This is a genomic window from Pseudomonas sp. 9AZ (genome assembly GCF_902506525.1).
GTDB classification, from domain to species: domain Bacteria; phylum Pseudomonadota; class Gammaproteobacteria; order Pseudomonadales; family Pseudomonadaceae; genus Aquipseudomonas; species Aquipseudomonas peli.
Genome location: NZ_LR733840.1, coordinates 2376645 through 2827263, shown reverse-complemented (window position 1 = coordinate 2827263; position 450619 = coordinate 2376645). Strand labels below are relative to the sequence as shown.

The following is a 450619-nucleotide window of genomic DNA, read 5'->3' as shown; positions in this document are numbered from 1 at the left end:
GCCAAAGCCGCACTGCAGCAGAAGCTGCGAATCAGCGAGCAAACTCGCGGTAAGCCCTGGGAACAATAAGCCCACACAGTTCAAGGCGCTGACTGTATCTGTCGGCGTCGCGTATGCCTCTCTACACTGCAGCCTTTAGTCAGGGGCTTGGGTATGCAAGAGCGGGAAAGGGGCATCGCGATCATCTGCCTGGTGATCGCCATGGCGCTGTGGGGCAGTTCTTTTATTGCGCTCAAGTTGGCCTTTGCCGAGCTGCCGCCTCTGTGGGTGATCTTCGGCCGTATGGCTTTGGGCAGTCTGGTGTTTCTGCTGGCCTGGCGCTGGCGTGGGCAGATGCACTACCGCGCCGGTGACTGGAAGTACCTGCTCGGCCTGGCGGCCTGCGAACCCTGCCTGTATTTCCTCTTTGAAGCCCTGGCGCTGCAGCACACCAGCGCCGCGCAAGCGGGCATGGTCACGGCTTTGCTGCCGCTGCTGGTGGCGGTGGGGGCGTTTGTCTTCCTGCGTGAACGGATCAGTCGCATCACCCTGTCGGGGTTTCTGATCGCCCTGGTCGGCGCCGTATGGCTGAGCCTGGCCGGCAGTGCCGACGAGCACGCCAGTAACCCAATCCTCGGCAACTTCTACGAGCTGCTCGCGATGCTCTGCGCCATGGGTTACACCCTGCTGCTCAAGCACTTGTCATCGCGCTATTCGCCCTTTCTGCTTACTGCCATGGTGGCCTTTGTCGGCACTGTTTTCTTTCTGCCTTTGGCCTGGTTCAGCGCGCCGTTGCCGAGCAGCGTCAGCCCCATGGGCCTGGGCGCGGTGGCCTATCTGGGCATTCTGGTCACCGTGGGCGCTTATGGGCTCTACAACTTCGGCGTCAGCCGCTTGCCGGCCAGCCAGGCCTCAGGTTTTACCAACCTGATCCCGGTGTTCACCTTGCTGTTCGCCATACTGTTATTGGACGAAAGCCTGAATGGCATGCAGATGCTGGCAGCCGCCTTGGTGTTTGCCGGTGTGTTGTTGAGTCAGTGGCGAGGCGCGCGCGTAGTGCCCGCTGGTGTTCTGGATTAGGGGATAAGGTATGAGCGATTCAAGAAGCTGGGCGCGCGAAGCGATCCGCATCATTGAGGCGGATTTTCAGCGCAGCGCCGACACCCACCTGATACCCCTGTCGCTGCCGGGATTGCCCGGCGTCGAGCTGTATTTCAAGGACGAATCCAGCCACCCCACCGGCAGCCTCAAACACCGGCTGGCGCGATCGTTGTTTCTTTATGCGCTGTGTAACGGCTGGCTCAAACCCGGCGCACCGGTGATCGAGGCGTCCAGTGGTTCCACGGCAATTTCCGAGGCCTATTTCGCCCGCTTACTGGGGCTGCCGTTTATCGCGGTGATGCCGGCCAGCACCTCGAAGGAGAAGATCGCGCAGATCGCCTTCTACGGCGGCCAGAGCCATCTGGTGACGGATCCGACGCAAATCTACGCTGAGTCTGAGCGCCTGGCGCGTGAGAGCGGCGGGCATTTTATGGATCAGTTCACCTACGCCGAGCGCGCCACCGACTGGCGCGCCAACAACAACATCGCCGAGTCGATCTTCCAGCAGCTGCGCAGTGAACGTTTCCCTGAGCCGAGTTGGCTGGTGTCCAGTCCCGGCACTGGCGGCACCTTGGCGACCCTAGGGCGTTATGTGCGTTATCGCCGCCACAACACCCGGGTTTTTTGCGCCGATGCTGAGCGTTCGGTGTTTTTCGATTACTACCGCACCGGTGATGCCAGCCTGTGCCTGAACCACGGTTCGCGTATCGAAGGTATTGGCCGGCCACGGGTCGAGGCGTCCTTTCTGCCGACGGTGATCGACGCCATGTGCAAGGTGCCGGATGCGCTTTCCCTGGCCGCCATGCATTACCTGGCGCAGCGCCTGGGCCGGAATGTGGGTGGCTCCAGCGGCACTAACCTGATTGGCGCGTTGCTGGTGGCTCAGCGTATGGTCGCGTCGGGTGAGTCCGGTTCGGTGGTGGCGATTCTCTGCGATGGCGGCGAGCGCTATGCCGACAGCTACTACGACTTCGCCTGGCTCAGTGCTCAGGGGTTCGATTTGGCCGCGTTAATAACTGCTGTGGCGGACTGTGCCGAGCGTGGCATTCCTTTGCCTGCTGACCTGCCCACCGCCGGTCTGTAACTTAAACCGGCGGGCGGTCTGAATTGCGCCATGGGCTGATCAGTAACCAGCAGCGGCTTGTCAGGCTTCTGCAATCCCGAGCATGTCGCGAATCAGCGCTTCTGCCACACGAATGCCATCCACCCCGGCAGAGAGAATGCCGCCGGCGTAACCCGCGCCTTCCCCGGCCGGGTATAGGCCGCGAACGTTGAGGCTCTGCATATCCGCGCCACGGGTGATGCGCAGCGGCGAGGAGGTGCGTGTCTCGATGCCGGTCAGTACCGCGTCATGCAGGTCGAAGCCTTTGATCTGTTTGCCGAAGGCCGGCAGCGCTTCGCGGATCGCTTCGATGGCGAAGTCCGGCAGCGCCAGGGCTAAGTCACCGAGCTTGATTCCCGGTTTATACGATGGTTCGACGCTGCCCAGGTCAGTGGTCGGCTTGCCGGCAATAAAGTCGCCGACCAGTTGCCCCGGCGCTTCGTAGGTACTGCCGCCGAGCAGATAGGCCTGGGATTCAAGACGTTCCTGCAATTCCACCCCGGCCAGTGGGCCGCCTGGGTAATCCTGCTCTGGAGTGATGCCGACGACGATGCCGGCGTTGGCGTTGCGTTCGTTACGTGAGTACTGGCTCATGCCGTTGGTCACCACGCGGTTCGGCTCCGAGGTGGCCGCCACCACGGTGCCGCCAGGGCACATGCAGAAGCTGTAGACCGAGCGGCCGTTCTTGGCGTGGTGCACCAGTTTGTAATCCGCAGCACCGAGCTTTGGGTGGCCGGCGTATTTGCCAAGACGCGCGCGGTCGATCAGACCTTGCGGGTGCTCGATACGAAAACCCACCGAGAACGGCTTGGCTTCCATAAATACTTCACGTTTGTGCAGCATGCGGAAAGTGTCACGCGAGCTGTGGCCCAGGGCCAGGATCACCTGGCGGCTGAGAATCTGCTCGCCGCTGTCGAGCACCACACCTTTGAGCTGGCCATCCTCGATCAGCACATCGCTGACGCGCTGCTGAAAACGCACTTCGCCGCCCAGCGCTTTGATCTCTTCGCGCATGGTGGCGACCACGCCGGTGAGGCGGAAGGTGCCGATATGTGGCTTGCTGACGTAGAGAATTTCCTCTGGCGCGCCGGCTTTGACGAACTCCTGCAGCACCTTGCGCCCGTAATGTTTGGGGTCTTTGATCTGGCTGTACAGCTTGCCGTCGGAGAAGGTGCCGGCACCGCCTTCGCCGAATTGCACGTTGGACTCGGGGTTGAGCACGTTCTTGCGCCACAGGCCCCAGGTGTCCTTGGTGCGCTGGCGCACTTCGGTGCCGCGTTCCAGCACGATGGGTTTGAGTCCGGCCTGGGCGAGAATCAGCGCGGCGAAAATCCCGCACGGGCCGAAACCGACGACCAGCGGACGCTCTGCGAGGTTCTCGGGCGCCATGCCGACTGGTTTGTAGGCGGTATCCGGTGTGATGCTGATATGCCGGTCATCGCTGAACGTGGCCAGCAGCGCCGCTTCATCGCGCAGCTCGCAGTCGATGGTGTAGATGAAGTGCATTTCAGTGGATTTCTTGCGCGCGTCGTAGCTGCGCTTGAACAAGGTGAAGTCGAGCAGCTCGCTGTCGGCAATCCCGAGTCGCTGGACGATGGCCGGGCGCAGGGCCTCGTCGGGATGGTCGAGGGGCAGCTTGAGTTCGGTGATACGAAGCATGAGGGACGATCCACTTTCAGGGCCGGAGGCAACCCGGCAGCTTTTAAAAGGCGGCGATTATACGCCTGATCAGTGGTTAAAGGCCGCTGCCGATAAACGGCAGCGGCCCGTAATGAGGCGCCCTCAACCCATAGTGCTAGCGCGCCTCAGGCTTTACCCAAGCCAGCATCACGTCGAGCATGCGGTTGGCGAAGGCCCACTCGTTGTCATACCAGGCCAAGACCTTGACCAGATCGCCCTGCACGCGGGTGTGGCTGAGGTCGACCACGCAGGACACCGGGTAGCCGTTGAAGTCGCTGGACACCAGTGCCAGCTCGTTGCACTCCATCACCCCAGGCGGCAACTGCGCCGCGCCGGCCTGCAGCGCGGCGTTGATCGCTTCACGGCTGGTCGGGCGTTCGCTGGTAAAGGTCAGATCGACCAGCGACACGTTGGGCGTCGGTACGCGTATCGACAGCCCATCCAAGCGGCCGATCAGCTCCGGCATGACCAGGCCGATGGCTTTGGCCGCACCGGTGCTGGTGGGGATCATCGACAGCGCGGCGGCGCGGGCGCGGTAGAGGTCGCTGTGGGTCTTGTCCAGCAGGTTCTGGTCATTGGTGTAAGAGTGGATGGTGTTGACCAGCCCCTGACGAATGCCCACGGCTTCGTGCAGCACCTTGGCCATCGGCGCCAGGCAATTGGTGGTGCAGGAAGCGTTGGATACGATCTTTTGATCGCCCAGCAGTTGATGGTTAACGCCGTAGACCACGGTCAGGTCGGCGCTGTCCAGTGGGTGTGAGAGCAGCACGCGCGGGCTGCCGGCGCTGATGTGCTGTTCGACCTGTTCGCGCTTTTTCAGTTTGCCGGTGCATTCGAGCACCAGATCCACCGCATGCTCATGCCAGGGCAGATTAGTCACTTCGCGCTCACGCAGCAGCTGGATCGGGTGGCCGTTTACCCGCAAGGTGTCGCCGTCCAGGCTGATATCGCCAGGAAAGCGGCCGAAGGTGGAGTCGAAGCGGGTGAGGTGGGCGAGGGTGCTTTGCTCACCCAGGTCATTGATCGCGGTGAGGTGGATCTGCTGCTCCAGTTTGCGCTCGAACAACGCGCGCACCAGGCAGCGACCGATCCGTCCATATCCATTGATAGCAATGCGCAGCATAACGATATCCCTTTGGCTGTCTTCACTTGCAGCTTAGGCCAATCGTCTGCCGCTCGGCTGATCTATCTCAGCTATCTGATTGCTAATCGTTGCGCGCGCCGCCGAGGTAGGCGCAGCCCCGCAGGACTTGCCCATTAAGACGCAACTCGGCGCTCAGGTGTTGCACCGCGCCACTCATGCCGTCGACGCAGCGCTGGCGGGCAACCCACAAATCAAGGCGTTGGCCGTTGGCTTCGCTGCTCAGGTTGAGGCGGCCTTCGGGCAATTGCTCTTCCAGATACGGCAGCGCCTGTGGCTCCTGGCCGGGGCGGTTGAGGATCAGGCCCTGATTGCTTACCGCGATATTCCAGTCCGGCTCGTGGCCGCTGGCACGCAGGAGGGTGCGGGCAAAGTTGATGTCTGTGCAGCCATGGCCTTCAGCCTGTACCCGGTACATCTGGCTCGGCACGAACTGGCCATCGACACCTTTCTGCGCATTGGCCTGCAGCTGGCCGCGCATATCGACATACAGCGTGGCGTGGCCGTCAGCGAACAGCGTGCTGGCATCGCTGCTCAGCTCGGCGGCGCTGTCTTCCTTGAGGATAAATTGACGTTGTTCCTGGCAGGGGCGAAACAGCAACTGGCCCGCGTTCAGGCTGAGCTCGCCCTGCATGCGCGTCTGCTCGATCACTGGCTCGGCGGGTTTATCGGTAAACACCTGGCAACTGGCGAGCAGTGGCAACAAAGCAAAGCAAAAAGGGCGGCTGAAACGCATCGTGACACTCCTGAAAAGTGCGCTCACGTTACCTAGGCCCCTGGCGTATCACAAGGGCATGCCGCCGCTGGTGACGGCATATTCAACCGCGTCGGGCATGTCTGTCAGGGCTATGAAGCCTGCTGGCTGGCATGCGCGGAGAGTTAGTCAGTCTTGATGGTGGTCGTGGGGCCATTGGTCTTGACCGACTCAATACCGCCCTCACGGCTAGCCGCCGCCTTGTACATCTGGCTAGTACCAATCACCTGATGGTTGGCCGCCTTGAGGTTGAAGTAAAAGCGTCCATCACTGGCATCCTTGCGCTCGTAACGCTCATCGGCGGGTGCATTCTTCTGCACCGAAGCAATGCCGCCTTCGGCAGCAGCGCGGGTCTCGTACTGCTCACTGCGCAAAATCACCTCGGCATTACCTGCCTTCAACACGAAAAAGAACTGGCCTTTATCGTTCTTCGAAAGTTCATACCAACCAGCCATGGCGGCCTCCATCAAATAAAAGGGAAGGGGTAGAACAGCGATCAACCCAACCATACATGCGTGATCGACGGGCAAAAGCATAGCAAGGGCGCATACCGATGCGAGTGGTGCACGCAGTGCGACATTGGCCGGGAGAAAATCTGAGCTAAGCGCCGCTAATATCCGACTCTGCTCTATCAACGAATGCGGGTGTTCAAAGGGCTTCGCTGCGTGCCATGTGCCCACAGGAGTCGTATAGAAAGAGGTCATGGTGTTGGCCAGTAGAAACCAGCGCTGCACGGCTAAACAAGGCCACACCTGCGCCGCAGGGGAAGCGCGTACAAACGACCGGTGCCGGGCGTATTTTCTGTTCTGACAAGTGATGCAGGTGGGGAGTGAGGTGGGGCGAGGCAACCGACTGGTACTCAGCCAACTAGCGTCACCGTGCAGCATATGCGGAGGGGGTGAACCGATTGATGGCTTATGGTTCAGGCGTGCCAGTGTCCTGATTACCGCGCACAAGATCCATCCGTGCTGTAGCTGCCAGTGCACGGTACTTGAGGCGAAATTCATCGAGACTGGATTCTTCTATGTCTTCTAGATCGAGCAGTGCGTTATGCGCCCCTTGGGTGGCACGAATAAGCTCATCAAGCTTGATCTGAATAGCTTCTGTGTCACGGTTTTGAGTGTTCTGAATCAGAAAGACCATCAGAAAAGTGATGGTCGTCGTGCTGGTATTGATCACCAACTGCCATGTATCGCTGAATTCAAACAGCGGTCCGGTAATCAGCCAGATAACAATCAACGCCACCGCAAACGTAAAGACGCGCGGGCGCCCGCAGAAATGAGCGGATCCCTTGGCAAAGCGGGAGTACCAGGATGTGCTGGCCATACGAGGGAGTGCTCCAGAAATGACCTGACGTTTGGTATATGGGGTGGGTGTTAGCCGGTCCCAGTGAGCGAAGCAAACGATTGGACTCTGTTGTTAAGCATTAGAACTTGCGGTGGTTGCTAAACGAAGTGATTTGCCCATGAACACGCTAAGCGGATGCTCGCAATATGAGCCGAATGTACCTCGTCGTACATAGCCTTCGTTGGTGTAGAAATTCAGTGCCTCCGGTTGATATGGCCCAGTTTCAAGCATGAGTTCACTGCAACCTGACTCGTATGCACTTGCCTCAAGGGCTGCGATGAGCTTTTTTGCAATACCTTTTCCCCTGGCTTCAGGTCGCACATACATGCGCTTGACCTCGCCGTAAGATTCATTCAACACGACCGCGCCACAGCCAAGGGCGACGCTTTGTTCATCTCGTGCAACGATAAAAATAACATTGGGTTTGGAGAGCGACGCGAGATCAAGCGCATAACGCGCCTCAGCCGGATACAGAGAATCTTGATACGCATCGAGATCTGCGATGAGCGCTATGACATCTGGTTGATTAGGGGGCTCTTGTTCCACACGCATACTGGATCCTGATGCCTAGCGTTTGGTTAAGGGGCGGGCTTTAGCCCGTCCCAGTGTGCGAAGCGAACGGTTTGAACCACTTGTTAGCCATGGGAGCGACTCAGCTAAGAAACTAGACTGTCCCAATGCTTGTGAACAATTTCTGTTGCTGAAATTCTCGAGGTTAAGCACTCTCTTACCATTGCCTCAAGTACGTAAGTATTAAATTCTTTGAGATGTCCGTGAATTAGGTCATTTGTAATTTCAAGAGCGTAGCCAAGATTTTCAATTTTAAATTTTTCGTGTTTAAAACGCTCAAACATGAATGTGACGATTCTCTGTGCGTAACGGTACCCCAAGTCTTGTTCTAGTGAGGTTTCGGGATTTTCCTGTAAGCGCTCAGTAACTATTTAAACAAGAGCTAAGATTGAATCAAGTTTTAATTGGATTTCAGGTATTTCTTTATTCAGGAATGCCTTGATAAAAATAGATGTACCTTGATTTATCTGGATCTCTAATGCTAATTCTTCATGCTTGTGCTTGATTAACCATTCAATAAAGCTTTGAGCGTCTTCAGCTTTTTGGCTGTTCCTGCTCGCTGAGAATGCAGATAGCAACCCCACTATAGATGCGTATTCGGATGCAAACTCTACGGGCATGTGGTGGGTTACCTTAAGTGGCTAACGTTTGGTTAAGGGGCGGGCTTTAGCCCGTCCCAGTGAGCGAAGCGAACGATTTGAACCACTAGTTAGGCGTGCAGTGACTAATATTGCGTGCCACCTAAAAAGCCAGTAAAAATATTATTGATTGCGGGTAATAAATATTTTTGTGTATTCATGAATAAGGCGGTTAGATATATAAAGGTAGCAATTGCTAAGAAGCACGTGAAGATTTTACCTGGTATGGATAGTGGCTTATTTGGTGGGCCATATTTGTTGGCTACGCTCTTACCCGGGAGAATGGACAAAAGCAGCATTACTAAAGTGCCTAAGAAAGGAAGCATTGCTATTAGTCCCCATGCAGGGCTCCAGCCCAGATCACGCGAACGGCGCATTAATAGCGAAATCGAGAGCAGGCCGGAAAAAATTAGAACAGTGGCGCTCGCTGCAAGTAAGACAATGAGTTGATGTTGTAATCCTATTATGAAAAATACTAGCAAGGTTGTTGGTATTACTACAACAAGTAGTGCGTGAAGTAGCCAGTAGCGCGATAAAGAAATGCGTCCTGAAAAATCAAAGATTTTTGGCTTTGAAAATAATGTGGCGAAATTATCAATTAATTCAGCATCACCCGACTGATAAGGGTTCTCTGTTTCAATATTTACGCTACCAAAAACTGGCTCTATCCTTGACATTGTTAAATAGTTCCTTGTGATGGATTATTTTGGAGAAGTGGGCTGATTCTGTTGCCTAACGTTTGGTTAAGGGGCGGGCTTTAGCCCGTCCCGAGTGAGCGAAGCGAGCGGTTTGAACCTGTTGTTAGGGCGATTAGTAGATGAAGCTGTGTTTTTATGAAGGTAATTAATTGTTTTTGCGCAGCATGCAAGTAGTCGTTCTACAGTTGTTGTCAGCGTTAATTATACTCAAATAAAAATTTAAGGTCGTGGTGACTCACGATGTAAGTTGCTTTGTCTCCGTTAATTTTAATGAATGTGTAAGATGTGTAGTTTCCGGGCATGGCGTGCTCGACAATCTTAACTACCGTTGCAGTTTGTGGCGCCTCTATTTTTCCGATAATAGTATGACCAAAGCTGGCATAGGTCCTATTAGTTAAGCATTTATCGTTTTTGTAATCTCCAGAACTGAGCCAGGCTGTTATTGTTAGTTCTTTAACGTTACATTTGACAATGAATGCAGTGTTTTTTAGTGAGAGAGTGTCTCCTAAAATAATTCCTGTCTTTTCAGATTCTTTTTTTACATGCACACATGCGCTCGTCAAAAAAATAAGCACTAAGGTAATGATATTTCTGAGCATGATGTAGACCTAACGTTTGGTTAAGGGGCAGGCTTTAGCCCGTCCCAGTGAGCGAAGCGAACGATTTGAACCACTTGTTAGGCATGTGCTGGCGGCTAGCGCTGAGCCCAGCTTGGCACTTGCTGACAACCACCATGTAGGACAACAGCGGGCACTCGATCCGAGTCAAAGACCGCGCCAGCGACAAAGTTGGTGAGATGATAGGCCGTATGGGTGAGATAGCTTGTTACCAACTGATGGTAGCGCTTCAATCTCTCGGTATGGGGTGGGAACTCAGCCATGTGCTCGAGTGCTCTTGCTACGAAGATCGGGATTGGATCAAAGCTCTCGCTAAGAAAGAGTCCCGTGATGTTGTTGACGTAGCAAACCAAAGGATAAGCAGTGCTGTTGCGCCTAAAGGCATGCTCAGGAACAGCAGAAGCACTATTTAGCACGGTATGGAAAGCCCGGACAACTTCCATGCTTGATTCGAATTTCCCGGATGCAGCTGTCATTGCGAACTTTCCCAAATGCCTAACGTTTGGTTAAGGGGCCGGCTTTAGCCCGTCCCAGTGAGCGAAGCGAACGGTTTGAACCACTAGTTAGGTTTCTACGCCGTGCCCGGAAGGATAGCAATCAACGTAATTGACATTTGCAGGCTCGCATTCTGGGTAAACCCAAAGCGACCAGTTTTTCTTTAGCCAGTCTACTGATATCCCGCCGGACTCATGCTTTGCTTCTGCTGGAAATACTAGCTCTGTTTGACCAGCGTGATAGCCAGAAGAACATATGATTTTATAAAAAGTTGGTGAGTCATGTTCTTCAATAATCATGAAGTCGACGAATTTCTCGAATGGTTTTTTTGCCGGGAAGCGAAATACTACACCTCTCCCAAATGAGTCTTTCCCACAGGTTGTAAGTGGACGCCAATTCATCATGGCACCTAACGTTTGGTTAAGGGGCGGGCTTTAGGCCGTCCCAGTGAGCGCAGCGAACGGTTTGAACCAGTTGTTAAATCGTTACCCACTGTAGTAAACGACAGACCAAAAATTAAACTCATTGCCTTTGGATGCGCACCAATCTGGAAACGGTTCATTTGCTCCAAGGTTTGAGTACTCCTCCCAGCAGCTTAAAAGTTTAGCGTAATACTCTAACTCACTTTGCATTGTTTTTTTCAGGTCTTGCGCGCTCAGTGTTGTGATAAGGCGACCAGCTTTTTCTAGAGAATACTTGGCGTCGTTGATACAGCCTAAAAGTATAGATTCAGATAAATGATGAGTTTGATAGTCTATTTTTTCTAAATTGGCACGAATGACCTGGCTGATGCAGATATCATCTTTTGGGTTTAGTGAAAGTGCTCGCTCATAGGCCGACGTATCTCCAGCCACATAACCAAACCATTTATGCGGGGTTGGATTGTTTGGTTCATCTGCTGCCCAGCATTGAAGTACTTCTTTCAAAAACTCCACTAGTGGGTGGGCTAAGAGTTGATGAGCCTCGCCATGCCAAAAAGCTAGCGAGGAGAGTTCATCCGCAATCGTCCGCTGCTCTTTCAGTGGTTGTTTTTTTGAGTACTCAACAAAATCCTTGATGGAAGAGACCGCTAGCTTTTTAAGGCCTTGCTCTTTCTGAAGACAATACTTACCAAAAAGCTCATAGCCTTCTATAGAAGAGTATTTCTCCCCAATGGATTTCATGCCTTCAAAGTTGTCTCGGTTCCAGTAGTTCATGTCTGAGATTTAACGTTTGGTTAAGGGGCGGGCTTTAGCCCGTCCCAGTGAGCGCAGCGAACGGTTTGAACTAATTGTTATGAGCCGTCACCACGTGGCTTGCTCACAAGCTGTTTATAGAAGAAATATAGGGAAAGAGCGAGGGCTGAAAAAGCTAGAGCAATTATAACCTCGCCTCGATCAACCGTTGAACGCAATGATGCAGTGGCTTGTGGTCTCATACTTGAGAAATAAACCTTATCGTGTGTATCAGCTTCAAACTCAAGCCTGACAAGTTTTGACCGGCCGTAATATTTTATTCCCTCGTAAGTAAACATGAATTTATAATTTGTACATATGCGTTTTGTAGAGCTGAAGGCGTTATTTTTCGCTCTGCAGCTTGTTCTATCAATTATTTCTGAGGCTGCGGAAGCCTCTGTAGTGATAATAAATTTTGCATAAGCTAGCATTGAAAAAGATATAAATAAAAGAAGTGCGCCGACTTTAAAGTAAGGTTTATATTTTGTTTGCTTTGTCATGATTTCTAAAGAGGCTTATAACGTTTGGTTAAAGGGCGGGCTTTAGCCCGTCCCAGTGAGCGAAGCGAACGGTTTGAACCACTTGTTAGGCTACACAGTTATAGTTGAGTGTTAACTTTTTTGTATTCAAGTTCAACGCCGTCTTCTGAATCGTTGTGCCAATGAATAAACACTGGTGGCGTGTGCTGCGTTTGGAAAAAATTTAGAGCATGTTCAATCATATCAACAGGGTAAGCCCAAGATGCGGGGTACTCGTCGTGCTGGCCATTACCAAGCCGATATTCAATAGTTGATTCAGCCGGCCCTTTGTACTTGAAATTACGTGAGCTAAAGCCAGCGTCCCCGTTATACCTTAGGTATGTCAACCATCCCCACTCACCATTGATAAGTGCACACATGGACTGACCGCCTGGAGTCTCGATCCATACTTCGCGATATGGTGATTTTTCCATTATGAATGCCTAACGTTTGGTTAAGGGGCGGGCTTTAGCCCGTCCCAGTGAGCGCAGCGAGCGATTTGAACCAATTGTTAGACGCTCGGATGTACGCATAATTTGAAGCACCGCATTCCTGCTTGTAACGCGTTACACAAAATTATTGGGGAAACGCGATAAATCCAATGTTTCGATGTTGCTGGCGAACCGCAATTTCAATGTGCCCCGATGGTGGCGGCGATGGTTCAGTAAACATAAATTTTGAAACTGTGTGAAGCCTAAAGCAGTGGAGCGGGGCAGCGGTTTGACGCGGTACAAAAAACAAACTTTCAAAGTGAATTGTCTAACGTTTGGTTAAGGGGCGGGCTTTAGCCCGTCCCAGTGAGCGCAGCGAACGGTTTCAACCATTTGTTAGGGCTTCTCATCAGTAGAGGAAAACTCTGGGTAAGCGTGATCCACGCAAATGGCCATGTTTTGCAATGCGGGCTGATTGCACCTTGCCCACGTACATTTTTTGCTGCCGACGCCACCATGAAATTGGATGAAGAACTCTCTTCTATATGGACGATCATCAAATAATGGCCAAATTTCTGGCTGCGACACTTTTATAGCAAAGTCAGATCTATCATCTACATCGAGCTGCCAGTATGTTTTGCACTTGCTGCATTGATATAGACGCAACCATGGGCGCTCCGAAATCAGGTTAAAACTACTACAAAAGTCTTTTTCTGACTCTCCATAGCTAACGCAGCTGGATAAATTGGCGCAGTCGCACGGCATGGTTTGCCCTAACGTTTGGTTAAGGGGCGGGCTTTAGCCCGTCCCAGTGAGCGAAGCGAACGGTTTGAACCACTTGTTAGGGCTGCCCAACGATGCCGCCCCAGTTGGCATATAGGGTTTCGTTGGATAGCACCCAATCCTTGAAATATTTAATTGCCTCAGAGTGCGAAGTGAAAGATTCTAAATAAAACTTGGCTCCACGCTCAGAGTAGAAGCATTCTGTTTCATTACCATAATTTAGAATGCAAAAGCAGCAGTCTTGCGGCGTTTCGTTAATGCGAACTTGCTCCATGCGGATTCCTGCAGATTCAAGTTCGTGGGCGAGGTTAGCGAATAGCTGCATGGGAAGCCCTAACGTTTGGTTAAGGGGCGGGCTTTAGCCCGTCCCAGTGAGCGAAGCGAACGGTTTGAACCAATTGTTATGCATTTACACACGGTTTATGCCTTTGTTTTTGGTCATGTAAGTGATTGTGCAAATGGCAGCTGCTAGGAATAAATAAGGTTCTATTAGTGACGAGAAGTTTAGAATTTGCTGGTTGAATTCTGTTGGATTGCACTGGCCATTAGGGCATTGCATTGGAATGAACGCCATTATTGAGAATTTTGTGAGCTTTATAATGGCGCAGAGCATGAATAGCGCGAATGATAAAAAGGCAATAGCTGAGCGTTGCCTGATTGCAAATATCAACGATGCAATGCCAAGCAGAGAAAATCCTGCTGCAAGGATTAACAGCTCAGGTGCAAGCATTGTCATTGTGGTGGTGTATTCATTCATATGCATAACGTTTGGTTAAGGGGCGGGCTTTAGCCCGTCCCAGTGAGCGAAGCGAACGACTTGAAGCACTAGTTAGGGCCTTTTGCGAGATGCTTTTGTAGTGCGCGATGCGCTTTGAATAGCGCAATAGTCAGTAAGCCACAGAATGCAATGTACAGTGCAGATAAAAATGCAAACTGCACAGGTTCATTTTCTATTGACGCTATAAATGCAGTGCTTGCTCCTCTTGGTTTGAAATATATTTCGCCTGAAATAATTTGGCTGAATAGGTGGTGTATGGCTACAGCGACGATTAGTGCGCCACTGGCCAGGAGTATGTAATTTCTGTAGTACCCCGTCGGTCTTTTTGTTTGCGTAAGCTTAATTACAATAACTACTAGCAGGAACGGTATTAGTAGTGCAGTTGCCACAAAGACAATGAATATTATTGCGCTACCCATGATTGGCCCTAACGTTTGGTTAAGGGGCGGGCTTTAGGCCGTCCCAGTGAGCGCAGCGAACGGTTTGAACCACTTGTTAGGCGCGACGCAGAGCTTCAGTGAACTCATGTTCGCCTTCGGCGCCCCACCACGGAGCGACAAGCGTACCACCTAGCCCGCATAGCTCTTTCAACAGTATGAGCAGAGCGTTGACCTCGGATGCTCCCCATGCACTGCCCATTCGGTAGTCGATGTTCAAACTAGAGGGCGTAACGAGAACTCCTAAATCGGGAAGCGTGCAGTTAGCAATGGTTATGCCTGCTAGCACTACATGGAATGGTTCTGCTGATTCACAAAAAACTAATGCCGCATCACCGCTACCGGTGAATGGTTTCTCTTTTTGCGAAGGTTTTATCCAAAGGTAGCCTCCGCCGGCTGTTACATTCCGGGCATTATTTGCGAGGAGAAATTCGAAAGCTTTGGATACTTTATCTGGATTTGAATATCGCACTTCCAACTCTGGAAGAGAGCCGTCATCGGTATCAAAGTATCGGAGCAGTTTCATACAACGCCTAACGATTAAGCTAAGGGGCCGGCTTCGCCGGTCCCAGCGAACGGAGTGAGCGCCTTGTTAGGGGATTCTACGCGCTAAATCACGAGAGACCCAAGATCCAAAGAGATAAGAAGAGCGATTTGCCAAAAACTCAGGGCTCCAGCCAGGGGACGCCTCATAGAATGGATTTGCGCCAGAGTTTATTAAAACCCGGTACATCCTTTTGGTGCGTTTTAAGTTTTTATATGAAACAGGTAATTCCATAAGCCACATTAAGGGCGTCCATCCTTTACTGTCTTGTGCGTTAGGGTCTTCGCCTTGCTTTAGGTAGTACTTAATTCCACCAAGATCTCTGGTGTAAGAGCAATCATGGAGCTTGGTAAATTTACCCTTACCTACTTCCGGTTGTACGAGCTCAGGTTTGTTTGGCGCGGATGTCACTTGAATACCCTAACGATTAAGCTAAGGGGCGGGCTTTAGCCCGTCCCAGCGAACGAAGTGAGCGATTTGAGCGCATTGTTATGTTCCAAGCTCACTGATACGTTTTTCTATTGCCTCATAATTTATATGGGGTTGGATTGCGGGCCATTGTTTTCTGGAAACGTCGCAGAGAGAAATTATCCCCATAACAATTCCGGTTATCCAAAAGCAGGCATACATAATTAGTTCTTGTGTAGTGGGTTTTCCGAATGTTTTTATATATAAATATGTACCAAAAACGATGCCCAGCCAGATTGCTAAATTTATTAAAAATCTAAGGCTGACGGGCATAGGCTTTTTATCTCTTGCCTTGAGTAAGGAAATTAGAATCTTACGTTCCTTGTGTGCGTTCACTTGTATCTCCACTTGGTACATAACGTTTGGTTAAGGGGCCGGCTTTAGCCGGTCCCAGTGAGCGAAGCGAACGATTTGAACCAATTGTTATGTTCCTCACGGCACGAGGCTATTCAAGGAAATCAACAGGGACAGTTTTCATATATTCTTTCGCTTTGCTGATAAGCGCTGCCCATTCTGCTTGGGGTTTTTCAGTGACGCCGTTTTCAGCTAATGAGTTTTCAAGCAAGTCCGCTAAACCCCAAATGGCTCTTCTTTCTTCTTCTGAAAGACTGTCGTGTGACTGCAAGTCTGAGAACTTATCAGACAAGACTTCCCAAGCAAGCAGCAGGTGGCCGAGGGTTATTTTAATGGATGTTTCTTTGTAGAAATCTTCAGCTTCCATTTTGGAGATTCCTTGATGAGGAACATAACGTTTGGTTAAGGGGCGGGCTTTAGCCCGTCCCGAGTGAGCGAAGCGAACGACTTGAACCATTAGTTATGAGCCCACCACCGCTCGGCCTGCCCCTTTAAGAAGTCTGCTGCAGTTCTCGCGATAGATTCATAGTGTACAGATGGGTAATTTTGCTGCTTTTCGTAATTTGGAGTGCCGAACTCGAACCAATGGTCATTTATCCCTTCTTCAGGGTTGGAACCCAAGCGTAACCTGGGCCATACATGTAAAACCTTAACCTTTTCTGGTGGCGTTAAGATACCTGAAGCATTTCTGAAACCTTCAGCAGGGCACTGCCCAATTTCGATGATAAAGCTACCGCCTGAGCTGTAGAACTGGAAGGTAAGAAGATCGATTGAGTTTTGCGTGATGCGCTTAAAGTGAGGGAAGGAACCTTTGAAGCCTTGTGCCTTAAGCTCGGGAACAAAGAGTTCTTTCAGCGCCTTTTCCATATTTTTTCGGTTATCTGTACTCACAATTTGTGGGCTCATAACGTTTGGTTAAGGGGCGGGCTTTAGCCCGTCCCAGCGAGCACAGCGAGCGATTTGAACCAATTGTTAGACGTTCAGATGTACGCATAATTTAAAGTATAGCTTTAGAAATCGCTTGGTTCTTGTGACGCGAGATATGTGCCGATTGAGTCAGCGCAAGGAGCAAGCCACTTTTGAATCTTCGGGCTACTCTCCGAAACCCACAAGTCAAGATTAACAAACCCGTTGGTTCCTATGTTTGCGTGGCGAATAAATTTGATAGAGAGGGCTTTCTCGATTTGCTCGACTAAAAGCGGGAAATCAAACAAAGAGTTCAATACTGGCCACTTTATAAGTTTTTTATATTTTAGTTGCGATGATTCGACTCGAAAATCACCGTTTGGTCTCCACTGAATGAGAAATAAATTGTCGTGCCTGCGAAGCTCAGCTAACCATAGGCCATAACTAGGGACGGTAAGTTCAAGCTTCATATCTTCTGGTCTTAGCGCTTTTCGCTTATAGAACCAGTTCTCCATCGGTACTGTGGATAAGCTAAACCCTACCGACCATGCTTCAGCCTCAGAGGTAACACCGAGTCGAGAACACCAAGTTTCGATCACGTCTGGACTTTCTCGATTCATGGAATTATTTCCAACTTGTCTAACGTTTGGTTAAGGGGCGGGCTTTAGCCCGTCCCAGTGAGCGAAGCGAACGGTTTGAACCAGTTGTTAGAGGTAAGTGACACGCAAACCTCCAGCTCTTATTTCGATAGTGTCTCCGCTTTGCATTTCGATGTTATATAGCTCTGAGGTTTGCGTGGCAGAGTTTACAGATACAGAACTGCCCCAAGGATTCTTATGAGGAATTACCGTTTCTTTAAGGTCGGTGAATTCTATAACTCTTATGGCTGATTCAGGCGCATTGGTTGGTGCGACACGAATGTATAAGCGGCAAATTGATTCCGCCCAGCTCACTTCGATTTTTATTAGGCTTGAATCATGCGGAATTAAACCCTCAATTTCCTTGGGCTGCGCCATGCTTTCCATGCCTTACCTCTAACGTTTGGTTAAGGGGCGGGCTTTAGCCCGTCCCAGTGAGCGAAGCGAACGATTTGAACCATTTGTTAGGGCTTTAACTTGCGAAACACAGAATAGAATACACCACTAACGAATGTGCCCAACAGGCCAAATGCTATTGCTGGGATCATATAGTCATGCCAGTCAGTTGTTGTTCTTACGCCGTTTATTACTAACCACTCAGTTCCGGCTTGGTAGGAACACCCTGAACATGGCTCGTTATTGGTGAATGATAGGGCTAAGCCGAAAATGATGCCAATGAAAAAGCCTGCGCACAGTATTGAATGCCAGTTCAGTGAATTGATTTTTTGTAATAAAAATACGCAAGGAATGCCTATTAAAATAATATGTAAAAGTGAGGCTATAAAAGTTATGAGCATGGCTAGTAGTGCCAAGCTATTGTTTTGGCCAAGAAAATGAAAAATACTACCGAAGACAATTGTAGGCACGATTGAGGCGATTATTGTCGCGAAAAATAGCGAGCGTTTCACTAGTGTGCCCTAACGTTTGGTTAAGGGGCGGGCTTTAGCCCGTCCCGAGTGAGCGAAGCGAGCGACTTGAACCACTTGTTATGCGCTGCACATTATGATTGGACTAAGTTAATGCTCTTTTTGCTTATGAGGATGTGAGCGAGAACGTAAGATATAGAGGCGATTGCTCCACCTAATAACAGCGTAGGCCAGATATAGTCGAATGCAGCTATAAAGTCTACTTCCATGCTCTGCATTATGTATGGGATTGAACCAACACTACTCCCTGTAATGGCTGCTGCGATAATTGTAATAACATAAGATGCTGATATTGTTGCTTGGATTTTTGCGCTTTTTATATTGGTGTTTATTAGTCTAATTGCGTAAGCGACAGATGTTATTGAAATGGCTAAAAGGGAAAGCAAGCTAGTAGCCCAGTATGCAATGCCTCTTGGTTCTGCTAAGAAAAGAAACACGCCAAGGCAAGCAGTGATTACTGCGATACAGAGCATTAAGGTGATGTTGAATTTACGCATGTTACTTCCTTATGCATAACGTTTGGTTAAGGGGCGGGCTTTAGCCCGTCCCAGTGAGCGTAGCGAACGATTTGAACCACTTGTTAGACCTTACACTTCTACTTGGATGAACGGGAAAGATGTTCGAAACTCAGTAAGAATTTCATGGTTTTTATGTAGTGAATTCAAAGCTCGGTCCTTACTCGGGCCGTCAAATACTTTACGATTACGGAGATATGCAATCCCAAAAATTGCCTCATCTTCCTGCTCTGTAAAGCTACGGCCAGGGCAGAAGCCTATTGATTTGATGATATGGAAGCGAGGTGCGTCAAAGTTTAATAGTTCCGCTATGTAGTCTGGATATAACTCTGCTGACTCCATAACCATGAAAGCCCACTGCTGCAATTCTTTAGTGTCAATTGCATCAATAAAATAACAATTTACGACAAAGGCGATAGTCGATGAATTTTCGCGTGTAAGTCCATTCATGATCTAGGTCTAACGATCAAGCTAAGGGGCGGGCTTTAGCCCGTCCCAGCGAACGAAGTGAGCGATTTGAGCGCATTGTTATAGGCTGAACTGGCCAAGAACGGCCATTAGCAAAAGGGCAAATACGAAAACTCCAACGCAGCATACATAAGCCTCATTTCTGGAGCCGCTTAACCACTCATTATTTGGGTGTTTCCCTAGAGTGGCCACTTTTACAAATGGCCATCCTATGGCATAGAAAAATGTTCCAATTATTATATCCGTTACTAAGTAGCCAAAAAATCGAACTACTAGGCTGAGCAGTTCTTCCATGTGTCACCAGCGTATAACGTTGGGTTAAGGGGCGGGCTTTAGCCCGTCCCAGTGAGCGGAGCGAACGTTTTGAACCATTTGTTAGGCGCGGACTTGAGCCGGGCGTTGCAAGTGGTTGCGCCGCGATAGCCAACAGTGCTTTTGCTTTAAATGGCTTCTGCATGCTGTTGTGCTGTTTCATGTGCTTTTCTGCTCCGCAATTTTGGAGCGCCTCTGCGCCGGCACGATGTAATGACTGACGTACAAGGCAATTGCGGAACCAAAATTTTTGCGCCGCCCGCGATTTCAAATACGCCAAATTCCTTTGATGGGAAACACACGGTTTTGAACTATTGATTCCGCGATTTCCCATGCGGCCGCATTCCTTTGCTTTGTTTGCCTAACGTTTAGTTAAGGGGCGGGCTTTAGCCCGTCCCAGTGAGCGAAGCGAACGGTTTGAACCAATTGTTAGAGGCCTTTGTAAATATCGTGAAGAAATACTTGGGTCGGGCTAATTATTGACTTCGTGCCGTCTGTTTCAGCCACCAGATGAAAATTTGATTTTTCCCCAGAGCACTCAATGGTACGAACTCCGTCTAGGACGCATAGCACGCCAAATAGAGTTGCATCGGCTGCGTCTGCCATTGCCCGCATGACCATTTCACGGTCACTTGCTGCGAGCGAATTGAACCACTGAGATATTTCAAGGAGCTTTGTATCAGGACGGCGGCCGGGGGGATTCTTATAGTCCTCCACGCAACCACTTACTGCTGAGTCGCGACACTCAGACTTGAGTGCATCGACAAACTGCGCTGTGTCCATAGGGCCTCTAACGTTTGGTTAAGGGGCGGGCTTTAGCCCGTCCCAGCGAGCACAGCGAGCGATTTGAACCAATTGTTAGACGCTCGGATGTACGCATAATTTGAAGTACCACATTCCTGCTTGTAACGCGTTACGCGATAAACCTGACGACACGCGATAAATCCAATGTTTCGATGTTGCTGGCGAACCGCAGTTTATACGTGCCCCGATGGTGGCGGCGATGGTTCAGTAAACACAGAATTTGAAACCCTGTGAAGCCTAAAGCAGTGGAGCGGGGCAACGGTTCTACGCGGTTTAAAAAGCAATTTTCAAACTGGATTGTCTAACGTTTGGTTAAGGGGCGGGCTTTAGCCCGTCCCAGTGAGCGAAGCGAACGGTTTGAACCAGTTGTTAGAGGCTCTGCACGTTGCGCCTGCGAGCAGCAATGTAGGTGCCTAAGAAGCCTAGCAGTGCATGGGCTAAAAACTGAGTAAAGTCAAGCCACCAGTAAATAGGTTCAGAAAGCGTATAGGCTGTGATGGCGAATAATAATGTAGCCCCTATGCCATGGTAATAAGGTAGCTGCTTGGCCTTTAGTGATGCTATGTATCCGACTGACATAGGAATTATTAAGAAATACACTGCATACAATAACATTGAGCCAAGGATATAGAGGTTTGTGTTGCCAGATGACGAAAGAGCCCAAAGTGTCAGCTGCACCAAAATCAACGGAATCAAGAGCCCGATAGCAAAAGCGAGAGCCAAGGTTTTGATATCGATTAGCTTGAAAGCGTGCGCGGTCTTCAAGTTTGAAAGTGCCTCTAACGTTTGGTTAAGGGGCGGGCTTTAGCCCGTCCCAGTGAGCGAAGCGAGCGATTTGAACCATTTGTTAGAAGCGGCTAAATGACCCACAGAATATCTTGCCCCTCAATAGAAATTTGCATGCATTCATACCCGCCGTTATCTGCCATGAGCTGCATTTCCATTCCGTTTTCTAAACGCAAAATAATACTATTTTCTTGGAGCTGCCAGTCGACCATAGCAACATTAAAAACTTCATAGAAGGTCGCGTCAGGCCATGTACCTTCTTCCCACTGTGCAATAGTTTCGCCATGAGATTTGAGAGTTACTTGCGACTGGATATTAAAATTAACCTTACCGAAGCTGAATTGGATGTCAAATGGCCCAATGCGTAGCTGCGTTGTGCATTGGCCTATTGCATCCGACAAGTCTAGTTTTTTGGGTATTTGATACATAGCTTCTAACGTTTGGTTAAGGGGCGGGCTTTAGCCCGTCCCAGTGAGCGAAGCGAACGATTTGAACCACTAGTTAGGTGACAACTCACTGCCTGCTAACCGTGAATATGCTTCCCATTCTGGATCACTAAAAGATGAGATTTTTATAGGGAATGCTGGAAAGCACGACAAAGACTCATTGAGAATATTCATAAAATCATCATGGCTTGTTGAATAATACTGCCATTCTCGTGAATCTGGGCCAGTTACGATGGCTGTTAAATATGCTTTATTTTGCTTTTCAACGGCATCTGTAAGTGTGTCTTCTAGGTTGCTCATAGCCTCTTGAGTTGTTGGCGATAGAGACTCAAACCCCCAGCTAATAGCAACCACATTAGGGAAGTGAGCTTTACCTAATTGCTCAGGCGCATTAACGCGAAACCTAATTATTAAAGACTCCTCGCCTAGAGTCGCGGTTGTTACTGACCATGACTCTTGAGGTAGAATTTTTTCTTCGCGCTTTGTGCTGAGTAAGCGAGAAATCAGGTTTCGGAGCATGTTGTTACCTAACGTTTGGTTAAGGGGCGGGCTTTAGCCCGTCCCAGTGAGCGAAGCGAACGGTTTGAACCACTAGTTAGGCTCGCTGCAGAGTTTATTTTTGACCACTAAGTTTTAGCTCTTCCGGATACATTGCTGCGAGCCAAATAGTGCGCCCATTACTACCAGAGCACTCAACCTCAAATGCCGGCTCTGGATTTGAGTACACCTCAATAATTGTTCCAACGTCCCCGATGCAAGGGTTGCGTTCGTAATCTGCACTCGACTTTGAAAAGCGCTCGTCTCGAAGTGCAATAACTTGGACAACATCGTATTGCTTCATTTCGGGGCCTAACGTTTGGTTAAAGGGCGGGCTTTAGCCCGTCCCAGAGAGCGCAGCGAACGATTTGAACCAGTTGTTAGGCTGTATGCTACGCGGTGGTGGTACATGAAGCACTGAAGGTTAACGGCAATGAAGATGTCCTGTAAATCAACTGCGCGTAATGATTTGCGGAGTTGTACACGGCTTAAGTTTAAATGCCGTTTTTTGATTTACTCAAGAATTCAACGTCGTTATCAGGTAGAGCGAAGACCCAACGCTCCATGCCGCCTGCCTCACCTGCAGCAAATGACTTAATTTTTCCATGGATATCGGCTTCCCATATCCGGAGGATAAGGTCGCGATTGTCACCATCCGGCCAGTAATCACTGATAATTGCTACTTGTTCAGTCCCGATCCACTTTTTTTGCCAGATATTTTCGAGTTCGAAAAATTTGGTAAGTACGCTATCTCCGACTATGTTCCACATTTGATTATGCCTAACGATTAAGCTAAGGGGCCGGCTTCGCCGGTCCCAGCGAGTGAAACGAGCGATTTGAGCGCATTGTTATACGCCGGTTTGGCGCTGAGCTTTCTCATTGGTTTCTAGCCGCTTTCCGCCTTTGTATGAAGCATATGAGCCGTAGAAGAACGCAAGGCCCAAAACTGCAAAAATAGTGACGCCATAATTGCTGCCGGTGATGACTGGTGCAATACCAATGATGAAAAACACTAGGCCGCAGATGAAATTAAAAATCGCGCCATTTTTGTATGTATTGCTTATTTTCTTAATGCTTTGTTTTGATAGGGATAGATATTCTTCAAAATCAGTGACCGCTTGCTCGCATGAATTTTTACATGCGCAGATTCCGTTCACTAGGGAAAGGCAATCACGGCATATTGCCTTGTAGCAGTTTTTGCAAGTTGCTACGGCCTGAATTTCATGGTTGTGGCACTGCATGATTGTTCCTTGCGTATAACGTTTGGTTAAGGGGCGGGCTTTAGCCCGTCCCAGTGAGCGAAGCGAGCGATTTGAACCAGTTGTTAGGGGGCTCCCCACTCAACATGTAGTGCTGAATTGACTTTCGTGCTGTTGATGTCTGCACATTCGTGAATGTTGCCAAAGCATAAGAATCTGTTTTTTCCGGTTAAATAATAAAGATAATCAGCTTCTGTCGCGTATTGAGCAGGTGGGATTTTTTGTTTTACCTGATCGGAGCTGAGGTTTGCTTGCTGCATGATCTTTGCCGCGTCTTCGAAGCTTATAAGCTGCGGATCACTGGGTGTTCCATACGACCAGCCACAGAAGCCATTGTGTACGAAGTAGGCAGCCATTTGAGTACCCTAACGATTAAGCTAAGGGGCGGGCTTTAGCCCGTCCCAGTGAGCGAAGCGAACGATTTGAGCGCATTGTTAGAGAATACCTAACTCTTCGGGCCATGTTTCGTCGCCTAATGCTTTTGCAGCTTGGATTAAGCACTGCTTTTCTGCCTCCGATGCTGCGCCAAGTTCGGAAGCAATTGTTTCTAGCAATGCGACGTCTTCATCGCTGTCCGAGTTGCTTCGATCATTGATGTATTTACAGGCAATGATCAGTGCGCGAGCGAGGACTTCCATAGTGTTCTCTAACGTTTGGTTAAGGGGCGGGCTTTAGCCCGTCCCGAGTGAGCGAAGCGAGCGACTTGAACCGCTTGTTAGGCTGACTCACGAACGCACCTCGTAACTAAGCTTAAGCCCTTGGACTTGGGAGAAAATTGTGTTGGCGAATTCCAGGCAATGCGGCATTAAATTTTGAATATTCTCACTAAGGAAAAGTATTTGCTTCTGTGAACCGTTATGAATACCGCCTAGGTCCTCTAGCTTGTAGCAGAACATAACTAAGGGGTCGTCTAGGTTTTCACCCATACAGTAAGATGTTGCCCATTTTATAAATAAATTTGTTGATTCCATAGAGGATATGTCAAGTACGGATGCACGCAAACAAAACTCTTCAGAAAAGCTAAGTGCTGCTGGCCGTGCTAGAAAGTCATAGCTTGGACGTTTTAGGCAGATATCCGGGCTATTTAGCGAAAGCTCAACCAGTTCCTGCTCCGGATTAGTAGATGAAAAAATTATATTGTCTACCCATGCAATAAGATTATCGGAGCTAGTCAGTCCGATTTTCCATAGGAACAATGCAATATTCAAAGTGTCCATGTGAGCCTAACGTTTGGTTAAGGGGCGGGCTTTAGCCCGTCCCAGTGAGCGAAGCGAGCGGTTTGAACCAGTTGTTAGGTTTCAAGCACCTTGATAACTCTGCTTATAAGCGCTGCTTGCTGTGAATAAAGTGTGGATGCAGTGCTACCTTTTTCGTGAGTTTCAGATTTTATCGAAACTCGCCTTTGTGTTTCGGTGAGTATTTTCAATGCTTCATGGATTCGCGACTGTAGTAGCCTAGAGTGTTCGTTTTCAGATAGATACCATGAGTAAGTGCGCTCCATGATTTCTTTCAGCTCTGCTGTATCAAGCGAACGCTCAGATGATTTTATGGAGCTGAATTCTACTTCAAGATATTCGCCGTGCTCGGTTTCTAGTACTAACCTGTTTTCTTTTTGATAGATATACAAATAGTCATTTTTTATCTTGCAGTCTTCTACAAAGCGTATTAGTTCAGCCGTGTTTTTGGGAGTTGATAAGAAAATAGAGTGCGCGGTTGGTTCTGCACCAGGGTGATAGTCTGTTATCAAGCGCAGCTCAAGATCATTCCCATCTGTTTTCACGCAGGATATGTAGATCTCTTGCTCTGGGATATTCATCGATATTGCCCTTGATACCTAACGTTTGGTTAAGGGGCGGGCTTTAGCCCGTCCCAGTGAGCGCAGCGAGCGATTTGAACCATTTGTTAGGCGTCCCCCGCATTTCCGGGAAGCACGTGCTGACAGTAGCGCCACTCATGAACTGGCTGATCATCTAGGTACAGATCTGGCTTGGGCAGAAAGGCAAGGAAGCAGTCCTCTATGCCCAGCTCGACCGCTGACGCGCGAGCGTACTCTGCACCGCCGGAACTCCACAGATATAGGGCGTCACCCTGCTTGTGGAGCGCTCGAACTCGCGCCACAACGGGAGGCATGGGAATTCGCTTGGTTCCAACGGAACGGATAAGTGTGTCATCCACATCTACGAATATGACGCGTTGTTTCATATGGTGCCTAACGTTTGGTTAAGGGGCGGGCTTTAGCCCGTCCCAGTGAGCGAAGCGAACGATTTGAACCACTAGTTAGAGGTTACCACCCGTAACTGTCGGTAGTGCTTTGAAGCTGCTCTGCAATTTTTACCCTGCACTCGGATTCGTGGACGGAAGTCCATTGTCCACCGTATGTACTGCTTACGGAATTACAAAATAGAGTTCTAAATTCTTCCCATTTTTCTTTTGCTTCTTTAAGCTGTTTGATTGCTTCTTTATTTTCTTCTGCACCGGCTTCTAATAAGAGACGCTGGTAGCTTTTTTCCGTTAGCTCGTTCTGTTGTTGCCATGAGTTATTTGAGGCTTCCGAGTACTCTGCCTGTGACTCAGCCAATGCGTGATTATTTATTAAAAATATGCAGGTGGCGAAGGCAATTGTTGAGGCTTTGCGATCAGACATTGTTTGCCTCTAACGTTTGGTTAAGGGGCCGGCTTTAGCCGGTCCCGAGTGAGCGAAGCGAGCGACTTGAACCAGTTGTTAGGCTCTTGGGCGCTGAGTGAATAGTATTATTCGATGTCAATGTATTTTGTATTTGCCTGTATGCCGCAAGGACAGCATTCCTTCGGCCACCACATTACAACGATGTAAGGTTTTCCGGGTTTGTTTTTGTCTATTTTAAATTCTGCGCTGGCTGATTTTTTGGTATAGCTGGATTTGAGCGTTTCGTACGGTTCGTAAACTGGAATACCTTTAGTGCCGTGCTCGGAGTATGCGAGCATTATCTCAGCATCTTTTAAATCTTCCAGTTGTCGAGGAACAGTTGCTCTGTAAGTATTTCCAGAAATTTTCTCTAGCTTTATTAAATTGTCATATTCCTCGCCGCCTCTTGGCGAATAGCACGCTAAAGAGGCTTGCGAATAGATTATGGATATTACGATTATGAGTAAACGCATGATTGCCTAACGTTTGGTTAAGGGGCCGGCTTTAGCCGGTCCCAAGTGAGCGAAGCGAACGACTTGAACCACTAGTTAGGTGGGTAGCTCGATGCAGCCTGCTAGCTCATTCCAGGTATTTGCAATTTTTTGTGCGTAACGAGCTTCCATGCCTATGAGCGGCAGCATGAATACCTCTCCCTGTGAGTTGAAAGCCAGTATTTCTCCGCCTCCGTTACCTGCAAAAGCAAGATAGCCGGGAGCAAGCTCTTTAATCTGTATGTCCTCGTTATTTGTAGCAATATCCTCTGGAAGCCAGAGCTCAACGTAGCCAGGTTTGCCTTCTGTAAAGGACTCTATGGCACCGTGCAGGGCAATAAATTCTAGATACTCGGGCGGAATGCGAATTTCCATATTCACCTAACTATAAATAGACACCAATTGGTGTAATAACGTTTTATGGGGTGTGGTGGATAACATTCTTGTCTGTCTTAGAGGTGGCGTCTAGGCTGAGGGGGGGGCGACAGGATTTGGCTAAAAAGGGAGTTATGCACCATGGATGGGAAGCCACGTTTGCTTGAGCAGGTTCGCGAACAGATTCGCCTGAAACACTACTCGATTCGTACAGAACACGTCTATTGCGAATGGGTAAAGCGCTTTATTCGGTTTCACAGTTATCGACACCCAAAGGAGATGGGGGCGGCTGAGGTCGAGGCTTTTCTATCGGATTTGGCGTTGCGTAAGAGTGTTTCGGCTTCAACACAGAATCAGGCGCTTGCTGCGTTGCTGTTTCTCTATAAGCAGGTGCTAAAGCTGGATTTGCCTTGGTTGGGCGAGGTGGTGAGGGCAAAGAAGCCCAGTCGTCTGCCTGTGGTACTCAGTGTGGCTGAAGTTCAACAGTTGCTGGGGCGGTTAGACGGAGAGGTCGGGTTAGTGACGCATTTGTTATATGGCTCTGGTATGCGCCTGATGGAGGTTATACGCTTGCGGGTCAAGGATGTTGATTTTCCCCGTGGTGAGATTCTAGTTCGCGATGGAAAGGGGATGAAAGATCGGGTCACGGTACTCCCACGCCGTTTGGTGGAGCCGCTTAAACAGCATTTGGCGCTGGTTCGGGCGCAGCATAACGCCGAATTGAAGGTGGGCCGTGGCGATGTGTATTTACCTTTCGCGCTTGAGCGTAAGTACCCGAATGGTCCGTGGGAGTGGGGCTGGCAGTATGTATTTCCTGCCTCAGGTCTTTCGGTCGATCCGCGCAGTGGCAAGGTGCGCCGGCACCATTTTGATGAAAAGCGTGTGCAGCGCGCATTCAAGGCTGCATTGAAACTGACAGATATTGTGAAACTGGCTACGCCGCATACGTTGCGGCATTCCTTTGCCACGCATTTGTTGGAAAGCGGTCAGGACATTCGCACCGTTCAAGAGCTGCTAGGTCACTCCGATGTGAAGACGACGATGATCTATACCCACGTGCTGAATCGTGGCGGGCTAGCCGTGTTAAGTCCGCTCGATAGGGCCTGAGTGGCGCGAGCTAAAACCCCGCAGCATGGGGGGCTGCATGTGTTGTCTTCGATTTAATCTGCGCGTTATAAATTTGGCGCTATTAATGTGACGCCCTGGCATGTCTCGTCGTCATGCTGTGCACTCCGGGTAATGCCTGGCGTGTGGTTTCAGCGTGATACTTGCTGATTCCTTTCTAGCTACAGTTCGCCGAGTCCTCGGCAATCCCGTCCAGACGCGCTGCCACAACAATAACTCCAGCTGCTGATTTGGCTTTTGATACGTACGTTGGAGAGAGGCCGTTTTATGAATACCTGGTTTGCCAATATCAGCGTCACCCGCAAGTTGCTGATAGGTTTTGGCGTTGTGCTGGCGATGACAGTGTTGATGGCCTGGACGGGCTGGAGTGGGCTGGGCAGTGTGATTCAGCGCGCTAACTGGATGAGCGACATTACCTACCTCAACAGCAGCCTCACCAATCTGCGCATTGCGCGGTTGCAGTACATGATCGCTAACGGTGATTTGCCCACCGCTGAACGCCTACAGTCGACCTTAAGCACTTACATTGCCAAGCAAGAGGCGCTGCAGGCTTCGTTCAAGAATCCGGTCAATGTGGCGCTACTCAAGAAGCAGGGGGCGATCAACGATGAGTACCAAGTGTCTTTGAATGCCATGAAGGCCGCTTATAAAGAAGCCAATGCAGCTAATGAGGTGTTGGCCCTGAGGGCGGCCGAGGCCGTTGAGCAAGTTCGCCAGATCATGGCAGTTGTCGTGCAATTACCCGAATTTGATCCACAGCGCTTTGCTCAGTATCAGGCGATTACTGACAGCAGGGCCGAGTTGCTGCAGGTGCAACACCTGGTCAGTGTGTTCCGTAACAATGCCAGCCCCGCAAATGAGTCGGCGATGATTCAGGGGGTTGAGGCGATCATGGCAGGGCTGGCGGATGTGAGTCGTGCATTCGTCGGGTCACAGCAAGCCGCTGTATTGCAGGTTGAGCGTAGCTTGGCGCAGTACCGGGATGCGGTGTTGGCGCTGCGTGATGCCACTCAGGCCATTGCGCGCGCGCGTCAGGAGATGACCGTGCAAGGCGCTGAGATTGTCAAAATCAGCGACGAGCTTTACAGCTTCCAGCTTGACCGTCTGGCGGTCGAAAGTGCGGCGGCGCGTTACCTGCAGGTGACGGCTACAGCGCTGGCTTTGCTGCTTGGGCTGCTTGCTGCATGGCTGATTACACGGCAGATCATTCGTCCACTGCGTGCCACGCTGTTGGACGTTGAGCGCATTGCCAGTGGTGATCTGACACCCAGTGCCGCAGTGGTGCGTCAGGATGAGTTGGGTGTGTTGCAGCAAGGCGTGCAGCGTATGGCCAGCACCTTGCGTGAGTTGATTGGCGGAATTCGTGATGGCGTGAGCCAGATCAGCAGTGCTGCCGAGGAGCTGTCTGCCGTAACCGCGCAGACCAGTGCTGGGGCCAATAACCAGAAGAGTGAAACCGATCAAGTGGCCACTGCCATGCACGAGATGTCTGCCACGGTGCAGGAGGTTGCGCGCAATGCCGAGCAGGCGTCTTACGCTGCGACGGACGCTGACAGTGAGGCGCGTAAAGGTGACAAAGTGGTAGCCCAGGCCATTGCCCAAATTGAGCGTCTGGCTGAAGAAGTGGGGCGCTCCACTGGCGCCATGACGGCTTTGCAGCAAGAAAGCCAGAAGATTGGCAGTGTGATGGATGTCATCAAGGCTGTGGCGGAGCAGACGAACCTGCTTGCACTCAACGCGGCTATTGAGGCTGCGCGCGCCGGTGAGGCGGGTCGAGGTTTCGCGGTGGTCGCGGATGAGGTGCGTGGTTTGGCTCAACGCACGCAGAAGTCTACTGAGGAGATCGAGGGTTTGGTTGCGGGGCTGCAGAATGGCACGCAGCAGGTGGCCAGCATCATGTTGAGCAGCCGCACTTTGACTGACAGCAGTGTTGAGTTGACTCGTCGCGCGGGTGATTCGCTGGAAAGCATTACCCGTACAGTGTCGAATATTCAGTCGATGAATCAGCAGATTGCAGCGGCGGCTGAGCAGCAAAGTGCGGTGGCTGAAGAGATCAGTCGCAGCATCATCAGCGTGCGGGATGTGTCCGAACAGACAGCCTCTGCCAGTGATGAAACGGCTCGGGCCAGTGTTGAACTGGCGCGTCTGGGTAATCAGCTGCAGATGATGGTGAGTCGTTTCCGGGTCTAGCTGCCGCGCTGACAGTTGAACGCAAACGCCCCGCAATGCGGGGCGTTTTTGTGTGGCGGGCAACTATCCGTTGGGTCAGATCAGCTCGGCCCACATGTCGTATTCATCGGCATCGACGATGCGCACGCGGACCTTGTCGCCTGGATTGACGTTGGTGCTGGCGATAAACACGCTGCCATCGATTTCTGGAGCATCAGCGTAGCAGCGGGCAACGGCGCCTTGGTCGTCGACTTCATCGATCAGCACGTCCATCTCCTTGCCGACCTTGAGTTGCAGGCGAGCGGTGCTGATGGCTTGCTGGTGGGCCATGAAACGGTCCCAGCGATCCTGTTTGACGTCATCGGGTACCGGGTTGTCGAGCAGGTTGGCCGGCGCGCCTTCTACGGGGGAATACTGGAAGCAACCGACGCGATCGAGCTGCGCTTCGGTCAACCAGTCGAGCAGGTACTGGAAGTCTTCTTCAGTTTCGCCGGGGAAGCCGACGATAAAGGTCGAGCGGATGGTCAGCTCCGGGCAGATCTCGCGCCAGGCTTTGATGCGTGCCAGGGTCTTGTCTTCGAAGGCGGGGCGCTTCATCAGCTTGAGCACTTTCGGGCTGGCGTGCTGGAAGGGGATATCCAGGTACGGCAGGATCTTGCCGGCGGCCATCAGCGGGATCAGCTCGTCGACGTGCGGGTAGGGGTAGACGTAGTGCAGGCGCACCCATACGCCCAGGCTGGAGAGCGCTTCACACAGTTCGGTCATGCGGGTTTTCACCGGCTGGCCGTTCCAGAAGTCGGTCTTGTATTTCATGTCCACGCCATAGGCGCTGGTGTCCTGGGAAATCACCAGCAGCTCTTTGACGCCGGCTTTGACCAGGCGCTCAGCTTCGCTGAGTACTTCACCCACCGGGCGGCTGACCAGTTTGCCGCGCATCGACGGGATGATGCAGAAGCTGCAGCTGTGGTTACAGCCTTCGGAAATCTTCAGGTAGGCATAGTGACGCGGGGTGAGTTTGATGCCCTGCGGCGGCACCAGGTCGATCAGCGGGTTGTGATCCTGGCGCGGCGGCACGACTTCATGCACGGCGTTGACCACTTGCTCGTACTGCTGCGGGCCTGTCACCGAGAGCACGCTGGGGTGCACGTCGCGGATGCTGCCTTCTTCCACGCCCATGCAGCCGGTGACGATCACTTTGCCGTTTTCTTTGATCGCTTCGCCGATCACTTCCAGGGATTCGGCTTTAGCACTGTCGATAAAGCCGCAGGTGTTGACCACCACCACATCGGCGTCCTGATAGGTCGACACCACTTCATAACCTTCCATGCGCAGCTGAGTCAGGATGCGCTCAGAGTCCACCAGCGCCTTGGGGCAACCGAGTGATACAAAGCCGACTTTCGGCGTGGCGGGGGTGGACATGGCGTTAACCTCAGGCGTGTACGGATGGATGCTGGGCGCTGGGCGCGCCTCTGATCAAAAAGTGCGCAATTCTAGCGGCGACGCTGGCAATTGACCAGCACTGAGCGTCACCTGTGTATCAGGACTGAATGCTTGGCGGCGTCAGGGCTGCTTACTTGGCAAGATGCGGGTCAGGGTGTTGTCGCGCACAACAAAGTGGTGGAACAGCCCGGCCGCAGCATGCAGGCCAATCAACCAGTATCCGGCGCTACCGGCCAGTTCATGCCATTCCTTTATCGTGCCAGCCAAATCCGGGTTTTTGCTGACCAGAGGTGGCAACTCCAGGCCAAAAAATGGGATGGGTTTGCCGGCGGCGCTGAGGATCAACCAGCCGGCCAGTGGGGCGCCGATCATCAGGCCGTAGAGTGCTAGATGCATCAGTTTTGCCGGGATGGCTTGCCAGGTAGGCAGGGTAGGTTGGATGACCGGCGTGGGTGCAATCAAGCGTGCCAGCAAGCGCAGCCACACGAGCGTGAAGACGGCGAGGCCCAGCATAAAGTGCCATTGCTTGAGTAGTTCACGAGTGTCGCTGCCTTTGGGAAAGTTCCCTTTGAGCTCGATGCAGGCGTAGACGCCGGCAATAAGAATCAGCATCAGCCAGTGCAGCGCTATATTCAGGCTGCCATAGCGCGCTTCCGTATTTTTCCAGGGCATGGTGTTTTGCCTCCTAGGCTGTCAGTGATCATCGGCTTCAGTGTAGGCAGGCAACTTCCAGCTCTCATTGAGCGTGATCAGCTAAATCGCGCACAAACAAAAAGGCCACTCGATTGAGTGGCCTTTTTGAGTATCTGGTTGCGGGAGCCGGATTTGAACCGACGACCTTCGGGTTATGAGCCCGACGAGCTACCAGACTGCTCCATCCCGCGCCGGCAATTCTATATAGAAATCGTCGTGTGTCAACAAAATAGTGTTTTTAATCAAATGCTTAGAATGCGTGTGCGAGAGAAACAAAAAAGGCCACTCGATTGAGTGGCCTTTTTTGAGTATCTGGTTGCGGGAGCCGGATTTGAACCGACGACCTTCGGGTTATGAGCCCGACGAGCTACCAGACTGCTCCATCCCGCGCCGGCCATTCTATACAGGAACGGTGCTTTGTCAATTGATTAGTGGTTTTTAATCAATAACTTAAATCGGTCGGGCGGAAATGCAAAAAGGCCACTCGATTGAGTGGCCTTTTTGAGTATCTGGTTGCGGGAGCCGGATTTGAACCGACGACCTTCGGGTTATGAGCCCGACGAGCTACCAGACTGCTCCATCCCGCGGCGCCAATTCTAGCGTTTAAATGCTGCTTGTCAACCTAAAGGTGGCCAGAAGTTGTTTTTATTCAGATGCTTAGCCGTACGTTGATTGATTTTGCGCTGCAGAGCCCTGTGCTAGAGCCTGATTGAGCGGACAGCTTTGCTTTCGGCATAGCCCGCAACCGGGCTGTTGGGCTAGAGTCCGTGCCCACATAAATTGGAGAAATGTTATGAGCGTTGAATGCAAAGCCTGTGGTGCTCAGGTGCCAGCCGATGCCAAGATCTGTCCGGGTTGCGGCGCTGCCGTGGCGGCGAAGACCAAGCTGGTGCCATTGGCTGCGTTTATGCTGATCGTCATCCTGATTATCCAGTCTTATATGAGTAAGTCTGAGGATGCGGCGAGCGAGGCGAAACCGGCAGCGCCTGTTAGCTCAGCCGAGCAGTAGCAGCAGGGCTGGTGGCTAGGCGATGAACAGCCGCAAGATCATCCACGTGGACTGTGATTGCTTTTACGCCGCAATCGAGATGCGAGATGACCCGAGCCTGGCCAGAAAGCCCTTGGCGGTCGGTGGCTCGGCAGATCGGCGCGGGGTGATTGCCACCTGCAACTACGAAGCGCGCAGTTATGGCGTGCGATCAGCGATGGCGTCTGGGCAAGCGCTCAAGTTGTGTCCGGATTTGGTCATCGTTAAACCGCGAATGGACGCCTACAAGGCCGTATCGCGGGAGATTCAGGCGATCTTTCGTGATTACACCGAGCTGATCGAGCCCTTGTCGCTGGATGAGGCCTACCTGGATGTAACCGACAGCCCGCACTTTGCTGGCAGCGCCACGCGCATCGCTCAGGATATTCGCCGGCGGGTCTCGCAGGAGCTGCATATCACCGTTTCGGCAGGTGTGGCGCCCAACAAGTTTCTGGCCAAGATCGCCAGCGACTGGAAGAAACCTAACGGCCTGTTTGTGATTACCCCAGATCAGATTGAGGACTTTGTCGCCGCCTTACCGGTGAGCAACCTGCATGGTGTAGGCAAGGTCACGGCCGACAAGCTTGGGCGCCTGGGCATTCGTACCTGCAGCGATCTGCGCGAGTGGAACAAGCTGGCGTTGGTCAAGGAGTTCGGCAGCTTCGGCGAGCGCTTGTGGGGCCTGGCGCGCGGGATTGATGAGCGAGTTGTGCATAACGACAGCCGGCGTCAGTCGGTCAGCGTGGAAAATACCTTTGATAAGGATTTGCCGGATTTAGCCGCCTGTCTTGAGCAGTTGCCGGCGCTGCTGGAGCAGTTGGCCACGCGGATGGCGCGGTTGGATGCGAGTTACCGGCCGGATAAACCCTTCGTCAAAATCAAGTTTCACGATTTCAGCCAAACCACCTTGGAGCAGGGCGGAGCGCGGCGGGATCTGGAGAGTTATTCGCGGTTGATGAGCACGGCCTTTGCGCGGGGCAATAAAGCGGTGCGCCTGCTCGGCGTGGGTGTTCGCTTACATGACCTGCGCGGTAAGCAGGAGCAGCTTGAGTTATTTGCGCCCTGACTCCTGATAGGCCGATCTGTGCCCATGAAAAAGGCGAAGCCGCAGGGCTTCGCCTTTTTAGTTAGGGCGGATCAATGCTTGCGAGGGACTGGCTTGAGCAGCTCGTCGGGCGGCATTTCGCAGGCGATCTTGCGGCCCAGTAGGGCTTCGATGGCAGGCAAGGCGTAGGCATCGTCTTCACCGGCAAAGCTGATTGAGGTGCCGCTGGTGCCGGCGCGTCCGGTACGACCGATGCGGTGCACGTAATCGTCCGGGGTTTCTGGCAGGGTAAAGTTGATCACGTGGCTGATTGCGTCGACGTGGATGCCGCGACCGGCCACGTCGGTGGCGACCATCACGCGGATCTTGCCTTCGCGGAAGCCTTCCAAGGCGCGGATGCGTTTGTGCTGCGGTACGTCGCCGGACATCTGTACGGCGCTGATGCCGTCGCGGGTCAGGCGTTCTTCGATACGCCGCACTTCATCCTTGCGGTTGGCGAAGACCATTACGCGAATCCAGTCATTCTGGGTGATCAGGTTGTACAGCAGCTTGTACTTGTCGCTGCCAGCCACGGCATAAACGTGCTGTTCAACGGTATCGCTGGCGACGTTTTCCGGCTCGATCTCGACGATCGCCGGCTCGGTGGTCCATTGCTTGGCCAGGTTCATCACGTCTTCGGTGAAGGTCGCGGAGAACAGCAGGGTCTGGCGTTCGCCCTTCATCGGGGTCTGGCGGATGATCTGGCGGACCTGGGGGATAAAGCCCATGTCGAGCATGCGGTCGGCTTCGTCGAGCACCATCACTTCGACCATGTCCAGGTGCACTTCGCCGCGCTGGTTGAAGTCGAGCAAACGGCCTGGGGTGGCTACCAGAATGTCGCAGAAGCGCGATTCAAGCAGCTTGAGTTGTTTGTCGAAGTCCATGCCGCCGACAAAGCTCATCACGTTTAGGCCGGTGTATTTGGTCAGGTCGGCCGCATCCTTGGCGATCTGCACCACCAGCTCGCGGGTCGGAGCAATGATCAGCGCGCGTGGCTCGCCCATATAACGCTCTTTCGGCGGTGGGGTTTGCAGCAGCTGGGTGATGATCGAGATCAGGAAGGCAGCAGTTTTGCCTGTGCCGGTCTGGGCGCGACCGATAGCGTCACGGCCGCTGAGGGTGTAACCCAGCACCTGCGCTTGGATCGGTGTGCAGTAGGGGAAGCCAAGATCATGAATCGCATGCATCAGCTCGGGGGAGAGCTTGAAGTCATGAAAACGGGTTTTGCCCTCAGCCGGTGCGACGGTGAAGTCTTCCAGTTTCCAGGTGTCGACGGATTTGGCCGGACGCTCGCGGCGCTGTTTTGCCGGTTTTTCCTTGCTCTGTAACGGCTTTTCAGCGGCTTCAGGGGAGCGCGGTGAAGCGCTGCGGCTGGATTTGTCAGCGTTGGCGTCAGGCTGGACGCGCGGTGCGCTGGGCGTTACAGGTGACGGAGTTGCTGGGCTGGGCTGCTCGCCCTCGGCTTTGCCGAATATTTTCTTGAGTGCTTTGAGCACGGTCATCTCATCAATTGGTTAAGGAGTGAACGGCCGCCAGTGTAAAGCAAGAAGCCGGCGCGGCGAAGTGCCGCGCCGGATGGCGACGATTGGTTGGTTTTTACTCAATTTTCGGGAAGGCTGGCAAGCAGCATGCGCTGAACATTGCCGCCCATGATGGCGGCAATGTCCGCGTGGCTGAAACCCGCCTTGAGCAGGCCTTCGGTCAGTTGCGGCAGGCCGGTGACATCAAATGGAGCATGGATGGTGCCATTGAAGTCTGAACCCAGGGCCACATGCTGCACGCCAATCAAGCCGGCGGTGTAGCGCATTGCCTTGACGATGGCCTCGACCGACGTGGCGCAGACGGCGGCATCCCAGTAACCGATACCGATGACCCCACCCGTGGCAGCGATGGCTTTCAGGTGTTTGTCGCTGAGGTTGCGCGTGCCTTTGCAGGTGCCTTCCACGCCTGTGTGGGAGACCAGTACCGGGCGTGTGCTGATGGCCAGTACATCATCGATCAGCGGACGCGAGGCGTGGGCCAGGTCGATCAGCATGGCTTTTTCTTCCAGGCGCTTGATCACTTGGCGGCCCAGCGGGGTCAGGCCACCTTTTTCCAGGCCGTGGGCCGATCCGCCGATTTCGTTATCAAAGAAGTGGGTTAGGCCGGTGATGCGAAAGCCTGCGTCATACAGTGCGTCGACGTTCTCCAGCTTGCCTTCAATTGGTTGCAGGCCTTCGGTGGCGAGAATGCCTGCGACACGCTGCGGGTCTTTTTGCCAGGCGCTGATAAAGTTGACGAGGTCGCTGCGGGTTTTGATCAGTACCAGGCGGCCGTCGCTGTTGGCGCTGGCCTCATCGAGCTTGTGCGCTTGGTAGAGCGCGCGTTGCAGCAGGCTGCTCCAGGTTGCCTTGGGCCAGCGCTGAGCCATGGCCAGGAGGGTGATGTTGTCAGTGTCACCGCTGTTACGCTCATAGTTGATGCCGCGCGGTGTCTTGGTCACGGTGGAAAACACCTGCAGGCCAACGCGGCCTTCGAGCATGCGCGGCAGGTCGGAGTGGCCAAAATCGTAGCGCTTGAGTAGGTCGCGCTCCCACAGCAGCACGTCGTCATGCAGGTCGGCGATAAACAGTTGTTGATGCAGCTGGTTGGCAGGCTCGCTGGCGGGATAGGGGGCGGGGTACTCGACGCTGTTCATCTTGCGGTCAAGCAAGGAGGGCAGGGCAAACACGCTGCCCGCTGCGATCAACAGGATTATCAGCAGGGTGATCAGAATTTTGCGCATATAAGGTGCCATCCGGGCGTTGTTGTTATGCGCAGCACTCTAGCAAGAGTGGGTCAGAAATGTGATGGGTGGCTAGTGGGCCGTTTGGGGGGCGTAAACGCGCAGCAGATCGCAAAGGGCTAACCGCAGAGGCAGTCGCGACCTTGCTGTTTGGCCTGATACAGCGCGCTGTCAGCGCGGGCGATCACGCCTTGCAGGCTGTCTTTGGGCTGCATCTGCGCCAGGCCAATGGATACGGTCACCCCCGGCAGTACGCCAATCGGGGAGTGAAATGAGCTGACGGCTCGCAGCGCCTGGCGCAGACGCTCACCGATGCTGCGGGCTTCATCGGCACTGATTTCTGGCAGCAGGATGACGAACTCCTCACCGCCGTAGCGGGTCAGGCTGTCCTTAGGGCGCAGCTGGTTGCGCAGGGTGTGCGCAACCAGGCATAGGGCGTAGTCGCCCGCGAGGTGGCCATGCTGGTCGTTGTAGGCTTTGAAGTGATCGACATCGAGCATCAGCATGCACAGTGGTTTGCCATTGAAGGCGCTGCGGGTGCTTTCGCGTTCGAAGATATGTTCCAGCCAGCGACGGTTATAGGCGCCGGTCAGGGCATCAATATTGGCGGTCTGTTCGCTGTCGAGGATGAGCCGGTTGCCTTTGCGCACACGGTCGCAGAGCAGTTCGAGCAAGTTCTGCATCAATGCTGGTGATTGTTGGAACAGGTTGTACAAGGATTCGCGGTGCAGGCGCAGCACGCAGCAGGGCTCCGTCGCCACCACATAGGCGGAGGGGTGTTCGTTATCGATAAAGCTGATTTCGCCTGCACAGTCACCGGCTTTGAGGGTGCTGACGGCCTGGCTATCAAGCGAGCCAAGGTAGACCTTGAGTTGGCCCTTGAGCAGCAGGTACAGGTACTGGTTGCGGTTGAAGGGGGATAACAAAACTTCCCCTGCATCCAGGTCGCAGGCGCGGAATTCTTTAAGCAGCTGATTAATGCCGCTGGCGGCGACGTTATTGAACAGTCGCAAGTGGCGAATTTGCTGCAGATCAGCCTGCCATTTGGCGTTTTTCATTGGGGCGGCAGGTGTGGCTGTAGGCTATGAATAGTGGGCATCGCTAACGCTCCCTGCATTAAGGGCGAACACCATGCCTGAACATATTCCGCTGCCTGTGGCCTGACAATCCTTGTCAGACGCACGGGCGACCAGCGGTATTGAAGTTGAATGGTTTATCACAATTCTGGCGTGTTCCTTGCGCCAGTGATTGTTTACTCGGTGAGGTGCAGTTCTATCGCAACGGCAAAACCCGCCAGTCGTTGGCTCACTGCATCGGCCAGTGCGGCCTGGCCGGCGGGTATATAGATGTGGGCAATCTGGCCGCGTTTGTCGTCACTCAAGACCTCCACGCGCAGACGGGCATCTATTTCTGCCAGTGCCGACTGATAAACGCGGTTAATCGCATCGAAGCGCAGCGCCGGTTTGAAGGTTTTACCCACCGCGGTCAGCGGTATGGTGTCAATGATCCAGGCATCCTTGGGGATCGCCGCGCGTTCGTGAATGTGTTCGGCTGCATGGGCCAACAGTTCGGCTTCGCTGACCTCAGCGCCGGGTTTGAGTTGCACGTAGACCACCGGCAGTTCGCCGGCCTTTTCGTCAGGCTTACCGACCGCTGCAGCCATGGCCACGGCGGGGTGTTTGTGCAGCGCTTCTTCAATCATCTGTGGGTCGATATTGTGGCCGCCACGGATGATCAGATCCTTGCTGCGTCCGGTCAGCCAGATGTAACCATCAGCATCCACACGGCCGAGGTCGCCGGTGTTGAACCAGTCGCCGTCGACCCAGATGCCGGCGTTCTTACTGCTTTGCAGGTAACCCTTGAATACTGTGGCGCCACGGATGCACAGGTTGCCAATTTCATTGCGGTTGGCCTCCCTTAAATAGTTGCCCTGTTCGTCGAGCACCTTGATGCTCACTTCGCAGTAAGGCATTGGCAGGCCGATGGAGCCGGGGCGACGCTCGCCAGCAGGTGGGTTGGCGCAGCTACCGCAGGTGCCTTCGGTGAGACCATAGCCTTCGATCAGGGTTAGCCCAGTTTTGCTTTCGAACTGGCGAATCAGCTCAACGGGCATCGGTGCTGCGCCGCACAGGGCGTATTTCAGCGAGCTGAGGTCATGGCCTTCGCTCGGCACCTGCAGCAGGCCGGCGTAGATGGTTGGTACGCCGCTAAAGAAGCTGACGTTATGGCGTTCGATGATCGTCCAGAAATTGCTGATCAGGTTGGCGTTGCGGTACCCCTGCGGCGTAGCCAGCAGTACTTCGGCGCCGCCGATGAAAGCAGTCAGACCTGTAACAATCACTCCGTTGACGTGAAACAGCGGCAGGCCGCAAAGGGTGACATCGCCCGGCTCGAAGCGGGTAACCAAGTTCATGCTGAACGCCATGGCCACTTCGTTGCCATGGCTATGCGGTGCGAGCTTCGGCGTACCAGTGGTGCCGCCGGTGTGGAAGTAGCTGGCAATGTCGTCTGGCGCGATTACGCGGCCGCTTTCCAGGTGGTCGTCTGGGCAGGCCGCGATCAGCTCATCAAAGTCCAGTACGCCGTCTGGCAGCGGCCCGCGCTGCGCTTTGATCGCACTGCGCTGCGGCTCCGGCAGCAGATTGGCCATGTCCACGCAGATAATTGCCTTGAGCGCAGGCAGTTGCTCGCGCAGACCTTCGACCTTGGCCCACAGATCGGTGCCGGGGAAGGGTGCCAGAGTGACCAGCAGCTCGGAGTCCGAGGCCTGGATCAGCTCGGCGATATGTTCCGGGTCAAGCAGCGGGTTGATCGCATTGACGATCCCTGCCGCTTCGCCGCCCCAAATGGTGAAGTGGGTGTGCGGCAGGTTTGGCAACAGAAACGACACCGCCTTGCCCGGACGTAAGCCCAGGCGGTGGAAGGCGTTGGCGGTCTGGGTAATCTTGCCCAGCAGCTGCCTGTAGCTGAGGCGGTAAGCCGCCTCGTTTGCCGTGCCCTGGAGGATGAACGAGAGCGCCGATGCATCTGCTTGCTGCGCTGCACTGCGGCAGATCAGCTCATACGTGCTGGCCGGCAGGTCGCGTTCGGCCAGTGGTGTTTGCTCGATCAGCTGGATATCACGCAGGGTCTTGATCGCAGGTATGGCAGGCATAGATGGTCTCGCTCGCAGGCAGTCAACTGGTAAACCGTTGCTCCAGCCAGTCGGCGATGTCGCGGATTTCCTCATTCACCACTTCGTGGCCCATCGGGTAATCACGCCATTGCACGCTGACGCCGGATGCAATTAGGTAGTCATGGGCTGCACGGCCCATGGCCGGCAGTACGATGTCGTCGAATGTGCCATGCAAACACAGGACCGGCAGTTGTCTTTTTGTATCTGCCAGGACCACCTCGTCGCTGAATGTAGGGGCGTAGGTTGACAGTGCAATTACGCCACCGAGCGCAAACTGCCAGCGTAGGAAGGCAGTGTGCAGCACCACCGCGCCGCCCTGGGAGAAGCCGGCGAGGACGATGCGGGCCGGGTCGATGCCGCTGTCACGCTGCGCTTCGATTAGTTCGATCACCTGTTGCGCCGAGGCTTCCAGCTGTTCGCGGTTAATCGCGCGGGCCGGGCTCATGGCCAGGATGTCGTACCAGCTGGGCATGGCGTAGCCGCCGTTGATGGTTACCGCCTGAGTCGGCGCTTGCGGCAACACGAAGCGGGTGCTGTGCAGGCGCTTCTGCAGCATCTCGGCAACCGGCATAAAGTCATAACGGTCGGCCCCCAGGCCGTGCAACCAAATGACGCACGCATCGGCGGCAAGTGTGGGCTGAAGAATCAAGGGTTCACTCATTTGAGGCTCCGCTGTGGTGCATGCGCGCTGATTTAGTGCGCGGGAAAATTTAGGGGGTGGCGATTCTAGAAAGAAGTTGTCGCCAGGGTGCAAGTTTTGCTCTTGACCTGTCCGTATGGTGCTCAAAGCGCGGCGCTGGTACGGGCCTTGCTATACACCATAGGGACTGATGACGTGGCCGGGCCGTGGTAACACTGCCACCAAACCGGGCACGGAGCAGACTGAAATGCCGTTAACGGCGCTTCACAGGTTCGCCAGGTGCTGCATGCTGTGCGACAAGTCACTTGCTATCTGTCTCTAGCCCATTCAAATAATGGGCGGGTGAGAGTTTATGGCCGCTGGAGCAATCGGCAACTAAACTCGCGCTAAGGTTTGATCCCCGGTTGAGTGTGTTGCTGCCGACACAGTCAACGAGCCCCATAAGGGTACGGTGGTAGAACCGAGACTCCAAACACAACAAAAGCAACTGGAGGTTTTAATGAAGATGGTGAAATCCACATTGGCAGTACTGACCACCGCCGCTGTTCTCGGTGTCAGCAGTTTTGCTCAAGCAGGCGCTACTCTGGACGCGATCCAGAAGAAAGGTTTCGTACAGTGCGGTATCAGCGATGGTCTGCCTGGCTTCTCCTACGCCGATGAGAAGGGTAACTACCTGGGTCTCGACGTTGACGTATGCCGCGCAGTTGCTGCCGCGGTATTTGGTGACGCGACTAAGGTCAAGTACAGCCCGCTGACCGCCAAAGAGCGCTTCACCGCGCTGCAGTCCGGCGAAGTCGACATCCTCTCGCGTAACACCACCTGGACCAGCTCGCGTGATTCGGGCCTGGGTCTTAACTTTGCCGGCGTTAACTACTACGACGGTCAAGGCTTCCTGGTTAACAAGAAACTTGGTGTTTCCAGCGCTAAAGAACTCGATGGCGCAACTGTCTGCATCCAGGCAGGTACCACCACCGAGCTGAACCTCTCCGACTACTTCCGTGCCAATGGCCTGAAGTACACCCCGATCACTTACGACACCTCCGACGAGAGCGCCAAATCGGTTGAAGCTGGCCGTTGCGATGTGCTGACCTCCGACCAGTCGCAGCTGTACGCACAGCGCATCAAGCTGGCTGACCCGGATTCCTACGTGGTACTGCCGGAAGTGATCTCGAAAGAGCCACTGGGCCCGGTCGTACGCCAGGGTGACGAAGAGTGGTTCGACATCGTGCGCTGGTCGCTCTACGCGATGGTCAACGCTGAAGAGCTGGGTGTGACTTCGGCTAACGTTGAAGAGCAAGCCAAATCCACCAAGAACCCCGACGTAGCACGTCTGCTCGGCGCTGAAGGTGAGTTCGGTAAAGATCTGAAGCTGCCGAAAGACTGGGCTGTACAGATCGTCAAGCAAGTGGGCAACTACGGCGAAAGCTTCGAGCGCAACGTCGGTACCGGCAGCGAGCTGAAGATCGAACGTGGCCTCAACGCCCTGTGGAACAAAGGTGGTCTGCAGTACGCACCGCCGGTGCGCTGACCGTCCGCTGCCAGTCACTCGTCCTGAGTGGCTGGCATTGTTCTGATTGATGTGAACCTCATGCCCGCTAATGCGGGCATGAGGGTTCCAAGAGGGCTCCTATGCAAACCACTGCAAATGTCCCGCGCCCCGGTGGATCGGTTTGGACCGACCCCAAGGCGCGTGCTTGGCTATTTCAAATTCTTGCCGTTATCGCCGTTGTGGCGCTCGGCTGGTTTCTGTTTGACAACACCCAGACCAACCTGGAAAAACGCGGGATTACGTCCGGGTTTTCCTTTCTCAATAACAGCGCCGGTTTCGGTATTGCCCAGCACCTGATCGACTACGACGAAAGCAACTCCTATGGGCGTGTTTTCGTGGTGGGCCTGCTCAACACCCTGTTGGTGTCGGTGATTGGTATTGTTCTGGCGACGCTGTTGGGTTTTTTGCTGGGTGTGGCACGTCTGTCGCCAAACTGGTTGATCAGCAAGCTGGCCACGGTATACATCGAGACGTTCCGTAATATCCCGCCGTTGCTGCAAATCTTCTTCTGGTACTTCGCTGTCATGCTCTCCCTGCCAGGACCGCGGCAGAGCATGGGCGTTGGTGAAGCGTTCTTCCTCAACAGCCGCGGCCTGTATATGCCGGCGCCAAGCCCGACCGACAGCTTTGGCTTGTTTGCCGGTGCGGTGATTGTGGCGATCATTGGTGTGGTGCTGCTGGCGCGCTGGTCGAAGGCGCGTTTTGAGGCTACTGGCCAGCTGTTTCCGGTGTCCCTGGGGGCAATACCGCTGCTGATCGGCCTGCCGGGTCTGGCGATTTTGCTGGGCGGCAACCCGTTGCAGTGGAGTGTGCCGGAGCTGACGGGCTTCAACTTCCGGGGTGGCTGGGTACTCATCCCTGAGCTGATGGCCTTGACCCTGGCGTTGACCATCTACACCGCTGCCTTTATCGCCGAGAACGTACGTTCCGGGATCATGGCCGTCAACCACGGGCAGACCGAAGCGGCTCGCTCTCTGGGCCTGCCAGCGGGCAAGACCCTGCGCTTGGTAATTATTCCGCAGGCGCTGCGGGTGATCATTCCGCCGTTGACCAGCCAATACCTCAACTTGGCGAAAAACTCCTCACTGGCAGCCGGTATCGGTTATCCGGACATGGTCTCGCTGTTCGCCGGCACGGTACTCAACCAGACTGGGCAAGCGATCGAGGTGATCGCCATCACCATGAGTGTGTACCTGGCAATCAGTATCAGCATTTCCATGTTGATGAACTGGTACAACAAGCGCATTGCGCTGATCGAGCGGTAAGGAGCAGCCATGCAAACGCATACGTTCAAACCTGATCTACCGCCACCCGCGCTGAGCGTTGGTGTGCTGGGTTGGCTGCGCGCCAACCTGTTCTCCAGCTGGTTCAACACCCTGCTGACATTGTTTGCAGCCTATTTGGTCTGGCTGATGCTGCCACCGCTGATTCAGTGGGCGTTTATTGATGCGGACTGGACCGGTACCACCCGTGCCGACTGCACCAGTGGCGGCGCGTGCTGGGTGTTTGTGCAGCAGCGTTTCGGCCAGTTTATGTACGGTTTCTACCCGAGTGAACTGCGCTGGCGCGTTGACCTGACCCTGTGGTTAGCGGTCATCGGTGCTGCACCGCTGTTCGTGCCGCAAATGCCGCGCAAGGCCATGTATGGCCTGGCTTTCCTGGTGGTTTATCCGCTGCTGGCCTTCTGGTTGCTGCACGGTGGTTTCTTCGGTCTGTCGACTGTGTCCACTAGCCAGTGGGGCGGTCTGATGCTCACGTTGGTGATTGCCGCAGTGGGTATTGCCGGCGCTTTGCCGCTGGGCATTCTGCTGGCGCTGGGACGGCGTTCGGACATGCCGGCGATCCGCGTGATCTGCGTGACGTTCATCGAGTTCTGGCGTGGGGTGCCGTTGATCACCGTGCTGTTTATGTCTTCGGTGATGCTGCCGCTGTTCCTGCCTGAGGGCCTCTCCTTCGACAAGCTGATGCGTGCGTTGATCGGGGTGATCCTGTTCCAGTCGGCCTATATCGCCGAAGTGGTGCGCGGTGGCCTGCAAGCGATTCCAAAAGGTCAGTACGAGGCCGCTGCGGCCATGGGCCTGGGCTATTGGCGGATGATGGGGCTGGTGATTCTGCCGCAAGCCCTGAAGCTGGTTATTCCCGGCATCGTCAACACCTTTATTGCGCTGTTCAAGGACACCAGCCTGGTGATCATCATCGGCCTGTTCGACCTGCTCAACAGCATCAAGCAAGCCACCACCGATCCGGCTTGGCTGGGCATGGCCACTGAAGGCTATGTGTTCGCCGCGCTGATTTTCTGGATTTTCTGTTTTGGTATGTCCCGCTACTCCCAGCATCTGGAGCGCAAGCTGGACACCGGCCACAAGCGTTAGGAGTGAGTTATGAGTGAAGCCAACAAGCAACCCAGCGCCGAGCCGATGATCCTGCTGCAGGGTGTGAACAAGTGGTACGGCCAGTTCCATGTGCTCAAGGACATCAACCTGAGCGTGCAGCCGGGCGAGCGTATCGTGTTATGCGGGCCTTCGGGCTCAGGCAAATCGACCACCATCCGCTGCATCAATCGGCTGGAAGAACACCAGCAAGGTCGCATCGTGGTTGATGGCACCGAGCTGACCCACGACCTCAAGCACATCGAAGCGGTGCGCCGCGAAGTCGGCATGGTGTTCCAGCACTTCAACCTGTTCCCGCACCTGACCGTGCTGCAGAACTGCACCCTGGCGCCGATGTGGGTGCGCAAGATGCCCAAGCGTCAGGCGGAAGAGATTGCCATGCACTTTCTTGAGCGCGTGCGCATTCCGGAGCAGGCCCATAAGTACCCAGGCCAGCTCTCCGGCGGCCAGCAGCAGCGTGTGGCGATTGCCCGTGCGCTGTGCATGAAGCCCAAGATCATGCTGTTCGACGAGCCGACCTCGGCCCTCGATCCGGAAATGGTCAAGGAAGTGCTGGATACCATGATTGGCCTAGCCGAAGACGGTATGACCATGCTCTGCGTAACCCACGAAATGGGCTTCGCCCGCACCGTGGCGAACCGGGTGATCTTTATGGACAAGGGTGAGATCGTGGAACAGAACGAGCCCAACGCCTTCTTCACCAATCCGCAGAACGAACGCACCAAACTGTTCCTCAGCCAGATCATTCACTGAGTTTCAGCTGCAACAAAAAAAGGGCGCCTTCGGGCTCCCTTTTTTTGTTGCGCATGGCTTGTGCGCGTAAAGTCTGTTTCGGATCTCGCGAGCTAGAGCAAAACAAGGCGCTAGGTTAGTAACAGCCTTTAGCTGTTACTGCGTTGCAACCCAGCTTGGCCTGCGCGCAGCTGATCCGAGACGGGCTCTTATTTGCTCTCAGGCCATAGGCGCAATGGCTTGCCTTCGGCGGGCCACAGTCGCAGCTGCTCGGTGGCGGAGAAATCCCAGCGCTCTACCGTGCTCAGGCTAGCGAGAAAGCGCGCTTCCTGCTCCATCAAGGCCGGGGCGCACATCTTGCGGGTGCTGCCGGGGGTGCTGAAGCTCAGCTTGTCGCCCTCCAGGGTGTAGCTGGCAAACCAGTGGTTGCAGCCGGCGTTGCCATACGCGCGGCCGTCGTCACCGAGGGTGATGGTCAGGTGGCTGCGGTCGATCAGTGGGCGTTCGCCGATCCATTCCACCTGGTAGCTGTGCTCGGTTTCCAGCTGCGGTGCGGATGTGGCGCAGCCAATTAGGCCGGCAGCCAGCAGGCTGATAGTCAGTACGCGTTTCATATCGCCTCCTTGTTGATGCATTTCGGGCACAGGTGCTTGGCATTTTTCGACTGCCAGCCCAGTTCCTTGATGCGCGCTTCGGCGGCAGGTGCCTGGGCCTTTTTGCCGAGGGCGGCGTCGACGGCGAACTCGAAGTCCAGCTGAGCATTGCAGCTGTCGCAGTTGGCCTGCCAATTGAAGATCGCCAACTCCTTGAAGGCCGGGCCGGTGGCCACCGCCACCCACTGGCCACGCGGGTTGATCAGATGACGAACCTTGTCGGCCTGCAGGCGCATCGATAATTCGCGGCTACCTTTGAGGGTCACCAGCAAGGTGTCGCCGCTCTGGATCGAGCCGCCATTACCGGTGACCTGGTAACGGCCCGGTGCCAAAGCACGGCATTCAATCAGGGTGTGTTCGGGGTTGAGCAGGTTGTAGCGAAAATCGTGTTCAGCCATGGAGCCTCCAAATAGGCGCAAATGCTAACACGCAGCTGCTATTGGCTGCGTTGGCCTGCTGCTTCAGGCGTTGACTTCAGCTTCGCGGGCCAGCCGGTCGATGGCGGCATCCAGCTCATCCAGGGCGTGCTGGGCGGCCGGATCATTTTGTTTCAGCAGGGTTTCGCTGCGCTGGCAGGCGGCACGTAGCTGCGGTACGCCGCAGTAACGGGTAGCGCCGTGCAGACGGTGCACGCGTTCAATCAGACTGTTGCGCTCGCCACTTTCGCGGGCCTGGCGAATGGCCTGGCGGTCGCCGGGCAGGCCGGCGAGCAGCATGCTCAGCATATCGGCGGCCAGGTCCGGCTTGCCGGCAGCCAGGCGCAGACCTTCGTCGGCATCCAGTACGCTGAGGTCGTTATGCGTGGTGCTGATGCCAGTGTGCTCATTGCTCTGATTGCGCAGGGCCAGGCCGGTCCATTTGAGTACCACCTGGGCCAGTTGACGCTCGCTGATCGGCTTGGTCAGGTAGTCGTCCAGGCCGCTTTGCAGCAGGGCGCGTTTCTCGTTGGCGAGGGCGTGGGCGGTCAGCGCAACAATCGGCACCGGACTCCGGCCGCCTTGGCTTTCCTGTTGGCGTATGGCCTCGGTGGCCTGGCGGCCGTCCATGCCGGGCATCTGCACGTCCATAAATATCAGGTCGAATGGCTGCTCGGCTGCTCTCTCCACGGCTTCATAGCCGCTGTTGGCGATGCTGACTTGCGCGCCCATGTCGTCCAGCAGCGTTTGTACCAGCAGCAGGTTGGCTGGGTTGTCGTCGACGCAGAGAATCAACGGCGGGCGACTCGGGGCTCTCTGCTTGTTTTCTGCACGGTTCTGCCGTGGGCTCACCAGCTCAGCCAGGCCGCGCTGCAGCTTGCGCGTGCAGGCCGGTTTGGCCTGCAGTTGGCTGTACGCATCCGGCAACAGGCTGTGATAGAGCGATTGTTCGGTGGTGGGGCACAGCAGCAGAGTCTTGCAGGCCAGGCGTTCGAGCTCCCAGATGCGCTGGTCGAGGTGCTCCGGTGGCAAGGTCTGGGTACTGACGCCGAGTACCGCCAGCTCGATTGGCTGGGCGCTATGTCGCGCCTCGGCCACGGCGCTGAGCAGGCTGTCGAGGTTATCGAAACCGCTGACTTGCAGGCCGCAGTCTTCTAGTTGATGTTGCAGGGCCTGACGCGCTAGGTCGTGGTGTTCCAGGGCGGCCGCGCGGCGGCCGAGCAGCGGTGGCCGCGGCAGGTCTTCGGCATCGTCACGGGCCTTGGGCAAGCTCAGGGTGATCCAGAATTCCGAGCCTTCTTCGGGCGTGCTGTCGACGCCGATTTCGCCGCCCATCTGTTCGATCAGGCGTTTGGATATCACCAGGCCCAGGCCGGTGCCGCCGGCCTGGCGGCTGAGCGAATTGTCGGCCTGGCTAAAGGCCTGGAAAAGTTCGCGCAGGTCGTCATCAGACAGGCCAATGCCGGTGTCCTGCACGCTGATGCGCAGCTGCGCGCGGTCGGCGCTCTCATCTTCAAGCATGGCGCGAATCACGATGGTACCCGCACGGGTGAACTTGATCGCGTTGCTCACCAGGTTGGTCAGCACCTGCTTGAGCCGCAACGGGTCGCCGATCAGCGACAGCGGTGTGTCGCGGTAGACCAGGCTGAGCAGTTCGAGCTGCTTGGCGTGGGCGGCCGGGGCGAGGATGGTCAAGGTGTCCTGCAGCAGGTCGCGCAGGTTGAACGGGATGTTTTCCAGTACCAGCTTGCCGGCTTCGATCTTCGAGAAATCGAGAATCTCGTTGATGATCGCCAGCAGGCTGTCGGCGGATTTTTCGATGGTGCCCAAGTAATCCTGCTGACGCGGGGTGAGTTCGCTTTTCTGCAGCAGGTTGGTGAAACCGAGGATGCCGTTGAGCGGAGTACGGATCTCGTGGCTCATATTGGCGAGGAATTCGGACTTGATTCGACTGGCCTCCAGGGCTTCTTTGCGCGCCAGGTCGAGTTCGATGTTCTGGATTTCGATCGTTTCCAGGTTCTGCCGCACGTCTTCGGTGGCCTGGTCGACGCTGTGTTGCAATTCTTCCTGGGCGTTCTGCAGCGACTCGGCCATGCGGTTTATGCCAGAGGCCAGTTCGTCCAGCTCATGGCTGCCGAGTGGCGGCAGGCGGGTTTCCAGGTGGCCGTCCTTGAGCTGGGCGACGCTCTGTTTGATCTGCCGCAGCGGGTCGTTGATCGTGCGGCTCATGCGTACGGCGAGCAGTGCGGTGACCATCAGCCCGGTGGCGATCAGCAGCAGGCTGGCCAGCAAGCTGCGGTAACCGCTGAGCAGGGTGCTGTGGTGGGACAGCTCCAGCTCGACCCAGCCGAGCAGCCGGGTGTCAGGCTCCCCTGTGGTTTTGCCGGTGATGCTCAGGTGCTGCTGATACACCGGCAACAGAAAGCGCGTGGCGTTCTGATTGCTGTTCTGCGCGGGTTGCGGCTCGCCAGCTGCCGGCGAGGGATTAAGCATGCTCGGCCCAGCATGGGCCAGGATGTTGCGCTCGGCGGCGAGAAAACTCACGGCACGCACATCCGGTTGTTCGAGTGCCTGGTTGGCAATGCGCTGCAGCACCTCGCTGTCGCCGGCATGCAGCGCGGGTGCGGCCAATGGCGCGAGCTGCTCGATGATCATCTGCCCGCGCTGCAGCAGTTGTCCCTGCAGGCCGGACAATTGCACCCAGGTGAAATAGCCGCCCAACACCAGCGCCAATAGGCTGGTGGGCAACAGGGTGAGCATGAGCACACGACCTTTAATGCCTAAATCCTTTAACACGCGCTGCCTCCTTGGGTGATGTTTTGGCAGTGTAGCGATTCAGCCGGCGAGAATCTGTAGGTGAGTGCGGCGTGGTTAGTAGGTAGAATTATTCTCATTTGAGTCGGTGGATTATTCGTGCTCACTTGTACCCGTCCAGCCGCGCGGATTCTTGCGGTTGAAGATGACCCGCTACTGGCCAGCCATTTGCAGCAGCATCTGCAGGACAGCGGTTACGGCGTCACCCTCAGTCGCGATGGCAGTGAAGGGCTGCGACTGGCAGTCGAGGGTGACTTCGATTTGGTCTTGATGGACATCCTGCTGCCTGGCATCAGCGGCTTGCAGGTATTGCAGAACCTGCGTGAGCAGCGCGGCGTGCCGGTCATTCTGATGTCTGCATTGGGTGGCGAACAAGACCGGATTGCCGGTTTCAGCCAGGGAGCGGATGACTATCTACCTAAACCCTTCAGCATGGATGAACTGAAAGTGCGCATCGAGGCGGTGCTGCGTCGGGTGGCGTATGAGCGGCGTGAATTTACTGCGCCGGGGGTGGATCCGCAGTTGCAGTTTGATGATTCCCGCACGGATGTGTGCCTGCGCGGGCAATGGGCTGATCTAACCCAGACTGAGTTTCGCCTGCTTGAGCTGTTTGTGCGCCATCCGGAAGGCTTGATGACCAAGGCCTTTCTCTACCAGCAGGTGCTGCGCCGCGCCTATTCACGGCACGACCGCAGCCTAGACATGCATATCAGCCATATCCGGCGCAAGTTGCAGGCCCTTGGCTACAGCGCCGGGCGCCTGGAAACCGTGTGGGGCAAAGGTTATCTGTTTACCCGCGAGGGCGTTTGAGCCATGCCGGGACGTCACTCGTTGTTCTGGCGGCTGGCTTTGCTGGTCATGGCTTTCTGCCTCCTGATCATCTGGGTTAGCTGGTCCTGGGGCGGGCGTATCGAGTTTCGCGGCTATCTGCTCAGTGAAGCGGCGCAGCAGCAACTGCTTGGCTATGCCGCTGAGGCTGAGCAGGTCTGGCGCAGTGCTGGTGCCGGAGGCGTCGAGCGCTGGCAGACGCAGATGCAGCAGCGCGAGTCAGTCTGGCTGGCGGTGCTTGGTCGCGATTTGCGCGCTCTCGGCACGCGAACCTTGAGCCTTGCAGAAACCGAGCGGCTTACGGCCATGCGCCATATCGACTGGCCTATGAGTAAGCGCGCCAGTGGCCTGCCGGTCATTGCCTTGCCGTTTCCGCAGCAGCCACAGGATGGCCAATTGGTGATCGAGTTGCCGGAGCGTTTTCTGCCGCAGGGTTTTACCTGGCACGCCCAGTTGCTGGTGCACGGCCTGCTGCCCTGCGGGCTGGCGCTGCTGCTCTGTGCCTTGCTGTATCGCCTACTGATTACCCCGTTACAGCACCTGCGTGAGCAGGCCAACGCCCTGCGTGATGAGCAACTGACTGTGCGCACGGCCAGTCAGATCAGTACCCGTCAGGATGAACTGGGCGAGCTGGGCCGCGCCTTCGACCATATGGCCGAGCGCCTGCAGGGCATGCTCAGCCTGCAACGTCAGTTGCTGCGCGATCTTTCTCATGAGCTGCGTACACCCTTGAGCCGCTTGCGGGTGGCCTGTGAGAGTGGCCTGGATGCCGAGCAACTGCGCCAGCGTCTGGAGCGAGAGGTCAACGGCATGCAGTGCCTGGTGGATGACACCTTGGAGTTAATCTGGCTTGGTACGGAACGTCCGCAGCCTGAGTTGGAGCCGATCAGCCTGCCCTCGCTGTGGGCCTTGCTGGCCGATGATGCCTGTTTTGAAAGTGGCTGGCCGCAGGCCCAGCTGCGTTGCCTGTTACCTGAGCACTGCTGCGTGCGCGGGCACCTCAATGGCCTGGCGCAGGCGCTGGAAAACGGTTTGCGCAATGCCATTCGGCATTCCCCTCCTGGCGCAATGATCAGCCTGGATGGGCGCTTGGAGCAGGGCGATTGGCTGTTCTGGCTGGAGGATCAGGGTGGTGGCGTGGCGGCTACGCAGCTGGAGCAGATGTTCCTGCCGTTTATTCGTTTGTCAGCGGCTCGCCCCGGCGGTGATGGTTTTGGCCTGGGCCTGGCGATTGCCCGCAGCGCCATGCAGATGCAGGGCGGGGCGATGTGGGCCGAAAACACGGGTGAAGGTTTGCGCCTGAATTTCCGGCTGAAAAGTGTATAGATTGTAAATGAGCTTTACTAACAAATAAGAATGAGTAGCATCTGCGCCGTTCCCGCGTACCGGTCGGGCTGGCGTAGCGTGTGACTGCCTGCCCTTGAGCCTGGACGCGGACCATTCGCCACAGGAGAGGGTGTTCATGCAGTCGCGATTCAAGCTCAGTCATCTGTCATTGGCCATCGTTGCGGCCAGTCTTTCCCCCTGCACGCTGTTTGCCGCCGAAGTGGTGGATGCCGAGGTCGATGCCCTGAGTGCAGCCGCCGAACCCACCGATGCGATCAAGCTCAAGGATGCTGTGGTCACCGCCAAGCAGGAGCTCAAACAGGCGCCGGGTGTGTCGATCATTACCGCTGAAGACATCAAGAAGCGTCCGCCGGCCAATGACCTCTCCGATGTGATCCGCCGCGAGCCGGGGGTCAATCTGACCGGTAACAGCACCAGTGGCAGCCGTGGCAACAATCGCCAGATCGACCTGCGCGGCATGGGCCCGGAAAACACCCTGATTCTTATCGATGGCCGTCCCTCCAGCTCGCGTAACGCTGTGCGTTACGGTTGGACCGGTGACCGTGACACCCGTGGCGAAACCAACTGGGTGCCGGCTGAAGAAGTCGAGCGCATCGAAATCCTCCGCGGCCCGGCCGCCGCACGCTATGGCTCTGGGGCCATGGGCGGGGTGGTGAATATCATCACTAAGCGGCCAACTGAAGAGTTGCGTGGTTCGGTCACCCTGTACGCGATCCAGCCGGAAGACGATGCCGAAGGGACCGGCCAGCGTGCCAACTTCAACCTCAGCGGTGCGCTGAACGACAGCCTGGCCTTCCGCCTGTATGGCGGTGCCAATAAGACCAATGCCGATGATGCTGATATCAACGGTGAACACCAGGTGGGTGCCGATACGCTGGTGGCGGGTCGTGAAGGCGTACGCAACAAGGACATCAGTGGCCTGCTCAGCTGGCAGCTGAACCCCGACCACAGCCTGGATCTTGAAGCCACCTACAGCCGTCAGGGCAACATCTACGCCGGCGACACCATGCTTAACGGTGGTGGCGCATTCGTGAACCAGCTGTATGGCAAGGAAACCAACATCATCCAGCGCAGCAGCTACGCGCTGACCCATAACGGCAGTTACGACTGGGGCAGCTCCACCGCCTCGCTGGCTTATGACTACACCCGTAACGAGCGCCTCAATGAAGGCCTAGCAGGTGGCGGTGAAGGCGCGCCGGCGGAAGGTGCCGGAGTGTTCATGTCGCGCCTACGCAACACCCGCGCCAATGCCGAAGTCAATTTGCCGCTGGAAGTCGGTGCGCCGCAGGTGCTGACCTTGGGCGGCGAATACCTCTATGAAAGTCTGAATGACCCAGGCTCCATGCGCGCGCAAACCTGGGACCCGGGTGTCGGCGGTGTGCCGGCGGTTCCTGGTTTTGACCGCAGCCAGACCAAGACCACCGCGCACAGCTTTGCCCTGTTTGCCGAGGACAATATCGAGGTGGGTGATCGCACCATCGTTACCCCAGGGTTGCGCTATGACGACCATGAAGAGTTTGGCGGCAACTGGAGTCCGAGCCTGAATGCCTCCCATGAACTGACCGATGAGCTGACCCTCAAAGGCGGTATCGCCCGGGCCTACAAGACCCCCAACCTGTATCAGTCCAACCCCAACTACCTGCTCTACAGCATGGGTTTTGGCTGTAACGCGGCAGAAGCCAACGCTGGCGGCTGCTACCTGATCGGTAACCCGGACCTGAAGCCGGAAACCAGCATCAACAAGGAAATCGGTCTGGCCCTGGATAAGGGTACCTGGCGCACCAGTGCGACCTACTTCCGCAACGACTACAAGAACAAGATCGTGTCCAGCAACACCGCGGAGTTCCGCCTGGCGAACGGTCGTCGCGTGCAGAACTGGGAAAACTCCGGTAAAGCCGTCGTCGAAGGGGTTGAGGGCAACCTGTTCGTCACCCTTAGCCCGACGCTGGAGTGGAACACCAACTTCACCTACATGATCGAGTCCAAGGACAAGGACAGCGGCGAGCCGCTGAGCATCATCCCCGAGTACACCGTCAACACCAGTCTGGACTGGGCTGCCACCGAGAAGCTGTCGCTGCAGGTCAGCGGCACCTACTACGGCACCCAGGAGTCCCCGAGCTACAACGCTCGGCGCAACGTGGCGATCGACAGCCAGGCACAGAAGGACATCGATCCTTACGGCCTGATGGGCGTCAGCGCCGGCTATGCCTTCAATGAGCAGTACAGCGTGCATATGGGGATCAACAACCTGTTCGACAAACGCATCTACCGCGAAGGCAACGCCACCGAAGCCGGGGCCAACACCTACAACGAAGCCGGACGTGCCTACTTCGCCTCGGTCACCGCATCCTTCTAGGTCATCGTGCTCCTTACCCGTTGCTACGGCGGGTTTCGGCTCCGTCAGGCGTGTCCTGGCGGAGCCTTTTCAGTGCAGGAAAACGCTTAATGCAAGTGTGGAATCAGGGGTATCTGGCCGAGTTACCCTATCCCCATCATGTGCAGCCGCAGTTGGCACCCAGCTGGCTGGTGGCGCTACAGACGGCCCTCGGGCAACGCGCAAGCAGCCTGTTGTCGGGGTTTCGCTATTGCGAACTGGGTTGTGGGCAAGGCCTGAACAGCCTGTTGCTGGCCGCCAGCAACCCCGAGGGGCAGTTTGTGGCGGTGGATTTCAACCCCCAACATATCGCCCATGGCCGTCGACTGGCCGCAGCTGCGCAGTTGAGCAACATCGAGTTTGTGCAAGCCGATTTCACCGAGCTGCTCGCGCATTCGGGCGAGGGCTACGACTTTATCGTGGCCCATGGCGTGTACAGCTGGGTGGCACCCGCGCAGCGTGCGGTCATCCGTGGCTTTGTCGAGCAGCGCCTCAACGCCAATGGGCTACTGTGCCTGGGTTATATGTGCCAGCCCGGCATGGCGCCGCTGGCGGCGGCTCAGCGGTTTATCTGGCAGCACGCGCAATACAGCAAAGGTTCACCGCCGCAGCGTGTGCAGGCGGCTCTGGACGCATTGCAGGCCTTGCAACAAGGCGGCGCCGGCTATTTTGTCGAGCAGCCTGAGATGGCCCGGCTGCTGGCGCGCAGTGCCGAGCAGGGGCTGGATTATCTGGCTCATGAGCTGCTGTGCGAGCACTGGCAGCCGTTGCCGGTGGCAGACGTCATGGCAGAGTTTGCCAGCCTTGGCTGTCAACTGATCGGCAGCGCTATTCCACTTGAAAACATCGATGCAGTGTCGTTGCCCGGTAACTGCCTGGCCGCGATTCAGGGGCTGACTGACCCGCTGCTGCGGGAAACCGCCAAGGACCTGGCACGCAACCAGGCCCAGCGCAGTGACCTGTACCAACGCGGCGATCAGGCCCTGTCGACCATGGCGCATCGGCACGCCTTGTTGGACAGCTGCTGGGCACTGTTGCCCGCAGCGCCGGCACCGGGGGCGGTGGAATTTTCAACGCGCATCGGTCCGTTGCAGGGCGCTGCCGAGTTGTATCAGCCGCTGCTGCAGGCCCTTGGCGAGGGGCCGCAAAGTTTTGCCGAGCTGGCGCGGCGGCCCGCCCTGGCGGCGCAGGTTGGCCAGCTCAGTGGCGCCCTGCAGCTGCTGATGTGGGCGGGTTATGCCCATCCGTTGCTGCACTCGCCGGTGGATGTCAGCCGCTGCCAAGCGCTCAACCGTCTGCTGGCTGAGGGAGCGTTGCAGGGCGTCGGTTACGCACACCTGGCCGCACCGAGCCTGGGCGCGAGCGTGCCGGCAGACAAGCTGGAAATGGCTGCCGCTCGTGTGTTGCTGGAGCACCCACAGTTACGTGGCGTCTTACTGAGCGAAACCATTCAGGCCCTGCTACGCCGCCACGGTGTAACGGTGGAGCAGGCCGCCGAGCGCGTGCAGCAGTTCGAGCAGCGCACCTTGCCCGGCTGGCAAGTGCTGGGGGTAGTGCCATGAAGCGCTGCTGGTTGTGGTTGTCCTGTCTGTTCTGGCTGAGCGTGGTGAACGCTGCGGATTATCCCGGTTACCAACGGCTTGAGCCGTTTCAGGTGCAGTCGGCAGATGCCCAGCGCAGCTATCAAGTGCAGCTGCTGGTACCGGCGCGTGCGGCGCCGGCTAGCGGTTTCCCAGTGCTTTATCTGCTTGATGGCCATGCCGCGCTGGCGGCGCTGAAGGCGCAATGGCTGGCCGAGCTGAAGGCGGGGACGCCGCCGCTGCTGGTGTTTATCGGGCATGCCGGTGAGCGGCCCTTCAATGTGCCGGCACGCACCCTCGATTACACCCCGGCACGTCGCGATGGTCAGCCGATGCAGGCCTTCAATGGGATGCAGGGTGGCGGTGCTGCGGCCTTTCTGGCGTTGCTGGAGCAGCGCATAAAGCCGCAGGTTGCCGCGCTGCAGCCGGTTGATGCGGCGCAACAGGCGCTCTGGGGGCATTCGTTCGGCGGGCTGTTCGTGCTCAATACCCTGCTCACTCAGCCAGCCAGCTTTAGCCGCTACATCGCCGCCAGCCCGTCGCTGTGGTGGCAATCCGGGCTGGTGCTGGAGACCGAACGCGGCTTTGCCGGGACCACTGCTCAGCTGTTGATCCTGCGCGGCAGTGACGAAGGTTTGCCCGGTAACGCTCGACCCGGTGTCGACCCGGCGCAGCTGGAGCAGCGGCGCAAGGCCATGGCCGCGGTTCCGGCCGATGCCGCGCGTCAGATGGCTGAACGCCTGGGGCGCTGGCCGGATATGCAGGTGACATATCAGGAATTTTCCGGCTTGGGCCATGGGCCGATGTTGGCCGCGTCCCTGCGGCCAGCACTGCGGATGGCGGCTGGTTTGGCGCAGGAGGGAAGCGATGAGTAAGGCCGGAGAAACAACCCAGGCATGGCCGATCTGTTCACGAGTGTTGGCCGGGTTGCTGGGCGGCTATGTGTTCACCTACGCATTGACCGCCGCCCTGGCGCAGCTGTTGCCGCTGGACCGGGTGGATGCGCTGCTGATCGCCAGCTTGCTGTCATTCATCGTCTACACCCTGGCGATTCTCTGGGCGTTTGCCGCACGCAGCGCCTGGTGCGCTTGGGTGGTGGTACCGGCCGCTGCGCCGCTGGCGCTGATCGGCTTCTGGCCACACCTGCTGGAGCGTCTGGCATGAAACAGACCCTGACCCAATCCATGGCCTGGCTGCACACCTGGGGTGGCCTGCTGTTCGGCTGGCTGCTGTTTGCCATCTTTCTCACCGGCAGCCTGGCGGTGTTCGACCAGGAGATCGATCACTGGATGCAGCCGGAGATCCAGCAGACGTCGGTCAGCAACGCTCAGGCTGTCGAGCACGCCGTGGCTTATCTGCAACGCCAGCATGCCAATGCCCGCGCCTGGAACATCAGCCTACCCAGCGCGCGCATGCCTGCCTTGCGGGTGACGGTGGGTGACCGACGCTCAGGCATCAGCACCTACTTGGACCCACGCACCGGTGAACCCTTGGTGGTGCGCGACACGGCCGGCGGTACATTTTTCTTTCGTTTTCACTACAGCCTGAGCATGCCACGCAACCCGGGTATCTGGATTGTCGGGTTGGCGGGGATGGCCATGCTGGTGGCGCTGATCAGCGGCATCATCATTCACAAGAAATTCTTCAAGGAGTTTTTTACCTTCCGGCCCAACAAGGGCCAGCGCTCCTGGCTCGATGCACACAATGCCAGTGCAGTGCTGCTGTTGCCGTTTCACCTGATGATCACCTACACCGGCTTGTTGATCTTTGCCCTGATCTACATGCCGGCGGCGCTGGACAGCCTCTACAAAGGGGATTTTGCGGCGTTCTACCGCGAACACATCGACGTCATGGAAGAGCCGCATCAGGCGCCGACTCACCCGGCGCCGCTGACGGCGCTGGCTCCACTATTGGCCGAGGCCGAAGCACGCATGGGGCCGCTGAGTGGTGTGGTGATCGAGCACCCCGGTCGCAGTGATGCGCATATCGAAATGCGCCGGGTGCTGGGTAACCGCATTGCCCTGACCAAGGGCCACAACATGGTCTTTGACGGGGTGACCGGTGAGCTGCTGGCCGGACCGCCAGAACTGCGCCCCAGTGTGCTGGTGCAACGGGTGATGTTTGGCCTGCACTTTGCGCAGTTCGGTGGCTACCCGATGCGCTGGCTGTACTTTGTTTGCGGCGTGCTCAGCAGTGCCATGATCGCCTCCGGGCTGGTGTTGTTTACCGTCAAGCGGCGGCGTAAATACGCCAGTGAAAGCCCCCGGGGGCAACAGCTCTATCGCCTGGTGGAAAGCCTTAACGTGGCGACAATTGCCGGCCTGGCCGTGGCCTGTATCGGCCTGTTGTGGCTCAACCGCCTGCTGCCGGTTGAGCTGGCCCAGCGTGGCGGTTGGGAGGTGCGCGGTTTCTTTGCAATCTGGCTGCTGAGCCTGCTGCACGCCTGGCTGCGCCCGCGCTTGCAGGCCTGGCGTGAACAACTGAGCCTGGCGGCGTTGCTGTGCTTGGGGTTGCCGCTGCTCAGTGCACTCAGCGATGGCCAGGCCTGGGCCGACAGCATGCGCCTGTGGCTGGAGGTAACGGTGGTGGCACTGGGGCTGCTGCTGGCTTGGAGTGTCTGGCGCTTGCGTCAGCCGCAGGTGCAACACAGCGAGCGGCGGGTGCGGCCCGCACAGGCGCAGGTGAATTGAGATGATGACGGCATTCTTGGGCAGTCTGTTGCTGGCCTACAGCAGCATGCTGGCGCTGTGTCAGGGCCTTGAACGGCACTACAAACAGGTTTGGGGCAGGGCGCCGACGTTGCTGCAACGCCGCGTTCTGCGCGGCAGTGGTTGGTTGCTGCTGGTGGCCAGCCTGTGGGGTTGCGCGCAAGCCTGGGGCTGGGCGATGGGCCCGGTGGGCTGGTTGGGTATGCTGTCGCTGAGCGGCTTTGCCCTGGCCCTGCTGTTGCCCTATGCACCGCGCCTGGCGGTGTACGGACCGTTGCTGGGGCTGCCGTGCTGGCTGTTGCTGTTCGCCCTGGCGGGGTAATTTTGCTGCTGTGTAGTGGTGTTCGCTGATATGGCCGAGCGCAGTTTGCCGTTATCATGGCGGCCTTCTTTGCTTCTGGATCCTCTCGTTCGCCATGAGCCCGCATTACCCAACCATCGCCGATTGCGTCGGCAACACCCCTCTGGTGCGCCTGCAGCGCCTGCCGGGCAACACCAGCAACACCTTGCTGCTGAAGCTGGAAGGCAACAATCCGGCCGGTTCGGTGAAGGATCGTCCGGCGTTGTCGATGATCACCCGCGCCGAGCAGCGCGGCGACATCCAGCCCGGTGATGTGTTGATCGAGGCCACCAGCGGCAATACCGGCATCGCCCTGGCCATGGCCGCGGCGATCAAGGGTTACCGCATGGTGCTGATCATGCCGGACAACTCCACCGCCGAACGCAAGGCGGCGATGACTGCCTACGGCGCGCAGCTGATTCTGGTCGGCGGTATGGAAGAGGCCCGCGACCTGGCCCTGCAGATGCAGGCGGATGGCAAGGGCAAGGTGCTCGATCAGTTCGCCAACGGCGACAACCCGATTGCCCACTACACCAGCACCGGCCCGGAAATCTGGCAGCAGACGGGCGGGCAGATCACTCATTTCATCAGCTCGATGGGCACCACCGGGACCATTATGGGCGTCTCGCGTTTCCTGAAAGAGCAGAAGCCGGACGTGGAGATCGTCGGTCTGCAGCCGATGGAAGGCGCGGCGATTCCCGGCATTCGCCGTTGGCCGCAAGAGTACCTGCCGAAGATCTATCAGGCCGAGCGGGTTGATCGCATCATCGACATGGGCCAGCAAGAAGCCGAAGACGTGATGCGTCGTCTGGCGCGTGAAGAAGGCATCTTCTGTGGCGTGTCGTCCGGTGGTTCGGTGGCGGCGATGCTGCGTCTGTCCCAGGAAGTCGAGAACGCGGTGATGGTGGCGATCATCTGTGACCGTGGCGACCGTTACCTGTCCAGTGGCGTTTACGACGCACCGAGCAACTGATGGCCAAGAAAGACGGCGGTCTGCGCTTTCAACCCAGCGGTGGTTCCCGGGCGCCCCAGGTGCCGGTGGGCAAGAAGCAGAAGCTCACCATCGAGCGCCTGGCCAACGATGGTCGTGGCATCGCTTTCAGCGAAGGGCGTACCTGGTTTGTCAGCGGTGGATTGGCCAGCGAGCAGATCGAAGCGCGGGTGCTGGGTGCCCACGGCAAGGTAGTCGAGGCGCGGGTTGAGCGCATTCTCACCGCCAGTGCTGAGCGGCGTAGCGAGGCTTGCGTGCATGCCAAGGCCTGTGGCGGCTGCAGCTTGCAGCATATGCCCCATGCCGATCAGCTTGCCCTGAAACAGCGCATGCTCGCCGAGCAACTCAGCCGCTTGGCCAATCTTGAGCCGCAAGAGTGGGCTGCGCCATTGGTCGGCCCTGAGCTGGGCTATCGCCGCCGCGCACGGATTGCCGTGCGCTGGGACAACAAGGCCAAACGCTTGGATGTGGGTTTTCGCGCAGCCGCGAGCCAGGACATTATCGCCATCAGCGATTGCCCGGTGCTGGTACAACCTTTGCAGCCGATCCTGCGCGCGTTACCCCAGGTGCTGCGTGAGTTGGATAAACCTCAGGCCATTGGTCATGTCGAGTTGTTCAGCGGCAGCTCCAGTGCTGTGCTGATAAGGCATACCGCTGTATTGAGCGAAGCGGACCTGGCCCGTTTGCAGGCGTTCTGCATGGCGCAGAATGCGCAGCTCTGGTTGCACGGTACGGACGAGCCGCAGCCGTTTGATCCAGCGCAGCAGCTGAGTTATCGCTTGGATGCGTTTGCTCTCGACCTGGCGTATCGGCCCGGTGACTTTGTGCAGGTCAACCAGCCGGTGAATGACGCCATGGTCGCGCAGGCGCTGGATTGGTTGGCGCCGCAGGCCGATGAGCGGGTGCTGGATCTGTTCTGCGGTCTGGGCAATTTCGCCTTGCCATTGGCTCAGCGAGTGCGTGAACTGGTGGCGGTGGAGGGCGTGCAAGCGATGGTCGAGCGCGCCGCCGAGAATGCCGTGAGCAATGGTCTGGGCAATGCGCACTTTTTCCAGGCCGACCTGTCCAACCCGCTGGTCGATGCGAGCTGGGCTCAGGGCGGTTTCGCCGCTGTGCTATTGGACCCGCCGCGGGATGGCGCGTTGCAGGCGGTCAAGCAAATGACAGCGTTGGGCGTCAAACGGGTGCTGTATGTGTCGTGCAACCCGACGACCCTGGCCCGTGACAGCGCCGAGTTACTGGCGCAAGGCTATCGGCTGGAACGTGCCGGTATCCTCGATATGTTTCCGCAAACCGCGCACGTCGAGGCGATGGCGCTGTTTGTCAGGCAGTAGATAGAAGCGCCGTATCCCGGCGCTGCAGGGGCGCGCAGGGAGTGCGCCTTAAGTAGTTAAACCGACCGGCTCATAGAAGGCGGCGACTGTTCGGTGTGCATGCCGCGCACCGTAGGGAAGGTAAGCAAGATGGTTCAGGTCAGAGCGCATCAGCCGATCAACGATGACGGCAGCATCAACCTTGAAGCCTGGCTCGGGCATGTGCTGAGCGTCGATCCGGCACTGGATCGCGAAGCCCTGCGCGAGGCCTGCGAGTTCGCCCGCGAGGCTGAGCAACAGGCCAATGCCGCGAAGAATCTGTGGACTGAGGGCGCGTCGAGTTTTCGCTCCGGTCTGGAAATCGCCGAAATTCTCGCCGACCTCAAGCTCGATCAGGACTCCCTGGTCGCAGCCGTAATCTATCGCTGCGTGCGCGAAGGCAAGGTGCCGTTGGCGCTGGTGCATCAGCGCTTCGGTCCGGTGGTGGCCAAGCTGGTCGAAGGCGTGCTGCGCATGGCGGCAATCAGCGCATCCTTGAACCCGCGTGATTCCCTGGTGCTCGGCTCCCAAGCGCAGGTGGAAAACCTGCGCAAGATGCTTGTGGCGATGGTCGATGACGTGCGCGTGGCGTTGATCAAACTGGCCGAGCGCACCTGCGCGATCCGCGCGGTGAAAGAGGCCGATGACGAGAAGCGTCAGCGCGTGGCCCGCGAGGTGTTCGACATCTACGCCCCGTTGGCTCATCGCCTGGGCATTGGCCATATCAAGTGGGAGCTGGAAGACCTGTCCTTCCGCTACCTGGAGCCTGAGCAGTACAAGCAGATCGCCAAGCTGCTGCATGAGCGCCGTCTGGATCGCGAGCACTACATCAATGAAGTGATGGGGCAGTTGCGCGTCGAACTGGAGGCCACCGGGGTCAAAGCCGACATCAGCGGGCGGGCCAAACACATCTATTCGATCTGGCGCAAAATGCAGCGCAAGGGCCTGCAGTTCAGCCAGATTTACGACGTGCGCGCGGTGCGCGTGCTGGTGCCGGAAGTGCGCGATTGCTACACCGCCCTCGGTATCGTGCACACCCTGTGGCGGCACATTCCCAAGGAGTTTGACGACTACATCGCCAACCCCAAGGAAAATGGCTACCGCTCGCTGCACACCGCCGTGCTCGGCCCGGAAGGCAAGGTGCTGGAAGTGCAGATCCGCACCCAGGCCATGCATGAGGAGGCCGAACTGGGCGTTTGTGCGCACTGGCGTTACAAAGGCACCGACGTTAAAGCCAGCTCCAATCATTACGAAGAGAAGATTTCCTGGCTGCGTCAGGTGCTCGAATGGCACGAAGAGCTGGGCGATATCGGCGGTCTGGCCGAACAGCTGCGCGTGGATATTGAGCCGGACCGGGTCTATGTGTTCACCCCGGACGGTCACGCCATCGACCTCCCGAAGGGCGCGACGCCGCTGGATTTTGCCTACCGCGTGCACACCGAGATCGGCCACAACTGCCGTGGTGCGAAGATCAACGGCCGGATCGTGCCGCTAAACTACAGCCTGCAGACCGGCGAGCAGGTGGAGATCATCACCAGCAAGCACGGCACGCCCAGCCGCGACTGGCTGAACTCCAACCTCGGTTACGTCACCACCAGCCGGGCGCGGGCGAAGATCGTCCACTGGTTCAAGCTGCAGGACCGCGACCAGAACGTGGCCGCCGGTAAGGTCCAGCTGGAGCGCGAGCTGCAGCGTCTGGCACTGCCGCATGTGGACTTCGAAAAACTGGCCGAGAAGGCCAATATGAAGACCAGCGAGGACTTGTTCGCCTCCCTCGGTGCCGGCGACCTGCGCCTGGCGCAGCTGGTCAACCTGGCGCAGCAACTGGTCGAGCCGGATCGAGTCAACGAGCAGCTGGAGCTGATCCCGCGCAAGGCGTTGGGCTTCAAACCAGGCAAGCGCGGCGATATCCAGATTCAGGGCGTCGGCAACCTGCTGACGCAGATGGCTGGTTGCTGCCAGCCGCTGCCGGGCGATCCGATTGTCGGTTACATCACTCAGGGTCGTGGCGTGAGCATCCACCGTCAGGACTGCGCCTCGGTGTTGCAACTGGCCGGTCGCGAGCCGGAGCGGATTATTCAGGTTAACTGGGGCCCGGTGCCAGTGCAGACCTACCCGGTGGAAATCATCATCAAGGCCTACGACCGTTCCGGCCTGCTGCGTGACGTGACTCAGGTGCTGCTCAACGAGAAGCTCAATGTGCTGGCGGTGAATACCCGTTCGAACAAAGACGACAACACCGCGTCCATGTCGATCACCGTGGAGATTCCGGGGCTTGATGCGCTTGGGCGCTTGTTGGGGCGTATTTCGCAGCTGCCGAATATCATCGAAGCCCGTCGCCATCGGGTTTCCTGAGGCGATTACGATCTAACTGGATTTGCCATGTACCAACTCGACGACCTGCTGCACCTGATGGCCCGCCTGCGTGACCCGCAGCATGGTTGCCCGTGGGATATCAAGCAGAACTACGCGACGATTGTGCCGCATACGATCGAAGAGGCTTACGAGGTGGCCGATGCCATCGAGCGCGGCGACTTCGATCATCTGCCGGGTGAGCTGGGCGACCTGCTGTTTCAGGTGGTGTATTACAGCCAGCTGGCGCGCGAAGAAGGGCGCTTCGAGTTTGCCCAGGTGGTTGATGCCATCACCACCAAGCTGATTCGCCGTCATCCCCATGTGTTCCCCGATGGCGATCTGTATGGCGCTGTGGACGTGGCCAAGCTGGAAGAGGCCGCGGTCAAGCAGCGTTGGGAAGAGATCAAGGCCGAGGAACGCGCCGAGAAGGCCGCAGCACCGGAGCAACTTTCGTTGCTCGACGATGTGCCTGCGGCGCTGCCGTCGCTAAGCCGTGCAATCAAGCTGCAGAAGCGCGCTGCCCAGGTCGGTTTCGATTGGCCCGAGGCCTTGCCGGTGGTCGACAAGGTGCGCGAAGAATTGGATGAAGTGCTCGAAGCCATGAGCGAGAACGACCCTGAGGCGATTAGCGAGGAGATCGGCGATCTGCTGTTTGTGGTCAGCAACCTGGCGCGGCACCTGAAGGTCGATCCGGAAACCGCCCTGCGTGCAGCCAACGCCAAATTCGAGCGGCGTTTTCGTTTTATCGAGCAGGCATTGCGCGAAGCGGGGCGCAACATGGAAGATTGCGCCCTGGATGAATTGGACGCGCTCTGGGGCGAAGCCAAAAAGCTGGAAAAGCAGACCCCGAGTTGTTGATTGTGCGAGTGCGGTCTGCCCGCTGATGGTGGGCACGCCCGCTTTAAATTGATGGTTGGAAAGGTAGGTTATGGCTCTCTCACTACGCGATCAGCTGCTCAAAGCCGGGCTGGTCAATGAAAAGCAGGCCAAACAGGCCGGCAAGCAGCAGCAGAAACAACAGCGCCTGGTGCATAAAGGTCAGGCCGAGAAGGACGAATCGCAAAAGCTCGCCGCCCAGCAGGCAATGGCCGAAAAGGCCGCGCGTGACCAGGAGCTGAACCGTCAGCAGCAGGAAAAAATCGAGCAGAAGGCCCGTGCCGCGCAGATCAAGCAACTGATTGAAGTCTCGCGTCTTCCCAAGCTGACCACCGAGGATTACTACAACTTCGTCGATGACAAGAAGGTCAAACGGCTGTCGGTGAACACCCTAGTGCGCAACAAACTCAGCAGTGGCTCGCTGGCCATTGTCCGTCACGGCGGCGGCTATGAAGTGATCCCGCGTGAAGCCGCACTGAAGATTCAGGAGCGCGATCCTCAACGTGTGGTGCTGCTCAACACCCCAACCGAAGCGCCTGATGCCGATGATCCGTACGCGGCCTATCAGGTGCCAGATGATCTGATGTGGTGATAGCACCGAGCATTACCTACAGACACCCACCCACAAAAAAGCCGAGCACTTAGCTCGGCTTTTTTCATCGGACTAACTCAGTCCTGGCGGCCTTCAACGGCTTTGCCGTCGACGGTGCCTTCCTTGAGCATGATCTGGTATTCCTTGCCGTCTTTCTCAACCTGATGCAGGCGTACCAGCAGGAACTCCCAGTCCTTGGCAAACCAGAGGATGGTCTTGCGGCTGCTTTGTGTCGGGTCACGCACGCGTTCTACCTTGATGGCGTCGATCAGGCCAGCTTTGGTACGCACGGTTTCTTCACCCAGCACGCGGAAATCGTAGGTTTCCACTTCGTCGCCATCGACCACCTGGTAGCTCATGCTCTTGGTGCCGGCGGCCACGTCATATTGCAGGGCCAGTTGGTAGGTCGACTTGTCCAGCAGGCCGCGGTTCAGTGGCAGGCGCACCGGGGTGTCGCGATCACTGCCGATGACCTGTTTGGCGCTCCAGTCGAAGTCGTGCTCGATCTTCTTGCCCTTGCCCAGGCCGTTGCGTTCATACAGGTAAGTCTGCGGCAGGAAGACTTCTTTATCCACGCGCAGGGTGCTTTGTTCGGTCAGGCTGGCGACCAGCATGGAAGCTTCGAAGTTCAGCTTCCATACGCCGTTATCCAGCGCTTCAAGGCTGCGTTCGGCGCTGCCGCTGACGGGCAGTTGCTTCCAGTCGGCGGTGTAGCTGGCGGAGAAGGGTTTCAGCTCGACGGCCAGTGCCGGCAGGCTCAAAAGTGTCAGTGCGAACAGTAAGGCGCGACCCATGGTGTCTCCTTGATTACGTTCGAATTAGCTGTCCAGTGCTCGGTAACAGTTGCTCGTCCAACATCGCCCCCTGCGCGGCCAGCTGCAAACGGCCTTCGGCAAACCAGCGCACGGCCAGCGGGTAAATCACATGTTCCTGCTCGTGCACACGCTGCGCCAGGCTGGTGGGCGAGTCATCCGACTGTACCGGTACCACTGCCTGTACGACCAGTGGTCCGCCATCGAGTTCCTCGCTGACGAAGTGCACGCTGCAGCCATGCTCGCTGTCACCTGCGTCCAGCGCCCGCTGGTGGGTGTGCAGGCCTTTGTATTTCGGCAGCAGCGAAGGGTGGATATTCAGCAGGCGACCCGCGTAGTGACGAACGAAGCCGGGCGTCAGGATGCGCATAAAACCGGCTAACACCACCAGCTGCGGATCAAAGGCATCAATGGCCTCGACCAGCGCGGCATCGAAGGCTTCGCGGCCGTCGAATTGCTTGTGGTCGAGTACGGCAGTGGCAATGCCAGCCTGTTTTGCGCGTTCCAGGCCGTAGGCATCGGCGCGGTTGGAAATCACCGCGGCGATGCGCGCCGGATTGCCGTCATGGGCGATGCTGTCGATCAGCGCTTGCAGGTTGCTGCCGGAGCCGGAGATCAGCACCACCACATTACAGTCTGTTGGCATCGGTGCCGACATCAGTGCTGTTTCAGGTTGTTCAATACGACCTGGGCGGCACCTTCGGCGGCTTCACCGATCTGGCCGATCACCCAAGGCTGCTCGCCAGCAGCGGTAAGGGTTTGCAGGGTGATGTCGATTTGATCCTGCGCCACGCAGATAACCATGCCGACGCCGCAGTTGAGTACGCGATGCATCTCGTGCTCATCGACGTTGCCTTTTTCCTGTAGCCAGTCGAATACCGCCGGGCGAGTCCAGCTGGCGACGTCGACCACGGCTTGTGCGCCTTTCGGCAGCACGCGCGGGATGTTGTCGAGCAGACCACCACCGGTGATATGGGCCATGGCTTTGACTGCGCCAGTGTCCTTGATCAGTTTGAGCAGCGGTTTGACATAGATGCGGGTCGGCGCCATCAGCAGGTCGGTCAGCGGCTTGCCGTCGACTTGGGTGGTTTCGATTTCAGTGCCCGATACTTCGATGATCTTGCGGATCAGCGAGTAGCCGTTGGAATGCGGGCCGGAGGACGGCAGGGCGATCAGTGCGTCACCAGCGGCGACTTTCGAGCCGTCGATGATTTCGGCTTTTTCCACCACGCCGACGCAGAAACCGGCCAGGTCGTAGTCTTCGCCTTCGTACATGCCCGGCATTTCAGCGGTTTCACCGCCAACCAGCGAACAACCGGCCAACTCGCAGCCTGCGCCAATGCCGGTGACCACGGTGGCTGCGACATCGACATTGAGCTTGCCGGTGGCGTAGTAGTCGAGGAAGAACAGCGGCTCGGCGCCACATACCACCAGGTCGTTCACGCACATGGCGACCAGGTCCTGGCCGATGCTGTCGTGCTTGTTCAGGTTCAGCGCCAGGCGCAGCTTGGTGCCGACGCCGTCAGTGCCGGAAACCAGCACCGGTTGCTTGTAGCCCGCCGGGATCTCGCACAGGGCGCCGAAGCCACCCAGTCCACCCATGACTTCCGGACGCGCGGTGCGCTTGGCAACGCCTTTGATGCGTTCGACCAGGGCTTCGCCTGCGTCGATATCTACACCTGCGTCCTTGTAGCTGATGGAGGGTTGCTTGCTCATAGATCCAGGCCTTTAGGGGAAATTCGGATTGGCACCACCGCTTATGGCGGCGGTCTGCGAAGGCGCGCGATTTTATCAGGCTTACCCGGCAGCGGCCACCCGCTAAGGTTGCGGCTGTTGGGGCGGCTGTTTAAGCTCGAAATCTGGCTGTTGTTGGCTATCTGCGGCTGAAAAGGGCTTTGGAATGCGCCTTAACAGCACCTAAACTCGCACTCTTGAGCCACCGCGGCCTTCCTTATGTGGCGTGGGTTGGTCACAACTGTTGTTAAACCTGGCCTGCGCGCCACTTTCCGTCTGTCGAGAATTCATCCATGCGTTTGACCGCTCGCCTGCTTCTAGTCTGTTTGTCGCTGTCTGGCCTGCCGGCGTTTGCCGCGCCGGTAAGTGATCTGTACCAAGTCCGCGAAGCGGTCAGCAGTCAGCAACCGGAAGAGCGTGCTGCCGCACTGAGCCGCGCGCTGGATACCCTCGTGGTGCGCCTGACCGGCAAAGCCGATGCGGCGCAGAACCCGGCGCTGGCGGCGCTGCGCAAGGATCCGCAACAGATCGTCAGTCAATACGGCTATGAAGGCGACAAACTGTTGGTCGATTTTGACCCACTGAGCACCGACCGCAGCCTGCGTCAGGCGGGCCTGGCGCTGTGGGGCGCCAATCGTCCGAGCATTCTGCTGTGGTGGTTGAGCGATGCCAGTGATGGCAGTCGCCTGCTCGGTGATGGCCAAGCTGCTGCCGCATCACTTAATCAGGCCGCACAGCACCGTGGTCTACCGCTGCGCTTGCCGTTGGCTGACTTGGCCGAACAACTGGTGGCGGTGCCAGAAAACCTCACGGCCAATGATCCGGCTGCCCTACGTGAAGCCTCCGAACGCTACGCCACCGATGCTTTGCTGGCCGTTGTGGCACGCGAAGCAAACGGCACATGGCAGGCTGAGTGGCGCCTGTGGCTGGGCGATGAGCGGGAGCAGGGCACTGTGCAGGGTGCCGATCAAGCCGTGTTGGCCGATGCCATTCTGTTGGCGGTCAACCAACGTCTGGCACCACGCTTTATCGTCGCCGCCGGCGCGGCCAGTGGTCTGACCGTGGAAGTGCAGGGCGTTGACCTGGCGCGTTATGCCGAGCTGCAGCGCATTCTTGAGCCGTTCGCGGCGCAACTTCGCAAGGTGCAGGGCGATACACTGACCTTTGCCGTCAATGCCAATCCCGAGCAGTTGCGTGCGCAACTGGGCCTGGCGCGCTTGCAGGAAGTGCCGGCAGAAGCACCAGTGGTTGACGCCAGCCAGTCAATTACGCCGCCGGCTACTGCGGCTGAGCCCGCTTCCGCAGTGGTAGCGCCTGAGAATGTACTGAGGTTTCGCTGGTAGACTGCGGCAATTACCCTGTCCCTGATTTGAAAACCGCAGCTATCGAGCTGCGGTTTTCTTATGTAACGGGCCTTGCGGTTTGAGTATTTCTGGATAAAACGTTGGCATATGGAGCGCTGGGCATGATCGATTCGCACCGTTGGATATGGATAGTCGGGGCGCTGCTGCTGTGCGGCCTGTTGTACCTGCTGGCGCCGATTCTCTCGCCGTTTCTGATCGGCGTCCTGCTGGCCTATATGGGCGACCCGCTGGTCGACCGCCTGGAGCGCTGGAAACTCTCGCGGACTTGGGGCGTGGTGGTGGTCTTTGCGTTGATCACCCTGATCATGGCCATCCTGCTGCTGGTATTGGTGCCCATGCTGGGCAAGCAGCTGGTGCGCTTGTACGAGTTGATCCCGGAGATGCTCGACTGGGCACAGAATCAGGCCCTGCCATGGGTTCAACTCAAGTTGGGGCTGAGTGAAGGCTTCTGGCGTTTTGATCAACTGAAAACCGCGTTGTCCGGGCAGTTGGGTAAAACCACCGATATCGTCGGCATGCTGCTGTCCACGGCCACCTCTTCAGGCCTGGCGCTGCTGGCTTGGCTGGCCAATCTCGTGCTGATTCCGGTAGTGAGCTTCTACCTGATGCGCGATTGGGACCTGATGGTCGCCAAGCTGCGCAGCTTGCTGCCGCGCGGTCGTGAAGGCCTGGTTGTGCAGCTGTTCGGCGAATGCCACGAAGTGCTCGGCGCTTTCCTGCGCGGTCAATTGCTGGTGATGCTGGCGCTGGGTGTGATGTATGCCACCGGACTGATGGTGATTGGCCTGGAACTCGGACTACTGATCGGCGTACTGGCAGGCCTTGCCAGCATCGTGCCGTATTTGGGCGTGGTGGTCGGCATCGGTGCGGCATTGACGGCCGGCCTGTTTCAGTTCGGCATGGACCCTTACCCACTGGTGGCCATCGCTGCAGTCTTTATCGTCGGGCAAATGCTCGAAGGCATGCTACTGACACCGATGCTGGTGGGTGATCGTATCGGTTTGCACCCGGTTGCCGTGATCTTCGCGATCATGGCTGGCGGCCAACTGTTCGGCTTTACCGGCATCCTTCTGGCTTTGCCTGTGGCTGCGGTGATCATGGTGTTAGTGCGTCATCTGCATGATTTCTATAAACTTTCCGATCTTTACGGTGAGCCAGCCAACGGTTCCGACGAGCCGCCCAACCCAGCATGACACCCATACAACTGCCTTTAGGTGTGCGTCTACGTGATGATGCCACTTTCGCCAATTACTACCCTGGAGCCAATGCTGCGGCGTTGGGCTATGTCGAGCGTTTGTGTGAAGCGGATGCTGGCTGGACGGAAAGCCTGATTTATCTTTGGGGCGGCGAGGGTGTAGGGCGTAGCCACTTGTTGCAGGCGGCGTGTTTGCGCTTTGAACAGCGCGGCGAGCCGGCGGTTTATCTGCCGCTGGCTGAGGTGGTCGAGTACGGCCCGGCGCTACTGGACAATCTGGAGCAGTGCGAACTGGTCTGTCTGGATGATCTGGATGCGGTGGCCGGGCGCAGCGACTGGGAAGAAGCGCTGTTTCACCTGTTCAATCGTCTACGCGACAGCGGTCGGCGTCTGTTGCTGGGCGCCAGCACTTCACCGCGCGAGTTACCGGTGCAGCTGGCTGACCTCCAATCACGCCTGACCCTGGCGCTGGTGTTTCAGTTGCAGTCCTTGTCCGACGAGGACAAGCTGCGCGCCTTGCAACTGCGCGCGTCGCGTCGTGGGCTGCACCTCAGTGATGAGGTCGGGCGTTTTATCCTGACCCGCGGTGAGCGCAGCATGAGTGCTTTGTTCGATTTGCTTGAACGTCTGGATCAAGCGTCTTTGCAGGCCCAGCGCAAGCTAACCATCCCTTTTCTGAAAGAAACCCTCGGCTGGTAACTCGCTCGCTATTGCAGGCTGAGCCTGCGTGCAGCAAGGCTCAGCATTGTCCTCCCTAATTTTCCCCAGCCAACTTGCGCTCGTACTGAAAACGCCAGCGGGTAAACATCAGCGCGGCGCAAAACAGGCTGAAGCTCAGCCCTGTCAGTAACCAGCCGTAAACCGCCTTGCTGGGATCGAAGGCCGCGAGAACGCCTTGAATAAAATACAGATTCACCACAAAGCACGCCCAGGCGTGGGCGCGGGCGTTGCCGAGGATCAGGCCAGGGGCAAGTAACAGCAGCGGGGCGAGCTGTACGCCAAGGATCACCCAGAGAAGTTTTCCAGGAACATTGGCGAACCATAGGTTCCATACCAGTAACGCGGCCGCCAGGCCGAAAAAGCTTAGTAAGCTGGCGATGCGGCTGATGTTCAGGCGCGGCTCTAGCCACTCCAGGGGCGGCAGCGGTTTTGCGGTTTTAGCCACGGGCACTCTCCAGTTTTGCAGCAGTTTGCGCCAGGCGCTGGCCGAGAGCGCGGCACAGGGCAGTTTCATGTTCATCGAGGGCCCGTTTGCCATCGGCGCCGGCGTGGTGGCTGGCGCCATAGGGCGTGCCGCCGCCACGGGTTTCCAGTAGTGCAGATTCGCTGTACGGCAGGCCCGTAATCAGCATGCCGTGGTGCAGCAGCGGCAGCAGCATCGACAGCAGGGTGGTTTCCTGGCCGCCGTGCAGGCTGGCGGTGGAGGTGAATACGCCGGCGGGTTTGCCGACTAGGCCGCCGGTCAGCCACAGGCCGCTGGTGCCATCGAGGAAGTACTTGAGCGGCGCGGCCATATTGCCGAAACGGGTCGGGCTGCCGAGTGCCAAGCCGGCGCAGTTCTTTAGGTCATCCAGGCTGGCGTACAAGGCGCCTTCTGCCGGGATATCCGCGGCCACTGCTTCGCATTCGCTGGAGACTGCAGGCACGGTGCGTAGACGCGCTTCGAGGCCACCCATTTCTACGCCGCGTGCAATCTGGCGGGCCATTTCAGCAGTGGCGCCATGGCGGCTGTAGTACAGCACCAGGATATAGGGTGTGCTCACGGTAGAATCTCCAGAACATTTTCAGGTGGGCGACCGATGACGGCTTTGTCTCCGACGACCAGAATGGGGCGTTCAATAAGTTTGGGCTGGCTGGCCATGGCCGCGATCAGCTGTGTGTCAGTCAGTTGCGGGTCGCTCAGGCCGAGAGCCTTGTACTCATCTTCACCCGTGCGCAGCAGCTGCCGTGCGCGGATGCCGAGCTTATTCAACAGTGCCTGCAGCTGGTCGGCGCTCAGCGGTGTTTCCAGGTAGCGCACGATGGTTGGGCTGAGCCCGCGGTCTTCCAGTAATTGCAATGCACTGCGCGATTTCGAGCAGCGCGGGTTATGGTAGAGCGTCATAGCGGTCATGTTCGGGTCGCCGATTACCTTCGATGGCGGCTATTCTAACCGCTTACAGCATTCCCGCCTGCGCTTGTGAGTCAGGTTGTCGGGATGCAAATGGCTAAGGAGAGGGCATGCTGCAGCGTGTTAACAACCTGTTGGAGTTCTGGCGTTTTCTGTTGCAGCGCTTTATCGCCGACCAAGGCACCAGCAATGCGGCGGCCTTGACCTACACCACCCTGTTTGCGGTGGTGCCGATGATGACGGTGACCTTTTCCATGCTCTCGGCTATTCCGGCGTTTCAGGATACCGGCGAGCAGATTCAGAGCTTTATCTTCCAAAATTTTGTGCCCTCAGCTGGCGAGACCCTGCAGCAATACCTGCGTGACTTCACTACCCAGGCGCGCCAGTTGACCTGGATTGGTGTAGCAGTATTGGCTGCGACGGCGTTCTGGATGCTGGTGACGATCGAGAAAACCTTCAACACCATCTGGCGTGTGCGTCAGCCGCGCCGGGGTGTGTCGAGCTTTTTGCTGTACTGGGCGATCCTCAGCCTGGGCCCGCTGCTGTTGGGCGGTGGCTTTGCCATCAGCACCTACTTCACGTCACTGTCGCTGATCTCGGGTCCGGATGCTTTGCTTGGGGCGCAGGCCCTGCTGAAATTCATGCCGCTGGTATTCAGTGTGGCCGCATTCACCTTGCTCTATGCGACGGTGCCGAATGCACAGGTACCAGTTCGCCATGCGTTGCTGGGGGGCTTGTTTGCAGCGGTGTTGTTCGAAGTGGCGAAGATGCTATTCGGCCTGTATGTGCGCCTGTTTCCCGGTTATCAGCTGATCTACGGGGCATTTGCCACGGTGCCGCTGTTTCTGTTGTGGATCTATCTGTCCTGGTTGATTGTGCTGTTTGGCGCTGAATTAGTCTGCAACCTGGGGTTCTCCCAGCAATGGCGCAAGCGCGCAATACCACGCTTGTTGATGGCGCTTGGAGTCTTGCGGGTGTTCTATGAGCGTCAGCAGTCGGGTTTGAAAGTGCGCTTGCTGGACGTGCAGCGTCAGGGCTGGTCGTTGGCGGAACATGAATGGGAAGAGATTTTGGTGTTTCTCGAGCAGCAGAAACTGATTGCCCCGACCGGTTCCGGTTCCTGGGTATTGAGCCGCGATCTTGGCCACTATTCGCTGCAACAACTGCTCAGCCACAGTCCTTGGCCGTTGCCTAGGGTTGAGAATCTACCCGAACAGCTTGATGAAGCCTGGTATCCAGCGCTGCGCAATGGCTTGATGAAGTTGCAGGAAGAGCAAACGGCGCTATTTGGTGAGGACCTGGCGACGTGGTTGCAGGTTGAGGCTGATGCTGCAACATGACGTAAAACGTCAGTTTGCGGCGCTGAACTGGTGGCGCATGATGGCTCTGGTGACCATGAAGGTCGCCAAACGCGGTTAAAGGGAAGCTGGCACGCTTCTGGCTATCTGTCCTGCAGATAGCTATCAGGTTGCCAGCAGGGCAGGGATTGGCGGAGTGTGAAGGCGTTATGACAGCCACTAACGGCAAAGTGATTCATCTGTATCAGCGTGACCCGCAAGAGGCCCTTGAGCGCCTCAATCGCATTACTGGCCTGCGCTTCAGCAGCTGGCCGCAGTCGTTGGTCAATTCCAGCCCACCTGAGCCTTCAATCGTCTTGAGCTCACCTGAAACCCCAGTCCAGACAGATTCCGATGCCACTTGCGGGTCGGCAGGAATGCTCTCGCGCTAAATGCAAAACCCCGCGTCGGTGCGCGGGGTTTGTGTATCGCTGAGTGCGATCAGGCGAGTGCTTGGCGGCTATCGGTTTGGGGCAATTCGACGGCTTGTACAAACAACTCCTCAACCACCAGGCTGGTCGCTGGTACGGCAGAGCGCAGGCGCACCTGCATCTCTTCAATCTTCTGCTTCACAGGCAGGCGAGCCACGCTGGATAGCAGAATTTTGCTGTGCTGGTTGACGTTGCCATGGTCGACCATCACTTCGCGGCGAGTGGTGCCATCGCGGTAGCTGATCAACAGGGATACGGGCAGGTTGGCCAGCCCTGGCAGGTGCAGCCAGGCGGCTACGTTGAACTCAGCGACGCGCCCTTCGTATGGAGTGACCTGTAAGCGTGCGAGGTTGACGATGGCAGATGGCACGGGGCCGACCAACTTATCGAGGGCTTGGGTCATGGTGTGTTCCAGGCTAATAACGGATCGCAGCAAGCGTAAGTGCGAGCAAGTATAAGCGCGGGCCATCCGATGAAACTGTGCGCTCTGCCGACGTTCGGCGTGACCTTTCTCGCACTTTTAGCGTGTTGGTACCAGTGTCTATGCCAGCTGCATTGGGTAGCGGGTGACTGATGCGGTAACCAGATTGGCGGGCGGCAATGGCAGGATCGCCTGGTTGTGGGCGCTGGCCAGTTGCAGCCAGACATTTTCCCCTTCAACAAACTGTCCATTAGGCAGCCATAACCCATGGTGCCAGCCGTTGCCTGGTGCTGGTGTGCTCTGTAGGACGCCGGGGTGGGTCTGGGCACTGGGTGCGCGGCGTAACCAGACCGAGCGCGGCAAGCCTTTAAGGTAGCGCAGGCCTAGGTGCAGTCCTTCGCTGTTGAGATGGCGCCATCGCACCAGGGCCAGGGTGGGCGTATCACTGCCGGTGATCAGCAGCACCAGTTGGCCAACCGACAGCTGCGCGGCCTGATCGGCATTGCACAGCAAACGTGCGCCGCCCGCGCTGGCATCAAGCATTTGTGCGCTGGTGCGCAAAGGCCGTTGTTCAAGTAGCTGCGCATGAATAGCCGGTAAACCAACCACCAGGCTGCATTCAGAGCTATGGTCGGCACGGGTATGCCGACGTTGCTGGCGCCCGAACCAATGCTGTTGCACACGCTCGAGCAGTTGGCGTTCCGCTTTGCTTTGCAATGGCGCTGGCTCATGCAGCGCCACTAACAAGGCGCCCAGTTCGAAGCGACGTAGATAGTCGACACTGCCTTCTGGCGTTTGTGCATAACTCAGGCAGGGCTGCGCCTCGGTCAGATCGATGGTCGGCCCTTCGATCTCATCGTCCTCATCCCAGGGCAGCAAGCGCGCGAGTTCGGCCAGCGGCGATAGGGCGCCGAACAGCAGCGCACATTCGCCATCGGCAAGGTGAAACGGGTTGCTCAGAGCGAGCAGCAGCATCTGCTGGTAAATGCCACGCATGGTGTTTGCCGGTTGCGGTGTAAACGCTGCCGCCACTGGCTCATCCAGGCAATTTTGATGTTCGCCGATCCAGTACAGCAGGTGGCTGTCGCGCCATAGGCTGGGCGGTGGCTCCTGATACAGCTGGTAGTGGCGCAGCAGGCTTTGTGCGAGAAAGTGCTGGGCCATATACAAGCACCAGGCCAGGTGCGGACGTGAGGGCTGGCGGCCTTGCAGGATTTGTAGGAGCAGGCGTTTGAAACCGATGGCCAATTCACTGCACAGGTGTACGAATAATGCCGTGGGGGGATTCTCGCCTTGATAGGCCTTGCTGTAATGCCGGTACTGGTCGCTGAAGCTTTGCAGTGCGCGCTGCCTTTCGAGTAAGGTCATGGCGCTGCGGTTGAGCTTGAAGAGCAGGCTTAGTGCCTGCTGCAAGGCCAGTTCTGCGGGTTGTAAGCGAGCCTGAGCCAGTTGCTCGTTGAGATCGGCCAGTGGCGCGACCTCGGTTTCGAGGATGTCTGGCACTTCCAGGCGCAAGGCATCTAACGTCATATCAACCTTATTGAATCAGGGAGCGAATGCATGGCAATGCATTTCCAGGCGATCATTCGTGCTGTTGCGGTTCTAGGCATAGGTCTGATTCTGGCCGGCTGCGCTGAAGACATTGGCGTCGATCAATATGGACGAAAGGTAGCGGTTGAGCGCCTGGAAGGCCAGTGGTTAGTGATTAATTACTGGGCGCAGTGGTGTGCGCCTTGCCGTACCGAGATTCCTGAACTCAATGCCTTGGAAAAACAACTCAAGGAACAGTCTGTGCAAGTGCTTGGGGTGAATTTCGACGCGTTGCAGGGCGAGAAACTCAGTAAGGCCGCGCAAGACATGGGCATTACGTTTACGGTGTTGGCGCAGGACCCGGCCGAGCGCTATCAGTTGCCGCGTGCAGAAGTGCTGCCGGTGACGTACATCGTTGACGATCAGGGGCGCATGCGTGAGCGCTTACTGGGTGAACAGACGGCGATTGGTTTAACGGCTCGCTTGGCTGCACTCAAGGCGGAGGGCTAAGTCGTGGCGCGCATTTGCAAGCATGGTTACGTCAGCGGTGGCGTACAGGGTGTCGGTTTTCGTCACGCGACTGCAAAACACGCTGAGCGTCTGGGTCTGGACGGCTGGGTACGTAACGTGGTCGATGGTCGGGTCGAAGTACTGTTTGAAGGCGATGAGGCTGCTGTGGCTGAGCTGGCAAGTTGGTTAGAGCGGGGGCCCGAGGCTGCCGACGTAACCCAGTTGGAACTGCAGAACCATGCGTTACAGGGGGTCGCCGGATTTATCGTACGCCGCTAAATAAGCTCAGGGTTTGACGTACCAGAAGTCGTGCCAGAAACCGACCACCTTGGCGGAGTAGGTGTGCTTGCCCAGGCTGCCGTTGTAGCGTGCCAGCGCCCGGTTCAGATCGCCGTTTTCCTTGCGCAGATAGAAGCTGAGGATGGTGCAGCCATAGCGCAGGTTAGTGGCCGTGTCAGTGAGGTTATCTTGCGGCCGGCCCAGTTCGGCTTTCCAAAAAGGCATCACTTGCATCATGCCTTGAGCACCAACGGATGAGATGGCGAAACGGTCGAAATGGCTTTCGGCATGAATCAGTGCAATCACTAAATCAGGACGTAAGCCCGCCTTGCTGGCTTCACGATGCACGAGCCGCAGCAGGCTCAGGCGCTCCTCAGCATCCGGAATATAGCGGCGCAGGCGTGTGGACATATCCAGCAGCCAGACTTCGGCCTCGAAACGATCCTGAAAGCTGTCCGCCTGGGCCACGGTCTGTTGCAGCAGCGCGCGCAGTTCTGGCTCAGGCGCCTGACGCACGTCGGCATACGCTGCACCGCAGAGCAGCAGGGTAAGTACGGCGCAGATCAGGCGCTGCCGCATGAATGTGTCAGTCGTTGCCAGGGTCGGCAACCAGGCGGCCGGCGTCTTTGGTTAGGGCCTGCAGGAAGATTTTCTGCAGTTCCGGATCGTTGCGCGTCAGCTCGATCAGGCTCTGCTCCAGTTCACTGGCTTCTTCCTCAAGCCCCAGCTCGGAAAGACGTTTAACCCGGTGTACCCACTGAGCCACATCGTCGCCTTCAAGATCGTTGTAAATCAGCTCGTGGGCTTCTTGAAGCTTGCCGCGCAAGGTGCGGCTGACTAACAGGGAGGCATCAGCACGCGCTGAGCCCTGATCATCTTCAACCGTCAGCAGCAGAGTGCTGACACGCGTTACATCCTCTTCGGCAAACGGGCTGTCGAGCAGGTTCAGGCGCAGGATGCCGTTACGGTCGGTGAGCAGTTCATGGATCTGTTCGCCGGCTTTAATGCGCACAGGGCGCTCGGCCCATGGCAGGCTGGAATACTCCAGGCGTGCATCTTGACGGTGCTCTTCAAGGCTGGCGAGGTTCTGCTGCGAGCGACCGTTGGATTCAACGTTCATTGCCGGATTGAGCCCGGCAAAGCCATAGCTGATCCAATCCTTGGTGACGGTATCCGGCAGGCTGCCGAGCAATACCACATTGAGCGCATTGGCACCGATGCCGCCAACGACCGCCAGTGCTCCCAATGGCACTTCATACAGCTCACGCCAGGGCTGATAGGGGGTGTAGCGGTCATAGCGACGTGTCACGTCAAACGCTGTGACCTCAAAGGTTTTCTGCTCATGCACGCGTACTCGGCGCTGTGGCAGCTCCAATACACGTGGTTCACCGACATCAATCTGCAGGCTGTGATCGAGCAATTTGCGCTCGACGCGCTCCTCATGCTCGCTACGTTGCGGCAACTGGTTGGCGCAACCGCTGAGTAGCAGACAGCCACCCACAAGGGTGGCGATGAGGCTGAGGGTGTTTCGCTTGAACATGACGACTCTTGCTAAAGGGGCTGAGATCAGTGGCTGATGCGGGCCTGGATAAAGCTCAGGATATCGGCGACAGGCACCGCCTGGGCTTCGGTTTCCTTACGGCTCTTGTACTCCAAGTTGCCTTCGGCCAGGCCGCGATCGCTGACTACGATGCGATGCGGGATACCGATCAGTTCCATATCTGCGAATTTGATGCCCGGGCTGGTCTTTTTGTCACGGTCATCAAGCAGTACCTCGAAACCGGCAGCTGTAAGCTCGGCATACAGCTTGTCGGTGGCTTCGCGCACGGCATCAGTTTCGTAACGCAGCGGCACTAGGGCGATATGGAAAGGCGCGAGGGCGTCATTCCAGAGAATGCCGCGGTCATCATTGTTTTGCTCGATAGCGGCCGCCACTACGCGGGAAACGCCGATGCCATAGCAGCCCATGGTCAGCGTGACCGGCTTGCCGTTTTCGCCGAGCACCTGGCAATTCAGCGCTTCGCTGTACTTGGTGCCTAACTGGAAGATATGCCCGACTTCGATGCCGCGCTTGATTTCCAGGGTGCCTTTGCCATCCGGACTCGGGTCTCCGACCAGCACGTTACGCAGGTCAGCAACCTCTGGCAGCGGCAGGTCGCGCTCCCAGTTGACGCCGAAATAGTGTTTGTCATCGATGTTAGCGCCAGAAGCGAAGTCGCTCATCAGGGCAACCGAGCGGTCGATGATGCACGGGATTGGTAGGTTGACCGGGCCTAGCGAGCCAGGGCCGGCGCCGATGGCTGCGCGAATTTCGGCTTCGTTGGCGAAAACCAATGGGCTGGCAACCAGCTCCAGGTTGGCGGCCTTGATTTCGTTGAGTTCGTGGTCGCCGCGCACGATCAAGGCAACAAGGGTGCCTTTCTTTGCTCCGTGCACCATCAGGGTCTTGATGGTTTTCTCGATGGCCAGGCCAAAGCCTTGTACCAGTGCGTCAATGGTCTTGGTGTCCGGTGTTTCAACCATGCGCATGGTTTCAGATGCCGCACCGCGACTGCTCTCGCGCGGAACCGCTTCGGCCTTCTCGATGTTGGCGGCGTAGTCGGAGCTGTCGCTGAAGGCGATATCATCTTCGCCGGAGTCGGCCAGTACGTGGAACTCGTGGGAGCCAGTACCACCGATCGAGCCGGTATCAGCCTGCACGGGGCGGAAGTTCAGGCCCAGGCGGGTAAATACATTGCAGTAGGCCTGGTGCATGCGGTCATAGGTTTCCTGCAGCGAAGCCTGGTCAACGTGGAAGGAGTAGGCATCCTTCATGATGAATTCGCGACCACGCATCAAGCCGAAGCGCGGACGGATTTCGTCGCGGAACTTGGTCTGGATCTGATACAGATTGATCGGCAACTGCTTGTAGCTGTTCAGCTCGTTGCGCGCCAGATCGGTGATCACTTCTTCATGGGTCGGGCCGGCGCAGAAATCGCGGCCGTGACGATCTTTCATACGCAGCAGTTCTGGGCCGTACTGCTCCCAGCGACCGGATTCCTGCCACAGCTCTGCAGGCTGAATGCCGGGCATCAGCACTTCCAGGGCGCCAGCGGCATTCATTTCTTCGCGGACAACTTTCTCAACCTTGCGCAGCACGCGCAGGCCCATGGGCAACCAGGTGTACAGGCCGGAAGCCAACTTGCGGATCATGCCGGCACGCAGCATCAGCTGATGGCTGATCACCACGGCATCGGATGGGGTTTCTTTCAGGGTCGAGAGCAGGAACTGGCTGGTACGCATATTTGGCTGTTCTGTCGGTTGCAAGAGATTTTGAATGGCCCGCATTGTACGGTGCCTATACAGATGCGTACAGGATGCTGGTGTGTGCTTATAAAAGGAGGGGAGTGTGTCGATTTTGACGGCGGAACAGGTGCAGGCGCTGATTCGGGCGGGGTTGCCGATGGCGGAAGACATCAACTTGTGTATTGATCGGCTGGACGGCGATGGGGCGCTCGCCCGAGTGCCATTTCACAGCAAGCTGATTCGCCCCGGTGGCACCTTGTCCGGGCCGACCATCATGGCCCTGGCAGATGCGGCGATGTATGCAGTGGTGCTGGGCAGTCTCGGTCGGGTGGAAATGGCGGTGACCTCGAATTTGAATATCAACTTTCTGGTTAAGCCCAAGCCAGTTGATCTATTGGCGGAGGCGCGGATATTGAGATTGAGCCGTCGCCAGGCTGTTTGCGAAGTGTCTGTGTATTCGCTGGGTAATGAAGATGAGCTGGTGGCGCATGTGACGGGGACTTACGCGTTGCCACTGTAAGTTTTTAGCAGGCAAGAAAAAGCCCGACCTGGGTCGGGCTTTCTTTACCTGCTAAACGGTCTGAGTTACAGAACGCTCAGTGGGTATTCAACGATCAGGCGAACATCGTTAAGGTCGGAGCTATAGTTTTCATTCTGCGCGGTGTTGGCGCGATAGATCGCACTGCGCAAACGGAAGGAAAGGTCTTTTGCAGCACCTTCCTGAATCACGTATTTGCTTTCGAAGTTGAACTCGTTTTCTTCGCCTTCTTCAACGCCAACACCGTGGTCGATGTTATCACCAGTAACGTAGCGGGCCATAAAGCTCAGGCCAGGTACGCCGTAGGTAGCCATGTCCAGATCGTAACGAGCCTGCCAGGAGCGCTCGTCCTTGCGGTCAAAGTCAGAAATCTGAATGGAGTTAGCCAGCCAGATGGTGCCACCGCCGTCGATGCCATATTGATAGGCAGTGTCGCCGGAAGAGCGCTGGTGGGCCAGGGTGAATTTGTGAGCACCCAAGGAGTAGGCTGCTGCCAGACTCCAGATTTTGTTGTCAATTTCGTCCGGGTTGCTGCCAGTATCTTGTGTGCGATAAGCATTGAAGTCAAAGTTCAGTGCTTGGGATTCCGCCAGCGGAAGATTGTAGTTCAAGTTGACATATTGTTTCTTGAATTCATCTTCGATATCGGAGGCATGAATGGCGCCACTGAAGTTTTCAGTGAAGCTGTAGCTTGCGCCAATTATGTTTGCTTCGCTCAGCTCGCGACCATCACGGCCGGTTGCAGTCTGGCGGCTAATCGCGGTGAAGCGACCAGCGCTCAGTTCTAGACCTTCGATCTCATTGCTTACCAAGTAGGTGCCAGTAGCAACTTCAGGCAGGATACGAGCATCATCAGTGGAAAATACTGGGCTGGCTACGATCTGATTGCCGTATTTCAAAACGGTATCGGATACGCGGAATTTGATTGCACCACCAACTTCGCTCTGAGTGTCTTCGCCACGGCCATCGCTATCGTTAGCAAACTGGCCAGTGCCAGTACGACCGCGACCGCTATCGAGTTTGATGCTACTCAGGGAGTGGGCATCAAAACCAACACCGACGGTGCCTTGGGTGAAACCAGACTCATACATCAGGCGGATGCCCAGGCCGGTTTCTTCGATATAACCGTTTTCTTTGGCGTTGTAATCGTCAGTGCTGCTGTCTGCGCCGTTCTTGAAATCACGGTTCAGATAGAGCATACGATTGAAGATATTGAATGTGCTGTCTTCAATAAAGCCCTTGGATTCGGACTGGCTGGAAGCCACTGCCATTTGGGTGGTGCCCGCTGCTACTGCGAGGGCGATTACGCTCCACTTCATCACTTGCATCGTGATTGCTCCTTTGGTTTAGAAAAGTTGCGCCGTCCGGCTGGTTGTTATATGGACGACTCTTTCTTTTTGTGTCGGCGGTAACTTATAGCACGCTGCCAATGTTGGCGATAGTTGCAATCTATTCATTACGATTTCTTCACGGCTGTGTCGCAAAAGCTTATGAGTCATGTCGCATTTTTGTAGATGAACTTGGCGTGATCACAGTCAACGCTGACGGATTTTTACGCCTGCCTGTTGGTCGCGTGGGCTGCCAAACGGTGCAGGTCGATTCGTCACAGTTTGCTTAGCAATAGTCGTGCACAAAACCCTAAAATCTGAATTTTTATCACCGATTCGATCTTTCACATCAAGGTTTTCGGTGGTTCCATCGGTTTACGTGAGGTTTTTTAGCGGTTCCGTCTGTTTTTTATGTGGCTTGTAGGCGTTTTTATGGGTTGCTTCTGTTCTGTTTTCAATTGCTTGCTGTCTTGCGCTTGTGGTGCGGCAGGAGGCTGTTCTGTGAGGATTACCGAAGGGAACAGTTTTGGTGCGCTTGCTGGGGGTGGTATTGGGGTGTGCTGTCTATTGGTGCGCCGGGGTAGCCTGTTCGCGGGTGCCACGTTTCCAGCTTCGGCGTATCCTGCTCGGCCCATACTTACTGCCTGGGCGGCAGTTAGGTGGCTGACCAAGTATCGCTGTGTACTGGATTCGAATGCGTTCAATACTGAGTCAGTGGGTTTTCTAATAGGTGGATGGTTATGTTCGTTCTGGATTCACGTTTGCAGCAAGATACAGTCTGGGTCGGGGATTACCCGTTATGCAGCCTGCTGCTGATGAATGATGCGCAGTACCCCTGGTTTATCCTGGTGCCACGTCGTGAAGACGTCAGTGAGTTGTTCCAGCTGGATGGCGCTGACCAGCTGCAGCTATGGCAGGAAACCAACGGCCTTGCCGAAGTACTCAAGGATTGTTTTGCGGCGGACAAAATGAATGTCGCGACCTTGGGCAATGTGGTGAGTCAGCTGCATATGCATGTCATCGTTCGGCGTCGCGAGGATGCTGCTTGGCCAGCGCCTGTTTGGGGTAAGCATCAAGCGCAGCCATACACGCCTGAGCAATTGGCCGTATTGAAAGCCCGTTTACGCCTGGTTTTGACCGGGAATTTTTGTTTTGCTGAGAGCTGACTGGTGGACATAGACGAACGCATTAACGACTTGCAAAGCCGGTTGGCCTTTCAGGACGACACTATTCAGGCGCTCAATGATGCGCTGGTGGCGCAACAGCGGCTTCTGGAGCGCTTGCAGCTGCAGGTGGCTGCGTTGATCAAGCGTCAGGATGAAGTGAGTTCGCAGTTCGGGATGACTGAGGATGATGCGCCGCCGCCCCATTATTGATTGTCCATAAACGCAAAAGGCCCGCAATGAGCGGGCCTTTTGCGTTGTGGCATTTAGCGCCGTGCGGGCAGTGCGGCGATGACATCTTCGGCTTGTAAGCCTTTGTCACGTTGCATTACGGCAAACTCAACTCGCTGGCCTTCGACCAGTACACGGTGGCCTTCACCGCGGATGGCCCGAAAGTGCACGAAAATGTCGTCGCCCGAGTCACGCGAGATAAAGCCGAAACCCTTCGAGGTGTTGAACCACTTAACGGTACCTGTTTCGCGGTCGCCCAGATCTTGCGAGCTTGAGGTGTTGCGCGATTTAAGGCGCAAGTTGGCCGCCAGGTGAACGGCTACGGCGGCAGCGATAATAAGTAGGCTAAACAGGCTGGCCGGTTGGTTGGCAATGACTGGCAGTGGGGCGAGCAGAATCAAGGCTTGCAGCAGCGTGCCGAGTACCAGCAATGCGGAAACCAGGTTTTGCGCTTGGTGGCGCAGACCGGCATGCCAGATAGGCAGTTGTGGGGCAAGCAGAAGGTTCAGCAAGCCAAACAGAGCAAGGCACAGTGCGCTGGGTTGTTCCAGGAGTGGTTGGGGCGTGTCGCCAAAGTGGGGAGCAAAAGAAAGCAGCAGGGCGAGGGCGCCCGTCAGAAGGTGGACAATTTTCAACATGTTCAATGGGCTCGCTTAATTCAAAGAGTCAGCAGAAATGGCTGGCTGCGCGTATTGGGCATTGCAAGGGGAGTAGTAAAAGCGCGTGGTACCAGCCTATGTGCTGACCTATGGATGCAGGTCAGCAGCACGGCACGTATTTAACAGCAAAGAGGTGGGGTTCTCAATCAAGCACTAAGCGCTGTTTCACTCGGTATGGGGCTTATCTGGTTGCGGCCATCACGCTTGGCTTGATAAAGCGCGTCATCGGCACGTGTGAGCAAGGTTTCCAATGTGTCACCGCGTTCGGCAAGGGCGAAGCCGAAAGACGCGGTAATGCTGTCGAGTACTTCATCTGTGCGGCGCACTTTGATGCGTAAAGACTGGATCTTCAGGCGTAATTGTTCGGCAAAGGCATAGGCCGTGGCGTTATCAAAACAATCGCGAAGGATGATGCAGAATTCTTCGCCGCCGTAACGTGCTGCGATGGCACGAGCGGGAAGCAGATCGCGCAACAACTGCCCAACGTGCTGAAGGACGCGATCACCCAGGGGGTGACCGTATTGGTCGTTGAACTGCTTGAAGTGATCGATATCGAGCATAACCAGTGCGACACCGTCGTGTTCTGTACTCAGTGTCTGTTCCAGCAGTTTACTAAAGGCGTTGCGGTTGAAAACCTGAGTCAGGCTGTCCAGTGTCGCGGCGATATGCGCGCGTTCAAGCTGGCTGCGCAGGCTCTTGATCTCTTGCTGAGCGGCATTTAGGCGGTAGAGGAATTTGTCTTGCTGGTCCTGCATTAACTGCGTGCTCTGCTGCAGTTCATTCAAAACATTCGGCAGGTCATCAATGACTGGCTCATGCAGGGCGGCTAGGCCGTGCTCGAGACTGATTTGATAATTGCGGCTGCCGATGATGCTGCGCGATACATTCCCTTCGATGTCGTCGACCAGTTCGATGACCTGCTGTTGGCCGGCACGCGCCTCTTCGAGCTCACCATTGATGATGTAGTCGCGGAACAGCTTGGCTGCGGTTTCAGGCGGGAAACTGTCAAAGTCGGCGACGGTTTTTTCCAGGCGACGATTGAGCTCAGGTTCCAGGCCTTTGCTGTAGGTGTACCAGAGGGCGTAATGCACGGGGTTGGGAGGGATGTCATGGCGCATCATGAGCGGTACCGCCTTCTTCAGAAGCGCCGCAGCATCGCGGGTTTCCTCGGGGTACAGTTCCAGAATGCTGGGAGCTTTAGCGGGTTTGTTCATGCACGTCACTGTGGCCAAGTTGCAATTGACCAAAGCATAGAACAGCTGCTGGGTAAGCGCCTAGCAAAAGGCCCGCAGATACGGGCCTTTTGCATGATTTACCTACGCGGCTAGAAGGCTGCGCAGCATCCAAGCGGTTTTTTCATGCACCTGCATGCGCTGGGTCAACAGGTCCGCAGTGGGCTCGTCGCTGACTTTGTCCAGCAGTGGGAAGATGCCACGGGCTGTACGTACTACAGCTTCCTGACCCTGAACGAGCTGCTTGATCATATCTTGTGCGCTTGGTACGCCTTCCTCTTCTTTGATCGAGGAGAGTCGGGCGTAAGCAGCGTAGGTACCGGGCGCTGGGAACCCCAGGGCACGAATACGTTCGGCAATCTGGTCGACGGCCAGCGACAGTTCGGTGTACTGGCCCTCAAACATTAAGTGCAGAGTGTTGAACATCGGGCCTGTGACGTTCCAATGAAAATTGTGGGTTTTCAGGTACAGGGTGTAGGTGTCTGCGAGTAAGCGCGACAGGCCTTCGGCGATGGCTGCGCGGTCCTGTTCGGCAATTCCAATATTGATTTCCATACCATTTCTCCTCTCAGGTGGCTCGGGGTTTGGCTGCCCGCATAATGGGCAGAGACTACCATGGGTTTTACCGAGCTTTATCGTGGTTTATATCAATGCGAGTGATGATTGGAGGCTATTAAGGGGTGTGGGTTCAATTTTTCTTGGGTTAACGATGTGCCAGTTCTGGGTGCTGTTGCAGGGTCTGGTTGAATAGCTCGACCCAGTGCGCGCTGAACTGCCGCCCGGCGAGGTTGTTGATTTCCAAAATGGCGCGCAGGAGTGGGCGTTTATTCAGAGTCTGGTGCGCGCGCTCATGGGTGCGGGCTTCAAAGGTGTCGACGATATTGATTATCAGGGCGCCGGGGCTGGTTTCGATCTCTTTCAGGCCTTTAGGGTAACCGCTGCCGTCGGCGTGCTCCTGATGCTGCACCGTTATTTCAGCCGCAGCATCCCAGCGTGGCATCCGCTTGAGCAGGTAGTAGGCGAGCCGCGGATGGGATTGCATTTGCCGGCGCTCTTCGCGGTTAAAGTGGGCTTCCTTGTGCAGCATCTCCAGTGGCAGAAAAGCCATGCCCAGGTCGTGCAGGCAAATGGCTGCGGCCAGTTGCTCCGGTTGTTCTGGGTTGCCGCCCATTTGGTTGATCGCCAGGGCCAGGTCAAGCTGGCGCAGGCCGCGACCTTGCCAGAAGTGTGAGCGGCGTTCGCTGGCTTGCATCAGGTCGACAAAGAACAGCAGGTCAGCGTCGGGTTCGATGCCGTAGCGCCTGAGTAGATCAGCGGCAGCTGGGTTGTCTGCAGCAACAACCTCAGGAGGTTTGGAGCTGGGATCAAGCTCTTGAAGCAGTGCGCTGCGGATGCCGATTTGTTGGCTTGTTGGCGCGATAGCCAGTGCGCTGAGAGAACGGCTGAGTGCCTTGCTTTGAGCTGGACTAAGCTGTGGCGCTTGGCCCCCAAGGGCATGGCGGATCTGTTCTTTCAGGTGGTCGAGGGTCAGTAGCAGGATATCGCCGAGTAGGCTGTCGAAGTGCAACTGGCCTTCGCGCAGGCACGACAGCACATCTTCCATAGCCTGCGGCACACTCATCAGCGAATCCAGGCCTATATAGCCCAGGTTGCCCTTGAGGGTGTGTACCAGGCGAAATAGTTCACGCAGGCGCTCGCGGTCATCGGGCGCGTGCTCAAGCTCGATCAGTAATTGCTCGCAACGCTGGAATTGTTCGCTGGATTCCAGGCGAAAGTCAGCCAGCAAATCGCTGGGTATTTCAGCCAGGTTCGGTGTGGCCATAAGCCTCTCCACTTATCGACAGTTAAAGAGCTGCATGCCTGAGTATAGGAAGGGCTGACAAAAGCGCGTGGGGCGGCGGCTGCAAGTGGCGGCTTAACCATATATAATCCCGCGCTTTGCCGCTTTTGTCGGGCGAACAGTGGGCTGCGTATGCGCCGCTGATCGTTTCGCGCCCCTTAAAGGCAGCACAATTGCGGAAAATGGCGCCTGCGCCAGCCGGTTGACCGGCCCACGAGCGTCGCATTCATTGCGGCCCAACGAATTCAAGACTCAAGAGAAGCGACCACCACCATGATGCGCAGCCATTATTGCGGCCAACTGAACGAGAGCCTGGACGGCCAGGAAGTCACCCTTTGCGGTTGGGTACATCGCCGTCGTGACCATGGCGGGGTGATTTTCCTCGACATTCGTGACCGTGAAGGTCTGGCCCAGGTGGTATTCGACCCGGATCGCGCGGCGACCTTCGCAACCGCCGACAAGGTGCGCAGCGAATACGTGGTCAAGATCACCGGTAAGGTGCGTCTGCGTCCGGCCGGTGCCGGCAACGCCAACATGGCCTCCGGCGCTATCGAAGTGCTGGGTTATGAGTTGGAAGTGCTCAACGAAGCGGAAACCCCGCCGTTCCCGCTCAATGAATACACCGATGTGGGCGAAGAAACTCGTCTGCGCTACCGCTTTATCGACCTGCGTCGTCCGGAAATGGCGGCCAAGTTGAAGCTGCGTTCGAGCATCACCAGCAGCATCCGTCGCTACCTGGATGACAACGGCTTCCTCGATGTGGAAACGCCGATCCTCACCCGCGCCACCCCGGAAGGCGCACGTGACTACCTGGTGCCGAGCCGCACCCACGCCGGCAGCTTCTTCGCTCTGCCGCAATCGCCGCAGCTGTTCAAGCAACTGCTGATGGTCGCAGGCTTCGACCGTTACTACCAAATCGCCAAGTGCTTCCGCGACGAAGACCTGCGTGCCGACCGCCAGCCGGAATTCACCCAGATCGACATCGAAACCAGCTTCCTCGATGAAGCCGACATCATGGCCATCACCGAGAAGATGATTCGTCAGCTGTTCAAGGAAGTGCTGGACGTCGAGTTCGGCGAGCTGCCGCATATGACCCTGGCCGAAGCCATGCGTCGTTTCGGTTCCGACAAGCCGGACCTGCGCAACCCGCTGGAACTGGTGGATGTGGCTGACCAGCTGAAAGATGTCGACTTTAAAGTCTTCGCCGGCCCGGCCAACGATCCCAAGTGCCGCGTTACCGCGCTACGCGTACCAGGCGGGGCGAGCATGCCGCGCAGCAAGATCGACGAATACACCAAGTTCGTTGGCATTTACGGCGCCAAAGGTCTGGCCTACATCAAGGTCAATGAGCGCGCCGCTGGCGTCGAAGGCCTGCAGTCGCCGATCGTCAAGAACATCCCCCTGGATAACATCAATGTGATCCTCGATCGCGTCGGCGCCGTGGATGGCGACATCGTGTTCTTCGGCGCCGACAAGGCGAAGATCGTCAGCGAAGCCCTGGGCGCGCTGCGCATCAAGCTCGGTCATGACCTGAGCCTGCTGACCTGCGAATGGGCGCCGCTGTGGGTGGTCGACTTCCCGATGTTCGAAGAGAACGACGACGGCAGCCTGACCGCCATGCACCACCCGTTCACTGCGCCCAAGTGCACGCCTGAAGAGCTGGCGGCCAACCCGTCCGCGGCGCTGTCGCGTGCCTATGACATGGTGCTTAACGGCACTGAGCTGGGTGGCGGTTCGATCCGTATCCACGATAAGGCCATGCAACAGACTGTGTTCCGTGTGCTGGGCATCAGCGAAGACGAGCAGCAGGAGAAGTTCGGTTTCCTCCTTGATGCCCTGAAGTTCGGCGCACCTCCCCATGGTGGTCTGGCCTTCGGCCTGGATCGCCTGGTGATGCTGATGACCGGTGCGCAGTCGATCCGCGAAGTGATTGCCTTCCCGAAAACCCAGAGCGCGGCCTGTGTGATGACTCAGGCGCCGGGTGAGGTGGACAACAAGTCGCTGCGTGAACTGCATATTCGCCTGCGCGAGCAGCCGAAAGCGGAATAAAGCGTCACAAGAAGCCTGGTTTACCAGGCTTCTTCTTTATAGCGCCTGAGAGACTCGAACTCTCACGCCTCGAAATCGAATGTGAAATAACCGGAGTGAGTTATGGCTGGTCATTCCAAGTGGGCCAACATCAAGCATCGCAAAGGGCGTCAGGACGCCAAGCGCGGCAAGATCTTTACCAAGCTGATTCGTGAGCTTACGGTCGCTTCCAAGCATGGCGGTCCGATCCCGGCGGACAACCCGCGTCTGCGTCTAGCGGTGGACAAGGCGCTGACCAACAACATGTCGCGCGATGTAATCGACCGCGCCATTGCCCGCGGTGCTGGTAATAACGAAGCCGACAACGTTGCCGAGCTGAGCTACGAAGGCTATGCGCCGGGCGGTGTGGCAATCATCGTCGAGGCCATGACCGACAACCGCAATCGCACCGCAGCCGAAGTGCGACATGCCTTCAGCAAGTGTGGCGGCAACCTGGGTACTGACGGTTCGGTCGCTTATATGTTCGACCGCAAAGGGCAGATCAGCTTTGCCACGGGCGTGAGCGAAGATGCCTTGATGGAAGCTGCGCTGGAGGCCGGTGCTGACGATGTCGAGATGGCTGAAGATGGCTCGGCGCTGGTGTCCACCAGCTTTGCTGATTTCCATGGGGTCAACGAGGCGCTCAGTGCGGCTGGCTTCAAGGCTGCTGAGGCGGAAATCGCCATGATCCCGTCGATCAGTGCACCGATTACCGACCTGGAAACTGCGCAGAAGGTCATCAAGCTGATCGACATGCTCGAAGACCTCGATGATGTGCAGGAGGTTTATCACAACGCTGAGATTCCTGACGAGCTCATGGAGCAGCTTGGCTGAGTGTTTGCGGGCAGAGCAGAGCCGGAGGTATTCAGGTCATTGGCCTGAGCGCTCCGGTTTTTTTATGTCTGGTTGTCCAGGCTGCTAGGCGGCATGCCGCTGTGACCCGATATGAATGATGCGCGGTCATTTTTATAACCTGCGCCGGATGACGTGGGCGCAGGCGAGCTCTATACTCGCGAGCTGGATAAATAGACAGTGTGCCGGCTAAGTGGCTGGTGCCTTGAGTGGGCGGAAGGCATGACCTTGATCCTTGGCATCGACCCGGGCTCGCGTATCACCGGTTACGGCGTGGTGCGTGATACCGGGCGTAACTGCGAATATGTTGCCTCTGGCTGTATTCGTACGGGCAACGGTTCGATGCCAGAGCGTCTGCAGGTGGTGTTTCGCGGTGTACGCGAGGTGATTGAAAGCTACGGGCCGGTGACCATGGGCATCGAGCAGGTGTTTATGGCGCGCAACCCGGATTCAGCGCTCAAGCTCGGTCAGGCGCGCGGTGTGGCCATCGTTGCGGGTATTGAGGCGGGGCTGGATATTGCCGAATACACCGCGACTCAGGTCAAACAGGCCATTGCCGGCACCGGTGGCGCGGATAAGGAGCAAGTGCAGATGATGGTCATGCACCTGCTCAAGCTGGTGCAGAAGCCACAGATCGATGCTTCTGACGCCTTGGCGATTGCTCTGTGTCATGCCCACCATCGTCAGAGTCTGATTCCTCATGGCCTGGTCGGTGCAAAGCGGCGCGCCGGTCGCCTTCGTTTGTAACGTCATTTTTAAGGAAAGTTGCGGTGATCGGACGTTTGCGTGGCACCTTGGCGGAAAAGCAGCCGCCGCATGTGATTATTGACATAAATGGTTTGGGTTATGAGCTGGAAGTGCCCATGACCACCCTGTACCGTTTGCCCGCAGTGGGCGAGCCACTGACCCTGCACACCCATCTGGTGGTGCGCGAGGATGCGCATCTGCTGTATGGCTTTTTTGAGAAGCGTGAGCGTGAGTTGTTTCGTGAGCTGATTCGCCTTAATGGCGTTGGTCCGAAGCTGGCGTTGGCGCTGATGTCCGGCCTGGAGGTGGATGAGTTGGTGCGTTGCGTGCAAGCGCAAGACACGTCGGTGTTGGTGAAAATTCCGGGTGTTGGCAAGAAAACCGCCGAACGCCTGCTGGTTGAGCTGAAAGACCGCTTCAAAGCCTGGGAAACCGTGCCGGGCATGTCGCACCTGGTGGTGGAACCTCGCGGCGGTAGTGCAGTCACAAGCGCGGAGAATGATGCAGTCAGTGCACTCATTTCGCTCGGCTACAAACCCCAGGAAGCCAGTCGCGCCGTCTCAGCTATTAAGGAAGACGGTTTGAGCAGTGAAGATATGATTCGTCGAGCCCTGAAGGGAATGGTCTAGTGCTAGAAGCTGATCGCCTGATTACTGCTGCCCCGCGTGACCGTGATGAGCAAGTTGACCGTGCCATTCGCCCACTTAAGCTGGCCGAATACATTGGCCAGCCGAGTGTGCGCGAGCAGATGGAGTTGTTTATCCAGGCGGCCCGTGGGCGCAGCGAAGCGCTCGATCACACACTGATCTTCGGTCCGCCCGGTCTGGGTAAGACCACTTTGGCCAATATCATCGCCCAGGAAATGAATGTCTCGATCAAGAGCACCTCGGGCCCGGTGCTGGAGCGGCCGGGTGATCTGGCGGCGTTGCTGACAAATCTGGAGCCGGGTGATGTGCTGTTTATCGATGAAATTCATCGCCTGTCGCCGATTGTCGAAGAAGTGCTGTACCCGGCTATGGAAGACTTCCAGCTCGACATTATGATCGGCGAAGGCCCGGCTGCGCGCTCGATCAAGCTTGATCTGCCGCCGTTTACCCTGGTCGGCGCCACCACGCGCGCCGGCATGTTGACCAACCCCTTGCGTGATCGCTTCGGCATCGTCCAGCGGTTGGAGTTCTATAACACCGAAGACCTGGCCACCATTGTCATGCGTTCGGCGGGGATTCTCGGCCTGCCCATCGAGCCACACGGCGCCTTTGAGATTGCCCGACGCGCCCGCGGTACACCACGGATTGCCAACCGTCTGCTGCGCCGTGTGCGCGACTTCGCCGAGGTGCGTGCGCAAGGCGATATCACCCGTGAGATCGCCGACCTGGCGCTGAATCTGCTGGATGTTGACGAGCGTGGCTTTGATCACCAGGACCGACGTTTACTGCTGACCATGATCGAGAAGTTTGACGGCGGGCCGGTGGGCATCGATAACCTCGCGGCTGCCATCAGTGAAGAACGCCACACCATTGAGGACGTGCTTGAACCCTATCTGATTCAGCAGGGTTACATCATGCGCACCCCGCGCGGTCGGGTGGTGACTCGGCATGCCTACTTGCACTTTGGCCTGAACATACCCAAGCGCATGGGTGAGCTGCCCACGGCTGACTTGTTCGAGCGTGATGATGATTAACAAAAAATACTTGTCGAAGACGATTGGCAAGATCAGGAGCTGGCACTAGAGTATGCGCGCGCAAAACGGAGTTACGCCGTTCACCCATCGTTGTCGGGTTTATTTCGAAGACACTGATGCAGGCGGCATCGTCTACTACGTCAATTACCTCAAATTTATGGAACGGGCTCGTACCGAGCGCCTACGTGATCTGGGCTTTCTCCAGTCGACGTTGGCCGAGGAGGGCCTGTTGTTCGTTGTGCATTCGGCTGAAGCGCGCTACCACGCGCCAGCCAAGCTCGACGACGAGTTGCTGGTAAGCGCTGAAGTCATTGAATTAAACCGTGCCAGCCTGCGTTTTCGTCAACAGGTCAGGCGAGCAACGGATGATGTGCTGCTGTGTGAAGGGCAGTTTATGGTGGCCTGTGTGCGCGCCGACAATTTGAAACCCCGGGCTATTCCCCAAGCTCTGCACACGGCCTTTGCCGGGCAGGGCGGCGCGGGTACATCTAGAGCAGGAGAGTAAGCGTGGAAGCCAACGCCGTTGACCACATGTCGATGTGGAGTCTGATCAGCAACGCCAGTCTGGTGGTGCAACTGGTAATGCTGACACTGGTGGCCGCATCGGTCATGTCCTGGGTCATGATCTTTCAGCGCACCGCGCTGCTGCGTGCAGCCAAGCGCGCCCTAGATAACTTCGAAGAGCGCTTCTGGTCGGGTATTGATCTGTCCAAGCTATACCGCCAGGCGGGCAGCAATCCGGACCCAGACTCTGGTCTGGAGCAGATCTTTCGCGCTGGTTTTAAAGAATTCTCGCGCCTGCGTCAGCAGGCCGGTGTCGATCCGGATGCAGTGATGGATGCCGTAGCGCGTGCCATGCGTGTGGCCATCTCGCGTGAAGAAGAGAAGCTTGAGCAGAGCCTGCCGTTTCTCGCCACGGTTGGCTCCACCAGCCCGTACATCGGCCTGTTCGGTACCGTGTGGGGCATCATGAACTCCTTCCGTGGTCTGGCTCAGGTGCAGCAAGCGACGCTGGCTACTGTGGCGCCCGGTATTGCTGAGGCGCTGATTGCTACTGCTATTGGTTTGTTTGCCGCGATTCCTGCAGTTATTGCCTACAACCGTTTCGCCGCCCGTGGCGAAATGCTGATCGGTCGTTATTACACCTTCGCTGACGAGTTCCAGGCGATTTTGCACCGTAAAGTCCACACCAGCGACGACTAAGCCTTAGGCGCTCTTAAGAAAGGTTTTAAGTCATGGCCAGAATTCGCAACAGACGCAAGCCCGTCGCCGAGATGAACGTGGTGCCTTACATCGATGTGATGTTGGTACTGCTGGTGATTTTTATGGTGACCGCGCCCATGCTCAACCAGGGGGTCAAGGTCGATCTGCCGAAAGTCAGCAGTGAAGCCCTGCCGCAAGATAACAACGCGCAGGTGTTGACCATCTCGATCAAGGCCGACAAGACCTATTACTGGAATATGGGCACGGAAGTCGATGTCGACACAGTTCAGGACAAATCGCTGACATTGGAAGAGATGACCCGCGCGGTGACGGCGATCATCAGCCAGAGCCGGGCCACCGGTAAGCAGGTTCAGGTGTTTGTGCGCGGCGACAAAACCGTTGATTACGGCACCATCATGGCGGCCATGGGCGGTTTGCAGCAGGCTGACGTGGGTAACGTCGGGCTGATCACTGAGGCCCCCTGATGCACGACCAGCGCGAACGCTCGCCTTCGGAAAGTCTGTTTTGGCCGGTTGTCTGGGCTGTGGGCCTGCACGTCATCATGTTTGCCATGTTGTTCGTCAGTTTCGCCTTTGCCCCGGATCTGCCGCCGGCCAAGCCGGTGGTACAAGCCACCCTGTACAAGCTGCAATCACAAAGCCAGGCCACCACTCAGACTAATCAGAAGATCGCGGGCGAAACCAAGAAAACCACCGCTCCTGTGTACGAAACTGAGCAGCTTGAGCAGAAAAAAGCTGAGCAGGAAAAAGTAGCGGCCAAGGCGGCGGAACAAAAGAAAGCGCAAGAGGCTCAGAAAGCCCAAGAGGCCAAAAAAGCCGAGGCTGACAAAAAGGCTGCTGAGCAGAAGAAGCTCGCTGATGTAGCCAAGAAGAAAGCCGCGGATGAGGCGGCGAAGAAAAAAGCCGCTGAAGATGCTAAGAAAAAAGCGGCAGAAGAGGCGAAGAAGAAAGCCGCCGCTGAAGCTGCAAAGAAGAAAAAAGCGGATGACGCCAAGAAAAAGGCGGCAGAAGCGGCGCAGCGTAAAGCTGTAGAAGACAAGAAGGCTGCCGCACTGGCCGAGTTGCTGTCTGAGGATGTCGGGCGTCAGCAGGCAATCGCTGACACGGTCGGCGATGAAGTCGCTGGCAGTCTGGATGATTTGATTGTCATGCTGGTCAGCCAGCAATGGCGGCGTCCGCCATCTGCGCGTAATGGCATGAGTGTAGAAGTACTGATCGAAATGCTGCCTGATGGCACCATTACTAATGCCAGCGTGACGCGCTCCAGTGGCGACTCGCCATTTGATAACTCTGCTGTACAGGCGGTGCGTAACGTGGGCCGTATTGCTGAAATGCAGCAACTGGATAGAGCCACTTTTGATCGCCTATACCGGCAGCGTCGCGCTGTCTTCAAACCGGAGGATTTAGGTCTGTGAATACCCTGATGCGTATTGTTCTGTTCGGTCTGACCTTGTTGGTCGGTACTGTTCAGGCCGCTGACCCGCTGGTGATCAGCAGTGGTACTGACCGTGCCACCCCCATCGCCGTAGTGCCGTTTGGCTGGCAGGGTGGCAGTGTGTTGCCCGAGGATATGGCTGAAATCATCGGCAATGACCTGCGCAATTCCGGCGTATTCGAGCCGATCCCGCGGCAGAACATGATCAGCCTGCCGACTCAGGCAGCTGAAGTGATCTACCGTGATTGGCAAGCGTTGGGTGCGCAGTACGTACTGGTCGGCAACATTGTGCCGAACGCTGGTCGTCTGCAGATCCAGTTCGCCTTGTTCAACGTCACCACTCAGCAGCAGGTCATGACCGGCAGCGTGGGTGGCGGTGTCGACCAGTTGCGTGATATGGCGCACCATATCGCCGATCAGTCCTTCGAGAAGCTCACCGGCGTTAAGGGTGCGTTCTCGACGCGCATGTTGTATGTGACTGCCGAGCGTTTTGCGGTCAACAACACTCGCTACACCCTGCAGCGCTCCGACTATGACGGCGCCCGTGCAGTAACTCTGCTTCAGTCGCGTGAGCCGATCCTCTCGCCATCGTTCGCTCCGGATGGTCGTCGTATCGCTTACGTCTCGTTCGAGCAGAAGCGTCCGCGCATTTTCGTCCAGCACATCGATACCGGTCGCCGCGAGCAGATCACCAATTTTGAAGGCCTGAATGGCGCGCCAGCCTGGTCGCCGGACGGTAACCGCTTGGCGTTTGTGCTGTCGCGTGACGGCAACCCGGAAATCTACGTGATGGACATGGGCACTCGCCAGCTGCGCCGTGTGACCAATCAGCCATCGATTGATACCGAACCATTCTGGGGTAAGGACGGTCAGACCCTTTACTTCACCTCGGATCGTTCCGGTAAGCCGCAGATCTATAAAACCAACATCAATGGTGGTTCGGCAGAGCGTGTGACCTTTATCGGTAACTACAACGCCAACCCGAAACTTTCCGCTGATGAAAAGACCCTGGTCATGATCCACCGCCAGGATGGTTACACCGTGTTCAAAGTGGCGGCGCAAGACCTGCAGCGCGGCAATTTGCGGATACTTTCAGACACCAGTCTGGATGAGTCGCCTACTGTTGCGCCTAACGGCACCATGGTAATCTACGCCACCCGCCAGCAGGGTCGGGGAGTCTTGGTATTAGCGTCCACCAATGGGCGCGTGAGGCTCCCTCTTCCTACCGCTCAAGGCGAAGTTCGAGAGCCTTCTTGGTCCCCTTACCTGAACTGATGCGGCGCTACACCGTTGTTGTTTGAAATACTGCTTAACACACTGGGGTTCATTAGGAGTTACATGATGGAAATGCTGAAATTTGGTAAGTTCGCCGCGCTGAGCCTGGCTCTGGCCGTTGCAGTTGGTTGCTCCTCGAAAGGCGGCGACGCTGCTGGCGAAGGCGCTACCGATCCTAACGCTGGTTACGGTGCCAACACTGGCGCTGTTGATGGCAGCCTGAGCGAAGAAGCTGCTCTGCGCGCTATCACCACCTTCTACTTCGAATACGACAGCTCCGACCTGAAGCCAGAGGCCATGCGCGCTCTGGACGTGCACGCCAAAGACCTGCAAGGCAATGGCGCTCGCGTAGTTCTGGAAGGCCACGCTGACGAGCGCGGTACTCGTGAATACAACATGGCTCTGGGCGAGCGTCGCGCCAAAGCTGTGCAGCGTTACCTGGTACTGCAGGGCGTTTCGCCAGCTCAACTGGAACTGGTTTCCTACGGTGAAGAGCGCGCAATCGCCACTGGCAACGACGAGTCCTCCTGGGCTCAAAACCGTCGCGTCGAACTGCGTAAGTAATTCGATATGCGTACGTGCCGACGTGCTTTAACCGTTTTGGCGCTCAGCCTGCCGCTTGCGGCGTGGGCTGAGGTTCCCGTGGTGGATAGCAATGCCGGTTACGGCAGCAGTTACCCGCCTGCTGGTTACGGTACGTCCGGCACCTCCGTCGCGACAGGGGCTGCTGCCCCTGTCACGGCGCAGGGCATGCTGTTCAACCAGTTGCAGCAGATGCAGGAAGAGATCGCTCAGCTGCGCGGTACGCTGGAAGAGCAACAGAATGAAATTCAGCGTCTGAAACAAGAAAGCCTGGAGCGTTATCAGGATCTTGATCGACGTGTGAGTGGTGGTGCAGCAGGGGCTGCAGTCGGCCAGAATTCTTCAACTGCCGGTGCAATTAATGCCGGTGGTACGCCTACTCCGCCAGCGGCGGGGCAGGCACAAGCGCCGGCCAGTAATGAGCCGGTCGATCCAGCAAAGGAAAAGCTGTTTTACGAAGCGGCCTTTGATTTGATCAAAGCCAAGGACTTCGACAAAGCCAGTCAGGCTTTTGCCGCTTTCTTGCGCAAATATCCCAATAGTCAGTACGCTGGCAACGCGCAGTATTGGCTGGGCGAGGTAAATCTGGCTAAGGGTGATTTACAGGGCGCTGGCCAGGCCTTTGCGCGGGTCAGTCAGACTTACCCGAGCCACGCCAAAGTGCCGGATTCGCTGTTCAAACTGGCTGATGTCGAGCAGCGTCTGGGTAACAGTGACAAAGCCAAGGGCATTCTGCAGCAAGTAATTGCGCAGTACCCAGGCAGCTCGGCAGCTCAGCTGGCGCAGCGTGATTTGCAGCGCTTGCCTTAAGAGCTGAATGCTTGATCAAGAAACCCGCGCTTAGCGCGGGTTTTTTATTGGCAGCTATTACTGCATTTCCCCCACGGGGTGGTTGCTGAGTAGCGTTAAAGTTCTACCAGATTTTTATGGCCAGCCATCCTGGCGGTCAGTCTCTGTCCGTCGCCGCGCGACGTTAAAAATTTCACCCTTAATCTATTTCGTATACAATCCGCGCCCCTTTTCCCGCAACGGAGGCGGACAGCCTGTTTAGCTGTCACGCCCGTGGCTGATATGCAAGATACCCTGCGCATTACCGAGATTTTCTACTCGCTGCAGGGCGAGACGCGCACCGCCGGCTTGCCGACTGTGTTCGTTCGCCTGACCGGCTGTCCTCTGCGTTGCCAATACTGCGACACCGCCTATGCCTTCAGTGGTGGCGAGATCATGTCGCTGGACGCCATCGCCCTGCAGGTGGCTGGCTACAAGCCGCGTTATATCTGTGTGACCGGTGGTGAGCCGCTGGCGCAACCCAACTGCATCCCTTTGCTCAAGCGTCTGTGTGATGCCGGCTACGAGGTGTCACTGGAGACCAGTGGTGCTTTGGATGTTTCCGCTGTCGATCCGCGGGTAAGCAAGGTCCTCGACCTGAAAACCCCAGGCTCGGCCGAAGTGGCGCGTAACCGCTATGAGAATATTGACCTGCTGACGCCGAATGATCAGGTCAAGTTCGTGATCTGCTCCCGTGAGGACTATGACTGGGCGGTGAGTAAGCTGATCCAGTACCGCCTGGATCAGCGCGTTAGCGAAGTGCTGATGTCGCCAAGTCACCATGAGCTGGATGCGCGTTCGCTGGCTGAGTGGATCATTGCCGACAACCTGCCGGTTCGCCTGCAAATGCAGCTGCACAAGATTCTCTGGAATGATGAGCCGGGACATTGATATGAGCGATAAGAAAGCGGTAATTCTGCTGTCAGGTGGCCTGGATTCGGCCACCGTGGTGGCGTTGGCCAAAGCCGATGGTTACAGCTGTTACACCATGAGCTTTGATTACGGCCAGCGGCATCGCTCCGAGTTGCAGGCGGCCGAGCTGGTGGCACGGCAGTTGGGGGTGGTTGAGCACAAGGTGATCGGCCTGAACCTGAATGGCATAGGTGGCTCGGCGCTGACTGATTCCAGTATCGAGGTGCCGGAAGGCCCGACCGAAGGCATTCCGGTAACTTACGTGCCAGCGCGCAATACGGTTTTCCTGTCGCTGGCGTTGGGTTGGGCTGAGGTGTTGGGCGCTCGGGATATTTTTATCGGTGTGAACGCGGTGGATTATTCCGGTTACCCCGATTGCCGTCCGGAGTTTGTTGAGGCTTTCGAGCGTATGGCCAATCTGGCTACCAAGGCCGGTGTAGAAGGGCAGGGCTTTCGCATTCAGGCTCCACTGCAGGCCATGAGCAAGGCCGAGATCGTCCAGGCTGGCGTTCAGCAGGGCGTTGATTACGCGCTGACTGTCTCTTGCTACCAGGCTGATGATCAGGGCCGTGCCTGCGGTAAATGCGACAGCTGCCGTCTGCGTGCAGCGGGCTTTACTGCCGCAGGGTTGGTTGATCCCACTCGTTATTTCTAAAAAATTTTCCGCGAAGTGTTGAATTCCTGAATTAAATCAGTATCATGCGCCTCGCGTCGGGTCGTTAGCTCAGTTGGTAGAGCAGTTGGCTTTTAACCAATTGGTCGTAGGTTCGAATCCCACACGACCCACCATATTCCCTTCTTCGGAAGGTTAAAGAAGCCTGAAAGTTCTGATAAAAGAATTTTCAGGTTTTTTTTTATCTGTAATTTCCTACCTGTGTCTGGCCGTAAGCTGTCTGCGCCGTGCCATGCAGGCGGTATACTCGCTGCACTGAAAGCATATTCAGAGCCTGATGACATGACCCAGATTTCCGAACGCCTGCTGGTACAAGCCCACCTCGATGCCAAGCAGCCCAAGCCGCTCACGCCTGAGCAAGAGGCTTTTTACCGCAGCGAAATCGCCGCAGAGCTGAAAAAGCAAAATGCCGTACTGGTCGCACACTATTACTGCGACCCGGTGTTGCAGGCGCTGGCCGAAGAAACGGGCGGCTGCGTTTCCGACTCGCTGGAGATGGCACGCTTTGGCAATCAGCACCCGGCGCAGACTGTGTTGGTGGCCGGCGTAAAATTCATGGGCGAAACGGCGAAAATCCTTAATCCGGAAAAGCGCGTGCTGATGCCGACGCTTGAGGCGACTTGCTCGCTTGATCTGGGTTGTCCGGTGGAAGAGTTTTCGGCGTTCTGCGATCAGCACCCGCAGCGCACGGTAGTGGTGTATGCCAATACCTCGGCGGCGGTGAAGGCGCGGGCTGATTGGGTGGTGACCTCCAGCTGCGCGGTGGAGATTGTTGAGCACCTGATGGATAACGGCGAAAGCATCATCTGGGCACCGGATCAACACCTGGGGCGTTATATCCAGAACAAAACCGGCGCTGACATGCTGCTGTGGGACGGTGCCTGCATCGTCCACGAAGAGTTCAAAGCCAAGCAGCTGGAAGATATGAAGGCGCTGTATCCGGATGCCGCCGTGCTGGTGCACCCCGAGTCGCCGACAGCGGTGATCGATCTGGCCGATGCAGTGGGTTCTACCAGTCAGCTGATCGCCGCGGCGCAGCGCCTGCCGAACAAGACCTTTATCGTCGCCACCGACGCCGGCATCTTCTACAAGATGCAGCAGCTGTGTCCGGACAAGGAGTTTGTTGCCGCGCCCACCGCTGGCAACGGCGCTGCTTGCCGTAGTTGCGCGCATTGTCCGTGGATGGCCATGAATACTCTGCAGCGCACCTTGGAGTGCTTGCGTGAGGGTAGTAACGAGATATTCGTCGACCCGGCATTGATCCCAAAAGCGATCAAGCCGCTCAAGCGTATGCTCGACTTTACCCAGGCAGCGCGGCTCAAGCTGAGCGGCAACGCTTAAGCGAGCTGTATAAAAAAGCCAGGCATTTGCCTGGCTTTTTCGTCTCTAGGGAGCGCAGTGCTAGCGAAGCATCTGCTCGATGATGCGCTGTTCTTCCATCAGCTCGCGCTGCCTGGCGTCGATGCGTGAGGCGAGTTGGAAGTTGTTGCTGGCGCGGCGCTTGGCAAAGTCGAGCTGTTCCAGGGCCTGGTTGTAGTCACCGACCAGGGCGAAGAATTCGCCACGGGCTTGGTGCAGGCCGATGGTATTGCCGCTCAGGCCGCGCACTTCGGCTACCTGATACCAGACATCCGGATCTTTGCCGCGACTTTTCAGCATGTCGTCGAGGGCGCGCTCGGCTTCCTGAGTGCGCACCTGCTTCATCAGCAGATCGATATGCGCCTGGTTGACGGGGTAATTGTTCGGATAAAGGGTCAGCAAGCGGGTGATCCGGCTTTGCGCGTCGCCTAGGCGATTGGCAGCCATATCCAGTTCAACGTGCGCCAGGTTGTAGGTGACGTCGTTGGGGGATTTGGCGAGCAGGGGTTGCAACGCTTCGCGGGCTTCTTTGTGCTGTCCGCTCTTGATCAGCGCAATCGCCAAGCCATAGCGGGCGGCTTCCAGCTGCGGATTCTCGTCGAGCATGTTGCGAAAGCGTTTGGCGGCGACACCTGGGGTTTCTTCGTAGATCAGCTGCACGCGTGCGCGCATCAGCTGGTAGCGCACGCTGTCAGTGATCCCTGACGCGTTGTACTGCTCGGCGCGGTTGCGGGTGTCGGCGATGCGCGATTCCGACACCGGGTGAGTGAGGAGGAACTCCGGCGGCTTGCGATCGTAGCGGTACTGGCGCATCAGGCGCTCGAACATGCTGGGCATAGCGCGCGGATCGAAGCCGGCTTTTTCCAGGTTGACCAGGCCGATGCGGTCGGCTTCCTGCTCATTTTGTCGAGAGAAGCGTCGTTGTTCCTGCATCGCTGCTGCTTGGGTCGAGGCGATGGCGGCGATGCCCAGGTCGCCAGCACCAGCCGCCGCTGCGACGATACCCGCGAGCAGTCCGGCCATCACCGGGATCTGCATGCGCTGCTGTGCTTCTAGCCCTCGAGCGAAGTGGCGTTGTGACAAATGCGCCAGTTCGTGAGCCATAACCGAGGCGTACTCGGCTTCGGTCTGCGCATAGAGAAACAGGCCGCCGTTGACCCCGACAATTCCACCGGGCGCAGCAAAGGCGTTGATCTGTGGGCTGTTGAGCAGAACGAATTCCAGGCGTCGATCCTGCAGTTGGCTGGTTTCGCTCAGGCGATAGACGCTGGTTTCGACGAAGTCCTTGAGCTGTGGATCGTCGAGCTGGCTGACCTGGCCGCGAACCAGGCTCAGCCAGGCGCGGCCCAGCTGGTGCTCTTGCTGTGGGGAAACGATGGCGGAACTGGCATCGCCAAGGGAGGGCAGGTCACTGGCCGTGGCGGGGGCTGCCAGCAGGCATGCCAGCGTCAACAGGGTAGGGCGCAGAAGGCTCATGCACAAAGCTCGTGTCGAACAAAGGCGCTACTGTAGCTGGCTGGCGGCGGTGCTGGCCAGGGTTGTACGCCCTTGGGTATCCTTGCGGCCTTCCTGGAGTGGCTCAATGACTGATATGCAATGGCGTGCCGAGGACTTCGACGCGCAACTGGACGCCTGCGGGCTCAACTGCCCGCTACCTTTACTCAAAGCCAAGCTGGAGCTAAACCGCCTGGCCAGTGGCGCCGTACTCAAGGTTGAGGCCACTGATGCCGGCTCGCAGCGGGATTTCCGTGCCTTCGCCAGCCTGGCCGGGCATAGTCTGTTGCGTGAAGAGGTCGATAGTGGTGTGTATCGCTATTGGCTGCGCAAGGCCTAGCAGCTGCGACGACAAGTGCGGTTCATAGGGATGCCTGTGAAGGCGCTGCTCAAGTAAGGAGTCACGATGTTCAAGGTGTTTCAGGATTGGTTGCATCGCTATTTTTCTGATGAGCAGGCGGTGGTGCTCGCGGTTTTATTGGTGTTGGGCTTTGCCGCGATCCTGAACCTGGGTGGAATGTTGGCTCCAGTGCTGACCGGCTTGGTGCTGGCGTTTCTGATGCAGGGGTTGGTGAATGCCTTTGAACGTCTGCGCTTGCCGCAAGTGGTGGCGGTGTGGCTGGTGTTTACCCTGTTTTTAAGCATGCTAGGGCTGTTTCTGTTGGTGTTGATGCCACTGCTTTGGCAACAGTTGAGCACCTTGTTCAATGAGCTGCCGCGCATGCTTGGCGAGTGGCAGTCGCTGTTTCTGCTGCTGCCGGAGCGATACCCGACGCTGATTACCGATGTACAGGTGCTGCAGTTAATTGAGGGCGTGCGGGGTGAGGTTGGCAAGTTTGGCCAGTGGGCACTGTCGTTTTCCTTATCAAGCTTGCCGATGCTGGTCAGCATCATGATCTACCTCGTGCTGGTGCCGATTCTGGTGTTCTTCTTCCTCAAGGATCGCGAGCTGATCAGTGCGTGGTTTCGTGGTTATCTGCCGCGTGAACGTGCGTTGATCACTCAAGTGGCTGAGGAGATGAACAAGCAGATTGCCAACTACATTCGCGGCAAGGTGATCGAAATCATTATCTGTGGTGTGGTCACCTACATCGCGTTTGCCTACTTGGGGCTTAACTACGCCGCGCTGCTGGCCTTGTTGGTCGGTCTGTCGGTGGTAGTGCCATATATCGGCGCCGTGGTGGTCACTGTGCCGGTGGCGCTGATCGGGCTGTTTCAGTGGGGGCTTGGTGACCAGTTCATTTACCTGATGGTGGTTTACGGGATCATCCAGGCGCTGGACGGCAACGTCCTGGTGCCGCTGCTGTTCTCCGAGGCGGTCAATCTGCACCCGGTGGCGATCATCTGCGCGGTGCTGCTGTTTGGCGGCATGTGGGGCTTCTGGGGCGTGTTCTTCGCCATCCCGTTGGCCACGCTATTCAAGGCTGTGATCGATGCCTGGCCACGTAGAGAGCAGATAACGGCGGATTAATCCGCAGACAATAAAAAGCCGGTCAATTGACCGGCTTTTTTGCGCGCGCGATTCAGGCTTTATTCAGTGCCTGGGCCGCGGCCAGTACCGCATCGACATGCCCGGGTACTTTCACGCCACGCCATTCCTGGCGCAATACACCCTCTTTATCGATCAGGAAGGTGCTGCGGTCCACGCCCAGGTATTCCTTACCGTAGAGTTTCTTCAGTTTGATCACATCGAACAGCTGGCAAACGGCTTCATCTTTGTCAGAGATCAGCTCAAAGGGGAATTCCTGCTTGCACTTGAAGTTCTCGTGGGACTTCAGGCTGTCGCGCGATACGCCGAAGATCAGCGTGTTAGCTGCCTGAAACGCCGGGTATTGGTCGCGAAAACCCTGGCCCTCGGTGGTGCAGCCCGGCGTGCTGTCCTTCGGGTAAAAGTAGATCACCACTTGCTGGCCTTTGAGTGCGGACAGCTTTACGGTCTGGCCGCTGGTGGCCTCTGCCTGAAAATCTGCAACCGGGGTGTCGAGTACTACGGCCATATCGTGCTGCTCCTTTATGGGTTCTGCGGACGCCAGGGTTCAATCAAAGCGTCCAGATTCAACGCATCGGCAAAGTCGAGGAACTGATCACGCAACCAGCTGATCTGCGTGCCGGCTGGCAAGGTCACGGTAAGGGTCGCGTTGAGCATGGTGCCGCCGGTCTGCGGTGCCTGGTAGGTGTCACAGGTGAGGTTTTCCAGCTCGACGTGGTGATCGAGAAAGAACTGGCACAGCTCATTGAGGATGTCTGGGCGGTAGGCCGAGCTGACATACGCCACATACGGCAGCGCTTGTGGGCGGCTTTCCGAGGCGGCGCTGCGAATCACATTGACCGAGAAGCTGTGCTTCTTCGCCAGCGCCGGCAGGCTTGACTCCAAGCGAGCCAGTGCATCCCAGCTGCCGGATATCTGCAAGACCAGTGCGCTGTACTCACCATGTCGGCTGAGGCGAGTACTGACCACGGCGCAACGGTTCTCGTGACTGGTGCGGCAGAGCACGTTGGTCAGCTCCATGGCGTTGGGGCCAAGGGCGCTGATAAGCAGGAATTGTTCGCGAACTGGGGGGGTGGACATGCAGCCTTCCTAAACAATAAGCGGTCGAGCCGTTTATACAGCACCGATCAAAGCCGGAAGGGTAGCGAAAAGCACCGCTCAGGGGAATGCCGGCAGGGCTTGGCGATGTGGAATGTGCCGCGTTTGCCTGAGAAAGATTGTATACGCGTTGCCGAGGTACTTCGCTTGTGCAAGGCAGGTGGCCCCAGTACCATTACCGCTCTCTTTTTCCGGCAGGAGCGGTTGCATGATTGCGGGCAGTATGGTGGCACTGGTTACGCCCATGGATGCACAAGGTGGTCTTGATTGGGACGGCCTGAGCAAACTGGTGGATTTCCACCTGCAAGAGGGCACCAACGCCATCGTCGCGGTCGGCACCACAGGTGAGTCCGCCACGCTTGACGTGGGTGAGCACGTAGAAGTGATCCGTCGTGTGGTCGATCAGGTAGCCGGACGTATTCCCGTCATCGCCGGTACCGGTGGCAACTCCACCCGAGAGTCAGTCGAACTGACCCGCGCTGCTAAAGATGTCGGCGCCGACGCCTGCCTGCTGGTCACCCCGTATTACAACAAGCCGACTCAGGAAGGCCTGTACCTGCACTTCCGCCATATCGCCGAATCGGTTGCCATCCCGCAGATCCTCTACAACGTGCCGGGCCGTACGGTCTGCGACATGCTGCCGGAAACCGTTGAGCGTCTGGCCAAGATCGACAACATCATCGGTATCAAGGAAGCCACGGGTGACCTGCAGCGCGGCCAGGAAGTTCTGGATCGCGTGAGCAAGGATTTCCTGGTCTATTCCGGCGATGACGCCACCGCCGTCGAGCTGATGCTGATGGGAGGCAAGGGCAATATCTCGGTAACCGCCAACGTCGCCCCGCGCGCGATGAGCGATCTGTGCGCAGCAGCCATGCGCGGTGAAGCCGCCATTGCCCGCGCCATCAACGACCGCCTGATGCCGCTGCACAAGGCGCTGTTTATCGAATCCAACCCGATTCCGGTGAAATGGGCTCTGCATGAAATGGGTTTGATGCCAGACGGTATTCGTCTGCCACTGACCTGGCTCAGTCCACGTTGTCATGAACCGCTGCGTCAGGCCCTGCGCCAGTCCGGCGTATTGGTTTAATTGAGGAATTACTACGCATGAAGCGACTCACCGGACTCTCCGCCCTGGCCCTGATCATCGCTGGTACCAGCGGTTGCGGCTGGATCTATGGCGAAAACGGCTATTTCCGTGACCGTGGTAGCGACTACCTCGAAGCCCGTCAGACGGCCACGATGCAAATGCCGCCAAACGTCGACGCCAAGCGTATCGACCCACTGCTGCCCGTGCCGCAGCAAGTTGCCACCACCACCGATACCGGCGAATTTACCGTGCCGCGCCCGCAAGCTCTGGCTGTGGCCGGTGATGCCAGCGAGTTCAGCCTGCAGAAGAGTGGTGAGTCGCGCTGGGTTGTGGCGCAGCGCGTACCGGCCGAAGTCTGGCCTGTGGCGCGTCAGTTCTTTGCTGACAATGGCTTCCAGATTGCAGAAGAGCGTCCGCAAACGGGCGAATTTAGTACTTCCTGGCAGCGTTTTGATGCCCTGTCTGAATCCATGGCGCGTCGTCTGAGCAGCCGCGTATCTGGTGTGAACCCAGATGCCGAAACTCGCGTGCGGGTGCGTATCGAGCCAGGCGTGCAGCGCAATACCAGCGAAATCTTCGTGGTCAGCGCCGAGCGTCCAGCTGGCAGCACCGCCGATGTCGCCTTCACTAACCGCAGCAGCAACCCCAGCCTGGATGCCGCGCTGCTCGATGAAATGCTCGTGACCCTGGCGCGCAGCGCCGAGCAGGGTGGTTCGGTCTCCTTGCTGGCTGCTCGTGATTACGATGCTCCGAACCGCGTAAGCCTGTCCGAAGACGGCAACGGTAACCCGGTGCTGAGTCTGGGTGCTGATTTCGATCGCGCCTGGTCCGGTGTCGGTCGCTCCCTGGAAATGGCTGATGTACGCATCGACGACATCAACCGCAGCCTGGGCGTGTACTACATCAACCTCGCCGAGCGCGCGCAGAAGCCGGACGAAAAACCTGGCTTCTTCGGTAGCGTGTTTGGCAGCGCGCCGAGCAAGGAAGAGATCGACGCCCGTGCCGAACGCTATCAGGTACGCCTGACCGCCGTTGGCGACAGCGTGCAGGTCACCGTGGAAAAAGATCTCAACACCATTGCCCCAGCCGACGTGGCGCGCAAGGTGCTGGACCTGATCCAGGAAAACCTTGGCTGACAGCAGGTAACTGCTGCACCGGCAATACCAATAGGCGAAACCCGGCGGGTTTCGCCTGTTTTGTTTACCAAAGGCGGAAATTCCGACATGAGCACAGCCACCACCCTGAGCCTGAAGAAAATCTATTCGGGCAAAGTCCGTGATCTTTACGAGATCGACGACAAACGCATGCTGATGGTCGCCACCGACCGCCTTTCGGCATTCGACGTGATCCTCAACGAGCCAATCCCGGAAAAGGGCAAGATCCTCACCGCCATCTCCAACTTCTGGTTCGACAAGCTCAAGGATTTGGTGCCCAACCACTTCACCGGCGACAAGGTTGAAGACATCGTCCCCGCCGCCGAACTGCCTCTGGTGGAAGGCCGCGCAGTAGTCGCCAAGCGCCTCAAGCCAGTCGCGGTGGAAGCCATCGTGCGCGGCTATATCGTTGGCTCCGGTTGGAAGGAATACCAGAAGAGCGGCACCGTTTGCGGCATCCAACTGCCTGCGGGCCTCAAAGAAGCAGCCAAACTGCCGCAGCCGATCTTCACGCCCTCGACCAAGGCTGCCGTGGGCGACCACGACGAGAACATCAGTTTCGAGCAATGCGAAGCGATCATCGGCGCCGAGCTGGCAGCTAAAGTGCGCGACACCTCGATTGCCCTCTACAGCGCAGCGGTGGAATACGCAGCCACGCGCGGCATCATCATCGCCGACACTAAGTTCGAATTCGGGCTGGACGAAGACGGCACCCTGACCCTGATGGACGAAGCCCTGACCCCGGACTCCAGCCGCTTCTGGCCGGCCGACAGCTATGCAGAAGGCAAGAACCCACCAAGCTTCGATAAGCAGTTCGTACGCGACTGGCTGGAATCCACTGGCTGGAACAAAGAGCCGCCAGCCCCCGCAGTGCCCGCCGACGTCGCGCAGAAAACCGCCGACAAATACCGCGAAGCCCTGACGCGCCTCACCGTCTAAGCCGCAGCAATACGCGCGTAAGCGCGACAAAAAGGGGCGCTGCGGCGCCCCTTTTTGTGGGCAGCTAAACAGTTGCCCACTAGCCAGATTTTGTAGCTGTTAACCGCCTTTGATCGCAAGCATCTGAAAGTATGTGAAAAATTTCAAAACTGGGGTTCGCCAAACGTACTTCAGCTGTTATCATGCGCGCCGCCACGGGAAGATGCCGGAGTGGCCGAACGGGACGGATTCGAAATCCGTTGTATCAGCGATGGTACCTAGGGTTCAAATCCCTATCTTCCCGCCATATTGAAGTACGCAAAGCCCGCTGAAGTCTTGATAGATTCCAGCGGGCTTTTTTGTGGGGCGCAGGTTTAGGGTAAAACTGTCCTAAAAATGCTCCATGTCCTTCATTTTATGCTGTTCCCTTTGGCAGCGCTTACTTGCAGGTTAGCGGGGCAGGGGCTGGATCTTTTTCACAGCTTCAAGCCAGTCCGCATCGAGTTGCAGTTGGTCAATATCCATACTCAGTTCTTCCATGCGTTCTTGGTGTTGGTTGATTTCCGCCACCGCTTCACTCAGGGCGCTGGAGTTGCCATCCAACTGGTGCATTTGGGTCAGGCCCAGGTGGTAGAAGCGCAGTAGCTGCATGGCTGCTGGGTCGCGGGCGGCGACGCCGGCTTTGACGTGGTGCATCAGGTTGGTCACGCGCATCAGGCTGCGTTTCAGGCGCCAGCCGTACACGGCAGCGGCCATAAAGGGCTGTGGCCACAGCACCACGCGCACCAGGACCACGGTCAGCGCTAATGCGGCGATAACCCCACCAAGGTTCAAGCGGAAGTTGTCGCCGCCTGGGGTGCCGAATAGCAGCACAGCGCTGCTCGACAGCAGCATGGCCAGGGCGACGAAGATTGCCGCTATCGTCAGGGTGCTGCGGCGGGTTTGCTGACGGTAGATTTCAGGAGTGCGGTGCTGGATTTTGAACATCGGGGCCACGGTAATTCTCACTTGAGCAGGTGGTAGCGGCGTTGCTTACGGGTTGGGTAGGGCAGGCCGGGGTTGTCGAGGCATGCTCCCAATGCTGCAAATTATGCGCGATTGCTCGGCAACAGGTATCTTCGCCCATCCGTTGACCGCATCGCTTAAGGATTTACCGGGTTTATGAGTCGTACTGTGTTTCAGGCTGTGATTATCTGCGTGGCGGCGCTGTGTTCGGGCGCCGCGTTGGCCAAGGTCGAGGTGCAGGCCGGGCAGCATAAGACGCTCGGGCGGGTTTTGCTGGCCAAGGTTTCCGAGGATATTGCGCCGGGCGATTACGAGGCGCTGCTCAAGGGCATCAAAGCCAACCCGGGCAAGTACGCGAAGAAAATCGTCATGCTCGACAGCATCGGCGGCAGCGTATCCGAGGCCATTCGCATGGGGCGTTTGCTGCGTGAAACCGGCTTCGACGCTTTGGTGCCGTCCACCGGGGTGTGCCAGGGCAGTTGCGTGTACCTGCTGGCGGCGGGGCATGGCAAAAGCGTGCGCGGTTATGTGGGGATTCACAGGCCGTATTATGCGGGCAGTGATTCGGTGCATTCGGCATCTGCCTTCGGGCCGAGCCGCGCCACTCAAACCGCCTATTTCAAGGAAATGCAGATTCCGCCGGAACTGCTTGCGGCGATCAACAGCACCGAGCCGCGGCGCATGCGCGTGCTGACGCCGGCTGAGCTGGCGCGCTATCGCTTGAAGTGAGGCGGTCGCTTGCTTGCCAGCGTTGGCGCGCTGTCAGCTGGTGCGGTGCCTTTCGAAGAAGCTCATGACCTGCTTGCTGGCGTCCTCGCGGGGCATGTCGTAGCGCTGCTGCACCAGGTTGGTCAGTTTCTGCGCGTCGCCTTCGGATTTGATCAGTTCATCCAGGGTCAGCTCGTCCCAGACAATCAGGGCGAGGCCGGCCAGTTTGCGCCAGTTTTTCTGGATGATTTCGGCAAGGGGTCTGCTCATGTGTGGTGCTCCTGAGTTTACCGCGCTGGGCCGGTTGCGCGGTCAGAGCGGAATTGTGCTGATGCCAGCCTGTCAAAGCTGAGGTCGTCAGTCGGTGCGCTACAGCGCTTATGCGGGTTTGCGTACCGACGCCATGGCGCTGCGCCGATAGCCTGATTGCCGCGCCGTAGGTGAAATGGCGTGGCAATTGCTCTATTTAGAGCCTCATGGGCCTGTTCTGGCATGCCTGCCGTCAATTCAAGGATATGCCGCAATGTCGATGATCGAACCTGTGCTGCTGACGGCTGCACGCGTCTGTACCTTTGCCGGGGAGCAGTTGCTGACCAACGCCAGCGGCTTTTACTTCGCCCGCGATGAGCGTCTGTTCTTGGTAACCAGTCGGCACGTGATGATTGATGAGCCGAGCCAGCATTTTCCCGATCGTGTCGAGATCGAAGTGCACACCGATTTGCACAATGTGGCGCAGACTACCGGCTTCTCCATGCCGCTCTATCGCGATGGCCAGAGCCTTTGGCGGCAGGGCTGCGATGGTGCTGGTGAGGTTGATGTGGCGGTGCTGGAGATCAAGCGCGCGGCGCTGCCAGAGAGCATGGTCTATCACGCTTTTACCCCGGAGCATCTACTGCAGCCGCAAACCCCGGTAGAGGTCGGTACGTCCTTGCTGGTGGTGGGTTTCCCCCTGGGTTTTCACGACACCCTGCACCATATCGCGGTGGTGCGGCATGCCGTGGTGGCGTCGTCATTCGGCCTGCGTTTTCAGGGCCAGGGGTACTTTCTGACCGATGCCCGCACACACCGCGGCACCAGTGGTGCGCCAGTGGTAATGCGCATACCGGACAGCGAGACAGATGAGTTGCCTTGGGTGCTGCTGGGCGTGCATTCGGCGCGGCTTGATCTGGGTAGCCGAGATCTAGAGGTGGACGAGGCTCTAGGGCTCAATTGCACCTGGTATGCCGATATTCTGCTGACCCTGACTCAGTAAGGATCTGGGCTCAACGTTGCTGCTGCAGCTCGGGTGCAGCGGCCATGTTGATGTCCTTGACCAGGCCGGATGTGGCCTTGATCACCTCGCGTGCCATGCGGGTCTCCTGCTCGTTGTGGGTCTGTGCCACCAGCACCACATCACCGTGGGTAATCGCCTTACTCACCAGCTTGGCAAAGCGTCCGTGATGCTGGCCAGCGCCGGATGAGGCGCCGATCACACCGCCGAGAAAACCGCCGATAAAGCCCCCCATGCCCATCAGGGAGAAGGGCGCAAGGATCGGGCTGGCGTGGAACAGGCTGACTTCACTGACGATCAACGCTACCGCGATCAAGGCACCAATGCCGATACCAATACCGGTACCAATAGTGATGTCGACCAGCATGTCCTTGAGCACCTTGTTGCTTTTCGCCTGCGGTGCAGGAGCGGGTGGGGCATCGGCGTTGCCTGCAACGATCTCCAGCTGTTCGTGGTGCATGCCACGCTGAATCAACTGGGCCAGTGCCTGTTCAGCGGTGCTGCGTTGGGTAAAGAAGCCTGAAACGTGGTGGCGATAGAGGTCCATCTTGCTGCTCCTGATCGTGAGCCGTCGTCGACGACCGAACGGAAGCTTAAGCCGCGTAAATGGGCGTGTCTGTGCGCCTGCGTACGCAGGGCGCATTGCGATACCCGCGATTGTGCGGTCTATGCGCGCCAGCGTACCGACAGGACTGTGCCGAGCTGCGATTGTCGCTCCAGGCGAGCTGCAGTCGCGAAGTGAGTGCCGTGTTTCAAGGTGGCGTTTAGCCTGCAGTTGCCTGTGCATTAACCGTCGGAGATGCGCCATGAAAATCCACTACCGCCCGCTCTTGCTGGCGTTTGCCATTGCCTATGCCGTCCTTGCCGTGAGCAGTCTGCTGATTGCCATGAGCCTGGCGCAGAGCGTCATGCCATAGGCCATTGATCTGGCGACCAAGAATGCTGTCTGCCGCGCTGATTGAGCGCTGTGGCTTAGCCCACCTGGGCCCGTGTGCGGCGAAAGCTGTGGCGTGCTTACCCGTAATTGTTTTTGAGGACATTCCTATGAACAGGACTTCATCCATCGTTGATGGCATGGCTGCGTTGCGTTTCGCCGGCCTTTGCGCCGGGCTGCTGATGCTCAGCGCCTGCGCTTCACCGCCCCTGCCGCCGAGCCAGGCGTTGCAAGCTGCCGAATCGGCGATCAGCAATGCCGAACAGGCCCGCGTGGCCGATTACGCCTCACCGGAGCTGGGTGTCGCTCGGGAAAAACTGACCGCCGCCAATATGGCTGTGCAGCGTGAGGAGATGCTGCTCGCCGAGCGCCTGGCAGACCAGTCGCGGGTAGAGGCCGAGCTGGCCCTGGCCAAGTCACAGGCGACCAAAGCCAAGGTAGTCAATGACGAAATGCAGAAAAGCACCAACAGCCTGAAACAGGAAATGCAACGCAACACGGGAGCTCAACAATGAACCTTGCTCATAACGCGAAGCACCTGCTGCTGGTCAGCGCAATCAGCCTTGCACTGGCCGGCTGCGCCGCTAAACCGAGCATGCCGGAAGGCGCCGCCGATGTGCGCGGCAAGCTCACCCGCTTGCAAGCTGATCCACAGCTGAATACTCGCGCGCCTGTCGCGCTCAAGGCCGCTGAAGATGCGGTGACCGTCGCCGAACAGCCGCGCAAGGATCAGGACGCAGAGCAGGCCCTGGGCCAGCATCTGGTGGTGATGGCTGACCGCAAAGTGGAAATTGCCACGGCGCTGGCGCAGACCCGCTTCTACGAGGATCAGCGCAAAATCCTCAGCCAGCAGCGTGAAGGCGCGCGTCTGGATTCGCGCACCCGCGAGGCCGACCAGGCGCAGCGGCAGAACAGCCAGTTACAGCAACAGATTGATGAGCTGAATGCCAAGCAAACCGAACGTGGCTTGGTCATGACCCTGGGTGATCTGCTATTCGCTACCGGGCGCTCAGAGTTGCGTGCGGGTACGGCCAATAACCTCGGCAAGCTGGCGATTTTTCTCGGCCAGCATCCTGAGCGGCAAGTACTGATTGAAGGGCATACCGATAACGTCGGCAGCGAAGAAATGAACCTGAGCCTGTCGCAACGTCGCGCCGACTTGGTGATGCATTACCTGACCAATCAGGGCGTTTCCCCAAGCCGCCTGGGTGCTTCGGGCAAGGGCGAGAGCATGCCAGTTGCCGGTAATGAGTCGGCTTCAGGTCGGCAGATGAACCGGCGGGTGGAAATCATCATCAGCCATGACATGGCATCACAACGCTGATGCCATGTTCTGACCTGCAGCCTTTGTAGGTCAGCTAAGCGCAGGTCGGAGCCCTTCCGACCTGCACGGCTGTACACCACTGTCTGGCAGCTTTTCCAGGCGGCTAGGCGAACTGCACCGGGCAGCGCTCCGGGCCTTCCAGCTTGCGAATTTCGTCGATCACTTGTGGCCGTGCGTGGTGCAACACCAGATGCCGCTGCTGGTTGTGCAGGCGGCGTGCTTCCTGGTGCAGCATGGTGACGCCGGCGTAGTCGATAAAGTTGATATGCCGCGCGTCGATCATTACCCACGCTGCACAGCTGCGTTGCAGGCGTTGCTGCAGGTAATGACAGGCACCGAAGAAGATCGAACCTTCGATACACAGCCATTCCTGCTCGCCGTCCTGCCACTGGCGCACGCGCGGCTGTGAAGTGCGCTTGAGGTAGACGATCAGTGAGGCCAGTACGCCGGCGTAGATGGCGCTTTGCAGCTCCAGCACCAGGGTCGCCAGCACGGTCAGCAGCATCACCAGAAACTCACTGCGACTCACGCGCTTCAGGGCTTTAACGGCGGTGAGGTCGAACAGTCCCCAGCAGATCAGCAGAATGCTCGCCGCCATGGCGGGAATCGGCACATAGGCAAACAGGCGGCTGCCATGCAGGGCGAACAATGCCACTAGCAGGGCAGCGAACACCCCGGCCATGGGCGAGCAGGCGCCGGCTTGCTGGTTGAGCGCTGAGCGGGTGAAGGAGCCGGCAGATAGCGAGCCGCCGAACCAGGGACCGATGATATTCGACAGGCCCTGGGCGCGGACTTCCTGATTGGCATCGAACAGTTGCTGGGATTTATCTGCCAGGGCGCGGGCAATCGACAGGCTGGTGACCAGCCCGAGCAAACCGCAGGCCACGGCCGCGGGCAGCAGTTGCAGGATGTGGGTGAGGTTGAACTCCAGCAGCGCGAAGGGCGGCAGGCTTCCTGCAAAACGGCTGACCAGTGCAACGTGGCCAAGCTGCCCCGGCCAGGCCATGACCAGCAGGCTGGCGGCCACAATCCCGATCAGTAAAGCCGGCGCCCGCGGCCACAAGCGCCTGCACAACAGGCTGATGGCCAAGGTGAACAGCGCTACGGCCAGGGTGCGCCAGTCACTCTCGGTCAGGTGCTCGCCGAGGCTGAGTAGACTTGTGAGTGCGGTGGCCTGGCTGGTAACCGTCAGGCCGAGCAGGTTGGGCAACTGGCCGATGCCGATCACCAGGGCGGCGCCCAGGGTGAAGCCGAGTACCACCGAATGCGAAACGAAATTCACCAGCGCGCCGAAGCGCAGCAGCCCGAGCAGCCATTGGCATACACCGGCTAGCAGGGTCAGGAGCAGAATCAGGGCAATAAAGTGGTCGCTGCCCGGTGTCGCCATTGGGCTGACACTGCTGAACAGCACGATGGAGATCGCGGCGGTTGGTCCGCAGATCAGAAAGCTGGAAGAGCCCCACAAGCAGGCGATCAGCACCGGCACGATGGCCGCGTACAAGCCGTATTGCGGCGGTAGCCCGGCGATCAGGGCGTAGGCGATGGATTGCGGCAGCGCGAGGATGGCGCCGTTGAGCCCCACCAGCAGGTCTTTACCGAGGCTGCGTTTGCTGCAATGCGGCAGCCAGCGCAGAAAGGGCAACAGGGTCTGAAGGCGGAGCAGTGGCATGCGTGGGCTTCTTGTGCAGGCGATGGACAAGGCCGCTGCACAGCAGCGGCTCGTCTACTTTAGGGAATCAAGCCGGCCGATTCAAAGCTTGGCGTTAACTGCCGCCAGACCATCACCGCCAGTGCGGCTGGTTACGCCCTCAAGCCAACCGGTAACCACCGCTGGATTGGCCTTGAGCCACGCCTTGATTGCCTCATCGTTGCTGGCTTGCTTGCTCAGCACTTTATCCATGATGGCGTTCTCCATTTCCTGGGTGAATTTCAGGTTGCTCAGCAGCTTGCCGACATTCGGGCACTGCGCGGCATAGCCTTTGCGGGCCAGGGTGTTGACGCTGCCGCTGGCACCGAAGTACTTCTCGCCGCCCTTGAGGTAGCGCATGTCGTATTGCACGTTCATCGGGTGCGGGGTCCAGCCGAGGAACACCACAAATTGCTCGCGTTTCACTGCGCGGCCAACCTGCACCAACATGGCCTGTTCACTGGATTCGACCAGGCTCCAGTCCTTGAGACCGAATTCGTCGGCGGCGATCATCTTCTGGATGGATTCGTTGGCCGGTGCGCCGGAACCGATGCCATAGATCTTGCTGCTGAACTTGTCGGCATGCTGATTGAGGTCGGCAAAGGTTTTCACCCCGGCTTCATAGGCGTAGGTGGGCACGGCCAGGGTGTACTCGGTGCCGCCGAGGTTTTCCACCAGTTGCTCGACTTCACCGCTGCTGACGAACTTGTCGTAGTTGCTCTGCTGCGCGGGCATCCAGTTGCCGAGAAACACATCCACCTGACCTTTCTGCAGCCCGGCGAAAATGATCGGCACGGCCAGGGTCTGCGGCTGCGCCTTGTAGCCCAGGCCGTCGAGCAGGAAGCTGGCGATGCCATTGGTCACGGCAATATCACTCCAACCCGGATCGCCCAGTTTCACCGTGGCGCAACTGGCGTCTTCGGCGAAGGTATAGCTGCTGGCGGCCAGTAACAGGCTACCGATAAGCGCTGTGCGAAGTGTGTGCATGGCAATGTCCTCTTGAATTATTAGTTTTTGGATCAACGCGGCAGTGGCTTGCAATCAGGGTTGCGGGAAACGGGCGCGACGTTCGAGGTCGTCGAGATCAATGTGGTTGCGCATGTACTGTTGGCTGGCATCGACCATTGGCTGATGGTCCCAGCTGGTCAGGTGCCCCTGGGTCAGGGCGCTGGCAACAAAACGCCGGCGACGCTGGCTGGCCAGGGTGGCCTGATGAATCGCCTGCATGTCCCAGCGCGCCTGGGCCTGGTTGATAAAGTCGGCGAGCCGGCTTTGGTGCTCGGCGGACTCTGCCAGGTTTTCGCGCTCTTGCGGGTCGTGGCGTAGGTTGAACAGCAGCAGGGGATCAATCTCGGAGTAGATAAATTTCCACTCACCCTGGCGGATCATCATCAGCGGGCTGATGCTGCCTTCGGCCATGTATTCGCCAATCACTTCATCATGCCCCTGGCGACCTTCGAGGTGTGCCAGCAGCGAGCGGCCATCCAGCGGCAGGTCGGCTTGCAGCGTGCCACCAGCGAGTTCTACCAGGGTCGGTAGCAGGTCCATGGTCGAGACGTTCTGGCTTACCCGGCGCGCAGCAAACTGCTTGGGGGCGTGCACCAGCAGCGGCACCCGAGCGGCCATTTCAAACCAGTGCATTTTGTACCAGAGGCCGCGCTCACCCAGCATGTCGCCGTGGTCGCCGGAGAACACGATGATGGTGTTGTCGCTCAGGTTGCAGTCCTTGAGGGTTTTCAGCAGCTTGCCGATATTGCTGTCGATATAGCTGCAGGCGCCGAAGTAGGCGCGGCGCGCATCCTTGATCTTCTGCTCGGGCAGCGGCTTGTCCCACAGGTCGATGACTTTCATCAGGCGTTGCGAATGTGGGTCTTGCTCATTCTGCGCGATGGTGTGGCGCGGCAGAGGAATGTCCTCGTCGCGGTAGAGGTCCCAGAACTCGCTCGGGATGGTGTAGGGATCGTGCGGGTGGGTCATCGACACGGTCAGGCAGAAAGGCTGATCGCCGTCGCTGCGCACGTGGTCATACAGATACTGCTGGGCCTTGAACACCACCTCTTCATCAAAATCCAGCTGGTTGGTGCGCACGCATGGTCCGGCTTGCAGCACCGACGACATGTTGTGGTACCAGCTGGCGCGCACATCCGGCTCATCCCAGTTCACCGCCCAGCCGTAGTCGGCGGGGTAGATGTCGCTGGTCAGGCGCTCTTCATAACCATGCAGCTGATCCGGACCGCAGAAATGCATCTTGCCCGACAGCGCGGTGCGATAGCCCAGACGGCGCAGGTAATGGGCGTAGGTCGGTACATCTGCGGGGAAGTCGGCAGCGTTGTCGTAAGCGCCGATCTTCGACGGCAGTTGGCCGCTGACCAGGGTAAAGCGCGATGGCGCGCAGAGCGGGCTGTTGCAGTAGGCGGCGTCGAACACCACGGCCTCGGCGGCCAGGCGCATCAGGTTGGGCATCTGAACCGGCGAGGCGGCATCGTGCAGCGGCAGAATCGGCGCGGCCATCTGATCGGCCATGATAAAGAGGATGTTCGGGCGTTTCATGGCAGCCGGTATTCCATATAAAAGATTTATGCGACAGTGCTGGCTTGATCATCCGGCTTAGCAAAAGCTGGGTAAACCTGCTGTCAGCAGATGCATTGGATAACCTGAGCTTATGTTTGAACGCATCGATGGGGTGTCGCTGGATGTGCTGCGGGTGTTCGAGTCCGCCGCCCGCCAGCTGAGCTTTACCGCCGCCGCCAGCGAGCTGGGCACCAGCCAACCGGCCATTAGCCAGCAGATCAAACGGCTTGAGCAGCAGCTGGCCACGCGGCTGTTCGACCGGGTGTACCGGGGCATTGCCCTGACCGATGCCGGTGAGCTGTTGCTGAGCTATGTACAGGATGGCCTGCAGAGTCTTGATGCCGGCCTGCAGGCCGTGACCGCGCAACAGCAGCATGAGGTGCTGCAGGTGGCGACTGACTTTGCTTTTGCCGCGTACTGGTTGATGCCGCGCTTGCAGCGCTTCCATCAGTTGCATCCGGAGGTGGATGTCAGCCTGATTACCAGCGAGCGTGATCAGGGCGCGCTGCCGGCGGAGATTGATGTGGCGATCAACTTCGGCGACGGGCGCTTCAAGCACGCCGAGGCGCAGCTGATGTTTCGCGAAGAGGTGTTTCCGGTGTGCAGCCCGCAGTTGCTCAAGGGGCAAACAATGCCTTTGCCAGCTGCTGCACTGGCCAGCCTGCCGCTACTGCACCTGCGCCCGGAAAACCGCTCGCGCTGGTTTGATTGGGCCGGGCTGTTTCGCGCGTTTGGTCTGCAGCAAACCCCAAGCCCCGGCAGCCTGCGTTTCGATAACTACACACTGCTGATTCAGGCGGCCATCGCTGGGCAGGGCGTGGCCATCGGCTGGCGGCATCTGGTCGATGAACTGCTGACGCAGAACCTGTTGTGCCGCGTGGGCGATGAAGTAGCGCATTCCGAGCTGGGGTATTACCTGGTGCTGCCCGAGCGCAAACGTCGTCAGCGTCTGACCCAGGTGTTTGTCGATTGGCTGCAAGCCGAACTGGCCAAGGGACCTGGTGTTTAACTAGCCGTGACTCTTAGGCAGTTCGGCGCGCGTGCCGCTCGATACGGCTTTGCAAACGATACAGGTAGGCAAAGCCCTGTTCCCAGCGCTGATGCCCAGACGCCACGTTGATATGCCCGACGCCGCTGAGGACCATCGCCTCGCTGCCCCAGTCACGGGCCAGTTCGCAGGCCCGCGTAGCGCTGGCGGCGGTGTCGTTGTCCGAGCCGAGCAACAGGCTGGGGAAGGGCAGTAAGTGCTGTGGAATCGGCGCAAAGTTCTGCAGTGCTGGCGGGCAGTTGGTCCGTTCGACATCGGCTGGGGCGACCAGCAATGCCGCGCGCACCCGGCGCAGCGACTCCACAGGGGCATGAGCTGCCCAATGCGCCACGGTGATGCAGCCCAGGCTATGGGCAATCAGGATGGTCGGGCGCGGATCGCTGGCGATGCTGCGCTGCAGTTCGGCGACCCAGTCTTCACGTTTAGGGTTTAGCCAGTCGGCCTGTTCCACCCGAGCGCTGTTCGGCAGGCTGCGCTGCCAGTGGCTCTGCCAATGGTCGTCTGCCGATCCTTGCCAGCCCGGCACTATCAGATAGCGGATAGCTTGGTTGCGCATCGTGCGCCCTCCTGCAGATGTGAATGGCTGCAGTGTAGGGAGGGCTTTTGAATATCAAAAAGAATAAGAAATTATTTGCTTATGCCTGAAGCTCTTTTTTCGGTGAGCAGAGGGTGCGACTCTTTATATTCTTAAAAGATATATAAGTGTTATTAAATGGTATTTTTAAGAATATAAAAGCCTCTCTACTATCCGCTCCACGCCTACTGACTACGGCTGTTCTTCGCCGCTTATAGGGGCTATTTCATGGAGCATCAACATGACCTCAACCCTGCAGAACCTTGAAGATCAGTACGACGCCAGCATCCTGCGTGAGATCCAGGCTGCGCTGAATGGCCTGAAGTTCGGCTCGGTGGAAATCACCGTGCACAACGGTCAGGTCGTGCAGATCGAGCGTAAAGAAAAGTTTCGCCGACACGCTCAGAGCAATACGAGCAGCTAACTGACATACCGAACGCTACACGCCGCAAAGCCCGACCGGACCACCGGAGGGCGTGCAATGAAAAGAGTCGAGCCCACGCGCACCACGCCGGATAGCCACGGCAGGTGGCGAGAGCATCGACCCATTGAACGCCAACCCCGTATTTGTCCCAGTAGGAGCTGCACCATGTCCATTCGCCGTTTTGCCCTCGCTGCCCTTGCCAGCGGCATTTTTGCAGGCCCGGTGGCCGCCGCTGAAACCCTGCTCAACGTGTCTTACGACCCGACCCGCGAGCTGTACAGTGAATTCAACGCCGCGTTCAACACGCACTGGCAAGCCCAGGGCAATGAAGCCATCACTATTCAGCAGTCCCACGGTGGCTCGGGCAAGCAGGCCCGTGCGGTAATCGATGGCCTGCGTGCTGACGTGGTAACCCTGGCCCTGGCCGGTGATATCGATGAGCTGTACAAGCTCGGCAAGCTGATCCCGGAGAACTGGCAGGAGCGTCTGCCGCAATCGAGCACGCCGTACACCTCGACCATCGTGTTTCTGGTGCGCAAGGGTAACCCGGAAGGCATCAAGGACTGGGATGACCTGGTCAAACCTGGCGTGGAAGTCATCACCCCGAACCCGAAAACCTCCGGCGGTGCGCGCTGGAACTTCCTCGCCGCCTGGGCCTACGCCCAGCAGAAGTACGGCAGCGAAGCGAAAGCCCAAGAGTTCGTCGAGAAGCTCTACAAGAACGTGCCAGTACTCGACACCGGTGCCCGTGGTTCGACCATCACCTTCGTTAACAACCAGATCGGCGACGTGCTGCTGGCCTGGGAAAACGAAGCCTTCCTGGCATTGAAAGAAGAGGGTGGCGACAACTTCGAAATCGTCGCACCGTCGCTGTCGATCCTGGCCGAACCGCCGGTGGCTGTAGTCGATGAAAACGTCGACAAGAAGGGCACGCGCAAAGTGGCTGAGGCCTACCTCAACTACCTGTACAGCGATGAAGGTCAGCGTCTGGCCGCCAAGCACTTCTACCGTCCGCGTAACCAGGCCATTGCCGGTGAGTTCGCCAAGCAGTTCCCGGAACTGAAGCTGGTGACCATCGACAAGGACTTCAACGGTTGGAAAACCGCACAGCCGAAGTTTTTCAATGATGGTGGGGTATTCGATCAGATCTATCAGGCGCAGTGACGCTACTGCGCTCGGTCATACTGCGTTGAAAGCCGGCTCGGGACTGCTCATTTACAGCCCGTAAACTCCGCGTCCCTCGCCGGCTTTCGCCTTGTCTGACCTTCGCTCGCAACGCGTCATTAGCTCGTCGCTTAACAAGCACAAGGCCAAACCATGTCTCGTCGTACTTCCCCCGTCATACCCGGCTTCGGGCTGACGCTGGGCTACACCCTGGTGTACCTCAGCCTGTTGGTGCTGATTCCTCTGGGTGCCATGTTCGTTCACGCCGCTCAGCTTACCTGGGCTGAGTTCTGGGCGATTATTTCCGCACCGCGAGTGCTGGCCGCGCTCAAGCTGAGCTTTGCCACTGCCTTGGCGGCCGCCGTGATCAACGGCATTATCGGTACATTACTGGCCTGGACGCTGGTGCGTTACACCTTCCCAGGCCGCAAGGTGATAGAGGCGATGATCGACCTGCCTTTTGCCTTGCCCACCGCCGTTGCCGGTATCGCCCTGACCGCCTTGTATGCCCCGAGCGGCCTGGTTGGTCAGTTTGCTACCGACCTGGGCTTCAAGATTGCCTACACGCCCATCGGCATCACCCTGGCGCTGACCTTTATCACCCTGCCGTTTGTGGTGCGCACCATCCAGCCGGTGCTGGCTGATATCCCCCGCGAGGTGGAAGAAGCTGCTGCCTGCCTCGGTGCCAAACCACTGCAGGTGTTTCGCCATGTGCTGCTGCCAGCGTTGCTGCCAGCTTGGCTTACAGGCTTCTCGCTGGCCTTTGCCCGTGGTGTCGGTGAGTACGGTTCGGTGATCTTTATCGCCGGCAATATGCCGATGAAAACCGAAATTCTGCCGCTGCTGATCATGGTCAAGCTTGACCAGTACGACTACACCGGTGCCACGGCTATTGGCGTGTTGATGCTGGTTGTCTCCTTCATTCTGCTGCTGCTGATCAACCTGCTGCAGCGCCAGATTGCCAAGTCCTGAGGAGGTCGCCATGTCTTCTGTAACCCTAAGCGCGTCAGCCTCGGCCAACGCCGCACGACGCGGCAATGTGCTCGGTCGTCGGCTGCTGATCATCAGCGCCTGGCTGGTGTTTGTGCTGTTCCTCGTGTTGCCGCTGTTTATCGTGCTGAGTGAGGCGTTAAAGCACGGCTTTGGCACCTTCTTTGGCGCGATCTTCGAGCCCGACGCGATCAGTGCGCTGAAGCTGACCCTCCTCGCGGTGGGCATTTCGGTGCCGCTCAACCTGGTGTTCGGCGTTGCCGCCGCCTGGTGCGTAAGCAAGTACGAGTTTCGCGGCAAGAGCATTCTGGTCACCCTGATTGACCTGCCGTTCTCGGTCTCGCCAGTGATCGCCGGCTTGATCTACGTACTGCTGTTCGGCGCCCAGGGCTTCTTCGGCCCGTGGCTGCGTGAGCATGATATTCAGATCATCTTCGCCTTGCCGGGCATCGTCCTTGCCACGGTGTTTGTCACCGTGCCCTTTGTTGCCCGCGAGCTGATCCCGCTGATGCAGGAGCAGGGCACTCAGGAGGAGGAGGCCGCGCGCCTGCTCGGCGCCAATGGCTGGCAGATGTTCTGGCACGTGACCCTACCCAATATCAAATGGGGCCTGATCTACGGCGTGGTGCTCTGTACCGCGCGGGCCATGGGCGAGTTCGGCGCGGTGTCGGTGGTCTCCGGGCATATCCGTGGTTACACCAATACGCTGCCGCTGCATGTCGAGATTCTCTACAACGAATACAACCACGTCGCCGCCTTCAGCGTCGCCAGCCTGCTGCTGTTGCTGGCGGTGTTTATCCTGCTGCTCAAGCAGTGGAGCGAGTCCCGTATCAACCGCCTGAAAGCCAGTGCTGGCGAGGAATAAGTCATGTCGATTGCAATCTCTAACGTCAGCAAGAATTTCAATGCGTTCAAAGCGCTGAACGATATCAATCTGAATATCCAGAGTGGCGAACTGGTCGCTTTGCTTGGCCCGTCCGGCTGCGGCAAGACCACGTTGCTGCGCATCATCGCCGGCCTGGAAACCCCGGACAGCGGCAGCATCGAGTTCCACGGCGAAGATGTCTCCAACCACGATGTGCGCGACCGTAATGTCGGCTTTGTGTTTCAGCACTACGCGCTGTTTCGTCATATGACCGTGTTCGACAACGTTGCCTTTGGTCTGCGCATGAAGCCCAAGGGCGAGCGGCCGAACGAGAATGCGATCAAGAAGAAGGTCCACGATCTGCTTGATCTGGTGCAGCTTGACTGGCTTGCGGATCGCTACCCCGAGCAGCTTTCCGGTGGCCAGCGTCAGCGTATCGCCCTGGCTCGTGCCCTGGCGGTAGAGCCGAAAGTGCTGCTGCTCGACGAACCATTCGGCGCCCTGGATGCCAAGGTGCGCAAGGAACTGCGCCGCTGGCTGGCGCGCCTGCACGAAGAAGTGCACCTGACCTCGGTATTCGTCACCCATGACCAGGAAGAGGCCATGGAGGTGGCGGATCGCATCGTGGTGATGAACAAGGGCGTGGTCGAGCAGATCGGCTCGCCGGGCGAGGTGTATGAGAAGCCGGCCAGCGATTTCGTCTATCACTTCCTCGGTGATGCCAACCGTCTGTATGTCGGTAACGACAACCACGTGCTGTTCCGTCCGCACGAGATTCATCTTTCGCGCCAGGCCGAAGCAGGCCACCAGGCTGGTGATGTACGCGACATCCGCCCGCTCGGCGCAATCACCCGCGTGACCCTTAAAGTTGCCGGACAGAGTGAGCCGATCGAAGCTGAAGTGGCCAAGGATCATCTCAGCCTGGCCAACCTCACTCGCGGTGAGACGCTGTACTTCAAGCCGAAAGCAGGGCAGCCGGTGATTCAGCAGCGCTGAGAGCCTGCATACGATCTGCTGCGCGTCGGCCCTGCGGCGTTAAAAACAGGCTCGGAATGCTCATGTACAAAAGTACACTCCGCTTCCTCGCCTCTTTTTGCCTTGCAGGACTCTAGCTCGCGAGATCGTAAGTAGGCTCTAGGTAAAACCAACAAGGAGCGCAATGCGCTCCTTGTTGGTTCTTGCGGCAAGCTATTTGCGCTGCCACTTACCTTCAAGCTGGATGTATTGTCCGGTCGGCGTTTTGTCGATGGCTTTCTGCCCGGCAATCGCTTCCACATCACTGAGCTGGATGCCGTTCTGCGCTGCCAGCTTCTGGTATTCAGCGCGCCGCGCTTGGTTGATCAACTGGGCGATTTCGGCGGCCTGGCCACCGTTACTGACCACGCCCAGATAGCCATTGGGCATTTCGCCCAACTGGCCGCTGGCTTTGGCGTCGCTCAGGGCCGACATAGCTTCGTTGAGGTTCAGGGCTACGGCCGGCAGGCTCAGGCTGAGCAGCAGTAACAGGCTGGCAAGGCGCTTATAGATATTCATGTTTGGGCTCCTTAGAACAATCCGCTGGATTCGCTGAACATGCTGTCCAGGGCTTTATCCACCTTGATATAGATTTCGTGCTCGATCTTCACATTCAGGTTGATGTTGATCGGCTCATTGGGCATCGCCAGCTGTACGGTCGGGGTGCAGGCCGTACTGAGCAGCCCTAGTAGCAGGACGGCGAAACAACTACGCAAGCGCATGGCGCTTCTCCTTGGTCATGGCTGTGTCGGGGCCGTTTTGGCATTGCGTTCCAGCATACGCTGTTGCACACGCTGCTTGATGATGTCGCTGACCTTATCGGTCAGTTGCAGGCTGGCCAGCAGGGTCGGAATGTCTTCTTCCAGGTTGATATTGAAGTGGATCGGTCGGCCTTGTTCGATGTCCGGGTTCTGCCCCTCCAGGCGCATGGCCAGCGCCAACTTGCCTTGCTGATCGTAGTTGACCTGGCTGCTCAGAGTCGTAAAGCGAAAATCCTCCAGCGATTGGGTCACCAGCTGCATCGCTGGGTTGCTGCGGCCCAGGGCGCGTATACGCTCAGAGTGAAACTGCAACTGCCCGCCGGGTGCCCGGGCTGCCAGCTGGCCTTGTTCGATGGTCACGCCCTGGCTGCTGATCTGCAGCGGCAATTCGCCATCCAGGGTGCCTTTGCCGGCCAGGCCTTCTGTGGGATAGAGGATAAACAGCTGCTCAAGTTCCAGGCCCTGCACCTGCACAGGGAACAGCAGCGATTCGGCGGCCAGGCTCCATTGTCCGGGTGCCAGTTGCAGCTTACCGCCCATCAGCGCTGCTTCGGCCTGGCGCAGCTGTAGCTGGCCTTGGTTCGGTGTTTGCAGCGCGGCGCTGTAGCGGCCGCTGAGCTGCAGCGGCCCCAGCGGTATGCCGGGGTTGGCCTGGGCCAGGCGCAGCTCGCTCAACTCAAGCTGCAGCTGTTTGGGGTCGATTCGCACATTGATGTGGCTGTCCAGGCCCTCCAGCGCGGTGCGGTCATAAATCCCGCCCAGGCCCTTGCCGGTAAGTTCGAGTTTGACCGTGGGCAGCTGTTGATCGCTGGCGAGGGTCAGGCTGGCATTGGCATTCAGGCGACCGTTATTCAGCTCCAGCAGGGCTGGCCATGCCGTGAAGCTGCCTTTTATGGGGTTGCCGCTGCGCAGAAACAGTTCCGCCAGTTGTGCTTGCAGGCTCAGGCCCTTGGCGCTGCTGTGTTGTGCCTGCAGCTTGAGTTGCAGGCCGGCATCGTTGTGCAGTGTGCCGTCTAGCTCCGCCTGCAGTGGGTTGGCAGTCACAGGGCCTTGCCAGTACCAGCGCTGGGTCTGCAATTGGCTATGTTGCAGCTGCGCACTGAGGTCGAGCGGGCCTTTTAGTTGCCAGTCGAGCAGTGCGCCTGCCGCCAGTTTTGCCTGCAGTTGCAGCTCACTGCTGCTGGCTTTGAGTTGTTGCGCCTTCAAATCCGCACTGCGCAGATGCTGCAGGTTGAGCTGTGAGCCTTTACCGAGAGCGAGATCCAGCTGCTGTGCATCCAGAAAAGCGTCGAGTTGCAACTGCGTCTGCAGCGCGCCGATCTTCCAGCCCTCCAGCTGAAATGCCGGGGTGGATGCGCTAAGGCTGCCGTCCAGCAGTTGCAAGCCCCAGGGCAAGCCATTGGCCAGTGCTAGCGTACCCTGCAGTGCAAATTGGCTGCGGCCTTGTCCACTCAGCTGAAGTTGCAGGGGCAGGGCGCGCTCAACCAGTTGTGGAGCAAGGTTGTCGGGCGTTTCGTTGGCCTGGATCGTCAGCTGCAGCGCTTCGGGATGCAGCTCTGCCGGTACGCCACTGATAAGGTTATTGGCTATCTGCGTGAGGTTGAGGTCGGCGTTCAGGCTATCGGTCAGCCACTGCCCATCCAGGGCCTGGGCGGACACATCGAAGCTGCCCTGCAATTGACCGATAGCGGGAATGGGCCAGGGCTCTGGCAGGTTGGCGCTGGCTTGCAACTGGCCGCTGGCCTGCTGCAGTTGCGCCAAGTTGAGTGGGCCAGGGGCAAGCTGCAGTTGCCAGCTTGCCTTCAGCTGCGCTGCCGTCGGAGCCTCAGGCAGTGTGCCCGCGGCGTTGGGCAGCCATTGGCTTAGCCAGCTTTGCAGCACCGCGCTTTGCTGCAGATCGCCATTGAAATCACCTTGCCAGAGTTGCCCGGCAGCGTTCTGTTGCAGGCTGCTGCTGAGCTGCAGTTGCGCTTGCTGATTGATCGTCAGGCTTAGCTGCAGCGCTGCAGTTATGGCGTCACCCTGTAGTTGCGCATGCCAACTCAGTTGGTTTTGCTGATGTTGCAGGTTGAGTTGCGCATCAACCTGCGAGATGTCTTTGCGTAGCAGCAGATCGCCGAGCAGCTGGCAGCGCGTGTCGGCGCAGGGCAGCTCGATCTGCAGCGCATCAATCTGAACGCGTTGCGGCAAGAGGCTGATAACGGCTGTGAGCTGTTCAAGCGGCACCTGAAAATCCGTGCTGTCGTCAGCTGCAGGCTCGGCTTGAGAGGGCAGATTCAGTTGCAGGCTGGTGATGTGCACCTGCTGCCAGAAGGGCAGAGCCAGGCTAAAGCCGCTCCAATGCAATCGCAGCTGTTGCAGCTGCACTGCGCCGTTAGGGTGCTGCAGGCTGAGCTGGTCAAGCTGAATGCCCTCGGTGGAGAGGCCGAGACCGCGCCATTCAAGGTTTTCGATCTGCTCGCGTTCGAGCAGGCGGCTCAGACTCAGGTAGCCGTAAACGCCAAGCAATATGAGCAGTAAAAGCAGGCAACTGATAAGTCGCAGCCAGGTGCGCCGGCTGGGCATAAGCACTGATCCATAGTGGGGAGTTGCGTGGCAGGACGTTAACCCATGTCTGACAGGCTGCCAATAACAGGTTATTCTCTTCTGTGTAATTACAGCATTTAGTGGTAGTTTTGCTGTAAACAGACATTATGAAAGTAGGAGGCCGTGATGAGCGCATTGATTCGACCGGTTGCCGACGCTGATGCGGTGCTGGCCAAAGCGCTGCTCAATACCCGTGAACAGTTGGGGCTGACCCAGCAGGAGCTGGCGGACATTATTGGCGTACACCGTACGGCCATCTCGCGCTGGGCTGAGGGTGGCCTGCGCGTGCACAGTAAGACCGGTGAGCTGGCCTTGTTGCTGGTGCGTGTATACCGCTCACTGTTTGCCCTGTTTGGCGGCAACCTGGCGGATATGCAGCATTTTCTGCGCACCGATAACCGTCATCTGGATGCACCGCCCTTATCCCTGATGATGCAGGTACAGGGGTTGGTGCGGGTGGTGGAGTATCTCGATGCGATTCGTGGCAAAGGCTAGAGCGCGCAGTACCCAACAATAATAAAAGTTAAGGACAACGCCACCATGGATATCTGGCAACGCTGCCAAGGCCCGCAGCAGATCAAACCCTTGCGCGGGCGCCTGGTGCGCTTGGTTGAGAGCCAGGCCCAGGTCGCCACGCTGCAACTGGTCGATACCCTTGCCGAACAGGCGCTGCTCGAAGAACTGCTGGAAACCAGCAAACCGCCGCTGCCGCAGAGCGCCGAGCCGCTGCATTACCTGCTGAAAACCCCATTCCGTTATCCGCCGCTGCGCTGGGGCTCGCGCTTTGGTTCGGTGCATGAGCCGAGCCTGTTCTATGGCGCGCTGCGTATCGACACCGCCATGGCCGAGGCCGCGTATTACCGTTTTCTGCTCTGGGATGGTATGAGCATCGCGCCGCCGAGTGGGCGCATCCTTTCCGAGCATTGCACCTTCGAGGCGCGCTATCAGGTTGAGCGCGGTATTCAGTTGCAGCATCCGCCGTTTACGGACTTCCAGGCTGAGCTGAGTCACGCCAGTGCTTATCAACCTTGCCAGGCACTAGGCGCGGCGATGCGCGGATCAGGTGTTGAGGCGTTTGAATACCGGTCGGCGCGCTGTCCGCTGCAAGGCAATAACGTGGCGCTGTTTGTGCCCGCTGCGTTGGTGGAGAAGCGCCCGCGTAATTTGTTGAGCTGGTTATGCGAAACCACCGGCGACTATGTGGCATTCAAGAATGCCCAGGTTCCGGATACTCCCAGAGTCTTTCGTCTCGACGCCTATCAAGTGGAGGGACGCCTGCCGCGTCCGGCCTAGACAGGGCGGCTTTTTCAGGGCGTTTTGCCCTGAAAAAGGGCAGTGCGACGGTGTGACGCAGCAACTTGTGCACAATTGCGATGCGCCTTGTCAAGCAAGATGCAGTGCTTGACGTAAACCCTTGATTCTTTTTATTGATTTTATAAGTCAATGAAATATATGGATTTTTTACGCTGGTGAAAAAATCACCAGTTTGACCTTGGGCCCCACGCCATAGGCGCTGAGGCCGCTTGCTCCCATGTTATCCACGAAGTTATCCACAGCTTCTGTGGATTAACCCGAGCGCTTGCTCTAGACCGCCAGTCAGCGCCTTTTTGCAAGACTTTACCTGGCTGAAAAAAGGAGTAGAGTTGCGCGCCTTCCCGGCTACCGCTGCTTTTTATGCCTCGCGCAATCACTCGACTACCTATCGCTTCAACCTCGGTTCCTCGCCTGCCCACCCGTGTTGCGCTCTGGCTACTGGACAGTCCTCGCCTCGGTCATGCCCCTAGCGTCAAACGCTTTGCTGGTCATCTGCTCAAGCAGCCTGCTTTGCAGGGTGTGGTGCAGGCGCAGAGTCGGCTGGGGCAAATGCTGTGCCGTGATTGCGGCAACCCGCGTGATCGGCGCATGGGTTTTGAGCTGCTGCGCCAGGCCGCCCGCGCCGGCGATATGGGCGCCCAGCTGGAACTCGGCCAGCTGTATAGCCAGCCGCGCAACAATGAACCGCAACAGGCCCGTCATTGGCTGGAGCTAGCAGCGGGACAGGGTTCGCCAGAGGCGCAGCAACTGCTTAAACAGCTCTGACGCAGCCTAGAGTACTGGTTATACTGCCAGTACTTTTCTGCGGAGCTGCTTATGCCCATCGATCTCTCCACCGCACTGGCACCTGCGCTGCTCGGTTTTGCCGCCGCAGCAGTTCCTCTTCTATATATCGCTTGGTCGCTGCAACGCCGCCTGGCCAGTCAGCAGCTGGAATTCAGCCTGCTACAAGAGCGTCTGAATAATGCGCAGCTGGCTCAGACCGGCCTGACGGCGCAGCTGGAAGATTGCCGCGAGGAAGTCGCCGAGATCAGCGAGATCAAGGCCGATCAGCAGGCCGAACTGGCGGCGCTGCGTCGTGAAGCCGACTTGCTCCAGCAGGAGCGGCAGGTCGCCCGCGAAGCCGCTCAGGCTTGGAGCAATCAGCGCGAACAGCAGGAAGCTGAAATCCGCCGTCTGGATGCCCAGCGTGCTGCCCTTAGCGCCGAACTTAAAGAACAGCAGGACAGCCATCAACAGCGCCTGAGCGACCTGCAAGGCTCGCGCGATGAGCTGCGCGCGCAATTTGCCGAGCTGGCCGGGAAGATCTTCGATGAGCGCGAGCAGCGTTTTGCCGAAACCAGTCAGCAGCAGCTCGGCCAGTTGCTCGATCCGCTCAAGGAGCGCATCCAGTCTTTTGAAAAGCGTGTGGAAGAAAGCTATCAGCAGGAAGCCCGCGAGCGCTTTTCCTTGGGTAAAGAGCTGGAGCGTTTGCAACAGCTCAACCAGCGTTTGGGCGATGAGGCGACCAACCTGACCCGCGCCCTCAAAGGGCAGAAAACCCAGGGCAATTGGGGCGAACTGGTGCTGGAGCGCGTGCTGGAACACGCTGGTCTGGAAAAAGGCCGCGAGTACCAGACCCAGGTCAGCCTAAAGAGCGCCGATGGCGAGCGCTTTCAGCCGGATGTGCTGATTCAGTTGCCCGGCGACAAGCAGGTGGTGGTGGACGCCAAGGTCAGCCTCACTGCGTACCAGCAATATATTGCCGCTGAAGACGACGCCAGCCGACAGCTGTCGCTCAAACAGCATGTGCTGTCGCTGCGCAGCCATTTGAAAGGCTTGTCGCTCAAGGACTACCAGCGCCTGGAAGGCCTGCACAGCCTGGATTTCGTCTTGCTCTTCGTGCCGATCGAAGCCGCCTTCGCCGCAGCATTACAGGCTGATCCGGGTCTGTTTCAGGAGGCCTTCGATCAACACATCGTGATCGTCAGCCCGACCACGCTGCTGGCCACTTTGCGGGTGATCGACAGCTTGTGGCGGCAGGAGCGGCAAAGCCAGAACGCCCGCGAAATTGCCGAGCGCGCCGGCGCGCTGTACGACAAGTTCGTCGCCTTTATTCAGGATCTGGATGAAATGGGCGCGCGCCTGCAGCAACTGGATAAAGCCTATGCCGGCGCTCGCAACAAGCTCTGCGAGGGACGCGGCAATATCATCAGTCGGGTGGAAAACCTCAAGCTGCTCGGCGCCCGCGCCAGCAAAAGCCTGCCTGTTGAACTGCTCGAACAGGCGGCCGGAGTGATGGTGCTGGATGAAGCCAGCGAGTAGCACCTCTGTTGCCCCTGCAAGAGCCGAACCTGCCCGCTGTGCCGAACTGATAAATGGGGCTGAGGATTCCCGTCATATGTGCGGTTTACGCGTTTAGCCGCTCTTGCTTCGCAGTCGCAGGATGGTGTGCGGTGAACTCACGCAGCCATACGGCCAATTGCTGCGGCTCCACCAACAGTTGCCAGTGGCTGGCATTGACCTCGCGTCGCTGCAGCCTGGGTGCCCAGTGCTGCAACTGATCAAACAGTTGCGGCCGCACAAAGCGGTCGCAGGTCGGCACAATCAGCTGCACCGGCACCTGCGTATGACGCAGGCGCGGGGTGAACAGGCTGCGGATAAAGTTGGCGCGGTACAGTTTGACCCCGTGCACACCGTCCGAGCGTTGACTGCTGCTGATTGGCACATTGCGCAGCCCTTCGACTTTGTGCAGCAGCTGGGGCCAGGCGCGGTCCAGGCCCAGGCGCCAGGTCAGCTCGGGCAGCAGTGGGGTGTGGAACATCGCGATATACCAGGAGCTGAGCAACTGGCCGAGCACCTGCAGCAGCGAGCGCGGCGTCTTCTGTTTGAGCTTGTCGCGCATCCAGTGGCCGACATGGTCCAGGCAAGGCCCGGAGATGCTGGTGTAGGAGGCCAGTAATGGTTGAATGCGTGGCTCGGTGACTGCCTCCCAGGCCTGAATCGAGCCCCAGTCATGGGCCACCAGATGCACCGGCTGATCGGGGCTGAGGGCCTTGATCACCGCCTCCAGATCATTCGCCAGTTTCTCTAGGTGATAGTCCAGGCGCTTGCGTGGAATATCCGATGCGCCAAAGCCGCGCACGTCGTAGGCGATGATCTGGTAGTTGCCGGCCAGCTCGCGCACCAGGGGTAGCCAGATTTCGTGGTTGTCCGGGTAGCCGTGCACCAGCAGCAGAGTCGGGCCGTTCGGGTTGCCCCAGCGGTAGGCCGCCAGCTGCACACCATCGCCCTGAATCCAAAGCTGTTCGGCCTGCAGCTCTTTATATGGCAGCACTGCTGGCGCGTTCATACGACCGTCCGATGCAGAGCGAGCGTTAGTGAGTGGCGCTGGGTGATAAAGGCGAGGGCAATGGGCATGCGGCGTCTCCGGATTGTCATGGCTGACCGTTACATCATTCGATGTCTCGGCTAGTGTTGGACGCTCGGGTGGAATCTGCCTAGCCAACTTTTGGGCTAATAGCAGGGCCTGTTACGGTGTTACTGGGGAGGCTGGAACCCCTCTGCAATAGGGCTATGCGCGGGTTGTACGCGGGCAGATGAGCCGCTTGGCAAAGTAAATCCAGCCCTTGGTTAGGGGGGGTATTGCCGTATTGCAGGGGCTGCTATGCAAGCAGCAGTAATGCCGCCGCGCCGGCCAGCAGACCGACACCCATCACCGGCAGGGTCATCAGCGCCAGCTTGCGGCCACCGATCAAGGCGACCAGAAAGCCTTTGACTAGGCTGTTGCTTAGCGCTGCGAGAAAGATTCCCTGCACCGCTACCTGAGCATGCAATTCGCCCTTGGCGCTGCGCGCCAGTGACAGGGTGATGGCATCCACATCGGCTAGCCCCGAGAGCAGTGCCACCAGGTAGACGCCGATATCGCCAAGCCAGTGCTGCGCGCCTTCGACCATCAATAGAATCAGCGCCAGCAACGCAGCAAAGCGCAGCGCCGGGCCCAGCTCGAAGGGGTTTTTCAGCGGCGGCTCAGCCTGTTCTTCACTCTCCGTTCCGGCGCGGCGGTAGTACAGCAGCGCGCCGCACGCGTATACCAGAGTGGCGATGCCCAGCGGCCAGACCAGCTGTGGCAGCAAGCTGGCGTTGACCAAGCCGACTTCCAGCAGCACGCGTGGAAACATCAGAGCCGAGGTGGCGAGCAGGCCACAGGCGAGGATTGCTTGCAGATTGCGGCCCTGAGCCAGGCGCGCCAGGGTCACGGTCATCGCCGTGGACGACACCACGCCGCCGAGCAGCGCGGTGATCAGCAGTCCATGACGCGTACCTACCAGGCGAATCGCCACATAGGCGGCAAAGCCGATACTGGCGATTAGCACCACCATCCACCAGATGGCGTAGGGGTTGAAGGCTTGCCACGGGCCGTAACCCTGATTGGGCAGCGCTGGCAGCAACACCAGGGAGATAAACAGCAGCTTCAGTGCGCCGGAAACTTCCGCCTCGCTGAGCCTTTGCAGGGCGCCGTGCAGGGATTGCTTGAGGCTCAGCAGCAGTGCCACCGCGACTGCGCCGGCCGCCGCTAATCCAGCATAGCCGGCCATGGCCAGGCTGCCGAGCAGAAAAGTGATCAGCAGCGCTACTTCGCTGGTCAGGCCCAAGTCGCCCAGGCGTTGCAGTTCGCCAAAGTAGGAAGCCACTACCAGCAGGGCGAAACCGGTAAAGATCACCGCCCAGGCCACCACGCCGAAGTGTTCGCCCAGCAGCATGGCAAAGGCGCCGAGCAGGCTGCTCAGGGCGAAGGTACGAATCCCCGCTACCAGCTGGGTGTCCTCGGTATTACGCCCCTGCCAGCCACGCTCGGCACCAATCAGCAGGCCGGCGGCCAGGGCGCTGGCGAAGTTCAGCAAGGTGTCGAGGGCTTCCGGCATGAGCAGATCCTGGGCGGGTAATGCTGGCAGTCTAGCCAGTGGGGGTTAGGCTGTATTGCGGCAGGTCAGCCTGCGGCGTTATTGCAGCGCAAGATTGTTCAAGACGCCGCGATCGGGATGCGCCAGGCTATGCAGCAAAGGAGGGTGCATGAGCCGTTTGCAGCAGTTTCTCTACGGGTGTCGCGACAGCATCCCGATGATTGTCGGCATTCTGCCGTTTGGTCTGGTCTATGGCGCATTGGCCAGCCTGGCTGGGCTGAGCCTGGGGCAGGCGCTGGGTATGTCCCTGCTGGTGTATGCCGGTTCCGCGCAATTCATTGCCATCAGCCTGCTGACACTGGGCAGCGGCATGGTGGTGATTCTGCTCACCACGCTGGTGGTCAATCTACGCCATGTGCTCTATAGCGCCGCATTGCAGCCTTATGTCGGCAAGCTGTCGCAGCGCTGGCGGGTGCCGCTGGCGTTCGGCCTGACTGATGAAACCTTCGCCGTGGTGCAGCGCCGTTATCTGGCGCGCGGCATGACCGAGCACGGCCAGTGGTATCACGCCGGCGTGGCACTGGCGTTGTACCTGTCCTGGGTGTCCAGCTCGCTGGTAGGGGCGTTGTTTGGTCAGAGTGTGCCGAACCTGGCGGGCTGGGGCCTGGACTTCGCCATGCTGGCGACCTTTATCGGCATTGTGGTGCCAGCGCTGCGCAATCAACCGCAGATTGCTGCCGCTCTGGTAGCCGGTGCGGTGGCGCTGCTGTGCCATGCCTGGCCTTACAAGCTGGGGCTGATGGCCGCTGCGCTCAGTGGCATTGCGGTCGGTGTATGGCTTGAGCGTCGCAAACCGTCGGTGACTGCCGGGGAGGGCGCGTGATGGATACCTGGCTGCTGATTCTCGGCATGGCGCTGATCACCTTTGCAATTCGCTACAGCCTGTTTGCCTTTCCCGATTTGCGTTTCCCGCCGCTGGTGCGGCAGGGGCTGCATTACGTGCCGACTGCCGTGCTGAGTGCCATTGTCCTGCCGGGCATGCTGATCCCCGATGGCCAGCAGTGGGCGTTCAGCCTGGATAATGCCTACCTGTTGGCCGGGCTGGCGACTATTGCCATCGCTGCATTGACCCGGCATCTGCTGGCTACCATCGGCGGTGGTCTGCTGGTGTTTTTTATGGTGCGTTGGTTGTTGGGTCAGTTACCCCTGTAAGCAGGGTTATTTGCCGCCTGGATTTGTAGAAAATGCAGCAAAAGGCATGTTTCGCTGTGGCTTTGTCGGGGGCTCTTGCAGTCAAATGCCTAACACTGGCCACTCTAGACAGGTACACGGACGATGACCGAACACTCTCAATTCGCATTGCTGGGTAAAAAGCGCTTTTTGCCGTTTTTCCTGACCCAGTTGCTGGGGGCCTTCAACGACAATATCTTCAAGCAGTCACTGATTCTCGCCATCTTGTTCAAAATCAGCTCAAGCGCTGACAAGGATCTGCTGGTCAATCTCTGTGCCTTGCTGTTTATTCTGCCGTTCTTTCTGTTCTCGGCTCTGGGTGGGCAGTTTGGTGAGAAATTCGCCAAGGACTCGCTGATCCGCAAGATCAAGTTCGCCGAAATTATCATCATGTTGTTGGGGGCTGTTGGCGTGGTCATCGGCAATCTGCCGCTGATGCTTGCCGTGCTGTTTGCCATGGGCACCCAGTCGGCGCTGTTCGGCCCGGTTAAGTATTCGATCCTGCCGCAGCACCTTGAAGAGCAGGAGCTGGTGGGTGGCAACGCCTTAGTGGAGATGGGTACTTTCCTGGCCATTCTCGCCGGCACCATTGGCGCCGGCATCATCATGGCCAGCAGTGCTTATGCACATATCGTTGCAGTGGCTGTGGTGCTGGTGGCGATACTCGGCTATCTGGCCAGCCGGGGTATTCCTGCCGCCTCGGCGGCCATGCCGCAGCTCAAACTGGACTGGAACATCCTGCGTCAGTCCTGGGCGACGATGAAGCTTGGTCTGGGTCAGCGCCCGGCCGTGTCGCGTTCGATGGTCGGTAACTCGTGGTTCTGGTTTCTCGGCGCGGTATACCTGACGCAAATTCCGGCCTATGCCAAAGAGTGGCTGTACGGCGATGAAAGCGTGGTCACGCTGATTCTCACCGTGTTCTCGGTCGGGATCGCGCTGGGCTCGATGCTCTGCGAGCGCATGAGCGGGCACAAGGTGGAAATTGGCCTGGTGCCGTTCGGCTCGATCGGCCTGACCCTGTTCGGCATTCTGCTCTGGTGGTTTTCCGGCGGCTTCCCCGAAGCAGCAGTGGCGCATGACTGGCTCGCGGTGCTGAGCATTGGCCAGGCCTGGTGGATTCTCGGCTCGATTCTCGGTATCGGTCTATTCGGCGGCTTTTATATCGTGCCGCTGTATGCGCTGATCCAGTCGCGCACGGTGGAGCATGAGCGGGCGCGGGTGATTGCCGCCAACAACATCCTCAATGCGCTGTTTATGGTGATCTCGGCGATTGTCTCGATCCTGTTTCTCAGCGTTGCTGAGCTGTCGATTCCGCAGCTGTTCCTGACCATTTCGCTGATGAACATCGCGGTCAACAGCTACATCTTTAAGATCGTCCCCGAATTCACCATGCGCTTTATGATCTGGCTGCTCAGTCACTCGATGTATCGGGTTGAGCACAAGGGGCTGGAGGCGATTCCCGATGAGGGGGCGGCAGTGCTGGTGTGCAACCACGTGTCGTTTGTCGATGCGCTGCTGATCGGCGGTGCAGTGCGCCGGCCGGTGCGCTTTGTCATGTACTACAAGATCTACAACCTGCCGGTGCTCAACTTTATCTTCCGCACCGCCGGCACTGTGCCTATTGCTGGGCGCAACGAAGACCTGCTGATCTACGACGCTGCTTTCAAGAAAATCGCCGAATACCTGCGCAATGGCGAAGTGGTGTGCATCTTCCCGGAAGGCAAGTTGACCACCGATGGTGAGCTGAATGAGTTCAAAAATGGTATCGAGCGCATCGTCGAAGCCAACCCGGTGCCGGTGATTCCCATGGCGTTGCAGGGCTTGTGGGGTAGCTTTTTCAGTCGTGATCCGCATAAGGGCTTGTTCAAGCGCCTGTGGTCGCGCATCACCCTGGTGGCCGGTTTGCCGGTTACGCCCGAACTGGTCAAGCGCGAGTTGCTGCAGGCCCAGGTGGCGGAGTTGCGCGGTGAGCGGCGTTAAACCACAGAGATGAAAAAGCCCGCCAATTTGGCGGGCTTTTTTGTGCAGCTTTGGCGGCTTAGTGGCTGAGTTTTAGCCCGATCAGGCCACAGACGATCAGCGCCACGCTGGCGATACGCAGCAGCGTCACGGCCTCGCCAAACAGCATGATGCCGGCAATCACCGTGCCCACGGCACCGACACCGGTCCAGATTGCATAGGCGGTGCCCAGGGGCAATTCCTTCATGGCCAGGCCAAGCAATGCCAGGCTGACGATGATCGCCGCAACAGTCAGGAGAGTGGGGAGAGGGCGGGTAAAGCCGTCGGTGTATTTCAGGCCAACAGCCCAGCCTACTTCGAACAGGCCGGCCAACAGCAGAATGAACCAGGACATACAAACCTCCAAAACAGATAGAGGGGCCGTCCCGTGGTGATCACTCGCAGAGTGGTGAGGTCGTCCTCACGCTGTGCAGTATTTTGCACATTGGCAGGGGTAGGGCAAGCCGCAGAGGACCAGTGGTCTGTTTCTCTGCGGCCTTACAATGGTTTAAATCCCCTGCGGAATCTCTTCGCCGCCAAGGGCTTCGAACAGCGCCGGGAGGAAGTCCACCAGGGTCAGCATCATCAGGGTGAAGCTGGCGTCCTGCTGGCCGAGGTCGTCGTCGCCACCGTCCTGTTCGGCTTGATCCTGCAGCAGGTCTTCGAAGCGCAGGCGCTTGACCACCAGCTTGTCGTCGAGCACAAAGGACAGCTTGTCCTGCCAGGCCAGTGACAGTTGAGTGACCTGCTTGCCCGAACTCATGTGCAGCTGAATTTCATCGCTGGTCAGGTCCTGGCGCTTGCAGCGCACCACGCCGCCATCTTCATGGGTGTCGCGCAGTTCGCACTCATCCAGCACGTGGAAGTCTGGAGCGGCCTGCTGAACCTTGACCCAATCGGTGAGGGTGGCACTTGGCGCGATCTTCACGGTCAGTGGACGCACTGGCAGCGAGCCGATGGCTTCGCGCAGGGTCGACAGCAGGTCTTCGGCGCGCTTGGCGCTGGCCGAGTCAACCAGGATCAGGCCCTGCTTGGGGGCGATAGCGGCGAAGGTGGCGGATTTACGGATAAAGGCGCGCGGCAGGAAGGTCTGCACGATTTCATCCTTGAGCTGATCGCGCTCCTTCTTGTAAACCTTGCGCATCTGCTCGGCTTCGATCTCGTCGACTTTGTCCTTCAGCGCATCGCGCACCACGCTGCCCGGCAGGATGCGTTCTTCCTTGCGTGCGGCGATCAGCAGGAAATCACCGCTGACGTGCACCAGCGGCGCATCGCCGCCTTTACCGAAGGGGGCGATAAAACCGTAGGTGCTGAGCTCCTGACTGGCGCAGGAGCGGGCCGGTTTAGCTAACAGCGCCGTTTCGAGCGCCTCGGCATCAAACGGGATGTCCTGGGTGAGGCGATAGACCAGCAGGTTACGAAACCACATAAGAGGGTGTATCTCCATTAACGGACCTGCCGGCAGCGGCAGGTATCACAAGTCGTCAGTACCCTATGCGGGTGCTGTTTCAGGTTGGCCGCAGCGCTATGACCCGTTGGGCAACCTGTGCGTTGCATTCGGGGCGCATTATTCCCCCGAGTGGTGCTTGAGGCCAAGTCTGCGCTAAGCCTTTGCTGCATCAATAAAAAATTTTCAAAACAGTGCTTGCCAAGGTGCGGATCGCTCTCTAGAATGCGCCCCACTTCGAGAGTGAAGGGTGATTAGCTCAGCTGGGAGAGCATCTGCCTTACAAGCAGAGGGTCGGCGGTTCGATCCCGTCATCACCCACCAACTCGCCTTTTGAAGTTACGCGCAGCGGTAGTTCAGTCGGTTAGAATACCGGCCTGTCACGCCGGGGGTCGCGGGTTCGAGTCCCGTCCGCTGCGCCATTTTATCCTCGCTTCATCCCCTCTGTGACATATCGCAATACCTCGCAAAATCCTTTCTGAATAATCAGCTAAACATCTGAACTTATACGCATTTTCTGTCTCCTAACACGGTAGCCAGTGATCGCGGCAGCCTGCTAAGCTCGCGCTTTCACACCATTTGCCCTAGGGCGCACCGGACAAGGAACAAGCATGAAACAGCATCGTTTAGCAGCGGCGGTCGCCCTGGTAGGTTTGGTTCTCGCAGGTTGCGATTCGCAAACCAGTGAAATCACCCTGGAAACCCCAGCACAGAAAGCGTCCTACGGTATCGGCCTGAACATGGGCAAAAGCCTGGCTCAGGAAGGCATGGATGACCTGGATTCCAACGCCGTTGCTCAAGGCATCGAAGACGCCATTGGCAAGAAAGAACAGCGTCTAAAAGACGAAGAGCTGATCGAGGCCTTTGCCTTCCTGCAAAAACGTGCCGAAGAGCGCATGGTTACTCTGAATGAAGAGTCGGCCAAAGCCGGCAAGAAGTTCCTGGAAGACAACGCCAAGCGTGAAGGCGTGACCACCACCGCTTCCGGCCTGCAGTACGAAGTTGTGAAGAAGGCCGACGGCGCTCAGCCTAAAGCCACTGACGTGGTGACTGTTCACTACGAAGGCAAGCTGACCGATGGCAGCGTGTTCGACAGCTCGGTTGAGCGTGGCAGCCCGATTGATCTGCCGGTTAACGGCGTGATCCCAGGTTGGGTTGAAGGCCTGCAGCTGATGCATGTTGGCGAGAAGTACAAGCTGTACATCCCAAGCGAGCTGGCATACGGCGAGCAGAGCCCGACTCCGGCCATTCCAGCCAACTCGGTGCTGGTGTTTGATCTGGAGCTGATTGCGATCAAAGACGCCGCCGCTCAAGAGTAATTTTCAGCGTTTCCTGACAACGCCCCGTCTCGACGGGGCGTTGTCGTTTTTGCAGGCTGCTTTCGGCACTTTTCGCTTGACTGGAGTGTCTCAGTGGGTGTGTGAAATGGGGGTGGTGTTACGGTTATGCACATTTCTAAAATTAGCCGTGACGGATTAGGGTAACTTTCTTATAGAAACCCTTTGCCATTTTTAACTTATTGATTTATATGATTTTTTACTGTGTGGGCAAAAAATGTTCGATCTATGGCGAGGCCGCATGAGCTGGGCGTTTGCCAGGGTTATCGAGAAACTGTTCACAAGGTTATCCACAGCTTTAGTGGATAACCATGGCCAGCCCAGCCCGTGCGCGGGTTGCCGGGAGAAAGCGATGAAAGCACCGAAGAATTTCGCGCGTTACCAGTTTTTAGCCAAGCGTTTCCTCAAGCTTGGACGGTTACCGGCATTGCTATTATCCGTCGCCCGAAAGCGTGAAAAACTTGGCAGCGGCTTTGCGGAGTTGGTCGATCAGCTGAAATTGCTGCAGGCGCTTTGCCTGGCTTGGTGGCGCGGTGAGTATCGGGCCATCGACTCGCGTGCCTTAATGGCCGTAGTCGCGGCTTTGGTGTACTTCGTGACGCCGCTTGATGCTATGCCCGACTGGCTGTTTGGCATCGGCCTGGTTGATGATTTGGCAGTGCTGGCCTGGGTGTTGCGTACTTGGCAGGCGGAGCTGGCGGCGTTTCAGCAGTGGCGAACGGCCCAGGCACCTGAAGTGCTGCGGGTTGTTGAGCGGCTACCAGAGCTGGATGAGTCGCTGAAACCAGTGCAGGGACGTGTGGAGTAGCGGGGCGAAGGCTTATATTTTGTTGAGCATCTGTTCGATCAGGCCCTTGTCGCGCAACTCTTGCAGTGTTCTGTCCAGTAACTCGGCGCTGACCGGCAATTGAGGGCTGTACGTGCAGTGCATGTTGTAGCGTTCGATTACCCAGGGGTTTATCCGTAGCGGTGTATCAGCGCGTTTGGCCAGCTGGAAGCGCAGTGGCCGGCGCATGTCGATGATCGCGTCTAGGCGCTGTTTGTGCAGCAGGTTAAGCCCGGCACTGTGGTCACGCAGATCTTGGCGGATGATCTGCTGCTTGGCGAACGCCTCCATCAGTTCTTCGCTGTAGACGTAACCCAGTTGAGTGCCTACGGTCTTGCCGTGGAGTTCGTGCAGGTTGCTGATTGGCGCATGCTGACTGTGCAATAGCAGCACGTCCTCTTCGCTGTAGAGTGGGGCTGACCAGTGATAGCGCTCCGGTTTGTCTATCCATTGCGGGTTGCTGTTGCAGATCACATGGATACGCCCGCGCTGCATAAATTCATCAATGCGTTTATTTGGCGTTTCAACAAATGCTGCGTCGAAGCCCAGCTGCTGACTGGCCAATTGGCCCAGCTGGTAGATGAAGCCACCACGTAATTGCTGCTCGTGGACATCGACATAGGGCATGCCATCAGCCGTAGCGAAACCCCAGCGCAGCTCATCTGCGCAGGCCCAGCCACCGCAGCTAATCAACAGTATTGTTATCAGTGTGCGCAAACCAGCCCCCAGCTACCGCTTGATAACCTGGTGGCAGTATAGATCACGCTCTTTATCGTGCCGGGCTGTTAAGATGGCCGCCTGTTCTGGAGTTGCCGAGAGTGATGGAAGTGCTCTGCATGGAGATTTACAGATGAATGTGCAAGTGATCGAGCGCGATGGTCAGCCTGAATATGCAGTGCTGCCCTGGGCGCAGTATCAGGCTTTGCTGCAGGCTGCTGGACAGGTGCCTAAGGCAGCTGCTGTGGTAGCCGATAGCAACAAGCCGACGTTGGATCAGCTGGCAGCCTTACGTGAGGCTAAAGGTATGAGTGCTGAGCAGCTGGCACGCAATGTCGGCATCAGCCCGCATTACCTGGGCATGATCGAGAGCGGCGAACGCCAGCCCGACGCAGCCATCCAGCGTGCGCTGGCCTGGCATCTTGGTGTCGATGGTTGGGAGGCACAGTCTTGAGCGTAAGCATCAGTCGGCAACACTGGCAGGCGTTGCTCGGTGAGCTTGAAGATGCCCAGCGTCAACGTCACCTGCTTACCTACCGTGCCTTGATCGAGCGCTTGGCCTTGCCTAGCCCTGCAATGCAGACGTTAGCCGCCGCGCTGGAGCATCTGGCGGCACTGGATGCGCGAGCCGAGCGCCCGTTGCGCAGTGCACTGGTGATCAGTCAGGGAGCCAGCCGCTTGCCGCGTACTGGCTTCTTCGAGTGTGTAAGCCGTCTGGGCCGCTTCAGTGGTGCATCCGATGGCATAGCTGCTGCCTCCTGGCATGCTGCTGAAGTGGCGCGTGTGTTCGAGTTCAGCTACCCGGAAGAGGCCTGATGTTCGGCGCACTGCGAGCCCGTATCGGCTATCTGATTGCGCGCCGCCTGTTCCACTGGAGCGGGTTGGTTAAGCAGCCGCAGGCCTGGCGTTGGATGGAAGGGCAGTTTGCGCGCATGGCTGCGTTGGGCGATACCCAGGCGCAAAGTTTCTATGGGCATATCCTGCTGTTTCGTGGCCAAGGCCTGGGCGCTCGCAACGAGGGTCGACGGTTACTCAGTTTGGCGGCCACGGCTGGCGATGCCAAGGCCGCTTACCAGCTAGGTGTGTTGAGTCTGTCGGGTGATGCTCAGCAGGCAGCAGATGCCGCCAAGGCTGTTGAATGGTGGACGCTGGCTGCGCAGGCGGGGCACCCAGCTGCGGCCTATCGCTTGGCTGAGTTGTACCGCAGTGGTGCGGCAGGTGTTGACGCTGATGCCGTGCAAGCCGAGCATTTCGCGGCGTTATCCAATCGCCTGAGCGGCCTCTGATCTTGCCTCCAGGTACTGCCATCAGGCTGCCGAATCCGCCTGGGTGTCGATGATATGCAGGCTATAGCCCGGCACGGCCTTGGCATGACGCTTGGCCTCTGAGGCCATTGCCGCCAGCTGGCTCGCATCCAATTGCGCACACTGCTCGGGGTGGACGTGAACGACACCCAGAGACAAAGACAGCAGGGCATATTCCTGGCGTTTGCCACTGCGGTCATGGGCGATAAAGCAGCCTGCATGCAGGTCTTCTTCACGGTAGAAACGTCGGCACTGGCTCTGGAAATCCTCCGGTAGGCGATTGAGCCGTGCGCGCCAGTCCTGCGAGCCGAGTACCAAGAGAAAATCATCACCGCCGATGTGGCCGACAAAGTCCCGCGACGGATCAACTCTGTCATTCAGGCACTGCGCCAGGCTCAGCAACACCTCATCACCTTTGGCATAGCCGTAGATGTCATTGAACGGCTTGAAGTTGTCGATATCCACATAGCACACCACCACTTCACGACACTGTTGCAGCAGACGAGTCAGGCACTGCTGGATCGGCACATTGCCTGGTAGCAGGGTCAGTGGGTTGGCATAACGGGCCTGCTGGATTTTCAGTTCGGTGATCAGCTTAAGAACATCGATTACTCGGCCGAGCCCGATGTAGCCGCCGTCCTCAATGATGATGAAATCTTCTTCGATGCGTTGGCGGGCGCGGCTGGTGAGCAGGCGGCTGACTTGTTGCAGCGACTGGCTGCATTCTACCGCCAGGTAGTCATCACTCATCAGGCGGCTGATCGGTTTGCGGGCGAACAACTCGTTGGCGAAGGGTTTGAGCAAGGCCTCGGCCAGCGAGTGACGGTGAACGATGCCGACGGGTTGCTGCGCGGGGTTGAGCACTGCCAGCGAGTTCAGGTTGGCCTGGGCGCGAAACAGTTCCAGCACCTCGCTGGTCGGTGTGCTCAGGGCCACGGCTTGTTGTGTGTTGAGTAGGCCACGCAGGTCGCTGGACTCTTCGCTGAGTGGGCTGCTGCTGGTGGTGCTAGGCAATAGATTGAGGGCATCACGCGGCGGCTGCTCCTGCGGGCGGCAGAGCAGATAACCTTGCAGCAGGTCGACGCCCATTTCGGCGAGTACGGCCAGCTCCTCGGGCAGTTCGATGCCTTCAGCGATGACCTGGGCACGGGAGGCTTTGGCCATTTTCAGGATCGAGCCGACGAACTCGCGTTTGACCGCATCCTGATGAATGCCGTCGATAAAGTGGCGATCAATCTTTACGTAGTCCGGGCGCAGCTCCGACCACAAACGCAGGCTGGAATAACCGGCGCCAAGGTCATCCAGGGCGATGGAAAAGCCCATGGCGCGGTAGTGGTGCAGTGCGGTGTCGAGCAGGGCGAAATCGTCAGTGGGCGATTGCTCGGTCAGTTCGATCACCACTTGGCTCGGCGGAATGCCCAGGGTTTGCAACAGTTGTAAGGTGCGTCCCGGTTGGTGTTTGGGCTCCATCAGCGAGTCGGGCGAGACGTTGAGGAACAGTTTGCCGTCAAGCTTGAGCTGGCTGAATCGCTGGCAGGCATTCTTGCGGCACAGCAACTCCAGTTCACTCAGGCGGCCCGCGCTGCGCGCCACAGCGAACAGGTTGATCGGCGAGTGCAGGGCGCTGTTGGACGGGCCGCGGCTGAGGGCTTCGTAGCCCAGAATGCGTCGTTCGGAGAGCGAAAAAATCGGTTGAAACAAGCTGTGCAGGTCGCCATTGGCGAGGATGGAGTCCAACGCGCTGAACTGCTCGGTGACGATCATGGCGGCTCTCTGTGCATAAAAAAACGGGGACTGGCATTGCTACCAGTCCACGCATTTCACGACAGTTTGATGACCCTTTGATGACGCTCGCTGTTTTACTGTTTTGCCAGGCGCGTATTCAAGCCCAAGTAGTCGAGCAGGATGCGTCCGCTTTCGGCGAGGTAGGCGTCATCTTCCGGCTTGGTTTTCTCATCTTCAACCGGCAGGGCGTCTTCGTCTTCTTCCTTTAGTTTGTTCAGCAGGCTTTCGCCTTTTGCTTTGCGGCGGCTGTTCTCGATGGCGAGCTGCTGGCCTTCGATATCGGCCTGCTGAGCGCGGCGTTTGGTTTCATTGAGGCTGACGGTGGTTTCTTCCATCAGCTTCTGCGCCAGTTGCAGGCGTTCACGGGCGAAGGTGAAGTCCGGGTTCTGGGCGGTACGGCCTTCAAAACGGCTTTGTAGTTCGGCGAGGAACGGCTTGATTGGGTCCAACTCCGGTTTGATCGCCGGCTTGATGCTGTCCCACGGCAGGGCCTCGGGCAGAGCGCTCTCTCCGATTTCCTTGGTGTCCATGATATCCGGGTAGCGAATATCGGGAATCACCCCCTGGTGTTGGGTGCTCTGCCCGGAGACGCGGTAGAACTTGGCCAGGGTCAGCTTCAGTTCGCCATGGTTGAGCGGCTGGATGGTTTGCACGGTGCCTTTGCCGAAGGTCTGGCCGCCGAGAATCAGTGCGCGGTGATAGTCCTGCATCGCGCCGGCGAAAATCTCTGAAGCCGAGGCCGACAGTCGATTGACCAGCACGGCCATGGGGCCTTTGTAGTAAATGCCGGTATTTTCGTCGGCCAGTACGTCAACGCGACCATCGCTGTTGCGTACCAGCACGGTCGGGCCCTGGTCGATAAACAGGCCAGTCAGTTCTGTGGCTTCCTGCAGCGAGCCGCCGCCGTTGTTGCGCAGGTCAATCACCACGCCGTCGACTTTTTCCTTCTCCAGTTCGGTGAGCAGGCGTTTGACGTCACGGGTGGTGCTTTTGTAGTTCGGGTCGCCGGCACGGAAGGCTTTGAAGTCCAGGTAGAACGCCGGTATCTCGATAACCCCGAGCTTGTAGTCGCGGTTATCGTGCTTGAGGTTGAGAATGGACTTTTTCGCAGCTTGCTCTTCCAGCTTCACAGCCTCACGGGTAATGGCGACTACCTTGCTGGTTTGATCATTTGGCGCATTGCTCGCGGGGATCACCTCCAGGCGCACTTGTGAGCCTTTCGGGCCACGAATCAGCTTGACCACTTCATCCAGACGCCAGCCGATCACGTCGACCATTTCCTTGCTGCCCTGGGCTACACCGATAATTTTGTCGGCGGGTGCGATCTGCTTGCTCTTTTCTGCCGGGCCAGCCGGTACCAAGCGCACAACCTTGACGTGTTCGTTGTCGCTTTGCAGCACGGCGCCAATACCTTCGAGCGACAGGCTCATATTGATATCAAAGTTTTCCGCGTTGTCCGGCGACAGGTAGGTGGTATGCGGGTCGTAGGACATGGCAAAGGCATTGATATAAGCCTGGAACACGTCTTCACCGCGGGTCTGCTTGAGGCGCGCGAGCTGGTTGTTATAACGCTTGGTCAGCAGCTCCTGGATCGCCTTGGGCTCTTTGCCGGCAATTTTCAGTCGTAGGACTTCATCTTTAACTCGCTTGCGCCACAAGTCATCGAGCTCGGCAAGATCTTTGACCCAGGGGGCATTCTCGCGGTCAATCAGTAATGTTTCGTCGGTGTTGAAATCGAGCGTGTCGACACCGTTTTCGAGCATATTCAGGGTGAACTGCAGGCGGCTCTGCAAACGCTCCAAGTGGCGTTTGTAGATGACAAAGCCTGGCTGCAGGTCGCCGTTTTTCAACAGGTCGTCAAAGCGCGTGCGCCATTGATCGAACTCGGCGATATCGGAAGCAATAAAGTAGCTGCGCGAGGGGTCGAGCATCTTCAGGTAGCCCTGATAGATCTTTTCCGAGCGCTCGTCATTCAGTGGTGGCTTGTTGTAGTGATGGCGCTTCAACAACTCCACGACGTTGAGGCTGGCGATAACCTGTTCGCGGTCAGGCTGCAGGTATTCCCAGGAGTCGTCACTGGTGGTTTTCGCCGCGAGCGGTAGAGCGCTCAGGGCAAACGAAAAGGCGAGGGTGACGCTGAGTAGGGATCGCTTCATGCTAATTCGACGTGTGGGCAGTTGATAACGCATATTAGGCCGTCTTTAAGGGCGCCAGGTTCCATCGGCGCAATGCAAAAGCCCGGCGGTCAGCGCCGGGCTCGGTTCAAATGCACTATGGAGGCAGCGTGAAGGCATTGCAAGGCGTTGAAGGCCGTGTGGAATGGGCGCAACACCCCGCGCCGGCCTGTGATGTAGGGGAAATTCGCATCCGTGTAGCGGCTGCCGGGTTGAATCGTGCCGACTTGTTGCAGCGGGCTGGGCTTTATCCGCCGCCGCCTGGCGCCAGCGAGGTGCTTGGGCTGGAGTGCGCCGGTATCGTCAGCGAAGTGGGTGCCGGTTGCGACTGGAAAGTAGGCGACAGGGTGTGCGCGCTGTTAAGCGGTGGCGGTATGGCCGAAGAGGTCGTGGTTGATGCACGGCACGCCTTGCCGGTGCCCGAAGGCATGACGCTGGCTGAAGCGGCAGCGTTGCCGGAGGTGTACGCCACAGCCTGGCTCAATCTGTTCCAGTTAGCGGCGTTGAAACCAGGACAGAAGGTACTACTGCATGCCGGCGCCAGTGGCGTGGGTTCGGCAGCCATTCAATTGTGTAAAGCCTTTGGCAGCCCTTGCTGGGTCAGCGTCGGCTCTGCTGAGCGGCTGACCTACTGTGAAAGCCTGGGCGCTCAGGGCGGGGTACTGCGCGGTGAAGAGCAACTGCAGGCACTGCGCGATTTTGCTCCGTTCGATGTGATTCTCGACCCGGTAGGCGGCAGCTACGCCGCGCTTAACCTGGATTTGCTGGCTGTGGATGGCCGCTGGGTAAACATCGGCTTGCTCGGCGGACGCAAGGCTGAGATCGATCTGGCGGTGGTATTGGGCAAGCGCATTGCGTTGATCGGCTCGACCCTGCGCAATCGTGATGAGCAATTCAAGGCTGATCTGCTGCGCGATTTGCAGCAATTTGTCTGGCCGCTTTTCGCCGAAGGGCGCCTTAAGCCGCAACTTCAGCAGGCTTATGCGCTCAAAGATGCCGAGGCCGCCTTTGCTGCGTTGGCGAGCAATCAGGTCAACGGCAAGCTGGTGCTGGTCATAGACTCAACCTTGGAGTGAAGCCTAGGGTCGATTGGCTTAATCAATCGGAATCATGGCGGCAATCAATAAGCTTTTTTTGCACAAGGCGCTAAGATGCGCCCTGTAAATTTCTAACCCTCAACAAGGAATCAGAGATGAATCTCATCAACACCCAAGTTCAACCGTTCAAGGCTAACGCTTTCCACAACGGCAAATTCATCGAAGTTACCGAGCAGTCCCTGAAAGGCCAGTGGTCGGTACTGATCTTCATGCCAGCTGCCTTCACCTTCAACTGCCCGACTGAGATCGAAGACGCTGCCAACAACTACGCTGCGTTCCGCGATGCCGGCACTGAAGTTTACATCGTCACCACCGACACCCATTTCTCCCACAAAGTCTGGCACGAAACTTCGCCAGCTGTAGGTAAGGCTCAGTTCCCGCTGGTGGGTGATCCAACCCACGCTCTGACCCGCGCTTTCGGCGTGCACATCGAAGAAGAAGGCTTGGCCCTGCGTGGCACCTTCCTGATCAACCCGGAAGGCGTGATCAAGACCGTTGAAATCCACTCCAACGAAATCGCTCGTGACGTATCGGAAACCCTGCGCAAGCTGAAAGCTGCTCAGTACACCGCTGCTCACCCAGGCGAAGTGTGCCCAGCCAAGTGGAAAGAAGGCGAGAAGACTCTGGCTCCTTCCCTGGACCTGGTTGGCAAGATCTAAATCTGCCAACACCCTCCCTGGGCTCAGGCCCTGGGTGGGGAGTACTTAGCGCTGTCAGGGTCGCAACCCGACCCTAGTGGTGCCCGATGCCCGGGCGCGATCCGCCCGGGCATTTTATTGCCCAGAATTTTTGTCATTGAGGACTATCCGCCATGTTGGACGCTAACCTGCAAACCCAGTTGAAGGCCTACCTGGAAAAGGTCACCCTGCCGTTCGAGATCGTCGCGTCCCTCGATGACAGTGCGAAATCTCAGGAACTGCTTGAGCTGCTGCAAACCATCGTCGGCCTGACCGACAAGATCACCCTGAAGACCGATGGTAGCGACGCCCGTCGTCCGTCGTTCTCGCTAAACCGTCCAGGCGCAAACATTGGCCTGACCTTCGCTGGCATTCCCATGGGCCACGAGTTCACCTCGCTGGTGCTGGCGCTGCTGCAGGTGGGCGGCCATCCGTCCAAGCTGGATGCCGAGACCATCGAGCAGATCAAGAGCATCGAAGGTTCGTTCGAGTTCGAGACCTACTACTCGTTGTCCTGCCAGAACTGCCCGGACGTGGTTCAGGCACTGAACCTGATGGCGGTGCTCAATCCGAATATCCGCAACGTGTCGATCGACGGTGCGCTGTTTCAGGAGGAAGTCGAGCGTCGTCAAGTGATGGCCGTGCCGAGCATCTACCTGAACGGTGAGGTGTTCGCCTCCGGTCGTATGGACGTGAAGGAAATCCTCGCCAAGATCGACACCGGCTCCGCCAACCGCGATGCCGAGAAGATGAGCGCCAAGGAAGCCTTCGACGTGCTGGTGATCGGTGGTGGCCCAGCCGGTTCTGCTGCAGCTATTTACGCAGCGCGCAAAGGTATTCGTACCGCCCTTGCTGCCGAGCGTTTCGGCGGCCAGGTGCTGGATACCATGTCGATCGAAAACTTCATTTCGGTGAAGGAAACCGAAGGGCCGAAACTGGTGCGCGCTCTGGAAGAGCACGTGCGTGAATACGAAGTCGACATCATGAACCTGCAGCGCGCCAGCGCTTTGGTTCCTGCGAGCAGCGAAGGCGGCTTGCATGAGGTGAAGTTCGACAATGGCGCTAGCCTCAAGGCCAAGACCCTGATTCTCTCCACCGGCGCGCGCTGGCGCGAGATGGGTGTGCCCGGTGAGCAGGAATACAAGGCCAAGGGCGTGTGCTTCTGCCCGCATTGCGACGGCCCGCTGTTCAAGGGTAAGCGTGTTGCAGTAATTGGCGGTGGTAACTCCGGCGTCGAGGCTGCGATTGACCTTGCCGGTATCGTGGCTCACGTGACCCTGCTGGAGTTCGCCGACACCCTGCGTGCCGACGCCGTGCTGCAGAAGAAACTCTACAGTCTGCCCAACGTTACTGTGATCAAGAGCGCGCAGACCACCGAAGTCAAAGGCGATGGTCAGAAGGTTAATGCGCTGGTCTATAAGGACCGCACCACCGAAGAGCTGCACAGCGTCGAGCTGGAAGGTATCTTCGTGCAGATCGGTTTGCTGCCTAACACCGACTGGCTGAAGGGCAGTGTCGAGTTGTCGCGTTTCGGTGAAATCATCGTCGACGCTAAGGGCGCTACCAATATCCCGGGTGTGTTTGCTGCCGGTGACGTGACGACTGTGCCGTACAAGCAGATCGTCATCGCTGTGGGCGAGGGCGCCAAGGCCTCCCTGAGTGCCTTCGATCACCTGATCCGTAGCTAACACGCTCGACGATCTAGGTCGCACCAGAGCGGACAACCTTTGTGGGTTGTCCGCTTTTTTGTGCTCTGCCATTTGGCGGTTGGCGGTCTTTTTTCGAGTGTTTTTACGTCCCAGGCGTTTGCGGCATGGCTGTCGATAGTATTTATTATGATCGACATATAATATTTATATTATATGTGTAATATGATTTGGCGCACTATACCTCCAGACGCACTACCTACCCCCGCACAGCCAGGAGACGCACCATGAGCACGCATAACGAGAAAGGCACTGCATTGATCACCGGCGCTTCATCAGGCATTGGTGCCACCTACGCCGAGCGCCTGGCGCAACGCGGTTACAACCTGCTGTTGGTTGCCCGCGATCTGCCGCGCTTGCAGGCGCTGTCTGCGCGCTTGACCGAGCAGTACGGGGTAAAGATCGAAACGCTGAAGGCCGACCTGACTGACAAGGCTGATCTGCATGCCGTTACCCAGCGCCTGCGGACCGACAAGGGCATCAGCACGTTGGTCAACAACGCCGGCATGGCTATGAACGGTCAGCTTGTCGAGGCCGATCTCGACACTGTTGATCGGATGATTCTGCTCAACGTGGTTTCGCTGACTCACCTGTCCACCGCAGCCGCTGCCAACTTTACGGCCGCCGGGCGTGGAGCAATCATCAATATCGCCTCGGTGGTGGCCTTGGCTCCGGAAATGTTCAATGCCGTGTACAGCGCCACCAAGGCCTATGTACTGAGCCTGACCCAGACCCTCAACGGTGAAGTGAAGACGCAGGGCCTGCAGGTGCAGGCCGTATTGCCCGGCATTACCCGCACCGAGATCTGGGAGCGTAGCGGCATGGATGATTCGGCACTGCCGGCGAGCATGATCATGGAGGTCGGCGAAATGGTTGATGCGGCGCTGGCTGGTTTCGATCAGGGCGAGTTGATCACCATTCCATCGCTGCCTGATGCCGCTGACTGGCAGGCCTTTATCGATGCCCGTGGCAAGCTGGCGCCGAACCTGTCCCACAGCAGCGCCGCTGCACGTTACAAGTAAATCGCTGGCCGTAACAAGAAAAGCCCTGGCTGGAGACAGTCAGGGCTTTTGCTGTGGGGCACTAATTTTCTGCAATCAGGTGGTTTGCGCCGCGTCGCCGATGTTCTGTTCGATCAGCAGGCGGCGGGTGGTTTTCAGCAATCGGTCAGACAGTTCCGGGTCGCTTACGCTGCGTGACAGCAGCAGGGCGCCAACCATGGCGCTAAGAATCAGCACGCTCTGTTCATCGGCGTGCTCAACGCCAAGGCCGGATTCGATGGTTTGCAGGCGGTCGCGAACCAGCTCGTCGGTCACCGGGCTGGGGGCGCCGCGCTGGCCCAGCTCGGCGGACATAGTCGGCAGCGGGCAGCCATCGCCCGGGTTGGCGCGGTGGGCGGACGACAAGTAGCCGCTGATCAGGCGGGTCAGCGGTTTATCGCTTTTGGCCATCTCGTTGGTGACCGCCGTCAGCTTGTCAGCGCTATGACGCAGGGCGGTTTCCACCAGTTCATCTTTCGATTTGAAGTGGGCGTAGAAACCGCCATGGGTCAAGCCGAGGGTCTTCATCAGCGGCTGCAGGCCGGTGGCGCCAACGCCGTCGCGGCGGAACAGGCGCGCGGCCTCTTCGATGATGCGCTGATGGGTCTGGGCTTTGTGGTCTTCGGAATATCGCATGGAGTACCTGGCCGCTGGTTTCAGATGTTGCCTGCCATCTTACTCGCTTCGACCCGGTGTTTCAGTGCCGGGTGTAGGCGATGTCCCAGGCATACTGAGAATCAGGCAGGTGGTTGAGCCGACGGCGTACAGGCGGTCGTCGACATCGTAAATGCGCCCTTCGGCCAGCGCCGTGGTGCGGCCGATATGGACGATGCGGCCTTCGGCGCGGATCGGCCCGACCTTAGTGCTGAGGGCGCGAATGTAGCTGATGCGCAGATCGGTGGTGGTGTAACCCTGGCCGCGCTGCAACTGGGTGTGGATGGCGCAGCCCATGCAGGAGTCGAGCAGGGTGGCCGCATAGCCGCCGTGCACGCTGCCCAGCGGGTTGTAGTGGCGCGCGTCCGGTGTGCCTTGGAAGACAAAGCGCCCGGATGACCATTCCAGCGGAACAAAATCCAGCAGATGGCCGATGGGCGGCGAGGGCAGTTCACCGCGGCCGATGCCGTCAAAGAACTCCTGCGGCAACAGTTCGCTGACCTGCGCCAGGCTCATGCTGCCGGGTGCACCGAGGTTGGCGCGCATGGCCTGTTCAGCGGCGAGCCATTCGGCCAGTTTTTCTTCGCGTGATGGGATGCTCATGGATCAGGCCTCGTCTGCTGGGGGGGTTAAAATTACAAGCGTAATTTAATTATTTATATTATGGTCGAAATGTTATTGCTTGGCGAGCCACGCCAGCCCGTGATCACAGGACCCACGCCCATGCATCCCTATCCCTTGCCGTCGCGCAGCCTGCTGTTGATTCTGGTGGCCCTGACCGCCCTTGGAGAGATTTCCACTCAGCTGATCATCCCCAGCCTGGGCGTTATCGAACTGATCATGAGTGCGCGCCCCGGCAGCAGCCTGCTGGCTTTATCGGCTTTCGTCGCCGCCTTTGGCTTGGGCCAGTTGTTGCTCGGTCCGCTGTCGGACCGCATTGGCCGGCGTCCGGTGCTGATTGCCGGGTTGCTGGTTTATCTGCTCGCGACCCTGTGGATGCTGCTGGCCAGCAGCATGGGCGAATTGATTGCCGCCCGCGTGCTGCAGGGGCTTGGGGCTTGCGCGGCATTGGTTCTGGCGAGAGCCATCGTCCGCGATGTGTGGCAAGTGCAGGCTGGGCCTGCATTGGCGCTGACGGTGATTGGCATGCTCTGCGCCATCGTCCTGTCGCCGATGCTGGGCGGCGTGCTGACGCTGTATGGCGGCTGGCAAGCGCCGATTGTCTTGGCACTGCTGATCGGCGTAGCCATCGTTTGTGCGGTGTTGGGCCTGTACCGCGAAAGCAATCGGCAACTCGACCCTCAGGCTGGGCAATTGAGCAGCTTGGCCGGCAACTATGCCGATCTGCTGCGCTCCGCCTCGTTTCGCGCGCTGGCCCTGACGCTGGCCTGTACGTATGGCGCGATGTTTGCGGTAATTGCCGGCTCCTCAGCTGTGTATATCGGCCTGCTCGGGCTGAGCCCGGCGCAATACGGCATCACCTTTGCGGCAATTGTTTCGGCGCTGATCGCCGGCGCGCTGTTTACCCAGCGGCGCATCTTGCAGTTGGGCCCCGAGAAAATAGTGGGCATAGGTGCGGCGCTTGTGGCGAGCGGCGCCCTGGCCACATTGGCGATTTATCTGCTGTTTGGTTTGTCGCTGCTCGGCCTGTCGTTGCCCCAGGTGTTGGTCACTCTGGGCGGCGGCATGTTGCTGCCGGCATCGGTGGCTGGCGCAGTGATCCCCAATGCCCACCGCGCCGGCTTGGCCGCAGGGTTTATGGGCTTTGCGCAAATGGCCGGTGCCACCTGCAGCGGCGTCTTGCTCAGCCTGCTGGCGGATGGCTCGGCTTGGCCTATGGTGTTGCTGAACAGTTTATTCGCCGTCGCGGCGTTCTGCGCCTTCCACCTGCTGCGTCCACGGCCGGCAGCGAACGCGGCCCTGGTTCGCTAAACCTCTGCAGCCTAGGAGTAACTCAATGAGCAACTATGACGTGCTGATCATCGGCGGCGGCCCCGGCGGCTATAACGCTGCCATCCGTGCTGGGCAACTGGGTTTGAAAGTCGCCTGCATCGAGGGGCGCGAGACTCTGGGCGGCACCTGCCTGAATGTCGGTTGCATGCCGTCCAAGGCGCTGCTGCATGCCTCGGAACTGTACGAGGCGGCGACCAGCGGCGAGCTCAACAACCTCGGTATCGAGGTCATGCCGACGCTCAATCTGGCGCAGATGATGAAGCAGAAGGATGAGAGCGTAACGGCCCTGACCAAGGGCATCGAGTTTCTGTTTCGCAAGAACAAAGTCGAGTGGATCAAGGGCTGGGGCCGTTTGAATGGGCCGGGCAAGGTTACGGTGACCCTGGCCGATGGCAACGTGAGCGAGCTGCAGGCCAAGAACATCGTAATTGCCACCGGCTCGGAGCCGACACCGCTGCCAGGGGTGACGATTGATAATCAGCGCATTCTCGACTCCACCGGCGCGCTGGCTTTGCCGAAAGTGCCCAAGCACCTGGTGGTGATCGGTGCCGGGGTGATCGGCCTGGAGCTGGGTTCGGTGTGGCGGCGTTTGGGCAGCGAAGTGACGGTGGTGGAGTACCTCGACCGCATCTGCCCAGGCCTGGATAACGAAACCGCGAAAACCCTGCAGCGCACCCTGAGCAAGCAGGGCATGAATTTCAAACTGGCAACCAAGGTCAGCGCCGCCAAGGCCACGGCCAAAGGCGTGACCCTTGACCTGCAGCCGGCTGCCGGCGGCGCTGTCGAGCAACTACAGGCCGACTATGTGCTGGTCGCTATCGGCCGCCGTCCCTATACCGCCGGCCTGGGTTTGGAAACCGTCGGCCTGGCCACCGACAAGCGCGGCATGCTGGAAAACCAGCAGCACCGCAGCAGCGTGCCGGGTATCTGGATTATCGGCGACGTGACCTCCGGGCCGATGCTTGCGCACAAGGCCGAAGATGAAGCCATTGCCTGTATCGAACGCATCGCCGGACATGCCGCCGAGGTCAATTACGAGGCGATTCCTGGGGTGATCTACACCAAGCCGGAAGTCGCCACCGTGGGCAAGACCGAGGAGCAGTTGAAGGCCGAGGCGCGCGCCTACAAGGTTGGCAAGTTTCCCTTCACCGCCAACAGCCGGGCGAAGATCAACCACGAGGCCGAAGGCTTCGTCAAAGTGCTGGCCGATGAGCGAACCGACCAGATTCTCGGCGTGCATATCATCGGCCCCAGTGCCGGCGAACTGATCGGCGAGTACTGCGTGGCCCTGGAGTTCAGCGCTTCGGCCGAAGATATTGCGCTGATCTGCCATCCACACCCAACCCGCTCGGAAGCGCTACGCCAGGCGGCGATGAGTGTGCATGGCTGGGCCATGCAGGCCTAAGCCTACTTACAGTCTGCTGCGCGTCGGCCCTGCTGCGTTAAAAGCAGGCTCGGAATGCTCATGTACAAAAGTACACTCCGCTTCCTTGCCGCTTTGACCAGCCGGAGGCTGTTACTAACGTAGCGCCTTGCATGGCTCTAGCTCGCAAGACTTCAAAAAGATTCTTAAAGCCCCAAAGCATTACGCGCCGAAGCGCTGGAGTTGCATCTCCTGCAATCGGCTCAGGGTGCGGCGAAAGGCGAAGCTCAGGTAGCCCTCGGTATAGAGTTCGGCCAGCGGCACCTGGGCTTCGAGGTACAGCGGCACCTTGCGGTCGTAGCACTCATCCACCAGGGCGATAAAGCGCCGCACGCTGTCATCCTTGACCGACAGGGCGGGCAGCTGGCGGTCACCGGCCTGCACCCGCTCGACGCCATCCTCGGTACCACGGGCAATCTTTGCCGCGCGTTGCGGGCTGCTCAGGTTGGGTACTTCGCTGAGCAGAATGGCCTGGAAGCGGTCGCACAGGGCGATAAAGTCCGGCGCGGCCAAGGACTGCTCGCACAGATCGGCAAAGCGGCACCAGAGCACGCCGTCGCAGTGGCGCAGGGTCTGCACGCTGCGGTTGCCGAGCGTGAGCGGTGGATCGCTGCTGGGCCTACCTGCGGCCAACTGACTGAAGGTCCGGCTCAGCACACTGGGCAGTCCAGGCGTGGCAACCCAATAGCGGGTATGCGCGGCGCCTGGGTGCAGGCGATGATCTTCCTCACCGTTGATGCTCACTACCTGCATATGCCGTTGCAAGGCGGCCACCGCAGGCAGAAAGCGCTCGCGATTAAAGCCTTCGGCATACAGCAGTTCAGGTGGCTGGTTGGAAGTGGCCACCAGCACCATGCCCTGTTCGAACATCACCTGAAACAGGCGGCCGAGAATGATCGCATCGCCGATATCGCTGACAAACAGCTCGTCGAAACACAGCACGCGCACTTCTTGGCTCAGCTCAACGGCCAGCGCCTGCAACGGATCAGGTGTACCGGTGAGCTGAAACAGGCGCCTATGCACCCAGCGCATAAAGTAGTGAAAGTGCTGACGTCGCGCGGGGACTTTCAGGCCTTTGTAGAAGCTGTCCATCAGCCAGGTCTTGCCACGGCCCACCGGCCCCCACAGATACACCCCGTTGATCGGATGCGCGGATGTGGCCTGGTGCAAGTCCTGATGGCAATCATGCAGGGCTTGGGCGGCCTGCCACTGCGCAGGGTCGGATTTGAAACCGTCGCGGTCGATGGCCTGCTGGTAGGTGACGAGGGGCGAATTGCTGGGCATGAAAACAGGCGCATGGCGGTGAGGTGGCGCGTTATAGCCTGTAAGCAGGCCTACGCGCCACATCCAGCGCTCAATCAGCGCCAGTTAAGGATCGGCCAACCGGCCTGCTGGGCGTGCGCAAGCAGAGTGGGGTCGGGGTTGACCACATAGGGCTTGTCGACCACCTGCAGCAGTGGCAGGTCGTTGCGTGAGTCGGAGTAGAAGTAGGCGCCGTCGAGGACTTCGCCGTGCTCTTGCAGCCAATCACGTAGGCGCGTGACCTTGCCTTCGCGGTAGGTCATGACGCCCTGGGTACGGCCGCTGTAGTGGCCGTGCTGAACTTCCAGGTCGATGGCCAACACTTCTTCGATCTTCAAGCGCGCGGCAACGGCGCTGACCAGAAAATGCGCCGAGGCGGAAATCACCAGCAGCCGGTCACCGGCGGCGCGGTGGTTGGCCAGGCAGCGGGTGGCGTCGCTGTAGAAAATCGGCTCGATCACGTCTTCGACAAAGGGCTCGACCACGTGGGCGACTTCTTCCGGCGTGCGGCCCACCAGGGGCGACAGGGTAAAGGCCATGTAGTCTTCCATGGCCAGGCTGCCGGCGGCGTATTGGCGCATCAGCTCCTGTTCATGGGCGATAAAACTGTCGGCGTCGGCCCAGCCGAGTTTGACCATTTCCTGGGTCCACAGGCTGGCGCAGTCGCCGCCGATCAGGGTTTCGTCCAGGTCGAAAATTGCCAGGGCCATCAGGCCACCTCACAGATTGCGTTGTCTTCAATGTTCAGGTTGATGCGTTGCCCACTGGCGTGCAGGTCCGCCGGGGAGCGGTTGAGCACGTCCACCAGCAGTTCGACGCCGCGCGCCTCGATGCGGTAACGGATCACGTTGCCGAGCAGGCGATGGCTGCGAATCTGCCCCTCAATGCTGCCCTGGGCGCCAATCTGGATGGCCTCCGGGCGGATTGCCACGCGACTGTTGACCGGGCGCAGCAGCAGGCGACTGGCGGTATCGGCGTCGAGCAGGTTGTAGTTGCCGATAAACCCGGCGGCAAAGGCGTCGGCGGGGGCGGTGTAGAGGGTTTCCGCGTCGCCGCTCTGGACGATCTTACCGGCGTTCATCAGGAAGATACGGTCGCTCATGACCAGCGCTTCTTCCTGGTCATGGGTGACGAAAATGGTGGTCAGGCCCAGCTCCTGCTGGATGCTGCGGATCTGCTCGCGAAGGTGCTTGCGAATCCGCGCGTCCAGCGCCGACAGCGGTTCATCGAGCAGCAGCAGGCGCGGGCGGGTGACCAGCGATCGGGCCAGAGCTACGCGTTGGCACTGGCCGCCGGACAGTTGCTGCGGGTAACGGCCGGCGAAGTCATTCAGCTCAACCAGCTCCAGCACTTCCTTGACCCGCTGCTCGGCTTCGCTGCCTTTGACCTTCTGCATGCGCAGGCCAAAGGCGACGTTCTGTTGCACGGTCATATTGGGGAACAGCGCGTAGCTCTGGAACACCATGCCGATGCCGCGTTTTTGCGGGGCTACGGGCACCAGGTCCTCACCGTCGAGCAGAATCTGCCCGCCATTCACTCCGGTTAGACCGGCGATGCAGCGCAGCAGGGTGGATTTGCCGCAGCCGGACGGGCCAAGCAGGGTGATGAATTCGCCCTTGGCGATCTCGCAGTTGATATCGCTGAAGATCGCGGTATCGCCGTAGCTCTTGTGCAGGCCTTGAATACTCAGATAACTCATGACTTGTCCTTATTCAGGCGGTTGGCCGCCCAGGTCATCAGCAGCACGAACATGAAGTAGGAAATCACCAACGCACTGGTGAAGTGACCGCTGTCGTTGCGCATGTTGTAGAGGTACACCTGCAGGGTTTCATAGCGGCTGCCGACCAGCAGGTTGGCGAACACAAACTCACCAAACAGGAAGCTGAAGGAGAGAAATACCGAGACCATCAAGCCCTTGCGCAGATTAGGCAGCACCACCATAAAGGCCGCGCGCCAGGTGCTGGCACCGAGCAGGTGCGCGGCGTCCATCAGGTCGCGCAGGTTGATCGCCTGCAGGTTGTTACTGATGGCTCGGTACATAAACGGCAGGGCGATAGTGAAGAAGCAGCCAATCAGAATCCACGGCGTACCGAGGATTGGCAGCGGGCCGCCGGCGAACAACTGCATCAAGCCGACCGAGGACACCACTGGCGGGATGGCGAACGGCAGCAGGATCAGCACGTTCATTACCGCATCGAGCTTGGGGAAGTGGTAACTGACCACAAACAGCAGCGGCAGAATCAGCACCAGCGACAGCGCCAAAGCAGCCAGGCAGACCAGCAGCGAGCGGCCAAACGCAGCGAGGAAGCGTGCATCGCTCCACAGCGCCAGGTACCACTTGAAGGTCAGCCCGCTGGGCAGCACGCTGGCCGACCAACTGGTGGAGAACGAGTAGAGCAGGGTGCCGAGCAGCGGCAGCAAGAGGATCAGCAGCAGGCTGTAGACCACCAGCTGGTGGAACAGCGGCGAGCGTTTTTCAGCGTGGGACATGGTAGCTCCGGCGCAGCAGCCATTGGTGAACGATGGTGATCAGGGTCATCAGGCCAACCAGAATCATCGCCAGGGCACTGGCCATATTCGGGTCGAGGAAGATGTCGCCGGAAACCATGGCGGCAATCCGAATCGGCAGGATATTGAAGTTGCCAGTGGTCAGCGCATACACCGTGGCGTAGGCGCCGAGTGCGTTGGCCAGCAGAATCACGAAGGTGCCGAGCAGCGCGGGGGTCAAGACGGGCAAGCCGATATGCCGCCAGAACTGCCAGTTACTTGCGCCGAGCAATTCAGCCGATTCGCGCCAGTCTTCACGCAAGGCGTCGAAGGCTGGGTAGAGCAGCAGCACACCCAGGGGAATCTGGAAGTAGGTGTACAGCACGATCAGGCCGGTTTTCGAGTAGAGGTTGAAATCCTCGATGATCCCCGCCTGCTTGAGCAGGATGGTCAGTGCGCCGTTAAACCCCAACAGGATGATAAAGGCGAAGGCCAGCGGCACCCCGGAGAAGTTGCTGGTCATGTTGGAAAACGCCATGACGAAGTCGCGCAGCTTGCTGTCGACTTGCCGCAGCGAGTAGCTGCCGAGAATGGCAATGCTGATGCCGATCAAGCTCGACCAGAACGCCACTTCCAGGCTGTGACGCATCGCCTGGCGGTAGAACGGTGAGGAGAAGGCCTGCTGGAAATTGCCCAGGCCCCAGCCTTCAGTCGTTTGCAGGCTGTTACTGGCCACCCAGAGCAGCGGGGCGATCTGAAAGGCGATAAAAAACAGGGCAAAAGGCAGCAGGCACAGCAGCGCCAGCCATTTGCCGCGCAGGACAGACATCATGCGAGGAGCTCCCGGCAGACAGGTTTGTCGTGGGCCACACCGAGCAGCTCGCAGACCGTACCGCACAACTCCAGCTGTTTCGGCTGAGCGTTGGGATCGAGGCTGAAGGCACTGCCGAGTACCAGCAGTGGTACTTCGCGTTCTTCCGGCAGCAAGCCGTTGTGGCTGCGATCGTTGTTCATGCCGTGGTCGGCGGTCACCAGAATCTGGTAGCCGGCATCGAGCCAGGGCTGAATATATTCGGCCAACAACACATCGGCCATGCGCGCGCTGTTACGGTACTGCGCGCTGTCGAGGCCGTGCTTGTGGCCGGCGTCGTCGATATTCATCGGATGCACCAGCAGCAGGTTGGGCGTATGGCGCAGGCGCAGGCTTTCCGCGTCGGCAAACAGGTGCGAATCCGGGTAATGATCGGCGTAGTAGAAGTGGCCGTACTGAATCGGCAGGTTGGCGTCTGTCGTGTGACGGTCGCGCGCCGCTTGGAATGGCGAGCGGTTATACAGCTCGCTGACCCAGTGATAGGCCGCCGCAGCGGTAATCAGCCCAGCGTCGCGGGCGTAGTGGAACAGGCTGCGCTGGGTCGACAGGCGCGAGACATCGTTATTGACGATGCCGCTGTCGATGGGCGCAACACCGGTCAGAATCGCTTCATACAGCGGGCGTGACAGGGCCGGGAGTTCACAGTCGAGCTTGTACAGCGCGGCGCGTCCAGCCTGGCAGTAAGCCTGCAGATGCCCCAGCGCGTGCTGAGCCACCTGATAGCTCAAGCCATCCAGAACCACGAGGATGACGTTGTGCGACATGATTGAAAGCCTTAGCAACCGAATCGGCCCCGGAGTGTATCCGGGGCCAGATTGCATTAGTTCATATTGATGATGACGTGTTCCTGCCACAGACGCGGCAGTGCTTTGGAAGTGGCTTCCCAGGCAGCAGCATCCTTGATCGGCTGAACCTTGGCGTATTGCTCCTGCGGCAGCAGCTTGGCTTGTACTTCGGCTGGCAGGGTCAAGTGCTCGGCGCGGATAGGGCGGGCGTTGCCTTTTGCCAGGTTGATCTGGCCGGCGTCGCTCAAGATGTACTCACGCGCCAGTTTGGCCGCGTTGGGGTTTTTCGCCCACTTGTTGATGATGGTGCTGTAGCCGGAAATCACCGAACCATCGGAAGGAATCAGTACTTCGAAGCGGCTTGGGTCGATCTGGTCGCGGTAGCTCAGGCCGTTGAAGTCCCATACCACGCCCACTTCTACTTCGCCTTTTTCCAGGGTCTGGATGGTTGGGTTGGCCAGCGACAGACGGCCTTGTTTGGCCAGCTCGCCGTAGAAATCCAGCGCCGGTTGCACGTTGCTTTCATTACCGCCCATGGCGATGGCGGCAGCCAGCACACCGTTTACGGCTTGTGCGGCGGTGCTGACATCACCGGCAGAGACTTTGTAGGTGCCCTTTTTCAGGTCAGCCCAGGAACGCGGGATATCCTTGACCAGCTGCTTGTTGACGATAAAGGCGATGGAGCCGGTGTAGGCGAGCATCCAGTGGCCGTCAGCGTCCTTGGCCCAGGTTGGAATCTGTTCCCAGGTGCTTGGCTTGTAGGGTTGGGTAACACCCTGCTGCACGGCGATGGGGCCAAAGGCTGCGCCTACGTCGCCGATATCGGCGGTGGCGTTGTCTTTTTCAGCGGCGAACTTGGCAATTTCCTGGGCCGAGCTCATGTCGGTATCCATATGCTTTAAGCCATACAGTTTGTTCAGGTCGGCCCAAGTGTCTTTCCAGTTGGCCCAGCTGTCCGGCATGCCCACACTGTTCACCGCGCCTTCAGCGCGCGCGGCCTTTTCCAGTGCTTGCAAATCCGTTTCAGCAGCCATGGCCGAGGTGGCCAGGGCGATGGCTGAGCCCATCAGTGAAGCCAGCAGCAGTTGTTTCATTGGAAACTCCTTTGCGATTGAAGTGCGTGCAGTGAAAAGTTCTGGTCTAGATCAGCAAGACCCAGGCCAATTTAGGCTTGTTAAATGACAGTTTTATGTACGTTGGTCATTTACCGGCTCGAGCCGGGTTGCACAAACTGGCGCACCACTAGCGTAGACCATGAACAAATTCAGTCATGTATGGCCTGCAGCCCAAGTTTTATCAGCTTTTACTGGCGCTGAAAGAAAGTTGTCATGGCGTGGTCATCAAGACTGCTTAAACTTGAAACATGGTTTTTACTGCTGCATTCACATGTTGATGCCCCGAAATGGGGCTGGACTAGTCCAATTTTGGAGGTCTTGATGCGCGATGAAGCGCCGCGGGCAGTCACAGCTATATGCCGGGCATTGGAAGAGCAGATCGAACACGGCCTGTTGCCGTCGGGAAGTCAGTTGCCGGCCGAGCGTAAGCTCAGCGAGGTATTCGATACCACGCGCATTACTCTGCGCGAGGCGCTGGGCCAGCTGGAGGCTCAGGGACTGATCTATCGCGAGGAGCGCCGCGGCTGGTTTGTTTCGCCGCCGCGCGTGGCCTATAACCCGCTGGTGCGCAGCCACTTTCACGCCATGGTCGGCGAGCAGGGCCGGGTGCCGGCCACCGAAGTGCTGAGCGCCAAACTGATTCCGGCCAGCGCCGAGATCTGCCAGCTACTGGCTTTGCCGGCACTCTCCAGCGTCTACCAGATCCGCCGCGCCCGGCGTATCGATGGCCGTTTGGTGCTGTATGTCGAGCACTACCTCAATCCGAATTACTTCGCCGGCATTCTGGATTTCGACCTGACCCGCTCACTGACTGAGCTGTACGCCAGCGAATACGGCATTCATTACGGCCGGGTGCGGTTTGATATGGTGCCCACGGCGTTGCACAGCGAAGCCGCATCGGCATTGAAAGTAGCGGTGGGCAGCCCCGCGCTGCGCATTGTGCGGATCAACCGCGACCAGCATGGCCGACTGATTGATTGCGATCTGGAGTTCTGGCGCCACGACGCTCTGCATGTGAGCGTCGAGGTGCCGGAGTAACGGTAACAGCGTAGGGCGGATGGTGCTTTTTCATCCACCCTACAATGTCGTGAGCGTTTAGATAATGAGCGTCACGGCAGCTCAGCGCTGGCGTAAAACGCCGTCAGCACTTTCACCAAATGCGCCAGATCATGGCTGCCGGCCAGTTCGCGGATCGAGTGCATGGCGAAGGTCGGCAGGCCGATATCCACGGTGCGCACGCCCAGCTGGCTGGCGGTGATCGGGCCGATGGTCGAGCCGCAACCCATGTCGCTGCGGGTAACAAAGCTCTGCACCGGCACTTCATTTTCCAGGCATAGATGACGGAAGAATCCGGCGGTTTCGCTGTTGGTGGCGTAGCGCTGGTTGCTGTTGATCTTGATCACCGGGCCGGCGTTGAGCTTGGGGCCGTGGTTCTGGTCATGCTTGTCGGCATAGTTGGGGTGTACGCCGTGGGCGTTATCGGCTGAGACCAGCAGCGAGCGCTGGATGGTGCGCACAAAGGCGTCGCCGTCCGGTAGCACGCGACGCAGCACCTGTTCGAGCATCGGGCCATCGGCGCCGCAGGCCGAGCAGGAGCCGACTTCCTCGTGGTCGGTGCAGACCAATACGCAGCTTTCCTCATCCGGCGCCGCCAGCAGCGCCTGCAGCCCGGCGTAGCAGGACAGTAGGTTGTCCAGTCGCGCGCCGGCGATAAAGTCGCCATTCAGGCCAATCACCGCAGCGCTCTGGGTGTCGTAGAAGCTCAGCTCGTAATCGAGCACCGCATCGGCGCTGAAGTCGTGTTCGCGGGCCAGTTGATCGGTGATCAGCGCGCGGAAATCGGCCGGTTCATCGCCGGACAGCTGCGCGAGGATTGGCGGCAGCTCGTTCTGCGGGTTGATTGCCCAGCCCTGATTGGCTTCACGGTTGAGGTGAATAGCCAGGTTGGGAATCACGGCAATCGGGCATTGGAAGTCGATCAGCTGGCTTTCCACCTTGCCATCGCGGCGGTACGTGACTCGACCGGCCAACGACAGGTCGCGGTCGAACCAGGGCGCCAGCAAGGCACCGCCATACACCTCAACGCCGAGCTGGAAAAAACCCTGCTTCTGCAGTTCTGGTTGTGGCTTGACCCGCAGGCACGGGCTGTCAGTGTGTGCGCCGACCAGGCGGATACCGCCTTCCAGTGGCGCGCGCTTGCCTAGCTTGAAGGCGATGATCGAGGAGTCGTTGCGCGTCACGTAGTAGCGGCCGCCGGCCTCGGTGTGCCAGCTGGCGCGCTCGTCCAGGTGCTGAAAACCGGCCGCTTCAAGGCGTTGAGCCAGGCTGGCGGTGGCATGAAAAGGGGTTGGCGAGGCCTTGAGGAACTCAATCAGGCCTTGATTCAAATCTTCGCGCATAGGGCACTCCAGACGGCAATCGGCCGAGTTTAGCGGATTTGCCTAGCGCTTTGGGCTGCCGCGCTCGACAGATCAGCGCGGGATGCTGACCAGGCTCAGCAGATAACCGTCGAACTCGGCGAATTGGCCTGCCAGCTCACTGCCAGCGGGCCAGTCCGCATGCAGGTCAATCAGCAGACGCATACGCACGTTATTGTCGGTGTCGATGCTGAGTAGCTCGGCATCCTGAAAGTAGAAGTGCTGCAGCACTTGCGGGTAGAGCGCCTTGAACAGGCTTTCCTTGAGCGAAAAAGTCAGGCTGATGCGTTGGGCGCGTTGTTCGCTCGGCAAGGTTTCCAGACGGAACAGCTCGGAGGGCGTCAGGATTTCCGCTGCCAAGCGTTCGGCGCGGCTGGCTGGCATGATCTGCTCGATGTCCAGGCCCAGGCCGCGCCAATCCGTGCTGTTACCCACCACGGCGCCGGCCCAGCCGCTGCCGTGGGTGATCGAACCGACCATGCCTAGTGGCCACTGCGGCGCACGGTCTTCACCGCTGGCCGGCGTGGCGGAAATGCCCGTCAAACGCATCAAGGCCTCACGCGCACACAGCCGACCGGCCAGGTATTCGGTCTGCCGTTTGGCCACGCCGCGCACCGGCTCGATGGCGCAGCGGCTGAAATCCTCTGCATCCAGCAGCTCGGGGCTAAAGCGTGTGCTGATCAGCTGCACCGCCGGCAGCGTATGCGGCAGTGGCCAGTGGTCATTCAGCGGGCTGCAGCAGGATGGCAAGTAGGCTGTATTCATCGGCCTATTCTGCCGCGCGGCGGTTTGTACGGCCAGCCGGTGCGGGCGTTTACATTTCTTTGCAAAGCCGCAACAAAGCTAAACGGAGTTGCCGAGGCTTTTTTGCCACACTGCAGCATGCGTTTCTTCGGGGACGCAGGTGAGGTTGTAGCTGGCGCAGGCGTGAGGCTTGTTCCGGCATTTCTCTGAGAATGAGTACGGGAGCCCGTTTGGGCTCCCGTTTTTTTTTGCGCTGCGTTTGTCACTGGGCAGGCTTTGTACTCATCGCATTAAGCACAACGGCTATGCACCGTGCGCAAAACCAGCCCGGCTGGCCGCGTGCTAATCTGCCAGGACGGCTGATTTAGAGCCTTTCTGTGAGCCTGCCGATGCCTGCTGCCAATTCCTCTGCGCACCTGATGCGTGGCACTGCCGCCTACCGGCGCGCGACCCTGGCGCTGTTCTGTGCCGGGTTTGCCACCTTTGCCTTGCTCTACTGCGTGCAGCCGCTGCTGCCACTGCTGGCGGCACATTTTTCCGTATCGGCGGCGGGCAGCAGCCTGGCGTTATCGCTGACCACCCTGAGCCTGGCCATCTGCCTGCTGGTGTCTGGCGCGCTGGCCGAGAGCTGGGGCCGCAAGCCGGTGATGGTGGCGGCCCTGGGCCTGGCGTCGCTGCTGGGGATTGCCTGTGCGCTGGTCGATAGCTGGGATCACCTGCTCTGGCTGCGCGCCTTGCTTGGCCTGGCCCTGAGTGGATTGCCAGCGCTGGCCATGGCCTATGTCGGCGAGGAGTTCGACCCAGAGGCACTGCCGGCGGCGATGGGCCTGTATATCGGTGGCACCGCGTTAGGTGGTTTGCTCGGGCGCCTGCTTGCTGGTTTGCTCAGTGATCTAGGCGGTTGGCCGCTGGCCTTGGCCGGGATTGCCGGCATGGGCTTGTTGGCGCTGGGGCTGTTTGTCTGGCTGCTGCCGCCGTCACGGCATTTCACCGCGCAGTCGCTGTCACTGCGCGGCCTGTTGCGCAACTTTGCTACGCACCTCGGTAATGGTGAGTTGCGCCGGTTGTTCCTGCTGGCATTTCTGTTGATGGGCGGCTTTGTCGCGCTGTTCAACTACGTCGGTTTTCGTCTGGCAGCGGCGCCGTTCAACCTGTCTTCCAGCCTGATCGGTCTGCTATTTACGGTGTATCTGCTGGGAATCGTCAGCGCTGGTTGGGCGGGGCGACTGGTGCCACGCTTGGGCGCACGCCAGGTGATGCAGGGCGGTATCGCCATCATGCTGCTGGGTGTGGCGCTCTGTGCCACGCCCTGGTTAAGCGCGGCGGTGGCGGGGCTGGCCTTGTTCACCCTGGGCTTCTTTGCCGCCCATGCGGTGGCCAGCGGCCAGGTGGGGCAGCGTGCCCACGGCGCCAAGGCTCAGGCATCTGCGTTGTACCTGTGCGCCTACTACCTGGGCTCCAGCGTGATTGGCTACGCCGCTGGGTATATCTGGGAGCACGCCGGCTGGCTGCCAATGCTGGCGGTATTGGCCGTGTTATTTGTCGCAGCCGGTGTTAACGCGCGCAAGTTGTAAGAGGGCGTTCAGCGTTTGTTCAGCAAGGGTTCAGTGGGCGTTCAGCTTGGGGTAGGCAACATGGACCTCGAGTTAAGCAACACCGACTAACCACTGAGGACACACCATGAACCGCACTCTTAGCAAACTGGCCCTGGCAACTTCCCTGACCTTCGCTGCGGCTGCGGCCAATGCCGGCGACAACTTTGTTGGCCTGACCTGGGGTCAGACCGACAACAACATCCAGAAATCCAGCGCGCTCAACAGCAACCTGAACAGCCCCAAGCTCGACAAAGTAATCAACGACACTGGTACCTGGGGCGTACGCGCCGGTCAGGTCAGCGATGCAAACCGTTACTACATGACCTACGAGAATGTCTCGGACACCGATCGCGGCAGCAAGCTGCGTCAGCAGAACCTGCTGGGTAGCTACGATGTGTTCCTGTCGGTTGGCGACTACAACACCAAGCTGTTTGGCGGAGCCACCGCTGGCCTGGTCAAGCTGGAGCAGGAGAGCAAAGGCTTCAAGCGTGACAGTGATATCGGCTTTGCCCTAGGCCTGCAGGCTGGCATTCTTCAGGACATCAACCAGAATGCCTCGATTGAAGCCGGCTACCGCTACCTGCGCACCAATGCCAGCACCGAAATGGCGTCACACGGCGCAGGCAAGGCTGGCTCGCTGGACCTGCACAGCAGCGGCCAGCTGTACCTGGGTGCCAACTACAAGTTCTAAGAACTTGCCTCGGACCTGCTGCGCGTCGGCCAAACTGCGTTGAAAACGGCCTCGGAATGCTCATTTACACCTCGTAAACTGCGCTTCCTCGGCCGTTTCGCCTTGTTTGGCTCTAGCTTGTTAGATCCGATTCAGGTTCTACGCAGCAGGTAGGCCAAAAGGGCCGGGCACCATGCCCGGCCGCTTTATTGGGGGAATGTGCAGGATGAAACTGTTGGTCGTGGAAGATGAAGCGTTGCTGCGTCACCACCTCTATAGCCGGCTGGGCGAGCAGGGCCATGTGGTCGATGCCGTGGCCAATGCCGAAGAAGCGCTGTACCGCGCTGCGGAATACAACCATGACCTGGCGGTGATCGATCTCGGCCTGCCAGGCATGAGCGGGCTGGACCTGATTCGCCAGTTGCGCAGTCAGGACAAGAGCTTCCCCATTCTGATTCTCACCGCCCGTGGCAACTGGCAGGACAAGGTCGAAGGCTTGGCCGCCGGTGCCGATGATTACGTGGTCAAACCTTTTCAATTTGAAGAGTTGGAGGCGCGCCTGAACGCCTTGCTGCGCCGCGCCTCGGGCTTTACCCAGGCGAGTATTGCCGCCGGCCCGCTCGTACTCGACCTCAACCGTAAGCAGGCGTTGCTCGATGGCGAAGCCCTGCAACTGACCGCCTTTGAGTACCGTATTCTCGAATACCTGATGCGCCACCAGCAGCAGGTGGTGGCGAAGGAGCGACTGATCGAGCAGCTCTACCCGGATGACGAAGAGCGCGACCCCAACGTGATAGAAGTGCTAGTCGGCCGGCTGCGCCGCAAGCTTGAAGGTCAGCTGGATTTCAAACCCATCGAAACCGTGCGCGGCCAAGGCTACCTGTTTACTGAGCGCTGCCGATGAGCGAGGCCGAGTTGAGCAAACCGGTCACCGGTCGTCGCGGTGAGTCCCTGCGTCTGCGTCTGATGCTCGGCACGGCGGTGCTGGCCATGCTGTTTATGCTGGCGCTGCTGCCGGTCTTGCGCGGCGCCTTTGTGATTGCCCTGGAGCAGTCCATCGAAAAACGTCTGGCTTCGGACGCTGCCGGGCTGGTTTCTGCCGCGCGTAACGAGCAGGGCCGATTGAGCATGCCCGACAAACTGCCGGCTGAGGAATTCGACACGCTGGAGGCCAAGCTGCTGGGCTTTATCTACGACCGTCAGGGCACGCTGGTCTGGCAGTCGCGTTCCTCCCTGGATGAAAGCGTCGACTATCGCCCACGCTACGACGGCCGTGGTCACGAGTTTGTGCGCATCACTGATGCTCAAGGCCGTGAGTTCTTTGTCTACGACGTAGAAATCGACCTGCTGCGCGGTCAGAGCGCGGCCTTCAGCGTGGTGACCATGCAGCCGGCCAGCGATTACCAGGCCATGTACGACGGCTTTATGGGCCAGCTCTACCTCTGGCTCGGTGGCGCGCTGTTGGTGTTGCTGGGGTTGCTGTGGTTTGGCCTGACCTGGGGCTTTCGTAGCCTGCGCGGGCTTAGCGCCGAATTGGATCAAGTGGAGGCGGGCACCCGTGCCAGCCTGAGTGAAGAGCACCCGCGCGAGCTGCTGCGCCTGACCGGCTCGCTCAACCGCCTGTTGGAAAGTGAACGCCAGCAACGCGAACGTTACCGGCATTCGCTGGATGACCTGGCCCACAGCTTGAAAACCCCCTTGGCCGTGCTGCAAAGCGTGGCTGAAGTGATCGACAAGCAGCTGCAGAACCGCGATCAGTCGCAGGTGCTGCAACAGCAGATCGAACGCATGAGCCAGCAGATAGGCTATCAACTGCAGCGCGCCAGCCTGCGCAAAAGCGGCTTGATCCGCCACAGCACACATTTGGCGCCTTTACTCGATACGCTCTGCGGTGCGCTGGATAAGGTCTACCGCGACAAGCAGGTCCAGATGCTGCGCGATTTTTCCAGCGAGCAGCACCTGCCTATGGAACGCGGCGCGTTACTGGAGTTGCTCGGCAACCTGCTGGAAAACGCTTACCGCCTGTGTCTCGGCCAGGTGCGCGTGAGCGTGCGTCAGCAGGGCAGTGTGCTTGAACTCTGCGTCGAAGACGACGGGCCCGGTGTACCGGCTGATCAGCGCGAGCGCATCCTGCGCCGTGGCGAGCGGTTGGATGCTCAGCATCCGGGGCAGGGCATCGGCACCGCAGTGGTTAAAGACATCATCGAAAGCTACGACGGGGAGTTGCTGCTGGAGGATTCGGCGTTGGGCGGCGCGAGTTTTCGTGTACGGTTCAGCGACTGAAACAAGCCCGTGTGGATGCGCAGAGGCAGAAGCGCAGAGATGAATGGCTCTAATAATCGCACTGGTCGGCTATTGTCAGCGTTAGTGAAATTTCCTTAAACCTTCGCCATAGGCCAGCCGATAAGGCTCGCTGCGAGGTCAGCCATGCCGTCTCAAGCTGAATCAGCCGTTGCCAATCACCACGTCGCCGCTGTAGATCGGTTAGCAACAGGTTTTGCCTTACGCCTCTTCGAGCCTGAGCTTGAGGCCGAATACCGTGATTTCTCTTATCGCAGCTACCGGCAAACCCGGCGCGTGGCTATATGCCTACTGCTAGCCAGCTTTTTGGCCTTCTTCGCCTTTGATCTACTGTTGCTCTACAGCGTTGGCGCCAACCCGATAACCCTGCCGGTCATGCTGGTGCGTCTGTGTGCGTTGCTGATTATTGTGTTTGCTGCCTACCGGGTCTTGAAGTCTCCGGATGTTGCCACTGGCTATCGCTGGATACCTATCGGCCTTGGCTGCCTTAGCCTGGGCATGCTGCTTGTGACGCTGATATATCACCAGGGCCTGGAGCAGATGCAACTGCCCTATGGCCTGGAGGGCATGATGCTGATCCAGATAGTGATCTTCGTGCCCATCGGTTACAGCTACCGCAACAGCCTCTATTTGGGCATCGCCACGCTGTTATGTACCGGCCTGGCATTACAGCTGACCAGCTCAGGCGAATCGCCTATCCAATACCTGACGTCCCTGGCCTACCTGACGCTAGCGACCATTGCTGCCGCAACGGCTGGTTACTGCCAGGAGCACTCAATGCGTGTGCTGTTTCTAACCAAACGCGACCTGCGAACCATGGCCGATACCGATGGCCTGACCCAACTTTACAACCGCCGCAGTTTTGATCTGTTGTTACAGCGTGCATTGCAGGAAGCCCTGCGTGAGCAAACGCGTATCGCGCTGATCATGCTCGATCTCGACCACTTCAAGGCTTACAACGATTGCTATGGCCATCCGTCCGGAGACCTTGCCTTGCAGCGCATTGCCGGCGTATTGGCCAGCCATCCGCGTCGCGATCTCGACTTTGCCGCGCGTCTGGGTGGTGAGGAGTTCGCCCTGGTGCTACGCAACCCGGATAGCGCCTACCTGGCCAGCACATGCGAAAGCATCCGCCGAAAGATCAGCGACGAACTGGCGATTGAGCACCTTAAAAACCCCGCGCAAGTGATGACCGCCAGCCTGGGTGCGAGCTTCAGCAACGCCAGTGATACGACCGCCAGTCTTTACCAACGTGCGGATCTGGCGCTGTATCGAGCCAAGGCTAGTGGCCGCAATCGTGTGGAAATTGACTAGACGGTGAATGCGCTGCCCGCCATTCGACTGCAGAGGTTCTGCATCGCTAAGCATTGGCAATAAACGAAGAGGATTTGCGGGCGGTGATGCTGTGAAAGGTCGCTTTTGGGGTTTGGCATTAACCCTTAAACATTGAGACCACTCCACCTTTTGATAGCGTCGGCGCTATGTTTTCTGCGGTTTAGCTAATGGGCACAGCACTTCCAGATGATTTGAAGGTTCACCCTTCCTGCGCCCGATAAGCCCCTGGCGTCAGCCCCGTCCATTTCTTAAACGCCCGATGAAACGCCGACGGTTCCGAAAACCCCAGCTGCTCGGCAATATCCTGAATCGCCAGTTCATCACGGCCCAGGTGGTAAATCGCCAGGTCGCGGCGCAGATGGTCCTTCAACTCTTGAAAGCTCGAGCCTTCCTCGCGCAAGTGCCGGCGCAGGGTTTGCGGGCTCATGTGCAATTGCTGGGCAACGGCATCCAGGTCCGGCCAGTTGCTGCAGTCGCGGCCGAGTAGGCGGCGGATCTGGCTGATTAGGCTGTCGCCGCCATCCGGGCGGGCCAGCAAGTCGGCGGGGGAGTGTTGGAGGAACTGTTTGAGGGTGCGTTCGTCCTGCAGCAGCGGCATGGCCAGGTAGCGCGCATGGAACAGCAGGCTGGTGCGCCCGGCCGTGAAGCGCCGGGTGCAGGGGAATAGCAGTTCATATTCGCCGGCGTGGGTGGGTTGGCTGTAGGTGAAGGTGGCTTCTTCTAGGCGGATGCGTTGGCCGATCAGCCAACTGCCGAGGCGATGCCAGATCACCAGCAGGCTTTCCACCAGAAAGTGGTCGGGGTCCCACAGGGTGGAGTCGTCCACGCTGAGGCGTGCCCAGTCGCCTTCGCGCTGAATGCTGATAGCCGGCGCTTCCGGGAACAGGCTGTAGAACAGTGCGCCACGACCCAGGGCTTTTTCCAGTGAATGGCAGTGGATGATGGCGTAACACATCATGGCGAAGGTGCCGCGTTTGCTGCGCAGGCGGCCAAAACCGAGGTATTCGTCATCAAGGTTTTCCCACAGCAGCTGCACCAAGTGGGCGAACTGTTCAGGTGCGACCCGCGCGCGGGGTTCGTCGAGCAGCGCCGGTTGGATGCCCAGTTGGCGCAGCAGTGGCGTGCAGTCATGGCCCTGGCGTTCGGCGCCGCGTAAGGCGGCACGGACAAAGTGGCTGGCGATGGTGCGTTCGCGCATGGGGGCTCCTTGAAAGTATGCCGATGGTAGCCAGACGCTGGCCTGCGCAACAAGCAAACCCTTTGCTGGGGCCGCTGTCGCTTATGTCAGGTTACGCGGTGGGCAGGGCGTGGGATATCCGCCAAACCGGAGCAGATGATCGTGCGGGAATCCGCCAGGCTGGCTCTTTGGTAGCCCGATTATTTTCATAAAGTATTGATATTTAAAGATTTAATTATTTTTCATGGAGTGGCACGGGGCTTGCGATAGGGGCTTTAAGGCTGCGCTGAACGCGCCGATAACAAGTCCCCTCTGTTAAGGGGTTAGCGCTTATTTAGGGTGTTGCGAGCGTCGATGGATGATGCGCCGCAACACCATGGAGGACCCTGCCATGACCGCCACGACGCTCGAAGCACCCCGTCAACCCTTCTACCGAATGCTTTATGTCCAGGTGCTGGCTGCCATCACCATCGGCATTCTGCTCGGCCACTTTTACCCGGAAACCGGTGTGGCGCTCAAGCCGCTGGGTGATGGTTTCGTCAAACTGATCAAGATGGTGATTGCGCCAATCATCTTCTGCACGGTGGTCAGTGGTATTGCCGGCATGCAAGACATGAAGGCCGTCGGCAAGACCGGCGGGTATGCGCTGTTGTATTTCGAGATCGTCTCCACCATCGCCCTGGTGATTGGTCTGATTGTGGTCAACCTAGCGCAGCCGGGTGTGGGTATGCACATTGACCCGAACACCCTGGATGCCAGCAGCATCGCCGCTTATGCCTCGGCCGGCGCACAGCAGAGCACCATCGGCTTTCTACTCAATGTAATTCCGTCCACCGTGGTGGGGGCGTTCGCCAATGGCGACATCCTGCAGGTGCTGTTCTTCTCGGTGATCTTTGCGTTCGCCCTGCAGCGCATGGGCGACTATGGCCGCCCGGTGTTGGAGTTCATTGAGCGCATCGCCCAGGTGATGTTCGGCATCATCAACATGATCATGAAGCTTGCACCTATCGGCGCGTTCGGTGCCATGGCGTTCACCATCGGCCAGTACGGTGTCGGTTCGCTGGTCCAGCTGGGCCAGCTGATGATTTGTTTCTACATCACCTGCCTGTTCTTCATCCTGGTGGTGCTGGGCGGTATAGCGCGTGGCCATGGCTTCAGCATCCTCAAGTTCATCAAGTACATCCGTGAGGAGTTGATGATTGTGCTCGGCACCTCATCGTCTGAATCAGTGCTGCCGCGCATGCTGACCAAGATGGAGAAACTGGGGGCGAAGAAGTCCGTGGTCGGCCTGGTAATCCCCACCGGTTACTCGTTCAACCTCGACGGTACATCGATCTACCTGACCATGGCTGCGGTGTTTATCGCCCAGGCCACGGATACACCGATGGACCTGACTCATCAGATCACCCTGTTGCTGGTGTTGCTGGTGGCGTCCAAGGGCGCGGCAGGGGTGACTGGTAGTGGTTTTATCGTGCTGGCGGCCACGCTGTCGGCGGTAGGCCATTTGCCGGTTGCTGGCTTGGCGCTGATCCTCGGCATCGACCGCTTTATGTCCGAAGCCCGCGCGCTGACCAACCTGATTGGTAATGGTGTGGCAACCCTGGTGGTGGCCAAGTGGTGCAAGGAACTGGATGAAAACACCCTGCAGCGCGAGTTGAGCAGCGGCGGTAAGGAGCAGCCTGCTCCAGTAGCGGCCAAGGCCGAACTGAGCTGAGGGAAATACGCTGTCATTCAGCCCGCCTAATGGCGGGCTTTTTTATACCTGGCAAACGCCGGCAAGCCTCGCGTGAGATGACCGAATGAGTCAATCCAGGCTGAGCGCATGGGTCATTGAGGCGGCAGGGGCGTGGGGCCTAACCTGCTGCACGACTTCAGCTCAGGGAGCACACCCGCATGCAGCGCCTTATTTTCGACACCGAACACAACATGTTCCGCGACGCTTTTGCCGCCTTTCTGAAAAAGGAAGTGGTCCCGTATCAGGATGAGTGGGAAGCCGCCGGCGTCGTCAGCCGCGAGGTATGGAAGAAGGCCGGCGACATGGGCTTTCTCTTGCCCTGGGCGGATGAAGAGTACGGCGGCGCCGGGCTCAAGGATTTTCGCTATGAGCAGATCATGTGCGAGGAACTGGCGAAGATTAACGAACCGGGCTTTATGTTGCCGCTGCATTCCGCACTGTGCGGCCCCTATATCGCTGAGTACGGCAATGCCGAGCAGAAGGCGCGTTTCATGCCCGGCATCATCAGTGGTGAGTTGATCCTCGCGGTGGCGATGACTGAGCCGAGTGCTGGTTCCGACCTGGCCGGTATGCGCACCAGCGCGGTGGATCAGGGCGACCATTACGTACTCAACGGTTCCAAGGTGTTTATCTCCAACGGCCTGCTGGCCGATGTGGTGATCGTGGCTGCCAAGACCGACCCCAATAACAAACACGCCATGGGCCTGTTCTTGGTTGAGCGCGGTATGGAAGGTTTCGAACGCGGCAAGAACCTGGAAAAACTCGGCATGAAGAGTCAGGACACCGCTGAGCTGTTCTTCAATAACGTTAAGGTGCCCAAGGCCAACCTGCTGGGCGACGCCAAGGGCGGCTTCTTCTACCTGATGAACATGCTCGCCCAGGAGCGCCTGACCAACGCCTGCGGTGCAGTGGCGGCGGCCGAGGCGGCGTTGCAGACCACCATCGATTACGTGAAGGAACGCAAGGCCTTCGATCGACCGATTTCGCACTTCCAGAACACCCGTTTCAAGCTGGCCGAAATGCGCACGCAGATCGACGTGGCGCAGGTATTTGTGGACCGCTGCGTAACCGACCACAACGAGAAGAAACTCACCCCGGAAGTAGCTGCCGAGGCCAAGCTGTTTACCACCGAGTTGCTGTGCAAGGTGGTCGACGAAGGCGTGCAACTGCACGGCGGCTGGGGTTATATGTGGGAATACCCGATCTGCAAGATGTACGCGAACGCGCGCATCCAGCGCATCTTCGCTGGCACCTCGGAGATCATGAAAGAGATCATCAGCCGCGGCATGAAGTTGTAGAGCACGTGCCGCCACCTGGCGATCCTGGTGGTTTATCGGGGTCGTCGCCTTTAGGCCGTAGGATATTTTTTACCGAGGGAAGCTGTTCAAACGCTAACGTTCATGTCGGTACAACAATAAGAACGAGGGATTGCGATGACCGATCAACTGCCTCTGGAGCGCCTGGCGCTCTGGGTTGAAAAACGCCCTGATGCGGTCTGGCTCAGCCAGCCGGTAAACGGCCAGTGGCATGACTTCACCTGGGCTCAGGTGGACGACCAGGCACGGCGAATGGCCACTGCCTTGCATGCGCTGGGCTGTGCGCCGGGTGATCGGGTCGCGCTGCTGGCGAAGAACTGCGCCGAGTGGATCATCGCTGATCTGGCGATCATGCTCGCCGGGCTGATCAGCGTGCCGTTGTATCCGCTGCAATCGGCCGAGAGCATCGACTACGTGCTGCGCCATTCGCAGTGCAAGGCGATCTTCCTCGGCAAGCTGGATGAGCCAGCCAAGCTCGCGCCGGGTATTCCGGCCGAGGTAATGCGTATCGCCATGCCGTATCCGACCATCGAGGCCAACCACGGCTGGCATGCCTTGCTGGCAGCGCATCAGCCGTTACGCGATGGTCATTCGCAGTTACCGGATCAGTTGCTGAGCATTCTCTATACCTCCGGCACCACCGGCCAGCCCAAGGGCGTGATGCTCTCGGCCAAGGCGTTTGCCATTGCCGGCGGGCGCTCGGTGAAGGAACTGCAGATTACCGAGCAGGATCAGTATTTCTCCTACCTGCCGCTATCGCATGCCGCCGAGCGTTTTTTGGTGGAAATGAATGCGCTGTACAGCGGTGGACGGGTGGCCTTTGTCGAGTCGCTGGAGACTTTTGCCAGTGACCTGCGCCATGTACGGCCGACTGTGTTCTTCTCCGTGCCGCGCCTGTGGACGCGCTTTCAGCAGGGCGTGCTGGAGAAACTGCCGCAGCCCAAGCTGGCACGGCTGCTAGGTATTCCGCTGATTGGTGGCCTGGTGGCGCGCAAGATTCGCAAGGGCCTGGGTCTGGATCGTGCACGCATTCTGGTCAGCGGCGCGGCGGCGATTCCACGCGCCTTGCTCGACTGGTATCAGAGCATCGGCATCATCATCTGCGAGGGCTACGGCATGACCGAGCACCTGGCCTATGGCTGTTTCAACCGGCCGGGGCAGGTGCGTTTTGGCACCGTGGGCCGGCCGATGCCGGGTAATGAATTGCGCATCGCTGAGAATGGCGAAATCCTCCTACGTTGCCCTAGCCTGATGCTGGGCTATTACCAGGACCCAGAGAAAACCGCCGAAACCATCACCGCTGGTTGGCTGCATACCGGCGACAAGGGCGAGGTGGATGCGGCCGGTTACCTGAAAATCACCGGGCGTGTGAAAGATATCTTCAAGACCAGCAAGGGCAAGTACATCGCCCCGGCGCCGATTGAGGGTGAGATTGCCAAGAACCTTTGGGTCGAGCAGGTGTGCCTGATGGGCAGCAATCTTGATCAGCCGCTGGCGCTGATCGAGTTGTCGCCGGCGGCCCGCGAGCAATCGCGTGAGCAAGTCACCGCGGACTTGCAGCAGACCTTGCAACAGCTCAATGCGCAGCTTCAAGCGCATGAGCGGGTGAGTCATTTTGTGCTGGTGCGTGAGGCCTGGACTGTGGACAACGGCTGCATGACCCCGACCATGAAAATCCGCCGCAACATACTGGAAGCTCGCTTTGCCGATCAGCTCAGTGAGCTGGATGCCAAGCAGCCGCTGCATTGGCAGTGAGCGCTTAGTAGCCCGGATGCAATCCGGGAGTCTGTTGATATTCCCCGGATTGCATCCGGGCTACGGGATTGAGATCCCTGAGGAGCTGTTATGCAAGGCCCGTTGTCGTCACTGAAAGTGCTGGATTTCTCCACCCTGTTGCCCGGGCCGTTTGCCTCTTTGCTGCTGGCCGATATGGGCGCGGAAGTGCTGCGGGTCGAGTCGCCCTCGCGCATGGATCTGGTGCGTGTACTGCCGCCGCATGACGGCGGCGTATCGGCCAGTCACGCCTACCTCAACCGCAATAAGCGCTGCATCGCCCTGGACCTGAAAAAGCCTGAAGCGGTGGAGATGGTCAAGCAGTTGGTGGCCGAGTACGACATCGTGCTGGAGCAGTTTCGTCCTGGGGTGATGGACAAACTCGGCGTCGGTTACGAAGCGCTCAAGGCAATCAACCCGAAGTTGATCTACGTGTCGATTACCGGTTACGGCCAGAGCGGCCCGTACAAGGACCGCGCCGGGCACGACATCAACTACCTGGCCCTGGCCGGCATCGCCAGCTACACCGGGCGACGTGAAACCGGGCCGCTGCCGCTGGGCATTCAGGCGGCTGATATTGCCGGCGGCTCGCTGCACGGGGTGATCGGCCTGCTGGCGGCGGTGATCCAGCGCCAGGCCACGGGGCAGGGGCAGCAGGTGGATATAAGCATGACCGACTGCGCCTTCAGCCTGCACGGCATGGCCGGCGCGGGCTATCTGGCCGCTGGCGTGGAACCGGCGATGGAAAACCAGGCGCTGAATGGCGGCAGCTTCTACGACTACTACCGTACCCGCGACGGTCGCTGGTTCTCGGTCGGCAGCTTGGAACCGCAGTTTATGCAGCAGTTCTGCGCCGCCATCGGTCGCCCTGAGCTGGCTGCGCGCGGGCTGTCGCAGAAGCCGGAGGATCAGCAAGCGCTTAAACGCGAGATCGAAATCGAGTTCGAGAAACGCGGTTTCGCCGAGTGGAGTCAGGTATTCGCCGGCCTGGATGCCTGCGTCGAGCCGATGCTCAACCTCAGTGAAGCGGTCGAACATCCGCAGATCAAGGCGCGCGGTCTGGTCACTGAAGTGCCGCGTGCAGGCAACGCGCCGCAGACGCAGATCGCCTGTCCGATCAAATTCTCCAGCGGCTTGCCCGCGCCCCGGCATATCGGCGCAACCCTGGGCGCTCACACCGCAGAAGTACTGACAGAGCTGGGCTACAGCACTGAGCAGATCGCCCAGCTCAAGGCAGCTAAGGTGGTGGCCTAAATCGGGTAAACGCTTTGCGGGCAAACCGACACTCGTCAAACGCTGAGTTTTCCGGCATAAGCCTGATGCATTTTCGCCATACGGCGGCTTGGGAACGGAAAACATGTATCACGGGGAACGCTTCAACGCCTGGACCCATCTGGTTGGGGCGCTTCTGGCCTGCGCGGGTGCAGTGTGGCTCTTGGTGTTGGCGAGCCTGGACGGTGAGCTGCGTACGATCATCAGCGTGGCGATTTATGGCCTGACCCTGGTGCTGCTCTACAGCATCTCCACGCTTTATCACAGCGTACAGGGGCATGCGAAAGTGCTGATGCGCAAGCTTGATCACCTGTCGATCTACCTGCTGATCGCCGGCAGTTATACGCCGTTTTGCCTGATCACCCTCGAAGGTGCCTGGGGGTGGACGTTGTTCGGCATTGTCTGGACGCTGGCAATCATTGGCATGCTGCAGGAGATCAAGCCACGCTCCGAGGCGCGCGTGTTGTCGATTGTGATCTACGCCGTGATGGGCTGGATTGTGTTGATTGCGGTCAAACCGTTGATCGCTGCCCTGGGCATGGAAGGGTTTATCTGGCTGGCCGGTGGCGGGGTGCTGTACACCGTGGGGATCATCTTCTTCGCCTATGACAGCCGCTTCCGCCATTGGCATGGCATCTGGCACTTGTTTGTTATGGGCGGCAGCCTGATGCACTTTATCGCGGTGTTGCGTTACGTCCTCTAATGCCAACATCGGCTTATTCGACGCGCTGCTCGCCTGTATAGCTCAAGGTCACCTTGCAACGCCGGCAGAAGTAGCGCCGGCCTTTGCTGACTAGGGAATGACGCTGGGCTGAAAACGGAAACTCGCCCTGAGGGCAGCTGCATCGGTAGATATAACGGCTGACCGTGCGCCGCTGAACCGCATAGCTGTGGCAGCGATTGGGCGGCAGCTCATACACGCCGCGCATGATCAACTGCCATTCCTCGCCATGGGGCTGAATCTTCAGGCCGAACAGCTGATGCGCGATCAGGTGCGCCACTTCATGCGGCACGGTCTGTTTGAGAAAGTCTTCGCGGTTTTCCCGGTACAGCTGCGGGTTGAAGCGCAGCTTGTTTTCCGTCAGGTGAGCCACACCGGCCTTTTGTCCACGCAGCTTGAAACTCACCTCGGCGCGGGCAAAGGGGCGTTTGAAAAAGGCTTCAGCCTGCTGGTAGCACTGTTCTACGCGGCTTAGAAGGTGTTCGGACATAAGTGCGGTGATCAGGATCGGGGCTGCGATTATGCCCAAGCAGCGCAGTGATCACAGCTCTGAAACGACGAAACCACCCGCAGGTGGTTTCGTCTTGTGTCATCAAGTGTGGCGTTAGCTGGTGTAGACCGGGCCGACCCCAAAGCCCCAGAGAATCACCGAACTGGCAATCATCGCCACCAGCACCACCAAACCTACCGCGAGCACCGAGCTGGAGAACATGAAGCCTTCATCCTCGGGTATGCCCATGAAAGTCGGTATGCCGACGTAGAGTAGATAAACCGTGTAACAAATAGCCGCCGTTCCCACTACCATGGCTAGCCAAAGGTGTGGATAGAGCGCCGCCAAGCCACCGATAAAAAGCGGTGTAGCGGTATAAGCCGCAAATACCACGCATTGCGTGAGGTTCGGGCTGGCATCGTAGGTGCGTGCCATCCAGTGGATAAACGCGCCCATCACTGCAATCCCGGCAAGCATCGCCAGGTAGGTCATGACGGTCATTTGCAACGCACTGGCTTCGGTCAGCATCACCGGCGCTCGATCGCCGATTGCCCAGCCGACTTGGGTGGTGCCGATATAGGCCGAAACTGCGGGAATTGCCGCGAGAATCAGTACGTGGGTGAGATACATGTGGCTGATGGTTTCTTCTTCGCCACGGATTTCCTGCCATTCCTGGTCAGGATGGGTGAATAGCCCCCAAACGTGATGGATCATGCCAGACCTCCTGTTTTTATAGCGGTCGCCCCCCAGCGCAGCGCCTGATTCGCGTGTGCAGCGTCATCAGGTACAGGGCCGAACCTATGCGACCGTATGTCGCAGTATAGGCAGTGGTTACGATTGGCAAAGGCTGGGTGTTAGAGCAAATCGGACTCTCAAGCATGTCCGTAATAGCGTTCGAGGATTTCCATGGCCTTGTTGATTGACTGCAGGCGCGCCGTGTTACCGCCGCGATCAGGGTGATGCAGGCTCACCAGTTGTCGGTAGCGGTGCTTAATCATGGCGAGATTGAGCGTCTGTTCGCTGCCTTCGAGCTCGAACAGCTCCAGCGCCGCCTGTTTCTCTTCGCTGCCGTGCATGCGCGTCCAGAAACTCAATAGCAGCTTGGCCACATCCTGCTCGTCGGTGTCGTTGAGCTGGCTGAGATCTAGGTAATAGTCACGCAGCGGGTCGTGTTCGCTCAGTTCCGCGCTTCCGGGTTGATAGGGCAGCAATTGGATATTCAGCGCACTGATCTGCAGGTAACCACTCTGCGTCGTCCACAGCCGTTCACGCAGCCGGTAGAGGGCGTTGAACAGCAGAAAGTGGGTGCGGAATAGCACCAGCTTGTCGGTCAGTGGCTGATTGGGGATGTGCACACACTGGCGGGCTTTCAATTGTTGGATCAGCTGGTATTCACCGAGGCCTTCAGGGACCGCGCGCAGCAGCTGGTGCAGTTGTTCGGGCAAGTCGAGGCCCGGGTCGAAGTCGTCATTCATCGGTCGAGCCTAGCATTTCAGCAACTCTGGGGTAGGGCACGTCACGCTTTCTGCGTAAAATGCCGCCTCTTCAACGACTTCCGGACTCCAGCGCACCATGGGCACCCTCTCGGTCAATCAGAACAAACTGCAAAAGCGCCTGCGTCGTCAGGCCGGCGAAGCCGTTGCCGACTTCAACATGATCGAGGACGGCGATAAGGTCATGGTCTGCCTGTCTGGCGGCAAGGACAGCTACACCATGCTCGACGTGCTGCTGCACCTGCAGAAGGTCGCGCCGATCAAGTTCGAGATCGTTGCGGTGAATATGGACCAGAAGCAGCCGGGTTTCCCCGAGCATGTGTTGCCGGCCTATCTGGAGTCCATCGGTGTGCCGTATCACATCGTCGAGAAGGACACCTATTCGGTGGTCAAGGAGAAGATCCCGGAAGGCAAGACCACCTGTTCGCTGTGCTCGCGCCTGCGTCGCGGCACGCTGTATACCTTTGCCGATGAGATCGGCGCGACCAAGATGGCCCTAGGTCACCACCGCGACGACATCCTGGAAACCTTCTTCCTCAATATGTTCTACGGCGGCACGCTCAAGGCCATGCCGCCCAAGCTGCGCGCCGACGACGGTCGTAACGTGGTGATTCGTCCGCTGGCTTACTGCAACGAGGCGGATATCGAGGCTTACAGCCAGCTCAAGGAATTCCCGATCATCCCGTGCAACCTCTGTGGTTCTCAGGAAAACCTGCAGCGCCAGGTGGTCAAGGAGATGCTGCAGGACTGGGAGCGCAAGTCGCCGGGGCGCACCGAGATCATGTTCCGCGCTCTGCAGAACGTAGTACCGTCGCAGCTGGCTGACCGCAACCTGTTCGACTTCAAGAGTCTGAAAATCGATGACAGCGCCACGCCGCGCTTTCTCGATGTGATGAACCTCTGATCCAGCAGTTTTCCGCCTCAAGGAATGCCCGATGCGTGATTACAAATGGCTGCATGAGTACTGCCTGAACCGTTTCGGCTCGGTCGCTGCGCTGGAGTCGATCCTGCCGCAGCCGCGCACTGCTAATGAGTTGCGCGCGATCAGTGATGATCGCTACCTCTCAGTGCTCAGCCTGCGGGTGTTCCGCGCGGGCCTCAAGCACAGCTTGGTCGATGCCAAGTGGCCTGCATTCGAGCAGGTGTTCTTCGGTTTCGATCCGGAGAAAGTGGTGCTGATGGGCGCCGAGCGCCTGGAAAACCTGATGCAGGATGCGCGCATCATCCGTCACCTGGGCAAGCTCAAGAGTGTGCCGCGCAATGCCCAGTTCATCCTTGATGTACAAAAGGAGAAGGGCAGTTTTGGTGCGCTGATTGCTGATTGGCCCGTGAGCGATATCGTTGGCCTATGGAAGTATTTGGCCAAACATGGCTGTCAGTTAGGCGGGCTGTCCGCACCGCGGTTCTTGCGCATGGTTGGCAAGGACACCTTCGTCCCTAGTGATGACATGGTTGCCGCGCTGAAGGCGCAGAAGATTATCGACAAGGTGCCGACCAGCCTAAAAGAGCGGGCCGCCGTGCAGGCCGCGTTCAACCAATGGCAGGAGCAGAGCGGGCGGCCGCTATGCCAGCTGTCGGTGATGCTGGCGCATACGGTCAACCACTGAGGGGCTGGCGATGGAGCGGGCAATCAAGAAGGTCGCACAGCAGCTCAAGCAGGCTGAACGCATCCTGCTGATTACCGGTGCTGGGCTGTCCGCCGATTCCGGTTTGCCCACTTATCGCGGCCTTGGCGGCCTGTATAACGGCCACACCGCTGAAGGTTTGCCGATTGAGGCGGCGTTGTCCGGCTCGATGCTGCAGCGTGATCCGGCGCTGTGCTGGAAATATCTGGCGGAGCTGGGCAAGGCCTGCCTGGGTGCTCAGGCCAATGCTGGGCATTACGCCATCGCCGAATTGCAGCGCAAGAAGCCAGAGTGCTGGCTGCTGACCCAGAATATCGACGGCTACCACCGCGCCGCTGGTAGCCCGATGGAGCGGGTGATCGAGATTCATGGCGAGCTGGCGCCGCTGTATTGCCAGTCCTGTGGCGCTGTCGACACCGAGCTGGCGGAACACCTTGAACGGCCGCTGCCGCCCAAATGCCGGCAATGCGCCGGGGTGCTGCGTCCGCCCGTGGTGCTGTTCGAGGAAATGCTCCCCGAGCAGGCCATCGACACACTCTATACCGAAGTGCGCAAAGGTTTTGAGGTGGTGATCAGCATCGGTACCAGCGCGAGCTTCCCGTATATCGTCGAACCGCTGCTGCGTGCCCGCCAGGGGGGTGGCTTTACCGTGGAGATCAACCCGCAGCGTACCGACTTGAGCGCTCGTGTGGACGTGCATCTGCAAGGGCGGGCTTTAGATGTGTTGCCGGAACTACTGAGTCACATTTAGAGCCATAGAATTTGCAAATGCATGCCATAGAGGGCATAGTCGCAGTCTTGTGAAATTCACCGACACGGTCGTGCCCATGCTCAAACGCCTCGCACCCCTCGTGCCTATCGCACTCTCCGTGGTTCTGGCCGCCTGCGCCAACCATGCCCCACAGCCAGAGCTGGCAACCCAGCCTGCGGTGTTCTCCTCGACAGAACTTGCCGAGTTTGACGAACAAGCCAAAGAAGCGGCTCTGGGCGACTTCACTGAAGACAAATCCTACAAACTGCCGCAACTGGCTGACAGCATCCTGACTCACGGCCTGTCGCTGGTGGGTACCCGTTATCGTTACGGTGGCAGCTCGGTGAAATCCGGCTTCGATTGCAGCGGCTTTATCGGTTATCTGTTCAAGGAAGAGCTGGGCATGAAACTGCCACGCTCGTCCCGCGACATGATCAATATCGACGCACCGCTGGTGTCGCGTGATGACTTGGAACCGGGTGATCTGCTGTTCTTCAGCACCAGTGGCCGTAACCGCGTCAGCCATGCCGGCATCTATATGGGCGATAACCAGTTTATCCACTCCAGCAGCAGCCGCAGTGGCGGCGTGCGGGTCGATAGTCTGGATGATCGTTACTGGTCGCGTACCTTTATCGAGGCCAAACGTGCCCTGGCGCTAGCACCAAGCGAGTCGGTTGTACGTCACCCATGAGCCCTGTGAGTGGCGACCGAATCTGTTCGGTCGCTGCGATTAACTGATACTTCAGATCTATCTCGATAATTTTCAACAACCTGCCAAGCAAAGCTAAAGCTTGCACTACGATGTGCAAGCCGGCAGAGTAGGGCGCATCCCGGCTCAGGATCGCTCGTCCATGACCGCTATCACCCGTCTCAGCTTGATTGTGCTTGCCGCGTTGCTCAGCGCCTGCGTTAGCAATGCCCCCACGCCAACCCCCGAACCTGTTGTGCATGCACCTATCAGCAGCTTTAACGGCAATGCTGAAGATGTGCTTTTTCGTGCCCTCGGTTTAGTCGGGACACCCTATCGCTACGGCGGCAATACCCCTGATGGCGGCTTTGATTGCAGCGGTCTGATTGGCTATGTCTACCGCGATGCGGCGGGCATCAAACTGCCACGTTCGACCCGCGAGCTGATCAGCATGCGCGCCCCAACCGTCGGCCGCGACCGCCTGCAAAGTGGTGATCTGGTGTTCTTCGCCACTAATGGCGGCAGCCAGGTTAGCCATGCTGGCATCTATGTCGGCGATGGCCGTTTTGTCCACGCGCCCTCCAGTGGTGGCACCGTACGCCTGGATAGCCTGAGCAATACGTATTGGCAACGCACTTATCTGAATGCCAAGCGCGTATTTACTCCGGAACTGGCGCGCAACCCCTGACAGCTTTGGTCGGCAGAGGGAGTAGGCATGACCAATCGAACGCTCAATCTCGATTCCGCCCTGTATCAATACCTGCTGGATGTTTCCCTGCGTGAAACACCGCTGCTCAAACGTCTGCGTGAGGAAACCGCGCAGCTGAGTACGGCGCGTTGGCAGATTGCTCCCGAGCAGGGGCAGTTTATGGCCTTGCTGGTGCAGCTAACGGGAGCGCGGCGGATTGTCGAGGTCGGCACCTTTACCGGCTACAGCGCCATCTGCATGGCCCAGGCCATGCCTGAGGGTGGTCGGCTGATCTGCTGTGATATTCCCGGCGAATACAACGCCACAGCTGAGCATTACTGGCGCGCCGCGGGATTGAGTGGGTGTATCGAACAGCGTTTGGCGCCGGCGCTACAGACCCTGGCGGAGCTAGAAGCTGAAGGTTTGGCCGACAGTATCGACCTGCTGTTTATCGACGCCGACAAGGCCAATTACCCCGCCTATCTGGAACATGCGCTGCGCCTGGTGCGCCAGGGCGGATTGATCCTGTTCGATAACACCCTGTGGAGCGGACGTGTGCTTGAGCAGAACCCCGAAAGCGACGACACCCGAGCCATTCAGGCGCTTAACCTGGCGCTGCGGGATGATCCACGCATCGACCTGTCCCTGTTGCCGTTGGGCGACGGTTTGAGCCTGTGCCGTAAACGCTGAACCCGTATGCCTGAACCGATTCGTCTGCCCGAACAACCTGATGCCTGCGAGCTCTGCGCCCGTGCGGCCGTTTTGACGCGTCACCATTTGATCCCCAAGGCGCTGCACAACAAGGTTTATGTGCAGAAGCGCTTCGGCAAAAGCGAGCGCATCAGCGCCACGCTCTGGGTCTGCCGCGCCTGCCACAACCAGATCCACCGGCTGTTCAGCGAAAAGGAGCTGGCGCTAACCTATAACAATCGCGACAGCCTACTCAGCGACGAACGCCTACGTACGTTTGTCGAGTGGCTGGCCAGCAAGCCGGCGGGCTTTATGCCCAGACATTGAATCGCGGCTAGGCTTGCTGCTTGTTTGTGATGACCTTTCGACCCCTTAGTAGTGGCGACTGCCGATGACCTATTTACGCGCGCTGTCATATGTATGCCTTGCTCTGTTGTTGGGCGCCTGTGCTGGGCCAACGCCGCTGATGCTGATGAGTACGCCGGTGATTTATCACCAGGCTGCTATCGATCCTTTCGCCCATTTGTCACCGGCAGAACGGGTGCCCGATGTGGCACTGTTCTACGCCACTACCCGGGCGCCAGAGGGCGTGGGCTATGGCAATCGCGTCAGTCCAACCTTGCAACTGGGGCGTGCCCAGGTGCGTTTGGGCGACCAGCAGAGTGATTGGTCGCAATTGCATTCGGCCTCGGTCAGCGAGCTGCGCGCGCGTGAGCTGCCACTGAGTCTGATTGCGGCTCAGCAAACAGCGATACTGCCGGTGCAGCGGCCGGTTGATGTGCCTTTGGCGCCGCCGGTGCAGAGCTATGTCGATGCGATCAATCTGGCGCTGGACAAGGCCCGCGACAAGGAAATCATCATCTATGTGCATGGTGCAAAGGTGGATTTCGCCAATGCCTGTGAACTGACGGGCGAGCTTGTGCATTTTGCCGGGCGCGACTTTGTCGGTCTGGCGTTCGACTGGCCGTCACACCAGAACATTGCCAGCTATCTGCTCGGCATCGATGTGAATCGCGCTCGTGATTCCAGTCAGGCGTTGGCGCAGTTGATCGAGCTGCTGGCGCGACATACCGATGCGGAGCGGATCAACCTGATCGCCTACAGCGCCGGTGGGCGGGTGGCATCTCTGGCGTTGCAGACGTTCCAGAATCGTCATCCGGATTTGAATACCGCGCAGTTACAGGCGCGTTATCGGATTGGCGCGGTGGTGTTTGCCGCTGCGGATGTCCCCGAGGAAGTATTTGAAGGGCGTCTGCCGGCAATCAGTCGCGTCGCTGAACAGGTGATGATCACCGTGTCTGATCAGGACGAGGCGCTGGATTACGCGCAGCGCCTGATGCCCGGTGGCGCGCGGATTGGCAGCAGTCGGGCCGAGCAGAGCCTGCACCAGTTCACCCGCAGGCGGCACTTGAACAATGTCACTCTGCTGGATGTTTCCGGTAATAGCAGCGAGCGCGGCTTTGATATCGTCGGGCATCACTACTGGTACCGTCATCCCTGGGTCAGCAGTGATGTGATCTTGCTGCTGCGTACCAACCTGCCGCCGGATCAGCGAGCGCTATCTGTCACCGAGCACCCGGCAGTCTGGTACATGAATACGGACTACCCGCTGACGGTACGTGAAGCAACCCGGCGGGTACTCAAGGGGCAGTGGTAGGTGCTCTGGTCTGGCCTTAAGTGACGAAACATGCAGCTTGGTTCCAGCAGGATGTAAGTCTGGATACGGCTAGTAAAAACCAACGGATAGCGGATGAGGAATCAGCATGTTCACCCCTAAGCGTTTTGCCCTTTTGGCTCTGCTTAGCCTGCCGTTAGCGACCCTGCAGGCGGCTGAGCCATCGTTCAGCTGTATCAAGGTAGCGGCTGGCAGTATCGAGGAGCTGATTTGTCAGACGCCTGCTCTGGCCGAACTTGATCAGAAAATGGCGAGTGTTTATCAGCAGGCTTCGGCCAAGGCCGAAAATCAGCATCCTCCTGTACTCAAGGCTGAGCAGAGAGGTTGGATAAAAGGCCGCAATGATTGCTGGAAGGCCGCTGACCTTGAGCAGTGCGTAGCCGAGAGCTATCGCCTGCGGATTGCCGAATTGCAGGCGCGCTACGCGTTACTGAAAGGGACCGGTCCGGTGCGTTTTCAATGCGATGGCCTGCCGGCCAAGGAAGTCATCGTCACCTACTACCCCACCGAGCCCGGGACCCTGCTGGCCGAGTTTGCTGACAGCGTGTCGTTGATGTATCAGCAGCCTGCAGCCAGCGGCAGCAAATATCAGGGGCGCAATGAATCATTCTGGGAGCACCAGGGTGAGGCGACCGTGGTGTGGGGCTATGGCTCGCCCGAGATGAAGTGTCAGGCCAAGTAACCCTGGTGGCTTAAGCAGTCTGCGCCAAATGGCGCATTCGTTTGACGCTTAATCATGAACTCTCTAACCTTCGCGCCTTGTAGCAGGTGCCCCCAACGCATTGCGTGTGCGGGGTGAAACAGGGAAGTCGGTGCGCTGTGCGTGTGAACGCCAGCAATTCCGACGCTGCCCCCGCAACGGTAAGTGAGTCAAACGCCGCAAGAACCACTGTGCGTGATGCATGGGAAGGTGCGGTCGTGAGCCATTCGGCTCGCTCACAAGCCCGGAGACCGGCCTGCTGCAGTCCACGGCATCGCGGAGGGCGATGGCTGGCGTGTGGTGTGCGCTGTGCGCAAGCCCGCGCTTTCCCTATCCCCGCATGCTTTTTCCAGCCAGATCGCCCTGTGGCGGTGGAGCATGCGATGACGGAATCGATTGAACGTGACGCCCGGCACAAGGCGCGCATGGCCCGCAAGAAAGCCCTTATCGACGAGAAAATCGCCCAGGCCCAGGATGAGTACGGCCTGCTGCTGGTGCACAGCGGTAATGGCAAGGGCAAGAGCAGTAGCGCCTTCGGCATGGTTGCCCGCGCCCTGGGCCACGGCCTCAAGGTGGGCGTGGTGCAATTTATCAAGGGTGCAGCCAGCACTGGCGAAGAAGCCTTCTTTCGCCGTTTTCCCGATGAAGTCAGCTACCACGTGATGGGCGAGGGCTTTACTTGGGAGACCCAGGATCGCCAGCGTGATATCGACAAGGCGCGCGAAGCCTGGACGGTGGCGGCGCAGCTGCTGAATGACCCGGCTATCGGTCTGGTGGTGCTCGACGAGCTGAATATCGCCCTGAAGTACGGTTATCTGGAACTCGACGCGGTGCTCGCCGACATCGAAGCGCGGCCGCTGCTACAGCATGTGGTGGTAACCGGTCGCGGCGCGTTGCCGGGGATGATCGAGGCAGCGGATACCGTGACCGAGATGAGCCTGGTCAAGCATGCGTTCAAGGCCGGGGTTAAGGCGCAGAAGGGCGTAGAGTTTTGAACGGCGCCCACTTTTGTCCCGCGTTATTGATCGCTGCACCGGCCTCCGGTCAGGGTAAAACCACGGTCACCGCAGCCTTGGCGCGTTTGCATGCACGCCAGGGCAAGCGCGTGCGGGTGTTCAAGTGCGGCCCGGACTTTCTTGACCCGATGATTCTTGCTCGCGCCAGCGGCGCGCCGGTGTATCAGCTCGACCTGTGGATGGTTGGTGAAGCCGAGAGCCGTCGTCTGCTCTGGGAGGCGGCGGGTGACGCCGACCTGATTCTGATCGAAGGGGTGATGGGCCTGTTCGATGGCACGCCTTCGGCAGCCGACCTGGCCCGGCACTTTGGCGTGCCGGTGCTGGCGGTGATTGATGGTTCGGCCATGGCGCAGACCTTTGGCGCCATGGCCCATGGTCTGGCGACCTTCCAGGCGGATTTACCGTTTTCTGGCGTGCTCGGTAATCGGGTTGGCAGTGCGCGGCATGGCGAGATTCTGCGCGATGCGCTGCCGGCCTCGATCCGCTGGTACGGCGCGCTACCGCGCAGCGCCGAAGTTGGTTTGCCAAGCCGCCATCTCGGTCTGGTGCAGGCGGGGGAGCTGGTCGACCTGGATGCGCGCCTGGACGCCGCCGCCGATGCCTTGGCTGCCAGTGCCGATACCAGTCTGCCGCCGCCAGTCAGCTTCGCCGCGCCCGAACAGGCCAGGCCCGCGCCGTTGCTTAAGGGCGTACGCATTGGCGTAGCGCGCGACAGCGCTTTTGCCTTTCTCTATCAGGCCAACCTCGATTTGCTGCGCGAGCTGGGCGCTGAATTAGCGTTCTTTTCGCCGCTTACAGATGAACATTTACCGGATATCGACAGCCTGTACCTGCCTGGCGGTTACCCGGAGTTGCACCTGTCCACGCTTGAAGCCAACCAGGCCATGGCCGAGGCAATCCGCGCTCACCATGAGGCAGGCAAACCGATCCACGCCGAGTGCGGTGGCATGCTTTACCTGCTCGACAAACTGACCGACAAGCAGGGCGCCAGCGGGCAGATGCTCGGTTTGTTAAACGGCGAGGCGACCCTGCAACCACGCATGACCGCCATGGCTCTGCAACAGGCTGAGCTGCCGGAAGGGCTGCTGCGCGGCCACAGTTTTCACTACTCGGCGCTCAGCAGTGAACTGCAACCACTGACCCGTGGTGAGTGCCCGAACTACAAGCGCACCAGTGAGGCGGTCTATCGTCAGGGGCGGATGACCGCCTCCTATATTCACTTCTATCTGCCGTCCGACCCGGTTGCCGCCGCCGCGCTGTTTCGCCCGGGAGCGCCGGCATGAGTGAGCAGGCCTTCAGCCCTGAGGAACGCGCGGCGGTGTACCGCGCCATCGCCGAGCGCCGCGATATGCGCCATTTCAGCGGTGGCGAGGTGGCTCCCGAGTTGCTCGCGCGCTTGCTCGAAGCCGCGCATCAGGCGCCCAGCGTGGGCTTGATGCAGCCCTGGCGGTTTATTCGCATCACCCGTCCGGCCTTGCGCGAAGCGATCCACGGCCTGGTAGAGGAGGAACGCACGCGCACCGCCGAGGCGTTGGGCGAGCGCAGCGACGAGTTTATGCGGCTGAAAGTCGAGGGCATACGCGATTGCGCCGAACTGTTGGTGGTGGCCCTGATGGACGGGCGTGAGGCCCATGTGTTTGGCCGCCGCACCTTGCCGGAGATGGACCTGGCATCCCTGGCTTGCGCGATTCAGAACCTCTGGCTGGCGGCCCGCGCAGAGGGTTTGGGCATGGGCTGGGTGTCGCTGTTCGAGCCCCAGGCCCTGGCGGATGTGCTCAACATGCCGACCGGCAGTAAGCCATTGGCGGTGCTGTGCCTGGGGCCTGTGACGGAATTCTATGAGGCGCCGATGTTGGTGCAGCAGGGGTGGGCTGAGCCTCGGCCACTCAGCGAGTTGCTGTTCGAGAATCAGTGGGGCACGCCATGAGCCTGGTGCTGAGTACCTGCGCCGGAGTCGTTCTGGATGCGATTTTTGGCGAACCCAAGGGCTGGCACCCGCTGGTGGCCTTTGGTCGTATGGCCGAGCGTATCGAGCAACGCTTCAATCCGGCGGGCAGCGGTTGGCGCAGCCATGGCGTCAGCGCCTGGTGCCTGGCGGTGTTGCCGCTGACCCTGCTGGCCTGGCTGTTGAGTGAGATCAGCGGGCTGGGTTGGGCGGTGGAGATCATTGCCTTGTATGCCGCCCTGGGTCTGAAAAGCCTGGGCGAGCATGCCATGCCAGTGGCGCAGGCGCTGCGTCTGGGGGATTTGCGCCTGGCCCGCGAGCGGGTTGGCTATATGGTCAGCCGCAATACTGCGCAGCTGGATGCCACGGGTGTGGCCCGCGCGGGTAGCGAATCGGTGCTGGAAAACGGCAGCGACGCGGTGTTCGCCGCGCTGTTCTGGTTTGTGTTGGCTGGCGCACCGGGCGTGGTGCTGTATCGCCTGAGCAATACCCTGGACGCCATGTGGGGCTATCGCAATGAACGCTTTGAACGCTTCGGCTGGGCCGCGGCGAAGATCGACGATGCACTCAATTACCTGCCTGCGCGGCTGGTCGCCTTGACCTACGCGTTGCTGGGTAAAACCCTGTTGGCGCTGCGTTGCTGGCGTACCCAGGCGCCGCTATGGGACAGCCCGAATGCTGGCCCCGTGATGGCAGCGGGTGCAGGGGCCTTGGGCGTCAGCCTGGGCGGCGCGGCGGAATATCACGGTGAGGTGCATGTGCGGCCTGATCTGGGTGCGGGACCGCCGCCCCGGGCGCGGGATATCGAACGGGCAGTCAATCTGGTCTACGGTGGCGTGCTGCTGTGGCTGGCGCTGCTAGTGCTGTGGGGGCTTGCTTATGCTTGAACATGGTGGCCGGCTGCGCGCAGCCTCGCTGCGTTATGGCATTGCCCTGGCGGAGTGGCTAGATTTGTCCACCGGCATTGCGCCCTATGGCTGGCCCTTGCCCCCCATTCCGGCCAGTGCCTGGACACGCTTGCCCGAGCAGCAGGACGGCCTGGAAATCGCTGCGCGCGATTACTACGGCGTCGCCAACCTGCTACCGGTGGCGGGTTCGCAAGCCGCCATTCAGGCGCTGCCGCGTCTGCTGCGTCACGTCACTGTGGGCATTGTTTCACCCGCTTATGCCGAGCATGCGGCGGCCTGGCAGCGCGAAGGGCATCGTTTGCTGGAACTCAGCGAAGGGGCCATCGAGCGGGCGCTGGAGCGCATCGATGTGCTGTTGCTGGTCAACCCGAATAACCCTACCGGCCGCTGCATTGAACCTGCACGCTTGCTGGAGTGGCATCGGCGGTTGGCCGAGCGGGGCGGCTGGCTGGTGGTGGACGAGGCCTTTATCGATTGCACGTCGGCGTTCAGCCTGGCGGCGTTCAGTGAGTTGCCCGGGTTGATCGTGCTGCGCTCGTTTGGCAAGTTTTTCGGTTTGGCGGGGATTCGTCTGGGTTTTGTCCTGGCGCAACCGCAGCTGCTGGCGCAACTGGCCGAATTGCTCGGCCCTTGGGCTATCAGCGGACCGAGCCGCGTGGTGGCCACGGCGTTGTTGCAGGACATGGCTGGCCAGCAGGCGCAACGTGAGCGATTACTCGCCGACGGTGAACGCCTGGCGTCACTGTTGGCTGCGCATGGTTTCAGCCCCACAGGTGGTTGCGCGTTGTTCCAGTTCTGTTGCACACCGCAGGCTGCCTTGCTGCATGAGTTTCTCGCCCTGCAAGGCATCCTTACCCGCCTGTTTGAAAAGCCGCTGAGCCTGCGTTTTGGTTTGCCACCGGATGAGGCCGGCTGGCAGCGTTTGCAGCAGGCGCTGGCGGTCTTCGCTGGAGAGCTGACATGAGCACACTGATGGTGCAGGGCACCACCTCCGATGCCGGCAAAAGCACCCTGGTCACTGCGCTGTGTCGCTGGCTCAAGCGCCAGGGCGTTAGCGTAGTGCCGTTTAAACCGCAGAATATGGCGCTCAACTCAGCGGTCACCGCCGACGGTGGTGAAATCGGCCGCGCCCAGGCGGTGCAGGCACAAGCCGCCGGGCTGGCGCCGCATACCGATATGAATCCGGTGCTGCTCAAGCCCAATAGCGACACCGGCGCCCAGGTGATCATCCACGGCCGCGCCCTGAGCAGCATGGATGCCGTGGCGTACCACGATTACAAAAAGGTGGCGATGCAGGCGGTGCTGCAGTCGCACCAGCGTCTGAGCGGCGCTTATCCGGTGGTGATGGTGGAGGGCGCCGGCTCGCCAGCGGAGATCAACCTGCGCGCCGGCGATATCGCCAATATGGGTTTTGCCGAGGCGGTGGATTGCCCGGTGATCCTGATTGCCGATATCGACAAGGGCGGGGTGTTTGCACATCTTGTCGGCACCCTGGCGCTACTTTCCGAGAGCGAGCAGGCGCGGGTGCAGGGGTTTGTGATCAACCGCTTTCGCGGTGATATCGCCCTGCTGCAACCGGGGCTGGATTGGCTGGAGCAGCGCACCGGCAAACCGGTACTGGGCGTATTGCCTTATCTGATGGATTTCCATCTGGAGGCCGAAGACGCCATTGATATCCGCCAGAGCGCCAAGACGGCTGAGCGGATCAAGGTGGTGGTACCGGTGTTGCCCCGCATCAGCAACCACACCGATTTCGATCCGCTGCGCCTGCACCCGCAGGTCGAGCTGACCTTTGTCGGCCCGGGCCAGGCCATTCCTGCGTCCGACCTGATTATCCTGCCCGGCTCGAAAAGCGTACGCAGCGATCTGGCGTTCCTACGTGAGCAGGGCTGGACGGCAGTCCTTAACAAACACTTGCGCTATGGCGGCAAGCTACTGGGTATCTGCGGCGGGCTACAGATGCTTGGCAAGGAGATTGACGACCCGCATGGGCTGGAAGGCGCGGCGGGTTCCAGCCCTGGGCTGGGGCTTCTGGATTTTCGCACGGTGCTGGAGCCGGAGAAGCAGCTGCGTAATGTACGCGGCCTGCTGTGTCTGGAAAATGCCCCGGTCAGTGGCTACGAAATTCATGCTGGGGTCAGCTCTGGCCCAGGGTTGAACGCGGCTGTACGCCTCGATGATGGCCGCAGCGACGGCGCGCTTAGCGCGGATGGCCAGGTGCTCGGCACCTATTTGCACGGCCTGTTTGAAACCCCGGAGGCGTGCAGCGCCTTGCTGCGCTGGGCGGGGCTGCGTGACGTGCAGTCGGTGGATTACCACGCCCTGCGTGAGCGTGATATCGAGCGCCTGGCCGATCTGGTCGAGGCGCATCTGGATACGGCCCGGCTGCGCGAGTTATGTGGAGTAGGCCATGCATGAACTGATTCTCGGCGGTGCTCGTTCCGGCAAAAGCCGTCTTGCCGAGCGCGTGGCGGCCGAATCCGGCTTGGCCGTGACTTACATCGCCACCAGTCAGCCGCTCGATGGTGAGATGAGTGTACGGGTTCAGCAGCACCGTGCGCGTCGCCCTGCGCACTGGGGATTGGTGGAAGAGCCTTTGGCTCTGGCCCGAGTGCTGCGCGAACAGGCGGGTACCGACACGTGCCTGCTGGTTGATTGCCTGACACTGTGGCTGACCAACTTGTTAATGCTCGATGACCCGGCGCGCCTGAGCGCCGAGCGTGATGCGTTGCTGGATTGCCTCAGCGACTTACCGGGGCGGCTTCTGCTGGTCAGCAATGAAACCGGCCTGGGCGTGGTGCCGCTTGGCGAGCTGACCCGGCGTTATGTTGATGAGGCCGGCTGGTTGCACCAGGCCCTGGCCGAACGCTGTGAGCGTGTGGTGTTTACCGTGGCGGGTCTGCCGATGGTTCTCAAAGGAGAGGCGCTGTGAGTGAGCAATGGTGGCAGCAGGGCTGTCAGGCGTTGGACAGGCCTGCGCGCAACACCGCCGAGGCGCGGCAGCAGCAGCTGACCAAGCCGGCCGGCTCCCTCGGCCAGCTGGAGCAGCTGGCGATTGAGCTGGCGGCCATGCAAGGCAGCCAGCGGCCGCAGGTCGAGCGGCTGTGGATCAGTATTTTTGCCGGTGACCATGGTGTGGTGGCTGAAGGGGTTTCGGCATTCCCCCAAGCCGTCACCGGGCAAATGCTGCGTAACTTTGTCAATGGAGGCGCGGCGATCAGCGTATTGGCCAAACAACTGGGCGCAACGCTTGAGGTGATCGACCTGGGCACCGCGCTGCCGCTGGAACCGCTGCGCGGCGTGCGTCATTTGCATCTCGGTGAAGGTACGCAGAATTTCGTCCAAGGCCCGGCGATGACTGCCGCGCAGTTACTGCTGGCCCTGGATGCCGGCCAAGCCAGCGTGCAGCGTGCCGGTGAAGCTGGCAGCCAGCTGTTTATCGGCGGCGAGATGGGCATCGGCAATACCACTGCCGCCACAGCCATGGCCTGCCTGTTGCTGGAGTGTCCGGCGCAAGAGTTGGTCGGCCCCGGCACCGGCCTGGATAGCGCGGGTGTGGCGCATAAAGCCAAGGTCATCGAGGCAGCCCTGGCCTTGCATCGCCCGGCGATCAGCGACCCCATCGATATCCTGCAGCGCCTCGGCGGCTTTGAGATTGCGGCGCTGAGCGGCGCTTATCTGGCTTGCGCGCAGCGGGGTATCACTGCACTGGTGGATGGGTTTATCTGCAGCGTGGCCGCGCTCATGGCGGTGCGCCTGAATCCGGCTTGCCGCGACTGGCTGTTGTTTGCTCACAGCGGCGCCGAGCCCGGCCATCAGCGGGTGCTCAAGGCGCTGCAGGCCGAGCCGCTGCTGGATCTGGGCCTGCGTCTGGGCGAGGGCAGTGGCGCGGCCTTGGCGGTGCCTCTGCTGCAACTGGCCTGCAGCCTGCACAACGACATGGCCACCTTTGCCGAGGCGGCGGTGGCCGAGCGTCCGCTATGACGGTCTATCTGGAACTGCTGCGTCACGGTGAAACCGAACTGGGCGGCGGCCTGCGCGGTAGCCTCGACGATGCCCTAACCGAAACTGGTTGGGCGCAGCTGCGCGCGGCAGTGGCTGACGGCAGCCGCTGGGACCGTTTGATCAGCTCGCCCTTGCAGCGCTGCGCGCGCTTTGCCGAAGAGCTGGCCGCGCAGCATGGCGTGCCACTCCGTCTGGAGCCTGATCTGCAGGAACTGCATTTCGGCGTGTGGGAAGGGCGCAGTACCGCCGAGCTGATGCAGACCAACGCAGAAGCGTTGGGCCGTTTCTGGAGTGAACCCTATGGTTTCACCCCGCCCGAAGGCGAGACCTTGCTGGCCTTTGAGGCGCGGATACTGAGTGCCTTGCAACGCTTGCAGGCCCGGTATGCCGGCGAGCGCTTGTTGCTGGTCACCCACGGTGGGGTGATTCGCCTGCTGCTGGCGCGTGCCCGTGGCTTGCCGCGCAATGATCTGCTGCAGGTTGCTGTGGGCCATGCCGAGCGCTATCAACTGTGCCTGGATGAACAAGGCGAGCTGTGGGAGCGCGCATGACGCCCTGGTGGATTGCCCTGCAATTTCTCACCCGTTTGCCAGTGACCCTGGCTGGCATGCCGACGCCTGAGCAGGTCGGCCGCTCGCTGTTGTTCTATCCGCTGGTGGGGCTGCTGATCGGCCTGTTGCTGCTCGCCGCGCAACACTTGCTGGGCGATAGCGCGGTGTTGCTGCAGGCGGCGTTATTGCTGGCGCTGTGGGTGGGTATCAGCGGCGGCTTGCACCTGGATGGCCTGGCCGACAGTGCCGATGCCTGGGTCGGTGGTTTTGGCGATAAGCAGCGCACCCTGGCGATCATGAAAGACCCTCGCAGCGGACCGATCGCAGTGGTGGTGCTGGTGCTGCTGTTGCTGCTCAAGTTCGCCGCGCTGGTGGCCTTGCTGGAGAGCGGTGGCGGATTGCTGTTGCTACTGGTGCCTTGGCTGGCGCGTTGTCTATTGCCGCTGCTATTTATGACCACACCCTATGTGCGCGCCGGCGGCCTCGGTCAGGCGTTGGCCGAGCATCTGCCGCGCCGACAACTGCCTTGGGTGTTGGTTGCCAATGTGCTGGCCATGTTGTTGTTTGGATGGTCGGCTTTGCTCGCCTTGCTGGTGGCCGGGGGCGTGTTTATCTGGCTGCGCAGCTTGATGCTCAAGCGTTTGGATGGCACCACCGGTGATACCGCCGGAGCTCTGCTGGAAATCGTCGAGTGCGCGGTGCTGGTGGCGTTGGCCTGCTAGCGTGTAAGGACAGCAAGACACAGCAGGGATGGACATGGGGCGTAGGTTGCTTTACTCGACGCTGGCGACGGCACTGCTTGGGATCGTGCCCTGTGCGGGTGCCACTCAGGCCGAGGAGCTGGTATGGGGCGTTGTACCGATACCCGGCGCCTTCAATGTGCGTGACGGTGAGGTGGTTGATGGCGTGCTGTACGAGGTCATGCAACTGCTGGCCGCCCGTCTACCCGAGTTGCAGATGCGTTATGAGGTTTTACCCATGGCTCGGGTTGAACAACGCATGAGCGAGCAGGGTGAACTGTGCAGCAGTGGCCAGCTGCAGAGCCCCGAACGCGACCAGTTGGGTTACTTCGTACCCTATGTGGCGAGCACACCGATCCATGTGCTGGTACGCAGGCAAACCCTTGATCAACTGCTGATAGAAGACGGTCAGGTCAGCCTTGATTGGCTATTCGGTAATCCTTATTTGCGAGGGGCTCTGGCCAAGAGTCGCGTTTATCCCGCGCCGATTCGTGATCGCCTACTTAAAGCGCACGCCGAAGGCCGCATTCCAGAACTAGGCGGTAGTCTGGCCGGCGAGAATTTGCTGCTGATGGTCAGCCATCACCGTCTGGATTATGTCTTCGATTACCCCGTGATCTACACCGAGGTAATGCGCCATTTCAGTCTCAGTGATGCGCTGGTCAGCGTACCGCTGCGCGAGAACGCTGAACTGGTGACGGTGGGCATCTATTGCTCGCGCACACCATGGGGGGCGCAGATGGCTCGGCGTCTCGATCAGGCGATTCGCGAGGTTTCCGCCGCGCCCGCCAGCACCCTGGCGATTTACCAGCGTTGGCTGCCGCCTGAGGTGTACAGCCATTACCACGATGCGTTGCAGCAGTTTTTTGCTCAGCGCGCCAGCGACGCACCGCTGCGGTTCGATTAGCCGATGGTCGGCTTGTCGGCATGGTCAATTCAGCATGCAATCTGTAACACCGGATTGCCGAGCAGCTGTAGCTGTTGCCAGCGCGGGTAGGGGTATATACCTGCGTCATCTTGCCGATTTATCGAGAGCGGGCCAGGCCCCGCATAGGACACCGTATGACTTCGTTATGGCGCACCAGTGGTTGGTTAATGCTGGGCGCATCGCTGGTGCTGGCGCTGTCACTGGGTATTCGCCATGGGTTTGGCTTGTTCCTGCCGCCGATGAGTGCCGAGTTCGGTTGGGGGCGTGAGGTGTTCGCCTTCGCCATCGCGTTGCAGAACCTGATATGGGGCTTGACGCAGCCCTTTACCGGCGCCCTGGCTGACCGCTTCGGCGCCAAGCGCACGGTTATTGTCGGCGGCATTCTGTATGCCATTGGCCTCGGTTGCATGGGCCTGGCCGACTCGCCTCTGAGCCTGTCGCTGAGCGCCGGGTTGCTGATCGGTATTGGTTTGTCCGGCACTTCGTTCTCGGTGATTCTCGGTGCAGTGGGTCGCGCCGTACCGATGGAAAAACGCAGCATGGCCATGGGCATCGCGGCGGCGGCTGGCTCCTTTGGCCAGTTCGTCATGCTTCCCGGCACCCTGGGCCTGCTTAGCTGGCTCGGTTGGTCGGTAGCGCTGATGGCGCTGGGCCTGATGGTGGCCCTGATCATACCGCTGGCAGCCATGCTCAAGGACACGCCACTGCCGCTCACCGGCCAAGAGCAAACCCTAGGCGAGGCCTTACGCGAGGCCTGCAGCCATTCCGGGTTCTGGCTGTTGGCGCTGGGCTTTTTCGTCTGCGGTTTTCAGGTGGTGTTTATCGGCGTGCATTTGCCGGCTTATCTGGTCGATCAGCATCTGCCCGCGCTGGTCGGCACCACAGTGCTGGCGCTGGTCGGTTTGTTCAATATCTTTGGCACTTACATTGCCGGTTGGCTGGGCGGACGGATGTCCAAGCCGCGCCTGCTCAGTGCGCTGTATCTGGCCCGCGCGGTGGTGATAGTGGCGTTTATTGTGACGCCGCTGACGGTGTGGAGTGCCTACGCCTTTGGTGTGGCCATGGGCTTGCTGTGGTTGTCGACGGTGCCGTTGACCAATGGCACGGTGGCGACGATGTTTGGTGTACGCAACCTGTCGATGCTCGGTGGTATTGTGTTTCTGTTCCACCAGCTGGGGGCGTTTCTCGGCGGTTGGATGGGCGGCTATCTGTATGACCACACCGGCAGTTATGATCTGGTTTGGCAGATTGCCGTGCTGCTGAGTTTGCTGGCCGCCGCACTCAACTGGCCAGTACGTGAGTTGCCCGTGGCACGCTTGCAACAACAGGAGGCTAATGCATGAATACCGATTACGGTTGGAATACCGCGCTGGTGATGGGCGGCATGTTGGCTTTGGGCCTGGCCTGGTGGGGTTGGTTACAAAGTGGTCTGGCTTTTCTGCAGCTGGGTTTGGGTGTGTGTTAAAGCAATTACGGCGTCGTGAAAGGGGTTCAAAGTGATTCGGATGTGGCGTTTTACCCTGCTGGTTGTCGCTTTGCTGAGTACCTGGGTTATCCCTGCGCAGGCTGATGAGTGCCCGGTGTTACTGCAAGGCGAAGTACAGAAGTTGCGCAGCGAGGAACGTATAGATCTGTGTGCCCAGTTTGCCGGTAAACCGCTGGTGGTGGTCAATACCGCCAGCTTCTGCGGGTTTACGCCGCAGTTCAAAGGCCTTGAAGCGCTCTATCAACGCTACAAAGCCCAAGGCTTACAGGTGTTTGGCGTGCCTTCTGATGATTTTCGTCAGGAATCCGACAACAGCGAAGAAACGGCGAAGGTCTGTTACGTCAATTACGGCGTGACCTTCCCCATGAGTGAAACTCAACGTGTGACGGGCAGTGAGGCGCTGCCGCTGTTCAAAGAGTTGGCCGCGCAAAGCCAGGCGCCACGCTGGAATTTTTCCAAGTATGTAATCGATGCCAAGGGCAAGGTGATCGCCAGCTTCCCCAGCAGCACCACACCGGATGATCCGGCATTCCTGGCCGCCGTCGAGCAGGCCATGGCTTCGCAGCGCTGAGACTCAGATGGGTGAGTGCCTCACCCATCTGGGCGATAGTCCACACTGCAGCACCTCCTTAAAGTTGTGAGTACGCCGGACGCAGTTCTCCCGGCGTGCCAACAAGAAAAATAAGGAGGCACCCATGCGTCGCGTTATTACTTCTGCTCTAGCTGTATGCGCCCTGGTCGGCGCGGTTGAGGCTCAGGCCAACTACACCAAGACCAAATACCCAATCGTGCTGGTGCACGGGGTGACCGGCTTTGACACCATCGGCGGTCTGATCAACTACTTCCACACCATCCCCTGGAACCTTGAACGCGATGGCGCCAAGGTCTATGTGGCCAGTGTTTCTGCGCTCAATGACAGTGAGCAACGTGGCGCCTCTCTGGCGCAGCAGATCGTGCCGTGGGCCAGCGCCAATGGTGGCAAGGTCAACCTGATTGGTCATAGCCAGGGGTCGCCAACTTCACGCGTAGCCGCTTCGTTACGTCCGGATCTGGTGGCGTCGGTGACGTCGGTCAATGGCGTTAACAAGGGCTCGAAAGTTGCGGATGTACTGCGTGGGGTAATTCCAGCCAACAGCGCGATCGAAGGTGGGGCCAATGGCCTGGCCAACGCCATCGGTTCGTTGATCAACCTGCTGTCGGGTAACAACAACCCGCAGAACGGCCTGGCGGCCCTGAAGACGCTCACCACTGCTGGCACCACGGCACTCAATGGCCGTCACCCTTGGGGCGTGAACAGCAGCAGCTACTGCGCCAAGTCCACCGAAGTGCACAACGTACGCGGCCATAATATTCGTTACTACTCATGGACCGGTAATACCCCGTACACCAACGTCTTTGATGCGGTTGATCCGTTTCTGGCCATCACCGGCCTGGCGTTTGGCGGCGAGAAGAACGACGGTCTGGTTGGCGTCTGTTCAACTTACCTGGGGCAGGTCATCGGTGATGGTTACAACATGAACCATGTGGATGCGATCAATCACCTGTTCGGCGTACGTGGCTGGACCGATCCAGTTTCGCTGTACCGCCAACATGCCAACCGCCTGAAAAGCAAAGGCGTCTGACCGTCACCTCAGCGGGCTGCGTCCTGCAGCCCGCATTCTGGAGGTCATATGGCCCTGTCGTTACGTTCAACGGTTCCTCTTTTACTCCTGGCCGGCAGCGTTGCCGGCTTTACGCTGTATTTGCAATGGCCAGATGCTGCCTCACCCGGTGCGACGGCTATGCCGGTCACTGCTTCGGCGCCTTTAGCTGTTGTCACCCCCTCTCAGTTACCCCTCGCTGAATCAGAGCGCTCAGTCCCTCGTGCGCCGACCAGCCTGCCGGGTTTGCAGGACACGGAGGTGGATGGTGAACTCAAGGCGGACAGCGCCGGCAATCTGCAGCTGAACCTGGCGCTGCGCGATTATCTGGATTACTTCCTTAGCGCCGCTGATCAGGCTGGGTTGGAAGCGGTGGTCGAAGCGATGCTGGCCGACGCCCGCGGGCGTTTGCCGGAGCCTGCCCTCGGCCAGTTTATTGGCCTGCTGGGCGACTACATGGATTACAAACGCGCCAGCCTGGCGTTACTGCAACAGCCCTTGAGCACGGCCCAGCAAAGCACCCCAGATGGCCAACTCGTTGCGTTACAGCGGGCTTTTGAACAGCTTGCCGAGTTACGCCGGGCACATTTTTCCAGTGCCGCTGCCGAGGCCCTGTTTGGTGCGGAAGAGGCTTATGGCCGCTACACCCTGGATAATCTGGCCCTGATGGCCCGTACTGATCTCAGTGAGCACGCCAAGGCTCAGGCGCAAGAGCGTCTGCGTGCGCAGCTGCCTGAGGCCATGCGCGCCAGTGAGGAGCGTCAGGCGCAGGCGCAAGCGCTACAAGTTCAGACCGACAAGCTCTGGCAAGACGGCGCCAATGAAGAGCAGGTGCGCCAGCTGCTTGCCTTGACCTATGATCCGCCCACGGTCGAGCGTGTACTCGACGAACAGCGCAATGAGCGCGCCTGGCAACAGCGTTATGCCACCTACCAGCAGGAACTTGCCGCATTGCAGGCCAATGGCCTCAGTGCTACGGATCAGCAGCAGGAGCAGCAACGGTTACGTCAGCGCCTGTTCAGCGCCGAAGATCAGCACCGGGTGGAAACCTATGACGCCATCGCCGCCAAGCAGCAGGAAAATCAATCCCCCGAGTTGTAAGGCATGAGCCTGGAGCGTCAGGAGTCGCTCCTGTTAGCCCAGCAGCGGCGTGGTTACCGGCGGCTGCGCTTTACTGGTGTTCTGGAGGATGAGTTTCTCGACCATCGGGTGCAGCGTATTCGCCGCCGCCTGCTGCTGATCATCAGTACGGCAGTCATCTTCCAACTGGTCTACACCGCCCTTGACCTGGTGTTACTGCCCCTCAACGCCAGCCTGGCAACTCTGCCCATGCGGCTGTTGGGGATGTGCGGTGCGCTGTTGGCCTTCTTCTACTGTCGCCGCCCGCACACGCCACCGCGACGCGCCTTGCTGGCTTATGTGGCGGCCTATGCACTCAATGGCGCTTCGGTTGCGGTGATTATTCACCTGTGTTGGAGCCTGGGTGTGGCCATGCCCTATGACGGGCTGTTTCTGGTGCTGCTGTTTGGCTATGTGCTGTTGGGGGTTTCGTTTCGTGCGGTGAGCCTGGCGTCCTGGGGCGTCTGCGGGTTGTTCCTGTGGCTGGGGTGGGTTGTCACGGGTGGAAGCGTGGCATTGGGTTACCAGGGGTTGTTTCTGTTTTGCGCCAACCTGATCGGCAGTGTCGGCGCGTACCTGCAAGAGCATGGCCAGCGCGGTGCTTGGCTTAACCTGCGATTGCTCGATCTGGCGAGGCAGCGTGCGGAAGCGGACGACGCTCGTAAGCTGCGCCTGCTGGCAGCGGCCAGCCATGATCTGCGCCAGCCCCTCAACGCGATGGGCCTGTATGCCCAGCACTTGCTGGAACAAAATCAGGATCCCAACGTACACCGCATCAGCAGCCGCCTGGCCATTGCCGTGGAGCAGCTCAGTCGTCTGCTGCAGTCGCTGTTTGATTACACCCGTCTGACCTTGCCCGGCGGCGTGCAGGCCAAACCAGAGGTGTTTGCCTTGCGTCCTTTGCTGGTGCGCTTGAGTGGTGAAAGCCGCGCCGAGGCCGATGCGCAGGGTGTCGAGCTGCAGCTGCAATGCGCGGAGCTCTGGGTGCGCAGTGATCCGCTGCTGCTCGAGCGCGTGCTACGCAATCTGCTGAGCAACGCCTTGCGGCATGCCCAGGCGCGGCAAGTCTGGCTGCATGTCCGTGTCGAGCAGGGCGCAGTGCAGCTGGAGGTCGGTGACGACGGCCAGGGCCTGAGTGAAGAAGAACAGAGTCAGGTCTTTGAAGAGTTCCGCCAGCTCGATAACCCTGGGCGTAATGCCGAACGTGGCCTGGGTCTGGGTCTGGCCATCGTTCAGCAACTGGCGCAGTTGCTAGGGCATCCGCTGCGGCTGGATTCAAGCCCTGGCGGCGGCGCGCGTTTTATCCTGCAACTGCCGCAAGCTGAAGCCGGTGAGTGGCAGCCACCTGCAGCGGTTGCCGCTGCATTGAGCGGGCGGGTGTTATTACTGGAAGACGACGCCGCAGGGCGTGAAGCCCTGTCCGGTTTGTTGCAGCGCTGGGGCTGTGATGTTTGGGCCTGCGCCGACCCCGCAGAGGCTATGCAGTGTTTGCGTGAAGCGCAGCCGCAGGTGCTGATTAGCGACTACCGCCTGGCCGCCACCGAGGACGGCTTGCGCGTGATCGAGCGGTTACGTGAAGAAGCCGGACGCATGCTCCCTGCGTTGCTGATTACTGCCGATGTCAGCGCTGACCTGCAAGAGCGCTGCACCCGTGCCCATGTCACCTTGCTCGGTAAGCCGCTGTTGCCAGCCCGTTTGCGTCAAGCGCTGGCAGTGCTGTTGCCCGCCGAGCTCAGAGCCAGCCCCGTTGCCGCGCCGCACTGACACAAGCCGTCCGGGTGTGCACAGAAAACTCCTGGAACAGTGATTTCAGGTGGGTTTTCACCGTGTCCTCGGAGACCCCCAACTGACGGCTGATCGACTTGTTTGGCAAGCCTTCGGCGAGTAGCTGGAGGATTTCCATCTGTCGTGGAGTGAGCTGCGGTTTGTCGCCCGTTTGCGGTGCGGGCAGGGTTTCACCCAGCAGTACGCGGGTTACTGCCTGACGCAGTTCATCGCTATTGGCACTTTTCGGAATAAAGCCCAGCGCACCGGCGGCTAAGGCTGCTTGAGCATCCAGGTTCGAATCGCTGGCGCTGAGGATTGCCACCGGGGTCATACGGCCTTGCTGTTGCCAACGCTGCAGCAACTCCAGGCCCGGCAGGTCGGGCAAGCGCAGGTCAAGCAGAATCAGGTCGAAGGTGGTGTGTTGCAGGCAGGCTTCGGCGGCGGCAGCGGATTCGGCGGTGCGAATGTGCAGGTCGGCGCAGAGTGGGCCGAGAGCCAGGCTGAGGCCATCAAGAAAAATACGGTGGTCGTCCACCAGGAGCAGGCTGAGCTGTTCGGGCAGGGCAGTGCAGATTGTGGTCATCAGGGCTGTCTCAGGCGGTTTCATGGCCTGCCATCCATGGCGGCCACCCGCGGGCAGTCGCTACGCGACGTTAGAACGGTTCCAGACCATTCTTCTTATTGTTGTATGCGCCGCGCGAGTGTAACCCAAACTGCAGGGTGATTTAGAAGCGGTACGTCACCTGAGCGCCCAGGCCGTGAGCGGTGTTTTTGTAGGTGGCGCTGTAGTCGTCGCGCTCAATATGTGCGTCGTCTTCCATCAGGTAGGAGTAGGCCAGGTCGATGGTCACGTCATCATTCGGGCTCCAGGCTGTGCCCAGGCTGACGATGGTGCGATCGCCAGTAGGAATGCGCGGCGAACGGTCGGTGTTGTTGGTGGGGGATTGGTCCACGGCCAGGCCGGCGCGCAGGGTCCACTGCGGGTTCAGCTTGTAGGCAGCACCAACGGCGTGAGCCCAGGTGTCGTGCCAGTTCTGCGGTTCGCTGATGCTGCTGAGCTTGCCCGCCAACAAGCCACCGACGCCTTTGTTATTTGCGCGAATTTCTTCCAGACGGCTCCAGCGCGTCCAGGTGCTGCCGGCGTAGAGGGTCCAGTCGGCATTCAGCTCATGGGTGACGGAGACATCCACCGACTCCGGAGTGGTCAGCTCCAGTGATGCATCGTAGGTGCCAGCCGAAGTTGCAATAACGCCTGGGCCAGAGACTGTGGTGTCACCCTTCAGGCGGTAGTCCACTTTGGAGTGGTAGGTCAGGCCGAAGCGTGTCTGTGGGGTGATTTCAAACAGTACGCCGAGGTTGTAGCCCAGCGCGGTGTCATCGCCCTTGATTTCGACCTTGCCGTCACTGGCGCCAGGCACTGGGTTATCGATGGCCGAAGTCAGCTCGCCGTCGATGCCGTTGATGGTTGGGCCGAAGCCGATCGACAGTTGCTCGTTGACGCGATAGCTCAACGTCGGCTGCAGGGTAATCACCCGCACCTCACTGCGGTCACCGTGGTAGCGACCCTGGAAGCTGCGCTCATAGTCGGTCACCAGGCCAAAGGGCACGTACAGGCCCAGGCCGAAGCTCCAGTTGTCGTCCAGCGGTTTGACGTAATAGCCCATGGGCGCGCCGATAAACGGCACCATGTCGCCGTCATTGCTGCCGCGTGCAGAACCGCTGGTGTTGTCGATATCGGTTTTAGCGTGGATCAGGGCAATGCCGCCGCTGACTTGTTCGCGCTTTATGCGGGCCATGCCAGCGGGGTTGCCGAATACGGTGCTGGCATCATCGGCAGACGACGAGCGACCTGCGAAAGCGGTGCCCATGCTACTGACGCTTTGTTCATTGATGGCAAAGCCACCGGCAACGCTTTGACTGGCAGCAGAAATGAAGGCAATTGACAGGCAGGTCTTGACGACTCTTTTAGGCACGGAGGACTCCTAGGGTTTAGCGGGGGGCGGAAACTAGCAACTTTCCATGACCCTTGCCAAGCCTTTGAAGTTCCCGAGATAGAGCGGTTTTATGCCTTTATCATGACGCTATTTTCTGCTAATCGCGTGGATGTTGTCAGACAATCTGCTGGCCCGTTAGGCTTCAAGCCACTTGGCTGAGGCTGCCGATGCAGCGTTGCCAGGCGGCGATAAAGTCTTTAGTGCGACCGTGCGGCTTGAATACCCGACGCCAGACTTGCGCCATGCCGAGCAAATCATCGGCGGCCGGTAGTTCGCGGTGTTCGGCCTCGATCAGCATCCAGGCAATCGCCGTGGCGTAGCGTAGGTTGACGGTCAGTTCCAGGTGCGGCGCGGTAAGGAAGGCATGCTGGCTGGCGAGGCCGCGTACCTGGCTGGCGAGGTCCGGGTCCAGCGCCAGGTGCTGATCCCAGAGCTGCTGGTGGCGCAGCGCGGCGATACGGTAGAGGCCGTGGCCGTGTTTGTCATCGAGGGCGGAGCCGAGCCCGGATTGGCTGGCGGCGGCTCCGAGCAACAAGGCTTCGGCGGCGGTGGAGTGGCGGCCCAGATAGAGCAGGGTAGGGCGGATGACGTACTGGCTTAACTCGCAGGCGGCAATTCCCATATAGCCCTCGGCGAAAGGTGACCGGTGGGGCCGGGGCGCTGGCAGCTTCGACTTATTCTGATAAAGGCCCCACCGGGAGCGGGGTTAGCCGCTCATGTTGAAGTGTAGTGCGACCTTTCTACTGTAAAGGGCTGTTTTTAAATTGTTTTTGGCTTTCGGTTATTGCCTATATTCCAGTTGGTGCTTAACCAGCCTACGGCTGACGCGGCTAGCGGCCGCGTCGTCGGCCAGTCAGTCGCCGGTGGCCACTGGCCGAGTCGGGTCGGTGATCCATTCGCTCCAGGAACCGGCATACAGTGGTGCCAGTGGGTAGCCAGCCAGGCACAGGGCAAACAGGTTATGGCAGGCCGTCACACCGGAGCCGCAGTAGGCCACCAGCTCACTGGCCGGACGCTCGCCGAGTTGCGCGGCAAAGCGCTGGCGCAGTTGCTCCGGGCTGAGGAAGTGACCGTCGCTGTCTAGGTTGTCGGTAAACGCCGCGCACTGCGCGCCGGGGATATGCCCGGCAACCGGATCGATTGGCTCTACCTCGCCCCTGAAGCGCGGCAGGCCGCGGGCATCGAGCAGGGTCATCTGTTGATCGCCCAGACGCTGCTGCAGCTGGGCGGCGCTGACCAGCAGGCTGGCGTCGGCGCTGCCAGTGAACGTGCCGGGTGTGGGTGTGGGCAGGTCCTGGGTCAAAGCGCCGCCTGCTTCGCGCCAGGCTTTGAGGCCGCCATCAAGCAGGTAAACGCCCTCACGTTTGCCTAACCACGCCAGTAGCCACCAGGCACGTGCCGCAAAGGCGCCCGGACCGTCGTCGTACAGCACCACTTCGCTGTGATTGTTCAGGCCCCATTCGCGCAGGCGCTGCAGCAGTTGCGCCGGTTCTGGCAGGGGATGACGGCCGGTGATGCCTTTATGGATCTGTCCGGACAGATCACGCTCTAGATCGGCAAACTGCGCGCCGGGAATATGCCCTTCGCCATAGCTGCGTTGGCCGTAAGTCAGATCATCCAGGGCAAAGCGGCAATCGAGAATCAGCAGGTCGGGCTCATCAAGGCGTTGCTGCAGCTGTGCGGCACTGATCAGTTGGGCGAGGGGCATGCCAGTCATCCTGTGGGCAAATGGAAAGGAGCAGCCGGCATCATAAACCCTGGCGTTGGGCTGTCGAGACCGCATGCGCAGAAGAATTTCTGCCGACAGGGCGCTGCATCTTTGGTGGTTTATGGGCATGCTGCATGCCCGTTTTGTTCTGACCCAGGTTGCCGCTACTCATGAAGCGTTTTGTACTGCTCGATACCGCCCCGATTCCTGATGGCTCAGGTGCCTTATGCCTGTTCGAGTACGGCGAGGATTTCGTGATCAAGATTGCCGGCGGCGATGGCGGCCAATTGATGAACACGCGCATGCATGGTTCTGAAGATGCCCTGGCGGCGATCCCCTGCAAGAAGGTCGCCGGTCGGCCGGATTCGCGTGTGCTGATCGGTGGCCTGGGCATGGGTTTTACCCTGGCCGCCGCGTTGCAGAATCTGGGCAAGAGCGCCGAGGTGGAAGTGGCTGAGTTGGTTCCGGGCGTGGTGGAGTGGAACCGCGGCCCACTGGGTGCCAAGGCCGGCTATCCAATCCTCGACCCGCGGACCCGGGTGATTCAGGACGATGTTGCCAATTGCCTGAAGAACGCTGATCAGCGTTATGACGCGATCATGCTGGATGTCGACAATGGCCCCGAAGGCCTGACCCAGAAACGCAATAGCTGGCTGTATTCGGCCCAGGGCCTGCAGCGTTGTTACCAGGCCTTACGACCCAAAGGGGTGCTGGCAGTGTGGTCGGCCAGTGCCGATCGGGTTTTTAGCGATAAGGTGCGCAAGGCCGGTTTCAAGGTCGAAGAAGTGCAGGTTTATGCCCATGGCAACAAGGGCACCCGGCATACCATCTGGATTGCCAGCAAGTAGTGGTAGCCACCACTGAGCGCAGCCAGGCGCTCAGTGGTGTTTGGATCAGCCAAGCAACTCGGCAAAGCCTTTGTCGGCATCCAGAACAGCGGGCAGTTCATCCAACAAGCTTGGCACATCCAGGCCTTCGAATAGCGGGCCTTGCAGTGTGTCCACCGCTTTGGACATGGCGCCCGGGTGTTCGCGTAGCGCCTCGGCTATCGACACAGCCTGAGCCAGCACACGCGGCAAGGGCATGTCTACCGGTGCCTGGAATGGGCGGCTCTGGTAGGCGATGGCATGCTGGATCAGTTCCGGCAGCTGCCAGCGTCGAGCCAGTTCAGCGCCCACCTCAGGGAAGCCGAAGCCCAGTTGCAGAGTTTCCAACGCCACCCGCTGGGCTGCTCCCACATCCTTGCCGTTCTGGTTAAGACGTTCTGCCAGCTCAGGCACACCGGTCTGGATCAGCAGTTCCCCGATGTTGTGCATCATTCCGCAGGTAAAGGCGATTTCAACGGCGACACCCCGGGTTTTGGCCAGCAATCGACTGATACTGGCGACTTGGAAGCTGTGTGCCCAGAAACCTTTGAGGTCGAAACCCGGCGGCGCCTGGAAGGCACCCGTTACCGCCGATGCCAGTACCAGGGTGCGCAAGGTATTGAAGCCAAGTCGCATGGCCGCATCCTCAACGCTGGCGGACTCGCGTGCGCCGCGAAAGCGGGCGGAGTTGGCCAAACGTAGCACCTTGGCGGCAATCACGGGGTCGAGGGAAATGTTGCGGGCGATGCTGTCGAGGCTGGTGTGGGGGTTATCAAACTGCTGGATCAGATCCTGAGCGACTTTGGGAATGCAGGGCAAGCTGTGAACTTGAGAAAATAGGGCGTTTATATCCATGACAAAAGCCTGCAGAGAAGGTGGGAATTATCACGATAGCAGTGATTTAAGCAGGCAAAAGTTCGGCATACGGCGGACGCTGATTTAGATCAGTAAAACAGTCTTCGTACAGGCTGGGCTGGGTTTTTTTGGCAGGTTTTTTTGCGAAAACGGGCCCGCACTGAGCTGTTAGGCAGCTTAGATGCGGGCCCATCAGGACTAGCGGATTTTCAGCTTGCCGATGCGGTCGTTGTCCAGGCTGCCGAAGTACAGGTAGTCGCCCACCGGCTTGACCGAGGTGATCATGCGCAGGTGGGTGCCGCTGGTGTCGTGCAGGCTCTGGGTGATTTCGCCTTGCTCGTTGAGGGCGATGGCAAAGCCGTAAGGCACGGCCTTGGGCCAAAAGGCGCGTGGCAGTTTGGCCAGCTGCGATTTTGCCCAGGGCGAGCGGTGCAGCATGTCGGCGTCGGCTTTGCGCGGAGTTGGCAGGGCTACCCAGAAGGTACCGTTACGGTCGCCTTGCAGGTTGTCCGGCAGGCCCGGCAGGTTGTCGATAAAGATGTCGTGGGTGCCAGCCTTGTCGCCGCTCAGCCAGTAACGGGTGATGCGGTAGCGGTAGGTTTCGTTAACCAGCACGAAGTCTTCATTGGCCGACAGCGCCACGCCGTTGGCGAAGTACAGGTCCTTGAGCAGCACCTTGGTTTCGCCAGTAGCCGGGTTGTAGCTGAGCAGGCGGCCATGGGGGCGGGCTTCGAGCAGGTCGAGCAGGTAATCCGGCTGTTCGAAACGCTGGCTGGCATCGCTGAAGTAAATGGTGCCGTCGCGGGCGATATCCAGATCGTCGGTGAACTTGAAGGCTACGCCTTCGGCTTCGGTGGTCAGTACCTTGATCTGGCCCTGGGCGTCGATGCTCAGCAAGCCTTTGTAGGCGTCAGCAACGATCAGGTTACCGGCGGCGTCAAAGTCCATGCCCAGCGGGCGGCCTTTGGTGTCGACGAAGGTTTCCACGCTGCCATCGGCTTTGATGCGCACGATCTTGCCGTCATGCAGGCCGGCGTACACCAGGCCTTGGGCGTCTACGGCAGTGTCTTCCGGGCCATGCACCTGGCCGCGGCCGAGCAGTTCGGCCTTCATCAGCGTGTCGTTGGGTTCGAGTACGCCGGTCATCGGCGGGATGGCCGGGGCTTCCCAGGCCAGTGGATCAATCGGACTGGGTGTGACGATGAGGTAGATCGCCGCCGCAGCAATCAAGGCCACAAGCAGGCCAAGCAGTTTCTTCATTTTTTTATTCCCTGTGATGAAGGTAAGCAGATGCAAGCGCCGGCCAGATTACAGGGTTCATTCGCATCTGTGATGCCTCGGGGGTAAATGGCCGGCAAATGCCCAGCACAGTGCCTGGGCATATATACTGCGCGGCATTCTTGATGGGAGAGCTGTGTGGCGATTGATATTCAGTGGATTGGTGATGACGCCAGCCTGGCGCAGCATTGTGCAACCTGGCGCACGCTGACGTTTGTGGCGGTCGATACCGAGTTTATGCGGGTCGACACCTTTTACCCGATTGCCGGCCTGCTGCAGGTCAGCGAGGGCGAGCGGGCGTACCTGATCGATCCGCTGCTGATCAGCGACTGGGCTCCCTTTGCCGATCTGCTGCAGGACCCTGCCGTGGTCAAGGTGCTGCATGCCTGTAGCGAGGACCTGGAAGTCTTTCTGCGCCTGACCGGCAGCCTGCCCACGCCGCTGTTCGACACCCAATTGGCCGCCGGTTACCTTAATCTGGGTTTCTCCATGGGCTATTCGCGCCTGGTGCAGGCGGTGCTGAATATCGAACTGCCCAAGGGTGAGACCCGCTCCGACTGGCTGCAGCGGCCGTTATCGGCCACTCAGGTCAGCTATGCGGCCGAAGACGTGCTGCACCTCGCCGAGGTGTATGCGCAGCTCAAGGCGCAGCTGTCTGCCGAAAAATACGCCTGGGTGCTGGAAGACGGCGCCGAGCTGGTCAGCAACCTCAAACGCGAAGTCGATCCCGAGCTGGCCTACCGCGAAGCCAAGCTGGCCTGGAAACTTAACCGGCAACAGCTGGCGGTGTTGAAAGCGCTGTGTACCTGGCGTGAAGAGCAGGCGCGCAAACGCAACCAGCCGCGTAACCGGATTATCCGTGAGCATTCGTTGTGGCCACTGGCGCGCACCCAGCCGGATAACCTAGTGGCGCTGGCGCGGATCGAGGACATGCACCCGAAAACCGTGCGTCAGGACGGCGAATTTCTTCTGCAATTGATCCAGCAAGCCGCCGCAACCCCGTCTGAGACGTGGCCTGAGGCGTTGCCTGAGCCCTTGCCGCTTGAGGCCGCGTCGCTGCTGAAAAAGCTGCGTGCCATTGGTCAACGTGAAGGCGAGCGCCTGAACATCGCCCCCGAGCTGATGCTGCGCAAGAAAACCCTCGAAGCCTTGCTGAAAACCGGCTATCCCAAAGGGCCTTATCAGCTGCCGGAGTCGCTGCGCGGCTGGCGGCGTGAATTGATGGGCCAGGCGCTGCTTGATTGCCTGGCTGCAACCGGAGAGTCCGCGTGAAACGTATCTGTTCAATCTACAAAAGCCCGCGCAAGAATGAGATGTACCTCTATGTGCTGCGCAGCGATGGCCTCAAGCGCGTGCCGGAGAACCTGCTGCTGGCTTTCGGTCCCCCAGCCCTGGCCTTCGAGATGGTGCTGACCCCCGAGCGAGTTCTGGCTCGCGAAGACATCCACAAGGTGCTGGCCAACCTCGACGAGCAGGGCTACCACCTGCAGATGCCGCCGCCGGAAGATGAATACATCGAGCATCTGCCGGATGAGTTGTTGCGCCGTAACGACCCTATGTAACCGCTATGCCCGCCATTGCGAATGCCCCACTGCGTGTATTGATTGCCGAAGCCGAACACGGCCTGTATGCCGAGTTGCTGCGCCAGCAGGCACCTGAGCTTGAGTTGTGCTGCAGTGATCAGCCGGCCGAGTTGGCCGAATACGCCGCGAGCTGCCCGTTATGGCTGGGCCAGCCGGATCTGCTCGCGCCTTTGCTGCGTCAGGGCAGCAGGCCACAGTGGCTGCAATCGACCTGGGCGGGCATTACGCCGCTGCTCGCCAAGGATTTGCCAACGGATTACGCATTAACCCGCGCCGTGGGCATCTTTGGTCAGGTGATGGCCGAGTATGTGCTGTGCCATCTGCTGGCCCATGAGCGCCAACTGTTTGCTGCACTGGCCTCTCAGGTTGAGCAGCGCTGGGACAATCGTTTGCCGCGCAGCCTGGCCGGGCGCAAGGTGCTGATCGTCGGCACCGGTGATATCGGCCTGAGCGTGGCGCAGTTTCTGGCGCCGTTCGGCATCGAGCTACTGGGCATCGCCAGCCGTCCGCGCAATCTGCCGCCGTTCCGCCGGGTGGCGGGGCTCGACGAGCTGCCAAGCCTGGTGGGCGAGGTCGATTACCTGATCAACCTGCTGCCGGATACACCGAGCACTCGCGATATCTATGACGCGGCGCTGTTCGCCGCCTGCAAGCCCAGTGCGTTGTTTATCAATGCCGGACGCGGTGTGGCGGTGGTCGATCAAGCGCTGTTCAGTGCGCTGGAGCAGGGGCAACTGGCTGGCGCGGTAATTGACGTCTGCCGTGAAGAGCCGCTGCCTGCTGGTCATCCCTTCTGGGATGCGCCGCGTCTGCTGCTTACCGGACATAGCTCGGCGCCGACTGATCCTCATCTATTGGTGAAGTTGTTTGTCGATAACCTGGCGCGCTGGCAGGCCGGTCATGCACTGCGCGGGCACGTGGACTTTGTTCGTGGTTATTAATTAACCATTCGGCTCGCCGCCCTTGGCCGTTGTTGCACCAGTCGCTAGACTGCCGGCCTTTTCACACCTCACCGTACCCTCGCCATGGCCGCCAAAGTCGAACCTTTCTGGAAACGTAAAACCCTCGAACAGCTGGATCAGGACGAGTGGGAATCGCTGTGTGATGGCTGCGGTCTGTGCTGCCTGCAAAAGCTTGAAGATGAGGACGATGGCAGCGTGTATTACACGCGCATCGCCTGCAAACTGCTGGACCTGCAGACCTGCCGCTGCACTGACTACAGCAACCGGCGCAAATTCGTTGCGGACTGCATCCAGCTCACCCCGGCCCAGGCTGACCAGTTCCAGTGGCTGCCGCCGACCTGCGCCTATCGCTTAGTTAGCGAAGGCAAGGATCTGCTGCTCTGGCACCACCTAGTCTGCGGCGACCCGGAGCAGGTGCATAAACAGCGGATTTCCCAGGCTGGGCGCATGCTCAGCGAGAACAGCGTGGCCGAGGATGAGTGGGAAGACCACATGATTTTCCGCGCTGGCTGAACCTCGCCGGTAAATGCCAGCCTAAACTCGCCTGAATCAATGATTTGCACTGTGGAGCTTTGCCATGTTGATGCGCCGTTTGCTGCTGTCCGTTGTTCTGCTGAGCCTGAGCACGCCACTCTGGGCAAAGAAGGTCGATCTGGATTATCACGTGCGCTTTCTGCCAGACACGGAGCAGGCTGAGGTCAGCCTGACCTTGGAAGACGGCGCGCAGGTGATCAGTCTGGCCTTCAACCTTGGCGAGCAGGGCGCCTACAGCGATTTCAAGGCCGATGGCCAGTGGACGCAAAACAGCCCTGAGCTGGGCACCTGGCAGCCGGGCAAAGGCAAGTCGACCCTGAGCTACCGTGTGCGCATCAATAACGAACGCAGCCCGGGTCGGTTTGATGCGCGGATCACCCCGGACTGGGCGTTGCTGCGCGGCGATGACCTGGTGCCGGCGGTCAAGCTGCGCCAGGAAGATAAAACCGAGCTGGTCTCGCGCCTGCAATTCGACCTGCCCAAGGGCTGGAAGAGCGTCGAAACCGGCTGGCCGCGTATCGGCAAGAACAAATTCCGCATCGACAACCCACAGCGCAAGTTCGATCGCCCGACTGGCTGGATGGTGGCCGGTAAGGTCGGCACGCGCCGCGCCAAATTGGGTGAAACCGATGTAGCTATCGCCGCGCCAGTGGGCGAGGGCATGCGCCGCATGGACGTGATGACCTTGCTTACCTTCGTCTGGCCGCATGCTCAGGACGTGTTCCCGCGCGACCCGGCCAAGCTGCTGATTGTCGGCGCCGGTGACCCGATGTGGCGCGGCGGCCTGTCGGCAGCCAACTCCTACTACATGCACACGGACCGTCCATTGGTCAGTGAGAACGGCACCAGCTCTCTGGTGCATGAACTGGTGCATGTGTTCAGCCGCATCAAGGCGCGTGATCGCAGCGACTGGATCACCGAAGGCCTGGCCGAGTATTACGCCATTGAGCTGATGCGCCGCGCCGGTGGCCTCAGCGAGGAACGTTATCAGAAAATCCGCGAGCAGCTGATTCGCTGGAGCAAACCGGTGGACAGCCTGCGCACCAATAACTCCAGCGGCCCGGTCACCGCCCGCGCGGTGTTGCTGCTGCAGGAGCTGGATCGGGAAATCCGCCAGGCCACCAAAGGCACCACCCAGCCACGTTCGCTGGATGACGTGACCCGCGGTCTAATGCGCCTCGACAAAGCCAGTACCAAAGACTTTATCGAGATCAGCGAGAACGTCATGGGTAGCGCCTCGAAGACGCTGGACAACAAGCTGTTGCGCTAGCCCACGCCCTGAGTAAGCATGCGGCGCAGTTGCCGATCTGGAGCCCCGCATGCGCCGCCTACCGTCCCTCACCGCCTTGCGCACCTTCGAGTGCGCCGCCCGGCACGCCCACTTTGGTCGGGCGGCAGCCGAGCTGTGCGTTACCGACAGCGCAGTCAGCCATCAGATTCGCCAGCTAGAAGAACAACTCGGCACGCCGCTGTTTGCCCGCGAGGGTCGTCAGGTCGTGCCAACGCCTGCAGCGCGGCGTTTGCTGCAGCGCTTGCAGCAGGCTTTCGAACTGATCGGTGAGGCGTGTGACGAGCTGCGCGATCCCGGCTCGCAGGCGGTGCTGCGTATCGCGGTAACGCCCGAGTTGGCGCAGAAGTGGCTGATCAGCCGTCTGGCTGACTTCAGCGACCGCTATCCGCAGATCACCCTGCATCTACACGACCAGCCGCTGGAAGCCAGTCTGCCGAGCCCGGATATCGACCTGGCGATCACCTACGGCACCGGGCCTGAGGATGCCAGTGCCTACTTCGTGCGGCCGCTGCCGACCCTGCAGTTCTTTCCGGTGTGCAGCCCAAGCCTATTCAACCAGGGCGGGCTCAAGCATCCGCGTGACCTGGCCCGTCACGGCCTGCTGCACGATGATCAGGACGGTAAGACCTGGACCGCCTGGCTGACCACCCATGCCGGTGATATCCAGCCTGCGCGTCATCTGTATCTGGGGCATGCCGGCCTGGCGCTGGAAGCGGCGGCGCAAGGGCAGGGCGTGGCCATGGGCGATAACCTTACCGCCGCAGAAGACTTGGCTTGCGGCCGTCTGGTGCGGCCGTTCAACGCCAGTGTGGCGGCGCTTGGGCAATATGCGCTGGTCTGCGAACGCATTCGTCTGGAGAAGCCGGCGGTGGCGCACTTCTTAGATTGGCTGGGTGATCACCTGTCTGACTGATGAATTGAATTCAGCTATTCCGCAATAATCGTCGTTGGAACCTCGACCAACGCGCCGCGTACTGTGTGGCCATCTTCCCCACAGGCATAAGGTGCATCCGATGGCGCGTTCCCTGACTTCTCTCCCTAAAGCCGATGGCTTCCGTCTGCCCGGCGAATTCGAACCCAAGGCCGGCTGCTGGCTCGGCTGGCCGGAACGCACGGACGTATGGCGCAACGGCGCCAAGCCGGCGCAGAAGGTCTGGGTGGATATCGTTACGGCGATTGCCAGCAGCGAACCGGTGACTGTGTGCGCCTCCGCCAGCCAGTACGCCAACGCCCGGCGTCAACTGCCGGCTCATGTGCGGGTGGTGGAGATGACCTGTAACGACACCTGGTTTCGTGATAGCGGCCCGGCCTTTCTGGTCAATGACGACAGCGGTGAAGTCCGCGGCGTGGATTTCGAGTTCAACGCCTACGGCGGTCTCGATGGCGGCTTGTACTACCCCTGGGACAAGGACGATCAGATCGCGCAGAAAATCCTCGAAATCGAAGGCTATGACCGTTATCGCGCGCCCTTTATTGCCGAGATGGGCGGCATCCAGACCGATGGCCAGCGCACCCTGCTGACCACCGAGCAGTGCCTGCTTAACCGCAACCGTAATGCACATCTGGGCAAGGAGGAGATGACTCGCCGTCTGCAGGACTATCTCGGTGCCGAGCAGGTGATCTGGTTGCCGCGCGGCTGCAAGTTCGATGAAACCGACGGCCATATCGATGACCTGGCCTGCTTTGTCCGCCCCGGTGTGGTGGTGATGCAGTGGACCGATGACCGTAGTGATCCGCAGTGGGAAATCTACCAGGAGGCTTACGACATCTTGCGCAGAACCCGCGATGCCCAAGGCCGCGAGCTTGAAATCCACAAATTGCCGCAACCGCGCGTGCTGGAGTGGACGGCCGAAGAAGCCGAAGGCCTGGATCAGGATGACTCGACTCACACCCGTCAGGCCGGCACGCAGATCTGCGCCTCCTACATCAACTACTACGCTGGCAACTCCGCCATCGTCGTGCCGCTGTTCAACGACCCCTGCGACCGCGTGGCCCAGGCCACTCTGGCCGAGCTGTTCCCCCAGCACCGGATTATCGGTATCGACAACTCGCGGGAAATCCTCCTCGGGGGGGGCAACGTCGCCTGCATCACCATGCCGCAATATGCCGCGCCTAAGCGCGCCTAGGAGGCTTCGATGAAACTGCATGTCAGTCTGTTGGGCTTCGCGGTTGGTCTGGCGGCCAGCGTTCAGGCGCTGGCGGCCGAAGCGCCGAAGCAGGTCAATCTGTTTATCTGGGGTGAGTACCTGGCACCGGATACCCTCAGTCGCTTCGAGCAGAAGACCGGAATCAAGGTGGTGGTCGATCATTTCGACTCGCTGGAAACCGTCGAAACCAAGCTGCTGACCGGGCGCAGCGGCTACGACCTGGTGTTGACGGCTGGCCAGCACCTGCAGCGAGCGATCAGAAGTGGCGCGCTGCAACCGTTGGATAAAGCTGCATTGCCGCATTTCAAAGGGCTTGATCCGGAGTTCACTAGGCATATGGCCGCGTTTGATCCGGGTAATCGCTATGCCGGGATGTATGTGTGGGGCACTACGGGCTTTGGCTATCAGCAGCAGGCCATCGCCAAGCGCATGGCCGATGCGCCCACCGACAGCTGGGCCATGCTGCTGGATCCGCAGGTGGTGGCCAAGTTTGCCGATTGTGGGGTAAGTTTTCTCAACGATCCCAATGAGGTGTTTGCTGCCGCGTTCCGCTACCTGGGTCTGGATATCAACCAGCAGAGCCTGGATGACCTGAAGCTGGCCGAGGCCCATCTGGCCAAAGTGCGGCCGTCGATTCGCTACTTCGACAACGACCGCAATATCACTGACCTGGCCAACGGCGATACCTGTCTGGCGATGTCGTGGAACGGCAATGTGTCGATTGCCGCAGGCCAGGCTGAGCAGGCGGGCAAGCCCTACAGCCTGCACTACAGCATCCCGCGTGAAGGCACGCTGATCTGGTTCGATGCGATGGTGATTCCCAAGGATGCGCCGCACCCAGAGGCGGGCCTGGCGTTGATGGATCACCTGATGGCGCCCGATGTCATCGGTGCCATCACCAACACCATCTACTACGCCAACGCGGTGCCAGCGGCGAATGCCACGGTCGATCCAGCCATCCTCGCTGACCCCGGCACCTATCCACCGGCCGCTGTGCGCGCGCAGCTGTACACCAAGAACGACAACGCCAAGGCGTTCAACCGTGCATTAACTCGCGCCTTTAGCCGGCTCAAGTCGGGATTGTAGCGGCGGGGCTGCGGCCTACTTGAGCCCTGGTCCGGACTTGGTGTTGATGCCTTTGGCCATGCGGTCGTAGAGCACCACATTGACGGTGGCGGCGAGGTTCATGCAGCCCTGGGTGGGGATGTAGATTACGTCCTCACACCAGTCGAGCACTTCCTTGCTCAGCGAACCGTCTTCGGGGCCGAAGATGTAGATGGCGCGGTCAGGGTGGGTGTATTGCGGCAGCGGTCGGGCGCCTTCGACCAGCTCCACGGCGACCGGCGTACAGCCTATGGGGATGATCTGCTGCAGGTCTTCCACGCCGATCAGTGGAATATCCATATAGATGCGCTGGGTGTCGGTAATAAAGTCGCGGGCGCGGGCATAGCGTTTGCCGCTATAAAACACCGAGGCGGCGCTATAGCAGCCGGCTGCGCGCATCACTGAACCGACATTTTCCGGGGATTTAGGGTTGAACAGGCCGATGCAGGCGTATCTCTTGTTGGCCACGGTGGCACTCGCGCAGAATTTTCAGGAGAAATTTTGCAGCCGCGCCAAGGATGGCGGGCGACAAAAAAGACGCGAGTATACCTGTATGGCAGCGGCCTGATTTTTCTAGGAGCCAGCTTGCTGGCGATGCGACGACCCTTAGATCGTCAGCAAGCAGGCTCTCAGAGCATTGCGCTACTGCTTTTTCAGCCTTGCAGCCAGGTCGGCGAAGGGGTTGTGGGTCGCCTGAGCAGTCTTCGGTGTGCTCAGCGAGCCTTCGCTGAAGTACTGCTGGTCGGTGTAGCGTGAGTGTTCGTTGTCATGGCAGTACAAGCACAGCAGCTCCCAGTTGGAGCCGTCCTGTGGGTTGTTGTCGTGGTTGTGGTCGCGGTGGTGCACGGTCAGCTCGCTCAGGCGCTTGCCGGAGAACTCACGGGCGCAGCGGCCGCAGACGTGCGGGTACATCTTCAGCGCCTTGTCGCGGTAGCCTTCTTCACGCGAGCGCTGGGCCTCGGCGAGGATGCGGTCAAGCTTGCCGGTGGCGGAGGGGGATTTGTCGCTGCTCATCTGGATTCTCGTACGCTGGGGCTGTGCGATCAGTCTAGCCTTGCCAGTGGTCAGTGAGAACCGCCCGTGCGGCACTTAGCTGCAGGGTTGCTGCCCAAGAGGATAACTGCCCTGGAGATACCAGCATGCGCCTGACAACCCTATTACTGATGATGACCACGCTGGCCAGCACCTCGCTGCTTGCCCAGCAGCCGCCGAAAATGCCGAGCACAGAACCAGCAGCAGGTGCCCCGGGTACCGCTACGCCGCAACCCTATCCCAAGGTGGCGCCGCAGCATTTACCCGCCCCGGCCCGCAATAATCCGCCGCTGCTCAAGCAAGCGCCGCAGCCACACTCCAACCAGCCGCGTAGCGATCAGGATGTGCCGTTGTTACAACAGCAGCGCGAGCGCAATACCCAGCCGGTGCCGAAGCCCGACGAGTGAGTTGCTATTGACTAGAACTGCTGCTTGCCCAGTGAGCCCCTGGCCAGCATCAGCAGGCTGCAGTCGCTTACGGCGATGCAACTGGCCGAGCGGCGCTCACCGTCGAGTTCTGCCATCTCGCCAAACGCGCGGCCCTAGTGCGGTTAAGACAGTTCGATGGTTTTGCGGTTGGAATTGATTTTGCGAACCGAAACCGTACACGCGTGGATGATGCGCACAAAGGTACCTGGATCGCCCGCCAACGTACCTGCCAGCGATACCTGTTACGTGCCGCCGAGTCGCCATGCCGGTTAGAAACTGAAGCGCCGCATCACACCCTGCAGTCGCCCGGACATGGCCTGCAGGGACTGGATAGCCTGAACAATACCGCCTTGTGCCGCAGAGTTTTCCTCAACAATTTGCGCCACCAGCTCCACGTTCATGGCCACCTGCTCGCTGGCCGCACGTTGTTCTTGCAGTGACAGCGAAATCACACTGACGGCTTGCAATGATTCATTCAGCGCCAGGCGAATGCCCGTCATCGAATTGCCCGCCTGATCGACCAACTGCGTACCGATGCTCACTCGTTCACAGCCAGCGGCCATGCTGATTTTTGCTTTATGCATGCCGCTGTGAATGGCATCGACCAGGGCGATGATTTCCGTGGTGGAGTGGGCGGTACGCCCGGCCAGGCTGCGCACTTCATCGGCGACCACGGCAAAACCGCGGCCTTGCTCACCGGCACGTGCCGCTTCGATAGCGGCATTCAGGGCAAGCAGGTTGGTTTGCTCAGCAATGCCGCGGATTACGTCGACAATGGCGGTGATATTGCGCGATTGTGCGGCCAAAGTTTCGACATCCTGCGCGCTCTCAGCAACCAGCTCGGCGATTTTGTGCATTTCTGTGGTGGCGCGGGCCATGACAGAAATGCCGGCATCGGTCATGTCACCGGCTTTCTTGGCCATGTCATAGGTTTGCTGGGCGTTTTCGGCAATGTGATTGATGCTTACGGCCAGTTGTTCGACGGTGGCGGCCATCGCTGACGCGGTATCACTTTGCACATTGGCGCTGGTCAGCACCTGCTCGGAGGAGGCGGCCAGTTGCAGGGTGGCGCATTCAATCTGTTCGGAGGCTTCGCCGATATTGCCGATCATATCCTGCAGGCCGCGGCGCATGCTCTGCACCGATTTCATCACGCCGGTCATCACCTGGTTACCCAAGCTCTTACCGCCGCCAAGACGACCTTCGGCAATCCGTGCGCTGATTTCTTCCAGCTCACCGGGCTCGGCGCCCAGTTGCTGGCTCATCAAACGGATGAAATAGATGACCTGGGCCAGACCAATCATCAGCGCAATCAGCAGCACACTGATGCTCAGTTTGAGGTTGCTCGCATAAGCGGCTTCACCCAGTTGGTACTGGCGCTTGGCTTCGAGCAGTTGCACATCGATCAGCTCGGCGAATTTCTCAGAGAGTGGGTCGATCAATGGATAAAGACGTTGGCTGGCAAAGGCATCAATGCCAGCCTTATCACCACGGTTAAGCAGGTTCTGTAGCTCATTGAGTGGTTGTCGTGCCTGCTCCATCAGTGGGTTGATTTGCTCAATCAGCTGACTTTCTTCGCGGATCAGTTCGGTGGCCAGGTACGCTTTCCAGGTGTCCTCAATTCGTACCTGGGCCTCTTCAATTAACCGTTGCGCCGTTTTTTCATCCAGTTCGCCACTGTGCGCCTTGTGGGTCGCGTCAACGATATTGACCGCGTAGAGGTCGGCAATCAGTTTGAGGTCGCGCAGCGGCACCACGCGGTCCAGGTACACCGTTTGCAGCCCCTTGACGGTGGCCTGCAAACCATACAAACCCAGGCCGCCAACACAGAGCAAACCCAGCAGCAGGCAGCCGGCAAGCAGGAATAAGTGGGTTCTGATCTTCCAGTTTTTCATCACAGACCGTCCATGGTGAGCAGGCAGCGAAATGGGGGGGATGGCAGTAAGCCAGCGTGCAATTCAGCGTAGTTGAACTTGTACGTCAGGCCGGTTAAATCTGCATGACCGGTCAAGTAATTTTTTGCGCTAAACGTCCGCTGTTTAGTGCGAATGACTCTGAGCGTTTGTCGCGCGGCTAAACCGCCCGGCAGCAGGCGGCAGCGCGGTGGTGGCGGGTCAAACCCGACCGAGTACCTTGAGAATAAAGGCGTATTCCAGGGCGACATCTTTGAGCGCTTGGTAGCGACCGCTCATGCCGCCATGGCCAGCGTCCAGTTCAGTTTTCAGCAGTAACAGGTTGTGGTCGGTTTTCTGCGCGCGCAGCTTGGCCACCCATTTGGCGGCTTCCCAGTACTGCACGCGGCTGTCGTTGTAGCCGGCTACTACGAGAATCGCTGGGTAGTCTTGGGCCTGGACGTTTTCGTAGGGTGCGTAACCTTTGATCCGCTCAAAGACTTCGGGTTGGTTAGGATCGCCCCATTCGTCGTATTCGGTGACGGTCAGCGGCAGGTCGGGGTTCTGCATGGTGTTGAGCACATCAACAAACGGCACTTCGGCGATAGCGGCGGCGAACAGCTCGGGACGTTGGTTGAGCACTGCTCCCATCAGCAGACCGCCGGCGCTGCCGCCGCTGATCACCAGTTGCTGCGCGTCGGTGTAGCCGGTGGCGATCAGGTGTTCGGCGCAGGCGATAAAGTCACCGAACGAGTTCTGCTTGTGCTCCAGTTTACCCGCGCGGTACCAGGCTTCACCCAGCTCGCCGCCGCCACGCACATGGGCGATGGCGAACACGAAGCCGCGCTCCAGCAGGCTCAGGCGCGCATGGGAGAACCAGGGGTCGAGGCTTTCGCCATAAGCGCCGTAGCCATACAGATAGAGCGGGGCAGAGGTGCCGAGCATCTCGCGTTTGGCCACTAGGCTGATCGGTACCTGGCTGCCATCGGCGGCAGTGGCCCACAGGCGCTGGCTGACATAGTCGTCGGCATCGAACGGCCCAAGCACCGGGGTTTGCTTGAGCACCACTTGCGCGCCGCTAGCCAGTTCCAGCTGACGCACCTGCGCCGGGCGATTGAGCGCTTCATAGCGCAGGCGAATGGCGGGGCTGTCGAATTCCAGGCTGTCCTGTACATACAGGCTGTAGGCGGCGTCCGGTAGCTGCACGCGGTAGGCCGCTTGCCCCTGCGGCTGCACGTCGATCATCGGTAAACCGCCTTCTCGCAGACTCAGCACCAGCGCTTGCTGATTGAGGCTAACGCCTTCCAGCATCACGTCGGGGTCATGGGCGCGCAGCAATTGCCAATCGCTACGGTTCAGCGTTGCGTCGCATGCAGTAAACAGCGCGAAGTTGATGCCGTGCTGGTTGCTGCGGATCAGCCAGCACCACTCGCCATTCAGGGTGCCGTGGTCGACGTCATATTCGTGGCCTTCTTCACGTGGAGCCACGCAGCTGAACGCGGCTTGCGGAGTGGCGGCGTCCAGTACCCAGGCTTCGCTGGTGGTTTTGCTGCCCAGTTGCAAGATCAGCTGGCGCTCGGAGCTGCTGCGGTAGCAGCTGAGGAAGAAACGTCCGTCCGGCTCGTGGAACACCAGTTCGGCTGCGTCGTTGCCAAGGCGGTGGCGGTAGAGTTTGTGCGGCCGGTGGGTATTGTCCAGTTCACCGAAGAACAAGGTCTGGCTGTCATTGGCCCAGGTCATGCTGCCGTCGCATTCCTCGAACGGCAGCTCGATCAGGCTGTCATCGGCTAGCTCTTTGACAAACAGCTGGTAGGTTTCCTCGCCGCTGGTATCCAGGCTGTAGGCCAGGCGCTGATGGTCAGGGCTGATGCTGAAAGCGCCGAGGGAGATAAAGCCGCCATCGGCCAGGTCGTTGGGGTCGAGCAACAGCTGTTCGCTGGCCTCATCGACCGTCAGCGAGCCATCGGCTGGTTTGCGGCAGCGGTAATGCCGCGGGTATTCGTCGCCCGCCGTGGTGCGCTGGTAATACAGATACGGCCCCCAGGGCGACGGCAGGCTCAGGTCGGTTTCGCGGATGCGCCCTTTGATCTCTTGAAACAAGGTTTCGCGCAGCGCCAGTTGGTCGCTGAGCTGTTGTTCCAGGTAGGTATTTTCCGCCTTGAGGTAATCAAGCACTTCAGCGCTGTCACGGTTTTCCAGCCAGCGATACGGGTCTGCAGCGTTATCGGCACGGGCTATGGGGGCGTGTGGCATGAAACAACTCCTGTGGATGACGGCCGACAGCGGGGACGCCGAGGCAGGCAAAAGCCGTTATCATAAGCGCCACTTTGACCGTCGGCTGCTGAAATCTACGTGCTTATGTGCATGCGCCGCTGGGTCTTCAATGCCAGAGAATGTGTGTTTTATGACTGAAAACGACTACCTGCTTGCCTGGGGCGCCTATCTTCTGGCCGCTCTTGGTTGCCTGTTGGTGTGGTTTCGCCTGACCAGTTGGATGTGGCGCTACCTGCGTGAGCCGCTGCGCGTATTGGTGTTGGTGTTGCTGTTCAGCCCAACCGTAGTTGACCCCGGTAAGGAGCAGTTCGCCCCTGCGGTGGCAATCACCGCCATGGACCTGTTGCTGGATGTGGGCAATAACGCCTGGCGTGCAGTGGCGGACCTGAGCATGTACGCGTTGATTCTGTTTACTCTTTATCTGCTGTTTGTCGCGGTGCGCTGGCCTATTGAGCGTTGGTGGCAGGCACGTAAGGGGCCAGCGCCGGCTGCCGACGATGAGCCGACCTTGCGCGAAATGATGACGCGTGATGAACAGGATTTTGGCGACACCCGATACGATGCCCGCGGCGACCGTCGCCTGCGAGTTGAACCCCGCCTGTAAGCCCCGGCGGCGCTGCCTGACGCCGCCGGCCTTGTGCCAACGCAGCCAGCCGTTCAGCATGCTGGGTTGTTGATTAAGGAGGGGCTTATGACGTGTGTGTTCTGTGCAATCGCCGCCGAGCAATTGCCTGCCGAGCGTATTTATGAGGACGAGCACTTTATCGTCCTGCTGGATATCTTCCCTCTGCGTCCGGCCCATGTGCTGATTGTTAGTCGCGAACACGCGCCGTTTCTTAAAGACCTTTCCTCTGCGGCCAGCGAGCAGTTGCTGCAGCTGGCGCAACGCATGGCTGCCGCCCTGCGTGCGGCCGGCTATGGCGAGCAGGGCATCAATTTCTTGATCAACGACGGGCCGACCTCCAATCAGCATGTGCCACACCTGCATCTGCACCTGATTCCAAGGCGCAGCGGTGATGTGATGCCGTTGCTGTGGCGCGCCCTGACGCGTTTTCTGCCGTTGGCGCGCAAACGTATCGAGGCCCGTCTGGCGACTGAGGCGCAGCAGCTGCGCGAGGCGTTACGCAATGTGTGAATTGTTGGGCATGAGCGCCAATGTGCCGACCGATATCGTTTTCAGCTTTACCGGCCTGATGCAGCGCGGCGGGCGGACCGGCCCGCACCGCGATGGCTGGGGCATCGGTTTTTACGAGGGGCGCGGCCTGCGCCTGTTTCAGGACCCGCGTGCGAGCAGCGAGTCAGAGGTGGCGCAGTTAGTACAACGCTATCCAATCAAGAGCGAAGTGGTGATCGGCCATATCCGTCAGGCCAATGTCGGCCGCGTCTGCCTGGCCAACACCCATCCGTTCGTACGCGAGATGTGGGGGCGTAACTGGTGCTTTGCGCATAACGGACAACTGGCCGATTTTGCCCCGCAATTGGATAATTACCGGCCGATTGGCGACACCGACAGCGAAGCGGCCTTCTGTGATTTGCTCAATCGCCTGCGTCATGCCTTTCCCGAGCCGGTTGCGGTAGAGCGGTTACTGCCTACTTTGGTCAGTGCCTGTGCGGGCTATCGTCAGCTAGGTGTATTCAATTGCCTGCTCAGTGATGGCGACTGGCTGTTCAGTTTTTGCAGCAGCAAGCTGGCGCATATCACCCGGCGTGCGCCGTTTGGCCCAGCGCATCTGAAAGATGCCGATATGCAGGTGGATTTTCAGGCGGAAACCACGCCCAATGACGTGGTCAGCGTGTTGGCCACTGAGCCGTTGACCGATAACGAGAGCTGGACGCTGTACCAGCCGGGCGAGTGGCGGTTGTGGCGCGGTGGTGAATGTGTGGCGCAAGGCCTAACGGACTGAATTGGGGGAGGGGACATGTTTAGAAGCTATCTGCGGTTGGCCTTGTTTGCCCTGGGTTTGCTGGTTGGGGTGCAGGTGCCGGGGTTTATCGACGACTACAGCAAGCGCGTCGAAGCCCATCGGATTGAATCCGAGCAAGGGCTTAAAGGCTTTCGGGAGACTGCAAAGCGCTTTTTCAAGGGGGATCTGGTCGCGTTGGTTGGCCATTACCAGGCCAGCGCTGACCCGGTGATGCGCAGCGATGCGCAGAGTTTGGGCACCCTGGTTGAGCGTTCGGCATTCCTTGAGCGCGAATCCAAGGCCATGCAAGGGCCCTGGTACGGTCAGGTCTGGCATCTGGCTACCGCCGCAGACCATGAGTTGCTGGAAGAAACCTTCGCCGCCTACCGCTATCAGGTGCTACTGGCCCCCGAGGCCATCGCCTGGGGCATTGCCTGCGCCATGTTGCTGGCCTGGCTGCTGGAAAGCCTGGCGCTGCTGGTCGGCATGCTGTTTGGTGCGGGCCGCAGCCAGAAGGTGCAGCAGCGGCATTGGCGTTAAGTTGCATCACTCTCAAGGGCTCGCAAGAGCCCTTGTTGTTTCTGCTGATAAACCGCTTCTAAGCCTACTGGCCGGGTGAAACCGGCGTGGCGAGTGCCTGCTTGCTAGGGTGAACATCCTCGGCGGTAGGTGCGGGCTGAACGGGCACTGTTTTACGCCGCGACACCAACAACACCCCCGCCAGCACCAGGCCTGCCCCCGCCAGCTGGGCAACCGACACCGGCTCCGATAACAGCATCCAAGCGAAGACAATCGTCAGGATCGGCCCCAGTGTGCCAATCAGCACGGTACGCGCCGAGCCAATCAGGCGCAGTGCAGCCGATTGCCAGAATATTGGCAGCACGGTGGAGAAAATCGCCATCGCCGCGCTGTACGCATACACCTCTATCGGCTGCTGCAGTGCAGAAAACGGTTGCGTGGCGAGGAAGTGAATCTGCGTGGCAAAGGTGGACACGATAATCGCCAGGGCAGCAAAGCGGATGGTGCCCAGCCGGTGAATGGCCACCTCGGCCCCCGAGCTGTAGAGCGCGTAGGACAGTGCAGAACCGAAGATAAAGGCGGCGCCGATCAGGACCGTATGCAGGTCCTCCGCTACTTGCAGATCGTGGGCGAACGCCAGGCCGATGCCCGCGTAGGTCAGCAGCAGCGCCGCAATCTGGCGTTTCTCCAGACGCTTACCCAGAAACAGCACGCCAATCAGCACGGTCATGGTTGGGTAGATAAACAGAATCAACCGCTCCAGCGCCGCCGAGATGTACTGCAGGCCAATAAAATCAAGAATGCTGGCCCCGTAGTAACCGAGCAGCCCCAAGGCAATCAGCATGCCCCAGTCTTTGCGCGTGAGCGGCGGCGCTGCGCGACACAGCCACAGCGTGGCCCACAACGCGATAGGCAGGGCAAAACTCATGCGCAGCGTCAGCAGGGTGACCGCATCCACGGGCGCAGCGGCATAGGCCAGCTTGACGAAGATCGCCTTGAACGAGAAACCGAAGGCGGCGAGCACCGCGAGTGCAATGCCCAATCGTTCAGCAGACCAGGTTTTCCATGGCATGTGGGTAATCCTTAAAGAGTTGTGCTGAGCCGAATGATGATGGGGTTAGAATCGCTATGGAATTGGCTTTTTCATAAGTAATCGTTCGGATTTAACTAACGCTATGCATTACGACCTGATTGATCTGCGTCTGTTTGTGGCGATTGCCGAAGCAAAGAATTTAACCCGCGGTGCCGAGCGCGTGCATTTGGCCGCGTCTTCGGCCAGCCATCGCATGCGCGTGCTGGAGGAGTCGATTGGCACGCCGCTGCTGCTCCGCGAACCGCGCGGCGTCAGGCTGACCCGGGCCGGCGAGGCGCTGCTGCGCCATGCGCGCCAGGTGTTTGCCCAGCTCGAACAGATGCACGCTGACCTTACGCCCTACGCCAAAGGCGTACGCGGTCACGTCAGCCTGTGGGCCAATACCCACGCCACCCATACCTTTCTGCCCGACAGCCTTTCGAGCTTTTTGCAGCGTCATCCGCAAGTCAGTATTTCGCTGGAAGAGCACACCAGCCCGCACGTGCTGATGGCCGTGGCGCGCGGCGAGGTGGAAGTCGGCGTGGTGGCGGGGACGATTGCGGACGCTGAGGTTGAGCTGATCCCGTACCGGGCCGACCGACTGGTACTGATTGCCCCGGTCGATCATCCGCTCGCTGCGCACGTCAGCAGCCTGTTTGCCCAGGTGCTGGATTATCCCTTTGTCATGCTGCATTCAGGCTCGGCGATTCACACCTTTACCATGAACGCAGCCGCCGCATTGGGGCGGCACCTCGAGGTGCGGATTCAGGTGCGCAGCTTTGAGGCGGTGTGCCGCATGGTCAGCGCAGGGGTTGGTATTGGCCTGGTGCCGCGCAGTGCGGTAACCGCTGGGGCGCAGCTGGCGGTAATTGAGCTGGAAGAGCCCTGGGCGCAGCGCGATTTGAAGGTTTGTGTGCGCAAACGCGAGCTGTTATCGGGGTTTGCTGCGGCACTGGTCGATTGCCTGACAGGCAGCGATACCAGTCCCAGTTAACGCGTCTTAAAGAACAACGGGCCCTGCTGGGCCCGTTTGGTTTACTTGGAAAGAAACTTCATCCCGTCTTCTAAGCCCTGCAGGGTTAGCGGGTACATCTGGTCATCCAACAGCTCGCGCATGATGTTGGTCGAGGCTGTGTAGCTCCAGGTGTCCTTGGGGTAGGGGTTGATCCAGATAAGCTTCTTGTACTTTTCCATAAAGCGCTTGATCCAGACGTAGCCCGGCTCCTCGTTCCAGTGCTCGACGCTGCCGCCGGCCTGGGTGATTTCATAAGGGGCCATGGCGGCATCGCCAACGAATACCACTTTGTAATCCGCGCCGTATTTGTGCAGCAGATCCTGGGTGGAGAAGCGCTCTGAGGTACGACGCAGGTTGTTCTTCCACACCGACTCGTACACGCAGTTATGGAAGTAGAAATACTCCATATGCTTGAACTCGGTTTTGCAGGCGGAAAACAGCTCCTCACAGACCTTGACGTGGGCGTCCATCGAGCCGCCGATGTCGAACAGGATCAGCAATTTCACCGCGTTACGCCGTTCCGGACGCATCTGGATATTCAGCAGACCCCCGTCTTTGGCGGTGTGGTCGATGGTGCCGCTCAGGTCAAGTTCATCTTCAGCACCCTGGCGCGCAAACTTGCGTAGGCGGCGCAGAGCTACCTTGATATTGCGCGTACCCAGCTCGACCTGATCGTCGAGGTTCTTGTACTCGCGCTGATCCCAGACCTTGACCGCTTTGCCCTGACGCTTGCCGGCGTCACCCACGCGGATGCCTTCCGGGTTGAAGCCGCCGGAGCCGAATGGGCTGGTGCCGCCGGTACCGATCCACTTGTTGCCGCCTTCGTGGCGTTCCTTCTGCTCTTCGAGGCGCTTCTTGAATTCCTCGATCAGCTTGTCCAGGCCACCGAGGGATTCGATCTTGGCGCGTTCCTCGTCGGTCAGCGAGCGTTCGAACTCCTTGCGCAGCCACTCATCGGGGATCAACGCCTCGATATGCTGATTAAGGTTTTCCAGGCCCTTGAAGTAGGCCCCGAACGCGCGGTCGAACTTGTCGAAATGCCGCTCGTCCTTGACCAGAATGGTGCGCGAGAGGAAATAGAACTCGTCCATATCGGCGAACACCACGTTGTGTTTCAACGCGTTGATCAGGTCGAGCAGCTCACGCACCGACACCGGCACCTTGGCGGCGCGCATTTCGTTAAACAGGTTGAGCAGCATGACTGCTGTCTCCTTTGAGTCTGGAGCCTTGCGTAAATCTCAAGACCAGTTGGGCTTTACTCGGTGCAAGGGCTCGCGAGCTAGAGCCAGGCAAGGCGGAATCAGGTGAGGAAGCGGAGTTTACGTCTGTAAATGAGCATTCCGAACCTGATTCCAACGCCGTCTGGCCGACGCGCAGCAGCCCGTTTATTAACGACTGGCGCGGCGGCTCATAAACGCCAGGCGCTCAAGCAGTTGCACATCCTGCTCGTTCTTCACCAGCGCACCGGCCAGAGGCGGGATAGCCTTGGTGGGGTCGCGTTCGCGCAGTACGGCTTCGCCGATGTTGTCGGCCATCAGCAGTTTCAACCAGTCGACCAGTTCACTGGTGGACGGCTTCTTCTTCAGGCCCGGTACCTTGCGCACGTCGAAGAACACGTCCAGCGCTTCGGCGACCAGATCCTTCTTGATGTTCGGGTAGTGCACATCGACGATCTTCTGCAGGGTCGCGCGATCCGGGAAGGCGATGTAGTGGAAGAAACAGCGGCGCAGGAAGGCGTCCGGCAGTTCTTTTTCGTTGTTCGAGGTGATGATGATGATCGGGCGTTTAGTCGCCTTGATGGTCTCGTCAGTCTCGTAAACGTAGAACTCCATCTTGTCGAGTTCTTGCAGCAGGTCGTTGGGGAACTCGATGTCGGCCTTGTCGATTTCGTCGATCAGCAGGATGACCCGATCCTCCGACTCAAAGGCTTCCCACAGCTTGCCCTTCTTGATGTAGTTGCGCACGTCGTGGACTTTGTCGCTGTCCAGTTGCGAGTCGCGCAGGCGGCTGACCGCGTCGTACTCGTACAGGCCCTGGTGAGCCTTGGTGGTGGACTTGATGTGCCAGGTGATCAGGCGCGCACCAAAGGACTCGGCCAGTTGTTCGGCCAGCATGGTTTTACCGGTGCCCGGCTCACCCTTGACCAGCAATGGGCGCTCCAGGGTGATGGCGGCATTAACCGCGAGCTTGAGGTCGTCGGTGGCGACGTAGGACTGGGTGCCTTCGAACTTCATCGGTAAATCCTCGAACGGTAACGCGCAGGGCCATACCCGCGGGTTCAGTATTTGAAAAGTGGACTATAACGCGCAGCCCCGGTGACTGTGAACGTAGACGGGCTATTCAGTCACTGAATGGCGGGTCACCTGGCTACTGTTGCTGTTCCTGGTTATCAAAGCGGCTGCTGAAGGCGCGTACAAAGGCGTTGCGCAGGATCGCTTTAAACGCCTGCCAGCGGCTGATGTCATAGGTTTTGAGGTCACCTTCAATGTTCACCCGAGTGGCGAACTGGTCCTTACGCTGGTTTTTCAGCAGCCAGCTGCCGCCACCGACCAGGGCTTCCCAGGCTCCGGTGAGCAGGTTCTTGTCCTTGGCCGCGACATCCTGCTGCCAGTCGAAGACTTCCATGTTGCGCAGCAGCGGTTTGGCATAACCCTTGAGCTTGCCTTGGCGGGCATCCAGCTCCATGACGAAGTCGCCTTGGCCTGCGGCAAAGTCGAAATCGGCGCAGGCGCGGGTAAAGCTGTTGAGCTGCTTGAGCTGGATATCGGTGATGCGCAGGCGCAGATCGAAGTCGTCCAGCTGGCCGAGCGGGTCGAAATTGGCACTGGTTTGCACAGGGGCTTGCTCGAACACCTTGGCGGTGGCCTGCAGGCTGGCGGGACGCGTATTGTCTGCGACGCTGACGTTGCTCAGGTTGAGGATGCTGCCATTGATCTCGCTGGCCTGCAGGTCGACCGGCGGCTTGGCGGTGAAGTTGCGAAAGGCCAAGGTGCCATCGATTACGCGGATTTCGTTGATATGAATCGGCAGCAGGCCCCTGAGCTGGGCGCGCCAGTCGACGCCTTCACCGGTCTGTGAATTGGCGGCGTTACCACCGTCAACAAAGGTCAGCTGCGGCCGCTCGAAGGCCACTTCGGCGACTATCGAACGGTTATTCCACAACTCGCGCCAGCTGACGGCCAGGTCGATGACCGGGGCTTCAAGCAGCGGCACCGGTACCTGGCCATTGAGTTTGACGATATTCAGGCCGTTGATCTGATAAGCCCCGCGCCATAACGCCAGGTCGATGTCGCTGATCTGCCCGCGATAATCGCCCATATTGGCCAGGCGTTCATTGAGGTAGTCACGCAGCAGCAAGGGCAGGGCGATATGCAGGGCCAGCAGGGCGATGGCCAGGGTGAGCAGAGTCCAAAGGGGCAGTGCGTAGCGCTTTCTCATACAGAAACAGACTTATCCATTCACAATAGGTTTCCGCCGAGCTGTGTACATGGCTGGACTGCCACACGAACGGGCCTTAGGCTTGGGAGCTTACTCGGTAATGCATGAACAAGGACCTCGCCATGAGCCGCATCTTCGCAGATAACGCACAAGCCATCGGTAATACCCCGCTGGTTCGGATCAATCGTTTGGGCCCAGAGGGCGTAACCATTCTGGCCAAGATTGAAGGGCGTAACCCCGCCTACTCGGTAAAGTGCCGCATTGGCGCCAGCATGATCTGGGATGCCGAGGAGCGCGGCGTGCTCAAGCCAGGCATGACGATTGTCGAGCCAACCTCGGGCAATACCGGTATCGGTCTGGCCTTTGTGGCTGCGGCGCGTGGCTACAAGCTGCTGCTGACCATGCCCGCTTCGATGAGCCTGGAGCGGCGCAAGGTGCTCAAGGCTCTGGGGGCTGAGCTGGTGCTGACCGAGCCAGCCAAGGGCATGAAGGGCGCTATCGAGAAGGCTGCTGAAATTGCTGCCTCTGACAGTGCCACTTACTTTATGCCGCAGCAGTTCAACAACCCGGCCAACCCGGCGATCCATGAAAAGACCACTGGCCCGGAAATCTGGAACGACACCGATGGCGCGATTGACGTGCTGGTTGCTGGCGTCGGTACTGGCGGCACCATCACCGGTATTTCGCGCTACATCAAAAAGACCCAGGGCAAGTCGATTCTGTCGGTAGCTGTCGAGCCGATTGGCTCGCCGGTCATCACCCAGACCATCGCGGGTGATGAAGTCAAACCCAGCCCGCACAAGATCCAGGGTATCGGCGCTGGCTTTGTTCCCGGCAACCTCGACCTGGCCATGGTCGACCGGGTTGAACTGGTGACGGATGACGACGCCAAGGCTGTAGCCCTGCGCCTAATGCGCGAAGAGGGCATTCTCTGTGGCATCTCCTGCGGGGCGGCTATGGCTGCCGCCCTACGTATCGCCGCCGAACCCGGCATGCAGGGAAAAACCATCGTGGTGATCCTGCCGGACTCCGGTGAACGCTACCTGTCGAGCATGTTGTTTAGCGATATGTTTACCGAGCAGGAATTGCAGCAGTAAGCATTTTGTTGTGACAAAAAAGCCGCCTGTTAAGGCGGCTTTTTTATGGGGCTTGCTTAGTTGTCGTAGCCGAGGTTTGGCGCCAGCCAGCGCTCGCTGACGTTCAAGTGCTGCTTTTTACGTGCGGTATAGCTTTCCACCTGATCCTTGTCGATTTTGCCGACGGCAAAGTACTGCGCCTGCGGATGAGCGAAGTACCAGCCGGACACCGCAGCCGCCGGGAACATGGCGTAGTGCTCGGTGAGGAACACACCGCTGGCGCCGGCCTTGTTGAATTCGGCCGCTGGGTCGAGCAGGGTGAACAGGGTCTTTTTCTCGGTGTGGTCCGGGCAGGCCGGGTAGCCGGGAGCGGGGCGGATGCCTTTGTAGGCTTCCTTGATCAGCTCGTCGTTGGAGAGCGCTTCTTCCGGGTCGTAGCCCCAGTAGTTCGTGCGCACCTCTTTGTGCAGCCACTCAGCGCAGGCTTCAGCCAGGCGGTCGGCCAGGGCTTTGACCATGATCGAGTTGTAGTCGTCGCCGGCGTCTTGGTAGGCCTTGGCCACTTCCTCGGCGCCGATGCCGGCGGTGGTGATAAAGCCGCCTACATAGTCGGTGACACCACTGTCTTTCGGCGCGACGAAGTCGGCCAGGGAATAGTTCGGTTTGCCGTCCGGCTTGATGGTCTGCTGGCGCAGGTGGTGCAGGGTGGCCAGTTTCTCGCCGTTATCGGCGTAGACGTCCAGGTCGTCATCGTTCACTTGGTTGGCCGGCCAGAAACCGAACACCGCACGGGCGCTGATCAGCTTCTCGTCGATCAGCTTTTTCAGCATTTCCTGGGCGTCGGCATAGAGCGCAGTGGCGGCTTCACCGACCACTTCATCGGTAAGGATGCGCGGGAACTTGCCGGCCAGGTCCCAGGAGATAAAGAACGGCGTCCAGTCGATATATTCGGCCAGCACCTTGAGGTCGATATTCTCCAGCACTTTCACGCCGGTAAAGCTCGGCACGGTCGGCTGATAGGTTGCCCAGTCAAACTTGGGTTTGTTCTCCACTGACTTGGCGTAGCTCAGGCGTTCGGTGCGTGCGCTGCGGTTGGCGGTGCGTTCGCGCACTTCGATGTAGTCCAGGCGGGTGCGTTCGACAAAGTCGGCTTTCAACTCTTTGGACAGCAACTGGGTGGCCACACCGACCGCGCGCGAGGCGTCGGTGACGTAGACCACCGCATCGTTCTGGTACTTGGGTTCGATCTTCACCGCGGTGTGGGCTTTTGAGGTGGTCGCGCCGCCGATCATCAGCGGCAGGTGGAAGCCCTGGCGCTGCATTTCACGGGCGACGTGGACCATCTCATCCAGAGACGGGGTGATCAGCCCGGACAGGCCGATGATGTCGCATTTCTCGGCAATTGCGGTTTGCAGGATCTTTTCAGCCGGCACCATCACGCCCATGTCGACGATGTCGTAGCCGTTACAGCCCAGCACCACACCGACGATGTTCTTGCCGATGTCGTGCACGTCGCCCTTGACCGTGGCCATGAGGATCTTGCCTTTGGCTTCCGGCTTGTCGCCTTTTTCGGCTTCGATAAAGGGGATCAGGTGCGCCACCGCCTGCTTCATCACACGCGCGGACTTGACCACCTGGGGCAGGAACATCTTGCCAGCGCCGAACAGGTCGCCGACCACGTTCATCCCGGCCATCAACGGGCCTTCGATGACTTCGATGGGGCGTGCGCACTGCTGACGGAACTCTTCGGTATCTTCGACGATGTGTGTGGTCACACCTTTGACCAGCGCGTGCTTGAGCCGCTCTTCGACGCTCAGGTTACGCCACTCTTCGGTTTCGGCCTCTTTGACGCTGCCGTCGCCCTTGTAGTTGTCGGCGATGGCCAGCAACGCTTCGGTGGCGCCATCGTGGCGGTTGAGCACCACGTCTTCCACGGCGTCGCGCAGCTCTTTGGGAATCTCGTCGTAGATTTCCAGCTGGCCGGCGTTGACGATGCCCATGGTCAGGCCGTTCTGGATCGCGTAGTACAAGAACACCGAGTGAATGGCTTCACGCACCGGGTTGTTGCCGCGGAAGGAGAACGACACGTTGGACACGCCGCCTGAGCTCAATGCATAGGGCAGGTGGTCACGGATGTAAGCGCAGGCTTCGATAAAGTCGACCGCGTAGTTGTTGTGTTCCTCGATGCCGGTGGCCACGGCAAAGATGTTCGGGTCGAAGATGATGTCTTCCGGCGGGAAGCCCACTTCATTGACCAGAATGTCGTAGCTGCGCTGGCAGATTTCACGCTTGCGCGCAGCGGTATCGGCCTGGCCGGCTTCGTCGAAGGCCATCACCACCACGGCGGCGCCGTAGCGCTTGCACAGCTTGGCGTGATGCTTGAACTGCTCGACGCCTTCCTTCATCGAAATCGAGTTGACGATGCCTTTGCCCTGAATGCACTTCAGGCCCGCCTCGATCACCTCCCATTTGGAGGAGTCGATCATGATCGGTACGCGGGAGATGTCCGGCTCGCCGGCAATCAGATTCAAGAAGGTGACCATGGCCTTCTGTGAATCGAGCATGCCCTCGTCCATGTTGATGTCGATCACCTGGGCGCCGGCTTCCACCTGCTGCAGGGCGACTTCCAGGGCTTCTGTGTAGTTGTCCTCGCGGATCAGGCGGGCGAATTTGGCAGATCCGGTGATGTTGGTGCGCTCGCCGACGTTGATAAACAGCGAGTTGCGGTCGATGGTGAAGGGCTCCAGGCCCGACAGACGACAGGCCTTGGGAATATCCGGAATCACCCGCGGCGGGTATTTGCTCACCGCTTCGGCAATCGCCTGGATATGCGCAGGCGTGGTGCCGCAGCAGCCGCCGACGATGTTCAAAAAGCCCGAGGCGGCAAATTCTTCGACCACCACCGCCATTTCCGCCGGGGTTTCGTCGTATTCACCGAAGGCATTCGGCAGGCCGGCGTTGGGGTGGGCGGACACGTGGGTATCGGCCTTGGCTGCCAGCTCTTCCAGGTACGGGCGTAGGTCCTTGGCGCCGAGGGCGCAGTTCAGGCCCACGGAGATCGGGTTGGCGTGGCGCACCGAGTTCCAGAAGGCTTCGGTGGTCTGGCCCGACAGGGTGCGGCCTGAGGCGTCGGTGATGGTGCCGGAAATCATGATCGGCAGTTCGACGTTGTCGTCCTCGAACACCTGCTGCACGGCGAAGATTGCCGCTTTGGCGTTGAGGGTGTCGAAGATGGTCTCGATCAGGATCAGGTCCGCGCCGCCTTCGATCAGGCCGCGGGTGGCTTCCACGTAGTTTTCCACCAGCTCATCGAAGGTGACGTTGCGGTAGCCGGGGTTGTTCACGTCCGGGGAGATCGAGCAGGTGCGGCTGGTTGGGCCTAAAACGCCGGCGACGAAGCGCGGACGATCCGGGGTTTCCAGGGTCTTGGCATCGGCCACTTGCCGGGCCAAGCGTGCGCCTTCGACGTTCAGCTCATAGGCCAGCGCTTGCATGCCGTAGTCAGCCTGAGACACCTGGGTGGCGTTGAAGGTGTTGGTTTCCAGAATGTCCGCGCCGGCATCCAGGTAGGCCTTCTCGATAGCGCCGATGACGTCCGGGCGGCTGAGGATCAGCAGGTCGTTGTTACCCTTTACATCGCTTGGCCAGTCGGCAAAACGGGTGCCGCGATAGTCCTCTTCCTCCAGCTTGTAGCTCTGGATCATGGTGCCCATGCCGCCGTCGAGGATCAGGATGCGTTCCTTCAGGGCTTGCTGAAGGGCATTGAGGCGGGCACTGCGATCGGACAGAGACATGGAGAGAACTACCTGGGACGCGTGAAAAAAAGATGCGCGATGATAACAAAGCTGCACGCTTTTGCAGTGGGCTGTGCTTTTACATGAATCTTGCTCATGTTTACGGGTTGGCCTAGGTGACCCAGGGCCAGCTAGAATCGCCATTTAAGCCATTTTAGAGACGTTTCCATGGTCTGCCGCTTACTGCTCGCTGTGTGTTTGTTGTTCATTGGTTCATTACAGGCGGCCGAACCCATTTCCTATAGTCGTGATGTTCAACCGATCTTTACTCAGCACTGTGTGGCTTGCCATGCCTGCTACGACGCGGCTTGCCAGCTCAATCTAGGCAGTGGCGAAGGCGTGCAGCGCGGTGCCAGCAAGGCGGCGGTGTACAACGGCACGCGCACCCAGGCCCAGGCCACTACGCGGCTGTTTGTTGATGCCCACGGTGAGGCCGCGTGGCGGCGCAAGGACTTTGTGTCTGTGCTGGATCAGCAGGGCAGTCAGGCCGCGTTGATGGCCCGCATGCTGGAACTGGGTCATCAGCAGCCGTTTGCTGCCAACAGCAAATTACCGGCGCAGCTGAATATCGGCATCAACCGGGTCAACCAATGTCCGCTTCCTGAGGAATTTGAGGCGTTTGCTCGGAAAAATCCGCAAGCCGGCATGCCGTTCGCAGTGACCGGGCTGAGTGATGCCGACTACCAGACGCTGCAGGCTTGGCTGGCGCAGGGTGCACCGGTAGATGAGCAGGCGCTTCAGGCCAGTGCTGCGGAGGCAGAGCAAATCGCCAGCTGGGAAGCGTTTATGAACGCCCCAGGCGCCCGCGAAGTATTGGTGTCACGCTGGCTCTACGAGCACCTGTTTCTGGCCCATCTGCATTTCGCCGGCGGTGAGCCGGGGCATTTCTTCCAGATGGTGCGTTCACGCACGCCCACAGGTAAACCTGCGGACATCATTGCCACACGTCTGCCCAATGATGACCCCGGCACTGAGTTCTACTACCGCCTGATCCCCGTTCAGGGCGTGATTGTGCATAAGACCCACATCACCTATGGCCTCAGTGCCGCCAAGTTGAAGCGGGTCAACGAGCTGTTCTTTGACAGCGATTGGCAGGCGGACGCGGTGCCAGGTTATGGCCTGCAGCGCCGTGCCAACCCATTTGAGACCTTTGCGGCGATTCCGGCCCAGGCGCGTTATCAATTTATGCTGGATAACGCTGAATACTTTGTGCGCACCTTTATTCGCGGTCCGGTGTGCCGCGGACAGATTGCCACAGACGTGATTCGCGATAATTTCTGGGCGGTGTTCCAGGACCCGCAGCATGACCTCTATATCACTGACCCTGAGTACCGTGAGGAGGCCAAGGAGTTGTTGGCCATGCCGGGTCAACTGGACAGCATCGGCGACACGCTCGGTCTATGGCGGACTTACCGCGACAAGCGGAATCAGTATGAAGCGCTGCGTATGCAGCGCTACGCCGATGCGCCAGCGCCCAGTTGGTCGCATATCTGGGCCGGTAACGACAACGCACTGCTGTCGATTTTTCGCCAGCACGACAGTGCGTCAGTGCGCAAAGGCCTGATTGGCGAAGTGCCGCAAACCATTTGGTGGCTGGATTTCCCGCTGCTGGAGCGTACCTATTACCAGTTGGTGGTGAATTTCGATGTTTTCGGCAACGTGTCGCACCAGGCGCAAACGCGGCTGTACTTCGATTTGATCCGCAACGGCGCCGAGGTCAACTTTCTGCGCTTGATGCCAGCCGAGTCGCGGCAGGGCTACCTAAGCGACTGGTACCAGAGCAGCGGCAAACTGAAGATCTGGCTGGATTACCAGGCCATCGACAGCGAAAGCCCGAGCGCCCTGCGCTTGCCCGGCAGCGACCCTAAACGCAGCTTTGTCGAAACGCTGCTGGAGCGCTACGGCAGCCTGAATGCCCGGCCCGACCCGATCAACCGCTGCACGGGTGCGTATTGTCATCGCTCTGGGCTGGATGCCGAATTACAGCGCGCTGAGCAGTCTCTGAGTCGGTTGACGGCAAAACCTGCGGGCACCCTCAAGGTGATCGAGCAACTGCCAGAGGCTACCTTGCTGCGGGTGGAAATGGCCGATGGCCAGCGTGAGGTGTACAGCCTGCTGCGCAATCGTGCGCACACGAATGTGGCCTTTATGCTCGGTGAGGAACTGCGCTACCAGCCGGCACTGGATACCCTGACGGTGTATCCGGGCGTGCTCAGCAGTTACCCGAACTTTATCTTCAATGTGCGGGTGGAGCAGGCAGCGGAATTTGTCACGGCGCTGGAGCAGGCGCGTGACGCAGCGGCCTTCGAAAAAGTCGTCGAGCGCTGGGGGATTCGTCGCACGCATCCGGAGTTCTGGCGCTACTTCCACGATATGTCGGCGTATATCCAGCAAACCGAACCGCTGGAAGCTGGCGTGCTGGATATGAACCGCTACCAGAACTTGTAAACGGGGAGGACCGCGCACTGCGAGGCAGTGCGCGGTTACACCTTAGCGGTTGAAGCGTTCTACCAGCGCGTACTGACCGTGTGCTGTGGCCGTCAGGGCTTCGCTGAGCAGGGCAGTGTCATGTGCTTCACCGGCGGTCTTGTCGGCCAGTTGGGCGATGGTGGTGATGCTGCGGTTGACCTCATCAGCCACCGCGCTCTGCTCTTCGGCAGCGGCGGCAATCTGGTTGGCCATGTCGGTGATATTGGCCACCGCGTCGCTGATGCCGGCCAGAGCCTCATCGGCCTGCTGTACACGCTCAACCCCTTCGTCAGCCTGTTTGCGGCCGATTTCCATGGTCAGCACTGCCTCCTCGGCGGTGCGCTGCAGTTTGGCGATCAACTGGTGAATCTGTCCGGTAGATTCGGCGGTCCGCTGCGCCAGTGAGCGCACTTCATCGGCCACCACAGCAAAGCCTCGGCCCATTTCGCCAGCACGCGCTGCTTCGATGGCAGCGTTGAGGGCGAGCAGGTTGGTCTGGTCGGCAATGCCTTTGATCACATCGACCACACCGCCGATTTCAGTGCTGTCATGGGCCAGGCGGGTCACCGTTTCACCGGTATCACCCACCGATTGCGACAGGCGCTGAATGGCTGCGCGGGTTTCTGCGGCAATGCCACGACCGGCGCTGGTCAGGCGGTTGGCATCCTGGGTGGCGATTGCGGTGCGGGCGACGTTGCTCGCCACTTCCAGGGTGGTGGCGGCCATTTCATTGATCGCAGTGGCCACCTGGTCGGTTTCGCTGCGCTGACGCTCAAGCCCGGCGGAGCTGTTGTGCGCCAGGGTGTCTGCCTGCTTGGCTTGCTGGGTGAGCTGTTCGGCGGTGTCCTGCAGGCGCGTCAGGCAGGTTTTCAGGCGCGCTTCCTGGCTGAGGATGGACATTTCCAGGCGGCCCTGGGCGCCGCGGCTATCGGTGTACATTTGCGCAATCAGCGGGTCGGAGGTGGTCTGGTCGGCCAGGCGCAGCAGGCGTTTGAGGCCACGCTGTTGCCAGTTCAAGCCGGCCAGGCCGAGCGGCACCGAGAGCGCCGCTGCCAGGGCAAATCCCCAGCTGGAGTCGAGCCAGGCACCGATCAGGAAGCCAATCTGGCTGACCAGAATAAATGGCAACCAGTCCTGCACGATTGGCAGCCAGCGATCACTGCCGGGAATGGCTGATTTGCCGCTGTTGATGCGCTGGTATAACGCCTCGGCCCGGCGGATCTGTTCGGCCGTTGGTTTGACCCGAACTGACTCATAGCCCACCACTTGGTTGCTCTCTGTCACCGGCGTGACGTAGGCATTGACCCAATAGTGGTCACCGTTCTTGCAGCGGTTCTTGACGATCCCCATCCACGGCCGGCCTTTTTTCAGGGTGTCCCACATATGCTGGAACACCGCTGCAGGCACGTCCGGGTGACGTACCAGGTTGTGTGGCGCACGAATCAGCTCATCGCGGCTAAAGCCACTGATCTCGACAAAGGCGTCATTGCAGTAGCTGATCTGGCCTTTGAGGTCGGTGGTGGAGATCAGTCGTTGCTGCGCGGGGAAGGTGCGCTCGCGCTGAGTAATAGGTTGATTATTGCGCATGGCGTTTTTTATTCCTTTAAACGTTACCGGTGCTTCGGCCGTTGCTGGCGGAAGTTTAGCCCGTGAATCCAGGCGTAACCGACAAGGGACTGGTTGTGGCCGTGTGACACGTTGTTTTGCTGGGGCGGCCGATGAGCGGTTGGCAGGCTCTAGAGCCTTGCGCAGTGGCGCCAGTCTAACCTGCAGATCAGGAAAAGGCCGATGCAAAGCAAGCACGGGCGGGTGACTCGGCTATGATGCGCGCCTTGAGGAGAGTCGCTGATGAATACGTTGTTGTTGCACTGCCGTCCGGGTTTTGAAAATGAGGTGTGCGCGGAGATCGCCGAGCACGCCGCGCGCCTGGACGTTGCCGGTTATGCCAAGGCCAAGCCGAGTACCGCCTGCGCGGAATTTATCTGCACTGAGGAAGATGGTGCAGAGCGCCTGATGCGTGGGGTGCGCTTCAATCAGCTGATCTTCCCGCGGCAGTGGGCACGCGGGGTGTTTATCAACCTGCCAGAGCTGGACCGGATCAGCGTGCTGCTCGGCCATCTGGCGGATTTTCCGGTATTCGGCAGCCTGTGGTTGGAAGTGCTGGACACCAACGATGGCAAGGAATTGTCGAATTTCTGCAAGAAGTTCGAGGCGCCGCTGCGCAACGCCCTCACTAAGGCCGGCAAGCTGGTCGAGGATGCACACAAGCCACGCCTGTTGCTGACCTTTAAAAGTGGTCGTGAGGTGTTTGTCGGCATGGCCGAGGCGAATAACTCGGCGCTGTGGCCTATGGGCATTCCCCGGCTGAAGTTCCCCCGCGAAGCGCCGAGCCGCTCGACGCTAAAGCTGGAAGAAGCCTGGCACACCTTTATCCCCCGCGAGCAGTGGGATGAGCGCCTGTCCGATGAGATGACCGGGGTTGACCTCGGTGCGGCACCCGGCGGCTGGACCTATCAGCTGGTCAAGCGCGGCATGCTGGTGACTGCCATTGATAACGGGCCGATGGCGGAAAGCTTGATGGACACGGGCCTGGTCAACCACTTGATGGTCGATGGCTTCACTTGGACGCCCAAGCAGCCAGTGGACTGGATGGTCTGCGATATCGTCGAGAAACCGGCGCGGACTGCGGCAATGGTGGAAACCTGGATTGGCGATGGCCATTGCCGGGAAGCTGTAGTCAACCTCAAGCTGCCGATGAAACAGCGTTACGCCGAGGTACGTCGCCTGTTGCAGCGCCTGGAAGACGGCTTTGCCGCGCGCAAGATCAAGGTGTCGATTGCCTGCAAACAGCTCTATCACGACCGCGAAGAAGTCACCTGTCACCTGCGCCGCTTAGGTAAATAACCCCTCAATGCCGGGCCAGTTGCGGCTGTAGCGGCAGCAACTGCGGCCACTCGATGCTACCTTGCAGCGTGCTGCTTGAGAGCTGCCAGGAACCATTGAACAGGTATTGGCCGCTAAAGCCACTGATGCGCAGGCCTAAGGTGTCGCCCGGTTGCAGTTGTGCGCTGACGGCAGCCAGTTCCGTGCTGGCTTGCCCGTTGAGCGGGGTGACCTGTTCACTGAGTACTGCACTGCTGCCATCGGCGCGCTTGACCACCAGGGCGGCAAACAGTGTCGGCATTCCTTCGGCGCTTTCCAGATGCACCCATGGCACGCCAACCAGCGCGCTGCTCGTCTGTACCTGTTGCAGTGGGATAAACCGCGGCGGTTGCAGTAGCCCGCTGCTTAACGGCCGAATCGCTGTGGCCGGCAGTTCGATTCGTTGATTGGCTGGCAGTTGTTGCAGAGCCACGCCCTGATCCAGATCGAGACTCACGCAGAAATCGGGAATGCTCGCTGCCACGCCTTTGCGCCCGCGCAGCTTGTCTTCGTACCAGCTGATGATGCTCTGGTAGAGGTTGATCGCCCGGCCATCGCAGTTCAGCACCGCTTCGTTATTGAACGGCGGCAGGCCGCTCCAGCGTTGCATCGGTGGCGGCAAAATATGCCCACCTTGCATGCCGAGCAGGCGCACATCACGGGCGCCTTGTTGCAGGCAATCCCGAATCGCCAGGCCCTGGTTGAGCGGGAACAGGGTGTCGCGCATGCCTTGAATCAATAAGGCATCAGCCTGCGGACGCTGGCCTCGTGCGCAGTAGCTGGTCAAGCTGTGGGCTTTGAGTTCGTCGCGCACCGGTTCGCGCATACGGCCATCAGCGCTTTTCAGGTAGGGTGCTTGGACGAACTTGCCCAGGTCATAGCCGGTGGACAGGCCCAAGCTGAGCAGCACGCTTGTCCAGCCGATTTTCAGGTGGCTGTCCGGGGCCAGGGCTTCGCTTAGGTCGTACCAGGTAGCAATCGGCACAATCGCGTCGATTCGCGGGTCCGTAGCTGACGCAAGCAGCTGCACGGCGCCGCCATAGCTTTCGCCGAGCATACCGACCTTGGGGTCATTCGGTGCGTCCATGCTTAGGCGTGGCAGGTTGGCGGCGGCCCAGTCGATTACTGCAAGGGCATCTTGCACTTCATAGTCGGGGTCCATCATCTCGATATCGCCCTCGCTGCCGCCCCAGCCGCGCTGGTCGTAGCTGATTACCCAGTAGCCAGCTTGCCAGGCTTTCACTGCGGCGCGACCGGACATCATCTGCGTGCCGTAGAAGCCGTTTGGTCGGGTGACGCGCCAGCCGCCCCAGCCGTGGGTGTGCACGATGACCGGAGCCTGCTCGCCAGCCTTCAGTGCAGGCTGGAATACGGTGGCCGATAGCCGTGTGCCATCGCGGCCATGGATCACTGCATCAAAGTGGGTGGCTGGTAGATCCTGCTGCGCGGTGACGCTGAAGTCCGGCAGTTGATCACGGGCGGCGCAGCCGCTGAGCAGCAGGGTGGCAAGTAGCAGGGCAAGGCGCATGAATGGCTCTTATTGGAATGGTGGACGCTGCGCAGCCTGCCTGATCAGGGCGTGGCTGCCTGCCCATCCAAGGTTGTGTTGGCCTGTTGTCGGGCCAATCGCGCTACACAGGCGTTTTCCATCAGGCGCTAGATGACCTTTGGGTCAGCTTTGCGCGAGAATAGCGGCCTGCTACTGGAGCCAGCCGATGTCTTTGCAAACCACCGCCATTCCCGATGCCACCCTTGATGCCACTGGGCTCAATTGCCCCGAGCCGGTAATGATGCTGCACAACAAGGTGCGCGACCTGCAGGCAGGCGGCCTGCTCAAGGTGATTGCCACCGATCCCTCGACCCGCCGCGACATTCCAAAATTCTGCGTGTTTCTTGGCCATGAATTGGTGGAGCAGGCAGAAGAGGGCGCGACCTACCTGTACTTAATCCGCAAGAAGCTCGACTGATGCAGTGGTACTTCGCCTACGGCTCGAATATGAACCTGGCACGTATGCAGGCGCGCGGCATGACGGTGCTGGAGGCACTGCCGGGTCATCTCCCCGGTTACAGCCTGTGCTTTAACAAGCGGGCGGCGGATCGGTCGCCGGGGCGGGCCTACGCCAATATCCGTCATCAGCGCGAGGGGCGGGTGGAAGGTGTGCTGTATCGCCTGGCCGACGCTGGTGAGATCGCCAAGCTGGATCACTTCGAAGGTACGCCCATCTATTACAGCCGCGAATGCCTGCCGATTGTCGCGGCCCACGGCGTGCAGCCGGCCTGGGTGTATATCGCCAACCCGGTCTTTCGTGAAGAAGGGCTGTTGCCCAGCGCCGATTACCTGGCCCACCTGCTGGCGGGGCGTGAATTGTTGTCCGAGGATTACTGGTCGACGCTGTCAGCTTGGCCCGTCCATCCCGATTGACCGGGCGCCAGGCCGCAGCTGTTCAGCACGTCCTGCCAACTGCGCACATGCCGTGCGGTGGCCTGTTGAAAGTCCGCCCATAACGACGCTTCGTCACTGCTCAATTGCTGCAGATACACCCGCGTCGCTGGTGGTATTTGCGCCACGCCGCTGAGGCTACGCAGGCTGCTACTCCAGGTCTGGCCAAGTTGGTCCACCCGCGCCAGGTAGGGCTGCAGGCTGCCGGCGTAATACTTGACGAAGATGTTTTGCACGATGCGTGCACGCTCTGTGGCCTTGCCCGTGGGGCAGAGCGGTCGGCCTTGTTGGCGGCTGTCCAGCATGTCACTGCCCTGGTTGAGGCTATGAGTCAGGCTGGCCAGGCTGCTGATCAACTGACCGCCCTGGTCGCTGGCATGTAAGGCGAAGAGCAGTGGATCAAGCTGCTCGGCACTTGGCGGCAAGGCTGCGGGCAGAGCGCTGCCGATGGCGGCCAACTGCGCCAGGGCATCCAGCGCCGCGTTATCTTCGGCGGCATTGGGCGGCAGGGGCTGCTCGGCAAAGCGCAGGTAGCGTTCGACTTCCGGGCTGGCATTCAGGGCATTCCAGAATACGCCGGGCAGTTGCGCGCGTTTTTCCTGCGCCAGTTGTTCAAGGGTGTTGCGCAGGGGTTGCTCGTCCTGGCTGCGCAGGTGCGCGCTGCAGGAGTCCAGGGCGCGCAGCAGATCGCCTTCATAAGCCAGACGGCTGCTGGGCGTGAGTTGTTTGCCGAGGCTGTTGTTGCGCTGGCTGATTTGCTGTTGCAGGGCGGGGCAGCGACGCACATCGACCAGCAGGTCCAGCAAGCTGATGCGCAGTTCGGCAATCTCGATCAGCCGTTCGCGCCGAGCGGGCAGGCGATAGCGGGTCAACTCATTAGCGTCGAAAGTCGTTGCCGGCTCGACATCCAGGGCGTTGCTCAGGCGCTGCAGGTAATCGGCCTGCAACGCCAGGCCATCATCGGCAGGCGTGCAGGCGCACAGGCAAAGTGCAGTGAGCAGAAGCAGCAGGCGGGCGTTCATCAGGCCATCTTAGCGGCTCGAATGCGTTTGCGCGCGCTGCCGGCCAAGCGCACGGCGAGCATGCCGCCGGCGCAGGTCAGGCCGACCACCAGACCCTGCCAGAGACCGCTGGGGCCGCTGGGCTCGCCGAACCAGTCGGTCAGGCCGAGCGCATAACCCACCGGCAAGCCTATGCCCCAATAGGCGAACAGGGTCAGGATCATGGTCACGCGGGTGTCCTGATAACCGCGCAGCGCGCCGGCAGCCGTCACCTGAATGGCATCGGAGAACTGGAACAGCGCCGAATACACCAGCAGCGTAGTGGCTACCGCAATTACTGCACCGTCTGGGGTATAGATCTGCGCAATCTCTTCGCGCAATAGCAGCATCAGGCTAGCCGACAGGCAGGCGTAACCCAATGCCGCCGCCATGCTCACCCCGGCAGCAAAGCGCGCTTCACGCGGCTCGCCACGGCCAAGCGCCTGACCGACGCGCACGGTGGCAGCCATGCCCAGGGAATACGGGATCATAAACACCATAGAACTGAAGTTCAGGGCGATCTGGTGCCCGGCCACCACGGTGGCGCCTAGGCCGCCGATCAGCAGAGCAATCACCGCGAAGATGCTCGATTCGGCGAATACCGAGATGCCAATCGGCAAGCCGACCGAGAGCAGGCGTTTGTGCACCGGCCACTGCGGCCATTCGAAGTGGTTGAAGATTTTGCTCGCCTGATAGAACGGCGCCCACTTCACCCACCAGAGCATGCTCAGGAACATAAAGCCCATCACCAGGCCGGTGGCCCAGCCGCAGCCGACGCCACCCATGGCCGGCAGCCCGAGCTTGCCGTAGATAAAGATGTAATTGAGCGGAATATTCAGCGCCAGGCCGCACAGGCCGATGACCATGCTCGGCCGGGTATGCCCGAGGCCGTCACTGAAGCAGCGCAGTACGTGGTACAGCGCCACAGCCGGAAAGCCGCAGGCCACGGCGCGCAGGTAGCCCATGGCGGGCTCGATCAGCGCCGGGTCGACGTTCATCAGGCTGAGGACGATTTCCGCATTCCACAGAATCACCGCCGCCGCGATGCCCACCGCCAGGGCCAACCACAGGGCCTGACGCACCAGCGGGCCGATCTCGGTATGCGCACCTGCGCCGAAGCGCTGCGCTACCTTGGGCGTGGTGGCCAGCAGAATGCCAGTCATCAGCAGAAATACCGGCACCCAGATCGAGTTGCCCAACGCCACCGCGGCCAGATCCTGCGGGCTGACCCGGCCGGCCATCACGGTATCGACGAAGCCCATGGCAGTATTGGCCAACTGGGCAATGATGATCGGCGTTGCGAGCTTCAGCAGGCTGTAGAACTCGGTGCTGGCGCGTTGCAAGCGGGTTTGGGCAAGCATGAAAAGTAGTATCCAGCGGGTATCAGGAAACCGTGCAGTCTACGCCCTGACGGCTTGGTCAGGAAACCTTGTTGCACAGTGTTTCAGTACGACAGGCGCATTGCGCTACTCAACGTAGCCAAGCGGTGCAGGCAGGTTAGAATGTCGGCCTGATTTGCGGAGCACAGCCATGCGCATAGTCGCCGACGAAAACATTCCCCTGCTTGATGAGTTCTTCGCCGGTTTTGGCGAGATTCGCCGCTTGCCCGGCCGCAGCATTGATGCGGCTGCTGTAGCTGATGCGGATCTTTTGCTGGTTCGTTCAGTAACTCAGGTTGATCGCGCGCTGCTAGACGGCTCGGCAGTCAAGTTTGTCGGCACCTGCACCATCGGCACTGATCATCTGGACCTCGACTATTTCCAACAGGCCGGCATCACTTGGGCTAGCGCGCCGGGCTGCAATGCTCGTGGTGTGGTCGACTATGTGCTGGGCAGCCTGCTGGTATTGGCTGAGCAGCAGTGTGTTGATCTGGCTACGCGCACCTATGGGGTGGTTGGTGCGGGGCAGGTAGGCAGCCGTCTGCTTAAGGTGCTGCGAGGTCTGGGCTGGCGTGTGCTGGTCTGCGATCCGCCGCGTCAGGCCGATGAGGGCGGCGATTTCGTCAGTCTGCAGCAGGTGCTAGCCGAGTGCGATGTGATCAGCTTGCATACGCCGCTGGAACGTCTGGGTGAGCACCCGACTTATCACCTGTTCGATCACGCACGCTTGGCCGCACTCAAGCCAGGCAGCTGGCTGATCAACGCAAGCCGTGGCGCGGTGGTGGATAACCAGGCCTTGCGCGAGTTGCTGCCCCAGCGCAGCGATCTGCAGGTGGTGCTGGATGTCTGGGAAGGCGAGCCGCAGGCCGATGTCGAGCTGGCTACCTTGTGCCGCATCGCCACGCCGCATATTGCCGGCTACAGCCTGGACGGCAAGCTGCGCGGCACGGCGCAGATCTATCAGGCGCTGTGTCAGCACCTGGGTGTTGCGCCCAGCGTTGAACTGCAGCAACTGATGCCCGCCGCTTGGCTGAGCGAGCTGACTATCGATGCCAGCGCTGATCCGGCCTGGGCCCTGGCCAGTATCTGCCGCGCCGTGTATGACCCACGTCGCGATGATGCGGATTTTCGCCGGAGCCTACAGGGCGATGCGCTAACCCGGCGTGCGGCTTTTGACGGGCTGCGCAAGCACTACCCGATGCGCCGGGAGATCGATGGGTTGGAGGTCTGCGTCAAGGGTGATGCGCCGGCGTTGGCCAGCCTGGTGCAGGCGTTGGGCGCGAGGTTGAATCAGTTGTAGCGAAGGGCAGCGAATGCTGCCCTGATGGGACGCTTACTTACGTTTGGCGGCTTGCTGCTGGGCTTTTTCCAGCGCGTTGCAGGCCTGTTGGATCATCTCTTCGGTGATCGGGATTTCACGGCCCTGGGCGTCGATGACAAAGCCACCAATCGGCATTGTCGTGGTTTTTTGCGAATTCTGTTGTTGGCTGTGCATGGCTTGTCTCCTCATCGGTTAGCGCGATTTTATGAGTGTTAGATGAAGGCGCTATGACAACTGCGACGGCAGAAAACCGCCGCAAGACACAGGGCAAGTTAGCCATTGCAGGCACTGTGCCAGGGGCGGAAGGTATTGAGCTGGCAGGTATTGAATTAGAGGGTGTTATGGGGCTTTTCCATATTGGCTTGATCATCAACCCACTGGCCGGGCTGGGCGGCCCCGCAGGGTTCAAGGGCAGTGACGGCATGGCCGAGCAGGCCCTGGCACTGGGGGTTGAGGCCAAGTCGGCGATGCGTACGCAAACCGCCCTTGAAGTGCTGTTGCCGCTGCGTGAACGCTTGGAATTCGTCACCTTTCCCGGCGCCATGGGCGCCGATCTGCTGAGCGAGATGGGCTTTGCCCATCGCGTGGTGGGTGAGCTACCGGCTGGTCCGAGCAGCGCCGCCGATACCCGGCAAGCTGTTGAGCTGCTGCAGGGTACTGGCGTGGCGTTGATTCTGTTCGCTGGTGGCGATGGTACGGCGCGGGATATCTGCGCCGCTGTGCGCGAAGGCCAACCTGTGCTTGGGATTCCGGCCGGGGTGAAGATTCAGTCCGGGGTCTACGCCATCAGCCCGCGCGCTGCCGGCGAATTGACTGCGCGGCTTATCGAAGGCGGCTTGGTGCGCCTGAGCAGCGGTGAAGTGCGCGATATTGATGAAAGCGCCCTGCGTGAGGGGCGCGTAACCGCACGCTGGTACGGCGAACTGACGGTGCCGCAGGAAGGCGGCTATGTGCAGCAGGTCAAACAGGGCGGCGTGGAGTCCGAAGAGCTGGTGCTGAATGATCTGGCCGACTGGCTGCAGGACAGCTGGGAAGCCGACGTGCGTTATGTCTTCGGCCCGGGTTCGACCCTACATGGTCTGGCGCAGAACCTTGGTATGCAGACCACCTTGCTCGGCGTCGATGTGGTCGAAAACGGCCAGCTGCTGGCCTGCGATGTAACCGAGTCGCAGCTATTCGAGCTAATTGATGGCCATCCAACGCGGCTGCTGGTCACCGCCATTGGCGGTCAGGGCCATATTATCGGTCGCGGCAACCAGCAGATCAGCCCACGGGTGTTGCGCGCGATTGGCCTGGATAACCTGCGGGTAGTCGCCACCAAACGTAAGCTCGGTACGCTTGAAGGCCGCCCGCTGCTGGTCGACAGCGGTGATGTTGCGCTGGATGATGCCTTTCCCGATGCCGTGCGTGTGTGGGCCGGTTATAAGGAAGAGCTGCTCTATCCCGTGGGCAATTAGCTGCTGAACTATCAAGGAGGCGTTATGCGGGCGATTCTACTGTTCGCGTTGAGCATTCTGCTGAGCGCCCAGACCTGGGCGCTGCAGGCCGATGCCCTGGTTACAGCGGCCCGCGAGCAGGTCGGCGTGACGCTCACTTATGACCCCGCCTATCGCCGCCTTGATTACCCCAATGGCGATGTACCGCTAAATACCGGCGTGTGCACCGATGTGGTGATCCGCGCTCTGCGCGAACAGGGGCTCGACTTGCAGCAGGCCGTGCATCAGGACATGCGCGCGAACTTTAGTCTCTATCCAAAGAACTGGGGGCTAAGCCGGCCCGACAGCAATATCGACCACCGCCGTGTGCCGAACTTAATGACCTGGTTCAAACGTCAGGGTTGGTCGCTGCCGCTTGGCCAGGATGCCGAGCGCTATCGGCCTGGTGATATCGTCACCTGGGATCTCGGCGGCGGCCTGACCCATATTGGCATTATCAGCGACCGCCAGGCCGGCAGCGGTGTGCCCCTGGTGCTGCACAATATCGGCCGCGGCACCCAGGAAGAGGACATTCTCTTCAGTTTTAAAATTACCGGTCATTACCGTATCCCGGCCGCTTAAAGGCCAGGCAGAAGGAGTTGGGCATGCAGGAGCAAGCACAAACACTTCCACCCCTTATCCAACCTGGCGAACGTGTGGTGCTGTTCGACGGGGTGTGCAAACTGTGCAACGGCTGGGCGAAGTTTCTGATTCGTCATGATGCTGAGCAGCGCTTTCGCCTGGCCTCGGTGCAGTCGGCCGAGGGCCAGGCGCTACTGGCTTGGGGCGGTTTGCCCACCGATCGTTTCGATACCATGGCGTTGATCGAGAATGGCCAGATGCTGCTGCGGTCGGACGCGGTGCTGCGCATCGTTGCGCGATTGCCCGGCCCATGGCGGCTTCTGGCCTGGCTACGAGTTATTCCAAGGCCTCTACGCGACTGGTGTTATGACCGTATTGCGCTAAATCGCTACCGGCTATTTGGTCGCTACGACAGTTGCCTAATACCAACCGCCGATCATGCCCGGCGCTTCTTGCATGACTGACCCCCGTTTACGGCAGATCGCCTGGCTAGCGCGTATCGCCCTGGCCCTGGTGTTTATCTGGCACGGCCTGGTGCCGAAGATTCTCTGGCTAAGTCCGGATGAGCTGGCGATGATCCAAGTCCACAACCTGCCGGCTCCCGAATGGGTGGCGCGCATCGCTGGTCTGGCGGAAATCATCCTGGGTTTATTGCTGTTGTGGCGGCGTCAGCGCTGGCCCTTGTTGCTGGCCGGCCTGCTGTTGATTGGGCTGCTGCTTGATGTGGCGCTATTCAGTCCCCATCTTCTGCTGCAGGCGTTCAATCCGCTGAGCACCAACCTCGCCGCCCTGGCGCTCTGTTGGGTGGCTTGGCGGGCGGAAACGCCGCAATCGCTTCCTCATTAACGGGCGTCAGCGCCCCAGCGAGCTTTCATGCTTTCGATCCTGTCTTCCCGTCAGCGCAATGCCCTGCGCATGGCCTGGCGCTTTATTGCGCCGTATCGCGGTCGCGTGTTTGGGGCCTTGCTAGCGCTGATGTTTACCGCCGCCATCACCCTGTCGATGGGGCAGGGCATCAAGCTGTTGGTCGATCAGGGCCTGGCGACTCAATCGCCGGCGGCCTTGCAGCAGTCGATTGGGCTGTTCTTTGTGTTGGTATTGGCGCTGGCCATCGGTACTTTTACCCGTTTCTACCTGGTGTCGTGGATTGGCGAGCGCTTTGTCGCCGATATCCGCAAGCGCGTATTCAACCACCTGATCGAACTGCATCCAGGCTTTTATGAGAGCAACCGCAGCTCGGAGATTCAGTCGCGTCTGACTGCCGATACCACGCTGCTGCAATCGGTGATCGGCTCGTCGCTGTCGATGGCGCTGCGCAACTTGATCATGCTGGTTGGCGGCAGCGTGCTGCTGGTGGTGACCAACGCCAAGCTCAGCGGCATCGTGCTGATGGCGCTGCCGCTGGTGGTCGCGCCGATCCTGATATTCGGCCGTCGCGTACGTGCGTTGTCGCGGCAGAGCCAGGATCGGGTGGCGGATGTCGGCAGCTATGTCGGTGAGGTGCTGGGGCAGATCAAGACCGTACAAGCCTACAACCACCAGAATGAGGACAAGCGCCGTTTCGGTCTGTCTGCCGAGGCGGCCTTCGACACCGCGCGTCAGCGTATCGCCCAGCGTGCCTGGCTGATTACTGTGGTGATCGTGCTGGTGCTCGGCGCGGTGGGAGTGATGCTCTGGGTCGGTGGTATGGACGTGATTGCCGGGCGAATTTCCGGCGGTGAGCTGGCGGCGTTCGTGTTCTACAGCCTGATCGTAGGCTCGGCCTTTGGCACGTTGAGTGAGGTGATCGGTGAGCTACAACGCGCTGCGGGTGCCGCCGAACGCATCGCCGAGCTGTTACAGGCGCGCAATGAAATCACCCCGCCGGCGTCCGCTGTGCTGCATTTGCCGCAGCCGGTGCAGGGCCGTATCGAACTGCAAGGGCTGCGTTTCGCCTACCCGTCGCGGCCTGGCAGCTTTGCCGTGGATGGCATCGACTTGCAGGTTTCAGCGGGGGAAACCCTGGCCTTGGTCGGGCCATCCGGCGCAGGTAAATCCACGCTGTTTGATCTGCTGCTGCGCTTTTTCGACCCGCAACAGGGTCGCATCCTGATTGATGGCGTGCCGATCCAACAGCTCGACCCTCGCGAACTGCGCAGTAGCTTTGCCCTGGTGTCGCAGAACCCTGCGCTGTTCTTCGGCTCGGTGGAGGACAATATCCGTTACGGTAAAACCACTGCCAGCCTGGCTGAGGTTGAAGCTGCGGCCAAAGCGGCGCATGCCCACGAATTTATTATGAAGCTGCCGGATGGCTACCAGACTCACCTGGGCGATGCCGGGTTGGGGCTTTCCGGCGGGCAGCGTCAGCGTTTGGCGATTGCTCGGGCATTGTTGGTGGATGCGCCGATTCTGCTGCTCGACGAGGCGACTAGTGCGCTGGACGCCGAGAGCGAGCACTTGATTCAGCAAGCCTTGCCGCCGCTGATGGAAGGGCGTACCACCCTGGTGATCGCCCATCGCCTGGCGACGGTCAAAAGCGCTGACCGCATCGCTGTGATCGAGCACGGCAAGCTGGCGGCGATTGGCACGCACAGCGAGCTGGTCAGCAACAGCCCGCTGTATGCCCGTTTAGCCGAGTTGCAGTTCAGTAACGAGGCGGAGGCCGCTGTTTAAAGCGGCTTGGCTTTGGGGCGTATGGTCGCCGCTGCACCGGCCGAGGCGAGGATGATGGCGCTGATCGCCAGCCATTGACTGAGGGTCAGGCGCTCGCTGAGGAATAGCAGGCCAGAAAGCGCGGCAATCGCTGGTTCCATGCTCATCAAGATGCTGAAGGTGCGCGCGGGCAGGCGGGTCAGAGCGACCATTTCCAGGCTGTAGGGCAGGGCCGAGGACAGCACGGCTACGCAGAGGGCGACGGGCAGCAGGTCCAGTGAAAAAAGGCCGCTGCCGGCTTGCCACAGGCCAATCGGGAACACCAGCAAGGCCGCGACGATGGTGCCGAGTGCCACGGTCTGCTTGCCGTGTTCAGCACCGGCTTTTTGCCCGAAAACGATATACAGCGCCCAGCACAGTCCAGCCGCCAAAGCCAGGCCCATGCCGACGGGGTCAAGCGGTACATCGCTTTGCCCGGTGGGCAACAACAGCCACAGACCGAAAACCGCCAGGGCAATCCAGACGAAATCCACCAAACGGCGTGACGACAACAGCGCCAGGCCGAGTGGACCGGTGAATTCCAGGGCCACGGCGATGCCCAGCGGAATGGTTTTCAGCGAGAGGTAGAACAGCAGGTTCATACCGCCCAGCGACAACCCGTAAGCCAGCAGGGAACGGCTGGACTTCAGCGTCAGCTTGGCTTGCCAGGGCCGCATCAGAATGCACAGTATCAGCGCGCCAAGGCTTAGACGCAGGGCCGTCGTGCCGCTTGCACCAATCTCAGGGAACAGTCCCTTGGCCAGGGAAGCGCCGCTCTGGATTGAGGTCATGGCGATCAGCAGCAATATGATCGGCAGGATCACCAGGGAGAATTGCGTTGAGCGCGGCATGGCTGTTCCTTTGGGTTATCTATCCAGTAATAAAAAAACCGGCCACTGGGGCCGGCTTTTATGCACCACGGCTAAGGCTTAGCGGTATTCACACAGGTAGGCAGTATCTGCTGCCACCTTGAGTTGAAACTTGCTGTCGGCCGGTACGGTGAACTTGCTGCCACTGGTGAAGGTTTCCCAGTTGTCGCTGCCTGGCAGTTTCACGGTCAGGGCGCCGGCGACCACGTGCATGATTTCCAGCTGATTGGTGCCGAATTCATACTCGCCTGCAGCCATCACGCCAATGGTAGCCGGGCCTTCAGCCATGCCGAAGGCGATGGATTTGACGGTGCCGTCGAAGTATTCATTGACCTTGAACATCTGCAGTTCCTCGATAGGGGATTAAAAAGGCTGGCCGCCAGGAGCGACAGGCCATAGAAAAAGGCCCGCCAGTATGCCCAAGCGTTTTTTCTTCGTCATCTGCTTTGCGCAGGCAAAACCAGTGGCAGCAGTCGGGCGGTATTGCGCGCATCGGTCAGGGCGCGGTGTTGCTGGCCCTGGAACTGCAGGCCGGCGAGATTCAGCGCCATTTTCAAGCCAATCTGACTGGGCAGCTGGCGGGCTTCGGCGAAGCGCTTTTTCAGGTTGATGTGCGGGATCTGGCTCAGGTGACTCTCCAGCCCATGGGCGCGCCATTCCTGTTCAAACTGACAGCGGTCGTAGTCGCCCCAGCTGGCCCAGCCCGCCAGTTGTGCCTGATGGGCCAGCAGCCAGCGTTCGAATTGTACCCATACCGCACTCAGCGGCGCGGCGGCATCAACATCGGCCTGGCTGATCTGCGTGAGCTGACGGCAGAAGTGGGTCAGGTGTGGGCGCCGAGTGGGTCGCACAAATCGTTGGAAGCTCTCGATTTCATGGCCGTCCGCGTTGACCAGGCTGGCGCCTATTTCGATGATTTCCATGTCTGTAATCGGCCAACCGCCTTCTTCGGTGGTGGCTTCTAGGTCGATGACCAGCCAGTGTTGCATAAGCCCTCCTTAGCGTGCTGCGAGTATGGAAGCAGTTTCAGCGTTGGGTAAAGCCTGTTGCTTCGGGCATCCATACAGTTTTGCCACATGGCTGTACTGGCGTTGATTGCAGGTGGCGGGCATGCTTGCAGCCAGGTTCGTACCCGCTGTATTGCGCAGGTATGCAGTTAATCAGAAGCGTGCGGTAAAGGACGCTCGACGGTAGAGGTGGATATGGCAAAGCTGGCGTTTATCGGGCTGGGCGTAATGGGTTACCCGATGGCTGGGCATCTGGCGCGTGCCGGGCATCAAGTGTGTGTGTACAATCGCACCGCCGCCAAGGCTGCGCAATGGGCCGCCGAATACCCCGGCAGCCACGCGCCAACCCCGCGTGAAGCGGCTGCGGGTGCCGAGTTTGTGATGGTCTGCGTGGGCAATGATGATGATCTGCGCGGGGTGGTGCTGGGCGATCAGGGCGCCTTTGCCGGCATGCAGGCTGGTGCGGTGTTGATCGATCACACCACCGCCTCGGCGCAGGTTGCACGTGAATTAGCCGAGCAGGCTGCTGCCCGCCAACTGGGTTTTCTCGATGCGCCGGTATCCGGTGGTCAGGCTGGGGCGCAAAACGGCGCGTTGACCATCATGGTCGGCGGTGAGGCGGCGACCTACGCCAAGGCTGAGCCTATCATTCAGGCCTATGCACGCATGGCCCGCTTGATGGGCGAAGCCGGCAGCGGCCAGTTGACTAAGATGGTCAACCAGATTTGCATCGCCGGGCTGGTGCAGGGCTTGTCCGAGGCGCTGCATTTCGCGGAGTGTGCCGGACTCGATGCGCATGGCGCGATGGAGGTGATCAGCAAGGGCGCTGCACAATCCTGGCAGCTGGAAAATCGCCACAAAACCATGCTGGCCGGCGAGTTCGAGCATGGTTTTGCCGTGGACTGGATGCGCAAGGACCTGGCAATTTTGCTGGCCGAGGCGCGCAGCAATGGCGCACAGCTGCCGGTCACCGCGCTGGTCGATCAGTTTTATGCCGATGTGCAGGGCATGGGCGGCGGCCGCTGGGACACGTCAAGTCTGTTTGCTCGCCTGAACAAGCGCTAACTGGCAGCTGAGTACGGCCGTCTATACTGGGTTCAAAGCCAGTATGGATTCGGCACTGTTCTCACTTTTCAGGCATGCGGGCACTGTTCATGGATGATCAATTTGCATTCAGCGACGACCTTCCCAGCACCACCAGCCAGCCCGTATGGCGCGTACTGGCAGTTGATGATGATGCCGACTTCCAGCGCGCCACCGCCTTTGCCCTGAGCGAGCTGGAGCTGCTGGGCGGGCGTATTGAGCTGATCCAGGCGTTCAGCTGCCGTGAAGCCTCGATGCTGCTGGCCAAACACCATGACATCGCCCTGGTATTGCTCGATGTGGTGATGGAGACCGAAGACGCCGGCCTGCGCCTGATCAAGGCGCTGCGTGAGGTGATCGGCAATCGCGAAACCCGCGTGGTGATGCTCACTGGTGAGCCAGGCCTGGCGCCGGCTCATGAGGTGATGCGTGATTACGACATCAACGATTATTGGACCAAAAGTGAACTCAGTGCCGAGCGCTTGCTGACGGTGCTCACCGCAGCGGTGCGCGGTTATGCGCAGCTCAGGGCTGTAGCTAGCGCGCGGCGTGGCTTGCAGATGATCGTCGAGTCGAGCAATGCACTGTTCTGTTCGAAGAGCACCCGCGAGCTGTCGGCCAAGATTCTCTCGGAAATCACCTCACTGCTTGACCTGCAGACCGAGGGCATTGTCTGCGTGCGCGCCGATGAGGGTGACGCCACTACCGAGCCAAATGCGCGGATTGTCAGCGCCAGCGGGCGCTTCTTCGACAGCATCGACGCCAATCTGGACGTGCTGCAGCCGCAGGTCGCGGCGGCGGTGCGCCAATGCCTGCGGGCGCAGCAGACTCTGCGTCTGAGCGATTGCACGGTCTTGTTCTTTCCGCGCTTTCAGGCCGGTTCTGACTACGCCTGCTATATCGACAGTGCACGGGCTCTGGATGACACCGAGTTGGAGCTGCTCAAGGTGTTCAGTGTCAGTATCAGTCGTGGCCTTTATAACGTTGCGCTGTTCAGCCGCCTGGAGGAAATGGCCTATCAGGACGACTTGCTGAAGATCCCCAATCGCAATGCGCTGATTCGCATGCTGGACATGACGCTGAAGTCCGAGGCCAAGGATCAGCGGGTGCTGGTGCTTATCGATATCGATAATTTCTCCGGTGCCAACACCGCCTTTGGTACCGGTTATGGCGATTTTATTCTCGGCCTGGTGGCGAAGAAACTGCGCGACGCCTTCACCCACGAGGTGCTGATTGCCCGGGTGCGTGATGACCTGTTTGCCATCCTCGGCCCGCAAACCCAGGTTAATGCCGCGGACGTGGTGGCACTGTTTCGCCGGCATAAACGCCCTTATGAGCTGGGCCAGGTGCATAGCCTGAGCAGCGTGACCATGCACTTGGCTGATTTTACCGGCAGCGCCAGTGTGGCCCTGCAGGATGCGCTGTTGACCCTGAAACAGGCCAAGCGCTTGGGGCATGACCAACACGGCGTCTACGACCCTCGGCTGCAAGGTGCGCATGCAGAGTCCTATCGCATGTTGCTGGCCTTGCGTGATGCGGTGGACGCCGGCCAAATCAGTGTTGAACTGCAGCCGCAAATTGACCTTGAAACACGCCGCGTCACCGGTGTGGAAGCTTTGGCACGCTGGCGTAAAACTGACGGCAAGATGGTTCCGCCTTTGAGTTTTATTCCTCTGGCTGAAGCCACGGGCTATATCTTGCCGTTGGGCGATTTACTGATGCGTCTCGCGCTGCAGGCGGCAAAACAGCTCGCTGATGCGGGGTACCCGCACATCCGCGTTGCGGTTAACGTCTCGGCACCGCAACTGTTGCAGCATGACTTCATTGAACGGTTTAAGTCGCACTTGCAGGTGGCCGGGGTGCTGCCTGAGCAGATTGAAGTGGAAATTACCGAATCGGTGGCCATGCGCACCTTCGACACCGTCTGTGAAAAGCTTCGTGCGCTGCGGGCCATGGGCGTGGAGGTGGCCATCGATGACTTTGGCACTGGTTTCTCATCGCTCAGCTACCTGCGTTTGTTGCCTGCCGATCGCTTGAAAATCGACCGCAGTTTTGTTCTGGAAATCGGTGAGGTCAGCGACCAGCAGATGATCGCCGAAGCGGTGATCCAGATTGCCGCGCGGGTTGGCATGCGGGTCATTGCCGAAGGCGTCGAAACCCAAAAGCAGGCCGACTGGATTCTCAAGCATGGCTGCCGGCAGGCGCAGGGCTATCTGTTTGCCAAACCGATGGCCTGCGCTGATTTACTCAATTGGTTGAGTGACTGGCCGGAGCGCACGGTCTGATGCAGCAATCCAGACGCGCCAGGCTGTTGTCGCAACCGGTCAGGCGCAACCTATTGCTGCTATTTGTGCCGTGGACGCTGCTGATTCTGCTGCTGATGGCACTGCTTTACGAGCGCTTGCTGGATGCGCGACTTGAACCGTTGTTGCGCGATCAGCAGGTCAGTCTGAACGAGGGCGTTGGCGTGCTCAATCGGCACCTGGCGACCTTGCGCGGCAATCTGCAATTTCTCATCCAACAGCCACTACTGGCTGAGGTGCTGCGGAACCCAAGTGCAGATAACCGGCACGCCCTGAGTCAACTGTTTGTCGAGTTCGCCCGCAGCAGCATGGTTTATGACCAGATTCGCTGGCTGGATGAGCGTGGTGCAGAGCAGGTGCGGGTTGATTGGCGCAATGGCGAGCCGCTGACAAGTGATCAGGCGCAATTGCACAACCAGGCGCAGCACTATTACTTCGTCGAGACCATGAACCTGCCTCAGGGCGCGTTCTACCTCTCACGTTTTGACCTGAACGCTGATATGGGCAGCGTCGAACAACCACTCAAGCCCACTCTGAGGGGTGCCGAGCCGATTTTCGATGGTGAGGGCAAGCGCCGCGGCATCCTGATCCTCAATTACCTTGGGCAAGTGCTGCTGCAGCGTCTGGCCGAGGTGTCCAAGAGTTACGGTAACAACCTGACTCTGGTCGACCACGAAGGCTACTGGATGCTCGCCGCTGATGAGCAGGATGCCTGGGGTTTTGCTCTGGGCAAGCCTGAGGCAACGCTGGCCAGCCGCTTTCCGGATAGCTGGCGGCGGATGCAGGCTGCCCACGATGGCGTGTTTAGCGACAGTGGTGGTTACTGGGCCTTTAATAAGTTCGATCCCTACCAGGGCAGTGGCCAGGACGCGGCAACAGGTGAGTACTGGTTACTGGTTTCGCACCTGCCTCTGGAACAAATTCAGGGCCTGCGCGGGCAAGTATTCTGGCAGGTATTGCTGTTTGTCTGCGTGATGCTCTCTCTTGGGCTACTGGTAGTGTTGCGCCTCGGCTTGGCGGAGTTTGAGCGTGATCAGGTGCGCCAGGCGCTGGAGGTCAGTAGTCAGGCACTGTTGCAGCGTAATGCGGAGCTGCGTGACACGGTTGATCAGCTGCAGCGCACGCGCGGCGCCTTGCTCCAGGCGGAAAAGCTCTCTTCGTTGGGCACCTTGGTCGCGGGGGTGGCGCATGAGCTGAATACGCCGATTGGTGCCGCCAGCATGGCTGCCTCAACCTTGGATAAGGGTAATCAGGGTCTGCAGAAGAGCCTCGGTGAAGGGTTACAGCGTTCGGCGCTGGAGCGCTTTGTGCAGCGCAATGATGAAGGCCTGGCGATCATTCTTAATAGTCTGACGCGCATGGCGCAGCTAACCCGGGCCTTCAAGCAACTGGCCAGTGACCGTGCGAGTACCGAGCGACGTTGCTTTGATCTGGTCGAGTTGGTCGGTGAGGTCATGCTGCTGTTTACTCCCAAGCTTAAGCAGTCAAACCATCGGGTACAGCTGGAGCTACCGCCGAGCCTGATGCTCGACAGCTATCCGGGGCCTCTGGGCCAGATCCTGCAGAACCTGATCGACAATGCGCTGATCCATGCTTTCGATTCGGGCATGAACGGCGTGGTTACGGTCAGGGTTGAGCATGATGAGATGCGCTGCGAATGCGTCATTGAAGTCAGCGATAACGGAGACGGCATGAGCGAGGAGGTGCTGGGGAAGATCTTCGACCCGTTCTTTACCACCCGGCGCGGACGCGGAGGCACCGGGCTTGGCTTGCATATCACCCACCAGCTGGCTGTGGATATTCTCGGCGCTGATTTACAGGTACGCAGCGCGCCAGGGCAGGGCACGCAGTTTCGTCTGCGTTTACCACTCGCCTGAATCTATGGATGAATGGCTGCCAAGCCGTCTGCACCCACGTAGAATCGCCGGCCTGTGCTCTGTGCTGTGATTTTGAGGTCTTCCTGTCATGAATTGCCGTGCCGGCTGCGGCGCCTGCTGCATCGCTCCTTCGATCAGTTCCCCTATCCCAGGTATGCCTGATGGCAAGCCGGCGGGTGTGCGCTGCGTGCAGCTGGATGCGAACAACTACTGCCTGATTTTTGGCCGGCCTGAGCGACCTGCGGTGTGTTCTGCATTTCATGCTGCCGAGTATGTATGCGGCAGCACCACGGCAGAGGCGCTGCAGTTGATTGGCTGGCTGGAGCAAAGCACGGCCGTTGCAGTCTGATACTGTGGCGCAACGTTATTGGCTGCTGGAGGCGTGATGGTGCGGTTTGAAGGGCTGCTCTTGGGAATTGCCGCGTTGCTGGCGGTGAGCGGGGCGCAGGCGGCGCAATGGCGTCTGGCGAAGGATGAAGCGGGTATTCAGGTCTATTTGCAGCAGATCCCAGGCTCAAGTTTTCAGGCGTTTCGCGGTGTCACTCGTATACGAGCGGATATGCCACGCTTGTTGGCCCTGCAGGATGACGTCAGTGGGGCATGCGCCTGGATTCATGCGTGCAGCGAGCAGAAACTGCTCAAGCATGAGGGTGATCTGAGCTGGGCCTACAGCCGCTTCCACACACCTTGGCCAGTGCAACCGCGTGATTCCATCCTGCAGGTGACTACCACGCGTGATGCCGATGGCCGAGTGACCCGCACTCTGCATGGGGTTGCCGATTATTTGCCGCTGCAGCAAGGCTTTGTGAGGGTGAGCAAGGTGGAGGGCTTCTGGAGCCTTACGCCGCGCGAGGGCGAAATCGAGGTGATCTACGAAGTTCATTCCGAGCCGGGTGGCAGCGTACCGGCCTGGTTGGCCAACAGCTTTGTCGTGGATGCGCCGTTCAATACTTTGCAGGGGCTGCGTCAGTTGGCTGAACAGCCATAAAGCTGGCTTATTCAGCGCAATAAAAAAGGCTGCCCGAGGGCAGCCTTTTGTGCGCCGAGAACTGAATTACTTCTTCAGATCGCGCTGCGGGTAGCCGGTGTACAGCTGGCGCGGACGGCCAATCTTGTAAGGGCTGGAGAGCATTTCTTTCCAGTGCGAGATCCAGCCGACGGTCCGCGCCAAGGCGAAGATCACGGTGAACATGCTGGTTGGAATACCGATAGCTTTGAGGATGATGCCCGAGTAGAAGTCGACGTTCGGGTACAGGTTGCGTTCTTTGAAGTACGGGTCGGTCAGGGCGATTTCTTCCAGACGCATCGCCAGTTCCAGCTGTGGATCGTTCTTGATACCCAGCTCTTTCAGTACTTCGTCGCAGGTCTGCTTCATCACGGTGGCGCGCGGATCGCGGTTTTTGTAAACGCGATGACCGAAGCCCATGAGTTTGAACGGATCGTTCTTGTCCTTGGCCTTTGCTATGAATTTGTCGATGTTCGAAACATCGCCAATCTCATCCAGCATGCTCAGCACGGCCTCGTTGGCACCGCCGTGCGCCGGGCCCCAGAGGGCGGCGATACCGGCTGCGATACAGGCGAACGGGTTGGCACCCGAGGAGCCGGCCAGGCGTACAGTGGAGGTGGATGCGTTCTGCTCATGGTCGGCGTGCAGGATAAAGATCTTATCCATAGCCTTGGCCAACACCGGGCTGATCGGTTTGATCTCGCACGGGGTGTTGAACATCATGTGCAGGAAATTTTCCGCGTAGTTCAGGTCATTACGCGGGTACATCATCGGCTGACCCATGGAGTACTTGTAGGTCATGGCGGCGATGGTTGGCATCTTGGCGATCAGGCGCATGGCCGATACTTCGCGGTGATGCGGGTTATTGATGTCCAGGGAGTCGTGGTAGAAGGCCGAGAGGGCACCGACTACACCGCACATGATGGCCATCGGGTGAGCGTCACGGCGGAAGCCGTTGAAGAAAGTCTTCAGTTGCTCGTGAACCATGGTGTGGTTCTTGATGGTGCTGACAAACTTGGCTTTTTCTTCTGCGCTCGGCAGTTCGCCGTTCAGCAGCAGGTAGCAGGTTTCCAGGTAATCGGATTGCTCTGCCAGCTGTTCGATGGGGTAGCCGCGATGCAGCAGAATGCCCTGGTCGCCGTCGATGTAGGTGATCTTCGACTCGCACGAGGCGGTGGACATAAAGCCAGGATCAAATGTGAAACGGCCCGTGGCGGTTAAGCCCCGTACGTCAATTACATCGGGACCAACGGTGCCGGTTAAAATGGGCAGCTCGACGGGGGCTGCGCCCTCGATGATCAACTGCGCTTTTTTGTCAGCCATGTGTGGCCTCCTAGTTATGCTTGAAATCATCTGACTGCCCCCCACGCAGGGCCCGCACCACTATAGTGAGATAAATTCGAATGTCAATTTGCGAAAACCCAGGCGGCAGAAGGGTTTGCGGGTGGTTTTCGGGCTTTTAAAGTGGTTCTTTACGCCATTTATAAAAGGTACGCAATGCGCTTTTAGGTAGGGGGCTTTGCGTTGTCATTAGTAACCTAACTGTCTATACTCTGCGCCCAGCTACCAAGGGCTTTAGCCTGTCTTTTGGTAGTTGTCACTCCTTGGGTGATGGGTACCTGACCAGTGCACCTCCCGACAACTTTGCCCTGATAGTTAGGGGCTCTCAGTGTGATAAAAAGCCGTGAATAGCCAAAGACCTGTAAACCTCGACCTTAGGACGATCAAACTTCCTATCACTGGCGTTACGTCATTCCTTCACCGTGTTTCTGGAATCATTCTGTTTTTCGGCATTGCTGTGCTGCTGTACGGGCTCGACAAGTCGCTGGCATCTGCAGAAGGTTTTGCTGAGGTGAAAGAGTGCTTGACCAGCCCGCTGGCCAAGTTTGTGATTTGGGGTCTGTTGTCCGCTCTGCTGTACCACCTGGTGGCCGGTGTACGCCACTTGATCATGGACATGGGCATCGGTGAGACGCTGGAAGGCGGCAAGCTGGGTTCGAAAATCGTTCTCGTCGTCTCGACGATCGTGATCGTGCTGCTGGGGGTGTGGATATGGTAACCAACGTCACGAATTTCTCGCGTTCGGGTCTTTATGACTGGATGGCGCAGCGTGTGTCTGCTGTCGTCCTCGCGGCTTATGTGCTGTTTTTGCTTGGCTTTGTTGTGTGTAACCCGGGTCTGGGTTATGCCGAATGGCAGGCGCTGTTCTCCAATAACGCAATGCGTATCTTCAGTCTGTTGACCCTGGTGGCGCTCAGCGTTCACGCCTGGGTTGGCATGTGGACAATTTCCACCGACTACCTGACGCCGATGGCCCTGGGTAAGTGGGCTACTGTCGTGCGTTTTCTGTTCCAGGCCGCGTGTGGCGTTGCCATGTTCGCGTTCTTCGTCTGGGGCGTGCAGATTTTTTGGGGTAACTGATCCATGACAAGCATTCGCACTCTTTCTTATGACGCCATCATTATTGGTGGCGGCGGCGCGGGTATGCGCGCTGCACTGCAGTTGGCTCAGGGTGGTCACAAAACCGCAGTTGTTACCAAGGTCTTCCCGACCCGCTCGCACACTGTTTCTGCTCAGGGTGGTATCACCTGCGCCATCGCTTCGGCCGACCCGAACGACGACTGGCGCTGGCACATGTACGACACCGTCAAAGGCTCCGACTATATCGGTGACCAGGACGCTATCGAATACATGTGTTCTGTAGGTCCGGAAGCCGTATTTGAACTGGAGCACATGGGGCTGCCGTTCTCCCGTACCGAGCAGGGCCGCATCTATCAGCGTCCGTTCGGCGGTCAGTCCAAAGGCCCGAATAACCCGACTCAGGCTGCGCGCACCTGTGCTGCTGCTGACCGTACCGGTCACGCCCTGCTGCACACCCTGTACCAGGCCAACCTGAAAGCTGGCACTTCGTTCCTCAACGAGTGGTACGCGGTCGATCTGGTGAAGAACCAGGACGGCGCCGTAGTTGGCACCATCGCCATCTGCATCGAAACCGGCGAAACCGTTTATATCCGTTCCAAAGCCACAGTGTTGGCTACCGGTGGTGCTGGTCGCATTTATGCCTCCACCACCAATGCCCTGATCAATACGGGTGACGGTGTTGGTATGGCTCTGCGTGCTGGCGTTCCGGTGCAGGACATCGAAATGTGGCAGTTCCACCCAACCGGTATCGCAGGTGCCGGTACGCTGGTAACTGAAGGCTGCCGTGGTGAAGGTGGTTACCTGATCAACAAGCACGGCGAGCGTTTCATGGAGCGTTATGCTCCGAACGCCAAAGACCTGGCAGGTCGCGACGTTGTTGCACGCTCGATGGTTAAGGAAATCATTGCTGGTAACGGTTGTGGTCCAGAAGGCGATCACGTGATGCTCAAACTCGATCACCTGGGTGAGGAGGTGCTTCACAGCCGTCTTCCGGGTATCTGCGAGCTGTCGAAGACCTTCGCACACGTTGATCCGGTTGTTGCACCTATCCCGGTTGTGCCGACTTGCCACTATATGATGGGCGGCGTACCGACCAACATCCATGGTCAGGCCATCACCCAGGATGCCAACGGTAACGACAAGATCATCGACGGTCTGTTCGCTGTGGGCGAAGTGGCTTGCGTATCGGTTCATGGTGCAAACCGCCTTGGCGGCAACTCGTTGCTTGACCTCGTGGTGTTCGGCCGTGCCGCCGGTATCCACCTGGAAAAAGCGCTTAAAGAAGGCGTAGATGCGCGTGGCGCGTCCGAGACGGACATTGAGCTGTCGCTCAAGCGTTTGGGTGGCGTCAACGAGCGCGCCACAGGTGAAGACGTAGCGCCGCTGCGTAAAGAACTGCAGAACTGCATGCAAAACTACTTCGGTGTGTTCCGCACCGGCGAATACATGCAAAAAGGCATCAAACAACTGACCGACCTGCGTGAGCGCATCGCGAACGTCAAGATCGCGGATAAGAGTCAGGCATTTAATACTGCGCGTATCGAGGCGCTGGAACTGCAAAACCTTCTCGAAGTCGCTGAGGCTACTGCGATCGCTGCGGAGGCCCGTAAAGAGTCCCGTGGGGCTCATGCTCGCGAAGACTTTGAAGAGCGTGATGACGAAAACTGGTTGTGCCACTCCCTCTATCTTCCAGAGGATAAGCGCGTCAGTAAGCGTGCCGTCAATTTCGCGCCGAAGACAGTACCGGCGTTTGAACCCAAGGTCCGGACTTATTAAGGGTGACTGATATGTTGCAAGTCAGTGTTTATCGCTACAACCCGGAAAAAGATGCAGCGCCGTTTATGCAGGACTTCCAGGTCGATACCGGTGGCAAGGATGTAATGGTTCTCGACGTGCTGGCTTTGATCAAAGAGCAGGATCAAGGCTTTTCTTACCGTCGTTCCTGCCGTGAGGGTGTTTGTGGCTCCGACGGCATGAACATCAACGGCAAGAATGGTCTGGCGTGCATCACGCCGCTTTCGGTTGCCGGCCTTAAAGGTGGCAAGCTTGTGATCCGGCCGCTGCCTGGCTTACCAGTCATTCGTGACCTGGTTGTTGATATGAGCATCTTCTACAAGCAGTACGAGAAGGTGCAGCCATATTTGCAGAACGACACGCCGGCTCCGGCCATCGAGCGTCTGCAGTCGCCGGAAGAGCGTGAGAAGTTGGACGGTCTGTACGAGTGCATTCTGTGCGCGTGCTGCTCGACCAGCTGCCCATCGTTCTGGTGGAACCCAGACAAGTTCCTCGGCCCAGCTGCGCTGCTGCAGGCTTATCGTTTCCTGGCTGACAGCCGTGATACCCAGACCGAACAGCGTCTGGCGTCGTTGGATGATCCGTTCAGTGTGTTCCGTTGCCGCGGCATCATGAACTGCGTGAACGTCTGCCCTAAGGGTCTTAACCCGACCAAGGCAATCGGCCACGTACGTAACATGTTGCTGCAAAGCGGTACCTGATTCACGGTTGTTTGCTAGACCTGTAACACCTGCGGCGCTGCTTTCAACCCAGCGCCGTAGTTTTAGCCAGGGCGGCTGCTCACAAAGCGGTGGCCCTAATTTGAAAAATATGACGACCAGCAGGGGCATCCGGGCTGGTGCCCGGACTATCTGCGGGATCCGTAGTGGCTTACCAGTCGCTGCTTCAGGACTGACAGCCATGCGGTTTCTTCGCCGGTGGTGTCCCCTTACCGAGGGTGACCAAGCATGCAAGAAAGCGTGATGCAGCGCATGTGGGACAGTGCCCACCTATCCGGTGGTAACGCTGCCTATGTGGAAGAGCTCTATGAGCTTTACCTGCACGATCCCAACGCTGTGCCAGAAGAGTGGCGCACTTACTTCCAGAAGTTGCCGACTGACGGCAGCGCCGCCACAGACGTATCGCATTCAACGATTCGCGATCATTTCGTCCTGCTCGCCAAAAACCAGCGCCGCGCCCAACCGGTGTCTGCTGGTAGCGTCAGCAGTGAGCACGAAAAGAAGCAAGTCGAAGTGCTGCGCCTGATTCAGGCTTATCGCATGCGCGGCCATCAGGCTGCCCAGCTCGATCCGCTTGGCCTCTGGAAGCGTCCTGTCCCGGCTGATCTGGCAATCAATCACTATGGTCTGACCGATGCCGATCTGGACACCACCTTCCGTACCGGTGGTCTGTTCATTGGCAAGGAAGAGGCTACTCTGCGCGAAATTCGCGATGCGTTGCAGCAGACATATTGCCGCACCATCGGTGCCGAGTTCACCCATATCGTTGATTCCGAGCAGCGCAGCTGGTTCCAGCAGCGCCTGGAAAGCGTGCGCGGTCGTCCACAATTCTCGGTTGACGTGCAGAGCCACCTGCTTGAGCGTCTGACCGCAGCCGAAGGCTTGGAAAAGTACCTGGGTACCAAATACCCAGGCACCAAGCGTTTCGGTCTGGAAGGCGGCGAGAGCCTTATTCCGTTGCTCGATGAAGTGATCCAGCGTTCCGGCTCCTACGGTACCAAGGAAATCGTTATCGGCATGGCCCACCGTGGCCGTCTTAACGTGCTGGTCAACACCTTCGGCAAGAACCCACGCGACTTGTTCGACGAGTTCGAAGGCAAGAAAACCGAAGGTTTGTCTTCCGGTGACGTGAAATACCACCAGGGTTTCTCCTCCAACGTGATGACCGCTGGCGGTGAAGTGCACTTGGCGATGGCGTTCAACCCATCCCACCTGGAGATCGTTTCGCCGGTGGTCGAAGGTTCGGTACGTGCCCGTCAGGATCGTCGTAACGACGCGATTGGCGAGAAAGTGCTGCCGGTTTCCCTGCACGGTGACGCAGCATTTGCCGGTCAGGGTGTGGTCATGGAAACCTTCCAGATGTCGCAGACTCGCGGCTTCAAGACGGGCGGCACCATCCACATCGTCATTAACAACCAGGTCGGCTTTACCATCAGCAACCCGCTGGACTCGCGTTCCACTGAGTACTGCACGGACGTTGCCAAGATGATTCAGGCGCCGATCCTGCACGTTAATGGCGATGATCCGGAAGCGGTGCTGTTCGTGACCCAGCTGGCTGTCGATTACCGCATGCAGTATAAGCGTGACGTGGTCATCGACCTGGTCTGCTACCGCCGTCGCGGCCACAACGAGGCCGACGAGCCGAGCGGCACCCAGCCGATCATGTATCAGCAAATCACCAAGCAGCGCACCACCCGTGAGCTGTATGCCGAAGTGCTGACCGCTGCGGCGCGTCAGTCGGCGGATGAGGTGCAGGCCAAGATTGACGAGTACCGTACCGCGCTGGATAACGGTCAGCATGTGGTCAAAAGCCTGGTCAAAGAGCCGAACAAGGAACTCTTCGTCGATTGGCGTCCGTACCTGGGCCATGCCTGGACCGCGCGTCACGACACGCGTTTCGAGCTGAAAACCCTGCAGGAACTGTCCAACAAGCTGCTGGAAATTCCGGAAGGCTTCGTCGTGCAGCGCCAGGTCGCGAAAATTCTCGAAGACCGCCAGAAGATGAGTGCAGGTGCACTGCCGATCAACTGGGGCTACGCCGAAACCATGGCCTACGCCACCCTGTTGTTCGAAGGCCACCCAATCCGTATGACCGGGCAGGACATCGGTCGCGGTACCTTCTCGCACCGTCACGCGGTGCTGCACAACCAGAAGGATGCCGGCACCCATCTGCCGCTGCAGAACCTCTACCAGGGTCAGCCGCGTTTTGACCTATACGACTCTTTCCTCTCGGAAGAAGCCGTGCTGGCCTTCGAATACGGCTATGCCACCACCCAGCCGCAGTCGCTGGTGATCTGGGAAGCGCAGTTCGGCGACTTCGCTAACGGTGCTCAGGTAGTGTTCGACCAGTTCATTTCCAGTGGCGAGCACAAGTGGGGCCGTCTGTGCGGTCTGACCATGCTGCTGCCGCACGGTTATGAAGGGCAGGGGCCTGAGCACAGCTCGGCGCGTCTAGAGCGTTATCTGCAACTGTGTGCCGAGCACAACATGCAGGTTGCCGTACCGACCACCCCGGCGCAGATCTACCACTTGCTGCGTCGTCAGGTGATTCGCCCGCTGCGCAAGCCATTGGTCGTATTGACGCCGAAGTCGCTGCTGCGCCACAAATTGGCCATCTCGACTTTGGAAGATCTGGCCGAAGGCTCGTTCCAGACCGTGATTCCGGAGATCGATGCAATCGATCCGAAGAAAGTCGAGCGTCTGATTCTGTGCAGCGGCAAGGTTTACTACGACTTGCTGGAGAAGCGCCGCAACGAAGGCCGCGAAGACATCGCCATCGTGCGTATCGAGCAGCTCTATCCGTTCCCGGAAGATGATCTGGCCGAGGCAATTGCTCCGTACAAGAACCTCAAGCACATCGTCTGGTGTCAGGAAGAGCCGATGAACCAGGGCGCCTGGTACTGCAGCCAGCATCACATGCGTCGCGTGGCGACAGCGCACAAGAAAGCGCTGTTCCTCGAGTACGCCGGTCGTGATGCGTCTGCTGCACCTGCCTGTGGTTATGCATCGATGCACGCCGAACAGCAGGAAAAACTCCTGCAAGACGCCTTTACTGTTTAACGCCTTCGCGCAACAGGCGGCCAACTGGGTCGCCTGCTAGAAGAAACCGAATTTAAGGAACCACACACAATGGCTATCGAGATCAAAGCCCCTACTTTCCCGGAATCGGTTGCCGACGGCACCGTGGCCACTTGGCACAAGAAGCCGGGCGATGCGGTCAAGCGCGACGAGCTGATCGTTGACATCGAAACCGACAAGGTAGTGATTGAAGTGCTGGCCGAGGCCGATGGTGTCCTCGCGCAAATCATCAAGAATGAAGGCGACACCGTTCTGTCCAACGAACTGCTAGGTACCCTGGGCGAGGGCGGCGCGGCTGCTCCTGCACCGGCTGTTGCAGCTCAATCTGCTGCACCTGCTGCCGCTGCTCCTGCCGCTGCTGCGGGCGACGATCAGATCCTGTCCCCAGCTGCGCGCAAGATTGCTGAAGAAAACGGTATCGATCCGAACAGCATTGCCGGCACCGGTAAAGGCGGTCGTGTCACCAAGGAAGACGTGGTGGCTGCCGTTGAAGCGAAGAAGAACGCGCCTGCTGCTGCACCTGCCGCCAAGCCTGCCGCGCCAGCCGCTGCCGCCCCGGTATTCGCCACCGGCGACCGCACCGAGAAGCGTGTACCGATGACCCGCCTGCGCGCCAAGATCGCCGAGCGTCTGGTTGAGGCTCAGTCCTCCATGGCCATGCTGACCACCTTCAACGAAGTCGACATGACCGAAGTCATGGCCCTGCGTTCGAAGTACAAAGACCTGTTCGAGAAGAGCCACAACGGCGTGCGCCTGGGCTTTATGTCGTTCTTCGTCAAGGCTGCCACTGAAGCGCTGAAGCGTTTCCCAGCAGTCAACGCCTCGATCGATGGGACAGACATCGTTTACCACGGCTACGCCGACATCGGCGTTGCCGTGTCCAGCGACCGTGGTCTGGTTGTTCCGGTGCTGCGTAACGCCGAGCTGATGAGCCTGGCTGAAATCGAGAACGGCATTGCCACCTTTGGCAAGAAAGCCAAAGACGGCAAGCTGTCGATCGAAGAAATGACTGGCGGCACCTTCACCATCACTAACGGCGGCACCTTCGGTTCGATGATGTCGACGCCGATCGTCAACCCGCCGCAAGCCGCGATTCTGGGTATGCACAACATTATCCAGCGTCCGATGGCCGTGAATGGCCAGGTGGTAATCCGTCCAATGATGTACCTGGCGTTGTCCTACGATCACCGCCTGATTGATGGTAAGGAAGCCGTGACCTTCCTGGTGACCATCAAGAACTTGCTGGAAGACCCGGCGCGTCTGCTGCTGGACATCTAAAAGCCAGTTTCTCCCTCGGCGGCTCTCTAACCAGGGCCGTCCGGTTTATTCGAGAAGGAATACGTTATGACCCAGAAATTCGACGTGGTAGTCATCGGTGCCGGCCCTGGTGGCTATGTAGCGGCCATCAAAGCAGCGCAGCTCGGCTTAAAGACTGCCTGCATCGAGAAGTACCAGGATAAAGAGGGCAAGGTTGCGCTCGGTGGTACGTGCCTGAACGTCGGTTGCATTCCGTCCAAGGCGCTGCTGGACAGCTCCTGGAAATACTATGAGGCGAAGGATCACTTCGCGATTCACGGTATTGAAGCCAAGGGCGTGAACATCGACGTGCCTGCGATGATCGGTCGTAAGGCCAATATCGTGAAAAACCTCACTGGCGGTGTTGCCACGCTGTTCAAAGCCAATGGCGTGACCCTGCTCGAAGGTCACGGCAAGCTGCTGGCCAACAAGCAGGTTGAAGTCACTGGCTCCGACGGCAAGACGCAGATCGTCGAAGCAGAGAACGTGATTCTGGCCTCCGGCTCCAAGCCGATCGACATCCCGCCAGCTCCGGTTGATCAGGACGTGATCGTTGATTCCACTGGCGCCCTGGAATTCCAGAGCGTGCCGAAGAAGCTGGGCGTGATCGGCGCAGGCGTAATCGGTCTGGAACTGGGTTCAGTATGGGCGCGTCTGGGTGCTGAAGTGACCGTGCTGGAAGCACTGGACAAGTTCCTCCCGGCTGCCGATGAGCAGATCGCCAAGGAAGCGCTGAAAACCTTCACCAAGCAAGGCCTTAGCATCCGTCTGGGCGCTCGCGTTACTGGGTCGGAAGTTAAGAAGAAGCAGGTAACGGTCAACTTCACCGACGCCGAAGGCGAGCAGAAGATCGTATTCGACAAGCTGATCGTGGCTGTTGGCCGTCGTCCGGTGACCACCGACCTGTTGGCGGCCGACAGCGGCGTTGACATGGACGAGCGTGGTTTCATCTTCGTTGACGACCAGTGCGCCACCAGCGTACCGGGCGTTTACGCCATTGGTGACGTGGTGCGCGGCGCGATGCTGGCCCACAAAGCCTCGGAAGAGGGCATCATGGTTGCCGAGCGCATCGCCGGCCACAAAGCCCAGATGAACTACGACCTGATCCCGTCGGTTATCTACACCCACCCGGAAATCGCATGGGTTGGTAAAACCGAGCAGCAGCTGAAGACCGAAGGCGTTGCCGTTAACGTCGGCACCTTCCCGTTCGCTGCCAGCGGTCGCGCCATGGCGGCCAACGACACCGGCGGTATGGTCAAGGTGATCGCCGATGCCAACACTGACCGCGTTCTGGGTGTACACGTGATTGGTCCAAGCGCCGCCGAACTGGTTCAGCAGGGTGCAATTGGTATGGAATTCGGCACCAGCGCCGAGGATCTGGGGATGATGGTGTTCTCCCACCCGACGCTGTCCGAAGCGCTGCATGAAGCTGCTCTGGCAGTGAATGGCCACGCCATCCACATCGCCAACCGCAAGAAGCGTTAAGTCGTTGTTTGTTTGAGCGGATGCCTTCACCGGCGTTGTGTACCGGTGAAGGTGCAGCTCAACAGGAAGAACCACGGCCGACTGCCCGCGTACACCTCAGGTTCTGCGCGGAACGTTAGCCGGATTGCTCCAGAAGCAGTCACAGGTGGTGCGGCATCACAAGTGCAGCACCGTATGCGCAATACCTAAACGAAGACGGTAGACAAGCATGAATCTCCACGAGTATCAGGGTAAGCAGCTGTTCGCTGAATACGGCCTGCCCGTATCCAAGGGCTTCGCGGTAGACACCCCGGAAGAAGCCGCAGCAGCCTGCGAAAAAATCGGTGGCACCGAGTGGGTCGTCAAGGCTCAAGTCCACGCTGGTGGCCGCGGTAAAGCGGGCGGCGTGAAGCTGGTTAAGAACAAAGAAGACGCCAAAGCCTTCGCCGCCAACTGGCTGGGCAAGCGTCTGGTGACTTACCAGACAGATGCCAACGGTCAGCCAGTGACCAAGATCCTGGTCGAGTCCTGCACCGACATCGCCAAGGAACTCTACCTGGGCGCGGTCGTTGACCGTTCCAGCCGTCGCATCGTGTTCATGGCTTCCACCGAAGGTGGCGTGGACATCGAGAAAGTAGCCCACGATACCCCTGAGAAGATCCTCAAGGCGACCATCGACCCGCTGGTCGGCGCTCAGCCGTTCCAGGGCCGCGAGCTGGCATTCCAGCTGGGCCTGGAAGGTGATCAGATCAAGCAGTTCACTCAGATCTTCGTTGGCCTGGCCAAGCTGTTCCAGGACTATGACCTGGCTCTGCTGGAAGTGAACCCGCTGGTGATCAAGGCTGACGGCAATCTGCATTGCCTCGACGCCAAGATCAACATCGACAGCAACGCCATGTACCGTCAGCCGAAGCTGCGCGCCATGCACGATCCGTCCCAGGACGATCCGCGTGAAGCCCACGCTGCCAAGTTCGAACTGAACTACGTAGCGCTGGAAGGCAACATCGGTTGCATGGTCAACGGTGCTGGCCTGGCCATGGGCACCATGGACATCGTCAACCTACACGGCGGCAAGCCAGCCAACTTCCTCGACGTAGGTGGCGGCGCAACCAAAGAGCGCGTGACCGAAGCCTTCAAGATCATCCTGTCCGACAGCAACGTTGCTGCCGTACTGGTCAACATCTTCGGCGGTATTGTTCGTTGCGACATGATTGCCGAAGGCATCATCGGCGCAGTGAAAGAAGTCGGCGTGAAAATCCCGGTTGTTGTCCGTCTGGAAGGCAACAACGCTGAACTGGGCGCTAAAGTCCTGGCAGAAAGCGGCCTGAACATCATCGCGGCAACCAGCCTGACCGACGCTGCTCAGCAAGTCGTCAAAGCTGCGGAGGGCAAGTAATGAGCGTCCTGATCAATAAAGACACCAAAGTTATCTGCCAGGGCTTCACCGGCTCGCAGGGTACTTTCCACTCCGAACAAGCCATCGCCTACGGCACCAAGATGGTTGGCGGCGTGACTCCGGGCAAAGGCGGCACCACTCACCTGAATCTGCCGGTGTTCAACACTGTGCGTGAAGCAGTTGAGCAGACTGGCGCCACCGCCAGCGTGATCTACGTTCCGGCTCCGTTCTGCAAGGACTCGATCCTTGAAGCAGCCATGGGCGGCATCAAGCTGATCGTTTGCATCACCGAAGGCATCGCAACCATCGACATGCTCGAAGCCAAGGTCAAGTGCGACGAGTTGGGCGTAGTCCTGATCGGCCCGAACTGCCCAGGCGTGATCACTCCGGGCGAGTGCAAAATCGGCATCATGCCGGGCCACATCCACTTGCCAGGCAAAGTAGGCATCGTGTCGCGTTCCGGCACCCTGACTTACGAAGCTGTTAAGCAGACCACTGACGCCGGTTTCGGTCAGTCCACCTGCGTCGGCATCGGTGGTGACCCGATCCCAGGCTCCAACTTCATCGACATCCTGAAGCTGTTCCAGGAAGACCCGAAGACCGAAGCGATCGTGATGATCGGTGAGATCGGCGGTTCCGCTGAAGAAGAAGCCGCTGCCTACATCAAGGCTAACGTGACCAAGCCTGTCGTGTCCTACATCGCTGGTGTGACCGCTCCGGCGGGCAAGCGTATGGGCCACGCCGGCGCAATCATCTCCGGCGGCAAGGGTACTGCAGACGAGAAGTTCGCAGCCCTGCAAGACGCTGGTGTGAAAACCGTGCGTTCCCTGGCTGACATCGGCAAGGCCCTGGCCGAGCTGACCGGTTGGGAAGTGAAAAAAGCCTAAGGCTTTTTGATCTGAGAAAAGGCCACCTTTGGGTGGCCTTTTTTATTGCGGCCAGGGATGAACTGTTGTCGATGCGACAGCTTTTTTCACCAGTCCGACAGCCTGACCTGTGCCAGTGCCGCTGGCGTGCCAATTTCGTTAGGCTTGCAACTATTAGTGCCTGCTCCGCCACAAGCGGCTCAGGGTGCTGCAGTGGCCCCGCTTAACCGGCTGGGTGACGTTTCCCCCGATCCATCGGGAAACCCTCGGAACTTTCGGTTTTCAACTTCCAACTTTCTGCCTGTGGTATTCCCTTCTATGACTCGTTTGAAAGGCTCGGATCTCCTGGCCCTCGGTTTTATGACGTTTGCGCTGTTCCTGGGCGCCGGCAACATCATCTTTCCGCCCAGCGCCGGTATGGCAGCGGGCGAGAACATCGGCCTGGCAGCGCTAGGCTTTCTGCTCACCGGTGTCGGCTTGCCGCTGCTGACCATCGTTGCTCTGGCGCGCGTAGGTGGTGGTATGGCGCTGCTCACCGCGCCGCTAGGCAAGCGTGCGGGCGTAATGTTTGCGGTCGCGGTGTACCTGGCCATTGGCCCGTTATTCGCTACGCCGCGCACTGCGGTGGTGTCGTTCGAGATGGGCGTCGCGCCGTTCAGCGGCAATAACAGCACGGCACTACTGCTCTACACCCTGGCCTACTTTGCTGCGGTGCTGTTCCTATCCCTCAACCCTGGGCAACTGGTGGATCGCATCGGCAAGTACATCACCCCGGTGCTGCTGGCTGCGCTGCTGGTGTTGGGCGGCGCTGCTCTGCTGATTCCGGCAGGGGAGATCGGCCAGGTATCGGCGGATTATCAGAGTGCGCCCTTTGTGCAGGGTTTTCTGCAGGGCTACCTGACCATGGATACCCTCGGTGCGCTGGTATTCGGCATCGTGATCGCCACCGCGATTCGCGACCATGGCGTGACCGACGGCAAGCTGATTACCCGCTACTCGGTGATTGCCGGCCTGATCGCTGCAGTCGGCCTGTCGCTGGTGTACCTGGCGCTGTTCTACCTCGGTGCGACCAGTCAGGGCATTGCCGGTGAAGCGCAGAATGGCGTGCAGATTCTTACCGCTTATGTGCAGCACACCTTCGGTACCGCTGGCAGCTTGCTGTTGGCCGTGGTGATTACCCTGGCCTGCCTGACCACCGCTGTGGGTTTGCTGACGGCTTGTGGCGAGTTCTTCAGCGGCCTGTTGCCGGTTTCCTATCGCACGGTGGTGATCGCGTTTGGCGTGTTCAGCCTGCTGGTGGCCAACCAGGGCTTGACCCAGTTGATCAGCTTCTCGATTCCGGTACTGGTCGGCTTGTACCCGCTGGCCATTGTGTTGGTGGCGCTGAGCCTGCTGGATGACCTGTGGTGTTCGCCGGCGCGGGTGTTCCGCCCGGTGATGGCGGTCACCCTGGTGTTTGGCCTGGTTGACGGTATTGCCGCAGCTGGCGGCAAGGCGCTGATCCCCAGCTTCTTCAGCCAATTGCCTTTGGCGGACCAGAGCCTCGGCTGGCTGTTGCCGGTGCTGCTGACCCTGGTCCTGGCTGTTGTGGTGGATCGCGCGCTAGGTGCGCCGAAGACCGCCGCAGCCTAAGTTCTGTTGGTTACAAAAGGCCGCTCACTGAGCGGCCTTTTTGTTGGCCAGCTGAAAGCCAGGCCTGTCTATAATCGGCGCAGGTTAACAAGGAGTTTGCATGCCAATCAGTGACTACTACCTACCGCACCTGCTTGCCGTTCTCTGGTTCGTCGTCTGCTGGGCCGGTTACACCCGCTATGCCCAGGCCAAGGGTCGTACCACGCCATGCCTGGCCAGCGTGCTGCACCTGTACCGCGAAGACTGGATGCGCCGCATGCTGCTACGCGATAACCGCATCGCCGATGCCAACGTGATCGGCAACCTGGAGCGTAACGCCTCGTTCTTCGCCTCCAGTACGCTGATCATCCTCGCCGGTATTCTGACCGTGCTCGGCGCCTCTGATCGCGCAGTATCGCTGCTGGCCGATCTGCCGTTTGTCCAGGCCGCCAGCCGCGAGCTGTCCGAAGTCAAACTGCTGTGCTTGGGGGTGGTGTTCGTCTACGCCTTCTTTACCTTCAGCTGGTGCATGCGCCAGTACAACTTCGCCGCCGTACTGGTGGGTTCTGCGCCGATGGTGGGGGAGCGACATGTCACTGAGCAGGAGCGCAAAGCCTTCGCCGAACGCACCGCGCGGGTGATCTCGATGGCCGCCAACCAGTTCAACCAGGGGTTGCGTGCCTATTACTTCGGTATGGCAACCCTGGCCTGGTTTATCAACCCATGGTTTTTCATACTGGTCAGCGCAGGTGTGGTATTGGTGTTGTACCGCCGCGAGTTTCACTCCGATGTGCTGGAAGTGATGGTCTACACCCAGACCCCGGCATTCGAATCGCCCAAGGAGAAAAGCGAATGAGCATTCCATTCTGGTGCATTTTTATCAGCGCATTACTGATCTTTATTGCCAAGGCCCCGGTGGCCAAGGCCATGGCGAAGGAGGGTGACGGTCATTACGACAACCACCATCCGCGCGCCCAGCAAGCGCGTCTGACCGGTTTTGGCGCGCGTGCTTTGGCGGCGCACTTGAATAGCTTCGAGGCGTTTCCGCTGTTTGCCGTCGGCGTGCTGATGGCCCATGTGACCAATAACCACGGCGTTCTGGTGGATGTCTTGGCCGTGACCTTCGTTGTAGCGCGGGTGCTTTATCTGCTTTTCTACTGGGCCGACCTGCACTGGCAGCGCAGTCTGGTCTGGGTGGTTGGGCTGCTGTGCAGCCTGCTGCTCATGCTTACCCCGGCGCTTTGATTGCGCCATAAACAAACAGGCCCGCATTAAGCGGGCCTGTTTGTTTCAGCTGGAAGGCTTATTGGCCGTCAACAGTATCTTTGACTTCATCGCCAGCATCTTCGATAGCGTCAGCTGCATCATTGGCAGCGTCTTCGATTTTCTCGCCAGTGGTTGGCTCGGTGCCCATCACTTCATCAGCTTTCTGCTCGATGGCTTCGCCGGTTTCTTCAACTGCATCACCCATGGATTCAATGGCTTCAGCAGCGGACTCCTTGGCTGACTCTACTTTGTCTTCCGGGGTTTTCTCGCAAGCTGCCAGGCCGAGCATGGCGGCGAGAAGCAGGGCATAGGTGAATGGCTTTTGCACGGTTAGTACTCCTTGTAGTGTAGAAATCAATGCCGGGTCGCCCGGGCATAGCCATTAAACAACGCAGTTTCGCCGAAGTTCCCTATTAATTTACTGGCAGTTCGCGTCAGCAGGTCGGCTCCGTGGTGCCGGGCCTGGTGTCTGCGAGTATCATGCTCACCCTTTGTACAGCTGTCCTGAGTCTGAAGTCATGAGCGATTCTCCTATTGTTGCGCGGGCGCAGCGTTTTCTATCGGTCCTGCGTCATTGCCAGGTGCTCGGCATCAGTGTGCACAGCGCTGATGCACAGGGGCTGATCCTGCGTTTGCCCTACAGCCCACAGATCGTTGGTAACCCGGAAACCGGTGTGATCCACGGTGGTGCCATCACCACGCTGATGGACACCACCTGCGGTATTTCCACTGTGTGTGTGCTGCCAGAGTTCGAAATCTGCCCAACCCTCGACCTGCGCATTGATTACATGCGCCCGGCTGAGCCGAACAAGGATGTATTTGGTTTCGCTGAATGCTACCGGGTAACCGAGAACATCATCTTCACCCGCGGCTATGCCTATCAGGACAATCCCGATGAGCCGATTGCCCATGTGGTCGGCGCCTTCATGCGCATGGGTAAACCTGCTGATCTGCAACGCACTGCCAAGGGAGCTGGCCAATGAGCACGCTGAATCTCAACCAGCTGGTGCGCGAAGCCCACGAGCAGAATAACTACGATTCACTGATCAGCCTGATTCCCTACGCCAAATTGCTTGGCATCGAGTGTCTGCGCCTGGGTGATGACATGGTGTTTCGCTTGCCGGCCAACCAGGACAATATCGGTAATCCGACCTTGCCCGCATTGCATGGCGGGGTGATCGCCGGTTTTATGGAGCATTCGGCAATGCTTCATCTGCTGATGTTTATGGGTATTCCACATTTGCCGAAAATCATCGACTTCTCGATAGATTACCTTCGTGCCGGCCATTATCGTGACACCTTCGTGCAATGCCAGGTTTGGCGCCAAGGTCGCCGGGTCGCCAACGTGGCCATCACCGCCTGGCAAACCAATCAGACCGAGCCGATTGCTACGGCGCGGGCGCACTTTAAGGTCGATGAACCTTGAGGTATGCCGGCCAGGCGGATAACCCCTCGTTTAACCATCGCTAAGGATTACTGAATGGATGCGCTGCTGATTCTGGGTGGCTTGCTGCTGATACTCGCCGGGTTGGTCTGGCTGGTCATGCGCGCCTTTGCTACCGGCCTGCTGTGGGGCTGGGCCAGTTTCCTGCCGCCGTTCACCTTGCTGTATGTGTTGCGCCATTGGCGTTCGGCGCGGCCAGCGCTGGCCTTGGCCAGTTTGGGGATTATTCCGCTGGTGGTCGGCCTGACCTTGCTGGCCAGCCATGATGCGCAACGTCTTGAAGCCATCTTCAGCCTCAAGTGGCTTGAGCCTGAAGTGCAAGCACCCGCCGAATTAGCGATTGTGCTGAGTGGCCAGTTGAATGGCCGCCCCTTTTCGCCGCAACAGGCTGAGCTGATTGATGGCGTGTTGAGCTTGCGTGAGGGGCAGGATTTCTTTGCCCAAAGCGAACTGGTAATTCGTCTACCCAGCGTCGCTTCGGGCCCAGTGCGGTTCGATGTGTTGCCGGCCGATGAAGGCATACTGCCGGAAGTGGAAATCAGCTGGTTATTGCCTGAGCAGGAGTTGCCCGAAGCGCGGCGTTTGAGCCGAGGCTACACCTTGCATCTGGACTTGCAGCCGGTGCCGCCGAACAAGCTGGCCGGTGATTTCCATCTGGTACTACCGCCGCAGTTCAAAACCACCCTGAGCGGCAAGCTTGAGCTGTTCCGCAATGGCCTGCGTTATCAGGGCGACAAAGTCGATCGCCAGTTCGACTCGGTGGATACCGTCAGCCATGTGATTCAGGACTACTTGGAGCGCCGCTTTGCCACTCGCCGGGTGGAATTGCTGCCAATCGGTAACCTGAACTTTCCACTGCAGAGGGTTGATCTGAACGTCCAGGCGCGGATCAACGGTGAGCTGCAGCAATTGCCGATCCTGCTGCAGAAGCAGGATAAGCGTGGCTGGCAAGTCGCTGCCGATAGTTTTCCGCCGTTACCTAGCGCCGATGCACCGCCGGTTACCGAGGCCAAACCGGTTGCAGTGGCGGCAGTCGTTCCGGAGCGCGTCAGTCGGCCTCTGGATCGGCGTGTACGTTTCAGCCTTGATGGCTTGCTGCGCAACCCCAACCGCTATGAAAACCTCAGCATGCGAGCCACCACTGAGCGCGGTAACAGTGCCGAGGGTCGCTTTCAGGGTATCGATCAGGACGGTCGGATCACTTTGCGCCAGCGCATGAGCGGGCAGGGTGAAGTCAGTTTCAGCCTGCAGCCGGAAGAGATTACCCGTATCGAGTTGCTTGAGCCCTGAGAACCTATTTACGATCTGCTGCGCGTCGGCCCTGCGGCGTTAAAAACAGCCTCAGAAGCCGCTTGCGGCTAACGCGCTTTAGCGCGACCCGAAGGGCGAGTGACGCGAGTAATGCTCATGTACAACAGTACACTCGTGTGCGAGCCCAGTCCGCTTGATTCGCTGCGCTCACCCTGTGGGCCAGCCTACGGCTGTTACTGCGCTACGCTACGTTTCTTGCCGCTTTGACCAGCCGGAGGCTGTTACTAACGTAGCGCCTTGCAGGTCTCTAGCTCGCTAGATCCTAAACAGGTTCTGCAGCAAACACTTGAAATCCCACAACATGCCCCCACCTGTATGACATCCGCCGCACTGCGGCTTCGTCAACAACGTGGAGTAAGAGAGCATGAGTGTGGAAACTCAAAAAGAAACCCTGGGCTTCCAGACCGAGGTGAAGCAACTGCTTCACCTGATGATCCATTCGCTGTATTCGAACAAGGAAATCTTTCTTCGTGAGCTGATTTCCAACGCATCGGATGCCACCGACAAGCTGCGTTTCGAAGCGCTGGCCAAGCCTGAGCTACTCGAAGGCGGCGCTGAGCTGAAAATTCGCGTCAGCTTCGACAAAGACGCCAAGACCGTCACCCTCGAAGACAACGGCATCGGCATGAGCCGTGAAGACGCGATCACCCACTTGGGCACCATCGCCAAGTCGGGCACCGCCGACTTTATGAAGAACCTCTCCGGCGACCAGAAGAAGGACTCGCACCTGATCGGTCAGTTCGGTGTGGGCTTCTACTCTGCCTTTATCGTTGCCGACAAGGTTGAAGTGTTCAGCCGTCGCGCCGGCAGCCCGGCCAGCGAAGGTGTGCATTGGTCGAGCAAGGGCGAGGGCGAGTTCGAAGTTGCCACCGTTGAAAAAGCCGAGCGCGGTACCCGTATCGTGTTGCACCTGAAAGCGGCTGAAGACGAGTTCGCCGATGGCTGGCGTCTGCGCAATATCATCAAGAAGTACTCCGACCATATCGCCTTGCCGATCGAGCTGCCGAAGGAGTTTCACGGCGAAGAGAAGGACAAGCCTGCCGAAGTTGAGTGGGAAACCGTCAACCGCGCCAGTGCCCTGTGGACCCGTCCGCGTACCGAGATCAAGGACGAGGAGTACCAGGAGTTCTACAAGCACATCGGCCACGATTTCGAGAACCCGCTGAGCTGGAGCCACAACAAGGTCGAAGGCAAGCTGGAATACACCTCGCTGCTGTATACCCCGGCGCGTGCGCCGTTCGATCTGTATCAGCGTGAAGCGCCGCGTGGCCTGAAACTCTACGTGCAGCGCGTATTCGTTATGGACCAGGCTGAGTCCTTCCTGCCGCTGTACCTGCGCTTTATCAAGGGTGTGGTCGACTCCAACGACCTGTCGCTGAACGTCTCCCGCGAAATTCTGCAGAAAGATCCGATCATCGACTCGATGAAGTCGGCGCTGACCAAGCGCGTGCTGGACATGCTGGAAAAGCTGGCGAAGAACGAGCCTGAGCACTACAAGAGCTTCTGGAAGAACTTCGGTCAGGTACTCAAGGAAGGCCCGGCGGAAGACTTCGCTAACAAGGAGAAGATCGCCGGCTTGCTGCGCTTTGCTTCCACCCGCACCGAAGATGGCGAGCAGAGTGTTGGCCTGGGCGAGTACATCGCGCGCATGGCCGAAGGTCAGGACAAGGTCTACTACCTGACTGGCGAATCCTACGCTCAGGTGAAGAACAGCCCGCACCTGGAAGTGTTCCGCAAGAAAGGCATCGAAGTGCTACTACTCACCGACCGCATCGATGAGTGGCTGATGAGCTACCTGACCGAGTTCGACGGCAAGCAGTTTGTTGACGTGGCACGCGGTGATCTGGACCTCGGCAAGCTGGATTCGGAAGAAGACAAGAAGGCTCAGGAAGAAGTCGCCAAGGCCAAAGAAGGTCTGGTCGAGCGTCTGAAAACCGCACTCGGTGAGCAGGTCGCCGAGGTGCGTGTATCGCATCGTCTGACCGACTCGCCGGCGATTCTGGCCATTGGTGAGCAGGACCTGGGTCTGCAGATGCGTCAGATCCTCGAAGCCAGCGGGCAGAAGGTGCCGGACTCCAAGCCGATCTTCGAATTCAACCCAAGCCACCCGCTGATCGAGAAGCTCGATGGTGAGGCCGATGAAGATCGCTTTGCCGACCTCAGCCACATCCTCTTCGACCAAGCGGCATTGGCAGCAGGCGACAACCTGAAAGATCCAGCCGCTTATGTGCAGCGGTTGAACAAGCTACTGGTTGAGCTCTCCGCCTAATCCATGCAGATATTAAAAAGCCCGCCATTGGCGGGCTTTTTTGTCGGTGCTTGATTGACAGGCTGGGCAGGCTCGTTTGTGATGCTGTCATTGCGCCAGTGGTGTGTGCGCATCCAATGCAGTCTGGGGTGATATGTCGTTTTTTGATCAGTTGTTTATCGTCAACGCCGACCCCAGTGTCCTGGTCCTCAGCAATCATGATCCGCTCTTAGTACTCATGTCGTTGTGCATTGCTGTGTTCACGTCGGGCATGGCTCTGCAACTGGCCGGCGTAGCCCGTGACAGTGATTCAGCCTGGTGGCGACAGGTCACGATCGCCACTGGTTCGCTGGCATTGGGCGCCGGTATTTGGGCAATGCATTTTATTGGCATGCTGGCATTCCAGCTGTGTGCCGAAGTACGTTTTGACCTGGGCGTAACCCTGTTGTCGATGCTGCCAAGCCTGGGCGCATCCTGGGTTGCGCTGACCGTTCTGGCGCGGCGAAATCTGAGCGTGTTGCAGCTCTGCGTGGGCGGGTTATTAGTAGGGGCGGGCATCGGTGCGATGCATTACAGCGGCATGGCCGCGATGCAGATGGCGCCATTGCTGCGTTATGACCCCTGGATGTTTGCCCTGTCGATTCTGGTGGCGGTTGCCCTGGCGATTCTTGCCTTGTGGGTGCGTTTTGGTTTGGAGAATCGTCTGCCATCGTTCATGGCGCTGTTGTTGAGTGCCGTGGTCATGGGGCTGGCCATCAGCGGCATGCATTACACCGGCATGGCGGCTGCCCGCTTTGTTGGGGTGGCAGAGTCGGCGCAGCCGTTTGCCATGGTCGATAGCCTGTACCTGGGCAGTGCGATTTCACTGATCACGGTCGCCCTGACCGTGTTTGTGGTAGCTGCCAATGCACTGCTGCGTTACCGCTACCTGAGCCAGCAACTGCGTGCCAACGAGCATCACCTGCGGTCGATCTTCGATACCGCGCTGGACTCCATTCTGACCATTGACCACACCGGCATGATCCGTTCGGTTAACCGCGCCGCCGCTCGTCTGTTTGGCTGGTCAGTGGATGAGCTGGTCGGCATGCCGATGGCCAGACTGCTTAACCCTGCCGAGGCCCGCATTTTTGAGCAGCACATACACACGTATGTGAAAACCGGTCAGGTCAGCCTTCCGAAAGCTGAGCAGCAGTTGCTGTGCGTTATTCGAAGCGGCCAGGAAAAACCGGTGCGCATCAGTATCGGGGTGACCCGTTCCGGCCAGCATCCCTTGTTCGTAGTGTTCGTCACGGACATCAGTGAACGGATTGAAATGGAGCAGGCGTTGCGTGAGCGCGAGCAGCAGTATCGCTCGTTGATCAGCAACATCCCGGGTGTGTCATTTCGTTGCCTGCTCGATGCCGACTGGACCATGATTTTCATCAGCGATGCAGTGCAAGCTCTTACGGGCTGGAGCGCAGATGACTTCATCAGCAAGCGCAAGGCCATCGCTAGCCTGTACCACCCGGATGACCTGCAGCCGGTGGCCGATGAGGTCATGACCGCAATCGAGGAGCGGCGTAACTACACCGTTGAGTACCGTCTGTTTGATCGCAATGGTGAAGAGCACTGGATCTGGGAGAGTGGCAGCGCCGTGTTCGACGAACAGGGTATCCCGCGTTGGATTGACGGCGTATTGCTTGATCAAACTGAAACCAAGTTGCGTAACGCCGAGTACGAAGGCAAGGTCAACGCCATCAGCAAAGCCATGGCGCTGATTGAATTTGATCTGCAAGGCCATGTGCTGGCGATCAATGACAACGCCCTGGACCTGTTTGGCTACCAGCGTGAAGACGTGCTGGGCCAGCACCACAGCCTGTTCTGTGACCCTTTGTATGTCGACAGCGAGGATTACCGGCAATTCTGGGTCGACCTGGCCAAAGGTCTGTTCTCCGCCGGAGAGTACCGGCGCATTGGTAACGGCGGCCGTGAAGTCTGGATTCAGGCCACGTACAACCCCATTTTCAACACGGATGGCAAACCCTTCAAAGTGGTGAAACTGGCCACCGATTTGACGCCGCGCCGGCTCATGGAGCAGGAAACCCGCGCCGCGCGTGACCGTGCCGAAGCCGCGGCTGCGGCGCGCAGCAGCTTCCTGGCGAATATGAGCCATGAAATCCGCACGCCGATGAATGCCATTATTGGCTTCACTGAGCTGCTGATCGGCACGCCATTGGCCGACGATCAACGCCGTCATCTACAGACTGTGCAGCAGGCTTCGCGCTCGTTACTCAGCTTGCTCAATGACATCCTTGATACCGCTAAGTTGGACCGGGGCGCGATTGAACTGGAAGACCTGGATTTTTCCTTGCGCGAACTTTGCGAACAGGTGTGCGCCACGCAACGTCTGAGCGCAGAGAACAAAGGCCTTACCTTGCAGCTCGATTACCCGGCGCAGTTACTGGAGTTCTACCGGGGCGATGCTTTACGCCTGCAGCAGGTGCTGACCAACCTGCTGGGCAATGCGGTGAAGTTCACCAGTGAAGGCCGAGTATGCCTGCATGTGCAGGGTGAATCCGGCGCGATCCGCTTGATCGTCGAAGACAGCGGCATCGGCATTGCGGCTGACCGCCTTGAGAAGATTTTCGAGCCGTTTGCCCAAGCCGATGCGTCGATGAGTCGGCGGTTCGGCGGTACAGGCCTGGGCACCACCATCTCGCGCCAGCTGGTCGAGCTGATGGGCGGTCGTTTGCGGGTGGAAAGCACACTGGGTGAGGGCAGTCGTTTTATTGTCGAGTTGCCTCTGCGTGCAGGGCAACGGCTGGCGCCGCAGGTGCGTCAGTCGCTGCCACAACTGGCGGCATTGCACATTCTCGCCGCCGACGATGTGCCGCAAAACCTGGAATTGCTGCAGCTCAACTTGCAGCGGCTAGGGCATCAGGTGACCTGTGTGGCGGATGGCCAGGCCGCTGTTGAAGCGTTTACCCACGGCACCTTTGACCTGATTCTGATGGATGTGCAAATGCCGCTGGTCGATGGCCTGGAAGCATCCCGCCGTATTCGCGCACTGGAAGCAGCCGGGCAGCGTGTGCCCCTGCCGATCATTGCCTTGACCGCCAGCGTGCTGGATCAGGATCGTCAGGCGGCGCTGGATGCCGGGATGAATGGTTTCGCCTCCAAACCACTCGACCTGCCCGGCCTGCTGGCCGAAATGGCCAGGCTGCTGGGCACTGCTCAGCAGGGCGGCGAACTACAACAGCCTGTTACGGCAAGTGGCGGCATGTTCGACTGGCAGCGCGGCGCCAGCCTGTGGGGCGGGCCGGTACAAATGAGCCAGGCTATTCAGCGTTTCCTCAGTGAGCAGGATGCACTGGTTGAACACCTCACCTGCATGCTGGAAAAGAATGACTGGGATATGGGGCGCAGCCTGGCGCATCGTTTCCGAGGGGCAGCCGGCAATCTGGCGCTGACCCACCTGGCGGGGCTTGGCCAAGCGATTGAGCAGGCATTTAATCAGCGTGAAGGCCTGCATCTGCGCAGCTTGCTGCAGGAGCTATCCCGTGCCTTAGCGGCGGTGGCTGAGGCGCTGCCACAGGTGCCAAAGCCGCTTGAAAAGACCCAGACGGTTGATCGTGAGCAAATACGTGATGCACTGCTGCGTTTGCAGCAGGCGGTCAGTCGTGGCGGCCTGGATGATCAGGCGCTGAGCTGCCTAACTGAAGGGCTGCAAGGTGTGCAGCAGAAAAAGGCCCTGGACCATATCCGCCAGGCGCTGGATGATTTTGACTTTGAGCTGGCGCAGCAATCGCTGACCGAACTGCTGCATCAGCTGCACGATGAGGACAGCCAGACACCATGATCACGCCAGCCGATGCTCGTCCGCTGCTCCTGTTGGTCGACGATGAAGCCACGAACCTACAAGTGCTGCGGCACATACTGCAGGACGATTACCGCCTGCTGTTTGCCAAAGAGGGTGCCAAGGCCCTGGAAATGGCTGAGCGTGAGCGGCCGAATCTGATCCTGTTGGATGTCATGATGCCGGGCATGACGGGCTATGAGGTGTGCCAGGCACTCAAAGCACAACCTGAGCTGGAGGCCATTCCGGTGATATTTGTCACCGCGCTGGCTGATGTTGAGGATGAAGCCCGCGGTTTTGCTGTAGGTGCCGTCGACTACATCACCAAGCCCGTCAGCCCGCCGATTGTGCGCGCACGGGTGCGCACGCATTTGTCCCTGGTGCGCATGGATGAGCTGCGCCAGACCCGCCTGCAGATCGTGCAACGCCTCGGTATGGCCGCTGAGTACAAGGACAACGAGACTGGCCTGCATGTGATTCGCATGAGTCACTTTTCCAAGGTGTTGGCCCTGGCCGCCGGTTTCAGCGAAGCCGCCGCCGAGGAACTGCTCAACGCCGCGCCCATGCACGATATCGGCAAGATCGGCATTCCCGATGCCGTGCTGCGCAAGCCTGGCAAGCTTGATGAACAGGAATGGGCGGTGATGCGCCAGCATGTCGAGATTGGTGCGCGGATTATTGGCGAGCATGCCTCGGGCCTGTTGCGCACGGCGCAGCGCATTGCCCTGTCGCACCACGAGAAGTGGGACGGTACGGGTTACCCCAATGGCCTGAGTGGCGAGGATATTCCGCTGGAAGGGCGCATCGTGGCGATTGCCGATGTGTTCGATGCGCTGACCAGTGTGCGTCCCTACAAGGCCGCCTGGTCGGTGGAAGATGCGGTTGGCCTGCTGCGCGCAGAGAGTGGCAAGCACTTCGATCCGCAACTGGTCGAGCTTTTTATCCAGCAGCTGCCGGCGATTTTGGAAATCAAGGAACGCTGGGCAGAGCAGGGCTGAGGCGGAAACAGACTGAAACCTTTGGGCATGCTCCCGGGGATTCCGGTGCTTGGTCATCCCGTGGCAGCGGTCTATGGTGAGCGCTGCGTTTAACTCGCCTGAGGAGCCTCGCCATGTCCACCAAGTCTCTGTTGCCCCTGCTGTGCGCCGGCATGATCGGTTTTGCTGAAGCTGCAGTGGTCGTCAAGCCCGTGCCCTATGAGATCGATGGCGAAGCCTTCGAAGGGTTGTTGATCTACGACGATACGGTCACCACGCCGCGTCCAGGCCTGCTGATGGTACCCAACTGGTTAGGCGTCACCGATGACTCGGCAAAGAAGGCCGCGCGTGCTGCCAGTGACAAATACGTGGTGTTTATGGCCGATATGTACGGTAAGGCGGTGCGTCCGACCAATGCCGACGAGGCCAAGGCTGCTGCGACGCGGGTACGCGGCGATCGACCACTGATGCGCAAACGTGCGCAAGCAGCCGTTGAAGTGCTCAAGGCGCAAACTGCGCAGGTGGCACTGGATGTCAGCAAACTGGGGGCGATCGGTTTTTGCTTCGGCGGCGGTACGGTGTTGGAGCTGGCGCGTTCCGGCGCTGATTTGAAAGGCTTTGTCTCGTTCCACGGCAACCTGGATACGCCCAACCCAAGTGATGCGCAGAACATCAAGGCACCGGTCCTGGTGCTGCATGGCGCAGATGACCCGGCAGTGCCGCAGGCGCAGGTCGATGGCTTTATTGCGGAAATGAAAGCGGCGAAAGCCGATTGGCAGTTAGTCAGCTACGGTGGCGCAGTGCATTCCTTTACCAACCCGGTGGCCAATGTGCCGGGGCGCAATGAGTACCACCCAGTAGTGGCCGCGCGAGCGTTCAAGGCCATGGATGATCTGTTTGCGGAAACTTTCGCCGAGTAAGGCGTGAGCGGGAAGGCCGGGTGGCCTTCCCGCATGCGGATTACATGCCTGGCAGTACGGCGATATCAATAATATTGCCCGGCAGACCGGCGATGTCGCCCAGCGTGGTCGGCTTGCCCGTGGCCAGGTCCAGGGTGTGCAGCGTGGTGCCTGTCAGCAGGTACGCGGTGTTGCCGCCTTTGCCGTCGCTGGCGATGTCCAGCGCCGCATTCTGCAAGCCATCAACGATTTTGCCCACGGCTTGCTGGATGCCATCGTTTGGCGGGTTTTGCAGCATCAGATTGCTGCTGGCCAGGTCCACGGTGTATAGCGCGGTGGCCTGAGTGCCAGCGTAGGCGTTGCTATACGCACCGGCGACTACCTTGGTGCTTTTACCGGCATAAGGGCCTTCGGCGGCGTAAGCCACCGAACCGTCTACCACCACTTCACCGGTTTCAACGTTGACGCGAAAGCTGGTGCCGTCGGCGGCGAGCATGCGCAGTTTGTCGGCGACCGGGTTGAAGTCGATGACCGCCTGGCCGCTGCCAGGCAGTTGCTTGTTCAGGCTGGCGACCTTGCTGGCTGCGCCAGTGGCCAGGTCCAGGGTATGGAGCTGATGGTCATTGCTCAAGGCATAGAGCATCCCATTTGCCGGGCGCACATCAATGCCGCGCAACGGGCTTGGGCTGTTGGTTGCCATCGTGGCGGTGACTTTCTGGCTGTTGCTGTCGATCTTGAACAGCTGACCGTCGGCGCCCAGGGCCAGTAGGGTCGCTGCGCTGGCAGTGCCGGCGGCGAGGCTGAGGGTGGCAGTGGTAACGGCAGCGGTCAGCAGGGTATTGAAGCTGTTCATATGCGTTCTCTCATCTGTGGTTATCCAGCATCGATGCAAGGCCGGCTTAGGCCTGCCTTGCAGGTGCCTCGATGAAACACCTGATAGCTATACCCACGAGAACGCATCTGGATGTCGCGGCCTGAAAATAAATTCAGTTTTTTTGCTGATGGCTTCAGTTGATCGAAGCCATCACCGCGCGACCGATATACAGCACCTTGCCGGTAGGCCGATCCTTCGGCGAGCCGCCGGCCGGTTCCAGGGTCAGTTCGAACAGCTGGCCGGGTTGCACTGCGCCAATCTGTTCGGCAGAAAGCTGCAGCGGCTTACCCGGTTCGACCAGGCCTAGGGAGCGTGGGCCAATGGCTGGGTCGATCAACGTCCAGAATTGTACCGAGCGGTCGGCTGGGATTTGATCGTTCAGCAACGGCTGCAAACGCAGGCCGCCTGTGCCGTCCACATGTACTACCCAGCCGGGTTTGGCGGCTTCACCAGGGGCTTGCAGCACCACGGTGTAGCTGTTGCCAGGCATGTCTGTGCGCCACAGGTTAGGCATCAGCGCGACGATCAAGGCAAGCGCCAGTGCAGCACTGGTGAGGCGCCAGGTGGCCAGGCTCTGCCACCACGTCAGCCAGACATTCACCCGGCTGACGGTTGGGGTCAGGCTGAGGCTGTCCTGCAGGCGTTGCCACAATTGTGTAGACGGTGTTTGCGGCGGCAGCTGATCGCTCAGTTCGAGAAAGTGCTGTTGCCACTGCAGAGCCATTTGCGCGGCTTCGCTGTCGCGCTCGATCAACTCGCGCACTTCAGCGGCTGCGGCCTCATCAAGCAGGCCCAGGACATATTCGCCGATCAAGGCGCGGCGTTCGGCAGGTTGCTGCGAAATCATGCGTGCAAACACTCCTGCAGGGCGCGCAAACCTGCGCGAATACGGCCTTTGATGGTGCCTAAGGGGGTGGCCAGGCGGTTGGCGATTTGTTCATGGGTCAGGCCGCGGTAAAAGGCCAGCAGGATCGGGTGGCGGCGATTGCGTTCGATGCCTTGCAGGCAGCGACGCAGTTGTTGGTGTTCACCTTGCTGCTCTAATAACTCTGCCGCCTGTGGGGTGTCGTCGGCCGCGCGCTCGATAAAGTCGTCATCCATCTCCACCGCACGACCACGGCTGCGCAGCTGATTCAGCGCGCGGTAGCGCAGGATGCTGTAGATCCAGGCGCGGCCGCTGCCCAGTGCCCGCTGAAAGCGCTGGGCGTTGCGCCAGACTTGCACAAAGGCATCGTGCACACAGTCTTCAGCCTGATCACGACGGCCGAGCAGGGTAATGGCCAACCCGAGCATCTGCGCGGCCTCCTGTTGGTAGAGCGCCTGGAATGCGCGTTTATCCTGCTGAGCACAGGCTTCCAGATGGCTTTCGTAATCAAACAGCGGCTGCGCCATGCACAGGGTTCCTGAATGTGTGAGCGTGCCAAGGGTTATACCCGAGCACCTGCGCTTTGGATGTCTCGGGAGTGCAACAAATTTTCTCCGTCAGCGGGGCAGCTCGATGCGATCGGTTTCCCCTGGCACGGTTGGCCAGTCCTGCGCGGCCCAGCGTTGGCGCGCCTGGTCGATCAGTGCTGGATCGCTGGCAACGAAGTTCCAGTTAATCCGGCGGGGGCCAATCGGCTCGCCGCCAATCAGCACCAGGTGGCTCTCGCTGCAAGCGGTGAGGGTATAAGTCTCGCCTTCAGGCAGTACCAACAGGCCACGCAGCGGCAGTTGCTGGTCGTCCAGTGTCGCCTCGCCGTCAATCAGGTACAGCGCGCGTTCGGCATGCTCGGCGGGGATTTGCAGTGCGCTGCCGGCGGCCAGTTTGAGCTCGGCATAGATAGTGGGCGACAGCACCGGTACTGGCGATTGCAGGCAGAAGCCTGCCCCGGCAATCAGGCAGATGTCCACGCCCATGCTGGTACTGCGCGGCAGGCTGTCTGCGGGGTGATGGCTGTAGTGGGGTTCGCTTTGCTCATCGGCGGCGGGCATGGCCAGCCAGACCTGCAGGCCATGCATGTGCGAGCCGCTTTCCCACAGCGTCTGTGGGGTGCGCTCGACATGGGCGACGGCACGGCCTGCGGTCATCCAGCTGACCTCGCCTGGGCTGACCAGTTGATTCGAGCCGAGGCTGTCCTTGTGCTGCAATTGCCCCTTGAACAGGTAGGTGAGGGTGGACAGGCCGATATGCGGGTGCTGGTTGATATTCATACCGCTGCCAGCCGGGTAGGTGTTTTCCAGAATATGGTCGAAGAACACGAACGGCCCGACGCTGCGGCACTTGGCTGAGGGCAGGGGGCGCAGGATAGGTTGCCCGCCGAGGTTTTCCGGGCGCGGCTGGATCAGCAGAAGGTCGCTCATTCCATGCCCTCGCTTAGCTGAGTGCTGACCTGAACCTCGCTGCTGGTCATCAACTTGTGAATCGGGCATTTATCGGCGACGCGCAGCAGCTGCTGGCGTTGCGCGTCATCCAGTGCACCATGCAGGGTCAGCTCGACGTTCAGGTGGTAGATGCCTTGGCGTTCCTGGCTGTCGTCACGGTTGAGCTTCACGTCGAGCCCTTGCAGCGGTAACCCACGTTGCTTGGCATACAGCGCCAGGGTCAGCGCCTTGCACGCGCCCAGCGCAGCATCGAACAGGTCATGGGGCTCAGGCGCTGAGCCTTCGCCGCCCAGTTCCACCGACACGTCGCTGTGCAGGGTGTGCGGGCCGATGCTGATGCGCTGCAACAGGCCTTTCTCGTTACTGATGCTGATCATGTGAACTCCAACGCCATGGGCTGAGTGAGTGATCAGCCTAGCCCATGGTGTCGGCCTCAGACCAGTGCAGACAGCCGCACATCGGCCCCTAGTACGCGCAGTAATTGGCCACGGGCATCGAGGATCGGTACCGAAACGGTGAAACAGAAATCGTCGGTTGCCGATGAGCGATAGACCTGGGTGATATGACTGCACAGGCTATCGGCAGCGGCACGAAACCACGGACGTTGTTGCCAATTGCGGCCTTTGCAGCTGCTGCTTTCGCTGTGGTTCACATCGGCGGCAAAGATGTTTTCGGAGAGCTGCACGCCGCGGTTGTCGACCAGGTAGAACAGCTCAAACCGTGCATCACGCTTGAGGGTGTCACCGAGCAGGCGTTCGGCGGTGGCCATATCCGCGCTCATGCCGGGTTGGCTAGCTAGCTGCTCGACACTGGCCTGCACGGCGTGGTGAATCTCCAGGCGAAAATCACCCAGCCCTGCCAGCAGGCGGTCGCCATCCTCGCGCACCGCCTGGCTGTGGTGCAGCACCTGGCTGGCCTTGCCGAGCAATTCGCCGGCGACCCGGGCGATGTTCTGCACGTCACCGTTGATTGAGCGCACGGCTTGGCCGATCTGCTCGGTGCCTGCGGCGATCTGGCCCACGCGACTGTCCAGGCGATCCATGGCCTGACGGGTGCTGTCCAGGCCACCGCCCACGGCGAGCATGCCATCGCGGCCATCGGCTACGGCCTGGTGCATGTGGCTGCCTGCTTCGGTCAGTTGCTGCATGCCGCTGCGAAAACGCTCGATGATGTCACTGACCTGCGTGGTGGCGTCGGTGGTATGCCCGGCCAGGCGCCGCACTTCCTCGGCTACCACGGCAAAGCCACGGCCATGCTCGCCTGCGCGGGCAGCTTCGATGGCTGCATTCAGCGCGAGCAGGTTGGTCTGCTGGGAAATGCTGGCGATCACCCCGATCACTTTGCTGACCTCTTCAAGCTGGCTAGTCAGTTGTTGAATCACCAGCTCCAGTTGCTGTTCGCTCTTGCCGATCACCTCAACCTGTTGCAGCACCGCCTGGCCGCTCTGTTGGCAACCATGCAGGGTGGCAGTGACCTCAGCGGACAGCTGTGCGACTTCGGCGGCGCCGGGTACCAACTCGGCGTCGAGTGTGGTGGTGACCTGTTCACTGGCGCTTGCGATCAGTTCCGAGGACTGCGCCAACGTTTGCCCGCTCTGCTGGTTGGCGGCGGCAATACGTGCCAGTTGTGGGGCATGCGAAGCAATGCCGACTGCTGCGCCCAGGCTGGTGCGGATGCGTTGGTGCAGGCCTGCGCTGAAGTCATTCAGGCGCGACATCCAGCGATAGTTATCGCTCAGGCGGGCGGTGAGGTCGTGCTGATTGAACAGCGCATCGAGCGCAATGTCGTCCGTGTTCTTGCGTGGGGTCGAGCGCAATAGCTGAAGCATGGCGAATTCCTTCTAGGGTCTGGCGGTTGTACTGCAAGCCAAGTGCCATCACTGATGTGCCGCGTCATACTGCTGACGCTGGAAAACAGTCGCTGTGGCCGCCCTGTTCTGGTGCTGCAGGTTGTGGTTTGGGCCTCTGTGGTGCTGTTTGCTCGCTACTCGCCGCTCTGCGCCTGAACTTGCGTCTGACGCCTGGGGTCTATGCTGCTCTGACTGTCTGGAGGATATGCCCTTGCCTGTATCGCGTTTGAGTGTTGCCCTGTTGCTCGGCCTGCTGAGTGCAATGGCCCAGGCCCGCGACTATCGCTACAGCGATGCCCATCTGCATTACGTGGATTTCTTTCAAGAAAGCGCGGGCATGACTGAGTTGTTCGAGCAGATGGCGGCCGGCAATATCGAGCATGTGATGCTCTCAGGCATTCCGGTGGCGAAGAAATGGCATGAGGATGAGCCCAAGCGCCCACGTTATTACGCGGGTGATGATGCCAATGCCTATTGGTACAGCGCCACCGATGTGTTGGTGGCACATGCCTACAAACAGGTGCCCGCTGAACAGCGCAAACGTCTGCATCCGTTTCTCTCGGGTTTTAATCCGAACGACAAGAATGCCGATGCACATATCCGCCGAATGCTCGAACTCGACCCAGGGCTGTGGCAAGGCATTGGTGAGGTTTTCACTCGGCATGACGACCTCACCGCGCTGATCCATGGTGATGCGCCACGGGCCAACAACGAAGCCCTGGCGCGGGTCTTTCACCTGGCTGCAGAGTACGACCTGCCAGTGATGCTGCATTCCAATATCACCTCCAAGCGCGAACGCAATCCGCTGTACCTGCAGGAAATCGAGGACCCACTGCGCAACCATCCACATGTGCGGTTTATCTGGGCGCATGCCGGTACCAGCATGGAAATTCACCGGCATCAGGAAAAGCTGGAGTTCCTCCTGCCCACCCTGGAGCGGATGCTTAAACAGTACCCCAATCTGTATATCGATCTGTCCTGGACCATGCTTCGCCCCTACCTGCTTGATGCCGAGGGGCAACCTGATCCGGCCTGGGTAAAGTTGGTCAGCAACTATCCCGCGCGCTTTATGCTGGGCTCTGATGTGGTCGGGCGTTTCTCAAGTTTGCCGGACTACATGAAAGGCTTTAAGCCGTTTCTCGATGCCTTGCCGGAGAAGGTTGCCCATCAGGTGGCGCTCGACAATTTCCTCGCGGTATTGCCACGTAAGGTGCAAGCCGAGATGACTGAGTAGAGCTGTCATAGCCTTGTCACACGGGTGTCATAGGCTCGCGCCATCTAAATAAGGAGCGCGACATGCAATACACCCGTTTCAGTGGCTTGGCCGCACTTGTGTTGATCAGCAGCCTGGCGCACGCCGAAGTGCGTGTTGAAGGTCCAATCGAATACGGCGTTTTCGCCAGTGACTATCAGGACTTTCAAGAAGGTGAGCGGGTGTTGACCCGCAGTAACCAGCAGATTGAGCAAGGTGACGTAATCCCCGCCAAGCTCGGTACCAAGTTCGGCATGCGCTATACCTTGGTCGGCAAAGTGGCGGAGGATGCTCCACTAACCTTGCTTTACCTCACCCCTGGCGTGGTCACTCCGCAAGGCACGCGCCACGACAAATTTGTGGTCACGCAAAAGCTGGTTCCCGGTGCGCCGCAGGATGTCATGGCCTTTGAGTTCACTGAAAAGCATGAAGTGGTGCCAGGTGAGTGGCACTTTATGGTGTTTCAGGATGACCGAAAATTGCTGGAGCAGCGTTTTATCGTGCGTTGAACTTAGCTGAAGTCGTAATGCTAAACCCGAGCCTTGGCTCGGGTTTTTTATGTGCGAGGGGTCAAGAATCTAGTGCTAGAGTCGATACGGAATCTGTAGATATTGGCTGAAGGTCTTAAGGTCCTTATAAGGATAATGGCCATATGCTATCGAGCAAGCTGCTTCAGAACCGTAAAGGACGGCCGTGATGACCCTAAGAAATATAAACATCGCTCCCCGAGCGTCACTTGGCTTTGGCTTAGTCGCACTTCTTGTGCTGCTGCTGGGCAGCTTCTCCCTGTTGCAAATGTCAGAGATGAACAAGCAGTCTGATGAGGTAAACGAAAACTGGCTGCCCAGCGTGCTGGGCCTGGGTGAGATGAGCCAAGACATTCTAAGGCTGCGAGCTCTGACACTGCGCCTGATGCTTAACAGCGATGAAAGTGCGACGCAGCAGAATCTCGTCCGTGTGGAGGAGTTTAAAAACCAGTTGCACACGGCTCAGAGCAACTATGAAAAATTAATCTCGAGCCCTGAAGAGCGCACGATTTACGAGCGTTTCAAACAGGCTGAAAGCAGCTATCTGCAGGAGCAATCGAAGATCGTAGCCGCTGTCCGTCAAAATGATCTTGATGCTGCACTGGCGGTTGCCAATGGTCCGCTCAATGGTCATGCGGACAGCATGGCCAAAGCCCTCGCTGATTTGTCCGAAATGAATCGAGTGGGGGCCTCCGCAGCGTCTGAAAAGGCTGATCAAGTATTTTCCAGCGCCCGTACATGGGTCATTGTGATGATGCTGGCCGCCCTTGGCCTGACGGTGATTCTGGCGTTGCTGCTGACCCGTAGCATCGTCGCGCCGCTGACCGAGGCGGTACGGGTGGCTGAAGTGGTGGCTGGCGGCAACCTGACCCAATCAATTGAGGTGCAGGGCAGTGATGAGCCGGCACGTTTGCTGAGTGCGCTGAAGACCATGCAGCAAAGCCTGCGTAACACTATCCAAAATATCTCGGACTCCTCTACGCAGCTGGCCTCAGCCTCGGAAGAGCTCAGTGCGGTCACTGAAGACTCCACCCGTGGTTTGCATCAGCAGAACAATGAAATCGAGCAGGCGGCTACCGCGGTCAATGAAATGACCAGTGCCGTGGAAGAGGTTGCGCGCAATGCCGTCAGCACCTCCGAGGCGTCCAGCGAGTCCAATCGTACGGCGCAACATGGCCGCGAGCAGGTGCGCCAGACTGTTGAGTCGATCAGTCATCTTGCGGACGACGTGACCCATACCGCTTCCGAAGTGGAGCAGCTGGCCGGGCAAGTGCGCGATATCAGCAAGGTACTGGATGTGATCCGTTCGATTGCCGAGCAAACCAACCTACTGGCACTGAACGCTGCGATTGAAGCTGCGCGTGCCGGTGAAGCCGGACGCGGTTTTGCCGTGGTGGCCGATGAAGTAAGGGCCCTGGCGCACCGTACGCAGCAGTCGACCCGTGAAATCGAGCAAATGGTCAGCGGCATCCAGCAGGGTACCGATAAAGCGGTTAACGCCATGCAGAACAGCAACAGCCGTGCCCGTTCAACCCTGGATGTGGCCAAGGCGGCCGGCCAAGCGCTGGATGAGATTGCGGCCGCTATTTCGCAGATCAATGAGCGCAATCTGGTGATCGCCAGCGCTTCGGAAGAACAGGCTCAGGTGGCCCGCGAAGTGGATCGCAACCTGGTGAATATCCGAGATCTGTCGATGCAGTCTTCAGCCGGTGCCAACCAGACCAGTGCGGCCAGCCAGGAGTTGTCACGCCTGGCGGTGGACCTCAATGCACTGGTAGCGCGCTTTTCTATCTGAGTAAGCTTGGCGCAAGCCACAATAAAAAAGGCCATCCCGAGGGATGGCCTTTTTTATGCTGCAAACATCGGGTGTGGCTTATTTGCCTGCCCAGCGTTTGAGTACCAGAGTGGCGTTGGTGCCACCGAAGCCGAAGCTGTTGCTCATCACGGTGTCGAGCTTGGCGTTCTCAACGGTGCTGCGCTGGATCGGCAGGTCGGCGATTTCCGGGTCGACTTCGTCGATGTTGACCGAGCCGGCGATGAAATTGCCTTCCATCATCAGCATGCAGTAGATCGCTTCCTGTACGCCGGCGGCGCCCAGGGAGTGACCGGACAGGCTCTTGGTCGAGCTGATGGCGGGCGCCTTGGCACCGAACACTTCGCGCACTGCGCGGCTTTCCGCAACGTCGCCGACCGGAGTCGAGGTGCCGTGGGTGTTCAGGTAGTCGATTGGGCTGTCGACGGTAGCCAGAGCCTGCTGCATGCAGCGCACTGCGCCTTCGCCGCTTGGGGCGACCATGTCATAGCCGTCGCTAGTGGCGCCGTAGCCGACGATTTCGGCGTAGATCTTGGCGCCGCGCTTGAGTGCGTGTTCCAGTTCTTCGACCACCACCATGCCGCCACCGCCGGCGATAACGAAACCATCACGCTTGGCGTCGTAAGCACGCGAGGCTTTTTCTGGAGTTTCGTTGTACTGAGTGGAGAGGGCGCCCATGGCGTCGAACAGGAAGCTCTGGCTCCAGTGTTCTTCTTCACCACCGCCGGCAAACACTACGTCCTGCTTGCCCAGCTGGATCTGCTCCATGGCATTGCCGATGCAATGGGCGCTGGTGGCGCAGGCCGAGGAGATCGAGTAGTTAACGCCCTTGATCTTGAACGGCGTGGCCAGGCAGGCGGACACGGTGCTGCCCATGGTGCGCGGTACGCGGTAGGGGCCAACACGCTTGACGCCTTTCTCGCGCAGGATGTCCATGGCCTCCATCTGGTTGAAGGTCGACGCGCCGCCGGAACCTGCAATCAACCCCACGCGTGGGTTGGAGATTTCTTCTGCGCTGAGGCCCGAGTCCTTGATCGCTTGCTCCATCGAGAGGTAAGCGAAGGCTGCAGCATCCCCCATGAAGCGATAGACCTTGCGGTCGATCAGCTCTTCCAGGTTGAGGTCAACCGAGCCAGACACCTGGCTGCGCAGGCCCATTTCGGCATAGGCGGGGTTGAAGCGGATGCCTGACTTGCCAGCACGCAGGTTGGCAGAGACGGTGGCTTTGTCATTGCCCAGGCAGGAAACGATGCCCAGGCCGGTAATCACGACGCGACGCATGCAGAGAGTCCTTTAAAAATTGTCGGTAGAGGTAAACAGACCAACGCGCAGGCCTTCGGCGCTGTAAATCTCGCGACCATCAACGCTGACGCTGCCATCGGCAATAGCCAGAACCAGGGAGCGGGCAATGGTGCGTTTGATATGGATGTTGTAAGTGACTTTCTTGGCGGTCGGCAGCACCTGACCGAAGAACTTCACTTCGCCCGAACCCAAGGCACGGCCACGGCCTGGATTGCCCTGCCAGCCAAGGTGAAAGCCCACGAGCTGCCACATGGCATCGAGGCCCAGGCAGCCTGGCATCACCGGGTCGCCTTCGAAATGGCAGGCGAAAAACCACAGATCAGGAGTGATATCGAGCTCGGCGACTATTTCGCCCTTGCCGTACTTGCCGCCGGTGTCGCTGATATGAGTGATGCGATCGATCATCAGCATGTTCGGCGCGGGCAGTTGCGCATTACCTGGGCCGAATAGTTCGCCGCGACCGCAAGCGAGCAGTTCTTCCCGGGTGAAGGCGTTTTGTTTGGTCATGCGAGCTCCTCAATATGTCCCATGCGCCAAGGCTGGGCGAATCGTCCTGGCTGGCGGCACAGTCTGCTGCGCCTGCCAACAGCCTAGTCATAGACTGTTGCGTTGTGGTGAAAGTCACAGCCTTGTGAGTACAGTTGTACTCCGCTCCTGTTGGCCTGTCATAGCGCCCATGCTCATTAGCCTGCAGCAGTTGAGCCTTCTTGACTACCCGTCGATGGTCGAGGGGGCAGCCAGCGCTGCAGGATTCGCTGCAAATCGGCCCGTTTAAAGGGTTTTGCCAGGTAGTCATTCATGCCCGATTGTAAGCAGGCCTCGCGGTCGCCCTGCAAGGCGTTGGCGGTCAGCGCGATGATAGGCAGTTCGCTGCAGCCGGGCAGGCGACGGATCTGCCGCGTAGCCTCGTAGCCGTCCATAATTGGCAGACGGCAATCCATCAGAATCGCTGAATAACGCTGCTGGCTGACCTGATGCACGGCCTGTGCGCCATCTCCAACCAGGCTGACCCGATAGCCCAGGCTGCGCAGCATGGCTTCAATCACGGTCTGGTTGACCGGGTTATCTTCGACCAGCAGCACCGGTTGGCCGTTCCCCTGGTCAGCTGGCAGTGGCGTGTCGCTGATAGCGGGTGCGACGTGCTGGGAAAACGGCAGTGGCACTTCCAGGGTAAATACCGAGCCCTGACCTTCCTGACTGACTGCACGCAGGGTGCCGCCCATGCGTTCGGCAAGGGTGCGGGCAATCGGCAAACCCAGCCCGGTGCCGCCGTAACGTCTTGAAATAGAAGTGTCGGCCTGCTGGAAGGCATCGAACATATGTTCAAGCCGCTCAGGGGATATTCCGATGCCGCTGTCATGCACCGCACAGCTGAACCACAGCACCTGGTTATCCAGCGCCTGCCAGCTGCTGTGCACACGAATATTGCCGGTTTCGGTAAATTTCAATGCGTTGCCGATGAGATTGACCAGAATTTGCCGAATCCGCGTGGGGTCGCCTTGTACCTGTAAGTTCTCCAGGCCACTTTCGGTTTCCAGCAGTAATTGCAGGCCACGCTGTTGGGCGCTGTGTTGGAACACCTGAATCGAACTTTGCAGCAGGTCGAGCAGGCAGAAGGGGATGCGTTCGAGTTCCAGTGCGCCGCGTTCGATGCGCGAGAAATCGAGGATGTCGTTGATGACTTTCAACAGGTGTTCAGTGGACTCGGTGGCCAGGGCGGCATATTCGGCTTGCTCCTGAGTCATTTCAGTGGTTTCCAGTAACTGCAGCATGCCCAGCACGCCATTCATCGGGGTGCGCAACTCGTGGCTCATCATCGCCAGGAAGTCGGATTTGGCGCGGTTGGCCAGCTCGGACTGCTCGCGTGCTTGAATCAGCAGGGCCATGGCACGTTGTTGTTCGTCACTGGCGCTGGCCAGACCGTGGGCGAGGTTGTTGATATGCCGCGCCAGCGCCTGCAACTCACCTTCACCGACTTCGGGCAGGGTGGTCTGGTAGTTGCCGGCCTGAATTGCGCTGACGGCTTCACCCATGGCGCTCAGCGGCTGCGACAGGTGGCGAGCCAGGCGGCGGGCAAGAATAAAGGTCAGGGCCAGGGCGAACAGGGCGAGCAGGGTGGCCTTAAAGAGGATTTCCTGCTGGCGTGTATTGAAGGCGTCGTTAGACATGCCGACGACGACATAGCCCAGGTAGTCATCGGCCAATGCCTGTTGATCAGGATTGTTCAGCGCTGCACGTTGCAGGTGTATAGGCGCCTGAAACACATCGACCTGGCTGCTTGCGTGGCCGCTGCCTGGGGCTTGCTCAACGTAAACGAGAATTTTACCGGTGTGATCGCGCACTTCCAGAAAGCGCACATGCGGGGTTTTCAGCGTGGCTTGCAGCAGTGCCTCGAGCACCTCAAGGTTGCCGGAAATGACCCCATAAGTACTGGCCGGGGCTAACTGGCTGGCGATCAACTGACCGTAGTGGTTGACCTCCTGGCGCAGGTCCTGCAGACGGGCAAAGGTGAAGAACCCGGTGAGCAGCAGGGTCAACAGCAGGGCAGGGCCGACACTGATCAATTGGGTGCGGGTATGGATATTCCAGCCACGACGCAGGATCATCGCGACACTCCGCTGCTGCAAAAAATGTGCGGGCGTTGGAGAACTGGCCGGTTTTGCGCGGTCTCAGAATGAAGCTGGGCTTGGGTGCTGTCGATCACGCCACAACCTTGTTTGCGTTTTAAAGGCTGCATGTTAACTGAGCTGCTTGGCTTTGCCAGTGCCAGGCAACCTGCTAAAAGCTGGTTGCATAGGGGCGCCGCCGTATAATGCGAGCGATTCGCCACTTTCAATGGTTTACCACGGATACGTTATGACTGATCAGCACCCCATCGCCGTGCTTGGCGGCGGTAGCTTCGGCACTGCGATTGCTAATTTGTTGGCTGAAAACGGCCAGCATGTCCTGCACTGGATGCGCGACCCCGTACAGGCCCAGGCGATTCGGCTGACCCGTGAAAACCCGCGTTACCTCAAAGGCATCAAAATTCATTTGGGCGTTGAGCCTGTCACCGATCTGGCGGCGACGTTGAACGCCTGTCAGTTGATCTTCGTTGCCTTGCCCTCCAGTGCATTGCGTCAGGCGCTGCAACCGGTGGCTGAGCTACTCAGCGGCAAGCAGCTGGTCAGCACCACCAAGGGCATCGAGGCGCAGAGCTTTCTGCTGATGAGCCAGATTCTCGAAGACATTGCTCCGCAGGCGCGTATCGGCGTGCTGTCGGGGCCAAACCTGGCGCGTGAGGTGGCCGAGCATGCGCTGACCGCATCGGTCGTCGCCAGCGAGGACGAAGAACTTTGCCAGCACGTACAAGCTGCATTGCACGGCCGCACGTTCCGTGTGTATGCCAGTGCCGATCGTTTTGGTGTCGAGCTGGGCGGTGCGCTGAAGAACGTTTACGCGATCATCGCCGGCATGGCCGCAGCGATGGGCATGGGCGAAAACACCAAGAGCATGCTGATTACCCGCGCTCTGGCGGAAATGACCCGTTTTGCGGTCAAGCTGGGCGCCAATCCTATGACTTTCCTGGGTCTTGCCGGTGTGGGCGATCTAATCGTCACCTGCTCCTCGGCAAAAAGCCGCAATTACCAGGTCGGCTTTGCCCTCGGTGAGGGCTTAAGCCTGGAAGATGCAGTGGCGCGCCTGGGCGAAGTGGCGGAAGGGGTGAACACCATCAAGGTGCTGAAGTCCAAGGCGGAACAGTTACAGGTCTACATGCCCCTGGTCGCGGGCTTGCATGCCATTCTGTTCGAGGGGCGCACGTTGAATCAGGTAATTGGTGCGCTGATGAATGCAGAGCCCAAGACCGACGTTGATTTTATCCCCACCACCGGTTTTTGAGATTCACCTTACTAGACCCTGCAAGGAGATGAGCATGAGTGACGGCAATCAGGAACTGCAGCGCGAATCGATTCTGCTGCGCATCCTCTGGATGGTGATTTTCACCATCGTTTGGCAACTGGCGGAAATCCTCTTGGGCGCTGTTGTGTTGCTGCAACTGGGTTACCGCCTGTTTTACGGTGCGCCGAATGCCGGCCTGCTGGGCTTTGGGGACAGCCTGAGCCAGTACCTGGCGCAGATCGGTCGCTTTGGCACCTTCAACACTGATGAAAAGCCTTGGCCGTTTGCTGACTGGCCAACCCCGCAAGCACCACAAGGTGAGACCCCGCACAGCATTCCTCCGGCGGCCCACCCGGTGCGCGACGAAGAGCCGAAGCTTTGAGTCGTCGGCTTATTGGGGCAAGCCTGTGAGGCTCTGGCTACTGCGCCACGGTGAAGCCGAACCGACTGCGCGCACTGATGCCGAACGCAACCTGACTGCCTATGGTCGTCAACAGGTGCGTGAGGTGGCTGCGCAGTTGCTGGATCGGCCGCTGCAGGCTGTACTGGTCAGCCCCTATGTGCGGGCTCAGCAGACGGCAGATCTAGTCTGCGAAGTCTTGACCTTTAGCGGTATCCGGCAGACCGTGCCCTGGCTAACGCCGGAGAGTGATCTGCGCCAAGCGCTGCGGGAACTTGACGGTTATGCGTTCGATGAGCTGTTGCTGGTCACCCATCAGCCGCTGGTTGGCGCCTTGGCGGGCCTGCTGATTCACGGCCATCGCCAGCAACCGCTGCCGATGAACACCGCCAGTCTGGCGTTGCTGGAAGGTGATGAGCTGGCCGCTGGGTTGATGGAATTGTCTGCCCACAAGCATCCAAGTCGTTCCTGACGCCTCACTACACACCGAAACATTTCTCCTCTTGCGGGCCGCCTTTGTGCGTGGAATAGTCCAACCAAGCAATTGCTTGGTTGGCTCCACAAAAACAACAAAGGAGGAAGCCCTGTGGCTGATGCAATCCGTTTGCCGCTTGAGGTGTTTTATGAGCGCGAGGCTCGTCACCCGAATAAACGCTACATGGTGCAGCCGCTGCCGGGCGGTCAGCTGCAGGAACTGAGCTGGGCCGACGTCGGCGAGCAGGCGCGCCGTGCGGCCAACTGGCTGCGTAGCCGCGAACTGCCGCATGGCAGCCGCATTGCGATCATTTCCAAGAACTGTGCGCACTGGATCGTCACCGATCTGGCGATCTGGATGGCCGGACACGTCTCGGTGCCGCTCTATCCCAATCTCACCGCCGAGTCGGTAGGCCAGGTGCTGCGCCACTCAGAGGCGGCACTGGTGTTCGTCGGCAAGCTGGATGATTGGCCAGCAATGGCTCCCGGTGTGCCGCAGGATGTGCCAACCATCGGCCTGCCACTGCGTCCGCAGGGCGAGTTCAGCTTTACCTGGGATGACCTGCAGGCCTGCACGCCGATTCAGGACAACCCAAAGGCGTCTGCTGATCAGCTCGCCACCATCATCTACACCTCCGGTACCACTGGCACGCCGAAAGGGGTGATGCATCACTTCAGCAATTTCGGCTTTGCCGCCAGCCACGCCACTGAGCTGTTTGGCGTTGGCGAGAATGACCGTGTGCTGTCCTACCTGCCGCTGTGCCATGTGGCCGAGCGCATGTTTGTCGAGCTGGCATCCATTTACGCTGGGCAGACAATTTTCTTTGCCGAGAGCCTGGAAACCTTCCTTGAAGACCTCAAGCGCGCCCGGCCGACGGTGATGTTCGGCGTGCCGCGTATATGGACCAAATTCCAGATGGGCGTCTACAGCAAGATGCCAGCCGAGAAGCTGGATTTCCTGCTCAAGCTGCCCATCATCGGCCGCATTGTGGGCAAGAAAGTGCTGGTTGGTCTGGGCCTGGATGCTGTGCGTTATGCGCTGTCTGGCGCCGCGCCGGTGCCCGAAGCGCTGCTCAACTGGTACAAGCGCCTGGGCTTGGATGTGCTGGAGGTGTACGGCATGACCGAGAACTGCGGTTACTCCCATGTGTGCCGGCCGGGCAAGTTCAAACAAGGCTGGATCGGTCAGAACAGCCCTGGCGTCGAAGTGCGCATAGCCGAGGATGGCGAGGTGCAGGTGCGCAGCGGCGCGACCATGCAGGGTTATTACAAGGATCCGGAAAAAACCGCAGAAACCATCAGGCCCGATGGCTTTCTGCGCACCGGTGACAAAGGCGAGCAGGATAGCGAGGGCAATCTTCGCCTGACCGGTCGGATCAAGGAAATCTTCAAGACCAGCAAAGGCAAGTACGTTGCCCCAGCGCCAATTGAGAATTTGCTCGGCGAGCACTCACGCATTGAACAGGTGTGCGTGGTGGGCGATGGCATGCCACAACCCATGGCACTTTGCGTGCTGTCCGATGTGGGGCGCAGTGAAGCTTCCAGCGGGCGTGGCGAGTTGGAGAGTAGTTTGAAGAAGTTGTTGGAGGACGTTAACCAAAGCCTCGACAAGCATGAGCGCCTGCAACGTCTGGTGTTGGTCAAGGAGGTCTGGGCGGTTGAGAACGGCTTTCTCACGCCAACTCTGAAGATCAAGCGCGCAGTGGTCGAAGGCACGTATGGCGGGCGCTTCAGTGAATGGACCGAACGCAGTGAGGCGGTGCTCTGGCACGATTGATCAGCCTGTGGCCGGCAAGGCTAAGCCCGCCGGCCCTGTTCTGACTGAACTGACCCAAAAGGACACATCATGGCCCTCTGGCAACAAAACCCTGACCTGGCTCAGCTCAATGGTTTTTTGAAGAACACCATCGGCGAGCAGCTGGATATTCGCTTTGAATCGTTTGATGACGAGTCGATCACCGCCAGCATGGTGGTCGATGCACGTACCCACCAACCCTACGGCCTGCTGCATGGCGGCGCCTCCGTGGTGCTGGCGGAAACCCTCGGTTCCACCGCCAGCCACCTGTGCATCGACAGCAGCAAGTTTTACTGCGTAGGCCTGGAAGTGAACGCCAACCACCTGCGTGGCGTGCGCAGCGGCCGGGTCACCGCGGTAGCTCGGCCGGTTCACCTAGGGCGTACCACCCATGTCTGGGACATCCGTTTGACGGGGGAGGATGGCAAGGCCAGCTGCATTTCCCGGCTGACCATGGCCATTGTACCCCTGGGGGAGAATGGCCCGGCGCTGCGTTAATCCGTAAAGCCCGCCACTGCCGCTCCGGCTGGCGGGCCTCCCATCAGCTTTGGCTATAGTGCCGTCATTCACTGGCCGTTTTGTCATTGCTGCATCTCAAACACTGCCGGACAATCATCGGCAACTTTCCAGATAAGCCCACCGCCATGACCCAGTCCGTGTTCTTCGCCCATGCCAACGGCTTTCCCTCGGCCACCTACGGCAAGCTGTTTGCCGCATTGGCGCCTGACTATTCGGTGCAGCACCTAGAGCAACACGGGCATGATCCGCGTTTTCCGGTGAATGACAACTGGAGCAATCTGGTTGATGAGCTGATCCATCACCTTGAGGCTAACCAGCAGCCGGTCTGGGGTGTGGGGCATTCGCTGGGCGGCGTGCTGCATTATCACGCCGCGTTGCTACGCCCCGAGCTTTACCGTGGAGTGGTGATGCTTGATTCGCCAGTCCTGACCCTAGCTGACAAGATGGTGATTCGCGCGGCCAAACGCTTTGGCTTTATCGACCGCATCACCCCGGCCGGACGTACCCTGGGGCGGCGTGAAGAGTTTATTGACCTGGCCGAGGCTCGCGGATATTTCGCAGGCAAAGGGCTATTCCGTCGCTTCGATCCTGAGTGCCTGGACGCCTATGTACAGCACGGCCTGCAGGCCTCGGGTAATAGCCTACGCCTGCGGTTTGATCCCGCCACGGAAATCAGTATCTACCGCAGTGTGCCGCACACCAGCCCAGGGCGGCCACAGCAGCTGAAGGTGCCGCTTGCCATGGTGCGCGGCCGGCACAGCCGGGTGGTGATGCCGCATCATGCCCACTTGGTTCGCCGTGTTCCCAATGGCGAGTACATGACGCTGCCCGGTGGGCATATGTTTCCCCTGGAACGTCCGCAAGACACTGCCGAATTGCTAAAAAAGCTGTTCCAGCGCTGGGACGGTCAACCTGTCAGTGAGCAACACGCATGAGCCTGCATTTCGAAGAAGTCCGCCTAAGGTTGCCGCATATCGAACTGGCCGCCCATCTGTATGGCCCGGAAGACGGTATGCCGGTGATTGCCCTGCATGGGTGGTTGGACAATGCCGCCAGTTTTTCCCGCCTGGCTCCGCTGTTGCCAGGGTTGCGTATTGTGGCCCTGGATTTTGCCGGCCACGGTCATTCCGATCACCGTCCGCCAGGCGGCAGTTACGCCATCTGGGACTATGCCCACGATGTGCTGCAGGTCGCCGAGCAGTTCGGCTGGCAGCGCTTTTCCCTGCTCGGACATTCCATGGGCGCAATTGTCTCGGTGCTATTGGCCGGGGCGATGCCGGAGCGAATCGAGCGCCTGGCACTGATCGACGGGCTGACTCCCTACACCGGTGAGCCGGACACGGCGCCGCAGAAACTCGGCGAAGCGCTCAAGGCGCAGCTGGCCCTGGCGGGCAAGAGCAAGCCGGTATATGCCGAGTTTGACCGGGCTGTGGAAGCGCGTATGCGCGGGGTAGGGGCGGTCAGTCGTGAGGCCGCAGAATTGCTCGCCCAGCGCGGCCTGATGCCGGTGCCTGGCGGGTACACCTGGCGCACTGACAGCCGCCTGACGCTGCCGTCGCCACTGCGTCTGACCCACGCCCATGCCCTAGCGTTTGCACGTAGTCTGCAGTGTCCGGCCAAACTGGTGATGGCGCAGCAAGGCATGTTGCTCGCGCAGCCGAGTATTACTCAGCTGGTCGAGGGCCTGGCCATCGAGGTGGCGCAGCTGCCGGGCGGCCATCACCTGCACCTGGATGACGACGTAGGTGCGGGCTTGGTAGCAGACTGTTTCAAAGCTTTCCTGGGCGCGCCTTGACTTGCTAAAGGCAACTGGGGAAAGGTGTGGGGGATACCCACGGAGATTCGCATGATCGACCTGTATACCGCCGCCACCCCCAACGGCCATAAAGCGTCCATCGCACTGGAAGAATTACAGCTGCCCTACACCGTGCAGGCTTTGAGTTTCGACAAGCAGGAACAGAAGACTGCGGCCTTTCTCAAGATCAATCCCAATGGCCGTATTCCGGCGATTGTCGATCGCGCTAATGATGACTTCGCGGTATTCGAGTCCGGCGCCATTCTGCTGTATCTCGCCGAGAAAACCGGCCAGCTGCTGCCCAGCGACGCCAAGGGCCGCTCGCGGGTGATCCAGTGGCTTATGTTCCAGATGGGTGGTGTTGGCCCTATGCAAGGTCAGGCCAACGTGTTTTTCCGTTATTTCCCGGAGAAGCTGCAGGGGCCGATTGACCGATACCAGCGCGAAACCCGTCGTCTGTATGAAGTGCTCGATAAGCGCTTGAGTGATTCGCAGTACCTGGCCGATGACTACAGCATTGCCGACATTGCCACCTACCCATGGGTGCGTATTCATGACTGGGCCGGCGTCTCTGTTGACGGCCTTGAGCATCTGCAGCGCTGGATGGCTGAGCTGGCTGAGCGTCCTGCGGTACAGCGTGGTTTGCTGGTGCCGCAGCGCGAAGAGGACGGCGCGAAAATCGTCAAAGCGGCCCAGTCGATGTTGATCAAATGAGCCGTCTCAGTATTTATGGCCTCGGCATCAGTTTGTTGCTGGCAACTGCCGTTGTCCGGGCCGACGTTACCGGCAGCCAGGATCTGGACGTGTTGCCGCGCTTTGCCGGGAGCAAGATTGTCAGCTTCAAGGACGTTGCCGAACAGGAGCGTATCTACCCGCAAGGGGCGATTCGGCGCATCAGTGGCACCTTACGGTATGAGCGCGAAGTAGCTGCTCAGGGCCAGTTGACCGCCGTGACTTATGAACTGCCGCGCACCCATACGGCCAATGAGGTGTTTGCCAAGGCCCGCAGTGATTTACAAGCCCAGGACGCCGAGTTGCTTTACTGGTGCGTGGGTCGTGAATGCGGCTCCAGCAGTCTATGGGCTAACGCGGTATTCAATAACGCTACCCTGACCGGTTCGGATGACCAGCAAACGTACGCATTGCTGCGTCTCGCTGAGCCACGTCAGGACAGCCTGATGGCGCTGTACAGCATCACCCGTGGTAACAAGCGCGCCTACCTGCATGCCGAGTTGCTCACGGCCAATGCGCCGTTGGGCGAAGTGTTGCCGACCCCAGCCACCCTGCAGCGGCAGCTGAAAAGCACCGGTGAACTGCGCCTGGCCAAGCAGGTTGAACCCAGCGCTGGCTGGATTGAACTGCTGGCGCGTAGTCTCAAGCTCGACAGCACCTTGCGTGTCACGATCAGCGGCGCCCAAGCCGAAGTCTGGCGCGATGCCCTGGTTGAGCAACGGGTGCGCGCCAGCCGTCTGGAGCTGGGTGACGCAGATGTGAGCGGCGTACAACTCAACGTGCTGCGCTAAGACGCTCCGCCCGGTACTCTTGTCGTTATGAATTGATCCGGCTCTGCCCTTCCAGGCAGAGCCTTTTGCGTTGTGCAGGGAGCTGTTTGGATGGCCAATAACGATCGTTTGCTGGTGCAGATACTGCTGTTGGTCTTGCTGGGCGCCAGCCTGTTGGTGTTGGCACCGTTTTGGTCGGCGCTGTTCTGGGCTGCGGTGTTGTCGTTTGCCAGCTGGCCGGTGATGCGCGTGCTGACGCACCTGCTCAATGGTCGTCAGGCATTGGCGGCGGGGTTGTTGACCCTGGCTTGGACCGTTGTGGTGGCCGTGCCTTTAGTGATGCTGGGCTTCAACCTGGCGGATCACATCAAGGATGTCACCGCGCTGCTCAAAGATTTCCAGGTCGAAGGGCTGCCGCCAGCTCCCGCCTGGTTGGCTGGCGTGCCGCTGGTGGGGGAGCGTCTGGTGGGCTTCTGGATGACCATCGACCAGCAGGGCGCGGCGTTTTTCGCCACCGTGCGGCCTTATTTGGGGCAGGTCGGCAACTGGCTACTGGCGCGCAGTGCGCAGATCGGTGGCGGTATGCTGGAACTGGCGTTGAGCCTGATTCTGGTGTTCTTTTTCTACCGCGATGGGCCGCGTCTGGCGGCGTTTGCCGAAAGCCTGTTACAGCGCTTGATCGGTGATCGCGCTGAGCATTATCTGGAACTGGTTGCCGGTACTGTGCAGCGGGTGGTCAACGGGGTGATCGGTACTGCCGCAGCGCAGGCCATCCTGGCCTTTATCGGTTTCACCATCGCTGGCGTGCCTGGGGCGTTGGTGCTTGGCATCATGACCTTCGGCTTCAGCCTGATCATGATTCCTCCGTTGATCTGGGGGCCGGCGGTGGCCTGGCTGTTCTGGCAGGGTGAAGTCGGCATGGGCATCTTCCTGCTGGTTTGGGGCTTCTTTGTGATCAGCGGCGTCGACAACATCCTTAAGCCGTACCTGATCAGCCGTGGCGGCAACTTGCCGCTGATCGTGGTGTTACTCGGGGTGTTCGGCGGCATTCTGGCGTTCGGCTTTATGGGGCTGTTCCTTGGCCCAACATTGCTGGCCGTGGCTTACAGTCTGCTCAGTGATTGGGTCGGTAGCCCTGTGGTCAACACCACGGTCAGCAGCGTTGAATCGCCCGAGAAGCCCGTCAGCTGACTGTTCATTACGGCTGCACAGCTGTTCGAGCCGGTTGGCATTTTCGCTAAATTTCCGCGGCGGCGCCTTGGTCGCCTGTAGCCGGGGTGGTAGCCTTGCGGCGCTTCGCGACCACGCCTTGGCTTGCGCAGCCAGGCGTTGTGCGCATGCCGACGTCGCGCCTCAAACCGCCACACTGCCGTGCAGTGATTGACGCGGTAGCAGGGAAGCCCCACCCCATAACGGACAAGCAGGATATCCCCCATGAAGAAAATTGTTGGCAGCGCCCTGGGCGCAGTTGTCGTTCTAGGCGTACTGAGCACCGCCGGTGCCTGGTACACCGGTCAGCAGCTCCCCGCCGTGTTGGAAACCTCGATCAAGCAGGCCAACGAGGACATGGGCAAAACCCTGCCGGCCCTGGGCCTCAGCGCCACCATCGAGCTGGTTTCCCTGGAGCGCCAGCTGTTCAGCAGCAACGCGCGCTACCGCATTCAGTTTGCCGGTAGTCTGGATGGCGAATCGCCGAGCAACTTCGAGTGGTTCGTCACTGACCGCATCGAGCATGGGCCATTCCCGCTTTCGCGATTGAAAACCCTCAAGCTGCTGCCCGTTATGGCCACCAGCAACTATGCGCTGGAACGCAGCCCGGAGCTGGAAAAATGGTTCGCCGGCAGTCAGGGCGGTGCGCCGCTGCAAGGTCAGGTCAGCCTCGGTTATGACCGTTCGCTGAGCGGCAACCTGCGTGTGCAACCCCTGCAGATGGCGCTGGATGAGCAGACCCAGATTGATTTCAGTGGCTTGCAAATTGACTTCGACAGCAGTGCAGATGTCGAAGCAATCAGTGCCAATGGCGTGATGGACAGCTTCAAGGTCACTTCAACCCTGTCCACCGATGAGACCATGCGCCTTGAGTTCAAGGGCATGGACCTCACCAGTAATTCCCGTAAGGGCGTCAGCGACTTCTACCTGGGGCAGAACGAGGTGCGCTTGCAGCAGATCGAGCTGCAGGTTGGCGCGAACGCCCCCATCCTGTTCAAGGATTTCGTCCAGCGCGATGAAACCAGCGAAGCCAACCAGCAGCTGTCCGCGCGTTACAGCTATGACATTGGCATGGTCAGCTACCAAGGTACCGACATCGGCTCTTCGCAGATGCTCTGGACCGTGAAAAACCTTGATGCAGCCGCCCTGAAATCGATGATCGAGCTGTACGGCACACTGCTGCAGAGCGGCAAGGTCGACACTGAAAGCGGTATGCCGGAGCTGACCGACGCGCAAACTGCGCAATTCAAGACTGATCTGGAAAAACTGCTGGTCGGCAAACCGGGCCTGGCTCTGGAAAAACTGGCGTTCAAAACTGCCAATGGCGAGAGCAGCTTCAGCTTTGGCTTGGACCTGGACAAGCCGGTGTCCTTCGACCTGCCGGCGCCTGAACTGGCCAAGCAGTTGATCGCCCAACTGGATGCCAAGTTGCTGGTGTCCAAGGCGATGATTGCTGATGTGATTGGTGTACAGGCCACTCTGGCCGGGGAAACTGACAAGGAAGCGATTGCTCAGCAGGCAGCGATGGTCGGTGAAATGGCCAGTGGCATGGCGGTAGCCAGCGAACTGGCGGTGGTGCAGGGGCAGGACATCAGCTCCAGCCTGCATTACGCCAACGATCAGGTGACCTTCAATGGCAAGCAGATGACTGTGGAACAGTTCGTCGCGCTGGCCATGAGCAGTGGCGGTGGTTTGGCGGGCATGGCCCCTGAAAGCCCGGCCGAGGAAATGCTGCTGGAAGAAAGCGAGGCTGAAAGCCCCAATCAGTAACGCCTTCAGCGCTACGCCCTAGGCGTAGCGAGCGCCACATACGGCCAGACGACCTGTAAAGCAGGGCGCCTGGCCGTTTTTGTTTGTCCACGGCCTGCGATCTTTACGCTTTCTTTATGCCGGGCAGCATCGCCCGCACTCGTTCCTTTACGCCCTGGTTGCCGACAATTTGCCCTAAGCGGTAGCCACCGCAATAAGGAGCAAACACATGAGCATTCTCGACGGGGTGTCCCTGGGCCTGGCCTTGGGACTATTCATTTATTTGCTGGTTGCGCTGTTGCGCGCTGATCAGGCGTAGGAGCGCATATGCACAGTTATGATTTCACTTTGATCCTGGCGTTCTTCGCCCTGGTTCTGCTGCCGGCGCCCTTTATCGGGCGTTACCTGTACCGGGTGATGGAGGGCGAAAAAACCTGGCTCAGCCCCGTGCTGCAGCCGGTCGAGCGGCTGTGCTACCGGATTGCCGGTGTCGATAGCAACCGCGAGCAGGACTGGAAAACCTACAGCCTGGCGTTGCTGGCTTTCACCCTGATCAGCCTGCTGACGCTGTTCGCCATCCTGATGCTGCAAGGCAGTTTGCCGCTCAACCCGCAGCAATTGCCGGGGTTAGAGTGGACGCTGGCGTTTAACACCGCCGTGAGCTTCGTCACCAATACCAACTGGCAGGCGTATAGCGGCGAAGCGCAGATGAGCTATTTCAGCCAGATGGTTGGCCTGGGCGTGCAGAACTTCGTCAGCCCGGCAGTCGGTCTGGCCGTGCTGGTGGTGTTCTGCCGCGGCATCGCCCGGCGTTCGAGCAATAGCGTCGGCAACTTCTGGGTCGATCTGACCCGCGCCACGCTTTATGGCCTGCTGCCGTTCTGCCTGGTTCTGGCGCTATTGCTGGTGTGGCAGGGCGTGCCGCAGACCTTCCTCGAATACTTCACTGCGCACACCATCGGCGGCACCGATCAGGTTGTGCCACTTGGGCCTGCAGCCAGCCAGATTGCCATCAAGCAGCTGGGCACCAACGGCGGCGGTTTCTTCGGCGTCAACTCGGCGCATCCGTTCGAGAACCCAACAGCCTGGAGCAACCTGTTCGAGGTGGCCTCGATTATTCTGATCCCCGCTGCGCTGCTGTTCACCTTTGGCCATTACGTCAAAGACCTGCGCCAGAGCCGTGCGTTGCTGGCCTGCATGCTGATTTTGTTCAGCGTCGGTCTGGGCGGCACTCTGTATGCCGAGCATCAGCCGAACCCTGCGTTGGCCGCATTGCCGATTGAGCAAAGCGGTTCGCTGGAGGGCAAGGAAAGCCGCTTCGGTACCACGGCCTCGGCGTTGTGGGCGGTGACCACCACGGCCGCGTCCAACGGCTCGGTGAACGCCATGCACGACAGCTTCAGCGCGCTGGGCGGGATGATCCCGATGTTCAACATGATGCTTGGTGAGGTGATTTTCGGCGGTGTCGGTGCTGGCCTCTACGGCATGCTGCTGTTTGTGCTGATCGCGGTATTTCTCGCCGGCCTGATGATCGGCCGCACTCCGGAATACCTCGGCAAAAAGCTTGAAGCCCGCGAAGTGCGCTTGCTGGTTGCCACCTTGCTGGTGATGCCGATTGGTGTGCTGGTATTCGGCGCGCTGGCGGCCAGCCTGCCGGGCCCGGCGGCCTCGGTCACCAACCCAGGCGCCCACGGCTTTAGCCAGATTCTTTATGCCTACACCTCGGGTACCGCCAACAACGGCTCGGCCTTTGGCGGCTTTGGCGCCAACACGCCGTACCACAACCTGATGATTGGTCTGGCCATGTTGCTCGGTCGTTTCGGCTACATCCTGCCGATTCTGGCGATTGCCGGCAGCCTGGCGGCGAAGAAACGCGCGCCGGTGGGCAGCAACAGCTTCCCGACCCACGGCCCGTTGTTCGTCACCCTACTAACCCTGACCATTCTGTTGGTCGGCGGCCTGACTTTCCTGCCGGCACTGGCCCTGGGCCCGATTGCCGAGCACATGACCATGTTCCAGGGCTTCTAAGGGAGAACCATGATGAACGCCCGTACCGAACCGGCGCTGAACAGCGCCCAGCAACACCCGAAAACCTCGATCGCCGCGTTGTGGAAACCGGCGCTGCGCCAGGCCTTCGTCAAGCTAGACCCACGCCAGTTGCTGCGCTCGCCAGTGATGCTGGTGGTTGAACTGACGGCCGTGGTCACCACCGTGCTGTGCTTTATCCCCAACCCTCAGGTCTCCACCGGCCTGGCCGTGCAGATTGCTTTGTGGCTGTGGTTTACCGTGCTGTTTGCCAACTTTGCAGAGGCCCTCGCCGAGGGTCGTGGCAAGGCCCGTGCCGACAGCCTCAAGGCTGGCAGCCAGGGGCTGAATGCGCGGCGCAAGAATGGTCAGCAGTTCGAGACCGTGGCGGCCAGCAGCTTGCGCCGTGGCGATATCGTGCGGGTTGAGGTCGGCGAACTGATCCCTGGTGACGGCGAAGTCGTCGAAGGTATCGCCGCAGTCAACGAAGCGGCGATTACCGGCGAATCCGCGCCGGTGATCCGTGAGTCCGGCGGCGACCGTTCGGCCGTGACCGGCAATACCCGAGTGGTCTCTGACTGGTTGCTGGTGCAGATCACCGCCAACCCCGGCGAGTCGACCCTGGACCGGATGATCGCCCTGGTTGAAGGCGCCAAGCGGCAGAAGACGCCTAACGAAGTGGCGCTGGATATTCTGCTGATCGGCCTGACCCTGATCTTCCTGCTGGTGGTGGCGACGCTGCAGCCGTTCGCTCGTTTTGCCGACGGCGACCTGCCGCTGGTGTACCTGGTGGCGCTGCTGGTGACGCTGATTCCGACCACCATCGGCGGCTTGCTTTCGGCCATCGGTATCGCCGGCATGGACCGCCTGGTGCGTCTGAATGTGATCGCCAAGTCCGGCCGCGCTGTGGAAGCGGCGGGGGACGTGCACGTACTGTTGCTCGACAAGACGGGCACCATCACCTTTGGTAACCGCCGTTGCAGCGCGCTGTACAAGGCGCCAGGGGTATCCGGCAAGCAACTCAGCGACGCAGCATTGCTGGCTTCACTGGCGGATGACACCGCAGAAGGCAAGTCGATTGTCGAATATCTGCGTGCGCTGAACACCATGGTTGAGCCTGAGCGCAGTGCGATCAAATCGATTGCCTTCAGTGCCGAGACGCGCCTGTCCGGCGCCGACTACAACGGCCACAGCTACCGCAAGGGTGCAGTGGATGCGGTGCTACTTTATCTGGGCATCCAGCGCAGCGACGTACCGTCGGTATTGGCCCGCGAAATCGAAAAGATCGCCCAGAGCGGCGGCACACCCTTGCTGGTAGCCGGTGACGGTCAGTTGCTCGGCGCCATTCATCTCAAGGACGTGGTCAAACCGGGTATTCGCGAACGCTTTGCTGAGCTGCGGGCCATGGGCATCCGCACTGTGATGGTGACTGGCGACAACCCGCTGACCGCAGCCGCCATCGCCGCCGAAGCGGGCGTGGATGACGTGATAGCCGAAGCCACGCCGGAGAAGAAGCTGCAGCGCATCCGCAGCGAACAGGCCGAAGGCAAGATGGTCGCCATGTGCGGCGACGGTGCCAACGACGCCCCGGCCCTGGCCCAGGCCGATGTGGGCCTGGCGATGAACGATGGCACTCAGGCGGCGCGCGAGGCGGCGAATCTGGTCGACTTGGACAGTGATCCGACCAAGCTGCTCGACGTGGTGCAGGTAGGCAAAGAGCTGTTGGTGACCCGCGGCGCGCTGACCACCTTCTCGGTGGCCAACGATGTGGCCAAGTACTTCGCCATCCTCCCGGCGCTGTTCGCCGGCATCTACCCGCAGCTCGGCGCGCTCAACCTGATGCAGCTGCACAGCCCGCAGAGCGCGATTCTCTCGGCGATTGTGTTCAACGCGCTGATCATCGTCGCACTGATTCCGCTGGCCCTGCGTGGGGTGCGCGTGCAGGCCGCCGATGCTGCCAGCCTGCTGCGCCGCAACCTGTTGATCTACGGCCTGGGCGGCCTGGTAGCGCCCTTTGTCGGGATCAAGCTGATTGATCTGCTGTTGGTGGCCTTCGGCCTCGTTTAAGCAAGCGCAATCCGTAGCCCGGATGAACTCCGGGCCCGGATTGCATCCGGCTACACAGAATCTGGAGATTCATCATGCTCAAACAAATCCGCCCAGCCATTAGCGTGCTGGCCTTTATGACCCTGGTCACCGGTGTGGTTTATCCCTTGACCGTTACCGGTGTGGCGCAGCTGGCGTTCCCGGCGCAGGCCAATGGCAGCCTGTTGCACAATCAACAAGGCGATGTGCTCGGTAGTGCGTTATTGGCGCAACCCTTCGAGGGCGCGCAGTGGTTTCAGCCGCGCCTTTCAGCCGGTGGTTACGCCACCGTGGCCAGTGGTGCGAGCAACTTGGCACCGAGCAACCCGGCGTTGGCTGAGCGTATCGCTACAGATGCCCAGCGCTTGCAGGTTGAAGGCCAGGGCGCAGTACCCATGCAGCTGGTGACCACCTCGGCCAGTGGCCTCGATCCGCATCTGTCGCCGGCAGCGGCGCAGTTTCAGATCGCCCGAATCGCCGCAGCACGTGGCATTCCGGCGGCCAGCCTGGAACGACTGATCGAACAGCACGTGGAAAAGCCACTGGTAGGGCCGGCAGTGGTCAATGTGCTGGCGCTGAACCTGGCGCTGGCCGACAATTCGCCTCCCGCAAAAGCTGAGTAACTTGCATGAGTGATGCCGTACGCGCCGATGCCCTGCTCGATGAGATGCCGCGAGAAGGGCGCGGCCGGCTAAAGGTCTTCCTCGGTGCGGCGCCCGGCGTAGGTAAGACCTACGCTATGTTGCAGGCGGCGCAGGCGCAATTGCGCCAGGGCGTCGACCTGCGCGTTGGTGTGGTGGAAACCCACGGCCGTGCGGAAACCGAGGCGATGCTTACCGGCTTGCCACAACAGCCGCAGCAGCGTCTGGAATACCGCGGCGTGGCGCTGAGCGAGATGGATCTCGACGGCATTCTGGCCAAGCCGCCGAAGCTGCTGCTGGTCGATGAGCTGGCGCACAGCAACGCCCCGGGCAGCCGCCACAGCAAACGTTGGCAGGATGTGCAGGAGCTGCTGGATGCCGGCATCGACGTGTACACCACGGTCAACGTGCAGCACCTCGAAGCACTGAATGATCAGGTGCGCGATATCACCGGGGTGCAGGTGCGCGAAACCTTGCCGGACTGGGTGTTGCAGGAAGCCGACGAGATTCTGCTGATCGACCTGCCGCCGCGTGAGCTTCTGGAGCGCCTGCGCGAAGGCAAGGTGTATGTGCCGGAGCAGGCGCGCGCCGCCATCGATGCATTTTTCAGCCAGACCAACCTCACCGCGCTACGCGAACTGGCGATGCAGACTGCTGCGGCGCGGGTCGATGCGGACCTGAGTCGGCGTTACCGCCAGCAAGGCCAGCAAGCGCCTGCGCTGCGTGGCCGCCTGCTGGTTGGCATCGACGGCGATGCCCAGGCCGAGCGCCTGGTGCGGCATGCTTGCCGGGTGGCCGAGCGCCGTCATCTGCCCTGGTCGGTGGTTTATGTGGACACCGGCGGTGAGCGCGATGAAACCCGTTTGAGTTACCTGCAGGGCGCGCAGCAACTGGCCGAGCGCCTGGGCGGCGAGGTGGTCAGCCTGCGCGGCAGCGAAGTGGCGAAAACCCTGATCGAACATGCCCGCGAACGCCGTGCCAGCCTGATTCTGGTCGGCCGCAGCCGGCAACGTCTACGACGTATCTGGCACCTCGGCCGGGGCCTGGCTGAGCGTTTGCTGCAACTGGGGCAGGGCCTGGAAATTAGCGTGCTGGATACCGAGGCAAGCCTTACCCCGGCCCTGTCGCGGCGCCGCCAGCCTGTAGTCTGGCGTGACTACCTGCTGGCCTTGCTGGCGACGCTGCTGGCCTCTGCCGTGGCGCTGGGTTTATCCCGTGTACTGGAGTTGCCGAATATCTCGCTGATTCTGCTGGCGGCGGTATTGGTGGTGGCGGTGCGCAGCAGCCTGGGCCCGGCCATGGCATGCGCGGGGCTGTCGTTTCTGGCGTACAACTTTCTGTTTATTCCGCCGACCCTGACCCTGACCATCGACCGTCAGCAGGATGTGCTGACCCTGTTGTTCTTTCTGCTGATGGCTGGGCTTACCGGTAACCTGGCCAGCCGCCAGCGCCAGCAATTGCAAGCCTTGCGTGAGACGCAGCGAGAAACCAGTGCACTGCTGGAGCTGTCGCGCAAGCTGACGGCGGCCACCGACCGGCAGGCGGTGCTGGCTGCGGCCATGCAGCAGCTGGGTCTGTGGCAGGACGTCGAGATCAGCTTGTTGTCGCGTAGCCCGGACGCGCTGTGGAAGGTGGAGGCGGGGGCGCAGCGTCTGCTCACTGATCTGGAACGAGCGGCGGCGGACTGGTCCTGGCAGCACGATCAGCCGGCCGGACTGGGCACCGGTACCTTGCCGGACGGGCGCTGGTGGTGGTTGCCATTGTCGGGCGAAGAGGGGCCGCTGTTGCTGCTCGGTATCAGCCCCAAGGACGGCAGGAGCTTACCTGCCGAGCGACGGCGTCTGCTTACGGCGTTGGGCCAGCCCTTGGCCCAGGCCCTGGAACGCGCGCAGCTGGCGGAGGATCTGGAGGCCGCGCGTTTGCACGGGCAGACCGAGGAACTGCGCAGCGCGCTGCTGGCCTCGGTCTCCCATGACCTGCGCACGCCGCTGACCGCCATGCGCGGCTCGATCGACAGCCTGCTGGCGCTTGGTGAGCAGATTCCCCTGGCGGATCGCCGCGAGCTGTTGGAAGGCACCCGCGATGAGGCCGAGCGCCTCGACCGTTATATCCAGAACCTGCTGGACATGACTCGCCTGGGCCACGGCGGGTTGAAACTGGCGCGTGACTGGGTCGCCCCGGCGGATATCGTTGCCAGTGCGACCCAGCGCCTGCGCCCGGTATTGTCCGCCTTGCAGCTGGAGATACAGGTGCCGCAACAGCTGCCGCTGCTTTATGTGCATGCCGCGTTGATTGAGCAGGCGCTGGTCAATGTGCTGGAGAATGCTGCGCGTTTTTCCCCGCACCAAGGGCGTTTGCGCGTGGCCATCGAAGCGGATGCCGAAGAACTGCGCTTTATTGTCAGTGACCAGGGGCCGGGTATTCCCGAGCACGAGCGCACGAAGATTTTCGATATGTTTTATACCGCTGCCCGTGGTGATCGCGGTGGGCAGGGCACTGGTCTGGGCCTGGCGATCTGCCAGGGCATGCTCGGCGCGCACGGCGGCAGGGTTACGGTGGGCGAAGGGCTGGATGGTCTGGGCACAAGCCTGGCCCTGCACCTGCCGTTGCACGCGCAACCGCAGATGGAAGAAGAACAGTGACGGATAGCCGATGAGCCAAAACCCCGCGACCATTCTGGTCATCGATGACGAAGCGCAGATTCGCAAATTCCTGCGCATTAGCCTCGCGGCCCAGGGCTACAAGGTGCTGGAAGGCGCTACTGGCCAGGAAGGCCTGGCCCAGGCCGCGCTGGGTAAACCGGACCTGGTGGTGCTCGACCTCGGCCTGCCGGATATGGACGGCCAACAGGTGCTGCGCGAGCTGCGCGCCTGGTCGCAGGTGCCTGTACTGGTGCTCTCGGTGCGCGCCAGCGAGGGGGAAAAGGTCCTGGCGCTGGATGGCGGCGCCAATGATTACGTGACCAAACCCTTTGGCATTCAGGAATTCCTAGCCCGCGTGCGCGTGTTGCTGCGCCTGGCCGGTGGTGTGGAGCAAGCCAGCGCGGCGGTCAGCAGCGGCCCGCTGCAGGTGGATTTCGCCTACCGCCGGGTCAGCCTCGATGGTGTTGAAGTCAGCCTGACCCGTAAGGAATATGCGGTTCTGGCGCAACTGGCGCGGCATATCGGCCGGGTGGTGACTCAGCAGCAACTGCTCAAAGACATCTGGGGCCCGACCCATGGCGAGGACAGCCACTACCTGCGCGTGGTGGTCGGCCACCTACGGCACAAACTCGGCGACGACCCCACCGCACCGCGTTTTATCGTTACCGAGGCGGGTGTCGGCTATCGTCTGCGCGAGGCATTGTGAACGGCCATTCGCATTCTGGCGTCGCGCTAGACGGCCTTCTGGAGCCTGCATAGACTGCGCCGCAAATTGATCTGCACGCGTCTCAGGAGCTGTCATGAATCGCAAGGGTGTCGCTGTTGCCGCATTGTTGGGAACCTTGGGCTTACCGCTCTATGGACAGGCGTCCGATTATGCCGAAATCAGTCGGCAGGCCGAGCAACAAGCGCGTTGGGGCTCGCTGGGTGCAGCCATCTCTGCGTATCGCCAGGTACTGGCCAACGCTGATCTACAGGCATCGCACAATCAGGCCCGCCTGCGTCTGGCGCGCCTGTATCTCGACAGCTTTGATTACCCGGCAGCCCGCAGTGAACTGGCGCAACTGATCGCGACCGCGCCTGACAGCGAAGAGGCCAAGCAGGCGCGCAAGCTGCAGCGCAAAGCAGCGAGCAAGACCAAAGCGCACAGTTACGGTGGCAAAGTGCAGTTTGCCTTGGTCCATGACACCGATACGGCCAATGCCTCTGCCGGCAGCCCGGTCAGTGAACCGTCATTTAATGATGATGACGATGAAGACCTCGACGACGAAGACGGCGATTTTGACGAAGATGACGACTTTGCTGATGCCGACTTTGACGATGATCTGCTCGAAGACGTAGACCTGGACGAAGACGACCTCGACGATGATGAGGATCTGGACGACGATGATGACGACGCAGGTGATACTGAAGTAACTGCCAAACCCAAGCGTTCTGTGCATGACAATCGTCGTCAAGCGTCTGCTGCGTTACGTTACTCCTATGGCCTGAATGAGCGCGGCGATCGCTGGAATCTGGCTGGCAATTTCAGTCATGCCCGCCAGGACGACCAGGACACCCTGAACCGAGAGACGATTGCGCTTTCCACTGGCCCCGTTTTTCTGGTGCCGGACTGGCGTTTGAAGGTCAATCCATCGGTTACTTACCTGCAGCTGTACAAAGATCACCGCTATGACGTTTCCAGTACCATCTGGTCATTGGGCGTCAGTCACAAGCTTAATCGCGTGCTGGAGCTAGGGGTGCGCTACAACTACGAAAACCGTGACCTCAACAGCGAGAACGCGCCAGACGTTGAAGTCGATACGCTCAAGTTTTCCGTCAAGTTCAAACCCACAAGCCATGACAGCTTCGACCTAAGTTATTCCCCCAAGGTCGAGGACAATGACCAGCGAAAGAAAGACAAGGATCAGAGCGGCTGGAAAGTGGCGTATGCACGCAAATTACCCTGGGACAGTTTTGCCGGCATCGCCTATACCCGTCGGCATACCGACTATGGCAATGACCCCAAGGGTAAAGAAGAGGATGAAGACAAGTACGCCCTTACATTGGGCCATAAACTGACCAAGGACCTGCTGGTTGCCGTCAGTTATGAGCACAAGGAAAAGGACTCCAACCAGGTCGGCAAAGACAAGAACAACGAGAGCACCTCGTTGAGCCTGTCCTATCGCTTTTGACCCTGGACCTCAGTGATCCCCGCGTTCGTACTTATCCAGCGTATCGCGGGCGATCTGTCGGCCAAGCATGATCAGCTCCGGCGCCTTGTAGAACTCGAAGAAGCGGCATACCCGCTTGGGCACGTTGATCAGGATGTCCGGCGGGTAGCCGGCGATTTTGTACTGAGCCAGGGACGTCTGCATCACCTCAAAGCTCTGGTTGATCAGTTCCAGGAGTGAGGCCGGGCCGCTGAGGTCGGCCACCCGCGAGCCGCTGGCGGATTTCGGTGCGGCGGGTTTGTCCAGGTTGCCACGGGCATTCTGCTGCCAGGGGTTGATGGCTTCGGGCTGCAGCGGGTTGCTGTTGTCCTCCAGCAGAAGCAGCTCATCGTCTTCGCCGGGTTTGCGTTTGAACGAGGGCAGGCGTGAGCCGAGCGAGCTCATCAATAGATCAAAGCGGCCCTTGAGCGCCGGCGCGCGTTCGATGATCGGCAGTTCGTAGTGCTGCTGGTTGGTCGAGTTGAGGTTGACCGCAATAATCAGATCGCAGTGGCTGGACACCACCGGTACGATGGGCAGGGGGTTGAGCAGGCCGCCGTCGACCAGCATGCGCTTGCCTTGCACCACCGGGGTGAACAGGCTGGGGATCGCCGCCGAGGCGCGCATGGCCTGATGCAGGCAGCCTTCCTGGAACCAGATTTCCTGCTGGTTGGTCAGGTCGGTGGCCACGGCGGTGAAGGGGATCGGCAGCTCTTCGATATTGATCTCGCCGACTATTTCGCGAATCTTGCCGAAGACCTTTTCACCGCGAATCGCCCCCAAACGGAAGCTCACATCCAGCAGGCGCAGCACGTCCAGATAATCCAGGCTCTGCGTCCATTCGCGGTACTCATTGAGTTTGCCGGCGGCGTAGATGCCGCCCACCACCGCGCCCATGGAGCAACCAGCGATACAGGCGATTTCATAGCCACGGGCTTCCAGCTCCTCGATCACGCCGATGTGCGCATAACCACGCGCACCACCGGAGCCCAGTACCAGCGCAATGCGCTTACTCATCCTGATGTTCCTCGTAACTATTAATGCCGCAAACATACGCGCCGTGCCGCGCGCCGCCAAGGCGCGATTTGCTAGTATCCACGGCATTCGGACCTAAGTGCGACGGCAATTGGAGGCGTTGGCACTTTTGTCTGTTTTGCACGTCTTACTGGCTGTATTAATGCATCGCAATGAGTCTGGCGATGTGTCTTTATACCGAGTGAAACGTATGTCTCTTTGCAGGAGTTACCAGATGAAACTGTTGATCGTGTTGCCCATGTTGCTGTTGGTGCTAAGCGGTTGTGCGGGAAAAACGGCCTATCGCACCAGCTGCGCCAATCAGCTGGACGCCGCCTGGCGCGAGTTGGATCTTGCCAAGGCCGAAGGGTTTGCCGGTACGGTGAGTTATTCCAAGGCGGTGTCGCTGCTGACTGCGGCGAAAACTCAGCAGCAGTTCGAGGGCTACAAGGGCTGTACGGCGAAGTCCGAGCGCGCCCGTTTCTATATCCGTGAGTCGCGAGCTGGCCGCTGATGCAACTGGATTTCAGCGCACTCGAACCGCTCGAACGCTACCGCTGGTTAGCCTCGACTATCACGCCTCGACCGATTGCCTGGGTCTCCAGTCAATCGGACGCAGGGGTCAGCAACCTGGCGCCGTTTAGCTTCTTTCAGGTGATCAGCGATGACCCGCCGACCCTGATGGTCAACGTTAATCACCGCGCCGATGGCGGCCTCAAGGACACGCTGCTGAATGTGCAGGCCAGCGGCGAGCTGGTGATTCAGCTGGTGTCCTTCGTCCAGGCCGAGGCGATGAATTCCAGTGCGGCGATGCTGCCTTATGGCATCAGCGAGTTCGAGAAGTGCGGTATCGCCAGCCTGCCCTCGCAGCGGGTGGCGCCGCCTCGGGTAGCTGGCGCGGCAGTGGCCTTTGAATGCCGGGTAGCGCAGATCCAGGCCTACCCAGCGGATAAGCCCAATTGCCATCTGATCTTCGCCGAAGTGCTGTTGGCGCATATCGACGATGCGGTGCTCAATGAGCAGGGCCGTATCGACAGCCAGCAACTCGACCTGATTGGCCGTCTCGGCGGCAGTGGTTATACCCGCACCTTGCAGCGCTTTGAGTTGCAACGCCCCTAGGGGCGTTGCCGCCGCCGCAACAGCCACTTCTCCGCTTCAACACAGATGCATACCCCCAGCGCTACCAGCAGGCACCAACCCCAGGCGTATGCCGGCAGGGCGGCGGTGGCGAAGACCTGCTGCATCGCCGGCCAGTAGGTGAGCAGCAGTTGCAGGCTGAGCAACAAGCCGACCATGCTCCAGATCATCGGGTTATCGCGTAGGCCGAAGTTCGCCGACCCTTCTAGGCGACGGCTGCTGAACAGGTAGCCGATTTCGCAGGCAACCACTGCGTTGACCGCCAGGGTGCGGCTGCTTTCAAGGCTCCAGCCAAGAGTCTGGGTGTAGAGGAATAGGCCCAGGCTGGCCAGGGTCATCAACGCTCCGATAAACAGCACGCGCCAGAGCAGATGGCGGCTGAGCAGATTGACCTTGGGATCGCGTGGCGGGCGGCGCATCAGGTCGGCTTCTGCCGGCTCAAACGCCAGGGCCAGCGCCAGGGTCACGGCGGTGATCATATTGATCCAGAGAATCTGCAGCGGGGTTATGGGTAATGTCAGCCCCAAAGCGATCGCTACCAGGAGGATCATCGCTTCGCCGCCATTGGTGGGCAGGATAAACAGGATGGTCTTCTTCAGGTTGTCATAGACCGTGCGGCCTTCCTCTACCGCATGGGCGATGGTGGCGAAGTTGTCGTCGGCCAATACCATTTGCGCGGCTTCCTTGGCCGCCTCAGTGCCCTTGATGCCCATGGCGATGCCGATGTCTGCGCGTTTCAGGGCCGGCGCGTCGTTGACGCCGTCGCCGGTCATGGCCACCCGCGCGCCGCAGGCTTGCAGGCGTTCAACCAGGCGCAGTTTGTGCGCCGGGCTGGTGCGGGCGAACACGCTGGTGGCGGGTAGCAACTGATCGAGTTGGCTGTCGCTGAGGCTGTCGAGATCGGCCCCAGTCAGCGGTTTGCCATCGCCCAGACCAAGACGCTGCGCAATGGCGCTGGCGGTGCCGGCATGGTCGCCGGTGATCATCTTTACCGCGATACCTGCGCTGTGGCAGTCGGCGATGGCGGCAATGGCTTCCTCGCGCGGTGGATCGAGCATACCGACCAGACCGAGCAGCACGTAATCGCCGTCCAGGTCCTGGTAGTCGAGACTCTGCTGCGGTTCGCCGAGCGGCCGAATGGCCAGGCCGAGCATGCGCAGCCCCTGGCGGGCGCCGCTGTCTAGGGCCTGGTGCCAGTGGCGTGGGTCGAGCGGTTCGGGATGGCCGTCGCGCCATTGGCGGTTGCAGGCTTCGAGCAGGCGTTCCGGGGCGCCGATCATATAGATCAGGCCATGGTGGGCATGATCATGGTGCAGGCTGGCGGTGCAGCGTTGCTCGGAACTGAAGGGGATGGCATCGACCTGCGGCAGATTACGCGCTTCATGCTGCAGCTCCAGACCGACCTTGCCAGCCAGGGTCAGCAGCGCGGCTTCGGTGGGGTCGCCGGTGATGCACCAGCCGTTCTCGCCGCTGCGCAGGCTGGCGTTATTGGCAAGCAGGCCGGCACGGGCCAGCTCGCGCAGGTCGTCAGCGGCGTCCAGTTGGCAGAGCTGGCCGTCATCGCAGTGAATGCTGCCCTGCGGGGCATAGCCAACGCCATCGACGCGGTAATGATGTGCGGCGGTAAATACTTGCTGCACGGTCATCTCGTTGCGCGTCAGGGTGCCGGTTTTGTCTGAGCAGATCACCGTGACCGCACCGAGGCTTTCCACCGCTGGCAGATGGCGAATGATCGCCCGGCGCTTGGCCATGCGCTGCACGCCGAGGGCGAGGATGATCGTCAGCACCGCCGGCAGGCCTTCCGGAATGGCAGCCACCGCCAGGCTGACTGCGGCCAGCAGCATGTCCTCTGCGCTGTACCCCCGCAGCAGCACGCCAAAGGCAAAGGTCAGCAGCGCCAGGGCAAGAATGCCCAGGGTCAGGTGGCGAGCAAACTTAGCCATATCGACCAGCAGCGGCGTTTGCAGGCTAACCACGTTTTCCAGCATGTGGCTGATCTTGCCCAGCTCGGTCTGCTTGGCCGTGGCCACCACCACGCCCGCAGCGCTGCCGGCATTCACCAGTGTGCCGGAATAGGCCATGCTGCGGCGGTCGGCCAGGCTGGCCGAGGCGGCTACGGCGTCGTGGTGTTTATCCACGGGTAGGGATTCACCGGTCAGCGCGGCCTCGTCAATGCGCAGATCACGGGTCTCCAGCAGGCGCAGGTCAGCAGGCACGCGGTCGCCGGGCACCAGTTGTTCGGCGGCAATGCTGTGCACCTGGCCGTTACGGCGTACCCGGCTTTCCAGGCTGAGCATCTGCTGAATCGCCAGCATGGCGTGCTGGGCTTTGCCTTCCTGGACAAAACCGACCAGGGCGTTGATCAGCACCACGGCAAAGATCACCGCACTGTCGAGCCATTCGCCCAGCAAGAGGGTGAGCAGGCAAGCGCCGAGCAGGACGTAGATCAGCAGGTTGTGAAACTGCAGAGCAAAGCGCTTAAGCGGCCCGTTGGCCTGTGGCTGTGGCAGCAGGTTGGGACCATGCTCGCTGAGGCGTTGGGCGGCGTCGGAACTGTCCAGACCTTGGGCACTGCTGTTGAGGTGCTGCAGGCTTTGTTGCGCTGGCTGGGCGTGCCAGTCATGACCTGATGGCGCTTGCATTCAATGTGCTCCAGCGCTGTTCGGGTCTTTAGCCTAAACACCACAAACGTGGGTGTTAGCTTGGATCAATTGAATGGCTCACAAGTTCGTCAGTAAAGATTTCCAGTCGCTATGCCGTGGCAACGTGGCGCAGTAGCATCGTCAATCGGTCTTAAAGGAGTGATACATGCGCGCCAAACTGGAAACTGTGCTGCAGACGGTCAATCACGTGCTTCTGGGCAAGGAACCGCAGGTGCGTCTGGCGCTGACCTGCCTGTTGGCCCAGGGCCATCTGCTGATCGAGGACTTGCCCGGCATGGGCAAAACCACCCTCAGCCATGCCCTGGCCAAGGTACTGGGCTTGAGTTTTCAGCGCATACAGTTCACCTCCGACCTGCTGCCAGGTGACATCCTCGGCACCTCAGTTTTCGACAAGGACACCGGGCAATTTATTTTCCATCCGGGGCCGATTTTCGCCGAGCTGGTGCTGGCCGATGAGATCAACCGCGCCACGCCGAAAAGCCAGAGTGCGCTGCTTGAAGCCATGGAGGAGGGCCAGGTGACCATCGAAGGTGCGACTCGGCCGCTGCCCGAACCGTTCTTTGTAATCGCCACGCAGAACCCCGTCAGTCAGGGTGGCACCTTCGCCTTGCCTGAGTCGCAGCTGGACCGCTTTTTGATGCGTCTATCGCTTGGCTACCCAGGCAAGGCGGCGGAAAAGGCCCTGCTGCTTGGCGACTCACGGCGTTCGCTGTTGCCGACGCTGCCGGCACTGCTGGATCACGCTGAATTGGCTCTGCTGCAGGCCGAAGTACCGAAAGTGCGCGCCAGCGATGCATTGATCGACTACGTGTTGCGCCTGGTCGATGCCACCCGCACCCAGCCGCAATTCGCCTGGGGCCTATCGCCTCGGGCCAGCCTGGCGCTGCTTGCGGCTGCGAAAGCCTGGGCCTTCCTCGCCGGGCGTGATTACGTAATTCCAGAAGATGTGCAGGCCGTGCTGCCGTCAGTGGTCGGCCATCGCCTGCGTGAGCGCGCGGACCCGGCCGGGCATGGTGCCGGTAGCCTGGTGCAGTGGTTGCTGCGAGAGGTGCCGGCGCTTTGATCGCCCAGCTCCGACCGCGCTGGAACCGCTGGCTGGCTCGGCGCATTCCGGCAGCCAGCAGCGTACGCCTGAACCAGCGGCGGATCTTTATCATCCCCAGCCGGGTTGGCGCGGCCTTTATGCTGGCGCTGCTGTTGATGTTGCTGGCGGCGATCAATTACCAGAACAGCCTGGCCTATGGCCTGACCTTCCTGCTAGCCTCGGTGTTTGTAGTCGCCATTCTGCACACCTACCGCAACCTGGCCGGGTTGATCCTCAAGGCCGGCAGTGCGCCGGCAGTATTTGTTGGCGAGCCAGCCGGTTTTCGCGTGCGCCTGGCAAGCAGTCAGCGGCCTCATCAGGCCGTCAGCCTGGGTTGGCCGCCGGCCGAATTGCAGACGCTGGATGTGCCAGCCGAAGGCGTAAGTGAAAGCCAGCTAAACCTGCCAGCGTTGCAGCGCGGTTGGCTACGGCCCGGTCGACTGCGGGTCGAGAGCCGTTTCCCACTGGGGATTCTGGTGGCCTGGAGCTGGGTCGATCTAGATCAGCGCGTACTGGTTTATCCGCGTCCCTTGCCCGGTGATCTGCCGCTGTCCGCCGGCGCCAGTGAGGATCAGGACGAGGAGGGCAGTCGGCCCCACGGTCAGGGCGTGGATGATTATCAGGGGCTGAAGACTTATCAGCCGGGCGACTCCAAGCGTCGCTTGCACTGGAAAGCCTATTCCCGTGGCCAGGGTTTGCTGGTCAAGGATTTTGCCTCGATCACTGGGCGTGACCTGTACCTGGATTTCGATGCATTGGCCGGTGATGTCGAAACCCGTCTGTCGCTGCTTTGCCATTGGGTGCTGCAGCTGTCCGAGCGTCAGCAACCCTTTGCCCTGAGCCTGCCTGGCCAGGTGCTGGGCGCCGACAGCGGCGAACTGCACCGTGATGCCTGCCTGCGCGCCCTGGCGCTGTTCGGGCGTGCGCCATGAGTCGAGTTACGACGATTCCTCGGATCAGCCTGACCTGGCTGCTGGTGGCACAGGTGCTGGTGATCCTTCCGCATCTGACGCATTTACCGTTGTGGATTATTGGTCTGTGGCTGGCCAGTGCGGCCTGGCGTATTCAAATTTTCCGCATGCGTGCGCGTTACCCGAATGCCTGGGCCAAGGGCGGTTTGATGCTGGCCGCAGCGCTCGGGGTGTTTCTTTCCCGCGGCAGCCTGATCGGGCTGGATGCCGGGGTGGTGCTGCTGATCGCGGCGTTCGTGCTCAAGCTGCTGGAGATGCGCACGCGGCGTGATGCATTGGTGCTGATTTTTCTCGGCTTCTTTGTTGTGGTCACCGCCTACCTGTTCGATGACAGCATGCTGATGGCGTTCTACAGCTTGTTGCCGGTTACCGCCTTGCTCGCTGCGCTGATTGGTTTGCAGCAGAGCAGTCTGGCCACCCAGCCCTGGCCGACCGCACGCTTGGCCGGGGGACTGCTGCTGCAGGCGCTGCCAGTGATGCTGCTGCTTTTTGTGTTCTTCCCGCGCATGGGCCCGCTGTGGTCGTTGCCGGTACCGAATGACAAGGCCACTACCGGGCTGTCGGACAGCATGGCCCCGGCGGATATCGCTGACCTGAGCCGCTCTGCTGACTTGGCGTTTCGCGCCAGTTTTAACGGCGAAACGCCGCCGCGCAGTGAGTTGTACTGGCGTGCACTGACCCTGGATCGTTTTGATGGCCGGCGCTGGTCGCAATCCGATTACGCCGAGTTTGGCCCCGGTGCGCAGTGGCAGAAGCAGGGGGATGCGCTGAGTTACAGCATCGTGATGCAGCCGAGTACACAGCGCTGGCTATTTGCCTTGGATGTGGCGGAAACCACATTGGAGCAGACTCGGCAGATGAGCGATTTCCGTCTACAGCGTCGCCAGCCGGTTGATCGCTCGTTGATCTATCAAGCTACTTCTTGGCCGCAGGCACTGCGCGAACCGCAACTGCCCCAGGCAGCTTTGCGCCGTGCCCTGCAGTTGCCGGAACAAGGCGAGCCACGCAGCCGCGCTTGGGCTGAGCAGCTTAAGCGCGAGCATCCGCAGCCCGAATTGTTGGTGCAGGCACTGCTCAGCCATTTCAACCGCGAGCCCTTTGCTTACACCCTGACTCCGCCAACGTTAGGGGTGAACAATATTGATGATTTCCTGTTTGAAACCCGCAGTGGCTTCTGTGCGCATTACGCCGGAGCAATGACCTACGTGCTGCGCGCTGCGGGCATCCCGGCGCGGGTGGTGGCGGGTTATCAGGGCGGCGAATACAACCCGGCGGGTAACTATGTGCAGGTGCGCCAGTTTGATGCCCATGCCTGGGTTGAGTACTGGCAGGAAGGACGGGGTTGGGTCAGTGTCGATCCGACCTTCCAGGTGGCGCCCGAGCGGATCGACATGGGCCTGGAAGTGGCCCTGGCAGATGAGCAGAGTTTTCTCGAAGACTCGCCTTTCTCGCCGTTGCGCTATCGCAACCTCAGTTGGCTGAATGAGTTGCGCCTGGCCTGGGACAATATCAATTACGGCTGGCAACGCTGGGTGTTGGGCTACCAGAGTCAGCAGCAGCTGGAGTTTCTTCAGCGTTGGCTGGGGCGGGTGGATGCCAAGTCGCTGGTGATCGGCCTGGTCGGTGGTGGGGCGCTGCTGCTTGGTTTGCTATCACTTTGGCTGTTCAAGCCATGGCAGCGTGAACGTGATGTTCAGCAGCGGCTATTCCGTCGTTTTGAGGGTTTGTTGGCGCGCCATGGCGTGCCGCGTAAACCCGGCGAAGGACCGCGCGACTATGCCGTGCGGGCATCCCAGCTGATGCCAGCCCAGGCGCAAGCGATTGGCGATTTTGCGGCGGCCTTCGAGGCGCAGCGTTATGCCGGGCAAGAACTCTCTACCCTGCAGTTGCGCCTGCACCTGAAGGCCCTCAGGCGCGCGCTGCCTTGGCGGCTTACTCGCCTGGAGCCTTAGTACCGCGACCATTGGCCACTTGTGGCTAACCAATAAGCGCATAGTCTGGGTAGTGATTTCACAGGAGTGAGGCAATGCAGGGCTTGATTGATGAGGTGCCACGACACGTACTGCGGGTTCAGATGCGCTTATTTGCCTGTCGTGAACGGCTGCGGGTGACCACCGATGGCGAGGCCCTGCACGATCTGCGTATTGCCTTGCGCCAGTTGCGCAGCTTGCTGCGGCCGTTATCTTCGGTCGCGGCTTGTGAGGCGTTGCAGCAGCGGGCGGCAGAACTGGGCCGCTTGACCGGTCCGCTGCGCGACCTTGAAGTGCTACAGGGCTATCTGCAACAGCAAGGGCTCGATAGCGCAGCGAAATCTCGGCTACCACTGTTACAGCAGGGCTACCTACAGCTGTTGGACTGTGCACCGTTGGCCCATCTGCTCACTGCTTTGGATGACTGGCCGTGGCAATGGCGTCAGGCGGCTAGCAACGGACAACTGCGTGGTTTGGAAAAGTTGATCAAGCAACGCTTGCGCAAGGATCGCAAGCGCCTGAAACAGGCACTGCTTGACCCTGCACATGACCGTCATCGCCTGCGCTTGCTGGTCAAGCGTCTGCGTTATGCCGCCGAGGCCTATCCGCAGGTGGCCGGTTTTTCCGGTCGTCTGCGCCTGCAGCTTAAACAGGCGCAGTCCGCGCTGGGTGATTGGCATGACCACTGGCAATGGTTGCAGCGCGCCGAAGCCGAAGCAGATTTGCAACCGTGCGTAGCGGTTTGGCGGGCGGCGATGCTCGACGCCGAGCAGCAAGCTGATCTGGCCTTGCAGGCATTGGCCACAGGTTTTGCGCGCGCTGACGACTGAGTTGGCTGAAAAGTCGTTAAACCTTCGGCGTGTTTGGCCGAAATGCCGTGTCATTCGTTGGCGTCTTTGCCCTAAGATCACCCGCATCTTCAGTGTTCGAGGTGCTTATGGGCTTTTCCGAATTACTCCAGGCGGTGCGTGACAACCCTCAAGCGGTGCGGATTCCTGCTGCATGGGGACAAGGCCGTGCCAGTTTCGGCGGTTTGGTGGCGGCGCTGGCCTATGAGGCCATGCGTGCTCAGGTGCCAAGCGGGCGCCCGCCGCGCTCTCTGGCGATTACCTTTGTTGGCCCTGCGGCGCCTGATGTACCCGTGTGCTTTGAGGTGGAAGTGCTGCGTGAAGGCAAGGCCGTCAGCCAAGTATTGGGGCGGGCAATCCAAGATGGGCAAGTGGTGACCATCGTCCAGGGGAGCTTCGGTGCTGGGCGCGACTCGCGTATTGCCGTGTCGGCAGAGCCGGCACCGGAGGCCAAGGCCGTGGAAGCCTGCCAGGAAATGCCTTATATCCCCACTGTAACCCCTGAGTTCACCCGTTTTTTGGCCATGCGCTGGGCGTTTGGTGGTTTGCCTTTCACCAATAATCCGTCGCGGGACATGGGCGGCTGGGTGCGTCTACGTGACCAGGAGGCGGTCGAGGTGGTTACTGAGGCCCACCTGCTGGCCTTGGTGGATGCGTGGCCGCCTGCGGTTTTGCCGCACCTGAGTGCGCCAGCGCCTGGTAGTACGTTGACCTGGACGATTGAGTTTGTGCAGCCAATGACGGCGCTGACGACGCAGGACTGGTGTCTGTACCGGGCGCATATCGAACATGCCCGCGATGGCTACGGCCATGTGGCCGCAGCAATGTGGAGCGCCAAAGGGGAGTTGCTGGCCATCAGCCGGCAGACGGTGGCGGTGTTCGGTTAAGCGCTGATTACGGCCGTTGCAGTGACGTACTGCAACGGCTGAATTGCTCGCTCTTCACAGCTTGAGCTGACGAATGGCGGTGTTCAGTGAACCGGCCAAATTGGCCAGGTTGGCACTGGTCAGCGCCGATTCCCCCGTTTGGCTGACGGTTTGTTCGGTCACGTCGCGGATGCGGATCACCGCGCGGTTCATTTCTTCAGCCACCTGGCTCTGCTGTTCCGCCGCCACGGCAATCTGCGTGTTGCTTTCACGCATATGCGCCACCGACTCGGTGATAGCCACCAGCGCCTGGCCGGCCTCACCGGCCTGTTTGACGCATTCATCGGCTTTGATCGAACTGTCCTGCATAAAGTCCACGGCATCACGGGTGCCGCTTTGCAGGGTATTGATCATCTGGGTGATCACATCGGTGGAGTCCTGCACCCGTCTAGCCAGGTTGCGTACTTCATCTGCCACCACGGCAAAGCCGCGCCCCATTTCACCGGCGCGGGCCGCTTCAATGGCAGCGTTCAAGGCGAGCAGGTTGGTCTGTTCGGCAATGCCATGGATCTCACTGACCACACCACCAATCTTCTGGCTATCGGCGGCCAGCTTTTCGATCATCTGCGCGGTTTGTTGCACGCCGCTCGACAACCCGGAAATCGACAGGCTCACGCGGTTGACTGCCTGCTGGCCGCTGTGCGCCAGGTGTTCGGCATTCTTGGACTGGTCACGGGTATCGGCGGTGTGTTCGGCAATGTGATGCACGGTGGCGGACATCTGATTGATCGCCGTGGCCGCTTGCTCCGTTTCGCTTTGCTGTTCGAGCATGCCATGGCGTACATCGCGCATATTACCGGCCAAGCGTTCGGCACCTTCATCCAGCTGCGCTGCTGACTGGGCAACGATGCCAACAACACGCTGGTAGCCGGCCTGCATGGCATTAAAGGCACTGGCCATCTGGCCCACTTCATCTTTGCAGTCGAGTGGCACACGGGCGCTGAGGTCACCGCTTTTTTCCACCTGCAGCATCACATCCTTGAGGGTATTGAGGTGGCTGAGCAGAAAGCGAATCAGCAACTGCGATGCCGCCAGCAACAGCAGCATCAATAGCGCAACGACCAGGGCATAGCTCGGGGCACGGTCGAAAAACACCTCGGGCAGGCTTGGCGCCGAGGCGGTGATAGCCAGGCGCTGACCGTCTTCACGGACGATGACTTCGGCACCAATCAGACCCTCACTGCCATTCAAATCGACCCAGCCGCGGGCGTTGGCCAGGGCGCTGCCCTGATTGTCCGGTAGGCGTGGAGTCTGGCCGGCTGCAACGCTCAGCAGGTTGCTCGCGCTTGGCAGGGCCTTATCCTGCGGCCATTGGCTTAATAGTCGGGCCTGCTGCTGTGCGGCCTGCTTGGCGGCGGTGTGATGCACCTGCTGCTCCAGCTGCAGCGCATAGAGCACTAACAGCAGCGTGGTAAAGAAGGCCACGGCATTTACGGCCCAGAATTTGTACTTCAGGGAAAGGTCGCTGATCCAATGGCCCATGCAGGTGTCTCTGTGTGAGGTGAAGGCTTGGCAAAGTGCCAGTAGTGTCGGTCAACGACACTGCGGCGCTATTGATCCTTATCAACAAGCTAGCACTCACTGCGCTACTCAGGGGTCAGTCGGTCGTATCCTTTGGGGTGGGCAGGTTGAAGAAGGCCCGGGCTGTAGCGCTGGTATGGACTGCCAAAACCTGTTCGGTTTCACCGCGGTGCAACGCCACTTCACGCAACACCTCAACCAGAAAGGCCGGCTCGTTGCGACCGTTCTTCGGCTTCGGTCGCAGGCTGCGTGGCAGCAGGAACGGCGCATCACTTTCCAGCATCAGGCGGCCGCGGGGGATTTCCTTGACCAGCGGATACAGGTTACTGCCGCGGCGCTCGTCGCAGATCCAACCGGTGATGCCGATGTGCAGATCCATATCCAGGTAATTGAACAGCGCGCGCTTCTCCCCGGTAAAGCAATGCACCACGGCCGCCGGCAGCTGGTCCCGGAAGTGCCGCAGGATGGCCAGCAGGCGCTCGTCGGCATCGCGTTCATGTAGGAAGACCGGCAGTTGCAGTTCTACCGCCAGGGCTAACTGCTGCTCCAACACCTGTTCCTGTTGTGGCCGTGGTGAAAAATCGCGATTGAAGTCCAGCCCGCATTCGCCCACCGCGCGCACTCTGGGATCTTCCAGTAAAGCCTTGAGCTGCGCATGGCTGTCGCTGTTCCAGCTGCTAGCGTCGTGGGGGTGAATACCGGCAGTACTGAACAAATGTTCGGCGCTGTCATCCATCTGCTGGCACAGCTCTAGGGCGTGTTGGCTTTCCGTCAGACTGGTACCGGTTAGCAGCATTTGCTGGACGCCCGCCGCATAGGCGCGAGCGAGGAGTGCTTCGCGTTGTTCAGCAAAGCTTGGGTGAGTCAGATTGACGCCGATGTCGATGAGTTGCATGGTGCTACCTGCTGAATTGATTGGGCAGCATAGCAGAGCTTTTTTAATAGATTAAAAGCTAATAAATACAGCAACTTAAAGCTTATACGTGATGTTGTATGTGATTGTCGGCTGGCGTCTGAGTGCGGGCTGTGCGAACCTCCGCGCCCCGCGCGAGGGGTCAGTTGCCTTGTCTGCAGCCTGTTTAACCGGGTGGCGGTGCTGATCTTTCGGCCGATTCTGCCCTGGAGCCTTGATGTTGCGAGTGCTGCTCATCTGCTGCCTATTGCTGCTGTCTTGCACGGCGGTAGCGCGCGTGGCTGGCCCGCTGGAAGTCGAGCAGCCTAAGGCGGTCCGCGACCTGGCGAGTATTCGCAGCAGCGGCGAATTGCGCGTGCTGGTCAACCAGAGCCGCAACAGCTCGGGTGAAGTCAAAGGCCAGAGCATTGGTGTTGAATATCAACGTATGCGCGCCTTCGAGCAGTACCTCAATCGCAACTCGCGGGATGGCCGCACACTCAAGCTGAAGATCATTCCGCGCGCCAAGGACCAATTGCTGGCCGCCCTGCAGCGGGGTGAAGGCGATCTGGTCGCGCCTGGCGAACTATTGAATATGCCGCGCGGCAGTAACCTCAGCGCCAGTGCGGCGATCCGCAGCAACGTGCCAGTGATCATCGTTGCCAAACAGGGTAACCGGCGTTATCAGAACCTCGAACAGCTGTCCGGACGCAGTTTGGCATTGCCTGCAGGCAGTGTGGCGGGTGAGGCGGTACGGGCACTCAATCAGCGGCTGATCGACAGCAAACGCTCACCAATTATCGTCGAGTGGGTTGACCCGAGCTTGGCGGTCGAGGACGTGTTGGAAATGGTCCAGGCTGGAATCTTCAGTGTCACCGCAGTCGAGCAACCGATTGCCGAACGTTGGGCCAAGGTGATGCCTAAGTTGCGCCTGGACCGCCACCTGCCATTGGCCAGCGACGGTGACATGCGCTGGTATGTGCGCCGCGACACCCCCATGCTTGGCGCCAGTATCGACCGCTTCCTCAAGGGTTACCGTGATCCTGCGGATTTAGATGCCGCGTTCCAGCGCGTCTATCGGCGGCTGTACAAAGTGCATTATCCGCTGGGCCGTACCGAGCGTCAGCGCCTGGAAAAGGTCCGTCCGGTGCTACAACGCTATGCGACCCAGCATGATTTCGATTGGTTGGCGCTGGCGGCCGTTGCCTTTAAGGAATCGACCCTTAACCCCGCCGCCCGAGGTGCGGGCGGTGCCACCGGTTTGATGCAGATCACCCCGGCGGCGGCACGCAGTGTTGGCGTGAGCAATATCGGCGTGCTGGATAACAACGTGCAGGCCAGCGCCAAGTACCTTGCGATGATTCGTCGCAACTACTTCAACAGCCCACAGCTCAACGAGCGTGAGCGCATGGCCTTTATCCTGGCTGGCTACAACCTCGGCCCGCAACGGGTGCAGAGCTTGCGGGCTGAAGCGCGTCGGCGTGGCCTAAATCCTAACCAGTGGTTCTTCCAGGTCGAACGGGTGGCGATGGAGCAGATGGGCATGGGCGTGGTCAGCTATGTGAATAGCGTGAATAAGTACTACCTTGCTTATGACCGTGAGCGCTATCTGCTTGAACCCTAGCGCGCAGGTTGAGAATGTCGATTTATTAATTTATTCGATATTTTAAAGCGATTTTATGCGCTTTAAATATTGGTTAATTGGTTTAATCTTTGTTCCATCAACCCCTCACTACAAGGACTGCTGCACATGAACGCTCTGATTAAATCTGTTGTTGCAACTCAAGCTGGCTATGGCCTTACCGTGCTCCGCATCATCGCCGGCATTACCTTTGCCGCCCACGGTGCGCAGAAGCTGTTTGGCTGGTTTGGCGGTTACGGCCTGGAAGGCGTAGGTCAGTGGATGGAAAGCATCGGTCTGGCGCCAGGCTACTTGTTGGCACTGATGGCCGGTAGCGCCGAGTTCTTTGGTGGCATTGCCTTGATTATCGGTCTGCTGGCGCGCCCAGCTGCAGCGGTACTGGCAGTGACCATGGTGGTGGCGATTGCCACTGTGCACCTGGCCAATGGTTTCTTCATGAGCAACAACGGTTATGAGTTTGCCCTGGCACTCTTGGCGATCAGCGTAGCAATCCTGATTGAAGGCGCTGGCAAACTGTCCCTGGACAAGCGCATCGCTGGTTAATCGACACGGCAGCAGCCAGTAAAAAGCCCACTTCGGTGGGCTTTTTGCGTTTCAGGGTTGGGGTTTGTTCTGCGTCGCCAGCTGTTCGGCAGCTTCCAGGCGCAGCTGTTCACGCTCATCGAAGTTCTCTGCGGCCAGCTGGGCAATGGCGGCGCGTTTGTCGCTGGCGCTCATGCCTGGGTTGTTTTCGATGGCGGCTTTTTCAGTGCTGTACTGGGCAATGCGTTTTTTCCAGGTTTGCCGCTGCTGATCGAGCACTTCGAGGCGCTGGGTGGCTTCGGCGCCGACCAGTTGCTGACGCAGCTGGCGGATCTGTTCCGGTTTGGCGCCGGCCGCCTGCAGTCGCGCGGTTTGCTGGCGCAGCTCGTTCTGCAGTTGCGGCAGCACGGTATCCTGCATCTCGGCAGGCAGACTGTTGCGCAGTTGGTCAACAGCGGCGGCTTTGCCGGCATCGTCCAACTGGCTGTTCTGCAGAATCGCCAGGCGTTGCAGGGTGAATTGGTTGTAGGCCTCTTCGCGGGCGAAGAATGCCTGTTGCGTTTCACTGTCGAAAATCCGCGCGCGCAGTGCCTGCACAGCGGCCTCGCGCTGGCGCAGGGCATCCAGATTGGCCATCTGCGGCAGGTCGCGTTCGAGCAGTACCAACTCGCGCTTATAGTCGAGGTACTGGTTGAGCAGAACCAGGGCCTGCTCACGGGCATTGGCCGGCAGTTCTGCGGCGATATAGGCACGCAGCCGCTCGACGCTGGTACGCAGCGGTTCTTCACCGGCTGCGGCAAGGAAATAATCGAAGATGCGCCGGATGTCTTCGCTGATCAGCAGGTTGCCGTTAGCGTCCAGACGAAAGACGCCATCCACTGTAGTGCCGCCGAATGAAGCGGGCAGGTTTTTTAGTGGCGCTACTTGGGTCTGCATGCCGATCTGGCTTGGTGACGCCGATGGCGTATCACTGCGTTGAATCGGCTGTGGCGCATCGCCACTGAGCTGCGCGGGAATATCCACGGGTTGCAGGTACAGCGCGATAGCCAGGCAGGCGGCGAACAAAAGCGGGGAGAGCAGCAGAAATTTTTTCACAGGCAGTCTTCAGGCGGACAGGCGAGTTCGGCGAAACGGACAACAGCACCAGAGGCTGCAGGGCAGCCCCTGGTTAAGCCGTTACAGGCCGTCGTTTTTCAGGCGGTTGGCATGTTGGCGGTAGACCGTGACCGGGTCCGTTTCAAACAGGCTGGTCAGGCCGAGGGTCTGGTTGACCTCATCGAGGTGGTTCATCCGGTAGTTATCGCGGATTACCTTGCCCATGCGCGAGCTGCAGCGGCCAACCAGGCCGTCGTTGGCTTCGCCATTGAAGGTTAGCGCGGTAGCGCCCAGCAGCAGGTCGCTCGGGTCGATGATATTGGTCACCGGGCTGGTACCACTCCAAGAGTAGTAGCGCACGCCATTGACGCTGTAAGCACCTTCACCGCAGGCGGTGGTTGGAATCCCCTGTGGGAACTTGGCGTTAAAACGCGCTGCACCCTGGCTGTTAAGAGACTCCAGCGATCCCAGCGCGTTCTGCGGGGTGGTGCTCGAACTGCCAGAGAGGAAGTTGATCAGTGTGCCGAGGCCATTGACGATGCCGGCCAGCAAGGTTTCCCCGGCCGAGCCTGGTGGCACCTGGCGGATAAAGTCGGCGGTGGCCGAGCCTTTATGCGGTGCACCGACGCTGGTGGCGGAAGCAATCAGGTTTGGTTTGACGGCAGCGACGTAGCGGATGGTCGGCCCACCATGGCTATGGCCAATCAGATTGACCTTGGGCTTGCCGCTGATGGCGACAATCTCTTCCACCTGATCCAGCAGTTCTTCGCCGCGTGCTTCCGAGGTGTTCAGTTGGCTGACTTCGGTGATGTACACGCTGGCACCGTCGCGCCGCAGCGCGGCAGGAATGCCGTACCAGTAGTCGACGCCCAGGATACTGTCGAAGCCGAGCATGCCGTGGGCCAGTACAACCGGGTACTTGGTCTGGGTGTAGCCGGAGGAGCCGAACCAGAAAGCATGGGTGTTGCCAGAGGCCAGCAAGCCGGCGCCCAGGCAGAGGGCGAGCAGGGTTTTATTGTTGTTCATTGGTGCTCTCGCTAGGGTTTATCGGGCAGTTCAAGGCAATCCATGCAGCCAAAACGCCCATCCCGTGGCGCGTACATCAGCCCAATGGTATTGGCAGAAACCATGCCAGCCCTCATAAAGAGTCATGCAGCCGTCTAACACGGGTGCTGCATCGACTGTGAACACATTTCGGCATGTGGCACGGCAGCGGGTTTGTTACGGGGTGAAACGACGTATGTCTGGATTCAGGCCCCATATGGCAGAGCTGCTGTCAGCGCGCAGGTGGCAAAAGGCCCGGTTGGCAGGCTGATGAGTGCGGCCACCAACCAAAGGTTGGGGTGGTTGGGTCGGGGCGTGGTTGCACACCTTGACAGTGCTGCGCGGGCTTCTCTAGGATGCCGACCCATGCGCCGATTTAAACAGCTACTTGCGGGGCGCCGGGTTAACTGCTGATTGCAGTGCCCTGAGAAGCACTCTTCGGAGGCTTTGAAATTCCGCTAAAGCGCTGGTTCGGTGTCGCCTCTCACCGCTGCCCAGCGGACTCAATGAGGCGGAGACATATCGATGCACTGTCCCCAACCGCTTATTCGCCTGGCCCCGATCACGTCCGGGCTTACCCTGCACAATCCGAAAATCCTCCTTGGCGGTAGTCATCAGCCGACTCTGCTGCGCTATCTCGACGGCTGGCCCAAGCGTTGGCCTGGACCGCGGACCTTTCTGATCAACTTTGTTCACGACGGCGAATCCCTGGCGCGCTTTGCCAGCAATCATTTCGATATGGCGGTGATCCAGGCGCCAACGGCCGCGCAGCTGGATGAAACCGTGCGGCAGTTGACGCGCGTAGCCAAGCAGGGGCTGATTACTCGGCGCTGAGTGAATCCCACAATAGCTTTGGCCAAAGCCACCGCCGATCCGCTAGGCTCAAACGATATTGTCAGGGAGTGGGCTATGTTCGAATCTGCCGAGATCGGCCGCAGCATTGATAAAGAAACCTTTGAGGCCGAGGCCCCCGCGCTGCGCGAAGCACTGCTGGAAGCGCAGTATGAGCTGCAGCAGCAAGGGCGTTTTGCCGTACTTATTCTGATCAACGGCATCGAAGGTGCGGGTAAGGGCGAGACGGTCAAGCTGCTTAATGAGTGGATGGATGCGCGGCTGATTCAGGTCAGTACCTTCGATCAGCAGACTGATGAAGAGCTGGCGCGCCCGCCGGCCTGGCGTTACTGGCGGCAACTGCCGCCCAAGGGGCGTATCGGCATTTTCTTCGGCAACTGGTACAGCCAGATGCTGCAGGGGCGGGTGCACGGGCGGATCAAGAATGCTGTGCTCGATCAGGCCATCGATACCACCCTTGGGCTGGAGCGCATGCTCTGCGATGAAGGCACGCTGATCTTCAAGTTCTGGTTCCACCTGTCCAAACAGCAGATGAAGGCGCGGCTCAAGGCGCTGCAGGACGATCCGCTGCACAGCTGGCGTATCAGTCCATTGGACTGGCAACAGTCAAAAACCTACGACAAATTTGTACGCGTTGGCGAACGTGTGCTGCGCCGCACCAGTCGCGATTATGCGCCCTGGTATGTGGTTGAAGGGGCTGACGAGTATTACCGCAGCCTGACGGTCGGACGCATTCTGCTCGATGGCTTGCAAGCCGCGTTGAAGGCCAAGGCGCGCCCGGTGCCTCATCCTCATGCCGCGCCGCTGACATCCAGCCTGGATGAACGTGGGCTGATCGATAGCCTGGACATGACCCAGGCGCTGGACAAGGACAGCTACAACGAGCAACTGGTGGTTGAGCAGGCGCGCTTGTCTAGCCTGATGCGTGACAAGCGCATGCGCCGCCATTCGCTGATCGCGGTATTCGAAGGTAATGATGCAGCCGGCAAGGGCGGCGCGATTCGCCGGGTGATTGGTGCGCTTGATCCCCGCCAGTACCGCATCGTTCCAGTTGCCGCGCCGACCGAAGAAGAGCGCGCGCAGCCTTATCTTTGGCGCTTCTGGCGGCATATTCCACCGCGCGGTAAGTTCACCGTATTTGATCGCTCCTGGTATGGCCGGGTGCTGGTGGAGCGGGTCGAGGGCTTCTGCAGCACCGGCGACTGGTTACGCGCCTATGGCGAGATCAATGATTTCGAGGAGCAGCTCAGCGAAGCCGGCGTGGTGTTGGTGAAGTTCTGGTTGTCGATTGATCAGCAGACCCAGTTGGAGCGCTTCAAAGCCCGCGAACAAATTCCCTTTAAACGCTTCAAGATCACCGAAGAAGACTGGCGCAACCGCGAGAAATGGCCGCTGTACCGCGATGCGGTAGGTGATATGGTCGACCGCACCAGTACGGAAATCGCCCCGTGGACGTTGGTGGAAGCCAATGACAAGCGCTTTGCTCGGATCAAGGTGCTGCGCACCATCAACGAGGCGCTCGAAGCGGCGTTCAGCAAAGACTAAGGCACATGGGCAAGAGGATGGTCGCGCATACGGCTGATGAATGATCATCGCTGAGCGAGATTGTCCGGCTTTATTCTTGTTGGCAACTCAACCCAATAACAATGAGGTGCGACATGCGTGAAGTGGTGATCGTTGACAGCGTACGGACTGGTTTGGCCAAGTCCTTCCGTGGCAAGTTCAATCTGACCCGTCCAGACGACATGGCGGCTCATTGCGTCAATGCATTGCTGGCGCGCACCGGTATCGACCCAGCGCTGGTGGATGACTGCATCGTTGGCGCCGGCTCCAATGAAGGCGCTCAGGGCATGAACATTGGCCGTAACGTGGCCGTGCTGTCCGGCCTGGGCACCAACGTGGCGGGCATGACCCTCAATCGTTTCTGCTCTTCGGGCCTGCAGGCCATTGCGATTGCAGCCAACCAGGTGGCGTCGGGCTGCAGCGATGTAATCGTGGCGGGTGGCGTTGAGTCGATCACCATGACCCTGAAAAGCATGAACACGCAGAACCTGTTCAACCCGCTGCTGCAAAAAGAGGTGCCGGGCATCTATTACCCGATGGGCCAGACCGCCGAGATCGTCGCCCGTCGTTACAACGTCAGCCGCGAAGCCCAGGACGCTTATGCTCTGCAGAGCCAGCAGCGCACTGCGCGGGCGCAGGCCGAAGGCCTGTTCGACGATGAAATCGTGCCGATGCACGTCAAGTATCAAGTTGAAGATAAAGCCACCGGCGAGAAGAGCATCGTCGACGGCGTCGTCGCTCACGACGACTGCAACCGCGCCGACACCACTCTGGAAAGCCTGGCAGCGCTTAAGCCGGTGTTTGCCGATGACGGTTCGGTCACCGCTGGCAACGCCTCACAGCTCTCCGATGGCGCGTCGATGACCCTGGTGATGAGCCTGGAAAAAGCCATCGAGCTGGGTCTCAAGCCACTGGCGTTCTTCCGTGGCTTTGTTGCCGCCGGTTGCGAGCCCGACGAGATGGGCATTGGCCCGGTGTTCTCGGTGCCCAAACTGCTCAAGGCCAAGGGCCTGAGTATTGCCGACATCGACCTGTGGGAGCTTAACGAGGCGTTTGCGTCGCAGTGTCTGTATGCCCGCGACCGTCTGAAAATCGACAATGCCAAGTACAACGTCAACGGCGGCTCGATTTCCATCGGCCACCCGTTCGGCATGACGGGTTCGCGTCAGGTCGGCCATCTGGTGCGTGAGCTGCAGCGGCGTAACCTGCGTTACGGCATCGTCACCATGTGTGTGGGCGGCGGCATGGGCGCGACCGGGTTGTTTGAAGCCGTGCGCTGACCGTCCTGCTCTCAATAAAAAACCGCGACATGTCGCGGTTTTTTATTGGCTGGTTTTTGTGTTCAGAATGCGCGACTTTCGATGATCTCGTTGGCCTGTTTCATCCGGCGAATATAGAAAGCGATCTCCCGTTCTGCATCCGTTCGGTTGAAGTAAGGGCCTTCCAGCGTGCCCTCGCGGGTGGAAAAGAAGTATTGCCCGTTGACCGCGCTGACGCGTTCACTGCGGTAGTGGGTGCCGGGGTTATGGTCGATATGACGTTGGCCGAACATAGATGAACCTCCCGCAAAATGAGCTGCTGAGGTCAGTCTAAACGGCGTTTGGATGGCTGCAGATTTTGACGACAAATGGTCGGTTTTGCCGAAATTCGGCTTGATTTCACTGGTTTTCATATTTTTGACGCCAGAGCGCTGGCTTGATGCGGTGCAGCCATCAGTACAGTTTCCGTGAATTGCGGTGCTTGTCTGTGACTGTGCCGGTTTGCTGGGACGACCTAGAATGCGGCGTCACCGCTCCAACCCGCATCGGGCAGAGGGTGTGGTGCTGGTTGCGAGGCGTTTATGCACATTTCTTCCGGTCGTTGGCTCTACGGTCTGTTTCTCGCGCTGCTGACCGCCGTGCTGTGGGGCGTGCTGCCGATCAAACTCAAGGAAGTGCTGCAGGTCATGGACCCGGTCACGGTGACTTGGTATCGCCTGCTGGTTTCCGGCTCTATTTTGTTGGCCTATCTGGCTGCCAGTCAGCGCTTACCCGCGTTTCGTCCGCTGGGCAAGAAAGGTGGCGGGCTTCTGCTGCTGGCGATTGCCGGGCTGACCGGCAACTATGTGCTGTATTTGACGGGGCTTAACCTGCTTAGCCCTGGCACGACTCAGCTAGTGATTCAGGTAGCCCCGATTCTGTTGCTTGTCAGCAGTATTTTTATCTTTCGCGAGCGATTCAGCGTTGGCCAAGGGCTTGGCTTGTTGGTACTGCTGGTCGGTTTTGCTTTGTTCTTCAACCAGCGTCTGGATGAGCTACTGACCTCGCTGACGGCCTACACCACCGGTGTATTGATCGTATTGCTGGCGGCGTTTGTTTGGACGTTCTACGGCTTGGCGCAAAAGCAACTGTTGACGGTGTGGAATTCGCTGCAGGTGATGATGGTGATCTACCTGGCCTGCGCTGTATTGCTGACGCCCTGGGCACACCCGCTGCAAGCACTCGAGCTCAACCCGTTACAGGGGTGGCTGCTGTTCGCTTGCTGCCTGAACACCCTGGTGGCGTATGGCGCGTTTGCCGAAGCATTGGCGCATTGGGAGGCTTCGCGGGTCAGCGCCGCATTGGCGATTACGCCGTTGGTGACGTTTGCGTCGGTGGCCCTGGCTGCCAGTTGGTGGCCTGACCATGTGCAGCCCGAACAGATCAACTGGTTGGCCTATGGCGGCGCCGTGCTGGTGGTGCTGGGCTCGGCGCTGACGGCGCTGGGGCCGTCATTGTTGGCGGGTTGGCGGACCCGCAAGGCGCGTTTGGCTGCTCTGACGTAAGTAACGCTCAGGCCCGGCTGCCGAGCGTTTCTGCACGGCGTAACCAACTCTGACGTTGCTCTTCGCTGGAAGGGCGCACCGGCGCGAATTCGGCCAGGCGGCGAGTTTTGATGCCGCTGAAACCGAGGATGGTGCGAGTCATCTGCCGATGCCCGGGGGCGCCATAAATCCAGCGGAAGTACCAGGGCGGGGTATCCATGGTCACCAGCAGGTCAGCCGTGCGCCCCGTCAGCAGCTTGTCCCAGAGTTGCGAGCGGTTGCGGTACTTGAAGGCGAAACCGGGTAGAAAGGTGCGGTCAAAAAAACCTTTAAGCAGCGCCGGAATACCGCCCCACCAGACCGGATAAACGAAGACCAGATGCTCGGCCCAGTGAATCTGCCGCTGCGCCTCCAGTAGGTCGGGCTCCAGCTGCTGGCTCTGCTCATAGCCGTCGCGCAGTACCGGGTCATAGATCATTTCACCCAGCTTCAGCTGGCGTACCACGTGGCCCTTGCTGCGTGCGCCTTGAGCGTAAGCTTCACCGAGGGCATGGCAGAAGCTGTTGCTTTTCGGTGTGCCGAGAATCATCAGGATGCGTTTGCCATCACCTTCCAGTGGCGTTGCGCCGCTCTTTGCCGCTTCACTCATGTTGACCTGCCTCCAGCATGTTTTCAGGACGCACCCAGGCGTCGAATTGTTCGTTGCTTAGGTAGCCCAACTGCAGTGCTGCTTCGCGCAAGCTGGTGCCGTCCTGGTAGGCCTGTTTGGCGATTTTTGCGGCTTTGTCATAGCCGATATGCGGGTTCAGCGCCGTGACCAGCATCAGACCGCGTTCAAGGTGCTCGGCCATTTTCCCTGCGTCCGGTTGCAGGCCCACGACGCAGTGTTGCTGGAAGTTATGGCAGCCATCCGCCAGCAAGCGGATCGATTGCAGCAGGTTGTGAATGATCACCGGCTTGAATACGTTGAGTTGCAGATGGCCCTGGCTTGCGGCAAAGGTAATCGTGGTGTCGTTACCCAGTACCTGACACGCCAGCATAGACAGCGCCTCGCATTGAGTCGGGTTGACCTTGCCCGGCATGATCGAGCTGCCTGGCTCATTGGCCGGCAAGCGCACCTCGGCCAAGCCGGCACGCGGGCCGGAACCCAGCAACCGCAGATCGTTAGCCAGTTTCATAAGGGCCACCGCCAGAGTTTTCAAGGCACCGGACAGCGCCACCAAAGGTTCATGGCCGGAGAGGGCGGCAAACTTGTTCGGCGCACTGACCAGTGGCAGGCCACTTAAGGCGGCCAGTTCGGCAGCCATAGCATCGGCAAAGCCCTGCGGTGAATTCAGTCCGGTGCCGACGGCCGTACCGCCTTGGGCCAGTTCGCAGACGGCTGGCAGCGCAGCCTGGATGGCGCGTTCGGCATAACCCAGCTGCGCGACAAAGGCCGATAGCTCCTGGCCGAAGGTTATCGGTGTGGCGTCCATCATGTGTGTGCGACCGGTCTTGACCAGCCGAGCATGCCGTTCAGCCTGCTCCTGCAAGCCATCACGCAGTTCGCGCAGTGCGGGCAGAAGTTGCTGCTGCACCGCTTGCACAGCGGCGATATGCATGGCGGTTGGGAAGCTGTCGTTCGAGCTTTGCGCGCGGTTGACGTGGTCGTTGGGGTGCACCGGTGTTTTGCCACCACGGCCGTTGCCGGCCAGTTCATTGGCGCGCCCAGCGATCACTTCATTAACGTTCATATTGCTCTGCGTACCGCTGCCGGTCTGCCAGACCACCAGGGGAAATTGCTCATCATGCTGGCCGGCTAAGACTTCATTGGCGGCTTGCTCAATCAGCCGGGCCAGATCTGCGGGCAATTCACCGATACGCTGATTAACCCGCGCCGCAGCTTTCTTGATCAGCGCCAGGGCATGCACCACTGGCAAGGGCATGCGCTCCTGGCCGATGGCGAAGTTGATCAGCGAGCGCTGAGTCTGTGCGCCCCAGTAGGCTTCATCCGGTACGTCGATGGGGCCGAGGCTGTCGGTTTCAGTGCGGCTCATGGCGATTCTCCTGAGGGTTGAACGTGCAGCAAGCAACTTGCCCGGCGGGTGGATACCCGCCCGGGTGTATTTCAGCTTAGGTTGCGATGCAGCAGGAGAGGTTCAACCGCAATGGCCGATTACCAACGGGCGCGGGTTTCACCGAGCCAGCCAAGGGCGTTGCTGACTGGCACTCGTTCACCTTCCGGACCGCGTAAAACCCCCTCGAAATGTCCGAACCACTGCTGCGTATCTGCATAAAACGGCCCGAGACGGCGGTAGGCCTGGTGACGCTGACGTGGGGTGAAGGTCAGCTGTACGGCATTATCCGGGCTGCGCAGTTGCCAGGGCGCCAGGGGGTTGTGCGGCGCCTGAGTGATGGCAATGGGGATATCCAGATGCTGCAACTCGCCACCAAACCACAGGGTGTTTTCCGACAGGCCACTGTGATCCGTCCAGCCAGAGCCGAAGTTGCCGGCGATGCCACCCGGCGCGGCAAAAGCGGCGCGGGTCCAGTGACTATTGAGCGGCCAGACACCACGGCCGAAATCCAGTGAGGCAAAGCTTTGCCCATTTACACAGCTGTAATGCTGTTTGCCCAGTTGCACGATGCCACTGCATGGCAGGCCTAGCTGACGACTGGTGGCGTGAAAGCTATGCGGGCCAAGCGGGGCGACTAGGTTGACCGAATCCAGGTGGCTAGGGCGCTGAATGTCCAGGGCGACTTGCAGTGGTTGCCCGCCAATATCCGGTGCATTGATGGTGATACGGGTGCGTCCGGTGTGTTCAGCCACGCGCAGTTGTAGGCGTGGGTGGTTGAATTCGTGGCTTGCCTGCGGCTGGTCTGGCAGGTCACAGCCACGGCCGAACAGGCGGTACTGGCTGTAGGCGACGGCTTGGCCGCTTTGCAGATCAAGGAAGTAGGCGGCGGCGTAACCCAGGTAGTCGAGGTCGGCCTGGGTGAAGGAGAGCATCCACTGCGGGGTGGTGATGCACCAATGGTTCCAGCGTTTGCGCCGACCGAAGTGCCCGGGTATGGCGCAATCGATCATGGGTCTTGGCGACCAGCCGATGGCCTGCGGGTTGAGCAGGCCGCGGCTGTCGCATAGTGCGATGGCGGCAAAAGGCTCTGGGTGAGTGAAACTGTTCATCGACACGTCCATGTGTGTGCTGGCGCCTACCTTGTGGGCTCAAAGGCGCGCTGAAGCAGAAGATGGCTTATCTCGTCGAGCATGCACAGGCGCAGACCTGCTCGGCAAGTGCTGGCATTTTGGCCTTTAACCAGGCAGTGCGCCAGTGCACAGTTGTAGCGTGAATCAATCGATGCTCTGACTAGCTTGAGTGTGACCCGTGGTTGGGCACAAAATGCCGGCAATTGGGTCCAACAGCACTCATGCCCTTTCTCAGGAGTAGTACATGTCACGTTTACCTGCCTTTTGCGCTGCCCTAATACTGACGTGCGGTAGTGCTCAGGTGCTCGCCGATGCCAAAAGCCACGCGGCTGATGCTGAGCGCTTCCTGCTGCTGGCTCGCGCTGACAAGCTGGCTGTTCCGGTGTATGCCCAGGTGCAGCAGATGTTTGCCCAGCGTTTTGCCGAAAGTAATGCGCCGCAGAGCGAGAAGGCTGTGCTGGAAACCTACCAGGCTCAGGCCAATGCGGCTTTGGAACAGGCCGTGGGTTGGGACAAGCTCAAGCCGGATATGGTCAAGCTCTACACCAGCAACTTCAACGAGCAGGAAATGAAGGACCTGATCCGTTTCTACGAGTCGCCGCTGGGCAAGAAAGTCCTCGAGAAGATGCCAACTCTGACCGCACAGTCGGCGCAGCTGACCCAGGGCAAGCTGGAAGCCGCCGTGCCTAAGGTCAATCAGCTGTTGGCAGAAATGACTACCAAGCTGACTCCAAAGAAGCCCTGAGTGACAGTCCCTATGCCGAAGATCGATTTGTTGCAGGCCGCTCTGGCAAGCCTGCAGCCCCAGCAGCTCGATGTGCTGGATGAAAGCCATATGCACAGCCGGGGGCTGGAAACCCATTACAAGGCGGTGATCGTCAGCGAGCAGTTTGCTGGCCTGAATGCGGTTAAACGCCATCAGAAAGTCTACGCCGCCGTAGGTGAACTGATGGGGCAGATCCATGCCCTGGCGCTGCATACCTACACACCCGATGAGTGGACACAGCAGGGCGTGGCTCCGGCTTCGCCGACCTGCAAGGGCGGCCACTGAGAACCTGCTTACGATCTCGCGAGCTAGAGCCCCGTAAGGCAAAAGCAGGCGAGGACGCGCAGTGTACGAGTTGTACATGAGCATCCGAGCCTGCTTTTAACGCAGCAGGGCCGACGCGCAGCAGATCGTAAACAGGTTCTGAGGCAATTCGCCTCTACACGTCGCTTCTCAAGGGCAGTAAACTGCGCACCCCGCCGGCCTAGCGCCGGCGGTTTTGATTGTGACCCGCCTTCCATGGCGGCCACCCCTGCGGGGCCGTCGCGAAGCGACGTCAAAAATTGCTCCCGGCAATTTTTTGTGGCCCTCCAGCCTGGCAAAGCCGCTGCTGGTCACGTTTGTATCCCGGTCCGCCCTTTACGTGGGCGACTACTGAAGGATTTGCTTATGACTGACAAGATCGTTGTCGCCGCGCTGTATAAGTTCGTTTCCCTGCCTGACTTCCATGACCTGCGTGAGCCGCTGCTGCAATGCATGCTGGATAACGCGGTAAAGGGCACCTTGCTGCTGGCCGAAGAGGGCATCAATGGCACCGTCTCCGGCTCGCGTGCCGGTATCGATGGCCTGATGGCATGGTTTGATCTCGATCCGCGTCTGGCCGATATCGACCACAAGGAATCCTACTGCGACGAGCAGCCGTTCTATCGCACCAAGGTCAAGCTGAAGAAGGAAATCGTCACCCTGGGCGTGCCCGGCGTCGATCCGAACCAGAAGGTCGGCACCTATGTTGAGCCCAAGGACTGGAACGCGCTGATCTCAGACCCCGAAGTGCTGCTAATCGATACGCGCAACGACTACGAAGTGTCGATTGGCACCTTCGAGGGCGCGGTAGACCCGAAAACCAAGTCGTTCCGTGAGTTTCCCGATTACATCAAAGCCCACTTCGACCCGGCAAAACACAAGAAGGTCGCAATGTTTTGTACCGGAGGCATCCGCTGCGAGAAGGCTTCCAGCTATATGCTCGGTGAGGGCTTTGAGGAGGTGTTCCACCTCAAGGGCGGCATCCTCAAGTACCTCGAAGAAGTGCCGCAGGAAGAGACCAAATGGCAGGGCGACTGCTTCGTTTTCGATAACCGGGTTACTGTGCGTCACGACCTGAGCGAAGGCGATTACGACCAATGCCACGCCTGCCGCACGCCGGTATCGGTGGAAGATCGTCAGTCCGAGTTTTACACCCCGGGCGTAAGTTGCCCGCATTGCTGGGATTCGCTGCCGGAGAAAACCCGCGCCGGCGCACGCGAGCGTCAACGGCAGATTGAATTGGCTAAAGAGCGCAATCAGCCGCACCCACTGGGCTACAACCCCCGACAAAATCGCGAGGCTTAAGCATGCACGCACGCCTGCTCTATGTGATGGACCCGATGTGTTCATGGTGCTGGGGTTTTGCCCCAGTGCTGGAGTCCCTCGCTGAGCAAGCGGCTGCGGCAGGTGTAGGGCTGGGGTTAGTGATGGGCGGGTTGCGCCGTGATGGTGTGGCTATTGATGCCGCCGCCCGTGTGCGATACCTGGGCTATTGGCAGGCGGTCAATGCCAGCACCGGGCAGCTATTCAACTTCAATGCCGGTTTGCCTGAGGGGTTGGTCTATGACACTGAACCGGCTTGCCGCGCTTTGGTGACTGCACGCAACCTGGCGCCCGAGCTGGTCTGGCCGCTGGCCCGACTGATTCAGCGGGCGTTCTACACCGAAGGGGTGGATGTCACCCGCGCCAGTGTGCTGGTGGAGTTGGCCGAGCGCGCCGGGATTCCGCGCATCGTGTTTGCCGAAGCCTTCGACAGCGCTGCACAGCGCGCCGCCACCGCCGCTGACTTCAGCTGGACCCAAGATCTGGGCATTGCCGGCTTTCCCACGCTGCTCGCTGAGCGCAACGGCCAACTGGCGCTGTTGACCAACGGCTATCAACCCCTGGACGTGTTGCAGCCCTTGCTGACGCGCTGGCTGGAGCGGGTTGCCCATGCCTGATCGTTTGAGTTGGGCGGAAGTTCGTCGGCTGGCCCTGCAGCACAAGAAGGCGTTGATCTGGGCCAACCTGGTTGCCGTGCTGGCCACTCTATGTAGCGTGCCGATCCCGCTGTTGCTGCCGCTGTTGGTCGACGAAGTGCTGCTCAACGACGGTGACGCCGCGCTCAAGGTGATGGATAACTTCCTGCCGGCGCACTGGGAAACCGCTGCCGGCTATATCGGCCTGATGCTGGTGCTGACCCTGTTTCTGCGCGGCGGTGCGCTGGTGTTCAACGTGCTGCAGGCGCGGCTGTTCGCCCGCTTGTCGAAGGACATCGTCTATCGCATCCGCATTCGCCTGATCGAACGGCTCAAGCGGATTTCCCTTGGCGAATATGAAAGCCTCGGCGGCGGCACCGTGACCACGCACCTGGTTACCGACCTCGATACCCTGGATAAGTTTGTCGGCGAAACCCTTAGCCGTTTTCTGGTGGCCATGCTCACTCTGGCCGGTACCTCGGCGATCCTGATCTGGATGCACTGGCAGCTGGCGCTGCTGATCCTGTTGTTCAACCCGCTGGTGATCTACGCCACGGTGCAACTGGGCAAGCGCGTCAAGCACCTGAAGAAGCTGGAGAACGACAGCACTTCGCGCTTTACCCAGGCGCTGACCGAAACCCTCGACGCGATTCAGGAAATCCGTGCCGGCAACCGCCAGGGCTTCTTCCTCGGTCGCCTCGGTGGTCGTGCCAAGGAAGTGCGCGACTACGCCGTGGCCTCGCAGTGGAAGACCGATGCCTCGAATCGCGCCAGCGGCCTGCTGTTCCAGTTTGGCATCGACGTGTTCCGCGCTGCGGCTATGCTTACCGTGTTGTTCTCCGACCTGTCGATTGGCCAGATGCTCGCGGTGTTCAGCTACCTGTGGTTTATGATCGGCCCGGTCGAGCAGCTGCTCAGCCTGCAATACGCCTTCTACGCAGCCGGCGGCGCGCTAACGCGGATCAACGAGCTGCTGGCGCGCAAGGATGAGCCGCAGTATCCCGGCCGCGTCGATCCGTTCAAGGGCCGCGACACCGTGGGTATCGAAGTCAGTGGTTTGACCTTTGCCTATAACGACGAGCCGGTGCTTAACCAGCTCAACCTGAGCATCGCCCCAGGCGAGAAGGTCGCTATTGTCGGCGCCAGCGGCGGCGGCAAGAGCACCCTGGTGCAGCTGCTGCTCGGGCTGTATACGCCGCAGGCTGGGACTATTCGGTTTGGCGGCAGCAGCCAGGAAGAGATTGGCCTGGAAGGCGTACGTGAGCATGTGGCGGTGGTGTTGCAGCATCCGGCGCTGTTCAACGACACGGTGCGCGCCAACCTGTGCATGGGCCGGGAGCGGGGCGATGACGCCTGCTGGCGCGCCCTGGAAATTGCTCAGCTGGCCGACACCATTCACGGCTTGCCGCAAGGTCTGGACAGCATCGTCGGCCGCTCCGGTGTGCGCCTGTCTGGCGGTCAGCGTCAGCGTCTGGCCATTGCCCGTATGGTGCTGGCCGAGCCGAAAGTGGTGATTTTGGATGAGGCCACCTCGGCCCTGGACGCCGCTACCGAATACGCCTTGCACCAGGCGCTCAACCAGTTTCTGCATGGCCGCACCACGCTGATCATCGCTCACCGCCTGAGTGCGGTTAAGCAGGCCGATCGGGTGCTGGTGTTCGACGGCGGCAGCATCGCCGAAGACGGCGGCCACCAGGAGTTGATTGCCGAAGGCGGGCTCTACGCCAAGCTCTACGGCCATCTGCAGCACTAAAAAAGCATTAAACGCACCGTTATTTCGCGGGCATGGCCTGCTCCTACCCGCGTAGGAGCGGGCCATGCCCGCGATTTGTTGTGAGTTTCAATCAGGCCTGAGTCCCTGCGACCTCGCACCTGGCAGTTAAATCGACCGCTTTGTAAATCTATCGTTACGCATGGTGAGTGCTTTCGGTCAGCATTCCCGCTGTTTCTCTAGCTGTATTAAAAACTTGCCGAAAGCCATGGCCAAGCCTGGGGCAGGGCGCTCTGGGCTGGCTTGTTAGCGGGCCTGTGCTCGGTTGTTATGAGGTCAATCCCGCTGACGCAGCGGCTGATCAAAACAACAACGAGGAGGCGCAATGAACGCCGTGAACAAGATCGAACAGCACAACCCTATCGGTACCGACGGCTTCGAGTTCGTTGAATACACCGCGCCGACCCCGGAAGGCATCCAGCAGCTGCGTGAGCTGTTCACTGCCATGGGCTTTACCGAAACCGCCAAGCACCGCTCGAAAGAGGTCTGGCTGTTCCAGCAGAACGACATCAACTTCGTGCTTAACGGCAGCCCCATCGGGCACGTGCGCGAGTTCGGTCTTAAACACGGCCCGAGTGCCTGCGCCATGGCCTTCCGCGTGCAGAACGCCGCTCAGGCAGCGGCTTATGTGGAATCCCAGGGCGCCAAACTGGTCGGTAGTCACGCCAACTTCGGCGAGCTGAACATCCCCTGCGTCGAGGGTATCGGCGGCTCCTTGCTGTATCTGGTGGACCGCTTCGGCGACAAGAGCATCTACGACGTCGATTTCGAGTACATCGAAGGCCGCACGCCGAACGACAATGCGGTCGGGCTGAAAGAGCTGGACCACCTGACTCACAACGTCAAACGCGGGCAGATGGATGTGTGGTCAGGCTTCTACGAGCGCATCGCCAACTTCCGCGAGATCCGCTACTTCGACATCGAAGGCAAGCTCACCGGCCTGCTGTCGCGCGCCATGACCGCGCCGTGCGGCAAGATTCGCATCCCGATCAACGAGTCGGCCGACGACAAGTCGCAGATTGAGGAATTTATCCGCGAGTACCAGGGCGAGGGTATCCAGCATATCGCCCTGAGCACCGAAGACATCTACGCCACCGTGCGCCAGCTGCGCGCCAATGGCGTGCAATTCATGGTCACCCCCGGCACCTATTACGACAAAGTCGACACCCGCGTGGCCGGGCATGGCGAGCCGACGGATGTACTGCGCGAACTGAGCATCCTGATCGACGGCGCGCCGGGCGATGACGGCATCCTGCTGCAGATTTTCACCAATACAGTGATTGGCCCGATCTTCTTCGAGATCATCCAGCGCAAGGGCAACCAGGGCTTTGGCGAGGGCAACTTCAAAGCGCTGTTCGAGTCCATCGAGGAAGACCAGATCAAGCGCGGCGTGATTTCCGCGGACTGATAGCGGGTTCGGCCCCGCAACCGGGGCCGGGTTTATCCACGATGGAGTTCTGTTATGAGCCGTAACTGGATCAGTTTTCCCCTGCGTGAAGGCGAGTGTTCGCGTCAGGCGCACTGCGACTTTCCCGAAGGCACTTACGAGCGCGAGATGGGCCGCGAGGGTTTCTTCGGGCCTACGGCGCACTTGCACCACAAGCATCCACCCACTGGCTGGATCGATTGGCAGGGGCCGCTGCGCCCGCATGCGTTCAACTTCAATGATATTTCCAGCGAGCGCGACTGCCCGCTTGCCGCGCCGCTGACCCTGCATAACAGCGATGTGAAGCTGCGCGTGTGGAAAACCCACGGCGCCATGCGTCATCTGGTGCGCAACGCCGATGGCGATGACCTGCTGTTTATCCATGAGGGGGCAGGGCACTTCTACTGCGACTTTGGTCATTTGACCTACCGCGATGGCGATTACCTGCTGATTCCGCGTGGCACCGCCTGGCGCATCGAGGCCAGCGAGCCGACCTTTATGCTGCTGATCGAAAGCACCGACGGTGCCTATCAGCTACCGGACAAGGGCCTGCTCGGCCCGCAGGCGATCTTCGATCCGGCGGTGCTCGATCATCCGCGTATCGATGACGCCTTCAAAGCCCAGCAGGACGAGAACACCTGGCAGATTCGCATCAAGCGCCGCGGCCAGATCAGCACCGTGACCTATCCCTACAACCCGTTGGATGTGGTCGGCTGGCATGGCGATAACACCGTGGTGCGCCTCAACTGGCGCGATATTCGCCCGCTGATGAGCCACCGTTATCATCTGCCGCCGTCGGCGCACACCACCTTCGTGGCCAATGGTTTTGTGATCTGCACCTTTACCCCTCGCCCGGTGGAAAGCGACCCCGGCGCGCTGAAGGTGCCGTTCTATCATAACAACGACGACTACGACGAAGTGCTGTTCTACCACCGTGGCAACTTCTTCAGCCGCGACAATATCGAGCAGGGCATGGTCACTCTGCATCCGTGCGGCTTCCCCCACGGCCCGCATCCCAAGGCGCTGAAAAAGGCGCAGACCGATCCGGCCACCTTTATCGATGAAGTGGCGGTGATGATCGATACCCGCCGCGCCCTGGAAGTCGGCGAAGCCGCCGCCGGGGTGGATGTTCCCGAATATGTGAATTCCTGGCGTGCGCCGGGCAAGGAATCCTGATGAAACTCGCATCACTGAAGCAAGGCCGCGACGGTGTACTCGTCGTGGTGTCCCGCGATCTAAGTCGCGCCACTGTAGTCCCGGCGATTGCCGTTACCCTACAAGCCGCGCTGGATAACTGGGCAGCGGCAAAGCCCAAGCTGGAGGCTGTGTATCAGCGTTTGAACGATGGTCTGGAAGAGGGCGCGTTTGCCTTCGATCAGGCGGCCTGCCACAGCCCATTGCCGCGCGCCTATCACTGGGCCGACGGCAGCGCCTACGTCAATCACGTGGAGCTGGTGCGCAAGGCGCGTGGCGCCGAAATTCCGGAAAGCTTCTGGCATGACCCGCTGATGTACCAAGGCGGTGCCGACTGCTTTATCCCGCCGCATAGCCCGATTCAGATGGCCGACGAAGCCTGGGGCATCGACCTGGAAGCCGAGATTGCGGTGATCACCGATGACGTGCCGATGGGCGCGACCGCTGCCGAGGCCGCCGGGCATATCCAGCTGCTGATGCTGGTCAACGATGTGTCACTGCGTAATTTGATTCCCGGCGAACTGGCCAAGGGCTTCGGTTTCTACCAGAGCAAGCCGTCGTCGAGTTTCTCGCCTGTGGCGATCACCCCGGATGAGTTGGGCGACACCTGGCGTGATGGCAAGGTGCATCGGCCGCTGGTGTCGCATATCAACGGCGCGCTGTTCGGCCAGCCGGATGCCGGCGTGGACATGACCTTCAACTTCCCGACCCTGGTCTCCCACGCCGCCAAGACCCGGCCGTTGTGCTGCGGCACCATCATCGGTTCCGGCACCGTGTCGAACTACGACCGCAGCGCGGGTTCCAGCTGCCTGGCAGAGAAACGCATGCTAGAAATCATCGAGAGCGGCGAGGCGAAAACCCCGTTCCTCAAGTTCGGTGACCGGGTGCGCATCGAAATGTTCGACGCCGCCGGCCATAGCCTGTTCGGCGCCATCGACCAGGCGGTGGAGCGTTATGAACACTGAGTTGACGCTCTACGGCTACTGGCGATCCAGCGCGGCCTACCGGGTGCGTATCGCGCTTAATCTCAAGGGTCTGGCCTACCAGCAAGTACCGGTACATCTGGTTAAGGACGGCGGTCAGCAGCATTCGGCCGAGTATCAGGCGCTGAATCCGCAGGAGCTGCTGCCCTTGCTGGTGGACAAAGGCAACGGCGGGGTGCGCATCGCCCAGTCGCTGGCGATTCTTGAATACCTTGATGAGGTGTTTCCGACGCCGGCGCTGCTGCCCAGCGATCCGGCGCAGCGTGCTCAGGTGCGCGCTCTGGCTCTGCATATCGCCTGTGATCTGCATCCGCTGAACAACCTGCGGGTGCTGCAGTATCTGACCGGAGAGCTTGGGGTGGGCGAGCCGGCCAAGGACGTTTGGTATCGCCATTGGCTGCACAAGGGGCTGGCTGCGGTCGAGGCTGGGCTGGCGGTATTCAATGATCGCCTGTCACTCGGCGAACGGCCCGGATATCTGGAAGCCTGTCTGGTTCCACAGCTGTATAATGCGCGCCGTTTTAACTGTGACCTTGATGCGTACCCGCGCATCCTCGCCATGGCGGCGCGTTGTGAGTCTCTGGATGCCTTTAAACAGGCGGCGCCGGAGGTGCAACCCGACGCTCAGTGATCCCAGCCGGCTTCGCCGCCGCTAGGGTCAGGCGAATCCGGCTCCATAAAAGCCTTGCCACTCCGCCGCGCCACAAGCGCTGCGGGTTCTATTTCGTCACAGATAAAAACAAACAGGTGACGCATGACCCGTGAAAAACCGAAGAACCTCTGGCTCTCGCGCTGGGGCTTTATTCTTGCTGCAACCGGCTCCGCTGTGGGCCTGGGCAATATCTGGAAATTCCCCTACATCACTGGCGAATACGGCGGTGGTGCGTTTGTACTGATGTACCTGGCCTGCATCCTGGCCATCGGTATTCCGGTGATGATGACCGAGATCGCCATTGGCCGGCGCGGCCGTGGCAGCCCCATCGATGCGATTGGTCGGGTGGTCAAGGAAAACGGCGGCAACCCACTGTGGAAAGCGGTCGGCGGCATGGCCATGCTGGCCGGCTTTATGATCCTGTGTTTCTACGTGGTAGTAGCCGGTTGGGCCTTTGCCTATACATGGAAGATGCTCGACGGCTCCTTGGCGGCCACCAGTGTCGAACAGTTGGGCGGGGTATTCGAAGCGCATAACGCCAACCCATGGCAACTCGGTGGCTGGAGCGTGTTGGTGGCGCTGCTGACCCTGTGGATTGTCGGCAAGGGCGTGCAGGCTGGTGTCGAAAAAGCCTTTCGCTGGATGATGCCGGGCCTGGCTGTAATGCTGATCGTACTGGTCGGCTATGCCTTCACCAGTGGCAGCTTCAAGGCCGGCTTTGATTTCCTGTTTACCTTCGATGCCTCGAAAATTACAGGCGAAGCGTTGCTGGCGGCTCTGGGCCATGCCTTCTTTACCCTGAGCCTGGCCTCCGGTGCGATTCTCACCTACGGCTCCTATATTCCCGACGGCCAGTCGATTACCCGTACCACCTTTATGGTGGTGGTCTGCGACACCTGCGTGGCGCTGCTGGCGGGGCTGGCGATCTTCCCGATCATATTCGCCAACGGCATGAGTCCGAGCGCGGGACCTGGCCTGATCTTTATGAGCTTGCCGCTGGCCTTCCAGCAGATGCCGTTTGGCACTGTCTTCGGTGTGTTGTTCTTCGCCATGGTGTCGGTGGCGGCGCTGACCTCGGCCATCTCGATGATCGAGGCACTGGTTGCCTATCTCAACGAGAAATACGGCGTCAGCCGGGTCAAGGCCGCTGCCGCGTCCGGTGCGGTGCTGCTGGTGATCAGTCTGCTGGCGATGCTCTCGTTCAACCTGCTGGCCGGTTGGACGCCGCTGGGCAAGAACTTCTTCGACTGGCTGGATTACCTGACTTCGCGCTGGATGATGCCGCTGGGCGGGATCTTCATGGTGCTGCTGGCCGGTTACGCCCTGCGCGATGAAATCATGCGTGATGAGCTGAACCTGCCGCCGCTGGGCTATGCACTTTGGCTGTTTATGGTGCGCTACGTCAGCCCGGTGCTGATCATGGTGGTGTTCCTCCACGCTCTGGGCTGGTTGATGTTTGACCCGATTGCCCAGTGGTACTGGATTGCTGGCGCCATTGGCTTGCTCGCGGTGCTCGGTGAAGTGCTGCGACCACGAGTCGTACCGGCGCTTGCCGGGCGTTAATCACGCCAAGCTGAGCCGCAATAGAGAAGGGCGCACGGGCAAAAGCCGTGCGCCTTTTTTCTTATTTACAGATTGGTCCGCCATAACCTTGGCGTGGGCTTTTTGGCGATAAATCGCCACTCTCGGTAAGGCATCAGCGGAAACATGCCGATAAGCCGGGTTATCCGCAGCTTTCGACCTTTGGCTTTATCTCGCTGAACAACGGTCAACGGCTCTGGCTCGGGCCTTGGCGCTGATACCTAAGCCCGGGTCAGGCCTCTGGCGCAAGGGTTGCAATAAAGCGGGGCTAAACTGCCATCAGTTGTTTATGAGCTTGCCTAGGCCGCCATCACGCCGCCTTGCTGCGCTCGATAATAAAAACGGAGTTGTTGCTATGTCCTCTTCTGCCGCGCGTCTGTTCGCCGATCTGTCTGTCGGAAAAAAGCTTATGTGTGGCTTCGGCCTGGTGCTGTTGCTCACAGTTGCCGTTACCGGCAGTGGCTTTCTGGCAGTGCAAGCCGTGTTGGATGGGCATGCCAGTACCAGTGGTTTGTCGGCAATCGATGCGCAGGTGTTGCAGGCGCGCCGCGCCGAGCGTGATTTTGCTCTGCGGCAGAACAGCGAGGCCGCCGCGCAGGTGCGTGAGCAGTTGGATCGGGTCGGCGCCACGCTCGCTCAGCAGCTGGCGGCCGCTTCCGGCGCCGATCAGGCGCGTCTGCAAAGCATGCAGCAGGCCATCGATGACTATCGCCGGCAGTTCGACAGCTTTGTCGAGCAGCAGAACAATGCCCGCGCGGCACGCACGCAGATGCGTGAAGCGGCGGGTGAGGCACGTGACCAGTTTGATGTGATCGAGCTGGATATGTATGACGCCGTGCGTGAGCTGCGCCTGGAAGGTGACAAGCTGCGCGGCAGCGACCCGCTGACTCTTGCGGAAACCGCCTCCGGCCTGAGCAAACGCATGCTCGATCTGCGCGGCCATGAGAGCCAGTACATCATCGATGGCTCGGCCGAGGCCCTGGAAGAGTGGACCTACATAAACGACGACCTGCAAACCGTCGCACGCAGCCTGATGGTTTGGCTGGATGACGATCAGAAAGGCGCCATCGAAACGGCTTTGAAGGCGTTGACCCTCTATCAGCAGGCATTCACTAATTACCAACAGGTACGCGGGCAGAGCCAGCAGAGCGAAGTGGCGATGGTTGAGCGTGCCCAGGCGGTGTTGGCCCTGGTGGATGAAGCCAAGGTCCAGCAGGAGCAGGCCATGGCCGCTGATAGCCGCCAGGCCATGCTGTTGCTCGGCGCGATGGGCATTGCGGCGGTGATTATCGGCATGCTGGCGGCGCTGACTATCTCCCGCTTGATTGTTGCGCCCTTGCAGCAGACCGTGGTGTTTGCCCAGCGCATTGCCGCTGGCGACCTGACCCATGACCTGCCACAGGATCGTCGTGACGAGCCTGGCCAACTGATGGCGGCCATGCAAGTGATGAGCGTGAGCCTGCGCACCCTGGTCGGCCGTATTGGCGGTGGCGTCAGCCAGATTGCTGCTGCCGCCGAGCAGCTGTCGGCGATTACCGCGCAGACCAGCGTTGGTGTGCAGAACCAGAAGATGGAAACCGAACAGACCGCCACTGCTATGCATGAAATGGCTGCAACCGTGCAGGAAGTGGCGCAGAACGCCGAGCAGGCTTCTTTGGCCGCCCGCGCCGCCGATCAGGAAGCGCAACAGGGCAACCAGGTGGTGCAACAAGCTGTCAGCCAGATCAGCAGCTTGGCCAGCGAAGTTGAAGAGTCTGCCGAAGCGATTGCCGCGCTGAATCAGGAAAGCGCTCGAATTGGCGGTGTGCTGGAGGTAATTCGCAATGTCGCCGAACAGACCAATCTGCTCGCGCTGAACGCCGCCATTGAAGCCGCGCGGGCCGGCGAGCAGGGGCGTGGTTTTGCGGTGGTGGCCGATGAAGTACGCGCCCTGGCGAAGCGCGCGCAGGACTCTACCGAAGAAATTGAAGGTCTGATCGCCAGCTTGCAGCGCCTGGCCAAGGGCGCCGTGGACAAGATGGACAGCAGCCGCAATCTGACGCAGCGCACTGTCACTCTGGCCGGCGAAGCTGGCGCTGCACTGGGCCGTATCACTCAGGCGGTGAGCACCATTGAGCAGATGAACCAGCAAATTGCTGCGGCCGCCGAAGAACAGAGCGCGGTGGCGGAAACCATCAGTGAAAGCGTGACGCGGGTGCGCGATATCGGCGAACAAAGCGCCAGTGCCAGTCAGCAAACAGCAACATCCAGTGCCGAACTGGCGCGCTTGGGCGTTGAGTTACAGGGGCTTGTGGCGCAGTTCCGCAGCTGATTGAGGTGCGAAACTCACCGAGCGGTTGGGCTCGGTGGGCTGACCAAGGGCATTGAGTAACCGGCTCAGCGCGTGGCTCAGGTCTGAAATTGCAGCACTGCGTTCTGCATGCTGCGCGCAACACGGTCGAGGCTTTGCGCCGCATTGGCCAACTCATTGACGGTGCGGCTGTTTTGTTGCGACATCTGCGCGATATGTTCGACTTGCTGTGCCACTTCACTGCTGGCACGGCTCTGCTCGTTGATGGTTTGCGATATTTCTTCCACCACTTCAGCTGCACGGTGCGCGCCGCCACGGATTTCGTTGATCGACTCACCGGCTTGACGAGCCAGCGCCACGCCATCACTGACCCGAGTGACCCCCGTCTGCATGCTGTTCACTGCTTGTTCGGTGCTACTACGGATGCGTTCGATCATCCCGGTGATTTCTTGGGTCGATTGCGCGGTACGTGCGGCGAGGTTACGTACTTCATCGGCTACCACGGCAAAGCCACGACCTGCTTCACCGGCGCGAGCAGCCTCAATGGCCGCGTTAAGTGCGAGCAGGTTGGTCTGTTCGGCAATGCTTTTGATCACCTGAATGATCGAGTGAATTTCTTCGGACGATTCGCCCAGCGCGGTGATGGTGGCGCTGGATTCATTGACGGCTTCGGCGATCCGGCTCATGCCATCGACCACGCCCATGATGACCTGGCCGCCGTTACTGGCCAGGTGTTCCGAGTGCGAAGAAATTTCCTGAGCATTGCGAGCATGGCCGGCAATTTGTTCGATGTTTTGCATCATCTGTTCCATCGCGCCAGCCATGCTGCTGGCGCTTTGTGATTCTTCTGTGGTGCTGTGCACGATGCTCTGCGAGGCACCGTTGAGGTTGCGCGCTGTTTGCTGCAACTGCTCACCTTCCTGGCGAATGTCATCAATCATTTGCCGAAGGTTGGTTTGCATATCCGCCAGTGCTTGCTGCAGCTGCCCGGCTTCATCGTTACTGTCGATGGTGATGGTGCTACGCAGGTTGCCTTGAGCAATATTGCGCGCCACCCCGATGATTTTCTCCAGTGGGCGCAAAACGGCTTTCATTAACTGGGTGGTGAGCAGGCACAGCAGGCAGCAGACCATCAGAATGCCGCCAATCAGCAACCAGGCCGCCTGTTGCACGGCGGCCTCGCCGTCGCTACGGGTTTTTGCCGAGTGCGTTTCGATCAGGCCGCTGAGGGCTTCGTTCTTTTCTTCCAGGTCGCCAAAGCTGGCATCGAAGGCCGCCATCTGTTGCCGTGCGGCCTGTGGGTCAGTCAGAGCCAGATTGACGATGCCCTCGGCCTGCTGAATGTAGCTGGCCAGGGCCGGCTGCGATTGGCTGATGGCCTGGCGAATATCCGCACTGAGCGGCAGTTTGGCGTTGTCATTCAGGGTACGGGTAAACCATTCGCTGTGCTCGCGTAGGTCATCGCGTACTTGGGTGACCGCCGCGCTGTCAGCGGGGTCGATATAGAAGGCGGCGAGTACATCGGCGCGCAGGGCGTCATGCATCATGTCGCCCTCCAGGTGGTTGCGCAGGGCGCTGACGCTCAGCTGATTCTCGTTGAGGGCACTGGCCAGCCGGGTTTGCCCCCAGAAACCAATGCTACCCAGCAGGGTGGCTGCGAGTACGCTGATAGCACCACAGGCGATCATTTTCTGCCGGATATTCATGGCTAGACTCCAACGGATAGAGGTTGGAGTTCAGCCTAGACCATGCGCAGCATCTCTGTAGGGCCGGCCCATGCAGGCTGGCAGGTGCGATTATGGCAAGTCGCTGCTGGCCAGTGGCACTTTACGTAACTCATCAGCCCAGACCAGCAGCGGTACTTGCACCTCAGGCTGCCAGATGCGCGCCCAGAGCAGCTGCAGGCGTGATACATCGCCGCGTTCTACCGGCAGGCGCTGGATGTTGTCATGTACGCGCCATTGGCCGTTTTCCAGGGTGGCGAAGTCGAAGCGGAAGGGGTGGAAACCGGTCATGCCCAGGCGGATATCGGTCACGACCAAGTGATTGCCGAGCTGGTCATAGCGCAGCACACCATTGGTAAACCAGGCCAGTCGGGCATGCGCCGGCGAATCTGCCAGCGCTGCTGCCAGGTGCCTCCCCCGGGGGATGCGCTCGAGCACCGGTGGCGTATCGTCAAACCAGCTGACCAGCGCCTCGTGGTAATCGTCGCCATCCAGAACGATCACCCGCCACAGCAGGCTGTTAAACGGCGTGGTGGTGCTGAAGATTTGCTGAGCTTCGATGCCCTGACGCGCCAGTTCGGCTTCCACGCGTTGCTCGGCCATGTACTTACCCGCGACGGTAAAACCTAGGTACAGCGAAGAAACCAGCAAGGCCAGTGCGGGCGCCTTGGTGGCCGTCTTCTGCCCAGTGGTGTCGCGTAAGCCATAAAGCAGCCCGAGCGCCACGGCGATGCACAGTGGCACGGTGTAGAGCGGGTCGATAATAAAGATGCTCGACCATGCAGTTGGCACAGGGGTTAGCGGCCAGAGCAACTGGGTGCCGTAACTGGTAAAGCTGTCGAGCAATGGGTGGGTAATCAGCACCAGCCATACCGTCACGAACAGACGTTGGGCGGAATAACCAGGGTGGTTGCGAAAGCGTCGTGTGATCCACGTCAGGAACAGCGCGAGACCGGTGAGGACAAACAGCGAATGGCTGAATCCCCGGTGATAGGTCATGTCAGCCACGGCGTCGCCATAATCGATGACCACATCCAGATCTGGCAATGTGCCGAGCATGGCGCCATAAAGCAGCGCCTTGCGCCCCTGCCAACGACCGAGCAGTGCGCCCTGAATAGTGGCGCCCAGTACCGCCTGGGTTATCGAGTCCATGACTGATCTCTGAATTAAACAGGCGGCTAAATTAGCCGAACGTCCAAGTTTTGGCAGCGGCTAATTTTCAAGCAAAGGTTTCAGTGGCGCACGTGATGGTCATGCACTTCTTGGGCGCTGAAGAGTAGCTGCGGGCGGTTTTCGCTATACCAGGCGATCAAGCCAGGCAAAGCCATCGGCCTGCCGTAGAAGTAGCCTTGGGCATAGTCGCTGCCAAGCGAGCGAATCTGCTGGTCATCAGCACGGTCTTCAATGCCCTCGCAGATGACGCTGAAATTGAAACCGTGACACAGCTCGATAATGCTGCGCACAACCCTCTGCATTTGCAGATCCTGGCTGATGCCCTGGATAAAGGATTTATCAATTTTTATGCGCTGCACTTTTAAGCTGCTGAGGTAGGAGAGCGAAGAGTAACCGGTGCCGAAATCATCCAGTGCAATATCAACGCCTAGTGCATTTATCTGCTGCAGAATGCCTTGGCACTCATTGAAATTGGCCACAGAAATCGACTCGGTCATTTCCAGCAGCAACTGGTCTGCGCTTATAGGCGCATCTGCTAGCCATTTGGCCAGGCTGTTAGGTAAGCGTGGGGTGAACTGGGAAGGCGATACGTTGATAGAAAAGTACAGATGCTCGCGCATCTCGTCCGGCAGCTTATAAAGATCCTGCTTCAGTCGTTGCAGCAACCAGCGGCCAAACGGTAAGCCAAGCTGATTATTCTCGGCCAGTTCCACGACTTCCAGCGGCGAGATGTAACCCATGCTTGGATGGTTCCAGCGCAGTAACACCTCAACGCCCATGACATCTTGCTTGAGCCCGAGAATCGGCTGGTAATGCAGCGCCAGGCCGGGGAACGTGCCATTTATGGCGCGGCGTAGATCGCTCAGCAGCTGCTGGCTGCGCAGATAACGGTTGTTAATTTCTTCATCGAATACCTTGAGCCCACGGGTGTGGCTCAGGCGCATTTCGCGTGTAGCAAGCGTTGCGCAGTAGTAGAGCTTTTCGATGCTGTGGGTATTGTCGCTGTTGAATACGACGCCAATGCGAGCGTTGACCTGAAAAAGCTGCTTATCACTCTGGAAATCAAAGCTCAGGGCTTTTGTCAGCGCTTTAAGGGTTTCAATGACCAAGTCAGCAGGGAAGCGTTCACTGAATGTCATAAGGAACTCATCACCGCCAACGCGCGCAATAAAGCTGCCTTCGGGTTTTAACTGGTTCAAGGTCTGGCCAATTCTTTCCAGTAGACGATCGCCTGCCTCATGGCTGATGGTTTCGTTGACCGTACGAAAGTTGTTCATCTCGATTACGGCAACTGCGCTGTATGCAGTGGGGCTGACACTGCCGGTTTGCAGTGCCAATAGGCTTTGGCGGTTGGGTAGCTGAGTCAGGGCGTCGTTGCGCGCAAGAAAGTTGTTGCGGCGGCTTTCAAAGAACAGCAGCGACAGCAGGGCTCCGCCGCAAAACAGTAAACCGAGCAGAAGGCCTTGAGTCAGAAAGCGCTGGGCATGAGCTTCATCGACGATACTGGCCGCCTCTGGGCCCGTGAAATTGCGCACAATCAGTCGTCGAATGGGCTGTTGATACTGGCTATAAGCCGTAATCAATTGCTCGATTTGCTCGCTAGGCTGCAGTTGGGGCGCAAACAGCAGAGCTTCATCCTGTTTCAGCTGGTTCAGTAAGCTTCTTGCCAGCGCGGCGGCATCAAAGCGCTCGCGAATCGCACGGTTTTCTTCACCATTGAGGAAAACTTCCAAACGGTTCCAGAGCAAGTCGTAGTCAAGCTGCAGCTGTTCTGCCAGCAGCTTATCTGCCTGGAATAGTCGCAGGCTGGCATGAAACTTTAGAAATTCATGCTCAAGCTGGGCTAACGACCACGCAGATAGCTGGATACGGCTGGAGGTCAATTCTGCACTGCGCTGGCTGCTGATGAGTGATGCCGCGATACCAATGGCAAAGCCCAGTGTCACCAACAACAAAAAGACATAGCGCAGACGCCGCATCTGAATTACTCACTGATCTGCAGGGATTTGAGCTGCCAGACCATGGCGTGGTGGTGTTCTTCTTTGCGTAACTGCGGATAGTCGTTCAGTGGGTACATGATCCATATGGGCCCTTTGTCGCGTACACGCATCAATTGCTGATTGCGGCGGGTTGCCAAAATGACCGGGTACTCTAGCGAGGCATCACTGCTGAACTCAGTGCTGTAATCATTCAGTGCCGTTGCACTTATCTTGTTGCCTTTGGCGCCCAGGGCTGTGAGCAATTCACTCAGTCTGACACCTGAATAGCTGTCGGTGGTTTCAGTCCATGGGGTCATGGTGCTGACAACGCTCTGCGGCAGAGCATCCAGGCGTTGCAGGTCAAAATAGGCAGTGCCACTGGGGCAGCAGTCCAGTTCGCCGCTGATAGTCAGTATCAACGGCCCTGACGGTTGCTCCTGCCAGGAAGTCTCCGCCCAAGGCGCTGAACTGATAGTCAGTAAAACAAGTGTTGAAAACAGGCGGCGAGCGGAGAAGGTCATAAGGTGACTCCGTAGAAGAGGCAGGCACTACTGATACTGTCGCGCTGTTGGATTGTAGAACATAGCGAATGATATCACTGTGCCATTACTCTGCCGAAATCAATAGTGCAAATCGCCCCGCGCATTGGAATCTATGGCCTCTGCGCCAGAGCTCTCCTTGGCTACAGTCATAACTTAAAGAAGCTGACTTTGTCCGTTAGGCGATTGGCCAGGGTGGCCAGTTCACGGCTGGAAGCTGCCACTTGTTCGGAGCCGGAGGAGGTTTCCAGGGTGGCGCTGTGGATGCGGTTGATGTTCTGGTTGACCTCTTCAGCCACCGCACTTTGCTCTTCCGAGGCGCTGGCTATCTGCGCGTTCATTTCGTTGATGGCGGTGACTTCGCGGCGAATCTTGTTCAGCGCAGTCTCGGCCTGACCAGTCTGTTCGACGGTCTGTTGGGCCAGTTGACGGCTATTGCGCATCACTTCGGCGGCTTTGCCAGCACCTTCCTGTAGCTTGCCGATCATGCCGCGAATTTCCCGGGTGGAATCCTGGGTACGGGTAGCGAGGGAGCGTACTTCGTCGGCCACCACGGCAAAGCCTCGACCATGCTCACCCGCTCGTGCGGCCTCAATGGCGGCGTTAAGGGCGAGCAGGTTGGTTTGCTCGGCAATGGAGGTAATCACCTCGATGATTTTCTCGATGCTCTCGCTGTCCGTGGACACCTGCTGCACGCTTTCGGCAGCGCTTTCCAGGGTGCGCGCCAGGTTCTGGATGGCGCTGGCGGTAGCGCCGACCACTTGATTGCCGGTTGCGACTTCGCTGTCTGCGTTGCGGGTGGCGGAGGCTGCACTGGCAGCGTAGTTGGCCACTTCATTGACGGTGGCGGCCATCTGGTTGATGGCGGTGGCCATCTGCTCAGCCTCGCTGGATTGCAGGCGGATCTGCTTATTGTTGCTGTCGGATGTGGTCAGCAGTTGGTCTGAGGCCAGAGTCAGTTCGCTGGCGGCTCCGCGTACCTGGGTAATGGTATCAGCCAGGTGTTTGACCATGTCCTGCAGAGCGCCCATAACGCTGTCCGGATAGTGGGTCTGGATGCGTTGATTGAGTTCGCCATTGGCCAGGCGCTGAATAATCTCGGCGACTTTGTAGGGTTCGGCGCCCAGCGTGGATTTCAACTTGTTGATGATGATCAGTGACACGCCAATGCTCAGCAGCACGGCCGCAGCAGTAACCAGCAGTATCAGCAGGCGAAAGCCGCCGGCGGCCTCACGCACCGCACCAATATCCTGGCCGATTTCTTGTTCTTGATGGTCGATATAAGCATTGATGCGTTTGAGCCATTCGCGATAAGCCGGGGAGGCTTGCTCCATCAGCAGAGTTCTAGCTGCGTCCGTATCGCCTTGACTGCGCAGGCTGACCAATTGCTCGGTCAAGGCCAGGGTGCTGCGCTCAATAGTCTGAATATCGCTCAGAAGACGCTGTTCGGTAGCTGTTGGCGCTTGTTCGCGCAGCAAGCTGTCCATGGATCGGGCCGACTCTTGATAAAAGTCTTTAAGGCGTTGAATTTCGCTCAGTTGACGGTTCAGCGCCACATCGTTATCCACCAACACGGCATCGCGGATGGCGATGGCGCGATCATGCACGCTGCCACGAAAGTTGATGGCATAACGCTGCTTGAGCGAGGCCCCTTCACTGACTGCGGTCAGGGTCTCGTCGATAAAGCCAACGCGTATTACACCGATGAGGGTAATTAGGATCATCAGTGACAGGATCAAGCCAAATCCAAGGCTCAGGCGTTGCGCAATACTCAATTGTGATTGCATGAAATCGACTCCTCTTGCCCCTCGGGGCGGCGACTGCTTACTGCGTTAAGGGGAGGCTCAGCAGGTGGTGAGTACTCTCTTATGCAAATCCTATACAGATTAATTGCTTTGTACAATTTTGTTTTGGGTTTTAGCCATAGTGATCGATGGCCGGTAACGGCGCTGCACCGGAGTCCTTGAAATGGCCGTAATACCCGCAAATATGCGGTTTATTGCGGTTTATTGCGGTTTAGGAAGGGCGAATTGATCTGCCAAGCTGAGCAGACAGATCATCTGTCGGGTTATACAAAAGTTGTACAGGCTGAGCGTTAGGCTGTAATGGCCTTATGCCGATTGGTCATGAGCAGACCGCTGTATACGGCCTGGGTAGCCTTGATCAGAACGAGGCGAGTATGCGCCCCAGCACAGCCATCGCCTGTTCGCTCTGGGCATCCCAGGGGTGGCCATAGTTCAGGCGAGCGCAGTTGCCGAAGCGCCGGGTGGCCGAGAAGATCGGCCCTGGCGCCAGGCTGATGCCCTGGGCCAGGGCCAGTTGGAACAGGCGCAGTGCATCAACCTGCTCAGGGAACTCGAACCAGAGGAAATAGCCCCCGCTGGGGCGAGAGACTTTGGTCGTGGCGGGGAAATGGCGTGCGGCAGAGGCGAGCATTGACGCCTGTTGCGCTTCCAGAGCATGGCGCAGTTTGCGCAGGTGGCGATCGTAGCCGCCGTGCTGCAGGTAATCGGCCAGGGCGGCCTGGGCTGGTACGGAGGGGGAGATGGTGGTCATCAGCTTGAGCCGGCTGATCTGCTCGGCATAACGCCCGCCGGCCACCCAGCCAACCCGATAACCCGGGGCCAAGCATTTGGAGAACGAGCCGCAGTGCATCACCAGGCCGTCGCGGTCGAAGCTCTTGACGGGTTTAGGTGGTTGGCTGCCGAAGTACAGTTCTGCGTAAACGTCATCTTCTATAAGCGGTACTTGATGGCGATGGAGCACCTCATAAAGGGCGCGCTTTTTGACATCGCTCATGCTCGCGCCCAGCGGGTTCTGCAGGCTGCTCATAAACCAGCAGGCTTTGATTGGCAGGCTGGCCAGGCGCTCGCTGAGCACGTCCAGGTCGATGCCTTCACGTGGGTTGACCGGGATTTCCACGGCCTTGAGCTTCAAACGCTCCAGCACCTGCAGCGTGGCGTAAAAGGCGGGCGCCTCGATGGCCACCAAATCACCGGGTTGGGTGACGGTTTGCAGGCACAGATTGAGTGCTTCCATGGCGCCACTGGTGATCACCAGTTCTTCCAATGGCAGCATCACGCCGCTGACCATGTAGCGCAGGGCAATTTGCCGGCGCAGGCTGGGATTGCCCTCGGTCATGTCGGCAATCACCGCTTGTGGCTGCATGTCGCGCACGCTCTGGGCCATTGAACGGGCCAGGCGTGGCAGGGGAAATAGCTGTGGGCTGGGGAACGCCGAACCGAATGGCACAGTGCCGGGGTCTTTTAGCGACGCAAGGACTGAGAACACCAACTCGCTGACATCCACCTCGGTGGTCTGGGTCGGCTGCTGACTGGTTTCCGGCTCGGCCAGAGAATGCCGTGCCAGCTCACGGACGAAATAACCGGAGCGGGCGCGCGCCTGGATCAGGCCACGGTCTTCCAGCAGGTAATAGGCCTGGAACACCGTGGATGGGCTGACCCCATAGGTGCGGCTGGCGTGGCGCACCGAGGGCACTTTTTCGCCAGGCGCGAGCATGCCGCTGCGGATCAGTTCGGCAATCTGGTCGGCAAATATCTCGTAGCGTTTCATCGTGTCCGTAGGCGCGCGTTGCAGATTCGCGCACTCTACGGGGAGTTGCCTGACCATGCGACTGTCAGCGCCCACTGGGTGAGAGAAAGATGCTCTGCGTCTGTGCCTGCTCACGGGCATTGGTAAGGTTCTGGATCACGAACTGCACGGGTAGGGTGCTGGATATGGCCTGCTGGTTTTCCTGAATCACGGTCACCGGCACGTCGAGGATTTCCCCAGGGTTGAGCTGCAGTTGCGCAGGTGCCAGGAGGCGCAGATCAGGGCTGTTGGCCAGTGTCAGCGCATAGCGCTGTGGTTGCTGGGTCTTGTTGATCACCTTGAGCAGGTAGGTGTTCTCGATCTGCCCCAATTGGTTCTCACGGAACATGCTGCGGTCTTTGGCTGCATCAATGGACAGCATCGAGCGGTCATGCAATGCCCAGATGAAGACCCCGATCATCAACACCAACGCGATGCCGTAGCCAATCAGCCGTGGCCGAAGCCAGTGGGTTTTGCCACCCTGCAGTTCGCGTTCGGAGTAGTAGCCAACCAGGCCACGGGCATAGCCCATTTTGTCCATGATGGAATCGCAGGCATCGATGCATGCTCCGCAGCTGATGCAGTCGATCTGCAGGCCATCACGGATGTCGATACCGGTGGGGCACACTTGCACGCACATATAACAGTCTATGCAATCACCCAGTCCTTCAGCTTTGTGATCGCTTTCCTTCTTACGTGGGCCACGGCCTTCACCACGCGTGGCATCGTAGGCCACCAGCAGGGTGTCGTCGTCAAACATGGCACTTTGAAAGCGTGAGTAGGGGCACATGTGCACGCAGACTTTCTCACGCAGCCAACCGGCGTTCAGGTATGTGGCCGTCATAAAAAACAGTACCCAGACCAGCGTGCCGCTCTCTAGTTGAAAACTCAGCAGGTCGCGGGTGAGGTCACGGATTGGCGTGAAGTAGCCAATAAAGGTCAGGGCCGTGAGCAGGCTAACCGCCAGCCAGATGGCGTGCTTGGCACTGCGCCGCGCCAACTTGTTCAGCGACCAGGGGGCCGCATCCAGCTTGATCCTTTGGTGGCGTTCGCCCTCGGTGATCTTCTCCGCCCACATGAACACCCAGGTCCACACACTTTGCGGGCAGGTGTAGCCACACCATACGCGCCCAGCCACTACCGTGATGGCGAACAAACCGAAGGCGGCGATGATCAGTAATGCCGAGAGCAATATGAAGTCTTGCGGCCAGAAGGTTGCGCCGAAAATGTAGTAGCGGTGCTCGGCCAGGTTCCACAGCACCGCCTGCCGGCCACCCCAGTCCAGCCAGGCGGTGCCGAAGAAAATCAGAAACAGCAAACCTGCTCCGTACAGGCGCAGGTTACGAAAACGGCCGCTGAAACTGCGGGTATGAATCGGTCCACCCGCTTGTGAAGGCGTCAGGCGGATAGGTTGGCGCGGGTCGATGGTTTCGATGATCTGCGCAGGTATGCGTTCGCTCATTGCGGGCCTCGTCGGGCTTTATCAGGCGAGGGGCATAATGCGAGCACGTCTGTTTGAGTAACAGACTCAGGTTTTCAAATAAAAAGCGGATCAGATGCGCGGTGGCACCGTCGGTACTGGCAGTTCTGCGCGGTGCGAGTGATGACCACAGCACATTCACAGGGCAATGGCTGATGCACCAAGTGCCACAACCATGGGGCAACTCAGTATCGGCAGCACGAGTCAGGTCGCGCGTGAGTAGCAGGTAGGCATATTCAACAGCCGCAACTGCACGGGGTACTTATGTGATGTGGCTGCTGGTGATTGTATTGCGCCCACTGCGCTTGGAGCTGTACATGGCGCGGTCGGCGTTTTGCAGTAGCGTTTGCGCATCGCTGCCGTCGTGCGGGTACAGGCTTATACCGAGACTGGCCCTTACCTGAAGGTCTTTTCCATCAATTAACAGACGGTTTTGCAGCAGGGACAGGAGTTTCTGAGCTATTCCCAGCAGGGTCGCGCGGCTTTCCACCTCGTCAAACAGGATGACGAACTCGTCACCGCCCAGGCGGGCTACGGTATCTCCGCTACGGGTCACTGAGACCAGCAGGTGTGCCACGTTACTCAGCACCTCGTCACCAGCAGCGTGGCCATGGGTGTCGTTGATCTCCTTGAAGTGATCAAGGTCGACATAGAGCAACCCCAATAATTTCCCGCTGCGCTCTGCGTTGCTGATTGCATGTTCTAAACGATCGAAAAACAGGCGGCGATTGGGTAGCCCGGTCAATGGGTCGATATGCGCCATGCGCTGCAGCTCTTGCTGGTTAGTGTTGAGCTGGATGATCTGAGCAAGGATTTTCTCCTGCATGGCACGGATATCCCGGGCCAGCTTGCCGAGCTCGTCCGCCCGCTCGGTTGGCAGGGGCTGCAGGCTGAGGTCTTGGCTGAAGTGGGCTATCGCCAGGCCGATTTGGTTCAATGGGCGAATCATTTGTCGTGCAAGCCACAAGGACAGTATCAGGGTGATAAGGCCGAGCGCGGCGATGATCTGAATCAGGCGCTGATCGAGTGCTTGGGATGCTTGCAGAATATGTTTTTCGGGAACCGCTAGACCGAGGAGTAAATGATTACTTTCGGCTTCGATGCTGATGGTCGTGAATGCCGCCAGTCGTGAGGGCTGTTCGCGTTTAGCGGGCAGAATGCCAAGCATGCTGCTGCTTTTACCGCTCAGCAGCGTAAGAATCTCCGGCAGCTGCGCTTGCAGCATGGCAATAGAGCCTTGATCTTGGGATTGCTCGCGCTCTGGATTGAGGAGTAATTCGCCCTGGCTGTTGGCTAAAAAAAACTGGTAGTAGTCGGGTAGCTCGCGCTTTAGCCGGCTGAACAGCGTTTTAACGTCGATGCTCAGCACGATCACCCCCACTGCACGGGGTTCGTTTGTCCAAATGGGGCTGGCGATGTGCAGCGTTAAGGCTTTGTCGGGATCCAGGCGCGAAGGGGCTATCTCAGAGAAAAATTGCTGGCCGGGCGACAGTTTCAGCGTTTTGAATACATAGGGAATGTGGCCCTTTTCTTGTAATGCAGTGCTGGTAACGATGCCCTGACGATCAACATTGATGCGTTCTAAGCCATAGTTTTTGGCTTCGATCAGGCGAATCCGTTGGTACTCGGGGTGAGCATCCAGCATCGAGGTGAACAGCCTGGCTAACTCCTCTACCTCCTTGCTGTTATTCGGCATGTCTTGCAGCACTTCAACCGGTTGCGATTGGTCGCTCAGTACCTTTAGGTCTCTGGTGAAATTTTCCAGACTGATCTGCAGGTTGCGTCCCAGCACTTGGTTGGCCAGCAGCAGGTCGCGTTTGGCAGCCGCAATCAATATTTGCTTGCTGCTGCTGAGCGAGTAGTAACTGGCAATACCGCCCAGCAGCAAGCCGAACATGCAAAGCAGTACGGTGAGTTTATTGCCCAGGCGTAATTTCAAGGCAGCACCACATTTTCCGGACGATCACCGGCGAGTATGGATTTCCAGAGCTTGGCGCGCAGTTCGGCGTTTGCCACCGGCTCTAGCCAAATCAGGCGCAGAGGAGCACTGGAGGCTTGCAGGGTACGCAGTGTGTTTTCCAGGCCATGGCGCTCGGTCAGAGCACCGCTGACTTGCGGTTCCAGGGTGTAGTTGATCCATTGTTCAGCCAGGTCACGGTTGGGGGTGGTGCGGGTAATGGCCCAGCAATCGAGCCAGGCAAGAGCACCTTCCTGGGGGATCACGTAACCCACATCAGCGCCCGCATCTTGGAGTAACTTGAGTTGCTGGCGACCGTAGTTGGCGTACATCAAGGCAATGGAGTTTTGCATGAACAGGCTGACGGACTCTTCTGGCAGGCTGTAGAAGCTCAACACGTTGCGCCGCAGTGCAATAAGCTTGTCTACGGTGGCGGGCATGTCTTCGCTGGGGATGGCGAAGGGCGGTTTAGCCAAGGTTTGCCGGGCCAGGGAGAAGTTATGACTGCTGCCGTCATAGGCCAGCACTTGGCCCTGCCAGCGTGGGTCCCACAGGCTGTTGATGGAGGTCGGTGGGCGGCTCATCATTTTGCGGTTATAGATCAACCCCATCTCGCCATAGGCATACGGAACGCCATACGCCTGCCCATCGTGCATCAAGCCTGGGATGTCATTGAGTTGACGGAACTGTTGAAGCTGGCGGCTACGCTGGGTCAAATTCGATAAGCGCAGAGGCTGTAGTAGTTGCTGCTGCACGAAATAGTTAATTTCTGAGGTGTTGGCCGCAATCACATCGTAATGTTGGCCGCCGTCCTTACTCAATTTCAGGCGCAACTCATCATCGTTGCCGACAAGGGTGACTTCCACGTCGGCGTCATAGCGTTCGGCAAAGGCGTCGACTAAGTCCGCATCGGCATAGCCGGGCCAGGCCAGCACGCGTAGCAGCGGTTTGGCGTGTAATGATGAGCAAAACAGGGTTAACAGGACCAAGGTCAGGAGCGAGCGGAGTGGCATAGCAATGGCCTCTGTTTTTCCACAGTCTAGGTCACTCATAGCCTAGTGCAGTAGCGCCTTTTGCTTGTTTAACGGGAATGGTTTTCCGAGCCATATCAACCGTCTGGCTGTTTACAGCTAATGCGTTTACTTCGTATTTCCTTCTCATGCGTTTGCAACGCTCTGTGCCAATGGCGCGTGCTCGCGACAGGCGTCATGTGTAGCCGTTAACGGCGATGCTGGGCGCGCAAATAAACGATGGTCGAGAGCCCCGTAAACCGTTCTCTAAACCATCTGATGCGTATTTTTGTGGGGGATGTGCCGCTGTTTAGGTGTGGGGCCCGGGTTTTGTGTGGTCATCGACAACCTAATAGGGCCCGTGACAAGCCACCAAGGCGATTGAACCGCTTCCTTGCTTGGCCGCCGCGCGCATTGCGCTTAGCGGCATTATGTCGACAGGCAGCGCTGCGAGTTATCCTGTGCGCCCTGGTTTCTGAACTTGTACGCCATGCTGATCATTTCCAATAGCGTTCACCTGCCCGACTATGAGGTCGAGTTGACCGCCATTCGTGCCCAGGGCGCCGGTGGGCAGAACGTCAATAAGGTGTCCAGCGCGATCCATCTGCGTTTCGATATCCAGGCATCCAGCTTGCCACCGTTCCATAAGGAGCGGCTGCTGGCGTTGCGCGACGGGCGCATCACCGCCGAAGGTGTGGTGGTTATCAAAGCCCAGCAGTACCGCACCCAAGAGCAGAACCGCGCCGACGCGCTGGAGCGTCTGGCCGAGCTGATTCGCAGCGCCGCTAAGACTGAGAAAGCTCGCCGTCCGACCAAACCGACCCTGGGTTCGAAAAAGCGCCGCCTGGAAGGCAAGAGTATCCGCGGTACGATCAAGGCCGGGCGTGGCAAGGTCGACTTCTAATAACCTGCTTAAAGTTGGCTGCGTGGTAAGACAGCCGTTTCCAGCTTATTTTCGTGAGTAAAGGCAGTGTTTTCAGGCGTGAATATTTGACTAATATGCATGAATGAAAACGACCCTTGATGAACTGCTGGCCTTTGTTAGCGTGGTAGACGGTGGCTCGATCAGTGCCGCTGCCGAACAACTGACGCAGACGGCTTCCGGTGTCAGCCGTGCGCTGAGTCGGCTGGAAGAAAAGCTCGATGTCACGCTGCTGCGCCGCACTACGCGGCGTCTGGAGCTGACCGAGGAGGGCCAGGCCTTCTTGGTGCAGGCGCGCAAAATACTTGATGCCGTGGAAAGCGCCGAAGAGCAGATGATGGTGCGCCGGCAAAAGCCAGCAGGGCGCTTGCGGGTAAATGCCGCCGCGCCATTCATGCTGCATGCAGTGGTGCCGCTGGTGGCGGGTTTTCGGGCGCAGTACCCGGAGATTCAGCTGGAGCTGCACAGCAGCGACCAGATCATCGATCTGCTGGAGCAGCGCACCGACGTGGCAATACGTATCGGTCCATTACGCGACTCCACCCTGCATGCGCGCCCACTGGGCAGTAATCGCCTGCGTATTCTAGCCAGCCCGGCTTACCTCAAGGCACAGGGCACGCCGAAACGTGTTGAAGATCTGAGCGGGCATAGCTTGCTCGGCTTTACCCAGCCCGACAGCCTTAACCAATGGCCGCTGCGCCATGCGCTGGGCGATGCCTACAGCATTACTCCGAGTCTGAGCGCGTCCAGCGGCGAGACCTTACGCCAGCTGGCCTTGAGCGGTGCTGGAATCGTCTGCCTGGCAGACTTTATGACCGGCGCTGACCGGGCCAGCGGCGCCTTGGTGCAGCTGATGGCTCGCGACACCGTCGAGGTGCGTCAACCGATTCATGCGGTGTATTACCGCAACACCGCGCTGACTTCGCGCATTACCTGCTTTCTCGATTACCTGAGCAGTCAGCTGGCTGAGTGTCCGCTGCCTCACCCGCGTCAGCTGTGAGTGGGGGTTAACTTCAGTACTTTTTGCACGCCTGTCGATTGGCCATTTCGCCGTTCGACCAGCGTACAGAACCTAGCCTTGGGTTTGCGGTCTGCCATTACATACCCGGGAAAAGCCCCAGTGGCAGGCTATCAATCAAGTACGCGAGTTCTAAGGAGAGTGCAGATGAAGATCCATACCTACTTGACCTTCGATGGCCAGTGCGAAGCGGCCTTTAACTATTACGCCGAATGCCTGGGTGGCAGTCTGGAGCTGATGCGCATGGGCGAAAGCCCGGAAGCTGGCAATGTGCCGGAGCAGTTTCATGACCGTGTGATGCACGTTTGCCTGACGGTGGGCGATCAGCTGCTGATGGCGTCTGACACCTTCCCCGGTATGGCGTACGAGGGCATCAAGGGCGCTTCGGTTTCTCTGCAGGTGGAAAACGTACCGGAGGCCGAGCGCCTGTATAAAGCGCTGTCGGCGGGCGGTTCGGTGCAGATGGAGTTGCAGGCGACCTTTTGGGCCACGCGCTTTGCCATGTTCACCGACCGCTTCGGCGTCGGCTGGATGATCAATTGCGATATTGATGCGCAGATGGGCTAGGTAGGCTTGGCTCGGCGCAGCGGATCTATGCAGCTGCGCCGTTGCCGCCTAGCCGACCAGCCCGAGGGCACGGTCCAGTTGCTCCTGCGGGTCGCTGACGGCGGCGAGGAACTCATCCCCCCAGCGGCGGATATCGTTGTAGTTGACGATATCGAACAGCTCACGCAGACGTGCCTGGGCTTCGGCCTTGGGCATGTTCAGCGCCACGTAACAGGTTTGCGTCATATCCATGGGGTCGTGCGGGTTGGTCAGCAGCGCGCCTTTGAGCTCGGCGGCGGCGCCGGCAAATTCCGAGAGCACCAGCACGCCACGCCCATCCAGCAGGCCTTGAGCGGCGACAAATTCCTTGGCCACCAGGTTGAGGCCGTCGCGCAGTGGGGTAATCCACATCACGTCAGCCATGGCGTACCAGGCGCTGACTTCCTCGAAAGGCAGGCTGCGGAAGAAGAACTGCAGCGGCGTCCAGCCGATGCGGGCGAAGCGGCCGTTGATACGGCCCACGGCCTGCTCGATCTGCCCTTGCAGCTCGTCATAAATGGTCATTTCCTTGGCTGCCGGCACGCACACGGTCACCAGGGTGACCTTGCCCAGTAGCTCGGGGTTTTCTTCCAGCAGGCGTTCGTAAGCGTTGAGCTTTTCCAGAATGCCTTTGGTGTAGTCGAGGCGTTCCACCGAGAGAATCAGTTTGACCCCGGCAAGTTCGCTACGCAGACGTTCCATCATTTGCCTGATCTTCGGTGCGGCCAGGGCGCTGCGTACTCGCTCGATATCCAGGCCCACCGGATGGGCACCGAGCTTGACCACGCGGTTGCCGGTGTCCACGGCGGTGGTCATGCGCTCCAGGCCCACGGCGCAGCCATAGGTGATAAAGCGTGGTGCGCAGTTCTGTCGGCTGACGGTTTGCAGTGGCATCACGCCGCGCGCGGCATCGACGAAGTTTTCCACCTGGCGCGGGATATGGAAGCCGATGTAGTCGCATTGCAGCAGGCTGCCGATGATCTGCCGGCGCCAGGGCAGTACGTTGAACACATCCGCCGAGGGGAAATAGGTGTGGTGGAAGAAGGCAATGCGCAGGTCCGGGCGCAGCTCGCGCAGGTAGCCGGGGACCATCCACAGGTTGTAATCGTGCAGCCAGACTGTGGCGCCTTCAGCGGCTTCCAGGGCGGTGCGTTCGGCAAAGGCGCGGTTGACCTTGAGGAACACCTGCCAGTCGTCTTCACGGAACTGCGCACGCTCCCAGAAGGTGTGCAGGGTCGGCCAGAAGGCTTCCTTGGAGAAGCGCTTGTAGAAAATGTCGACTTCTTCCTTGCTCAGCGCCACCCGTGCGGCGGTCAGCTTCGGGTAGCGTTCGGCATCCACCGTGGTGTGGCTGTCGAAGGTTTCGCTGCTGTTTTCGTCATGCTCGGCCCAGGCCACCCAGGAGCCGGCACGACCGTCGCCAAAGAAGCTCAACAGGGTGGGAATAATACCGTTGGGTGAAGTCGGACGGCGGCGCTGCAGCTTGCCATCGGCACCGCGGAATTCTTCGTAAGGCAGACGGTGGTAGACCATCACCAGATCGGCTTTGCCTGGGTCGGCAACTTGCTTGCCTTCGGCGGCGATGCCCTGTTTGCCGAGAAAGCCAAAGTGCACAAAGGCTTCAAGAATGCCGCCGCAACCGGCACGCTCGGCGTGGAATACCCGCGAGTACTGCCGCGTGGCCTGCAACAAGCCCGGCTCGGACGCGCCGACGCAGACCCCCTTGAACTGGCCGCTCAGCATGGAAAGGTCGTTGAGCGTGTCGCCAGCGGTCAGCACCTGGTCGTTGTCCAGTTCCAGCCAGTCGATCAGCGCCTGCAGGCTGCTGCCCTTGTTGACGCCCTTGGGCAGGAAATCCAGGTAGCGTTCGGCCGAGTAGAGCAGGTCGCAGCCCAAGCTTTCAGCAATTGTCAGCAGTTCCGGGTTGGCCGCCTGTTCAGGGTTGCAGAAGTAGGAGCAGCGGCGCACCTGGGGTACGTCCTGGCGCTCCAGTGCAAAGCGCTCAATGGCGCTGGCAACCTGGCTGTCGCCGGGCCAGAGGGCGTCCACCGCGCTTTGCAGCGGTTGAATCGGCTGCAGACTATCGCCATGCACCAGGCTGGCGCCAACGTCGGAGATGATGAAATCCGGTTGCGGCAGGGTCGGGTCTGCCAGCAGTGGCAGCACCGACTCCAGGCTGCGGCCGGTGACATAGGCCAGGCGGATTTCCGGGTGAGCGGCGATGGTTTGGTAAAGGCTTAAGCGATCCTTGGGATCGCCGCCGAGAAAGGTTCCATCGAGATCGGTGGCAAGTAACATGCGCTGTCTTCCTGTCCAGTTAAGTGGGTGCAGTGACGCGCCGACAAAGGCCGACGAGCTATGGACGATTGCGCCACGGGGCGTTCGTCTCTTGGTTTACCCAGGCGTCTGCGGCGCCGGGTTGGGCGGGTCCTCATGTGAGTCAGTTGGGTCTGGGTCGTCTGTGGGCGGTGCATCGGGCATCAGCTCAAGCACCGTGTGGCTGGTGCGCAGCATGGGCATAAAGTGCCCGGCCGGTGCGCTGACCAGGTCGCTGACATGGCGCAGGCGGTACAGCGTGTAAGCCGCCAGCAGGCCGAGGGTGGCGGCGAAATACAGCGGCAGCGCCTGGGCGCCGAGGTGCTGCATCAGCAGGCCGGCGAGCAGCGGGCCGCACACCGAACCGATGCCGTTGACCATCAACAGGCTGCTGGAGCCAGCGAGGATTTCATCGCTGTGCAATTGGTCGATCAGCTGCGCCACGGCAATCGGATAGATGGCAAAGGCCAGGCCGCCCCAGATAAACATCAGCCCGAGCAGCAGGCGACCGGCCGGCAGCAGGCTCATCAACACGGCGACCACTACGGCCAGCGCGACCACCCAGAACAGCACCAGACGGCGGTCGTGTTTATCCGAATAGATACCAATCGGCCATTGCAGCAAGGCGCCGCCGAGAATCGTGCTGCTCATCAGCAAGCCCACGCCGGTGGCGTCGAAGCCGTTCAGGCTGGCGTACACCGGCGCCATGCCCCAGAAAGCGCCGAGGGCCAGGCCGGATAAGCCAGCGGCGGCCAGCGCCAATGGGGCGATACCGGCGATCTGCCGCAGGTTGGTGTGCAGGGTGTCCGGCACGCTGGGTTGGATCTGCCGAGTCAGGGTGATGGGCATCAAGGCCGCGCTGATCAGCATGGCGGCAAGCGCGAACAGCACGAAGTCGCTGGGCGAAGCCAGGTTGAGCAGCTGCTGCGCGGCGGCCAGCGCGCCGAGGTTGACCGCCATATACACGGCAAACACCTGGCCGCGTTTGTCGTTGGGCACCTGCGCGTTAAGCCAGCTCTCGATCACCATATACAGGCTGACCAGCGCCAGGCCGTAGAGTACGCGCAGGCCCAGCCAGACCCACGGGTCGACGATCAGCACATGCAGCAGGGCGGTGATGGCGGCGAGGGCGGCGCAAAAGGCAAACGCACGGATATGCCCAACGCGGCGGACCAGCGGAATCGCCAGCCAGGTGCCAAGGAGAAAACCGACAAAGTACCCGGACATGATCAGGCCGAGCATCGAGGTGGAGTAGCCTTCGGCGACGCCACGCAAGGTCAGTAGGGTGTTGAGCAGACCATTGCCGAGGAGGAGTAAAGCAACCCCACCGAGCAACGAGCTGATAGGGGCAATCAGGGACCACATGGCGAACTACCCTAGGGAACTATGCCGCTGAGTGCAAGCATGAAGGGTGCCAGTGCTTAGTCAGGTAACGAATTAAGTTGTTGTTTTAAAACAGTTAATTTTATAGATAAACGGTATTTTGATTTTTCCAGGCATTGCCTGTGCGTGCGCCGAGGGCGCTGAAGCGCTGTGCTGCACCCATACAGACCGCAGTCATCACTTTACTTTTTCGGCGCGTTTACAAGGCTTCTCGCGAGCTGGTCGAGGGTTGCTGGGTGTTGTCTTCCGCACCCTTGCTGCCCGGTATGCCAAGCAGGGCAATCGGCTCCAGGGCTGAACTGGTCTGATTGATGCGTTCGAGCAGCTGGTTGATGGCTTGGCGATCGCGGCTGTTGCACAGGTGCTGATCGGCGGTTTCCTGCACGCTGCGCACATGCCGCAGCAGATCGGTTTTCTGCGTTGCGCGCAGCGGCTGGTAGAGCAGGTTCTTGAAGGCCTGCAGCAACCCGATCAGCACACTCACATCGGCGCAGCCGTAGTGGCGAATGGGGCCGAATACCCGTTGCAGCAACTCATCCAGCGAGAGTTCGTAATGCAGCAGGCGTGGCGGGCCATCGTCTGCCAGAGTGACATCTAGGTCCGGTAAAGCCAGACGCTTGCTGAACAACACGCTGAGCAGGTCGATGGCAGTAATCGCCGTGCCGGGGTCGTTGATGCCTGGGCTGAGCGCCTTGACGGCGATTTCCGACATCTGCGTGCAGCCAAACAGGTAGTGGGAGTGCGCGTATTCCTCGAGAAAGAAATCGAAGCAGTCGAGTAGCGCGTCGGTAATTGCCGAATCGACCTCGCGGTCAAGCTTGAACAGCGGCCGGCCACTCATCACGAAGAACCCGCGGTGTATCATCACGGTCATGCGCAGGTCGTGCTCGCACAGGATGCTGTTGATCGTGTTGACGTTGAGCTCTTTGAAATAACCGCTGCGTTGCGCGCAGACCTCCTGCCAGTTTTGATCCTCTGGCCAACTGGGCAGGTTGTCGATAGCGGCCAGCTTGGCTTCGCGCGCGGCGAGTTTCGCCAGGGTGGTGTGGTACAGGTTGTTGAGGATGTACTCCACCTGAATCGAGCGGGAAATCGAGTGGATAAAGTGCACAAACAGGCCAAGGCAGGCGATACCCATCGCCAATGCCATCAATACGCCGAGGCTGGGTACCTGGGTGGAGTTGTCCAGTTCAATCGTGGTGATCAGCAGCAGCGAGAAGAGGATGGTGCCGAGGTAGAAACCGAGGGTCTTCTGATGGCTCTTGTCGCTGATCAGGCCAGGCACTACGCGCGGTGACAGTGCGGCGGCGGCATTGTTGAGCACGACCATGACCATGGAGAAGCTGAACACCATCAGCGAGAGGATGCCGCCGACCAACGTGCCGAGAATCAAGCGGGCATTGTCGGCATTGCGCACCAGGCCGACATCAATCTCGCCTTTGAGCGACATCATCCAGGGCTGATATTCGATGCTCATGCTCAGCAGGCACAAAACGAAGAAGCCCAATGCGATGAGCGTTGGGTAGAGGGCCAGGCTGTGCAAGATGCGCTGGTACAGGCGGAAGGCGAAATTCAACAAGCGGGGCACGGGCGTCTCGGTGCGATGGGCGTGCGGCGACTATAGCAAGCTTATCGGCACATGCTGCTACCAGAGCCCCAGCGCTGTGCGGGGCTCAGGTGCGCGTCAGTCGCAGCAGACGCGCGAAATAGCGTTGGCCAGCTGATCCAGGCGCTCGGCGTCGAGCCCGGCCATATTGGCCCGGCCTGAGCCGACCATATACACGCTGAACTCATCACGCAGGCGTTGCACCTGGGTTGGGCTCAGGCCGGTGTAGGAGAACATCCCGCGCTGCACCGTGATATGCGCAAAACGCTCACTCAGGTCATACGGCTGCAGGGCTTCGACCAGGCCGGCGCGCAGGCTGGCGACGCGCTGGCGCATGGCGTCCAGCTCGCTGACCCAGAGACTGTGCAGTTCACCGTCAGCCAGAATACTGGCGACCACTGCCGCGCCATGAGCGGGCGGGGTGGACCAGAGGTTGCGGGCGATAAACGCCAGCTGGCTGCGTACATCCAGCAGTTTTTCTGCGTTCTCCGCGCAGACGATCAGCGCGCCGGTGCGTTCGCGGTACAGGCCGAAATTTTTCGAGCAGGAACTGGTGATCAGTAACTCCGACAACTCGGCGGCAAACAGGCGCACGGCAAAGGCATCTTGCTCCAGGCCATCACCAAACCCCTGGTAGGCAAAGTCGATCAGCGGCAGCAGTTCGCGGGCTTTCACCACTTCCAGCACGCGCTTCCAGTCGCGCGGAGTGAGGTCGAAGCCAGTAGGGTTGTGGCAGCAGGCGTGCAGCAGCACCACATCGCCTTTGGGCACGTGGGTGAGGGCGGCGATCATCGCCTCGACATTCAGCTGATTGTCCGCGCCGACATAGGGGTAATGGCCGACGCGTAAGCCGGCGGCAGCAAAGATGCTCTCGTGGATCGGCCAGGTTGGGTCGCTGAGCCAGATGCCACGGCCCGGCAGACAGTGGGCGATAAAGTCCGCACATAGACGCAGTGCGCCGGTGCCGCCTGGAGTCTGGGTAGCACCGGCACGCTCGTGCAGCAGTGGGTTGTCGGCGCCCAATACCAGCTGGCTGAGCAGGCTGCCAAACAGTGGGTCGCCATGGCCGCCGATATAGCTCTTGGTCGTTTCGCTTTCCACCAGCCGCTGTTCGGCGAGCTTTACCGCGCGTGGAATCGGCGTCAGGCCCTGAGCGTCCTTGTACACGCCCACGCCGAGGTCGAGCTTGGCCGGGTTGCGGTCAGCGCGGTAGGCGTCCATCAGGCCGAGAATTGGGTCGCCAGGCACTCGCACAATGCTGTGGAAATGGCTCACTTGCGGCCCTCGGCGCTGGCGGCCAGAACATCGGTGCGTGCGGCCATGATGAAGTCGTTCCGGTGCAGGCCGCGCATCTCATGGCTCCACCAGGTCACGGTGACCTTACCCCATTCAGTGAGCAGCGCCGGGTGGTGGCCGACTTCCTCGGCGATGGCGCCGACTTCGTTGGTAAAGGCCAGGGCGTGGCGGAAATTCTTGAACAGGTAGACCCGTTCCAGCTCCATATGATCGTCACGCACTTCGATATTCCAGTCCGGGATCTCGCGGATCAGTTCGGCCAGCTCGTCATCGCTGACTTTCGGCGCATCGGCGTGGCAGGCTTCGCATTGGGCTTGGGCAAGGGACATGGGTATTCTCCAAGGGTCAAAAGTGAGCCGTAGGATGGGTGTCGGGCCATCCTACAAAGGTTATGCCGCTTTCGGCGGAAACTTCGGCGCATGCAAGCCCAGGCGCATGGCTTGCTGCACCATGGCCATGATGTCTTCATGGGCCAGTTCGAACAGACGCTTAAGTTCGGGCAGCACGAAATACAGCGGCTGCAGGATGTCGATACGGTAAGGCGTGCGCATCGCCTCAATCGGGTCGAAAGCCAAACGTTGCGGTGCATCGGACAGGCAGTAGAGGGTTTCTTTCGGCGAGGAGAGAATGCCGCCACCGTAGATGCGCTGCCCCTGGCTGGTATCGAGCAAACCGAACTCGATGGTCAGCCAATACAGCCGCGCCAGGTACACACGCTCTTCCTTGCTGGCGGCCAGGCCGAGCTTGCCGTAGGTGTGGGTGAATTCGGCAAACCAGGGGTTGGTCAGCAGCGGGCAGTGGCCGAAGATCTCGTGGAAGATATCCGGCTCCTGCAGGTAATCCAGCTCTTCAGGCGTGCGGATAAAGGTCGCCACCGGGAATTGCTTGCTGGCCAGCAGCTCGAAGAAGGTCTGAAACGGAATCAGCGCCGGCACCCGCGCCACGCGCCAGCCAGTTGTTGCTTGCAGCACTTGGTTGATCTCGCCTAGCTGCGGAATACGCTCATGGGGCAGGCCGAGCTGCTCGATGCCATCCAAGTACTCTTGGCAGGCACGCCCTTCAATTACCTTGAGCTGACGGGTGATCAGAGTGTTCCACACCTGATGCTCGGCCTCCGGGTAATGGATAAAGCCGCTGTCATCCGGTTCACGCGCCAGGTATTGCGTGCTCTTCATCACTGCCTCCTGCTGGGGCTTTGTTGTTGTATTGGACTCAGGAATACGCCAGCTCGTGCGGTAATGCAGCCCTGGGTTGGGTCTGTTAAGGGAGAAAAGGGCAGTTATTGCGTAAAGAATTGGTTACGTGAGCGTCGGTGCAGCGAACTATCGTCTTGCTGATGCGTTAATCTGTCACATATTCTTGACGGATAATCCGCCGGCAACGTCGATTGTTCGTCGTTTACGGTCATAACAAGACCCATAAGAGCCCTGCCATGCGTATCAAAGTCCACTGCCAGAACCGAATTGGCATCCTGCGCGACATCCTCAACCTGCTGGTCGAATACGGCATCAACGTCGCCCGCGGCGAAGTTGGTGGCGAGCAGGGCAACGCCATCTACTTGCACTGCCCGAACCTGATCAACCTGCAGTTCCAATCGCTGCGACCTAAGTTCGAGGCGATTTCCGGGGTGTTCGGCGTTAAGCGTGTGGGTCTGATGCCCAGCGAACGTCGTCATCTGGAGTTGAATGCCTTGCTCGGTGCGCTGGATTTCCCGGTGTTGTCGATCGATATGGGCGGGTCAATCGTCGCGGCCAACCGCAGCGCTGCGCAGTTGCTCGGGGTGCGGGTGGATGAAGTGCCGGGTATTCCGTTGTCGCGCTACGCCGAGGATTTCGACCTGCCGGAGTTGGTACGCGCCAATAAGTCGCGGATCAATGGCCTGCGGGTGAAAGTGAAGGGCGATGTGTTTCTCGCCGATATCGCACCGCTGCAAACCGAGCATGAAGAGAGTGATGCCATGGCCGGCGCGGTGTTGACCCTGCACCGCGCGGATCGAGTGGGCGAGCGCATCTACAACGTGCGCAAGCAGGAACTGCGTGGCTTCGATTCGATCTTTCAGAGTTCCAAGGTAATGGCCGCTGTAGTGCGCGAAGCGCGGCGGATGGCACCGCTAGATGCGCCGTTGCTTATCGAGGGCGAAACCGGCACCGGCAAAGAGCTGCTGGCTCGCGCCTGCCACCTGGCCAGCCCGCGTGGGCAGTCGCCGTTTATGGCACTGAATTGCGCCGGCCTGCCGGAATCCATGGCCGAAACCGAGCTGTTCGGCTACGGCCCCGGGGCCTTCGAAGGCGCGCGGCCGGAAGGCAAACTCGGCCTGCTCGAGCTGACCGCCGGCGGTACGCTGTTTCTCGATGGCGTCGGCGAAATGAGCCCGCGCCTGCAGGCCAAGCTGCTGCGTTTTCTGCAAGACGGCTGCTTCCGCCGGGTCGGCAGTGATGAAGAGGTTTACCTGGATGTGCGGGTGATCTGCGCCACTCAGGTCGACCTGTCCGAGCTATGCGCCAAGGGTGAGTTCCGCCAGGATCTGTATCACCGTCTAAACGTGCTTAGCCTGCATATCCCGCCACTGCGCGAATGCCTGGATGGCCTGCCGCCGCTGGTGGAGCACTTTCTTGACCAGGCCAGCCGACAGATCGGTTGCCCGCTGCCCAAACTCGCACCGCAAGTGCTGGACAAACTCAGCCATTACCATTGGCCGGGCAACGTGCGCCAACTGGAGAACGTGCTGTTTCAAGCCGTTTCACTGTGTGACGGCGGGGTGGTCAAGGGCGAGCATATCCGCTTGCCGGACTACGGCGCGCCGCAGCCGCTGGGCGAGTTCTCGGTGGAAGGCGGCCTGGACGAGATTCTCGGGCGCTTTGAGAAAGCCGTGCTTGAGCGTCTGTTCCATGACCATCCCAGCAGCCGTCAGTTAGGTAAGCGTCTTGGCGTGTCACACACCACGATTGCCAACAAGCTGCGTCAGCATGGGTTGGGGAAGGAGTAGGGGGCCTTTAGCCGTAAGGGCTATTCGCAGTTACGAACCCTCTATTGGGTCAGCCCATCGCGGAAAATTTAGCGCTAGAGTGTGCTGATCAGCCTATGACCTGATGGACCCGCCGCAAGGATTGCCATGCCGAATATAAACCGCAGTGATGCCCAGCAACGTGCCGATGACATTGGCGTTTTCAACCGTGAATTGGCACGCCTTGAGGCAGAGCAGGTGTTGAACCTGAGTGATAGCCAGCGTGCCAATTTGCACGGCTTTCAGCAGCAATTACTCAACAGCTACCTAGCGGCCTTCGATATCGATCACGATATTCAGGCTCGGCAGCTCTCGCTGGGCATGCGCATCGCCTCGTTTCTCGGCGCGCTGGCGTTGGCGGCCAGTGTGTTTTTCCTGTTCTACCAGTTCTGGGGGCTGTTCGGTACTCAGAGCCAGGTGGCGATTCTGCTGACCGCGAGCATCGCTTCGTTTGGTCTGACACTGTGGGTGCAACGCCTCGATAGCTCGGGCTATTTCAGCAAGCTGGCGGCGTTGGTGGCGTTTACCTGCTTTGTGCTGAACATCGTCATGCTTGGGCAGATCTTCAATATCACTCCCTCGAACAACGCCTTGCTGCCTTGGGCGCTCTACGCGTTGCTGCTGGCTTATGCCTGTGGTGCGCGCCTGCTGCTGGCGGCAGGGCTCAGCTGTTTGCTGGCCTTTGTTGCAGCGCGGATTGGCAGTTGGGACGGCATCTACTGGCTGGGTTTTGCCCAGCGGCCGGAGAATTTCATCCTGCCGGCGCTGCTGATCTTCGCGGTGCCGCTGCTGATTAATCAGCGCCGTTTTGATGGCTTTGCCGTGATTTACCGGATATTTGGCCTGCTTGGGGTATTTGTCCCGGTACTGGTGCTGGCGCATTGGGGGGCGGGCAGTTACTTCGACTATCCGCCCGAGTACATCGAGAATGCCTACCATATCGGCGGCTTTATCCTCGCGGCGTTGGTGATCTGGTTGGGTGTGCGCCTTGGCTGGGCGGATGTGGTGAACACCGGGCTGAGTTTCTTCGTGATTTTCCTCTACACCAAGCTGTTCGACTGGTGGTGGGAGAGCATGCCCAAATATCTGTTCTTCCTGGTGCTGGGTTTGAGTGCGGTGCTGATTCTGCTGGTGCTGCGGCGCTTGCGTAGTCGCCACGGTTTGCTGGGAGGTGGGCAATGAGCGGCGTGCGTGCGCGTTATCTGATTGCCGGGCTGCTGCTGATCGGGCTGGTTAACGCCATTGTCCTGGCGGGCGTGGCCTGGAATCGCCAGGAGCCTGAGGACAGCCGCCTACAACTGTCCGAGCGCGAGCTGGCCGCGACCTACGCCTATTGGCGCAAGGACAACAGCAGCCTGGCGCTGCACCTGGATTACCGCTGGCCCAGCCAAGCTGATGATGACCACTACTACCTGTCGATCAGCGCCGAAAAGATGGCCGAACTGGGCTTCCAGGTGCCCGCTGAGCTGAACGAGCAGAGCGTGCGACGTTACCGTCGTCAGCTGGACCGTGATGCGCTGCTGGTGTTGGAGCTCGATGGTCCGGCCTATCAGCGTGAAGTGGCGCTTCAGGTTGCCGCTCATGCCGAGGCCCTGCGCTTGCAGAAGTCTGTGCCGGACAGCAAAGAGCTGCGCGAGGCGGCTCAGCATGCTGCTAATGCGCTGGATTATGAGCGGCGGCGCGCCACTCGCTTGCTGGTGGTCGATGTTGGAATGGATCAGCAGGCATTGCGCGCGCGTTACCCGGATCGTACGCGCTACGCCATTGTGCGCAGCATCATCGAGGTGCAGGCCAGCAGCGTGGCGACTGACTGGGATGGCGAGGGCGATGATCCGCGCCCGAATAACCAGCGTTGGACCTGGCAGCTCGGCGGTTCGGCCGAAACCCCAGGGGTGCAGAGCCTCAATCTGCCGCATCGCTGGCATGCAACGTTCGACAGCCTGCCCCAGCAAGCTGAGCAGCAAGGCGTCGACTACTCGGGTTATCAGAAGCTGTTTAGTGCCGAAGTCGCCTTCGGTCGTCGCCTGGAGCCCTGGTTTGTTGCGTTGAGTGCCAGGCAGGCGAGTACGCCGCAGCCTACGACCAAGGTGCAATAGTGCAGCGCAGCGTGCTGGGCGAAAGTGGCGGCGTTCCAATCCTGCGTGGTTTGGATGCAAGCGTTTCTCCATTCCTCTCCCTGGAATGATTTGGGTAGGCGGTCAGATGACCGCCTTTTTTTATGTTCAGCACATCCATGTGCTTCTCCCCCGACGGGGCTTGCGCGCAAAAACGCTCCTGGCGTTTTTGTGGCGTGCCATCCCTGGCCGCGACCCTGCGGGCCGTCGCTCCGCGACGTTAAAAATTGCTCTCGGTATTTTTTGCCTGAAAAAAAACGTCTGCAACCATGGTCGTAGAGCGTTAAGACCATGGTCGAATGGCTCAAAGGTGGGGTCCTGGCTACAAAATGGCCCATAGAACAACAACTACCCACCGAGGTGTTTCTGATGAGTGCTGCGTCCTTGTATCCCGTGCGCCCTGAGGTGGCGGCCCAGTCGCTTACTGATGAGGCCACCTATAAAGCCATGTACCAGCAGTCGGTGATCAATCCTGACGGTTTCTGGCGTGAACAGGCTCAGCGCCTGGACTGGATCAAGCCGTTCACCAAGGTCAAGCAGACCTCTTTCGACGATCACCACGTCGATATCAAGTGGTTTGCCGATGGCACCCTCAACGTGTCCTACAACTGCCTGGACCGTCACCTGGAAGAACGTGGCGATCAGGTGGCGATTATCTGGGAAGGTGATGACCCATCCGAGCATGAGGAAATCACCTACCGCCAGCTGCACGAGCAGGTGTGCAAGTTCGCCAACGCCCTGCGTGGCCAGGATGTGCACCGCGGCGATGTGGTGACCATCTATATGCCGATGATTCCGCAGGCAGTGGTGGCGATGCTGGCCTGTACCCGTATCGGTGCGATCCACTCGGTGGTGTTCGGCGGTTTCTCCCCGGAAGCACTGGCCGGCCGCATCATCGACTGCCAATCCAAGGTGGTAATCACCGCCGATGAAGGCCTGCGCGGCGGTAAGAAAACCCCGCTGAAAGCCAATGTCGACGACGCGCTGACCAACCCGGAAACCGCGAGCATCCAGAAGGTTATCGTGTGCAAGCGCACCGGTAGCCCGATCAAGTGGAACCAGCACCGCGACATCTGGTACGAAGACCTGATGGCCGTGGCGTCCAGCCATTGCGCGCCGAAGGAAATGGGCGCCGAGGAAGCGCTGTTTATCCTCTACACCTCCGGCTCCACTGGTAAGCCGAAAGGCGTGCAGCACACCACAGGCGGCTACCTGGTGTATGCGGCGCTGACCCATGAGCGGGTGTTCGACTACAAACCAGGCGACGTCTACTGGTGTACCGCCGACGTGGGTTGGGTCACCGGCCACAGCTATATCGTCTACGGCCCGCTGGCCAATGGCGCGACTACGCTGCTGTTCGAAGGCATCCCGAATTATCCGGATATTACCCGGGTGTCGAAGATCATCGACAAGCATAAGGTCAATATCCTCTACACCGCACCGACAGCGATCCGCGCGATGATGGCCCAGGGCGATGCGGCGGTTGCCGGTGCCGATGGCTCCAGCCTGCGCCTGCTCGGCTCGGTCGGCGAGCCGATCAACCCGGAAGCCTGGAACTGGTATTACAAGACTGTCGGTAAAGAGCGTTGCCCGATTGTTGATACCTGGTGGCAGACCGAAACTGGCGGCATCCTGATCAGCCCGCTGCCGGGTGCTACTGCACTCAAGCCGGGTTCGGCGACCCGTCCGTTCTTCGGCGTGCAGCCGGCGCTGGTGGATAACCTCGGCAATCTGATCGAGGGCGCTGCCGAAGGCAACCTGGTGATCATTGATTCCTGGCCGGGCCAGGCGCGTACGCTGTATGGCGACCACGACCGCTTCGTCGACACCTACTTCAAAACCTTCAAGGGCATGTACTTCACTGGTGACGGTGCGCGCCGTGACGAAGACGGTTACTACTGGATTACCGGTCGCGTCGATGATGTGCTCAACGTATCCGGCCACCGCATGGGTACCGCCGAAATCGAAAGCGCCATGGTGGCTCACCCGAAAGTCGCTGAGGCCGCCGTGGTTGGCGTGCCGCATGACATTAAAGGGCAGGGCATCTATGTCTACGTCACCTTGAATGGTGGCGAGCAGCCGTCCGAACAATTGCGCCAGGAGTTGAAAAACTGGGTGCGCAAGGAAATCGGCCCGATTGCCTCACCGGACGTGATTCAGTGGGCCCCTGGCCTGCCGAAAACCCGCTCGGGCAAGATCATGCGCCGTATCCTGCGCAAGATCGCAACCGCCGAATACGATGCACTCGGCGATATCTCCACGCTGGCCGATCCTGGCGTGGTGCAGCACCTTATCGACACTCACCGCGAGATGCAGGCTGCCTGACTTCGGTTGAAGCGCCTGTAAACAACGCCCTGTTTCGGCCACAAGCCGGCCAGGGCGTTGTGCTTTGTGCGGCATTATCGATTTTCATCTGGGTATTTCGTTGTCACTCGGGCGTAACAACGCGCACTTTTATGGGGTGAGCGGGAACGTTTTGCGCCAAGATGGCGCGTCGTTCGCTGCGGCTGTAGAAATAAAAACTGCCACCAGGCCAGGTAAATAAAGGCCTTGTTAAAACTGGGCGCGTTAATTGCTTTAATCAATGGTTAACTGTCTTTTCTGTCTCTGCATAAATTTCAGGGGCTGTCAATATCCTCGCTATACCCGTCCTGGCCTTTTGTAATTACTTGTCGCATTGAAGAAATATCGACTTCCGAGCTGTCGCTAGAATGCCGCTCACCCGGCTGGGGCCGTCCGGCGTCTGCACAGCGCGCAGCTTGGCGGTGACTCACTACAATTCATGCAAGGCTGGATGCATATCCGAACAATCTCTGCCAACCGATGCCATTCCCATTCGAAGGAGTCACACAATGAAGAAGATTGCACTTCTCGGCGCACTGGCGCTGTCCATGCTGTCGCCGTTGACCATGGCTGAAGACGCCAAGCCTCTGCGTATCGGCATCGAAGCGGCTTACCCGCCGTTCGCCTTCAAAACTGCTGATGGTGCCATCAGCGGTTTCGACTACGACATCGGCATCGCTCTGTGCGAAGAGATGAAAGTGGAATGCAAATGGATCGAGCAGGAATTCGACGGCCTGATCCCAGCCCTGAAAGTACGCAAGTTTGACGCCGTACTCTCCTCGATGAGCATCACCGAAGATCGCCTGAAATCGGTTGATTTCAGCGGCAAGTACTACCAGACCCCAGGCAAGTTGGCGATGAAGGCCGGCACCGTGATCAACGACCCGTTGGTGGATCTGAAAGGCAAAAAAGTCGGCGTACAGCGCGCCTCCACCTACGACCGTTACGCCACCGATATCTTCGCACCTGCCGGTGTCGAAATCGTGCGTTACAGCTCGCAGAACGAAGCCTTCCTCGACCTGACCTCCGGTCGTTTGGACGCCACCTTTGCTGACGTCGTCAACATCGACGATGGCTTTATCAAGACTGACGCCGGTAAAGGCTTCGCCCTGGTAGGCCCAGACTTCGCCGACGAGAAATACATCGGCATGGGCGCTGGTATTGCCGTGCGCAAAGGCGACAAGGCCCTGGCTGACAAAATCAGCGCTGCCATCCTGGCCATCCGTGCCAACGGCAAGTACAAGGAAGTGCAGGACAAGTACTTCGACTTCAACGTCTACGGCGACTGATTTTCCTGACCGCGTCGTCTTCACTCAAAGTGGCGCAAGCCCGCAGCCTGTAGGCCTGCGTCACTTTCTTGTTGTGCTTCCTGGCGCCGCCTGGCGCTTGCATGAGGTAACCAGAGCATGCTCAACGGCTACGGCTCGACAATTCTCGACGGTGCATGGCTCACCCTGATTCTGGCGCTGACTTCGATGGCCGTGGCCATTGTCTTGGGGCTGCTGGGCGCGGCGTTTCGCCTGTCGCCGATCAAGTGGCTGGCGCTGCTGGGCGAAACCTACGCCACGGTGATCCGCGGGATTCCCGATCTGGTGCTGATCCTGCTGATCTTCTATGGCGGTCAGGACATGGTTAACCGTTTGGCGCCGATGCTCGGCTACGACGATTACATCGATATCAACCCCTTTATTGCTGGCGTGTTCACCATGGGTTTTATCTTTGGTGCTTACCTGTCGGAGACCTTCCGCGGCGCCTTTATGGCCATCCCCAAAGGGCAGGCTGAAGCAGGCGCAGCATATGGCATGAATGGCATGCAGGTGTTCTTCCGCATCCTGGTGCCGCAGATGATTCGCTTCGCCATTCCTGGGTTCACCAACAACTGGCTGGTGTTGACCAAGGCTACCGCGCTGATTTCCGTGGTGGGTCTGCAGGACATGATGTTCAAGGCGAAAAGTGCCGCCGATGCCACCCGCGAGCCCTTCACCTTCTACTTGGCCGTAGCAGCCCTGTACCTGGTGCTGACCAGCGTGTCGCTGCTGGCTTTGCGTTACCTGGAAAAACGTTACTCGGTCGGCATTAAAGCCGCTGATCTGTAAGCGGGGAGCGCAGCGATGATTTTTGACTACACCGTAATCTGGGAAAACCTGCCGCTGTACATCAGCGGAGTGGGCGTCACCCTGAAAATTCTGCTGATTTCCCTGGCCTGCGGCTTGGCTCTGGCCATTCCCTTGGGCTTGATGCGCGTCTCCAAGTCGCCTCTGATCAACTTTCCAGCTTGGCTGTATACCTACGTGATTCGCGGTACACCGATGCTGGTGCAGCTGTTTCTCATCTATTACGGCCTGGCGCAGTTCGAGGCCGTCCGTGAGAGCGTGTTGTGGCCGTACTTCTCCAGCGCCACCTTCTGCGCCTGCCTGGCGTTTGCCATCAACACCAGTGCCTACAGTGCGGAGATTCTCGCCGGCAGCCTGAAAGCCACGCCGCATGGCGAGATTGAAGCCGCCAAGGCTATGGGTATGTCGCGCTTCAAACTGTACCGCCGCATCCTGCTGCCGTCGGCCCTGCGTCGCGCACTGCCGCAGTACAGCAACGAAGTGATCATGATGCTGCACACCACGTCGCTGGCCTCGATCGTTACCCTGATCGACATCACCGGCGCTGCACGTACCGTCAGCTCGCAGTATTACCTGCCGTTCGAGGCGTTTATCACTGCCGGTCTGTTCTACCTGTGCCTGACCTTTATCCTCGTACGCCTGTTCAAGCTGGCCGAACGCCGCTGGCTGGCTTACCTGGCCCCGCGTAAGGCCTGAGGAAGAGAGCATGCAGCGTATCGATCATCCACTGCCCTGGGGCTGCCCCGGCACCGAACGCCACGTGAGCGTATTCCGTTTCGGTCAGGGTCCGTGCAAGGCCTACATTCAGGCCTCGCTGCATGCTGACGAACTGCCTGGGATGCGCGTGGCGGTGGAACTCAAGCGCCGCTTGCGTCAGCTGGAAGCCCAGGGGCGGCTGACTGGGGTGATCGAGCTGGTGCCGGTGGCCAACCCGATTGGTTTGGGGCAAATGTTCCAGGCGACCCATCAAGGCCGTTTTGAAATGGCCAGCGGGAAGAACTTCAACCGCGACTTTTTTGGCTTGGCTGCTGCTATCGCGCCAGCGCTGGAAGGCTGCCTAGGCAGTGATGGCCCGAGCAATGTGCGGCTGATTCGCGCCGCCATGCAAGCTGCGTTGGAAGCTTTGCCACCCGCCGGATCAGAACTGCAAGGCATGCAGCGATTGTTGCTAAAACATGCCTGCGATGCCGATGTGGTGCTTGATCTGCATTGTGATTTTGATGCCGCAGTGCACCTGTACCTGCTGCCACAACAGTGGCCGCAACTGCGCTCGCTGGCTGCACGTCTGCAGGCCGGGGCGGCGCTGACCGTCGAGGATTCCGGCGGCAGTTCTTTCGATGAAGCCTGCGCTTTGCCTTGGGTTCACTTAGCCCGGCATTTCCCCCAGGCCGCTGTACCGCTGGCCTGTCTGGCAGTAACCGTTGAGCTGGGCGGCATGGCCGATACTGGCAAACCAGAAGCCGAAGCCAGCGCCGAAAGCATTTTGGCATTCCTTGCCGAGCAGGGCCTGATTGCCGGTGACTGGCCGCCCGCACCTGCTGAAAGCTGCGATGCCACGCCATTTGATGGTGCGCAATACGCCTATGCCCCACATGCTGGGGTGGTGAGTTTTCTGCAACCGGTGGGTGCGTGGGTTAAGGCCGGCGATCCATTGTTTGAAGTGATCGATCCGCTGGACGATCGCCACACAACTGTCTGTGCCGTTACAGATGGTGTGCTCTATGCGCGCGAGCGGTTGCGTTTTGCTCAGCCCGGTTTGTGGCTGGCTAAAGTGGCCGGTCGTACCCCTATTCGCCAGGGTCGCTTGCTCAGCGACTGATTCAAGAGAGTGGAAACCATGTACAAACTTGAAGTTCAGGATCTGCACAAGCGCTACGGCAGCCATGAAGTATTGAAGGGCGTGTCACTGGCGGCCAAGGCCGGCGATGTGATCAGCATCATCGGCTCCAGCGGCTCGGGCAAGAGTACCTTCCTGCGTTGCATCAACCTGCTGGAACAGCCCCACGGCGGCAAGATTCTGCTCAACAACGAAGAGCTGAAACTGGTGGCCAACAAGGACGGTGGCCTGAAAGCTGCCGATCCCAAGCAGCTGCAGCGCATGCGCTCGCGCCTGTCCATGGTGTTTCAGCACTTCAATCTGTGGTCGCATATGAGCGCCCTGGAAAACGTCATGGAAGCGCCGGTGCACGTACTCGGCATGAGCAAGAAGGAAGCCCTGGAAAAGGCCGAGCACTACCTGAACAAAGTTGGCGTTGCTCATCGTAAAGATGCCTACCCGGCGCACATGAGCGGCGGCGAGCAGCAGCGTGTAGCGATTGCCCGCGCCCTGGCCATGGAACCTGAGGTGATGCTGTTTGATGAGCCGACCTCGGCGCTGGACCCAGAACTGGTAGGTGAAGTGCTGAAAGTCATGCAGGATCTGGCGCAGGAAGGCCGCACCATGGTCGTGGTGACCCACGAAATGGGCTTTGCCCGTGAAGTCTCCAACCAGTTGGTGTTCCTCCACAAAGGTGTGGTGGAAGAGCGCGGCTGCCCGAGAGAAGTGTTGGCCAATCCGCAATCCGAGCGCTTGCAGCAGTTCCTCTCTGGCAGTCTCAAATAACCCGCGGCAACATCTGCACGCACCCACGCTATGCCCATAATCGCCAACAGAGCCTAAACTGCCCCCCATGAATGCGCACCGAATTGGCTTCCTGCTTTGGCCCACCACCAAGCCCCTGACCCTGGCTTTGGCGGAAGAAGCGCTGCGCGTTGCCCAGCGCGTCCACCCCGAGGTGGTCTACGAGCTGGTGTTCTTGCAGGCCGAAGCGCCGCTTGAAGGCGCATGGCGGCTACCGGGGGAATCCTGGGTGGGCAAGCTGGAAGGCTGCCAGAAGCTCTTTCTACTCGCCGACGAACCACCAGGGCCGATGCCTGCAGCGCTCTCCGGTGCGCTTAAGCAACTGGTGCGCGGCGGTTGCGTGATCGGCGCGATTGCCGCGGGGGTTTATCCGTTGGCGCAACTGGGCCTGCTCGATGGCTACCGTGCTTCGGTGCACTGGCGCTGGCAGGATGATTTCACTGAACGCTTCCCCAAGGTCATCGCCACCAGCCATTTGTTCGACTGGGACCGTGATCGCTTGACCGCCTGTGGCGGCCTGGCCGTGCTGGATCTGCTGCTGGCCTTGCTCGCCCGTGACCACGGTGCCGAACTGGCCGGTGCGGTGAGTGAAGAGCTTGTGGTCGAGCGTATCCGCGAAGGTGGCGAGCGCCAGCGTATTCCGTTGCAGAACCGTCTGGGCTCCAGCCACCCCAAGCTGACTCAGGCCGTGTTGCTGATGGAAGCCAATATCGAAGAGCCGCTGACCACCGACGAAATTGCCCAGCATGTCTGCGTATCGCGGCGTCAGCTGGAACGGATCTTCAAGCAGTACCTCAATCGCGTCCCCAGCCAGTATTACCTTGAACTGCGTCTAAACAAGGCCCGCCAGTTGCTGATGCAAACCAGCAAATCGATCATCCAGATCGGCCTGTCCTGCGGCTTTTCTTCCGGCCCGCATTTCTCCAGCGCTTACCGCAACTTCTTCGGCGCCACCCCGCGCGAAGACCGCAACCAGCGCCGCAGCAACAGCCCCTTTGAGCTGACTTCTACGCCAATCGAACGTGGCTGAGTTAACTGAGAACACATAAAAAACCGCAGCTCGCTGCGGTTTTTTATTGGCCGGGTGATTACTCAGGTTTGTCGACCTGCCGCGGAAACAGCGGGTTGCCGCAGCGGGTGCAGAAGGCGGCGCCGTGTTCGTGGGTGTTTTTCGCGCAGCTTGGGCAATCGTGAATCAGTTCGTCGCCGCCGCGCATGGCGTTGGCCAGTTCGGCGGTGAAGATGCCGGTCGGCACGGCGATGATCGAGTAACCGGTGATCATTACCAGGGTCGACAGCGCCTGGCCCAGCGGAGTTTTCGGCACTATATCGCCGAAGCCGACGGTGGTCAGGGTGACCACGGCCCAGTAAATGCCCTTGGGAATGCTGGTAAAACCGTGCGCAGGGCCTTCGATCACGTACATCAGGGTGCCGAACACCGTAACCATGGTGGCGATGCAGGCGAAGAACACGATGATCTTCTGCTTGCTGCCGCGCAGCGCGGTGAGCAGGAAGTTGGCTTGACGTAGATACGGGCTGAGCTTGAGCACGCGGAACACCCGCAGCATGCGGATCACCCGGATGATCAGCAGGTACTGCGCGTCGGCGTAGAACAGGGCGAGGATGCCCGGCAGAATCGCCAGCAGGTCAATCAGGCCGAAGAAGCTGAAGGCGTAGCGCAGCGGTTTTGGCGAGCAGTACAGGCGCACCACGTATTCGATTGCGAACAGCGCAGTAAAGCCCCATTCAATACCTGCCAGCAGTGGCGCGTACTGGCTGTGTACGCTGTCGATGCTGTCGAGCATCACCACCACCAGACTGGCCATGATGGTCAGCAGCAGGTAGCGGTCGAAGCGCTGCCCGGCTGGGGTGTCGGTGTGGAAGATGATGCTGTACAGCTTTTGCCGCGTGTCCATGGTGTTCTGGCTGCTCCGTTTGCGGTGCTCGCTGATAACGCGAACAGACAGGCAGCCTAGGGAGTTTTATCCCGCTGATGCAAGCCTTTGCCCTTATTAGGCTGCAGCGGTGTGCAGTCGGCCGCAGCTTTGTGCAGCAGACGCTGGGTGGCACTGACCAGCCAGCAGGTGAGGATAAATGGCATGGTCAGGGCTGGCAGACCCAGTGCGCTGAAGCCGGGTTGCAGCACCAGCGCCAGGGCGATGCCAAGGGCCGGTAACCAAGGGCGGCGATGCACCTGGCTGAGGGCGATGGCCGCCAGCGCTGCGTTATAGCCATACAGGCCGGTGAGGGCACTGTGCTGCGGCAAGCCCTGATACAGCGCCAGAGCCAGGCCGCCAGTGGAACCGAGCAACGCCCAGCAGGCAGCGCGGCGATCGGCCAGCAACAGGCCGATTAGCAGGCAAACGCCGGCCAACGGCTGATCGAGAAAGATCACCTGGCCCAAGCCACGCGCCATGGCGATCAGGCTGGCCCACCAGTCGAGCGGTTGCGCCTGGCTTGGCACGGCCGGCGCCAACTCAAGCTGCAGGGTGGGTGCCAGCCACAACAGCAGCCAGCTCAAGCCGACAAAGGGAAAGGTAAAGGCGGGCAGCCACTGACGCTCGCGCATGCGCTGCATCCAGGCCGCCAGCAACAGGCTGGAAGCCCCGGCGCTGACGATGATCAGCAACGGCAGCAAAGCCGACCAGGCAAATTGCAGGCTGATCAGCATGCCCAGCAGAACCCCGTTGTAGCCATACAAACCGAGATCGATATCGGCTTTGGCATAACCACGACGTTGCGCCGTCAGCGTGCTACTGAGGCCACCGAGCAGTGCGCCGCCGAGCAGCTGCGGCGCGCCGATGGCAATCGCCAACAGCACCAGCAAGCCGCAGCCGGGGTTGGCTTGCAAAAAAATCTGGCTAAAGCCGTTAAGCAGGGCGCGAGAACCTTGTAAGGCGCGAGGAGCGAGCGGTAATGGCGACATACAGAAGAACCTGAGTAGAGGATCACCAGGGCCATAAAAAGAGGCACCCACCGCGGGAACAGTGGGTGCCTACAAAACTGGCAAAGCCAGCGTGGGAGTTGCGTCTGCGGCGGGTGCTTGCGACCCACCGCAGAACTGGATCAGTGGAGGATTTCGATACGCAGGCTGTTGGTGCTGCCCGGTTGGCCGAACGGCTCGCCGGCGGTAATCACCACGGTATCGCCGGTTTTCGCCAGCCCGGCTGAGCGGGCGGTTTCCAGGGCAGTGCGGGTGACTTCCTCAACCTTGTGCAGGCGCGCGTTGACCACCGAGTACACGCCCCAGGCCACGCTCAGGCGCCGCGCGGTATCCAGGCTCGGGGTCAGGCTGAGGATCGGCGCTTTCGGCCGCTCGCGTGAGGCGCGCAGGCTGGAGTTACCCGACTCGGTGTAGTTGACCAGCACGGCCACCGGCAGGATGGTGCTGATGCGGCGGATCGCGCAGCTAATCGCATCCGAGGCAGTGGCTTCGGCTTGCGGGCGGCTGACATCGAGCTGGGCTTGGAAGTCCGGGCCGTTTTCCACCTGGCGGATGATCTTGCTCATCATCTGCACGGCTTCCAGCGGGTAGTCGCCGGAGGCAGTTTCCGCCGAGAGCATCACTGCATCGGCACCTTCAGCCACGGCGTTGGCCACGTCGGTGACTTCGGCGCGGGTCGGCGCAGGGGAGAAACGCATGGATTCGAGCATCTGCGTGGCCACCACCACCGGCTTACCGAGCTGGCGGCAGGTGCGGATAATGTCGCGCTGGATGCGCGGCACGTTCTCGGCCGGCACTTCCACACCCAGGTCGCCACGGGCGACCATGATCGCGTCGCACAGCTGGGTGATCTCTTCCAGGTGAATCACCGCAGACGGCTTCTCGATCTTGGCCATCAGGAAGGCGCGATCACCGATCAGCTGACGGGCTTCGACAATGTCTTCCGGGCGCTGCACAAACGATAGCGCCACCCAGTCCACACCCAGTTCCAGGCCGAAGCTCAGGTCGCGGCGGTCCTTCTCGGTCAGCGGGCTCAATTGCAGCACGGCTTCCGGCACGTTGACGCCCTTGCGGTCGGACAGCTCGCCACCGGCGATCACTTCCGTGATTACCGCATCGCTGTGCTTGGCGGTGACCTGTAGGCGCAGGCGGCCATCGTCGAGCAGCAGGCTCATGCCTGGTTGCAGCGCTTCGATGATTTCCGGGTGGGGCAGGTTGACCCGATTGACGTCACCTGGGGTGCTGTCGAGGACCAGGCGCAGGGTCTGGCCGCGTTGCAGGTTGACCTTGCCCTCGGCAAAGCGGCCGACGCGCAGCTTCGGCCCTTGCAGGTCCATGAGAATGCCGATCGGGGTGTTCAGCTGCTGCTCGACTTCACGCACCCAGTCGAAGCGTTGGGCGTGGTCGGCGTGTTCGCCGTGGCTGAAGTTGAGGCGGAACAGGTTGACCCCGGCCTCCACCAGCTGGCGGATGTCGTCGATAGTTTTGATCGCTGGGCCAAGGGTGGCGAGGATTTTTACTTTCTTGTCGGCGTTCATTTGGCAGGGTTCTCAAGGATCAGAATGGCGCGAAAATCGTTGACGTTGGTACGCGTCGGCCCGGTAACAATCAGTTGATCGAGGGCGGCGAAGTAGCCGTAGCCGTTGTTGTTATCCAGCTCATCGCTGCTGCTCAGGCCCAGGTCATGGGCGCGGGCATAGCTGTCGGGGGTCATGATGGCCCCGGCGTTGTCTTCCGAGCCGTCAATGCCATCGGTGTCGCCGGCCAGTGCGTAGATGCCGGGCAGGCCTTTGAGGCTGTCAGTCAGGCTGAGGAGGAATTCCGCGTTGCGTCCGCCACGGCCATTGCCGCGCACGGTCACGGTGGTTTCACCGCCGGAAAGAATCACGCAGGGCGCTTTGATCGGCTGGCCATGCAGACGCACCTGTTTGGCGATGCCGGCGTGCACCTTGGCGACTTCCCGCGATTCACCTTCCAGATCACCGAGGATCAGCGTCGGCAAACCAGCAGCGCGCGCCTTGGCGGCGGCAGCATCGAGGGATTGCTGCGGGCGGGCGATCAGCTGAAAGTGGCTGCGGGCCAGGCATGGGTCACCTGGTTTGACGGTTTCCGAGGCTGGGTTCTGCAGCCAGGCGCGTACGTTGGCCGGGATCTCGATGCTATAGCGGGCGAGGATCGCCAGGGCTTCGGCGGAGGTGGTCGGGTCGGCCACGGTTGGGCCAGAAGCAATCACCGTGGCTTCATCGCCCGGTACATCGGAAATTGCGTAGGTGTAGACGCTGGCCGGCCAGCTGGCTTTGGCCAGGCGACCGCCCTTGATCGCGGAAAGGTGCTTGCGTACGCAGTTCATTTCGCCAATCGAGGCGCCGGATTTCAGCAGCGCCTTGTTGACCGCTTGTTTGTCTTTCAGGCTGATGCCTGCAGCGGGCAGGGCGAGCAGGGAAGAGCCCCCACCGGACAGTAGAAAGATCACCCGGTCGGACTCGCTCAGGTTGCTGACCAGCTCCAGCACGCGACGTGCCACGCGCTCACCGGCATCGTCCGGCACCGGGTGGGCGGCTTCGACCACTTCGATTTTTTTGCAGTTGGCGCCGTGCTCGTAACGGGTAACCACCAGGCCAGAGACTTCGCCTTGCCATTCCTGCTCGATCACTTCGGCCATGGCCGCAGCGGCTTTACCGGCGCCGATCACGATAACGCGGCCGCTGCGATCTTCCGGCAGGTAATCAGCCAGCACCTGGCGCGGGTGAGCGGCGTCGATGGCGCTGGCGAACAGCTCGCGCAGCAGGGACGTTGGATTGAAAGACGGATCGATGGACATGGCGATCTCTCTTGATAGGGCCGGAGCCACTTTTTATTACTGAAGCACGTTCGATTCTAGTGCGCAGCGCCCTGGACCAAGACGCTGCGCACTAGAATCGACCCACCCGGCAGGCAGGCCGTGACACCGCCTGCCGGACAGATCGAAAGGGTTGTTTCAGGGCGGCTGACCCCGCTCTGAAACCTGTTGCTTACTCGCCGCGGATGTTGAAGTTGGCCATGTGTTCCAGGCCTTTGATCAACGCCGAGTGGTCCCAGTTGCTGCCACCGATGGCCGCACAGGTGCTGAACACTTGCTGGGCGTTGGCGGTGTTGGGCAGGTTAAGGCCCAGCTCGCGCGCGCCGGCCAGGGCCAGGTTGAGGTCCTTCTGGTGCAGGCTGATACGGAAGCCTGGGTCGAAGGTGCCCTTGATCATGCGCTCGCCGTGCACTTCAAGGATCTTCGAGCCGGCGAAACCGCCCATCAGCGCTTCACGCACCTTGGCTGGGTCGGCGCCGTTCTTGGCGGCGAACAGCAGGGCTTCGGCCACTGCCTGGATATTCAGAGCAACGATGATCTGGTTGGCGACCTTGGCGGTCTGGCCGTCACCGTTACCACCGACGCGGGTGATGTTCTTGCCCATGGCCTGGAACAGCGGCAGCGCGCGTTCGAAGGCATTCGGGCAGCCGCCGATCATGATCGACAGGGTGGCCGCCTTGGCACCCACTTCACCGCCGGAGACCGGCGCGTCAAGGTAGGCAGCGCCAGTGGCTTTGATCTTCTCGGCGAAGACCTTGGTAGCGGTGGGGGAGATCGAGCTCATGTCGATCACTACTTTGCCAGCGCCTACGCCTGCGGCAACGCCGTCAGCGCGGAACAGAACGTCTTCAACCTGCGGGGTGTCCGGCACCATGATGATGATGAATTCGGCTTCCTGCGCCACTTCGCGCGGGTTGGCCAGGCCGATGCCGTTGTCGCCCAGCAGGTCGGCCGGAGCCTTGTCGAAGTGCTCGGAGAAGAACAGGGTGTGCCCGGCTTTTTGCAGGTTCTGCGCCATAGGCTTGCCCATGATGCCGGTGCCGATAAATCCGATTTTTGCCATGAGAAATATCCTCTAATTCAGATTGCGTTATGCGCCTTCATCCAGCCGAGGCCGGCAGCGGTGGTGGTTGCCGGCTTGTATTCACAGCCGATCCAGCCCTGGTAGCCAATGCGATCCAGGTGCTCGAAGAGGAAGCGGTAGTTGATCTCGCCCGTGCCAGGCTCGTTGCGGCCCGGGTTGTCAGCCAACTGCACATGGTTGATCACAGACAGATTGGCCTCGACGGTACGCGCCAGGTCACCTTCCATGATTTGCATGTGGTAGATGTCGTATTGCAGGTACAGGTTGCTGCTGGCGACCTTGTCGCGAATGGCCAGGGCCTGCTTCGTGGTGTTCAGGTAGAAGCCCGGGATGTCGCGGGTGTTGATCATTTCCATGACCAACTTGATGCCTGCGGCTTGCAGTTTTTCAGCGGCAAACTTGAGGTTGTCGACAAAGGTCTGCTCGACGGTGGCGCAATTCAGACCCTGCGGACGGATACCGGCCAGGCAGTTGATCTGTTTGTTGCCCAGCACCTTGGCGTAGGCGATGGCCTGGTCGACACCGGCGCGGAACTCTTCAATGCGGTCGGGGTGGCAAGCGATACCTCGCTCGCCCTTGGCCCAATCACCGGCGGGGAGGTTGAACAGCACCTGCTCAAGCTTGTTGGCATCCAGGCGCGCTTTGATTTCTTCGGCGCTGAAATCGTAGGGGAACAGGTATTCAACACCGCTAAAGCCAGCATCGGCGGCAGCGTCGAAACGGTCCAGAAAGTCCACTTCGGTGAACAGCATGGACAGGTTGGCGGCAAAACGGGGCATGGTGTGCTCCTTGTCTTGCGCAGCCCGGATAAAGCATCCGGGCTGCTGGTTCAAAGGCGATTTAGTCGAGCAGCGAGATGGCGGTCGGGGCGTCGACGCCGCGCTCGGCCAGTTCTTCGAACTCGTTGACGGCGTTGATTTCGGTACCCATGGAGATGTTGGTGACACGCTCCAGGATAATTTCCACCACCACCGGTACGCGGTGCTCAGCCATCAGGCGCTTGGCTTCGGCGAAGGCGTTCTGCAGCTCGTTCGGGTCGAACACGCGGATTGCCTTACAGCCCAGGCCTTCAACCACGGCAACGTGGTCAACGCCGTAACCGTTGATTTCCGGCGCGTTGATGTTCTCGAACGCCAGCTGTACGCAGTAGTCGATCTCAAAGCCGCGCTGCGCCTGACGGATCAGACCCAGGTAGGAGTTGTTCACCAACACGTGGATGTACGGCAGGTTGAACTGTGCGCCCACCGCCAGTTCTTCGATCATGAACTGGAAGTCGTAGTCGCCAGACAGCGCCACGACCTTGCGGGTCGGGTCGGCCTTGACCACACCCAGCGCTGCCGGAATGGTCCAGCCCAGCGGGCCGGCCTGGCCACAGTTGATCCAGTGCCGCGGCTTGTAAACGTGAAGGAACTGCGCGCCGGCGATCTGCGACAAACCAATGGTGGTGACGTAGCAGGTGTCCTTGCCGAACGCTTCGTTCATCTCTTCGTAAACGCGCTGCGGCTTGGCCGGCACGTTGTCGAAGTGGGTCTTACGCTGCAGGGTGCGCTTGCGCTCGCGGCAGCTATCCAGCCAGGCGCTGCGATCTTTCAGCTTGCCTGCGGCTTTCCACTCGCGGGCCACTTCCAGAAAGGCGTCCAGCGCCGAGCCTGCATCGGAAACGATGCCCAGGTCCGGGTTGAAAACGCGGCCAATCTGCGTCGGTTCGATGTCGACGTGAATGAACTTGCGGCCTTCGGTGTAGACATCAACCGAACCGGTGTGGCGGTTGGCCCAGCGGTTACCGATACCGAACACCAGGTCGGAAGCCAGCAGGGTGGCGTTGCCGTAACGGTGTGAGGTCTGCAGACCGACCATGCCGACCATCAGTTTGTGGTCATCCGGAATCACGCCCCAGCCCATCAGCGTCGGAACAACCGGTACGCCGGTCAGTTCGGCGAATTCCACCAGTTTGTCGGCGGCGTCGGCATTGAAGATACCGCCACCGGCAACCAGCAACGGACGCTCGGCGTCGTTGAGCATGACGATGGCTTTTTCTGCCTGCACGCGGTTGGTGGCCGGTTTGGCCAGCGGCAGCGGCTCGTAGGCGTCGATGTCGAATTCGATCTCGGCCATCTGCACATCAAACGGCAGGTCGATCAGCACCGGGCCTGGACGGCCGCTGCGCATTTCATAGAAGGCTTTCTGGAAGGCGCGTGGCACTTGGCCCGGCTCCATTACTGTGGTCGCCCACTTGGTCACCGGCTTGACGATGCTGGTGATGTCGACGGCCTGGAAGTCTTCCTTGTGCATACGGGCACGCGGCGCTTGGCCGGTAATGCACAGAATCGGAATGGAGTCGGCGGATGCCGAGTACAGGCCGGTCACCATGTCGGTGCCGGCTGGGCCGGAGGTGCCGATGCACACGCCGATATTGCCGGCATTGGTGCGGGTGTAACCCTCAGCCATGTGCGAGGCACCTTCGACGTGGCGAGCCAGGACGTGGTCGATACCGCCGACTTTTTTCAGTGCAGCGTACAGGGGGTTGATGGCGGCGCCGGGGATGCCGAACGCAGTGTCAACGCCTTCGCGGCGCATCACCAGTACGGCGGCCTCGATTGCTCTCATTTTGGCCATTGTCTTGTGCCTCGTTTGTTATCAGATTGTATACAAAACAGCTGGCTTGAATTCTATTCATGGCCTGACCTTCCGGTCAACACGTTTTGTCGTCGAGGCGTTGCCTGGTAAAAAATCTTTTAAAACAAGCGTTTTAGCTGGGGTGCTTGACCTGCTGCGGAAACGCTTGCGCATAACTGTATACAAATAGTGTTTGTATTGTATTCGTCTATTGAGTTTTTTGTTTCTGATGGGATAGTGGTGTTGAGCTTTGGATTGCCTGGCCGCTGTCAATCGCCCTGCAGGCGGCGCAGCGCCAGGTGTTTCGTAGGATTTATCAGCATCGAGGAAGACCCAACATGAGTACGTTGAATCTGCAAATCGCCACCACCATCAGTAACCGCGCCCTGGCGGTCGGCCGGGAAATTTCCGCCGCGCCGCTGACTGTTGCCGTGTTGGATGCCGGCGGGCATCTGATCAGCCTGCAGCGCGAAGACGGCGCCAGCCTGCTACGCCCGCAAATTGCCATCGGCAAGGCCTGGGGCGCGTTGGCACTGGGCAAGGGCTCGCGCCTGATTGCGGCAGACGCACAGCAGCGTCCGGCATTCATCGGCGCGGTTAACAACCTGGCAGACGGTCAACTGGTGCCGGCACCGGGTGGTGTGCTGATCCGTGATGAGCGCGGCGAGGTGATCGGCGCAGTGGGTATCACTGGCGATACCTCGGATATCGATGAGCAGTGCGCAGTCAGCGCTGTGGAGTCGGTCGGGCTGAAACCGGATGCGGGTATCGCTGCCTGATGATGTGCGGCATTCGCCGCAACTGAATTCGCAATAAAAAAACGGTGAATGCTTTGCGGCATTCACCGTTTTTATTTATGGCTGCCTTAAGCCAAGGGCAGGGCGGATAACCAGGCTTACGCGTTGGTGACCTGCTCGGACGGGCTGGGCTGGGTTTCGTCGATTTCGCAACCCTTGATCACCAAGCGGATGATGGTCTGTGCGGCGGCTTCGTAGTCGGCTTCGTCCAGGCTTGCTTTGCCGGTCACGGTGGAAATCTGCCAGTCGAAGTCAGCGTAGGTTTGAGTTGCAGCCCAGATGCTGAACAGCAGGTGATGCGGGTCAACCTTGGCCATCAGGCCCTGGTCGATCCAGCCCTGGATGCAGGAAATATTGTGCTTGGCCTGGGCGTTCAGCTGCGCGGTCTGGTCGGCGGACAGATGCGGCGCGCCGTGCATGATTTCGCTGGCGAATACCTTGGAGGCAAACGGCAGTTCGCGGGAGATACGGATTTTCGAGCGGATATAAGCGCGCAGTACGTCGGCCGGTTTGCCTGGCTGATTGAACGGCGAAGAGGCTTCCAGCAATGGTTCGATAATGCTTTCCAGCACTTCGCGGTAGAGGTTTTCTTTCGATTTGAAGTAGTAGTAGACGTTGGGCTTGGGCACCCCGGCCTTGGCGGCGATGTCGCTGGTCTTGCTGGCAGCAAAGCCTTTGTCGGCGAACTCCTCACTGGCTGCGCGTAAAATCAGCTCTCTGTTACGCTCGCGAATACTGGTCATAAGCCTCTTTGCTTCTGTCGAACGCCCGTCGCTGGGCAGCGCCGGGATGGTAGCACCGGCTTTGAGCGGCGCTCAAGGCTTGTGGCCTGGGCTCCGGCGGGCTATCTGACTTGCAAGTCAGGTTGTTGTATACAAAATTTAATATTTCTGTTTTTATCTCGCTGCATGCATTCATAACAAAAAGTCTCGGCTCGTTGAGCTCCAGGAGACACGTAGTGAACAATCAATTGGTTGACCCCTTCGGTCGGCGCATCACCTATCTACGGTTATCGGTTACCGATCGCTGTGATTTCCGCTGCACCTATTGCATGAGTGAGGACATGGTGTTCGCCCCGCGCGAGCAGATCCTCACCCTCGAAGAGCTCTACGCAGTGGCGGACGCTTTTATCGGCCTCGGGGTCAAGCGCATCCGCATTACCGGTGGCGAGCCGCTGGTACGCAAGAACCTAATCAGCCTGCTGACCCGCCTGGGCCAGCGTGCCGAGCTGGAAGACCTGGCCATCACCACCAATGGCTCACAGCTGGCTGACCTGGCGCCGCAGTTACACGCAGCCGGGGTCAAGCGACTGAACGTCAGCCTGGATTCGTTGCAGCGCGAGCGTTTTACTGCCTTTACTCGGCGTGACAAGCTCGATCAGGTGCTGGACGGCATCGAGGTGGCGCGCGCGGCAGGTTTTCGCAAGATCAAACTCAATACCGTGGTGCAGAAAGGCCGCAACGATGACGAAGTGCTCGACCTGGTCGAGTTCGCCATGGCGCGGGGTCTGGACATCAGCTTTATCGAAGAAATGCCACTGGGCAGTATTTCCAGCCACCAGCGCGAGCAGACCTTCTGCTCCAGTGACGAGGTGCGTGAGCGCATCGAACAGCGTTATGCCCTGGTGCGTAGCAGCAAGCTGACTGGCGGGCCGTCGCGCTATTGGCAGGTGGTCGGCAGCGACACCCAGATTGGTTTTATCTCACCGCACAGCCACAACTTCTGTGGCGACTGCAACCGCGTGCGAGTCACCGCCGAGGGCAAGCTGGTGCTTTGTCTGGGCCATGAAAATGCCCTGGACCTGAAAGGCCTGATGCGTGCCCACCCCGGCGACAGCCAGCGCCTGAGTGAAGCCTTGATGCAAGCCTTGCAACTGAAACCCGAACGTCACCACTTCGAGAGCGATGCCCAGGTGCAGGTTATTCGCTTTATGAGCATGACCGGCGGCTAGCCCCTAGCCGCGTCCTCACCGCCTTGGGCGGTTCCATTCGTTCCACTCTCACAATCAACAGGAGGTTTGCTGTGAAGCCCTCGCACGTCTGCAGTTTGTTCGCCGTTGTTTGTTCCAGCGCGGTCAGCGCTGAAAGCTATGTGATCGGTGTAGAGAAACTGGCCTTTGCGCCGCACTACAGCATCGATGCGCAAGGCCAGTACCAGGGCTTTGCCCGTGAGCTATTCGACCTGTTCGCGCAGACCAGCGGAGTGGAGCTGAGTTACAAGGTGCTGCCTGTTGAGCAGCTGTTGCCCGCGCTGCTCAACGGCCAGGTGGATTTCAAATACCCTGACAGCGAAACCTGGTCGCAGGAGCAGAAGGCCGGCAAGACCCTGAACTACAGCCAGGGCGTGGTCGAGTATGTCGATGGTGTGCTGGTGGCGCCGCAGCGTCATGGCCAACCCATCGAGCAGATCAAGCGCCTGGCCATGGTCAACGGCTGGACGCCACGGGGTTATCAGGAGCGTATCGATGCCGGGCAGATTGAGCTGACTTACAGCGATGATCTACGCCAGATGATTCGCCAGGCGCTGAAGAAGGACACCGACGGCGCCTATTTCAACGTGGTGGTGGCCACCCATTATCTGGACAACATCCGCGCGCGACCGGGCGCGCTGATATTCGATGCGCAGTTGCCGCACAGCCGTGGCAGCTTCAAGCTGTCGACGCTCAAGCATGCGGCCTTTATGCAGCGTTTTGACCGCTTCTTGAGCGAGCAGCAGCCTGCAATTGTCGCGCTGAAAAGTAAGTACAAGGTCGAGGCTAATCTGGAGGCTGACCGCATCGGCCTGGAGCAGTGGAAACTGGATTTTATCGAGCGTAAAAAGCTCAAGGACGCGCAGTCGCAGTAATGCGCTGAGATAACAAAAGTCGCTCCAAGTGAGCGGTTTTTTCTGCGCGTAACAAGAGGGAATAGGCGCAATAAAAAAGGGGATGGCATCGTTGCCATCCCCTTTTTGTTGCGGGTTGCCGCCTACCCGGCAACCCACATCAAGCACATGGGCTTAGAAGTGGTACTTCACCAGCGCTTGTACTGCGGTCTGATCGAAGCCATCGGTGGAACCGTCGATTGGCTTGATGCCGTACTTGTTGTGCCACATGTTCAGTTCTGTGCCGACATACAGTTTGCGACCTTCACCGAACAGCGCCTTGCCCGCATCCCATTTGATCTGGATTGAGGAGCCGACTGATGTCTGGGTGCCGGCATCCTTGGATGGCGCGCGCCAGTCGATGTAGCCGTCGACCACAAAGTCCTGTTCGCCAATGGCAAACGGATAAGCGCCGTTCACAGTCAGCTGGTAGGTGTGGCCGTTGCCCTTGTCCGATGCCTTGAAGTCATGATCGAAGAAGATGTGGTTATTGACCTTCACCGCATAGAGGTTGGCGTTCAGGTAGGCGAAGCCTGGAGCGTTCCAGGCGGTACCGATGCCGTACAGGTAATTCTCGGTGCCAGGGCCGCCGTTGCCTTTTTCATAGGTAAAGGCTGCGTATACATCCTTCAGCGGGCCTGCGGTCAGGTCCTGGCCAGTCAGCCAGCTGAGGCTGACGCGTGGCGAGAATTCCATGTAATAGAAGCTGCTCTTCTCATCGACATCCAGGTTGCCGAAGTTGCTGCCACGGGCCTGCTTGTTGTCGGCGTCGATGTAGTCGAGGAAGAAGAAGGTATCGCCCCAGGTCCAGCCACTGGCGTTTTCCAGGGTGAAGGTGGTCTGCGAGCGCTGTTCTTCACCGTTGTTGTTCAGGCGCTGGAAGTTGCTGCCGTAGAGGTAGGAGAGGCTGGTGTCTTGCCAGAGGAAGGCACCCTCGGCGAAGGCGTGCTGGCCGGTAAACAGGCCGGCTGAGAGAGCGATGCAATGGGGCAGGTGCTTCAGTTTCATCACGTTTTCCTTATTGTGGACTTACAGGGTTTCTCAGCCCTGTGGCGAACCGCAGGGTCGAACAGGCAAATAGGGTGACGTCTCAACTGGGCCGCTGGGGTGTGTTGAACTCATGCAGGGCGGCGTACAGCGAATTGGGCAGATCGGCCTGGGTTGGCTTTGGCAGCGTGGCTTTCGGGATAAGTTTGATTGCGGCCAGGTGGATAGCGCTGAGCCGTATCCGTGCGCGAATTACCAATGGGATCATCCGCTTGTGGCTGACCGCAGACGGAGCTGGGGTGCGTGGAGTGTGAGGGATTGTCATGTCTGAGCCTGCCAGTTGTTCTTATATGGTCATGGGCTTACATGAGGCTTCACGGGCCTCTGTCCTGAATGCGACATAAAGTTGTCCGTGTAGTCAGGTTGATTGACTATAGCAATTTGTTTACAGCGTTAAAAACAATTTATTTAAATATTGTGCACAAAAATGCACCGCCAGTCAGGTTGCTGAACGTCACGGAAAAGCGTGCGTAGGACGTGTGGCTGGGCGTATTGGCGCGGGGAGGGGCGTGCGACTGTTGGCCGAAAGACAAATGCCGCACCCTGAGCGGGTGCGGCATTCGGGTGGATCAGTTGAGCTGTGCGCCCTGGTCGATCCATGAGCCGATCAAGTCGCGCTCTTCCTGGGTCATCTGGGTGATGTTGCCCAGCGGCATGATCTGTGAGGCCACGCTTTGCGCATGAATCTTTGCGGCTTGCGCTTTGATCTGCTCAGGCGTGTCGAGCATGAAGCCGGCCGGTGGCGCGCTGAACATTGGGCTGCTCGGCGTGGCCGAGTGACAGACGCTGCAGCGTTCCTGAATCACGCTGCTGACCTTGGCAAACTCGACAGCTGCTACAGCCGGTGCGGTAGCTGCTGGCTCAGCGGGTGTGCTGGCGGGTTGAGCTGCCTTAGTTACATCCGGATTACCGCTCACGGCAGTGGCCGGAATTTTTGCGTAGGTAATAGCGGCTGCTTTAGGCGCTTCGGTGCTGGCGGCTTTCATACTCGGCCCCGTGACGAACGCCAGGCAGATCATGCCCAGTGCGGCGGCAGGCAGGGTCCAGATGTACTTGCTGCTGTCATGGCGAGTGTTGAAGTAGTGGCGCACTAGTACTGCCAGCATCGCGATGCCCGCCAGAATCAGCCAGTTGTATTGGCTGCCGTAGGTGCTCGGGAAGTGGTTGCTGATCATGATGAACAGCACCGGCAGGGTGAAGTAGTTGTTGTGACGCGAACGCAGCAGACCTTTGGCCGGCAGAGTCGGGTCCGGCGTGGTGTTGTCTTCGATGGCCTTAACCAGCGCACGCTGGGCCGGCATGATGGTGAAGAACACGTTGCCGACCATGATGGTGCCGATGATCGCGCCGACATGGATATAGGCCGCACGGCCACTGAAGATCTGGCTGAAGCCATAGGCTGCAGCGATGATCAGCACGAACAGCACGGCGCCAAGCAGGGCCGGGCGCTTGCCCAGCGGCGAATCGCAGAGGAAGTGATAGGCCACATAGCCCGCCACCATCGAACCGAAACCGATGGCAATGGCCATTTCCGGTGCGAGATCAACGCCCGGCTTGACTAGGTACAGGCTTGGGTTTAGGTAGTACACCACCAGCATCAGGGCCACGCCCGACAGCCAGGTGAAATAGGCCTCCCATTTGAACCAGTGCAGGTTCTCCGGCATTTTCGGCGGGGCCAGCTTGTATTTTTCCAGGTGGTAGATACCGCCACCGTGAATCGCCCAGAGGTCACCCGACAGACCTTCGCGCGGGTTGCTGCGGTTGAGGTTATTTTCCAGCCAGACGAAATAGAAGGATGCGCCGATCCAGGCGATGCCGGTGATCATATGGATCCAGCGGATACCCAGGTTCAGCCACTCAGTCAAATGCGCTTCCACAATCAGTACCTCTTTCCCGCAGGCCGACACGCCGGCTGCAGGCTTCTCTTATTGGTGGGGGGCGAGGAGCAGTTGCTCGTCGTCGGTAAAGAAATGCTCATCGCAGTTGTTGCCAGAACCACTGCGATCAACCACCAGGAAGTCATCCCGCTTTTCGATCGTCAGCACCGGGTGGTGCCAAACGCCGCGATGGTAATTAATGCCCTGCCTGCCGTTGCTGCGGAAAGCGCGGACCAACTCTGATTCAGGTGCATCGCCAAGTGGCGCGACCACGATCAGAAAGGGGTTGCCGAGCAGCGGAATAAACGCCTGACTGCCCTGCGGATGACGCTCCAGCATGCGAATGGTCAGCGGCATCTCTAGCGCCTCGGCACTGAAGATGCTGATGATCGCCTTATCCTCTGGCTGAGCGGTCTCGACCGTGGCCAGTTTGTGATAACGGCGAGTGGAGCCATTGTTGATCATGAAGAATTCGCTGCCTTCGGTTTCGATAACGTCACCAAAGGGGGCGAAGGCTTCTTTGCTTAGCGGCTCGATGATCAATGTGCGCATGTTGGTCTTCTTGTTCGTTCGTTTATGCCCCTCTCCCAATGGGAGAGGGGTTTATTGGCTTACTTGGCGACTTTGCCGAACAGGCGCAGGCGGCTGATACCGCCGTCCGGGAACACGTTCACCCGTACGTGGGTGATCGGGCCCAGCGCTTTGATCTGCTCGCTGAACTCGTGCTCGGCGTGCATCTGCAGTTTCTGGCTTGGCAGCAGCTCGCGCCAGAACAGGCTCTGGGTCTCGATCTGGCTGTCGGTGCCGCCTTTGACGAAGGCCGCCTGGATCGAGCAGCTGTCCGGGTAGTTGCCTTTGAAGTGCAGGGTGTCGACGACGATGCGTTCGATCTCGCCCGGATGGCCGAGGGCGACAATCACCCAGTCGTTACCTGGGGTACGGCGACGTGCAGTTTCCCAGCCGTCGCCCATGTTGATGCCACGGCCTGGGTTGAGGATGTTGCTCATGCGGCCGAAGTGTTCGTCCGAGCAGGCCAGGGCGCGACCGCCATTCAGTGCAGAAGCCAGGTCAACTTCTTCGTTGTCACCTACGTTCGACCAGTCGCGGAACGGTACGCCGTAGACGCGCAGACGGGCGACGCCGCCGTCCGGATAGATGTTGAAGCGCAGGTGGGTGAAGGCCTGTGCATTGGCAATTTCATGGTAGTGGTGGCTGTTGCCTTGCAGCTCTACTGCGGCCAGCACTTCAGTCCACACGGTGGCGTCGGTCGGGTCACCTTCAGCGACAAAGCAGCCTTCCAGGGACGCCGACGGCGGGAAGTTACCGGTGAAGAAGCTGGTGTCGATGTCCACACCCTTGATCGAGCCCGGTACGCCCAGGCGGATTACCGCGCTGTCGTAACCTTCGAAGCGCTTGCGACGCGACTCCCAGCCATCCATCCACTTGCCGTTGTCATCGAACACGCCCTCCTTCCATACGGCCGGGGTCGGCTGGAACAGACGGTTAACGTCGGCGAACCAGTCGTCGGTGACCGAGATGGCCTTGGTGCCCAGGCGTGCGTCGGCGAGGTTGACGTATTTCTCAAAGGGTACGGCGTAAGCTTTCATGAAATGTCTGCCTTAGTGATGGCGTTGGGGAGGGCGGAGGGCTTGCGGCCTACAGCTGCTGCAAGCGGAACAGCGCGATCTTGTTGATCTCGGCCAGGGCGCAGGCGAATTCTTGCTCCGGGGAGTTATGAATCCGCTCCTCGAAGGCCGCCAGGATCTGGTGCCGATTGCTGCCTTTCACCGCCATGATGAAGGGGAAGCCGAACTTGGCCTTGTAGGCATCATTCAGTTCGGTAAAGCGGGCGAACTCTTCTGCGGTGCATTCATGAATGCCCGCACCAGCCTGCTCCGACGTCGAAGAGGCGGTTAACTCACCACGAACGGCTGCCTTGCCGGCCAGGTCCGGGTGAGCATTGATCAGCGCCAGCTGTGCAGCATGGCTGGCACTGAGCAACAGGTCGGCCATGCGCTGATGCAGGCCGTTGATTTCGTTGATGCTGTCATCCTGGCCCAGGTCAAAAGCCTTCTCGGCGACCCAGGGCGAGTGTTCGTAAATATCGGCGAAGACTTTTACGAAGTCTTCGCGGCTCAAACGGGACGGGGTCAGGGTTTGAAAACGGCTCATTTCGAGCTCTCCTTGGACGGCTCTTGCAGCGGATGGGTCGCGTGCCAGTGTTTGGCGATGTCGACGCGGCGGGCGCACCAGACTTTTTCGTGGCTCTGCAGGTATTCAAGGAAGCGCGCCAGTGACGCCAGGCGCGCCGGACGGCCGAGCAGGCGGCAATGCATGCCGATCGAAAGCATCTTCGGCGCGCCGGCCACGCCTTCGGCGTAAAGCACATCGAAGGCGTCTTTCAGGTATTCGAAGAAATCGTCGCCCTTGTTGAAGCCCTGCACCTGGGTGAAGCGCATGTCGTTGGTGTCCAGCGTGTAAGGGATCACCAGGTGCGGTTTGGCTGCGGTGCTGGCCGGGTCCCAGTAAGGCAGGTCGTCGTCGTAGGTGTCGCTGTCATACAGAAAGCCACCTTCTTCACGTACCAGGCGGCGAGTGTTCGGGCCGAGGCGGCCGGTGTACCAGCCCACCGGGCGTTCGCCGGTCAGTTCAGTCAGGATGCGGATGGCTTCAAGCATATGCTCGCGCTCTTCGGCTTCGCTCATGTTCTGGTAGTCGATCCAGCGGTAACCGTGGCTGCAGATCTCGTGGCCTGCGGCGACCATCGCCTTGATCGCATCTGGATGACGCTGCGCAGCCATGGCCACGGCAAAGATGGTCAGCGGGATGTTGTGCTTTTGGAACAGGTTCAGCAAACGCCAGACGCCGGCACGGCTGCCATACTCGTAGAGCGATTCCATGCATAGGTTGCGCTGGCCTTGCAGCGGCTGCGCGGAAACCATCTCGGAGAGAAACGCCTCGGATTCCTTGTCGCCGTGCAGGATGTTGCGCTCGCCGCCTTCCTCATAATTGAGAACAAACGACAGGGCGATGCGCGCATCATTCGGCCAATGCGGGTGGGGCGGGTTGTTGGCGTAACCGATCAGGTCGCGTGGGTAGTCAGCGCTCACTGCAGTCTTCCTTCTTGCTGTTTGTGGCGGTCATTGGGCAGGCATAAATGCGTTGCACGACCGTGATGGGCTAATTGTATACAAAGTGCTTTGCATCTTGTAAATCTAAAATTCACTTATTTTGCGAAATTTTGCCTTAATGCTGATTCTGTCCAGTGCGTCAGCTGTTGCTGTGCAAAAGCAGTGCTCGCAAGCACTTATGGCCGATTTGCTGCCCGTTTACGGTGCGCTGAGCAGGCGTAAAGATCGATTTATTGTGTACAGTTTTTTATAAAAGTGTCTTATTTTTGAATTTCAGCATGCTATGCTTCAGCTCAGTCGAGGCTGCTTAGCCTGATAAATCTGCCGAATTCAATAAAAGTAGAGGAGGTGCGGCGTCTACGTAGGCTTATCTGCGCAGGCGCCCATAAGCGATGGGACGATTGACCACACACGTACTGGATGCCGCCCATGGTTGCCCAGGCAGCGAACTGAAGATTGAGTTGTATCGCGTTGAAGGGGCTCAGATGGAGCTGCTCAATAGCGTTGTCACCAACCACGACGGCCGTTGCGATGCGCCGGTGCTGCAGGGTGACGATTACCGCAGTGGGGTTTACCAGCTGCATTTCCATGCCGGCGATTACTACCGCGCTCGCGGCGTCAAATTGCCTGAACAGGCCTTTCTCGATGTTGTAGTGCTGCGCTTCGGCATCGATGCCGGGCAGGAGCATTACCACGTGCCACTGCTGATTTCCCCTTACAGCTACTCCACCTACCGCGGTAGCTGAACCGAATGCTTGTCACCCTCTGACTCAATTTAAGAGTCCCTAGCCCGTACACACTGCGGGCTTTTTTTTGCCTGCGATTTGAGGTGCTGATCGGGGCCGGGTGTTTGGGCTGCGCGAAACCCAAACAATGGGCTTCGCGCGCTCAGCAATAACCTAACGGCTAAGCAGTGAGGCCGCGCCAGCCCCGCCAAACAAGGCCGCGCTGATGCGGTTGAACCACACCTGGCCCTTGCCCGAACGCAGGTAGCGCGCCGCGCCCTGGGCGCTGAGGCCGTAGAACAGCTTGCAGGCCAAGTCCAGCACCGCCCACGTGGCGATCATCACCAGCAGCTGGCCAAGCATGGGCCGCTCGGCGCTGATGAACTGCGGCAAGAAGGCTGCAAAGAACAGGATGTCTTTGGGGTTACTGGCGCCCAGGCCGAAGGCCTTCCAGAACATGGCACGAAAGCTCGGGTTGGCCGGCTGCTCTTCGGTCTTCACCGGTTTGGCGGCTTTGCGCGATTCCTGCCAGCTTTGCCAGGCGAGGTAGAACAGGTACAGCGCGCCGACAATCTTCAGCAGGCTGAACAGCTGCTCCGAGGCCAGCAGCAACGCGCCAAGGCCAAGTGCCGAAGCGCTCAACAGGCAGATCGAGGCTGACACCCCACCAATAAATGCCGGGGCCGAGCGTCGCAGGCCATAGTTCAGGCTGTTGCTGACCATCAACAGTGACAACGGCCCGGGGATCAGAATCACCACCAGTGCAGCACTTGCGAATAACAGCCAGGTTTCCAGACTCATTAGTGATTCTCCAGATGCGCAAAAGCCCCGACGCGCGCGCCGGGGCTTGGTTACCAGCCGGCCAACCTTACAGGAAGGCGAACTTGGCGATAAAGATGATGCACAGAACGTACAAGCTCAGCGATACCTTGTCGCGTTGGCCGGTCAGCAGTTTCAGTGTCGCGTAGGTCAGGAAGCCCAGGGCAATACCGTTGGCGATGGAGAAGGTCAGCGGCATCATGACCACGGTGACGATCGCCGGGATGGTGTCGGTGTGATCTTTCCAGTCGATATGCGCCATGCCGCTCATCATCAGCATCGCTACATAAATCAGCGCGCCAGCGGTGGCGTAGGCGGGGATCATCCCAGCCAGCGGGGCAAAGAACATTGCGCAGAGAAACAGCACGCCCACAGCAACAGCCGTAAGACCAGTACGTCCGCCGGCAGCAACACCCGCAGCACTTTCTACATAGCTGGTTACTGGCGGGCAACCGACCATGGCACCGACCACGCTGGAGGTACTGTCGGCCTTGAGGGCCTTGGACAGGTTCTGGATCTTGCCGTCTTCATCCACCAGGTTGGCGCGATGGGCAACGCCCATCAAAGTGCCAGCGGTGTCGAACATGTTGACGAAGAGGAAGGCCAGAATCACGCTGACCATGGCAATGTTGAAGGCCCCGGCGATGTCCATCGCCATAAAGGTCGGCGCCAGGCTTGGCGGCATGGAAACCAGACCGTTGTATTCAACCAGGCCCATCGCCCAGCCGATAGCGGTAACACCAAGCATGCTGAACAGGATGGCGCCGAACACATTGCGGTGGCTAAGCACGGCAATCAACAGGAAGCACACAGCGGCGAGGATTGCATTCGGTTCACCGAACGAACCCATGGTCAGCAGAGTTGCTGGGCTGTCGACGACGATGCCTGCGGTTTTCAAACCGATCAGCCCGAGGAACAAGCCCACTCCCGCACCCATGGCAAAGCGCAGGCTCATGGGGATGCTGTTGAGCAGCCATTCGCGGATCTTCGACAGGCTCATGATCATAAACAGCACGCCGGAGATAAACACCGCGCCGAGGGCGATCTGCCAGCTGTAGCCCATTTCACCGACAACGGTGTAGGTGAAGAAGGCATTCAGACCCATGCCTGGTGCCAGGCCGACTGGCCAGTTGGCGTACAGACCCATCAGGAAACAGCCGATGGCCGCGCCGATGCAGGTGGCGACAAACGCCGCGCCATGATCGACGCCAGCCGTGGCCATGATGTTGGGGTTAACGAAGATGATGTAAGCCATGGTGACGAAAGTCGTCAGGCCCGCCAGCAGTTCGGTTTTGATTGTGGTGCGGTGTTCGGTCAGTTTGAAGAAGCGGTCAAGCAGACCGGGTTTGATCAGGTCTTGCATCTGCGTCGCCTGTTGTTCTTGTTTAGCGCTTTCCACAGGGGTACTCCTCATCTCTTGTTGTGTGCCACCCAGAGCCTGTGCTGCGCACTGCTCGACTCTTGAGGTAGGTGGTGTTTTTTTGCCTTGCTGGCGTGCTTAGCTGACCTTTCGGTCAAGAAATAACGCTGGGGCCGATTATGATGTTGTATACAAAAAAAGCAAATAATGTTTCTGGTTAAAAGCTGCTATGTACTCGGCTTTTTTACCTATGCAGTACCTGTCCTGTTACTGATGTGTTCCGCAGCATTTGTTTCGCTGATCTGACGAGGCGTTTACACCCCTCATGATCAGTGGGGCTTCGGCAATAATCGTGGGCATCGCGGTGTTGCCGCCGTAACTCACCAGGGCAGTTGCTAAGCAGATTCGCGAACAAGAAAAATGCTGGATATAAGAAATGAATCTGCCGACTGCGCGTTCTTCGGCAGAGAGGTGCGAACAGAAAGCGTGTGCAAATGCACCTTTGCACAAGGGTTATGCCTTGGTAGCGGTGTACGTGCTGGTTACATTGTGTACAATGCAAAGGCTTTTTATTTGTGACTTTTCACTGATTTGCCGCTTGCCAGAGGGTAGGTAGCACACAGTAGAGTTGCATCAGCAACCGCCGAACCTTGATCACGCGAGCCACAATGAACGAACAATTGCAGCCCCTTAAGAAGCAGACGCGCGAAGGCAAAAGCACTCGCAGCGGGACTCAGGACGATGTCGTTTACGCCCATATCTTCGATGCCATTCTCGAGCAGCGTCTGGCTCCTGGCACCAAGCTCAGTGAAGAGGCGCTCGGTGAAATCTTCGGCGTCAGCCGCACCATCATCCGTCGCGCCTTGTCGCGCCTGGCCCACGAAGGTGTGGTGCTGCTGCGGCCTAACCGTGGCGCGGTAGTGGCCAGCCCAGGTGCGGAAGAAGCGCGGCAGATTTTCTATGTACGCCGCATGATCGAGCGGGCGATTACCGAACTGGCCTGCAAGAACGCCAAGCCGGAACAGATTGCCGCACTGCGCCAGATGGTGATCGATGAGCGCGACTGCTTCGCCCGTGGTGATCGCGGCATGGGCATTCGCCTGTCGGGTGAGTTCCACCTGAAACTTGCGGAAGCTGCCGGCAACCTGACCTTGTTGGGCTTTTTGCGTAGCCTGATTTCGCAGACCTCGCTGATCATCGCCCTCTACGAAAGCAACAGCCGCACGCATTGCTCGGATGCCGAACACGACCAGGTGATTGATGCCATCGAAGCCGGCAATGTGGAAGTGGCGGTGGACCTGATGATGCGCCATATGGACAGCGTTGACGCCAAACTCAACCTGGATGGTGAAACCGCCTCGGATGACCTGCACGCGGTGTTCTCGCACCTGCTGCCGGGCAGCAAGAAGAAAGCCGCGAGCCGCTGATCGGCGCAACCGGCCTAAACGAGAAAGCCCGCTCAATGAGCGGGCTTTTTGTTGGTTGGGGTTTTACCGACCTCAATCGCGGCGATGCACCGACTGGCCGGCGGCGAAGGTTTCTTTCACTGCGCGGTCGTCGCCGAGCATGGTCAGGGCGAAGAGTCTTTCGTCCAGGGTCTTGGCCTGTTGCATGCGGTAGCTGATCAGCGGCGTGGCGTTGTAGTCGAGCACCACGAAGTCGGCGTCTTTGCCGCTCTCGAAGTTGCCGATCTTGTCGTCCAGATACAGCGCATGGGCGCCGCCCAGGGTGGCCAGGTACAGCGACTTGAACGGGTCGAGTTTCTTGCCCTGTAGCTGCATGACCTTGTACGCCTCGTTCAGCGACTGCAGCTGGCTGAAGCTGGTGCCAGCCCCCACGTCGGTGCCCAGGCCGACGCGTACGCCATGGTCTTCAAGCTTGTTCAGGTCGAACAGGCCGCTGCCAAGGAACAGGTTGGAGGTCGGGCAGAAGGCCACGGCCGAACCGGTTTCGGCCAGGCGTTGGCATTCGTCGTCGCACAGGTGCACGCCGTGGGCGAATACCGAGCGCGCACCGATCAGCTTGTAGTGGTCGTACACATCCAGATAGCCCTTGCGCTCGGGGAACAGCGCCTTGACCCATTCGATTTCCTTACGGTTCTCGGACAGGTGGGTGTGCATATACAGGTCCGGGTATTCGCCCAACAGTTTGCCGGCCAGGGTCAGTTGTTCCGGGGTGCTGGTGGGGGCGAAGCGTGGGGTCACCGCGTAATGCAGGCGGCCCTTACCGTGCCAGCGTTCGATCAGCTCTTTGCTGTCGGCATAGCCGGATTCCGCAGTATCAGTCAGGTATTCCGGGGCGTTGCGATCCATCAGTACCTTGCCGGCGATCATGCGCAGGTTCAGCGCTTCGGCGGCTTCGAAGAAGGCGTCCACCGATTGCTTGTGCACTGTGCCGAACACCAGGGCGGTGGTGGTGCCGTTGCGCAGCAACTCTTTCAGGAAGATACCGGCCACATCAGCGGCGTGGGCCTTGTCGGCGAACTGCTGCTCGGTGGGGAAGGTGTAGGTGTTCAGCCAGTCCAGCAGCTGCTCGCCGTAGGAGGCGATCATCCCGGTTTGCGGGTAGTGGATATGGGTGTCGATAAAACCGGGGGTGATCAGCGCGTCGCGGTACTCGGTGATTTCCACGCCCTTGAGTGTTGGCAGCAGGTCGGCGGCGTTGCCGACGTTGGCCACCTGGCCGTTGTCGATGACCAGCAGGCCGTCTTCGAAATACTCATAGGATTGCTCAACGCCCACCACTGCAGGGTCGGCAATGCTGTGCAGGATGGCGGCGCGGTAGGCTTTCACTGGGCTAGTCATGTAACGCTGATCTCAATCTATGGAGTTGGTCGCTCAGGCACGCGGGCGCCTGAGCAGATAGTCAGGCCTGGCTTCGGCGAGAGGCGGGCAGCAGCTTGGCAACGCTGGGTTGGCCCGTTTTGCTCTCTTGGCCAAAGGCGGCGTTGTAGGTGGCGATCACTTCGCCGGCGATGGATACGGCAATTTCTACCGGCAATTTGCCTTTGACCTCAGCCAGGCCCATGGGACAGCGCATGCGCGCCACCACTGCCGGGTCAAAGCCGCGATCACGCAGGCGGTGTTCAAATTTGGCGCGTTTGGTTTGCGAGCCGATCAGGCCGTAGTAGGCAAAATCGTTGCGCTTGAGGATTTCTGCAGTCAGCTCCAGGTCGAGCTGGTGGTTGTGGGTCATGACGATAAAGTAGCTGCCAGCGGGCATGCGCTCGATCTCGTCGATCACCTCGTCATTCACCACTTTGTCGACCCCAACCGGAATCTGCTCGGGGAATTCGTTTTCCCGCGAGTCAATCCAGCGCACCTTGCATGGCAGGCTGGCGAGCAGTGGCACCAGGGCGCGGCCGACATGGCCGGCGCCGAATACAGCGATCTGCGCTTGGGGTTGGCCCATGGGCTCAAACAGCAGCACGGTGGCGCCGCCGCAGCATTGGCCGAGGCTGGCGCCCAGGCTGAAACGCTCCAGGCGGGTGTCCTGGCTGCGTGAGGTGAGCATTTCGCGGGCCAGCTCCATCGCTTTGAATTCCAAGTGGCCGCCACCGATGGTCTCGAAGATGCGGTCAGCGGTGACCACCATTTTCGAACCCGCATTGCGCGGGGTTGAGCCGCGTTCTTCGATGATGGTCACCAGCACGCAAGGCTGACCTTGCTGCTGCAGTTCGGCGAGGGCGCTGATCCAGCTCATTTGCTCAGCCTCCAGGAAGGCGTGGTCTGTCCGGGGCGTGGTAAGCGCCAGTTGCTCGGTGACGGATCCAGTATGGGAACGTGTATCGGTCGTGGTGTCTGGGTTTTTGGCTCGGTGTGTTTTGTCATTGTTGTACACCTGTGTGTGCAGTGCCTGGGTGGGTGACCACCCAGGCGGTTTGGCATTACGCCGGTTCAACCTCTGCAGCGGCCGTCGACTTGGCGGTCTGCTGCAGTTTCTTCATTTGCTCCACACCCCAGAGCACGCGCTCAGGCGTGGCGGGGGCGTCGATCTGCGGCTGTACGCGGTAGTCAGCCAGGCTGGCCACGGCGTCCTTGATCGCACACCACACGGCGATGCCGAGCATAAACGGTGGCTCACCGACGGCCTTGGAGTGGAACACGGTGTCTTCCGGGTTCTTGCGGTTTTCCACCAGGTTGACGCGCAGGTCCAGCGGCATATCGGCGATGGCCGGGATCTTGTAGCTGGCCGGGCCGTTGGTCATCAGCTTGCCTTTGCCATTCCACACCAGCTCTTCCATGGTCAGCCAACCCATGCCCTGAACGAACGCGCCTTCGACCTGGCCGATGTCCAGCGCCGGGTTCAGCGATGCGCCCACGTCATGCAGGATGTCGGTGCGCAGCATCTTGTACTCACCGGTCAGGGTATCGACTATCACTTCCGAGCAGGCGGCGCCGTAGGCGAAGTAGTAGAACGGGCGGCCGGCGGCCTTGTCGCGGTCGTAGTAGATCTTCGGCGTGCGGTAGAAACCGGTGCTGGAGAGCGATACCTGGCCAAAATAGGCCTTCTGGATCACTTCCTCGAAGCTCAGGAACAGGTCGCGTACGCGCACCTGGCTGTTGCGGAACTCCACGTCTTCCGGGGTGACCTTGTATTCGCGCACCAGAAAATCAACCAGGCGCTGCTTGAGGGTTTCAGCGGCGTTCTGCGCGGCCTTGCCGTTCAAGTCGGCACCGCTGGAGGCGGCAGTCGGCGAGGTGTTTGGCACCTTGTCGGTATTGGTGGCGGTGATCTGGATACGCGAGATATCCACCTGCAGCACTTCGGCGACGATCTGCGCGACCTTGGTGTTGAGGCCCTGGCCCATCTCGGTGCCGCCGTGGTTCAGGTGGATCGAACCGTCGGTGTAGATGTGGATCAGCGCGCCAGCCTGGTTGAGGAAGGTGGCGGTAAAGCTGATACCGAATTTCACCGGGGTCAGCGCCAGGCCTTTCTTCAATACTGGGCTTTTGGCGTTGAACGCGCGGATTTCTTCGCGGCGCTTGGCGTAGTCACTGCTGGCTTCCAGCTCGGCGGTCATCTCGTGGATAACGTTGTGCTCGACGGTCTGGTGGTAGTGGGTGACGTTGCGCTCGGTCTTGCCGTAGTAGTTGAGCTTGCGTACTTCCAGCGGGTCTTTGCCCAGACTGCGCGCGACCGCATCCATGATCTCTTCGATGGCGACCATGCCCTGCGGGCCGCCGAAGCCGCGGTAGGCGGTGTTCGACGCGGTGTTGGTCTTGCAGCGGTGGCCATTGATGGTGGCGTTGCCGAGGAAGTAGGCGTTGTCGGAGTGGAACATCGCGCGGTCAACAATCGAGCCAGACAGATCTGGCGAGTAGCCGCAGTTGCCGGCGAGTTCAATCTCGATGCCATGCAGCAGGCCGTTGTCATCGAAACCCACGTCGTATTCAACGTAGAACGGATGGCGCTTGCCGGTGATCTGCATGTCTTCAACGCGCGGAAGGCGCATTTTGGTCGGCCGGCCGGTGAGGTGCGCGATCACCGCGCACAGGCACGCAGGACCTGCAGCCTGGGTTTCCTTACCGCCGAAACCGCCACCCATGCGGCGCATGTCGATGACGATCTTGTGCATCGGTACGCCGAGCACTTCAGCGACCAGCTTCTGCACCTCGGTGGCGTTCTGCGTGGAGGTGTAGATGATCATGCCGCCGTCTTCGGTGGGCATGACCGAGGAAATCTGGGTTTCCAGGTAGAAGTGTTCCTGGCCGCCGATATGCAGGCTGCCTTGTAGGCGACGTGGCGCAGTGGCCAGCTCGGCGCTGGAATTGCCGATCTTGTGCTGGTGGCTGTCGAGCACGAAATGCTTCTTGCGTAGCGCATCGACCACGTCGAGCACAGGTTCAAGGTCTTCGTACTCGATGATCGCGGCCATGGCCGCCTTGCGTGCGGTTTCCAAGCTATCGGCACCTACGGCCAATACCACCTGACCAACGTATTCAACCTTGCCGTCCGCCAGCAGCGGATCGCCAGCCACGACCGGGCCGATGTCCAGCTGGCCCGGTACGTCATCCTTGGTGATGGCAATCGCCACGCCCGGAATGGCGTAGCAGGGGCTGGTATCGATGCTGACGATGCGTGCGTGAGCGCGGTCGCTCATACGGGCATAAACATGCAGCTGATTGGGGAATTCCAGGCGGTCGTCGACGTAGATGGCTTCGCCGGAGACGTGTTTGTCCGCGCTTTCATGTTTGACGCTCTTGCCGACGCCAGTGGTGATGTCGGCGCGGAACAGTTCGGCCAGTTCGGCCTGACTTTTAATTACATGATGATTAGACATACGCGGTCACCCGGGTTTCGACTTCGGGAGCTTGCAGCTCGAGGAAGAATTTACGCAGCAGATTCTGTGCAGTGAGCAGGCGGTATTCCTTGCTGGCGCGGAAGTCACTGAGTGGGGTGAAATCCTCGGCCAATGCAGCGCAGGCACGTTCGATCACACCCGGGTACCAGGCCGCGCCTTGCAGAGCGGCTTCACAGGCAGCAGCGCGTTTCGGGATGGCCGCCATACCGCCAAAGGCGATACGTGCGCTTTGCACCACGCCATCTTCGACCACCAAGTTGAATGCGGCGCACACGGCGGAGATGTCGTCGTCTAGGCGCTTGGACACCTTGTAGGCGCGGAACGCTTGGCTGGGCTGATGGCGCGGCACGATGATCTTCTCGATAAATTCGGCTTCCTGGCGCGCAGTCACCTTGTAGTCGAGGAAGTAGTCTTCGATCGGCAGGGTGCGGCTGGTGTTGCCTTTGCGCAGCACGATCTGCGCGCCGAGGGCGATCAGCAGCGGCGGGGCGTCGCCAATCGGCGAGGCGTTGCCGATATTGCCGCCCAGGGTGCCCTGGTTGCGGATTTGCAGGGAGGCGAAACGGTGCAACAGCTCGCCGAAGTCCGGGTAATCCTGGGCCAGAGCGGCGTAGCAATCGGAAAGGGCGGTTGCAGCACCGATTTCGATGCTTTCGGCGGTCACTTCGACGCGCTTCATCGCTTCGATATGGCCGACGTAGATCATCACCGGCAGTTCGCGGTGGAACTGGGTGACTTCCAGGGCCAGGTCGGTGCCGCCAGCCAGCAGACGCGCTTCCGGGTTGGCTGCGTAAATATCGGCCAGGTCAGCCACCGTCAGCGGCAACAGGCAGCGTTTGTCGCCACTGTTGAGCTCGGCAGTATCCTGCGGGGCGATGGCTTTCAGTTGCGCAACGGTTTGCGCTTCGGCAGCGTCGAACTGGTCTGGCTGCTTCTGGCAGCAGGCCTGTTCGGCGGCATCAATAATCGGACGGTAACCGGTGCAGCGGCACAGGTTGCCGGCCAGGGCTTCCATGGTGTCAGCCTTGTCGAAGCCGCTGCTGTTCTTCTGCAGGGCAAACAGCGACATGACAAAACCCGGTGTGCAGAAACCGCATTGCGAGCCATGGCAGTCGACCATGGCCTGTTGCACGCTGTGCAGTTTGCCCTGGTGCTTGAGGTCTTCAACCGTGATCAGCTGTTTGCCGTGTAGGCTGGAAACGAAGGTCAGGCAGGAGTTGAGGGTGCGATAACGCACGCGCTCGCCATCCAGCTCACCGACCACTACGGTGCAAGCACCACAGTCGCCAGACGCGCAGCCTTCTTTGGTTCCGGATTTGCCGACATGCTCACGCAGGTAATTGAGCACGGTGACGTTTGGGTCGAGGGCATGCTCAGTACGCAGCTCCCGGTTGAGTAAAAACTGGATCAAGGACGACCTCCAGGCACTTTATTGTTCTCGTATCAGGCTCTGCTGAAACGACTGCGCTGGGCAGCACAGCGTTTCCACACGGCTTGGCATGAGGCGAATCTAGAGTTTTCTGACTTTAGGGTCAACAAATATTTGACTCTTTGGTCAGGCGATTGTCATACGATTCAGTTATGAGCGCGAAAAGCCCTGCAGCTCGGTTAAACGCTAGCCGCTTTTATGCCAATGAAAGCCTGCAGAAATAAATGAGTAGCCACAAAAAACGCCAAGGGTGTGAGCCCTTGGCGTTTTTTGTGGCGGTAACTGCGCTTAGGAGTTGGTCAGCTGCGAATCAGTCAGTTGATACTCTTCGCCGGCGTAGTAGGCACGTACCCGTGGGTCCATCACCGCGCGCCACAGCGGCGGAAACAGCGCCAGGACGATCATCCCGGCATAGCCGTTGGGCAATTGCGGGCTGTCCTCGAAATGGCGCAACACCTGGTAGCGGCGTTTGGCATAGGCGTGGTGGTCGGAATGGCGCTGCAGATGGAACAGGAACAGGTTGGTCAGGAGGAAGTTGCTGTTCCATGAATGCGTCGGATTGGTGCGTTCATAACGGCCATTCTCCAGTTTGCGACGGTGCAGGCCGTAATGCTCCACGTAGTTGACGATTTCCAGCAAGGTGAAGGCGACCACCGACTGCGCGATAAAGAACAGCGCGCCGAGCCAGCCGAAGGCCAGGCTGAAACCGAGCAGAAACAACGCACTGATCGCATACCAACCAATCAGCTCATTGCGCCAGTGCAGCGCTGGCAAACTCTTGCGCTTCAGCCGCTCTGCTTCAAGCTTCCAGGCATTGAGGAAATTGTGCACATAGGCGTGCGGGAGGAAGGCATAAAGGCTCTGGCCGTAACGCGAGGAGCTGGCGTCTTCCGGGGTCGATACATGCACATGGTGGCCGCGCACATGCTCGATCTTGAAGCCGCCGTAGCACACGGCGGCCAGCAGCAAACCGCCGGCGTTCTGCTCCAGCTGCGGGTCCTTATGGATAAACTCATGGGCCACGGTGATGCCGATGGCGCCAGTCACGGTGCCCACCGACAGCACCCAGCCGAGCTGGCCAACCCAGCTCCAGGCCTCATGGTTGACGAATACCCATCCAGCCCAGCCGAGCATGCCGAGCAAAGCCGGCACGGTGATCAGGCTGAGCAGGCGGTAGTAACCTTGCTGCTCCATTTGCGGTACTTGCACCGCCTCGTCGGGGTTGGCCGGGTCACGGCCGATGATGAAATCCAGCAGCGGAATCACCCCGAACACCACCAGCACCACCAGCCAGGGCCAGGCGTTGGCGTATTGGCTATTTAATGACCAGTAATAGCTCAATGGGATGCCCAATACAGGGATCAACCAGAACCAGTAGCCGATGCTTTTAATCACAAGCATCCAGTTGGAGGGCAGGCGTTCGAACATGGTGGCTCCGTACTTATTATTGTTGGAGTGGGGTGATGGTTGGAATGTAGGACAATCCATGTTGCTGCCCATCCCCTTGTAGCCCACCTTTTGGTTTGAAAGCAGGGCGCTGGTGGCCTTGGCCCGGTAACACCCTGTGTTACACTCGCGCCGGCGTTCGACCGCTCAGGCCAAGCCTGGCGCGGGTTTAGCGTTCTTAAGCCCCCTCCAATAGGTCAGATAGAGCCTAAGGATCATCATGACGTTCAAGGCACCGGATAGCCTCGCTGAGCAGATCGCCCATCACCTTGCCGAACGCATCATTCGTGGTGAGTTGAAGGCGCGTGAGCGGATTCAGGAACAGAAAGTCACCCAAGCGCTGAATGTCAGCCGGGGTTCGGTGCGTGAAGCGCTGCTGATTCTGGAGCGCCGGCACCTGATCGTGATTCCGCCGCGCCGTGGCGCGCAGGTGGCTGAACTGACGCCGCATAACGTCAAGAGCCTTTACGCTCTGGTCATGGAGCTGTACATCCTGCTGGGCAAGGCGGTAGCGGATAGCTGGCAGACCGAGGCCGATCTCGGCCCGTTCCTGGCAATTCAGCAACGACTGCAGGACAGCCTGCAGCGCGAAGACATCAATGCATTTGTTGAAAGCAGCTTCGACATCATGCGAGCCGCCTTCCCGTTCTCCAATAATCCCTATTTGCAGGAAACAGTGGAGAACCTGCTGCCGGCCATCAGCCGTACCTATCACTTGGCGCTTGAGCGGCGCAAAGGCGAGATGGGCCAGTTCCTCAATACCTTTGCCGCCTTGCTGCAGGCGATCATTGCCCGTGACCATCAGGCCATTCGTGAGGTATTGCTGGGTTACGGTGAGCACAATTGCCAGCTGGTGCTGGCCGCACTGGCCGACGCTTAAGGAAGGCTGTTTATGCGGCTCAAGTGCATCAAACTGGCCGGTTTTAAGTCATTTGTTGACCCAACCACGGTGACCTTCCCCAGTAATATGGCGGCAGTGGTCGGGCCTAACGGCTGCGGCAAGTCGAACATCATCGACGCCGTGCGCTGGGTGATGGGCGAAAGCTCGGCGAAGAACCTACGTGGCGAGTCGATGACCGACGTCATCTTCAACGGCTCGAATACCCGCAAGCCGGTGACCCAGGCATCGATCGAGCTGATCTTCGACAACTCCGACGGCACCCTGACAGGCGAATACGCCGGCTACAACGAAATATCGATCCGCCGCCGGGTCACCCGCGACAGCCAGAACACCTATTTCCTCAACGGCACCAAATGCCGTCGCCGCGACATTACCGACATCTTCCTCGGCACCGGTCTGGGCCCGCGCAGCTACTCGATCATCGAGCAGGGCATGATCAGCAAGCTGATCGAAGCTAAGCCGGAAGACCTGCGTAACTTTATCGAGGAAGCTGCCGGCATCTCCAAGTACAAGGAGCGCCGCCGCGAAACCGAGAACCGCATCCGTCGCACCCATGAAAATCTCGCGCGTCTGACCGACCTGCGTGAAGAGCTGGAACGCCAGCTCGACCGTCTGCATCGCCAGGCCCAGTCGGCGGAGAAGTATCAGGAATACAAGGCCGAGGAGCGTCAGCTCAAGGCTCAGCTCACCGCACTGCGTTGGCAGGCGCTGAACGAGCAGGTAGGTAGCCGCGAGGCGGTGATCAGCAATCAGGAAGTCAGCTTCGAGGCGCTGGTGGCCGAACAGCGCAACGCCGATGCCAGCATCGAGCGCTTGCGCGATGGCCACCATGAACTTTCCGAGCGTTTCAACCTGGTGCAGGGCCGTTTCTACTCGGTGGGCGGCGATATCGCCCGCATCGAGCAGAGCATCCAACACGGCCAGCAGCGTCTGCGTCAGTTGCAGGACGACCTCAACGAAGCCGAGCGCGCGCGCCTGGAAACTGAATCGCACTTGGGTCACGACCGCACGCTGCTGGCGACTCTGGGCGAAGAGCTGGCCATGCTCGAACCCGAGCAGGAGCTGACGGCAGCGGCGGCCGAAGAGTCCGCCGCCGGGTTGGAAGAATCCGAAACAGCCATGCATGGCTGGCAGGAACAGTGGGACAGCTTCAACCAGCGCAGCGCCGAACCGCGGCGCCAGGCCGAGGTGCAGCAATCCCGCATCGCCCAGCTGGAGCAGAGCCTGGAGCGCCTGGCCGAGCGTCAGCGCCGCCTGACCGATGAGCTGCAGCAACTGGCGGCCGACCCGGAAGATGCGGCGATTATCGAACTGAGCGAGCAGATCGCCGCCGGCGAAATCAGCCTGGAAGACCTGCAGCTTGAAGAAGAACAGCAGGCCGAACGCCTGCAGCAGCTGCGCAATGATCTGCAGCACAGCGGGCAGACCCAGCAGCAGGCGCAAGGCGAATTACAGCGCCTGAATGGTCGCCTGGCTTCGTTGGAAGCGCTGCAGCAAGCGGCGCTGGACCCAGGCAAAGGCGCCGGCGACTGGCTGCGCGAACAGCAGCTGAGCGAACGCCCGCGACTGGCTGAAGGGCTGCGCGTTGAGGTTGGCTGGGAACTGGCGGTGGAAACCGTGCTGGGTGCCGATCTGCAGGCCGTGCTGCTGGATGATTTTCAGGGCCTGGATTTTGCCGGCCTTACCCAGGGCGATCTGCGCCTGGCCAGCCCGAGCAAGGGCGGTGCGCGTGTTGCCGGCAGCCTGCTGGATAAGGTCGAAGCCAACATCGATCTGGCGCCTTGGCTGGGCAAGGTCAAACCGGTGCAAAGCCTGGATGAAGCGCTGGCCGCGCGCTTGAACTTGGCCGAAGGCGAAAGTCTGATCAGCCGGGATGGCTACTGGGTCGGCCGGCATTTTCTGCGCGTGCGCCGCGCCAGCGAAGCGGAAAGCGGCGTACTGGCCCGTGGTCAGGAGATCGAACGGCTGACTTTGGAACGCGATGAGCGCGAAGCCGCGCTGGCCTTGCTGGATGAGCGGTTACTGCATTTGCGCGAAAACCAGCGCGCTCAGGAAGAACAGCGCGAGCAGCAGCGGCGCTTAGCGCAGGACCTTGCCCGTCGTCTCGGCGAGCTGAAGGCTCAGCTGTCTGCCGGGCAAGCCAAGGTTGAGCAACTGATACTCCGTCGCACCCGCCTGGACAGCGAGCTGCTGGAGTTGGGCGAACAGCGCGAAATCGAGCATGAGCAACTGGGTGAATCGCGCCTGCAATTGCAGGATGCCCTGGATGCCATGGCGATCGACAACGAGCAGCGCGAAAGTTTGCTGGCTCGCCGTGACAGCCTGCGTGAACGCCTCGACCGCGTGCGCCAGGAAGCCCGCCAGCACAAGGATCACGCTCATCAGTTAGCCGTGCGCCTGGGTTCGCTGAAAGCCCAGCATGATTCCACCCGCCAGGCACTGGAACGCCTTGAGCTACAGGCTGAGCGTCTGCACGAGAAGCGTGAGCAGCTCAACCTCAATCTGGAGGAGGGCGAAGCGCCGCTGGAAGAGCTGCGGATGAAGCTGGAAGAACAGCTCGACAAGCGCATGGCGGTGGAAGACGAGCTTAAACTGGCGCGCCTGGCCCTGGAAGATGCCGACCGCGAGCTGCGCGATGCGGAAAAACGCCGCACCCAGGCCGAGCAGCAGTCGCAGTTGCTGCGTAGCCAGTTGGAACAGCAGCGCATGGACTGGCAATCACTGACCGTGCGGCGTAAGGCGTTGCAGGATCAGTTGCTGGAAGACAACTACGACCTGCATGGCGTGCTGGCGACCTTGCCCGCAGAGGCCAGCGAGAAAGCTTGGGAAGAAGAGTTGGAACGCCTGGCCGCGCGTATTCAGCGCCTGGGGCCGATCAACCTGGCGGCGATCGATGAATACCAGCAGCAATCCGAGCGTAAACGCTATCTGGACGCGCAGAACGCCGACCTTGTGGAAGCGCTGGATACCCTGGAAAACGTTATCCGCAAGATCGACAAGGAAACCCGCAATCGCTTCAAGGAAACCTTCGATCAGATTAACGGTGGCCTACAAGCGCTATTCCCGAAAGTCTTCGGTGGCGGCAATGCCTATCTGGAGTTGACCGGTGAAGATTTGCTGGATACCGGCGTAACCATCATGGCGCGTCCGCCGGGCAAGAAAAATAGCACCATTCATTTGCTCTCTGGTGGGGAAAAGGCGCTGACGGCATTGGCCCTGGTATTTGCCATCTTCAAGCTCAATCCGGCGCCGTTCTGCATGCTCGATGAAGTTGATGCACCGCTGGACGATGCCAACGTCGGGCGCTACGCACGGCTGGTAAAAGAGATGTCGGAAACGGTGCAATTTATCTATATCACCCACAATAAAATCGCCATGGAAATGGCTGATCAGTTGATGGGCGTAACCATGCACGAGCCCGGTTGTTCGCGATTGGTGGCCGTGGATGTGGAGGAAGCGCTGGCCTTGGTTGAATCATGATGGCCAGGGCGGTGTAAAGTTATCTTTCGTCGTGCTAGCTTAATGCGCATTGTTATTAGACGTGGCGTTATAACTCAGGGAAAGGCCTGGCATAACATAGGCTTGGCGTCGCGGAAAAGAATTAGCAAAATGGCCCAGGAAGGCCTTTTTCATCACATTTTTATTAGGGGTTAAGGTATTTCATGGAATTCGGTCTGCGCGAGTGGCTGATTGTCATCGGCATTATTGTGATTGCCGGCATCCTGTTTGATGGCTGGCGGCGGATGCGCGGTGGTAAGGGCAAACTCAAGTTCAAACTTGACCGCAGTTTTGCCAATCTGCCTGATGATGACAGCGATCCCGATCTGCTTAGCCCGCCGCGTGTAATTGACCGCAGCCATGAGCCGGCTTTTGATGAAGAAGACCTGCCATCGCTAAGCGCCCGTGAACTGAATCGTCGTCGCAGCGGAGAGCCGCAACAGGGCGACCTGAATTTGGGCCAGGATGAACCAGTACCGACATTGCTCAACCCTGTTGATGATGAGGTGGTAGGCAAACCTGCAAGCCCGGCCAAAGAAAGCACCAGGGAATTGCCGCCGGTTGAAGAAGTACTGGTGATCAACGTGATAGCCCGTGGCGATGAAGGCTTTATGGGGCCGGCGTTGCTGCAGAACATTCTGGAAAGTGGCCTGCGCTTTGGCGAGATGGACATCTTCCACCGCCACGAAAGCATGGCCGGTAATGGTGAAGTGTTGTTCTCCATGGCCAACGCACTGAAACCTGGCACCTTTGACCTGGATGATATTGAGGGCTTCAGCACCCGTGCTGTGAGTTTCTTCCTCGGTCTGCCTGGCCCGCGTCACCCCAAACAGGCTTTCGATGTAATGGTTGCCGCAGCGCGCAAACTGGCCCATGAACTCAATGGCGAGTTGAAAGATGACCAGCGCAGCGTAATGACCGCGCAAACTATCGAACATTACCGTCAGCGCATCGTTGAATATGAGCGCAAGCAGCTGACCAATAAGCGCTGAATTAACCAATGAAATAGAAAGAGCAGCCAAGGCTGCTCTTTTCGTTTGAGAGCACACCGCAATGACCGACGCCTCGATTGCCGCCCAACGCATTCTGCAACTGCGTGCTGAACTGGATGGGCATAACTATCGCTATCATGTACTCGATGAGCCGAGTATTCCTGACGCCGAATATGACCGCCTGTTCCATGAGTTGAAAGCCCTGGAAGCGGAACACCCGCAACTGGTAACGGCCGACTCACCAACCCAGCGCGTCGGTAGCCTGGCGCTGTCGGCGTTCGGCGAGGTTAAGCACGAAGTGCCAATGCTCAGTCTGGGCAACGCCTTTGAAGAGGCCGATTTGCTCGACTTTGATCGTCGGGTGCGTGAGGGCCTGGATCTGCCCGCAGGCGATCTGTTTGGTGGCGGCGCCGAGGTTGAATACAGCTGTGAGCCTAAGCTTGATGGCCTGGCGGTCAGCCTATTGTACCGCGATGGCCTGCTGGTGCGTGGCGCTACGCGTGGCGATGGCAGCACGGGCGAGGACATTAGCGTTAACGTGCGCACCATTCGTAATGTGCCATTAAAGCTGCAGGGCGAGGGCTGGCCGTCTGTGCTGGAAGTGCGTGGCGAAGTCTTTATGTCCAAGGCCGGTTTCGAGGCGCTGAATGCACGGCAGCTGGAGCAGGGCGGTAAGACTTTCGCCAATCCGCGTAATGCGGCTGCCGGCAGCCTGCGCCAGCTGGATTCGAAAATTACCGCCAGCCGTCCGCTGGAATTCTGCTGCTACGGCATTGGTCAGGTGCAAGGCGAGCTGCCGCAAACGCATATCGGCATCCTTGAGGCCTTGAAGCAATGGGGTATGCCGATCAGTCGCGAGCTGAAACTGGCCAGAGGCGCCGATGAGTGTCTGGCTTACTACCGCAGTATTGGTGAGCGACGCGAGTCGTTAGCCTATGAAATCGACGGCGTGGTGTTCAAGGTCAACAATCTGGCCTATCAGCGCGAACTGGGTTTCCGCGCGCGCGAGCCGCGTTGGGCTATTGCCCACAAATTCCCGGCGATGGAAGAGTTGACCGAGTTGCTGGATGTGGAGTTTCAGGTTGGCCGTACCGGTGCGGTTACTCCGGTGGCGCGCCTGAAACCGGTCAAGGTGGCGGGCGTTACGGTGTCTAATGCCACTCTGCACAATATGGATGAGGTGGCGCGCCTGGGGGTGATGATCGGCGATACGGTAATCATCCGCCGCGCCGGTGATGTGATTCCGCAGGTGGTGCAGGTGGTGCTTGAGCGGCGTCCACTGGATGCCAGGCCTGTGCAAATTCCCGAAAGTTGCCCAGTGTGCGGCTCCCATGTTGAGCGCACCCAGCTGGTCAAACGCAGCAAGGGTAAGGAAACCTTTAGCGAGGGTTCGGTGTACCGCTGTGTCGGTCGATTGGCATGCGCTGCGCAGCTTAAGCAGGCAATCATCCACTTCGTTTCGCGCCGCGCCATGGATATCGAAGGCCTGGGCGACAAGACCATTGAGCAGCTGGTTGATGAGCAGCTGATCGCCTCGCCGGCCGATCTGTACACGCTGAGCTATGAGCAGATCATCAATCTGGAAGGCTTTGCCGAGGTTTCCAGCAACAAGCTGCTGCAGGCCATCGCCGACAGCAAGCAACCCAGCCTGGCGCGCTTTATCTACGCCCTCGGCATACCCGACGTGGGCGAGGAAACCGCCAAGGTACTGGCCCGTTCACTGGCATCTCTGGAGCGCGTTCAGCAGGCGTTGCCGGAAGTGCTGACCTATCTGCCGGATATCGGCCTGGAAGTGGCGCACGAGATCCATAGCTTCTTTGCCGATAGCCATAACCAGCAGGTTATTGCAGCCTTGCTGGCCAGTGATCAGTGCGGGCTGCAATTGCAGGAGCAAGGCGAGCTGAGTGCCGAGTTCAGCGCCAGCGCCACACTGGCGGGGATGCTCGACAAGCTGAATATCCCGTCCGTAGGCCCCGGTGGCGCGCAGAAGCTGGCGGACAAGTTTGTCAGCCTGGATGCGGTACTGGCGGCTGACTGGCTGGATATGCGCCAGACCCTGCCTGAGAAGCAGGCCAATGCGGTGCGTGAGTTTTTCGAGGTTGCAGCCAATGCCGAGCGCGCGCGTGTCATCGAAGCGCAGCTAAAGGCCTTTGGCATGCACTGGCACTGCGAGAAAAAAGTGATCGAAGGCTTGCCGCTGGCTGGACAGACGTGGGTACTGACCGGCACGCTGGAAGTGATGAGCCGCGATGTGGCCAAGGAAAAGCTGGAAAGTCTGGGCGCCAAAGTAGCAGGGTCGGTTTCGGCAAAAACCAGTTGTGTGGTGGCTGGGCCTGGTGCCGGTTCGAAGCTGACAAAGGCCAGTGAGCTGGGTGTTCGGGTGATTGACGAGGCGCAGTTCTTGTCAGCCCTGGCGGGCTACGGCCTCTAAAACGGCGTGGTTTCTGTACTGCCCCCAAACTGGGTTTGGGGGCAGTAGGGTAACTTAGTTACCGGTTACGTTCACGCAGGTTTCGCCGAAGAACGGGTAGAAGCCTTTGGTGTGGTAATCAGCGGTAGCGATGGTGCCGATGTTGCCATTGGCCTTGGCGGCAGCAATCGAAGCGTCGCCTTTGTTGATCAGACCAATGATGGTGGTGGCGCAAGCAGTACCGGTTTTGTTACCGGAAGCGGTGGTGGCGGTGATCGGACCTTTAACGTCGGTGATCAGGCCAACGCTGACTGGCGACAGGCCAGAAGCGCAACCGCTGAGCAGGGTAACCAGGCCGGCAGCCAGAGCAATTTTCTTCAACATGTTGTGATTCCTTTTCGCTTATCCATAAGAAGCTTTACCCATCCAGGTAAAGTGCACGGGCACCCTAAAGCAGTGCACGGGCAATAACAAGTTCGCCTGCTTGTTTTCAAACCGGTTTCAAATTTATGAAATCTTTCGGTGGATTTTTTGCCAGCCGCTGTTCTTGCGTGCAGCTCACTTGATATGGCAATCCAATGAACAACGGAGGTGAGCAGGGAGATGCCTGGCGCCTCGATCGGGCGCCAGGCGGCGAATCAATTGCCGCGGTATTCACAGCCGCTGGTGCAGGTTTCGTGGATGCGGATACGCGACAGCTCAGGTAGCAGCGGCTTGAGTTGCTGCCAGATCCATTTGGCCAGCACTTCACTGGTCGGGTTTTCCAGGCCAGGAATGTCATTCAGGTAATTATGATCAAGCTGCTCATAGAGTGGCTTGAAGATCGCCTTGATCTCGGAGAAGTCGCGAATCCAGCCGGTATAAGGATCGACGTCACCTTCGATATACACCGCGACCTTGAAGGAGTGGCCGTGCAGGCGCCCGCATTTGTGGCCTTCGGGGACGTGAGGCAGGCGGTGAGCGGCCTCGAACATAAACTCTTTGAACAATTCCACGGTCTTTCTCTCAGGTGGTACGCGGCTAGCAGCGCGTTTAGCAAGGCGCGAATATTACCAGCTCAAAGTCTGTTAACCGAGTAGCACAGAGGATTGGATACAGTTTTATGGTTGATTCCGCTCCAACCTATAGATGCTGACAGCCTCGTAGACCGCCTTGCGCAGGCGATTGATGCCGCCAATCGGACGGTGTTCGGGCAGAGCATGCCAGGGGTTGAAGGAGAGGTTGTCACAGAACAGGTTCTGCTCGCGGCTATCAAAGTCCTGCGCCGGCACCTTAATGGTGGCGACGGTTTCGAACGGCGAAATGGCTTCGCTCCACTCAACGCTGGGGTCTTCGATGGGCATGTAGTACTCGGCGTTCTGCCGCTGAACCTGCAGGGCAAAACAGGCCGGTACACGGTCTAGCGACAGCTGCTGGTACAGCGCATTGCGCAGGAAATTCGGCAGATCCTGGTTCTGCTCAGGCAGCTGATACTCGGGGCAGGCTTCTGGTTGAGGAATAACTCGGTACTTGATGTTGTGCTCACCCAGTTTGAATGGCGCGATGGAGTTGTAGGTGGTCGCCACGGGTGTTTCCGGAGCAGGGGACAGTGTTTTCAGGGCGATGATCAGGTGGCGGATTTCCCAGGTGTTGGGGTTCCAGCTGGGGAAGAATGCCATGACCTTTTTACCGTCGGCCTGGGCGGCGAAGTTGCTTTTGTACTCAGCCACGTCGCGCACGAAAAACGCTGGGTGATTGAACATCACAAAGTCCTGCTCGCTGGCGTGCTGCGGGCTTTGCGTGAGTTTTTCACCGGGCACATCCAGTAGCTTGATTGCCATGCCGCGGGCATCGCGTGCTCGGTCGAACTGCGGGTAGGCATTGCCGTTGGACAGGCGCATCCAGGCTTGCCAGGTCTTGCCTGGTTCGCTGAGTACGCCGCGTTGCAGGCTGCTATCGATATTGGCGCTGACGGTGACTTCGGCCTTCATGCAGCCATGGGCCTTGGCGTGGGCATCGCGCAGCACGCGGGTATTTTCGCGGTGCTGTTCGACCACACGAATGGCATCCTCGATGATGCCTTGGGTGAGCGCGGCTTCATCGGGCGGGATCTGCTCTTCAGTAGATACCGGGCCGGAGAACTTCCAGCCGTAATAGGCGGCTCCGATGGCCCAGCCGCCGATGCCGATAGCCAATACGAGCAACAGTAATTTGCCCAGTATGCGGCCGAGCCAGAGCCAGAATCGTTTAAGCATGGAGTCAATTCCTTTTAATTATTCTCAGTGTGCGATCACAGGCGCGGTGGGGTCAGTTCTGGCAAGACGGGCCGGGCGTCCACGTTTTGGCGGCCACCGGTTGTAATTGTTGTTCCAATGCTGGGTTACCCAAAACCTTGAGGTACTCGATCAGCGCCCAGCGTTCTTCCGGTTGCAGAGCGCGGCCAATCACCCCATCTTCACGGCATCCCGCACGGAATTCATGACCGCGATTGCTGTTGCCGGTGACCTGCGTATCGAAGTGGAAACCACCGGTGAATTTCTCACTCTGGTAACCAATCTGCTTGGGGTTGAACTCGAAATTGCCTACCCAGAACTCGGTTTGCCGTTCCGACACCGGCGACAACAGCTGGAACAGGGTCGGCACCGAGCCGTTATGCAAGAAGGGCGGTGTGGCCCAAATTCCATCGAGAGGGCGAGCCTTGTAGCCACGTTTTTCCTGTACGCCGATAGGGAGGTTGAAACCATCCATATTGCCGCGTTCGGGTTGTGTGATGCCGGCATCCTGATACGCGCGGTTTTCCACATAGGCGGTGACGTAGGCCAGGGCCTTGGCACTGGAGATGCTGCGCATGTCGATGTCATCCAGCTTCGCGCCGTACAGGCGTACATCAAGCTTACTCAGTTCGGCCTTGGTCCAGCCCAGCTTGCTGATATCGAAGCGGTGGTCGGCAATATTGTCAGCTGTAGTGGGGTCAGTGCCGACGATTGAGGTCGGGACTACGCGCATCCGCCATTCCGGATCGCGGGCAGGTGCGAAGCTGTCCTGAGGTGTTTTAGGATCAGGGGCATGGCAATACGCGCAGTTCTCGGCGAATAACGCACGGCCGCGACTGGCCAGCGGCAGATCGACCTTGCCAAAAACGTCTTCAGGCCAGGTCGGTGGTCGCAGCTTTTTCAGGGTTTCTTCAAGGGTGAACAGGTCACGCAACCGCACGCTGGAGGCATAGCGTTCGGCTTCGGCCACCGGATGACCGTCAGTATTCAGCAAGCGCAGGGTCGCACCGACTCCCAGGGCCTCGCCGACGTTGCGGGCCATGGGCTGCATGGCTGAGCCGTTCCACTGTACCCAGTCGAATTTCCAGATATCCCAGACCTGCGGATAACTCACTGGCGCATCGGCAACGCGGTAGTTGCTTGGATCAATGGCATCACCAAATACGCTATTGGCGATACGGCCGAAAGCATCGGTACGACCAAAGCCCTCCTCGGTTGGATACAAGCCACGGTGCCAGTCATTGAATGCGGTGCCCAACAAGCGGTCGAGTACTACCTTGAAGTCTCGACGCAGCTGCGCCTTGTGACGGGCGTACTCATCTCCCAGTACTTGCTGGGCGAAGCGATTGAATTTCAGGGGGTTGTAGTAGGTGAACGCCATGCTCATCCCGAGCGCTTGGCCAAAGCTGCCGCCGCGCACGGTTGGTACCGTGGATGCCAGTGAGTGCAACGCAGCACCACCATCAATGCGCACAGCTTGGCCCTGGTAACGCAACTCACCGGTATGGCAAGCGGCGCAGCTGATATCCAAATAATGCTCACCACTCTCCGCATCTGCGTGGCGGGCAAAGCCCACGGGCAGGTTTCCAGGATTCAGCGGCGTAGGTTGTTGCGCGGGATCGACGAGAAAGCCAAAACGCGCCAGATAGTCGGGGGTGGCGAACTTGCTGGTGCTGAACGGCAGCTCCAGTGCACGGAACCACTCATAGCGCAGGCCTTTTACCTGGGTACCCTGAGGGGTGTAGTAATAGGTTTGGCGTTCATCAGAGGACCACTGATCGAGGTAGTGCAGCTTGTCGGGCTGCTGATAAATCGGCAGGTTGGGATTGGCGATGAAGTACAGGGCGATCAGCAACCCTGCGATCAATAATAAAAGAAGCCCATACAGGGCCCGACGGAGGATGCGCATGGAAACTTCCTTGTGGTGTTTTTGTTTGTTGTTTTTATGCCAACTGCAGCCGCAGATGGCAAGCAGCCATTACAGCAAAATCCCGGAAATAGGCTTCTTCTAGGGCCGAAAATCGTTTTACAGTGCGGTGATGACGAAATAACCCGCAGGAGTGAATTGATGCATCCATTTGACGCGCCACAGCCGCCTAAATTGGCGTTGATGTTGGGCTATGCCGGGTTGGTGCCTTTTGTTACCGGCGCACTGGGCATCTGGGTGACACCTGAAGGGTGGCGAGAGCTGGTGTTGGCTGCGTTGTTGGATTATGCCGCTGTGATCTTGGCGTTTATGGGGGCGATCCACTGGGGCCTGGCAATGCGTGCGGAAAGTACTGACGAGCAAGCGCAGATGCAGCTGGGGTTATCCGTGGTGCCGCCTTTGCTGGGCTGGCTGGCCATCAGCGGCGGTATGCCAACCAGCTTGGCGTTACCGCTGTGCTTATTAGCGTTCGGTGGGTTGTATGCCGCTGACGTGAGGGCCGTCAAACTGGGCTTGGCACCGCAATGGTACCCACGCCTACGCCGACCGCTGACGTTGGTTGTCTGCCTGAGTTTGCTGCTGGCATGGGCCAGCGTGCTATTGCGTTGAGTTGAGCCAGTCAGCCACGGTGACCAGCGCCTGCTCTCGGCGCTGCGCCCAGTTACCTTGAATGTATTGCAGCGGCTGTTGATGCTGCCGCAGCCAGTGTTCGCAGTGTTGGTAAAACGTCAACCGTTGAGCCAGCGCTGGCTGGCAGCGCTGGCCATCGTCGACCCAGGGCACATCGACAGGGTTGAGCAGCAGGTGCAGGTGATAGTCACGTTCGAGTAAGGCCTGTTCAATCCAGGCGGGGCAGTCCCCAAATAGCTCGCGGCTCCAGAGCATGTTGCTGAGCAAATGTGTGTCGAGGATAAGCAACTCAGGGCGTTCAGCGCGGGCTTGATCTTCCCAGGCCAATTGGCCCCGGGCGATCGCGTTGATGTCGGCATAGCAGGTGTCACGCTGCTCACGCTCGATAAAATGCCGCACGTATTCGCCTACCAACACGCCGCCAAAATTCGCCTGGATATGCTCAGACAGCCAGCTTTTACCGCTGGACTCTGGCCCGGTGAGTACCAGCACCTTCATGCTTGTGCCTTCATGGGTTAACCAGCGCGCGATCACGCCGCCATGTCAGCCAGCCATTGACCGCCAACAGGGTAAACAGCCCATACAGTGCCGCTGTCGGGTACAGGCCCTGCTGTACAAACAGCGCGACGAAAAGCAGATCAAGAATGACCCACAGTGGCCAGCACTCCACACGTTTCTGCGCCATCCATACCTGTGCGACCAGGCTGAATGCACTTAGCGCTGCATCCTGCCAGGGCGCGGCCGCATCGGTGAATGTGGCCATCAGATACCCGAGCACAAGTGCACCGGCTGCACCTGTTGCTAAGCTGATCATCATGCCTTGCTGGCTCAGTCGGCTGACCTGTACGCCGGTCTGGCTGCTGCCACCGCGCGTCCAAAGCCACCAGCCATAACCTTGCAAGACGGCATACACACCTTGCAGCAGCATGTTTGAGTACAACTTGCCGTCATAGAAGATCCAGGCGTACATCAGCACCATCAGCAAACCCAGCGGCCAGCACCAGCGGTTTTGCCGCACGGTCAGCCAAACTGCCCACACGCCAAGGGCTGAAGCAATGATTTCCAGAGGCGACATATAACACCGATCAACGAAAACGCAGGGAGGCGATTGTAACGACTGCACTGTGTGCCGTCTTGGTTGCACAGGCCGCTCATTTCGATGAGATGGCTAATTGCTATGGCTTTGCCGATATACTCAGCGCCCCGATGAGGAGGCATTGCGTGTTCAGGTTTGTTTTAACGGTTATCAGCGCTGTGTGCATATGGGCACTTGGCGTGACAACACCGGTCATCGCTGAGAGCGCACACACAGCGGGAAAGACGCCGGCTTCGGTGGTCTTTCTCAATCCGGGGTTTTCCAATGAGCCTTTCTGGGTCGGTTACAGTGACTTTATGCAAGCCGCTGCCGATGACCTGGGCATGCAGCTGCAGATTATTTACGGTGAGCGCAACCCGTCGCAGCTACTGGAAAAAGCCCGCGAGTTACTGACCCGCGATAACCCACCGGATTACCTGATATTCGTCAACGAGATGTACACCGCGCCGGAGTTGCTCCGGCAGTTTGCCGACAGTCCGATCAAGCTGTTTTCCCTGCACAGTACCCTTACGCCTGAACAGCAACAGCTTATCGGCGCCTCACGCGAACGCTATCGCAACTGGATTGGCAGCTTGGTGCCCAACGACGAGCAAGCAGGCTATTGGATGGCTAAGGCCTTGATCGCCAAGCTTGAGGGTAAGCCCGGCAGTCTGCTCGCATTTGCTGGTGTGCGATTCACTCCCTCTTCAAGCTTGCGTGAAGACGGCCTGCATCGTGCCTTGCGTGAGCACCCGGAGATCAAATTGCAGCAGATGTTGCAAGGTGAGTGGAAGCGTCAACGCGCCTATGAACAGGCGCAACTGATCCTTCCACGCTACCCGGAGGCAAAGCTGGTGTGGTCGGCTAACGATGAAATGGCGTTTGGTGTGATGCAAGCGGCACAAGAAATCGGCCGGCAACCGGGTAAGGATATTTATCTGTCGGCGCTGAATAACTCAGATGAGGTTTTGCAAGCGCGTATAGACCGCAAACTATGCGTCTTGGTGGCCGGACATTTCACCCTCGGAGGGTGGGCCATGGTGATGTTGCATGACTACCATGCAGGGCTGGATTTTGCCGAGCGCGGTGGCAAAGACCGAGTCGATCCGCTTTTCAGCTTACTGGACGCCAAACAGGCTGCTCATTTGCAGAAACGCCTCAAAGTGCCAGGTTTTGGCCTTGATTTTCGCCAGTTCAGTGCCGTCTACCGACCGCAGCTCAAGGATTACCAGTTCTCCATTCAACCGCTGCTGCAATAAGTCAGACGCCTGCCAGGTGCAGCACGAGTTTGACGATGCCGAAGATTACCAGCACGAAGACGGCGGTAAACAGCACGCCGAGAATGATGAAGTGGCTGGGCTTGCCCCTTGAGAAGTCACGGCTACGGTTCTTTCCGCTCTGCACACCGAACGCTGCGCTTAGTACGCTTTGCAGCATCTCCCACAGCGTCAACGGCTTGTTGTCCTCGTCGCTCATGTGTGTCTCCTGCTTTGTCCTGAGTGGCCTTAAACGAATTAGGCTTTATTGACTCGTTCAGTTGACGCGGGGTACTTGAGCAGTTTGGCGGCGGGACGACGAGGACGCTGGAGCAATTCGCCCCCACAGTTAGGACAGGTGCCATTAAGCCTGTTGTCCGCACACTCCCGACAGAACGTGCATTCGAACGAGCAAATCAATGCATCAGTGGAGTCAGCCAGCAAATCTCGGTCGCAGCATTCACAGTTGGGGCGCAATTGCAGCATGGCAAACTCCTCGCAATGATTGATTTGCTGAGCATAAGCGCTAATGCACGGGTGCAGCAAAGCTCAGTCAGGAAATGAGTGCAAGGGCCGCAGGGTGGGATTTGAAACGGGGTAAAGAAGGAAGGGAAGGGCTCTGACAAGAGGGGCCGATTGGCCGCTCAGAGCCCTTATTACAGCAGCCGATTACTCCGGCATGCTCCAGGGCTCCAAGGCGAAACCTTGCTGGCTGAGTTGCTCACGGGACTGCTTGAGCACGTCGGCAAATTGCACCGGGTCGCTGTAGATGGTGCTGGACAGCTGCGTGCGGCCGAGCAGGCGGGTGCTGGTCCGGTCGATCACGCTAAGACTGAGGTTGCCAGTGCCATCTTGCGGGGCCCAGGCGACGCATTGGAAAGGTTGAAAAGCGCGGTCGGCAATCAGCAGGGCTTCGTTAAAACGCAGCGGTGCGTTCATGGGGTCGGTTTCTCCGAGGTGATCCCAAATACACAAGGGCAAACGGTGAATTCACATTTGCCAGTCATAGTTGTTGATGACCGAAGCTGACCAGCAAGTCACATGCTGGCGAAAAAATGCACGGAATTGTCCGATAAATCACAGTTTTAATCGTGTAAGCCGAGAAACAGGGCGAGGAAGAGGGAGGTTAGGCCTTCTCTGAGCCTTTGCAGACGGCCAGTAATTGCTGCAGGTAATGAGCGATATAGCGCTGAAAGCCTCGATCATCCCAATAGCCCACGTGGCTCAACGGGGTATGGCGCTTGTACCAGGGCCCCACTGGCATGGCGCGATCTTCAGCGACCACGGCGGCGTAGTTGGGCAATGGGCGCAGCGGATAACCCAGCGGGTCAGCAGGTGCGTAGAGATTTAGCCAGCGCGCCTGTTTGGTCACCGCGTCAGTCAGGCAGTGGCCGGGGAAGCGGATCGGCACGACCGGGTCATAAGCAAAGGTAAACAGGGGGATATTGCAGCCAAAGGTGATCAGCCCGCTCAGGGTTTCCAAGGCCAGAAAGGGATCCAATGGACATTCTTCAGCGGTATTGATGCGCTGCTGATCCCATACGAAATTGGAGAAAATATGCCCGCCCAGTGAGTGCGCCAGCACCACCAGCGGCGTATCGGCATCGACCTTGGCGCGCAAGGCATTGAGGCCACTGCGCAGGCACTGATGGACTTCTTCATAAGTGGTGTCGTATGCCTGGCTGACTTTGCGATAGCCGCTGGCATCACCCAGAAACAGCGTGACGATGCGTCGTAACCAGCGCCAGCGCACGGGCTGGTCGCGCAGTTTGTCGAGAAAAGCCAGTTGCCGCTTATCCAGCACGCTGGCCCAGTACAACGTCTGAAAAGCCACCTGGTTGGCTTCGGCACCGAGGCGTTGGCGCAGCCCGGCGATCAGGCTGTGGGCGAAAGCGTGCTGGCCTTCGTCGTCACGCAGGTCGGGTTGCGTGCCGATGCCGTGGATAATGGCGACTGCGAGTTTCATCCTGCCCATCCTGGGTCATGCTGCTTTGGGTGTTCGGTTGGCTTCAATTTTTAGAGTGGCTGCAGACGCTCGCCGAGGCGGCCGCTGTCGACCAGTTCGAGAAATTCGTCGCCAAGCCGCTGGCTTTCGCTCATGGCCGTGCGCCAATAGCGCTCGCGGCCGGCATCATCGCCCAGGTAACGACTGAAATCCTTGCGGTCGGGGAGTTTGCCATGGGGCAAGCGTGCTAGGTAGTCACGTGAGGGGGCCAGCAGCAGCACATCCTGCAGGCGTCCGCCATCGCCCCGGCGCCAGGGCATGCCCTTGTCGAACCAGCCGGGAATGACCTTATCGGTGAAGTGCGGGTAGAGCACGATATCGTCGCCGCTGTACGGCAGGTCGAGGTGGTAATCAAGCAGGCCACCATCGCGGTAGGTGCCAGGGCCGGCGCCGGGGATATCGCGGACCCCTTGCATGATCATCGGGATGGAGCCGGAGGCCAGCAATGCATGACGCAGATTACCGCTGTCGAGTTGCAGATAACGCGAGGGGAAGTCGCTGAGCGTCCCTAAGGGCGGAGCAAGGCGGGCGTCGTGCAGAATCACCCGCTCGAAGTGTTTGGCCAGTCGCGGACGGCCCAGCAGATTGCTGCCAATCACCGATGACAGGCCCAGGCCGAGTGCCCCGCGGTGATCGTGCTGGAGCAGGCCATGGCTTTTCACCACGACGATATTCAAACGGTAATGCGGGTTGCTGAGGATGTTGGCGTCGTCGTTGCCGAGCAGTTGATCAAGCATCAGGCTGCAGCTACTCGACACTTGCGCCATGCTCACGCCTTTGGCAAAGCGCTGCGAGGTATACAGCTCGCCGAGGCGACGCAGGCCTGCTGCAGCATCCGGCAAACAGGCGCTGGCGAAACGCCAAGAACCGATGGATGCCCCGATTAGCGAACGCTCGCGCGGCGCGCGTTGCAGCCAGTCGCCGAACAGCGCCAGATCCAGCCCCTGAATCCCTAACGCTTTCGGCCCACCCGCAGCGCCGGGCAGAATGCCGACATCGGCTGGTTGCAAGCCGTGCTCGCGAATACGCGCGAGGGCGCGTTTGCCGGCCTTGATTGTCAAAGCAGGGGACTTGATTAATATCGCACTCATGCTGGCCTCCATCGCGCAAGGCAGCGATTATAGGGCGCTGAATGGCCAGGCCAAGCGACTTCAGCGCGTGAATGATGTGCGCGTGGGTTGAGATAAATCAGTGCTTGCGCCAAGTATTAAGCAAATTCAGCTTGAGTTAAGTCGTGTGCAGTAACTTGGACTCCATCGAAAGCCAACTCCATTAAGGAATCTGAACATGAAAACACTGACTGCTGTATGTGCCGCTGCTGCTCTGACTTTGACTGCCGGCCTCGTTCAAGCCCGTGACCTGGGCCCGGATGAAGCACTCAAACTGCGTGACGCCGGTACCATTCAGTCCTTCGAAAAACTCAATGCCGCCGCTCTGGCGCTGCATCCAGGCAGCAAGACCGAAGACACCGAGCTGGAAGAAGAGTACGGCCGCTACATCTATCAGGTAGAAGTTCGCGACGCCCAGGGCGTGCAGTGGGATGTCGAACTGGATGCCACTAATGCACAAGTGCTGAAGAACCAACGAGACGATTAATGAACACCACTGCTTGGCTGCCTCGCGCACTCCTGGCCTTCCTGCTGCTGACGCTGACGCTCAGCAGCAGTGCGCGCGACCTGGATCAGGATGAAGCACTCCGTCTGCGCCGCGAGGGGTTGATCATGCCCCTTGAGCAATTGCTGCAGATGGCCTTGCAGCGCCATCCTGGCGCGGTGCTGTTGGAAGTCGAGCTGGAAGAAGAGGACGGCGTACTGGTCTACGAAGTCGAGCTGGTGACTGACGACGGCACTGTGCGCGAACTGGAATTACATGCCAGCACCGGCGAAGTGCTCAAGGATGAGGTGGAAGACTGAATGCGCCTGTTGCTGGTTGAAGACCATGTTCCCCTGGCTGATGAGCTGCTGGCCGGTTTGATCCGCCAAGGATATGCGGTGGATTGGTTGGCCGACGGCCGCGATGCGGCTTATCAGGGGGCCACTGAACCCTATGACTTGATCATTCTCGACCTCGGCTTGCCTGGCAAACCGGGGATTGAGGTGTTGCAGGAATGGCGTTCTGGTGGGCTCACCACACCGGTCTTGATCCTTACCGCACGCGGCTCCTGGGCTGAGCGGATTGAAGGGCTCAAGGCGGGCGCCGATGACTACATGAGCAAACCCTTCCATCCGGAAGAGCTGCACCTGCGAATCCAGTCTTTGCTGCGCCGCGCTCATGGTCTGGCTAACCAGCCGCAACTCGAAGCGGCGGGCTTGCAACTGGATGAAGGGCGACAATCGGTACAACGCAACGGCGAAGAAGTGCAGCTGACTGCTGCGGAATTCCGCCTGCTGCGCTATTTCATGCTGCATGCTGGGCAATTGCTGTCCAAGAGCCACCTGGCTGAGCACCTGTATGACGGTGAAAGCGAACGCGACTCGAATGTCATCGAAGTGCACGTTAACCATCTGCGGCGCAAGCTGGGGCGCGAGATCATCGAAACCCGCCGCGGGCAGGGCTATCGATTCAGCGGGGATACTGCTTGAGGTCGATTCAACGGCGTTTGAGCCTTGGCCTGGTCAGCGTATTGCTGATTGTCGGCCTGCTGCTGGCGCAAAGCAGCCTTTGGCTGTTTGACCGCAGCCTACGGGGTTACCTGCAAACAACCTTACAGGATGAAACCCAGACGTTACTGGGCGCGGTCGTGCGTGGGCCCAATGGCTTGCAGCTGGATGAACGTCGCCTCAGTGCCGCCTACAAGCGGCCATACTCCGGCCTGTACTTTCGCATCGACCTGAATGAGCAGAGCTGGCGCTCGCGCTCACTTTGGGACCGAGAGCTGCACACAGTTGAAGCCGAAGGCTTGAAAGATGCACTCGGCGACGGGCCTCAAGGTCAGCAATGGCTGGTGTACCGTGCTGATTATCAGCGTTATGGCCAGCCCATCGTGATTCATGTGGCGCGTGATTACAGGCCGATACTCGATAGTTTCAGCCAGGTGCAGAAAGTTATTCTGGGCTTGGGAGTCAGTGCACTTGTGCTGATTTTGTTGCTGCAACGGCTGATCGTCAGTCGGGCATTGCGCCCGCTGGAACAAGTCCGCAGGCAGCTTTTGCAGTTGCAGCAAGGCCAACGTAGCCAGCTGGATCAGCAGGTGCCGCTTGAGCTGGAACCGCTGGTGGCGCAGATCAACCACCTGCTGGCGCACACCGAAGACACCCTCAAACGGTCGCGTAATGCGTTGGGTAACCTCGGCCATGCATTGAAAACACCGCTTGCGGTGTTGGTCAGTCTGGCAACGCGGGAAGAGCTCAAACAGCTGCCGCAATTGCGCGAAAGCCTGAACGGTCAGTTGCAACAGATCGAGCAGCGCATCGCCCGTGAACTGGGGCGTGCGCGTTTAGCTGGGGAGGCCTTGCCCGGCGCGCATTTTGACTGCGCCAGCGAGCTGCCGGAGCTGTTCTCGACCCTGACAATGATCCACGGCAACCACCTGCAACTGGAGTGGCAGGCCGAGCCTGGTTTGCGCTTACCCTGGGACCGTGAAGACCTGCTGGAACTGCTCGGTAACCTGCTGGACAACGCCTGCAAGTGGGCGGATAGCCAGGTACAGCTATATATCTGCAAAGTGGCAGCGGGCTACCAACTTACGATTGATGATGATGGCCCGGGTATCGACGTCGCGCTGCGGGACGAAGTGCTCAGCCGTGGTAGTCGTCTGGATGAACAGGTCGCCGGTCATGGCCTGGGCCTGGGTATCGTGCGCGATATTGTTGATGCGTGGGGCGGAAGTTTGCAGCTGGCAGAGAGCCCGCTGGATGGGTTGCGCGTCACGGTCAGCTTGCCGCTAAAACGCACCTGAGGTCATCAGGTGCGTTCAGTGCAATCTTTACATGCCGTTGGCAAATGCCGGGTTGCTCATATCAATACTGGCGCGAACGGGAAGCAGGGCGTGCGCATACTTGACCAGAATATCCAGCTCGTAATCGATCCGTGCGTGCAGGCGCTGGTCCTCTTCGTGGCTCGGTTCTGGCGTGTTCAGCACCTTCTCGACACTGCGTACGATCAAGTGCTCAGGCAAGTAGCAGAGGCGGCAGTTTTTGTAGCTGGAGACGCGCAGCTCGCTGATCGGATAAGCCCCACCTACCCCTGACGAAACGCCCACTAACAGGCCTGGCTTGTGCGCCAGCTCAGCTTTGCTGGCGTAGATAAAGAAGTTCTTGATGGCCGGGCAGGCCATGCCATTCCACTCCGGAGAAATGATCACCACGGCATCGGCAGCGGCCAGTTGCTTGCTGTACAGCCCCCAGGGGCCGGCGTCTTCAGCAGGCCACAGCGGCAGCGGGGCGAGGCCCAAGTCGATCACATTGCTTTGCGCATCATCGGTGTAACCCAACTGAATCAGACGCTGGCGCAAGAAGCGGGCAACCTTGCCCGATTGGCTGTTACTGCGGCTGGAACCGGCCACTAGTGCAATATTGAGCATCGTTCACCTCTCGATTTCTGCGGCATCAATAAAAAACGCAGGCTAACAATGGTTAGCCTGCGTCACAAGGAAGCAGCCGCCAGAGTGGCGGTCCGATCATGCCATCTGCGCTAAACGCGGAATTGGTCCATCAGGCTTTGCTGGTGGTTGGCCAATTTGTTAAGCCCTTGGCTGATTTTTGCTGACTCGTCTGCCTGGGCGGAAATCGATTCAGTGACATCCCGGATCGAAGCGACGTTACGGTTGATTTCTTCGGCCACCGAGCTCTGCTCCTCAGCCGCGCTGGCGATCTGCAGGTTCATGTCGGTGATCACGCTGACCGCTTGGCTGATGCGTTGCAGCACGGCCACTGCCTGCTCAACCTGCTCGACGCTGCCCTGCGCCTGGCGATGGCTACTGTGCATGGTGCTGACTACTTCCTTGGTGCCGCTTTGCAAGCCTTCAATGACTTGGCGAATTTCCTCCACCGAGTCCTGGGTGCGTTTCGCGAGGTTGCGCACTTCATCCGCCACCACGGCAAAACCACGGCCTGCTTCACCGGCGCGGGCGGCTTCAATCGCAGCGTTCAGGGCCAGCAGGTTGGTCTGTTCAGCGATCGAGCGGATCACTTCGAGTACTGAGCCGATCTTCTCGCTGCTATTGGCCAGGCCTTCGACTTCCTGCATGGCGACGTTCATTTCATTGGCCAGCAGTTCGATGGTCGAAGTGGTTTTACCGATCACACTCATGCCTTCACGGCTGGCTTGGTCGGCAGTGCGCGCGGCTTCTGCGGCTTGAGCCGCGTTGTGCGCAACATCCTGCGCGGTGGCGCTCATTTCCTGGAACGCTGTAGCCACCTGATCCACTTCACGGTATTGCTGCTGCATGCCGTCGCTGGTCTGGCTGGCGATCAGGGCGGACTGATCGGCTGTGCTGCGCGCATCCTGCACGCTGCGTTTAACGTCAGCGATGATGGGTTGCAGTTTGTCGAGGAAACGGTTGAACCAGCTGGCCAGTTCGCCCAGTTCATCCTGCTTGGCGTACTCCAGGCGACGGGTCAGATCACCTTCGCCGCTGGCGATGTTCTTCAGCATTGCTGCAACACCGATAATCGGCCGGGTGACCCCAAGCGCCGTCAACCAGATGAGCAGAATCCCCACCACCCCGGCAACCAGGCCAAGGCCCAAGGACACCGCAGTGTTGCGCGTGCCCATTTCATCCATTTGCGTTTCGAGATGGGCAGCGGGCGCTAACAAAACCTTCTCAGGCGCCTCCATCAGCACCCCCCACGGCTGCGACTCAGGGATTGGCAGCAGCGGTTGCAGCACTTGCAGCGCACCATCATGGTGCAAGGTTTCCTGGCGATTGCTTGCCACCAGGCTGAGGATTTCGTTGTGTTGATTGGTAAAGGCTTTTTCCAGTTTCCCACCCAGCAGGCTGCTGTCGCGGCTGTGCCCAGCAAGCAAGCCGGCGGGGCTGATGATGCTCACATGGCCGGCGCCGTCGAATAGACCTTGATGAGCACTGGTGCTGAGCTCTTGCAGGCTGGTCAAGCTGATATCAACCCCCAATACGCCAATCACCTTGTCGCCTTGGAGCAAGGGGAAGGCGATGCTGGTCATCAGAGTCTTTACCCCGTCAGCCTCATCAATATAGGGATCAAGCAGGCACACCTTTTTTTTCTGCAGTGGGCAGCTGTACCACGCGTTGTAGGGCGCGCCGCTGATTCCCGGGGTGGTGTCATTGAGGCTTTCTTCTGTCATGGCCTCGGAGCTCAGCTCACCGTTATCACCCTGTGACCAATAGACCGAAAAGCGACCTTTGTCATTGCTACCGAGGTTGCCTTGATCAGCAAAAAGCTCATCTTTTCCATCCAGCGCGTTCGGTTCGAATGCGACATAAATACCCAGCAAACTGCGGTTGGCCTCTAGCGCACTGCGCACCTGTCGAGTCAGGTCTTCACGCAGGTCAAAGGCATCTAGAAAGCGCTTCTCAGCCTGTTCCCGAATAAACAACACCTGCGTCGCCGCGCCGCGACCGTATTGATAGGCGTCCATAAAGTAGCGTTGAATCTGCAACGCTTGGGATTCGCCGCGTGCGGACATCCGCAGTTGCGCAGACTCCTGCAGCATGGCGGTGCTGGCCTGCTTGACCAGGCTGGCACTGCGTGAGGCCTGAATGACCGAGGCGGATACCAGCACCGCAACAATGGCCAGCAAGCACAGGCCGGCCAATAGGGTGATTTTCAACTGGATGGAAAGTCGGCTGAACAACATTTTCAGGACCTTTATAGGGCAGTGGCTTAGAACGCCTATCGGCGCATAGGCGCTTTTCTTTAAGTGTTACGTCAAGTTAAGCAGAGCAAATAGCAGGCCAGTGTTAACAATTTAAACCGCAGGGTAATCGAAATCTGCAACGCAGTGTATAGAATAATTTACGGCTGTTTTGACAGGTCAGTCAGCATTAGGCAGAGTACGCGCCCTTCGCCGAGCCGGCGCAGCATCCACAATGGGTCAAACCTTCGTGGACCTATTTAAATCGCGGGAGTAAATCGATGAACGCAGTCGTTGCGGCAGTGGGGATCATGCTGATCCTCAGCTTGTGCCGTGTGCATGTGGTGGTGGCCCTGATCGTCGGCGCATTGGCGGGCGGTCTGCTTGGTGGCCTGGGTATTGAAGGCTCGCTGGCGGCATTCAATAAAGGCCTGGGCGGCGGGGCGACAGTGGCACTGTCCTACGCCTTGCTCGGTGCATTCGCCGTAGCGATTGCCAAATCCGGTCTGGCCCACGCCTTAGCTGACAAAGCCCTGGCCATGGTTGGCAAACAGGACGCCAAAGGCGCCGGTTTGCTCAAGTGGCTGCTGATCGGTCTACTGCTGGTGGTGGCGATTTCCTCGCAGAACATCCTGCCGATTCACATCGCTTTTATCCCGCTGCTGGTGCCGCCGCTGCTGTATGTGCTGAGCAAGCTGCAGCTCGATCGCCGCTTGATCGCCTGCGTGCTGACCTTCGGCCTGATTACCCCGTACATGTTTCTGCCGGTGGGTTTTGGCGGAATCTTTCTGAATGACATTTTGCTGGCCAATGTTGCCAGTGGCGGCGTCGACACCAGCGGCCTGGACGTGACCAAAGCCATGGCGATACCCGCACTGGGTATGCTGTTTGGCTTGCTGGTGGCGGTGTTCTTCAGCTACCGCAAAAAACGTGTCTACGACCTGAGCAAGATTGAGCAGGCCGAGCGCGTGGATGTTGCCTACAACCCATTGAGCCTGCTGGTGGCGGGTGTGGCGATTGCTGCCGCGTTTGTTGTGCAGCTTTGGCTGGACTCGATGATCATCGGTGCCCTGGTCGGCTTTATCATCTTCTCGGTGTCTGGCGTGGTGCGCTGGAAAGAGGCCGATGGCCTGTTTACCGAAGGTATGAAAATGATGGCAATGATCGGCTTTATCATGATCGCTGCCGCCGGTTTTGCCGAAGTGATGAAGGCGACCGGTGAAGTGAAAAGCCTGGTCGACAGCTCTGCTGAACTGATTGGCCATGACAAGGCGCTGGGTGCGCTGCTGATGTTGCTGGTTGGCCTGCTGGTAACCATGGGCATCGGTTCGTCGTTCTCCACCGTGCCAATCATTGCGGCGATTTTCGTACCGTTGGGTCTGCAACTGGGCTTCAGTCCGCTGGCCATCCTGTGCATCGTTGGCACCGCCGGCGCACTGGGTGATGCCGGCTCGCCAGCCTCCGACTCTACCCTTGGCCCAACCGCCGGGCTTAACGTCGATGGCCAGCACAACCACATCTGGGACAGCGTTGTGCCAACTTTCCTGCACTACAACCTGCCGCTGCTGGTATTCGGTTGGGCAGCAGCTATGGTGATTTAACCGGGGCATTGCTCGCCTGCAGCGTTATTGCTTTAGGTGATTCAACCTTTCAGCGGGGCTACCGATAAATCGATAGCCCCGTTTTTATTTCGCTCCACTTCCAACCAAGGACCTGCCGATGCGCCTAACCTTGAAATCAAAAGTCGTGCTGTTGGCACTGATCCCGGTGGTGCTGTTTGCCCTGGTGCTCAGTGGTGCTGCCGCCAAGGTGTTACAGAACCTGGCCGCTCAGGAAGTCAAAGAAACCCGCGAACGTCTGCTGCAGGAAAGCCGCAACGAGTTGCAGCACTACGTACAGATCGCCCTGGGATCTGTACAAACGCTGTATGACGGTGCTGCGCAAGGCGACATGGCCAGCCGAGAACAGGCAATCGTCATTCTGTCGAAGATCAAGTTCGGCAAGGACGGCTACTTCTTCGGCCACGACTCCAACGTGGTGCGCCTGTTCCGCGGCGATAGTCCGGTAGACGTCGGCAAAAGCCTGGCCGATCGCCGCGACCCGAATGGCGTATACATCAATCGTGAACTGGTGAATGTCGCCAAGAACAGCAGCTACTACGTCAATTACAGCTCGCCACTGCCAACTGATGACTCTGTGCTCGTGCCGAAAATGGCCTACAGCTACTACCTGCCGAAATGGGACATGGCCCTAGGCACGGCAATCAACCTCGACGGCGTCGAAGCGCAGATTGCTCAGGTGCAAGGTGAAATCGACGAGCGTATCAGCACCATCATTACCAGCATCATGGTGATTGCCGCCGTGCTGCTGGTGATATTCGGCATTGTCGGGGTGGTGCTGAGCAACACCTTCCTGCGCCCGCTGCAGCAGATCAAGGACAACCTCGATGACATCGCCGCCGGTGAAGGCGACCTGACGCGTCGCCTACCGATCAATGGCGACGACGAGCTTGGCCAGCTGGCCGGCTCGTTCAACCGGTTTGTCGAAAAAATCCACGGCCTGGTTCGGCAGATCGTCGACATGACCGGCCAGCTGACTGAGTTGGTCGGCCAGGTTTCGGCCCAGACGCAGCGTTCAGAAGAGGCCATGGAGCGTCAGCGCCATGAAACCGATCAGGTGGCTACGGCCATCAATGAAATGTCCGCCGCCGCCCATGAAGTCGCGCAAAGTGCTCAGGGCGCAGCAGAAGCGGCGCAAAAAACCGACACCGAAGGCCAGGCTGCGAAACACGTGGTCGATGGCAGCATCGAG

General features: G+C 59.1%; 435 protein-coding genes, 7 tRNA genes, 11 pseudogenes and 1 riboswitch (2 of these 454 only partly in view). Of the genes and pseudogenes, 251 read left to right on the top strand and 202 right to left on the bottom strand.

All coding sequences use genetic code 11. From position 1 onward, the window contains the following. From ALTER154_RS13220 to ALTER154_RS13210, 3 genes are all read left to right on the top strand, one after another. A protein-coding gene (locus ALTER154_RS13220; protein WP_160087741.1) for a Na+/H+ antiporter subunit G crosses the window boundary here: on the top strand, positions 1–69 show its final stretch. It extends 264 nt beyond the left edge of the window; 69 of the gene's 333 nt are visible here — the last part of the coding sequence; the start codon falls outside the window, past its left edge; its stop codon occupies positions 67–69. 84 nt (positions 70–153) lie between these two features. After that, on the top strand, positions 154–1059 hold the full coding sequence (locus ALTER154_RS13215; RefSeq protein WP_160087739.1) for a DMT family transporter: 906 nt from the start codon (positions 154–156) through the stop codon (positions 1057–1059). 10 nt (positions 1060–1069) lie between these two features. Next, the gene (locus ALTER154_RS13210) at positions 1070–2164 is read left to right on the top strand and encodes a PLP-dependent cysteine synthase family protein (RefSeq protein WP_160087737.1); all 1095 of its coding nucleotides are present in this window, start codon (positions 1070–1072) and stop codon (positions 2162–2164) included. 60 nt (positions 2165–2224) lie between these two features. Here the strand turns inward: ALTER154_RS13210 and ALTER154_RS13205 are convergent, their stop codons facing one another. The 39 genes from ALTER154_RS13205 to ALTER154_RS13015 form a co-directional block, all read right to left on the bottom strand. Then, a complete protein-coding gene (locus tag ALTER154_RS13205; protein ID WP_160087735.1) occupies positions 2225–3841 on the bottom strand; it encodes an NAD(P)/FAD-dependent oxidoreductase in 1617 nt (538 codons plus the stop codon). A gap of 136 nt (positions 3842–3977) precedes the next feature. Then, positions 3978–4985: a type I glyceraldehyde-3-phosphate dehydrogenase gene (gene gap / locus ALTER154_RS13200; protein WP_160087733.1), complete on the bottom strand. Its 1008-nt coding sequence runs from the start codon at positions 4983–4985 to the stop codon at positions 3978–3980. An 82-nt stretch (positions 4986–5067) separates the two neighbouring features. Next, the gene (locus ALTER154_RS13195) at positions 5068–5739 is read right to left on the bottom strand and encodes a COG3650 family protein (RefSeq protein ID WP_160087731.1); all 672 of its coding nucleotides are present in this window, start codon (positions 5737–5739) and stop codon (positions 5068–5070) included. 143 nt (positions 5740–5882) lie between these two features. Next, positions 5883–6212 (bottom strand): YegP family protein, encoded by a 330-nt coding sequence (locus tag ALTER154_RS13190; protein ID WP_160087729.1) that lies wholly within the window; start codon positions 6210–6212, stop codon positions 5883–5885. Positions 6213–6672: 460 nt separating this feature from the next. Continuing rightward, the gene (locus ALTER154_RS13185) at positions 6673–7083 is read right to left on the bottom strand and encodes a low affinity iron permease family protein (RefSeq protein ID WP_160087727.1); all 411 of its coding nucleotides are present in this window, start codon (positions 7081–7083) and stop codon (positions 6673–6675) included. Positions 7084–7176: 93 nt separating this feature from the next. Beyond that, positions 7177–7656 (bottom strand): GNAT family N-acetyltransferase, encoded by a 480-nt coding sequence (locus ALTER154_RS13180; protein ID WP_160087725.1) that lies wholly within the window; start codon positions 7654–7656, stop codon positions 7177–7179. 389 nt (positions 7657–8045) lie between these two features. Further along, on the bottom strand, positions 8046–8294 hold the full coding sequence (locus ALTER154_RS13175) for a hypothetical protein (protein WP_160087723.1): 249 nt from the start codon (positions 8292–8294) through the stop codon (positions 8046–8048). 104 nt (positions 8295–8398) lie between these two features. Further along, positions 8399–8989, bottom strand: coding sequence for a DUF805 domain-containing protein (locus tag ALTER154_RS13170; RefSeq protein WP_160087721.1), 591 nt, complete (start codon positions 8987–8989; stop codon positions 8399–8401). 218 nt (positions 8990–9207) lie between these two features. Further along, on the bottom strand, positions 9208–9609 hold the full coding sequence (locus ALTER154_RS13165) for a hypothetical protein (protein ID WP_160087719.1): 402 nt from the start codon (positions 9607–9609) through the stop codon (positions 9208–9210). A gap of 95 nt (positions 9610–9704) precedes the next feature. Further along, positions 9705–10103 (bottom strand): hypothetical protein, encoded by a 399-nt coding sequence (locus ALTER154_RS13160; RefSeq protein ID WP_160087717.1) that lies wholly within the window; start codon positions 10101–10103, stop codon positions 9705–9707. An 87-nt stretch (positions 10104–10190) separates the two neighbouring features. Further along, the gene (gene imm45, locus ALTER154_RS13155) at positions 10191–10523 is read right to left on the bottom strand and encodes an Imm45 family immunity protein (protein ID WP_160087715.1); all 333 of its coding nucleotides are present in this window, start codon (positions 10521–10523) and stop codon (positions 10191–10193) included. A gap of 84 nt (positions 10524–10607) precedes the next feature. Then, positions 10608–11318, bottom strand: a complete 711-nt coding sequence (locus tag ALTER154_RS13150) for a hypothetical protein (RefSeq protein WP_160087713.1) — start codon at positions 11316–11318, stop codon at positions 10608–10610. Positions 11319–11395: 77 nt separating this feature from the next. Then, positions 11396–11836, bottom strand: coding sequence for a hypothetical protein (locus ALTER154_RS13145; RefSeq protein ID WP_160087711.1), 441 nt, complete (start codon positions 11834–11836; stop codon positions 11396–11398). 98 nt (positions 11837–11934) lie between these two features. Continuing rightward, positions 11935–12288 (bottom strand): Imm1 family immunity protein, encoded by a 354-nt coding sequence (locus ALTER154_RS13140; RefSeq protein WP_218585082.1) that lies wholly within the window; start codon positions 12286–12288, stop codon positions 11935–11937. Between the two features lie 838 nt (positions 12289–13126). Continuing rightward, positions 13127–13342 (bottom strand): hypothetical protein, encoded by a 216-nt coding sequence (locus ALTER154_RS13135; protein WP_160087709.1) that lies wholly within the window; start codon positions 13340–13342, stop codon positions 13127–13129. Between the two features lie 135 nt (positions 13343–13477). Further along, on the bottom strand, positions 13478–13825 hold the full coding sequence (locus ALTER154_RS13130; protein ID WP_160087707.1) for a hypothetical protein: 348 nt from the start codon (positions 13823–13825) through the stop codon (positions 13478–13480). Between the two features lie 516 nt (positions 13826–14341). Further along, positions 14342–14809 carry a hypothetical protein gene (locus tag ALTER154_RS13125; protein ID WP_160087705.1) on the bottom strand — a complete coding sequence of 156 codons (468 nt, stop codon included), beginning with the start codon at positions 14807–14809 and terminating at the stop codon, positions 14342–14344. A gap of 507 nt (positions 14810–15316) precedes the next feature. After that, positions 15317–15631 carry a hypothetical protein gene (locus ALTER154_RS13120; protein WP_160087703.1) on the bottom strand — a complete coding sequence of 105 codons (315 nt, stop codon included), beginning with the start codon at positions 15629–15631 and terminating at the stop codon, positions 15317–15319. A 109-nt stretch (positions 15632–15740) separates the two neighbouring features. Beyond that, entirely contained in the window at positions 15741–16016 is a 276-nt protein-coding gene (locus ALTER154_RS13115) for a hypothetical protein (RefSeq protein WP_160087701.1), read from the bottom strand. A gap of 89 nt (positions 16017–16105) precedes the next feature. Continuing rightward, positions 16106–16555 (bottom strand): DUF4304 domain-containing protein, encoded by a 450-nt coding sequence (locus tag ALTER154_RS13110; protein ID WP_160087699.1) that lies wholly within the window; start codon positions 16553–16555, stop codon positions 16106–16108. Positions 16556–16659: 104 nt separating this feature from the next. Next, positions 16660–17175 (bottom strand): hypothetical protein, encoded by a 516-nt coding sequence (locus ALTER154_RS13105; RefSeq protein ID WP_160087697.1) that lies wholly within the window; start codon positions 17173–17175, stop codon positions 16660–16662. Positions 17176–17262: 87 nt separating this feature from the next. After that, on the bottom strand, positions 17263–17580 hold the full coding sequence (locus ALTER154_RS13100) for a hypothetical protein (RefSeq protein WP_160087695.1): 318 nt from the start codon (positions 17578–17580) through the stop codon (positions 17263–17265). 613 nt (positions 17581–18193) lie between these two features. Then, positions 18194–18616 carry a hypothetical protein gene (locus ALTER154_RS13095; RefSeq protein ID WP_160087693.1) on the bottom strand — a complete coding sequence of 141 codons (423 nt, stop codon included), beginning with the start codon at positions 18614–18616 and terminating at the stop codon, positions 18194–18196. 90 nt (positions 18617–18706) lie between these two features. Continuing rightward, positions 18707–19084: a hypothetical protein gene (locus ALTER154_RS13090; RefSeq protein WP_160087691.1), complete on the bottom strand. Its 378-nt coding sequence runs from the start codon at positions 19082–19084 to the stop codon at positions 18707–18709. A gap of 759 nt (positions 19085–19843) precedes the next feature. Then, positions 19844–20197, bottom strand: a complete 354-nt coding sequence (locus tag ALTER154_RS13085) for a hypothetical protein (RefSeq protein WP_160087689.1) — start codon at positions 20195–20197, stop codon at positions 19844–19846. A gap of 390 nt (positions 20198–20587) precedes the next feature. After that, positions 20588–20983: a hypothetical protein gene (locus ALTER154_RS13080; protein ID WP_160087687.1), complete on the bottom strand. Its 396-nt coding sequence runs from the start codon at positions 20981–20983 to the stop codon at positions 20588–20590. A 92-nt stretch (positions 20984–21075) separates the two neighbouring features. Then, the gene (locus ALTER154_RS13075) at positions 21076–21432 is read right to left on the bottom strand and encodes a hypothetical protein (RefSeq protein ID WP_160087685.1); all 357 of its coding nucleotides are present in this window, start codon (positions 21430–21432) and stop codon (positions 21076–21078) included. A 69-nt stretch (positions 21433–21501) separates the two neighbouring features. Then, positions 21502–21969, bottom strand: coding sequence for a DUF695 domain-containing protein (locus ALTER154_RS13070; RefSeq protein ID WP_160087683.1), 468 nt, complete (start codon positions 21967–21969; stop codon positions 21502–21504). Positions 21970–22063: 94 nt separating this feature from the next. Further along, the gene (locus ALTER154_RS21325; protein WP_160087681.1) at positions 22064–22291 is read right to left on the bottom strand and encodes a DUF4926 domain-containing protein; all 228 of its coding nucleotides are present in this window, start codon (positions 22289–22291) and stop codon (positions 22064–22066) included. Positions 22292–22481: 190 nt separating this feature from the next. Then, on the bottom strand, positions 22482–22757 hold the full coding sequence (locus tag ALTER154_RS13060) for a hypothetical protein (RefSeq protein ID WP_160087679.1): 276 nt from the start codon (positions 22755–22757) through the stop codon (positions 22482–22484). 78 nt (positions 22758–22835) lie between these two features. Next, the gene (locus ALTER154_RS13055; RefSeq protein ID WP_160087677.1) at positions 22836–23228 is read right to left on the bottom strand and encodes a hypothetical protein; all 393 of its coding nucleotides are present in this window, start codon (positions 23226–23228) and stop codon (positions 22836–22838) included. An 83-nt stretch (positions 23229–23311) separates the two neighbouring features. After that, entirely contained in the window at positions 23312–23602 is a 291-nt protein-coding gene (locus ALTER154_RS13050) for a hypothetical protein (protein ID WP_160087675.1), read from the bottom strand. A 78-nt stretch (positions 23603–23680) separates the two neighbouring features. After that, a complete protein-coding gene (locus ALTER154_RS13045) occupies positions 23681–23884 on the bottom strand; it encodes a hypothetical protein (protein ID WP_160087673.1) in 204 nt (67 codons plus the stop codon). Positions 23885–23971: 87 nt separating this feature from the next. Further along, complete coding sequence (locus ALTER154_RS13040) at positions 23972–24463, bottom strand: hypothetical protein (RefSeq protein WP_160087672.1); 492 nt, start codon at positions 24461–24463, stop codon at positions 23972–23974. Between the two features lie 74 nt (positions 24464–24537). Continuing rightward, a complete protein-coding gene (locus ALTER154_RS13035) occupies positions 24538–25062 on the bottom strand; it encodes a hypothetical protein (protein WP_160087670.1) in 525 nt (174 codons plus the stop codon). Positions 25063–25148: 86 nt separating this feature from the next. Then, on the bottom strand, positions 25149–25448 hold the full coding sequence (locus tag ALTER154_RS21320; RefSeq protein ID WP_160087668.1) for a DUF705 domain-containing protein: 300 nt from the start codon (positions 25446–25448) through the stop codon (positions 25149–25151). A gap of 82 nt (positions 25449–25530) precedes the next feature. Further along, entirely contained in the window at positions 25531–25890 is a 360-nt protein-coding gene (locus tag ALTER154_RS13025) for a lysozyme inhibitor LprI family protein (protein WP_160087666.1), read from the bottom strand. A gap of 107 nt (positions 25891–25997) precedes the next feature. After that, positions 25998–26384: a hypothetical protein gene (locus ALTER154_RS13020; RefSeq protein WP_160087664.1), complete on the bottom strand. Its 387-nt coding sequence runs from the start codon at positions 26382–26384 to the stop codon at positions 25998–26000. A 75-nt stretch (positions 26385–26459) separates the two neighbouring features. Then, positions 26460–26777 carry an SMI1/KNR4 family protein gene (locus ALTER154_RS13015; protein ID WP_160087662.1) on the bottom strand — a complete coding sequence of 106 codons (318 nt, stop codon included), beginning with the start codon at positions 26775–26777 and terminating at the stop codon, positions 26460–26462. A 141-nt stretch (positions 26778–26918) separates the two neighbouring features. Between ALTER154_RS13015 and ALTER154_RS13010 the strand changes: the two genes are divergently transcribed. From ALTER154_RS13010 to ALTER154_RS21310, 3 genes and pseudogenes are all read left to right on the top strand, one after another. Then, positions 26919–27884 carry an integron integrase gene (locus tag ALTER154_RS13010; protein WP_160087660.1) on the top strand — a complete coding sequence of 322 codons (966 nt, stop codon included), beginning with the start codon at positions 26919–26921 and terminating at the stop codon, positions 27882–27884. A 285-nt stretch (positions 27885–28169) separates the two neighbouring features. Further along, positions 28170–29237, top strand: a pseudogene (locus ALTER154_RS21315) (methyl-accepting chemotaxis protein); the annotation flags it as partial. Further along, positions 29229–30092, top strand: coding sequence for a methyl-accepting chemotaxis protein (locus ALTER154_RS21310; RefSeq protein WP_372239953.1), 864 nt, complete (start codon positions 29229–29231; stop codon positions 30090–30092). The pseudogene ALTER154_RS21315 and the gene ALTER154_RS21310, both read left to right, overlap by 9 nt. Positions 30093–30167: 75 nt before the next feature. Here the strand turns inward: ALTER154_RS21310 and rimO are convergent, their stop codons facing one another. The 5 genes from rimO to ALTER154_RS12980 form a co-directional block, all read right to left on the bottom strand. After that, positions 30168–31490 (bottom strand): 30S ribosomal protein S12 methylthiotransferase RimO, encoded by a 1323-nt coding sequence (gene rimO, locus ALTER154_RS13000; RefSeq protein WP_160087656.1) that lies wholly within the window; start codon positions 31488–31490, stop codon positions 30168–30170. Between the two features lie 141 nt (positions 31491–31631). Further along, positions 31632–32183, bottom strand: a complete 552-nt coding sequence (locus ALTER154_RS12995; protein WP_090252465.1) for a cytochrome b — start codon at positions 32181–32183, stop codon at positions 31632–31634. Between the two features lie 135 nt (positions 32184–32318). Beyond that, positions 32319–32395 (bottom strand) — tRNA-Met (locus ALTER154_RS12990). A gap of 122 nt (positions 32396–32517) precedes the next feature. Further along, positions 32518–32594, bottom strand: a tRNA-Met gene (locus ALTER154_RS12985). 120 nt (positions 32595–32714) lie between these two features. Beyond that, positions 32715–32791, bottom strand: a tRNA-Met gene (locus tag ALTER154_RS12980). A gap of 206 nt (positions 32792–32997) precedes the next feature. Here ALTER154_RS12980 and ALTER154_RS12975 point away from each other — a divergent pair. Both ALTER154_RS12975 and dinB read left to right on the top strand, forming a co-directional pair. Continuing rightward, positions 32998–33213, top strand: coding sequence for a zinc-ribbon domain-containing protein (locus tag ALTER154_RS12975; protein WP_160087654.1), 216 nt, complete (start codon positions 32998–33000; stop codon positions 33211–33213). 22 nt (positions 33214–33235) lie between these two features. Then, positions 33236–34297: a DNA polymerase IV gene (gene dinB, locus ALTER154_RS12970; RefSeq protein WP_160087652.1), complete on the top strand. Its 1062-nt coding sequence runs from the start codon at positions 33236–33238 to the stop codon at positions 34295–34297. Positions 34298–34368: 71 nt separating this feature from the next. On the opposite strand, the gene rhlB is transcribed toward dinB, so the two are convergent. From rhlB to ALTER154_RS12945, 5 genes are all read right to left on the bottom strand, one after another. Continuing rightward, entirely contained in the window at positions 34369–35811 is a 1443-nt protein-coding gene (gene rhlB, locus ALTER154_RS12965; RefSeq protein WP_160087650.1) for an ATP-dependent RNA helicase RhlB, read from the bottom strand. Between the two features lie 104 nt (positions 35812–35915). Next, positions 35916–37079 carry a dipeptidase gene (locus ALTER154_RS12960; RefSeq protein ID WP_160087629.1) on the bottom strand — a complete coding sequence of 388 codons (1164 nt, stop codon included), beginning with the start codon at positions 37077–37079 and terminating at the stop codon, positions 35916–35918. Between the two features lie 119 nt (positions 37080–37198). Next, complete coding sequence (locus ALTER154_RS12955; RefSeq protein ID WP_160087627.1) at positions 37199–38137, bottom strand: GGDEF domain-containing protein; 939 nt, start codon at positions 38135–38137, stop codon at positions 37199–37201. A gap of 194 nt (positions 38138–38331) precedes the next feature. Then, positions 38332–40233 (bottom strand): acyl-CoA synthetase, encoded by a 1902-nt coding sequence (locus tag ALTER154_RS12950; protein ID WP_160087625.1) that lies wholly within the window; start codon positions 40231–40233, stop codon positions 38332–38334. A gap of 22 nt (positions 40234–40255) precedes the next feature. After that, the gene (locus ALTER154_RS12945; protein ID WP_090252484.1) at positions 40256–40915 is read right to left on the bottom strand and encodes an alpha/beta hydrolase; all 660 of its coding nucleotides are present in this window, start codon (positions 40913–40915) and stop codon (positions 40256–40258) included. Between the two features lie 478 nt (positions 40916–41393). On the opposite strand from ALTER154_RS12945, the gene ALTER154_RS12940 reads away from it, so the two are divergent. The 4 genes from ALTER154_RS12940 to ALTER154_RS12925 all read left to right on the top strand — a co-directional run bounded on the left by ALTER154_RS12940 (position 41394) and on the right by ALTER154_RS12925 (position 45586). Continuing rightward, positions 41394–42422, top strand: a complete 1029-nt coding sequence (locus ALTER154_RS12940; protein ID WP_090252487.1) for an amino acid ABC transporter substrate-binding protein — start codon at positions 41394–41396, stop codon at positions 42420–42422. Positions 42423–42523: 101 nt separating this feature from the next. After that, positions 42524–43708 carry an amino acid ABC transporter permease gene (locus ALTER154_RS12935; RefSeq protein ID WP_160087623.1) on the top strand — a complete coding sequence of 395 codons (1185 nt, stop codon included), beginning with the start codon at positions 42524–42526 and terminating at the stop codon, positions 43706–43708. A 9-nt stretch (positions 43709–43717) separates the two neighbouring features. Further along, positions 43718–44815, top strand: coding sequence for an amino acid ABC transporter permease (locus ALTER154_RS12930; RefSeq protein WP_160087621.1), 1098 nt, complete (start codon positions 43718–43720; stop codon positions 44813–44815). A 9-nt stretch (positions 44816–44824) separates the two neighbouring features. Next, positions 44825–45586, top strand: a complete 762-nt coding sequence (locus tag ALTER154_RS12925; protein WP_160087619.1) for an amino acid ABC transporter ATP-binding protein — start codon at positions 44825–44827, stop codon at positions 45584–45586. Positions 45587–45774: 188 nt separating this feature from the next. Here ALTER154_RS12925 and ALTER154_RS12920 read toward each other — a convergent pair whose 3' ends face one another. From ALTER154_RS12920 to ALTER154_RS12910, 3 genes are all read right to left on the bottom strand, one after another. After that, positions 45775–46179, bottom strand: a complete 405-nt coding sequence (locus ALTER154_RS12920; protein WP_160087617.1) for an META domain-containing protein — start codon at positions 46177–46179, stop codon at positions 45775–45777. Beyond that, the gene (locus tag ALTER154_RS12915) at positions 46176–46616 is read right to left on the bottom strand and encodes a hypothetical protein (RefSeq protein ID WP_160087615.1); all 441 of its coding nucleotides are present in this window, start codon (positions 46614–46616) and stop codon (positions 46176–46178) included. Before ALTER154_RS12915 ends, ALTER154_RS12920 begins: the two co-directional genes overlap by 4 nt. Positions 46617–46679: 63 nt before the next feature. After that, a complete protein-coding gene (locus tag ALTER154_RS12910) occupies positions 46680–49430 on the bottom strand; it encodes an ATP-binding protein (protein WP_160087613.1) in 2751 nt (916 codons plus the stop codon). Positions 49431–49547: 117 nt separating this feature from the next. Here ALTER154_RS12910 and ALTER154_RS12905 point away from each other — a divergent pair, with 117 nt between their 5' ends. The 13 genes from ALTER154_RS12905 (at position 49548) to ALTER154_RS12845 (ending at position 64791) form a co-directional block, all read left to right on the top strand. After that, on the top strand, positions 49548–50258 hold the full coding sequence (locus ALTER154_RS12905) for a response regulator transcription factor (protein WP_160087611.1): 711 nt from the start codon (positions 49548–49550) through the stop codon (positions 50256–50258). 3 nt (positions 50259–50261) lie between these two features. Then, the gene (locus tag ALTER154_RS12900; RefSeq protein ID WP_160087609.1) at positions 50262–51602 is read left to right on the top strand and encodes a sensor histidine kinase; all 1341 of its coding nucleotides are present in this window, start codon (positions 50262–50264) and stop codon (positions 51600–51602) included. Between the two features lie 136 nt (positions 51603–51738). Then, the gene (locus ALTER154_RS12895; protein ID WP_160087607.1) at positions 51739–53979 is read left to right on the top strand and encodes a TonB-dependent siderophore receptor; all 2241 of its coding nucleotides are present in this window, start codon (positions 51739–51741) and stop codon (positions 53977–53979) included. Positions 53980–54068: 89 nt separating this feature from the next. Then, the gene (locus ALTER154_RS12890) at positions 54069–55559 is read left to right on the top strand and encodes a class I SAM-dependent methyltransferase (protein ID WP_160087605.1); all 1491 of its coding nucleotides are present in this window, start codon (positions 54069–54071) and stop codon (positions 55557–55559) included. Then, positions 55556–56452 carry an alpha/beta hydrolase gene (locus tag ALTER154_RS12885; RefSeq protein ID WP_160087603.1) on the top strand — a complete coding sequence of 299 codons (897 nt, stop codon included), beginning with the start codon at positions 55556–55558 and terminating at the stop codon, positions 56450–56452. The genes ALTER154_RS12890 and ALTER154_RS12885 overlap by 4 nt, the downstream gene beginning before the upstream one ends. Then, entirely contained in the window at positions 56445–56741 is a 297-nt protein-coding gene (locus tag ALTER154_RS12880; protein ID WP_160087601.1) for an iron transporter, read from the top strand. The genes ALTER154_RS12885 and ALTER154_RS12880 overlap by 8 nt, the downstream gene beginning before the upstream one ends. After that, entirely contained in the window at positions 56738–58267 is a 1530-nt protein-coding gene (locus tag ALTER154_RS12875; RefSeq protein WP_160087599.1) for a PepSY domain-containing protein, read from the top strand. The genes ALTER154_RS12880 and ALTER154_RS12875 overlap by 4 nt, the downstream gene beginning before the upstream one ends. Position 58268: 1 nt before the next feature. Continuing rightward, positions 58269–58607, top strand: coding sequence for a DUF3325 domain-containing protein (locus ALTER154_RS12870; RefSeq protein ID WP_160087597.1), 339 nt, complete (start codon positions 58269–58271; stop codon positions 58605–58607). A gap of 94 nt (positions 58608–58701) precedes the next feature. After that, the gene (gene cysM / locus ALTER154_RS12865; RefSeq protein ID WP_160087595.1) at positions 58702–59598 is read left to right on the top strand and encodes a cysteine synthase CysM; all 897 of its coding nucleotides are present in this window, start codon (positions 58702–58704) and stop codon (positions 59596–59598) included. Then, positions 59598–60950: a 23S rRNA (uracil(1939)-C(5))-methyltransferase RlmD gene (gene rlmD, locus ALTER154_RS12860; RefSeq protein ID WP_160087593.1), complete on the top strand. Its 1353-nt coding sequence runs from the start codon at positions 59598–59600 to the stop codon at positions 60948–60950. Before cysM ends, rlmD begins: the two co-directional genes overlap by 1 nt. Before the next feature lie 129 nt (positions 60951–61079). Then, entirely contained in the window at positions 61080–63323 is a 2244-nt protein-coding gene (gene relA / locus ALTER154_RS12855; protein WP_160087591.1) for a GTP diphosphokinase, read from the top strand. 27 nt (positions 63324–63350) lie between these two features. Beyond that, entirely contained in the window at positions 63351–64181 is an 831-nt protein-coding gene (mazG, locus tag ALTER154_RS12850) for a nucleoside triphosphate pyrophosphohydrolase (RefSeq protein ID WP_160087589.1), read from the top strand. A 70-nt stretch (positions 64182–64251) separates the two neighbouring features. After that, on the top strand, positions 64252–64791 hold the full coding sequence (locus ALTER154_RS12845) for a DUF2058 domain-containing protein (protein WP_090252530.1): 540 nt from the start codon (positions 64252–64254) through the stop codon (positions 64789–64791). Positions 64792–64868: 77 nt separating this feature from the next. Here ALTER154_RS12845 and ALTER154_RS12840 read toward each other — a convergent pair whose 3' ends face one another. From ALTER154_RS12840 to purM, 3 genes are read right to left on the bottom strand one after another with little or no spacing between them, the layout of a single operon-like run. After that, positions 64869–65585, bottom strand: coding sequence for a DUF3108 domain-containing protein (locus ALTER154_RS12840; RefSeq protein ID WP_160087587.1), 717 nt, complete (start codon positions 65583–65585; stop codon positions 64869–64871). Between the two features lie 13 nt (positions 65586–65598). Then, on the bottom strand, positions 65599–66249 hold the full coding sequence (gene purN / locus ALTER154_RS12835) for a phosphoribosylglycinamide formyltransferase (protein WP_160087585.1): 651 nt from the start codon (positions 66247–66249) through the stop codon (positions 65599–65601). Between the two features lie 11 nt (positions 66250–66260). After that, entirely contained in the window at positions 66261–67319 is a 1059-nt protein-coding gene (purM, locus tag ALTER154_RS12830; protein ID WP_160087583.1) for a phosphoribosylformylglycinamidine cyclo-ligase, read from the bottom strand. Between the two features lie 311 nt (positions 67320–67630). Here purM and ALTER154_RS12825 point away from each other — a divergent pair, with 311 nt between their 5' ends. From ALTER154_RS12825 to hda, 3 genes are all read left to right on the top strand, one after another. Beyond that, positions 67631–68680 carry a DUF2066 domain-containing protein gene (locus ALTER154_RS12825; RefSeq protein ID WP_160087581.1) on the top strand — a complete coding sequence of 350 codons (1050 nt, stop codon included), beginning with the start codon at positions 67631–67633 and terminating at the stop codon, positions 68678–68680. A gap of 122 nt (positions 68681–68802) precedes the next feature. Then, entirely contained in the window at positions 68803–69894 is a 1092-nt protein-coding gene (locus ALTER154_RS12820; RefSeq protein ID WP_160087579.1) for an AI-2E family transporter, read from the top strand. Then, positions 69891–70595, top strand: a complete 705-nt coding sequence (gene hda / locus ALTER154_RS12815) for a DnaA regulatory inactivator Hda (protein ID WP_090252546.1) — start codon at positions 69891–69893, stop codon at positions 70593–70595. The genes ALTER154_RS12820 and hda overlap by 4 nt, the downstream gene beginning before the upstream one ends. 55 nt (positions 70596–70650) lie before the next feature. Here the strand turns inward: hda and ALTER154_RS12810 are convergent, their stop codons facing one another. Genes ALTER154_RS12810 through arsC form a run of 3 tightly spaced genes read right to left on the bottom strand, consistent with a single transcriptional unit; the run spans position 70651 to position 72009 of the window. Next, a complete protein-coding gene (locus ALTER154_RS12810; protein ID WP_160087577.1) occupies positions 70651–71061 on the bottom strand; it encodes a DUF2069 domain-containing protein in 411 nt (136 codons plus the stop codon). Continuing rightward, positions 71054–71659: an NAD(P)H:quinone oxidoreductase gene (gene wrbA, locus ALTER154_RS12805; RefSeq protein WP_160087575.1), complete on the bottom strand. Its 606-nt coding sequence runs from the start codon at positions 71657–71659 to the stop codon at positions 71054–71056. The genes ALTER154_RS12810 and wrbA overlap by 8 nt, the downstream gene beginning before the upstream one ends. Beyond that, positions 71656–72009, bottom strand: coding sequence for an arsenate reductase (glutaredoxin) (gene arsC, locus ALTER154_RS12800; RefSeq protein ID WP_160087573.1), 354 nt, complete (start codon positions 72007–72009; stop codon positions 71656–71658). Before arsC ends, wrbA begins: the two co-directional genes overlap by 4 nt. 107 nt (positions 72010–72116) lie before the next feature. Here arsC and ALTER154_RS12795 point away from each other — a divergent pair, with 107 nt between their 5' ends. Both ALTER154_RS12795 and ALTER154_RS21305 read left to right on the top strand, forming a co-directional pair. Continuing rightward, entirely contained in the window at positions 72117–73346 is a 1230-nt protein-coding gene (locus ALTER154_RS12795) for a virulence factor BrkB family protein (protein ID WP_160087571.1), read from the top strand. Between the two features lie 167 nt (positions 73347–73513). Next, complete coding sequence (locus tag ALTER154_RS21305; protein WP_372239928.1) at positions 73514–73735, top strand: hypothetical protein; 222 nt, start codon at positions 73514–73516, stop codon at positions 73733–73735. 49 nt (positions 73736–73784) lie between these two features. Here the strand turns inward: ALTER154_RS21305 and ALTER154_RS12790 are convergent, their stop codons facing one another. Together ALTER154_RS12790 and ALTER154_RS12785 are read right to left on the bottom strand one after the other, a co-directional pair. After that, positions 73785–74177: a hypothetical protein gene (locus ALTER154_RS12790; protein ID WP_160087569.1), complete on the bottom strand. Its 393-nt coding sequence runs from the start codon at positions 74175–74177 to the stop codon at positions 73785–73787. A gap of 138 nt (positions 74178–74315) precedes the next feature. Next, complete coding sequence (locus tag ALTER154_RS12785) at positions 74316–75725, bottom strand: PilZ domain-containing protein (protein ID WP_160087567.1); 1410 nt, start codon at positions 75723–75725, stop codon at positions 74316–74318. A 30-nt stretch (positions 75726–75755) separates the two neighbouring features. Between ALTER154_RS12785 and ALTER154_RS12780 the strand changes: the two genes are divergently transcribed. Both ALTER154_RS12780 and ALTER154_RS12775 read left to right on the top strand, forming a co-directional pair. Next, positions 75756–76235 carry a TlpA disulfide reductase family protein gene (locus ALTER154_RS12780; RefSeq protein ID WP_160087565.1) on the top strand — a complete coding sequence of 160 codons (480 nt, stop codon included), beginning with the start codon at positions 75756–75758 and terminating at the stop codon, positions 76233–76235. A gap of 3 nt (positions 76236–76238) precedes the next feature. After that, complete coding sequence (locus ALTER154_RS12775) at positions 76239–76514, top strand: acylphosphatase (protein WP_160087563.1); 276 nt, start codon at positions 76239–76241, stop codon at positions 76512–76514. A 6-nt stretch (positions 76515–76520) separates the two neighbouring features. On the opposite strand, the gene ALTER154_RS12770 is transcribed toward ALTER154_RS12775, so the two are convergent. From ALTER154_RS12770 to ALTER154_RS12760, 3 genes are read right to left on the bottom strand one after another with little or no spacing between them, the layout of a single operon-like run. After that, the gene (locus ALTER154_RS12770) at positions 76521–77093 is read right to left on the bottom strand and encodes a transglycosylase SLT domain-containing protein (RefSeq protein WP_160087561.1); all 573 of its coding nucleotides are present in this window, start codon (positions 77091–77093) and stop codon (positions 76521–76523) included. A gap of 7 nt (positions 77094–77100) precedes the next feature. After that, a complete protein-coding gene (locus ALTER154_RS12765; RefSeq protein ID WP_160087559.1) occupies positions 77101–78054 on the bottom strand; it encodes a hypothetical protein in 954 nt (317 codons plus the stop codon). A 26-nt stretch (positions 78055–78080) separates the two neighbouring features. Then, on the bottom strand, positions 78081–79796 hold the full coding sequence (locus ALTER154_RS12760) for a proline--tRNA ligase (RefSeq protein WP_160087557.1): 1716 nt from the start codon (positions 79794–79796) through the stop codon (positions 78081–78083). A 115-nt stretch (positions 79797–79911) separates the two neighbouring features. Between ALTER154_RS12760 and ALTER154_RS12755 the strand changes: the two genes are divergently transcribed. Continuing rightward, the gene (locus ALTER154_RS12755) at positions 79912–80319 is read left to right on the top strand and encodes a PaaI family thioesterase (RefSeq protein WP_160090116.1); all 408 of its coding nucleotides are present in this window, start codon (positions 79912–79914) and stop codon (positions 80317–80319) included. A gap of 65 nt (positions 80320–80384) precedes the next feature. On the opposite strand, the gene ALTER154_RS12750 is transcribed toward ALTER154_RS12755, so the two are convergent. Next, positions 80385–81665 (bottom strand): OprD family porin, encoded by a 1281-nt coding sequence (locus ALTER154_RS12750; protein ID WP_160087555.1) that lies wholly within the window; start codon positions 81663–81665, stop codon positions 80385–80387. A gap of 740 nt (positions 81666–82405) precedes the next feature. Between ALTER154_RS12750 and ALTER154_RS12745 the strand changes: the two genes are divergently transcribed. Continuing rightward, on the top strand, positions 82406–82831 hold the full coding sequence (locus tag ALTER154_RS12745; RefSeq protein WP_160087552.1) for an HIT domain-containing protein: 426 nt from the start codon (positions 82406–82408) through the stop codon (positions 82829–82831). 3 nt (positions 82832–82834) lie between these two features. Continuing rightward, entirely contained in the window at positions 82835–83041 is a 207-nt protein-coding gene (locus ALTER154_RS12740) for a SlyX family protein (protein WP_160087550.1), read from the top strand. A gap of 53 nt (positions 83042–83094) precedes the next feature. On the opposite strand, the gene ALTER154_RS21040 is transcribed toward ALTER154_RS12740, so the two are convergent. From ALTER154_RS21040 to ALTER154_RS12720, 5 genes and pseudogenes are all read right to left on the bottom strand, one after another. Continuing rightward, a complete protein-coding gene (locus tag ALTER154_RS21040) occupies positions 83095–83319 on the bottom strand; it encodes a cold-shock protein (protein ID WP_169852850.1) in 225 nt (74 codons plus the stop codon). Between the two features lie 57 nt (positions 83320–83376). Beyond that, positions 83377–83697 (bottom strand): annotated as a pseudogene (locus tag ALTER154_RS21130) (cold shock domain-containing protein membrane protein); the annotation flags it as partial. A 167-nt stretch (positions 83698–83864) separates the two neighbouring features. After that, entirely contained in the window at positions 83865–84932 is a 1068-nt protein-coding gene (locus ALTER154_RS12730; protein ID WP_160087546.1) for a GGDEF domain-containing protein, read from the bottom strand. A 102-nt stretch (positions 84933–85034) separates the two neighbouring features. Beyond that, on the bottom strand, positions 85035–85505 hold the full coding sequence (locus ALTER154_RS12725) for a Dps family protein (RefSeq protein ID WP_160087544.1): 471 nt from the start codon (positions 85503–85505) through the stop codon (positions 85035–85037). A 148-nt stretch (positions 85506–85653) separates the two neighbouring features. After that, positions 85654–86772, bottom strand: coding sequence for an HD domain-containing phosphohydrolase (locus ALTER154_RS12720; protein WP_160087542.1), 1119 nt, complete (start codon positions 86770–86772; stop codon positions 85654–85656). A gap of 291 nt (positions 86773–87063) precedes the next feature. Between ALTER154_RS12720 and aspS the strand changes: the two genes are divergently transcribed. From aspS to nadA, 16 genes and pseudogenes are all read left to right on the top strand, one after another. Next, positions 87064–88839 (top strand): aspartate--tRNA ligase, encoded by a 1776-nt coding sequence (gene aspS / locus ALTER154_RS12715; protein ID WP_160087540.1) that lies wholly within the window; start codon positions 87064–87066, stop codon positions 88837–88839. A gap of 102 nt (positions 88840–88941) precedes the next feature. After that, positions 88942–89691, top strand: a complete 750-nt coding sequence (locus tag ALTER154_RS12710; protein WP_160087538.1) for a YebC/PmpR family DNA-binding transcriptional regulator — start codon at positions 88942–88944, stop codon at positions 89689–89691. Positions 89692–89931: 240 nt separating this feature from the next. Then, a complete protein-coding gene (gene ruvC / locus ALTER154_RS12705) occupies positions 89932–90456 on the top strand; it encodes a crossover junction endodeoxyribonuclease RuvC (protein WP_160087536.1) in 525 nt (174 codons plus the stop codon). 23 nt (positions 90457–90479) lie between these two features. After that, on the top strand, positions 90480–91085 hold the full coding sequence (gene ruvA, locus ALTER154_RS12700; protein ID WP_160087534.1) for a Holliday junction branch migration protein RuvA: 606 nt from the start codon (positions 90480–90482) through the stop codon (positions 91083–91085). Further along, on the top strand, positions 91085–92137 hold the full coding sequence (gene ruvB, locus ALTER154_RS12695; protein WP_160087532.1) for a Holliday junction branch migration DNA helicase RuvB: 1053 nt from the start codon (positions 91085–91087) through the stop codon (positions 92135–92137). Before ruvA ends, ruvB begins: the two co-directional genes overlap by 1 nt. 52 nt (positions 92138–92189) lie before the next feature. Continuing rightward, positions 92190–92664: pseudogene (ybgC, locus tag ALTER154_RS12690) on the top strand (tol-pal system-associated acyl-CoA thioesterase). Beyond that, the gene (gene tolQ, locus ALTER154_RS12685) at positions 92645–93340 is read left to right on the top strand and encodes a protein TolQ (RefSeq protein ID WP_090252616.1); all 696 of its coding nucleotides are present in this window, start codon (positions 92645–92647) and stop codon (positions 93338–93340) included. The pseudogene ybgC and the gene tolQ overlap by 20 nt, the downstream one beginning before the upstream one ends. A 32-nt stretch (positions 93341–93372) precedes the next feature. After that, positions 93373–93825 (top strand): protein TolR, encoded by a 453-nt coding sequence (tolR, locus tag ALTER154_RS12680; RefSeq protein WP_160087528.1) that lies wholly within the window; start codon positions 93373–93375, stop codon positions 93823–93825. Continuing rightward, on the top strand, positions 93825–94775 hold the full coding sequence (gene tolA, locus ALTER154_RS12675) for a cell envelope integrity protein TolA (protein WP_160087526.1): 951 nt from the start codon (positions 93825–93827) through the stop codon (positions 94773–94775). The genes tolR and tolA overlap by 1 nt, the downstream gene beginning before the upstream one ends. Beyond that, positions 94772–96070: a Tol-Pal system beta propeller repeat protein TolB gene (gene tolB / locus ALTER154_RS12670; RefSeq protein ID WP_160087524.1), complete on the top strand. Its 1299-nt coding sequence runs from the start codon at positions 94772–94774 to the stop codon at positions 96068–96070. The genes tolA and tolB overlap by 4 nt, the downstream gene beginning before the upstream one ends. Before the next feature lie 66 nt (positions 96071–96136). Continuing rightward, entirely contained in the window at positions 96137–96634 is a 498-nt protein-coding gene (gene pal, locus ALTER154_RS12665) for a peptidoglycan-associated lipoprotein Pal (RefSeq protein WP_090252626.1), read from the top strand. 6 nt (positions 96635–96640) lie between these two features. After that, entirely contained in the window at positions 96641–97462 is an 822-nt protein-coding gene (ybgF, locus tag ALTER154_RS12660; protein WP_160087522.1) for a tol-pal system protein YbgF, read from the top strand. Positions 97463–97723: 261 nt separating this feature from the next. Next, positions 97724–98371, top strand: a complete 648-nt coding sequence (gene queE / locus ALTER154_RS12655; RefSeq protein ID WP_160087520.1) for a 7-carboxy-7-deazaguanine synthase QueE — start codon at positions 97724–97726, stop codon at positions 98369–98371. A gap of 1 nt (position 98372) precedes the next feature. Further along, the gene (gene queC / locus ALTER154_RS12650) at positions 98373–99047 is read left to right on the top strand and encodes a 7-cyano-7-deazaguanine synthase QueC (protein ID WP_160087518.1); all 675 of its coding nucleotides are present in this window, start codon (positions 98373–98375) and stop codon (positions 99045–99047) included. A 58-nt stretch (positions 99048–99105) separates the two neighbouring features. Then, positions 99106–99181 (top strand) — tRNA-Lys (locus ALTER154_RS12645). A 166-nt stretch (positions 99182–99347) separates the two neighbouring features. After that, the gene (nadA, locus tag ALTER154_RS12640) at positions 99348–100406 is read left to right on the top strand and encodes a quinolinate synthase NadA (protein ID WP_160087516.1); all 1059 of its coding nucleotides are present in this window, start codon (positions 99348–99350) and stop codon (positions 100404–100406) included. A 60-nt stretch (positions 100407–100466) separates the two neighbouring features. Here nadA and ALTER154_RS12635 read toward each other — a convergent pair whose 3' ends face one another. Then, a complete protein-coding gene (locus tag ALTER154_RS12635; RefSeq protein WP_160087514.1) occupies positions 100467–101900 on the bottom strand; it encodes a M48 family metalloprotease in 1434 nt (477 codons plus the stop codon). A gap of 106 nt (positions 101901–102006) precedes the next feature. On the opposite strand from ALTER154_RS12635, the gene ALTER154_RS12630 reads away from it, so the two are divergent. Together ALTER154_RS12630 and ALTER154_RS12625 are read left to right on the top strand one after the other, a co-directional pair. Continuing rightward, a complete protein-coding gene (locus ALTER154_RS12630) occupies positions 102007–102258 on the top strand; it encodes a sulfurtransferase TusA family protein (RefSeq protein WP_090252637.1) in 252 nt (83 codons plus the stop codon). 66 nt (positions 102259–102324) lie between these two features. Then, positions 102325–103389 (top strand): AI-2E family transporter, encoded by a 1065-nt coding sequence (locus ALTER154_RS12625; RefSeq protein ID WP_160087512.1) that lies wholly within the window; start codon positions 102325–102327, stop codon positions 103387–103389. 52 nt (positions 103390–103441) lie between these two features. Here the strand turns inward: ALTER154_RS12625 and ALTER154_RS12620 are convergent, their stop codons facing one another. Both ALTER154_RS12620 and ALTER154_RS12615 read right to left on the bottom strand, forming a co-directional pair. Beyond that, a complete protein-coding gene (locus ALTER154_RS12620; protein ID WP_160087510.1) occupies positions 103442–103915 on the bottom strand; it encodes a peroxiredoxin in 474 nt (157 codons plus the stop codon). A gap of 14 nt (positions 103916–103929) precedes the next feature. Next, positions 103930–104487 (bottom strand): glycine cleavage system protein R, encoded by a 558-nt coding sequence (locus ALTER154_RS12615; protein ID WP_090252644.1) that lies wholly within the window; start codon positions 104485–104487, stop codon positions 103930–103932. 226 nt (positions 104488–104713) lie between these two features. Here ALTER154_RS12615 and dapA point away from each other — a divergent pair, with 226 nt between their 5' ends. The 4 genes from dapA to ALTER154_RS12595 all read left to right on the top strand — a co-directional run bounded on the left by dapA (position 104714) and on the right by ALTER154_RS12595 (position 107971). Beyond that, entirely contained in the window at positions 104714–105592 is an 879-nt protein-coding gene (gene dapA, locus ALTER154_RS12610) for a 4-hydroxy-tetrahydrodipicolinate synthase (protein WP_090252647.1), read from the top strand. 17 nt (positions 105593–105609) lie between these two features. Beyond that, positions 105610–106728, top strand: a complete 1119-nt coding sequence (gene bamC, locus ALTER154_RS12605) for an outer membrane protein assembly factor BamC (protein WP_160087508.1) — start codon at positions 105610–105612, stop codon at positions 106726–106728. 87 nt (positions 106729–106815) lie between these two features. Beyond that, positions 106816–107685 carry a phosphoribosylaminoimidazolesuccinocarboxamide synthase gene (locus ALTER154_RS12600; protein ID WP_090252652.1) on the top strand — a complete coding sequence of 290 codons (870 nt, stop codon included), beginning with the start codon at positions 106816–106818 and terminating at the stop codon, positions 107683–107685. Positions 107686–107881: 196 nt separating this feature from the next. Further along, a tRNA-Ser gene (locus ALTER154_RS12595) sits at positions 107882–107971 on the top strand. A gap of 143 nt (positions 107972–108114) precedes the next feature. Here the strand turns inward: ALTER154_RS12595 and ALTER154_RS12590 are convergent. Continuing rightward, positions 108115–108651 carry a DUF3087 domain-containing protein gene (locus ALTER154_RS12590; RefSeq protein WP_160090114.1) on the bottom strand — a complete coding sequence of 179 codons (537 nt, stop codon included), beginning with the start codon at positions 108649–108651 and terminating at the stop codon, positions 108115–108117. 174 nt (positions 108652–108825) lie between these two features. Between ALTER154_RS12590 and ALTER154_RS12585 the strand changes: the two genes are divergently transcribed. After that, on the top strand, positions 108826–109398 hold the full coding sequence (locus ALTER154_RS12585) for a hypothetical protein (protein WP_160087506.1): 573 nt from the start codon (positions 108826–108828) through the stop codon (positions 109396–109398). 33 nt (positions 109399–109431) lie between these two features. Here the strand turns inward: ALTER154_RS12585 and ALTER154_RS12580 are convergent, their stop codons facing one another. After that, entirely contained in the window at positions 109432–109647 is a 216-nt protein-coding gene (locus ALTER154_RS12580) for a general stress protein CsbD (protein ID WP_090252854.1), read from the bottom strand. 253 nt (positions 109648–109900) lie between these two features. On the opposite strand from ALTER154_RS12580, the gene ALTER154_RS12575 reads away from it, so the two are divergent. Then, positions 109901–110629: a serine protease gene (locus tag ALTER154_RS12575; RefSeq protein WP_256665632.1), complete on the top strand. Its 729-nt coding sequence runs from the start codon at positions 109901–109903 to the stop codon at positions 110627–110629. Positions 110630–110639: 10 nt separating this feature from the next. Here ALTER154_RS12575 and ALTER154_RS12570 read toward each other — a convergent pair whose 3' ends face one another. Continuing rightward, positions 110640–111194 carry a hypothetical protein gene (locus ALTER154_RS12570; RefSeq protein WP_178126340.1) on the bottom strand — a complete coding sequence of 185 codons (555 nt, stop codon included), beginning with the start codon at positions 111192–111194 and terminating at the stop codon, positions 110640–110642. Positions 111195–111691: 497 nt separating this feature from the next. On the opposite strand from ALTER154_RS12570, the gene ALTER154_RS12565 reads away from it, so the two are divergent. Both ALTER154_RS12565 and ALTER154_RS12560 read left to right on the top strand, forming a co-directional pair. Further along, complete coding sequence (locus ALTER154_RS12565; RefSeq protein ID WP_241693772.1) at positions 111692–112096, top strand: DUF4398 domain-containing protein; 405 nt, start codon at positions 111692–111694, stop codon at positions 112094–112096. Then, the gene (locus ALTER154_RS12560) at positions 112093–112905 is read left to right on the top strand and encodes an OmpA family protein (RefSeq protein WP_160087504.1); all 813 of its coding nucleotides are present in this window, start codon (positions 112093–112095) and stop codon (positions 112903–112905) included. Before ALTER154_RS12565 ends, ALTER154_RS12560 begins: the two co-directional genes overlap by 4 nt. 103 nt (positions 112906–113008) lie before the next feature. Here the strand turns inward: ALTER154_RS12560 and ALTER154_RS12555 are convergent, their stop codons facing one another. From ALTER154_RS12555 to betC, 3 genes are all read right to left on the bottom strand, one after another. Then, positions 113009–114574, bottom strand: a complete 1566-nt coding sequence (locus tag ALTER154_RS12555) for a SulP family inorganic anion transporter (protein WP_160087502.1) — start codon at positions 114572–114574, stop codon at positions 113009–113011. Between the two features lie 81 nt (positions 114575–114655). Beyond that, positions 114656–115579 carry a choline ABC transporter substrate-binding protein gene (gene choX / locus ALTER154_RS12550; protein ID WP_160087500.1) on the bottom strand — a complete coding sequence of 308 codons (924 nt, stop codon included), beginning with the start codon at positions 115577–115579 and terminating at the stop codon, positions 114656–114658. Positions 115580–115633: 54 nt separating this feature from the next. Next, positions 115634–117142 carry a choline-sulfatase gene (gene betC, locus ALTER154_RS12545; protein ID WP_160087498.1) on the bottom strand — a complete coding sequence of 503 codons (1509 nt, stop codon included), beginning with the start codon at positions 117140–117142 and terminating at the stop codon, positions 115634–115636. 112 nt (positions 117143–117254) lie between these two features. On the opposite strand from betC, the gene ALTER154_RS12540 reads away from it, so the two are divergent. Next, a complete protein-coding gene (locus tag ALTER154_RS12540) occupies positions 117255–118172 on the top strand; it encodes a LysR family transcriptional regulator (RefSeq protein ID WP_160087496.1) in 918 nt (305 codons plus the stop codon). A 13-nt stretch (positions 118173–118185) separates the two neighbouring features. Here the strand turns inward: ALTER154_RS12540 and ALTER154_RS12535 are convergent, their stop codons facing one another. Beyond that, entirely contained in the window at positions 118186–118767 is a 582-nt protein-coding gene (locus ALTER154_RS12535) for an alpha/beta hydrolase (RefSeq protein WP_160087494.1), read from the bottom strand. 259 nt (positions 118768–119026) lie between these two features. Between ALTER154_RS12535 and oscA the strand changes: the two genes are divergently transcribed. From oscA to ALTER154_RS12510, 5 genes are all read left to right on the top strand, one after another. Continuing rightward, the gene (oscA, locus tag ALTER154_RS12530) at positions 119027–119209 is read left to right on the top strand and encodes a sulfur starvation response protein OscA (RefSeq protein WP_160087492.1); all 183 of its coding nucleotides are present in this window, start codon (positions 119027–119029) and stop codon (positions 119207–119209) included. 165 nt (positions 119210–119374) lie between these two features. Then, on the top strand, positions 119375–120373 hold the full coding sequence (locus ALTER154_RS12525; RefSeq protein WP_160087490.1) for a sulfate ABC transporter substrate-binding protein: 999 nt from the start codon (positions 119375–119377) through the stop codon (positions 120371–120373). A gap of 153 nt (positions 120374–120526) precedes the next feature. After that, positions 120527–121345 (top strand): sulfate ABC transporter permease subunit CysT, encoded by an 819-nt coding sequence (gene cysT / locus ALTER154_RS12520; RefSeq protein WP_160087488.1) that lies wholly within the window; start codon positions 120527–120529, stop codon positions 121343–121345. Positions 121346–121355: 10 nt separating this feature from the next. Continuing rightward, positions 121356–122228: a sulfate ABC transporter permease subunit CysW gene (gene cysW / locus ALTER154_RS12515; RefSeq protein ID WP_090252919.1), complete on the top strand. Its 873-nt coding sequence runs from the start codon at positions 121356–121358 to the stop codon at positions 122226–122228. Between the two features lie 3 nt (positions 122229–122231). Then, positions 122232–123224, top strand: coding sequence for a sulfate/molybdate ABC transporter ATP-binding protein (locus ALTER154_RS12510; RefSeq protein WP_160087486.1), 993 nt, complete (start codon positions 122232–122234; stop codon positions 123222–123224). A 192-nt stretch (positions 123225–123416) separates the two neighbouring features. Here the strand turns inward: ALTER154_RS12510 and ALTER154_RS12505 are convergent, their stop codons facing one another. Genes ALTER154_RS12505 through ALTER154_RS12495 form a run of 3 tightly spaced genes read right to left on the bottom strand, consistent with a single transcriptional unit; the run spans position 123417 to position 126568 of the window. Further along, the gene (locus ALTER154_RS12505) at positions 123417–123761 is read right to left on the bottom strand and encodes a YdbL family protein (RefSeq protein WP_160087484.1); all 345 of its coding nucleotides are present in this window, start codon (positions 123759–123761) and stop codon (positions 123417–123419) included. A gap of 11 nt (positions 123762–123772) precedes the next feature. After that, a complete protein-coding gene (locus tag ALTER154_RS12500; RefSeq protein ID WP_090252927.1) occupies positions 123773–123964 on the bottom strand; it encodes a YnbE family lipoprotein in 192 nt (63 codons plus the stop codon). A 15-nt stretch (positions 123965–123979) separates the two neighbouring features. After that, the gene (locus tag ALTER154_RS12495; RefSeq protein ID WP_160087482.1) at positions 123980–126568 is read right to left on the bottom strand and encodes a YdbH domain-containing protein; all 2589 of its coding nucleotides are present in this window, start codon (positions 126566–126568) and stop codon (positions 123980–123982) included. A 147-nt stretch (positions 126569–126715) separates the two neighbouring features. Here ALTER154_RS12495 and ALTER154_RS12490 point away from each other — a divergent pair, with 147 nt between their 5' ends. The 4 genes from ALTER154_RS12490 (at position 126716) to rmuC (ending at position 130207) form a co-directional block, all read left to right on the top strand. Next, a complete protein-coding gene (locus ALTER154_RS12490; protein WP_160087480.1) occupies positions 126716–127084 on the top strand; it encodes an antitoxin Xre/MbcA/ParS toxin-binding domain-containing protein in 369 nt (122 codons plus the stop codon). A gap of 45 nt (positions 127085–127129) precedes the next feature. Continuing rightward, entirely contained in the window at positions 127130–127882 is a 753-nt protein-coding gene (locus ALTER154_RS12485; protein ID WP_160087478.1) for an RES family NAD+ phosphorylase, read from the top strand. Between the two features lie 381 nt (positions 127883–128263). Beyond that, positions 128264–128668, top strand: coding sequence for a tetratricopeptide repeat protein (locus ALTER154_RS12480; protein WP_160087476.1), 405 nt, complete (start codon positions 128264–128266; stop codon positions 128666–128668). A 177-nt stretch (positions 128669–128845) separates the two neighbouring features. After that, complete coding sequence (gene rmuC / locus ALTER154_RS12475; RefSeq protein ID WP_178126365.1) at positions 128846–130207, top strand: DNA recombination protein RmuC; 1362 nt, start codon at positions 128846–128848, stop codon at positions 130205–130207. Between the two features lie 85 nt (positions 130208–130292). Here the strand turns inward: rmuC and ALTER154_RS12470 are convergent, their stop codons facing one another. Next, complete coding sequence (locus ALTER154_RS12470) at positions 130293–131234, bottom strand: alpha/beta fold hydrolase (RefSeq protein WP_160087472.1); 942 nt, start codon at positions 131232–131234, stop codon at positions 130293–130295. Between the two features lie 313 nt (positions 131235–131547). Then, on the bottom strand, positions 131548–132807 hold the full coding sequence (locus tag ALTER154_RS12465) for an MgtC/SapB family protein (protein ID WP_160087470.1): 1260 nt from the start codon (positions 132805–132807) through the stop codon (positions 131548–131550). Positions 132808–132955: 148 nt separating this feature from the next. Here ALTER154_RS12465 and ALTER154_RS12460 point away from each other — a divergent pair, with 148 nt between their 5' ends. The 3 genes from ALTER154_RS12460 (at position 132956) to ALTER154_RS12450 (ending at position 135996) form a co-directional block, all read left to right on the top strand. Next, positions 132956–133669 carry an AzlC family ABC transporter permease gene (locus tag ALTER154_RS12460; RefSeq protein WP_160087468.1) on the top strand — a complete coding sequence of 238 codons (714 nt, stop codon included), beginning with the start codon at positions 132956–132958 and terminating at the stop codon, positions 133667–133669. Then, a complete protein-coding gene (locus tag ALTER154_RS12455) occupies positions 133669–133998 on the top strand; it encodes an AzlD domain-containing protein (protein WP_160087466.1) in 330 nt (109 codons plus the stop codon). The genes ALTER154_RS12460 and ALTER154_RS12455 overlap by 1 nt, the downstream gene beginning before the upstream one ends. 123 nt (positions 133999–134121) lie before the next feature. Then, the gene (locus tag ALTER154_RS12450) at positions 134122–135996 is read left to right on the top strand and encodes an MFS transporter (protein WP_160087464.1); all 1875 of its coding nucleotides are present in this window, start codon (positions 134122–134124) and stop codon (positions 135994–135996) included. A gap of 58 nt (positions 135997–136054) precedes the next feature. Here the strand turns inward: ALTER154_RS12450 and sugE are convergent, their stop codons facing one another. Both sugE and rdgC read right to left on the bottom strand, forming a co-directional pair. Next, a complete protein-coding gene (gene sugE, locus ALTER154_RS12445) occupies positions 136055–136369 on the bottom strand; it encodes a quaternary ammonium compound efflux SMR transporter SugE (protein ID WP_090387039.1) in 315 nt (104 codons plus the stop codon). A 153-nt stretch (positions 136370–136522) separates the two neighbouring features. Continuing rightward, on the bottom strand, positions 136523–137443 hold the full coding sequence (rdgC, locus tag ALTER154_RS12440; protein WP_160087462.1) for a recombination-associated protein RdgC: 921 nt from the start codon (positions 137441–137443) through the stop codon (positions 136523–136525). Between the two features lie 266 nt (positions 137444–137709). Between rdgC and ALTER154_RS12435 the strand changes: the two genes are divergently transcribed. From ALTER154_RS12435 to ALTER154_RS12420, 4 genes are all read left to right on the top strand, one after another. Further along, positions 137710–137785: transfer RNA gene (locus tag ALTER154_RS12435), tRNA-Val, on the top strand. Between the two features lie 21 nt (positions 137786–137806). Further along, positions 137807–137883 (top strand) — tRNA-Asp (locus ALTER154_RS12430). Between the two features lie 189 nt (positions 137884–138072). Continuing rightward, the gene (locus tag ALTER154_RS12425; RefSeq protein ID WP_090252963.1) at positions 138073–138780 is read left to right on the top strand and encodes an FKBP-type peptidyl-prolyl cis-trans isomerase; all 708 of its coding nucleotides are present in this window, start codon (positions 138073–138075) and stop codon (positions 138778–138780) included. Between the two features lie 370 nt (positions 138781–139150). Then, the gene (locus tag ALTER154_RS12420; RefSeq protein WP_160087460.1) at positions 139151–139606 is read left to right on the top strand and encodes a YkvA family protein; all 456 of its coding nucleotides are present in this window, start codon (positions 139151–139153) and stop codon (positions 139604–139606) included. A gap of 12 nt (positions 139607–139618) precedes the next feature. Here the strand turns inward: ALTER154_RS12420 and ALTER154_RS12415 are convergent, their stop codons facing one another. Beyond that, the gene (locus ALTER154_RS12415; RefSeq protein WP_160087458.1) at positions 139619–140251 is read right to left on the bottom strand and encodes an ABC transporter substrate-binding protein; all 633 of its coding nucleotides are present in this window, start codon (positions 140249–140251) and stop codon (positions 139619–139621) included. A 223-nt stretch (positions 140252–140474) separates the two neighbouring features. On the opposite strand from ALTER154_RS12415, the gene ALTER154_RS12410 reads away from it, so the two are divergent. Genes ALTER154_RS12410 through ALTER154_RS12400 form a run of 3 tightly spaced genes read left to right on the top strand, consistent with a single transcriptional unit; the run spans position 140475 to position 141627 of the window. Next, positions 140475–140795 (top strand): helix-turn-helix transcriptional regulator, encoded by a 321-nt coding sequence (locus ALTER154_RS12410; RefSeq protein ID WP_090252968.1) that lies wholly within the window; start codon positions 140475–140477, stop codon positions 140793–140795. Next, positions 140792–141157, top strand: coding sequence for a hypothetical protein (locus ALTER154_RS12405; RefSeq protein WP_090252971.1), 366 nt, complete (start codon positions 140792–140794; stop codon positions 141155–141157). Before ALTER154_RS12410 ends, ALTER154_RS12405 begins: the two co-directional genes overlap by 4 nt. Then, positions 141157–141627, top strand: coding sequence for an SEL1-like repeat protein (locus tag ALTER154_RS12400; RefSeq protein ID WP_160087456.1), 471 nt, complete (start codon positions 141157–141159; stop codon positions 141625–141627). Before ALTER154_RS12405 ends, ALTER154_RS12400 begins: the two co-directional genes overlap by 1 nt. 21 nt (positions 141628–141648) lie before the next feature. On the opposite strand, the gene ALTER154_RS12395 is transcribed toward ALTER154_RS12400, so the two are convergent. Both ALTER154_RS12395 and ALTER154_RS12390 read right to left on the bottom strand, forming a co-directional pair. Then, complete coding sequence (locus ALTER154_RS12395; RefSeq protein ID WP_160087454.1) at positions 141649–143409, bottom strand: bifunctional diguanylate cyclase/phosphodiesterase; 1761 nt, start codon at positions 143407–143409, stop codon at positions 141649–141651. A 95-nt stretch (positions 143410–143504) separates the two neighbouring features. Further along, positions 143505–145586, bottom strand: coding sequence for a carboxy terminal-processing peptidase (locus ALTER154_RS12390; RefSeq protein WP_160087452.1), 2082 nt, complete (start codon positions 145584–145586; stop codon positions 143505–143507). Positions 145587–145714: 128 nt separating this feature from the next. Between ALTER154_RS12390 and ALTER154_RS12385 the strand changes: the two genes are divergently transcribed. The 4 genes from ALTER154_RS12385 (at position 145715) to ALTER154_RS12370 (ending at position 150106) form a co-directional block, all read left to right on the top strand. Then, positions 145715–146680 carry an NAD(P)H-quinone oxidoreductase gene (locus tag ALTER154_RS12385; protein WP_160087450.1) on the top strand — a complete coding sequence of 322 codons (966 nt, stop codon included), beginning with the start codon at positions 145715–145717 and terminating at the stop codon, positions 146678–146680. A gap of 116 nt (positions 146681–146796) precedes the next feature. Next, positions 146797–147360 carry an alkyl hydroperoxide reductase subunit C gene (gene ahpC, locus ALTER154_RS12380; protein WP_090252986.1) on the top strand — a complete coding sequence of 188 codons (564 nt, stop codon included), beginning with the start codon at positions 146797–146799 and terminating at the stop codon, positions 147358–147360. 152 nt (positions 147361–147512) lie between these two features. Further along, the gene (gene ahpF, locus ALTER154_RS12375) at positions 147513–149066 is read left to right on the top strand and encodes an alkyl hydroperoxide reductase subunit F (protein ID WP_090252989.1); all 1554 of its coding nucleotides are present in this window, start codon (positions 147513–147515) and stop codon (positions 149064–149066) included. 245 nt (positions 149067–149311) lie between these two features. Beyond that, positions 149312–150106: an SDR family oxidoreductase gene (locus tag ALTER154_RS12370; protein ID WP_160087448.1), complete on the top strand. Its 795-nt coding sequence runs from the start codon at positions 149312–149314 to the stop codon at positions 150104–150106. 75 nt (positions 150107–150181) lie between these two features. Here the strand turns inward: ALTER154_RS12370 and ALTER154_RS12365 are convergent, their stop codons facing one another. Both ALTER154_RS12365 and ALTER154_RS12360 read right to left on the bottom strand, forming a co-directional pair. Next, on the bottom strand, positions 150182–150760 hold the full coding sequence (locus ALTER154_RS12365; protein ID WP_160087446.1) for a TetR/AcrR family transcriptional regulator: 579 nt from the start codon (positions 150758–150760) through the stop codon (positions 150182–150184). A gap of 39 nt (positions 150761–150799) precedes the next feature. Then, positions 150800–151381 carry a PaaI family thioesterase gene (locus tag ALTER154_RS12360; protein ID WP_160087444.1) on the bottom strand — a complete coding sequence of 194 codons (582 nt, stop codon included), beginning with the start codon at positions 151379–151381 and terminating at the stop codon, positions 150800–150802. Positions 151382–151501: 120 nt separating this feature from the next. On the opposite strand from ALTER154_RS12360, the gene ALTER154_RS12355 reads away from it, so the two are divergent. Beyond that, positions 151502–152710 (top strand): MFS transporter, encoded by a 1209-nt coding sequence (locus ALTER154_RS12355; RefSeq protein WP_160087442.1) that lies wholly within the window; start codon positions 151502–151504, stop codon positions 152708–152710. 25 nt (positions 152711–152735) lie between these two features. Then, complete coding sequence (gene lpdA, locus ALTER154_RS12350) at positions 152736–154136, top strand: dihydrolipoyl dehydrogenase (RefSeq protein ID WP_160087440.1); 1401 nt, start codon at positions 152736–152738, stop codon at positions 154134–154136. Between the two features lie 180 nt (positions 154137–154316). On the opposite strand, the gene zapE is transcribed toward lpdA (ALTER154_RS12350), so the two are convergent. The 7 genes from zapE to ALTER154_RS12315 all read right to left on the bottom strand — a co-directional run bounded on the left by zapE (position 154317) and on the right by ALTER154_RS12315 (position 160693). Continuing rightward, complete coding sequence (zapE, locus tag ALTER154_RS12345) at positions 154317–155438, bottom strand: cell division protein ZapE (protein ID WP_160087438.1); 1122 nt, start codon at positions 155436–155438, stop codon at positions 154317–154319. Between the two features lie 74 nt (positions 155439–155512). Further along, on the bottom strand, positions 155513–156166 hold the full coding sequence (locus ALTER154_RS12340; protein WP_160087436.1) for an HAD family phosphatase: 654 nt from the start codon (positions 156164–156166) through the stop codon (positions 155513–155515). Continuing rightward, complete coding sequence (locus tag ALTER154_RS12335; RefSeq protein WP_160087434.1) at positions 156166–157155, bottom strand: ABC transporter ATP-binding protein; 990 nt, start codon at positions 157153–157155, stop codon at positions 156166–156168. Before ALTER154_RS12335 ends, ALTER154_RS12340 begins: the two co-directional genes overlap by 1 nt. Beyond that, the gene (locus tag ALTER154_RS12330; protein WP_090387003.1) at positions 157152–157946 is read right to left on the bottom strand and encodes an ABC transporter permease; all 795 of its coding nucleotides are present in this window, start codon (positions 157944–157946) and stop codon (positions 157152–157154) included. Before ALTER154_RS12330 ends, ALTER154_RS12335 begins: the two co-directional genes overlap by 4 nt. Beyond that, positions 157933–158772: an ABC transporter permease subunit gene (locus ALTER154_RS12325; RefSeq protein ID WP_178126364.1), complete on the bottom strand. Its 840-nt coding sequence runs from the start codon at positions 158770–158772 to the stop codon at positions 157933–157935. Before ALTER154_RS12325 ends, ALTER154_RS12330 begins: the two co-directional genes overlap by 14 nt. Next, positions 158772–159578, bottom strand: a complete 807-nt coding sequence (locus tag ALTER154_RS12320; RefSeq protein WP_160087430.1) for an alkaline phosphatase family protein — start codon at positions 159576–159578, stop codon at positions 158772–158774. Before ALTER154_RS12320 ends, ALTER154_RS12325 begins: the two co-directional genes overlap by 1 nt. Positions 159579–159634: 56 nt before the next feature. Beyond that, entirely contained in the window at positions 159635–160693 is a 1059-nt protein-coding gene (locus ALTER154_RS12315; protein ID WP_160087428.1) for an ABC transporter substrate-binding protein, read from the bottom strand. Positions 160694–161035: 342 nt separating this feature from the next. On the opposite strand from ALTER154_RS12315, the gene ALTER154_RS12310 reads away from it, so the two are divergent. Next, positions 161036–161752 carry a UTRA domain-containing protein gene (locus tag ALTER154_RS12310; RefSeq protein ID WP_160087426.1) on the top strand — a complete coding sequence of 239 codons (717 nt, stop codon included), beginning with the start codon at positions 161036–161038 and terminating at the stop codon, positions 161750–161752. 71 nt (positions 161753–161823) lie between these two features. Here ALTER154_RS12310 and ALTER154_RS12305 read toward each other — a convergent pair whose 3' ends face one another. Continuing rightward, a complete protein-coding gene (locus ALTER154_RS12305) occupies positions 161824–163113 on the bottom strand; it encodes a M18 family aminopeptidase (RefSeq protein WP_160087424.1) in 1290 nt (429 codons plus the stop codon). A gap of 72 nt (positions 163114–163185) precedes the next feature. Further along, positions 163186–163896, bottom strand: a complete 711-nt coding sequence (locus tag ALTER154_RS12300) for a 4'-phosphopantetheinyl transferase (RefSeq protein WP_160087422.1) — start codon at positions 163894–163896, stop codon at positions 163186–163188. A 368-nt stretch (positions 163897–164264) separates the two neighbouring features. Between ALTER154_RS12300 and ALTER154_RS12295 the strand changes: the two genes are divergently transcribed. From ALTER154_RS12295 to ALTER154_RS12275, 5 genes are all read left to right on the top strand, one after another. Further along, positions 164265–165449 (top strand): MFS transporter, encoded by a 1185-nt coding sequence (locus tag ALTER154_RS12295; RefSeq protein WP_160087420.1) that lies wholly within the window; start codon positions 164265–164267, stop codon positions 165447–165449. Positions 165450–165555: 106 nt separating this feature from the next. Continuing rightward, positions 165556–166161: an outer membrane beta-barrel protein gene (locus ALTER154_RS12290; RefSeq protein WP_160087418.1), complete on the top strand. Its 606-nt coding sequence runs from the start codon at positions 165556–165558 to the stop codon at positions 166159–166161. A gap of 205 nt (positions 166162–166366) precedes the next feature. Next, entirely contained in the window at positions 166367–167044 is a 678-nt protein-coding gene (locus ALTER154_RS12285) for a response regulator (RefSeq protein ID WP_160087416.1), read from the top strand. Further along, positions 167041–168423, top strand: a complete 1383-nt coding sequence (locus ALTER154_RS12280; RefSeq protein WP_160087414.1) for an ATP-binding protein — start codon at positions 167041–167043, stop codon at positions 168421–168423. Before ALTER154_RS12285 ends, ALTER154_RS12280 begins: the two co-directional genes overlap by 4 nt. Positions 168424–168567: 144 nt before the next feature. Next, on the top strand, positions 168568–169755 hold the full coding sequence (locus ALTER154_RS12275; protein WP_160087413.1) for a GGDEF domain-containing protein: 1188 nt from the start codon (positions 168568–168570) through the stop codon (positions 169753–169755). Between the two features lie 220 nt (positions 169756–169975). On the opposite strand, the gene ALTER154_RS12270 is transcribed toward ALTER154_RS12275, so the two are convergent. Beyond that, positions 169976–170974, bottom strand: coding sequence for an AraC family transcriptional regulator (locus tag ALTER154_RS12270; RefSeq protein ID WP_160087412.1), 999 nt, complete (start codon positions 170972–170974; stop codon positions 169976–169978). Positions 170975–171344: 370 nt separating this feature from the next. Here ALTER154_RS12270 and ALTER154_RS12265 point away from each other — a divergent pair, with 370 nt between their 5' ends. From ALTER154_RS12265 to ALTER154_RS12245, 5 genes are all read left to right on the top strand, one after another. Next, on the top strand, positions 171345–172667 hold the full coding sequence (locus ALTER154_RS12265; protein WP_160087411.1) for a dicarboxylate/amino acid:cation symporter: 1323 nt from the start codon (positions 171345–171347) through the stop codon (positions 172665–172667). 179 nt (positions 172668–172846) lie between these two features. Next, positions 172847–173986: an acyl-CoA dehydrogenase family protein gene (locus ALTER154_RS12260; protein WP_160087410.1), complete on the top strand. Its 1140-nt coding sequence runs from the start codon at positions 172847–172849 to the stop codon at positions 173984–173986. A 135-nt stretch (positions 173987–174121) separates the two neighbouring features. Beyond that, positions 174122–175759 carry an AMP-binding protein gene (locus ALTER154_RS12255; protein WP_160087409.1) on the top strand — a complete coding sequence of 546 codons (1638 nt, stop codon included), beginning with the start codon at positions 174122–174124 and terminating at the stop codon, positions 175757–175759. A 90-nt stretch (positions 175760–175849) separates the two neighbouring features. Then, positions 175850–177031 carry a CaiB/BaiF CoA-transferase family protein gene (locus tag ALTER154_RS12250; RefSeq protein ID WP_160087408.1) on the top strand — a complete coding sequence of 394 codons (1182 nt, stop codon included), beginning with the start codon at positions 175850–175852 and terminating at the stop codon, positions 177029–177031. A 103-nt stretch (positions 177032–177134) separates the two neighbouring features. Then, positions 177135–177752, top strand: a complete 618-nt coding sequence (locus tag ALTER154_RS12245) for a hemolysin III family protein (RefSeq protein ID WP_160087407.1) — start codon at positions 177135–177137, stop codon at positions 177750–177752. 13 nt (positions 177753–177765) lie between these two features. Here the strand turns inward: ALTER154_RS12245 and ALTER154_RS12240 are convergent, their stop codons facing one another. The 3 genes from ALTER154_RS12240 to ALTER154_RS12230 all read right to left on the bottom strand — a co-directional run bounded on the left by ALTER154_RS12240 (position 177766) and on the right by ALTER154_RS12230 (position 179735). Then, positions 177766–178260 (bottom strand): SprT family zinc-dependent metalloprotease, encoded by a 495-nt coding sequence (locus ALTER154_RS12240; RefSeq protein ID WP_160087406.1) that lies wholly within the window; start codon positions 178258–178260, stop codon positions 177766–177768. A gap of 114 nt (positions 178261–178374) precedes the next feature. Further along, entirely contained in the window at positions 178375–178974 is a 600-nt protein-coding gene (locus tag ALTER154_RS12235) for a Yip1 family protein (RefSeq protein ID WP_090253063.1), read from the bottom strand. 158 nt (positions 178975–179132) lie between these two features. Then, positions 179133–179735, bottom strand: a complete 603-nt coding sequence (locus ALTER154_RS12230) for a DNA-J related domain-containing protein (protein WP_160087404.1) — start codon at positions 179733–179735, stop codon at positions 179133–179135. Positions 179736–179832: 97 nt separating this feature from the next. On the opposite strand from ALTER154_RS12230, the gene ttcA reads away from it, so the two are divergent. The 26 genes from ttcA to ALTER154_RS12105 all read left to right on the top strand — a co-directional run bounded on the left by ttcA (position 179833) and on the right by ALTER154_RS12105 (position 202672). Continuing rightward, complete coding sequence (gene ttcA, locus ALTER154_RS12225; RefSeq protein WP_090253070.1) at positions 179833–180657, top strand: tRNA 2-thiocytidine(32) synthetase TtcA; 825 nt, start codon at positions 179833–179835, stop codon at positions 180655–180657. Between the two features lie 31 nt (positions 180658–180688). Then, a complete protein-coding gene (locus tag ALTER154_RS12220) occupies positions 180689–181360 on the top strand; it encodes a DNA-3-methyladenine glycosylase I (protein ID WP_160087402.1) in 672 nt (223 codons plus the stop codon). Between the two features lie 10 nt (positions 181361–181370). After that, positions 181371–182129, top strand: coding sequence for an NAD-dependent deacylase (locus tag ALTER154_RS12215; protein ID WP_160087400.1), 759 nt, complete (start codon positions 181371–181373; stop codon positions 182127–182129). Between the two features lie 76 nt (positions 182130–182205). Then, positions 182206–182820, top strand: coding sequence for a C40 family peptidase (locus ALTER154_RS12210; protein WP_160087398.1), 615 nt, complete (start codon positions 182206–182208; stop codon positions 182818–182820). A 160-nt stretch (positions 182821–182980) separates the two neighbouring features. Next, a complete protein-coding gene (locus tag ALTER154_RS12205; RefSeq protein ID WP_160087396.1) occupies positions 182981–183505 on the top strand; it encodes a C40 family peptidase in 525 nt (174 codons plus the stop codon). Between the two features lie 27 nt (positions 183506–183532). Continuing rightward, the gene (locus ALTER154_RS12200) at positions 183533–184195 is read left to right on the top strand and encodes an O-methyltransferase (RefSeq protein WP_160087394.1); all 663 of its coding nucleotides are present in this window, start codon (positions 183533–183535) and stop codon (positions 184193–184195) included. A gap of 6 nt (positions 184196–184201) precedes the next feature. After that, entirely contained in the window at positions 184202–184522 is a 321-nt protein-coding gene (locus tag ALTER154_RS12195) for a hypothetical protein (protein WP_160087392.1), read from the top strand. 64 nt (positions 184523–184586) lie between these two features. Then, positions 184587–185852: an alpha/beta hydrolase gene (locus ALTER154_RS12190; RefSeq protein WP_160087390.1), complete on the top strand. Its 1266-nt coding sequence runs from the start codon at positions 184587–184589 to the stop codon at positions 185850–185852. A gap of 106 nt (positions 185853–185958) precedes the next feature. Further along, positions 185959–186552, top strand: coding sequence for an MliC family protein (locus ALTER154_RS12185; RefSeq protein ID WP_160087388.1), 594 nt, complete (start codon positions 185959–185961; stop codon positions 186550–186552). Positions 186553–186619: 67 nt separating this feature from the next. Beyond that, positions 186620–186845: riboswitch (cobalamin riboswitch) on the top strand. A 108-nt stretch (positions 186846–186953) separates the two neighbouring features. Continuing rightward, positions 186954–187565: a cob(I)yrinic acid a,c-diamide adenosyltransferase gene (gene cobO / locus ALTER154_RS12180; RefSeq protein WP_090253090.1), complete on the top strand. Its 612-nt coding sequence runs from the start codon at positions 186954–186956 to the stop codon at positions 187563–187565. Continuing rightward, positions 187562–188869: a cobyrinate a,c-diamide synthase gene (locus tag ALTER154_RS12175; RefSeq protein ID WP_160087386.1), complete on the top strand. Its 1308-nt coding sequence runs from the start codon at positions 187562–187564 to the stop codon at positions 188867–188869. The genes cobO and ALTER154_RS12175 overlap by 4 nt, the downstream gene beginning before the upstream one ends. Next, positions 188866–189513, top strand: coding sequence for a 5,6-dimethylbenzimidazole synthase (gene bluB / locus ALTER154_RS12170; protein ID WP_160087384.1), 648 nt, complete (start codon positions 188866–188868; stop codon positions 189511–189513). Before ALTER154_RS12175 ends, bluB begins: the two co-directional genes overlap by 4 nt. Continuing rightward, positions 189510–190418, top strand: coding sequence for an adenosylcobinamide-phosphate synthase CbiB (cbiB, locus tag ALTER154_RS12165; protein WP_160087382.1), 909 nt, complete (start codon positions 189510–189512; stop codon positions 190416–190418). Before bluB ends, cbiB begins: the two co-directional genes overlap by 4 nt. Beyond that, the gene (gene cobD / locus ALTER154_RS12160; protein WP_160087380.1) at positions 190411–191403 is read left to right on the top strand and encodes a threonine-phosphate decarboxylase CobD; all 993 of its coding nucleotides are present in this window, start codon (positions 190411–190413) and stop codon (positions 191401–191403) included. The genes cbiB and cobD overlap by 8 nt, the downstream gene beginning before the upstream one ends. Continuing rightward, positions 191400–192857 (top strand): cobyric acid synthase, encoded by a 1458-nt coding sequence (locus tag ALTER154_RS12155; RefSeq protein WP_160087378.1) that lies wholly within the window; start codon positions 191400–191402, stop codon positions 192855–192857. Before cobD ends, ALTER154_RS12155 begins: the two co-directional genes overlap by 4 nt. Next, on the top strand, positions 192850–193371 hold the full coding sequence (gene cobU, locus ALTER154_RS12150; protein WP_160087376.1) for a bifunctional adenosylcobinamide kinase/adenosylcobinamide-phosphate guanylyltransferase: 522 nt from the start codon (positions 192850–192852) through the stop codon (positions 193369–193371). Before ALTER154_RS12155 ends, cobU begins: the two co-directional genes overlap by 8 nt. Next, on the top strand, positions 193368–194423 hold the full coding sequence (gene cobT, locus ALTER154_RS12145) for a nicotinate-nucleotide--dimethylbenzimidazole phosphoribosyltransferase (RefSeq protein WP_160087374.1): 1056 nt from the start codon (positions 193368–193370) through the stop codon (positions 194421–194423). The genes cobU and cobT overlap by 4 nt, the downstream gene beginning before the upstream one ends. Continuing rightward, positions 194420–194995, top strand: a complete 576-nt coding sequence (cobC, locus tag ALTER154_RS12140; RefSeq protein ID WP_160087372.1) for an alpha-ribazole phosphatase family protein — start codon at positions 194420–194422, stop codon at positions 194993–194995. The genes cobT and cobC overlap by 4 nt, the downstream gene beginning before the upstream one ends. After that, positions 194992–195717 (top strand): adenosylcobinamide-GDP ribazoletransferase, encoded by a 726-nt coding sequence (locus tag ALTER154_RS12135; RefSeq protein ID WP_160087370.1) that lies wholly within the window; start codon positions 194992–194994, stop codon positions 195715–195717. Before cobC ends, ALTER154_RS12135 begins: the two co-directional genes overlap by 4 nt. 34 nt (positions 195718–195751) lie before the next feature. Continuing rightward, a complete protein-coding gene (locus ALTER154_RS12130) occupies positions 195752–196642 on the top strand; it encodes a hypothetical protein (protein WP_160087368.1) in 891 nt (296 codons plus the stop codon). A 155-nt stretch (positions 196643–196797) separates the two neighbouring features. After that, a complete protein-coding gene (locus tag ALTER154_RS12125; RefSeq protein ID WP_160087366.1) occupies positions 196798–198006 on the top strand; it encodes an MFS transporter in 1209 nt (402 codons plus the stop codon). Continuing rightward, on the top strand, positions 198003–198128 hold the full coding sequence (locus ALTER154_RS21035; RefSeq protein WP_256665152.1) for a hypothetical protein: 126 nt from the start codon (positions 198003–198005) through the stop codon (positions 198126–198128). The genes ALTER154_RS12125 and ALTER154_RS21035 overlap by 4 nt, the downstream gene beginning before the upstream one ends. 40 nt (positions 198129–198168) lie before the next feature. Then, positions 198169–198720 (top strand): glutathione peroxidase, encoded by a 552-nt coding sequence (locus tag ALTER154_RS12120; RefSeq protein ID WP_160087364.1) that lies wholly within the window; start codon positions 198169–198171, stop codon positions 198718–198720. A gap of 124 nt (positions 198721–198844) precedes the next feature. After that, entirely contained in the window at positions 198845–199771 is a 927-nt protein-coding gene (locus ALTER154_RS12115) for a triacylglycerol lipase (RefSeq protein ID WP_160087362.1), read from the top strand. A gap of 279 nt (positions 199772–200050) precedes the next feature. Continuing rightward, positions 200051–200890, top strand: coding sequence for a lipase secretion chaperone (locus ALTER154_RS12110; RefSeq protein WP_256665630.1), 840 nt, complete (start codon positions 200051–200053; stop codon positions 200888–200890). A 3-nt stretch (positions 200891–200893) separates the two neighbouring features. Next, the gene (locus ALTER154_RS12105; RefSeq protein ID WP_160087358.1) at positions 200894–202672 is read left to right on the top strand and encodes a hybrid sensor histidine kinase/response regulator; all 1779 of its coding nucleotides are present in this window, start codon (positions 200894–200896) and stop codon (positions 202670–202672) included. On the opposite strand, the gene ALTER154_RS12100 is transcribed toward ALTER154_RS12105, so the two are convergent. The 4 genes from ALTER154_RS12100 to ALTER154_RS12085 all read right to left on the bottom strand — a co-directional run bounded on the left by ALTER154_RS12100 (position 202641) and on the right by ALTER154_RS12085 (position 206377). After that, positions 202641–203258 carry a response regulator transcription factor gene (locus ALTER154_RS12100; RefSeq protein ID WP_160087356.1) on the bottom strand — a complete coding sequence of 206 codons (618 nt, stop codon included), beginning with the start codon at positions 203256–203258 and terminating at the stop codon, positions 202641–202643. The genes ALTER154_RS12105 and ALTER154_RS12100 overlap by 32 nt on opposite strands. Before the next feature lie 142 nt (positions 203259–203400). Further along, positions 203401–204648, bottom strand: coding sequence for an OmpP1/FadL family transporter (locus tag ALTER154_RS12095; protein ID WP_160087354.1), 1248 nt, complete (start codon positions 204646–204648; stop codon positions 203401–203403). Between the two features lie 163 nt (positions 204649–204811). Beyond that, positions 204812–205291 (bottom strand): hypothetical protein, encoded by a 480-nt coding sequence (locus ALTER154_RS12090; protein WP_160087352.1) that lies wholly within the window; start codon positions 205289–205291, stop codon positions 204812–204814. 231 nt (positions 205292–205522) lie between these two features. Then, entirely contained in the window at positions 205523–206377 is an 855-nt protein-coding gene (locus ALTER154_RS12085; RefSeq protein ID WP_160087350.1) for a sulfurtransferase, read from the bottom strand. Positions 206378–206547: 170 nt separating this feature from the next. Between ALTER154_RS12085 and ALTER154_RS12080 the strand changes: the two genes are divergently transcribed. Further along, the gene (locus ALTER154_RS12080; RefSeq protein WP_160087348.1) at positions 206548–207225 is read left to right on the top strand and encodes a spermidine synthase; all 678 of its coding nucleotides are present in this window, start codon (positions 206548–206550) and stop codon (positions 207223–207225) included. 45 nt (positions 207226–207270) lie between these two features. On the opposite strand, the gene ALTER154_RS12075 is transcribed toward ALTER154_RS12080, so the two are convergent. Both ALTER154_RS12075 and ALTER154_RS12070 read right to left on the bottom strand, forming a co-directional pair. After that, positions 207271–208098 carry an HDOD domain-containing protein gene (locus ALTER154_RS12075; protein ID WP_160087346.1) on the bottom strand — a complete coding sequence of 276 codons (828 nt, stop codon included), beginning with the start codon at positions 208096–208098 and terminating at the stop codon, positions 207271–207273. A gap of 198 nt (positions 208099–208296) precedes the next feature. After that, a complete protein-coding gene (locus ALTER154_RS12070; protein WP_160087335.1) occupies positions 208297–209358 on the bottom strand; it encodes an SMP-30/gluconolactonase/LRE family protein in 1062 nt (353 codons plus the stop codon). Positions 209359–209514: 156 nt separating this feature from the next. Here ALTER154_RS12070 and rnd point away from each other — a divergent pair, with 156 nt between their 5' ends. From rnd to ALTER154_RS12030, 8 genes are all read left to right on the top strand, one after another. Next, positions 209515–210648, top strand: coding sequence for a ribonuclease D (gene rnd / locus ALTER154_RS12065; protein ID WP_160087333.1), 1134 nt, complete (start codon positions 209515–209517; stop codon positions 210646–210648). Beyond that, positions 210645–210938 carry a YcgL domain-containing protein gene (locus tag ALTER154_RS12060; RefSeq protein ID WP_090253148.1) on the top strand — a complete coding sequence of 98 codons (294 nt, stop codon included), beginning with the start codon at positions 210645–210647 and terminating at the stop codon, positions 210936–210938. The genes rnd and ALTER154_RS12060 overlap by 4 nt, the downstream gene beginning before the upstream one ends. A gap of 29 nt (positions 210939–210967) precedes the next feature. After that, entirely contained in the window at positions 210968–211900 is a 933-nt protein-coding gene (locus ALTER154_RS12055; RefSeq protein ID WP_160090110.1) for a D-2-hydroxyacid dehydrogenase, read from the top strand. 84 nt (positions 211901–211984) lie between these two features. Further along, positions 211985–212434 carry a YcgN family cysteine cluster protein gene (locus ALTER154_RS12050; RefSeq protein WP_160087331.1) on the top strand — a complete coding sequence of 150 codons (450 nt, stop codon included), beginning with the start codon at positions 211985–211987 and terminating at the stop codon, positions 212432–212434. Between the two features lie 64 nt (positions 212435–212498). Then, complete coding sequence (locus ALTER154_RS12045) at positions 212499–213725, top strand: hypothetical protein (protein WP_160087329.1); 1227 nt, start codon at positions 212499–212501, stop codon at positions 213723–213725. Positions 213726–213774: 49 nt separating this feature from the next. Next, complete coding sequence (locus ALTER154_RS12040) at positions 213775–214659, top strand: LysR substrate-binding domain-containing protein (protein WP_160087327.1); 885 nt, start codon at positions 213775–213777, stop codon at positions 214657–214659. A gap of 100 nt (positions 214660–214759) precedes the next feature. Beyond that, complete coding sequence (aguA, locus tag ALTER154_RS12035) at positions 214760–215872, top strand: agmatine deiminase (RefSeq protein ID WP_160087325.1); 1113 nt, start codon at positions 214760–214762, stop codon at positions 215870–215872. A gap of 9 nt (positions 215873–215881) precedes the next feature. Next, positions 215882–216979, top strand: coding sequence for an extracellular solute-binding protein (locus ALTER154_RS12030; RefSeq protein WP_160087323.1), 1098 nt, complete (start codon positions 215882–215884; stop codon positions 216977–216979). 15 nt (positions 216980–216994) lie between these two features. Here the strand turns inward: ALTER154_RS12030 and ALTER154_RS12025 are convergent, their stop codons facing one another. Next, the gene (locus ALTER154_RS12025; protein WP_090253162.1) at positions 216995–217465 is read right to left on the bottom strand and encodes an RNA methyltransferase; all 471 of its coding nucleotides are present in this window, start codon (positions 217463–217465) and stop codon (positions 216995–216997) included. Between the two features lie 174 nt (positions 217466–217639). Continuing rightward, complete coding sequence (locus tag ALTER154_RS12020) at positions 217640–218011, bottom strand: YajD family HNH nuclease (protein WP_090253165.1); 372 nt, start codon at positions 218009–218011, stop codon at positions 217640–217642. Positions 218012–218136: 125 nt separating this feature from the next. Between ALTER154_RS12020 and ALTER154_RS12015 the strand changes: the two genes are divergently transcribed. Then, positions 218137–218436 carry a hypothetical protein gene (locus ALTER154_RS12015; protein WP_160087321.1) on the top strand — a complete coding sequence of 100 codons (300 nt, stop codon included), beginning with the start codon at positions 218137–218139 and terminating at the stop codon, positions 218434–218436. Positions 218437–218447: 11 nt separating this feature from the next. Here ALTER154_RS12015 and ALTER154_RS21300 read toward each other — a convergent pair. The 3 genes and pseudogenes from ALTER154_RS21300 to ALTER154_RS12005 form a co-directional block, all read right to left on the bottom strand. Next, positions 218448–218558, bottom strand: a pseudogene (locus tag ALTER154_RS21300) (cyclic nucleotide-binding domain-containing protein); the annotation flags it as partial. A gap of 168 nt (positions 218559–218726) precedes the next feature. Further along, positions 218727–220352, bottom strand: a complete 1626-nt coding sequence (locus tag ALTER154_RS12010) for a methyl-accepting chemotaxis protein (RefSeq protein ID WP_160087319.1) — start codon at positions 220350–220352, stop codon at positions 218727–218729. A 219-nt stretch (positions 220353–220571) separates the two neighbouring features. Continuing rightward, entirely contained in the window at positions 220572–222602 is a 2031-nt protein-coding gene (locus ALTER154_RS12005; protein WP_160087317.1) for a S9 family peptidase, read from the bottom strand. A 151-nt stretch (positions 222603–222753) separates the two neighbouring features. On the opposite strand from ALTER154_RS12005, the gene ALTER154_RS12000 reads away from it, so the two are divergent. The 4 genes from ALTER154_RS12000 to ALTER154_RS11985 all read left to right on the top strand — a co-directional run bounded on the left by ALTER154_RS12000 (position 222754) and on the right by ALTER154_RS11985 (position 225067). Further along, positions 222754–223227 carry an MFS transporter gene (locus ALTER154_RS12000; protein WP_090253178.1) on the top strand — a complete coding sequence of 158 codons (474 nt, stop codon included), beginning with the start codon at positions 222754–222756 and terminating at the stop codon, positions 223225–223227. 87 nt (positions 223228–223314) lie between these two features. Next, a complete protein-coding gene (locus ALTER154_RS11995) occupies positions 223315–223758 on the top strand; it encodes an HIT family protein (RefSeq protein ID WP_160087315.1) in 444 nt (147 codons plus the stop codon). Further along, a complete protein-coding gene (locus ALTER154_RS11990; protein WP_160087313.1) occupies positions 223751–224527 on the top strand; it encodes a class II glutamine amidotransferase in 777 nt (258 codons plus the stop codon). The genes ALTER154_RS11995 and ALTER154_RS11990 overlap by 8 nt, the downstream gene beginning before the upstream one ends. Before the next feature lie 15 nt (positions 224528–224542). Continuing rightward, a complete protein-coding gene (locus ALTER154_RS11985) occupies positions 224543–225067 on the top strand; it encodes a DUF2937 family protein (protein ID WP_160087311.1) in 525 nt (174 codons plus the stop codon). Positions 225068–225131: 64 nt separating this feature from the next. On the opposite strand, the gene ALTER154_RS11980 is transcribed toward ALTER154_RS11985, so the two are convergent. After that, positions 225132–226118, bottom strand: coding sequence for a DMT family transporter (locus ALTER154_RS11980; protein WP_160087309.1), 987 nt, complete (start codon positions 226116–226118; stop codon positions 225132–225134). 103 nt (positions 226119–226221) lie between these two features. Here ALTER154_RS11980 and ALTER154_RS11975 point away from each other — a divergent pair, with 103 nt between their 5' ends. Beyond that, positions 226222–227112 carry a LysR substrate-binding domain-containing protein gene (locus ALTER154_RS11975; RefSeq protein ID WP_160087307.1) on the top strand — a complete coding sequence of 297 codons (891 nt, stop codon included), beginning with the start codon at positions 226222–226224 and terminating at the stop codon, positions 227110–227112. 41 nt (positions 227113–227153) lie between these two features. Here ALTER154_RS11975 and ALTER154_RS11970 read toward each other — a convergent pair whose 3' ends face one another. The 3 genes from ALTER154_RS11970 to ALTER154_RS11960 all read right to left on the bottom strand — a co-directional run bounded on the left by ALTER154_RS11970 (position 227154) and on the right by ALTER154_RS11960 (position 230571). Beyond that, positions 227154–228332 carry a VWA domain-containing protein gene (locus ALTER154_RS11970; protein WP_160087305.1) on the bottom strand — a complete coding sequence of 393 codons (1179 nt, stop codon included), beginning with the start codon at positions 228330–228332 and terminating at the stop codon, positions 227154–227156. 189 nt (positions 228333–228521) lie between these two features. After that, a complete protein-coding gene (locus tag ALTER154_RS11965; RefSeq protein ID WP_160087303.1) occupies positions 228522–229367 on the bottom strand; it encodes a MoxR family ATPase in 846 nt (281 codons plus the stop codon). A gap of 133 nt (positions 229368–229500) precedes the next feature. Beyond that, positions 229501–230571 (bottom strand): DUF748 domain-containing protein, encoded by a 1071-nt coding sequence (locus ALTER154_RS11960; protein ID WP_160087301.1) that lies wholly within the window; start codon positions 230569–230571, stop codon positions 229501–229503. A 122-nt stretch (positions 230572–230693) separates the two neighbouring features. Between ALTER154_RS11960 and cysK the strand changes: the two genes are divergently transcribed. Further along, positions 230694–231668, top strand: coding sequence for a cysteine synthase A (gene cysK, locus ALTER154_RS11955; protein WP_160087299.1), 975 nt, complete (start codon positions 230694–230696; stop codon positions 231666–231668). A 56-nt stretch (positions 231669–231724) separates the two neighbouring features. Here the strand turns inward: cysK and metH are convergent, their stop codons facing one another. Beyond that, positions 231725–235441, bottom strand: coding sequence for a methionine synthase (gene metH, locus ALTER154_RS11950; RefSeq protein ID WP_178126339.1), 3717 nt, complete (start codon positions 235439–235441; stop codon positions 231725–231727). A 168-nt stretch (positions 235442–235609) separates the two neighbouring features. Here metH and ALTER154_RS11945 point away from each other — a divergent pair, with 168 nt between their 5' ends. Next, positions 235610–237889: a fatty acid cis/trans isomerase gene (locus tag ALTER154_RS11945; RefSeq protein ID WP_160087297.1), complete on the top strand. Its 2280-nt coding sequence runs from the start codon at positions 235610–235612 to the stop codon at positions 237887–237889. Positions 237890–237931: 42 nt separating this feature from the next. On the opposite strand, the gene ALTER154_RS11940 is transcribed toward ALTER154_RS11945, so the two are convergent. Further along, positions 237932–239497 (bottom strand): PAS domain-containing methyl-accepting chemotaxis protein, encoded by a 1566-nt coding sequence (locus tag ALTER154_RS11940; RefSeq protein ID WP_160087295.1) that lies wholly within the window; start codon positions 239495–239497, stop codon positions 237932–237934. A gap of 261 nt (positions 239498–239758) precedes the next feature. On the opposite strand from ALTER154_RS11940, the gene rlmM reads away from it, so the two are divergent. Continuing rightward, positions 239759–240814 (top strand): 23S rRNA (cytidine(2498)-2'-O)-methyltransferase RlmM, encoded by a 1056-nt coding sequence (gene rlmM / locus ALTER154_RS11935; RefSeq protein WP_160087293.1) that lies wholly within the window; start codon positions 239759–239761, stop codon positions 240812–240814. Between the two features lie 4 nt (positions 240815–240818). On the opposite strand, the gene ALTER154_RS11930 is transcribed toward rlmM, so the two are convergent. Then, the gene (locus ALTER154_RS11930; RefSeq protein ID WP_160087291.1) at positions 240819–242360 is read right to left on the bottom strand and encodes a CocE/NonD family hydrolase; all 1542 of its coding nucleotides are present in this window, start codon (positions 242358–242360) and stop codon (positions 240819–240821) included. A 187-nt stretch (positions 242361–242547) separates the two neighbouring features. On the opposite strand from ALTER154_RS11930, the gene tusA reads away from it, so the two are divergent. Then, on the top strand, positions 242548–242799 hold the full coding sequence (gene tusA, locus ALTER154_RS11925; RefSeq protein WP_090253220.1) for a sulfurtransferase TusA: 252 nt from the start codon (positions 242548–242550) through the stop codon (positions 242797–242799). Then, complete coding sequence (locus ALTER154_RS11920; protein WP_160087286.1) at positions 242799–243254, top strand: gamma-glutamylcyclotransferase family protein; 456 nt, start codon at positions 242799–242801, stop codon at positions 243252–243254. The genes tusA and ALTER154_RS11920 overlap by 1 nt, the downstream gene beginning before the upstream one ends. Here the strand turns inward: ALTER154_RS11920 and ALTER154_RS11915 are convergent. After that, a complete protein-coding gene (locus ALTER154_RS11915; protein ID WP_160087284.1) occupies positions 243212–244294 on the bottom strand; it encodes a DUF3080 family protein in 1083 nt (360 codons plus the stop codon). The genes ALTER154_RS11920 and ALTER154_RS11915 overlap by 43 nt on opposite strands. Continuing rightward, positions 244294–245673, bottom strand: a complete 1380-nt coding sequence (locus ALTER154_RS11910; RefSeq protein WP_160087282.1) for an MATE family efflux transporter — start codon at positions 245671–245673, stop codon at positions 244294–244296. The genes ALTER154_RS11915 and ALTER154_RS11910 overlap by 1 nt, the downstream gene beginning before the upstream one ends. A gap of 169 nt (positions 245674–245842) precedes the next feature. Here ALTER154_RS11910 and pdxB point away from each other — a divergent pair, with 169 nt between their 5' ends. Then, positions 245843–246991, top strand: coding sequence for a 4-phosphoerythronate dehydrogenase PdxB (pdxB, locus tag ALTER154_RS11905; RefSeq protein WP_160087280.1), 1149 nt, complete (start codon positions 245843–245845; stop codon positions 246989–246991). 33 nt (positions 246992–247024) lie between these two features. Here pdxB and ALTER154_RS11900 read toward each other — a convergent pair whose 3' ends face one another. Next, positions 247025–247201: a PA1571 family protein gene (locus ALTER154_RS11900; RefSeq protein ID WP_372239927.1), complete on the bottom strand. Its 177-nt coding sequence runs from the start codon at positions 247199–247201 to the stop codon at positions 247025–247027. Between the two features lie 152 nt (positions 247202–247353). Here ALTER154_RS11900 and ALTER154_RS11895 point away from each other — a divergent pair, with 152 nt between their 5' ends. Genes ALTER154_RS11895 through ALTER154_RS11875 form a run of 5 tightly spaced genes read left to right on the top strand, consistent with a single transcriptional unit; the run spans position 247354 to position 251721 of the window. After that, positions 247354–248469 carry an ATP-NAD kinase family protein gene (locus tag ALTER154_RS11895; protein ID WP_160087278.1) on the top strand — a complete coding sequence of 372 codons (1116 nt, stop codon included), beginning with the start codon at positions 247354–247356 and terminating at the stop codon, positions 248467–248469. A 24-nt stretch (positions 248470–248493) separates the two neighbouring features. After that, positions 248494–249069, top strand: a complete 576-nt coding sequence (locus ALTER154_RS11890) for a DUF1287 domain-containing protein (protein WP_160087276.1) — start codon at positions 248494–248496, stop codon at positions 249067–249069. A gap of 23 nt (positions 249070–249092) precedes the next feature. After that, a complete protein-coding gene (locus ALTER154_RS11885; RefSeq protein WP_160087274.1) occupies positions 249093–249533 on the top strand; it encodes a thiol-disulfide oxidoreductase DCC family protein in 441 nt (146 codons plus the stop codon). Beyond that, positions 249526–249915, top strand: coding sequence for a DoxX-like family protein (locus ALTER154_RS11880; RefSeq protein WP_160087272.1), 390 nt, complete (start codon positions 249526–249528; stop codon positions 249913–249915). The genes ALTER154_RS11885 and ALTER154_RS11880 overlap by 8 nt, the downstream gene beginning before the upstream one ends. A 27-nt stretch (positions 249916–249942) precedes the next feature. Then, positions 249943–251721, top strand: coding sequence for an ABC transporter transmembrane domain-containing protein (locus ALTER154_RS11875; protein ID WP_160087270.1), 1779 nt, complete (start codon positions 249943–249945; stop codon positions 251719–251721). Here the strand turns inward: ALTER154_RS11875 and rhtA are convergent. The 3 genes from rhtA to ALTER154_RS11860 all read right to left on the bottom strand — a co-directional run bounded on the left by rhtA (position 251718) and on the right by ALTER154_RS11860 (position 253597). Beyond that, the gene (rhtA, locus tag ALTER154_RS11870; protein ID WP_160087268.1) at positions 251718–252590 is read right to left on the bottom strand and encodes a threonine/homoserine exporter RhtA; all 873 of its coding nucleotides are present in this window, start codon (positions 252588–252590) and stop codon (positions 251718–251720) included. The genes ALTER154_RS11875 and rhtA overlap by 4 nt on opposite strands. Positions 252591–252668: 78 nt before the next feature. Further along, a complete protein-coding gene (locus ALTER154_RS11865) occupies positions 252669–252950 on the bottom strand; it encodes a pyrimidine/purine nucleoside phosphorylase (RefSeq protein WP_090253248.1) in 282 nt (93 codons plus the stop codon). A 95-nt stretch (positions 252951–253045) separates the two neighbouring features. After that, positions 253046–253597 carry an exonuclease domain-containing protein gene (locus tag ALTER154_RS11860; protein ID WP_160087266.1) on the bottom strand — a complete coding sequence of 184 codons (552 nt, stop codon included), beginning with the start codon at positions 253595–253597 and terminating at the stop codon, positions 253046–253048. 207 nt (positions 253598–253804) lie between these two features. On the opposite strand from ALTER154_RS11860, the gene ALTER154_RS11855 reads away from it, so the two are divergent. From ALTER154_RS11855 to ALTER154_RS11835, 5 genes are all read left to right on the top strand, one after another. After that, the gene (locus ALTER154_RS11855) at positions 253805–254680 is read left to right on the top strand and encodes an NAD(P)-dependent oxidoreductase (RefSeq protein WP_256665629.1); all 876 of its coding nucleotides are present in this window, start codon (positions 253805–253807) and stop codon (positions 254678–254680) included. Between the two features lie 89 nt (positions 254681–254769). Then, positions 254770–256983: an EAL domain-containing protein gene (locus ALTER154_RS11850; RefSeq protein ID WP_160087262.1), complete on the top strand. Its 2214-nt coding sequence runs from the start codon at positions 254770–254772 to the stop codon at positions 256981–256983. Continuing rightward, a complete protein-coding gene (locus ALTER154_RS11845; RefSeq protein ID WP_160087260.1) occupies positions 256983–258878 on the top strand; it encodes a sensor histidine kinase in 1896 nt (631 codons plus the stop codon). Before ALTER154_RS11850 ends, ALTER154_RS11845 begins: the two co-directional genes overlap by 1 nt. Before the next feature lie 88 nt (positions 258879–258966). Continuing rightward, complete coding sequence (locus ALTER154_RS11840; protein ID WP_090253261.1) at positions 258967–259227, top strand: YkgJ family cysteine cluster protein; 261 nt, start codon at positions 258967–258969, stop codon at positions 259225–259227. 36 nt (positions 259228–259263) lie between these two features. Continuing rightward, complete coding sequence (locus tag ALTER154_RS11835) at positions 259264–259866, top strand: START domain-containing protein (RefSeq protein ID WP_160087258.1); 603 nt, start codon at positions 259264–259266, stop codon at positions 259864–259866. A gap of 66 nt (positions 259867–259932) precedes the next feature. Here ALTER154_RS11835 and gltA read toward each other — a convergent pair whose 3' ends face one another. Next, on the bottom strand, positions 259933–261207 hold the full coding sequence (gene gltA, locus ALTER154_RS11830) for a citrate synthase (protein ID WP_160087256.1): 1275 nt from the start codon (positions 261205–261207) through the stop codon (positions 259933–259935). A gap of 361 nt (positions 261208–261568) precedes the next feature. Between gltA and sdhC the strand changes: the two genes are divergently transcribed. The 12 genes from sdhC to ALTER154_RS11770 all read left to right on the top strand — a co-directional run bounded on the left by sdhC (position 261569) and on the right by ALTER154_RS11770 (position 275774). Next, the gene (gene sdhC, locus ALTER154_RS11825; protein ID WP_160087254.1) at positions 261569–261943 is read left to right on the top strand and encodes a succinate dehydrogenase, cytochrome b556 subunit; all 375 of its coding nucleotides are present in this window, start codon (positions 261569–261571) and stop codon (positions 261941–261943) included. Continuing rightward, on the top strand, positions 261937–262305 hold the full coding sequence (sdhD, locus tag ALTER154_RS11820) for a succinate dehydrogenase, hydrophobic membrane anchor protein (protein WP_160087252.1): 369 nt from the start codon (positions 261937–261939) through the stop codon (positions 262303–262305). The genes sdhC and sdhD overlap by 7 nt, the downstream gene beginning before the upstream one ends. Before the next feature lie 3 nt (positions 262306–262308). Next, entirely contained in the window at positions 262309–264081 is a 1773-nt protein-coding gene (sdhA, locus tag ALTER154_RS11815; protein ID WP_160087250.1) for a succinate dehydrogenase flavoprotein subunit, read from the top strand. 11 nt (positions 264082–264092) lie between these two features. Then, positions 264093–264800 (top strand): succinate dehydrogenase iron-sulfur subunit, encoded by a 708-nt coding sequence (locus tag ALTER154_RS11810; RefSeq protein WP_090253279.1) that lies wholly within the window; start codon positions 264093–264095, stop codon positions 264798–264800. Positions 264801–265046: 246 nt separating this feature from the next. After that, complete coding sequence (locus ALTER154_RS11805; RefSeq protein ID WP_160087248.1) at positions 265047–267878, top strand: 2-oxoglutarate dehydrogenase E1 component; 2832 nt, start codon at positions 265047–265049, stop codon at positions 267876–267878. A gap of 69 nt (positions 267879–267947) precedes the next feature. Then, positions 267948–269174 (top strand): 2-oxoglutarate dehydrogenase complex dihydrolipoyllysine-residue succinyltransferase, encoded by a 1227-nt coding sequence (odhB, locus tag ALTER154_RS11800; RefSeq protein WP_160087246.1) that lies wholly within the window; start codon positions 267948–267950, stop codon positions 269172–269174. A gap of 66 nt (positions 269175–269240) precedes the next feature. Beyond that, entirely contained in the window at positions 269241–270677 is a 1437-nt protein-coding gene (gene lpdA / locus ALTER154_RS11795; protein WP_160087244.1) for a dihydrolipoyl dehydrogenase, read from the top strand. Between the two features lie 208 nt (positions 270678–270885). Continuing rightward, positions 270886–272052, top strand: a complete 1167-nt coding sequence (gene sucC, locus ALTER154_RS11790; protein ID WP_090253289.1) for an ADP-forming succinate--CoA ligase subunit beta — start codon at positions 270886–270888, stop codon at positions 272050–272052. Continuing rightward, positions 272052–272939, top strand: a complete 888-nt coding sequence (gene sucD, locus ALTER154_RS11785; protein ID WP_090242057.1) for a succinate--CoA ligase subunit alpha — start codon at positions 272052–272054, stop codon at positions 272937–272939. Before sucC ends, sucD begins: the two co-directional genes overlap by 1 nt. Positions 272940–273236: 297 nt before the next feature. Further along, entirely contained in the window at positions 273237–274550 is a 1314-nt protein-coding gene (brnQ, locus tag ALTER154_RS11780; RefSeq protein ID WP_160087242.1) for a branched-chain amino acid transport system II carrier protein, read from the top strand. 100 nt (positions 274551–274650) lie between these two features. Continuing rightward, on the top strand, positions 274651–275385 hold the full coding sequence (locus tag ALTER154_RS11775; RefSeq protein WP_160087240.1) for a DUF599 domain-containing protein: 735 nt from the start codon (positions 274651–274653) through the stop codon (positions 275383–275385). Further along, positions 275382–275774 carry an MAPEG family protein gene (locus ALTER154_RS11770; protein ID WP_160087238.1) on the top strand — a complete coding sequence of 131 codons (393 nt, stop codon included), beginning with the start codon at positions 275382–275384 and terminating at the stop codon, positions 275772–275774. The genes ALTER154_RS11775 and ALTER154_RS11770 overlap by 4 nt, the downstream gene beginning before the upstream one ends. Before the next feature lie 58 nt (positions 275775–275832). Here ALTER154_RS11770 and ALTER154_RS11765 read toward each other — a convergent pair whose 3' ends face one another. After that, positions 275833–276123 (bottom strand): hypothetical protein, encoded by a 291-nt coding sequence (locus tag ALTER154_RS11765; RefSeq protein WP_090253300.1) that lies wholly within the window; start codon positions 276121–276123, stop codon positions 275833–275835. A 190-nt stretch (positions 276124–276313) separates the two neighbouring features. Here ALTER154_RS11765 and ALTER154_RS11760 point away from each other — a divergent pair, with 190 nt between their 5' ends. From ALTER154_RS11760 to ALTER154_RS11730, 7 genes are all read left to right on the top strand, one after another. Further along, positions 276314–276778, top strand: a complete 465-nt coding sequence (locus tag ALTER154_RS11760; RefSeq protein WP_090253302.1) for a PaaI family thioesterase — start codon at positions 276314–276316, stop codon at positions 276776–276778. Then, the gene (locus ALTER154_RS11755; protein WP_090253305.1) at positions 276775–277221 is read left to right on the top strand and encodes a PaaI family thioesterase; all 447 of its coding nucleotides are present in this window, start codon (positions 276775–276777) and stop codon (positions 277219–277221) included. Before ALTER154_RS11760 ends, ALTER154_RS11755 begins: the two co-directional genes overlap by 4 nt. 54 nt (positions 277222–277275) lie before the next feature. After that, positions 277276–278529 carry an MFS transporter gene (locus ALTER154_RS11750; protein ID WP_160087236.1) on the top strand — a complete coding sequence of 418 codons (1254 nt, stop codon included), beginning with the start codon at positions 277276–277278 and terminating at the stop codon, positions 278527–278529. Between the two features lie 385 nt (positions 278530–278914). Then, positions 278915–280819 carry a molecular chaperone HtpG gene (gene htpG / locus ALTER154_RS11745; RefSeq protein WP_160087234.1) on the top strand — a complete coding sequence of 635 codons (1905 nt, stop codon included), beginning with the start codon at positions 278915–278917 and terminating at the stop codon, positions 280817–280819. Positions 280820–280952: 133 nt separating this feature from the next. After that, positions 280953–284636 carry a PAS domain S-box protein gene (locus ALTER154_RS11740; RefSeq protein ID WP_160087232.1) on the top strand — a complete coding sequence of 1228 codons (3684 nt, stop codon included), beginning with the start codon at positions 280953–280955 and terminating at the stop codon, positions 284634–284636. After that, positions 284633–285631 carry a two-component system response regulator gene (locus ALTER154_RS11735; RefSeq protein ID WP_160087230.1) on the top strand — a complete coding sequence of 333 codons (999 nt, stop codon included), beginning with the start codon at positions 284633–284635 and terminating at the stop codon, positions 285629–285631. The genes ALTER154_RS11740 and ALTER154_RS11735 overlap by 4 nt, the downstream gene beginning before the upstream one ends. A 113-nt stretch (positions 285632–285744) precedes the next feature. After that, a complete protein-coding gene (locus tag ALTER154_RS11730) occupies positions 285745–286530 on the top strand; it encodes a dienelactone hydrolase family protein (RefSeq protein ID WP_160087228.1) in 786 nt (261 codons plus the stop codon). Positions 286531–286570: 40 nt separating this feature from the next. Here ALTER154_RS11730 and ALTER154_RS11725 read toward each other — a convergent pair whose 3' ends face one another. From ALTER154_RS11725 to ALTER154_RS21290, 7 genes and pseudogenes are all read right to left on the bottom strand, one after another. After that, positions 286571–287362 carry a DUF4394 domain-containing protein gene (locus ALTER154_RS11725; RefSeq protein ID WP_160087226.1) on the bottom strand — a complete coding sequence of 264 codons (792 nt, stop codon included), beginning with the start codon at positions 287360–287362 and terminating at the stop codon, positions 286571–286573. A gap of 154 nt (positions 287363–287516) precedes the next feature. Beyond that, the gene (locus ALTER154_RS11720) at positions 287517–288230 is read right to left on the bottom strand and encodes an anti-sigma factor domain-containing protein (RefSeq protein WP_160087224.1); all 714 of its coding nucleotides are present in this window, start codon (positions 288228–288230) and stop codon (positions 287517–287519) included. Further along, the gene (locus tag ALTER154_RS11715; RefSeq protein WP_160087222.1) at positions 288227–288775 is read right to left on the bottom strand and encodes a sigma-70 family RNA polymerase sigma factor; all 549 of its coding nucleotides are present in this window, start codon (positions 288773–288775) and stop codon (positions 288227–288229) included. Before ALTER154_RS11715 ends, ALTER154_RS11720 begins: the two co-directional genes overlap by 4 nt. A 90-nt stretch (positions 288776–288865) precedes the next feature. After that, positions 288866–289726: a pirin family protein gene (locus ALTER154_RS11710; protein ID WP_160087220.1), complete on the bottom strand. Its 861-nt coding sequence runs from the start codon at positions 289724–289726 to the stop codon at positions 288866–288868. Further along, positions 289723–290124: an OsmC family protein gene (locus ALTER154_RS11705; protein ID WP_160087218.1), complete on the bottom strand. Its 402-nt coding sequence runs from the start codon at positions 290122–290124 to the stop codon at positions 289723–289725. The genes ALTER154_RS11710 and ALTER154_RS11705 overlap by 4 nt, the downstream gene beginning before the upstream one ends. A gap of 56 nt (positions 290125–290180) precedes the next feature. Further along, a complete protein-coding gene (locus ALTER154_RS21295) occupies positions 290181–290516 on the bottom strand; it encodes a PDC sensor domain-containing protein (protein ID WP_372239952.1) in 336 nt (111 codons plus the stop codon). A gap of 228 nt (positions 290517–290744) precedes the next feature. Further along, positions 290745–291464 (bottom strand): annotated as a pseudogene (locus tag ALTER154_RS21290) (methyl-accepting chemotaxis protein); the annotation flags it as partial. A 394-nt stretch (positions 291465–291858) separates the two neighbouring features. On the opposite strand from ALTER154_RS21290, the gene ALTER154_RS11695 reads away from it, so the two are divergent. From ALTER154_RS11695 to ALTER154_RS11685, 3 genes are all read left to right on the top strand, one after another. After that, positions 291859–292830 carry an amidohydrolase family protein gene (locus ALTER154_RS11695; RefSeq protein ID WP_372239951.1) on the top strand — a complete coding sequence of 324 codons (972 nt, stop codon included), beginning with the start codon at positions 291859–291861 and terminating at the stop codon, positions 292828–292830. Between the two features lie 62 nt (positions 292831–292892). After that, positions 292893–293357 (top strand): DUF3859 domain-containing protein, encoded by a 465-nt coding sequence (locus ALTER154_RS11690; protein WP_160087212.1) that lies wholly within the window; start codon positions 292893–292895, stop codon positions 293355–293357. 187 nt (positions 293358–293544) lie between these two features. Beyond that, on the top strand, positions 293545–295170 hold the full coding sequence (locus ALTER154_RS11685) for a methyl-accepting chemotaxis protein (protein ID WP_160087210.1): 1626 nt from the start codon (positions 293545–293547) through the stop codon (positions 295168–295170). Between the two features lie 78 nt (positions 295171–295248). Here the strand turns inward: ALTER154_RS11685 and fabB are convergent, their stop codons facing one another. The 3 genes from fabB to ALTER154_RS11670 form a co-directional block, all read right to left on the bottom strand. After that, on the bottom strand, positions 295249–296469 hold the full coding sequence (gene fabB, locus ALTER154_RS11680; RefSeq protein ID WP_160087208.1) for a beta-ketoacyl-ACP synthase I: 1221 nt from the start codon (positions 296467–296469) through the stop codon (positions 295249–295251). Positions 296470–296481: 12 nt separating this feature from the next. After that, entirely contained in the window at positions 296482–296997 is a 516-nt protein-coding gene (gene fabA, locus ALTER154_RS11675; protein WP_090253349.1) for a 3-hydroxyacyl-[acyl-carrier-protein] dehydratase FabA, read from the bottom strand. A gap of 176 nt (positions 296998–297173) precedes the next feature. After that, positions 297174–299096, bottom strand: coding sequence for a response regulator (locus ALTER154_RS11670; protein WP_160087206.1), 1923 nt, complete (start codon positions 299094–299096; stop codon positions 297174–297176). A 250-nt stretch (positions 299097–299346) separates the two neighbouring features. On the opposite strand from ALTER154_RS11670, the gene ALTER154_RS11665 reads away from it, so the two are divergent. The 18 genes from ALTER154_RS11665 (at position 299347) to ALTER154_RS11580 (ending at position 319379) form a co-directional block, all read left to right on the top strand. Next, a complete protein-coding gene (locus ALTER154_RS11665; protein ID WP_160087204.1) occupies positions 299347–300369 on the top strand; it encodes an NAD(P)H-dependent glycerol-3-phosphate dehydrogenase in 1023 nt (340 codons plus the stop codon). Between the two features lie 34 nt (positions 300370–300403). After that, positions 300404–300751, top strand: coding sequence for a DUF4389 domain-containing protein (locus ALTER154_RS11660; protein ID WP_090253357.1), 348 nt, complete (start codon positions 300404–300406; stop codon positions 300749–300751). Positions 300752–300776: 25 nt separating this feature from the next. After that, a complete protein-coding gene (sixA, locus tag ALTER154_RS11655; RefSeq protein ID WP_160087202.1) occupies positions 300777–301241 on the top strand; it encodes a phosphohistidine phosphatase SixA in 465 nt (154 codons plus the stop codon). A gap of 114 nt (positions 301242–301355) precedes the next feature. Further along, positions 301356–303020: an AMP-binding protein gene (locus ALTER154_RS11650; protein ID WP_160087200.1), complete on the top strand. Its 1665-nt coding sequence runs from the start codon at positions 301356–301358 to the stop codon at positions 303018–303020. 69 nt (positions 303021–303089) lie between these two features. Then, positions 303090–303536, top strand: a complete 447-nt coding sequence (locus ALTER154_RS11645) for a hotdog fold thioesterase (RefSeq protein WP_160087198.1) — start codon at positions 303090–303092, stop codon at positions 303534–303536. A gap of 146 nt (positions 303537–303682) precedes the next feature. Continuing rightward, entirely contained in the window at positions 303683–304492 is an 810-nt protein-coding gene (locus ALTER154_RS11640; protein WP_160087196.1) for an alpha/beta fold hydrolase, read from the top strand. After that, positions 304489–305352 carry an alpha/beta fold hydrolase gene (locus ALTER154_RS11635; protein WP_160087194.1) on the top strand — a complete coding sequence of 288 codons (864 nt, stop codon included), beginning with the start codon at positions 304489–304491 and terminating at the stop codon, positions 305350–305352. The genes ALTER154_RS11640 and ALTER154_RS11635 overlap by 4 nt, the downstream gene beginning before the upstream one ends. Before the next feature lie 51 nt (positions 305353–305403). Continuing rightward, positions 305404–306066: a glutathione S-transferase family protein gene (locus ALTER154_RS11630; RefSeq protein WP_160087192.1), complete on the top strand. Its 663-nt coding sequence runs from the start codon at positions 305404–305406 to the stop codon at positions 306064–306066. After that, entirely contained in the window at positions 306063–306875 is an 813-nt protein-coding gene (locus ALTER154_RS11625; protein ID WP_160087190.1) for a DUF4892 domain-containing protein, read from the top strand. The genes ALTER154_RS11630 and ALTER154_RS11625 overlap by 4 nt, the downstream gene beginning before the upstream one ends. Positions 306876–306965: 90 nt before the next feature. Next, positions 306966–308045 carry an AI-2E family transporter gene (locus ALTER154_RS11620; RefSeq protein ID WP_160087188.1) on the top strand — a complete coding sequence of 360 codons (1080 nt, stop codon included), beginning with the start codon at positions 306966–306968 and terminating at the stop codon, positions 308043–308045. A gap of 243 nt (positions 308046–308288) precedes the next feature. Next, on the top strand, positions 308289–309833 hold the full coding sequence (locus tag ALTER154_RS11615; protein WP_160087186.1) for a YdgA family protein: 1545 nt from the start codon (positions 308289–308291) through the stop codon (positions 309831–309833). 208 nt (positions 309834–310041) lie between these two features. Further along, a complete protein-coding gene (gene kdpF, locus ALTER154_RS11610; protein WP_090253391.1) occupies positions 310042–310131 on the top strand; it encodes a K(+)-transporting ATPase subunit F in 90 nt (29 codons plus the stop codon). An 8-nt stretch (positions 310132–310139) separates the two neighbouring features. Beyond that, complete coding sequence (gene kdpA, locus ALTER154_RS11605; protein WP_160087184.1) at positions 310140–311840, top strand: potassium-transporting ATPase subunit KdpA; 1701 nt, start codon at positions 310140–310142, stop codon at positions 311838–311840. 12 nt (positions 311841–311852) lie between these two features. Then, complete coding sequence (gene kdpB, locus ALTER154_RS11600) at positions 311853–313904, top strand: potassium-transporting ATPase subunit KdpB (RefSeq protein ID WP_160087182.1); 2052 nt, start codon at positions 311853–311855, stop codon at positions 313902–313904. Positions 313905–313978: 74 nt separating this feature from the next. Further along, positions 313979–314545: a potassium-transporting ATPase subunit KdpC gene (kdpC, locus tag ALTER154_RS11595; RefSeq protein ID WP_160087180.1), complete on the top strand. Its 567-nt coding sequence runs from the start codon at positions 313979–313981 to the stop codon at positions 314543–314545. Between the two features lie 5 nt (positions 314546–314550). Then, complete coding sequence (locus tag ALTER154_RS11590) at positions 314551–317205, top strand: sensor histidine kinase KdpD (RefSeq protein WP_160087178.1); 2655 nt, start codon at positions 314551–314553, stop codon at positions 317203–317205. A 10-nt stretch (positions 317206–317215) separates the two neighbouring features. Further along, complete coding sequence (locus ALTER154_RS11585; RefSeq protein ID WP_160087176.1) at positions 317216–317911, top strand: response regulator; 696 nt, start codon at positions 317216–317218, stop codon at positions 317909–317911. Positions 317912–318005: 94 nt separating this feature from the next. Beyond that, the gene (locus ALTER154_RS11580) at positions 318006–319379 is read left to right on the top strand and encodes a tol-pal system YbgF family protein (protein ID WP_160087174.1); all 1374 of its coding nucleotides are present in this window, start codon (positions 318006–318008) and stop codon (positions 319377–319379) included. A gap of 9 nt (positions 319380–319388) precedes the next feature. Here the strand turns inward: ALTER154_RS11580 and ALTER154_RS11575 are convergent, their stop codons facing one another. Beyond that, entirely contained in the window at positions 319389–320414 is a 1026-nt protein-coding gene (locus ALTER154_RS11575) for a patatin-like phospholipase family protein (RefSeq protein ID WP_160087172.1), read from the bottom strand. Positions 320415–320646: 232 nt separating this feature from the next. On the opposite strand from ALTER154_RS11575, the gene ALTER154_RS11570 reads away from it, so the two are divergent. Further along, positions 320647–320925 carry a hypothetical protein gene (locus ALTER154_RS11570; RefSeq protein WP_090253413.1) on the top strand — a complete coding sequence of 93 codons (279 nt, stop codon included), beginning with the start codon at positions 320647–320649 and terminating at the stop codon, positions 320923–320925. Further along, on the top strand, positions 320925–321530 hold the full coding sequence (locus ALTER154_RS11565) for a flavin reductase family protein (protein WP_160087170.1): 606 nt from the start codon (positions 320925–320927) through the stop codon (positions 321528–321530). Before ALTER154_RS11570 ends, ALTER154_RS11565 begins: the two co-directional genes overlap by 1 nt. On the opposite strand, the gene ALTER154_RS11560 is transcribed toward ALTER154_RS11565, so the two are convergent. Then, positions 321527–324190, bottom strand: a complete 2664-nt coding sequence (locus tag ALTER154_RS11560) for a cation-transporting P-type ATPase (protein WP_160087168.1) — start codon at positions 324188–324190, stop codon at positions 321527–321529. The genes ALTER154_RS11565 and ALTER154_RS11560 overlap by 4 nt on opposite strands. 166 nt (positions 324191–324356) lie before the next feature. On the opposite strand from ALTER154_RS11560, the gene ALTER154_RS11555 reads away from it, so the two are divergent. From ALTER154_RS11555 to ALTER154_RS11535, 5 genes are all read left to right on the top strand, one after another. Next, positions 324357–325274, top strand: a complete 918-nt coding sequence (locus tag ALTER154_RS11555; RefSeq protein ID WP_090253419.1) for a MoxR family ATPase — start codon at positions 324357–324359, stop codon at positions 325272–325274. Beyond that, a complete protein-coding gene (locus ALTER154_RS11550; RefSeq protein ID WP_160087166.1) occupies positions 325271–326227 on the top strand; it encodes a DUF58 domain-containing protein in 957 nt (318 codons plus the stop codon). Before ALTER154_RS11555 ends, ALTER154_RS11550 begins: the two co-directional genes overlap by 4 nt. After that, complete coding sequence (locus tag ALTER154_RS11545) at positions 326224–328218, top strand: DUF3488 and transglutaminase-like domain-containing protein (RefSeq protein WP_160087164.1); 1995 nt, start codon at positions 326224–326226, stop codon at positions 328216–328218. Before ALTER154_RS11550 ends, ALTER154_RS11545 begins: the two co-directional genes overlap by 4 nt. A gap of 74 nt (positions 328219–328292) precedes the next feature. After that, complete coding sequence (locus tag ALTER154_RS11540; protein ID WP_160087162.1) at positions 328293–329066, top strand: CHAD domain-containing protein; 774 nt, start codon at positions 328293–328295, stop codon at positions 329064–329066. Positions 329067–329173: 107 nt separating this feature from the next. After that, positions 329174–329971 carry an acyl-CoA thioesterase II gene (locus tag ALTER154_RS11535; RefSeq protein WP_090253431.1) on the top strand — a complete coding sequence of 266 codons (798 nt, stop codon included), beginning with the start codon at positions 329174–329176 and terminating at the stop codon, positions 329969–329971. Positions 329972–330025: 54 nt separating this feature from the next. Here the strand turns inward: ALTER154_RS11535 and ALTER154_RS11530 are convergent, their stop codons facing one another. Continuing rightward, on the bottom strand, positions 330026–331492 hold the full coding sequence (locus tag ALTER154_RS11530) for a methyl-accepting chemotaxis protein (protein WP_160087160.1): 1467 nt from the start codon (positions 331490–331492) through the stop codon (positions 330026–330028). Positions 331493–331607: 115 nt separating this feature from the next. Beyond that, complete coding sequence (locus ALTER154_RS11525) at positions 331608–332426, bottom strand: TatD family hydrolase (RefSeq protein ID WP_160087158.1); 819 nt, start codon at positions 332424–332426, stop codon at positions 331608–331610. Positions 332427–332661: 235 nt separating this feature from the next. Between ALTER154_RS11525 and ALTER154_RS11520 the strand changes: the two genes are divergently transcribed. Then, positions 332662–334047, top strand: coding sequence for a transglycosylase SLT domain-containing protein (locus tag ALTER154_RS11520; RefSeq protein WP_160087156.1), 1386 nt, complete (start codon positions 332662–332664; stop codon positions 334045–334047). Positions 334048–334173: 126 nt separating this feature from the next. Then, complete coding sequence (locus ALTER154_RS11515) at positions 334174–334608, top strand: DoxX family protein (RefSeq protein WP_090253443.1); 435 nt, start codon at positions 334174–334176, stop codon at positions 334606–334608. Positions 334609–334659: 51 nt separating this feature from the next. Here the strand turns inward: ALTER154_RS11515 and ALTER154_RS11510 are convergent, their stop codons facing one another. Both ALTER154_RS11510 and ALTER154_RS11505 read right to left on the bottom strand, forming a co-directional pair. Beyond that, complete coding sequence (locus ALTER154_RS11510; protein WP_160087154.1) at positions 334660–335682, bottom strand: lipase secretion chaperone; 1023 nt, start codon at positions 335680–335682, stop codon at positions 334660–334662. A gap of 81 nt (positions 335683–335763) precedes the next feature. After that, complete coding sequence (locus ALTER154_RS11505; protein WP_160087152.1) at positions 335764–336708, bottom strand: triacylglycerol lipase; 945 nt, start codon at positions 336706–336708, stop codon at positions 335764–335766. Positions 336709–337251: 543 nt separating this feature from the next. Here ALTER154_RS11505 and ALTER154_RS11500 point away from each other — a divergent pair. The 3 genes from ALTER154_RS11500 (at position 337252) to ALTER154_RS11490 (ending at position 340421) form a co-directional block, all read left to right on the top strand. Beyond that, positions 337252–337560 (top strand): hypothetical protein, encoded by a 309-nt coding sequence (locus ALTER154_RS11500; RefSeq protein ID WP_090253450.1) that lies wholly within the window; start codon positions 337252–337254, stop codon positions 337558–337560. Positions 337561–337635: 75 nt separating this feature from the next. Continuing rightward, entirely contained in the window at positions 337636–339123 is a 1488-nt protein-coding gene (gene pap / locus ALTER154_RS11495) for a polyphosphate:AMP phosphotransferase (protein WP_090253452.1), read from the top strand. Between the two features lie 113 nt (positions 339124–339236). Then, a complete protein-coding gene (locus ALTER154_RS11490; RefSeq protein WP_160087150.1) occupies positions 339237–340421 on the top strand; it encodes a thiolase family protein in 1185 nt (394 codons plus the stop codon). Between the two features lie 62 nt (positions 340422–340483). Here the strand turns inward: ALTER154_RS11490 and ALTER154_RS11485 are convergent, their stop codons facing one another. After that, positions 340484–340693, bottom strand: coding sequence for a DUF6316 family protein (locus tag ALTER154_RS11485; RefSeq protein ID WP_090253457.1), 210 nt, complete (start codon positions 340691–340693; stop codon positions 340484–340486). Positions 340694–340981: 288 nt separating this feature from the next. Here ALTER154_RS11485 and ALTER154_RS11480 point away from each other — a divergent pair, with 288 nt between their 5' ends. Further along, a complete protein-coding gene (locus tag ALTER154_RS11480; RefSeq protein ID WP_160087148.1) occupies positions 340982–341944 on the top strand; it encodes a DMT family transporter in 963 nt (320 codons plus the stop codon). A gap of 7 nt (positions 341945–341951) precedes the next feature. Here the strand turns inward: ALTER154_RS11480 and ALTER154_RS11475 are convergent, their stop codons facing one another. The 3 genes from ALTER154_RS11475 to ALTER154_RS11465 form a co-directional block, all read right to left on the bottom strand. Beyond that, the gene (locus ALTER154_RS11475; RefSeq protein ID WP_160087146.1) at positions 341952–342572 is read right to left on the bottom strand and encodes an NAD(P)H-dependent oxidoreductase; all 621 of its coding nucleotides are present in this window, start codon (positions 342570–342572) and stop codon (positions 341952–341954) included. Further along, positions 342565–343959, bottom strand: coding sequence for a class II fumarate hydratase (locus ALTER154_RS11470; protein ID WP_160087144.1), 1395 nt, complete (start codon positions 343957–343959; stop codon positions 342565–342567). Before ALTER154_RS11470 ends, ALTER154_RS11475 begins: the two co-directional genes overlap by 8 nt. A gap of 119 nt (positions 343960–344078) precedes the next feature. Further along, positions 344079–345089, bottom strand: coding sequence for a DUF2804 domain-containing protein (locus tag ALTER154_RS11465; protein ID WP_160087142.1), 1011 nt, complete (start codon positions 345087–345089; stop codon positions 344079–344081). A gap of 265 nt (positions 345090–345354) precedes the next feature. Here ALTER154_RS11465 and ALTER154_RS11460 point away from each other — a divergent pair, with 265 nt between their 5' ends. The 12 genes and pseudogenes from ALTER154_RS11460 (at position 345355) to ALTER154_RS21280 (ending at position 358055) form a co-directional block, all read left to right on the top strand. Then, positions 345355–345855: a DUF2059 domain-containing protein gene (locus ALTER154_RS11460; RefSeq protein WP_090253470.1), complete on the top strand. Its 501-nt coding sequence runs from the start codon at positions 345355–345357 to the stop codon at positions 345853–345855. A 12-nt stretch (positions 345856–345867) separates the two neighbouring features. Continuing rightward, positions 345868–346161 (top strand): BolA family transcriptional regulator, encoded by a 294-nt coding sequence (locus ALTER154_RS11455; protein WP_090253472.1) that lies wholly within the window; start codon positions 345868–345870, stop codon positions 346159–346161. A 384-nt stretch (positions 346162–346545) separates the two neighbouring features. After that, on the top strand, positions 346546–347484 hold the full coding sequence (locus tag ALTER154_RS11450; protein ID WP_160087140.1) for a rhodanese-related sulfurtransferase: 939 nt from the start codon (positions 346546–346548) through the stop codon (positions 347482–347484). 2 nt (positions 347485–347486) lie between these two features. Next, complete coding sequence (locus ALTER154_RS11445; RefSeq protein WP_160087138.1) at positions 347487–348119, top strand: DsbA family protein; 633 nt, start codon at positions 347487–347489, stop codon at positions 348117–348119. Beyond that, on the top strand, positions 348112–349890 hold the full coding sequence (locus ALTER154_RS11440) for an ABC transporter ATP-binding protein (protein WP_160087136.1): 1779 nt from the start codon (positions 348112–348114) through the stop codon (positions 349888–349890). The genes ALTER154_RS11445 and ALTER154_RS11440 overlap by 8 nt, the downstream gene beginning before the upstream one ends. 343 nt (positions 349891–350233) lie before the next feature. Continuing rightward, the gene (hppD, locus tag ALTER154_RS11435) at positions 350234–351316 is read left to right on the top strand and encodes a 4-hydroxyphenylpyruvate dioxygenase (RefSeq protein ID WP_160087134.1); all 1083 of its coding nucleotides are present in this window, start codon (positions 350234–350236) and stop codon (positions 351314–351316) included. A gap of 54 nt (positions 351317–351370) precedes the next feature. Next, positions 351371–352510: a homogentisate 1,2-dioxygenase gene (locus ALTER154_RS11430; RefSeq protein WP_160087132.1), complete on the top strand. Its 1140-nt coding sequence runs from the start codon at positions 351371–351373 to the stop codon at positions 352508–352510. Beyond that, complete coding sequence (locus tag ALTER154_RS11425) at positions 352510–353493, top strand: fumarylacetoacetate hydrolase family protein (protein WP_160087130.1); 984 nt, start codon at positions 352510–352512, stop codon at positions 353491–353493. Before ALTER154_RS11430 ends, ALTER154_RS11425 begins: the two co-directional genes overlap by 1 nt. Then, on the top strand, positions 353483–354142 hold the full coding sequence (gene maiA / locus ALTER154_RS11420; RefSeq protein WP_160087128.1) for a maleylacetoacetate isomerase: 660 nt from the start codon (positions 353483–353485) through the stop codon (positions 354140–354142). Before ALTER154_RS11425 ends, maiA begins: the two co-directional genes overlap by 11 nt. 123 nt (positions 354143–354265) lie before the next feature. Beyond that, positions 354266–355726, top strand: a complete 1461-nt coding sequence (locus ALTER154_RS11415; protein WP_160087126.1) for a sodium-dependent transporter — start codon at positions 354266–354268, stop codon at positions 355724–355726. Between the two features lie 307 nt (positions 355727–356033). Further along, positions 356034–357197, top strand: a pseudogene (locus ALTER154_RS21285) (HAMP domain-containing protein); the annotation flags it as partial. Next, positions 357174–358055 (top strand): methyl-accepting chemotaxis protein, encoded by an 882-nt coding sequence (locus ALTER154_RS21280; RefSeq protein WP_372239950.1) that lies wholly within the window; start codon positions 357174–357176, stop codon positions 358053–358055. The pseudogene ALTER154_RS21285 and the gene ALTER154_RS21280, both read left to right, overlap by 24 nt. A gap of 77 nt (positions 358056–358132) precedes the next feature. On the opposite strand, the gene ALTER154_RS11405 is transcribed toward ALTER154_RS21280, so the two are convergent. The 10 genes and pseudogenes from ALTER154_RS11405 to ALTER154_RS11365 all read right to left on the bottom strand — a co-directional run bounded on the left by ALTER154_RS11405 (position 358133) and on the right by ALTER154_RS11365 (position 371490). Then, on the bottom strand, positions 358133–359740 hold the full coding sequence (locus tag ALTER154_RS11405) for a methyl-accepting chemotaxis protein (RefSeq protein WP_090253491.1): 1608 nt from the start codon (positions 359738–359740) through the stop codon (positions 358133–358135). 90 nt (positions 359741–359830) lie between these two features. After that, on the bottom strand, positions 359831–360910 hold the full coding sequence (locus ALTER154_RS11400) for a metal-dependent hydrolase (protein WP_160087122.1): 1080 nt from the start codon (positions 360908–360910) through the stop codon (positions 359831–359833). Positions 360911–360990: 80 nt separating this feature from the next. Then, entirely contained in the window at positions 360991–362910 is a 1920-nt protein-coding gene (locus ALTER154_RS11395; RefSeq protein ID WP_160087120.1) for a bifunctional diguanylate cyclase/phosphodiesterase, read from the bottom strand. A 5-nt stretch (positions 362911–362915) separates the two neighbouring features. Further along, positions 362916–363431, bottom strand: coding sequence for a hypothetical protein (locus ALTER154_RS11390; protein WP_160087118.1), 516 nt, complete (start codon positions 363429–363431; stop codon positions 362916–362918). Between the two features lie 167 nt (positions 363432–363598). Further along, entirely contained in the window at positions 363599–364303 is a 705-nt protein-coding gene (locus ALTER154_RS21275; RefSeq protein ID WP_372239949.1) for a methyl-accepting chemotaxis protein, read from the bottom strand. Between the two features lie 417 nt (positions 364304–364720). After that, positions 364721–365236, bottom strand: a pseudogene (locus tag ALTER154_RS21270) (MCP four helix bundle domain-containing protein); the annotation flags it as partial. Between the two features lie 376 nt (positions 365237–365612). Then, positions 365613–367022 carry a GntR family transcriptional regulator MpaR gene (gene mapR, locus ALTER154_RS11380; protein ID WP_160087116.1) on the bottom strand — a complete coding sequence of 470 codons (1410 nt, stop codon included), beginning with the start codon at positions 367020–367022 and terminating at the stop codon, positions 365613–365615. 64 nt (positions 367023–367086) lie between these two features. Beyond that, positions 367087–368502 carry a cytochrome c oxidase accessory protein CcoG gene (ccoG, locus tag ALTER154_RS11375; protein ID WP_160087114.1) on the bottom strand — a complete coding sequence of 472 codons (1416 nt, stop codon included), beginning with the start codon at positions 368500–368502 and terminating at the stop codon, positions 367087–367089. A gap of 280 nt (positions 368503–368782) precedes the next feature. Continuing rightward, positions 368783–370417 carry a diguanylate cyclase domain-containing protein gene (locus tag ALTER154_RS11370; protein WP_160087112.1) on the bottom strand — a complete coding sequence of 545 codons (1635 nt, stop codon included), beginning with the start codon at positions 370415–370417 and terminating at the stop codon, positions 368783–368785. 38 nt (positions 370418–370455) lie between these two features. After that, positions 370456–371490, bottom strand: coding sequence for an extracellular solute-binding protein (locus ALTER154_RS11365; RefSeq protein WP_160087110.1), 1035 nt, complete (start codon positions 371488–371490; stop codon positions 370456–370458). Between the two features lie 487 nt (positions 371491–371977). Between ALTER154_RS11365 and arfB the strand changes: the two genes are divergently transcribed. The 3 genes from arfB (at position 371978) to ALTER154_RS11350 (ending at position 373994) form a co-directional block, all read left to right on the top strand. Beyond that, entirely contained in the window at positions 371978–372391 is a 414-nt protein-coding gene (arfB, locus tag ALTER154_RS11360; RefSeq protein WP_160087108.1) for an alternative ribosome rescue aminoacyl-tRNA hydrolase ArfB, read from the top strand. A 103-nt stretch (positions 372392–372494) separates the two neighbouring features. Then, the gene (locus ALTER154_RS11355; RefSeq protein WP_160087106.1) at positions 372495–373409 is read left to right on the top strand and encodes a LysR family transcriptional regulator; all 915 of its coding nucleotides are present in this window, start codon (positions 372495–372497) and stop codon (positions 373407–373409) included. Positions 373410–373574: 165 nt separating this feature from the next. Beyond that, a complete protein-coding gene (locus ALTER154_RS11350; protein WP_160087104.1) occupies positions 373575–373994 on the top strand; it encodes a VOC family protein in 420 nt (139 codons plus the stop codon). A gap of 48 nt (positions 373995–374042) precedes the next feature. Here ALTER154_RS11350 and ggpS read toward each other — a convergent pair whose 3' ends face one another. The 6 genes from ggpS to phhA form a co-directional block, all read right to left on the bottom strand. Continuing rightward, positions 374043–376310, bottom strand: a complete 2268-nt coding sequence (ggpS, locus tag ALTER154_RS11345; protein WP_160087102.1) for a glucosylglycerol-phosphate synthase — start codon at positions 376308–376310, stop codon at positions 374043–374045. Positions 376311–376406: 96 nt separating this feature from the next. Beyond that, positions 376407–377693, bottom strand: a complete 1287-nt coding sequence (locus ALTER154_RS11340) for an MFS transporter (RefSeq protein WP_160087100.1) — start codon at positions 377691–377693, stop codon at positions 376407–376409. A gap of 217 nt (positions 377694–377910) precedes the next feature. After that, positions 377911–379299 carry a DUF2254 domain-containing protein gene (locus ALTER154_RS11335; RefSeq protein WP_160087098.1) on the bottom strand — a complete coding sequence of 463 codons (1389 nt, stop codon included), beginning with the start codon at positions 379297–379299 and terminating at the stop codon, positions 377911–377913. 96 nt (positions 379300–379395) lie between these two features. Then, complete coding sequence (locus ALTER154_RS11330; protein WP_160087096.1) at positions 379396–380592, bottom strand: amino acid aminotransferase; 1197 nt, start codon at positions 380590–380592, stop codon at positions 379396–379398. After that, a complete protein-coding gene (locus tag ALTER154_RS11325) occupies positions 380589–380942 on the bottom strand; it encodes a 4a-hydroxytetrahydrobiopterin dehydratase (protein WP_160087094.1) in 354 nt (117 codons plus the stop codon). The genes ALTER154_RS11330 and ALTER154_RS11325 overlap by 4 nt, the downstream gene beginning before the upstream one ends. A gap of 60 nt (positions 380943–381002) precedes the next feature. Next, the gene (phhA, locus tag ALTER154_RS11320; RefSeq protein WP_160087092.1) at positions 381003–381788 is read right to left on the bottom strand and encodes a phenylalanine 4-monooxygenase; all 786 of its coding nucleotides are present in this window, start codon (positions 381786–381788) and stop codon (positions 381003–381005) included. Between the two features lie 257 nt (positions 381789–382045). Between phhA and ALTER154_RS11315 the strand changes: the two genes are divergently transcribed. The 10 genes from ALTER154_RS11315 (at position 382046) to argR (ending at position 393838) form a co-directional block, all read left to right on the top strand. Continuing rightward, entirely contained in the window at positions 382046–383599 is a 1554-nt protein-coding gene (locus tag ALTER154_RS11315; RefSeq protein ID WP_160087090.1) for a sigma-54-dependent transcriptional regulator, read from the top strand. 126 nt (positions 383600–383725) lie between these two features. Then, positions 383726–384799 (top strand): DUF2157 domain-containing protein, encoded by a 1074-nt coding sequence (locus tag ALTER154_RS11310; protein ID WP_160087088.1) that lies wholly within the window; start codon positions 383726–383728, stop codon positions 384797–384799. After that, complete coding sequence (locus tag ALTER154_RS11305; protein ID WP_160087086.1) at positions 384796–385713, top strand: DUF4824 family protein; 918 nt, start codon at positions 384796–384798, stop codon at positions 385711–385713. Before ALTER154_RS11310 ends, ALTER154_RS11305 begins: the two co-directional genes overlap by 4 nt. Before the next feature lie 387 nt (positions 385714–386100). After that, on the top strand, positions 386101–388056 hold the full coding sequence (acs, locus tag ALTER154_RS11300; RefSeq protein WP_090253530.1) for an acetate--CoA ligase: 1956 nt from the start codon (positions 386101–386103) through the stop codon (positions 388054–388056). Between the two features lie 527 nt (positions 388057–388583). Further along, positions 388584–389363 (top strand): ABC transporter substrate-binding protein, encoded by a 780-nt coding sequence (locus ALTER154_RS11295; protein WP_090253532.1) that lies wholly within the window; start codon positions 388584–388586, stop codon positions 389361–389363. 117 nt (positions 389364–389480) lie between these two features. Then, positions 389481–390170, top strand: coding sequence for an ABC transporter permease (locus tag ALTER154_RS11290; protein WP_090253534.1), 690 nt, complete (start codon positions 389481–389483; stop codon positions 390168–390170). Positions 390171–390185: 15 nt separating this feature from the next. Then, complete coding sequence (locus ALTER154_RS11285; RefSeq protein ID WP_160087084.1) at positions 390186–390884, top strand: ABC transporter permease; 699 nt, start codon at positions 390186–390188, stop codon at positions 390882–390884. A 10-nt stretch (positions 390885–390894) separates the two neighbouring features. Next, entirely contained in the window at positions 390895–392007 is a 1113-nt protein-coding gene (locus ALTER154_RS11280; protein WP_160087082.1) for a succinylglutamate desuccinylase/aspartoacylase family protein, read from the top strand. An 18-nt stretch (positions 392008–392025) separates the two neighbouring features. After that, a complete protein-coding gene (locus tag ALTER154_RS11275) occupies positions 392026–392790 on the top strand; it encodes an ABC transporter ATP-binding protein (RefSeq protein ID WP_160087080.1) in 765 nt (254 codons plus the stop codon). Positions 392791–392857: 67 nt separating this feature from the next. Then, positions 392858–393838, top strand: coding sequence for a transcriptional regulator ArgR (argR, locus tag ALTER154_RS11270; RefSeq protein ID WP_090253542.1), 981 nt, complete (start codon positions 392858–392860; stop codon positions 393836–393838). A 58-nt stretch (positions 393839–393896) separates the two neighbouring features. Here the strand turns inward: argR and ALTER154_RS11265 are convergent, their stop codons facing one another. The 7 genes from ALTER154_RS11265 to gcl form a co-directional block, all read right to left on the bottom strand. After that, positions 393897–394724, bottom strand: a complete 828-nt coding sequence (locus ALTER154_RS11265; RefSeq protein WP_090253544.1) for an ion transporter — start codon at positions 394722–394724, stop codon at positions 393897–393899. A 56-nt stretch (positions 394725–394780) separates the two neighbouring features. After that, complete coding sequence (locus ALTER154_RS11260; RefSeq protein ID WP_160087078.1) at positions 394781–395734, bottom strand: urea transporter; 954 nt, start codon at positions 395732–395734, stop codon at positions 394781–394783. A 140-nt stretch (positions 395735–395874) separates the two neighbouring features. After that, positions 395875–397290 carry a pyruvate kinase gene (gene pyk / locus ALTER154_RS11255; RefSeq protein ID WP_160087076.1) on the bottom strand — a complete coding sequence of 472 codons (1416 nt, stop codon included), beginning with the start codon at positions 397288–397290 and terminating at the stop codon, positions 395875–395877. Beyond that, the gene (locus ALTER154_RS11250; protein ID WP_160087074.1) at positions 397287–398573 is read right to left on the bottom strand and encodes a glycerate kinase; all 1287 of its coding nucleotides are present in this window, start codon (positions 398571–398573) and stop codon (positions 397287–397289) included. Before ALTER154_RS11250 ends, pyk begins: the two co-directional genes overlap by 4 nt. Before the next feature lie 190 nt (positions 398574–398763). Continuing rightward, positions 398764–399654, bottom strand: a complete 891-nt coding sequence (locus ALTER154_RS11245) for a 2-hydroxy-3-oxopropionate reductase (RefSeq protein WP_160087072.1) — start codon at positions 399652–399654, stop codon at positions 398764–398766. A gap of 17 nt (positions 399655–399671) precedes the next feature. Then, positions 399672–400454 carry a hydroxypyruvate isomerase gene (gene hyi, locus ALTER154_RS11240; RefSeq protein ID WP_160087070.1) on the bottom strand — a complete coding sequence of 261 codons (783 nt, stop codon included), beginning with the start codon at positions 400452–400454 and terminating at the stop codon, positions 399672–399674. Positions 400455–400515: 61 nt separating this feature from the next. Further along, complete coding sequence (gene gcl, locus ALTER154_RS11235) at positions 400516–402291, bottom strand: glyoxylate carboligase (protein ID WP_160087068.1); 1776 nt, start codon at positions 402289–402291, stop codon at positions 400516–400518. A gap of 338 nt (positions 402292–402629) precedes the next feature. Between gcl and ALTER154_RS11230 the strand changes: the two genes are divergently transcribed. Then, entirely contained in the window at positions 402630–403070 is a 441-nt protein-coding gene (locus ALTER154_RS11230; protein ID WP_090386575.1) for a heme-binding protein, read from the top strand. A 116-nt stretch (positions 403071–403186) separates the two neighbouring features. On the opposite strand, the gene ALTER154_RS11225 is transcribed toward ALTER154_RS11230, so the two are convergent. Further along, on the bottom strand, positions 403187–403831 hold the full coding sequence (locus ALTER154_RS11225) for a TetR/AcrR family transcriptional regulator (RefSeq protein WP_160087066.1): 645 nt from the start codon (positions 403829–403831) through the stop codon (positions 403187–403189). A 215-nt stretch (positions 403832–404046) separates the two neighbouring features. On the opposite strand from ALTER154_RS11225, the gene moaA reads away from it, so the two are divergent. Together moaA and ALTER154_RS11215 are read left to right on the top strand one after the other, a co-directional pair. Then, a complete protein-coding gene (moaA, locus tag ALTER154_RS11220; RefSeq protein ID WP_372239926.1) occupies positions 404047–405039 on the top strand; it encodes a GTP 3',8-cyclase MoaA in 993 nt (330 codons plus the stop codon). Between the two features lie 71 nt (positions 405040–405110). Beyond that, entirely contained in the window at positions 405111–405932 is an 822-nt protein-coding gene (locus ALTER154_RS11215) for an ABC transporter substrate-binding protein (protein ID WP_160087062.1), read from the top strand. Positions 405933–406085: 153 nt separating this feature from the next. Here ALTER154_RS11215 and ALTER154_RS11210 read toward each other — a convergent pair whose 3' ends face one another. From ALTER154_RS11210 to puuE, 7 genes are all read right to left on the bottom strand, one after another. After that, positions 406086–406958, bottom strand: coding sequence for an outer membrane protein OmpK (locus ALTER154_RS11210; protein ID WP_160087060.1), 873 nt, complete (start codon positions 406956–406958; stop codon positions 406086–406088). 82 nt (positions 406959–407040) lie between these two features. Beyond that, positions 407041–407262 (bottom strand): hypothetical protein, encoded by a 222-nt coding sequence (locus tag ALTER154_RS11205; protein ID WP_160087058.1) that lies wholly within the window; start codon positions 407260–407262, stop codon positions 407041–407043. A 304-nt stretch (positions 407263–407566) separates the two neighbouring features. Then, complete coding sequence (locus tag ALTER154_RS11200; RefSeq protein ID WP_160087056.1) at positions 407567–408874, bottom strand: urate hydroxylase PuuD; 1308 nt, start codon at positions 408872–408874, stop codon at positions 407567–407569. Between the two features lie 48 nt (positions 408875–408922). Next, complete coding sequence (locus ALTER154_RS11195; protein ID WP_160087054.1) at positions 408923–409426, bottom strand: ureidoglycolate lyase; 504 nt, start codon at positions 409424–409426, stop codon at positions 408923–408925. 59 nt (positions 409427–409485) lie between these two features. Then, positions 409486–410481, bottom strand: a complete 996-nt coding sequence (gene alc / locus ALTER154_RS11190; RefSeq protein WP_160087052.1) for an allantoicase — start codon at positions 410479–410481, stop codon at positions 409486–409488. Between the two features lie 49 nt (positions 410482–410530). After that, a complete protein-coding gene (gene uraD, locus ALTER154_RS11185) occupies positions 410531–411046 on the bottom strand; it encodes a 2-oxo-4-hydroxy-4-carboxy-5-ureidoimidazoline decarboxylase (RefSeq protein WP_160087050.1) in 516 nt (171 codons plus the stop codon). After that, entirely contained in the window at positions 411043–411984 is a 942-nt protein-coding gene (gene puuE / locus ALTER154_RS11180) for an allantoinase PuuE (protein WP_160087048.1), read from the bottom strand. The genes uraD and puuE overlap by 4 nt, the downstream gene beginning before the upstream one ends. Before the next feature lie 413 nt (positions 411985–412397). Between puuE and uraH the strand changes: the two genes are divergently transcribed. Continuing rightward, positions 412398–412751 (top strand): hydroxyisourate hydrolase, encoded by a 354-nt coding sequence (gene uraH / locus ALTER154_RS11175; RefSeq protein ID WP_090253575.1) that lies wholly within the window; start codon positions 412398–412400, stop codon positions 412749–412751. Positions 412752–412904: 153 nt separating this feature from the next. On the opposite strand, the gene ALTER154_RS11170 is transcribed toward uraH, so the two are convergent. Together ALTER154_RS11170 and ALTER154_RS11165 are read right to left on the bottom strand one after the other, a co-directional pair. Then, positions 412905–413531 (bottom strand): LysE family translocator, encoded by a 627-nt coding sequence (locus ALTER154_RS11170; RefSeq protein ID WP_160087046.1) that lies wholly within the window; start codon positions 413529–413531, stop codon positions 412905–412907. Between the two features lie 67 nt (positions 413532–413598). After that, complete coding sequence (locus ALTER154_RS11165) at positions 413599–414948, bottom strand: NCS2 family permease (RefSeq protein ID WP_372239925.1); 1350 nt, start codon at positions 414946–414948, stop codon at positions 413599–413601. 629 nt (positions 414949–415577) lie between these two features. Between ALTER154_RS11165 and ALTER154_RS11160 the strand changes: the two genes are divergently transcribed. Next, positions 415578–416336: a GntR family transcriptional regulator gene (locus ALTER154_RS11160; RefSeq protein WP_090253579.1), complete on the top strand. Its 759-nt coding sequence runs from the start codon at positions 415578–415580 to the stop codon at positions 416334–416336. Between the two features lie 72 nt (positions 416337–416408). On the opposite strand, the gene guaD is transcribed toward ALTER154_RS11160, so the two are convergent. From guaD to ALTER154_RS11135, 5 genes are all read right to left on the bottom strand, one after another. Beyond that, positions 416409–417713 carry a guanine deaminase gene (gene guaD, locus ALTER154_RS11155; protein WP_160087044.1) on the bottom strand — a complete coding sequence of 435 codons (1305 nt, stop codon included), beginning with the start codon at positions 417711–417713 and terminating at the stop codon, positions 416409–416411. A gap of 61 nt (positions 417714–417774) precedes the next feature. Then, complete coding sequence (xdhC, locus tag ALTER154_RS11150) at positions 417775–418611, bottom strand: xanthine dehydrogenase accessory protein XdhC (protein ID WP_160087042.1); 837 nt, start codon at positions 418609–418611, stop codon at positions 417775–417777. 184 nt (positions 418612–418795) lie between these two features. Then, complete coding sequence (xdhB, locus tag ALTER154_RS11145) at positions 418796–421192, bottom strand: xanthine dehydrogenase molybdopterin binding subunit (RefSeq protein WP_160087040.1); 2397 nt, start codon at positions 421190–421192, stop codon at positions 418796–418798. Beyond that, the gene (gene xdhA, locus ALTER154_RS11140; RefSeq protein ID WP_160087038.1) at positions 421185–422624 is read right to left on the bottom strand and encodes a xanthine dehydrogenase small subunit; all 1440 of its coding nucleotides are present in this window, start codon (positions 422622–422624) and stop codon (positions 421185–421187) included. Before xdhA ends, xdhB begins: the two co-directional genes overlap by 8 nt. A gap of 306 nt (positions 422625–422930) precedes the next feature. After that, positions 422931–424070: an alkane 1-monooxygenase gene (locus ALTER154_RS11135; protein ID WP_160087036.1), complete on the bottom strand. Its 1140-nt coding sequence runs from the start codon at positions 424068–424070 to the stop codon at positions 422931–422933. A gap of 238 nt (positions 424071–424308) precedes the next feature. On the opposite strand from ALTER154_RS11135, the gene ALTER154_RS11130 reads away from it, so the two are divergent. The 4 genes from ALTER154_RS11130 to ligA all read left to right on the top strand — a co-directional run bounded on the left by ALTER154_RS11130 (position 424309) and on the right by ligA (position 431910). Beyond that, complete coding sequence (locus ALTER154_RS11130; protein ID WP_160087034.1) at positions 424309–424968, top strand: GntR family transcriptional regulator; 660 nt, start codon at positions 424309–424311, stop codon at positions 424966–424968. A 12-nt stretch (positions 424969–424980) separates the two neighbouring features. Next, the gene (smc, locus tag ALTER154_RS11125) at positions 424981–428469 is read left to right on the top strand and encodes a chromosome segregation protein SMC (protein WP_160087032.1); all 3489 of its coding nucleotides are present in this window, start codon (positions 424981–424983) and stop codon (positions 428467–428469) included. A gap of 182 nt (positions 428470–428651) precedes the next feature. After that, a complete protein-coding gene (gene zipA / locus ALTER154_RS11120; protein ID WP_160087030.1) occupies positions 428652–429479 on the top strand; it encodes a cell division protein ZipA in 828 nt (275 codons plus the stop codon). Positions 429480–429540: 61 nt separating this feature from the next. Beyond that, positions 429541–431910 carry an NAD-dependent DNA ligase LigA gene (gene ligA, locus ALTER154_RS11115; protein WP_160087028.1) on the top strand — a complete coding sequence of 790 codons (2370 nt, stop codon included), beginning with the start codon at positions 429541–429543 and terminating at the stop codon, positions 431908–431910. Positions 431911–431964: 54 nt separating this feature from the next. Here the strand turns inward: ligA and ALTER154_RS11110 are convergent, their stop codons facing one another. From ALTER154_RS11110 to ALTER154_RS11095, 4 genes are all read right to left on the bottom strand, one after another. Next, a complete protein-coding gene (locus tag ALTER154_RS11110) occupies positions 431965–432273 on the bottom strand; it encodes a TRL-like family protein (protein ID WP_090253600.1) in 309 nt (102 codons plus the stop codon). A gap of 254 nt (positions 432274–432527) precedes the next feature. Further along, positions 432528–432884: a 6-carboxytetrahydropterin synthase QueD gene (gene queD / locus ALTER154_RS11105; RefSeq protein ID WP_160087026.1), complete on the bottom strand. Its 357-nt coding sequence runs from the start codon at positions 432882–432884 to the stop codon at positions 432528–432530. 105 nt (positions 432885–432989) lie between these two features. Next, on the bottom strand, positions 432990–434123 hold the full coding sequence (locus ALTER154_RS11100; RefSeq protein ID WP_160087024.1) for a catalase family protein: 1134 nt from the start codon (positions 434121–434123) through the stop codon (positions 432990–432992). A 52-nt stretch (positions 434124–434175) separates the two neighbouring features. Next, the gene (locus ALTER154_RS11095) at positions 434176–436050 is read right to left on the bottom strand and encodes a di-heme-cytochrome C peroxidase (RefSeq protein WP_160087022.1); all 1875 of its coding nucleotides are present in this window, start codon (positions 436048–436050) and stop codon (positions 434176–434178) included. A gap of 159 nt (positions 436051–436209) precedes the next feature. Between ALTER154_RS11095 and ALTER154_RS11090 the strand changes: the two genes are divergently transcribed. Continuing rightward, the gene (locus ALTER154_RS11090) at positions 436210–436677 is read left to right on the top strand and encodes a DUF3429 domain-containing protein (RefSeq protein ID WP_160087020.1); all 468 of its coding nucleotides are present in this window, start codon (positions 436210–436212) and stop codon (positions 436675–436677) included. Here the strand turns inward: ALTER154_RS11090 and ALTER154_RS11085 are convergent. Together ALTER154_RS11085 and pnuC are read right to left on the bottom strand one after the other, a co-directional pair. Continuing rightward, positions 436666–437196, bottom strand: a complete 531-nt coding sequence (locus tag ALTER154_RS11085) for an AAA family ATPase (protein WP_160087018.1) — start codon at positions 437194–437196, stop codon at positions 436666–436668. The two genes, ALTER154_RS11090 and ALTER154_RS11085, sit on opposite strands and share 12 nt — an antisense overlap. Before the next feature lie 10 nt (positions 437197–437206). Beyond that, the gene (gene pnuC / locus ALTER154_RS11080) at positions 437207–437773 is read right to left on the bottom strand and encodes a nicotinamide riboside transporter PnuC (RefSeq protein ID WP_160087016.1); all 567 of its coding nucleotides are present in this window, start codon (positions 437771–437773) and stop codon (positions 437207–437209) included. A gap of 131 nt (positions 437774–437904) precedes the next feature. Here pnuC and ALTER154_RS11075 point away from each other — a divergent pair, with 131 nt between their 5' ends. Then, complete coding sequence (locus tag ALTER154_RS11075) at positions 437905–439032, top strand: ABC transporter substrate-binding protein (RefSeq protein ID WP_160090104.1); 1128 nt, start codon at positions 437905–437907, stop codon at positions 439030–439032. Position 439033: 1 nt separating this feature from the next. On the opposite strand, the gene ALTER154_RS11070 is transcribed toward ALTER154_RS11075, so the two are convergent. From ALTER154_RS11070 to ALTER154_RS11050, 5 genes are all read right to left on the bottom strand, one after another. Continuing rightward, complete coding sequence (locus ALTER154_RS11070) at positions 439034–439249, bottom strand: DUF2970 domain-containing protein (protein WP_090253615.1); 216 nt, start codon at positions 439247–439249, stop codon at positions 439034–439036. A 38-nt stretch (positions 439250–439287) separates the two neighbouring features. Then, the gene (locus ALTER154_RS11065; protein WP_160087014.1) at positions 439288–439515 is read right to left on the bottom strand and encodes a DUF1272 domain-containing protein; all 228 of its coding nucleotides are present in this window, start codon (positions 439513–439515) and stop codon (positions 439288–439290) included. A gap of 183 nt (positions 439516–439698) precedes the next feature. Further along, complete coding sequence (locus ALTER154_RS11060) at positions 439699–439968, bottom strand: hypothetical protein (protein WP_090253619.1); 270 nt, start codon at positions 439966–439968, stop codon at positions 439699–439701. 187 nt (positions 439969–440155) lie between these two features. Beyond that, entirely contained in the window at positions 440156–440995 is an 840-nt protein-coding gene (locus ALTER154_RS11055; RefSeq protein WP_160087012.1) for a hypothetical protein, read from the bottom strand. Between the two features lie 50 nt (positions 440996–441045). Beyond that, positions 441046–442125 carry a patatin-like phospholipase family protein gene (locus ALTER154_RS11050; protein ID WP_160087010.1) on the bottom strand — a complete coding sequence of 360 codons (1080 nt, stop codon included), beginning with the start codon at positions 442123–442125 and terminating at the stop codon, positions 441046–441048. Between the two features lie 196 nt (positions 442126–442321). Here ALTER154_RS11050 and ALTER154_RS11045 point away from each other — a divergent pair, with 196 nt between their 5' ends. From ALTER154_RS11045 to ALTER154_RS11030, 4 genes are read left to right on the top strand one after another with little or no spacing between them, the layout of a single operon-like run. Further along, positions 442322–442630: a PepSY domain-containing protein gene (locus ALTER154_RS11045; protein WP_160087008.1), complete on the top strand. Its 309-nt coding sequence runs from the start codon at positions 442322–442324 to the stop codon at positions 442628–442630. Then, positions 442630–442947: a PepSY domain-containing protein gene (locus tag ALTER154_RS11040; protein ID WP_160087006.1), complete on the top strand. Its 318-nt coding sequence runs from the start codon at positions 442630–442632 to the stop codon at positions 442945–442947. The genes ALTER154_RS11045 and ALTER154_RS11040 overlap by 1 nt, the downstream gene beginning before the upstream one ends. Then, positions 442948–443616: a response regulator transcription factor gene (locus ALTER154_RS11035; protein ID WP_090253630.1), complete on the top strand. Its 669-nt coding sequence runs from the start codon at positions 442948–442950 to the stop codon at positions 443614–443616. Further along, on the top strand, positions 443613–444932 hold the full coding sequence (locus ALTER154_RS11030) for a sensor histidine kinase (protein ID WP_160087004.1): 1320 nt from the start codon (positions 443613–443615) through the stop codon (positions 444930–444932). The genes ALTER154_RS11035 and ALTER154_RS11030 overlap by 4 nt, the downstream gene beginning before the upstream one ends. Positions 444933–444959: 27 nt before the next feature. Here the strand turns inward: ALTER154_RS11030 and ALTER154_RS11025 are convergent, their stop codons facing one another. From ALTER154_RS11025 to ALTER154_RS21260, 3 genes and pseudogenes are all read right to left on the bottom strand, one after another. Beyond that, positions 444960–445556, bottom strand: a complete 597-nt coding sequence (locus tag ALTER154_RS11025; RefSeq protein ID WP_160087002.1) for an NADPH-dependent FMN reductase — start codon at positions 445554–445556, stop codon at positions 444960–444962. A 110-nt stretch (positions 445557–445666) separates the two neighbouring features. Beyond that, a pseudogene (locus tag ALTER154_RS21265) lies at positions 445667–446179 on the bottom strand (methyl-accepting chemotaxis protein); the annotation flags it as partial. A 345-nt stretch (positions 446180–446524) separates the two neighbouring features. Then, positions 446525–447592: pseudogene (locus ALTER154_RS21260) on the bottom strand (HAMP domain-containing protein); the annotation flags it as partial. A 497-nt stretch (positions 447593–448089) separates the two neighbouring features. Here ALTER154_RS21260 and ALTER154_RS11015 point away from each other — a divergent pair. The 3 genes and pseudogenes from ALTER154_RS11015 to ALTER154_RS21250 form a co-directional block, all read left to right on the top strand. Next, on the top strand, positions 448090–449409 hold the full coding sequence (locus ALTER154_RS11015; RefSeq protein WP_160086998.1) for a Na+/H+ antiporter family protein: 1320 nt from the start codon (positions 448090–448092) through the stop codon (positions 449407–449409). A gap of 118 nt (positions 449410–449527) precedes the next feature. Next, a pseudogene (locus ALTER154_RS21255) lies at positions 449528–450100 on the top strand (cache domain-containing protein); the annotation flags it as partial. A 93-nt stretch (positions 450101–450193) separates the two neighbouring features. Then, positions 450194–450619 (top strand): annotated as a pseudogene (locus ALTER154_RS21250) (methyl-accepting chemotaxis protein); its annotated part runs 591 nt beyond the window's last position; the annotation flags it as partial.

Coding starts and splice junctions, on each gene's coding strand:
- uraD (WP_160087050.1), bottom strand. CDS start 411,046: ATGAGCCGTTTTCAAACCCTGACCCCGTCCCGTTTGAGCCGCGAAGAC.
- ALTER154_RS13125 (WP_160087705.1), bottom strand. CDS start 14,809: ATGAAACTGCTCCGATACTTTGATACCGATGACGGCTCTCTTCCAGAG.
- rimO (WP_160087656.1), bottom strand. CDS start 31,490: ATGTCCACCCCCGCCACGCCGAAAGTCGGCTTTGTATCACTCGGTTGC.
- ALTER154_RS21295 (WP_372239952.1), bottom strand. CDS start 290,516: ATGGCCACCGCCGAACGCCTGCTCGGTGACACCCTCAAGCGTGATGCA.
- ALTER154_RS12365 (WP_160087446.1), bottom strand. CDS start 150,760: ATGCGATATTCCGAAGACCACAAAGCCCAGACCCATCAGCGCATCATC.
- ALTER154_RS11625 (WP_160087190.1), top strand. CDS start 306,063: ATGAGCCGTCTCAGTATTTATGGCCTCGGCATCAGTTTGTTGCTGGCA.
- aguA (WP_160087325.1), top strand. CDS start 214,760: ATGGCGCGTTCCCTGACTTCTCTCCCTAAAGCCGATGGCTTCCGTCTG.
- cobO (WP_090253090.1), top strand. CDS start 186,954: ATGACGGAATCGATTGAACGTGACGCCCGGCACAAGGCGCGCATGGCC.
- ALTER154_RS11835 (WP_160087258.1), top strand. CDS start 259,264: ATGGTGCGGTTTGAAGGGCTGCTCTTGGGAATTGCCGCGTTGCTGGCG.
- ALTER154_RS12590 (WP_160090114.1), bottom strand. CDS start 108,651: ATGTTCAAAATCCAGCACCGCACTCCTGAAATCTACCGTCAGCAAACC.
- pap (WP_090253452.1), top strand. CDS start 337,636: ATGTTCGAATCTGCCGAGATCGGCCGCAGCATTGATAAAGAAACCTTT.
- ALTER154_RS12390 (WP_160087452.1), bottom strand. CDS start 145,586: ATGAAGCGATCCCTACTCAGCGTCACCCTCGCCTTTTCGTTTGCCCTG.
- ALTER154_RS12050 (WP_160087331.1), top strand. CDS start 211,985: ATGGCCGCCAAAGTCGAACCTTTCTGGAAACGTAAAACCCTCGAACAG.
- ALTER154_RS11275 (WP_160087080.1), top strand. CDS start 392,026: ATGTACAAACTTGAAGTTCAGGATCTGCACAAGCGCTACGGCAGCCAT.
- ruvC (WP_160087536.1), top strand. CDS start 89,932: ATGACCTTGATCCTTGGCATCGACCCGGGCTCGCGTATCACCGGTTAC.
- sugE (WP_090387039.1), bottom strand. CDS start 136,369: ATGTCCTGGTTCATTCTGCTGTTGGCCGGCCTGTTCGAAGTAGGCTGG.
- ALTER154_RS11460 (WP_090253470.1), top strand. CDS start 345,355: ATGTCACGTTTACCTGCCTTTTGCGCTGCCCTAATACTGACGTGCGGT.
- ALTER154_RS12335 (WP_160087434.1), bottom strand. CDS start 157,155: ATGAGTTATCTGAGTATTCAAGGCCTGCACAAGAGCTACGGCGATACC.
- ALTER154_RS11480 (WP_160087148.1), top strand. CDS start 340,982: ATGCACATTTCTTCCGGTCGTTGGCTCTACGGTCTGTTTCTCGCGCTG.
- ALTER154_RS11505 (WP_160087152.1), bottom strand. CDS start 336,708: ATGAACAACAATAAAACCCTGCTCGCCCTCTGCCTGGGCGCCGGCTTG.
- ALTER154_RS13075 (WP_160087685.1), bottom strand. CDS start 21,432: ATGTATCAAATACCCAAAAAACTAGACTTGTCGGATGCAATAGGCCAA.
- ALTER154_RS11425 (WP_160087130.1), top strand. CDS start 352,510: ATGAAACTCGCATCACTGAAGCAAGGCCGCGACGGTGTACTCGTCGTG.
- ALTER154_RS11170 (WP_160087046.1), bottom strand. CDS start 413,531: ATGAGTCTGGAAACCTGGCTGTTATTCGCAAGTGCTGCACTGGTGGTG.
- ALTER154_RS12075 (WP_160087346.1), bottom strand. CDS start 208,098: ATGGATATAAACGCCCTATTTTCTCAAGTTCACAGCTTGCCCTGCATT.
- ALTER154_RS11100 (WP_160087024.1), bottom strand. CDS start 434,123: ATGCTTAAACGATTCTGGCTCTGGCTCGGCCGCATACTGGGCAAATTA.
- ALTER154_RS11525 (WP_160087158.1), bottom strand. CDS start 332,426: ATGCAACTCATCGACATCGGCGTCAATCTGACTCACCCAAGCTTTGCT.
- ALTER154_RS12020 (WP_090253165.1), bottom strand. CDS start 218,011: ATGAGCAGCGACAAATCCCCCTCCGCCACCGGCAAGCTTGACCGCATC.
- ALTER154_RS11540 (WP_160087162.1), top strand. CDS start 328,293: ATGCAGGGCTTGATTGATGAGGTGCCACGACACGTACTGCGGGTTCAG.
- ALTER154_RS11695 (WP_372239951.1), top strand. CDS start 291,859: ATGGCCCAGGCCCGCGACTATCGCTACAGCGATGCCCATCTGCATTAC.
- ALTER154_RS11850 (WP_160087262.1), top strand. CDS start 254,770: ATGGATGATCAATTTGCATTCAGCGACGACCTTCCCAGCACCACCAGC.
- ALTER154_RS11135 (WP_160087036.1), bottom strand. CDS start 424,070: ATGTTCGAACGCCTGCCCTCCAACTGGATGCTTGTGATTAAAAGCATC.
- ALTER154_RS11040 (WP_160087006.1), top strand. CDS start 442,630: ATGAACACCACTGCTTGGCTGCCTCGCGCACTCCTGGCCTTCCTGCTG.
- smc (WP_160087032.1), top strand. CDS start 424,981: ATGCGGCTCAAGTGCATCAAACTGGCCGGTTTTAAGTCATTTGTTGAC.
- cysK (WP_160087299.1), top strand. CDS start 230,694: ATGAGCCGCATCTTCGCAGATAACGCACAAGCCATCGGTAATACCCCG.
- ALTER154_RS12920 (WP_160087617.1), bottom strand. CDS start 46,179: ATGAAACGCGTACTGACTATCAGCCTGCTGGCTGCCGGCCTAATTGGC.
- gcl (WP_160087068.1), bottom strand. CDS start 402,291: ATGGCCAAAATGAGAGCAATCGAGGCCGCCGTACTGGTGATGCGCCGC.
- lpdA (WP_160087244.1), top strand. CDS start 269,241: ATGACCCAGAAATTCGACGTGGTAGTCATCGGTGCCGGCCCTGGTGGC.
- ALTER154_RS11405 (WP_090253491.1), bottom strand. CDS start 359,740: ATGAATATCCGGCAGAAAATGATCGCCTGTGGTGCTATCAGCGTACTC.
- ALTER154_RS11645 (WP_160087198.1), top strand. CDS start 303,090: ATGGCCCTCTGGCAACAAAACCCTGACCTGGCTCAGCTCAATGGTTTT.
- ALTER154_RS13070 (WP_160087683.1), bottom strand. CDS start 21,969: ATGCTCCGAAACCTGATTTCTCGCTTACTCAGCACAAAGCGCGAAGAA.
- ALTER154_RS12005 (WP_160087317.1), bottom strand. CDS start 222,602: ATGCCACACGCCCCCATAGCCCGTGCCGATAACGCTGCAGACCCGTAT.
- ALTER154_RS12135 (WP_160087370.1), top strand. CDS start 194,992: ATGACGCCCTGGTGGATTGCCCTGCAATTTCTCACCCGTTTGCCAGTG.
- tolA (WP_160087526.1), top strand. CDS start 93,825: ATGCACGACCAGCGCGAACGCTCGCCTTCGGAAAGTCTGTTTTGGCCG.
- ALTER154_RS21275 (WP_372239949.1), bottom strand. CDS start 364,303: ATGGCCGCCACCGTCAATGAAGTGGCCAACTACGCTGCCAGTGCAGCC.
- ALTER154_RS11395 (WP_160087120.1), bottom strand. CDS start 362,910: ATGCGGCGTCTGCGCTATGTCTTTTTGTTGTTGGTGACACTGGGCTTT.
- ALTER154_RS12410 (WP_090252968.1), top strand. CDS start 140,475: ATGAATGTGCAAGTGATCGAGCGCGATGGTCAGCCTGAATATGCAGTG.
- ALTER154_RS12555 (WP_160087502.1), bottom strand. CDS start 114,574: ATGCCACTGCTCCGCCTTCAGACCCTGTTGCCCTTTCTGCGCTGGCTG.
- rlmM (WP_160087293.1), top strand. CDS start 239,759: ATGAATACGTTGTTGTTGCACTGCCGTCCGGGTTTTGAAAATGAGGTG.
- ALTER154_RS11880 (WP_160087272.1), top strand. CDS start 249,526: ATGACTGACCCCCGTTTACGGCAGATCGCCTGGCTAGCGCGTATCGCC.
- rdgC (WP_160087462.1), bottom strand. CDS start 137,443: ATGTGGTTTCGTAACCTGCTGGTCTATCGCCTCACCCAGGACATCCCG.
- ALTER154_RS12495 (WP_160087482.1), bottom strand. CDS start 126,568: ATGCCCAGCCGGCGCACCTGGCTGCGACTTATCAGTTGCCTGCTTTTA.
- ALTER154_RS12560 (WP_160087504.1), top strand. CDS start 112,093: ATGAACCTTGCTCATAACGCGAAGCACCTGCTGCTGGTCAGCGCAATC.
- ALTER154_RS11620 (WP_160087188.1), top strand. CDS start 306,966: ATGGCCAATAACGATCGTTTGCTGGTGCAGATACTGCTGTTGGTCTTG.
- choX (WP_160087500.1), bottom strand. CDS start 115,579: ATGCACACACTTCGCACAGCGCTTATCGGTAGCCTGTTACTGGCCGCC.
- ggpS (WP_160087102.1), bottom strand. CDS start 376,310: ATGTTACTTGCCACCGATCTCGATGGAACCTTTCTCGGCGGCGATCCC.
- kdpC (WP_160087180.1), top strand. CDS start 313,979: ATGCTCAAACAAATCCGCCCAGCCATTAGCGTGCTGGCCTTTATGACC.
- ALTER154_RS12265 (WP_160087411.1), top strand. CDS start 171,345: ATGACCGCCACGACGCTCGAAGCACCCCGTCAACCCTTCTACCGAATG.
- ALTER154_RS13195 (WP_160087731.1), bottom strand. CDS start 5,739: ATGCGTTTCAGCCGCCCTTTTTGCTTTGCTTTGTTGCCACTGCTCGCC.
- ALTER154_RS12100 (WP_160087356.1), bottom strand. CDS start 203,258: ATGACCACAATCTGCACTGCCCTGCCCGAACAGCTCAGCCTGCTCCTG.
- xdhB (WP_160087040.1), bottom strand. CDS start 421,192: ATGTCTAATCATCATGTAATTAAAAGTCAGGCCGAACTGGCCGAACTG.
- ALTER154_RS12320 (WP_160087430.1), bottom strand. CDS start 159,578: ATGTCGCACAACGTCATCCTCGTGGTTCTGGATGGCTTGAGCTATCAG.
- ALTER154_RS11865 (WP_090253248.1), bottom strand. CDS start 252,950: ATGTTCAAGGTCAATGAATACTTCGACGGCACCGTCAAATCCATCGCC.
- ALTER154_RS12115 (WP_160087362.1), top strand. CDS start 198,845: ATGCGTCGCGTTATTACTTCTGCTCTAGCTGTATGCGCCCTGGTCGGC.
- ALTER154_RS12450 (WP_160087464.1), top strand. CDS start 134,122: ATGACCGAACACTCTCAATTCGCATTGCTGGGTAAAAAGCGCTTTTTG.
- ALTER154_RS11660 (WP_090253357.1), top strand. CDS start 300,404: ATGAGTGACGGCAATCAGGAACTGCAGCGCGAATCGATTCTGCTGCGC.
- ALTER154_RS12585 (WP_160087506.1), top strand. CDS start 108,826: ATGAGTCGTACTGTGTTTCAGGCTGTGATTATCTGCGTGGCGGCGCTG.
- ALTER154_RS11280 (WP_160087082.1), top strand. CDS start 390,895: ATGCAGCGTATCGATCATCCACTGCCCTGGGGCTGCCCCGGCACCGAA.
- ALTER154_RS11535 (WP_090253431.1), top strand. CDS start 329,174: ATGGGCTTTTCCGAATTACTCCAGGCGGTGCGTGACAACCCTCAAGCG.
- ALTER154_RS11990 (WP_160087313.1), top strand. CDS start 223,751: ATGTGTGAATTGTTGGGCATGAGCGCCAATGTGCCGACCGATATCGTT.
- ALTER154_RS12185 (WP_160087388.1), top strand. CDS start 185,959: ATGTTCACCCCTAAGCGTTTTGCCCTTTTGGCTCTGCTTAGCCTGCCG.
- tolR (WP_160087528.1), top strand. CDS start 93,373: ATGGCCAGAATTCGCAACAGACGCAAGCCCGTCGCCGAGATGAACGTG.
- kdpF (WP_090253391.1), top strand. CDS start 310,042: ATGAGCATTCTCGACGGGGTGTCCCTGGGCCTGGCCTTGGGACTATTC.
- ALTER154_RS12765 (WP_160087559.1), bottom strand. CDS start 78,054: ATGTTCAAGCGAAACACCCTCAGCCTCATCGCCACCCTTGTGGGTGGC.
- ALTER154_RS11910 (WP_160087282.1), bottom strand. CDS start 245,673: ATGCTTGCCCAAACCCGCTTGCAACGCGCCAGCACCGAGTTCTACAGC.
- ALTER154_RS11770 (WP_160087238.1), top strand. CDS start 275,382: ATGAGCATTCCATTCTGGTGCATTTTTATCAGCGCATTACTGATCTTT.
- ALTER154_RS12190 (WP_160087390.1), top strand. CDS start 184,587: ATGACCTATTTACGCGCGCTGTCATATGTATGCCTTGCTCTGTTGTTG.
- ALTER154_RS11710 (WP_160087220.1), bottom strand. CDS start 289,726: ATGAGCGACCTTCTGCTGATCCAGCCGCGCCCGGAAAACCTCGGCGGG.
- ALTER154_RS13175 (WP_160087723.1), bottom strand. CDS start 8,294: ATGCCCGTAGAGTTTGCATCCGAATACGCATCTATAGTGGGGTTGCTA.
- ALTER154_RS13215 (WP_160087739.1), top strand. CDS start 154: ATGCAAGAGCGGGAAAGGGGCATCGCGATCATCTGCCTGGTGATCGCC.
- ALTER154_RS12745 (WP_160087552.1), top strand. CDS start 82,406: ATGTTCGTTCTGGATTCACGTTTGCAGCAAGATACAGTCTGGGTCGGG.
- ALTER154_RS11045 (WP_160087008.1), top strand. CDS start 442,322: ATGAAAACACTGACTGCTGTATGTGCCGCTGCTGCTCTGACTTTGACT.
- zapE (WP_160087438.1), bottom strand. CDS start 155,438: ATGCCCAGCAATTCGCCCCTCGTCACCTACCAGCAGGCCATCGACCGC.
- ALTER154_RS12525 (WP_160087490.1), top strand. CDS start 119,375: ATGTCCATTCGCCGTTTTGCCCTCGCTGCCCTTGCCAGCGGCATTTTT.
- ALTER154_RS12230 (WP_160087404.1), bottom strand. CDS start 179,735: ATGAATGACGACTTCGACCCGGGCCTCGACTTGCCCGAACAACTGCAC.
- ALTER154_RS21320 (WP_160087668.1), bottom strand. CDS start 25,448: ATGAAACAACGCGTCATATTCGTAGATGTGGATGACACACTTATCCGT.
- ALTER154_RS12245 (WP_160087407.1), top strand. CDS start 177,135: ATGTATCACGGGGAACGCTTCAACGCCTGGACCCATCTGGTTGGGGCG.
- ALTER154_RS12090 (WP_160087352.1), bottom strand. CDS start 205,291: ATGGGAATTGCCGCCTGCGAGTTAAGCCAGTACGTCATCCGCCCTACC.
- pal (WP_090252626.1), top strand. CDS start 96,137: ATGGAAATGCTGAAATTTGGTAAGTTCGCCGCGCTGAGCCTGGCTCTG.
- ALTER154_RS11340 (WP_160087100.1), bottom strand. CDS start 377,693: ATGTGGTCCCTGATTGCCCCTATCAGCTCGTTGCTCGGTGGGGTTGCT.
- ALTER154_RS11995 (WP_160087315.1), top strand. CDS start 223,315: ATGACGTGTGTGTTCTGTGCAATCGCCGCCGAGCAATTGCCTGCCGAG.
- maiA (WP_160087128.1), top strand. CDS start 353,483: ATGAACACTGAGTTGACGCTCTACGGCTACTGGCGATCCAGCGCGGCC.
- ALTER154_RS11985 (WP_160087311.1), top strand. CDS start 224,543: ATGTTTAGAAGCTATCTGCGGTTGGCCTTGTTTGCCCTGGGTTTGCTG.
- ALTER154_RS11355 (WP_160087106.1), top strand. CDS start 372,495: ATGAAAACGACCCTTGATGAACTGCTGGCCTTTGTTAGCGTGGTAGAC.
- cysW (WP_090252919.1), top strand. CDS start 121,356: ATGTCTTCTGTAACCCTAAGCGCGTCAGCCTCGGCCAACGCCGCACGA.
- ALTER154_RS11490 (WP_160087150.1), top strand. CDS start 339,237: ATGCGTGAAGTGGTGATCGTTGACAGCGTACGGACTGGTTTGGCCAAG.
- ALTER154_RS11705 (WP_160087218.1), bottom strand. CDS start 290,124: ATGATCAGCATCAGTAACGAGAAAGGCCTGTTGCAGCGCATCAGCATC.
- ALTER154_RS13045 (WP_160087673.1), bottom strand. CDS start 23,884: ATGGAAGTCCTCGCTCGCGCACTGATCATTGCCTGTAAATACATCAAT.
- hda (WP_090252546.1), top strand. CDS start 69,891: ATGACACCCATACAACTGCCTTTAGGTGTGCGTCTACGTGATGATGCC.
- ALTER154_RS11555 (WP_090253419.1), top strand. CDS start 324,357: ATGCGCGCCAAACTGGAAACTGTGCTGCAGACGGTCAATCACGTGCTT.
- htpG (WP_160087234.1), top strand. CDS start 278,915: ATGAGTGTGGAAACTCAAAAAGAAACCCTGGGCTTCCAGACCGAGGTG.
- ALTER154_RS11195 (WP_160087054.1), bottom strand. CDS start 409,426: ATGCGCACATTGATCATCGAGCCGCTAAGCAAAGAAGCCTTCGCCCCC.
- ALTER154_RS13010 (WP_160087660.1), top strand. CDS start 26,919: ATGGATGGGAAGCCACGTTTGCTTGAGCAGGTTCGCGAACAGATTCGC.
- ALTER154_RS11845 (WP_160087260.1), top strand. CDS start 256,983: ATGCAGCAATCCAGACGCGCCAGGCTGTTGTCGCAACCGGTCAGGCGC.
- ALTER154_RS11545 (WP_160087164.1), top strand. CDS start 326,224: ATGAGTCGAGTTACGACGATTCCTCGGATCAGCCTGACCTGGCTGCTG.
- ALTER154_RS13055 (WP_160087677.1), bottom strand. CDS start 23,228: ATGCAGTGCCACAACCATGAAATTCAGGCCGTAGCAACTTGCAAAAAC.
- ALTER154_RS12045 (WP_160087329.1), top strand. CDS start 212,499: ATGTTGATGCGCCGTTTGCTGCTGTCCGTTGTTCTGCTGAGCCTGAGC.
- cbiB (WP_160087382.1), top strand. CDS start 189,510: ATGAGCCTGGTGCTGAGTACCTGCGCCGGAGTCGTTCTGGATGCGATT.
- argR (WP_090253542.1), top strand. CDS start 392,858: ATGAATGCGCACCGAATTGGCTTCCTGCTTTGGCCCACCACCAAGCCC.
- fabA (WP_090253349.1), bottom strand. CDS start 296,997: ATGACCAAACAAAACGCCTTCACCCGGGAAGAACTGCTCGCTTGCGGT.
- ALTER154_RS11365 (WP_160087110.1), bottom strand. CDS start 371,490: ATGCCACTCCGCTCGCTCCTGACCTTGGTCCTGTTAACCCTGTTTTGC.
- imm45 (WP_160087715.1), bottom strand. CDS start 10,523: ATGAATTGGCGTCCACTTACAACCTGTGGGAAAGACTCATTTGGGAGA.
- ALTER154_RS11250 (WP_160087074.1), bottom strand. CDS start 398,573: ATGTCCATCGATCCGTCTTTCAATCCAACGTCCCTGCTGCGCGAGCTG.
- ALTER154_RS21305 (WP_372239928.1), top strand. CDS start 73,514: ATGACAGCCACTAACGGCAAAGTGATTCATCTGTATCAGCGTGACCCG.
- ALTER154_RS11290 (WP_090253534.1), top strand. CDS start 389,481: ATGCTCAACGGCTACGGCTCGACAATTCTCGACGGTGCATGGCTCACC.
- ahpC (WP_090252986.1), top strand. CDS start 146,797: ATGAATCTCATCAACACCCAAGTTCAACCGTTCAAGGCTAACGCTTTC.
- ALTER154_RS12600 (WP_090252652.1), top strand. CDS start 106,816: ATGAGCACAGCCACCACCCTGAGCCTGAAGAAAATCTATTCGGGCAAA.
- guaD (WP_160087044.1), bottom strand. CDS start 417,713: ATGACTAGCCCAGTGAAAGCCTACCGCGCCGCCATCCTGCACAGCATT.
- ALTER154_RS12565 (WP_241693772.1), top strand. CDS start 111,692: ATGAACAGGACTTCATCCATCGTTGATGGCATGGCTGCGTTGCGTTTC.
- ALTER154_RS11895 (WP_160087278.1), top strand. CDS start 247,354: ATGGGGCTTTTCCATATTGGCTTGATCATCAACCCACTGGCCGGGCTG.
- gltA (WP_160087256.1), bottom strand. CDS start 261,207: ATGGCTGACAAAAAAGCGCAGTTGATCATCGAGGGCGCAGCCCCCGTC.
- ALTER154_RS11245 (WP_160087072.1), bottom strand. CDS start 399,654: ATGGCAAAAATCGGATTTATCGGCACCGGCATCATGGGCAAGCCTATG.
- metH (WP_178126339.1), bottom strand. CDS start 235,441: ATGTCTCTGTCCGATCGCAGTGCCCGCCTCAATGCCCTTCAGCAAGCC.
- ALTER154_RS12940 (WP_090252487.1), top strand. CDS start 41,394: ATGAAGATGGTGAAATCCACATTGGCAGTACTGACCACCGCCGCTGTT.
- ALTER154_RS11715 (WP_160087222.1), bottom strand. CDS start 288,775: ATGGCGCAGCCGCTGTTTGATTACGAAAGCCATCTGGAAGCCTGTGCT.
- ALTER154_RS12580 (WP_090252854.1), bottom strand. CDS start 109,647: ATGAGCAGACCCCTTGCCGAAATCATCCAGAAAAACTGGCGCAAACTG.
- ALTER154_RS12485 (WP_160087478.1), top strand. CDS start 127,130: ATGGATATCTGGCAACGCTGCCAAGGCCCGCAGCAGATCAAACCCTTG.
- ALTER154_RS13165 (WP_160087719.1), bottom strand. CDS start 9,609: ATGCTCAGAAATATCATTACCTTAGTGCTTATTTTTTTGACGAGCGCA.
- ALTER154_RS12790 (WP_160087569.1), bottom strand. CDS start 74,177: ATGACCCAAGCCCTCGATAAGTTGGTCGGCCCCGTGCCATCTGCCATC.
- ALTER154_RS12040 (WP_160087327.1), top strand. CDS start 213,775: ATGCGCCGCCTACCGTCCCTCACCGCCTTGCGCACCTTCGAGTGCGCC.
- ALTER154_RS12460 (WP_160087468.1), top strand. CDS start 132,956: ATGAGCCGTTTGCAGCAGTTTCTCTACGGGTGTCGCGACAGCATCCCG.
- ALTER154_RS11980 (WP_160087309.1), bottom strand. CDS start 226,118: ATGCCATGGAAAACCTGGTCTGCTGAACGATTGGGCATTGCACTCGCG.
- ALTER154_RS11750 (WP_160087236.1), top strand. CDS start 277,276: ATGGATGCGCTGCTGATTCTGGGTGGCTTGCTGCTGATACTCGCCGGG.
- ALTER154_RS11630 (WP_160087192.1), top strand. CDS start 305,404: ATGATCGACCTGTATACCGCCGCCACCCCCAACGGCCATAAAGCGTCC.
- ALTER154_RS12710 (WP_160087538.1), top strand. CDS start 88,942: ATGGCTGGTCATTCCAAGTGGGCCAACATCAAGCATCGCAAAGGGCGT.
- ALTER154_RS11840 (WP_090253261.1), top strand. CDS start 258,967: ATGAATTGCCGTGCCGGCTGCGGCGCCTGCTGCATCGCTCCTTCGATC.
- ALTER154_RS11015 (WP_160086998.1), top strand. CDS start 448,090: ATGAACGCAGTCGTTGCGGCAGTGGGGATCATGCTGATCCTCAGCTTG.
- ALTER154_RS11315 (WP_160087090.1), top strand. CDS start 382,046: ATGCGTATCAAAGTCCACTGCCAGAACCGAATTGGCATCCTGCGCGAC.
- ALTER154_RS12995 (WP_090252465.1), bottom strand. CDS start 32,183: ATGCCCTGGAAAAATACGGAAGCGCGCTATGGCAGCCTGAATATAGCG.
- ALTER154_RS11475 (WP_160087146.1), bottom strand. CDS start 342,572: ATGAGTGAAGCGGCAAAGAGCGGCGCAACGCCACTGGAAGGTGATGGC.
- tusA (WP_090253220.1), top strand. CDS start 242,548: ATGTCTTTGCAAACCACCGCCATTCCCGATGCCACCCTTGATGCCACT.
- ALTER154_RS12130 (WP_160087368.1), top strand. CDS start 195,752: ATGGGGCGTAGGTTGCTTTACTCGACGCTGGCGACGGCACTGCTTGGG.
- ALTER154_RS12420 (WP_160087460.1), top strand. CDS start 139,151: ATGAAAGCACCGAAGAATTTCGCGCGTTACCAGTTTTTAGCCAAGCGT.
- ligA (WP_160087028.1), top strand. CDS start 429,541: ATGACCGACGCCTCGATTGCCGCCCAACGCATTCTGCAACTGCGTGCT.
- ALTER154_RS11205 (WP_160087058.1), bottom strand. CDS start 407,262: ATGACAATCCCTCACACTCCACGCACCCCAGCTCCGTCTGCGGTCAGC.
- ALTER154_RS11940 (WP_160087295.1), bottom strand. CDS start 239,497: ATGCGCAATAATCAACCTATTACTCAGCGCGAGCGCACCTTCCCCGCG.
- ALTER154_RS11465 (WP_160087142.1), bottom strand. CDS start 345,089: ATGAACAGTTTCACTCACCCAGAGCCTTTTGCCGCCATCGCACTATGC.
- ALTER154_RS11400 (WP_160087122.1), bottom strand. CDS start 360,910: ATGGACTCGATAACCCAGGCGGTACTGGGCGCCACTATTCAGGGCGCA.
- ALTER154_RS12395 (WP_160087454.1), bottom strand. CDS start 143,409: ATGATCGTCACCGAGCAGTTCAGCGCGTTGGACTCCATCCTCGCCAAT.
- ALTER154_RS13145 (WP_160087711.1), bottom strand. CDS start 11,836: ATGACAAAGCAAACAAAATATAAACCTTACTTTAAAGTCGGCGCACTT.
- ALTER154_RS12370 (WP_160087448.1), top strand. CDS start 149,312: ATGAGCACGCATAACGAGAAAGGCACTGCATTGATCACCGGCGCTTCA.
- ALTER154_RS12465 (WP_160087470.1), bottom strand. CDS start 132,807: ATGCCGGAAGCCCTCGACACCTTGCTGAACTTCGCCAGCGCCCTGGCC.
- ALTER154_RS11685 (WP_160087210.1), top strand. CDS start 293,545: ATGACCCTAAGAAATATAAACATCGCTCCCCGAGCGTCACTTGGCTTT.
- ALTER154_RS12795 (WP_160087571.1), top strand. CDS start 72,117: ATGCTGCAGCGTGTTAACAACCTGTTGGAGTTCTGGCGTTTTCTGTTG.
- ALTER154_RS12950 (WP_160087625.1), bottom strand. CDS start 40,233: ATGCCTGCCATACCTGCGATCAAGACCCTGCGTGATATCCAGCTGATC.
- ALTER154_RS11050 (WP_160087010.1), bottom strand. CDS start 442,125: ATGAGTGCGATATTAATCAAGTCCCCTGCTTTGACAATCAAGGCCGGC.
- ALTER154_RS13150 (WP_160087713.1), bottom strand. CDS start 11,318: ATGAACTACTGGAACCGAGACAACTTTGAAGGCATGAAATCCATTGGG.
- ALTER154_RS12825 (WP_160087581.1), top strand. CDS start 67,631: ATGCGTTTGACCGCTCGCCTGCTTCTAGTCTGTTTGTCGCTGTCTGGC.
- sucD (WP_090242057.1), top strand. CDS start 272,052: ATGAGCGTCCTGATCAATAAAGACACCAAAGTTATCTGCCAGGGCTTC.
- sdhA (WP_160087250.1), top strand. CDS start 262,309: ATGACAAGCATTCGCACTCTTTCTTATGACGCCATCATTATTGGTGGC.
- ALTER154_RS11445 (WP_160087138.1), top strand. CDS start 347,487: ATGCACGCACGCCTGCTCTATGTGATGGACCCGATGTGTTCATGGTGC.
- relA (WP_160087591.1), top strand. CDS start 61,080: ATGGTTCAGGTCAGAGCGCATCAGCCGATCAACGATGACGGCAGCATC.
- ALTER154_RS11945 (WP_160087297.1), top strand. CDS start 235,610: ATGGTCTGCCGCTTACTGCTCGCTGTGTGTTTGTTGTTCATTGGTTCA.
- ALTER154_RS11470 (WP_160087144.1), bottom strand. CDS start 343,959: ATGAGCCGCACTGAAACCGACAGCCTCGGCCCCATCGACGTACCGGAT.
- ALTER154_RS11585 (WP_160087176.1), top strand. CDS start 317,216: ATGAGCCAAAACCCCGCGACCATTCTGGTCATCGATGACGAAGCGCAG.
- queE (WP_160087520.1), top strand. CDS start 97,724: ATGCAAGATACCCTGCGCATTACCGAGATTTTCTACTCGCTGCAGGGC.
- ALTER154_RS12780 (WP_160087565.1), top strand. CDS start 75,756: ATGGCAATGCATTTCCAGGCGATCATTCGTGCTGTTGCGGTTCTAGGC.
- sdhD (WP_160087252.1), top strand. CDS start 261,937: ATGGTAACCAACGTCACGAATTTCTCGCGTTCGGGTCTTTATGACTGG.
- ybgF (WP_160087522.1), top strand. CDS start 96,641: ATGCGTACGTGCCGACGTGCTTTAACCGTTTTGGCGCTCAGCCTGCCG.
- ALTER154_RS12960 (WP_160087629.1), bottom strand. CDS start 37,079: ATGCGCAAAATTCTGATCACCCTGCTGATAATCCTGTTGATCGCAGCG.
- arsC (WP_160087573.1), bottom strand. CDS start 72,009: ATGACCGCTATGACGCTCTACCATAACCCGCGCTGCTCGAAATCGCGC.
- ALTER154_RS12575 (WP_256665632.1), top strand. CDS start 109,901: ATGTCGATGATCGAACCTGTGCTGCTGACGGCTGCACGCGTCTGTACC.
- brnQ (WP_160087242.1), top strand. CDS start 273,237: ATGACTCGTTTGAAAGGCTCGGATCTCCTGGCCCTCGGTTTTATGACG.
- ahpF (WP_090252989.1), top strand. CDS start 147,513: ATGTTGGACGCTAACCTGCAAACCCAGTTGAAGGCCTACCTGGAAAAG.
- ALTER154_RS11305 (WP_160087086.1), top strand. CDS start 384,796: ATGAGCGGCGTGCGTGCGCGTTATCTGATTGCCGGGCTGCTGCTGATC.
- dinB (WP_160087652.1), top strand. CDS start 33,236: ATGAACAGCCGCAAGATCATCCACGTGGACTGTGATTGCTTTTACGCC.
- fabB (WP_160087208.1), bottom strand. CDS start 296,469: ATGCGTCGCGTCGTGATTACCGGCCTGGGCATCGTTTCCTGCCTGGGC.
- ALTER154_RS11450 (WP_160087140.1), top strand. CDS start 346,546: ATGACTGACAAGATCGTTGTCGCCGCGCTGTATAAGTTCGTTTCCCTG.
- ALTER154_RS11515 (WP_090253443.1), top strand. CDS start 334,174: ATGAACGCTCTGATTAAATCTGTTGTTGCAACTCAAGCTGGCTATGGC.
- ALTER154_RS12200 (WP_160087394.1), top strand. CDS start 183,533: ATGACCAATCGAACGCTCAATCTCGATTCCGCCCTGTATCAATACCTG.
- ALTER154_RS12275 (WP_160087413.1), top strand. CDS start 168,568: ATGCCGTCTCAAGCTGAATCAGCCGTTGCCAATCACCACGTCGCCGCT.
- ALTER154_RS11930 (WP_160087291.1), bottom strand. CDS start 242,360: ATGCGCCTTGCCCTGCTACTTGCCACCCTGCTGCTCAGCGGCTGCGCC.
- ALTER154_RS11890 (WP_160087276.1), top strand. CDS start 248,494: ATGCGGGCGATTCTACTGTTCGCGTTGAGCATTCTGCTGAGCGCCCAG.
- ALTER154_RS12080 (WP_160087348.1), top strand. CDS start 206,548: ATGAAGCGTTTTGTACTGCTCGATACCGCCCCGATTCCTGATGGCTCA.
- ALTER154_RS13190 (WP_160087729.1), bottom strand. CDS start 6,212: ATGGCTGGTTGGTATGAACTTTCGAAGAACGATAAAGGCCAGTTCTTT.
- ALTER154_RS12720 (WP_160087542.1), bottom strand. CDS start 86,772: ATGGCCACACCGAACCTGGCTGAAATACCCAGCGATTTGCTGGCTGAC.
- bamC (WP_160087508.1), top strand. CDS start 105,610: ATGAAGCGACTCACCGGACTCTCCGCCCTGGCCCTGATCATCGCTGGT.
- ttcA (WP_090253070.1), top strand. CDS start 179,833: ATGGGCACCCTCTCGGTCAATCAGAACAAACTGCAAAAGCGCCTGCGT.
- ALTER154_RS11025 (WP_160087002.1), bottom strand. CDS start 445,556: ATGCTCAATATTGCACTAGTGGCCGGTTCCAGCCGCAGTAACAGCCAA.
- ALTER154_RS12480 (WP_160087476.1), top strand. CDS start 128,264: ATGCCTCGCGCAATCACTCGACTACCTATCGCTTCAACCTCGGTTCCT.
- ALTER154_RS11960 (WP_160087301.1), bottom strand. CDS start 230,571: ATGAGAAAGCGCTACGCACTGCCCCTTTGGACTCTGCTCACCCTGGCC.
- ALTER154_RS11735 (WP_160087230.1), top strand. CDS start 284,633: ATGATCACGCCAGCCGATGCTCGTCCGCTGCTCCTGTTGGTCGACGAT.
- ALTER154_RS13210 (WP_160087737.1), top strand. CDS start 1,070: ATGAGCGATTCAAGAAGCTGGGCGCGCGAAGCGATCCGCATCATTGAG.
- ALTER154_RS12310 (WP_160087426.1), top strand. CDS start 161,036: ATGCGCGATGAAGCGCCGCGGGCAGTCACAGCTATATGCCGGGCATTG.
- cobU (WP_160087376.1), top strand. CDS start 192,850: ATGCATGAACTGATTCTCGGCGGTGCTCGTTCCGGCAAAAGCCGTCTT.
- ALTER154_RS12315 (WP_160087428.1), bottom strand. CDS start 160,693: ATGAAACAACTGCTGCTGGCTTCACTGATGGGCTCAGCCATCGCCCTG.
- ALTER154_RS12510 (WP_160087486.1), top strand. CDS start 122,232: ATGTCGATTGCAATCTCTAACGTCAGCAAGAATTTCAATGCGTTCAAA.
- ALTER154_RS12885 (WP_160087603.1), top strand. CDS start 55,556: ATGAAGCGCTGCTGGTTGTGGTTGTCCTGTCTGTTCTGGCTGAGCGTG.
- ALTER154_RS12945 (WP_090252484.1), bottom strand. CDS start 40,915: ATGAGTGAACCCTTGATTCTTCAGCCCACACTTGCCGCCGATGCGTGC.
- ALTER154_RS11390 (WP_160087118.1), bottom strand. CDS start 363,431: ATGACCTTCTCCGCTCGCCGCCTGTTTTCAACACTTGTTTTACTGACT.
- ALTER154_RS11590 (WP_160087178.1), top strand. CDS start 314,551: ATGAGTGATGCCGTACGCGCCGATGCCCTGCTCGATGAGATGCCGCGA.
- rlmD (WP_160087593.1), top strand. CDS start 59,598: ATGGCCAAGAAAGACGGCGGTCTGCGCTTTCAACCCAGCGGTGGTTCC.
- ALTER154_RS11810 (WP_090253279.1), top strand. CDS start 264,093: ATGTTGCAAGTCAGTGTTTATCGCTACAACCCGGAAAAAGATGCAGCG.
- sucC (WP_090253289.1), top strand. CDS start 270,886: ATGAATCTCCACGAGTATCAGGGTAAGCAGCTGTTCGCTGAATACGGC.
- ALTER154_RS12725 (WP_160087544.1), bottom strand. CDS start 85,505: ATGGAAATCAATATTGGAATTGCCGAACAGGACCGCGCAGCCATCGCC.
- ALTER154_RS12820 (WP_160087579.1), top strand. CDS start 68,803: ATGATCGATTCGCACCGTTGGATATGGATAGTCGGGGCGCTGCTGCTG.
- ALTER154_RS12975 (WP_160087654.1), top strand. CDS start 32,998: ATGAGCGTTGAATGCAAAGCCTGTGGTGCTCAGGTGCCAGCCGATGCC.
- ALTER154_RS11805 (WP_160087248.1), top strand. CDS start 265,047: ATGCAAGAAAGCGTGATGCAGCGCATGTGGGACAGTGCCCACCTATCC.
- ALTER154_RS12845 (WP_090252530.1), top strand. CDS start 64,252: ATGGCTCTCTCACTACGCGATCAGCTGCTCAAAGCCGGGCTGGTCAAT.
- ALTER154_RS13015 (WP_160087662.1), bottom strand. CDS start 26,777: ATGGAAATTCGCATTCCGCCCGAGTATCTAGAATTTATTGCCCTGCAC.
- ALTER154_RS12955 (WP_160087627.1), bottom strand. CDS start 38,137: ATGAAAAACGCCAAATGGCAGGCTGATCTGCAGCAAATTCGCCACTTG.
- ALTER154_RS11095 (WP_160087022.1), bottom strand. CDS start 436,050: ATGCGCATCCTCCGTCGGGCCCTGTATGGGCTTCTTTTATTATTGATC.
- ALTER154_RS13020 (WP_160087664.1), bottom strand. CDS start 26,384: ATGCGTTTACTCATAATCGTAATATCCATAATCTATTCGCAAGCCTCT.
- aspS (WP_160087540.1), top strand. CDS start 87,064: ATGATGCGCAGCCATTATTGCGGCCAACTGAACGAGAGCCTGGACGGC.
- ALTER154_RS12570 (WP_178126340.1), bottom strand. CDS start 111,194: ATGGACCTCTATCGCCACCACGTTTCAGGCTTCTTTACCCAACGCAGC.
- ALTER154_RS11900 (WP_372239927.1), bottom strand. CDS start 247,201: ATGAGGAGACAAGCCATGCACAGCCAACAACAGAATTCGCAAAAAACC.
- ALTER154_RS11210 (WP_160087060.1), bottom strand. CDS start 406,958: ATGAAACTGAAGCACCTGCCCCATTGCATCGCTCTCTCAGCCGGCCTG.
- ALTER154_RS13170 (WP_160087721.1), bottom strand. CDS start 8,989: ATGTCAAGGATAGAGCCAGTTTTTGGTAGCGTAAATATTGAAACAGAG.
- ALTER154_RS11860 (WP_160087266.1), bottom strand. CDS start 253,597: ATGCAACACTGGCTGGTCATCGACCTAGAAGCCACCACCGAAGAAGGC.
- ALTER154_RS13040 (WP_160087672.1), bottom strand. CDS start 24,463: ATGGACACTTTGAATATTGCATTGTTCCTATGGAAAATCGGACTGACT.
- ALTER154_RS12840 (WP_160087587.1), bottom strand. CDS start 65,585: ATGGGTCGCGCCTTACTGTTCGCACTGACACTTTTGAGCCTGCCGGCA.
- ALTER154_RS12295 (WP_160087420.1), top strand. CDS start 164,265: ATGCCTGCTGCCAATTCCTCTGCGCACCTGATGCGTGGCACTGCCGCC.
- rhtA (WP_160087268.1), bottom strand. CDS start 252,590: ATGCCGCGCTCAACGCAATTCTCCCTGGTGATCCTGCCGATCATATTG.
- ALTER154_RS11690 (WP_160087212.1), top strand. CDS start 292,893: ATGCAATACACCCGTTTCAGTGGCTTGGCCGCACTTGTGTTGATCAGC.
- ALTER154_RS12535 (WP_160087494.1), bottom strand. CDS start 118,767: ATGCGCAACCAAGCTATCCGCTATCTGATAGTGCCGGGCTGGCAAGGA.
- cysM (WP_160087595.1), top strand. CDS start 58,702: ATGAGCCCGCATTACCCAACCATCGCCGATTGCGTCGGCAACACCCCT.
- ALTER154_RS11075 (WP_160090104.1), top strand. CDS start 437,905: ATGAGGAGGCATTGCGTGTTCAGGTTTGTTTTAACGGTTATCAGCGCT.
- pnuC (WP_160087016.1), bottom strand. CDS start 437,773: ATGTCGCCTCTGGAAATCATTGCTTCAGCCCTTGGCGTGTGGGCAGTT.
- ALTER154_RS13025 (WP_160087666.1), bottom strand. CDS start 25,890: ATGTCTGATCGCAAAGCCTCAACAATTGCCTTCGCCACCTGCATATTT.
- ALTER154_RS12270 (WP_160087412.1), bottom strand. CDS start 170,974: ATGCGCGAACGCACCATCGCCAGCCACTTTGTCCGTGCCGCCTTACGC.
- ALTER154_RS13095 (WP_160087693.1), bottom strand. CDS start 18,616: ATGCGTAAATTCAACATCACCTTAATGCTCTGTATCGCAGTAATCACT.
- kdpA (WP_160087184.1), top strand. CDS start 310,140: ATGCACAGTTATGATTTCACTTTGATCCTGGCGTTCTTCGCCCTGGTT.
- ALTER154_RS11740 (WP_160087232.1), top strand. CDS start 280,953: ATGTCGTTTTTTGATCAGTTGTTTATCGTCAACGCCGACCCCAGTGTC.
- ALTER154_RS12895 (WP_160087607.1), top strand. CDS start 51,739: ATGCAGTCGCGATTCAAGCTCAGTCATCTGTCATTGGCCATCGTTGCG.
- queC (WP_160087518.1), top strand. CDS start 98,373: ATGAGCGATAAGAAAGCGGTAATTCTGCTGTCAGGTGGCCTGGATTCG.
- ALTER154_RS11225 (WP_160087066.1), bottom strand. CDS start 403,831: ATGACCAGTATTCGCGAGCGTAACAGAGAGCTGATTTTACGCGCAGCC.
- ALTER154_RS12360 (WP_160087444.1), bottom strand. CDS start 151,381: ATGAGCATCCCATCACGCGAAGAAAAACTGGCCGAATGGCTCGCCGCT.
- ALTER154_RS11730 (WP_160087228.1), top strand. CDS start 285,745: ATGTCCACCAAGTCTCTGTTGCCCCTGCTGTGCGCCGGCATGATCGGT.
- ALTER154_RS12875 (WP_160087599.1), top strand. CDS start 56,738: ATGAAACAGACCCTGACCCAATCCATGGCCTGGCTGCACACCTGGGGT.
- hyi (WP_160087070.1), bottom strand. CDS start 400,454: ATGCCCCGTTTTGCCGCCAACCTGTCCATGCTGTTCACCGAAGTGGAC.
- ALTER154_RS12015 (WP_160087321.1), top strand. CDS start 218,137: ATGCGCCTGACAACCCTATTACTGATGATGACCACGCTGGCCAGCACC.
- ALTER154_RS12615 (WP_090252644.1), bottom strand. CDS start 104,487: ATGTCCACCCCCCCAGTTCGCGAACAATTCCTGCTTATCAGCGCCCTT.
- ALTER154_RS12235 (WP_090253063.1), bottom strand. CDS start 178,974: ATGATCCATCACGTTTGGGGGCTATTCACCCATCCTGACCAGGAATGG.
- ALTER154_RS11130 (WP_160087034.1), top strand. CDS start 424,309: ATGACGTTCAAGGCACCGGATAGCCTCGCTGAGCAGATCGCCCATCAC.
- ALTER154_RS12505 (WP_160087484.1), bottom strand. CDS start 123,761: ATGAATATCTATAAGCGCCTTGCCAGCCTGTTACTGCTGCTCAGCCTG.
- mapR (WP_160087116.1), bottom strand. CDS start 367,022: ATGAAACGCTACGAGATATTTGCCGACCAGATTGCCGAACTGATCCGC.
- ALTER154_RS11965 (WP_160087303.1), bottom strand. CDS start 229,367: ATGAAGTTCGAAGGCACCCAGTCCTACGTCGCCACCGACGACCTCAAG.
- ALTER154_RS13035 (WP_160087670.1), bottom strand. CDS start 25,062: ATGAATATCCCAGAGCAAGAGATCTACATATCCTGCGTGAAAACAGAT.
- ALTER154_RS11440 (WP_160087136.1), top strand. CDS start 348,112: ATGCCTGATCGTTTGAGTTGGGCGGAAGTTCGTCGGCTGGCCCTGCAG.
- ALTER154_RS11580 (WP_160087174.1), top strand. CDS start 318,006: ATGAATCGCAAGGGTGTCGCTGTTGCCGCATTGTTGGGAACCTTGGGC.
- ALTER154_RS11915 (WP_160087284.1), bottom strand. CDS start 244,294: ATGAACGCCCGCCTGCTGCTTCTGCTCACTGCACTTTGCCTGTGCGCC.
- ALTER154_RS12250 (WP_160087408.1), top strand. CDS start 175,850: ATGCAAGGCCCGTTGTCGTCACTGAAAGTGCTGGATTTCTCCACCCTG.
- ALTER154_RS13185 (WP_160087727.1), bottom strand. CDS start 7,083: ATGGCCAGCACATCCTGGTACTCCCGCTTTGCCAAGGGATCCGCTCAT.
- hppD (WP_160087134.1), top strand. CDS start 350,234: ATGAACGCCGTGAACAAGATCGAACAGCACAACCCTATCGGTACCGAC.
- ALTER154_RS12195 (WP_160087392.1), top strand. CDS start 184,202: ATGCCTGAACCGATTCGTCTGCCCGAACAACCTGATGCCTGCGAGCTC.
- cysT (WP_160087488.1), top strand. CDS start 120,527: ATGTCTCGTCGTACTTCCCCCGTCATACCCGGCTTCGGGCTGACGCTG.
- xdhC (WP_160087042.1), bottom strand. CDS start 418,611: ATGAGCTGGATCAGCGCCCTCGCCGAACTGCAGCAGCAAGGTCAGCCT.
- nadA (WP_160087516.1), top strand. CDS start 99,348: ATGACCCAGATTTCCGAACGCCTGCTGGTACAAGCCCACCTCGATGCC.
- ALTER154_RS12455 (WP_160087466.1), top strand. CDS start 133,669: ATGGATACCTGGCTGCTGATTCTCGGCATGGCGCTGATCACCTTTGCA.
- bluB (WP_160087384.1), top strand. CDS start 188,866: ATGAGTGAGCAGGCCTTCAGCCCTGAGGAACGCGCGGCGGTGTACCGC.
- ALTER154_RS12030 (WP_160087323.1), top strand. CDS start 215,882: ATGAAACTGCATGTCAGTCTGTTGGGCTTCGCGGTTGGTCTGGCGGCC.
- ALTER154_RS12500 (WP_090252927.1), bottom strand. CDS start 123,964: ATGCGCTTGCGTAGTTGTTTCGCCGTCCTGCTACTAGGGCTGCTCAGT.
- uraH (WP_090253575.1), top strand. CDS start 412,398: ATGGGACGATTGACCACACACGTACTGGATGCCGCCCATGGTTGCCCA.
- ALTER154_RS13205 (WP_160087735.1), bottom strand. CDS start 3,841: ATGCTTCGTATCACCGAACTCAAGCTGCCCCTCGACCATCCCGACGAG.
- ALTER154_RS11920 (WP_160087286.1), top strand. CDS start 242,799: ATGCAGTGGTACTTCGCCTACGGCTCGAATATGAACCTGGCACGTATG.
- ALTER154_RS13105 (WP_160087697.1), bottom strand. CDS start 17,175: ATGAATCGAGAAAGTCCAGACGTGATCGAAACTTGGTGTTCTCGACTC.
- ALTER154_RS12400 (WP_160087456.1), top strand. CDS start 141,157: ATGTTCGGCGCACTGCGAGCCCGTATCGGCTATCTGATTGCGCGCCGC.
- ALTER154_RS12470 (WP_160087472.1), bottom strand. CDS start 131,234: ATGAACGCGCCAGCAGTGCTGCCATATAAAGAGCTGCAGGCCGAACAG.
- ALTER154_RS11285 (WP_160087084.1), top strand. CDS start 390,186: ATGATTTTTGACTACACCGTAATCTGGGAAAACCTGCCGCTGTACATC.
- ALTER154_RS11265 (WP_090253544.1), bottom strand. CDS start 394,724: ATGGACACGCGGCAAAAGCTGTACAGCATCATCTTCCACACCGACACC.
- ALTER154_RS12010 (WP_160087319.1), bottom strand. CDS start 220,352: ATGAAAAACTGGAAGATCAGAACCCACTTATTCCTGCTTGCCGGCTGC.
- ALTER154_RS12880 (WP_160087601.1), top strand. CDS start 56,445: ATGAGTAAGGCCGGAGAAACAACCCAGGCATGGCCGATCTGTTCACGA.
- ALTER154_RS12325 (WP_178126364.1), bottom strand. CDS start 158,772: ATGTCTGTCCTGCGCGGCAAATGGCTGGCGCTGCTGTGCCTGCTGCCT.
- ALTER154_RS13180 (WP_160087725.1), bottom strand. CDS start 7,656: ATGCGTGTGGAACAAGAGCCCCCTAATCAACCAGATGTCATAGCGCTC.
- ALTER154_RS12155 (WP_160087378.1), top strand. CDS start 191,400: ATGAGCACACTGATGGTGCAGGGCACCACCTCCGATGCCGGCAAAAGC.
- ALTER154_RS11975 (WP_160087307.1), top strand. CDS start 226,222: ATGCATTACGACCTGATTGATCTGCGTCTGTTTGTGGCGATTGCCGAA.
- ALTER154_RS11310 (WP_160087088.1), top strand. CDS start 383,726: ATGCCGAATATAAACCGCAGTGATGCCCAGCAACGTGCCGATGACATT.
- ALTER154_RS11260 (WP_160087078.1), bottom strand. CDS start 395,734: ATGTCGCCATTACCGCTCGCTCCTCGCGCCTTACAAGGTTCTCGCGCC.
- ALTER154_RS11665 (WP_160087204.1), top strand. CDS start 299,347: ATGACTGATCAGCACCCCATCGCCGTGCTTGGCGGCGGTAGCTTCGGC.
- ALTER154_RS12870 (WP_160087597.1), top strand. CDS start 58,269: ATGATGACGGCATTCTTGGGCAGTCTGTTGCTGGCCTACAGCAGCATG.
- ALTER154_RS12620 (WP_160087510.1), bottom strand. CDS start 103,915: ATGGCCGTAGTACTCGACACCCCGGTTGCAGATTTTCAGGCAGAGGCC.
- ALTER154_RS13160 (WP_160087717.1), bottom strand. CDS start 10,103: ATGACAGCTGCATCCGGGAAATTCGAATCAAGCATGGAAGTTGTCCGG.
- ALTER154_RS11635 (WP_160087194.1), top strand. CDS start 304,489: ATGAGCCTGCATTTCGAAGAAGTCCGCCTAAGGTTGCCGCATATCGAA.
- purM (WP_160087583.1), bottom strand. CDS start 67,319: ATGAGCAAGCAACCCTCCATCAGCTACAAGGACGCAGGTGTAGATATC.
- ALTER154_RS11110 (WP_090253600.1), bottom strand. CDS start 432,273: ATGTTGAAGAAAATTGCTCTGGCTGCCGGCCTGGTTACCCTGCTCAGC.
- ALTER154_RS11615 (WP_160087186.1), top strand. CDS start 308,289: ATGAAGAAAATTGTTGGCAGCGCCCTGGGCGCAGTTGTCGTTCTAGGC.
- ALTER154_RS21035 (WP_256665152.1), top strand. CDS start 198,003: ATGAATACCGATTACGGTTGGAATACCGCGCTGGTGATGGGCGGCATG.
- ALTER154_RS12915 (WP_160087615.1), bottom strand. CDS start 46,616: ATGGCTGAACACGATTTTCGCTACAACCTGCTCAACCCCGAACACACC.
- ALTER154_RS11520 (WP_160087156.1), top strand. CDS start 332,662: ATGTTGCGAGTGCTGCTCATCTGCTGCCTATTGCTGCTGTCTTGCACG.
- pdxB (WP_160087280.1), top strand. CDS start 245,843: ATGCGCATAGTCGCCGACGAAAACATTCCCCTGCTTGATGAGTTCTTC.
- ALTER154_RS11230 (WP_090386575.1), top strand. CDS start 402,630: ATGAGTACGTTGAATCTGCAAATCGCCACCACCATCAGTAACCGCGCC.
- pyk (WP_160087076.1), bottom strand. CDS start 397,290: ATGAACGCCGACAAGAAAGTAAAAATCCTCGCCACCCTTGGCCCAGCG.
- ALTER154_RS13100 (WP_160087695.1), bottom strand. CDS start 17,580: ATGGAAAGCATGGCGCAGCCCAAGGAAATTGAGGGTTTAATTCCGCAT.
- betC (WP_160087498.1), bottom strand. CDS start 117,142: ATGAAACGCCCGAACATCCTCTTTATCATGGCCGATCAGATGGCCGCG.
- ALTER154_RS12340 (WP_160087436.1), bottom strand. CDS start 156,166: ATGGCCCTGGCAATTTTCGACCTGGACGAAACCCTGATCGGCGGCGAC.
- ALTER154_RS12760 (WP_160087557.1), bottom strand. CDS start 79,796: ATGCGTACCAGCCAGTTCCTGCTCTCGACCCTGAAAGAAACCCCATCC.
- ALTER154_RS13110 (WP_160087699.1), bottom strand. CDS start 16,555: ATGAGCCCACAAATTGTGAGTACAGATAACCGAAAAAATATGGAAAAG.
- ALTER154_RS12120 (WP_160087364.1), top strand. CDS start 198,169: ATGTGGCGTTTTACCCTGCTGGTTGTCGCTTTGCTGAGTACCTGGGTT.
- ALTER154_RS12105 (WP_160087358.1), top strand. CDS start 200,894: ATGAGCCTGGAGCGTCAGGAGTCGCTCCTGTTAGCCCAGCAGCGGCGT.
- odhB (WP_160087246.1), top strand. CDS start 267,948: ATGGCTATCGAGATCAAAGCCCCTACTTTCCCGGAATCGGTTGCCGAC.
- lpdA (WP_160087440.1), top strand. CDS start 152,736: ATGAGCAACTATGACGTGCTGATCATCGGCGGCGGCCCCGGCGGCTAT.
- ALTER154_RS11090 (WP_160087020.1), top strand. CDS start 436,210: ATGCATCCATTTGACGCGCCACAGCCGCCTAAATTGGCGTTGATGTTG.
- ALTER154_RS12750 (WP_160087555.1), bottom strand. CDS start 81,665: ATGCAAGTGATGAAGTGGAGCGTAATCGCCCTCGCAGTAGCAGCGGGC.
- ALTER154_RS12255 (WP_160087409.1), top strand. CDS start 174,122: ATGACCGATCAACTGCCTCTGGAGCGCCTGGCGCTCTGGGTTGAAAAA.
- ALTER154_RS11565 (WP_160087170.1), top strand. CDS start 320,925: ATGCAACTGGATTTCAGCGCACTCGAACCGCTCGAACGCTACCGCTGG.
- ALTER154_RS11725 (WP_160087226.1), bottom strand. CDS start 287,362: ATGAACAGCTTCAATACCCTGCTGACCGCTGCCGTTACCACTGCCACC.
- acs (WP_090253530.1), top strand. CDS start 386,101: ATGAGTGCTGCGTCCTTGTATCCCGTGCGCCCTGAGGTGGCGGCCCAG.
- ALTER154_RS12635 (WP_160087514.1), bottom strand. CDS start 101,900: ATGAGCCTTCTGCGCCCTACCCTGTTGACGCTGGCATGCCTGCTGGCA.
- ALTER154_RS13050 (WP_160087675.1), bottom strand. CDS start 23,602: ATGGCTGCCTACTTCGTACACAATGGCTTCTGTGGCTGGTCGTATGGA.
- zipA (WP_160087030.1), top strand. CDS start 428,652: ATGGAATTCGGTCTGCGCGAGTGGCTGATTGTCATCGGCATTATTGTG.
- ALTER154_RS12205 (WP_160087396.1), top strand. CDS start 182,981: ATGACCGCTATCACCCGTCTCAGCTTGATTGTGCTTGCCGCGTTGCTC.
- kdpB (WP_160087182.1), top strand. CDS start 311,853: ATGAACGCCCGTACCGAACCGGCGCTGAACAGCGCCCAGCAACACCCG.
- ALTER154_RS11350 (WP_160087104.1), top strand. CDS start 373,575: ATGAAGATCCATACCTACTTGACCTTCGATGGCCAGTGCGAAGCGGCC.
- ALTER154_RS11640 (WP_160087196.1), top strand. CDS start 303,683: ATGACCCAGTCCGTGTTCTTCGCCCATGCCAACGGCTTTCCCTCGGCC.
- gap (WP_160087733.1), bottom strand. CDS start 4,985: ATGCTGCGCATTGCTATCAATGGATATGGACGGATCGGTCGCTGCCTG.
- ALTER154_RS11415 (WP_160087126.1), top strand. CDS start 354,266: ATGACCCGTGAAAAACCGAAGAACCTCTGGCTCTCGCGCTGGGGCTTT.
- ALTER154_RS12240 (WP_160087406.1), bottom strand. CDS start 178,260: ATGTCCGAACACCTTCTAAGCCGCGTAGAACAGTGCTACCAGCAGGCT.
- ALTER154_RS21280 (WP_372239950.1), top strand. CDS start 357,174: ATGGCGGCCATGCAAGTGATGAGCGTGAGCCTGCGCACCCTGGTCGGC.
- ALTER154_RS12220 (WP_160087402.1), top strand. CDS start 180,689: ATGCGTGATTACAAATGGCTGCATGAGTACTGCCTGAACCGTTTCGGC.
- ALTER154_RS13140 (WP_218585082.1), bottom strand. CDS start 12,288: ATGGAAAAATCACCATATCGCGAAGTATGGATCGAGACTCCAGGCGGT.
- ccoG (WP_160087114.1), bottom strand. CDS start 368,502: ATGAGCGAACGCATACCTGCGCAGATCATCGAAACCATCGACCCGCGC.
- ALTER154_RS13090 (WP_160087691.1), bottom strand. CDS start 19,084: ATGAATGGACTTACACGCGAAAATTCATCGACTATCGCCTTTGTCGTA.
- alc (WP_160087052.1), bottom strand. CDS start 410,481: ATGAAAGCTTACGCCGTACCCTTTGAGAAATACGTCAACCTCGCCGAC.
- ALTER154_RS12415 (WP_160087458.1), bottom strand. CDS start 140,251: ATGCCCTATGTCGATGTCCACGAGCAGCAATTACGTGGTGGCTTCATC.
- phhA (WP_160087092.1), bottom strand. CDS start 381,788: ATGAAGAGCACGCAATACCTGGCGCGTGAACCGGATGACAGCGGCTTT.
- ALTER154_RS12305 (WP_160087424.1), bottom strand. CDS start 163,113: ATGCGCGAAGATTTGAATCAAGGCCTGATTGAGTTCCTCAAGGCCTCG.
- ALTER154_RS11085 (WP_160087018.1), bottom strand. CDS start 437,196: ATGAAGGTGCTGGTACTCACCGGGCCAGAGTCCAGCGGTAAAAGCTGG.
- ALTER154_RS11055 (WP_160087012.1), bottom strand. CDS start 440,995: ATGAAACTCGCAGTCGCCATTATCCACGGCATCGGCACGCAACCCGAC.
- ALTER154_RS12260 (WP_160087410.1), top strand. CDS start 172,847: ATGCAGCGCCTTATTTTCGACACCGAACACAACATGTTCCGCGACGCT.
- ALTER154_RS11485 (WP_090253457.1), bottom strand. CDS start 340,693: ATGTTCGGCCAACGTCATATCGACCATAACCCCGGCACCCACTACCGC.
- ALTER154_RS12425 (WP_090252963.1), top strand. CDS start 138,073: ATGAAACAGCATCGTTTAGCAGCGGCGGTCGCCCTGGTAGGTTTGGTT.
- ALTER154_RS12355 (WP_160087442.1), top strand. CDS start 151,502: ATGCATCCCTATCCCTTGCCGTCGCGCAGCCTGCTGTTGATTCTGGTG.
- ALTER154_RS12770 (WP_160087561.1), bottom strand. CDS start 77,093: ATGCGGCAGCGCCTGATCTGCGCCGTACTTACCCTGCTGCTCTGCGGT.
- mazG (WP_160087589.1), top strand. CDS start 63,351: ATGTACCAACTCGACGACCTGCTGCACCTGATGGCCCGCCTGCGTGAC.
- ALTER154_RS12540 (WP_160087496.1), top strand. CDS start 117,255: ATGTTTGAACGCATCGATGGGGTGTCGCTGGATGTGCTGCGGGTGTTC.
- ALTER154_RS12070 (WP_160087335.1), bottom strand. CDS start 209,358: ATGAAGAAACTGCTTGGCCTGCTTGTGGCCTTGATTGCTGCGGCGGCG.
- ALTER154_RS12630 (WP_090252637.1), top strand. CDS start 102,007: ATGACTGATATGCAATGGCGTGCCGAGGACTTCGACGCGCAACTGGAC.
- ALTER154_RS11875 (WP_160087270.1), top strand. CDS start 249,943: ATGCTTTCGATCCTGTCTTCCCGTCAGCGCAATGCCCTGCGCATGGCC.
- ALTER154_RS11500 (WP_090253450.1), top strand. CDS start 337,252: ATGCACTGTCCCCAACCGCTTATTCGCCTGGCCCCGATCACGTCCGGG.
- ALTER154_RS12215 (WP_160087400.1), top strand. CDS start 181,371: ATGGAGCGGGCAATCAAGAAGGTCGCACAGCAGCTCAAGCAGGCTGAA.
- dapA (WP_090252647.1), top strand. CDS start 104,714: ATGATTGCGGGCAGTATGGTGGCACTGGTTACGCCCATGGATGCACAA.
- cobC (WP_160087372.1), top strand. CDS start 194,420: ATGACGGTCTATCTGGAACTGCTGCGTCACGGTGAAACCGAACTGGGC.
- ALTER154_RS13135 (WP_160087709.1), bottom strand. CDS start 13,342: ATGGAGCAAGTTCGCATTAACGAAACGCCGCAAGACTGCTGCTTTTGC.
- ALTER154_RS11575 (WP_160087172.1), bottom strand. CDS start 320,414: ATGAGTAAGCGCATTGCGCTGGTACTGGGCTCCGGTGGTGCGCGTGGT.
- ALTER154_RS12290 (WP_160087418.1), top strand. CDS start 165,556: ATGAACCGCACTCTTAGCAAACTGGCCCTGGCAACTTCCCTGACCTTC.
- ALTER154_RS12000 (WP_090253178.1), top strand. CDS start 222,754: ATGACTGAAAACGACTACCTGCTTGCCTGGGGCGCCTATCTTCTGGCC.
- ALTER154_RS11560 (WP_160087168.1), bottom strand. CDS start 324,190: ATGCAAGCGCCATCAGGTCATGACTGGCACGCCCAGCCAGCGCAACAA.
- ALTER154_RS11455 (WP_090253472.1), top strand. CDS start 345,868: ATGCCGAAGATCGATTTGTTGCAGGCCGCTCTGGCAAGCCTGCAGCCC.
- ALTER154_RS11430 (WP_160087132.1), top strand. CDS start 351,371: ATGAGCCGTAACTGGATCAGTTTTCCCCTGCGTGAAGGCGAGTGTTCG.
- ALTER154_RS12785 (WP_160087567.1), bottom strand. CDS start 75,725: ATGACGTTAGATGCCTTGCGCCTGGAAGTGCCAGACATCCTCGAAACC.
- cobD (WP_160087380.1), top strand. CDS start 190,411: ATGCTTGAACATGGTGGCCGGCTGCGCGCAGCCTCGCTGCGTTATGGC.
- ALTER154_RS12930 (WP_160087621.1), top strand. CDS start 43,718: ATGCAAACGCATACGTTCAAACCTGATCTACCGCCACCCGCGCTGAGC.
- ALTER154_RS11885 (WP_160087274.1), top strand. CDS start 249,093: ATGCAGGAGCAAGCACAAACACTTCCACCCCTTATCCAACCTGGCGAA.
- arfB (WP_160087108.1), top strand. CDS start 371,978: ATGCTGATCATTTCCAATAGCGTTCACCTGCCCGACTATGAGGTCGAG.
- ALTER154_RS12280 (WP_160087414.1), top strand. CDS start 167,041: ATGAGCGAGGCCGAGTTGAGCAAACCGGTCACCGGTCGTCGCGGTGAG.
- ALTER154_RS11295 (WP_090253532.1), top strand. CDS start 388,584: ATGAAGAAGATTGCACTTCTCGGCGCACTGGCGCTGTCCATGCTGTCG.
- ALTER154_RS11035 (WP_090253630.1), top strand. CDS start 442,948: ATGCGCCTGTTGCTGGTTGAAGACCATGTTCCCCTGGCTGATGAGCTG.
- ALTER154_RS11755 (WP_090253305.1), top strand. CDS start 276,775: ATGAGCACGCTGAATCTCAACCAGCTGGTGCGCGAAGCCCACGAGCAG.
- ALTER154_RS12210 (WP_160087398.1), top strand. CDS start 182,206: ATGCTCAAACGCCTCGCACCCCTCGTGCCTATCGCACTCTCCGTGGTT.
- ALTER154_RS12125 (WP_160087366.1), top strand. CDS start 196,798: ATGACTTCGTTATGGCGCACCAGTGGTTGGTTAATGCTGGGCGCATCG.
- ALTER154_RS11670 (WP_160087206.1), bottom strand. CDS start 299,096: ATGATCCTGCGTCGTGGCTGGAATATCCATACCCGCACCCAATTGATC.
- ALTER154_RS12625 (WP_160087512.1), top strand. CDS start 102,325: ATGTTCAAGGTGTTTCAGGATTGGTTGCATCGCTATTTTTCTGATGAG.
- ALTER154_RS11720 (WP_160087224.1), bottom strand. CDS start 288,230: ATGATTTCGCAGCAACCTGCCGAACGCCGCGCCTTGATCGGCGAATAT.
- ALTER154_RS12935 (WP_160087623.1), top strand. CDS start 42,524: ATGCAAACCACTGCAAATGTCCCGCGCCCCGGTGGATCGGTTTGGACC.
- ALTER154_RS11970 (WP_160087305.1), bottom strand. CDS start 228,332: ATGCTGCTCAACCTGTTTAACGAAATGCGCGCCGCCAAGGTGCCGGTG.
- ALTER154_RS13060 (WP_160087679.1), bottom strand. CDS start 22,757: ATGTGGAACATAGTCGGAGATAGCGTACTTACCAAATTTTTCGAACTC.
- ALTER154_RS12285 (WP_160087416.1), top strand. CDS start 166,367: ATGAAACTGTTGGTCGTGGAAGATGAAGCGTTGCTGCGTCACCACCTC.
- ALTER154_RS11775 (WP_160087240.1), top strand. CDS start 274,651: ATGCCAATCAGTGACTACTACCTACCGCACCTGCTTGCCGTTCTCTGG.
- ALTER154_RS11160 (WP_090253579.1), top strand. CDS start 415,578: ATGAACGAACAATTGCAGCCCCTTAAGAAGCAGACGCGCGAAGGCAAA.
- ALTER154_RS12925 (WP_160087619.1), top strand. CDS start 44,825: ATGAGTGAAGCCAACAAGCAACCCAGCGCCGAGCCGATGATCCTGCTG.
- ALTER154_RS12490 (WP_160087480.1), top strand. CDS start 126,716: ATGAGCGCATTGATTCGACCGGTTGCCGACGCTGATGCGGTGCTGGCC.
- purN (WP_160087585.1), bottom strand. CDS start 66,249: ATGCCAACAGACTGTAATGTGGTGGTGCTGATCTCCGGCTCCGGCAGC.
- ALTER154_RS11760 (WP_090253302.1), top strand. CDS start 276,314: ATGAGCGATTCTCCTATTGTTGCGCGGGCGCAGCGTTTTCTATCGGTC.
- ALTER154_RS12730 (WP_160087546.1), bottom strand. CDS start 84,932: ATGAACAAACCCGCTAAAGCTCCCAGCATTCTGGAACTGTACCCCGAG.
- ALTER154_RS11530 (WP_160087160.1), bottom strand. CDS start 331,492: ATGGGCCATTGGATCAGCGACCTTTCCCTGAAGTACAAATTCTGGGCC.
- oscA (WP_160087492.1), top strand. CDS start 119,027: ATGACCTCAACCCTGCAGAACCTTGAAGATCAGTACGACGCCAGCATC.
- ALTER154_RS11065 (WP_160087014.1), bottom strand. CDS start 439,515: ATGCTGCAATTGCGCCCCAACTGTGAATGCTGCGACCGAGATTTGCTG.
- ALTER154_RS13130 (WP_160087707.1), bottom strand. CDS start 13,825: ATGAATGAATACACCACCACAATGACAATGCTTGCACCTGAGCTGTTA.
- ALTER154_RS12900 (WP_160087609.1), top strand. CDS start 50,262: ATGCCGGGACGTCACTCGTTGTTCTGGCGGCTGGCTTTGCTGGTCATG.
- ALTER154_RS11070 (WP_090253615.1), bottom strand. CDS start 439,249: ATGAGCGACGAGGACAACAAGCCGTTGACGCTGTGGGAGATGCTGCAA.
- ALTER154_RS11570 (WP_090253413.1), top strand. CDS start 320,647: ATGAAACTGTTGATCGTGTTGCCCATGTTGCTGTTGGTGCTAAGCGGT.
- ALTER154_RS13085 (WP_160087689.1), bottom strand. CDS start 20,197: ATGGACACAGCGCAGTTTGTCGATGCACTCAAGTCTGAGTGTCGCGAC.
- ALTER154_RS12330 (WP_090387003.1), bottom strand. CDS start 157,946: ATGTCCCACGCTGAAAAACGCTCGCCGCTGTTCCACCAGCTGGTGGTC.
- ALTER154_RS11060 (WP_090253619.1), bottom strand. CDS start 439,968: ATGAACGCACCGCTGCGTTTTAACGAAGCCCTGCTGATTGCCGACCGC.
- ALTER154_RS11325 (WP_160087094.1), bottom strand. CDS start 380,942: ATGTCCCTTGCCCAAGCCCAATGCGAAGCCTGCCACGCCGATGCGCCG.
- ALTER154_RS12300 (WP_160087422.1), bottom strand. CDS start 163,896: ATGAATACAGCCTACTTGCCATCCTGCTGCAGCCCGCTGAATGACCAC.
- ALTER154_RS13115 (WP_160087701.1), bottom strand. CDS start 16,016: ATGGAAGCTGAAGATTTCTACAAAGAAACATCCATTAAAATAACCCTC.
- ALTER154_RS21310 (WP_372239953.1), top strand. CDS start 29,229: ATGGCCAGCACCTTGCGTGAGTTGATTGGCGGAATTCGTGATGGCGTG.
- ALTER154_RS12890 (WP_160087605.1), top strand. CDS start 54,069: ATGCAAGTGTGGAATCAGGGGTATCTGGCCGAGTTACCCTATCCCCAT.
- ALTER154_RS21325 (WP_160087681.1), bottom strand. CDS start 22,291: ATGAAGCAATACGATGTTGTCCAAGTTATTGCACTTCGAGACGAGCGC.
- ALTER154_RS12085 (WP_160087350.1), bottom strand. CDS start 206,377: ATGCCCCTCGCCCAACTGATCAGTGCCGCACAGCTGCAGCAACGCCTT.
- ALTER154_RS11370 (WP_160087112.1), bottom strand. CDS start 370,417: ATGTTCGGCTTGCTGCTGGGCGGTATTGCCAGTTACTACTCGCTCAGC.